This is a genomic window from Archangium violaceum, assembly GCF_016887565.1.
GTDB lineage: Bacteria > Myxococcota > Myxococcia > Myxococcales > Myxococcaceae > Archangium > Archangium violaceum_B.
The window spans coordinates 12,462,720-12,924,092 of record NZ_CP069396.1; the positions used below are offsets into that span (position 1 = coordinate 12,462,720).

The 461,373-nt window shown below is 68.8% G+C and carries 361 protein-coding genes and 5 pseudogenes (2 of these 366 running past the window's edge); 172 read left to right on the forward strand and 194 right to left on the reverse strand.

The window, feature by feature from the left end; all coding sequences use genetic code 11:
- On the reverse strand, window positions 1–1,324 hold the 5' portion of the coding sequence (locus JRI60_RS49785; RefSeq protein ID WP_204223174.1) for a phospholipase D-like domain-containing protein. The gene continues 452 nt to the left of window position 1, outside the view; only the first 1,324 of its 1,776 coding nucleotides appear in the window; its start codon is at window positions 1,322–1,324; its stop codon lies beyond the left edge, outside the window.
- A 344-nt stretch (window positions 1,325–1,668) separates the two neighbouring features.
- On the opposite strand from JRI60_RS49785, the gene JRI60_RS49790 reads away from it, so the two are divergent.
- Both JRI60_RS49790 and JRI60_RS49795 read left to right on the forward strand, forming a co-directional pair.
- Window positions 1,669–1,953 (forward strand): hypothetical protein, encoded by a 285-nt coding sequence (locus tag JRI60_RS49790; protein WP_204223175.1) that lies wholly within the window; start codon window positions 1,669–1,671, stop codon window positions 1,951–1,953.
- Window positions 1,954–2,308: 355 nt separating this feature from the next.
- Window positions 2,309–3,871: a S1 family peptidase gene (locus JRI60_RS49795; protein ID WP_204223176.1), complete on the forward strand. Its 1,563-nt coding sequence runs from the start codon at window positions 2,309–2,311 to the stop codon at window positions 3,869–3,871.
- 49 nt (window positions 3,872–3,920) lie between these two features.
- Here JRI60_RS49795 and JRI60_RS49800 read toward each other — a convergent pair whose 3' ends face one another.
- The 3 genes from JRI60_RS49800 to JRI60_RS49810 all read right to left on the reverse strand — a co-directional run bounded on the left by JRI60_RS49800 (window position 3,921) and on the right by JRI60_RS49810 (window position 6,448).
- Complete coding sequence (locus JRI60_RS49800; RefSeq protein WP_204223177.1) at window positions 3,921–4,277, reverse strand: hypothetical protein; 357 nt, start codon at window positions 4,275–4,277, stop codon at window positions 3,921–3,923.
- Between the two features lie 7 nt (window positions 4,278–4,284).
- Window positions 4,285–6,045, reverse strand: coding sequence for a hypothetical protein (locus JRI60_RS49805; RefSeq protein WP_204223178.1), 1,761 nt, complete (start codon window positions 6,043–6,045; stop codon window positions 4,285–4,287).
- Window positions 6,046–6,118: 73 nt separating this feature from the next.
- Window positions 6,119–6,448 (reverse strand): ArsR/SmtB family transcription factor, encoded by a 330-nt coding sequence (locus tag JRI60_RS49810; RefSeq protein WP_204223179.1) that lies wholly within the window; start codon window positions 6,446–6,448, stop codon window positions 6,119–6,121.
- 52 nt (window positions 6,449–6,500) lie between these two features.
- Here JRI60_RS49810 and JRI60_RS49815 point away from each other — a divergent pair, with 52 nt between their 5' ends.
- A complete protein-coding gene (locus JRI60_RS49815; protein ID WP_239470197.1) occupies window positions 6,501–6,983 on the forward strand; it encodes an SRPBCC family protein in 483 nt (160 codons plus the stop codon).
- A 23-nt stretch (window positions 6,984–7,006) separates the two neighbouring features.
- Here the strand turns inward: JRI60_RS49815 and JRI60_RS49820 are convergent, their stop codons facing one another.
- Window positions 7,007–8,167, reverse strand: coding sequence for a TPM domain-containing protein (locus tag JRI60_RS49820; RefSeq protein WP_204223180.1), 1,161 nt, complete (start codon window positions 8,165–8,167; stop codon window positions 7,007–7,009).
- A 154-nt stretch (window positions 8,168–8,321) separates the two neighbouring features.
- Between JRI60_RS49820 and JRI60_RS49825 the strand changes: the two genes are divergently transcribed.
- Window positions 8,322–8,999: a lysoplasmalogenase gene (locus tag JRI60_RS49825; protein ID WP_204223181.1), complete on the forward strand. Its 678-nt coding sequence runs from the start codon at window positions 8,322–8,324 to the stop codon at window positions 8,997–8,999.
- A 115-nt stretch (window positions 9,000–9,114) separates the two neighbouring features.
- Entirely contained in the window at window positions 9,115–9,900 is a 786-nt protein-coding gene (locus JRI60_RS49830) for a hypothetical protein (protein ID WP_343213380.1), read from the forward strand.
- 140 nt (window positions 9,901–10,040) lie between these two features.
- Here the strand turns inward: JRI60_RS49830 and JRI60_RS49835 are convergent, their stop codons facing one another.
- The 7 genes from JRI60_RS49835 to JRI60_RS55290 all read right to left on the reverse strand — a co-directional run bounded on the left by JRI60_RS49835 (window position 10,041) and on the right by JRI60_RS55290 (window position 16,197).
- Complete coding sequence (locus tag JRI60_RS49835) at window positions 10,041–11,252, reverse strand: tyrosine-type recombinase/integrase (RefSeq protein WP_204223182.1); 1,212 nt, start codon at window positions 11,250–11,252, stop codon at window positions 10,041–10,043.
- Window positions 11,249–11,470 carry a helix-turn-helix domain-containing protein gene (locus JRI60_RS49840; RefSeq protein WP_204223183.1) on the reverse strand — a complete coding sequence of 74 codons (222 nt, stop codon included), beginning with the start codon at window positions 11,468–11,470 and terminating at the stop codon, window positions 11,249–11,251. Before JRI60_RS49840 ends, JRI60_RS49835 begins: the two co-directional genes overlap by 4 nt.
- Window positions 11,467–13,005, reverse strand: a complete 1,539-nt coding sequence (locus JRI60_RS49845) for a primase-helicase family protein (protein ID WP_204223184.1) — start codon at window positions 13,003–13,005, stop codon at window positions 11,467–11,469. The genes JRI60_RS49840 and JRI60_RS49845 overlap by 4 nt, the downstream gene beginning before the upstream one ends.
- Window positions 13,002–14,060, reverse strand: coding sequence for a hypothetical protein (locus JRI60_RS49850; RefSeq protein WP_204223185.1), 1,059 nt, complete (start codon window positions 14,058–14,060; stop codon window positions 13,002–13,004). The genes JRI60_RS49845 and JRI60_RS49850 overlap by 4 nt, the downstream gene beginning before the upstream one ends.
- A gap of 223 nt (window positions 14,061–14,283) precedes the next feature.
- Window positions 14,284–14,487 (reverse strand): hypothetical protein, encoded by a 204-nt coding sequence (locus tag JRI60_RS49855; protein WP_204229499.1) that lies wholly within the window; start codon window positions 14,485–14,487, stop codon window positions 14,284–14,286.
- 634 nt (window positions 14,488–15,121) lie between these two features.
- Window positions 15,122–15,571 carry a hypothetical protein gene (locus JRI60_RS49865; protein WP_204223187.1) on the reverse strand — a complete coding sequence of 150 codons (450 nt, stop codon included), beginning with the start codon at window positions 15,569–15,571 and terminating at the stop codon, window positions 15,122–15,124.
- Window positions 15,568–16,197: a hypothetical protein gene (locus tag JRI60_RS55290; RefSeq protein WP_430384355.1), complete on the reverse strand. Its 630-nt coding sequence runs from the start codon at window positions 16,195–16,197 to the stop codon at window positions 15,568–15,570. The genes JRI60_RS49865 and JRI60_RS55290 overlap by 4 nt, the downstream gene beginning before the upstream one ends.
- Window positions 16,198–17,133: 936 nt before the next feature.
- On the opposite strand from JRI60_RS55290, the gene ltrA reads away from it, so the two are divergent.
- A complete protein-coding gene (ltrA, locus tag JRI60_RS49875) occupies window positions 17,134–18,429 on the forward strand; it encodes a group II intron reverse transcriptase/maturase (protein WP_204223188.1) in 1,296 nt (431 codons plus the stop codon).
- A gap of 604 nt (window positions 18,430–19,033) precedes the next feature.
- On the forward strand, window positions 19,034–19,552 hold the full coding sequence (locus tag JRI60_RS54170) for a hypothetical protein (RefSeq protein ID WP_239470198.1): 519 nt from the start codon (window positions 19,034–19,036) through the stop codon (window positions 19,550–19,552).
- On the opposite strand, the gene JRI60_RS55295 is transcribed toward JRI60_RS54170, so the two are convergent.
- The 3 genes from JRI60_RS55295 to JRI60_RS49890 all read right to left on the reverse strand — a co-directional run bounded on the left by JRI60_RS55295 (window position 19,525) and on the right by JRI60_RS49890 (window position 21,790).
- The gene (locus JRI60_RS55295) at window positions 19,525–20,049 is read right to left on the reverse strand and encodes a hypothetical protein (RefSeq protein WP_430384356.1); all 525 of its coding nucleotides are present in this window, start codon (window positions 20,047–20,049) and stop codon (window positions 19,525–19,527) included. The genes JRI60_RS54170 and JRI60_RS55295 overlap by 28 nt on opposite strands.
- Before the next feature lie 176 nt (window positions 20,050–20,225).
- A complete protein-coding gene (locus tag JRI60_RS49885) occupies window positions 20,226–21,158 on the reverse strand; it encodes a transposase (RefSeq protein WP_204223189.1) in 933 nt (310 codons plus the stop codon).
- A gap of 23 nt (window positions 21,159–21,181) precedes the next feature.
- Window positions 21,182–21,790, reverse strand: a complete 609-nt coding sequence (locus JRI60_RS49890; RefSeq protein ID WP_204223190.1) for an Ig-like domain-containing protein — start codon at window positions 21,788–21,790, stop codon at window positions 21,182–21,184.
- A gap of 100 nt (window positions 21,791–21,890) precedes the next feature.
- Between JRI60_RS49890 and JRI60_RS49895 the strand changes: the two genes are divergently transcribed.
- Window positions 21,891–22,040 (forward strand): hypothetical protein, encoded by a 150-nt coding sequence (locus JRI60_RS49895; RefSeq protein ID WP_204223191.1) that lies wholly within the window; start codon window positions 21,891–21,893, stop codon window positions 22,038–22,040.
- A gap of 1,922 nt (window positions 22,041–23,962) precedes the next feature.
- Here the strand turns inward: JRI60_RS49895 and tnpC are convergent.
- From tnpC to tnpA, 3 genes are read right to left on the reverse strand one after another with little or no spacing between them, the layout of a single operon-like run.
- A complete protein-coding gene (tnpC, locus tag JRI60_RS49905; RefSeq protein WP_204223193.1) occupies window positions 23,963–25,639 on the reverse strand; it encodes an IS66 family transposase in 1,677 nt (558 codons plus the stop codon).
- Window positions 25,640–25,675: 36 nt separating this feature from the next.
- Window positions 25,676–26,047 (reverse strand): IS66 family insertion sequence element accessory protein TnpB, encoded by a 372-nt coding sequence (tnpB, locus tag JRI60_RS49910; RefSeq protein ID WP_204223194.1) that lies wholly within the window; start codon window positions 26,045–26,047, stop codon window positions 25,676–25,678.
- Entirely contained in the window at window positions 26,041–26,421 is a 381-nt protein-coding gene (gene tnpA, locus JRI60_RS49915; protein WP_204223195.1) for an IS66 family insertion sequence element accessory protein TnpA, read from the reverse strand. Before tnpA ends, tnpB begins: the two co-directional genes overlap by 7 nt.
- Before the next feature lie 172 nt (window positions 26,422–26,593).
- Between tnpA and JRI60_RS49920 the strand changes: the two genes are divergently transcribed.
- Complete coding sequence (locus tag JRI60_RS49920) at window positions 26,594–27,943, forward strand: hypothetical protein (RefSeq protein ID WP_204223196.1); 1,350 nt, start codon at window positions 26,594–26,596, stop codon at window positions 27,941–27,943.
- Between the two features lie 172 nt (window positions 27,944–28,115).
- Here JRI60_RS49920 and JRI60_RS49925 read toward each other — a convergent pair whose 3' ends face one another.
- Entirely contained in the window at window positions 28,116–28,475 is a 360-nt protein-coding gene (locus JRI60_RS49925) for a hypothetical protein (protein WP_204223197.1), read from the reverse strand.
- Between the two features lie 513 nt (window positions 28,476–28,988).
- Here JRI60_RS49925 and JRI60_RS49930 point away from each other — a divergent pair.
- On the forward strand, window positions 28,989–29,225 hold the full coding sequence (locus JRI60_RS49930; RefSeq protein ID WP_204223198.1) for a hypothetical protein: 237 nt from the start codon (window positions 28,989–28,991) through the stop codon (window positions 29,223–29,225).
- A gap of 16 nt (window positions 29,226–29,241) precedes the next feature.
- Here JRI60_RS49930 and JRI60_RS49935 read toward each other — a convergent pair whose 3' ends face one another.
- From JRI60_RS49935 to JRI60_RS49940, 3 genes and pseudogenes are all read right to left on the reverse strand, one after another.
- Complete coding sequence (locus JRI60_RS49935; RefSeq protein WP_204223199.1) at window positions 29,242–29,514, reverse strand: hypothetical protein; 273 nt, start codon at window positions 29,512–29,514, stop codon at window positions 29,242–29,244.
- A gap of 194 nt (window positions 29,515–29,708) precedes the next feature.
- Window positions 29,709–29,870: pseudogene (locus JRI60_RS55300) on the reverse strand (DUF6310 domain-containing protein); the annotation flags it as partial.
- A gap of 84 nt (window positions 29,871–29,954) precedes the next feature.
- Window positions 29,955–30,236 (reverse strand): LysR family transcriptional regulator, encoded by a 282-nt coding sequence (locus JRI60_RS49940; RefSeq protein WP_204223200.1) that lies wholly within the window; start codon window positions 30,234–30,236, stop codon window positions 29,955–29,957.
- 88 nt (window positions 30,237–30,324) lie between these two features.
- Between JRI60_RS49940 and map the strand changes: the two genes are divergently transcribed.
- A complete protein-coding gene (gene map, locus JRI60_RS49945; RefSeq protein WP_204223201.1) occupies window positions 30,325–31,098 on the forward strand; it encodes a type I methionyl aminopeptidase in 774 nt (257 codons plus the stop codon).
- A gap of 317 nt (window positions 31,099–31,415) precedes the next feature.
- A complete protein-coding gene (locus JRI60_RS49950; protein WP_204223202.1) occupies window positions 31,416–32,711 on the forward strand; it encodes a hypothetical protein in 1,296 nt (431 codons plus the stop codon).
- Window positions 32,712–33,540: 829 nt separating this feature from the next.
- Here the strand turns inward: JRI60_RS49950 and JRI60_RS49955 are convergent.
- Window positions 33,541–34,512 carry an AraC family transcriptional regulator gene (locus JRI60_RS49955; RefSeq protein WP_204223203.1) on the reverse strand — a complete coding sequence of 324 codons (972 nt, stop codon included), beginning with the start codon at window positions 34,510–34,512 and terminating at the stop codon, window positions 33,541–33,543.
- A 130-nt stretch (window positions 34,513–34,642) separates the two neighbouring features.
- Between JRI60_RS49955 and JRI60_RS49960 the strand changes: the two genes are divergently transcribed.
- Window positions 34,643–35,386: an SDR family oxidoreductase gene (locus JRI60_RS49960; RefSeq protein WP_204223204.1), complete on the forward strand. Its 744-nt coding sequence runs from the start codon at window positions 34,643–34,645 to the stop codon at window positions 35,384–35,386.
- 183 nt (window positions 35,387–35,569) lie between these two features.
- Here the strand turns inward: JRI60_RS49960 and JRI60_RS49965 are convergent, their stop codons facing one another.
- Window positions 35,570–35,836: a dihydrofolate reductase family protein gene (locus JRI60_RS49965; protein ID WP_239470199.1), complete on the reverse strand. Its 267-nt coding sequence runs from the start codon at window positions 35,834–35,836 to the stop codon at window positions 35,570–35,572.
- On the opposite strand from JRI60_RS49965, the gene JRI60_RS49970 reads away from it, so the two are divergent.
- The 4 genes from JRI60_RS49970 to JRI60_RS49985 all read left to right on the forward strand — a co-directional run bounded on the left by JRI60_RS49970 (window position 35,823) and on the right by JRI60_RS49985 (window position 45,867).
- The gene (locus JRI60_RS49970) at window positions 35,823–36,203 is read left to right on the forward strand and encodes a hypothetical protein (protein WP_204223205.1); all 381 of its coding nucleotides are present in this window, start codon (window positions 35,823–35,825) and stop codon (window positions 36,201–36,203) included. The two genes, JRI60_RS49965 and JRI60_RS49970, sit on opposite strands and share 14 nt — an antisense overlap.
- A gap of 101 nt (window positions 36,204–36,304) precedes the next feature.
- A complete protein-coding gene (locus tag JRI60_RS49975; protein ID WP_204223206.1) occupies window positions 36,305–39,304 on the forward strand; it encodes a hypothetical protein in 3,000 nt (999 codons plus the stop codon).
- 20 nt (window positions 39,305–39,324) lie between these two features.
- Window positions 39,325–39,969, forward strand: coding sequence for an outer membrane protein (locus JRI60_RS49980; protein ID WP_204223207.1), 645 nt, complete (start codon window positions 39,325–39,327; stop codon window positions 39,967–39,969).
- Between the two features lie 213 nt (window positions 39,970–40,182).
- Window positions 40,183–45,867, forward strand: a complete 5,685-nt coding sequence (locus tag JRI60_RS49985; protein WP_204223208.1) for a sensor histidine kinase — start codon at window positions 40,183–40,185, stop codon at window positions 45,865–45,867.
- A 154-nt stretch (window positions 45,868–46,021) separates the two neighbouring features.
- Here JRI60_RS49985 and JRI60_RS49990 read toward each other — a convergent pair whose 3' ends face one another.
- Window positions 46,022–50,443: an RHS repeat-associated core domain-containing protein gene (locus JRI60_RS49990; RefSeq protein WP_204223209.1), complete on the reverse strand. Its 4,422-nt coding sequence runs from the start codon at window positions 50,441–50,443 to the stop codon at window positions 46,022–46,024.
- A gap of 115 nt (window positions 50,444–50,558) precedes the next feature.
- Between JRI60_RS49990 and JRI60_RS49995 the strand changes: the two genes are divergently transcribed.
- Entirely contained in the window at window positions 50,559–51,095 is a 537-nt protein-coding gene (locus JRI60_RS49995) for an OB-fold protein (RefSeq protein ID WP_204223210.1), read from the forward strand.
- A gap of 606 nt (window positions 51,096–51,701) precedes the next feature.
- Here the strand turns inward: JRI60_RS49995 and JRI60_RS50000 are convergent.
- From JRI60_RS50000 to JRI60_RS50010, 3 genes are all read right to left on the reverse strand, one after another.
- Window positions 51,702–53,513, reverse strand: coding sequence for a serine/threonine protein kinase (locus JRI60_RS50000; protein ID WP_204223211.1), 1,812 nt, complete (start codon window positions 53,511–53,513; stop codon window positions 51,702–51,704).
- Between the two features lie 12 nt (window positions 53,514–53,525).
- Window positions 53,526–54,416: a DUF2381 family protein gene (locus JRI60_RS50005; protein WP_239470200.1), complete on the reverse strand. Its 891-nt coding sequence runs from the start codon at window positions 54,414–54,416 to the stop codon at window positions 53,526–53,528.
- Between the two features lie 397 nt (window positions 54,417–54,813).
- Complete coding sequence (locus tag JRI60_RS50010; protein WP_204223212.1) at window positions 54,814–55,524, reverse strand: hypothetical protein; 711 nt, start codon at window positions 55,522–55,524, stop codon at window positions 54,814–54,816.
- Window positions 55,525–55,918: 394 nt separating this feature from the next.
- Here JRI60_RS50010 and JRI60_RS50015 point away from each other — a divergent pair, with 394 nt between their 5' ends.
- Window positions 55,919–56,089, forward strand: coding sequence for a hypothetical protein (locus JRI60_RS50015; RefSeq protein ID WP_204223213.1), 171 nt, complete (start codon window positions 55,919–55,921; stop codon window positions 56,087–56,089).
- Between the two features lie 165 nt (window positions 56,090–56,254).
- Here the strand turns inward: JRI60_RS50015 and JRI60_RS50020 are convergent, their stop codons facing one another.
- The 3 genes from JRI60_RS50020 to JRI60_RS54180 all read right to left on the reverse strand — a co-directional run bounded on the left by JRI60_RS50020 (window position 56,255) and on the right by JRI60_RS54180 (window position 59,434).
- Complete coding sequence (locus tag JRI60_RS50020) at window positions 56,255–58,405, reverse strand: P-loop ATPase, Sll1717 family (protein WP_204223214.1); 2,151 nt, start codon at window positions 58,403–58,405, stop codon at window positions 56,255–56,257.
- Window positions 58,406–58,498: 93 nt separating this feature from the next.
- A complete protein-coding gene (locus JRI60_RS54175; RefSeq protein ID WP_239470201.1) occupies window positions 58,499–59,152 on the reverse strand; it encodes a hypothetical protein in 654 nt (217 codons plus the stop codon).
- Window positions 59,153–59,239: 87 nt separating this feature from the next.
- Window positions 59,240–59,434 (reverse strand): ELWxxDGT repeat protein, encoded by a 195-nt coding sequence (locus tag JRI60_RS54180; RefSeq protein WP_239470202.1) that lies wholly within the window; start codon window positions 59,432–59,434, stop codon window positions 59,240–59,242.
- A gap of 504 nt (window positions 59,435–59,938) precedes the next feature.
- Between JRI60_RS54180 and JRI60_RS50040 the strand changes: the two genes are divergently transcribed.
- Complete coding sequence (locus tag JRI60_RS50040; RefSeq protein WP_204223215.1) at window positions 59,939–60,310, forward strand: DUF1304 domain-containing protein; 372 nt, start codon at window positions 59,939–59,941, stop codon at window positions 60,308–60,310.
- A gap of 186 nt (window positions 60,311–60,496) precedes the next feature.
- Here JRI60_RS50040 and JRI60_RS50045 read toward each other — a convergent pair whose 3' ends face one another.
- Complete coding sequence (locus tag JRI60_RS50045; RefSeq protein WP_204223216.1) at window positions 60,497–63,730, reverse strand: alpha-L-rhamnosidase C-terminal domain-containing protein; 3,234 nt, start codon at window positions 63,728–63,730, stop codon at window positions 60,497–60,499.
- 409 nt (window positions 63,731–64,139) lie between these two features.
- Here JRI60_RS50045 and JRI60_RS50050 point away from each other — a divergent pair, with 409 nt between their 5' ends.
- The 6 genes from JRI60_RS50050 to JRI60_RS50075 all read left to right on the forward strand — a co-directional run bounded on the left by JRI60_RS50050 (window position 64,140) and on the right by JRI60_RS50075 (window position 71,536).
- Window positions 64,140–65,177, forward strand: coding sequence for an AraC family transcriptional regulator (locus JRI60_RS50050; RefSeq protein WP_204223217.1), 1,038 nt, complete (start codon window positions 64,140–64,142; stop codon window positions 65,175–65,177).
- Window positions 65,178–65,318: 141 nt separating this feature from the next.
- On the forward strand, window positions 65,319–66,215 hold the full coding sequence (locus JRI60_RS50055) for an SDR family oxidoreductase (protein WP_204223218.1): 897 nt from the start codon (window positions 65,319–65,321) through the stop codon (window positions 66,213–66,215).
- Window positions 66,216–66,400: 185 nt separating this feature from the next.
- The gene (locus JRI60_RS50060; protein ID WP_204223219.1) at window positions 66,401–68,560 is read left to right on the forward strand and encodes an Ig-like domain-containing protein; all 2,160 of its coding nucleotides are present in this window, start codon (window positions 66,401–66,403) and stop codon (window positions 68,558–68,560) included.
- A 51-nt stretch (window positions 68,561–68,611) separates the two neighbouring features.
- Window positions 68,612–69,808 (forward strand): hypothetical protein, encoded by a 1,197-nt coding sequence (locus tag JRI60_RS50065; protein ID WP_204223220.1) that lies wholly within the window; start codon window positions 68,612–68,614, stop codon window positions 69,806–69,808.
- 215 nt (window positions 69,809–70,023) lie between these two features.
- On the forward strand, window positions 70,024–70,248 hold the full coding sequence (locus JRI60_RS50070; protein ID WP_204223221.1) for a hypothetical protein: 225 nt from the start codon (window positions 70,024–70,026) through the stop codon (window positions 70,246–70,248).
- A gap of 13 nt (window positions 70,249–70,261) precedes the next feature.
- Complete coding sequence (locus JRI60_RS50075; protein WP_204223222.1) at window positions 70,262–71,536, forward strand: cytochrome P450; 1,275 nt, start codon at window positions 70,262–70,264, stop codon at window positions 71,534–71,536.
- A gap of 26 nt (window positions 71,537–71,562) precedes the next feature.
- Here JRI60_RS50075 and JRI60_RS50080 read toward each other — a convergent pair whose 3' ends face one another.
- Window positions 71,563–72,477, reverse strand: coding sequence for an NmrA family NAD(P)-binding protein (locus tag JRI60_RS50080; RefSeq protein WP_204223223.1), 915 nt, complete (start codon window positions 72,475–72,477; stop codon window positions 71,563–71,565).
- Window positions 72,478–72,566: 89 nt separating this feature from the next.
- Here JRI60_RS50080 and JRI60_RS50085 point away from each other — a divergent pair, with 89 nt between their 5' ends.
- The gene (locus JRI60_RS50085; RefSeq protein WP_204223224.1) at window positions 72,567–73,175 is read left to right on the forward strand and encodes a TetR/AcrR family transcriptional regulator; all 609 of its coding nucleotides are present in this window, start codon (window positions 72,567–72,569) and stop codon (window positions 73,173–73,175) included.
- A 456-nt stretch (window positions 73,176–73,631) separates the two neighbouring features.
- Here JRI60_RS50085 and JRI60_RS50090 read toward each other — a convergent pair whose 3' ends face one another.
- Complete coding sequence (locus JRI60_RS50090; RefSeq protein WP_204223225.1) at window positions 73,632–74,231, reverse strand: ArsR/SmtB family transcription factor; 600 nt, start codon at window positions 74,229–74,231, stop codon at window positions 73,632–73,634.
- Window positions 74,232–74,325: 94 nt separating this feature from the next.
- Between JRI60_RS50090 and JRI60_RS50095 the strand changes: the two genes are divergently transcribed.
- The gene (locus tag JRI60_RS50095; RefSeq protein ID WP_204223226.1) at window positions 74,326–75,723 is read left to right on the forward strand and encodes a S41 family peptidase; all 1,398 of its coding nucleotides are present in this window, start codon (window positions 74,326–74,328) and stop codon (window positions 75,721–75,723) included.
- 52 nt (window positions 75,724–75,775) lie between these two features.
- Here the strand turns inward: JRI60_RS50095 and JRI60_RS50100 are convergent, their stop codons facing one another.
- Both JRI60_RS50100 and JRI60_RS50105 read right to left on the reverse strand, forming a co-directional pair.
- Complete coding sequence (locus JRI60_RS50100) at window positions 75,776–76,708, reverse strand: alpha/beta fold hydrolase (protein ID WP_204223227.1); 933 nt, start codon at window positions 76,706–76,708, stop codon at window positions 75,776–75,778.
- A 290-nt stretch (window positions 76,709–76,998) separates the two neighbouring features.
- Window positions 76,999–77,403 (reverse strand): VOC family protein, encoded by a 405-nt coding sequence (locus tag JRI60_RS50105; protein ID WP_204223228.1) that lies wholly within the window; start codon window positions 77,401–77,403, stop codon window positions 76,999–77,001.
- A gap of 181 nt (window positions 77,404–77,584) precedes the next feature.
- Here JRI60_RS50105 and JRI60_RS50110 point away from each other — a divergent pair, with 181 nt between their 5' ends.
- The gene (locus JRI60_RS50110) at window positions 77,585–77,959 is read left to right on the forward strand and encodes a kelch repeat-containing protein (RefSeq protein ID WP_239470203.1); all 375 of its coding nucleotides are present in this window, start codon (window positions 77,585–77,587) and stop codon (window positions 77,957–77,959) included.
- A gap of 51 nt (window positions 77,960–78,010) precedes the next feature.
- On the opposite strand, the gene JRI60_RS50115 is transcribed toward JRI60_RS50110, so the two are convergent.
- Window positions 78,011–78,778 (reverse strand): helix-turn-helix transcriptional regulator, encoded by a 768-nt coding sequence (locus tag JRI60_RS50115; protein WP_204223230.1) that lies wholly within the window; start codon window positions 78,776–78,778, stop codon window positions 78,011–78,013.
- A 303-nt stretch (window positions 78,779–79,081) separates the two neighbouring features.
- On the opposite strand from JRI60_RS50115, the gene JRI60_RS50120 reads away from it, so the two are divergent.
- The 3 genes from JRI60_RS50120 to JRI60_RS50130 all read left to right on the forward strand — a co-directional run bounded on the left by JRI60_RS50120 (window position 79,082) and on the right by JRI60_RS50130 (window position 81,723).
- Entirely contained in the window at window positions 79,082–79,597 is a 516-nt protein-coding gene (locus JRI60_RS50120) for a PH domain-containing protein (RefSeq protein WP_204223231.1), read from the forward strand.
- Window positions 79,594–80,349: a PH domain-containing protein gene (locus JRI60_RS50125; protein ID WP_204223232.1), complete on the forward strand. Its 756-nt coding sequence runs from the start codon at window positions 79,594–79,596 to the stop codon at window positions 80,347–80,349. Before JRI60_RS50120 ends, JRI60_RS50125 begins: the two co-directional genes overlap by 4 nt.
- A 255-nt stretch (window positions 80,350–80,604) precedes the next feature.
- A complete protein-coding gene (locus JRI60_RS50130; protein ID WP_204223233.1) occupies window positions 80,605–81,723 on the forward strand; it encodes a 3-deoxy-7-phosphoheptulonate synthase in 1,119 nt (372 codons plus the stop codon).
- A 44-nt stretch (window positions 81,724–81,767) separates the two neighbouring features.
- On the opposite strand, the gene JRI60_RS50135 is transcribed toward JRI60_RS50130, so the two are convergent.
- Window positions 81,768–82,673 carry a DUF547 domain-containing protein gene (locus JRI60_RS50135; protein WP_204223234.1) on the reverse strand — a complete coding sequence of 302 codons (906 nt, stop codon included), beginning with the start codon at window positions 82,671–82,673 and terminating at the stop codon, window positions 81,768–81,770.
- 135 nt (window positions 82,674–82,808) lie between these two features.
- Here JRI60_RS50135 and JRI60_RS50140 point away from each other — a divergent pair, with 135 nt between their 5' ends.
- Entirely contained in the window at window positions 82,809–84,353 is a 1,545-nt protein-coding gene (locus JRI60_RS50140) for a hypothetical protein (protein WP_204223235.1), read from the forward strand.
- 244 nt (window positions 84,354–84,597) lie between these two features.
- Here the strand turns inward: JRI60_RS50140 and JRI60_RS50145 are convergent, their stop codons facing one another.
- From JRI60_RS50145 to JRI60_RS50155, 3 genes are all read right to left on the reverse strand, one after another.
- Window positions 84,598–85,623, reverse strand: a complete 1,026-nt coding sequence (locus tag JRI60_RS50145; protein WP_204223236.1) for an SEL1-like repeat protein — start codon at window positions 85,621–85,623, stop codon at window positions 84,598–84,600.
- Between the two features lie 206 nt (window positions 85,624–85,829).
- Window positions 85,830–89,399, reverse strand: coding sequence for a CHAT domain-containing tetratricopeptide repeat protein (locus JRI60_RS50150; RefSeq protein WP_204223237.1), 3,570 nt, complete (start codon window positions 89,397–89,399; stop codon window positions 85,830–85,832).
- Between the two features lie 225 nt (window positions 89,400–89,624).
- Window positions 89,625–90,308, reverse strand: coding sequence for a hypothetical protein (locus tag JRI60_RS50155; RefSeq protein ID WP_204223238.1), 684 nt, complete (start codon window positions 90,306–90,308; stop codon window positions 89,625–89,627).
- 272 nt (window positions 90,309–90,580) lie between these two features.
- On the opposite strand from JRI60_RS50155, the gene JRI60_RS50160 reads away from it, so the two are divergent.
- Window positions 90,581–91,552, forward strand: coding sequence for an alpha/beta hydrolase (locus tag JRI60_RS50160; protein WP_204223239.1), 972 nt, complete (start codon window positions 90,581–90,583; stop codon window positions 91,550–91,552).
- Between the two features lie 18 nt (window positions 91,553–91,570).
- On the opposite strand, the gene JRI60_RS50165 is transcribed toward JRI60_RS50160, so the two are convergent.
- Both JRI60_RS50165 and JRI60_RS50170 read right to left on the reverse strand, forming a co-directional pair.
- Window positions 91,571–96,835, reverse strand: coding sequence for a trifunctional serine/threonine-protein kinase/ATP-binding protein/sensor histidine kinase (locus JRI60_RS50165; protein ID WP_204223240.1), 5,265 nt, complete (start codon window positions 96,833–96,835; stop codon window positions 91,571–91,573).
- Window positions 96,836–97,042: 207 nt separating this feature from the next.
- Window positions 97,043–97,867 (reverse strand): helix-turn-helix domain-containing protein, encoded by an 825-nt coding sequence (locus tag JRI60_RS50170; RefSeq protein WP_204223241.1) that lies wholly within the window; start codon window positions 97,865–97,867, stop codon window positions 97,043–97,045.
- A gap of 119 nt (window positions 97,868–97,986) precedes the next feature.
- Between JRI60_RS50170 and JRI60_RS50175 the strand changes: the two genes are divergently transcribed.
- Window positions 97,987–98,391, forward strand: a complete 405-nt coding sequence (locus JRI60_RS50175; protein WP_204223242.1) for a hypothetical protein — start codon at window positions 97,987–97,989, stop codon at window positions 98,389–98,391.
- 145 nt (window positions 98,392–98,536) lie between these two features.
- Here the strand turns inward: JRI60_RS50175 and JRI60_RS50180 are convergent, their stop codons facing one another.
- Window positions 98,537–99,910, reverse strand: a complete 1,374-nt coding sequence (locus tag JRI60_RS50180; protein ID WP_204223243.1) for a hypothetical protein — start codon at window positions 99,908–99,910, stop codon at window positions 98,537–98,539.
- A 207-nt stretch (window positions 99,911–100,117) separates the two neighbouring features.
- On the opposite strand from JRI60_RS50180, the gene JRI60_RS50185 reads away from it, so the two are divergent.
- Complete coding sequence (locus tag JRI60_RS50185; RefSeq protein WP_204223244.1) at window positions 100,118–100,561, forward strand: hypothetical protein; 444 nt, start codon at window positions 100,118–100,120, stop codon at window positions 100,559–100,561.
- A gap of 22 nt (window positions 100,562–100,583) precedes the next feature.
- Here the strand turns inward: JRI60_RS50185 and JRI60_RS50190 are convergent, their stop codons facing one another.
- A complete protein-coding gene (locus JRI60_RS50190) occupies window positions 100,584–101,450 on the reverse strand; it encodes a virginiamycin B lyase family protein (RefSeq protein WP_239470204.1) in 867 nt (288 codons plus the stop codon).
- A gap of 412 nt (window positions 101,451–101,862) precedes the next feature.
- Between JRI60_RS50190 and JRI60_RS50195 the strand changes: the two genes are divergently transcribed.
- The 5 genes from JRI60_RS50195 to JRI60_RS50215 all read left to right on the forward strand — a co-directional run bounded on the left by JRI60_RS50195 (window position 101,863) and on the right by JRI60_RS50215 (window position 109,891).
- Window positions 101,863–105,246 carry a protein kinase domain-containing protein gene (locus tag JRI60_RS50195; RefSeq protein ID WP_239470929.1) on the forward strand — a complete coding sequence of 1,128 codons (3,384 nt, stop codon included), beginning with the start codon at window positions 101,863–101,865 and terminating at the stop codon, window positions 105,244–105,246.
- Between the two features lie 87 nt (window positions 105,247–105,333).
- Window positions 105,334–107,154, forward strand: coding sequence for an SAVED domain-containing protein (locus JRI60_RS50200; RefSeq protein WP_204223246.1), 1,821 nt, complete (start codon window positions 105,334–105,336; stop codon window positions 107,152–107,154).
- Window positions 107,155–107,188: 34 nt separating this feature from the next.
- Window positions 107,189–108,136, forward strand: a complete 948-nt coding sequence (locus JRI60_RS50205) for a nucleotidyltransferase domain-containing protein (RefSeq protein ID WP_204223247.1) — start codon at window positions 107,189–107,191, stop codon at window positions 108,134–108,136.
- Between the two features lie 37 nt (window positions 108,137–108,173).
- The gene (locus tag JRI60_RS50210; RefSeq protein ID WP_204223248.1) at window positions 108,174–108,983 is read left to right on the forward strand and encodes a sigma-70 family RNA polymerase sigma factor; all 810 of its coding nucleotides are present in this window, start codon (window positions 108,174–108,176) and stop codon (window positions 108,981–108,983) included.
- Window positions 108,984–109,006: 23 nt separating this feature from the next.
- Window positions 109,007–109,891, forward strand: a complete 885-nt coding sequence (locus tag JRI60_RS50215; RefSeq protein WP_239470205.1) for a serine/threonine-protein kinase — start codon at window positions 109,007–109,009, stop codon at window positions 109,889–109,891.
- A 94-nt stretch (window positions 109,892–109,985) separates the two neighbouring features.
- On the opposite strand, the gene JRI60_RS50220 is transcribed toward JRI60_RS50215, so the two are convergent.
- The 3 genes from JRI60_RS50220 to JRI60_RS50230 form a co-directional block, all read right to left on the reverse strand.
- Entirely contained in the window at window positions 109,986–110,714 is a 729-nt protein-coding gene (locus tag JRI60_RS50220) for a hypothetical protein (protein ID WP_204223249.1), read from the reverse strand.
- 89 nt (window positions 110,715–110,803) lie between these two features.
- Window positions 110,804–112,348, reverse strand: a complete 1,545-nt coding sequence (locus JRI60_RS50225; RefSeq protein WP_204223250.1) for a DUF1501 domain-containing protein — start codon at window positions 112,346–112,348, stop codon at window positions 110,804–110,806.
- Window positions 112,349–112,352: 4 nt separating this feature from the next.
- Window positions 112,353–114,026, reverse strand: a complete 1,674-nt coding sequence (locus tag JRI60_RS50230) for a DUF1800 domain-containing protein (protein WP_204223251.1) — start codon at window positions 114,024–114,026, stop codon at window positions 112,353–112,355.
- 212 nt (window positions 114,027–114,238) lie between these two features.
- On the opposite strand from JRI60_RS50230, the gene JRI60_RS50235 reads away from it, so the two are divergent.
- The 4 genes from JRI60_RS50235 to JRI60_RS50250 all read left to right on the forward strand — a co-directional run bounded on the left by JRI60_RS50235 (window position 114,239) and on the right by JRI60_RS50250 (window position 122,901).
- Window positions 114,239–114,634 carry a VOC family protein gene (locus JRI60_RS50235; protein WP_204223252.1) on the forward strand — a complete coding sequence of 132 codons (396 nt, stop codon included), beginning with the start codon at window positions 114,239–114,241 and terminating at the stop codon, window positions 114,632–114,634.
- 226 nt (window positions 114,635–114,860) lie between these two features.
- Window positions 114,861–120,137 (forward strand): trifunctional serine/threonine-protein kinase/ATP-binding protein/sensor histidine kinase, encoded by a 5,277-nt coding sequence (locus tag JRI60_RS50240; RefSeq protein WP_204229448.1) that lies wholly within the window; start codon window positions 114,861–114,863, stop codon window positions 120,135–120,137.
- Window positions 120,138–120,300: 163 nt separating this feature from the next.
- Window positions 120,301–122,589: an ATP-binding protein gene (locus JRI60_RS50245; protein WP_239470206.1), complete on the forward strand. Its 2,289-nt coding sequence runs from the start codon at window positions 120,301–120,303 to the stop codon at window positions 122,587–122,589.
- 51 nt (window positions 122,590–122,640) lie between these two features.
- A complete protein-coding gene (locus tag JRI60_RS50250) occupies window positions 122,641–122,901 on the forward strand; it encodes a hypothetical protein (protein ID WP_204223253.1) in 261 nt (86 codons plus the stop codon).
- Window positions 122,902–122,931: 30 nt separating this feature from the next.
- Here the strand turns inward: JRI60_RS50250 and JRI60_RS50255 are convergent, their stop codons facing one another.
- Together JRI60_RS50255 and JRI60_RS50260 are read right to left on the reverse strand one after the other, a co-directional pair.
- Window positions 122,932–124,362 (reverse strand): aldehyde dehydrogenase family protein, encoded by a 1,431-nt coding sequence (locus JRI60_RS50255; RefSeq protein WP_204223254.1) that lies wholly within the window; start codon window positions 124,360–124,362, stop codon window positions 122,932–122,934.
- Window positions 124,363–124,395: 33 nt separating this feature from the next.
- The gene (locus tag JRI60_RS50260; RefSeq protein WP_204223255.1) at window positions 124,396–126,033 is read right to left on the reverse strand and encodes an acetolactate synthase large subunit; all 1,638 of its coding nucleotides are present in this window, start codon (window positions 126,031–126,033) and stop codon (window positions 124,396–124,398) included.
- Window positions 126,034–126,133: 100 nt separating this feature from the next.
- Here JRI60_RS50260 and JRI60_RS50265 point away from each other — a divergent pair, with 100 nt between their 5' ends.
- Window positions 126,134–127,018 carry a LysR substrate-binding domain-containing protein gene (locus tag JRI60_RS50265; protein WP_204229450.1) on the forward strand — a complete coding sequence of 295 codons (885 nt, stop codon included), beginning with the start codon at window positions 126,134–126,136 and terminating at the stop codon, window positions 127,016–127,018.
- A 23-nt stretch (window positions 127,019–127,041) separates the two neighbouring features.
- Here JRI60_RS50265 and JRI60_RS50270 read toward each other — a convergent pair whose 3' ends face one another.
- The 3 genes from JRI60_RS50270 to JRI60_RS50280 all read right to left on the reverse strand — a co-directional run bounded on the left by JRI60_RS50270 (window position 127,042) and on the right by JRI60_RS50280 (window position 131,170).
- A complete protein-coding gene (locus tag JRI60_RS50270) occupies window positions 127,042–129,942 on the reverse strand; it encodes an ATP-binding protein (protein ID WP_204223256.1) in 2,901 nt (966 codons plus the stop codon).
- A gap of 67 nt (window positions 129,943–130,009) precedes the next feature.
- Window positions 130,010–130,804, reverse strand: a complete 795-nt coding sequence (locus JRI60_RS50275) for an SAM-dependent methyltransferase (protein WP_204223257.1) — start codon at window positions 130,802–130,804, stop codon at window positions 130,010–130,012.
- A 12-nt stretch (window positions 130,805–130,816) separates the two neighbouring features.
- The gene (locus JRI60_RS50280) at window positions 130,817–131,170 is read right to left on the reverse strand and encodes a hypothetical protein (protein ID WP_204223258.1); all 354 of its coding nucleotides are present in this window, start codon (window positions 131,168–131,170) and stop codon (window positions 130,817–130,819) included.
- Between the two features lie 231 nt (window positions 131,171–131,401).
- Here JRI60_RS50280 and JRI60_RS50285 point away from each other — a divergent pair, with 231 nt between their 5' ends.
- The 4 genes from JRI60_RS50285 (at window position 131,402) to JRI60_RS50300 (ending at window position 136,063) form a co-directional block, all read left to right on the forward strand.
- Window positions 131,402–132,799 carry a cytochrome P450 gene (locus tag JRI60_RS50285; RefSeq protein WP_204223259.1) on the forward strand — a complete coding sequence of 466 codons (1,398 nt, stop codon included), beginning with the start codon at window positions 131,402–131,404 and terminating at the stop codon, window positions 132,797–132,799.
- 136 nt (window positions 132,800–132,935) lie between these two features.
- A complete protein-coding gene (locus tag JRI60_RS50290; protein WP_204223260.1) occupies window positions 132,936–133,862 on the forward strand; it encodes an ABC transporter ATP-binding protein in 927 nt (308 codons plus the stop codon).
- Window positions 133,859–134,620 carry an ABC transporter permease gene (locus JRI60_RS50295; protein ID WP_204223261.1) on the forward strand — a complete coding sequence of 254 codons (762 nt, stop codon included), beginning with the start codon at window positions 133,859–133,861 and terminating at the stop codon, window positions 134,618–134,620. Before JRI60_RS50290 ends, JRI60_RS50295 begins: the two co-directional genes overlap by 4 nt.
- A gap of 180 nt (window positions 134,621–134,800) precedes the next feature.
- Complete coding sequence (locus tag JRI60_RS50300; RefSeq protein ID WP_204223262.1) at window positions 134,801–136,063, forward strand: styrene monooxygenase/indole monooxygenase family protein; 1,263 nt, start codon at window positions 134,801–134,803, stop codon at window positions 136,061–136,063.
- A gap of 69 nt (window positions 136,064–136,132) precedes the next feature.
- Here the strand turns inward: JRI60_RS50300 and JRI60_RS50305 are convergent, their stop codons facing one another.
- The 3 genes from JRI60_RS50305 to JRI60_RS50315 all read right to left on the reverse strand — a co-directional run bounded on the left by JRI60_RS50305 (window position 136,133) and on the right by JRI60_RS50315 (window position 139,044).
- Window positions 136,133–136,435: a PRC-barrel domain-containing protein gene (locus JRI60_RS50305; protein WP_204223263.1), complete on the reverse strand. Its 303-nt coding sequence runs from the start codon at window positions 136,433–136,435 to the stop codon at window positions 136,133–136,135.
- Window positions 136,436–136,886: 451 nt separating this feature from the next.
- The gene (locus JRI60_RS50310; RefSeq protein ID WP_204223264.1) at window positions 136,887–138,590 is read right to left on the reverse strand and encodes a serine/threonine-protein kinase; all 1,704 of its coding nucleotides are present in this window, start codon (window positions 138,588–138,590) and stop codon (window positions 136,887–136,889) included.
- Window positions 138,591–138,666: 76 nt separating this feature from the next.
- Window positions 138,667–139,044, reverse strand: a complete 378-nt coding sequence (locus JRI60_RS50315; RefSeq protein ID WP_204223265.1) for a PH domain-containing protein — start codon at window positions 139,042–139,044, stop codon at window positions 138,667–138,669.
- A 160-nt stretch (window positions 139,045–139,204) separates the two neighbouring features.
- Here JRI60_RS50315 and JRI60_RS50320 point away from each other — a divergent pair, with 160 nt between their 5' ends.
- From JRI60_RS50320 to JRI60_RS50345, 6 genes are all read left to right on the forward strand, one after another.
- Window positions 139,205–140,392, forward strand: a complete 1,188-nt coding sequence (locus JRI60_RS50320; RefSeq protein ID WP_204223266.1) for a hypothetical protein — start codon at window positions 139,205–139,207, stop codon at window positions 140,390–140,392.
- A gap of 17 nt (window positions 140,393–140,409) precedes the next feature.
- A complete protein-coding gene (locus tag JRI60_RS50325; RefSeq protein WP_204223267.1) occupies window positions 140,410–140,883 on the forward strand; it encodes an SRPBCC family protein in 474 nt (157 codons plus the stop codon).
- 75 nt (window positions 140,884–140,958) lie between these two features.
- The gene (locus JRI60_RS50330; protein ID WP_204223268.1) at window positions 140,959–142,413 is read left to right on the forward strand and encodes a serine hydrolase; all 1,455 of its coding nucleotides are present in this window, start codon (window positions 140,959–140,961) and stop codon (window positions 142,411–142,413) included.
- A gap of 112 nt (window positions 142,414–142,525) precedes the next feature.
- Window positions 142,526–143,182 carry a response regulator transcription factor gene (locus tag JRI60_RS50335; protein ID WP_204223269.1) on the forward strand — a complete coding sequence of 219 codons (657 nt, stop codon included), beginning with the start codon at window positions 142,526–142,528 and terminating at the stop codon, window positions 143,180–143,182.
- A gap of 1 nt (window position 143,183) precedes the next feature.
- Window positions 143,184–143,552 carry a response regulator transcription factor gene (locus tag JRI60_RS50340; protein WP_204223270.1) on the forward strand — a complete coding sequence of 123 codons (369 nt, stop codon included), beginning with the start codon at window positions 143,184–143,186 and terminating at the stop codon, window positions 143,550–143,552.
- A 54-nt stretch (window positions 143,553–143,606) separates the two neighbouring features.
- Entirely contained in the window at window positions 143,607–145,694 is a 2,088-nt protein-coding gene (locus JRI60_RS50345) for a PAS domain-containing sensor histidine kinase (RefSeq protein ID WP_204223271.1), read from the forward strand.
- 59 nt (window positions 145,695–145,753) lie between these two features.
- On the opposite strand, the gene JRI60_RS50350 is transcribed toward JRI60_RS50345, so the two are convergent.
- On the reverse strand, window positions 145,754–146,629 hold the full coding sequence (locus tag JRI60_RS50350; RefSeq protein WP_204223272.1) for an alpha/beta fold hydrolase: 876 nt from the start codon (window positions 146,627–146,629) through the stop codon (window positions 145,754–145,756).
- A gap of 181 nt (window positions 146,630–146,810) precedes the next feature.
- On the opposite strand from JRI60_RS50350, the gene JRI60_RS50355 reads away from it, so the two are divergent.
- On the forward strand, window positions 146,811–147,665 hold the full coding sequence (locus JRI60_RS50355) for an alpha/beta fold hydrolase (RefSeq protein WP_204223273.1): 855 nt from the start codon (window positions 146,811–146,813) through the stop codon (window positions 147,663–147,665).
- Between the two features lie 10 nt (window positions 147,666–147,675).
- Here JRI60_RS50355 and JRI60_RS50360 read toward each other — a convergent pair whose 3' ends face one another.
- From JRI60_RS50360 to JRI60_RS50370, 3 genes are all read right to left on the reverse strand, one after another.
- On the reverse strand, window positions 147,676–148,416 hold the full coding sequence (locus JRI60_RS50360; RefSeq protein WP_204223274.1) for an SDR family oxidoreductase: 741 nt from the start codon (window positions 148,414–148,416) through the stop codon (window positions 147,676–147,678).
- A 157-nt stretch (window positions 148,417–148,573) separates the two neighbouring features.
- Window positions 148,574–149,371: a hypothetical protein gene (locus JRI60_RS50365; RefSeq protein WP_204223275.1), complete on the reverse strand. Its 798-nt coding sequence runs from the start codon at window positions 149,369–149,371 to the stop codon at window positions 148,574–148,576.
- Window positions 149,372–149,448: 77 nt separating this feature from the next.
- A complete protein-coding gene (locus JRI60_RS50370; RefSeq protein WP_204223276.1) occupies window positions 149,449–149,595 on the reverse strand; it encodes a hypothetical protein in 147 nt (48 codons plus the stop codon).
- A 59-nt stretch (window positions 149,596–149,654) separates the two neighbouring features.
- Here JRI60_RS50370 and JRI60_RS50375 point away from each other — a divergent pair, with 59 nt between their 5' ends.
- The 5 genes from JRI60_RS50375 to JRI60_RS50395 all read left to right on the forward strand — a co-directional run bounded on the left by JRI60_RS50375 (window position 149,655) and on the right by JRI60_RS50395 (window position 157,049).
- Window positions 149,655–150,509: a hypothetical protein gene (locus JRI60_RS50375; protein WP_204223277.1), complete on the forward strand. Its 855-nt coding sequence runs from the start codon at window positions 149,655–149,657 to the stop codon at window positions 150,507–150,509.
- A gap of 302 nt (window positions 150,510–150,811) precedes the next feature.
- Window positions 150,812–152,767, forward strand: coding sequence for a fascin domain-containing protein (locus JRI60_RS50380; RefSeq protein WP_204223278.1), 1,956 nt, complete (start codon window positions 150,812–150,814; stop codon window positions 152,765–152,767).
- A gap of 16 nt (window positions 152,768–152,783) precedes the next feature.
- Window positions 152,784–155,024 carry a LodA/GoxA family CTQ-dependent oxidase gene (locus JRI60_RS50385; protein ID WP_204223279.1) on the forward strand — a complete coding sequence of 747 codons (2,241 nt, stop codon included), beginning with the start codon at window positions 152,784–152,786 and terminating at the stop codon, window positions 155,022–155,024.
- A gap of 41 nt (window positions 155,025–155,065) precedes the next feature.
- Complete coding sequence (locus tag JRI60_RS50390; protein WP_204223280.1) at window positions 155,066–156,193, forward strand: NAD(P)/FAD-dependent oxidoreductase; 1,128 nt, start codon at window positions 155,066–155,068, stop codon at window positions 156,191–156,193.
- A 100-nt stretch (window positions 156,194–156,293) separates the two neighbouring features.
- Window positions 156,294–157,049, forward strand: a complete 756-nt coding sequence (locus tag JRI60_RS50395) for a hypothetical protein (protein ID WP_204223281.1) — start codon at window positions 156,294–156,296, stop codon at window positions 157,047–157,049.
- A gap of 16 nt (window positions 157,050–157,065) precedes the next feature.
- On the opposite strand, the gene JRI60_RS50400 is transcribed toward JRI60_RS50395, so the two are convergent.
- Together JRI60_RS50400 and JRI60_RS50405 are read right to left on the reverse strand one after the other, a co-directional pair.
- Window positions 157,066–157,263 (reverse strand): hypothetical protein, encoded by a 198-nt coding sequence (locus JRI60_RS50400; protein ID WP_204223282.1) that lies wholly within the window; start codon window positions 157,261–157,263, stop codon window positions 157,066–157,068.
- Between the two features lie 85 nt (window positions 157,264–157,348).
- On the reverse strand, window positions 157,349–158,866 hold the full coding sequence (locus JRI60_RS50405; RefSeq protein WP_204223283.1) for an acyl-CoA synthetase: 1,518 nt from the start codon (window positions 158,864–158,866) through the stop codon (window positions 157,349–157,351).
- Window positions 158,867–159,080: 214 nt separating this feature from the next.
- Here JRI60_RS50405 and JRI60_RS50410 point away from each other — a divergent pair, with 214 nt between their 5' ends.
- Both JRI60_RS50410 and JRI60_RS50415 read left to right on the forward strand, forming a co-directional pair.
- Window positions 159,081–160,436, forward strand: a complete 1,356-nt coding sequence (locus JRI60_RS50410; protein ID WP_204223284.1) for a serine hydrolase — start codon at window positions 159,081–159,083, stop codon at window positions 160,434–160,436.
- A 136-nt stretch (window positions 160,437–160,572) separates the two neighbouring features.
- The gene (locus tag JRI60_RS50415; protein WP_204223285.1) at window positions 160,573–161,040 is read left to right on the forward strand and encodes a hypothetical protein; all 468 of its coding nucleotides are present in this window, start codon (window positions 160,573–160,575) and stop codon (window positions 161,038–161,040) included.
- A gap of 10 nt (window positions 161,041–161,050) precedes the next feature.
- Here JRI60_RS50415 and JRI60_RS50420 read toward each other — a convergent pair whose 3' ends face one another.
- Entirely contained in the window at window positions 161,051–162,082 is a 1,032-nt protein-coding gene (locus tag JRI60_RS50420; RefSeq protein WP_204223286.1) for a synaptic vesicle VAT-1 family membrane protein, read from the reverse strand.
- Between the two features lie 131 nt (window positions 162,083–162,213).
- Entirely contained in the window at window positions 162,214–163,242 is a 1,029-nt protein-coding gene (locus JRI60_RS50425) for a hypothetical protein (RefSeq protein WP_204223287.1), read from the reverse strand.
- A 132-nt stretch (window positions 163,243–163,374) separates the two neighbouring features.
- Between JRI60_RS50425 and JRI60_RS50430 the strand changes: the two genes are divergently transcribed.
- The gene (locus JRI60_RS50430) at window positions 163,375–165,192 is read left to right on the forward strand and encodes an acyl-CoA dehydrogenase (protein WP_204223288.1); all 1,818 of its coding nucleotides are present in this window, start codon (window positions 163,375–163,377) and stop codon (window positions 165,190–165,192) included.
- Between the two features lie 263 nt (window positions 165,193–165,455).
- The gene (locus JRI60_RS50435) at window positions 165,456–166,268 is read left to right on the forward strand and encodes a M57 family metalloprotease (RefSeq protein ID WP_204223289.1); all 813 of its coding nucleotides are present in this window, start codon (window positions 165,456–165,458) and stop codon (window positions 166,266–166,268) included.
- A 71-nt stretch (window positions 166,269–166,339) separates the two neighbouring features.
- Here JRI60_RS50435 and JRI60_RS50440 read toward each other — a convergent pair whose 3' ends face one another.
- The 4 genes from JRI60_RS50440 to JRI60_RS50455 form a co-directional block, all read right to left on the reverse strand.
- Complete coding sequence (locus tag JRI60_RS50440) at window positions 166,340–166,735, reverse strand: VOC family protein (protein WP_204223290.1); 396 nt, start codon at window positions 166,733–166,735, stop codon at window positions 166,340–166,342.
- Window positions 166,736–166,819: 84 nt separating this feature from the next.
- Entirely contained in the window at window positions 166,820–167,692 is an 873-nt protein-coding gene (locus JRI60_RS50445) for a helix-turn-helix domain-containing protein (RefSeq protein ID WP_204223291.1), read from the reverse strand.
- A 3-nt stretch (window positions 167,693–167,695) separates the two neighbouring features.
- Window positions 167,696–168,940 (reverse strand): amidohydrolase family protein, encoded by a 1,245-nt coding sequence (locus tag JRI60_RS50450; RefSeq protein WP_239470207.1) that lies wholly within the window; start codon window positions 168,938–168,940, stop codon window positions 167,696–167,698.
- 184 nt (window positions 168,941–169,124) lie between these two features.
- The gene (locus JRI60_RS50455; RefSeq protein ID WP_204223293.1) at window positions 169,125–169,319 is read right to left on the reverse strand and encodes a hypothetical protein; all 195 of its coding nucleotides are present in this window, start codon (window positions 169,317–169,319) and stop codon (window positions 169,125–169,127) included.
- 218 nt (window positions 169,320–169,537) lie between these two features.
- Between JRI60_RS50455 and alr the strand changes: the two genes are divergently transcribed.
- Window positions 169,538–170,743 (forward strand): alanine racemase, encoded by a 1,206-nt coding sequence (gene alr / locus JRI60_RS50460; protein WP_204223294.1) that lies wholly within the window; start codon window positions 169,538–169,540, stop codon window positions 170,741–170,743.
- 1,352 nt (window positions 170,744–172,095) lie between these two features.
- Here the strand turns inward: alr and JRI60_RS50465 are convergent.
- Together JRI60_RS50465 and JRI60_RS50470 are read right to left on the reverse strand one after the other, a co-directional pair.
- Window positions 172,096–172,269 carry a hypothetical protein gene (locus JRI60_RS50465; RefSeq protein ID WP_204223295.1) on the reverse strand — a complete coding sequence of 58 codons (174 nt, stop codon included), beginning with the start codon at window positions 172,267–172,269 and terminating at the stop codon, window positions 172,096–172,098.
- Window positions 172,270–172,309: 40 nt separating this feature from the next.
- A complete protein-coding gene (locus JRI60_RS50470) occupies window positions 172,310–173,071 on the reverse strand; it encodes a DUF2381 family protein (protein ID WP_204223296.1) in 762 nt (253 codons plus the stop codon).
- Between the two features lie 281 nt (window positions 173,072–173,352).
- Here JRI60_RS50470 and JRI60_RS50475 point away from each other — a divergent pair, with 281 nt between their 5' ends.
- Both JRI60_RS50475 and JRI60_RS50480 read left to right on the forward strand, forming a co-directional pair.
- Window positions 173,353–174,408 carry an alpha/beta fold hydrolase gene (locus JRI60_RS50475; protein ID WP_204223297.1) on the forward strand — a complete coding sequence of 352 codons (1,056 nt, stop codon included), beginning with the start codon at window positions 173,353–173,355 and terminating at the stop codon, window positions 174,406–174,408.
- An 89-nt stretch (window positions 174,409–174,497) separates the two neighbouring features.
- Window positions 174,498–176,441 carry an esterase/lipase family protein gene (locus tag JRI60_RS50480; RefSeq protein WP_204223298.1) on the forward strand — a complete coding sequence of 648 codons (1,944 nt, stop codon included), beginning with the start codon at window positions 174,498–174,500 and terminating at the stop codon, window positions 176,439–176,441.
- Window positions 176,442–176,505: 64 nt separating this feature from the next.
- On the opposite strand, the gene JRI60_RS50485 is transcribed toward JRI60_RS50480, so the two are convergent.
- The 6 genes from JRI60_RS50485 to JRI60_RS50510 form a co-directional block, all read right to left on the reverse strand.
- Window positions 176,506–177,540 carry an alpha/beta fold hydrolase gene (locus JRI60_RS50485; protein ID WP_204223299.1) on the reverse strand — a complete coding sequence of 345 codons (1,035 nt, stop codon included), beginning with the start codon at window positions 177,538–177,540 and terminating at the stop codon, window positions 176,506–176,508.
- A gap of 2 nt (window positions 177,541–177,542) precedes the next feature.
- Entirely contained in the window at window positions 177,543–179,201 is a 1,659-nt protein-coding gene (locus tag JRI60_RS50490; protein ID WP_204223300.1) for a hypothetical protein, read from the reverse strand.
- A gap of 45 nt (window positions 179,202–179,246) precedes the next feature.
- Window positions 179,247–179,861, reverse strand: a complete 615-nt coding sequence (locus JRI60_RS50495) for a hypothetical protein (protein ID WP_204223301.1) — start codon at window positions 179,859–179,861, stop codon at window positions 179,247–179,249.
- A gap of 198 nt (window positions 179,862–180,059) precedes the next feature.
- On the reverse strand, window positions 180,060–181,607 hold the full coding sequence (locus JRI60_RS50500; RefSeq protein ID WP_204223302.1) for an acyl-CoA synthetase: 1,548 nt from the start codon (window positions 181,605–181,607) through the stop codon (window positions 180,060–180,062).
- Window positions 181,608–181,654: 47 nt separating this feature from the next.
- The gene (locus JRI60_RS50505; RefSeq protein ID WP_204223303.1) at window positions 181,655–182,650 is read right to left on the reverse strand and encodes a 3-oxoacyl-ACP synthase III family protein; all 996 of its coding nucleotides are present in this window, start codon (window positions 182,648–182,650) and stop codon (window positions 181,655–181,657) included.
- The gene (locus JRI60_RS50510) at window positions 182,647–183,297 is read right to left on the reverse strand and encodes a TetR/AcrR family transcriptional regulator (RefSeq protein ID WP_430384357.1); all 651 of its coding nucleotides are present in this window, start codon (window positions 183,295–183,297) and stop codon (window positions 182,647–182,649) included. Before JRI60_RS50510 ends, JRI60_RS50505 begins: the two co-directional genes overlap by 4 nt.
- Window positions 183,298–183,437: 140 nt before the next feature.
- Between JRI60_RS50510 and JRI60_RS50515 the strand changes: the two genes are divergently transcribed.
- Window positions 183,438–184,184, forward strand: a complete 747-nt coding sequence (locus JRI60_RS50515; RefSeq protein WP_204223305.1) for an SDR family oxidoreductase — start codon at window positions 183,438–183,440, stop codon at window positions 184,182–184,184.
- A 463-nt stretch (window positions 184,185–184,647) separates the two neighbouring features.
- Here JRI60_RS50515 and JRI60_RS50520 read toward each other — a convergent pair whose 3' ends face one another.
- Window positions 184,648–185,046, reverse strand: a complete 399-nt coding sequence (locus JRI60_RS50520) for a hypothetical protein (protein WP_343213381.1) — start codon at window positions 185,044–185,046, stop codon at window positions 184,648–184,650.
- Between the two features lie 57 nt (window positions 185,047–185,103).
- Window positions 185,104–186,522: a subtilisin-like protease PopC gene (popC, locus tag JRI60_RS50525; RefSeq protein ID WP_204223306.1), complete on the reverse strand. Its 1,419-nt coding sequence runs from the start codon at window positions 186,520–186,522 to the stop codon at window positions 185,104–185,106.
- Window positions 186,523–187,005: 483 nt separating this feature from the next.
- Here popC and JRI60_RS50530 point away from each other — a divergent pair, with 483 nt between their 5' ends.
- The 3 genes from JRI60_RS50530 to JRI60_RS50540 all read left to right on the forward strand — a co-directional run bounded on the left by JRI60_RS50530 (window position 187,006) and on the right by JRI60_RS50540 (window position 190,158).
- Window positions 187,006–187,821, forward strand: a complete 816-nt coding sequence (locus JRI60_RS50530; RefSeq protein ID WP_204223307.1) for a prolipoprotein diacylglyceryl transferase — start codon at window positions 187,006–187,008, stop codon at window positions 187,819–187,821.
- A 176-nt stretch (window positions 187,822–187,997) separates the two neighbouring features.
- Window positions 187,998–189,521, forward strand: a complete 1,524-nt coding sequence (locus tag JRI60_RS50535; RefSeq protein WP_204223308.1) for a hypothetical protein — start codon at window positions 187,998–188,000, stop codon at window positions 189,519–189,521.
- Window positions 189,522–189,579: 58 nt separating this feature from the next.
- Window positions 189,580–190,158 (forward strand): class I SAM-dependent methyltransferase, encoded by a 579-nt coding sequence (locus JRI60_RS50540; protein ID WP_239470208.1) that lies wholly within the window; start codon window positions 189,580–189,582, stop codon window positions 190,156–190,158.
- A 39-nt stretch (window positions 190,159–190,197) separates the two neighbouring features.
- Here the strand turns inward: JRI60_RS50540 and JRI60_RS50545 are convergent, their stop codons facing one another.
- Together JRI60_RS50545 and JRI60_RS50550 are read right to left on the reverse strand one after the other, a co-directional pair.
- Window positions 190,198–191,163 (reverse strand): sigma-70 family RNA polymerase sigma factor, encoded by a 966-nt coding sequence (locus JRI60_RS50545; protein WP_204223309.1) that lies wholly within the window; start codon window positions 191,161–191,163, stop codon window positions 190,198–190,200.
- Entirely contained in the window at window positions 191,160–192,461 is a 1,302-nt protein-coding gene (locus tag JRI60_RS50550; protein ID WP_204223310.1) for a phytoene desaturase family protein, read from the reverse strand. Before JRI60_RS50550 ends, JRI60_RS50545 begins: the two co-directional genes overlap by 4 nt.
- Window positions 192,462–192,687: 226 nt before the next feature.
- Between JRI60_RS50550 and JRI60_RS50555 the strand changes: the two genes are divergently transcribed.
- The gene (locus JRI60_RS50555) at window positions 192,688–193,605 is read left to right on the forward strand and encodes an alpha/beta fold hydrolase (RefSeq protein ID WP_204223311.1); all 918 of its coding nucleotides are present in this window, start codon (window positions 192,688–192,690) and stop codon (window positions 193,603–193,605) included.
- Between the two features lie 370 nt (window positions 193,606–193,975).
- Here JRI60_RS50555 and JRI60_RS50560 read toward each other — a convergent pair whose 3' ends face one another.
- Window positions 193,976–194,257 (reverse strand): rhodanese-like domain-containing protein, encoded by a 282-nt coding sequence (locus JRI60_RS50560; RefSeq protein WP_204223312.1) that lies wholly within the window; start codon window positions 194,255–194,257, stop codon window positions 193,976–193,978.
- A gap of 64 nt (window positions 194,258–194,321) precedes the next feature.
- Between JRI60_RS50560 and JRI60_RS50565 the strand changes: the two genes are divergently transcribed.
- The 4 genes from JRI60_RS50565 to JRI60_RS50580 all read left to right on the forward strand — a co-directional run bounded on the left by JRI60_RS50565 (window position 194,322) and on the right by JRI60_RS50580 (window position 201,853).
- A complete protein-coding gene (locus JRI60_RS50565) occupies window positions 194,322–194,840 on the forward strand; it encodes a GreA/GreB family elongation factor (protein WP_204223313.1) in 519 nt (172 codons plus the stop codon).
- A 94-nt stretch (window positions 194,841–194,934) separates the two neighbouring features.
- The gene (locus JRI60_RS50570) at window positions 194,935–196,608 is read left to right on the forward strand and encodes a sensor histidine kinase (protein WP_204223314.1); all 1,674 of its coding nucleotides are present in this window, start codon (window positions 194,935–194,937) and stop codon (window positions 196,606–196,608) included.
- A gap of 102 nt (window positions 196,609–196,710) precedes the next feature.
- Window positions 196,711–199,242: an ATP-binding protein gene (locus JRI60_RS50575; protein WP_204223315.1), complete on the forward strand. Its 2,532-nt coding sequence runs from the start codon at window positions 196,711–196,713 to the stop codon at window positions 199,240–199,242.
- Window positions 199,243–199,375: 133 nt separating this feature from the next.
- Window positions 199,376–201,853 (forward strand): hybrid sensor histidine kinase/response regulator, encoded by a 2,478-nt coding sequence (locus tag JRI60_RS50580; RefSeq protein WP_204223316.1) that lies wholly within the window; start codon window positions 199,376–199,378, stop codon window positions 201,851–201,853.
- A gap of 35 nt (window positions 201,854–201,888) precedes the next feature.
- Here JRI60_RS50580 and JRI60_RS50585 read toward each other — a convergent pair whose 3' ends face one another.
- A complete protein-coding gene (locus JRI60_RS50585; RefSeq protein WP_204223317.1) occupies window positions 201,889–202,692 on the reverse strand; it encodes a M57 family metalloprotease in 804 nt (267 codons plus the stop codon).
- A 202-nt stretch (window positions 202,693–202,894) separates the two neighbouring features.
- On the opposite strand from JRI60_RS50585, the gene JRI60_RS50590 reads away from it, so the two are divergent.
- The 4 genes from JRI60_RS50590 (at window position 202,895) to JRI60_RS50605 (ending at window position 208,182) form a co-directional block, all read left to right on the forward strand.
- On the forward strand, window positions 202,895–204,301 hold the full coding sequence (locus tag JRI60_RS50590) for a vWA domain-containing protein (RefSeq protein WP_204223318.1): 1,407 nt from the start codon (window positions 202,895–202,897) through the stop codon (window positions 204,299–204,301).
- Between the two features lie 13 nt (window positions 204,302–204,314).
- Window positions 204,315–205,409 carry a hypothetical protein gene (locus JRI60_RS50595; protein ID WP_204223319.1) on the forward strand — a complete coding sequence of 365 codons (1,095 nt, stop codon included), beginning with the start codon at window positions 204,315–204,317 and terminating at the stop codon, window positions 205,407–205,409.
- A 157-nt stretch (window positions 205,410–205,566) separates the two neighbouring features.
- A complete protein-coding gene (locus JRI60_RS50600; RefSeq protein WP_204223320.1) occupies window positions 205,567–207,267 on the forward strand; it encodes a lamin tail domain-containing protein in 1,701 nt (566 codons plus the stop codon).
- 60 nt (window positions 207,268–207,327) lie between these two features.
- Entirely contained in the window at window positions 207,328–208,182 is an 855-nt protein-coding gene (locus JRI60_RS50605) for an alpha/beta fold hydrolase (protein WP_204223321.1), read from the forward strand.
- 9 nt (window positions 208,183–208,191) lie between these two features.
- On the opposite strand, the gene JRI60_RS50610 is transcribed toward JRI60_RS50605, so the two are convergent.
- On the reverse strand, window positions 208,192–208,551 hold the full coding sequence (locus JRI60_RS50610; RefSeq protein ID WP_204223322.1) for a hypothetical protein: 360 nt from the start codon (window positions 208,549–208,551) through the stop codon (window positions 208,192–208,194).
- Between the two features lie 229 nt (window positions 208,552–208,780).
- On the opposite strand from JRI60_RS50610, the gene JRI60_RS50615 reads away from it, so the two are divergent.
- The 4 genes from JRI60_RS50615 to JRI60_RS50630 all read left to right on the forward strand — a co-directional run bounded on the left by JRI60_RS50615 (window position 208,781) and on the right by JRI60_RS50630 (window position 214,729).
- Window positions 208,781–209,176, forward strand: a complete 396-nt coding sequence (locus JRI60_RS50615; RefSeq protein WP_204223323.1) for a BlaI/MecI/CopY family transcriptional regulator — start codon at window positions 208,781–208,783, stop codon at window positions 209,174–209,176.
- On the forward strand, window positions 209,173–211,236 hold the full coding sequence (locus JRI60_RS54905) for a M56 family metallopeptidase (protein WP_204223324.1): 2,064 nt from the start codon (window positions 209,173–209,175) through the stop codon (window positions 211,234–211,236). The genes JRI60_RS50615 and JRI60_RS54905 overlap by 4 nt, the downstream gene beginning before the upstream one ends.
- Window positions 211,237–211,341: 105 nt before the next feature.
- Window positions 211,342–212,133: a 4-hydroxy-3-methylbut-2-enyl diphosphate reductase gene (locus JRI60_RS50625; RefSeq protein WP_204223325.1), complete on the forward strand. Its 792-nt coding sequence runs from the start codon at window positions 211,342–211,344 to the stop codon at window positions 212,131–212,133.
- Window positions 212,134–212,161: 28 nt separating this feature from the next.
- Window positions 212,162–214,729, forward strand: coding sequence for a DUF5916 domain-containing protein (locus JRI60_RS50630; RefSeq protein WP_204223326.1), 2,568 nt, complete (start codon window positions 212,162–212,164; stop codon window positions 214,727–214,729).
- A gap of 19 nt (window positions 214,730–214,748) precedes the next feature.
- Here the strand turns inward: JRI60_RS50630 and JRI60_RS50635 are convergent, their stop codons facing one another.
- Together JRI60_RS50635 and JRI60_RS50640 are read right to left on the reverse strand one after the other, a co-directional pair.
- On the reverse strand, window positions 214,749–215,183 hold the full coding sequence (locus tag JRI60_RS50635; protein ID WP_204223327.1) for an organic hydroperoxide resistance protein: 435 nt from the start codon (window positions 215,181–215,183) through the stop codon (window positions 214,749–214,751).
- 142 nt (window positions 215,184–215,325) lie between these two features.
- Window positions 215,326–216,336, reverse strand: a complete 1,011-nt coding sequence (locus tag JRI60_RS50640; protein WP_204223328.1) for an LLM class flavin-dependent oxidoreductase — start codon at window positions 216,334–216,336, stop codon at window positions 215,326–215,328.
- A gap of 109 nt (window positions 216,337–216,445) precedes the next feature.
- On the opposite strand from JRI60_RS50640, the gene JRI60_RS50645 reads away from it, so the two are divergent.
- Window positions 216,446–216,967, forward strand: a complete 522-nt coding sequence (locus tag JRI60_RS50645) for a MarR family winged helix-turn-helix transcriptional regulator (RefSeq protein ID WP_343213382.1) — start codon at window positions 216,446–216,448, stop codon at window positions 216,965–216,967.
- Window positions 216,968–217,062: 95 nt separating this feature from the next.
- On the opposite strand, the gene JRI60_RS50650 is transcribed toward JRI60_RS50645, so the two are convergent.
- Together JRI60_RS50650 and JRI60_RS54195 are read right to left on the reverse strand one after the other, a co-directional pair.
- Complete coding sequence (locus JRI60_RS50650; RefSeq protein WP_204223329.1) at window positions 217,063–217,803, reverse strand: dienelactone hydrolase family protein; 741 nt, start codon at window positions 217,801–217,803, stop codon at window positions 217,063–217,065.
- An 8-nt stretch (window positions 217,804–217,811) separates the two neighbouring features.
- Window positions 217,812–222,623 (reverse strand): Ig-like domain-containing protein, encoded by a 4,812-nt coding sequence (locus JRI60_RS54195; protein ID WP_239470209.1) that lies wholly within the window; start codon window positions 222,621–222,623, stop codon window positions 217,812–217,814.
- Between the two features lie 334 nt (window positions 222,624–222,957).
- On the opposite strand from JRI60_RS54195, the gene JRI60_RS54910 reads away from it, so the two are divergent.
- Window positions 222,958–228,684 carry an AAA family ATPase gene (locus JRI60_RS54910; protein WP_204223330.1) on the forward strand — a complete coding sequence of 1,909 codons (5,727 nt, stop codon included), beginning with the start codon at window positions 222,958–222,960 and terminating at the stop codon, window positions 228,682–228,684.
- Here JRI60_RS54910 and JRI60_RS50680 read toward each other — a convergent pair.
- On the reverse strand, window positions 228,681–230,297 hold the full coding sequence (locus JRI60_RS50680; RefSeq protein ID WP_204223331.1) for an NADP-dependent glyceraldehyde-3-phosphate dehydrogenase: 1,617 nt from the start codon (window positions 230,295–230,297) through the stop codon (window positions 228,681–228,683). The two genes, JRI60_RS54910 and JRI60_RS50680, sit on opposite strands and share 4 nt — an antisense overlap.
- A 167-nt stretch (window positions 230,298–230,464) precedes the next feature.
- On the opposite strand from JRI60_RS50680, the gene JRI60_RS50685 reads away from it, so the two are divergent.
- Entirely contained in the window at window positions 230,465–231,247 is a 783-nt protein-coding gene (locus JRI60_RS50685) for a hypothetical protein (protein WP_204223332.1), read from the forward strand.
- 7 nt (window positions 231,248–231,254) lie between these two features.
- Here the strand turns inward: JRI60_RS50685 and JRI60_RS50690 are convergent, their stop codons facing one another.
- Window positions 231,255–233,171 carry a penicillin-binding transpeptidase domain-containing protein gene (locus JRI60_RS50690; protein WP_204223333.1) on the reverse strand — a complete coding sequence of 639 codons (1,917 nt, stop codon included), beginning with the start codon at window positions 233,169–233,171 and terminating at the stop codon, window positions 231,255–231,257.
- A 62-nt stretch (window positions 233,172–233,233) separates the two neighbouring features.
- Between JRI60_RS50690 and JRI60_RS50695 the strand changes: the two genes are divergently transcribed.
- On the forward strand, window positions 233,234–234,538 hold the full coding sequence (locus tag JRI60_RS50695; RefSeq protein WP_204223334.1) for a hypothetical protein: 1,305 nt from the start codon (window positions 233,234–233,236) through the stop codon (window positions 234,536–234,538).
- Window positions 234,539–234,822: 284 nt separating this feature from the next.
- Here JRI60_RS50695 and JRI60_RS50700 read toward each other — a convergent pair whose 3' ends face one another.
- Window positions 234,823–235,722, reverse strand: coding sequence for a DMT family transporter (locus tag JRI60_RS50700; protein ID WP_204223335.1), 900 nt, complete (start codon window positions 235,720–235,722; stop codon window positions 234,823–234,825).
- A gap of 157 nt (window positions 235,723–235,879) precedes the next feature.
- On the opposite strand from JRI60_RS50700, the gene JRI60_RS50705 reads away from it, so the two are divergent.
- The 4 genes from JRI60_RS50705 (at window position 235,880) to JRI60_RS50720 (ending at window position 240,067) form a co-directional block, all read left to right on the forward strand.
- On the forward strand, window positions 235,880–236,773 hold the full coding sequence (locus tag JRI60_RS50705; RefSeq protein ID WP_204223336.1) for a LysR substrate-binding domain-containing protein: 894 nt from the start codon (window positions 235,880–235,882) through the stop codon (window positions 236,771–236,773).
- A gap of 620 nt (window positions 236,774–237,393) precedes the next feature.
- Window positions 237,394–238,524: a CotH kinase family protein gene (locus tag JRI60_RS50710; RefSeq protein ID WP_204223337.1), complete on the forward strand. Its 1,131-nt coding sequence runs from the start codon at window positions 237,394–237,396 to the stop codon at window positions 238,522–238,524.
- Between the two features lie 53 nt (window positions 238,525–238,577).
- Window positions 238,578–239,174 (forward strand): type IV toxin-antitoxin system AbiEi family antitoxin domain-containing protein, encoded by a 597-nt coding sequence (locus JRI60_RS50715; protein ID WP_204223338.1) that lies wholly within the window; start codon window positions 238,578–238,580, stop codon window positions 239,172–239,174.
- Between the two features lie 86 nt (window positions 239,175–239,260).
- Window positions 239,261–240,067, forward strand: a complete 807-nt coding sequence (locus JRI60_RS50720; protein ID WP_239470210.1) for a nucleotidyl transferase AbiEii/AbiGii toxin family protein — start codon at window positions 239,261–239,263, stop codon at window positions 240,065–240,067.
- 9 nt (window positions 240,068–240,076) lie between these two features.
- Here JRI60_RS50720 and JRI60_RS50725 read toward each other — a convergent pair whose 3' ends face one another.
- Window positions 240,077–241,855, reverse strand: coding sequence for a DUF885 domain-containing protein (locus JRI60_RS50725; RefSeq protein WP_239470211.1), 1,779 nt, complete (start codon window positions 241,853–241,855; stop codon window positions 240,077–240,079).
- Window positions 241,856–241,953: 98 nt separating this feature from the next.
- On the opposite strand from JRI60_RS50725, the gene JRI60_RS50730 reads away from it, so the two are divergent.
- Together JRI60_RS50730 and JRI60_RS50735 are read left to right on the forward strand one after the other, a co-directional pair.
- A complete protein-coding gene (locus JRI60_RS50730; protein ID WP_204229500.1) occupies window positions 241,954–243,480 on the forward strand; it encodes a hypothetical protein in 1,527 nt (508 codons plus the stop codon).
- A gap of 190 nt (window positions 243,481–243,670) precedes the next feature.
- Window positions 243,671–246,370 (forward strand): AsmA family protein, encoded by a 2,700-nt coding sequence (locus JRI60_RS50735; protein ID WP_204223340.1) that lies wholly within the window; start codon window positions 243,671–243,673, stop codon window positions 246,368–246,370.
- Between the two features lie 93 nt (window positions 246,371–246,463).
- On the opposite strand, the gene JRI60_RS50740 is transcribed toward JRI60_RS50735, so the two are convergent.
- Window positions 246,464–247,105, reverse strand: a complete 642-nt coding sequence (locus JRI60_RS50740) for a hypothetical protein (RefSeq protein ID WP_204223341.1) — start codon at window positions 247,103–247,105, stop codon at window positions 246,464–246,466.
- 248 nt (window positions 247,106–247,353) lie between these two features.
- Window positions 247,354–248,352 carry an alpha/beta hydrolase gene (locus tag JRI60_RS50745; protein ID WP_204223342.1) on the reverse strand — a complete coding sequence of 333 codons (999 nt, stop codon included), beginning with the start codon at window positions 248,350–248,352 and terminating at the stop codon, window positions 247,354–247,356.
- 79 nt (window positions 248,353–248,431) lie between these two features.
- On the opposite strand from JRI60_RS50745, the gene JRI60_RS50750 reads away from it, so the two are divergent.
- Window positions 248,432–249,487: an isopenicillin N synthase family dioxygenase gene (locus JRI60_RS50750; protein WP_204223343.1), complete on the forward strand. Its 1,056-nt coding sequence runs from the start codon at window positions 248,432–248,434 to the stop codon at window positions 249,485–249,487.
- 95 nt (window positions 249,488–249,582) lie between these two features.
- On the opposite strand, the gene JRI60_RS50755 is transcribed toward JRI60_RS50750, so the two are convergent.
- Window positions 249,583–250,578: a glutathione S-transferase family protein gene (locus JRI60_RS50755; RefSeq protein WP_204223344.1), complete on the reverse strand. Its 996-nt coding sequence runs from the start codon at window positions 250,576–250,578 to the stop codon at window positions 249,583–249,585.
- A gap of 102 nt (window positions 250,579–250,680) precedes the next feature.
- Window positions 250,681–254,820 carry a protein kinase domain-containing protein gene (locus tag JRI60_RS54915; RefSeq protein WP_204223345.1) on the reverse strand — a complete coding sequence of 1,380 codons (4,140 nt, stop codon included), beginning with the start codon at window positions 254,818–254,820 and terminating at the stop codon, window positions 250,681–250,683.
- A gap of 296 nt (window positions 254,821–255,116) precedes the next feature.
- Here JRI60_RS54915 and JRI60_RS50765 point away from each other — a divergent pair, with 296 nt between their 5' ends.
- From JRI60_RS50765 to JRI60_RS50785, 5 genes are all read left to right on the forward strand, one after another.
- Complete coding sequence (locus JRI60_RS50765) at window positions 255,117–256,394, forward strand: NAD(P)/FAD-dependent oxidoreductase (RefSeq protein ID WP_204223346.1); 1,278 nt, start codon at window positions 255,117–255,119, stop codon at window positions 256,392–256,394.
- 76 nt (window positions 256,395–256,470) lie between these two features.
- Window positions 256,471–257,784, forward strand: coding sequence for a sigma-54 interaction domain-containing protein (locus tag JRI60_RS50770; protein WP_204223347.1), 1,314 nt, complete (start codon window positions 256,471–256,473; stop codon window positions 257,782–257,784).
- Window positions 257,785–258,032: 248 nt separating this feature from the next.
- Window positions 258,033–258,731, forward strand: coding sequence for an MBL fold metallo-hydrolase (locus tag JRI60_RS50775; protein WP_204223348.1), 699 nt, complete (start codon window positions 258,033–258,035; stop codon window positions 258,729–258,731).
- A gap of 26 nt (window positions 258,732–258,757) precedes the next feature.
- Window positions 258,758–259,372, forward strand: coding sequence for a rhodanese-like domain-containing protein (locus JRI60_RS50780; protein WP_239470212.1), 615 nt, complete (start codon window positions 258,758–258,760; stop codon window positions 259,370–259,372).
- A complete protein-coding gene (locus tag JRI60_RS50785; RefSeq protein ID WP_204223349.1) occupies window positions 259,369–260,268 on the forward strand; it encodes a sulfite exporter TauE/SafE family protein in 900 nt (299 codons plus the stop codon). Before JRI60_RS50780 ends, JRI60_RS50785 begins: the two co-directional genes overlap by 4 nt.
- Window positions 260,269–260,275: 7 nt before the next feature.
- On the opposite strand, the gene JRI60_RS50790 is transcribed toward JRI60_RS50785, so the two are convergent.
- The 6 genes and pseudogenes from JRI60_RS50790 to sitA6 (JRI60_RS55305) all read right to left on the reverse strand — a co-directional run bounded on the left by JRI60_RS50790 (window position 260,276) and on the right by sitA6 (JRI60_RS55305) (window position 266,028).
- Window positions 260,276–260,998, reverse strand: coding sequence for a hypothetical protein (locus JRI60_RS50790; protein WP_204223350.1), 723 nt, complete (start codon window positions 260,996–260,998; stop codon window positions 260,276–260,278).
- A 55-nt stretch (window positions 260,999–261,053) separates the two neighbouring features.
- Window positions 261,054–261,551 carry a protease complex subunit PrcB family protein gene (locus tag JRI60_RS50795; RefSeq protein ID WP_204223351.1) on the reverse strand — a complete coding sequence of 166 codons (498 nt, stop codon included), beginning with the start codon at window positions 261,549–261,551 and terminating at the stop codon, window positions 261,054–261,056.
- 17 nt (window positions 261,552–261,568) lie between these two features.
- Window positions 261,569–263,158 carry a methyl-accepting chemotaxis protein gene (locus JRI60_RS50800; RefSeq protein WP_204223352.1) on the reverse strand — a complete coding sequence of 530 codons (1,590 nt, stop codon included), beginning with the start codon at window positions 263,156–263,158 and terminating at the stop codon, window positions 261,569–261,571.
- Window positions 263,159–263,444: 286 nt separating this feature from the next.
- The gene (locus JRI60_RS50805; protein ID WP_204223353.1) at window positions 263,445–264,521 is read right to left on the reverse strand and encodes a saccharopine dehydrogenase family protein; all 1,077 of its coding nucleotides are present in this window, start codon (window positions 264,519–264,521) and stop codon (window positions 263,445–263,447) included.
- A gap of 82 nt (window positions 264,522–264,603) precedes the next feature.
- Window positions 264,604–265,308: pseudogene (sitI6, locus tag JRI60_RS50810) on the reverse strand (SitI6 family double-CXXCG motif immunity protein); the annotation flags it as partial.
- Between the two features lie 20 nt (window positions 265,309–265,328).
- Window positions 265,329–266,028: pseudogene (gene sitA6, locus JRI60_RS55305) on the reverse strand (SitA6 family polymorphic toxin lipoprotein).
- A gap of 104 nt (window positions 266,029–266,132) precedes the next feature.
- Here sitA6 (JRI60_RS55305) and JRI60_RS50820 point away from each other — a divergent pair.
- Window positions 266,133–266,876 carry a GNAT family N-acetyltransferase gene (locus tag JRI60_RS50820; RefSeq protein ID WP_204223355.1) on the forward strand — a complete coding sequence of 248 codons (744 nt, stop codon included), beginning with the start codon at window positions 266,133–266,135 and terminating at the stop codon, window positions 266,874–266,876.
- Between the two features lie 7 nt (window positions 266,877–266,883).
- Here the strand turns inward: JRI60_RS50820 and JRI60_RS50825 are convergent, their stop codons facing one another.
- Complete coding sequence (locus JRI60_RS50825; protein WP_204223356.1) at window positions 266,884–267,228, reverse strand: hypothetical protein; 345 nt, start codon at window positions 267,226–267,228, stop codon at window positions 266,884–266,886.
- 139 nt (window positions 267,229–267,367) lie between these two features.
- Here JRI60_RS50825 and JRI60_RS50830 point away from each other — a divergent pair, with 139 nt between their 5' ends.
- Both JRI60_RS50830 and JRI60_RS50835 read left to right on the forward strand, forming a co-directional pair.
- Window positions 267,368–268,750 carry a sigma-54-dependent transcriptional regulator gene (locus JRI60_RS50830; protein WP_275439086.1) on the forward strand — a complete coding sequence of 461 codons (1,383 nt, stop codon included), beginning with the start codon at window positions 267,368–267,370 and terminating at the stop codon, window positions 268,748–268,750.
- A gap of 94 nt (window positions 268,751–268,844) precedes the next feature.
- The gene (locus JRI60_RS50835) at window positions 268,845–269,324 is read left to right on the forward strand and encodes an excisionase family DNA-binding protein (protein ID WP_239470214.1); all 480 of its coding nucleotides are present in this window, start codon (window positions 268,845–268,847) and stop codon (window positions 269,322–269,324) included.
- A 24-nt stretch (window positions 269,325–269,348) separates the two neighbouring features.
- Here JRI60_RS50835 and JRI60_RS50840 read toward each other — a convergent pair whose 3' ends face one another.
- The 14 genes from JRI60_RS50840 to JRI60_RS50905 form a co-directional block, all read right to left on the reverse strand.
- Window positions 269,349–271,190 carry a HAMP domain-containing sensor histidine kinase gene (locus tag JRI60_RS50840; RefSeq protein ID WP_204223357.1) on the reverse strand — a complete coding sequence of 614 codons (1,842 nt, stop codon included), beginning with the start codon at window positions 271,188–271,190 and terminating at the stop codon, window positions 269,349–269,351.
- Window positions 271,187–272,344 carry a sensor protein KdpD gene (locus JRI60_RS50845; RefSeq protein ID WP_204223358.1) on the reverse strand — a complete coding sequence of 386 codons (1,158 nt, stop codon included), beginning with the start codon at window positions 272,342–272,344 and terminating at the stop codon, window positions 271,187–271,189. Before JRI60_RS50845 ends, JRI60_RS50840 begins: the two co-directional genes overlap by 4 nt.
- Window positions 272,341–272,955 carry a potassium-transporting ATPase subunit KdpC gene (gene kdpC, locus JRI60_RS50850; RefSeq protein ID WP_204223359.1) on the reverse strand — a complete coding sequence of 205 codons (615 nt, stop codon included), beginning with the start codon at window positions 272,953–272,955 and terminating at the stop codon, window positions 272,341–272,343. The genes JRI60_RS50845 and kdpC overlap by 4 nt, the downstream gene beginning before the upstream one ends.
- Before the next feature lie 12 nt (window positions 272,956–272,967).
- Entirely contained in the window at window positions 272,968–275,028 is a 2,061-nt protein-coding gene (gene kdpB, locus JRI60_RS50855) for a potassium-transporting ATPase subunit KdpB (RefSeq protein WP_204223360.1), read from the reverse strand.
- A gap of 2 nt (window positions 275,029–275,030) precedes the next feature.
- Entirely contained in the window at window positions 275,031–276,752 is a 1,722-nt protein-coding gene (gene kdpA / locus JRI60_RS50860; RefSeq protein WP_204223361.1) for a potassium-transporting ATPase subunit KdpA, read from the reverse strand.
- Window positions 276,753–276,761: 9 nt separating this feature from the next.
- Window positions 276,762–276,851, reverse strand: a complete 90-nt coding sequence (gene kdpF, locus JRI60_RS50865) for a K(+)-transporting ATPase subunit F (protein WP_204223362.1) — start codon at window positions 276,849–276,851, stop codon at window positions 276,762–276,764.
- Between the two features lie 317 nt (window positions 276,852–277,168).
- Complete coding sequence (locus tag JRI60_RS50870; protein ID WP_204223363.1) at window positions 277,169–277,675, reverse strand: PTS sugar transporter subunit IIA; 507 nt, start codon at window positions 277,673–277,675, stop codon at window positions 277,169–277,171.
- A 223-nt stretch (window positions 277,676–277,898) separates the two neighbouring features.
- Entirely contained in the window at window positions 277,899–278,630 is a 732-nt protein-coding gene (locus JRI60_RS50875; protein ID WP_204223364.1) for a M90 family metallopeptidase, read from the reverse strand.
- 53 nt (window positions 278,631–278,683) lie between these two features.
- Entirely contained in the window at window positions 278,684–279,229 is a 546-nt protein-coding gene (locus tag JRI60_RS50880; protein ID WP_204223365.1) for a DUF6232 family protein, read from the reverse strand.
- Complete coding sequence (locus JRI60_RS50885; protein ID WP_204223366.1) at window positions 279,216–279,635, reverse strand: transcriptional regulator; 420 nt, start codon at window positions 279,633–279,635, stop codon at window positions 279,216–279,218. Before JRI60_RS50885 ends, JRI60_RS50880 begins: the two co-directional genes overlap by 14 nt.
- A gap of 140 nt (window positions 279,636–279,775) precedes the next feature.
- Window positions 279,776–280,468 carry a carbonic anhydrase gene (locus tag JRI60_RS50890; protein ID WP_204223367.1) on the reverse strand — a complete coding sequence of 231 codons (693 nt, stop codon included), beginning with the start codon at window positions 280,466–280,468 and terminating at the stop codon, window positions 279,776–279,778.
- Window positions 280,469–280,578: 110 nt separating this feature from the next.
- Entirely contained in the window at window positions 280,579–281,808 is a 1,230-nt protein-coding gene (locus JRI60_RS50895) for a chemotaxis protein (RefSeq protein ID WP_239470215.1), read from the reverse strand.
- Window positions 281,809–281,903: 95 nt separating this feature from the next.
- Window positions 281,904–283,595 (reverse strand): right-handed parallel beta-helix repeat-containing protein, encoded by a 1,692-nt coding sequence (locus tag JRI60_RS50900; protein ID WP_204223368.1) that lies wholly within the window; start codon window positions 283,593–283,595, stop codon window positions 281,904–281,906.
- A gap of 80 nt (window positions 283,596–283,675) precedes the next feature.
- On the reverse strand, window positions 283,676–284,194 hold the full coding sequence (locus JRI60_RS50905) for a hypothetical protein (RefSeq protein WP_204223369.1): 519 nt from the start codon (window positions 284,192–284,194) through the stop codon (window positions 283,676–283,678).
- A gap of 75 nt (window positions 284,195–284,269) precedes the next feature.
- Between JRI60_RS50905 and JRI60_RS50910 the strand changes: the two genes are divergently transcribed.
- A complete protein-coding gene (locus JRI60_RS50910) occupies window positions 284,270–286,000 on the forward strand; it encodes a hypothetical protein (protein WP_204223370.1) in 1,731 nt (576 codons plus the stop codon).
- On the opposite strand, the gene JRI60_RS50915 is transcribed toward JRI60_RS50910, so the two are convergent.
- The 7 genes from JRI60_RS50915 to JRI60_RS50945 all read right to left on the reverse strand — a co-directional run bounded on the left by JRI60_RS50915 (window position 285,997) and on the right by JRI60_RS50945 (window position 293,323).
- Window positions 285,997–287,349, reverse strand: coding sequence for an FG-GAP repeat domain-containing protein (locus JRI60_RS50915; RefSeq protein ID WP_204223371.1), 1,353 nt, complete (start codon window positions 287,347–287,349; stop codon window positions 285,997–285,999). The genes JRI60_RS50910 and JRI60_RS50915 overlap by 4 nt on opposite strands.
- A gap of 55 nt (window positions 287,350–287,404) precedes the next feature.
- Window positions 287,405–288,775, reverse strand: coding sequence for a sigma-54-dependent transcriptional regulator (locus JRI60_RS50920; RefSeq protein WP_204223372.1), 1,371 nt, complete (start codon window positions 288,773–288,775; stop codon window positions 287,405–287,407).
- The gene (locus tag JRI60_RS50925) at window positions 288,765–290,882 is read right to left on the reverse strand and encodes a two-component system sensor histidine kinase NtrB (protein ID WP_204223373.1); all 2,118 of its coding nucleotides are present in this window, start codon (window positions 290,880–290,882) and stop codon (window positions 288,765–288,767) included. Before JRI60_RS50925 ends, JRI60_RS50920 begins: the two co-directional genes overlap by 11 nt.
- Window positions 290,883–291,045: 163 nt before the next feature.
- Complete coding sequence (locus JRI60_RS50930) at window positions 291,046–291,453, reverse strand: hypothetical protein (RefSeq protein WP_204223374.1); 408 nt, start codon at window positions 291,451–291,453, stop codon at window positions 291,046–291,048.
- A gap of 10 nt (window positions 291,454–291,463) precedes the next feature.
- Complete coding sequence (locus tag JRI60_RS50935) at window positions 291,464–291,961, reverse strand: helix-turn-helix domain-containing protein (protein WP_204223375.1); 498 nt, start codon at window positions 291,959–291,961, stop codon at window positions 291,464–291,466.
- 141 nt (window positions 291,962–292,102) lie between these two features.
- Window positions 292,103–292,525: a hypothetical protein gene (locus JRI60_RS50940; RefSeq protein WP_204223376.1), complete on the reverse strand. Its 423-nt coding sequence runs from the start codon at window positions 292,523–292,525 to the stop codon at window positions 292,103–292,105.
- A 15-nt stretch (window positions 292,526–292,540) separates the two neighbouring features.
- A complete protein-coding gene (locus JRI60_RS50945) occupies window positions 292,541–293,323 on the reverse strand; it encodes an alpha/beta fold hydrolase (RefSeq protein WP_204223377.1) in 783 nt (260 codons plus the stop codon).
- Between the two features lie 329 nt (window positions 293,324–293,652).
- On the opposite strand from JRI60_RS50945, the gene JRI60_RS50950 reads away from it, so the two are divergent.
- Window positions 293,653–296,037 (forward strand): isoamylase, encoded by a 2,385-nt coding sequence (locus tag JRI60_RS50950; protein ID WP_204223378.1) that lies wholly within the window; start codon window positions 293,653–293,655, stop codon window positions 296,035–296,037.
- 69 nt (window positions 296,038–296,106) lie between these two features.
- On the opposite strand, the gene JRI60_RS50955 is transcribed toward JRI60_RS50950, so the two are convergent.
- Window positions 296,107–297,492, reverse strand: coding sequence for a DUF4032 domain-containing protein (locus JRI60_RS50955; protein WP_204223379.1), 1,386 nt, complete (start codon window positions 297,490–297,492; stop codon window positions 296,107–296,109).
- A 79-nt stretch (window positions 297,493–297,571) separates the two neighbouring features.
- Between JRI60_RS50955 and JRI60_RS50960 the strand changes: the two genes are divergently transcribed.
- Both JRI60_RS50960 and JRI60_RS50965 read left to right on the forward strand, forming a co-directional pair.
- On the forward strand, window positions 297,572–298,333 hold the full coding sequence (locus JRI60_RS50960) for an SDR family oxidoreductase (RefSeq protein ID WP_204223380.1): 762 nt from the start codon (window positions 297,572–297,574) through the stop codon (window positions 298,331–298,333).
- Between the two features lie 10 nt (window positions 298,334–298,343).
- Window positions 298,344–299,048, forward strand: coding sequence for an SAM-dependent methyltransferase (locus tag JRI60_RS50965; protein WP_204223381.1), 705 nt, complete (start codon window positions 298,344–298,346; stop codon window positions 299,046–299,048).
- Window positions 299,049–299,057: 9 nt separating this feature from the next.
- On the opposite strand, the gene JRI60_RS50970 is transcribed toward JRI60_RS50965, so the two are convergent.
- The 3 genes from JRI60_RS50970 to JRI60_RS50980 all read right to left on the reverse strand — a co-directional run bounded on the left by JRI60_RS50970 (window position 299,058) and on the right by JRI60_RS50980 (window position 301,311).
- Window positions 299,058–299,948: an alpha/beta fold hydrolase gene (locus JRI60_RS50970; protein ID WP_204223382.1), complete on the reverse strand. Its 891-nt coding sequence runs from the start codon at window positions 299,946–299,948 to the stop codon at window positions 299,058–299,060.
- Window positions 299,945–300,850, reverse strand: a complete 906-nt coding sequence (locus JRI60_RS50975; protein WP_204223383.1) for a halocarboxylic acid dehydrogenase DehI family protein — start codon at window positions 300,848–300,850, stop codon at window positions 299,945–299,947. Before JRI60_RS50975 ends, JRI60_RS50970 begins: the two co-directional genes overlap by 4 nt.
- A gap of 110 nt (window positions 300,851–300,960) precedes the next feature.
- Entirely contained in the window at window positions 300,961–301,311 is a 351-nt protein-coding gene (locus JRI60_RS50980; RefSeq protein ID WP_204223384.1) for a hypothetical protein, read from the reverse strand.
- Between the two features lie 318 nt (window positions 301,312–301,629).
- Here JRI60_RS50980 and JRI60_RS50985 point away from each other — a divergent pair, with 318 nt between their 5' ends.
- From JRI60_RS50985 to JRI60_RS51010, 6 genes are all read left to right on the forward strand, one after another.
- A complete protein-coding gene (locus tag JRI60_RS50985) occupies window positions 301,630–302,508 on the forward strand; it encodes a Dyp-type peroxidase (protein ID WP_204223385.1) in 879 nt (292 codons plus the stop codon).
- Entirely contained in the window at window positions 302,505–302,873 is a 369-nt protein-coding gene (locus tag JRI60_RS50990; RefSeq protein WP_204223386.1) for a hypothetical protein, read from the forward strand. The genes JRI60_RS50985 and JRI60_RS50990 overlap by 4 nt, the downstream gene beginning before the upstream one ends.
- 67 nt (window positions 302,874–302,940) lie before the next feature.
- Window positions 302,941–303,255: a hypothetical protein gene (locus JRI60_RS50995; protein WP_239470216.1), complete on the forward strand. Its 315-nt coding sequence runs from the start codon at window positions 302,941–302,943 to the stop codon at window positions 303,253–303,255.
- Entirely contained in the window at window positions 303,252–304,604 is a 1,353-nt protein-coding gene (locus JRI60_RS51000) for a sensor histidine kinase (RefSeq protein ID WP_204223387.1), read from the forward strand. Before JRI60_RS50995 ends, JRI60_RS51000 begins: the two co-directional genes overlap by 4 nt.
- A complete protein-coding gene (locus JRI60_RS54920; protein ID WP_204223388.1) occupies window positions 304,601–305,329 on the forward strand; it encodes a hypothetical protein in 729 nt (242 codons plus the stop codon). The genes JRI60_RS51000 and JRI60_RS54920 overlap by 4 nt, the downstream gene beginning before the upstream one ends.
- A 138-nt stretch (window positions 305,330–305,467) precedes the next feature.
- On the forward strand, window positions 305,468–305,929 hold the full coding sequence (locus JRI60_RS51010) for a hypothetical protein (protein WP_204223389.1): 462 nt from the start codon (window positions 305,468–305,470) through the stop codon (window positions 305,927–305,929).
- Window positions 305,930–305,944: 15 nt separating this feature from the next.
- Here JRI60_RS51010 and JRI60_RS51015 read toward each other — a convergent pair whose 3' ends face one another.
- Complete coding sequence (locus JRI60_RS51015; RefSeq protein WP_239470217.1) at window positions 305,945–306,775, reverse strand: alpha/beta hydrolase; 831 nt, start codon at window positions 306,773–306,775, stop codon at window positions 305,945–305,947.
- A 154-nt stretch (window positions 306,776–306,929) separates the two neighbouring features.
- Here JRI60_RS51015 and JRI60_RS51020 point away from each other — a divergent pair, with 154 nt between their 5' ends.
- The 3 genes from JRI60_RS51020 to JRI60_RS51030 all read left to right on the forward strand — a co-directional run bounded on the left by JRI60_RS51020 (window position 306,930) and on the right by JRI60_RS51030 (window position 309,696).
- Complete coding sequence (locus JRI60_RS51020) at window positions 306,930–308,081, forward strand: Gfo/Idh/MocA family protein (RefSeq protein WP_204223390.1); 1,152 nt, start codon at window positions 306,930–306,932, stop codon at window positions 308,079–308,081.
- A 179-nt stretch (window positions 308,082–308,260) separates the two neighbouring features.
- The gene (locus JRI60_RS51025; RefSeq protein WP_204223391.1) at window positions 308,261–309,025 is read left to right on the forward strand and encodes a hypothetical protein; all 765 of its coding nucleotides are present in this window, start codon (window positions 308,261–308,263) and stop codon (window positions 309,023–309,025) included.
- Window positions 309,026–309,213: 188 nt separating this feature from the next.
- Window positions 309,214–309,696, forward strand: coding sequence for a hypothetical protein (locus JRI60_RS51030; protein ID WP_204223392.1), 483 nt, complete (start codon window positions 309,214–309,216; stop codon window positions 309,694–309,696).
- A gap of 51 nt (window positions 309,697–309,747) precedes the next feature.
- Here the strand turns inward: JRI60_RS51030 and JRI60_RS51035 are convergent, their stop codons facing one another.
- On the reverse strand, window positions 309,748–310,125 hold the full coding sequence (locus JRI60_RS51035) for a hypothetical protein (protein ID WP_204223393.1): 378 nt from the start codon (window positions 310,123–310,125) through the stop codon (window positions 309,748–309,750).
- Window positions 310,126–310,294: 169 nt separating this feature from the next.
- On the reverse strand, window positions 310,295–310,864 hold the full coding sequence (locus tag JRI60_RS51040; protein WP_204223394.1) for a hypothetical protein: 570 nt from the start codon (window positions 310,862–310,864) through the stop codon (window positions 310,295–310,297).
- 328 nt (window positions 310,865–311,192) lie between these two features.
- Between JRI60_RS51040 and JRI60_RS54230 the strand changes: the two genes are divergently transcribed.
- Window positions 311,193–311,777 (forward strand): Hsp20/alpha crystallin family protein, encoded by a 585-nt coding sequence (locus JRI60_RS54230; RefSeq protein WP_239470218.1) that lies wholly within the window; start codon window positions 311,193–311,195, stop codon window positions 311,775–311,777.
- A gap of 55 nt (window positions 311,778–311,832) precedes the next feature.
- On the opposite strand, the pseudogene JRI60_RS51045 reads toward JRI60_RS54230, so the two are convergent.
- The 3 genes and pseudogenes from JRI60_RS51045 to JRI60_RS51055 form a co-directional block, all read right to left on the reverse strand.
- A pseudogene (locus tag JRI60_RS51045) lies at window positions 311,833–313,266 on the reverse strand (flavin monoamine oxidase family protein); the annotation flags it as partial.
- Between the two features lie 110 nt (window positions 313,267–313,376).
- Window positions 313,377–313,661 carry a (2Fe-2S) ferredoxin domain-containing protein gene (locus JRI60_RS51050; RefSeq protein ID WP_204223396.1) on the reverse strand — a complete coding sequence of 95 codons (285 nt, stop codon included), beginning with the start codon at window positions 313,659–313,661 and terminating at the stop codon, window positions 313,377–313,379.
- 184 nt (window positions 313,662–313,845) lie between these two features.
- The gene (locus JRI60_RS51055) at window positions 313,846–314,874 is read right to left on the reverse strand and encodes an Rpn family recombination-promoting nuclease/putative transposase (protein WP_204223397.1); all 1,029 of its coding nucleotides are present in this window, start codon (window positions 314,872–314,874) and stop codon (window positions 313,846–313,848) included.
- 537 nt (window positions 314,875–315,411) lie between these two features.
- Here JRI60_RS51055 and JRI60_RS51060 point away from each other — a divergent pair.
- The 3 genes from JRI60_RS51060 (at window position 315,412) to JRI60_RS51070 (ending at window position 319,503) form a co-directional block, all read left to right on the forward strand.
- Window positions 315,412–315,969: a Uma2 family endonuclease gene (locus JRI60_RS51060; protein ID WP_204223398.1), complete on the forward strand. Its 558-nt coding sequence runs from the start codon at window positions 315,412–315,414 to the stop codon at window positions 315,967–315,969.
- Window positions 315,970–316,172: 203 nt separating this feature from the next.
- Window positions 316,173–316,556, forward strand: a complete 384-nt coding sequence (locus JRI60_RS51065) for a hypothetical protein (RefSeq protein ID WP_204223399.1) — start codon at window positions 316,173–316,175, stop codon at window positions 316,554–316,556.
- 223 nt (window positions 316,557–316,779) lie between these two features.
- Entirely contained in the window at window positions 316,780–319,503 is a 2,724-nt protein-coding gene (locus tag JRI60_RS51070) for a hypothetical protein (RefSeq protein ID WP_204223400.1), read from the forward strand.
- 2 nt (window positions 319,504–319,505) lie between these two features.
- Here the strand turns inward: JRI60_RS51070 and JRI60_RS51075 are convergent, their stop codons facing one another.
- Both JRI60_RS51075 and JRI60_RS51080 read right to left on the reverse strand, forming a co-directional pair.
- Window positions 319,506–320,234, reverse strand: coding sequence for a hypothetical protein (locus tag JRI60_RS51075; protein ID WP_204223401.1), 729 nt, complete (start codon window positions 320,232–320,234; stop codon window positions 319,506–319,508).
- Between the two features lie 17 nt (window positions 320,235–320,251).
- Window positions 320,252–321,460 (reverse strand): hypothetical protein, encoded by a 1,209-nt coding sequence (locus JRI60_RS51080; RefSeq protein ID WP_204223402.1) that lies wholly within the window; start codon window positions 321,458–321,460, stop codon window positions 320,252–320,254.
- A 111-nt stretch (window positions 321,461–321,571) separates the two neighbouring features.
- On the opposite strand from JRI60_RS51080, the gene JRI60_RS51085 reads away from it, so the two are divergent.
- The 5 genes from JRI60_RS51085 (at window position 321,572) to JRI60_RS51105 (ending at window position 334,716) form a co-directional block, all read left to right on the forward strand.
- Entirely contained in the window at window positions 321,572–328,039 is a 6,468-nt protein-coding gene (locus JRI60_RS51085; RefSeq protein WP_204223403.1) for a HEAT repeat domain-containing protein, read from the forward strand.
- The gene (locus JRI60_RS51090; RefSeq protein WP_204223404.1) at window positions 328,036–329,880 is read left to right on the forward strand and encodes an SWIM zinc finger family protein; all 1,845 of its coding nucleotides are present in this window, start codon (window positions 328,036–328,038) and stop codon (window positions 329,878–329,880) included. The genes JRI60_RS51085 and JRI60_RS51090 overlap by 4 nt, the downstream gene beginning before the upstream one ends.
- 113 nt (window positions 329,881–329,993) lie before the next feature.
- Window positions 329,994–331,973, forward strand: a complete 1,980-nt coding sequence (locus JRI60_RS51095) for a LysM peptidoglycan-binding domain-containing protein (protein WP_204223405.1) — start codon at window positions 329,994–329,996, stop codon at window positions 331,971–331,973.
- A 29-nt stretch (window positions 331,974–332,002) separates the two neighbouring features.
- A complete protein-coding gene (locus JRI60_RS51100; RefSeq protein ID WP_204223406.1) occupies window positions 332,003–332,605 on the forward strand; it encodes a pentapeptide repeat-containing protein in 603 nt (200 codons plus the stop codon).
- A 686-nt stretch (window positions 332,606–333,291) separates the two neighbouring features.
- Complete coding sequence (locus tag JRI60_RS51105) at window positions 333,292–334,716, forward strand: reverse transcriptase family protein (protein ID WP_204223407.1); 1,425 nt, start codon at window positions 333,292–333,294, stop codon at window positions 334,714–334,716.
- 7 nt (window positions 334,717–334,723) lie between these two features.
- On the opposite strand, the gene JRI60_RS51110 is transcribed toward JRI60_RS51105, so the two are convergent.
- The gene (locus JRI60_RS51110; RefSeq protein ID WP_204223408.1) at window positions 334,724–334,861 is read right to left on the reverse strand and encodes a hypothetical protein; all 138 of its coding nucleotides are present in this window, start codon (window positions 334,859–334,861) and stop codon (window positions 334,724–334,726) included.
- Here JRI60_RS51110 and JRI60_RS51115 point away from each other — a divergent pair.
- Window positions 334,854–335,621, forward strand: a complete 768-nt coding sequence (locus tag JRI60_RS51115) for a hypothetical protein (RefSeq protein WP_204223410.1) — start codon at window positions 334,854–334,856, stop codon at window positions 335,619–335,621. The genes JRI60_RS51110 and JRI60_RS51115 overlap by 8 nt on opposite strands.
- Window positions 335,622–335,642: 21 nt before the next feature.
- Here the strand turns inward: JRI60_RS51115 and JRI60_RS51120 are convergent, their stop codons facing one another.
- From JRI60_RS51120 to JRI60_RS51135, 4 genes are read right to left on the reverse strand one after another with little or no spacing between them, the layout of a single operon-like run.
- Window positions 335,643–337,034, reverse strand: coding sequence for a tetratricopeptide repeat protein (locus JRI60_RS51120; RefSeq protein WP_204223412.1), 1,392 nt, complete (start codon window positions 337,032–337,034; stop codon window positions 335,643–335,645).
- 10 nt (window positions 337,035–337,044) lie between these two features.
- Window positions 337,045–337,779 carry a DUF4384 domain-containing protein gene (locus JRI60_RS54925; RefSeq protein WP_204223414.1) on the reverse strand — a complete coding sequence of 245 codons (735 nt, stop codon included), beginning with the start codon at window positions 337,777–337,779 and terminating at the stop codon, window positions 337,045–337,047.
- The gene (locus JRI60_RS51130) at window positions 337,776–338,384 is read right to left on the reverse strand and encodes an RNA polymerase sigma factor (protein WP_204223417.1); all 609 of its coding nucleotides are present in this window, start codon (window positions 338,382–338,384) and stop codon (window positions 337,776–337,778) included. Before JRI60_RS51130 ends, JRI60_RS54925 begins: the two co-directional genes overlap by 4 nt.
- A 1-nt stretch (window position 338,385) precedes the next feature.
- Window positions 338,386–339,699, reverse strand: a complete 1,314-nt coding sequence (locus tag JRI60_RS51135; RefSeq protein ID WP_204223419.1) for a caspase family protein — start codon at window positions 339,697–339,699, stop codon at window positions 338,386–338,388.
- A gap of 217 nt (window positions 339,700–339,916) precedes the next feature.
- On the opposite strand from JRI60_RS51135, the gene JRI60_RS51140 reads away from it, so the two are divergent.
- The 5 genes from JRI60_RS51140 to JRI60_RS51160 all read left to right on the forward strand — a co-directional run bounded on the left by JRI60_RS51140 (window position 339,917) and on the right by JRI60_RS51160 (window position 348,136).
- Entirely contained in the window at window positions 339,917–341,260 is a 1,344-nt protein-coding gene (locus JRI60_RS51140) for a cytochrome P450 (protein WP_204223420.1), read from the forward strand.
- On the forward strand, window positions 341,257–341,889 hold the full coding sequence (locus JRI60_RS51145; protein WP_204223422.1) for a TetR/AcrR family transcriptional regulator: 633 nt from the start codon (window positions 341,257–341,259) through the stop codon (window positions 341,887–341,889). Before JRI60_RS51140 ends, JRI60_RS51145 begins: the two co-directional genes overlap by 4 nt.
- A 79-nt stretch (window positions 341,890–341,968) precedes the next feature.
- Window positions 341,969–346,072, forward strand: coding sequence for an AAA family ATPase (locus JRI60_RS51150; protein WP_204223423.1), 4,104 nt, complete (start codon window positions 341,969–341,971; stop codon window positions 346,070–346,072).
- 94 nt (window positions 346,073–346,166) lie between these two features.
- On the forward strand, window positions 346,167–347,390 hold the full coding sequence (locus tag JRI60_RS51155; protein WP_204223425.1) for an oxygenase MpaB family protein: 1,224 nt from the start codon (window positions 346,167–346,169) through the stop codon (window positions 347,388–347,390).
- Window positions 347,391–347,392: 2 nt separating this feature from the next.
- A complete protein-coding gene (locus tag JRI60_RS51160; protein ID WP_204223426.1) occupies window positions 347,393–348,136 on the forward strand; it encodes a hypothetical protein in 744 nt (247 codons plus the stop codon).
- Between the two features lie 7 nt (window positions 348,137–348,143).
- Here JRI60_RS51160 and JRI60_RS51165 read toward each other — a convergent pair whose 3' ends face one another.
- From JRI60_RS51165 to JRI60_RS51190, 6 genes are all read right to left on the reverse strand, one after another.
- On the reverse strand, window positions 348,144–350,246 hold the full coding sequence (locus JRI60_RS51165; RefSeq protein ID WP_204223427.1) for an alkaline phosphatase D family protein: 2,103 nt from the start codon (window positions 350,244–350,246) through the stop codon (window positions 348,144–348,146).
- Window positions 350,247–350,376: 130 nt separating this feature from the next.
- Window positions 350,377–350,868, reverse strand: coding sequence for a GNAT family N-acetyltransferase (locus JRI60_RS51170; protein ID WP_204223428.1), 492 nt, complete (start codon window positions 350,866–350,868; stop codon window positions 350,377–350,379).
- A gap of 18 nt (window positions 350,869–350,886) precedes the next feature.
- Window positions 350,887–352,245: a hybrid sensor histidine kinase/response regulator gene (locus JRI60_RS51175; RefSeq protein WP_204223429.1), complete on the reverse strand. Its 1,359-nt coding sequence runs from the start codon at window positions 352,243–352,245 to the stop codon at window positions 350,887–350,889.
- Window positions 352,242–354,077 (reverse strand): ATP-binding protein, encoded by a 1,836-nt coding sequence (locus JRI60_RS51180; RefSeq protein ID WP_239470219.1) that lies wholly within the window; start codon window positions 354,075–354,077, stop codon window positions 352,242–352,244. Before JRI60_RS51180 ends, JRI60_RS51175 begins: the two co-directional genes overlap by 4 nt.
- 258 nt (window positions 354,078–354,335) lie before the next feature.
- A complete protein-coding gene (locus JRI60_RS51185; RefSeq protein ID WP_204223430.1) occupies window positions 354,336–354,947 on the reverse strand; it encodes a DUF2378 family protein in 612 nt (203 codons plus the stop codon).
- Between the two features lie 149 nt (window positions 354,948–355,096).
- Window positions 355,097–356,350: an esterase/lipase family protein gene (locus tag JRI60_RS51190; RefSeq protein ID WP_204223431.1), complete on the reverse strand. Its 1,254-nt coding sequence runs from the start codon at window positions 356,348–356,350 to the stop codon at window positions 355,097–355,099.
- A 155-nt stretch (window positions 356,351–356,505) separates the two neighbouring features.
- On the opposite strand from JRI60_RS51190, the gene JRI60_RS51195 reads away from it, so the two are divergent.
- A complete protein-coding gene (locus tag JRI60_RS51195; protein WP_204223432.1) occupies window positions 356,506–357,792 on the forward strand; it encodes a chloride channel protein in 1,287 nt (428 codons plus the stop codon).
- 49 nt (window positions 357,793–357,841) lie between these two features.
- On the forward strand, window positions 357,842–358,258 hold the full coding sequence (locus JRI60_RS51200; RefSeq protein ID WP_204223434.1) for a tetratricopeptide repeat protein: 417 nt from the start codon (window positions 357,842–357,844) through the stop codon (window positions 358,256–358,258).
- Window positions 358,259–358,274: 16 nt separating this feature from the next.
- Here JRI60_RS51200 and JRI60_RS51205 read toward each other — a convergent pair whose 3' ends face one another.
- Entirely contained in the window at window positions 358,275–358,664 is a 390-nt protein-coding gene (locus tag JRI60_RS51205) for a VOC family protein (RefSeq protein WP_204223435.1), read from the reverse strand.
- Window positions 358,665–358,756: 92 nt separating this feature from the next.
- On the opposite strand from JRI60_RS51205, the gene sitI6 (JRI60_RS51210) reads away from it, so the two are divergent.
- The 4 genes from sitI6 (JRI60_RS51210) (at window position 358,757) to JRI60_RS51225 (ending at window position 361,466) form a co-directional block, all read left to right on the forward strand.
- Complete coding sequence (gene sitI6, locus JRI60_RS51210) at window positions 358,757–359,473, forward strand: SitI6 family double-CXXCG motif immunity protein (RefSeq protein WP_204223437.1); 717 nt, start codon at window positions 358,757–358,759, stop codon at window positions 359,471–359,473.
- Between the two features lie 32 nt (window positions 359,474–359,505).
- Complete coding sequence (gene sitA6 / locus JRI60_RS51215) at window positions 359,506–360,177, forward strand: SitA6 family polymorphic toxin lipoprotein (RefSeq protein WP_204223439.1); 672 nt, start codon at window positions 359,506–359,508, stop codon at window positions 360,175–360,177.
- Between the two features lie 3 nt (window positions 360,178–360,180).
- Window positions 360,181–360,903, forward strand: coding sequence for a SitI6 family double-CXXCG motif immunity protein (gene sitI6 / locus JRI60_RS51220; RefSeq protein WP_204223442.1), 723 nt, complete (start codon window positions 360,181–360,183; stop codon window positions 360,901–360,903).
- Window positions 360,904–361,079: 176 nt separating this feature from the next.
- Window positions 361,080–361,466, forward strand: coding sequence for a hypothetical protein (locus JRI60_RS51225; RefSeq protein ID WP_204223444.1), 387 nt, complete (start codon window positions 361,080–361,082; stop codon window positions 361,464–361,466).
- A gap of 236 nt (window positions 361,467–361,702) precedes the next feature.
- Here JRI60_RS51225 and JRI60_RS51230 read toward each other — a convergent pair whose 3' ends face one another.
- The 3 genes from JRI60_RS51230 to JRI60_RS51240 all read right to left on the reverse strand — a co-directional run bounded on the left by JRI60_RS51230 (window position 361,703) and on the right by JRI60_RS51240 (window position 363,418).
- Entirely contained in the window at window positions 361,703–362,086 is a 384-nt protein-coding gene (locus JRI60_RS51230) for a VOC family protein (RefSeq protein WP_204223446.1), read from the reverse strand.
- Entirely contained in the window at window positions 362,052–362,348 is a 297-nt protein-coding gene (locus JRI60_RS51235) for a GrpB family protein (RefSeq protein WP_204223448.1), read from the reverse strand. The genes JRI60_RS51230 and JRI60_RS51235 overlap by 35 nt, the downstream gene beginning before the upstream one ends.
- Window positions 362,349–362,428: 80 nt before the next feature.
- Complete coding sequence (locus tag JRI60_RS51240) at window positions 362,429–363,418, reverse strand: NAD-dependent epimerase/dehydratase family protein (protein ID WP_204223450.1); 990 nt, start codon at window positions 363,416–363,418, stop codon at window positions 362,429–362,431.
- A 106-nt stretch (window positions 363,419–363,524) separates the two neighbouring features.
- Between JRI60_RS51240 and JRI60_RS51245 the strand changes: the two genes are divergently transcribed.
- Window positions 363,525–364,172, forward strand: coding sequence for a TetR/AcrR family transcriptional regulator (locus JRI60_RS51245; protein ID WP_204223451.1), 648 nt, complete (start codon window positions 363,525–363,527; stop codon window positions 364,170–364,172).
- A gap of 17 nt (window positions 364,173–364,189) precedes the next feature.
- Entirely contained in the window at window positions 364,190–364,519 is a 330-nt protein-coding gene (locus tag JRI60_RS51250; protein ID WP_204223453.1) for a hypothetical protein, read from the forward strand.
- 22 nt (window positions 364,520–364,541) lie between these two features.
- Here the strand turns inward: JRI60_RS51250 and JRI60_RS51255 are convergent, their stop codons facing one another.
- Together JRI60_RS51255 and JRI60_RS51260 are read right to left on the reverse strand one after the other, a co-directional pair.
- Entirely contained in the window at window positions 364,542–365,486 is a 945-nt protein-coding gene (locus JRI60_RS51255) for a DUF2381 family protein (RefSeq protein WP_204223455.1), read from the reverse strand.
- 236 nt (window positions 365,487–365,722) lie between these two features.
- Complete coding sequence (locus tag JRI60_RS51260; RefSeq protein ID WP_204223457.1) at window positions 365,723–367,501, reverse strand: serine/threonine-protein kinase; 1,779 nt, start codon at window positions 367,499–367,501, stop codon at window positions 365,723–365,725.
- Between the two features lie 254 nt (window positions 367,502–367,755).
- On the opposite strand from JRI60_RS51260, the gene JRI60_RS51265 reads away from it, so the two are divergent.
- Window positions 367,756–368,721, forward strand: coding sequence for a threonine ammonia-lyase (locus JRI60_RS51265; protein ID WP_204223459.1), 966 nt, complete (start codon window positions 367,756–367,758; stop codon window positions 368,719–368,721).
- A gap of 288 nt (window positions 368,722–369,009) precedes the next feature.
- Here JRI60_RS51265 and JRI60_RS51270 read toward each other — a convergent pair whose 3' ends face one another.
- From JRI60_RS51270 to JRI60_RS51285, 4 genes are all read right to left on the reverse strand, one after another.
- Window positions 369,010–373,821, reverse strand: a complete 4,812-nt coding sequence (locus JRI60_RS51270) for an OmpA family protein (RefSeq protein ID WP_204223461.1) — start codon at window positions 373,819–373,821, stop codon at window positions 369,010–369,012.
- Window positions 373,822–374,012: 191 nt separating this feature from the next.
- Complete coding sequence (locus JRI60_RS51275) at window positions 374,013–374,849, reverse strand: sterol desaturase family protein (RefSeq protein WP_204223463.1); 837 nt, start codon at window positions 374,847–374,849, stop codon at window positions 374,013–374,015.
- Between the two features lie 160 nt (window positions 374,850–375,009).
- Window positions 375,010–375,933, reverse strand: coding sequence for a TonB family protein (locus JRI60_RS51280; RefSeq protein ID WP_204223465.1), 924 nt, complete (start codon window positions 375,931–375,933; stop codon window positions 375,010–375,012).
- Between the two features lie 73 nt (window positions 375,934–376,006).
- Window positions 376,007–377,263, reverse strand: a complete 1,257-nt coding sequence (locus JRI60_RS51285; RefSeq protein ID WP_204223467.1) for a phospholipase D-like domain-containing protein — start codon at window positions 377,261–377,263, stop codon at window positions 376,007–376,009.
- 231 nt (window positions 377,264–377,494) lie between these two features.
- On the opposite strand from JRI60_RS51285, the gene JRI60_RS51290 reads away from it, so the two are divergent.
- Together JRI60_RS51290 and JRI60_RS51295 are read left to right on the forward strand one after the other, a co-directional pair.
- On the forward strand, window positions 377,495–378,277 hold the full coding sequence (locus JRI60_RS51290; RefSeq protein WP_204223469.1) for a hypothetical protein: 783 nt from the start codon (window positions 377,495–377,497) through the stop codon (window positions 378,275–378,277).
- A gap of 43 nt (window positions 378,278–378,320) precedes the next feature.
- Entirely contained in the window at window positions 378,321–378,788 is a 468-nt protein-coding gene (locus tag JRI60_RS51295; RefSeq protein WP_239470220.1) for an FKBP-type peptidyl-prolyl cis-trans isomerase, read from the forward strand.
- Between the two features lie 21 nt (window positions 378,789–378,809).
- Here the strand turns inward: JRI60_RS51295 and JRI60_RS51300 are convergent, their stop codons facing one another.
- Together JRI60_RS51300 and JRI60_RS51305 are read right to left on the reverse strand one after the other, a co-directional pair.
- Window positions 378,810–379,367, reverse strand: a complete 558-nt coding sequence (locus JRI60_RS51300; protein WP_204223470.1) for a DUF2378 family protein — start codon at window positions 379,365–379,367, stop codon at window positions 378,810–378,812.
- Between the two features lie 50 nt (window positions 379,368–379,417).
- Complete coding sequence (locus JRI60_RS51305) at window positions 379,418–382,612, reverse strand: fused MFS/spermidine synthase (protein WP_204223472.1); 3,195 nt, start codon at window positions 382,610–382,612, stop codon at window positions 379,418–379,420.
- 289 nt (window positions 382,613–382,901) lie between these two features.
- On the opposite strand from JRI60_RS51305, the gene JRI60_RS51310 reads away from it, so the two are divergent.
- Complete coding sequence (locus JRI60_RS51310) at window positions 382,902–384,617, forward strand: NAD-dependent malic enzyme (RefSeq protein ID WP_204223474.1); 1,716 nt, start codon at window positions 382,902–382,904, stop codon at window positions 384,615–384,617.
- 173 nt (window positions 384,618–384,790) lie between these two features.
- Here the strand turns inward: JRI60_RS51310 and JRI60_RS51315 are convergent, their stop codons facing one another.
- The 6 genes from JRI60_RS51315 to JRI60_RS51340 all read right to left on the reverse strand — a co-directional run bounded on the left by JRI60_RS51315 (window position 384,791) and on the right by JRI60_RS51340 (window position 396,248).
- Window positions 384,791–387,676 (reverse strand): PAS domain S-box protein, encoded by a 2,886-nt coding sequence (locus JRI60_RS51315; RefSeq protein WP_204223475.1) that lies wholly within the window; start codon window positions 387,674–387,676, stop codon window positions 384,791–384,793.
- A 23-nt stretch (window positions 387,677–387,699) separates the two neighbouring features.
- Complete coding sequence (locus tag JRI60_RS51320; protein WP_204223477.1) at window positions 387,700–390,501, reverse strand: PAS domain S-box protein; 2,802 nt, start codon at window positions 390,499–390,501, stop codon at window positions 387,700–387,702.
- A 355-nt stretch (window positions 390,502–390,856) separates the two neighbouring features.
- Entirely contained in the window at window positions 390,857–392,185 is a 1,329-nt protein-coding gene (locus JRI60_RS51325; RefSeq protein WP_204223479.1) for a DUF763 domain-containing protein, read from the reverse strand.
- A gap of 190 nt (window positions 392,186–392,375) precedes the next feature.
- Complete coding sequence (locus JRI60_RS51330; protein ID WP_204223480.1) at window positions 392,376–393,716, reverse strand: hypothetical protein; 1,341 nt, start codon at window positions 393,714–393,716, stop codon at window positions 392,376–392,378.
- A complete protein-coding gene (locus tag JRI60_RS51335; protein WP_239470221.1) occupies window positions 393,713–395,641 on the reverse strand; it encodes a hypothetical protein in 1,929 nt (642 codons plus the stop codon). The genes JRI60_RS51330 and JRI60_RS51335 overlap by 4 nt, the downstream gene beginning before the upstream one ends.
- Before the next feature lie 250 nt (window positions 395,642–395,891).
- Window positions 395,892–396,248, reverse strand: coding sequence for a hypothetical protein (locus JRI60_RS51340; RefSeq protein ID WP_204223481.1), 357 nt, complete (start codon window positions 396,246–396,248; stop codon window positions 395,892–395,894).
- A 166-nt stretch (window positions 396,249–396,414) separates the two neighbouring features.
- Between JRI60_RS51340 and JRI60_RS51345 the strand changes: the two genes are divergently transcribed.
- A complete protein-coding gene (locus JRI60_RS51345; protein WP_204223482.1) occupies window positions 396,415–397,416 on the forward strand; it encodes a glycosyltransferase family 4 protein in 1,002 nt (333 codons plus the stop codon).
- 15 nt (window positions 397,417–397,431) lie between these two features.
- Here the strand turns inward: JRI60_RS51345 and JRI60_RS51350 are convergent, their stop codons facing one another.
- The 3 genes from JRI60_RS51350 to JRI60_RS51360 form a co-directional block, all read right to left on the reverse strand.
- A complete protein-coding gene (locus JRI60_RS51350) occupies window positions 397,432–398,976 on the reverse strand; it encodes a hypothetical protein (protein ID WP_204223483.1) in 1,545 nt (514 codons plus the stop codon).
- 123 nt (window positions 398,977–399,099) lie between these two features.
- Window positions 399,100–399,489 (reverse strand): hypothetical protein, encoded by a 390-nt coding sequence (locus JRI60_RS51355; RefSeq protein WP_204223484.1) that lies wholly within the window; start codon window positions 399,487–399,489, stop codon window positions 399,100–399,102.
- A gap of 181 nt (window positions 399,490–399,670) precedes the next feature.
- On the reverse strand, window positions 399,671–401,359 hold the full coding sequence (locus JRI60_RS51360) for a sensor histidine kinase (RefSeq protein ID WP_204223485.1): 1,689 nt from the start codon (window positions 401,357–401,359) through the stop codon (window positions 399,671–399,673).
- A 127-nt stretch (window positions 401,360–401,486) separates the two neighbouring features.
- Here JRI60_RS51360 and JRI60_RS51365 point away from each other — a divergent pair, with 127 nt between their 5' ends.
- From JRI60_RS51365 to JRI60_RS51385, 5 genes are all read left to right on the forward strand, one after another.
- Window positions 401,487–401,948 (forward strand): hypothetical protein, encoded by a 462-nt coding sequence (locus tag JRI60_RS51365; protein ID WP_204223486.1) that lies wholly within the window; start codon window positions 401,487–401,489, stop codon window positions 401,946–401,948.
- A gap of 187 nt (window positions 401,949–402,135) precedes the next feature.
- Window positions 402,136–403,074 (forward strand): hypothetical protein, encoded by a 939-nt coding sequence (locus JRI60_RS51370; protein WP_204223487.1) that lies wholly within the window; start codon window positions 402,136–402,138, stop codon window positions 403,072–403,074.
- A 103-nt stretch (window positions 403,075–403,177) separates the two neighbouring features.
- Window positions 403,178–404,131, forward strand: a complete 954-nt coding sequence (locus JRI60_RS51375; RefSeq protein WP_204223488.1) for a PLP-dependent cysteine synthase family protein — start codon at window positions 403,178–403,180, stop codon at window positions 404,129–404,131.
- Window positions 404,132–404,147: 16 nt separating this feature from the next.
- Window positions 404,148–405,776: an adenylate/guanylate cyclase domain-containing protein gene (locus JRI60_RS51380; RefSeq protein WP_204223489.1), complete on the forward strand. Its 1,629-nt coding sequence runs from the start codon at window positions 404,148–404,150 to the stop codon at window positions 405,774–405,776.
- Window positions 405,777–405,839: 63 nt separating this feature from the next.
- Window positions 405,840–407,177: a hypothetical protein gene (locus tag JRI60_RS51385; protein ID WP_204223490.1), complete on the forward strand. Its 1,338-nt coding sequence runs from the start codon at window positions 405,840–405,842 to the stop codon at window positions 407,175–407,177.
- Window positions 407,178–407,266: 89 nt separating this feature from the next.
- Here the strand turns inward: JRI60_RS51385 and JRI60_RS51390 are convergent, their stop codons facing one another.
- The 10 genes from JRI60_RS51390 to JRI60_RS51435 form a co-directional block, all read right to left on the reverse strand.
- Window positions 407,267–408,433, reverse strand: coding sequence for an alkaline phosphatase PhoX (locus JRI60_RS51390; RefSeq protein ID WP_204223491.1), 1,167 nt, complete (start codon window positions 408,431–408,433; stop codon window positions 407,267–407,269).
- A gap of 167 nt (window positions 408,434–408,600) precedes the next feature.
- On the reverse strand, window positions 408,601–410,244 hold the full coding sequence (locus tag JRI60_RS51395) for a long-chain fatty acid--CoA ligase (RefSeq protein ID WP_204223492.1): 1,644 nt from the start codon (window positions 410,242–410,244) through the stop codon (window positions 408,601–408,603).
- Between the two features lie 114 nt (window positions 410,245–410,358).
- The gene (locus tag JRI60_RS51400) at window positions 410,359–411,333 is read right to left on the reverse strand and encodes an NADPH:quinone oxidoreductase family protein (protein WP_204223493.1); all 975 of its coding nucleotides are present in this window, start codon (window positions 411,331–411,333) and stop codon (window positions 410,359–410,361) included.
- A gap of 124 nt (window positions 411,334–411,457) precedes the next feature.
- On the reverse strand, window positions 411,458–411,967 hold the full coding sequence (locus JRI60_RS51405; RefSeq protein ID WP_239470222.1) for a DUF421 domain-containing protein: 510 nt from the start codon (window positions 411,965–411,967) through the stop codon (window positions 411,458–411,460).
- Between the two features lie 363 nt (window positions 411,968–412,330).
- Window positions 412,331–412,786 carry a PD-(D/E)XK nuclease superfamily protein gene (locus JRI60_RS51410; RefSeq protein WP_204223494.1) on the reverse strand — a complete coding sequence of 152 codons (456 nt, stop codon included), beginning with the start codon at window positions 412,784–412,786 and terminating at the stop codon, window positions 412,331–412,333.
- Between the two features lie 23 nt (window positions 412,787–412,809).
- Window positions 412,810–413,538, reverse strand: a complete 729-nt coding sequence (locus tag JRI60_RS51415) for a DNA-methyltransferase (protein WP_204223495.1) — start codon at window positions 413,536–413,538, stop codon at window positions 412,810–412,812.
- Between the two features lie 139 nt (window positions 413,539–413,677).
- A complete protein-coding gene (locus JRI60_RS51420) occupies window positions 413,678–413,914 on the reverse strand; it encodes a hypothetical protein (RefSeq protein WP_204223496.1) in 237 nt (78 codons plus the stop codon).
- A 180-nt stretch (window positions 413,915–414,094) separates the two neighbouring features.
- Window positions 414,095–415,588 (reverse strand): hypothetical protein, encoded by a 1,494-nt coding sequence (locus JRI60_RS51425; RefSeq protein WP_204223497.1) that lies wholly within the window; start codon window positions 415,586–415,588, stop codon window positions 414,095–414,097.
- A 103-nt stretch (window positions 415,589–415,691) separates the two neighbouring features.
- Window positions 415,692–416,213 carry a GNAT family N-acetyltransferase gene (locus JRI60_RS51430; protein WP_204223498.1) on the reverse strand — a complete coding sequence of 174 codons (522 nt, stop codon included), beginning with the start codon at window positions 416,211–416,213 and terminating at the stop codon, window positions 415,692–415,694.
- A 13-nt stretch (window positions 416,214–416,226) separates the two neighbouring features.
- Window positions 416,227–418,149, reverse strand: a complete 1,923-nt coding sequence (locus JRI60_RS51435) for a DUF4091 domain-containing protein (protein WP_239470223.1) — start codon at window positions 418,147–418,149, stop codon at window positions 416,227–416,229.
- Between the two features lie 7 nt (window positions 418,150–418,156).
- Here JRI60_RS51435 and JRI60_RS51440 point away from each other — a divergent pair, with 7 nt between their 5' ends.
- Window positions 418,157–418,540, forward strand: a complete 384-nt coding sequence (locus tag JRI60_RS51440) for a flavin reductase family protein (RefSeq protein WP_239470224.1) — start codon at window positions 418,157–418,159, stop codon at window positions 418,538–418,540.
- 63 nt (window positions 418,541–418,603) lie between these two features.
- Here JRI60_RS51440 and JRI60_RS51445 read toward each other — a convergent pair whose 3' ends face one another.
- Together JRI60_RS51445 and otsB are read right to left on the reverse strand one after the other, a co-directional pair.
- Window positions 418,604–421,060 carry a glycoside hydrolase family 65 protein gene (locus tag JRI60_RS51445; RefSeq protein ID WP_204223501.1) on the reverse strand — a complete coding sequence of 819 codons (2,457 nt, stop codon included), beginning with the start codon at window positions 421,058–421,060 and terminating at the stop codon, window positions 418,604–418,606.
- On the reverse strand, window positions 421,057–422,622 hold the full coding sequence (gene otsB / locus JRI60_RS51450) for a trehalose-phosphatase (protein ID WP_204223502.1): 1,566 nt from the start codon (window positions 422,620–422,622) through the stop codon (window positions 421,057–421,059). The genes JRI60_RS51445 and otsB overlap by 4 nt, the downstream gene beginning before the upstream one ends.
- Before the next feature lie 297 nt (window positions 422,623–422,919).
- Between otsB and epsZ the strand changes: the two genes are divergently transcribed.
- Entirely contained in the window at window positions 422,920–424,497 is a 1,578-nt protein-coding gene (gene epsZ, locus JRI60_RS51455) for an exopolysaccharide biosynthesis polyisoprenyl-phosphate hexose-1-phosphate transferase EpsZ (protein WP_239470225.1), read from the forward strand.
- A 40-nt stretch (window positions 424,498–424,537) separates the two neighbouring features.
- Here epsZ and sitI6 (JRI60_RS51460) read toward each other — a convergent pair whose 3' ends face one another.
- Window positions 424,538–425,137: a SitI6 family double-CXXCG motif immunity protein gene (gene sitI6 / locus JRI60_RS51460; protein WP_204223503.1), complete on the reverse strand. Its 600-nt coding sequence runs from the start codon at window positions 425,135–425,137 to the stop codon at window positions 424,538–424,540.
- Between the two features lie 106 nt (window positions 425,138–425,243).
- On the opposite strand from sitI6 (JRI60_RS51460), the gene JRI60_RS51465 reads away from it, so the two are divergent.
- Together JRI60_RS51465 and JRI60_RS51470 are read left to right on the forward strand one after the other, a co-directional pair.
- Window positions 425,244–427,265: a serine/threonine protein kinase gene (locus tag JRI60_RS51465; protein WP_204223504.1), complete on the forward strand. Its 2,022-nt coding sequence runs from the start codon at window positions 425,244–425,246 to the stop codon at window positions 427,263–427,265.
- 148 nt (window positions 427,266–427,413) lie between these two features.
- Window positions 427,414–428,326 (forward strand): annotated as a pseudogene (locus tag JRI60_RS51470) (DUF2381 family protein).
- 47 nt (window positions 428,327–428,373) lie between these two features.
- On the opposite strand, the gene sitI6 (JRI60_RS51480) reads toward JRI60_RS51470, so the two are convergent.
- The 4 genes from sitI6 (JRI60_RS51480) to sitA6 (JRI60_RS51495) all read right to left on the reverse strand — a co-directional run bounded on the left by sitI6 (JRI60_RS51480) (window position 428,374) and on the right by sitA6 (JRI60_RS51495) (window position 431,436).
- Window positions 428,374–429,096 (reverse strand): SitI6 family double-CXXCG motif immunity protein, encoded by a 723-nt coding sequence (gene sitI6, locus JRI60_RS51480; RefSeq protein WP_204223507.1) that lies wholly within the window; start codon window positions 429,094–429,096, stop codon window positions 428,374–428,376.
- Between the two features lie 7 nt (window positions 429,097–429,103).
- Window positions 429,104–429,838 (reverse strand): SitA6 family polymorphic toxin lipoprotein, encoded by a 735-nt coding sequence (sitA6, locus tag JRI60_RS51485; protein WP_204223508.1) that lies wholly within the window; start codon window positions 429,836–429,838, stop codon window positions 429,104–429,106.
- Window positions 429,839–429,971: 133 nt separating this feature from the next.
- Window positions 429,972–430,631: a SitI6 family double-CXXCG motif immunity protein gene (gene sitI6 / locus JRI60_RS51490; protein ID WP_239470226.1), complete on the reverse strand. Its 660-nt coding sequence runs from the start codon at window positions 430,629–430,631 to the stop codon at window positions 429,972–429,974.
- Between the two features lie 70 nt (window positions 430,632–430,701).
- Window positions 430,702–431,436, reverse strand: a complete 735-nt coding sequence (gene sitA6, locus JRI60_RS51495; protein WP_204223510.1) for a SitA6 family polymorphic toxin lipoprotein — start codon at window positions 431,434–431,436, stop codon at window positions 430,702–430,704.
- 318 nt (window positions 431,437–431,754) lie between these two features.
- Between sitA6 (JRI60_RS51495) and JRI60_RS51500 the strand changes: the two genes are divergently transcribed.
- The 11 genes from JRI60_RS51500 (at window position 431,755) to JRI60_RS51550 (ending at window position 445,162) form a co-directional block, all read left to right on the forward strand.
- Window positions 431,755–433,293, forward strand: a complete 1,539-nt coding sequence (locus tag JRI60_RS51500; protein WP_239470227.1) for a flippase — start codon at window positions 431,755–431,757, stop codon at window positions 433,291–433,293.
- 20 nt (window positions 433,294–433,313) lie between these two features.
- On the forward strand, window positions 433,314–433,934 hold the full coding sequence (gene epsY, locus JRI60_RS51505; RefSeq protein WP_204223512.1) for an exopolysaccharide export protein EpsY: 621 nt from the start codon (window positions 433,314–433,316) through the stop codon (window positions 433,932–433,934).
- 4 nt (window positions 433,935–433,938) lie between these two features.
- A complete protein-coding gene (locus JRI60_RS51510; RefSeq protein WP_204223513.1) occupies window positions 433,939–435,159 on the forward strand; it encodes a hypothetical protein in 1,221 nt (406 codons plus the stop codon).
- A gap of 12 nt (window positions 435,160–435,171) precedes the next feature.
- A complete protein-coding gene (locus tag JRI60_RS51515) occupies window positions 435,172–435,345 on the forward strand; it encodes a hypothetical protein (protein WP_204223514.1) in 174 nt (57 codons plus the stop codon).
- A 21-nt stretch (window positions 435,346–435,366) separates the two neighbouring features.
- Window positions 435,367–435,765 (forward strand): response regulator, encoded by a 399-nt coding sequence (locus tag JRI60_RS51520; protein ID WP_204223515.1) that lies wholly within the window; start codon window positions 435,367–435,369, stop codon window positions 435,763–435,765.
- 4 nt (window positions 435,766–435,769) lie between these two features.
- Complete coding sequence (locus JRI60_RS51525; RefSeq protein ID WP_204223516.1) at window positions 435,770–437,272, forward strand: GumC family protein; 1,503 nt, start codon at window positions 435,770–435,772, stop codon at window positions 437,270–437,272.
- 46 nt (window positions 437,273–437,318) lie between these two features.
- Complete coding sequence (epsU, locus tag JRI60_RS51530; RefSeq protein WP_204223517.1) at window positions 437,319–438,509, forward strand: exopolysaccharide biosynthesis GT2 family glycosyltransferase EpsU; 1,191 nt, start codon at window positions 437,319–437,321, stop codon at window positions 438,507–438,509.
- Window positions 438,510–438,544: 35 nt separating this feature from the next.
- A complete protein-coding gene (wzy, locus tag JRI60_RS51535; RefSeq protein WP_204223518.1) occupies window positions 438,545–440,080 on the forward strand; it encodes an exopolysaccharide repeat unit polymerase in 1,536 nt (511 codons plus the stop codon).
- A gap of 107 nt (window positions 440,081–440,187) precedes the next feature.
- Entirely contained in the window at window positions 440,188–440,832 is a 645-nt protein-coding gene (locus JRI60_RS51540) for a hypothetical protein (protein WP_204223519.1), read from the forward strand.
- Window positions 440,829–442,430 carry an exopolysaccharide biosynthesis glycosyltransferase EpsD gene (gene epsD, locus JRI60_RS54240; protein WP_239470228.1) on the forward strand — a complete coding sequence of 534 codons (1,602 nt, stop codon included), beginning with the start codon at window positions 440,829–440,831 and terminating at the stop codon, window positions 442,428–442,430. The genes JRI60_RS51540 and epsD overlap by 4 nt, the downstream gene beginning before the upstream one ends.
- The gene (locus JRI60_RS51550; protein WP_204223520.1) at window positions 442,430–445,162 is read left to right on the forward strand and encodes a glycoside hydrolase family 44 protein; all 2,733 of its coding nucleotides are present in this window, start codon (window positions 442,430–442,432) and stop codon (window positions 445,160–445,162) included. Before epsD ends, JRI60_RS51550 begins: the two co-directional genes overlap by 1 nt.
- A 10-nt stretch (window positions 445,163–445,172) precedes the next feature.
- Here the strand turns inward: JRI60_RS51550 and JRI60_RS51555 are convergent, their stop codons facing one another.
- The 6 genes from JRI60_RS51555 to JRI60_RS51580 all read right to left on the reverse strand — a co-directional run bounded on the left by JRI60_RS51555 (window position 445,173) and on the right by JRI60_RS51580 (window position 451,133).
- Window positions 445,173–445,871, reverse strand: a complete 699-nt coding sequence (locus tag JRI60_RS51555) for a hypothetical protein (protein WP_204223521.1) — start codon at window positions 445,869–445,871, stop codon at window positions 445,173–445,175.
- A gap of 13 nt (window positions 445,872–445,884) precedes the next feature.
- Window positions 445,885–446,505 (reverse strand): DUF4276 family protein, encoded by a 621-nt coding sequence (locus JRI60_RS51560; RefSeq protein ID WP_204223522.1) that lies wholly within the window; start codon window positions 446,503–446,505, stop codon window positions 445,885–445,887.
- Complete coding sequence (locus tag JRI60_RS51565; protein WP_204223523.1) at window positions 446,505–447,740, reverse strand: AAA family ATPase; 1,236 nt, start codon at window positions 447,738–447,740, stop codon at window positions 446,505–446,507. Before JRI60_RS51565 ends, JRI60_RS51560 begins: the two co-directional genes overlap by 1 nt.
- Window positions 447,741–447,848: 108 nt before the next feature.
- Window positions 447,849–449,129, reverse strand: a complete 1,281-nt coding sequence (locus tag JRI60_RS51570) for a carbamoyl-phosphate synthase (protein WP_204223524.1) — start codon at window positions 449,127–449,129, stop codon at window positions 447,849–447,851.
- Between the two features lie 22 nt (window positions 449,130–449,151).
- A complete protein-coding gene (locus JRI60_RS51575) occupies window positions 449,152–450,276 on the reverse strand; it encodes an acyltransferase family protein (RefSeq protein ID WP_204223525.1) in 1,125 nt (374 codons plus the stop codon).
- Between the two features lie 68 nt (window positions 450,277–450,344).
- On the reverse strand, window positions 450,345–451,133 hold the full coding sequence (locus JRI60_RS51580) for a WecB/TagA/CpsF family glycosyltransferase (RefSeq protein ID WP_204223526.1): 789 nt from the start codon (window positions 451,131–451,133) through the stop codon (window positions 450,345–450,347).
- 264 nt (window positions 451,134–451,397) lie between these two features.
- Here JRI60_RS51580 and JRI60_RS51585 point away from each other — a divergent pair, with 264 nt between their 5' ends.
- Window positions 451,398–452,849 (forward strand): amidase, encoded by a 1,452-nt coding sequence (locus JRI60_RS51585; protein ID WP_204223527.1) that lies wholly within the window; start codon window positions 451,398–451,400, stop codon window positions 452,847–452,849.
- A gap of 54 nt (window positions 452,850–452,903) precedes the next feature.
- Here JRI60_RS51585 and JRI60_RS51590 read toward each other — a convergent pair whose 3' ends face one another.
- From JRI60_RS51590 to JRI60_RS51600, 3 genes are all read right to left on the reverse strand, one after another.
- Window positions 452,904–453,278 (reverse strand): hypothetical protein, encoded by a 375-nt coding sequence (locus tag JRI60_RS51590; protein ID WP_204223528.1) that lies wholly within the window; start codon window positions 453,276–453,278, stop codon window positions 452,904–452,906.
- A 130-nt stretch (window positions 453,279–453,408) separates the two neighbouring features.
- On the reverse strand, window positions 453,409–454,854 hold the full coding sequence (locus JRI60_RS51595) for a M20/M25/M40 family metallo-hydrolase (RefSeq protein ID WP_204223529.1): 1,446 nt from the start codon (window positions 454,852–454,854) through the stop codon (window positions 453,409–453,411).
- Window positions 454,855–454,974: 120 nt separating this feature from the next.
- A complete protein-coding gene (locus JRI60_RS51600) occupies window positions 454,975–455,424 on the reverse strand; it encodes a universal stress protein (RefSeq protein ID WP_204223530.1) in 450 nt (149 codons plus the stop codon).
- 172 nt (window positions 455,425–455,596) lie between these two features.
- Here JRI60_RS51600 and JRI60_RS51605 point away from each other — a divergent pair, with 172 nt between their 5' ends.
- From JRI60_RS51605 to JRI60_RS51625, 5 genes are all read left to right on the forward strand, one after another.
- A complete protein-coding gene (locus JRI60_RS51605) occupies window positions 455,597–457,276 on the forward strand; it encodes a DUF262 domain-containing protein (RefSeq protein ID WP_204223531.1) in 1,680 nt (559 codons plus the stop codon).
- Window position 457,277: 1 nt separating this feature from the next.
- A complete protein-coding gene (locus JRI60_RS51610; protein WP_204223532.1) occupies window positions 457,278–458,510 on the forward strand; it encodes a type II toxin-antitoxin system HipA family toxin in 1,233 nt (410 codons plus the stop codon).
- A gap of 43 nt (window positions 458,511–458,553) precedes the next feature.
- Window positions 458,554–459,441: an oxygenase MpaB family protein gene (locus JRI60_RS51615; protein WP_204223533.1), complete on the forward strand. Its 888-nt coding sequence runs from the start codon at window positions 458,554–458,556 to the stop codon at window positions 459,439–459,441.
- A 47-nt stretch (window positions 459,442–459,488) separates the two neighbouring features.
- Complete coding sequence (locus JRI60_RS51620) at window positions 459,489–460,643, forward strand: SGNH/GDSL hydrolase family protein (RefSeq protein ID WP_204223534.1); 1,155 nt, start codon at window positions 459,489–459,491, stop codon at window positions 460,641–460,643.
- A 75-nt stretch (window positions 460,644–460,718) separates the two neighbouring features.
- Window positions 460,719–461,225, forward strand: coding sequence for a hypothetical protein (locus tag JRI60_RS51625; RefSeq protein WP_204223535.1), 507 nt, complete (start codon window positions 460,719–460,721; stop codon window positions 461,223–461,225).
- Window positions 461,226–461,309: 84 nt separating this feature from the next.
- Here the strand turns inward: JRI60_RS51625 and JRI60_RS51630 are convergent, their stop codons facing one another.
- A protein-coding gene (locus JRI60_RS51630) for a hypothetical protein (protein ID WP_204223536.1) crosses the window boundary here: on the reverse strand, window positions 461,310–461,373 show its final stretch. Its footprint extends 3,683 nt past the window's final position; 64 of the gene's 3,747 nt are visible here — the last part of the coding sequence; its start codon lies off the right edge, out of view; the stop codon is at window positions 461,310–461,312.

Consider the following 461,373-nt stretch of genomic DNA (forward strand, 5'->3'; position numbering starts at 1 on the left):
GGAAGTCGTGGAGCGGGGACTTGAGGGTGACGGCCACGCCCAGCGAATTGGAGGGATCGCCCTTGATGAGCTGGACCTCCTCGGGCTTGCCCAGGCTGCCCTCCTTGTCCACCAGCAGGTAGCGCAGGATGGAGTCCGCCTCGTTCTCGTCGGACAAGGCGTCCCGTATGGGCTGGGCGAGCGCGAACGGGGCGCACACCATCACGTGACTGGCCTGCTCGCAGAGGGCCGCGTACAGCTTGAGCATGTCGTCATTGGACTGCGGCGAGAGGATGGGCCACGCGCCGGGACCTGGGGGAAGCACCTTCTGGTCCAGCACGGGGGAAAGCTTGCGAGCGGCGGCCTTGAGCACCTCGGCCTTCGCATCCGCGAAGAGGAGCTGGAAGTACCGCTCGTAGGTGTCCGCGACCCCTTCGTCGTACAGGGCGTGCCCCACGTTGAGCTGTCCATAGATGGCCCCCTCGGTCCAGTTGGTGGAGCCCGTCCAGACGGCACGGGGCTTGCCCTTGTGGAGGAGCACCAGGAACTTGTTGTGGCTGATGGCGCTCTGGGGATTCTCCTTGCGCTGGTGGACCTGCGCTCCACTCTGGACGAGCATGCTCGCGGCGACCGCCTTCTCGTTCTTCGCCCAGGTGGTGTCCTCCTTGGAGGCCTTGCGATAGTGGTAGGCGACCTTCACCTCGACGCCGCGCTTGGCCGCCTCCACCAGCCCCGCCAGCAACTCCGGCTTCTGGAACTCGTAGATGGCGACATGGAGGGCATATCCCTTGCCTCGCGCCCGGGCCATGAACGCCAGCAGCGCCTCCTCGAGGCCGCGCGACAGCCACGTCAGGGCCTTGCGCCGCTCCCGGGGCTCCATCTCGTCCGGATCCACGTCGCCGAACGTGTCGTTGTAGGCCTGACTGGCGGCCGCGCCCCGGTTGAAGAAGACGGCGGTGCGCTCCGAGGAGGGGTCCTCCGTCGTCACGTCCAACTCCACCGTCGCGCCCGACGTCAGCGCATCCCAGCGGCCATAGCGGGCGATCACCCGGTAGCGGTACGTCGTCCCCGGCTCGACGGTGTAGTCCCCCCAACGGAACTTCTGCACGGGGGAGTGCTCGCTGGTGATGGCGCCGGTGCTCTTGTCATTCGGGAACCGCAGGCGGTTGGGCAACCACCGCCAGGCCGTCGGGGTCTTCCGCTTCGGGTCCAACCGGGCCCGCTGGATGGAGAACCCGAGACACCCCTTGCGCAGCTCCTCCTCCAGGTCGATGCCCAGCAGGAGGTTGTGCGTTCCGGCGATGGCTCGAACCGTCAGGCCGCCGCGGCTCTTGCTGACTCTCATCTGTCCACCTCTCCTTGTCGGAGAGAGGCTTCCGGAGACGGATGTGACCCCCCGCCCGCCCCACCCGCGCCCACAAGGGCAGCCGAGCGAGTGCCGCCGGGCGGACAACCGATCCTCCTGTTGAACGACGAAGTCGCGAATTCCCCGCTCAACCCCCTTCGCAAAGCGACGGGCCATGGGCACATCAGGACAAGAACCGCGGCGCCATCGAAGTCGCCCCGCAATAGAACCGGGTGGCACGCGTTGAGAGCGACGGCGGACGAGTTCTGACGCCCCGGAGCGTGGCTCGGGCCACGGGACGGGGGTGGTGGGAACAGGTACGCGATCAGCACGGGGGTGTGGTCGTGAAGACGGCGATTTTCTGTCTGATGGCGAGCCTGCTCACCGGAGCTCCGGCGGCGGTGGTGGCGATGTCGACGCGGAGACCCCCACCGGCGGTGACGTGCGAGCCGGGAGCGAGCAACTGCACGACCCCGGAGGGGCAGATGGACGAGTCCTCGAGTCCCACCTCCGAGCGCCACCCATGCGACTGGGTGGAGACATGCCAGCTGCCCTGCGGTCGCGAGGGGGGCGAGTGCTGCCATGCCGAGTGGAGCTGCCCTCCGGACGCGAACCTGCCCCGGTGCTGAGCGCGCCAGCACCCGGGAGCCCGTAGAACCGCACCGTGGGTTCGTGAACCACCCTCGCCCATGAGCTGGGCTGGAGGGAAACACGCATCCAGGAGAAGAACCGCCCCCCTCTCCCTCCCTCCCCCTCCCCCTCTCCCTCTCCCTCTGGGAGAGGGTCGGGGTGAGGGTATTTCGATCCTCGGGTTGACCCTATCTCCGCCCTACCTTCCTCTAAAAGAGGGCTGGGCGAGAATTGAGTCATTTCTCCGTTTTAACGAAACAGCCCCGAGAGCTGGACTAGCTTGTCTTTCTTGATTTTTTAGAATTCCAAGCAAAAACTACACGCCCGCCCCCCCCAAACCCGAGAGAACCACCCATGAAGAATCGAAAGCTCAACGCACTCTCCACCGTGACGACGTTGTTCACCGGTCTGGCGACGCTCCACGGCCTGCCCGCGGTGGCGGCCGAGGCCGTGTCGGCGCAGGACGTGTCGCCGGAGATGCTCTCCGCGATGCGCAGGGACCTGGGGCTGGACGAGGCGCAGGCGCGCCGCCGGCTGGAGTTCGAGGCGAAGGCGCCCGGGCTGGAGAAGGGGCTGAGCGCGGAGCTGGGAGACAGCTTCGGAGGGGCCTGGCTGAGCAAGGACGGCACCCAGCTCATCGTCGGCGTGACGGATGAGGCCAGCGCGGCGCGCGTGCGGCGTGCGGGAGCCGAGCCGCGGCTGGTCAAGCACAGCAAGGCGAGGCTGGAGCAGGTGGTGGCGGAGCTGAACGGCAACGCCCGGAACGCGCCCGCGTCGATCCACTCCTGGTACGTGGACGTGGCCACCAACAGCGTGGTCGTGCAGGCGGAGAACGACACGAGCCTGACGGCGGCGCGGGCCCAGTCGTTCGTCGCGCTGAGCAGCGGCGCGAAGGATGGGGTGATCCGCGTGGAGCACTCCACCCAGGCCCCGCGCCCGGCGTACGACGTGCGCGGCGGAGAGATCTACTACTTCGGCACGGGGGCCGGTGGCTCCTATGGCGTGTGCTCGGTGGGCTTCTCGGTGTACGGCGGCTTCGTCACCGCGGGACACTGTGGCGGGGCGGGCACCCCCACGCTCGGCAACAACTGGCAGTCCATGGGCACCATCCGGGGGTCGGTGTTCCCCGGCAGTGACTACGGGTGGGTGGCGACCAACGGCTCGTGGACGCCGCAGCCCTGGGTGTACAACTACAACAACGCGAACGTCATCGTTCAGGGCTCCAACGCGGCCGGCATCGGCGCGTCCATCTGCCGCTCCGGCACCACGACCGGCTGGCGGTGTGGAACGCTGCAGGCCACGAACGTCACGGTCAACTACTCCAATGGCCCGGTGTATGGCCTGTCCAAGACGGACGCGTGCGCGGACCCCGGTGACTCGGGTGGCTCGGTCCTCTCCGGCAATCAGGCGCAGGGCGTGACGTCGGGCATCGCGGGCGGCTGCTCCAATGGCAATCCTCCCCAGACGTTCTTCCAGCCCATCAACCCCATCCTGAGCGCCTACGGCCTGTCGCTCGTCACGAGCGGCGGTGGAGGTGGCGGCCAGTCGTTCGTCTCGCGGATGAACGGCAAGTGCATCGACGTGCCCAACAGCAACTTCTCCGACGGCGTGCAGGTGCAGATGTGGACGTGCAATGGCACCAACGCCCAGAAGTTCGCCTGGGACGGCGCCCGGCTGAAGATTGGCGGCAAGTGCCTGGACGTGTCCGGGGCCTCGACGGCCAACGGCACGCGCATCCAGATCGCCAACTGCAACGGCAACCGCGCCCAGGACTTCGTGCTGAGCGCCGCGGGTGACCTGGTGAGCTACCTGGCCAACAAGTGCGTGGACATCGAGGGGTACAACGCGAACGACGGCGCCAAGCTGAGCATCTACGACTGCCACGGCGGGTCGAACCAGAAGTGGGATTACCGCTAGTCGCGGCGTAGCACCCCGGGGGCGTGGCCAGTACGGCCACGCCCCTGTTTCATGACGGCTCCAGGGCCGACAGCCGGTCGATCGCCGCGCGCAGCCGCCACTCGGCGAAGGCCAGACCGATCAACTTCCCCGTCACCGCGAGCGTCGCGAGGAGTGCCACGACGCCCCACGCCGACGGGCGCGAACCGGACACCCATCGCAGCGCGGTGAAGACCACGCCGGCGAAGACGAACACCGAGCCGGTCTCACAGCCGCAGGCGCGAAGCCCGCGGTTGATGGCACGCTCGGCGGTGCGCACGGCCTCGTCCTCTCGCGCCAGCTCGAGGACGACGCTCGAAACGCCTCGCCGCGCCGTCCGATGCTTCAGCGTCCGCAACTCCATCGTCGAGCGAATGATTCGCCGCATGGCCCGTTCACGGCAGCAGCGAGGCCGCGCCGTCTCCCGTGATCCAGTCCCACGCGGTGCGCGCGTCGTCGAGCGTGAAGCGCGGCTCGCCGCTGAGCAGGAGGTATTCGAGGACCGCCGCCGCGTCGATCCCCACGCCGGTCGATGGCGCATACATGATCTGATCGAGGCTGCGGTCATTGAGGTTGCGATCCTTGTGGTCGAGCCCCCAGTAGTGGCCGAGCTCATGCACGAGGACGAAGCGGAAGCCCCAGTCGGGCGTGCGGTTGCGGTACGTGACACCGCTCATCCGCGCATCCTTGTCCGAGGGCCGGAACCACGAGGTGAGACCGAACAGCTCATTGCCGTTCGCATCGGGGACGTAGTGGAAGTGACTGATGGACGGAATGAGGGAGAGGTCGTCGTTCACCCCCGTGCGTCCTAGCCGCTGGAAGAGGGCCTGCTGGACCGGGTCCCCGGGAGGGGTCTGCTCGCTGGCGTTGAGAGGGACGTGGTCCCTCGAGGTCGCCTGGATGCCGTCGATCACGGGGAAGAAGAGACGCACGCCGAGCGCGGCCGCCTTGCGACTCGCGGTCTCGAGGTGGGTGCGGAACTTCGCGCGCGTGATGGCGAAGACGTGGAACTCCGGGACCGAGCCAGGGCCGTCGCGCAGGAAGGTCTCGAGATCAGCGTAGGAGACGTGCAGGGAGGTGCCGGCGTAGACCACCTCGCCCTCCGGCTCGTTGATGACACGCCCGCAGTCCGAGAGATGACCGGCGAGCGCATGGAGATTGATGACGCCCTCGTCATGCAGCGCCTTCAAGTTCAGCCCGCGGTCGTTGGAGCTGAGGAACATGCGGCGCGCGTCGGCGTGGAAGGCCAGGCCCATCGGGCGGACGTTGATGCCGATCTGTTCGAGCGCTCGCTGCTCTCGCTCGCTGCCCGCGCCGAAGGACCGGGCGACGGCGGAGCGGATGACGTCCTCGAGCTGATGCTGGTTCACGCTGTCGCGCACACCACCGACCGCCGCGCCAATCACGCGCAGGGGGAAGAAGACGACGAAGCCGGTGTCGAGCAGGGCGCGGCCGATGGCCGTCCCGAGATCCGTCAGGCCGCGCAGCAGACGGCAGAGGTTGCCGCCGAGCACGCCGAGGACGATGTCCCCGAGCGAGTGGACGGCATCGCGGATGACCGACACGAGGTCGCGCACGAGACCGATGAGCCCCTTGACGATGCCGAGGACCACCCCGAGCCAGCCGAGGGAGCTGGCGAGCGAGTCGATCAGGCTCTCCACGTCGGTGAGGATGTCGATGACATCACCGAGGAGGAGATCGACCAGGTCGAAGATCTCTCCGACGGTGTCGAGGACGATCGTCCAGAGATCTCGAAATGACTTCAGCGCCTCGAGGGGATCGGAGAAGAGGCAGACCACGAACGTGACGAACCAGCCGACCACGCGAAGGACGAGGGTGACGATGATGCCGATGACGACGGTGACGATCTGACAGACGATCGTGACGACCCATTTCACGACGGTGACGACCACCCACACCACGACCTTCACCACGATCGTCACGAGCTCGCAGAACCACCGCAGGGGGTTCCACCACGGCAGCTCGCGGCAGCGCTCTTCCTGCCGGGAGACCCACTGATCGACGGGCTGGCTGACCTTTTCCTCGATCCTCTGCTTGAGCTCTTCGCACTTCTCGCGCGCGGCGGTGATGAACTGTGTCACCGGCACGAGGATGTTTTGAGTGATCCACTGCCGGACTTCCTGACACGCCGCCATGACAGGCCTCCGCCAAGACAGAAGGCGGGAGGCTGGGATGTGACACGGCTCGAATCCGAGGCCCGTCGCGCGCCTACCCCTGCCCCTCGAGATCCGACTTCAACCGCGCGAGCAGCTCCACCGCGCCCTCCGCGTAGCGGCTGATCCACCGGTCGTGGATCTCCTTGATGGGGAGCGGATTGAAGTAGTTCCAGCGGTGTCGGCCGCTCCGCTTCACGATGATCAGCCCCGCCTTCTCGAGCACACCGAGGTGCTGCATCACCGTGCACCGGTCGAGCTCCGCGAAGTGCTCGACGAGCTCCCCGGTCGTCCACGGCCGGGTCTTGAGCAGGTCGAGCATCGCGCGCCGCCGCGAGTCCCCCAGCGCCTTGAAGACCGAGTCGTGGACGTCACCGCTTGACATGTTATAATTTCATAACATATTGAATGTGAGCGGGCAATGCGCGGAGGCACATATGGGGCAGGAGAAAGGCGCGACGTCGGCGGCTGTGGGTGAGATGGACCTCAAGTTCCAGGTCCACGCGAAGATCGCGAAGCCGGTCGCCGAGGTATTCGACGCGGTCTACAACCCGAAGAAGCTGAGTGGCTACTTCACGACCAACGGAGCGAGCGGACCGCTCGACGAAGGGAAGACGGTCACGTGGGACTTCGCCGACTTTCCCGGCGCGTTCCCGGTGCACGTGCGCAAGGTCGAGTACAATCGGCTGATCGAGCTCGAGTGGCAGGCGGGCGATGGCGACTACAACACCCAGGTGCGCATGGAGTTCGAGCCGCTCGACGGGAATGCGACGCTGGTGCGCATCAGCGAGTCGGGATGGAGGAAGACGCCGGAGGGGCTCAAGAATTCCTACGGCAACTGCATGGGCTGGTCGCAGATGCTCCTTTGCATGAAGGTGTTCGTGGAGCAGGGAACGAACCTGCGCGCGTTCCTCTATTAGCCCTTCCAGCCAGGAGTCCGGGCCTACCAGCTCCCGCTGGAACCGCCTCCCGAGGAGCGGCCGCCACCAAAGCCGGAGGAGCCGCCGCGGGAGCTGCCCGAGGAGGAGGAGCTGGGACGGGTCTTCGGGGGCGTGCTGCGCGTGAAATGGGTGTGATAGCTGCAGTGCTTGCAGGTGACGTTGACCAGGACGGTTCCTCCATGGTCATACGTCGCCTCCCGAAGCGTGGTCATCGACTCCGACTTCGTCTTGTACGCGCACTGGGGGCATTTCGAGTAGACGGTGAACCAGGAGCCATAGCGCTCCACCCGCACGTCCTCGCAGGACACACACCACCACGCGTCGTAATCCACCGAGCCCAGGTTCTCCTCGCGCCGCTGCCCGGCATCGAGGTGCGCATCGTCCGCGGACTCATCGAGGAGCTGGCGCGGCTGCTGGCAGCCCTCGCAGATGCGCGGGCGCCGACGCAGCCAGCGGCGCAGGCCCATGAACCCCATCACGAGTCCACCGGCCCCTCCACCCAGGAGCCAGGGGTTCGCGTCCGAGGCGGCCTGCTCGAGCCGTCTCGAGAGCGTAGGGCGCGGGGGCTCGGGAGGATGGAAGGGCTCGGGGTCGGACGGAGCCGGGACGGAAACACGCACGGGGGGGGCGGCGGGAGGAGCCGGGGAAGTGCCGCGCGGGGACATGTTGAGGGGCGACTGTTCGAGCAGCTGGCTCAGCCCCCGAGCGCCCGCGAGCACGGCCCCCTCGGGGTCCCCCCGCTTGAAGGCGGGGACGATCTCCCCGGACATGATGGCGTCGCTGCGCCGCGTGTCCTCGGAGCTGTCGACGCCGTTACCGAGGACGATCTCCGCCTTGCGGTCCTTCAGGGCGATGAAGAGGAGCGCCCCATCATCCCGCCCGGCATGACCGATGCCCCACCGGTTGAAGAGCTCGGTGGCGAAGGTGCGCGGGTTGCGGCCGCCGGTCGTGCGCACCACCACGACGGCGAGCTGGCCGAGCCCCTGGTCATCGACGTCCCTGCCCCACCGGTTCACCCCGGCGAGCGTCGAGGAGGAGAGCGTCCCCGTGGTGTCCACGGCCCAGGAGCCCGACACGGGCCGGGGAATCGAGCCGACCGTCTCGCCCCGGGCGGGAAGCGCCAGGAAGCACAGCAGGAGGGTGCAAGACAGGAGAGCGCGCATGGGCACATCATACGTCGATGGAACACTCACGCGTCGACCCCCCGCCCCGCCCGCCCCACGCCTCGTCCTTCACCGCCTTGGGGGCGGGCATCGGTCTCTCCGAGCGCGCCTGTGTAAGCGCCCAGCGCCGCGATGTGCGAGCGTAGGGCCCGACATGCGTTTCATTGCGCCCTGGAATCTCGGCCTCGCCGTGCTCGGAGGGATGGGCGTCGCCGCCTTCCTTGCCGGCATCCATCTGGACCTCTCCTGGCTGCGGCTCTCGAGCAAGGCCGTGCCGGTGCTCTGCCTCGCCATGTGGCTGTGGCGTCCGCGCGAGCGCTACGCCTGGTGGATCGCCGCCGGTCTCGTCCTCTCCCTGGTGGGCGACATGGTGCTGGAGGTTGACGAGCAATTGTTCCTGCCCGGCCTGGGTGCTTTCCTGCTGGCCCATGTGGCCTATGTCGCCGCGTACCTGACGGTCTCGCGCACGCCACGCTGGGGCCTGGGCGCGCTCGTCCTCCTCGCGGGCGCGGGCATCTGGCAGCTCCTCCGGCCCCACCTGGGAACATTGGCCCCGCCCGTGGGCATCTACATCGCCGTCATCTGCACGATGATGTGGCGCTCGGCTGCCCTGATGGGCGCGGAAGGGCTCGCCCGGAGAGAACAGTGGGCCGCGCTGATAGGAGCCCTGTGCTTCGGCCTGAGCGACGCGCTGCTCGCCTTCCGGCTCTTCGTGTTCCCCGTCGAGGGCATGAGCTACGTCAGCATCCTGCTCTACTGGGTTGGACAGCTCGGCATCGCGTTCTCGGCGGTCCCCGCGCCACTCGCGAACGCCACCCGCGCCGGGCCCTGACAGCCGGGCTTCACCCAGGGGCACCGTGACAGCATGGGGCTGGAGTCAGGGAGAACCCAACAGGACCCATTGCCCGCCTTGACTCAAGGGGTCAAATCCGCTCCCCTGTGCGTGCGTGAAGCGCGCATGCACGAAGGGACAGCACGTGGCGAACGAGAAGAAAGGCAGGGATGGTGGGACGGAGCCGTTCCAGCTCGGCAGGAACTACGAAGAGGTAGGGCCCGACCTGGGGAGACTCCACGAAGCGCGGAATGAGGGCACGGGCAGGGCGGCACTGACGCTGCTTCCCACCGAGCGCGTGGACTGGCGGCCCGAGGGCCCCTGGCGGGTGAGGCTGTCCTGCGAGCCGGAGCAGCCCTCCGTGACGCTGGAGGTGGAGCAGGCGCCCGCCTCGGCTCGGGTGACGGAGCTGGCGGACATCCTCGTGTTGATGACCGCCGCGGTCGAACGCGTGGAGGACAACCCCCGGGTGCAGGCTCACCTTGCCAGAGGGCGAGTGAGCCCCTGGGAGCGGTGGGGACCGCGGGCCGTCGCGAGCCTCGCCGTGCTCGCCCTGGGCCTGGGAGTCTGGCCGCATCTGGCGAGCAGACCCGAACACCTGGAGCCCATCTCGATTGGTGTGGATTCCAGAAGACCCTCACGAACCGATGCACCGAATTTGATCAATACGGATGATTCACAGACACCGGCCATCACCTACCCGCTGCCTTGGGAGCCTTTTCGCAACCAGGCGAAGGCGCCCTGCCGAATCAAGACAGGAGAAGTCGAGATCAATGGGGGTTGTTGGGTGGCGCTCGAGCGACGTCCGCCCTGCACCGAAACGCAGGCCGAGTACCAGGGCAAGTGCTACCTGCCCGTCTCGAAGGATCGGGGCGGTCTGCCGCAATCCGTCCAACCCTGAGCGAGCAGGGCAAGAACAGAGACACTCCTGCGAAGCGTGACGAAGCGGCGGGTTCGATTCCCGCCGCGTCCACACTCAGAAGCCCAGCAATCTCAAGGGGTTGCTGGGTTTTTCTTTGCCCTCGTTTTCCTCATGTGCCCTCAGTGTGCCCCTTCGGCGCTTCTGGCCGGAGCGGCTTGGAGCTGGGGCACAGGCCGGTCGAGCTGCTGCACTGCGCTCGCGAGCATCTCGGGGGACAGGTGCGCGTAACGCTCTGTCATCTCGATGGTCGAGTGCCCCATCAGTTCCTGGATCGCCTTGAGCGGCACGCCACGCATCGCGAGGTGGCTCCCGTAGGTGTGCCGCAGGTCGTGCCATCCGATGCGGCCCTGCTCGCGGCAGATGTCCGCCTCGCGAAGCGCACGCTCCAGAGGGCCCTTCATGGTCCCATTCGTGTGTGGCTGCCCGTCCGCCTGACAGAACACGTAGGGACCGCGCAGGTGCCGGTGTTCCTTGAGCGCTTCCAGGGCCGAGCCCGGGAGATCGACCGTGCGCTCGCGTCCGCCCTTGGGCAGGCCCGTCACACCACGCCAGATCGTGCGCCGCACTTGCAGCTTGCCGCGCTGCAAGTCCACGTCGGCCCACTGGAGCCCCATCAGCTCGCCTTGCCGCAGTCCAGTCTTGAGCGCCACGAGCACGACCGCGCGCCAGTCAGGAGCCGCAGCGGCGACAACCCGCTCGGCTTCCTCAAAGCTGAGAAAGTCAAACGCCGCCTTCGCAGTCTTGAAGAGTTTGACGCGCGGAACGTGCGTGATGATGCCGTGCTCCTGTGCAAGCGACAGCATCTTGCGGAGCACCGTTAGCGCGTTGTTGATGGTTTTGAGGCTCAGAAGCGCGGGCTGGATGTCCTTGCGCTTGCGAAGGGCTGCCTTCGTGGGGGCATCCTTCCGGGCGCGGGCTCCCGACGTCTTCTTGCGCATGGCTGCTTTGAAGTCCTCGATCTCGGCGAGACCGATGGAGTCCAACGGCATACGGCCAAGAGCCGGAATGACGTGCTGGTCGAGGATCTGCTTCTTGGAGACAACGCTTGAATGTTTGTTGTTGTTCTCGCTGTACGTGAGGAAGCGCGGGACAAACTCGTCAACGGTAGGCATTCGCCCCGCCTCGCTCTGCTTTTCCTTTCCGAAGGAACCCGTGAGGAGTGCGTGCCGGATCTGACGCTCGTATTCCTCAGCGCCCCGGCGGGTGTTGATGGGCGATGCCTTGCGCACGCGCTCCACCCTCCCGCTCGGGTGCTGATACTTGACGTCGATCCACCACGCTTCCTGCACCTTGCCCTCCTTCGTCTTCCACTTCCGCAGTCTGACGCTCATGGTTTCTTTCCAAGCGCGGGACTGCTGTTACCCGGCGTCCAGGATAGCAGAACGCTCCGGCGAAGTCGGACAGATCGACCGATGTGGAGAACTCCCGGCACCTCTCCGCGCCGGATCAACTCGTAGAGCGTTTTCCGGTTCACACGCAGGAGAACGGCGGCTTCGTCCACGGTCAGGAATTCAGGTGCATTGGAATCACACCCGGGGGGCGTGGTCATCGTGTGTCTCCGCGCCCACTGTCGGGCGTTGCGCGGCTCGGCATGGGCTCCACGGACGAGTAAGCGGCGCTTGCACTCGCACCGGGCACGCTCCGGGCTCCCGAGAGAGGAACTACCTTCGCTGCCTGTGGCGTTGAGTCGTCGCCCGTCTGGTGCCAGGGCGGCAGCCAACCCCGAGCCTTGTTGTCGCGCTGCTCAATCCAGCCCGCCGCCTTCAACGCGGCCAGAAAGGTTCTCTTCTGCGGCGGGTGCTTCTGCCCCACCACGCAGCAGAAGCCACAGACCGCCGCGTACAGCGCATCGTTCGTGAATGCCTTGGACTTCCCCACCAGCGGTCCCGGGGCTCGGTTCATCACGCTGGCCTGTCGGCTGCTGAATGCCCAGTCGCGGAGCTGCCCGTCTGCGTCAGGACTCTCGTTGAGTTCGCGCAGGAATTGCTCGGTCACCGGCTCGCTGAGCTGCTGAAGCTCCTCGCGGGAAGTGTTCGCGTGCGGTCTGCGGACTCGCTGCAAGTCCACCTCTCGGGTGCCCATTGCGTGAGCGAAGGCGGCGATCTGACGCATGAACTCGGGCGTGAATGAGTCGTCCTCCCCCGGCGAGTGAAGCGACTCCAAGAATTCCCGATGCGTCATGCCGAGATCGGGATGCGCGTGCTCGGCGGGCTTGGCTTTGTTGTGAAACACGGTCCAGCGGCGGTCGGCCTCCTCGATTTCGATGGGCTTCGTTCGGTTGGTAGCGGCGAGCAGCGCGGCGCGGTTGGCCGCTGGCGTTCGGGCAACGCCCTTGCTCTCCAGGAAGACTTCGCTATCTGTGATTGTCGCCTTGAGCCCGTCCCCGAGTGAGCCGCCGCGCCTGTGGTTGTCGAGCAGCTCGTTGGCGAAAATGAGCAGCTTTGTCGCGAAGTGGAGGTTGTAGGGCTTGGCCAAGTCCGACTCGCCAATCTGAACGCAGTTGGAGGGTCCGAGCAGGTGAGCAAGCACGCGATAGAGCACGTTCTTTCCCGAGCCCGGGGGCCCTTGCAGAAGGATGGCGGTGCCCGGCCTGAAGCCGGGACGCTGGACCTTGAACGCGATCCAGTTGAGCAGCCAATCGAGCCCGGCTTCGTCTTCGGCGAGCCAGAGCAGGACGCGACGCACAGTGGGCCACTCACCCGGCACTGGCACGAGCGAGGGGGCCTCCCAGGTGTTGACCGCGAGCGTCCCGTCCCCACGCAGGAGAAGATCGGGCGCGTTCGGCTTGCACTCAATGGCCATGACGCCCGCGCACAGGCCCGGCACGTTCGGCGAGGCGGCCAACGGGCTGACTCCGCGTGGCCATGTGTCGCGCGGGGCCAACAGCCCGCGAAGGATCAGGTAGTCCTCGGCAGCCTTCTGCGTCAGGAACTCCGAGGCGAAGCCGCGCCCATCGTGGCGCCGTGCAAAGTAGCGCTCCAGCGGAACGACCTTCACGAGCGGCAGCTTGGCAATGTGGGCAAGTGCCGCTTCCACGTCGGCTGCGTTGGCCAGCGTGTCACCGGGATTGATGCTCGTGCTCATTGCGTGCCTCCGTTTCGGTGGCCCGAGGTGGCCGCCAGCTCCAGCACCCGACGCCATGCCGCGTGATCTGCTTCCCGTTGGGCTGCTTTCTGGTGGTCCCATTGCGTGAGCTTGGCGCGAGCCCCGCGCAGCCCTCGCAGCGCTTCGCCCCACACGTCACGGGAGGGCTCCACCCGCGCGAGCGCATCGAGGGAGCGGCGCGCAATCTCAAGAAGGCTCACCGAACTCTCGTCAGGCTCGGCCACGCGCGCGAGCATTTCCGTCAGCTTGTTGATGCCGAGGTGCCGCTGCCCGCCGAGCATGAGCACTTCGCCTGCGTCCACCTGGGAGAGAACCGTCACGGCATCGGGACGCTTGAAGCGCCGCAGCCGCACGCGCACAGCTTGGGGATCTGCCGCCCGCGAGCCGTCCACCTGCTCTTCGCTGGGCCGCTCGGCGTAGCGCGCGAAGGGCTCCCGTAGCAGGGAACCGAACTCGGCCTGCACGTCGAGCGGCTCGCCCTGGTGATGCTCGGGGGCTGGACGTGGGAGCACGTTGGACGGGTCCCAGCTTGGCAGGTAGTAGAGCCGCGCAACATCCTTGCAGGACGCATCGGCCTTCAACGCCGCTTCTGCCAGCTCGCCGAGCCCCACGCACTGCATGAGGCGCGGCCACAGCCGCTCCGACCATCGGCTCGCTGAGCCCACGGGCACGGGCTCACTGAACGGGAAGACGACGCGGTAGCGGATGGGCTTCGCGGTGCGCCCGTAGGAGTGCGTCGGGTAGGCGAGGAACCACAGCCCACGACGGCGCAGGCTGGCGAGCCACGCATCCAACGCGGCCTGTGTCTCGCCGTCGAAGTCCACGATGGCCAGGGTGACGTGAGAGAAGTTCGCGTTGCGGCGGTAGGGGGCTGTCGCGGGTTGCCCGTCCTTGCCCTCGTAGAGCCCATCAGCGCGCGGCGGATGCGGCTTGGCTGGGATGATGGCGCGGCCATCCTTTTCCGCGCGCAGGATCGGGTCGGCGGCAACCTCGAAGAGCGCGACCATCAACTCGCCCGCCGAACCAAACTCCACGACATCCAGGCGCCCGGGAGTGAAGCGCGAGTCAGTCAGGCAGATCGTCCAAACGGGGGACAGGGCCCGAGGTTCCGTGACGCAAACCCCAACGCGGGGGGGCTCCGTCACTGCTCCGTCACCGTGGTTTTCCCTCTGTACGTGACGGAGTGACGGAACTTTCTCTTCCTTAAGAAGAATAGAGAGAAGAGGAGAGGAGATATGAGCTGCGTCAGTCACTCCGTCACGCCCTCTCAGCCGCGCTCGGCGGGGTAGCTGCTGGCGTCAGCGCGTTGGACTGGGCGAGCGTGTAGACGCGCGGCACCGCGCCACGCACGCCGGGCCTGTAGCGCAAGGACTCGCGCACCGTCCCCGTTGCGAGCAGAGCGCCCAGGGTGCGACGGATGATTTGCTCTCCGTCTCCGAGGCTGGCGCGCAGCTCCTTCACAACGCGCTCGGGCTCGTTGAAGCCTGGAGTTACAGCTACACGCCCACGGGCGCGAGCCGCCCGGCAAGCGTGGCTGTGAGGCTGGGCCTCGTTAACCCCGGCGGGGAGCCCTGGACGCTGGCAGGGGCAGTGCTGGTGGACTCGGCGGGGGAACAGGTGGAGCTTGCCGCGTGGCAGGAGGCTCCCACCCCCCCAAATGGTGCTGGCGACGTCGTGGTGGGCGCTCAGGGGGGCCCCGCGCAGCTCGGCTGCCCCTGTACCCTCAAGCTGTGGGAGGTAGGGGGGCCGCGCACCGTCACCCTTGGGAACGTCACATTCCCGGCCGTCGATAAGGCTCGGCGCGACGATGGTGCCGCCACCCCATGAAGCACTCGGGCATTGTATGGCCGTCAGGCGTTCGCGACAGGCAACGTTGTGCTACGGGACGCGCACCAACAGCAAGAGGTCCGTGTGCACCACCCCCCGCAGCGAGTGCCTTATCCGCTTCTCCTCGCGCATGTCCATCAACACCCATCTGTCACTAGGAAGGTTCTGGCGCGTCGCCCTCCTTTTTAGGTCAGCCGAGTGTCCCTCTGTTGAATAAGGAGGGATCACATCGGCCGCTGTGAGGTGAAACCGGAAGCGGACACAGCCCCTATGCGGTGAGAGTACAGACAAAACCTAGCAGCTCGGCCCCCTCACAGCATCTACGGGCACACTCCCGATCATCGCTCTCCACTGCTGTTTCACCCAAGCTAGCCAGTCGGTCAACCAAGCGGCCTGCCTCATCCACCGCGAGGCCACCATCCTCCGAGAGCAAGTGAACCAGGGATTCCCGATTCGCGTTGGGTCTCAGGCCAGTGAAATAGAGCTTCGGTCCCCTCACGGCTGCATATAGTCCGATACCTGCACCGAGTTCGCGCACCCGTTTCGCGACCAGCTCATTGGAGACCTCGACCATCTCCACTGGCCGAGCAACAATAGAATCCACGATCCGCTTGGAGACACCAAGCGATAGCTTGAGTTCACGACGAAGAAGATGAACGAGATCCACCGAGCGTGGATCGTCCTTCCAGCCCGAGAATACAAGTTGAATGGGGCTCATTTTACACGGACTCGAATTGGACGAGGCGTGTGACCGGGGCGCGCTCCGGTCGTTCGCGTCGCACCTTGAATGATGACTTCGCTTGCACCACGTGATCGCCCGAACTCACGGATAATCTCACCCATTTCCTTCAAACCGCTTGTTCCGGCGCCCTGACCTTGAATGTGGGCCTGATCAAGCGTGATCGTCCCCTCATTGATTTCGATGTTGCCCATGATTCGAATTTCGCCATTCTCGCCTTCTGCAACGATCTCAATCACTCCCTCCTCTTCCGTGACCTCAGTAATCCTCGGTCCAGTCTTCGCATCTTCCTGCTCCTTGGTGTTCTCATTAAACAGCGACGTGAACGATTCCGTTTCAGGCACGGGCCGCGTTTCAGGCGCGGGCCTTACCTGGGGACGGCCCCTCTTCTCCGCGTAAGTATCCAACGCTTCTTTGATGGCGAAGCCTACCACCACAACGCCCGCCACAACTATCGCTCCCACGACGATCTCCGGTGCCGCCAGCACACAGACTCCGAGCCCCATGGCAGCGGCGCCCGTAGAGGCCACCGCGCATCGTCCCGTGGTGTCGTGAAACTCGATCCGGTCATGGTCGAGGGCATGAAAGCACCGCTCCGCCAGCACGGGCCAGGGCTCGGAAGCTTCGCGGACGGCGCAACGCCCCCCGTCCGTCCACGGCAGCGTCGCCGCTCGCTGGAGATTGGCGAGCCTCGGGTCACGGGCCGCTGGCTCTCGGGGGCTCGGCGCTGACGTAGCGCAGGCTGAGACGTAGAGCAGCAGGGCGATGCACGCTCGGAAACGCATGGCTACATCCTCCAATCAAGTCAGGACCTATCGGGTCCTGGTGGGGCTGTTCGGAGTATGCCAGCGCGCCCTGACAGAGACGAACGAGCACGCGGGGGGGATCGGCACACGGCAGCCGCAGCTTGGGCCAGTGGAGGGCTCCCAGGGCGGTAGCGGTGCCAGCGGGCGCGCTCTCGCGGACAGTGAGGAGGCCCCCGCCAGTCGCACACCGCCCGGCTTGGGGGAGGGCCGCTGAGGTGGGGCGCATGTGCCCTCAGTGTGCGTGCGCCGTGAAGGTGCACTTGACCAGCGGGTGGAAGTCCCGCCCGAGGAGGAAGTCGACCCCCTCGGTAGCTATCTGGCGGGGACGAGGGGTGACCCTCGGACTCGAAGCCCAGAGACAGAAGGCCTCGAAAGGAGGTCGAGCAAGCGCGCAGGCCGCAACGTGAGTGAAGCCCGAGCAGGCCCCGAAAGGGCAATCGTGGGAGCCGACCTGACGCACATACAGGGAAGGCCAAGCGCCCGGCGAGAAGGTCGACTTGAGCGTCGCCGAGCGGACCACCGGGGTAGTGGGGCGCGGCATGCGTGCACACGGTGAGGTGCGCAACACGGGAGACCTGGCCCGAGCGGGATAGCGACCCGAACACGCCGACAAGGGCGTGGCGAGGGCCAGGAGTCGGAGGGGCCTACAGTACCTGAGAAGCGGGTAACGACCGTGGAGGGAAGGGGCCCTGGTTCAGGGTGCTTCGTGAGGAGCGAACGCAGCGGGAGATTGGCGTGAGCCTAACAACCCCTACAAAGCTCGAAGAGCTCCGAGCGAAGCTGTACGCGAAGGCCAAGGCGGAGCCGGCGTTCCGGTTCTACGCGCTGTACGACAAGATCCATCGGTGGGATGTCCTGGCGGAGGCGCTCAGGCAGTCGAAGCACAAGAGGGGCGCGGCAGGAGTGGACGGGCAGACCTACGAGCAGATCGAGGCGCACGGCGAGGAGCGCTGGCTCAAGGAGTTGCAGCGCGAGCTGCAAGGGATGACGTATCGGCCCCAGCCCGTACGGAGGGTGCTGATACCCAAGCCAGGAGGAGGTGAGCGGCCGCTCGGGATCCCCACGATCAAGGATCGGGTGGTCCAGACGGCGGCGAAGCTCATCCTGGAGCCAATCTTCGAGGCCGACTTGAGCGAGGCTGCATACGGGTACCGACCCGGGCGCAGCGCGGTCGATGCGGTCCGAGAGGTCCATCAGGAGCTGAAGCGAGGGCGGACCCAAGTGGTGGATGCGGATCTCTCGAAGTACTTCGACACGATTCCCCATGCGGAGCTGATGAAGAGCGTCGCGAGGAGAATCGCGGACAAGGCGGTGCTGCATCTGGTGAAGATGTGGCTGAAGGTGCCTGTGGAAGAGAGAGACGAGCAAGGACGCCCGAAGTACAGCGGAGGCAAGCGCTCGAAGCAGGGAACGCCGCAGGGAGGTGTGATCTCGCCACTACTGGCGAACATCTACATCAACCGGCTGCTGAGAGTGTTCGCCAAGAGCGAGCTGATGAAGAGGAGCGGAGCGGTGCTTGTCAACTACGCCGATGACTTCGTGGTGGTAGCCCGTCGGGGTGCCGCGGAGGTGTTGGCGCAGGTGAAGCGATGGCTCGATGGGATGAAGCTGACGCTCAACGAGACGAAGACGAGCATTCGCGATGCGCGGAAGGAGCATTTCCGCTTTCTCGGGTACGAGCTGGGACCCCTGGTCTACAAGAAGACCGGCCAGAAGTACCTGGGAGCCCGACCTTCGAAGAAGGCGATGGAGCACGCCCGAGAGGAAGTGAGCCGAATTCTCCGACGCGGCAGGACGGAGCGCTGGGAGGAGATAGCGGGCGAGCTCAACCGGTTCCTGCGAGGGTGGGCGACGTACTTCGCCTACGACTCGCCGATGCACGCGTTCAATGTGCTGGACTGGCACGTGACCGAACGGGTGAGGAACTTCCTGAGCAGGAGGCACAAGGTGGCGCGAGCAACGTCACGCTTCAAGTACAACGAGGTGCACCGGAGCCTCGGAGTGCTGGAGGTACGTGCACTCCTGCGCTGAGATGCGTCGCGTGAAACCTGTCCGAGAGCCGGATGCAGGAAATCTGCACGTCCGGTTCGATGAGCGGCGTGGAGGAAACGGACCGTGGGTGAGACTCGGCGAGAAGGCGAGCGAGAGCGGACCTTCGCAGCAGGCGCCGACGAGCCCGAGCGGCACCGCGCCTCCCGTCGACTCTACCCCTCCAGCGGGGAAAGGGGCGGAACACGAGGGCACGGGGTGGGACGGGACGGGATGACGAACCCGAGGAGAATCAAGGCGTTAGCGGGTAACAGCGCGTCCTGCTTAGGGTTTTCCATCGCCTCGTTCACGGGTTCGATTCCCGTCGCCTCCACTAAAAGTTACCCGCCGCTCTGAGCCGAGCCTACTCCCAACGAGGATGCGCGGCTCGCCTTGGGGGACCAAATCGATTCTTGTCGGACCAAATTCGGACCAAATCTGGAGGCGAGTGCATAAGAGGAATGGGGGCACGGTGGCACCCTGGTCCGGGTCCGGAGCGGTCCGCTCCACCCTCCTGCTCGCCATCTTCGCCGTCGCCTGGGCCGTCTGCGATCGGACGTGGCCCGGGATACTCACCGCTGCAGTGGCGGCAGTCGGCGGACCCGCCGTGGAGATCCTGCTCGTGCGCGCGGGCACCTTCGTCCACCACGAGGTGCTCGTGCTCGGCATTCCGGGTTGGCTGCCCCTGCTCTACCTCACGGCTGCCGTGGGATTGGGGGGTTTCTCCCGATGGCTCGCGGCGGCGAGGACCCCGTCCGTAGACGCGGACCTTGGATTGCCAGCCGCTGGCGCCGTCCACGAGGCGCTCCAGACCACCCAAGCCATGGATCTAGCGCGGCGGCTGGACGAGGGCCACGCCCTCTACCAGCCGGAGGTCTTCCTCGTCGGGCCCTACGAGGACTACATCAACGGCAGTGCCATGGTGCTCGACGGTGGATTGTCGTCGCATCTGGCCAACGACGTGCCTTCGTTCCAAGAGGGCCGGGAATGGCGTCATGCCTGCGGGATGGTGTTGAGCAGCCGGTCCGGGACCGCCGTGGTCCGCTGGACCGGACCAGACGTTAAGCTATTGCTTCAAGTTGCCACTGAAGATGTCTCCTACGGAGGGCATGACCCTGGAGTTTGAGGGAGGATGTATGCTGCGGTTCCCTCGTAGCTATAGCCATAATAGCGGGCAGCATTCAGGGATTCCTGCCAAGACAGAGTATAGAAGTGGTCGCTGCCACGACTCTTATATAGTCTGTAGAAGGGGCACGTCCCTGTCTGATTCCATGAATAAACGTAACAGGCGACGCCCTCGTCCGTATATCCATACGCGGCAATAGCGATGTCCCGCTCCTGTGAAGAGGTCGTGTAGAAGTGATCACGGCCTCCATAGCTGTACAGGCGGTACAGAGGAACCGTTCCCGGTTCTTGGGTAGACATGCATCTACCGGCAACTCCCTCGTAGGAATAGCCATAGTTGGAGGCCGCGCGGAGTGCCTCGTCCAGATTTGTTGTGTAGAAATGATCCGTGGCCCCGTTGCTGTACAGCCTGTAGAGGTCCACTGGACCAGCCAGCGCGGTACACGATACGACCAACACCGCTACAAATACAGCTTGGCACATTCCTCTTCGGGTCATTGCGCTCTCCTTTAGCGGATTGCAGATAAAGTTGATCTTTGCTGGCTGCGGGGACAGGGGTTCTCCAGTGCTGAGGGGTGTCTGGCAAGCAACATCGGGCGTATAGGCGGGATAGGGCCCCCGGGTGTCAGAGGACTCGTAAGGGGGCGCCGCCGGAGGGTGTCCGCCGGAGGGTGTCAAAGAACTTGAGCGACACCACGCGGCACGACACGTGGCGGAAAGGAGAAGAGCGGAAAATTCGCCGAGAAGTCCCCTCTCATCCACCGAGCCGCCGCCTCTCGGAAGGCGGCGACGAAGGCCCGGTACTGCTCGCGCAACGCCTGTAGTGCCTGGCGCGTGGAGGCATGCCCCAACGGTCGAGGGCTCCGCTTGAGGTGCTCGGGCCGGGTATGAGGGTGCTGTGCCCGCACAGCTCGCGCCCCCAAGACGGTCGTGTCCTGTGCGCGAGCCTCGGCTTCCACCGCCTCCACGAGCCCCCGCACCGCGCGCCTTCTCTCCTCCTCCCCCAGTCCTTCCCAGCATGGCAGGGGCGCCACCTCCAACTCCACTGGCTCGGCAATCTCCTCGGCGAAGCGCCCCGCCCCCGCCTCCAAGTCCTCGCTCCCTCTCTTGCTCCAGCGCTTCGTCCAGTTGAACCATTGGAACACTCGCCTCGCCGGCCCCAGCAGCTGCGGCAGGCACGTGAGTCCCGGCCACTCGGCACTCCGCTCCACCAGGCCCTCCTTCACCCCATGGGCCAGCACATAGCGCAACCGCCCCACCAGCGCCGTGTCGTCCAGCACCGGCTCCGCTGAGTAGCGCCGCTCCCAGAAGCCTCCACTCCAGTCCACCAACCGTCCCACCTTCCTGGAGAGGTTGGCGCGCAGGTACTGCATGAAGGAAGCGAGCGCGGCCCCACGAGCCCACACCAGCAGGTGGAAATGGTTGGAAGCGAAGGTGAAGGCGTGCAGCCGCACGTTACCGGCGCTCTGCTGGACGGCTCGCGCCAGCACCCCACCCACCACCTCGTTCACCTCCGCGCTGGGACGCAGCAGCAGCCGTCCCTGGAAGCACCTGGACGTGACGAAGTAATAGCCCTCCTCCTGGAACATCCTCAGCGGCCAGCCCATCCCCATCCCCAACGAGCGAGTCGCTACGCCCAGTGCACCCGGCGAGCCAGCTCCAAGTCCTTGGAAAGACTTGGGGATTCATAGGGACACCCAGTCTCGTTCCGTGGCTTGAGTCCCGCGTGTCGAGTCCTTTGACACCCTCTCGGGCGCCCCCATCCCTCCCCGGAGAAGGTGTCAAACACTTCGTACGCATCAACGGCCACGGCCTCCAGGGTATGGGAGCCGCGCGCCTCCGCGCCGACGTCCCAGTCCACGCTGAAGGGCGGAGGGACGCTCGCGAGGTACACCCCATCCCAGTAGTAGTTGACCCAGACGACACCGACATCGTCCGTGGTGTCCACCCGCAGGGGGGCGATGCCGGTGAACGTTGCACCAGAGGAGAGTGAGGTGATGGCGAGGGTCGGGGACGTGTGGTCGACGGCGATGGTCACCGGGCTGGAAGTGGCGGCGTTGCCGTGGACATCCGTGGCGATCGTCGTCAGCGTGTGCGCGCCGAGCGCCGCCCCCGTGGCGTCCCACGTGACGTAGAAGTAGGGGGGAGAGGCGGCGGTACCCAGACCAATTGACACCCCATCCACGAAGAACTCGACCTGACTCGCCCCAGAGTCGCTGCCCGAGAAGGTGTCAAACACTTCGTACGGGCCTGCGCTCGGTCCTCTTCCCGCGAGTACATGAGTGACCACCCTGGGCGAGCCGGCCTATGCCGCCGCGTCAGCCCATCGGAGAAATATCATGGGGGACTTCAGCCCCAGGAGCCTGCGCTCGGTGAGCATCGGCGGGTCCGCGGGAGTACACGAGGGCCAGACGTTGACCACGGTGGTGGCACAACTGCTGGCCCTGGTGGGGACGATGAAGCCCGAGACGGAGCACTCGGAGTCCTGAGCCCGTCGCGGCTCATCAACGCGTCGCGTGGGCGAACACCCGAGCCAGGGAAGGTGGCTGAGCGGGGCAGCTGTCCTTCTGTGGTCGACCTGCCGGAGAGCGGCCCGCGGTCATGGGGTCACGGAGGCCAACCCTCGTATATATCCAGGATGGACGTGATGCCATTCCGGCATTGGACAAGGAACCTGGCTCCGTTGGAAGTGGCGGGCCCTCCGGCTGGGTAACCCCAACGGACAGAAACCTGACCGTCCGAGAGCGCTGGCACACTGATCGTTCCCTCATACGTATACCCTCCCCCAAAAACAGCCCCGCGCACAGGACGTCCAGTCACGGTTTGCGCGGCACAATCCAAGCCACCTCCCGCCGGACCAACATCCCCTCTGTCGCCCTTGTCGCCCTTGTCGCCCTTGGGTCCTATCGGGCCAGCGGGACCCACCTCCCCCTGGTCTCCTTTGTCTCCCTTGGCGCCCGGCGGACCAGCCACTCCGGGGTCTCCCTTGACGCCCTGGGGACCTTGTGGGCCGACAGGACCGATATCGCCTCTTGCCCCCGTCGCACCTGCTGGACCGGTGTCACCCTTGGGTCCGGCGGGGCCCGTGTCGCCCTTCGCACCGGGTGCGGCCACCGTCACGGCCAAGGCCGAGTTCTGCTCGGAGCCGGGGCCCGTGGAGACAGTGAGCAGGTATGTCCCCGGGGACTTGAGCAGTCCGAAGGGAATGCTGACCGTCAAGGCGGCATCCTGTTGCGCGAGCACTCCGGCCGGGAAAGCGGCGAACTTGACGGTAGGCGTGACCGTACCGAAACCCTCGCCGTAGATGTAGAGCCTGCCCGCGGCCGGGTCTGCCTCCACGGACGTGATAAGCAAAGGGGCCGCGGAAGCAGAACCGGTAAACAAAAAAGCGGCAAACACAGCATGCCGCCACACAGAACCAACCATGAGTCCTCCAGGAAATGTCCGTTCAATCGAACAGCTCCTGATAGCATGGAATGCCGAATTCAAAAATTAATACGAGGGATGGGGACCTGAGGAGGGGGATGGCTGGAACCGAAGGGGAGAGGAATGCTGCGGCGTATAGGCAGGATAGAGGCCGTGTTGAGGGGGAGGGCTGGTGCAGAGGGGCCGAGGAGGGCCGCTGACGGGTGGCGGCCGAGCAGTGAGCCGGGCCGGTGGAGAGGCCACGCAGCCTCCTTGGGCATGCCTGCCCAGGCCGCCCTCCCATGAGGGGAGCGGCAGGGGCATCAGGTCTCTTGGCTGTGGCGGCGTAAGCCTCAACACCAGGCGCCCTGGGGTGGCGCTCGCGCCGGGGTCAGGCTCGCACCTGCCGTGGGCAGTCCCAGGTGCTACGCTTGAATCTGCTCAGATGTCGTCGCGCTCTTGAGTTGTTTGTCAAGGGGGGGCACCGTGCTAGACGTGTTCGCCTGCGTGATGTGTGGATGCAGGCGGGTCTTGGCGGACGTGAAGGGAGCGGGAGGGGTGAGAGCGATTTGGGAGCACCTGGGGCCCACGGTGAGTGTGCGGTTGGCCCCTGCGTGAAGGCCACCCCAATCCGCGTGGTGTTGAATCTCAAGACAGCCAAGAGGCTCATCGCTCCAGCCCGCCGCCCGCAGGAGTGCCCTACCTTTCCTGTCGTTGAAGAGAAAGGCGGAAAGTCAAAAAGGAAATTTCTCCAATCCTCAGTGTTGATTTTTTTGGTTGGGGGTTGATTTCTACAAAACATGAACATTGTGGAGGGGATTGAGTCGATGAGCACGACGAAGGCCATTAGCGGGGATGTTGCGCGGCTATTCGAGGTAGCGAAGCCGGGAGCGGTAATGGAGGCGGAGCTCAGGTCTAGAGCGTATCCGCTCGGCGGAGCGGTGCAGCGAGGAGACGGAGATATGGTAGGGGGCGCGTCGTCTGGTTCGACCTGGAGGAGCAGTGCTCAGGTCGTCGCGGGCGAGGCAGAGAAAGCCTGCGCGGCGGCCTGGCGCGCGGCTCTCCACATGGGCGGTAGCAGTTCCTCGAGTCGGCGCTGCGGCCAGCCCTGGGAGAGCTTCTCCAGCACGTCGGCCATGTACGCCCACGGGTCCACTCCAGCCAGCACGCAGGTGGCCACCAGCGTGTACACACACGCGGCGCGCTCGGCTCCCGCGTCACTGCCGGCGAACAAGTAGTTCTTCCTGCCGACAGCAATCTCCCGCAGCCGCAGCTCCGAGGCGTTGTTGTGCAAGGGCAGGCGCGCATCTTCCAGGAAGCGGCTCAAGGGCTTCCACTGGTTGATGGCGTAGAGACACGCTCGTGCCAGCGGACTCTTCGGCGGCTCCCGGTTGTAGGTGTCGGCCACCCAGCGCCCCAGTTGCTCGGTAACGGGGCGCGAGAGGGTGTCACGCCTGCGCAGCCGCTCGGCCTCGTCCACCTGCTGCTCGTCGGCTTCTCGCTCCACCTCGAAGAGCCGGCCGATGAGCCAGAGCGGCAGCGCCGCTCGTGTGTCCCCGGCTTCCAAGGCCTCCACGAAGTAGCGCCGGCAGTGGCTCCAGCACCCCACCTCCACCGCGGTGGCACCCTCGCGAGTGAAGAGCTTGTCGTAGCCCTTGTACCCGTCCACCAGCAGCCAGCCGCGGCGCTCGTCCAGGAAGGACAGCGGCCCCTCCTGCTTCCAGTCCGGCGTGTACACGAAGGCCGCCCAGGTGGTGTCCCCGAGGTACACCCACATGTGCCCGCGCTTGAGTCCGTTGGGGTGCTCCCTGTCGAGCACCTTCAGGTGCGTGTCGTCGCTCTGCAGCACGTGCGAGGCCAGCGCCCTGCGGCCCACCTCCCGCGCCAGCGGCTGGAGGAGGTCGGCCCCCGCCGCCACCCAATCCGAGAGCGTCGAGGTGCGCAGCTGCACGCCGTGGCGCGCGTAGAGGCCGCTCAGCCGGTGCAGCGGCAGGTGGTCCTTGTATTTGGACACCAGCACGTGCGCCACCAGACCCGGCCCGGGCAAGCCCCCCTCAATCACCCTGTCGGCGGGAGGTGCCACCACCAGTCCGTCACCACACGGCCGGCAGGCGTACTTGGGACGCACCTCCTCAATCACCTTGAAGTGGCCGGGCACCCACTCCAGCGTCTCGCTCTTCTCCTCGCCACAGCGCGTCTTGTCCCGCCCGCACGCCTCGCACCGCAGCGCCTCGGGCGCTGGCTGGTGGACGCGCTGCTCGCGCGGCAGGTGGGAGGGCAGCGGGCGGCGCCCGTGTCCCTTGCGCTCCTTCTTTCGTGACTCCTTGTTGGGCGGCTCGGCCGGGGGTGGGGCGCCCTGCGCGACGCCAGCCTCCCCGGCGCCAGGCCTCGCCGCCTGCGCCTGCTGAGCACCAGCGTCCTCCTGTCCCAGCTGTGTCAGAAACAGCGAGAGTTGCTCGGCCGACAGCTTCTCGCTGGTGCGGCCAAACCGCTGGCGCATCGCCTTGCGCAGGCGCAGCTCCAACTCGGTGTTCTTCTCCACCATTTGCGTCAGCAGCCCCACCACCAGCTCAATGGCCTGCTCCTCCTGGCCCTCGGCCAGCAGCCCCCGCAGCAGCGCCGCCACGCCGTGCACATCCGTCGTCTTCTTGCCGGGGGCCTCGCCGCTCATGATACGGGACATGAGCCACGGCCCGGCCCCTCAACGCAAGAGGTTTTCTCAGACAGGTGACTCCAGGGGTGGGGGCTGCCAGCGCGGCCGACGGACGCTGGCCTTCAAATCAATCCCCTCCAAGAGCAGGGTGAGCTCCACCGCCTCGAGCGTCACGGCGCCCGTGTCCTCCGGCAGCGGGTGCGGCAGGCGGAAGCTGCCCTTCTCCAGCCTCTTGGAGAAGAGACAGAAGCCCCCGGAGTGCCACCAGAGAATCCTCACCATGTCGCGCGTGCGGTTGAAGAAGACGAAGAGGTGTCCACTCAGGGGGTTTTCTTTCAGCACCTCTCTCGTCAACAGGGAGAGCCCGTCGAAGGACTTCCTCATGTCCACCGGCCGCGTGCACAGGTGGATTCGCACCGAGGCGGGCAGCGTCAGCATGCTTCCTCCAACGCCCTCACCAACCGCGCTACCTCCCCCGCGTCGAAACCCGGCTCCACCCTGATGCGCCGACCCCTGTCCAGCACCACCTCCATGCTGGCTGGGCCCGCCGGTGCCTCCCTCGCTTCCCTCGACGGCGTCGCTGCAACGCGCACCGGGACGAACGAGAGCGATGGACCCGTCTCCTCGGCTCGCCGCTTCTTCCACCACCTCAGCCGCTGTGCACCCAGGCCATGGCGGCGGGCGAACTCCGCCACCGACAACCCGCTCGCCTCACAGGCCTCAAGCACCGCCTGTGCCTCGGCCTCCGTCCAGTAGTTGCTTGCCGCGGCCCTCGCCAGCTTTGCGTCCATTTCTGTCGTGTTGCGTCCCATGTCGACACCTCCTGGAACGCGACCCTGAACGGCTCCTCCCCCACTCGGAAGGTGTGGTCCGCCGAGCGCTTACTCTAGAGCAGGTCGGGGCAAGCTCCGCATCTCCTATCACTGGTTGAATTCGTCCCTCAACTGCGATGCCTCGGACGAATCCTCTTTCGTGTGGACGTTTGTGAAGCTGCGGGATGGGGTGGTTGCGCTGTCGCCCAAGAACGCGCCTAATGGAAAGACGCTATACGTAAGCGTGCGAGACGACGCGAATTGGTACGTGCAAGCGCAGGCGCCATACTCGAACGATTGGATTACTTCGGCTCAGCGTGACGAGGAACTGCGTGTCGTGGGGACTGGATTCTGCTCCATCGCACTTGAGGGCTTCAACGAGCGTTACATTGCTGTCGGGGAAGCACCTGATAGCGACGGCGGTCATACGCGCTTCCGAGTCCGCAGCGTGAACCGCGTCTTGGTGGAGCAGAGCGTCTTCTTCGTCCAGAATATCAGGCTCCTCCAGACCGACCTTGAATTCGACCAGAACTACACCGTGACGATCGAAGAGCTCCTTGAGGTCGCCAAAACTGCGGGTCTCACGCTGACGAGAGATGACGCCTCGCGCCTACAAGCTGCATTTCCTGCCTTGAATGCCGACGTTCTGGCAAAGCAGGCACAGTCTGGTTCGTGCCGGATCCTTACGGGAGCAACCGGTCTCACCATAGGTGGAGTAGTCGGCGCGCTCATCTTTGGATCGGCCGGTTTCCTCATCGGTGGGCCACTAGGCGCCATGCTGGCTGCGGGAATAGGGGCAGCAGCCGGCGGCAACATCGGCATGGGTGTTGAGGTCACGTCGGAGGTCATGTCGAAGGAAACGCCTGCTCCGGCTCATGTGGTCGACTCCAAGCTCCAGCACGTCGCTAGCACGAAGGTGACTATCACCCCAGTCGGAGGACCATACAAGAACCAGCACTGGGATGAGGACCTTATGCGCCTCACAAAGTTTCCTCGCATCGGCGATGCAGACTTCGACAAGGCGGGGATCCTGATGCCTCCCACCTCTGGCAACGTCGCCCAAGTGTATTATCCAGCCTCCAAGACGACCGGATCATATCCCAAGGATATCGAGAAGTTTGGCAAGATGACCAGATTGGAGATGGAAGATCTGTATAAGGTGATTTTTGTCGTCGCGAAGCTGGACGATGGAAAGTTCCAGCTGCGGCTGCACCCTGATCGCCCTTTGATCAATACTAAGGACCGACCGAACCACAGTCAGCTAACAGATGGTCACCGGGCTTGGGCCCTGCTTAGCTCGACGAAAGAGCAGGAAGTGTACGCCGCAGGGGAGATGTATGCAACCGTGGCAGGCGTCATCAAGGGGCTAACGGCCAAGACTGGTCACTACTGGGATAAGTCGTCGTCCTTCAACTCTAATGTCTATGCGACCACGCGCAGGATGCTCACTGCCCTCGGCTATGACATCAGTGGACTGCTAGAAGGAGACAGGTTCTGGGATTGGTTCAACGGTGAGCCGTGATCGGAGACGGCGAGGCCTGGGGCATGTCTGACGGAGCGTTTTCTGCAGAGGTTCCGCCGAGTTCGGGCATGCCCTCGGCATCGTCACCGGAAGGCGCTCGCTCTCTCTCAGGAACAGACCTGCGCAAGGCGTTTTCAGCATGAACCAGCGGCACAAAGGGGAGCTATCGTCATCACTTGAAGCCCCGCTCCTCCTGAACCCTACGATCGCAACGCTCGCAGATCAGGCGGACGTTGCTTTCAACGTACCCGCCCACAGCATTGAAGCGGTCGAGCACGCAGTAGCGTTTGGGCAGAGTCTCTCGACAAAGTGGGCAGAGGTTACCCTGCCGTGCCCGCATACGCTTCTTCAGCGCGCGCCGTGGATTTGGCTTCTTCCGCTCGTCGTAACTGAGTTCCTTGGCGACCTTCCGCCGCAAGGCGAAGAGTAACTCTTCATCTCCGCTGGCGAGCCGGTTGAGCTCAGCTCTCACGCTGTCGAGAAGTTCGTTGGCGAGCGCCAACTCATCGCTGCTCAGTTGCCGGTTTGGCATGTGCCCTTCCACGAGAGTGAATGTCCCGCTTATTAATCCAGGCGCTGTCTGACGGCTCAACCGACCTGGGTCGAAGCAAGCAGACAGGCGTCGGCGGAGCACCGCCTCCGAGGGGAGTCAGCCCGAGGACATGCCCGAACTCGGTGGAACCTCTGCAGAAAACGCTCTGTCAGACACGTCCTGGGGCCGATACCCCCTGCCGCAGCGGCTCCGGCACAGGAACCCGGCAGCGGGAGCGAGCTGCATGTTCAGGACGGCCACGGGAGCGGCGAGCACCACAGCACGGGTGTCTAGCGACGGGAGGTGGGCAGCCCCCGCCATGTTGCACGTATGTCGCAGGAGCCTGCGGAATGACCTGGAACGGGGCGGGACAGGAGGGGACGCGGCGGGATATCGACTCCCAAGCATTCCGGGCGGTTGCGAGGTAAGGGCGCGATTCTGCTGGGAGTTTCGCACCGCCCGGCGCGGGTTCGATTCCCGCCGCTTCCAATAAGGGACCTCAAGAGCGCCTTCGTGCTCTTCAGTTCCGCTCAGGGGGGCACACGCGCGGACGCCGACGACTTCTTCACCGTCCGGCTCTCGGCCGCCGACAAGGTGGAGATAGACATGGGCGGCTACTGCAACAACAACATGGAGGTGGGTGGACTGCCCGCCGCGGCTCCGGCTCACACCGTGGTGCTCTCCTCTGCTGTCCAGCTCGCAGGTGCACAGTGGACAGAGCAGTGGCGAGACCAACTTCACCTCCGATGACATCATCGGGTCCTGCTCAAGCCGCTCGAGCCGCGAACACCCCGGCGCGCAGTCCAACCCGCTCCAGGTAGTCGTTCAGGGCCGCGAGCTCGTGCTGGGTGACCACCGCGCCGACGTAGCCGTCCGGCCGCACCAGCACCCAGTCACCCGGCTCCACCCCGTAAGCCCGCTGGAAATGGCCCTGGGCATCGACGATGTCACCGCGCGGTCCGACGGCATGGATGTGCAGATGGGGGCGCGGGGGGGGAGTGCCGAGTCGCGAGCCGTCTCGTAGCCGAGCAACGTCCAATGGGGACCCTGGAAGAGCTTGAAGAGCCGGGTGGGCAGTCCAGCGCTTCCGAGGACGGGCGCATCCGGTGCGCGCGCTCCCGCCCGGATGCCTTGCGTGCGTGAGGGGCTCGGCAGGGACAAGGACGAGTTCGGGTAGCCGAGATCCAACTGCTGACCTCGCGGCCCCGCCGCCTGTCGCCCTCCTGGGCTGCTCACCGCTCCCACCACGAGCTCCGGGGCCGACAGGACGCAAACCCCGACCCCCAGGGCAGCGGCACCGGCAGAGGCAACCGCGCATCGCCCCGTGGTGTCGTGAAATTCGATCCGGTCATGGTCGAGGGCATGAAAGCACCGCTCCGCCAGTTCGGGCCAGGGCGCAACGTGCCCAGATGGAGACCCGGGGGGAGGTGTTCTCCCAGGGCACGCCGAGCCTGGAGGGCGGGCGGCAAGGCCCCCCGTTCAGGAGTCGTCGGGACGGCCCGCCGCGACGCCGCGCACGGTGTGCACCGCGGCATCCACCTCGGCGAGGATGCGGCGCGCGTGGGTGAGGAACGCCTCGCCCGCGGGCAGCAGGCGCATGCCCCGGGGGGTGCGCTCGAAGAGCGGCGCGCCCAGCTCGTCCTCGAGCGACAGGATGTGACGGCTGAGTGGCGGCTGGGACAGGTGGAGCCGGCGCGCGGCGCGGCCCACGTGGCCTTCCTCGGCCACCGCGACGAAGGATTGGATGTGCGTGAGGCTCACGCCCCCCAGTCTAATGCCTCTGCGGGCCCGCGCTCCATGCGGATACAGCATTGGACGCCACGCGCGGGGCGCCGCCATCTTGCCCGCCATGGGCATTCCATTGATGAAGGACGGCGAAATCGAGCGGCTGCGCCTGGCGGGACGGGCCGCCGCGGGCACGCTCGCCTATGTGGCGTCCAAGCTGGCACCGGGCATCACCACGGCGGACATCGACGCGTGGGTGCGCGAGGACACGGCCCGGCGCGGGGGGACGCCGAGCCAGTTGGGCTACAAGGGCTTTCCGGCGGCGGTCTGCACCAGCCGCAACCACGTCGTCTGCCATGGCATCCCCCGCCCGGACGAGCGGCTGATGCCCGGGGACATCGTCAACGTGGACGTCACCACGTGCCTCAACGGCTTTCATGGCGACACCTCGGCCACGTTCCTCATCGGCGAGGTGTCCGCCGAGGCCCGGCACGTGGTGGACGTCGCGCGGCGGTGCCGGGACGCGGGCATGGCCGTGGTGCGCCATGGCGCGAAGCTCGGCGACATCGGCGCCGCCATCCAGCAGCTGGCCCACCAGGAGGGCTGCAGCGTGGTGTCCGAGTTCGGCGGCCATGGCATCGGCCACCAGATGCACGGGCCGCCCCATGTGTCCCACGTGGGAAAGAAGGGCACGGGCATCACCCTGCGCTCGGGCATGGTCCTCACCATCGAGCCCATGGTGAACCTGGGCCGCGCGGACATCCGCGTGCTTCCGGATGGGTGGACGGTGCTCACCGCGGACGGCAGCCTGTCGGCCCAGTTCGAGCACACCGTGCTCATCACCCGCGATGGATACGAAGTGCTCACCCCCCCGCCCGAGGACTTCCGGAGCGCGTGAGCGGCCCCGGCCACTGGTAGAAGGGCCCCATGGACCTGTGCTTCATCGACCCTTCCCACCCCCTCTACCCCCAGGAGCTGGAGCTGCGCTACCAGGCGCTCCGGGCATGAGGGGGTGTAGGCCTGTTGGCTGTAGCTCCTCGAGCCTCAACACCACGCGGCATGGGGTGGCCCTCGCGCTGGGGCCAGGCGCGTAGCGCTCGTGTTTCTTGTGGCCGAGCTGTCCACCGGGACGCCGGAGCATAGGAAGGAGAGAAGGCATGTGGAGGGGAGGCCGCTGACAAGGGCCGCCCTGCACGAAGCACGCGGAGCCGTGCCATGCTCCAGGGCATGGGTGCACCGAACCGAAGAACGGGTTGGATTCTCGCCGCTCTGCTGGCGGTAGGCGCGGGCGCGGCGGTCACCACCTTCGTCGTGGGAGCCTCGCGGTCATCACCCGACCCGGCGCCTGGAACCATGCCCGCGGGTGAGCCAGGGCCCAGCGCCGCGGCCAGCGCCCGTGAGCAGGTGTTCATCTCCGGGTCGATGGTCAACCTGCGGGAGACGGCCTCCACGACGGCCACGGTGGTCAAGCAGGTGCCCATTGGGACCGGATGCGTCGTCGAGGAGAAGGCCGTCTCCGGCTGGTGGCGCATCGACTGCGGTGACAGCCAGGGCTGGACGAAAGCCGAGCTGCTATCGGCCGAGCGCCCCACGCTCGAGCTACTCCTGACCCTGGCCGGGGACTCGACGCGGCCCGTGAAGGAGCGCTTCGACGCGGCGCTGCGAGCCACGGCGCTCGACCCTGAGCACGCCGAGGCCAGGAACCTGCTCTGGAGTCTGTTCGCGGAGCAGGAGCAGACCCAGCTCGAGAGCCTCCTCGCCAGGGAACCCGGTCGGCGCCCGCTGGTCCACGCCTCCGTGACGTGTGAAGGCGAGGGCTCGACGGAGACCTGTCTCCAGGTGGTGCTCGAGCCGCCGCGTACACGGGTCTTGCGGCGTCACCTCGTAGTCCACCAGAGCGAGCGCTTGGGGAAAGGCGTGTTCGTGAGCACGGCCCTCGAAAGCACGACGCCGCCGCAGTTCTGGGTCCGCACGGGGACGTACGAGGGTGACCCGACGGCTCTCGACCTCCAAGTCCTCGCGCAGAGCCGTTATGTCCCTTCCGACACCTTGAGGAACGCGCTGGAGAAGTCTTCGGAGGCCCACGAGGCCATGATGATTCCGAGCAGCATCGGGGTGCTCACACCGGAGGAGTTGCAGCTCGCCTCGCAGCTGGAGGGATCGTGGATCGGCCTGACGCAGCAATCGGGGGGGCTCGTCATCAAGCACGGGTGTGACGGGTCCGCGGATAAGATCAATGTCCGGATGCTCGGGGAGCAGGTCCAGATCGACCTCGATTCCGGCCCGTATGGCCATGCGCTGGACGTGGCGGGCGTCCAGCGCGCCAGGGATGGCTCGATCACGTTCAGGGCCTTGACTGGGGACACGCTCACGTACACGAGCAGGCGCGACGGCACGCACGTGTCGAACTGGGCCTTCCCGGAGCACGCCGTGTTCAACGGCCCCTTCGTAGACGCCGATCATCAGGACATCTTCCCCGTCGTCGAGGAGACCGGCTGCGACTCCCAGTAGCGCGTCGCCCCCAGGCGGCCACTCCTGCTCGCGCCGGGCGTCTCGGGACTTGGGCTCGCCGTGAGGCAGGACGTCCGCGCGCTGCTCGCGCATGCGCGCTGACGAGCCGCCACTACCGCCCCGTGTCCTTCCAGGGCCAGCCTGTCAGTGCTTCCTACACCTTCCACGTCAGGCTCGAGCTGCCCTGACGCGGGTCTGGCATCGCGTCTCTACAGTCCTGGATCAGTGGCAGAGCCCGTTCCAGCGGACGTAGCCGGAGATCCCGACCCAACCATCGGGGGCAGAGCTGCCACGAACCCAGTAGTCCCCGTTCGCGCTGAACGGCGTGCTGCGCATAAGAGGAATGGGGACAATGTCGAGGGCAGCGGGGGGAGCAGAGAGGCAGAGGAAGGCCGCTGACAGCAACCCACGGGCTGTGAGCCATGCCGGTGCACTCTGCGTGGAGCCCCCTTGGGTACACGCCTGCCTGCTCCGCCCTTCCTGAGGGGGCGACAGGGGGTGTAGGCCTGTTGGCTCTAGCTGCTCGAGCCTCAACACCACGCGGCCTTATGTGGCCCTCGCGCTGGGGCCAGGCGCGTACCTGCCATGGGCAATCCCAGGTGCTCCAAAATCGCTTACACCCCTCGCGCTTGCTTCACGTACTCCAACACACTCCGCCTGCCTCCACCTCTCACGCAGGCGAACACGTCGACGTCGAACGTCTTCCTCAGGAGTTCCGCCTGGTCCACTCGCGGCGTCCTCTCCTTCTGCGGCTCCTTTCTGGCCGCGGCCTCATGCGCCACGCTCGCCTCCCCCGCTCCTGCTGCTTGGGGGAGCATTGCGCGCGTGGCTATCGCTTGGCGTCTCGCATTCGTCTTCTGTAGTGCCCAGGTGGTTCGCCAGCCCACGCGCGAAACGCCTTGCTGAACGTCACCTCCGTCTCGTAGCCGACTTGCTCCGCGATCTGGCCAAGCCCGTCGTTGCTCGTGCACAGCAGCCCGGCCGCGAGGTGCATCCGCCGGCTGGTGACGTAGGCCATGACGGTCTCGCCAACCAGACGGCGAAAGCGTTGTGCAAAGACCGTTCGTGAGAGCCCGACCGCACGAGCCAGGCGCTCGACGGTCCAAGGCTCGGCAGCGCGAGCGTGCACGAGCCCCAGGGCGCGTCCAATGGAAGGGTCGAGGAACCCCCGCAGCCACCCGCTCGAGGGACCATCCTGCACCGAGGCGATGTGCGCCCTCACCGCCTGCACGAAGAGAATGTCGGCGACACGCTCCGCGACGGTCGACGCACCTGGGGCCTCGGAGAACGCCTCGTCGATGAGGAGGCGCAGGGCGTTCTCAAGCCACGACGAGCCTCGACCGTGCTCGCCAGCGACGCGGAGCAGCGGAGGAAGCGCCTCGAGGACGGGGTTTCGACGTGGGTCTCGAAACGCGAACACGCCCGAAATCACCCGAACGACCTCACCTTTGGCCGAGCCGAACCGGATGACGACGGGACGGCCGACCCGCTTTCCCGGCGCCCACGTCTCCACGACTCCGTTTTGCAGCAGAACCGACTTGAACGGTGTCACCGGGGCAGATGCCGAGGACGACAGGGTGTGAGCGTCGCCATGGGGGAGGACGACCAGGTCGCCGGCTGTGAGCTCGGTCGGCTTCTTGTGTTCCATTCGCAGCAGGCAGCGCCCTTCGATGACCACATGAAAGGGCGCGCCCCCCTCGAGCCCGTCCTTCCGCAGGCCCCATGGAGCGTGAAGCTCGAAGACACTCAAGACCGTGCTCTCGAGTCGCAGGTCGCGGAGGATATCGCTGAGAAGGTCCACGCTCCGTACGATGGGCGAAGAAATCGCTCGTCGCAAGCATTCCTCGTCCCGATCGCGGCCGCTACAAGGGAGGGGCGGTGCTCGACGCGCGACAGGCGCGCGCCGGAGCTCACGCAAGGACAAGGCAGAAATGGGCAGCGAGCAGAGAAGAGGCGTGCTGATCACAGGCGGCGGGTCAGGGATCGGACTGGCAATGGCCGTGGAATTTCTGAAGCTCGGATACGACGTCGCGATCTGCGGACGAGATCCCGAGAGATTGGCCGCCGCAAAGGCGAAGCATCCGGGCCTTCGCACGATGCAGGCTGATGTTGCGCGCTCCGAGGAGCATGCGAGGTTGGCTACGTGGCTCGCGACCCACGTGCCGCATCTCAGCGTGCTCGTGAACAACGCTGGCATCATGCACGCTTCAGACTTCCGCGGAAGCGTGAGGCTCAGCGAAATTCGGTCCGAGCTCGACACGAACCTGCTCGCTCCCATTGCGCTGACTGCCGCGTTGCTCCCGATGCTCGCTCGCAACGACAAGCCCACGGTCGTCAACGTGACTTCCGGTCTCGCCTTCTGCCCCTCGGCGGAGTTTCCCGTGTACTGCGCAACGAAGGCCGCGCTGCACTCCTTCACCCTCAGCCTGCGGCATCAACTGACGGGACGGGTCCGTGTGGTTGAGATCGCGCCGCCCATCGTCGCGACCGGACTTGACAAGAGGAATCAGGATCGGCGTCCCGCTGAGGGAGCTGGGCCGCCCGTCCTCTCCGCCGAGACCTTCGCGAGCGAGGCGGTGGAGCGCCTCGAACAAGGCGAAGCCGAGATCGTCATCGGTGTTGCGAACGGGCTGAGGCAGCGCGGCGAGGCGTTGTTTGCCGACATGAACCCGTAGGTACAGGACCGTGAAGCCCGAGAAGAAGTATCGTAAGTTCTCGCCGCGCCCCGTCGTGATCCGCGCCGGCGCGCGTAGTAACGCTATAGCTGCCCTCGCCCGCCGCGTGAGCTTGGGGCCAGGACAAGCAAAGCACGGGTGCGCGGGTAGCTCACCGCCAGACGAGAAAGGTGTGGGGTAGGACTACGCCTTGCGTACTGGGTAGCGCAGGTGTGTAACGCCGACGCCCGGGATCACCGTCGGGTTGCCAAGGACGACTGGCGTGCCGGCGAGGTGGTCAAAGAGTCGAACTCCGGAGCCAAGAAGAACCGCCGCGATGTCGACGTGGATTTCGTCGAGGAGGCCAGCATTCAGGCACTGCTGGATGGTGTCAGCGCCGTGGACCCCAACGGACTTCCCGGCGGCGGCGGCTTTGGCCTGGTTCACGGCGCTTTCGATGCCGTCGGTCACGAAGTGGACAGGCTACACCAACGCGTCGTGGACGCTGAAGGTGGACCTCACCTCCGGGTATGTCTGCCGGCTGCTCAACCACATGGCGCGGCACGGCGACACGACCTGCACGCCGCGCCACGATCCCACGGTCGAGGAGCAGCCGTTCCTCGACTTCTCGTCGGGCTACGTCCAGCGGGCGCTCGACCCGATGCCGAAGCAGGGCTCGAAGCGGCCGTGGCGGCTCTACCAGAACTACGTGCTCGACCTGTTCACGCTGCGCTTCGGCAAGGTCGATGATGGCACGATGGAGTGCTCGCGCGCGCCGAAGCCGGCGACGACCGCGGCGCCCCAGCGCGAGGCGACCAGGACGTTCGAGGCCGCCTGACCCGCGGCCGTGGTCTCCACGACTCTCGAATGGCTTTGCCCATCCGCCCCCGACCTTCCCGGGGTAAGGTCCGAACTCGTTCTGACAGAGGAGAAAACCCCTTGCGCTTTCCCGTCGTAGCAGCGCTGCTCACCCTCGTGGCGTGCTCCCGCACCATCGAGGGGCCGACCCCGACCGTCTCCGGAGCCACCAACCCCCGGCAGCCCGGCCTCCAGCCCGCCCGCGTCTGCAACGCGCAGGGAGGCACCACCGGCTGGCGTGTGTCGCTGGCCGGCAGCGGCTTCGCCCCCATGCCCCAGGACGTCCTCATGGACTCGCCCCGGGTAGGCATGCCCGAGGTGACGCTCCGGGGCCCAGCCACCGCCACGCTCTCCCGCGAGCGCGTCTTCTTCGTGAGCGCCAACCAGCTCGACCTGGACGTGCCCACACGTGACTCCTCGCCCGCCCAGGAGCTCGCACCCGGCAGCTACACCGTGGAGGTGAAGAACCCGAGCGGCACCACCGGTCAGCTCGCCGAGGCCCTGCTCGTGGTGCCCCCACCCTCGCTCCTCAGCGTGAGCGCGCCCTCGGGCTTCATCCAGACGGCCCCCACCCCGCTGGAGCTCGTGGGCACGGGCTTCCGCACGGGCGAGGTGCCCACCGTGGTCATCCGCGGCACCGGCCTCCCCGAGGTGACGCTCACCGACGTGACGGTGGCCTCCGACACCCGGCTCACGGCGAACCTTCCCGCCAACACCGCCGCGGGCACCTACGATGTGGTCGTGACCAACCCCGAGGGCTGCGCCTTCACCCTCACCCAGGGGCTCGTCATCAGCTACGTCCGCCTGGGCACCCTCACCATCGACCCGCGCTTCGGCTGGCAGAGACAGAACCAGACCATCACCCTCTTCAACGCGCCCACCGGTGACCAGAAGAGCTTCTCCGGCGGTTCGCCGGAAATCTTCATCGTGGCGAAGCTGAAGGCGGACCCCTCGAAGCAGGTGGAGATTCCCCTGCGGCGCGAGGCCTTCGTCAACGGCAACACCGTCACCGCGGTGGTGCCCACCTGCTCGGGCAACGCGGCGCTGCCCCTCACCGACCCCGAGTGCCCCAACGGCATCGTCCCCGGCGGCCCCTACGCGGTGCGCGTGAAGGACCCGAGCGGCGCCACCGGCTCCGTGTCCGCGGAGAACGGCTTCACCGTGCTGGTGGACCCGGTGCCCGCCATCTCCTCCATCGCGCCGAGCGCCATCACCACCAACGGCCTGACCGACCCCGCCAACCCGCTGGTGGTGAAGGGCAGCAACTTCGGCGCCAACGCCAAGGTGCAGCTCCTCCTCAAGCCCATCGGCAGCCAGAACATCCGCGCGTGCGACCTCACCGCCACCGGCACGCCGAGTGACACCGAGCTGCGCGCGCTCGTCACCAACGTGGCCGCGGACAAGTGCGTCGAGTACACCCCCATCGGCACCCAGATGGAGGCCACCGAAGGCTTCAGCCTCTCCGAGGGCCTCTACGTGGTGCGCGTGCAGAACACCGCCAACCCGGCCTACGCCAACTACTCGGGTCTCATCGTCACCAACCCCTCCGCCAACCCGACGAACGAGGCGAGCAAGGTCGCGCCCCTCACGACGAAGCTGACCGGACCGCGCGCCAACTTCCCCCTCGTGGTCGCCACGGATGACCTCGGCCAGCCGTACCTGTACGCGCTGGGCGGCACCAACGGCACCACCCCCCTCGCCTCCGTCGAGGTGGCCCCCGTCACGCTCTTCGGTGAGCTCGGCGGCCAGTGCACCGGGAGCACCTGCACCTTCCGCACGCTCGAGCGCTCACCGCTGGGCGCGGGCGCGGCCCCGGAGCCCCGGTACGGCCACACCGCCGTCGTGCGCACCGTCCCCGGAGATACCTCCTACCTCGTCGTCATCGGCGGCATCCGGGCCAATGGCTCGACGATGAACACCGTGGAGCGCGCCCAGGTCCTCAAGGTGGCGGACGCCCCCGCGCTCCTGCCGCCCACCCCGGGCACGGGCGGCAGCCTGCCCGCGGGCACCTTCTACTACCGCGTGTCGGCCCTCCGCGCCGCCGATGACCCCAAGAATCCCGGCGGAGAGACGCTGCCCTCGGACGAGTACCCGGTGACGATCGACGCCGCGGGCGGGGGCTCCACCACGCTCGCCTGGCCCTGCATCCCCGGTGCCGCGAGCTACCGCGTCTACCGCACCGTGGGCGCCAACGCGGTCTCGGGCAGCGAGCTGCTGCTCGACGAGGCACCCGCCGCGGCCTGCACGGGCTCGCCCCTGCCCGAGGTGAGCTACACCGACAATGGCTCGAAGACGCCCGCGGGCGCTGCGCCGCTGCCTCCCGGAGCCCTCGGCAAGTGGGTCGGCGCGGGCTCCCTGTACCAGGGGCGCGGCAACACCGCCGCCCGGCTCGTGGACGACACCGTGTACGTGGTCGGCGGCTTCTGCTCCCCGGCGGGCACCCGCTGCCCCAGCACCGGCGCGAACCTGTCGAGCTTCGAGAATGCCACCTTCGCCGCCAACACCGCGGACCTGGGCGACTTCGGACCCCTGGGCCAGCTCTCCCGCGCGCGCCAGCGGCACTCGCTCGCCGTCGCCAGCTCGGTCACCGCCCCCCAGGCCTTCACCCCCACCGCGCCGGACAACAGCCAGGACGCCTGGCTCATCGTGGTGGGAGGCGACACGGGCGGCGCTCCGCTCACGGGTACCGGCGTCATCGAGACGGCCCAGGTGAAGATGGCGGGGTGGCCCAGCCCCGCTCCCACCTTCTTCACCCAGGCCACCTACAACACCGCCAGCACGCACGGAGGCTGGACCGAGGTCGTGGCCAACTACCTCTTCCAGGCGGGCGCCACGGGCGGCACGGGCTTCGCCTTCCGCTCCAACCTCGTCTGCGGCAAGACAGGAACAGAGCCCGCGAAGTGCACGGGTGACACCAGCTTCGACGGCACCCTCAACGCCACCTCGGTGTCCTACCTGAGCGGCGGCCCGCGCTACCTCTCCGGCAACGTCCTCTTCCGCGCCTTCGTCTACGCCGCGGGCGGCTTCCCCAATGACGCGGGCGGCACGCCCACCGACACCGTCGAGCGACTCGTCTACTAGGCACCCGGGAGCACACCACCATGAACGCCTTTCCCCTCCTCATCCTCCTGGCGCTCGCCCAGACGCCCGCGCCCTCGAAGACGACCCCCACGCCCACCCAGGAGACCGCCGCCGCGGCCGCCCAGGAGCCCGGAGGCCGCATCCTCCTGGCTCCCAAGCTGGGCTTCTTCAAGACGACCACCCCGCTCAGCGGCGCCTTCTTCCTCGGCGCCGAGGCGGGCTACCTCACCCCGCTGCTGGGCAACCGCCTGGCCATCGTCGCCGAGTTCAACTTCCACCAGCCGCAGGTCAGCGGCACGCTCGGCGACCCGCAGCTCCCGGCGGACGCCCCCTACACGCTCACCGAGCGCGAGATGGCCATCCTGCTGTCCGCCGTCTACCGCTTCGAGGGAACCCTCCTCGAGGGCACCCTCACCCCCTACGTGGGCGCCGGCCCCGGCCTCTACCTGCACCGCGCGGAGACCGAGGCCTTCGGCGGCACGTACACCGAGTCCGAGGCCACCGTGGGCTTCCAGCTCCTCGGCGGCGCCGAGTACAAGCTCGGCCCCGGCGGCATCTTCGCCGAGGTCCACTACCACTTCACCCGCGTGGACTTCCTGACCACCGGTGACGTCAACCTCGGCGGCTTCCTCGCCGCGGGCGTGGGCTACCGGCTGCACCTCTGAGCCCACCTCCAAGCCCATGGGACGCTGGAGGGCCCAGGCCACGCGCCGAGGTCCCCCAGCCCCCGGGCTCCCGAATCAGACGGGTGAGCTGGCCGCGCGTCAGCCGTGCCGCCCCCAGGTGGCGAGGTTGCCGCGGCGCACGTCGTGCTTAGGGTTGTCGCACCGTACGCCAGTTCTGGTGCCCAGCCCGTGGCCGGTCGGCGGGCGCATTACATGAAGACGAAGAGCGCCTCCCCTTTCACGATCACCGAGACCCTTTACGAGGGCGGGGGAACCCTCTTGTTCCGCGGGCTCCGGACGGCCGATCACCTCCCGGTGCTCCTGAAGGTGCTCGATCCGAGGCATGGCCGCTCGGGGGACGTCGAGCGTCTGCGGCACGAGCATGCGATCGGCAAGACGCTGGACCTCCAGACGATCGTGGCGCCGCTCGCCCTCGAGACGTACGAGGGAATGCCGGCGCTCGTGATGGAGGATTTTGGCGGCGAGTCGCTCGACCACTTCATCGGCGCGCCCATGCCGACCGAGCGCTTCCTCGACCTCGCGGTCCGTATCGCGGCGGCGGTGTCGGAGCTCCACGAGCGGGACATCATCCACAAGGATCTGAAGCCCCAGAACATCCTCGTGAATGCGGCCACCGGCCAGGTGAAGCTCACCGGCTTCGGGCTCGCGTCGCGCCTCCCCCGCGAACACAATGCCCCCGAGATCTCGAGCTTCATCGAGGGCTCCCTGCCGTACCTGGCGCCGGAGCAGACAGGGCGGATGAACCGGGCGATCGACAGCCGCGCCGACCTCTACGCTCTCGGAGTCATCTTCTACGAAATGCTTACGGGGGGCCTGCCCTTCGTGGCGAGGGATCCGCTCGAGTGGGTGCATTGCCACGTCGCCCGTACCCCGCCGCCGCCCTCCGCGCTCGTCCCGCAGCTGCCCGAGCTCCTCTCCGCGCTCGTCCTGAAGCTCCTGGGCAAGATGGCGGAGGAGCGCTACCAGACCGCCCGCGGCCTGCGGCACGACCTCGTGCGGTGCCTGACCGAGTCGCGAGCCCGAGGCAGGCTCGAGCCGTTCCCCCTGGCCGAGCACGACGTCTCGGGTCGCTTCAAGATCCCCCAGAAGCTCTATGGCCGCGAGGATGAAATCGCCGCGCTGCTGCGCACATTCGAGCGCGTGGTCGCCACGGGCTCCCCCGAGTTCGTCCTGGTCTCGGGCTATTCCGGCATCGGCAAGTCGGCGCTCGTGTATGAGCTGCACAAGCCCATCGTCCGCGAGCGGGGCTTCTTCATTTCGGGAAAGTTCGACAAATACAAGCGAGACATCCCGTACTCCACGATTGTCCGGGCCTTCCGGGAGCTCGTGCCGGAGCTCCTCGCCGGGAGCGAGGAGCGGCTCTCGACCTTCCGGCAGCGGCTGCTCGGCGCTCTCGGGAGCAATGGACAGCTCATCGTGGAGGTCATCCCTCAGGTCGAGCTCGTCGTCGGACGGCAACCGCCGGTTCCCGAGTTGCCGCCGACCGAGGCGCAGAACCGGTTCCACATGGTGTTCCGGCACTTCATCGGGGTGTTCGCCCGCAAGGAGCACCCGCTCGCGCTCTTCCTCGACGATCTCCAGTGGGCCGATTCTGCGAGCCTCGCCCTCCTCCAGGATTTGATGACCCATCCCGAAACGGGCCATTTCCTCGGCATCGGCACATACCGGGACAATGAGGTGGCCCCTTCGCACCCGCTCATCCTGACGCTGGACAAGATGCGGAAGGAGGGGGCGCTCGTCTCGGACATCGTGCTCGGCCCGCTTTCCCGCGAGCACCTCGCCATGCTCGTCAGCGATACGCTCCGCTGCCGCGGCGAAGACTCCGTGTCGCTTTCGGACCTCGTCCACGAGAAGACGGCCGGCAACCCCTTCTTCGTGATCCAGTTCCTCACCGCGCTCTACGAAGAGCGCCTGCTCGAGTTCGATGGACGCGCGAGGACGTGGCGGTGGGACGTGAAGAGGATCCGCGCCAAGGGCTTCACCGACAACGTGGTCGACCTGATGGTCGGCAAGCTCACGCGGCTTCCTGAGCGCACCCAGGAAGCGCTCAAACGACTCGCCTGTCTGGGGAACACCGCGAAGCTCGCCACCCTGACGAGGGTCTGCCGCCGCTCGGAGCAGGAGATGCATGCCGATCTCTGGGAGGCCGTCCGCGCGGGGCTCGTTCTCCGTCTGGACGGCGCGTACATGTATCTCCACGACCGCGTCCAGGAGGCGGCCTATTCGCTCATCCCGGAGGAGCTGAGGGCCGCGGTGCATCTCGAGATCGGCCGGCTCCTCGCGTTCCATCTGCCCGAAGAGGCGCTCGACGAGCGGGTCTTCGACGTCGCGAACCAACTCAACCACGGTGTCGCGCTCATCACGGATCCACGCGAAAAGGAGACGCTCTGCCGGTTCAACTTCCAGGCGGGGAGAAAGGCGAAGGCGTCGGTCGCCTACGCGTCGGCGTGCGGCTATCTGGCCCAGGCTGCATCACTGCTGCCATCGGACGCCTGGAGCACACGGTACGAGGATACGTTCACGCTCTACATGGAACTCTCCGAGTGCGAGTACCTCGTCGGCGACTTCCATCGGGCCGATGAGCTGTTCGACCTGATCCTCCAGAACGCCCGTTCCAATCCCGACCGGGCCAGGGCCTACCGGCTGCGCATAAGGCTGTACCAGGTCTCGAGGCGATATGCCGACGGGGTGACGGTCGCGCTGGAAGGTCTTGGGCTCTTCGGGGTGCGCCTGCCGGAGTCGAGCGAGGAGATCCAGGTCGAAGTCGAAGCGGAGATCCGGGACATCTCGGCCAACCTGCGCGATCGTCGCATCGCCGACCTCCTCGATGCGCCGGCGGTGCGCGACCCCAATGGGCGGGCGATCATCGGCCTGCTTGTCGATTCGATCCCCTGCGCGTACAACGCGCGACCGGAGATGTTCGCTCTGGAGGTCGTCAAGGCGCTGAACTTCTCCCTGCGGTACGGGAACGCCGAGGAGACCTGCTTCGCCTACAGCGCCTACGGCATCATGTTGGCGTCGCTCTTCGGCGACATTCCGTCGGCCTACGAGTTCTCCGAGATGTCGTTGCGGCTGAACGAGAAGTTCAACGACGCCAGGCTCAAGGGCAAGTTGCTCTTCATGCATGGCGGCCACATCCACTTCTGGCGGAGGCCCATCGCGACGAGTGTTCCGATCATGGAGCAGGGCTTCCTCGCCTGCCTGGAGGTCGGCGACCTCGTCTTCGCCGGCCTCGTCACCATCCTGACGGTCTGGCTGGTCCTGGAGAAGGGCAGCCCGCTCGACGAAGTCCTCAAGGTGTCGCGGAAGTACATCGCGTTCGCCAGGGAGAGCCACAACGCCGCGGTACTCCATACGCTCCAGCTCGAGCAGCGATTCGTGGCGAGCCTGCGAGGAGCGACGCCGGAACCGACAAGCCTTGACGATGGCTCCTTCGACGAAGCCGAAAGTCTGGCGGTGATCACGGAGGCGACCTTCGGCTGCGGGATTGCCTTCTACCATGTCATGAAGCAGATCGCCGCTTTTGCCGGCGGACGGTATGGCGAGGCGCTCGAGTCCGCGGCCCGGGCGGCGACGATGCTCGGGGCGATCATGGCGCAGCCCATCGAGGCCACGTACCACTTCTACCACGCGCTCACCCTGGCCGCACTTCATCCGCAGGTGCCCGCGGACCAGCAGCGGGAATTCGCGCGCACCCTCGAAGCGGAGCTGCGGAAGCTCAAGCTCTGGGCAGACAACTGCCCGGAGAACTACCTGAGCCGCCATGCCCTCGTCTCAGCAGAGATCGCTCGCATCGAAGGCCGGGAGCTCGACGCACAGCGCCTCTATGAAGAGGCCATCCGCTCGGCGCGCGAGAACGGCTTCGTTCAGAATGAAGCGCTCGCGTATGAGCTCGCTTCGGCGTTCTACCGGGCGCGTGGGTTCGACCAGTTCGCCAACACCTATCTCAGCGGCGCCCGTGCCTGCTATGTGCGCTGGGGCGCCGACAGCAAGGTCAAGCAGCTCGACCAGCAGAATCCCCGTCTGCTCCAGCCGAGGCCCCCCACGCCCGCTGCCACCTTCGCGGTCCGGACCGAGCAGCTCGACCTGCTCTCGGTGACCAAAGCCTCACAGAGCATCTCGGGTGAGATCGTCCTCGACAAGCTGGTGCGCACGCTGCTCACCATCGTGCTCGAGCAGGGCGGAGCGCAAAGAGGCTGCCTGATCCTCTACCGGGAGGGCGGCTTGTCCATCGAGGCGGAGGCGTCCCTCGAAGTAGGAGGCGTGGCGACGAAGCTCCTGGAGGCGCAGCCACTCTCGTCGTCGCTCGTGCCCGTTTCGATCGCCAACTACGCCTGGCGGACGAAGGAGCGGGTGGTCCTCGAGGGCATCGCCGATGGGGCGAAATACGCCTCGGATCCGTACATCGTGCACGTGAAGCCGAGGTCACTCCTGTGCTTGCCCATTCTCCGGCAAGCGGAGGTAGTCGGTCTGCTCTATCTCGAGAACAACCTCGTCGCCAGCGCGTTCACACCCGAGAGGCTTGCAGCCCTCTCGCTGCTCGCCTCGCAGGCGGCCATCTCCTTGGAGAACGCGCTACTCCTCTCCAAGGAGCAGGCGGCGCGGGCGGCGGCCGAGATGGCGGAGCGCCAGGCCACGTTCCTCGCCGAGGTGGGAGCGCTCCTTTCGGAATCGCTCGATTATGAGGAGACGCTGGCGCGCCTCGGGCGGCTGTCCGTGAGATCGATCTGCGACTGGTGCGTGATCGACATCGTGGAAGGCGCAGAGATCCGGCGCATCGCCGGTGCACACAAAGACCCCGCGAAGGAGCGGGTGCTCGAGGAGCTTCGACGGCGGTATCCTCCTCACTGGGATTCGCCCCAACCGGCGGCTGGGGTCCTGCGGACGGGTGAGCCACTCCTGTTTCCCGAGCTCTCCGACGAAGGCATTCGAAGACTCGCCGTGGACGACGAGCACGTGAGGATCTGCCGCGAGCTCGGGGCACGGAGCTCCATGATCGTGCCGCTCGTCGCGTGCGGGCAGACGTTCGGGGTGCTGAGCGCCGTCTCGTCCACGCCGGGGCGCCGCTACGGCGGCGCCGACCTCAAGCTTGTGCAGGAAGTGGCGCGCCGGGCCGCGATAGCGATCGACAACGCGCGGCTCTACCGCAAGACACAGGAGGCCATCCGCGTGCGGGACGAGTTCCTCTCCGTGGCCTCGCACGAGCTGAATACGCCGATGACATCACTCACGCTCACGCTGCAGTCCATGGACCGGGCCTTCCGAGCGGGTCGCTCCATCGACCCGCAGACGATGGGCAGGCTGGTCGAGCGCTCCCTGTTGCAGGGAGCGCGCCTGTGCCGGCTGAACAGGGATCTCCTGGATGTCTCGCGGCTCCATGCGGGCCAACTCCCGCTCGAACTCGAGGACGTCGACCTCGGGGCCATCGTCCGGGAGGTGGTCGAGCAATTCAAGCTGGAGTTCTCGCAGGCGGGGTGCCCGCTCACGATGCGGGACGGCGGCCGGATCGTGGGCCTTTGGGATCGCTCCCGCGTCGCCCAGATCCTGACCAGACTCCTCTCCAATGCGCTCAAGTTCGGGGCTGGCAAGCCCATCGAGATATTCCTCGGCGAGGAGGCCGGGATGGCGCGGGTTGCCGTCAGGGACCACGGGATTGGCATCGACCCGACGCGGCAGGGGCGGATTTTCGAGCGTTTCGAGCGCGCCGTGTCCGACAAGCATTACGGCGGGCTGGGGCTCGGCCTCTACATCAGCCGCTGGATCGCGGAGGCGCACGGGGGCACGATCCGGGTCCAGAGCGAGCCAGGTGCCGGCTCCACGTTCATCCTCGAGCTTCCTTGCGTCGGGCCACGCCCCTCCGCCGAAAGGGACGTGTAGACCGGGGGAGGATGGGGCGCGCCGCGGGCGTGGGCTACCGGCTGCACCTCTGAGCCCACCTCCGAGCCCATGGGACGCTGGAGGGCCCAGGCCACGCGCCGAGGCCCTCCAGCCCCCGGGCTCCCGAATCAGACGGGCGAGCTGTGGCCGCGCGTCAGTCGTGCCGCCCCCAGCTGTCGGCCGCGCCCCACACGACGTACCCGGGCATCGCGAAGAACGCGGCCGTGCCGTAGATCTTGTACGCGCCGTCGGAGGTTGCGGCCGACTTGACCTTGTCGACGATGTTGCTCATGCGTGTCATCGTCTGGTCGGACACGCCCGCGGCCTTGGCGATGTTCACGCGCTCGCCCCAGGCGCAGCTGGCCGCGCCAGTGCCAGCGCCCTTGGCGAAGCCGGTGCCCGTGCTCTTGGCAAGCCCCTGGTACCAGGGCTGGTGCTGCTGGACATTGGTGAGGATCGTCGTCACGTCGCTCGACACCGCGCTCGACACTCCGCCCACGGCGGCCTTGGCGCCGATGCGCGCGGCGATGCCGGCGCCCCCCTTCTTGCTGGAGAGCCCGCCCGTCGCGAACCCCCCGAGGCCGCTCACGACCCCGCTCGCGAAGCCCGCGGCGGCGCCGATCCCCATGGCCTCGAAGAAGCCCTTGGCCGTGAAGTCGCGGCCGTGCTGCACGTCGTATTTCAGTCCGGACTTCCCGGCGCGCGAGAGCGTGCTCCCCGCGACATTGAGACCGAACTGGGTGAGTTTCGTGGAGATGGACGCGGTCGAGCTCGCCGCGCCCTCGGCCACCGAGGCCCCTGCGGCCACCGAGGCCGCCACCTCCGCAGCGCCTTCGGCTGCGCCCGTCGCTCCGGCCGCCGCTCCCTTCGCCGCGCCCGCCGCCGCTCCCTTCGCCGCGCTCTTCGCCACGCCCGCCGCCGCTCCCTTCGCCGCGCCCTTCGCCGCGCCCGCCGCCGCGACCGTCGCCGCGCCCGAGGTGCCGCCGGTGAAGACCGAGAGCCCGATGCCAATGGCCGTGATCGCCGCCATGGCCAAACCGATGCCGACCTGCGCCCAGATCGAGAGCTCACCGGTGGGGTCGGTGATGCCGAGCGGATTGTTCGCGGCGAAGATGTAGGGGCTCGCGAACTGCCGTTGCGGATCCGGCGTCACGAAGCGGCGCAGGACCGGGTCGTACATGCGGGCGCGGAAGTTGTAGAACCCGACCTCGGCGTCCCACTCCTGCCCCTGGAAGAGGTAGGGAGTGGCCGCCAGGTCCCCCTCGGCGAGCGTGAGGCCGCCGAACGGGGCGTACGCGTAGCGGGCCACGAGCGTGGCGCCCTCCACGACCGCCCACACGGACTGGTCCGGATCCGGGAGCACGAAGCGCGTGGCCGTGCCCACCAGGGCGAGGAGCCCCGCCGGCCCCTGTACGAGCACCGTCCAGGACCCACCATCCCGCCGAGCCACGGGGACCAGACCCGCGCCGAAGAAGTAGACGCTGTCAGCGCCGTCGCGGCGGCGCTTGAGCACGCGCTGCTGGCTCCCGCCGTAGGCGAGCCGGAGCGCGCCGCCGGCCTCGATGCGCGTCGTCATGCCGGTGGCACGGTCGTACCCGAGCGTGCGGCCGGCGCCCGCCAGGAGCTGGCCGCGCGCGCTCCAGGTGAGCGGCTGGGCCGGCCCCGACCCGACGGTGAGCGACGCGACACGGTCCGAGCCACCGACGCACGGGGTGGCCACCACGGTGCCGCTCTCCTCGGCCTCCCAGATGTTGCCGCTGGGATCGTAGGAGCGGATGGTCATCGTCGTGGCGCCGGCCGCGGTGAGGAGCCGCCGCTGACCGTCGTAGCCGAAGACCTCCTCCTGGCTGGTGTCCTTGCCGGCGAAGCGCCACCGCACGCCGCGGGTGCGCACGACGGCATCCGCGTCATAGGCGTAGGCGAGCGCGAAGGACTGGTCGCCGGCCGCCGACGTGGTCGTCATCGCGGCCACCTGGCCGGGCGAGGTGTAGTCGACGAGCCGGGTCCACGCGCCCTGCCCGAGCACCTCCCGCTGTACCGCGCCGTCCGCGCTCCAGCCGTAGGCCGCGAGGTCGGCGAGGCCGGCGGCGGTGCCGACGGACACGACGTGCCCGAGGTCGTCATAGGCGTAGTGGACCGCCGCGAGCGGGGCTCCCTCGGGGAGCTCGACGCGGACCACCTCCGAGAGGTTGTCGTACGTGTAGGCGACCGTACCGTCGGCGGCCGTGGGCCCGTCGAGTGTCATGCGCACCGAGGAGAGGTGCCCGTCGTCGTCGTAGCCGAACACCTCGGTGACCGTGACGTCACCGTCGTCCCCGGGATTGTTCGCCACCGAAATCCATTTCCTGCCGATGAGGGTGGGCTCGTCCCCGTCGCCGTCGTAGCGCATCGTGACCGCAACCGTGGACCCCTCGGTCGGCCAGTCGGGCTGGTTCGCGAGCAGGCGCAGCGCCGCGGGGTCCCACGCCGCCGAGACGGTGCCCTCCTCCACCATGCGCCCGAGCGCGTCGTACTTGTAGTAGACGAACCACTGCTCGCCCGCATCCATCGCGGGCTGCACGAAGCGCAGCTGCCCGGCCACGTCCGACACGAACTGCGTCTTCCCCGCGTCGGGATCGGCAAGGGACTCGATGCGCTGGAGGGCGTCCGTGGTCGTCCGCTGTGCGTAGGCGCTCGGGTCCTGCTGGGGCCCGCTCACCAGCGCGTTGGGGAGCGCGGTCTGGAGCGTGGCCGCGGGCCCGGACGCGCCCGCCGTGTAGGTCCGGTTGCCCGAGGTGCGCGAGACCTCCTCCCCCACGCTCGACACGTAGGTGCTCGTCACGGTCTGCCTGATCTGGTCGGTCAGGCGCACGGACCGCGTCTGGACCGGGCTCGTGAGCGTGTCCTGGAAGTACTGGCCGGCCGGGAGGCTCCCCGCCGCGTTCGCGCCGAAACGGAGCCGCGTGGTCTGGCGCTGCTCCTCGGGCACCGAGAGGTCGATCGCATAGGGCTTGCCAGGGTTGCCCTGCTCGATCGACTGCTGCCGGGGCGAGGCCTCGTAGCGCGTGCCCTGGTAGGGGTAGCCCTTGTCGTCCGAGCGCATGATGCCGTCCTCGGCCTGCCCCCGGTAGTAGTCGGCGACGTCGCCCTTCAGCTCCCAGGTGGTGGAGAGATTCGCGAGGAAGTCCTCCACGTCCACGAAGCCGGGCCGGTATTGGAAGACGGGCTGGTGCTGGCCGGAGCCGAACGAGCCGGGGGCGCCCTTCGTCGTCACGAGCTGGCGGTCGAGCGCGTCGTAGACGAGGCCGACCACGGTGCTGTCGGCGCCATGGAGCTGCTGCACCTGCCGCTGTCGGCCGGCGGCGTCGTTGTAGGACACGCCGACGCGGACGCCCTCGACGACGGAGAGGTTGCGGATGGCGCCCTCCCCGGCGAGCGTGATGGACACGGTGTCCCCGACAGGGCGGACCGCCTGACTGTAGAGGAGCTGGCCTCCGGCGAAGAAGAGCACGACGCCATCGCCGACGACGAGGAGCCAGTGCTGCTCGAGGGGGGGCGAGGCCAACGCCGTCCAGGCCACGCCCGCCTGGGACGCGGTCCAGCCGCCATCCCAGCGAACCGTCACGTTGCCCACGGACACGGAGGCGACCCCGTCGCGCGCCTGGAGCTCGAAGTAGACCGCGCGGGTCCCCACCGCGGTGCCGCGCCAGGTGACCGACCCCGCGGTGGCTCCCGTGTGCACGAGGGCGCCGTCCGCGGCCGCCCACCCGGCGGACGCGCCCCAGCGCTCGCGCCAACGGTCGCCGTCACGGAAGGTCTCGAGCACGCCGCCGGTGGCGGGGTGCAGGGTGACCTCGGCGTTGGGGCTCGTTGGCGAGAAGACGTCGTCGTTGCCCCGGCGCGAGAGGAAGCGCTGGTTGAGCTCCTTGATCTGCCCGGAGGCACCCACCGAGACGGTCGGCTGGAAGACGCGGTCATAGTACGTGCGCGTGGTGCGGCCGCCCGCGTCCTGGGTGGAGGTGACCTGCTGACTCGGCTCGTGGAAGGTGCGGGCCACGAGGCTGTTGGCCAGGGGGGCCACCAGCACGCTGTCGAGGGTCACCGGGCTGGCGGTGGTGTTCGTGATCGACAAGGCGAGCGCCACCGACGACTCCGTGGCGGCGGAGCGGGGCGCGAGCGGGACGGGCACGGTGACGTAGCGCCACGCGCCGTCCGTGGCGGGCAGCGGCACGAAGACCGGCGTGGCGGCCACGCCGTCGACGGTGACGGTCGCGGAGATGCCGGTGGTGGCATCGGCGGCGAAGCCGGCCGGTGTCCGCACCCACACTCCGACGAGGTACGTGCCCTCGGGCGCCTCGGGCGTCACCGTCACGGCGAGGGAGGCGTTGGCGCCGCCGGGCAGCCGGGCCGCGCGGATGCCCGTGCGCGCGTCGTCCGCATCATACTCCACGCCGGAGAGCGTCCAGCGGGAGGTGTCCTCGTAGGGCTGGAAGCCGAGGAAGGCGAGCCCGCCGAACGGCACGTTGGACGAGCATGCAATGGCGAACTCGCAGTTGGCGCTGTAGATCGTGGCGGTCGGCACGCCAAGGCCGTCCACGCTCTCCTGCTCCTGGCCATAGGCCGTGCGCTCCGTGGTGCGCGCCGCGAGGGCCCAGCCGGCCGGGTTGTCCCCCGGTGCGTAGGCGGCGAATGGGAACGCCAGGAGAACTCACATGGCGCTGGTGAAGTGCAGGCAGTGCGGCAACGAGGTAGCGACCAACGCGGCGGCCTGCCCGAAGTGCGGAGCACCGCCTCACCGCCGTATTAACTTCGGCAAGCTGTTCGGCATCGCCGTCGTGCTCCTTGTCGCGCCCTGCTTTCTCGCCTGGGTGATGGCTCAGGTCCGAGGCAACGACAGCGCGGCACCCGCTGCTGCCAAACGCACGGTGGACGCGAAGCAGGTGGAGATCCGCACGCTGCTCGCCGAGTACACCGATAACGAAGTCCGGGCTGACGAGGCCTTCAAGGGCAAGGTTATCCAGACGAGCGGAGTCGTCGGCGAGGTGAAGAAGGACATCGTCGGCGACACCTATGTGCTGGTGGGCACCGGCCGTCAGTTCGAGTTGCCGGTGCTCCAATGCACCCTCGACAGCGCCCAGGTGAAGAAGGCGGCTTCGCTCACCAAAGGCGCGCGCGTGACGGTCCGTGGGCGCGTGAACGGGCTGATGATGAACGTCCTCGCGAAGGACTGCGAGATCGTCAATCTGTAGCTCGCTCGAGCGAAGAAGGGCCGCCCCGGCGTGAACCCCGAAGCGGCCCGATGCTACTTATTCGCAGACAACCAAGAGCGGAAGAGTTCTAACTGCTCATTGAACAGCTCGACAGCCTCCTGTTGCAGTCTTTCGAGATGCTTATCGAGTTGCTCAATCTCCTGTTGTAGTCGTTCGCAGTCCTCGTGGGACAACGGCGTCAGCACCCATACGGGCGCTGTGACTGTGCGAGCCTGCACTGCTCTTCCTGTGCCAATGCGCACACGGATACTCATAGTGGGCCTTTCTGGCGCCACCCGCATTGACAGGACGAGTCGCTTGTATTATTGATGTAGCGCTACGCGCGGCTCCTCCGCCTAACCGGGGGGCTGTGCCTGGACTCGGAGTGCGACCTTCGAGTTCACAGGGCCAGGGTCAGTATGACTTGGCCCTTTCTTGTCTATCACAAGACAGATTTCAATGCCCGCAGAATCATGCGGGCAACGGAACTGGTTCGCATCCGGACTTCAATCATTTACATGTTCGTCCGGACTTGATGTAAATATTTAGAGCCGACCTTACGCGTAAGGGTTTGAAAAACCCTAGTCGCTCATAGTGTTTAGAGCGCTACGGCCACCGCCAGACGGCTGCCACCGGCAACTCCCGTGGCAGTCGAACGGCCCCAGGCTTCGAGCCGGGCAGCTTCCGCCAGCGCCCCTCCGGCCCGCCCAGGACGATGCACACTGGCAGCTTGCGGCCGTCCGGCAGAAGCGCCTCCGTGTAGCGCCCCAGCACAGCTTGCTCGCCATCCCGGTTCTGGATGCCGGGGCCCGTCCAGAGCTTCCCGTATAGGAGGGTGCCGCCGGGCAGTTCCGGGGGAGACCAGTCGCGCTGCACCACACGGCCGACGATGGGGCCGTCTCGGTAGCTGCCCTCCTGGTTCGGGTCCCCAGGCTGGTCGATGTCGACGATGGCCTGGAGCGCCATGCCCTCGTTGAGCTTCAGCACCTCGAAGGTATTGTGCCGGGCCTCCTCCGGGCAGGCCTCCGGCTCCGGCCTCACCTGGGCGGCGGGGCAACCCAGGCCGGTGGCGGTGCACAGCCACACGGCGAGCCACCGGAGGCTCACGTTTCCGCTGGAAGGGGCTGAGTCCTGGGACGTGGTGAGGGCGAGCACGGACGCGGTTCCTTTCTCGAAGCCGACGGACGCGGTGGGCTCCGACATGTGGGGCGACGGGAGTGTGGACCGCACCAGCCATGACGCAAGGAACAGGACGGCCAGGAGCGCCAGGCTCACCACGACGAGGTGCTGCATGCGCCACGTCCGGCGCTCCTTGGGTGGCACCTCCTCTCGGGCCTCCTCCGGCGGTTGTGGTGCCCCTGCAGGAGGACGTGCCTCGTCTGCCTTGGGCTCGGGGGGAACCCCCTGCTGACGAGACAGCCACTCCTCTTTCTCTTCGGGCGTCGCCTCCACCGGGAACTCCTCGGTGGAGGGGAGAAGGGGCACCTTCCAGGCCCGGGACGTGCGCTCCTTGCCCGCCACCCACAGGGCCTGCAGCAGCGACTCCGTGCTGGGGTAGCGCGCCTCGGGCTGCTTCTCCAGCAGCTTCATGGAGATGTCGCTCAGCGCGCGCGGGGCCCGGGGGTTGATGATGTGGGGCGGGGTTGGGCGCACCGTGGAGATGGCCGCCGTCAGCGCCCGGTCCGACAGGTGGGGGTCGAAGGGGTGATGATCGCAGAGGCCTTGGTAGAGGATGATGCCCAGGGCGTAGAGGTCCGCCGCCACACCCCCTTCGAAGGGGATGCCGTGCTTCCAAACCTCACTGCGTGTGTATTCGAGGAGCTCGGGCGGTAGCAGGTGGAACACCCCCAGCGGCACCCCCAGCGTCTCCGCGAAGGTGCCCGGCAGGCGCACGTTGCCGAAGTCGATGAGAACGACGTGCTCGTCCGTCCGGCGGATAAGGAGATTCTCTGCCTTCAGGTCGCGGTGGTACGCGCCGCGCGAGTGCAACGCCCCCACGGTACGCACCGCCTCGGAGAAGGCGTCCACCAGCTTCACGGCGTTGGGGTTCGTCTTCCACCGCCACACGTGCCAGTCGTCGCCCTCCACCAAATCGGTGACGATGAATGGGTAGCCGTTACCAGGGTGGGGCCAGCAGTCCACCGCGTGCACGCGCACCAAGTTGGGGTGGGGAGAATAGGTGAGCAGGGCCGCGGCCTCGCGCTCTATCCTCATGGCGGCCTCTTCTCCCGCCGGCTCGCTGCGCTCATCCTCGTCGGAGACAGGGCGCAGGGCCATCTTCATGGAGAAGAAGCGGCTGCCGCGCTCCACTTTGAAGACTCGGGCGAAACCACCGAGTCCCAGCCGCTCCACAATCCGCCAGGGGCCCACCATGTCGCCGGGCTGCAGGTTGTCCGGGTGTAGGACTTCCCTCGTCATGGGACGGCCCTCCTAAAGCTCGACCGCGGTAATGGGAAGGAGCCGCCCGCCCTCGGCGTCCACGAGTTCCAGCTGGAAGTGGCCCTCAGTGGAGGCGGGCGGCTCCACCAGCACCGCCACCAGGGCGGACTCCCCCGCCTGGAGCTGCGGCTTCTCAAGGTGCACGGAGAGCACCTTCACCGGGGTGCCCTTCGTGCTGGTGAGCCGGGCCGTACCTGGCGCCCATGCCGGCTGTCCGGGAAGGTTGCGTATGCGGACAGTCACCATGGCCCAGCGAGTGGCCCGGTAGCCGGTGCCACGCCCTGGCTCCAGGCCCCCCTTGTAGCCAGGGGCCGCGCTCCCCCAGAAGGGCTTGGCCCGGACGTCCTTCGAGTCCAGCAGCCCCGAGAACGCGAGGGCGGGCAGCCCGCTCTGCGCGCACTGGCCTTTCAGGGCGGCGAGCTCGGCTTCCACGTGGGACAGCCGCGCTTCCAGCCCCTCGACGGTGCGCGGGCGGCGCACCACCTCCACCTCCTTGTCCACCAGCGTGGGGTGGGAAAAGAGCGCGAAGGTGGCGTACACCGGGGTGCCGCCGTCCTTGTAGCGCACCCGCAGGATGAGTCGCTCTCCGGGGGCCGGCTCGACGGAGGGCTCGAGCGCGAGGGTGAACTCCCCCGGATCCACCAGCTTGAAGCGCGTCGCCCGCCCCTCTACCTCCACCGAGGCCCTGTCGATGGGGGCACCGAAGCGGAAGATGGTGAGGGTGTTGGCCGCCACCCGCACCTCTGGCACGGGCTCACCGGGGCCGGGGACGACGACTTGCCGCTCCTGGCGCTCGCGGACGGAGGGCTGAGTCTGGGCCGCCGCCGTCGTTGCTAGAGGCAGGGTGAGGAGAACCAGGAGAAGGGGTGATGGTAGTGCCACTGGGGGTGACCTCGCCGGTCCACCCTAGCAGATGCTTCACGTCAGCCGCCGAGCAATCAAGTGCCAGTTAGCATGTACCCTCAACTATCTGCGGGCAGGTCGTCGAAGGTGAACTCGGAGGAATGGCGGCAGGTAGCGGGGCCGGTGCGGACAGGAGCGTGTACCTCCCGGATTCCTGCCGAGCGTTAGACGCGCAGACTTCCGCCTTGAGCGACAGCATCGCTATGTACCAGACCTCAACGCCGAGGAGGGCTACAACGACGTGGTGAAGGTCGAGTTGCGAGCCCAGGCACGTGCCTCATTCGTGTGTCCGGATCACCGCCAAAGTGTCCTCGCCGCATCTTTCATCGTGCTGGCCTGAGCCTCACGGGCATCCTGAAGCACATTAAACGTAGCTCTACGTACGTGGGAGGCCCGCATGTCGATCGTACTCTCGGTGTCCGGGTTGCCAGATACCCACAACGTGTTTGGCCGGGACATCATCCTTGTAGATAACATTCGCGTAGACATCATCCGCCGAGCGGTGCTCAGCTTGGCGTTGGAGATCAACAAAGAACTCGAAGATGTCCGGGTTTGTGGCTGTGTCAGGGCGCCCATAGATGTCGATATCAGCCACGACAATGGAGGGGGTACCGAGAGTACTGATGCGCTTGTCGAGCGTCGGCCACATCTTCGACTTGTAAAGCGCCTCTCCTCCCCAGGTTGAAAGAAACCTTATGCATGCCTCGATACGGTTGTCGAAGACGATACGCCCAGCAATGAGCCACACCTGCTCCATACGACTGCGGTGCTGGCGAGTCGCGAAAACATGGGCTTGTTGCAGTTGCGCCGCCTCCTGTTCAGTAATCACGCCGCTCTGTCGCGCAGCCTCGATGCGGTCATGCATCAGTGCCTGGGTCAGCCGTCTCAGTCCTTGATTCCTGATCATTTCGACTTCATGGGGGAGAAGGCGAGTGCAATGATAGGTGCGCAGCAGCGCACGACCCCAGGCTGCTCGGAACGCTCCTTTTCCGGTAAGACTGACTTCGTCGGTGTTCGCAGTGGAGCCACGCCCGGCTGACGCAGCGTTCAAAATAACCCTCATCACATCATTGGGCAGGGTGCTCATGTGAGCAGGGTCAATGGTTACCACAGGGCGGAGCATCGAAACGGTGCCTCACGGTAGGAAACGCTCTGGATGAGCGTTGAAGCTCACTAGCCGTGCCGTCGGAACTGAGCAAGGATGGTGCGAAGAGCCGGGGGGCTGACCTGCTCTCGCCTTGTACTGCTCCTGATGCCCACGGGGCGGGTACGCGAGCGGAACTGCGCACTACACTCCCTCCCCATGGCGGGATCTACCATCTTACTGGGTAGCGCTAGCTCTGGCGACCAGAAAGGTATGTGGAAATCACGGAGAGCGCGTCCGTCCACGTACTTGGGGTGTTGAGTACCACTCTCCATGAAGGAGCGGTTTTCGCCGGGCCCGCGCCTTCAGGTCTCAGAAAAATGGGTAAGGTCGAAACTTGTTCCGACACCTCGCGTTCTACGAATCGTCTGACACCTTCGGCGGCCTTCGGCGGGAACTGCTGGAATGGACCCACAGCTACAACGAGCACTGGCTGCTGGAGCGCCACAACTTCCTCTCGCCGAGTCAGGCCCGGCGAGAGCTGATGCAGTCGAAGCAGGTGGCCTGATTACGACCAACCTAGTGTCTCAACCATCCGGTGCGGTACAGGATGATGCTATCCCGGACCCGATTTCTCGCACTGTGCTGGTGCATGAGGGCACCTATATCTCTGGGGCAACAACGGCTGGCCACCCGGCACACATAGTAAGAGACGTTCAGGTCAAGCAGACTCCTACACGTCCGCTGGGCGAATACGAAGAGCATCTCGGTAGCTTGGGTGAATCTCCCAATCTAGGCCGTCATCCATATTGGTGGTAGATGAGAGCAGGTTCGGACGATCTTCGAAGCGAACGAAGCCCAATGACTCGTCGACCCTTTCGTCGCGTGCGGCGATGAATCCAATTCTAAACAGGAAATTCGCAACCGACAGGCTCCCGTTCAAGGCTGGAGAGCCGTCAATCTCTGGAATTCCGACTCTCTTGATTATGCGATCTGTAATATGCTCCAAGAGGGACTTAGTCGAGTACCTCGTTGGTCCGCCTCCGAAGCTTTCGATTATTGTGTCAATTGTTGGACATTGATGTCTGTGCTCTTTGCTGATGTCGGAGAGGCGAGCAATGCCGTACTGTCGCAAGCTTGAGCGGAAATGGCCGAATGTAATCAAGTCTGACTTCGTGTCGTAAGCTGCTTGGCCCGCGAGCTTGCATAGCTGCGCAGCCCATCTAGGACGACCGGCCGAAAGGATATGTACTGTCCTAAAGGCTTCGACTTGCCGCTTCCCCCAGGGAAAAGGCTCCTTAAATACAAGACTAAATATATCCCGAGAACTACCCTCCGCCTCAATGCTTGCATACACTGGGTTGTTCGGATATACGCGCCTGAAATAGCTAATTATCTTGTTCTCAAGGATGCGACCGGTTTCTGTTGTGCTCCAGTGTAGCTCAAGCATGTACTGCTCGCACTTGTCGAGGGATTCGTCGTGCTGAGCCAGGATTGACCAGACATCAGCTCGAACCGAGGCTCGAATTCTTAGGCCAGTTACTGCGTTGACGAGGTTTCTGCATGCGCTGAAGAATGTGCTGGTTCGTAATCGTTCTGAAGGTGTGTTCAGGAATGTTGCGTCGACATCGTCAATTAGTAGCCATACCGATATGTCTTCTTTGCGGGATACACGAGCGAGCAGTGCTTGTGAGTCGGCAGGAACAACTCGCTGTCTGGTGAACTCGATGTCGGCTCCTTTTGCTGATAACCGGTCCACCAAGGCGCTGATCAGATTTCTATTTCGAAACCCAGCCAATTCTGAGCTCTCAACCAAGGCGATCCGGTCGTCACCAAAGGCGATGTTGAATATGGCTCCGAGTTCAACGTTGATTCTGGTGCAGATCCGCTGCTGCCACCCATAGATTAGGTCGGCAGGTGATTCGGATTTTGTCTCCTGTGCTGCAACTAAATCTGATGCTTTGATATAAAGGAGAAGCTCGCCTTGGTTGGCCCGTTGCCGCCGGTAGAGCGTCTCTCTCAGCAGTGCGGACTTCCCCATTCCCTTTCTTGAGCGGACAAAGGCGACTCTCTGTTCAGGAGAGAAGAATCGCACGAACTCGCCCTTCTCCAAAAAATAGCTGCTCAGGACTTCAGGTGGCTCATCCTCCCCTGCCTCGTTACCAAAAAGCTCTGGGGCCGCAAGGTCAGTTCGCATTTGGTTGGCATCCCTTCCTGAGTGGGCTCGGTGCCTGTTGCTGCCATAGGCAGCATAGTCTGGTGAACGCCCCCTCCTGCAAGGTCGTCTGTCGTCCTCCGTCGCCATGTCGCGTGCTGCCGCCCGTTCCCGTCGGCGAGCGTGTCTTGACAGAAAGGGGACACTACAGCATGCGGTGTTGGGTGCCGTCAGGTACGCCAACACCCGGCGCCTGCCTCCACACCAGGCACAGGTGAAGACGTCCAACCCCGTCGTCCGCTGTGAAGAAGAGCGTCCCCCCACGCGCGCCGCTCCAGGCTTGTGGAACCACGTATCCGTCTCCGGTGCCACCCGCGCCAGTGTCCTGAGCTGGACCGTGCCGGCCGCCGTCCCATCGCTCTTCCAGAGCGCCTCGCCGGGGTTGCCATCCGTGGCGACGAAGAAGACCGTTCCCTCAACGACGCCAAGGGGGTGGTGCCGGGACTGGGCGCCCCGGGTGCCTGCCCAGACGCCCGTCAGCTCCCGGGTCCCCTTCACGGTCCCGTTCGTCCTCCACGTGAGCCGCGGCATGTCGTTCAGCGAGGCTCCCGGCTCGTCCACCGGAGCCTCCGGCACGCTGAAGAACAGCGCGCTCCCCACCGGGGCCATGTAGTGGGGCCTCACGTACCAGGGGTTTTCCTCCTCGGCCCACGTCTTGAGGGCGAGCATTCCAGCGGCGGTGCCGTCGCTGCGCCACAGCCCACGCGTGCCCACGGTGGTCGAGGCGGTGAAGTAGAAGCCACCGTTCCAGGCGAGGAACTCCTAGGGGGCCGAGCCGTCGGAGCCCGGGACCAGATCTTTCACCCGGCGCGTGCCCGCCGTCGTGCCATCGCTCGTCCACTGTTCCTGTCCGCCCAGGGCATCGGTGCCAGAGAAATAGAGGGCGCTGCCGAGCGTGGTGAGCGAGCCCACCGCGCCATCGAAGCTCCGGACCAGGACCGGCGCCGTGCCATCGCTCTTCCAGAGCGACGTGGAGCTCACGAGGAAGAGGGTGCCGTTGACGGCCTCCAGGTCGGCAATCCTGGAGGACTGCGTGGACACGAGGACGGTTCCCGCTGGCGTCCCGTCGCTCTTCCACAGGGTCTTGTCCACGGTGAAGAAGAGCGAGCCGCCCACCTGGGTGAAGAGGTGACTCGAGAGATAGGAGCTGGAATTCACGGGGATCGTCTTGAGGAGCACGGCTCCGGCCCCATCCCGCTTCCACAGCTCCAGGTTGTTCGCGGCGTCCCTCCCGGCGAAGAACAAGGTGGTGCCCGTGGAGAGCAACTCGGAATCGCAGCCGCAGCTGCCCTGGGGAGCCAGTCGCTGGAGGAGCACGGTGCCTGCCTCGGTGCCATCGCTCTTCCAGAGCTGCTGCAGATAGCCCTGGTCGTACTGGTAGTAGATGAAGAACACCGTTCCACCCACCTGGGCCATGGTCCCGATCTGGTCTGAGTTACTGGTCCGGGGCAGGCGCTTCACCAGAACGGTTCCCGCTGGGGTGCCGTCCGTCTTCCAGAGCTCCTACACCGAGAAGCCGTCTGCGCCCCCACTCTGGGCCGCGAAGAAGACCGTCCCCTGCGCGAGGGTCAGGAACCGGGGCTCCGAGCTCGCCAGTCCAGGTGCGAGGTCCTTCACGAGCGAGGTGCCTGCCTCGGTCCCGTCACTTCGCCACAGCTCCGCGCCATGCAGCTCGTCGCTCGCCACGAAGAGCGTCACGCCACCCCCAGGGCCACGGCTCCGGGGAAGAGCTGGGGAAACCGGACCCCTCTGGGGGAATGAAGACAGAGGCGGCATGCGTCTCCCCCATGAGCGCGCCGCGTTCCCCCCTCTGGCTCGCGGCGCTTCCGACGTCAGGCTTTAGCGCCGGTGTGCGTGAGAAGCGCCCGAGCGCTCTCCCCGTACAGCGGGCGGGGAAGATCATGGCCCATTCCTTCTAGCATGAGCAGTCTGGCGCCAGGAATGGTCTCGGCCAAGGCAACCCCATGCGCGGGAGTCATAGCGGATGACGTAGTGTCCCACGCATAGGGCGGCTTGGGCCTGTGGGCCACTGCGGCCCGGCTCTCAACACCACGCCAGCTGCGGTGGCCCCTGCGCCGGGGCCCGCTTCGCAGGCCGCGTGGTTGGTTCCACGTGCTCCAAAGTGACCGCTGGCCCGATCGGCCAACGGTTTGGCCACAACGGTCATTGCCGCCGGGAGGTGCGCAGGGGAACATTGCCTCCATGAAAATGTTTGCCAACCTCATGGTGGGTCTCGTGGCCCTGCTGCATGTCGGCTTCATGGTCCTGGAGATGTTCTTCTGGGACCATGATGTGGGCGCGAAGGTATTTGGACTGTCGCGCGAGGTGCTGCATTCCTCGGCGACGCTGGCCGCCAACCAGGGGCTCTACAACGGCATCCTGGCCGCGGGCCTGGCCTGGGCGCTGGCCACGGGCAAGCGCGATGTGAAGCTGTTCCTGCTGGGCTGCGTGGTGGTCGCGGGCATCTTCGGTGCCTTCACCGCCAAGTTGTCGATCCTGTTCACGCAGGCGCTGCCGGCAGTGGTGGCCCTGGTGCTCGTGTTGCTGTCGACGCCCAAGGCTCAGGCCGCCTGAGATGCTCGCCGGACACTACGCCGCCGCGTTCGTCGGCAAGGCCGCGGAGCCGAAGCTCCCGCTGTGGCTCCTGTCACCTGGTCGCGGAGTACATGCCCTACAGTTGGAGCCGCGACCTTCCATGAGGGCGGAGAAGGTCTAGCTTTGACACCGTCTCCGACACCGTCTCCGGGAGCAGGCCTGGTGTCATTGCGCAACGAAGCGCCAGGTTCCAGGGGTGACGTTGAACTTGATGTACGCGCTGTCGGCGCTGGCCTGGGTGACCCCGGCCACTCCATCCACGAACCGCCCCTGGCGCCACACCGTGACACCGTTGACGCTGACCGACGTCCAGGGCTGCTTCCTGGGGATGCCCACCAGGGCCTGCGTACCGGCCGGTGACGTCAGGTCCAGGACGTAACCGCCGGCCGACAGGGTGTGCGCCACCGTGATGGCCCCCCGCGGCGACGGCACCGTCGCGGACACCGCGGTGAGGGTGCCGAGTTGCGGTGTGACCTGGTACGACGTCCATCCCGGCGCGGTGGGCCTGACCCCGGCCACGAAGGCGCCGAGGAGGTATGCGGGGCTCGCCGCCCAGGCGTGGTTGTTCGTGTCCTCCGTGGTCCCCATCCGCTCCCACAGGGTCTGCGACCACGAGTCGATGTCCGGCTGGTAGTAGCTCAGCATGCGGTTGATCGCCTCGGTGTCGCTTCCCGCCTGGAACATGGCCTCCTCGATGAACCGCTCCTGATACGGGCTGGCGTTCACCTTCGTCTTCAGCACTTGCAGGACCCCGGGAAGCCGGGAGGCATCCGCCGTGCCGGCGAGGATGGCCCAGGCGCTGGAGCGGTCGTCGACGGTGCTCGATTGCACTCCGTTCAAACTGCCGAAGACGTACGCGTTGGCCCCGCTGTTCCAGAAGTACGGGTTGAAGCGCGCCTTCACCGCGTCTTGCAGCAACTGGTAATCGCTCACGTCGGAGCTGCTCCCGGCCGCCTGTGCGAGCAGCTTGCCGGTCTCCAGGAGCCGGATGAACAGGCCGTTGGCGACCGTGTTGGCGCTCCCGGTCTGCACGTCGAGATTGGAGCCCCAGTCGATCCAGTTCCACACCCCGCTGCGCAGAACCAGCATGCCGTCACTGTTCCGGGCCGTCGCCACGTACTGTTTGATGAAGGCCGCGACCTTCGGGTAGAGCTCGGCCACCAGCTCACGATCTCCGGTGTACAGGTAGTACAGCCCGAGCGCGTCGACGGCCGCCATGTTCTGGTCCGGGAGATGGAAGAGCGTCCCCGGCGCGGTGGTGTACAGCGAGCCGTCGGCCTTCTGGGTGTTGAAGAGCTCGCGGAACCCCTTCTTCGCGAGCAGCGCGGACCGGTCGTCGTACAGGTAGAACGAGTAGAGGATCTGCTCCGAGACGTCGCCCCACCACTGGCCGCGTTCCCGGTCCGGGCAGTCGTAGAACTGGTCGCGCATGCACACGTAGGACGTGTTCCGGCTCTTGGCCCAGAGCGTGTTCAGGCGCGGGTTGCTGCTCGAGAAGCTGCCGACCAGCTCGGTGTTGTAGCCGAGCGGCCGGTACTCGAGCTCCAGGAGCTGCACCGGGCCAGAGACGTTCGTGAACGCGTACTCGACGCCGTGCTTGGACCAGAGCTGGCCGCTCGTGTTCTGCCACTGATACGTCGTGTACTCCTGGACTCCCGCCCGGGTGACATACTGCTCCTGGTAGTATTTGTTCATCCGGATGGTGATGGTGACCCCGGCTGGCGCGTTCACCTTCAAATAGGCATTCACCTGGAGGTTGTTGCCCACGTCGGCCGTGAAGGTGGTGTTGGACGACAGCGACGTCGGGAGGCTCGCCTGGTTGACGTATGGCATCAGCCCCGGGTTCTTCAGCATCGGGATGGTGCGATGGACGAGCTTGTTCCAGGGGGCGGAAGGCGGCGTGCCCCGCTGCGTGGCGGACGGCCAGGTGCGGTCGTCGTATGAGAGCCCGGTCCACTCCCCCGGGTCGTTGCGCGCATCGTAGACCACCGGGTACTCGACCCACTTGATGTCCTGCCACTGCTGTTGCTGCCTGGTCCGGGCGAACGACGGGTGCCTCGACACCTTCCACGAGCCGTCCGAGACGATCTTCGCGGGCGTCGCGCCCGTCAGGGCGGCTTCGAAGAGGAACCCGCCATCGCTCGTCATCTTCTGCGAGTAGCCCTCGAGCCCGCCCTTGTACCAGACGAGCGCGGCGATGACGTTGTCACCGGCGTTCAGGTACGGGGCGATGTCCAGCGCGTCGTAGTAGGTGTTCGTGAGGTCCGGCCGCAGGTCGAGCCCGCCATCGGGGACCACGAGCTGTCCGTTGATGTACAGCCAGTACTTGTTCTCCGCCGCGAGCCGGAGGGAGGCGCTGGTCGGCTTCTGCGAGAGCGTGACCTTCTTGCGCAAGCGCAGCCAGGTGTTGTTCGGACGATCCTGGGGCAGCCAGATCCACTGCGCGCTCCAATCACCCGTCCCGGCGCTGGCTGCCCGGTAGTAACCCGCCTTGGCCTTGTTGGGTGCCGGATCACCGAAGCCCGGGTTGTCGAACCTGACCGTTCCGGTGACCCCGTACTTGTAGGCGAAGCTGCCGTTGGCACCGTAGGCCACGTCCACGGGCTGGGTGAACGAGCAGGTTCCTCGCTCGTCCGCGCACCACGTGAACCCGGCCGGGCCGTTGCGCGTGGCGGAGACCTTGTAATACGCCGACTTCGGGACGTTCGGGATGGGGTCGCCGAAGGTGGCGTTGTTGGCGGTGATCGTCCCGCTGAGGCCGGACTTGTAGACGAAGCTGCCATTCGCGCCGTACGCCACGTCCGAGGTCGCGCTCAGCGTGCACGTCCCGTTCTCGTCGGCGCACCAGGTGTATCCGGCGGGGCCCCCGGAGATCCGGTAGTAGGCGGCCTTGGCCGACCCGAAGATCGGATCGCCGAAGTTGTCAGTGCTCGCGGCGACACTGCCCGTGACACCGCACTTGTAGTTGAACAGGCCGTGGGCCCCGAAGGCGACATCCACGGTGCGGCTGAAGGAGCACGTGCTCCCCTCGTCGCCGCACTTCGTGTATCCCGGCGGACCTCCCGCGTTCCGGTAGTAGCCGGCCTTCGCGACGTTGGGACTGGGGTCACCACCGAAGGTCGTGTTGTTGAAGGTGATGGAGCCCGTGACGCCATCCCGGTACAGGTAGCCGCCATTGGCGCCGTAGGCCACGTCCACGGGCTGGGTGAAGGTGCAGGTGCCGTTCTCGTTCGCGCACCACGTGAACCCGGCCGGCCCGGCCGCGGTGACGCCCGACTCCGCCACCAGGTTGAGGCAGTCCCCGGCACCGACCATGGCCTCTTCGCGCACGAGCGGCGCGTCAGGCTCGAAGGCGCTGCCGCAGGCCGTCACGACCACGAGTGCTACGAGGGGGATCATCGCCACGAAACGCGATGGGATCCGATGGGGGTGCATGTTGCCTCCGGGGGGGCGCAGTGAGAGGGGTCACTGCACGGGCAGTGTAGGGGTGTCATACACGGAGAAGAAGATCAAGCTGGATTAACGGCTTTCCCCGCATTGACTGCCTCCTCCACCCGGCGTCCATCAAGTGGGCTGACTTGAGACGTGGGTTTGCCCCGGTCACGTGGACAGCAGGTTGATGCTGCCAGCTTCTGCTCCGGTGTGGAGATCGAGGCGGAGCGGAGCCTCGAGGTGGGGCTCACCGAGGATCTCGAGGACCTGCGTCGGCGGGGACTGACCGAAGTGCCAAAGCCGGTGTGATGGCTGGCCACGGCTCCCATGCGCCGTCCGGCGCTCGAACGATCGATGGCTTGAAGCACCATCCGAGTTGCGCGATCGTTCGGAGGTGTCGAACGATCCCTTCTCGGACGTCCTTCAATTGACGGAAGCGAACTCCGTCGTCTCCGGCGGCTTCATCGCGAGGGGAGCCTGGTCCCTTCGTTTTCCGGCGCCGGAAAAGCTCAAGTTCTCCGCGGTCGCGCGGGGGAGCTGCTGGCTGCGCGTGGACGGGCAGAAGAAAGGTGTGCTGCTGAACGAGGGCGACGTCATTCTCCTCCCCGGCCGGCACGGCTTCGTCACGGCCAGCAGTCTGACGATACCGCCGAAGGATGCGTACCGCGTGTTGGCGCCCAGGCGCGGGGCCTTCGCGGAGATCGGCGACGGCGACGGCTCCGAATGCGCCCTCATCTCCGGAATGGTTTCGCTCCACCCGTCGAGCGGTTCTCTGCTGACGGACGTCCTCCCCGCGCTCGTCCACGTGCGCGCCGTGTCTCCCCAGGCCGCGCCGCTCCGATGGATCGTCGAACAGATCTTCCAGGAGCAGAGCTCGACGTTGCCAGGAGCCGGCGTCGCGTCCGCACAGCTCGCGCAGCTCCTGTTCGTCCAGATTCTGCGCGCGCACCTCGCGAGCTCCGGGACGATGCCCTCCGGCTGGCTCCGCGCGATCAGCGATGAACGGATCACCCCCGCGCTGCGGCTGATGCATGGCGACCCGGGGCGCGCATGGACCCTGAAGGAGCTCGCGAAGGCCTCCGCCATGTCGCGCACCACTTTCGCGGTGCGCTTCAAGTCCGTTGCCGGTGTGGCACCGCTCGCCTATCTCGTGGAGTGGCGCATGCGTCTGGCGCAGCGGAGCCTGCGCGAAGAGGGCACGTTGATCTCGGAGATCGCCACCTCGCTGGGCTACACGTCCGAGAGCGCCTTCAGCAACGCGTTCAAGCGCGTGACGGGCACCGCTCCGCGCAACTATCGAAACGCGGCCCGGAACCTCCAGCCGGCCCCTCACGACGTGTTCGAGCTCGAGACCGGTCCGCGCACCATGGCCGGTAGACGCGTCCCACCCCAGGCATCCAGCCACTCGGAGTAGGGACACGACCCGCCGAACGATCGCGCAAGTCTTCCGCACCCCAGCGCATTCCAAGTCCGGTCTGCCCCACGTATGTCTTTGCTCGCGAGCGCGACGAGGCCTCGGTCGCCTCTGTCTGGCGCCGCACCCAGGAGCAATAACATGCGAGTGTTCTTCACCGGCGGTACGGGGTTCATCGGTTCAGCCATCGTTCAGGAACTCATCCAGGCGGGTCATCGGGTCCTCGGCCTGGCCCGCTCGGACAAGGCGGCCAGCGCGCTCGCCGCGGCGGGTGCCGAGGTCCATCGAGGAGATCTCGAGGATCCGGACAGCCTGAAGAGGGGCGTCGCCGCCGCCGAGGGCGTGATCCACAACGGTTTCATCCACGACTTCGCGAGGTTCAAGGAGGTCTGCGAGATCGAACGGCGCGCCATCGAGGCGTTGGGGGCCGCGGTCCTCGGCTCGGACCGTCCCCTGGTCATCACCTCGGGGACCGCGCTCATCGCTCCGGGCCGGCTCGCGAACGAGAATGACGCGCCAGGAGTCGACTCCAGCGTGATCCCCCGTGTCGTCACCGAGGAGACAGCAGCCTCACTGGCGGCTCGGGGAGCGCGCGTCTCCCTGGTCCGTCTCTCGCCCTCGGTCCACGGCGAGGGGGATCACGGCTTCGTGCCGACGCTCATCAGCATCGCGCGCGAGAAGGGCGTTTCGGCGTACATCGGGGATGGGCGCAACCGGTGGAACGCCGTGCACCGGCTCGATGCCGCCCGGCTCTTCAAGCTCGCACTCGAGAAGGCGCCCGCGGGCACACGGCTTCACGCAGTGGCGGAGGAGGCGGTGGCGTTCCGGGAGATTGCCGAAGTCATCGGGAGGCGCCTCGACCTTCCGGTCGTCTCCAAATCGCCCGAGGAGGCCGCGAGTCACTTCGGCTGGTTCGCGCCCTTCGCCGGACTCGATTGCCCGGCCTCGAGCAAGCTCACCCAGGAGCGTTTCGGGTGGCGTCCGGTTCAGCCCTCGCTCATCGCCGACCTCGAGAGCGGGAGCTACTTCAAGAGCTGAATCCGAGCCGTCACGCTCGGACCGACCTGTCCACTCGAGTGAACAGGTCCTGTCCTGTGGAGAGGACAGGACCTGGACAGGAAACACCGCAAATCATCGAAATTCCTGGAGTGCCAGGATGGCACTGCCGTTGCTCTGGGCCTGGGCAAGACCGCGAGGTCCCTTTCCTCATCCGAGAGCAACGCATGCATCCCCCCCCCTTCCTTCATCGACTCCGTGGACTCCTCGTGCTGTTCCTCCTGGCCGCGTGCAACGCACCCCTGGAGGAGAGCGAGGAAGGCCTCCTCACCGAAATGCACTCGCTGGCTCCGGCCAACTTCCTCTACCGCCAGGGCAAGCAGCTGTACCTGAACGGCGCGCCGTACCAGATGGTGGGCGTGAACGCCTTCCCGCTGACGGGCTGTGGCGCGGCGCCCAACGACGCGCAGCTGGACGCGTTCTTCGCCGGGCTGCGGGCCAACGGCCTCACCCGCGCCTGGGCGTTCAAGCCCCAGGGCCTGGCCAACCTCGAGCGGGTGGTGGCGGCGGCCGAGAAGTACAACCAGAAGCTGATCCTCACGCTGGCCGACGGGCGCAGCTACTGCGGCGAGTGGGACGGCTACAACGGCTCGGACGGCAGCGGCAAGCAGAGCTCCTGGTACTCCAGCGGGTACAAGACCAACTACGTGCCGTGGGTGAAGCAGGTGGTGACCCGCTTCGCGAGCTCGCCGGCCGTGGGCATGTGGGAGCTCATCAACGAGCCGGGTGACACCGACAACACCACGCTGAAGGCCTTCTTCAACGACGTCAGCACGACCATCAAGCAGATCGATCCGAACCACCTGATCAGCTCGGGCTCGTGGGCGCCGTGGGCGTATGGGGGACAGGCTGGCTTCCAGTTCATCCACGACGTGCCGAACGTGGACGTGGGCAGCCTCCACGAGTACGACTACGACTACAACAACGGCAACACCATCGTCTCGCCGCACTTCGCGCCCGCCATCAACGCGATGAACGCGCTGAACAAGCCGCTCATCGTCGGCGAGACGGGCATCAACGCCGCCGACAGCGGCTGCCGGACCAACCGCACCCAGCGCCGGGAGGCCATGCGCCAGAAGTTCCAGCAGTACCTGGCGGGCGGCGCGGCGGGCGTCTTCGTGTGGACGTGGCAGGCGACGAACGTCACCGGCTGCGAGCTCAACTTCGGGCCGAACGATCCGATGCTCCCGATGATCCACGATTACCCGCTGGCGGTGATTCCGCCGCCCACGGGAGACACGGTGCAGCTCAATGACGGCGTGGTGGGCACCGGCCAGGAGCAGTTCGAGTACACCGGCACCTGGGAGGCGGGCACCGGCACCGGCAAGTTCCAGAGCGATGACCACTACTCGAGCACCACGGGCTCCTCCTATGTGGTGCGCTTCTCCGGCACGCAGGCCAGGCTGTATGGCTCGGTGGCCTCGCACCACGGCATCGCCTCGGTGTCGGTGGACAACGGCACGGCGGTGGACGTGGACTTCTACTCCGCCACCCGCCAGGAGCAGAAGCTGCTGTGGACCAGCGCCACGCTGAGCGCGGGCTCCCACACCCTGAAGGTCACCGTCTCCGGCCGCAAGAACGCCAGCTCGTCCGGCTACATCATCACCGCGGACCGCGTGGACCTGACGCGGGCGACGCAGGGCGGAGACACCACCGCTCCCACCGTGAGCATCACCCAGCCCACCGGCGGCACCGTGGCCGTGGGCGGTGTGACGGTGCAGGCCTCCGCCAGCGACAACGTGGGCGTGGCGAAGGTGGAGCTGTGGGTGGACGGCGTGAAGCTGGCCGAGGATACGTCCTCGCCCTACTCCTTCACCTGGAGCGCCACCGCGGGCCAGCACTCGCTGGTGGCCAAGGCGGCGGATGCCGCCGGCAACGTGGGCACGAGTGCCACCGTCACGGTGACGGCCTCCCAGCAGACCGTGGTGGTGCAGCTCAATGACAGCGTGGTGGGCACCGGCCAGGAGCAGTTCGAGTACACCGGCACCTGGGAGGCGGGCACCGGCACCGGCAAGTTCCAGGGCGATGACCACTACTCGAGCACCACGGGCTCCTCCTATGTGGTGCGCTTCTCCGGCACGCAGGCCAGGCTGTATGGCTCGGTGGCCCCGCACCACGGCATCGCCTCGGTGTCGGTGGACAATGGCACGGCGGTGGACGTGGACCTCTACTCCGCCACCCGCCAGGAGCAGGTGCTGTTGTGGACCAGCCCCGTGCTGAGCGCGGGCTCCCACACCCTGAAGGTCACCGTCTCCGGCCGCAAGAACGCCAGCTCGTCCGGCTACGTCATCAACGCGGACCGTGTGGACCTCACGGTGCTCCGCTAGGCGCTCCCGCGCACGCCCTTGCCGCGAACCATGCTGCTACACTTCGCCAGGATGCTCACGGGAAGGGCTACACGGAAGGTGCTGGGCACCGTACTGGGGGGCTTCATGCTCCTGGTGCCGGTGCCGAGCGCCGCCGCCGACTGGTTCTCGGATGACTTCGAGACGGGAACCCTGCGCTCGTCGGATTCCCCCCCGGGCCGCTGGGATGAGACTCCCATCAGCAGCCCCAACAGCCTCGCCAGCGACGCGGCCGCCGCGCACCGGGGGCTGTATGGACTGCTGCTGACCGATCGCTCCAGCACCACGGCCTTCCAGGCGAGCGCCGATGTGGCACGGCCCTCCCTGATGTCGTCGTTCTTCTTCCGGACGTGGCTGCGCCTTCGCTCGGTCAGCACGTCTGGGGATGTGGTGCTCGTCCAGGCCCTGCCGGCGCTGGTGGAGCTGCGCATCGCCCGGCAGGACCCCGTCTGGGAGCTGGCCGTGAGGAACGGCTCGGGCCGGCAGTACGTCAGCCGGCGGACGCCGACAACGGAGCCGGTGCGGGAAGACCGCTGGTACCTGGTCGAGTTCGGTGTCCGAGGGATGGGAAGCCCTGCTGGACAGGCCTGGCTCTGGCTGGACAGCGTCGAGGTCGCCTCCCTCTCGGGGATGGACTGGCAGGACGCGGACTACCAGTTGGAACAGCTCCGGGTGGGCGAGCCGTGGACGGACACCGGGAGATTCGTCGGCTCCATCGACGTGGATGATGTGCGGGTGAGTGCCACGCCCATGGCCAGCCACCTGGAGCTGCGGCTGCCGGAGGAGTCGAAGTCCGGCTGCATCGCGGTGGAGGTGTCGCTGAGGGCCTCCTCCGGGGATGCGCTCGCGCCCGCGCCGTACGAGGTGCCCGTGACGCTCGGCGTGCCGGCGGGGAGCGGGAGCTTCCACACGGACACAGGTTGCAAGGACTCGGTGGAGTCGGTGCGCCTTCCCGCGGGGACCACGGAGCGCCGGGTGTACTTCCGCCCGAGCGGAGCCAGTGGAAGGGCCATGCTGCGAGCGTCCCATCCGGACTTCCTGCCGGCCACGCTCACGGTGGACGGAACAGGCGGCCCGGGGGAGACGCCGGATGGCGATGAGGCGGCGGGCCCCTGGACAACGGACCTGGGGTGCTCGGCCACGGGAGGCTTCGCGATGATCCCGATGCTCCTGGGCCCCTGGGTGCTGTGGAGGCGACAGCGCCCGCTTCGCACGACGAAACGCCGCTGAAGAGACAGCCCATACCGGGCACTGCCAAAGCCCCCTGCCTGACGCACCGGGCGTGCGCGCGCAGCAACCGGTCGAAGAGGAGCACCAGAAGGCCGCCAGCGAAGCCCCTACACGGTTTCCCGGTCCGGTCTCCATCACATCGGCGCTCAACCCCACTCATTCCTACAGACAAGACCGGCTGTCATGGCGCGTCCGGTCAGACCACGAGCAGGCACATGACCAAATGGAAGACCGAAACGGCCACCGTCGACCTCCGTGAACTCGACATGTCTGAACTGGAAAGGGTCCGTGGTGGCTCCGCCGACGATGTGCTGTTGAACCCTCAACCGCTGCCGCCAAGAGCGACGAGCGATCGCTCGTTGTTCTCTCGGGTGACGCTGAATCCGCAGCCCGAGCCGCCGGGCATTCTGTTTTCGCGAGTGAGGTCTCTCTCACAGTAAGCTCACGGCCCGTATGTCCAAAGACAGCACCTCCTCCGGACTTGGGTCCGAGTACAACCCGCTCGACTCTCCTCAGCTCGAGAATCCTCACCCGTTCCTCGCACGCGCACGGCGAGAGGAGCCGGTGTTCTTCAGCCCCTTGCTCGGGTCGTGGGTGGTGACGCGCCATGCGGACATCAGCGCCGTGGTCGCCGATACCGCCCGCTTCTCGTCCGCCGAGTCCATCACGGTGGGGGCCGCGACGATGCCGCGGGAGGTTGTCACCACGCTGATGGACGGCTACCCCCTGGTGCCGAGCCTCGTCGACAACGATCCGCCAGCGCATACGCGCTTCCGGGGCCTCGTCAGCAAGGCCTTCACCGGGCGGCGCCTCGCGGAGAAGGAGCCCTTCATCCGCGCCCTCGTGGACGAACTCATCAGCGCTTTCATCCAGGAGGGACGAGCGGACCTGTTCCTCCGGTTCGCCCATCCGCTGTCGTCCAGCATCATCGCGGAGATCCTCGGGATCCCCCGCGCGGACATCAGCAGGTTCCGGCGCTGGTCCGACGAGCTGTCCACGGTCCTGGCGGCGCATGGCCCCGTCGAGCACCAGGTCGCGTGCGCTCGAGGCGTGGTCGACTTCCAGCGCTACCTGGCCGCGGCGCTCGAGGAGCGGAAGACCTCTCCCCGGGAGGATCTGCTGAGCGACATCATCACCGAGGGCCAGGGGATGACGCCGCCGATGAGCATGGCGGAGCTCGTGAGCCTGCTGATGCAGGTACACTTCGCGGGTCACGAGACGACGGCGGGCCTCATCGTGGGGGCGGTGGAGTTGTTGCTCAACAACCCGGAGCAGTTGCATGCACTCCGGGACAACCCGGCCCTCACCGCGGGCGCCGTCGAGGAGGCGGTGCGGATGGTCTCCCCCGTGCATGCCATGTTCCGCACCGCACGGGAGGACGTGGAGCTCGGGGGCATCCCGATTCCGAAGGGCGCCCACATCCGGCTCGTCTACGCCTCGGCCAACCGGGACGAGCACAGGTTCCACGAGCCGGAGTGCTTCGATATCCGGAGGCCTGACGTCAAGAAGCACCTCGCCTTCGGCCAGGGCCTCCATTTCTGCATCGGCGCGCCGCTCGCACGGCTCGAGGCGCGTCTGGCGCTCGAGGCGCTGCTCCGGCGTCTCCCAGGTCTCCGGCTCGTGCCGGGGCAGAAGCCGGGTTTCCTGAAGAGCGTCACCGTCCGGAGGCACGAGAGCCTCGAGGTGACGTGGGACGCCCCTGGGCTCGATGGGCTGGCTCGGCCCTGATTCACTTGAATTCAACAGGGCGGCGGTCAGGTCATCCTTCGCTGCTGGCGGGCCCACGTCTCGAAGCTCATGGGCGAGAGACCGTAGGAGCGGGCGCTCTCGGGCCGTGCCAGCACCGGGGCGACGTTCATGTACGTCAGGCCCCGCGCCACGCCGGGATGCAAGCCGGCGGCGACGGCCTCCTCGACCGTGCCCGACTGCACTACGTACTCCTTGCCGTCGAGGCGCGAGAGGATCTCGGCGATCTGAGGAATCGTGAGCAGGTCGCCGGCGAGCTGCAGCGTCACACCTTTGAACCTGGCGGGATCGTTGATCGCCGCCGCGACTGCCTTGCCGATGTCCTCCGGGGCGATGAGCCCGATGGGCCGATCGGTCCTGATCACCGTGACCAGCCGGCGCCCGTCGGCGAAGCCGGCGGGATCGAGCATGGGGTGGTCCATGAAGGTGGCGGGCAGGATGATGGTCCAGTGGTCGAAGCCGGCGTTGCGCACGAGCTCGCAGGTAGCGAGCTTGTTCTCCCAGTAGTCCTCGTGGGACTTCCAGCGACCCTCGGCCCAGCCCTCGACGTTACGGTGGTCGCCGACGCCCGACGTCGCGGTGTGCACGAACGTGCCGACGCCTTCGGCCAACGCGGCCTCGACGAGGTTTTTCCCCTGCTCGCGCTCCTTGCTGTAGTCAACGCCGGTCGCGGAGACGATGGGCGACTGCATCGAGAACACCGCCCGTGCCCCGGCGCAGGCGGCGCGCAGCGACCGCGGATCGTCGAGATCCCCGACGACCACCTCGGCGCCGGCCGCCGCGAGGGCCTTCGCGTTCGGCGCGTCTGGGCTGCGCACCATCACCCGCACCGATGTGCTGCCTTCGGCCAGCAGCGCCCGGGCGGTGGCGCCGCCCTGTCGCCCTGTGGCGGCGGTTACGAGAACGGGAGCGCTGCTGTTCATGCGGGTCTCCAGTAAGTGGGGTGCCCCACCGTTTAGACTTCGGTGGCAAGATATGGAGGCCCACCCCGTTTGTCGAGAAGAGGATCGCCGTGGATCGTGTGAAGACGTTGCGAGCGGACGGCCGACGCAACCGGGAGCGGATCGTCGCCGCCGCCGTGGAGCTGGTCGGCAGGGATGGCGCGCAGGCGTCGCTTGAGGAGATCGCGCGGCGGGCGGGGGTGGGCTCCGCGACCCTGCACCGACACTTCCCGTCGCGGCGGGCGCTGTTGGAGGCGGTATTCCGCGTCGGCGTCGCGCAGCTCTGTGAGCGGGCAGCCGCGCAGCCGGGCGAGGACCCCAGCGCTGAGCTGGCTGCATGGCTTGAGGAGATGACGGTTTACACCGCGACCCACCGCGGGCTTGCGGCTGCGCTGCTGGCCGGCCCGGATGGCCTCTCGCCAGAAGAGATCTGCTGCACCGGCATGCTGCTCGACGTGTTGGAGGTTCTGGTGGCACGAGCCTCGTCTGTGGGCGCGCTTCACGCCGGCGCCACTGCGGAGGACCTGATGCTCTTGGTGAACGCGATCGCCGTCGCCACCGAAGACGATCCGACCACCGCGAGCCGGTTGCTGCGCCTCGCGCTCACCGGCATACGGTCTGAAAACCGGAACGGTACCCCTTCTCGGCCGGGTCGGGCTCGGGCGCCGACGAAGAAGTAGGCGCTCGCGGTCTCCGCTGTCGACCTTCGGGACGGGCGATCTCCGTCGCTCATTCCAGCATGGAGCCGCGCCAGCCCTTCCTGTTCCGCTCCCCCGGCAGTGCCCGGCCCGATCAGTGGGCGGATGGCCGGGCTGGCGAGCGGCAGCGCGGTGCCGGATTGTCTGAGATTGTCGCCTTGCACCTCATGCTCCCACCCGGTCTGGAGCCGGCAGCGGAGCTGCGACAGTTGGAGCAGGCGGGGCTTCTCACCCTGGGAACCGGGGAGGAGGGGCCACGCATGATCCTGACGCTCTCTCTCGTCACGGGAGGCCCGCCGAAGCGCTTGTCCCTGCCAGACTTCGGCTGGTCTGACTGACCGGCCATTGGTCCCGAGCACGCTGAAGACGGGCCGAGCTGAACGGCCCCCGGGTGCACACCTCCCGGGGGCACGCTCGCCCCACCTCTCCGCGCTCGAGTCAGGGCTCGGGCGGGCCGCGCCGCTTCGCGCGAGGGCGGATGGGCGCGAGCACGAAGGCGAGGCTCATCAGGCGCTCGCGGCCGGGCGCCCTCGGCTGGCTGGTGAGCTCGCAGAGGCGCTCGATGAGCCTGTTGACCTCCTCCAGGTCCTGGGGGCTCACCCAACCCTTGTTGCGTGCCGTCCAGAGCTCGCGTCGCGGACCGTTGACGGCCACGTCCTCCAACCGCAGCGCCTCCTCGAAGTCGCGCGTCGCGATTCGCAGCAGGCCGCGGGCGAACTTCGCCAGGGCCGCGAGGTTGCCGGCCTTTCCAGCACGATAGGCCAGGCGAAGGGGCGCATCACCGGTGCCGGCGAGGCGGTAGCGCCGCTCTTCTCCCTCGGCGGACTCCACCTCGCGAACCAGCCCGCCGCGACAGAGCACCCGTAGGTGGTAGTAGAGCCCATCCGCCGGACGCCCGAGCTGTTCCGCCAGGTCGGCGACACTCGCCTCGCCGCCGAGCGCGGCCAGGGTGTCCACGAGTTCCTGCCTCACCGGAGAGGAGAGCAGCCGAATCTGCGCCGTGTCGTGGATGGCACGGCGGTCGAACGTCCTGGGCATGCGCGGCGAACTCCCATCCTCTTGTTGAAATTCAGCGGCACTATTTCAACAATGTGTGGCCGGCGCAAGCCGTGCCGGCAACCTCGGAGCTTCCATGTTCAACCCGTCCGCACTTCAGGCCGTGCGCAGCGGCGCACTCGTGGTCTGTGCCGCCGTCCTTGCGTCATGTGCCGCCGTCCCCGCCTCCCCTGCCGCACCGGAGAAGCTCTCGCCCGAGGCGGTCCGAGCGGACCTGCGCTTCGTGAGGGAAACTCTCGAGCGCAACCATCCGGACCTGACGCACGCGCTCGACCGGAGCGAGCTCGACCGCGTCATGGCCGAGGTGGAGCGCACGCTCGACCACCCCCTGACGCGCGACGAGGCGTGGGCAGCACTGGCCCGGCTGAACCCCGCCTTCGGGGACGGACATGTGTTGATTGGCCTCCAGGACTGGCGGGAGGAGAGCCGCGCGCACCTGGCACGGGGCTCCGGCTTCTTCCCGTTCGAGGTGTCCCTCACGGCGGATGGAGCGCTGAAGATTCTGTCGGCGCTCGGAGGCGGCCAAACGGCGCATGCCGGTCGGATCCTCACGCGCATCAATGGCCAGGACGCGCGCCAGCTCACCCGGGAGCTGCTGGCCCGCATCCACGGAGACACCCCGCTCTTCCGAGCCGCACTGCTCTCGCGGCGCTGGTGGCTCTACTACTGGAAGCTCTACGGCATGCCCACGCGCTTCGAGCTGGAGCTGGACGGGGCCGAAGTCGTGCGCACGCCGGCCGGTCGGGTGCTCCCCGCCGTCCTTCAGGATGAGGCCCACTTCGAGCAGCTCTACCGCTTCGAGCTGCTCGACGGCGGGAGTGCCCTGCTCACCCTGAGCTCGTTCTCCTGGCCTGACAAGGAGCGCTACTTCGCCTTCGTGCGGGACGCCTTCGGCAGGATGCGGGCCACCGGGACGCGGCGGCTCATCATCGACCTCCGCGCCAACGGCGGAGGGGACGACGACATGTGGAAGGAGGGCATCCTCCGCTACGTGGCCGACCGCCCCTATCGCGCGGGCTCGAGCTACCTCAAGCGGGTGCTGGAGCCCTATCGCAAGTCAGGTGAAACCACCGGCCAGGTGGTGGCCGGTGAAATCACCAGCCTGGAGGAGCCCCGGCTGGACGAGCCGCTTCGCTTCGAGGGGGAGGTGTGGCTGCTCGTCGGGCCACTCACCTACTCGTCAGCGGTCCTCTTCAGCAACGTGGTCCAGGACTACGGCTTCGGCGCCGTGGCCGGGGTGGGTGGCGCGGCACGAGTCCGTCAGTCCGGCGGCGTGCAGAGCGTGGTCCTGCCCAACACCCAGCTGATGCTGTCCTACCCCAGGTTCGTGCTCGACCGGCCCTCGGGTGCACGGGAGCCAGCGCTGCTGCGGCCGGAGCTGGTGCTCGACGACGACCCGCTGCGGCCCCGTGCGGTCGTCGAGGCCCTGTTGTCGCGGACCGCGGCCCCGCGCAGTGAGTCGGCCGCGCCTTGAAAGCATTCTCGCTGAATCAGCGCCGTCGCTCAAGGCGTCGGCGCTTTGCTAACTACCAAAGAGAGGGGTTGGCGGGAGGCGCGTCCTCCAAGAAAGGCGTCACCATCGATTCGAGTACCTTCGTCTCCCCTGAGATCCCAATATGAGAGGTCGCGGGGAGGATCACCAACCGCGCCGCAGGAACCTTCGTGAGCATCCCAGTCGCGGCCGCCTCCTCATCGCCTCCGCCCCGCAGCTTGAACATCGCCACCGCGTGTTCCAGCTTCACGCCATCCGCATCACCCACGATGACCATCGTCTTGGCTGAAATGGCGCGCATCTGAGCGTCGGTGATGTTCTGGTCGTTGATGTTCAACACCTTCATCTTCTCGATGTAGGCCTCGAACGCCTTGGGATCAGCCGTGTGCTTCTTGAACGCTGCTTCGACTGGAGAGCCTGCGAACACCTCGGCGCTCAGGCCCCCAATCGCCTTGAACACCGCAGGGTACCAACCGTCCTTACGATAGGTGGCGGACAGCGAGACGAGCTTGTTGACGAGCGTGGGGTGACGCAACGCCAGCTGCAGCGCCACCCCTCCACCTTGAGAGTAGCCCATCACATCCGCGCGCTCCACCTTCAGGGCCCGCAGCAATGCCGCAGCGTCATCGCCGAACTGCTCGTAAGACATCTTCCGCGACGTGTCCGCGGTTCGACCGTGGCCCTGTTGATCAAAGACAATCACCGAACGCTTCGCAGCGAAGGCCGCCACCCAAGGCTTCATTGAGTCGGTGGATAGGAAAGCCCCAGGAATCAACAGCAACGGAGCTGTCTTGGACTTGCCCAGCTCTCCGTACACTTCGTAGTAGAGCTTCAAGCCGTTGATGGGCAGATGGCCACTGCGTGAAGGGCTCGGTCCTTGCGGCTTGGACGGTGGAGGCGACGACTCCGCAGCCCACGCCGCCACCCCCATGGCAACAACTCCCATCACCACCATTCGTCGAAACATCCGGCTGGCCTCCTCGAAAGAGAGAGCACCGCTTATGCCCCAGCAGACACGGATCGGCGACGACTCACTTCTGCGATGTAGAGCACTGAGCAGAGGCGGAATGGGGCTCCCCCAAGCAGGGGCGAAGCCGGAGCCGGAGGAGGAGAGCCCGTCCTTTGCCGCGAAGGTGGAGGAGCCGAAGAAGGCGCCCGAGCCCCCTCTTCGGAGACCCAAGGCAGCACCCAGTTCAAGAAACTCCCTCGCCGGCGGGAGGACTCAGTGTTCCCGCGCGCTTGCGGCGGAGGTTCCGATCACGCCTTCTTGTTCTTCTCGTCCCAGAGCATGGGCTCCCACAGCTCCACCTTGTTGCCGTCCGGATCCATGATCCACGCGAACTTGCCGTTCTCGTGGCTCTCGGGGCCCTTCACGACTTCTACTCCGCCCTTGCGGAGCTGCGCGAGCAGCTCGTCGAGGTTGTCGACGCGGTAGTTGATCATGAAGGACGACGTGCTCGGGCTGAACCAGTCGCTGTCCTTCTCCGCGACGTGCCAGACGGTGAGGCCCTTGTCCTCGGCCTTGTCGTCGGGCCACTTCAGAATTCCGCCGCCCCAGGGCTCGAGCTGAATGCCGAGGTGCCTCTGGTACCAGGCGGCGAGCGCCTTGTGGTCCTTCGTGGATTTGAAGAAGACGCCGCCGATGCCTGTGACCTTTGCCATGGCGACGAGTGAACGCGGGCGGTGTTGGCTGAGTCAACGCTTTTCGCGGCCGTGCGGGGCTGAGACGAATCGACGCGACCTGCCGTCCTGAGACGAAGGGGCCCTCCGCGGCGATCGCCGGGTGGCGGCCCCCCGCCTTCGCGTCGAGCGCGATGGCCGCATCGAAGGTGTCGCCGAAGTCGTGGCTCGCCCGGAAGAGGAGGTCACCCGCGCCCTTCCGGCAGCTCCCGCGGTTCCAGAGGACATAGACGTATGCGTCTCGGGCAAGGTGCTCGTCGTGGGCGGACAGAACAACGAGTCTCCCCAGGGCCTCGCCTCGGCCGAGCTCTATGACCCGGCCACCAACACCTGGAGCACCGTGGCCACCATGCCCCATCCCCGCTACGACGAGCTGGCGGCCACCGTGCTCGCCTCCAGCCAGGTGCTCGTCACCGGGGGGCGGTCGAGCGCGAGAAGCGCGCCCTCGAGCAGCGGCGGCAGCTCAAGGCGCGCATCGCGCGGTAGAGTCGACGAAGGGGCGCACGCCGCGATTGCTGCCCAGGCCGACCTCCCATAGCGTGGCTTGTGGCGGAAATCGGCTTGGATTGGAGCAGGACGCGGAGGCCCTTCAGCTTCCGGCGTGGCGGCGCTGCTCGCGCCAGGCCCGGGGGGTCATTCCGTGGACGCGCCGGAAGGTGCGGATGAAATGGGTGACGTCGGCGTAGCCCACCTGGCTTGCGATGCTCTCCATGGTGGCTCCCGTTTCCAGCAGGCGCCGCCGGGCCTCGGCCATGCGATGCTCGCGCAGCCAGTCACCTACCGTCAGCCCCGTCTCGCGACGGATGGCGTTGGCCAGGTGCGAGGGCGTGCACCCCACCGCCGCCGCGACGTCCTGGAGCGAGAGGGGCTGCAAGCAGTGCGCCTCGATGAAGGCGAGCGCATCGTGCACGAACCCGCCGCTCATGGACGGCGCGAGAGGCGCGTGCTCCTGCAACTCGCGCAGGAGTTCCGTGACCAGCAAGACGAACCATGCGTGCGCGGCGTTCTCCACGCCCCACCGGGCCTCTCTCAGCTCGGCATCCAGCTCGGCCACCTGGTGCACGATTCGCCGCCACCGGTGTTGTCCGGGCCGCAGCCGGAGCAGTCCCCGGACAAAGAGGCTCCGCGCCGGAGTGGGCTTCGCCGCTCCACGGCTTCGAGGCGGTTCTGGCAACCACTCCGGTCCGAGCGAGCGGAGCAGCAGCGGATCGAAGCCCACGATCCACCCCTCGAGTTTGCTCACCTCGAGGGGCTGGTGCTCGATGCCCGCGGGGATGAGGTGGATGTCCCCCGCATGGACCTCGAGCTGCTCCAGGAGACGGGCTCGCCCCCTTCCCGCCGTCAGCACGAAGATCATGAAGAAAGTCGAGACGAGTGGCCCGGGCGGTGGCGTGGGCTGTTGCCCTGGCAGGCGAATGACACGCAAGGGCATGCCCCCGGCGCCCATCGCGTCCAGGGTGAGGAGATGGGGAGGCGGATGCTGAGGAGTGCGACGCATGAGGGGACCTCGGCCCGTGCAGGATCGCATACTTCAGGCCTGGGCAAAGGAGCGCGCGGGGGCGCTTCCCCAAAGCGAGCGGCAGCCTCGTGGCTCCGAACGGCGCTTGCTCGGGGACCCTCCGGGTGTCAGCGTCCGCACTCCCGACTGTCCGGAGGTTCCATGGACGACGCGACCTTCCAGCGGCTCGACCAAGAGGTTCGAGCCCTGCAGCGCCCCGACCCCGCGCTCCTGACGTACTACATCCTCATGGCCTGTCTGGCCCTGCCGGCGCTGCCATTCGCCATCCTGCCGCTCTACTTCCGCTACCACACCCTGCACTTCCGCTTCGACGCGGAGGGCGTCTCGATGGGCCATGGCATCCTCTTCCGGCGCGAGATGCACCTCACCTACGCGCGGATGCAGGACATCCACCTGTCCCAGAACCTGCTCGAGCGGTGGCTCGGCATCGGCTCCGTCACCCTCCAGACCGCGGGAGCGGGAGAAGGGGGCGACATGAAGATCGAGGGGATCCGCAACTTCGAGGCGGTGCGCGACTACCTCTATGCACGCATGCGAGGCGTCCGCGAGAAGACCCTGGCCCCGAGCGAGACCCGGAGCACCGAGGAGCAACTCCTCACGGAGATCCGCGACTCCCTGCGGGCGGCGGCGACCGCCCTCGAGGAGGAGTCACGGTGATCTCCACCCTCGTCTCCGGCTTGCGGCCGCTGATCGAACCCCTGCTCAAGCTGCGCTTCGAGCCGCCAACGCTTCCAGAGGGAAGCCAGACCCTGCGCAAGCTCAAGCCTTCCGAGCGCTACCTGGCCTACGCCTATACGAGAGCCATGCTCTCCCATGTCGGGCCGCTCCTCGCCGTCCCCGCGCTCATGGTCCTGGAGCTCGTGGTGGGCGGCTACGCCACGGTGTCGCCCCTTCTCGCCGCGATCCTCATACTCGCCCTGACCCTCTCATCGCTGGCCGTGTCCCTGGTCGTGATTCGGCTGGACTGGGAGCTCCGTGACTACCTCATCGGCAGCCGGAGCCTTCGCCTGCGCGAGGGAGCGTTCGTCCAGCGCGAGCTCACCCTGAGCTACGCCAACGTGCAGAACGTGGAGGTGACGCAGGGCCCGCTCGAGCGGCTCTTTGGGTTCAAGAGCCTGCGTGTCAGCACGGCGGGAGGCAGCCGAGGCACGCCAGGAGAGCACGGTGCTCCAAGCCACGAGGCTCGACTCGTGGGCCTGGAGGATGCCGAGGGGGTCCGGGATCTCGTCCTCGGTGCATTGAGACAGCAGCGCGATGCCGGGCTCGGAGATCCGTCCCACGAGGTCCCGAGGACGCGTACCTGGTTGCTCGAGGAGATCCGCGACGCGGCGGCGGCTCTCCATCTCGCCACCGGGAGGCGGACCCGGAGGACGAGCGGAGGTCCCCCGCCAGCCCCGCCGAGCCGTTGAGACGGATCGGTAAGGCTCGCCGCCATCGAGCACCCCGGCTTGGCCCCGCCTGCCCCCCGTGCTACATTGAACGTATGCGTTCCGTTCGCTTTGGCTTTACGTCCTTTGGGTTCTCGCACCGCACCGGCGGAGGAGAGGCGAACGCGTAAGCGAACCGCGCAGCAACTCTCCCGAAACCGCCGGCTCCGTCCGGCGGTTTTTTTTTGCCCGAGTGGCTGCGCGTCACCCCTGCAACCAGCAAGAGAAGGAGCCCCGATGAAGACCAGGTCCGCCAGCGCGACCGAGGGTTGCTCTGCGCCCGTCGACAAGACCGGCCAGACAGACGACGAGAGGATCAGCGACGTGACGCCGCTGCCGCCGCCGCAACACCTCATCCGCTTCTTCCCGGTGCGCGGCACGCCGATGGAAGCGCTGATCAGCGACACGCGCCAGCGCATCCGCGACATCATGACCGGGAAGGACGACCGCCTGCTGGTCATCATGGGCCCGTGCTCGATCCACGACCCACAGGCCGCGCTCGACTATGCGAAGCGGCTGAAGGTGGAGCGCGAGCGCTACGCCGACACGCTGGAGCTCGTGATGCGTGTGTACTTCGAGAAGCCGCGCACGACGGTCGGCTGGAAGGGGTTGATCAACGATCCCTACCTCGACGAGAGCTACCGCATCGACGAAGGCCTGCGCATCGCGCGCCACCTGCTGCTGGACATCAACCGGCTCGGCATGCCGGCGGGCAGCGAGTTCCTCGACGTGATCTCTCCGCAGTACATCGGCGACCTCATCTCCTGGGGTGCGATCGGCGCCCGCACGACGGAGAGCCAGGTGCACCGCGAGCTGGCCTCGGGCCTCTCGGCACCGATCGGCTTCAAGAACGGCACGGACGGCAACATCAGGATCGCCACCGATGCCATCCAGGCGGCGGCACGGCCGCACCACTTCCTGTCGGTGCACAAGAACGGCCAGGTGGCGATCGTCGAGACCCGGGGCAACACCGACTGTCACCTCATCCTGCGCGGCGGCAAGGTGCCGAACTACGACGCCGCCAGCGTCGCGGCCGCCTGCCAGGAGCTCGAAGCGGCAATGCTGCCGGCCACGCTGATGGTGGACTGCTCGCACGCCAACAGCAGCAAGCAGTACCAGAAGCAGCTCGACGTCGCGCGCGACATCGCGTCGCAGCTCGCCGGAGGCAGCCGGCGCGTGTTTGGCGTCATGGTGGAGAGCCATCTGGTGGCTGGCGCGCAGAAGTTCTCGCCCGGCAAGGATGACCCGGCGCGGCTCGAATACGGCAAGAGCATCACCGACGCCTGCCTCGGCTGGGACGACTCCGGCGAGGTGCTGAAGCTTCTGAGCGACGCGGTGAAGGCGCGACGGCGCTGACCGCCCGTGGAAGCACCTGGACTCACACGGGGGTCCCGTTCTTCCTACGGCCCACCGCGCACTTCGCGGGCCGCTGTGTCTGGCAATGCCCCATCCTCCGGCTCGTAGACGAGCTTGCAGCGGTCCAGCCTCGGGCCGCACACCCGATCCAGTTCGCCGCGCGTGTCACAGCCGGGCCTCTCCGTGCAGGTGTCCGGGAGGAACGCCCAGACGAACTGGAGCACGTTGCCTCCGCGGCCCTCCGGCAGCGCGGCGAGAAGGTCCTCGCGCCAGGTGTCGAACACACGCGCCAGGTAGACGGTGTTCCCCTCCAGCCGCACGTGCCGCCGGTCCTCCACGAAGCGGCGGACCGCGTCGTTGAGCTGGGAGTCGAGGAACTCGGGAGCGAAGGGCGCGCCGTCCAGCAGCGGCCCGCCCCGCCTGCCCTGGAACAGGGCGAAGTGGATGCGCGGATCCGCGAACTCGCGCGGGAGGATGCGGTGCTCCAACGCCCACAGCGTCAGGTGCTGGCCCCCCACTGGCCACGAGCGGCCCCAGAAGAAGGACCCCAGCCACGGGTCCTCCACGCTGCGCAGTGAGGGGTACTCATCCACCACCGCCTGTAGGACGAGCGCGTTGTACGCATTGAGCCAATAGGCCAGCGCATCCTCGGACCTGGGAAAGAGGTCCGGCCGCGAGTGCGGCGAGAAGGTGGCCAGCGAGCGCACGAAGGCATCCAACCGCGCGCGCTCGCGGCCGACGGACGCGAAGTCCACGTTCCCATCCCGCCTCACGTGCCGTAACACCTGCCCATAGCCGCTATAGCTGAAGGGCGTCTCGGCGCTGGGAACGGAGGCGGGCAGCAATCCCCGCACGTGGAGCACGCCCCCCGTCATGAGCACGGACGAGAGCAGCAAAGCAGCCACCAGGAGCACCACCCGGCGGCGGCGGGCGGGAGCAGGCGTTTCCATGGTGACTGGCATTGTACCATCAGAACACACGGCGGCGCGCGTGCCGCGAAGGCCATATCGAGTGCTCGGAAGTGAACGCGGGAAAAGCCACCGCGCTGTTGCAAATCTCCTGTGGCGAAGACGAAACTACCCCTCGTGAAAGACATTACCCCGGTCGTGAGGGCGGCCAAGCGCATCGAGACGCTCCTGGAAGCGAAGTTCGGCGCGCAGGGCCGCGGCCTGCACGAGAAGCTCTCGAGCGTCGAGCGCCAGGTGCCCGCCGAGTTGCACAAGACGATCCGCTACGTCGCCACGGTGCGCAACAAGGTCGTGCACGAGGACGACTATGAGCTCGACGACGCGCAGGGCTTCCTGCACCAGGCCGAACGCGTGGCGCGGGCACTGGAGGACCTCCAGGTCGAGAAGCTCCCCACCCGCCTTCCTGGGACGCCCCCGGCGGCCAGCAGCTCTGGCGGCACCCTCATCAAGCTGGCCCTCGCCATGAGCATCGGTGGCTTCATTGCCTACCAGGCCTACCAAACCCTCAAGCCCCGACGGGAGCCCGCGGACGAGGCTCGAACGCAGACCGCATCGATCGCTCCCGCGACCAGGCAGACCCAGAAGTCTGGGAAAGACGGAGACGACGCTCAAACGCAGACGGCGGCCAGAAAGACCAAGAGGTCTGGGAAGGACGGGGGCAAGGAACCCACGACCGATGTGCTGTCGGGCGAAGTCATGGAGCGCTTCGCCAAGGGCGAGCACGTCGCGCTGGACTCGCCCCTGCTCAAGGTCGAGAAGATCACGCTGGCGATGGCCAAGGATGCCTTCGGTGACCTCAAGCCGCGCATCCAGCTCAAGGTGCGGAACACGTCGACGAAGACCCTCTCGGACGCGACCTACGAGGCGCGTCTGTTCATCGACAGCCAGCCCCAAGCCGTGATCGATGAACGAGCGTCGACGCTGACGCGAAACGGGCTGTTCCTGTGGTTTGGGGATCAGGGGCTGAAAGCCGGCGAGTCGACCACGGTCACCCCCGTCCTGCGCAATGAGCGCGATTGGGTCGTGCCGGACATCCTCAACGCCAGGCGCTGGCAACTCGTCATCCGCAACAACGGCGTGACCGACGGGCTCAAGAACTCCGTCGACGTGAAGGCCGCCCCGTTCACGGTCCTGCCCACCAGGACCCCCATCTACACCGCGCCGACGCCTTCGGCCTCGCCATCGAAAACTGGCGACACCGTGGACTTCGTCGCTGCATTGCGCGATGGCGTGAGCGCCGGCGCGGGGAACCAGGCGCTGTCGCTGCGGAACGTGAAGGTGAAGATGGGGCACGACAGCTTCGACCGACCCCAGCCGATCATCACGTTGGACATGACCAACATCAGCGAGCGCACCCTCAGCGATGCCGTGCTCCAGGCACAGCTGTACCTCGATGGCCAGGACAAGCCCGTTCTGAAGACAAGCGAAAAGCTGGGCGGGGGCTTCTCCAGCGCACCAGGCGCCCTCTTCGCCCATTTCGGCGACCGGGGTCTTGCACCCGCACAGACGCGCAAGGTCGAACTGCGGCCCGACGGCATGTCCAGCACCTGGACGTCGCCCGACGTGCTCAACGCGAAGTCGCTCCTGGTACTGCTGCGTGTGGCAGGCACCACCGATGGGCTGGACAAGCCCTATGGCGGCACGGCTCAGCAGCTGCCTTGAGTCGAACGGCCGGCAGGGCGGCCACCATGCCTGGGTGGCCTGAGACGCGCTGAAGAAGGACGACAGCGCGCTGCTGTCCGAGGCGGGCTTCCAGTCGTGCACGAGGGGTCCTCCCGGCCGTGGCCATGGGGGACACGTCGCGCTGAGCCTCCGAGGACACGGCCCAGCGGACTTCCTGTTCGCTCCGAACCACTTGAGCTTCCCTACCTTCAGCCGAACCCCGGTGGAACGCGGATGCCACCCGTCAGCGACAGGCATCGGCCACGCCAGCCCCGCACGCCATCTGGAACAGTGTCGCGGCGCGGCGCTCGTCCTTCTCCACTCCCTGGCCCTCCAGATAGAGCGCACCCAGGGCGGCGCACCCCTTGGCCCACCCGCCCTGGCAGGCCTTCTCATACAGCGAGGCGGCGCGGCGCTCGTCCTTCTCCACCCCCTGGCCCAGCAGGTAGAGCTCGGCGAGCAGGTTGCACCCCATGGCATCCCCCTCCTGGCAGGCCTTCTCATACAGCGCGGCGGCGCGGCGCTCGTCCTTCTCCACTCCCAGGCCTTGTGCGTAGGCCAGACCGAGGCCGCCGCACCCCATGGCATCCCCGCCCTGGCAGGCTTTCGCCCACAGCGAGGCGGCGCGGTGCTCGTCCTGGTCCACCCCACGGCCCTCCAGGTAGAGCGCCCCGAGCCTGGTGCATCCCCAGGCATTTCCGCCCTGACAGGCCTTCTCATACAGCGAGGCGGCGCGGCGCATGTCCTTCTCCACCCCACGGCCCTGTGCGTAGAGCCCACCGAGGACGGCGCACCCCTTGGCCACCCCGCCCTGACAGGCCTTCTCATACAGCGAGGCGGCGCGGCGCTCGTCCTTCTCCACACCCTCGCCCTCCAGGTAGAGCTTGGCGAGGAGTTTACACCCCACGGCGTCCTCGCTCTGGCAGGCCTTCTCATACAGCGAGGCGGCGCGGCGCTCGTCCTTGTCCACCCCACTGCCCTGCTCGTAGAGCATGCCGAGGGCGGCGCACCCCTCGGTCACTCCGCCCTGGCAGGCTTTCGCCCACAGCGAGGCGGCGCGGCGTATGTCCTCCTCCACACCCTCGCCTTCCAGGTAGAGCCAACCGAGGGCGGCGCACCCCTTGGCCACTCCGCCCTGGCATGCCTTCTCCCACAGCGGGGCGGCGCGGCGTATGTCCTTCTCCACACCCTCGCCCGATGCGTAGAGCAGGCCAAGGATGAAGCAGGACTTCGCCTCGCCCCCCTCGCAATCCGCCGTGAGGCTCTCCACGGATTGGGCCGACGGGGCCCGCGGTGACGAGACAGCCTGCCCCCCCGTGGCACATCCCCCCAGCAGCCCGACGACAGCGCACCACAGTCCTGCCATCCACCCTGCTGCGATTCCCCGTGTCCGTGACATCGCGACTCCCCCTCGTTGAAAGCGCTTCTGGGACACAGGAGCCCACGAGCGGAGGAGTCATGCAACGAAACGGGGAACTAGGGCTTCGGTGACGGCTGGGGAGGCAGCGCCAGGCCGCTCAATGGCGTGTCCCGGCCCAGGACGATGAAGGGCGCCCAGAAGTGCGGGTGCGGATGACGGCTCCGGAGCGCGCGCATGGCCTCGCGCAGGGCGGTGGCGCGGCCCTGCCCTTCGAGCAGGTTGCGGTAGTAGGTCTCCATGAGCTGGCTCGTCGTCCCGTCACTCACCTGCCACAGGCTCATGACCACCGTCTCGGCCCCCGCGGCGATCAGGGCCCGCCGCAGGCCGTAGACGCCCTGGCCCTTCCTGACCTCCCCGCGCCCCGTGTCGCACGCGGAGAGGACCACCAGTTGCGTGCCCCAGAGGTCGAGCCCGGCCATCTCCGAGGCCGTGACCAGGGCGCTGTCCAGCCGGGGCCGGGCGGCACCTTGCGCCGGCGCCCGCGCGCCCGCGAGGACGAGCCCCGAGCGCAGGAGCGCATGGGGGGGGAGGCGGGAGGAAGTGCTCTCGCCGAGCGCGCCGAAATGGCCGACAGCGCGGGAGCCCTTGGACACAGCGGTGTCGTCCTCGAGGAAGAAGCCGTGGGTGGCCAGGTGGAGGACGCCGGGAGTGGGCAGGTGCAGCAGCCGCTCCTTGGTGGCCGCGGCTCCGAGGAAGAGCTGGGCCTGGGGAATGAGGCGCTGGATGGCCTCGGCTTCCCGACGGGTGCCGGGCAGCGGAACCCAGGCGCCTTCCGTCAGGTCGGCGCGATGCGTGGCGAAGAAGCGCGCCACGAGGCCCGAGCGCTCCGTCTGCTCCGTCGTGTCCGCCGGGGCGGCGGGAGGCGCTTGGAGCGGAGCGCGGAAGTCAGGATCGGCCAGGACGACGACGGAGGTGGAGGGAGCCACCCCCTGGGCACGAGGCAGCAGTTCCCTGCCCGAGGTGAGGTAGGTGAAGTCGAAGGAGTCGACCAGGAACTGGTGCCCGTCATGAAGCGCGGCGAAGGGCACCAGGCTGAGCTGACCCTCGGGCGAGAGGAAGAGGCGGCGAGTCTTTCCGAGCAGCGGCAGCAGGGGCTGGAAGGCGAGCTGGTAGAGCGCCTGGGCGGGGACCTGGACCTCCGCATCGCGCCGGGCCAGGGCGTTACGCAGGTCCACGGCGGCACGGTCGATGGGCGCGGTGTTGCCCAGGTCGACCGTGCGGGTCTGTCCATCGGGGAAGAGCACGATGGCCACGTAGTGGCTCTTTCCATAGGCCCGCGGATCTCGCGTGCCGGGCCGGGGGGGCAGGATCTTGAATTGTTCGTCCCGGATGAACTCGACGAGGGCGCCGTCGCTGGGGAGGCCCTGGGTGACGCGGTCGACGATCTCGTCGGGACCTGGCAGCGTGGTCAGCGCGCGCAGAGGCGCGGAGCGCCGGGCCAGCTCCGCTTCGAGGGCGTTGGCCTGGTCCTCGAGATTCTTCAAGTGGTTGGCGGGGGTGGGCGAACCGGGCCCCGGCAGCGACAGCATGGCGATCTGGGTGCGCAGGCCTCGCAGCCGCTCGAAGGTGTCGCGATCCTCGGTGCTCAGGCTCCGGTGGAGGGTGCGAGAGGTGTCGGCGAGCTCGGCGACGGAGCGGCCCTTGCGCAGGAGCACGGCGGACAAGGCCAGGCGTCGCACGCGGGCATCGTCTGGCCGGAGGGCGAGGAGCACGTAGATGTTTTCCTCGCCGGACGGCAGGTGGTCGAGGAAGCTGTCCAGGCGGGTCTCGGCGAATCCGAGCGCCTCCTCGCGCAGTCGCCGCTCGGAGAGGGCGAGCTCGCGCTGGAGGACGGGAAGCGCCTCGTCCGGGCGATCCTCGCGCAGGAAGCGCCAGGCAAGCGCATCGAGCAGGAGGTCCGAGTAGGGATGGTTCTCGCCGAGGGTTGCCTCCCAGATCGGGAGCGCTCGATCGAGAAGGGAATCGGCCCGCTCCCAGAACCCCTGGTCCTGGTAGAGAGAAGCGAGCTCGATCAGCACTCGAGCGACATCGGGGTGTTTCTCGCCAAGGGTCTCTTCCCCGACGGCGAGTGCGCGCTGGAGGAGCGGCTCGGCCCGTGCGTAATCCCCCAGACTCATCTCGAAACTGGCGAGGTTGATGAGAGGGCCGACGACGAGCGGATCGGTCTTGCCAAAGGCCGCTTCCGTGATCGCCAGTGCGCGCTGATAGCGCGCCCGGGCCTCCACGAGCTTCCCTTCCCTGAAGGTGCAGGCGGCGAGACCGATGAGCGGGGGGATGAGACTTGGATGGCTCTGGCCGAGGTTCGATTCCGCGATGGACAGCGCGCGCTCGAGGAGCGCCCGGGCCTTCGAGAACAGCCCCTGGGACATGTAGATGTTGGCGAGGCCGCTGAGCGCACTGACGAGGTGAGCGCCCTGGCTGGGGGTCCCTTCCAGAAGGGCGAGCGCGCGCTCGTAGAGCGGCTCGGCCCGAGTGTACATCCCCTGCCGGAAGTAGACGTCAGCGAGCCTCGTGAGCCAATACGCGACGCTGGGATGCTCCCTGCCGGACAGCTCTTCCCTGAGGGCGAGCGCGCGCTGGAGAAAGGGCTCGGCCTGGGCGGACAACGCCTGGAGGATGTAGAGATCCGCGAGCTTCTCGAGCGAATCGACGACAGCCTGAGGATCCTGGTCCTGGTTGGCTTCCCGGGCCGCGAGAGAGCGCAGGTAGAGGGGTTCGGCCCGCGTATACAACCTCTGTTTCTTGTAGATGCCGGCGAGATTGTCAAGCGCTTGGAGGACGTGGGGATGCTCCTTCCCGAGGGTCGCTTCCCCCAGGGCGAGCGAGCGCAGGTAGAGGGGCTCGGCCTGGGCGTACAACTTCTGGGCCGAGTAGAGGTTGGCGAGATTGTTGAGCAGCGGGGTGAGCCCGGGGTGGTTCTTGCCCCCCGCTGCTTCCACCACGGCCACCGAGCGCAGGTAGAGAGCCTCGGCCCGGGTGTACAACCCCTGGTCCTGGTAGACGCGGGCGAGGTTGCTGAGCAGGCCCGAGATGTTCGGGTCGTCCTTGCCCAAGGCGGCCTCGCCGATGGAGAGCGCGCGCTCGTAGAACGGCTGGGCCTTCGCGTCCAGCTCCTGGTGCCAGTAGGAACTTCCCAACAGGGTGAGCGTATCGATGAGGGCGGTAGGGTCCTGGTCGCGGCGCGCTTCCTCGATGGCGAGCAGCCGCTCATAAATGGGCACGGCCCTGTCGTAGGCCCCCTGAGCCCTATAGATGTTGCCGAGCCTCTCGAGCTCCGCGGCGACGAGGCGATGGCTCTTGCCGAACGCCTTCTCCTGAATGGAGAGAGCGCGTTGGAAGAGGGGCTCGGCTCGGGAGTACAACCCCTGGGCCGTGTGGAAGCGACCGAGGGCATCGAGCACCTCGGCGACTCGTGGATTCGTGCTCCCGAGTACCGTCTCCCGGAGTGCCAGCGCATGTTCGGCCCGTGCGATGGCCTCGGCGTACTTGCGTGCCTTGGAGAGCTCCTCCGCTTCATCCAAGGCGGCCTGCGCTTCCCGCAGTCGAGCCTCTGGCCGTTCACTTCCAGCCGCCGCTCCCGCTGTACAGAAGAGGGCGACCGTCACCCACATCAGAAGCTGTCGCATGGCGTCAGTGACAGGCCTCGGCCACCCCGCCCGCGCAGGCCTTCTCGAACAGAACGGCGGCGCGGCGCTCGTCCTTGTCCACTCCCGTGACATCGCGAACCCCCTTGTTGAAAGCGCTTCTGGGACACAGGAGCCCACGAGCGGAAAAGTCATGCAGGAAAGCTGCCTTCTCAGGCTCCGCCCTCACCGCTGTCTCCGCCGGCCCGCTCGCCTCTTGGCCGGCGCTCAGTTCATGTCCCAGCGCGCGGCGATCTCCTCGCACGCCAGGTGCACGTCTCCCAACCGCCGCCGCTGGGCCTTGGGCGCCACGAACACCTTGCCGGCGAACACGTCGAAGACGCGCACCAGCCGGTGGTCCACCTCGCCCTGCTGCTTCAGGTTCTGCTCGGCGAAGAGCTGGAGCACCGTGGCGATGTACTGGCCGGAGGCCTCGTCCAGAGGCGTGTGCTTGGAGAAGTAGAGCTTGAGCAGCCCCGAGCGCATCATCCCGTGGCGGTCCATGCTGCGCAGGAGCAGCTCCGGGCGCACGTTGATGGACACCCCCGCGAGCGCCAGCGGAGGCAGCCCCTCGTCCGCGGGGCTGGCCACCGCGTTCGTCAGCGCCAGCTCGCCCGAGGCCTTGAGGAAGTGCTGGAGGGCCTCGGCGCACAGGGCGAGCCGGTGGGCGTCGAAGTCCGACTCGGGGATGGCGTTGAGCAGGCGGTGCTGGTGGTAGCGGAGGATGGCCTCGTCCCGGCCGTCGCAGAGGAACTCGACGATGGCCTGGGCGGCCTCGGGGTAGCGCAGGTACTTGGGGTCACACGGGTGCTTCTGCGCGTGGATGATGCGCTTGCGCAGCGCGGGACGCGCGGTGAGGTACTGGCCGAGCTTGTTGACCGAGACGCACGGATTCTCACGGAAATCAGCCACGGAAGACCCTTCCTTACCGGTGTTGGGCATGAAGCAACACTACCGGTCGGGTCTGACATGTCCGGCCCGGAGGAAGGCCCGGAGGCGCTCCCTGGCGCAGAGGAGAAGTGAGTGGGAAACCCACCCGCATGGGTCGGGCACGAACCTGCCCGAACGCGGGAGCCCCAGCCGTCGCTGAGCTCCGAGACGGTGAGCATGAGGGCGAACTCCAGGTAGAAGCCGGCCATCACCCGGGGCAAGCCCACTCACCCCATGAATCGAGGTCGATGACCATGAGCAACACGAAGACGAGCCCAACGCCGCCCCCGTTCGAGCCCGAGCTCGCCAGAGTCCTTCCGACGTTCGCCGCCTTCGCACCCGTCAACATGACAGCCGATCAGATCGAGAAATATCGTGCGATGCCCGTGCCTTCGATCGCCGATCAGATTGGTGACAGGCCGGTCCAGTGCGTCGACTTCACCATCCCCGGCTACCAGGGGGTGGACATGGTCGTCTCGGTGATCTCGCGAAAGGACCATGCCCGGCCGGGACCCGGCATCTATCACATCCACGGCGGCGGGATGGTCATGGCCAACCGTTTCGCGGGCGCCTTGGACCTGGTGGCGTGGGCGATGAAGTTCGACGCCGTGTGCGTCACGGTCGAATACCGACGGGCACCCGAGAACCCAGCTCCCATCCCGGTCGAGGACTGCTACGCGGGACTCGCGTGGATGGCCGCGCATGCCGAGGAGCTGTTGGTCGATCCGGAGCGGATCATCATCTTCGGCGGAAGCGCTGGGGGCGGCCTGTCCGCTGGCACCACCCTGTTGGCGCGCGACCGCGAGGGGCCGAAGCTGTTCGGACAGCTCCTCCAGTGCCCGATGATCGACGATCGGAACGAAACCGTCTCGTCGTACCAGTTCCAGGGGATCGGCATCTGGGATCGCATCAGCAACCTGACCGGCTGGACGGCCCTGCTCGGTGACCGGCGCGGAACGGACGACGTGTCTATCTATGCGGCCCCCGCTCGCGCGACCGATCTGAGCGGCCTGCCGCCCACCTTCATCGACGTGGGGGCGGCTGAAGTCTTCCGCGACGAGGGCGTTGCCTACGCGAGCGCGATCTGGGCAGCGGGCGGCGACGCGGAGCTCCACGTCTGGGGTGGCGCGTTCCACGGCTTCAGCCAGATGGCGCCAGATGCCGCCGTCTCCCGAGCGGCGAACGCGGCTCGCGAGGCATGGCTCGAACGGCTGCTGTCCCGGTAGAGGCCGCCTCGAGCGCGACTAAAGAGGAAGCTCCAGGGTGGTCACGGCGCCCTTACCCGGTCCCTCGCTGTCGATGGTCAGGCGGCCTTTGAGGAGCTGTGCCGCCAGGGCGCTGGAGTGCAGGCCGAAGCCGTGGCCGTCCTTGCGGGTGGTGAAGCCGTGGGAGAACAGTTTCCCTTTCACCTCTGGAGCGATTCCCATCCCATCATCCTCCACCTGGATGCGCGCCACCGGCCCTTCCGCTCTCAGCCTCACCCACAGGTTGCGCTGCCCCTCGGGTTTCGAGTCCAACGCGTGTTTGGCATTGCTGAGCAGGTTGATGAGGATCTGCAGCACCTTGTGCTTGTCCACCTTCACCTTGGGGACGGGAGAGCGTTCGAGGCGGACGGACACACCGTGGCGCTGCAGGGCGGGCATCTGGATGCGCAGGGCATCGTCGACGAGCTGGGCCAGGTCGCACTCCTCCGTCATGAGCGTGGTCCTGGCGTACGTCTGCTGAACCTGGACGATGGTGCGGATGTGCTCGATGTGTCGCCCCATGACATCCATGTCCTCCATGAGGCGGGTCTGCTCGAGCATCAACTCATCAGCCAGGGCGGAGAGGTAGCCCGGCAGGTGGCTGCCGCGAGCGCCCTCGGCGAGGAAGTCCGCCAGGCCGGTCCGGTTCTCCAGTATCAGGGTCGCGGCCTGCTTCAGCCGGCCCACGCGAGAGGAGCCCACGGCTTTACGCATCATCTCCAGGTTGACGACGGCGCTGGTGAGCACATTGCCCACGTTGTGCAGGACGTTGGAGGCCACCTCGGCCATGCCCACCTCGCGAGCGGTCTCCACCAGGCGGGCCTGCGCCTGCGTGAGCTCGCGCGTGCGCTCCTCCACCCGCTGCTCCAGCTCCTCATTGGCCCGGTGTAGCTCCGCCCTGGCGCGCTGCACGTCGGCATAGAGCCGGGCATTCTCGATGGAGATGGCGGCCTGGGAGGCAATGTGACCCAGGAGCGCCAGCCGCGCGGGGTTGAAGGCGTCGGTGGCCAGGTTGTTCTCCAGGTAGAGCGCCCCGGAGAACTGCTCCTGCCTCAACAGGGGCAGGCACAACACCGAGCGCGCTCCGCTGTGTGTCAGGTACGCATCGGACGAGAAGGGATGGGGCTTGGAGGCATCGCCGATGAGCACGTGCTCCTGGGTGCGCCGGACATAGGAGAGGAGCGTCCACGGGAGCTCGGAGGTCGCTCCCTCCGACGAAGTATCGGAGATGGCGGCCACCGACAGGGTGTCGCCGTCGGGCAGCAGCAGGGCGCCTCGCTGGGCGCCCGCGTTCTCGATGGCCGCGCGCAGCAGCGTGGTGACCAGACGCTCCAGGACGATCTCACTGGAGACGGCCTGCTGGGCCTTGACGACCGTGAGCGCGTCGATACGGGTCGAGTCCGTACTGCTCGTGGTCAGAGCGTCCTGGGTGTCCGAGGAAGAAGAGAGGTGTGGCCAGCGGGACTCCAGCTGCTGGACCTTGCCCAGGGCACCCCACTGCCGGTACGCCGCCCGGGACTCACGTGCGAAGGCATGCGCGACGATGGGCGCCTTCCGGGTGCGCCAGAAGTTCGCGGCGAGCTCGCTGGCCAGTGCCACGTACTGGGTGGCACTGTTCTCCCTCGCCGAGCGGATGGCTTCCTCATAAGCGCACGTGGCCTCCTCGGACCGTCCCGACAGGCGGGCCAGCTCCGCGGAGACCAGCTGTTCGAGCGCGTGGAAGTTCTCGGGGCAATTGCCCGCCCACTCCGCGAGCTGCCGCTGGTGCGACTGGATGGCCTCGAGGAACCGCCGCTGCTCCTCGGGTGAGGCCCCCTCGAAGCACGCCGCCAGGGCCAGGGCGCGGTAGAAGTGGAAGACGCACTGAGGGAGTGTGCCCTGGATGACCCACAGGAACTCGGACACCTTGTCCGCTGCCTCCCGGGCCTCCGCGTAGGCACCGCTCATGAATCGCGACTGGAGCTTGGCGAGCCAATAGTTGCTCTTCAGGGTCGCCTGGCGTTTGGGAAGCTGAGCCTCGAAGGCCTGCTCATCGAAGCCGTCCCCATTGAGCGTGCCGAACGAGTGGGTATTCCCGCGCATGTGCTGCACGTAGCGCTGATCCAGCAGGACATAGTCCTGGGGATCCAGGATCCCCGTCTTGCTCAAGAACTCGCCGCGCACGAGCGTCTCCCGGTAGACCTCATCCAGGTGATGCCCCATGAAGAGACGGTTGTAGACGATGTACCAGTTGCTGTAGGCGGCGGCCAGGATGTCCCCCACCTGAAGCGAGTGGTGGAAGCCATTGAGGACGAACTCCTGCGCCTTGGGGAGGGGCTGGGTCCAGTAGCTGCAGAACTGCATGCAGTAGAGAACCCTGCCCCGGTGGGCGGACAGGTTGTATCGCTCGACGAACCCCAGGGCGAGCCTGGAGAAGGCAAGGCCTTCCCGGTACCGCTTGAAGTACGAGCCGGAGATGAAACCGAACCAGCCATATCCGGGCGTGGCGGCATCCACGAAACCGTGGCGGATGGAGAGGGAGACAATCCTGCTCAGGATGATGATGAAGAGGAGGTGGTTGGTGGCGTACGCGGTGGGGTAGAACTCCAGGAGGGTGCTGACGGCCAGCTTCACGTCTGGATCCGTCATGAGAGGCAGTTCGATGAGGCTCTCGATGGGACGCTCCCCCAGCAAGGCCCACACCTCCTCATGGGCGGCCACCGCCTCCTCCCAGGTGGGGTTCTGTGAAAGCGGCATGCCCAGCAATGCCAGACACTCCCGTATGCAGGACAGACCCTCCTGGCTCTCACCCCTGGCGAAGTGGACGTCCATCCTCAGGATGTAGACGGCCACGGAGTCCGCACGGGTGCGAGCCCGGGGGGCGAGCTCCTCGACCCGGCGGCGCGCCTCGGCGATGTTGCCGTGCATGAATTCACAGCGAGCCCGGGTGAATTGCAGTTTGAAGGCCAGCTCGGGGTCTGTCTCCCAGGGGTCTCCCGGGATGAGCGCGAGGGCCGCCGAGAAGTAGGTGATGGCGGGGACGAGCGCCACCGCGGCCTTGGCCTTGAAACCCGCCTCCGCGTTCAGCTGCACGAGCTGGTGGCGCTCGGCGGGCTCCTCCATCAGGTCCACGCCCGCGTTGAGCTGGCTCACCACGTCGAAGAGCGACTCGCGCAGTTGCTCCTGGGAGAGGCTCTCGAGCAGCAACCGGCCGATGCGCAGGTGGACGGCCTTGCGCTCGGACTCGGAGAGGAGGGAATGGGCCGCCTGCTGGATGCGGTCATGGAGGAAGCGGTACTGCGCCGGGCCGGCGCGCACCAGCATGCCTTCCTGGAGCGCGGGCTCGATACCTTGCTCGACCTCTCCTTCCGCGGACAGGCCGGCGAGGGTGCCCAACATGTGGAGGGAGAAGACATTGCCCACACACGCCGCCAGTCGCAGCAGATGCTGCGTGGCCGGGGGGAGCTGACGCAGCTTGCCCACCATGAAGTCGACGATGTTCTCCGAGTAGCCCCGGGCCCGCACCCCTTCGGCATCCCACCGCCAGCCGACTCCGGGCTCACGCCTCAGCAGGCCATCCTGGTGGAGCGCCACCAGCAACTGCAGCAGGAAGAAGGGGTTGCCCCCCGTCTTCTCATACACCAGCGCCGAGAGGGGGGCGACCACCTCCCTGTCCGCGCCCGGCAGCGTGTCGGCGACCAGGTCCTCCACCTGTGCCACACTCAGCGGCTCCAGGCGGATGTCTGTCATTCGTGCGCCCGCTTTGCGCACCTCTTCCAGCACGGAGATGAGCGAGTGGGAGGAACCCACCTCGTTGTCCCGGTAGGCGCCAATCCACGACACCGGGAGGGTTTCCGGCTGCGACAGCAGTCGGGAGAGGAGCTGCAGGCTGGCGAGGTCCGCCCACTGCAGGTCGTCCAGGAACACCACCATGGGGTGCTCCAGGGTGGCGAACACCGAGAGGAATTGGCGCACCACCCGGTAGAAGCGGTGCTGCGCCTCGCCAGGGGGCACCTCCTGGAGCGCGGGCTGTGGGCCCACCAGCACGCCCAGCTGGGGCACCAGCTCCACGAGTGCCTGGCCGTCGCCCTCCCAGGCCTGGTTCACCCGCTGGCGCCACCCGCCAATCTCCTCATCGCTCCCCGCGAGCAACTGCTGCACCAGGCCCCGGAGTATCTGGGCCAGGGTGGCGTAGGGAATGTCCCGCTGGAACTGGTCGAACTTGCCGCTCAGGAAGAAGCCGCGGCGCTCCACCACGGGCTTGTGCAACTCGTTCACCACGGAGGACTTGCCGATGCCCGAGTACCCGCTGACGAGGAACAGCTCCGGCCTGCCTGTGCGCGCCACCCGCTCGAAGCCCTCGAGCAGGGTGGACACCTGCGCCTCACGCCCGTAGAGCCGTTGCGGCAGTTGGAAGCGGTTGGGCGTGTCCCGTGAACCCAGCGTGAAGGGCTCCCGCACTCCCTGGCTCAGCGCCTGGCGGCAGTGCTCCAGGTCCGCCTGAAGTCCCTCGGCGCTCTGGTAGCGCTCCTCGGCCACCTTCGCCAGCAGCTTGAGGACGACGGCGGACAAGGCCGGGGGCACCTGAGGGTTCAGCTCGTGCGGAGGCCGGGGCTTCTGCGCCATGTGGGCGTGGAACCATTCGAGCGCGTCCTTCCCCTGGAAGGGGCGATGCCCCGTGAGCAGCTCGTAGAAGGTCACACCCAGGGAGTAGAAGTCCGTGCGGTAGTCCACCACCCGGTTCATCCGCCCCGTCTGCTCCGGCGACATGTAGGCCAGAGTGCCTTCCACCAGGTGTGTCGGAGCCGCGTCCAGGTGCTCCACCTTCTGGAGCGTGGCCACCCCGAAGTCGATGAGCCGTGCGTCTCCCGAGGGCTCCAAGATGATGTTGGAGGGTTTGATGTCCTTGTGGATGACGTTGCGGCCGTGGACCTCGCCCAGGGTGGCGACCAGGGAGAGGGCCAGGCTCAAGAACCGGGAGGGCTCCAGGGGCTGGCCGGTGGATTCGGACAGGGACTGGCCCTGCACCCGCTCCAGCAGTAACAGGGGCCGCTCGCCGAGTCGTTCGTAGGCATAGGGCCTGGCCACGCCACGCACGTCCCGCAGCCGCTGCAGGATGGAGAACTCGCGCCGGTATCGCTCGTTCTCCGTACGACCAGGCGAGGCCGTCATCGGGGTCTTGATGATGACGGGCAGGCCATCGGCCTCACGCACCGCCTGAAACAAAGCGTTCGAGCCCGTGGCTCGAATGGTACCAAGGACCCGATACCCCGGAATGTCCAACATGGATGAGCACACCTGTTGGCGAGACCCGGTCCCCATGACGTCGTCGCGCCGGTACGTCAAATTGTACGCTTTCGGACGTGAACAGGGACACTCGCCCGGATTCTTCACCCTGGAGGGCTCCCCATGCCTCGCCAACCAGGACGTGCCTCCTCCGCGAGCGCTTGCCCGCTTCAACCTGACAGGTGAAGGCCCACCGCCCGGTGGGGCTCACGCGTCGGTGCCCGCACCACTCTCGGCGATCCGCCGCAGCAGCTCGGCGGTCGGCCGATCCGCGGGGAAGAAGGACTCGATCGCCAGCTCCGAGAGTGTGATGTCGAGAGGGGTACCGAAGACGGTCGTGGTGCTGAAGAACGACAGCACACCGTACCGGGTCCTCAAGCGCATCGGGACGACCACCCCCGCGAAGTCCCGCTCTCGTGAAGGCCCGCCGGTCGGAGGAGCTCCGCCATGGGCGGCATCTCCGCGGAGCTCCTCGTGGAGCGCGGCGAGCGTCTCATCGGCGGAGACATCGATCTGCCGCTGGAGCCGCGAGAGCACGTGGGCCCGCCACTGTTCCAGATTGACGATGTTCCCGCCAAGCCCCTCCGGGTGCAGGCTGAGCCGGAGGACGTTGACGGGAGGCCGGAGCAGCTCGGGCGAGACCTCGGCGAGGAGCATGCCGATGGCTCGGTTGGCGGCGATCAGGGTCCAGTGCCGGTCCACGGCCAGGGCCGGATAGGGCTCGTGCCCGGTGAGGACGAGGTCGACCGCCTCCCGTGCGGCCCGGAGGGCGGGGGCGTCGAGGCTCTCCTCGGAATAGGCGGGAGCGAATCCGGCGGCGACCAGCAGCGAGTTGCGCTCACGCAAGGGAATGTCGAGCTCCTCCGCGAGGTGGAGCAGCATCTCCCGGCTCGGCTTCGAGCGGCCGGTCTCGAGGAAACTGACGTGCCGGGCGGAGACGTCCGCGCGGCAGGCGAGGTCGAGCTGGCTGAGAGAGCGCCGCTGGCGCCAGGTGCGCAGCAGCTCTCCGACGGGGCGGCTTGGGAGCGTCATGTCCCGAAGATAGGACCGGGACGTAGTGCCACCAATTACCTCCCACGTAATCGACACCGGAACGTGAGCGGCGCACCTTGGGTCTCGAAGCAAACGAAACCCAGACGGAGGATCCTCACATGAACGCAACGCCCGTTTCCCAGACCCTGCTGAGCCGTGCACTGCTCGCCGACGGAGTCATCAGTGGTGCCACCGGCGCCCTGATGTTCGCCGCCGCCAGCCCCTTGAGCCAGGTGCTCGGGCTGCAGAGCACCTTGCTGCGGACGGCGGGCATCAGCCTGCTCCCCTTCGCCGCCCTGCTGGTGTACCTCGCCCTGCGGCCCCGCGTCCCGCGTCCGCTCGTCTGGGGAATCGTGGGCTACAACCTGCTGTGGGCCATCGACAGCCTCCTGCTCCTGACCACCGGGTGGGTCGCGCCGACGCTCTGGGGCTACCTCTTCACCGGGGTACAGGCCCTGGCGGTCGCCGTCTTCGCCGGATTGCAGTACGCCGGACTGCGGCACTCGAGCGCGGCGCTGGCCTGACTTTTGGAGAGTATTACCGGGGCTCTACCCCGACTTCTTTGGCCCGACGCCGCGGTCCCCCCACTTCGTCACCTTCTGAGTGGGGCGAAGGTGGAAGCGCCCGACGTGAGGACCGCCGGGCGCACCAGCCCCGCGTGCTGAACCGCTAGAAGAACTTCTTCCGGTCGTCGAAGCGGCGGCCGGCCTCGATCGCCGGGCGCTCTTCCTTGCCTTGTTTGGATTGCTCGAGCCGCTTCTCGTGCCCGCCGTTGACCTCGTCGTAGACCAGCTCCTTGAGCATGAATTTCTCGGCGCTCTCGGTCTGGCCCGGCCTGGCGAGCTTCTTCGCGTTCTCCATCGCGTGGTCGGGAATCGGGGTCACGCTGTCGTTGCTCACCATGAACGGCTTGTTGAACGGGTCGCCGCGGCGGAACACGCCGGTGATGGCGTGGTTGTCGGTGGCCGACTGCATCAGCTCGAACATCGGCTTCTTCGTCGCCGGATCCTGGATCGGGCCGAGGACGCGCTCGGTGAGCGCGGCGAAGCCCTCGCAGTCGATCACCTGCCGCCCGTCCTTGAGCCGCGGCTGATCGGCGAACGACTTCTCGAGGTTGTTCGCCAGGTTCTTGCCCGCTCCCCAGTCGACCCCCTGGCCCGCGTGCACGTAGAAGTCCGTGAGGAACTCGCCGTACTTCTTGCGGACGTTCTCGACGTCCGCCGCGGTGCCTTTGCCGGCGATCGCCTGGAAGTACTTCTGCGCCTGCTCGAGCGTCGGCGGGTTGTCGACCTTCGTCCCGGCCGGAAGCTTCGACTTCATCTCCGCGACGAACGCCTCCTGCTTCCCGCGGATCTCCGCCTGTTTCTCGGGCGGAATGTCGAGCGCGTCGTCCGGCACCTTGGTGACGTTCTCTCCGGTCTTGTAGAAGCGGACGTTGCGACCGTCGACCTTGACCGGATCGTGCTCCGTCATCGCGTTGCCGGGTTGCAGTTCGCTGGGCAGGTTGCTGTTCGGGTCGGCCTTCTTCGCATCGCCCACCGACGCCGTCGGGGCGGTGCTCAGCGCGCTGTCGATGCGGGCGATCTGCGCCTGCTCCTCCGAGCTGGTCCAGCCCTCCCCCATCTCGGTCTTCATGCGCTCGAGCAGCTGCTTTCCCTCGGACGTCCCGGCGAGCTGCTTGAGCTGCTCATCGCTCAGCTTCGACGAGAGCCCGAGCGAGACATCATCCCGGGAGAAGTAGCCAAGCTGGCGGACGGCGTCGTTCACGTCGTTGGGTGTGCCAATTGCCTTGCGCGCGAGCTCCTCGCCGATGGCGGAGTTGTCGCGGCCCTTCTCCAGCTCGCCCATGTCGATCGACGCCCGGGCCATCTTCGGCAACGATTCGAACGAGCTGGTGCGGCCGGTGAGCTCGTCCATGCGGCGCTGGGTGTCGGCCGCGGGTTTCTCCGCCTGCGAGCCGGAGTTCTTCGCGGCTTCGGCGGTGCGCCTGGCTGCTTCGGCTGCGGCACCGACCGCGTTGCGCACGGAGTCGAGGATTTTCATGGAACGCCCCCTGTGGCGAGAGACTGCGAGCTGAAATTACCACACGCGGACCTCTCGGTGTTCCCGAGCCCGGTGTGGCCCATGTGCCGCATCGGACGATAGGGCCCTTGTCGAGGGCGGACGCCTCCCCGCGGGGTGAGTCCCTCGTGGACCGGCCATGTCAGACCCGGCTGGTGAAATAGGAGGTCCAAAGGAGGGACAGTCCGCATGCGTTACAGGGGACATCGTGGGTCGTACCGAGACCACTCACGGTGGGAAGACACGAAGGAGGAAGATTCGTCGGGCAATGGGTGGCTGCTGGCGCTCGGGGCCGTGGCCTTGTGGCTCTGGAGCAAGCTCCAGGAGGAGGCGGGAGCCCGGCGGCAGTCCGAGCAACGCGAGGCGGAGGCCACCCGACAGGCCGAGGAGGCGCGCCGGGAAGCCGAAGCGGCGGAGCAGGAGGCCGAGGAGGCGCGCCGGGAAGCCGCGGAGGCGCGCGCCCGCGAACAACAGATGCGGCTCCGCGCTCAGGAGGCCCAGGCGGAAGCGGAGCTGCAGAAGCGACTCGCACGGGCCGCGGAGGCCGAGCTGAAGCGGCAGCGGCCCACCTCGGACGAACGGCCCGAGCCCCAGGATGAAGCATCCGGCCATCCTGGAGCCGGGACTCATTGAACGAGGCCCCGAGGGCAGGCGGTCAAGGTGCGAGGCACAGGAGCTTCCCCAGCTCCAACGCGACCCAGATGGAGCCATCCGGGCCCCGCACCAGACCGTGCGGCTCCGAGGCAGGAGTGGGCAGGTCGTATTCCTGAATCTCGCCAGCGGGAGTGATGTGCCCGAGCCGGTTGCCGGCCCACTCGGTGAACCAACATCCCCCGGTGGTGGGATCGGCTGTGATCGCATGAGGTTTCGCGAGGCGATCCGGAAGCGGAAACTCCTGGATGCGGCCATCCATCCCCATCCTTCCGATCTGACCCGCGCCAATCTCCACGAACCAGATCGCGCCATCGGCACCGCGGGTGATGCCCACCGGGGCGGCGGCGGGCGTGGGGAGCGGGTGAATCGAGACGTCGCCCTCCACCGTGATACGGCCAAGGGCATGAGCCTGGTTCAGCGTGAACCAGAGCGCTCCATCCGCACCGGAGGTGATCGCCGACGCGAAGGCGCCCTTCGTGGGCAGCGAGAACTCGGTGATGGAGCCATCCGTCGTGATGCGGCCGATCTTGTCGGTGTGCATCTCGGTGAACCACAGCGCGCCGTCCGGGCCGGACGTGATGCCGAACGGGCCGCAGCCCGGCGTGGGCACGGGGAACGAGGTGGCTTCTCCGTCGGTGGTCATCCGTCCGATCCGATGATCCCGAGAGCGGGTGAACCAGAGCGCCCGGTCGGGCCCCGGAGTGATGATGCACGGGCCGCAGGACGGGGAGTCCAGCGGATGGCACACGTGGTGGCCATCGAGGGACAGGCGTCCGATCTGCCCGTCATGGACGAGGGTGAACCACAGCGCGCCGTCGGGACCCTGCGTGATGCCGTAGGGACCGGACTCGCGACGAGCGACCGACATCTCTTGAATGGAAGGAAGGGGTGAGCTTGGCATGGAATGCTCCTCTCGGAGGCGAGGCGCGAGACGCACCGCGTGACCGTGAAGGGGAACGAACGCTTCGAAAACCCAACCGACAGACGCGGGTCGCGCCGTCAGGGTAGCCGTGGTAATGCCCGGGTTCTCTAGAAGCGGTAGGCCATGAGAGCACCGCGTGAACCGGTGCAGGCACAAGTTATCCGCCTCGCCTTGAGTAAGCAACGGCTCTCGTCGCAGGTGCACCGAGAAGGTATCAAATTCACTGCCCAGTGAACCGACTATGCGGGTGAGTGGACTTCCGCACGGCGTGACTGCGGAGTAGACCGAAGGACGCATGGAGCTTCCCCGCGACCACCTCGGCCCCTATCGGTTGGTACGTCTGATTGGCAGCGGCGGCATGGGGCAGGTCTTCGCCGCAGTCCACGAGCGTATGGGCCAGAAGGTCGCGCTCAAGATTCTCTCGCCGGCAGCGGCTGGGGATCGGCAGCTTGTCGCCCGATTACTCCAAGAGGCACGAGCCCTCGCGCAACTCGAGCATCCTGGCGTCGTACGCGTGTTGAACTGTGACCAGCTCGACGACGGCACCGTCTACCTCGCGATGGAGCTCCTCGAAGGCCTCTCCTTGCGCGAGTGGATGCGGCGCCAACCGTGTCCCGCGCCGCTCAAGGCATCACTGGCGCTGGGTCGGCAGATCGCAGACGTGATGGTCGACGTCCACGCGAAGGGAATCGTCCATCGGGACCTGAAGCCTGAGAACGTCTTCCTCTGCCCAGACGAGAGCGTCGCTCCCGGCTACCGCACCAGGCTGCTGGATTTCGGTATCGCCAAGGTGCCACCGTCCGCGGATGGGGCGCGCATGGATACGCAGGTCCAGACCGTGGCACCGATCTTCATCGGTACCGCCACGTACATGGCCCCCGAGCAATGCCGGAACGCGGCGGAGGTCGATGGCCGCGCGGATGTCTATGCGCTGGGTGTGCTCCTCTTCGAGTTCCTCGCAGGAAGGCCGCCATTCGTCTCCAACGAGGCCATCGAGGTCATCTCGATGCATGTGCACGAGGAGCCGCCACCCCTTCAGGAGTTCGCGCCGGCACTACCTGGTGCGCTCTCCACCTTCATCGCCTCCATGCTCGCCAAGGAGCCGGCGCAACGGCCAACGATGCTCCGGTGCCGGGACATGCTGGGCCGGGCATGGGAGAGCGAGCGGGACGAGTGTCCTGTCCCCGGGCTCGCGCCCTTCACGGAAGCACAGGCCGAACTGTTCTTCGGCCGGAAGGTGGAGCTCGACGAGCTGCTGGAACTGCTCGAGCAGGCGCGTACGGGCGAACGGCGCTGGGTTCAGCTCGAAGGTCCGAGTGGAGTGGGGAAGTCCTCCCTGGTCCAGGCGGGTCTCCTACCGCGATTGAAGGAGAGTCCCTCCCAGGGCGAGCAGCGATGGCGGGCCGCCAGCATGCGGCCATCCTACGACCCCCTGCGCAGCCTGGCACTGGCACTCGTCGCGGCGTACGCAGGCACCGGTTTCGACCAGACCCCGGAGAACATCGAGCGCACCCTTCGCACGGGCCCCGATGCGCTCCGAGCACTGGTGACGACTCACACTCCTGCTGGGTGCTGCTTCCTGCTGGTTCTCGAACAGATGGAAGAACTCTTCACGCTCGGGGCCGAGGATTGCCACCAGCTCGATGCGCTCGTGTCCACCGCGCTCGCCGCGCCAGAGTCTCCCCTGCGGTTGCTCACGACCCTGCGCAGCGACTTCATCCATCGCCTGGAGCAACTCCCCCGCCTCGCGCGCCAGCTCAACCAGGCGGCCCGCTACCACCTGCGCGCCATGGAGGAAGAGGCGTTGACCCAGGTCATCCAGGGAATGGCCCAACGAGCCGGGTTGCGGCTCTCCGAGGGACTGCCGGAGCGAATGGTTCGCGAGGCCAGGAGCGAAGGCAGTCAGCTTCCACTCCTCGGCCATACACTCCGTGGACTCTGGTCATCGCGCAGCGGCGCTCTCCTCACCCACGAGCGCTACGAGCAGCTCGGAGGCGTGGGGGGTGCGTTGGCGAGGCAGGCCGAGCAGCTCCTCGATGGACTTGGAGACGAGGGGCGCGAGCGTGCGAAATGGCTCCTCCTCGAGCTCGTACAGGTCGGCCGTGGTGTCCCGGACACCCGCCGCCCCCGGTCGAGACGGGAAGTGTTCACGGCGGCGGGTGGTGATGAACTGGCGGAGCAGGTGCTGATGCGGCTGTCCGGAATGCGCACGAGTTCCTCGGGGGAAGCGCAGCAGGACCTGCGGCTCGTGGTGCTCTCCGCGGGGCTGGACCCAGACCAACAGCGCGTCGATCTGGTTCACGAGACCCTGCTCCAGAAGGTGCCGTCCATCGTGGGCTGGATCGAGGACGAGCGTGCGCTGCTCGAATGGCACTCGGATCTGGAGGTCGCCGCGCATGACTGGGAGTTGGAGGGTTACCCATCGGAGAGGCTTCCCTCGGGCTCCCTGCTCGCGCGTTACCGCGAGCACACGGGCCTCGCACGTCAGCGAAGCCACGCCACGCGGGTGACGAGTGACCGCGCGGTGCGCTTCCTCGACGCCGCGCAACGGCTCGAGCGGCGGCACACCTGGCTCAAGCGGGCACTCGTACTCGCCTCGGTTGCCGCAATGGCGGCCATTGCATTCAGCGCCGTCCGGGCCACTCGGGCACAACAACACGCCGAGGTGGAGCAAAAGCGTGCCGAGGAGCGCCTCCAGCAGCTCCTTAATGATACGGAGCAGTTCATCTCGAACGCGGATTGGGATCTCGGCAGACTCCTCCACACTCTCGACATACGCCGGTCGATGCAGCAGCAGCACGACAAGACCCTGGCATCGCTCCCGGAGCAGGAGCGAGAGAAGCTCCCGGTGCGGATGATGCTCATCAAGACCTGGCACCGGCGCGGCGATCTCGCCTATTGGGATGATTCGTTGGCACGGACCGACGCATTCCTGCTCGATGGGCTGAAGGAGATTCAAAAGGGTCTCGCACGCAACCCCGCGGACGAGGGCTTGGTGTTCCAGCTTGGATTGAATCACTCGAAGCGAGGGAAGGTCGCGTTGGCACGGGGCCAGTGGGAGGCGACTCGCGGCCACTTCAACGAAGCCATCAAGCTCTTCGAGCGTCCGCCCACCGGTCACCAAGGCGACAGCGACCTCATGGACTACCGGCGGACCCTCGCGACGAGTTACTCCGAGCTTGCTGAGCTGGAACTCGCACTTGGCCGGGTGGATGCCGCCGCATCACAGTACGATCGAGCCATCGCTCTCTTCGAACGGAACAGCGCTCAGTCCGACAAATCCTATGACATGTCCCTCCTGGCGGACGCGCTCTGCTCGCGCGGCGAGACAGCCCACAGATCAGGAGACCTGCAAGCGGCCGAGGCCCATCTCACCCGAGCCCTGAGCTTGGGACGTGACCTTGTCGCCCACAATTCAGGGGATGGACTTCTCACCTGGACCCTGGCCCGGATACTCGTGGAGCTCGCAGAGGTAGAAACCGCACAAGCTCAACGGGGCGCAGCAACCGGGCACTACCGTGAGGCGCAGGAGCTGGGACGGAAGCTGCTCGAGGGCGAACAGGTGAACAAGCGCTATGCCCTGGTTCTGATTCAGGCCCTGCGCGGGGACGAGCAGTTGGCTCGCGCTCTGGGTGACCACGACCGCGCCGAACGGCTGCACACCGAACGGTGTGCGCTGGTGAACGACTTTGTAGGCAGGGACAGCGAGGACGTCCGCTTCCAGTCCCTGGCGTGCCCTTGAGCCGGCGCCCGGAAAAATAAAAAAGAATCCGGTCGCGCTCGATCCTTCCGCGGATGGCGTCCATGGAGATCAGGAACCCATTTCCTCTTGGGCCGGATCTTCATGCACGAGACGAACGACACGACTCCCAGCGGGCTCATCCTCCTCTCCCAACCCGAGCAGCTCAGCGTCACACCGAAGGACATGGTCGATGCGCTCCCGGAGGCCTACAAGGCGCTCCCCCGGCTGACGGTCGATCTGGACGTGGTGGAGCTTGCGCGGCAGGCCGTCCGAACGCGCGACTGGGGGGCGACACAGCGCGCACTCGAGGAGCGGGTGCGCAAGGAGCTCGTTCCCCTCCGGGACAAACACCCCGACTACCGCATCATCTACTTCGGCTCCTCGCCCATTCCGCTCACGGTCCACCTCGGTTTCCTGCTCGAGACCTGGCAGGGAGTGGAAGTCATCCCGCACCACCACACGCGGCGGCTCTGGGGGTGGCTCTCCGAGCCAGGGAGACCGCCCGCCCGCCTCAAGCCGGTCCGTCCGTTGGATTACAGGGACAACTCACCGGGTGAAGCCGTCATCCGGGTCTCGACATCACACCTCGTCGACCCGAAGGCGACGCTGCGCGTGATTCCCAAGCCATTGGTGGATATCGACATCGAGCTGGAGCGGCCCGCGGAGGACGCCTTCTCCCGCCTGGAGGAGATGCAAGAGGTCGCCCGCGCGTTCCGCGAGACCCTGGACGCCATTGGCGACAGGTTTCCGGGCATTCAGCGCGTCCATTTGTTCGCCTCCGTGCAGCCGGGGATGGCGCTCCTGCTCGGCGCGCAGATCAGCAAGACGATGCACCCGGCCGTGCAGACCTATCAGTACGCGCGCAACACGGAGAACGAGCCATACCACGTGCCTGCGGTGCTCGTGAATGGTCCGAGTCAACCCGAGCTCGAGCCCCTCACGGAGGAAGAGAAAGCACGGGCCACGAGGGATCGCGAGCAGCTGGCGCGAGAACTCAAACGCCTGATGGGCCGCGCACTGGCGGAGCAGAGAAACCCCGCCCCCAACTGGCTCACGGGCCTCTTTCCGAAACCCGGAGGACACCCGGGGTTCTCCTCCCACTGGCTGCACATGCCTGCCCTGCACGAGACGCCGCTACTCAAGACGAAGGTGGATGTCGAGACCCGGATGATCGAGGACAGCTTCCGTTATCTCCACACCCTCCGTGTCTGGCAGCTCGACGATCACTGGCTGGCACGGCTCGCGAAGAGACACCCGGACGACACCCGACGTGAGCGCGCCCTGCGCATGCTCGTCCTGCATGAGCTGGCACATCGTGGGCCGCAAGGGCTCACCAGCACGTCGAGCAAGGAGATCGGTCGCTTCCCCAAGGTTCTCGAGGAAATGGACTACCACGCGGACGTGTGGGCGATGCTGTACGAGTACGTGCTCACGGAGCAGCAGAACCCGCCCGAAGTCGAAGACCCGCAGGAGTTCTTCCTGGAGCTGATCCGGGTCGCGACCGAGACCATGTGGGCGTTCAACGATGACGGCCAGCCCTCTCGGGAGATCCAGATCCGCCGTCTCAACCGATACCTCATCTGGTACTGGCAATACCTGCTGTTGGAGCATGGGGCCGGGAAGGGACAGAAGACGACGCTCGACTTCGTCCTCTCGCTCCTCGCCCAGCGCCCCATCATCGAACTGGCCGGGCCCACCGTGCTCCCCCGCGATGAACGCGTCTTCTTCGCCCTCGACGCCGCTCGTATGAACATCCCCGAGCTCGCCCTCTACCACGAGGGCCGTCTCTACCGGCACGGAGCACGCTACGACTTCTCCATCGACGAACTGCTCGATGGGGTGCGGATGCGCGACGGGAAGCAGATCCGTGAGGTCCTGCGCGCGGCCTTCGAACAGACGGTGCGTTGAACCCTCTTCCTGAAGATTCCTGAAAGGAGTTCCTATGTCGATCCAGTCACTGTTCCAGCGGTTCCACGAAGCCATCAAGTTGAAGCGCCTCGACGAGAACGCGGAGCTCGTCGAGAAACGCGACCGCATCATCAAGCGGCTTCGCGACAACCTGCCGAGATCTCCCTCTTTCGAGGTGTTCAATCAGGGCAGCTACGCCATGGGAACGGGTATCAAGCCCCTCAATGGCGATTACGACATCGACATCGGGCTCTTGTTCGATGTCAGCTACCGGTCGTACAGCCCTGTCGAGGTCAAACGATGGGTGTACAAGGCCGTGTCCGGTCACACCACACGCGTGGAGTGGCGGCGCCCGTGCATCACCGTGTACTACCAGCAGGCTGGTGAGGCCATCTATCACGTCGACCTCGCCATCATGGCGAAGGAGCCGTACTCCAACACGCTGTACCTGGCGCTCGGCAAGGAACACTCCGCCAAGGAGCAGCAGGAGTGGCAGCCTGACGATCGCAAGGGTTTCATCCAGGCCGTCGAGAGCAGGTTCGCGGGAGAGGATGCCAACCAGTTCCGTCGCGTCATCCGCTATCTGAAACGCTGGAAGGACGTGCATTTCTCCAGTGAAGGGCATGCGGCGCCCACGGGCCTGAGCCTCACCGTTGCCGCCTACCGCTGGTTCCAACCCACGAAAGCCGGGTACTACGACACCAGCTACGACGACCTCGCGGCGACCGCCGCATTGGTGAGCTCCATCCGGCGAAGCTTCAGCCAGACGTGGGATACGTCGCTCATGCGCTACGTTCCTCGCCTCTCCCTTCAGTTCCCCAAGGCGCCCAACGATGACGTGTTCGCGCGCATGACGAACCAGCAGATGCAGGAGTTCTCCCAAAGCCTCGACCAACTGAGTGGATGGTTGGACGAGGCGCGAAGGACCAACACCAGTGCTCCGCTCGTCCGCGCCTTTGGAAAGGACTTCCCCTCGCAGTGATGCCGGGCACGCGGTGAATGAGTAGAATCGCCAGGGCATGGGACACGAAGCATTGTCGGGGATATCCGTGGAAGAGCTGCTCCGCAGGGCGCGCGCCGGAGATAAGGACGCGCTGGAGGAGCTCTTCGATAGGTGCCGGAAGCAGCTCGGCGAGTGGGCATCCCAGGGCGGCGCCAGAGCACGACCGGATGTCGCTCGTCCGTCGGACATGGTGCAAGACACGGCGCTGCGCGCGTTCGGCGCGTTCTCCAGTTTCAAGGGAACCACCGAGGCCGAATGGCTCGCCTGGCTCCAGAGCGTCTTCCGCAGCAGGAAGGTGCAGCAGGTACGGCATGCGCGGCGGAAGAAGCGGGACACACTCAATACCGTTCCCCTGGAGGATTCCGAAGCGCTGGCGATGCCCACACCTGTGAGGAGCCCAAGCCAGGCCTCCGCCTTCCGGGAGGAGTGGCGCCTGCTCCTCACACACCTCTATGAGCTCCCCGACGACCAACGCGAGGCAATCTCGCTCTGTTACCTGAAGGAACTCCCAGTCGCCGAGGTCGCACGGCATCTCGAGAAGACGGAGCCAGCCGTGGCGGGGCTCCTGAAGCGTGGAGTAAAGACGCTGAGGACTCGCATGGTGGAGGACGCGGGTCCGCCTCCCAGGGAACCCTCCAGCGAATCCGCCCTCCAGAGGGACTCCGCCGTCGCCCTGCTCGACTATCTCCGGCGACGTGACACGGGGGAGAAGTTGGAACCCGTCGCGCTCATCGCCCAGTACCCGGACTGCGCGGACGAGCTACGCGACATGCTCCATTGGATCGACCGTCTCCAGGCCCTCCGTCCGACATCCTCCACCACGTAGCACCTCCCAGACAGGAACGTGAGATGACCAGGCTTTCACCGGGGTTCCGTATCGAGGGTCACGAGATCGTCCGTCTCGCGGCAATCGGGGCCATGAGCGAGGTGTACGAGGCTCGTCACGGGCTCGACGGGAATCCCGTCGCGGTGAAAGTCCTGTCCCTGGAGTGGTGCGCGAACGAGGAGCTAGTCGCACGCTTCCTCAACGAGGCGCGTGCGCTCGAACACCTGCGACATGAGCGCATCGTAACGCTCTTCGCGTATGGGACCCTGCCCGGAGGGGGTTCGCCCTTCATGGTCCTGGAGTGGCTACCCGTGGACCTCCATCAGGTGCTCATGCACGCGGGAGGTCCGCTCTCCCCGTCAACCGCTGCTCGCATCACACAACAGCTCGCCGAGGCACTGGCCGCGCTGCACAACCGCGGCATCGTCCACCGCGACCTGAAGCCGGCCAACGTCCTGCTGCCCCGGGAGGAACTCACTCCCTTGGATGTCAAGCTGGCGGACCTTGGGCTCGCCAAGGTTCTCCCTGGCGAAGCGATGCCTCACCCCGGTGGAGAGTCGAAGACCCTCTCCTCCTTGCCCGTCTCAACGGGAGGCAGCGCGCTCCTGGGGACATGGGATTACATGGCCCCGGAGCAGTGGATCCAATCCAAGGCGGTCACCCCCAAGGCTGATGTCTATGCGCTGGGCGTGCTTTTCTTCCAGATGCTGACGGGCAGGCTGCCCTTCCTCGCCGAGCAGCAGAAAGACTTGATGTACCTCCACCTCCTGGAGCCACCTCGCCTCGACCTGCTCGCCAACTCCGTGCCCACCACCACCCGCGAACTCCTCGGCAGGATGCTGAACAAGAAGCCCTCTCCGCGGCCCACGATGCGCGAGGTCATGGAGCAACTCTCCCGTGTGACGTAAGCCGAACGAGCAACAGGGAGCCCGCTCGAATCCTACGGACAGCGGTGCCGGTATTCCTCGCCACGCACAGGCCTGTCTGCGCCCGTCCCTCTCATCACGATGGGATCGGCTTGCTGCCTCGACCGACGGCGAGCTCGACGGAAATCACGTTCGAGTACAGGTCGACATCGTCAGGCGAGAAGTGGTTGTGATGCCTGTATCGAATCCTGAATACGCCTCCTGCCTCGGGAAAGGCATAGTCATTCCCGAGGTCGATGCGCACTTCGTGGCGCATTCCAGGCGCGAGCTCCACGAAATGATCAGGGGGAGCCCGCTTGACCATCTCTCCCCGGTAGGGAACTTCCTTCCCATCCACCATCCAGGTGACCTCGAACAGGTCGTTCATCAGGCCCTCGGAATCCCCGAAGCTGATGCGGTCCAGCGAGAAGGTTCCGCGGCCGGTCGTGTGGGTGGTCGACAGCTCGACCAGGACCTGCCACCGCCGTGCCTGCTTCGCCGTGCTCAGCAGCTTCAGCTCGCACGGATGATTCAGCTCACGCACCTTCTCGGAGGCGAGATTGACCGCGAAGCGATGACCCCGGGCGTTCTCGACGAGCAGCTCCTTCCGATCGTCCGACAGCTTCATCGAGGTGAAGAACACGTCCTGCACGTCGGTCTCGAGGTGCGGCACGAGCTCATACCGGTAGAGCTCGATGCTCCTGAGCCGCTGGCCCGACCGGGCATCGATGACGGCCAGGGAGCTCGAATTGTATCCACGGGTGTCACCGTACTGGAGGTCGCCCACGACGATCGGGGCGACACGCGCGGGGGGCGGTCGGCTCATGCTGGGGGTCCTCTTCCCATGAGCGACCGAGCCTACCCCAGACCAGCCCCCGCCTCGCATGGGGTGTGCGGCGGCGGGGGCCGTGGCGCCTACGCGTCCGGCATCATGAAGCCGATCCGTGCCGTCCGCGCGAGCGTTGGGAAGCCGCCCGAGGTCGCCGCGGCGAGATAACCCGCGAAGTTCGGGAACACGTAGTCACGCTCCGCCGTGGTCGACAGGCCCAGCCAGTACGCGAGGGTGTAGGCGTACTGCTCCACCGTCAGCGTGGGAATCCAGCGCCCCCGGCTGTCGATGCTGTCGAGGTTGTTGGCCGCGCCGCTCGACATGTCCAGGTTGGGGAAGGTGCCATAGAGCCGGCGCCCCAGGACGCGGTCCCCGAGCACGAGCATGTGGCTCCCCCAGCCGTGATCCGTCCCCTTGTCGGAGTTCTCCACCAGGGTCCGGCCGAAATCGCTCATCGTGAAGAGCGTGGCCTGCGGGGGGCTCGAACCGAAGACGGCTTCCGCCTTGAGCAGGGCCATGGCCTGGTGGAAGGCGTCGAGCGCGAAGTCGAGCTGCGTGAGCAGGGAGTTATGGGTCGTGTCCTGACCCACGTGGGTATCGAAGCTGCCGAAGCCCACGGAGAACACCTGACGCTTGAGGCCGAGTCCGCCGCTCGCCGTGGCCGTCGCCCCCGCCACCAGGTCACGGAGGACCTGATAGAGCTGGGTGTGCAGCGTCCAGCCCGAGCTCCCGGTGGTGGGAGGCACGAACAGGGCGTCGATCTTCTCGCGCGTCGCCTGCGGGAGCGCATCCCAGGCGGCCGCGCGCGCGGCGGTCCGCGAAGTGGCGAAGGTCTTCGCCGTGCTGAAGACCGTGCCGTAGGCCTCCTCGAGGGCCGCGCCGTTGTCGAGGGCCAACACCTTGGAGAGCGACTCCTGCGTGAGGGCATCGAAATTGGCGTTGCCCGTCGTCCGGAACGCGAGCGAGCCGCTCGAGGCCACCATCATGGGCTGCCGGGTCCCGCCCGCTGCGAAGAGCGACTTGCCCCCGAACGAGACCACCTCGGGGTACTCGCCCGGGTTCAGGTTGGCGATCTTGTCCGCGGTCCGGCCGCCCCACCCGGTGACCTTGCCGATGAGCGCCAGGGGCAACGCGGCGGTGGTGGGGTTGGCGATGGCGCTCGCCCAGGCATCCTGCTGGTCGCTGTGCGAGAACAGGTTGTCCGGCCGGGCCACCGCGCTCGACGTGTAGTCGGTCTTGCGCATCGGCAGGACGAGCGGCCCCACGTTGCACACGAAGGCGGCCTGTTCCTGCTCGAAGAGCGCCTGGAGCTTCGTGAGCGCGGGGTGCAGGCCGAACGAGCCGGCGGCCTTCCCGATGGGGTTGATGACCCGCAGCTCGTCCAGGGTGTGCGCGATGCTGGGCCGGGCCTGACGGTACTGCTCATAGGGACCCGCGGTCAGGGGGACCAGGACGTTGTTGCTGTCATTGCCGCCCAGGAGGAAGACACACACCGCCGCGCGGTAGCCCGCGTAGCCGGTGAGGGTGGAGGCGTGCGCCTGGCTGATCCACCGGGGAAGGGTCGCGGCCGCTCCGAGGAAACCCAGGGTGCTGGAGGCGCCGCGGAGGAACTGGCGTCGTGACATGGACATGGGTTCACCTCTGGATCTGGAATTCGGGGGAGAGCGACGTGAGGTAGACGGCGAGCTTCTTCTTCTGAGCCACGGTGCTGGCGCGCGTGTCGGTGATGGCGCCGTAGATGGCGAGCTGGAGCTCCGACGACATCGTGTCGTGCAGCCAGTAACGGCTGAGCCAGAGCACCAGGTCGTTCGGGTCGGACGGGAGCGTGTCCAGGTTGACGATGACGCCCGCGGTGGCGGGGGCGGTGGAGAAGAGCAGCTCGTGCACGACATTGGCGCGCGCGGCGACCGTCGCGGTGTCGAGGATGGCGAACTCGGGGCCGAGCAGTCCGCTCCCACCGGGCGCCGGTGCGTTGGGCGGATAGTAGCTGAAGACCGAGGGCGGCCGGGGCACGTACTGGCCGAGCGCGCGGCTCCACGCGTTGAGCTTCGCGCCCGGATCCTTGCCCTCCGCCGTGTCGAGCGTTCCGTTCAACCACCGGACGAGCGAGGTGATGTACAGCGCGGGCGGCCGCAGGTGTCCATAGGTGGCGTACTGCCCCAGCGGCGCCTGGGGGCCGCGCGCCTCGTCGTCCTCCAGGATCTTCCGCACCACCGCGCGCAGGTCTCCGCGCACACCCGAGCCATTGTTCTTGAAGACGTTCACCACCCGCTGGACGTACGCGGGCGTCGGGTTGCTGGTGACGAGGTGCTGGATGAGCTGCTTGCAGATGAACGGCGGGAGGTTCGGATCGGCGAAGACGTTGTCGAGCGCCTCCTTGAGGTGGAGCGTGGCACTCCCGCCCGCGGTCGTCACCGCGCCCCGGAGGAGCGTCTTCGAGGTGGAGTCATGGTTCACGTCGCAGCCAACCATCGGCAGCGTGAAGTTGGCCGTGTTGTTGCGGCCCACCGTCGGGCACCCGGCGGCATTGCCATAGGTCCATCCGGAGAGGGCCCGCGCGAACGCCTGCACCTGGGCCTCGGTGTACGCGGGGATGGGCGCCCCCGTGGAGTCGACCTTCTCGGTGCCGTCCTCGTTCAGCTTGAAGAGGCCCAGGGTGAAGAGCTGGAGCATCTCACGCGCGTAGTTCTCGTTCGGCTCGATGGCCTTGCCGGACGTGGTGAACGCCCGGTTGTTCACCATGTCGAGGTAGTTCCCCATGGCCGGATGGAGCGTGACCGCCTCCAGCAGCTGGCGGAAGTTACCGAAGGCCTGCGTGGACAGCAGGTTGAGGTACCCCGCCATCGCGACCTTGGGCTCCGACTCGGGCGTGGACTGGGAGTCGGGGATGCCACTCTGCGAGACGACGAAGATCTGGCTCAACGCGAACGCCACGCGCTGCCGGAGCTGATCCTTCCCGGTGACGGCGTTGGTGAAGAACTGCGAGCCCAGGTCCTTGCTCGTCGTCGTACCGTCGAGCGTGGAGCGGGTGGCGTTGATCTGGTCGGTGATGGACTGCGTGATGCCGACGGAGCGCACGCGCTCCACGGTGTCGAGGGGCAGCGGGCTCACGCCATTGGCGAGGCGCGGGCCGAAGGTGGCCTGCTCGAGGAAACGGATGGCGTTCTCCTCGGAGGGAGTGTCGAGCGGCTCGACGGCCTGTTTCGTCTGACCGGGCCGCGCGTCGGACTGCTCGCCGGGTGGGCCATCGACCGATGTGCAGGCGGTCGCGCCGCACAGGGCGAGGGCAATGAGGGTGCGTTGGAGCATCCGGACTCCTCCTGAAAACAATGAATTAATACGATTCCAGGATATCCATTATTTCAAGATTGAAGTCTGGACAAGGGGGGGACCTCCCCGAGATAGACCGCTCGGTGTTTTCAATTGATGAGAAATCTGGAGCATGCACGACACGGCCGGGCATGGCGGCAATGGCTTGCGACAGACGTCAATTCCATCCCATCTGGTATGACGCCGTCACCATGATCGACCACCTGAGCTTCTACGCAACTGACTACCTCGCCTCGAAGGCGTTCTACGCGGCCGTGCTCGAGCCGCTGGGCTACGGCCTCGGGCAGGAGTTGACCGCGACGTGGGACCCGGAGTTCCCCGGCCGCCGGATGTGCGCATTCGGCCCTCCCGGCAAGAGCATCTTCTGGATCATCGAGGTGAAGACGCCCGCCACCCCCCGCCACCTGGCCTTCACCGCCAGGGACCGGGCGGCGGTGGATTCGTTCCACCGGGCGGCGCTGAAGGCCGGTGCGAAGGACAACGGCGCGCCGGGAGAGAGACCGCACTACCACCCTCACTACTACGGCGCGTTCGTGTTGGACCCGGACGGCAACAACATCGAGGCCGTGAACCACGGCCCTCCGTGAGCAGCCATGCCGCGGCACCCGAAGCGGTGCTGCGAGTGCTGCTCACCTCGGGGGGGAAGCAGGCACGCACGACCCGTGCTGTGAGGAACGCCGACGGTCTGGCCTGACGCCATGGGTCCGGACCGGTCCGGGCGAGTAGTTGGCCGGTGCCGTGGGTTGTTTCTACCGGGAAGGGTTTCGGCTGTACGCTCCCGACGAAGAACACGGCACGCAGACTCGAGCCATGATGTTTGAGATCCCAGGATACAAGATTCTCGGTGCGCTCCGCGCCACGGGTTTGAACGCGCTCTTCCAGGGGGTGCGTGAGGCCGATGGCCTGCCGGTCATCATCAAGACTCCCGCGACCCCCTCCTCGGGCCCGCGCGAGCGCGAGCGCTATCGCCGGGAGTACGGCATCCTGCGACGGCTGCGGGACGTGAGCGGCGTTGTCCAGCCCTATTCCCACGAGCAGGTGCACGAGCGCCCCGTGCTCCTCATGGAGAGGGTGGAGGGCCAGCCCTTGACCGACCTCGTGGGCCAGCCCCTGGAGGTGCCGCGCTTCCTCGAGCTCGCCCTCCTCCTGGCGACGAACCTGGCGGAAATCCACCGCCACGGCGTCATCCACAAGGACATCAAGCCGGCCAACATCATCATCGAGCCGACGGGAAGAACCCGCTTCATCGACTTCGGAGGGGCCACGCTGCAGCGGGTGGAGCACCTGGAGGCCGCCCCCGCCCCTCTCATCGAGGGGACGCTGGCGTACATGTCGCCGGAGCAGACCGGGCGGATGAACCGCCTCGTCGACTACCGCACCGACTTCTATTCACTGGGAGTCACCTTCTACGAGCTGCTGACGGGGAGTTGTCCGTTCCAGGCGCGCGATGCGCTCGAGTGGTTCCACGCGCACATGGCCCAGCACCCGCGGCCCCCCCACGAGCTCCTCCCCTCCATTCCGCCCTCCCTCTCGGCCATCGTGATGAAGCTGCTCGCCAAGACGGCCGAGGAGCGCTACCAGAGCGCCGAGGGACTGAAGGCGGACCTGGAGAAGTGCCGCGAGGGGATGCGCCAGGGAACACTCGAGGTGTTCCCGTTGGGCGCCCGGGATGTACCCCTGAGACTCACCCTGCCGCAGCGGCTGTATGGGAGAGAGGCCCAGGTCTCCACGCTGCTGGAGGGATTCGAGCGGGTCCGCCACGGAGGACGGGCGGAGCTGATGCTGGTGCGCGGCTACTCGGGCATCGGCAAGTCGTCGCTGGTGCAGGAACTGCACAAGCCGGTGGTGCAACGGCGTGGGTTCTTCCTGAGTGGGAAGTTCGAACAGTTCCAGCGCGACATTCCCTACGCGACGCTGGCGCGGGCGATTCGAGGGCTGGTGCAGCAGTTGTTGGGGGGGAGCGACACGGAGCTGGCCCGGTGGCGGGAGCGGCTCCAGGAGGCCTGGGGGGACCAGGGCCGGCGCATGGTGGAGCTCGTCCCCCAGCTGGAGCTCATCGCGGGCAAGCAGCCCGCGGTGGAGGCGCTGCCACCTTCCGAAACGCGCAGCCGCTTCAATCAGGTGTTCCGCGAGTTCCTCGGCGTGTTCGCCACGCCGGAGCACCCGCTGGTGGTGTTCCTGGATGACCTGCAATGGGCGGACACGGCCAGCCTGCAGCTGCTGCAACACCTGCTCACCCACCCGGAGACGCCACCGCTGCTGCTGCTGGGGGCCTACCGGGACAACGAGGTCAGCCCCTCCCATCCGCTGATGCTGACGCTCGCGGCGTTGGCCAGAGCGGGCGCGCGGGTGACGGACCTCCAGCTCGAGCCGCTGAGCCAGGAGCAGGTGGAGCAACTCGTGGCGGATGCGCTGCCGGGCGCGGGGCGGGAGGTCGTGGTCCCCTTGTCCGAGCTGGTGCGCGAGAAGACGGGAGGCAATCCGTTCTTCCTCAACCAGTTGATGCTGGCATTGGACCAGGATGGGCTGCTGGTCCGCACGGCCGAGGGAGGGTGGAAGTGGAACGCCGAGGGTGTCCGGGCCATGGGCTACTCGGACAACGTCGTGGACTTCCTGGTGGGCAAGCTGCGCCAGCTGCCCGGGGAGGTGCGGCGTCTGCTCAACCTGGCGGCGTGCGTGGGCCATGTCTTTTCCCTGTCCATGTTGCGCACCCTCTCGGAGATGGCGGACGTGGGCGAGGTGGAGCAGGGGCTCGGGCCCGCGCTCCAGGAGGGCCTGTTGATGCGAGGAGGACCGGAGCAGTACCGCTTCCTCCATGATCGCATCCACCAGGCGGCCCATGCCCTCCTCTCCGAGGAGGAAAGGAAGGTCATCCACCTGCGCATCGGCCGGGCGATGCTGGAGAGCCTCCCGCCCGAGGAGCTGGGCGAGAAGCTCTTCGACGTGGTGAGCCAGCTCAACGCCGGGGTGGAGCTCATCCAGGAGCCCGAGGAGCGCCTGCACCTGGCGAGGCTGAACGCGGAGGCGGGAATGAAGGCGATGGCCTCCATCGCGCATCACCCCGCAGTCACCTACTTCACCAGGGCGTTCTCGCTCATCCCGGGAGACCCGTGGGAGACGGATGCCGCCCTGGCCTTCCAGGTGAAGCTCGAGAGGGCGACGTGCGAGCTCGTGAGCGGCAATGCCGCCGAGGCGGGCCGCCTGGTGGAGGAGCTCCTTCCCAGGGCACGCACCCACGCGGACATGGCGGCCGCCTACCGGTTGAAGGGCGACGTCTTCGTGGGAACGGGCCGGCTCCAGGATGCCCGCGACTGCCTGCTGGAGTGCCTGGAAAAGCTGGGCATGCCGATTCCCGCCAACCCCTCTCCAGAGGAGGCGGCGGCCTTCCAGGAGGAGGTCTGGGCGCTGCTCGGGGAGCGCCCCATCGAGCGCCTCGTCGACCTACCACCCATGGCCGATCCGGACATGAAGGTGAGGATGAGCGTCCTGGCCTCGCTCTTCGCGCCGGCGTACCTCACCCATCCCCACCTGCTCATCATCGTCCTGGGCCGGATGGTCACCCTCACCGTGCGTCACGGTTTCACGGAGTCCTGCGTGACCGGCTTCGGCTGGCTGGGGGTGATGGTCGGCGCGTTCTTCAAGCGGTACCGGGAGGGTTATGCGCTGAGCAGACTCGCTCGCGATCTCGTCGAGCGTTACAACCTGGTCCACCGGCGCCCCAATATCCTCTTCAGCCTGCAGTACATCAGCTACTGGAGCCAGCCTTTCTCCGTGACGCAGGAGGTCGTCCTCGACGCCTTCCGCCATTCGGTCCAGGCAGGTGATGTCCTGACGGCTTGTTACAGCGTCATGTCCATCATCCTCAACCGCATCATCATGGGGCACGACCTGGATGACGTGTACCGGGACTCGGCCCAGCGAGCCGACTTCGCACGCGGGGCTGGGAGCGTGGATGCGCCGGACGTCCTCCTCATCTACCAACGCTACGTGCAGCAGATGCGCGGGTGCTCGCTCTCCTTCGACACGCTGAGCGGGGAGGGCTTCGACGAGAGCGCCTTCGAGGCGTCCCTGACATCCACGCGCATGAGCGCCCTGCGCAGCACCTATTGGATCGTCAAGCTCAAGTCCCGCTACATGTGCGGCGCCTACGCGCAAGCGCTCGAAGCGGCGGACAAGGTGAGCGGGCTGCTCTGGGTCACGAAGATCAGCATCAACATGCTGGACTTCCACTTCTACCGGGCCCTGACGTTGGCCGCGTGCTGTGAGGGACAGGGGGCGGAGGCACGGGCGAAGTCCCTCGAGGCCATCCAGCAGCACCATGCGCAGATCGCCGAGTGGGCGGACGTCTGTCCCGAGACCTTCCGAGCTCCCGAGCGGATGGTGTTCGCGGAGTGGGCCCGCCTGGAGGGGCGGTCGGACGAAGCGACCCGCGCGTATGAAGAGGCCATCCGTCTGGCCCGTGAGAACGGCTTCATCCATTACGTCGGCCTGGCGGCGGAGCTCGCGGCGAACCTCTGGCGCGCGCGGCAGGCGCCGACGGTGGCCCTCGCCTTCGCTCGGGATGCCCGGTCGGCGTACCAGCAGTGGGGAGCCCGGGGCAAGGTCCAGCACCTGGAGGCCCGGTGGGACGGACTGGCCCCCTCGCGAGACGCGGTGGACGACTCGACCACCAGTACGGACTCGACCCAGATAGACGCGCTCACGGTGGTGAAGGCGCAGCAGGCCATCTCCGGGGAAATCGTCCTGGAGCGGCTGGCGAGCACCCTGATGCAGGTGGCCACCGAGAACGCGGGCGCCCAGCGTGGCGCCCTGCTGCTGCCGAGTGGGGACACCCTCTCGCTCGCGGCCGCCTCGGAACAGGGCAATCCCGAGGAGCTGCCGTGGACGCTCCTCGCCTACGTCAAGCGCACCCACGAGCAGGTGCGCATCGACGATGCCTCCCAACCGCACCCCTTCTCGTCCGACGAGTACCTTCAGCGCGGTGAGGTCCGGTCCGTGCTGTGCCTGCCACTCATGCGGCAGGAGGTGTTCTCCGGAGTGCTGTACCTGGAGAACAAGCTGGCCACCAACGCCTTCAGTCCGGCACGCACTTCGCTGCTGAGCCACCTGGCCTCACAGGCCGCCATCTCCCTCGAGAACGCGCGGTTGTACGCGGAGGTGCGGAGGGCGGAGGTGGCCCTGCGCCAGGCCAACGACGAGCTGGAGCAGCGGGTGGAGGAGCGCACGCGCGAGCTGAGGGAGGCCCAGGCCCGGCTGGTGGATACGGCACGCGAGGTGGGGATGACGGAGGTGGCCTCCAACGTGCTGCACAACGTGGGCAATGTGCTCACCAGTGCCGTCATCAACATCGAGATGATGCGCAGGCATGTGGGCGCTTCGCGCGTGAGCCGGGTGAAGCAGACCTCGGCCCTGCTCCTGGAGCACCGGAGCAACCTGGCGGACTTCCTCACCCGGGACGCGCGAGGCAGCCAGCTTCCGGACTACCTCGCCAGTCTCTCCGACGAGCTGTTGCGCGAGCAGGAGAAGTTGACGGGGGATGTGGAGACGATGGCCCGGCACATCGACCACATCCGAGCCATCGTGCAGGTGCAGCAGACCTACGCGAAGACCTCTCTCATGGAGGTGGAGTGCGAGCTGTCGCAGTTGCTGGACGACGCCCTGCGCATCCAGCTGGGTGCACTCAAGCGCCACGGCGTCACCATCCTCCGGGAGGTGTCGGCGGTACCGAAGGTGCAGGTGGACAAGCACAAGGTGTTGCAGATCCTCATCAACCTCATCAGCAACGCGAGGTACGCGCTGGAGGTGCTGCCGGAGGGGCAGAAGGAGCTGAAGGTGAGGCTGAGCGCGAAGGATGGACACGCGCGCATCCAGGTGGTGGACAACGGCATGGGAATCGAGGCGGGTGTCCGGGAGAAGCTCTTCGCGCACGGCTTCACCACGCGCAGGGACGGCCACGGTTTCGGACTGCACGCGAGCGCGCTGGCGGCGCAGTTGATGGGAGGGCGCCTCACGCTGGAGAGCGAGGGCCCCGGCAAGGGCGCCACGGCCACGCTGGAGCTCCCCCTCCGACGAGAGCCTGGTTCCCCATGACCCACTTCAAGGGTACTCGCCGGGTTCCGTGACGTCTTCCCGGAGGCGGAAGAAACCTCGCGGGCAGACGACCCCTTGCAATCTTCCTGGGTGAAATTTTCGAGAGGCCGCGGGTGTCACCTTGGGTTCACAACCCACCTCCTGCCTCCTCCCGCGCCTCCCCATGCCTCCATCTTCCGGCCCTCGCGCCCCGCTGGCCCGCTCGACGCTCCTCAAGATGGGGGGGCGCATCGCGATCATCATCGCCCTCTCCACGCTCTTCAGCTACCTGCACATGCTGCACGCGCTGAGAGCCGAGACGCTCGCGCAGTTGCAGCAGCATGTCTCGGAGCGGGCCCAGCGCGAGCAGGGCATCTTCCTGTTGGCGGAGGACAACCATGCGCTCTTCAGGAAGACGCTGGCGGAGAGGATTCATACACTCCAGGGCCAACAGGAGGATGTGCGTGCGCGCTTCGACAGCCTGTTCACGCGGCTGCCCGATGGCACGGTCCGCTGCCGGAGCGAGAAGCTCGATGGCACGCGCATGGTGCAGCTCTTCGTTCCCCGCCAGGTGGTCCTCGATGACGATTTACGCACCCGGATCCTGGCCGCGTACGACGTGCTCACCTGGTACGCCCCCGTCTTCCATGTCCGCTTCACGACGACCTACGTCACCTTTCCGGAGGGAGCGATCGCGGGCTTCTGGCCGACGCTTCCCACCTGGAGTCTGGAGCTGCCGCCTGACTTCTCGCCCGCGGACTACGAGGACTTCGCCCTGGCCCAGCCCGAGAAAAACCCCCAGCGGTTGACCCGCTGGACCGGCATCTTCCTGGAGACCATCTCCAACCTCTGGATGAGCTCGGTCGTCACCCCGGTGGATGTGGACGGGCGCCATGTCGCGACGGTGGGGCACGATGTCCTGCTCGACGAGTTGATGGACCGCACCATCAACGACCACATGCCCGGAGCCTACAACGTGCTCTTCCGCGACGATGGGCAGCTCATCGCTCATCCCTCGCTGAAGCCGCGGGGCGCCACCGTCGCCTACAACATCCTGAGTGCCGCCAGTCAGCCCGAGGTCGCGGACAAGCTCCTCGGCTCACGGGAGGACGCGGCCCACCTGCGCGGCCTCTTCGAGCGGGTGAAGAGTCGTCAGTCCGACCAGGCCACCTTGGAGCTGCCGGAGTACGACGAGCACCTCGCCGTGACGCGGCTGAGGGGACCCGGATGGAACTTCGTCACGGTGCTGCCCGAGCGTGTGGTGTCGCAGCCGGCCTTCTTCGCGGCGCGCTACGTGCTGCTGCTGGGCATCCTGTCGCTGCTGGTGGAACTGGTCATCATGTACCGGGTGCTGCGGCAGCAGATAACGCAGCCGCTGCTGGCGCTGACGAAGGCCACGGACAAGGTGGCGAGCGGTGACTTCAAGGTGGCGCTGGACACGGCCCGCGGCGATGAGCTGGGGCAGCTGGCCGGAGCCTTCCAGTTCATGGCCGACGAGGTGCAGCGGCGAGAGGAAGCGCTGAAGCAGGCCAACGATGGGCTGGAGCAGCGGGTGGACGAGAGGACACGAGAGCTCAAGGACGTGCACCAGCAACTGGTGCAGACGGCGCGCCGGGCGGGCATGGCGGAGATCGCCACCAACGTGCTGCACAACGTGGGCAACGTGCTCAACAGCGTCTACACGTCGGCCCAGGTAGCCAAGGAGCGGGTGATGGGGATGAAGCTGGAGCACGTGGGACGGGTGGCGCACCTGCTGGAGGAGCACAACGAGGACCTGGCCAGCTTCCTGACGCGGGACGAGCGGGGGAAGCACCTGAGGCCCTTCCTGGGCAAGCTGGGCAACAACCTCCTGGAGGAGCGCAAGGAGGTGGTGACGCTGCTGGACGACGTGGGACGGTACACCGAGCACATCGGGGACATCGTCAAGGTGCAGCAGAACTACGCGAGGACGCCGAGGATGCAGGAGCAGGTGTCGCTGGCGGAGTTGCTGGAGGACGCGTTGAGAATCAACTCGGCGGGGCTCGTACGGCACCAGGTGAAGGTGCGGAGGCAGTTGGAGCCGTTGCCGCCGGTGATGACGGACAAGCACAAGACGCTGATGATCCTGGTGAACCTGGTGAGCAACGCCAAGTACGCCATGGATGGGGTGGCACGGAGTGAGCGGCTGCTGACGGTGAAGCTGGAGAAGGCCGCCGACAACCGCTTTCGCATCGTCATCCACGACAACGGGATGGGAATCGCGCCGGAGATGCTCACGCGCATCTTCCAATATGGCTTCACCACGAGAGAAGAGGGGCACGGATTCGGGTTGCACTCCAGTGCCCTGGCGGCTCAGGAGCTGGGCGGCTCCTTGAGCGTGCACAGTGAGGGGACAGGGCGTGGTGCCACGTTCACCCTGGAAATGCCCTTCATCCCGGTCCGGCATACGGTAGGAGGCGAAGGGGGGCGAGTCCCAGCCGTGCAGTCCGCGTGACGTGCTAGCCTCCCCGAGCGCAGGCGCCTCCCTTCTCAGCGAGTGCCCGTCATGACCATCAAGAGCATCCCGCCCCGCCCTCCGGGCATGCCCGAGCCCGAACCCGTCGAGCCCGTGGGCTCGGCCCACCTGCGGCTCGACGGTACGCTGGAGCTACGGATGCGCGCCAAGGCTCCGGGCGCGATCGTGGGCGAAGCGCTGTTCATCCTCAAACCCAACGATCCCCGCTATGCCTCGGTGCTCGAGCACCTGGGTGATCTCTCCCCAGGGGGTTACGCCCCCGTGAGGCCCTTTCCCCCGGGAACGCTCTGAAGCCTCGGAGCTGAGGCCAGGCGCGGAGCATCACCCCTGGCGCAACACCAACAGCCGCAACTCGGTCATGTCCTCGATGGCGTACTTCACGCCCTCGCGTCCCAGCCCCGAGCCCTTCACGCCACCGTAGGGCATCGTGTCGACGCGGAAGCTCGGAACGTCCCCCACGACGACGCCCCCCACCTCCAACTCGTCCCACGCCCTCATCGCCCGTGACAGGTCCTGGGTGAAGACTCCCGCCTGCAGTCCGTAGCGCCCGTCATTCACGGCGCGGAGCGCGTCGTCGAACGTGCGGAAGGGCTGGAGCAACACGACCGGCCCGAACGCCTCCTCCGCGCTCAGCGGCTCGTCAGCGGGGACTCCCTCCAGCACGGTGGCTTCGAGCAGCGCTCCGCGCCGCCCTCCCCCAGCCAACACACGCGCCCCACGCCCCACCGCGCTCTGGATCCACCCCTCCAGCCGCCGTGCGGCGGGCTCGTCGATCATGGGACCGAGCGTGGTGGACTCGTCCCTGGGGTTCCCCGCGCGCAGCGCCCGCGCCCGCGCGACGAGCCGCTCGCTCAGCGCGCCATACAGGTCCTCGTGCACGAGCACGCGCTGCACCGAGATGCAGCTCTGCCCCGCCTGGAAGAAGGCGCCGTGGGCCAGCCGGTCCGCGATGAAGTCCAGGCGCTCTCCCTGGTCGCCGTCCACCACGCAGGCCGCGTTGCCACCGAGCTCCAGAACCACCTTCTTGCGGCCAGCGCGCGCCTTGAGCTCCCACCCCACCTTCTCCGAGCCGGTGAACGAGAGCAGCTTCAGCCGGTCATCCTCGATGAACGGCCCCACGTCCTCCAGACGCGTCGGAAGGACCGAGAAGGCGCCCTCGGGGAGCTCCGTCTCGGCGAGCACTTCGGCCATGAGCATCGCGCTCACGGGCGTGCGGTCCGACGGCTTGAGCACGAACGGGCAGCCCGCGGCGATGGCGGGCGCCACCTTGTGCGCCACCAGGTTGAGCGGGAAGTTGAACGGCGTGATGAACGAGCACGGCCCCACGGGCACGCGCTGGGTGAAGCCCCGGTAGCCGGCCGCGCGCCGCGACACCTCCAGGTTCAGCACCTCGCCCTCGCCGCGCACGGCCTCCTCGGCCGCCGCCTTGAAGGTGTCGATCAGACGGGCGACCTCGCCACGCGCGTCGCGCAGGGGCTTGCCCGCCTCGATGCAGAGCGCGAGCGCGAGCTCCTCGGCCCGCTCGCGGAAGCGACGCACGCAGTGCTCGAGCACTTCCTGCCGCGCGTACGGAGCCAACCGCCGCATCGGGCCGGCCGCGCGCACGGCGGCGGCGATGGCCTCCTCCACGGCGCCCGCGTCCGCGAGGGCGACACGCGACACGACCTCGCCCGAATACTTGTCGGTCACGGCCAGGTCCGCGTTGGGCTGCCGCGGGCGGTTGGCCAGGTAATACGGGTAGCGTTCCAGCATGGCGTTCCTCTCTTTCCTTCAGGTGCTCGTGAGTCAGTGCGCGGCGCCGTCCTCGACCCCGGCTCCGAGCGCGCGCGTATTGTCCGAGTAATCGATGGGCAGGTCGATGACGTGCACTCCGCCCGATTCCAGGCAGCGCGAGAGGGTGGACCCGAACTCCGAGGCACTCGCCGGGCGGTGTCCGCGCGCGCCGTACGCCTCCGCGTAACGGACGAAGTCCGGGTTGCCCAGCTCCATGCCGAAGTCCGGGAGCCCCATCGTCCCCTGCTTCCAGCGAATCATCCCGTAGCCGTCGTCGCGCACCACGACCACCGTCAGGTCCAGCTTCAGACGCACCGCCGTCTCGAGCTCCTGCGAGTTCATCATGAACCCGCCGTCGCCACACACCGCGAGCACCTTGCGCCGGGGATGGACCAGCCTGGCCGCGATGGCGGATGGGAGCCCCGCCCCCATCGTCGCGAGCGCGTTATCGAGCAGCAGTGTGTTGGGCCGGCGGCAGCGGTAGTAGCGGGCGAACCAGAGCTTGTACATGCCGTTGTCCAGACACACGATGCCATCGTCCGGCATCGCGCGCCGCACCTCGGCGACGAGCCTCGCGGGGTAGATGGGGAAGCGCTCGTCGTCGGTGCCGCGCGCGAGCTGCGCGTCCAGCCCGGCCCGGGCGCGCTCGAAGGGAGCGAAGTCCCAGTGAGAGCGCGAGCCGACCCCCTCCGCGATGCGCCACACCGCGTTGGCGATGTCGCCGGTCACCTCCACCTGCGGGAAGTACACGGGGTCCACCTCGGCCGACGAGAAGTTCAGGTGGACCACCGTGCGGTGTTTGTCACGCATGACGAACGGCGGTTTCTCGATGACATCGTGGCCCACGTTGACGATGCAGTCCGAGGCGTCGATGGCCCGGTGGACGAAGTCCCCATCGGAGAGCGCCGCGGTCCCCATCCAGAGCGGATGGGTCTCATCCACCACCCCCTTGCCCATCTGGGTGCTGAAGAAGGGCATTCCCACCCGGTCCACGAAGACGCGGAGCATCTCCGAGGTGAGCTTGCGGTTGGCGCCCGCGCCAATCATGAGCAGCGGACGGCGGGCGGACGCGATGGCCTCGACGGCCAGGGCGATGGAGGACTCGTCGGCCACGGGTCGGCGGTAGGCGCTGGGCACGAGGGGCACGGCGTCGGAGGACTCTCGCGCCACGTCCTCGGGCAACTCCAGGTGCGTGGCACCGGGGCGCTCCTCCTCGGCCCGGCGGAAGGCCTCGCGCACCGCCGAGGGGACGTGCTCCGAGGAGACGAGCGTGCGGGTGGACTTGGTGAGCGGTCGCATCATCCCCACGACGTCGACGATCTGGAAGTGGCCCTGCTTGCCAGCCTTGATGGGCTTCTGCCCGGTGAGCATCACCATGGGCATGGCACCGAGCTGGGCGTACGCCGCGGCGGTGACGAGGTTGGTGGCGCCAGGCCCCAGCGTCGCGAGACACACGCCCGCGCGCCCGGTGAGCCTGCCCCACGTGGCGGCCATGAAGCCCGCGGCCTGCTCGTGGCGGGTGAGGACGAAGCGCACCCCCGAGGCACGCAGCGACTCGAGCAGGTCCAGGTTCTCCTCGCCAGGGAGTCCAAAGACGCAGCGCACGCCCTCCGCTTCGAGCGCTTTGACGAACAGATCCGATGCCTTCATGGGGTTTCTCCTCCGAGACGAGGGGAAATCTACGCGTGGCCCACGATTCGTACATTCGTTTGTTCCCATGAACCCGATAGGCATTGCCTATGATGGAGGAATGGAGCTCCGCCACCTGCGCTACTTCTCCGCCGTCGCGGACACGCTGCACTTCGGACGCGCCGCGCGGCGCATCCACGTCTCGCAGCCCACGCTGTCGCAGCAGATCCGCCAGCTCGAGGAGGAGCTCGGCTCGCCGCTCTTCGAGCGCGCGCGCAGTGGCGTGCGGCTGACGCAGGCGGGAGAGCTGTTCCGCACGTACGCCTCACGCGCGCTGGAGGACGTGGACGCTGGCCGGGTGGCGGTGAGCGCGCTGCGCGGGCTGGCCACGGGGACGCTGCGCGTGGGCTACCCTCCGAGCATGCGCGGTGTCGTGGTGCCCGCGCTGGCCGCGGTGCTGCGCGGACACCCTCGCCTGGCGCTGAGCGCCGAGGAGGCGGTGGTGAGGCGGGTGGAGCGGCGGCTCACGGACGGCAAGCTGGACGTGGGACTGGGGTACTCGCCCGCGCGCTCACCGGACCTCGACGCGGAGCCCGTCTTCGATAGCAGGCTGGGACTCGTCGTGGCGAGGGGGCACCCGTTGGCTGGAGCGGAGTCCGTGGGGGCGAAGCAGCTCGCGGGCGAGTCGTTCGCGTTGCTCTCGCGAGGGCTGCGCGTGCGCGCGCGAGTGGACGCCTACTTCGATGCCATGCGGCTCGCGCCGCACATCGCGCTCGAGTCGAACGCGGTGGCCACGGTGCTCGCGATGGTGCGCGCGGGTCTCGCCATCACCGTGCTGCCCGAGCCGCGACTCCCCGACGCCGAGCGCCTGGTGGTGAAGCGGCTGTCCCCGGCACCGCGAACCGAGCTCGCGGCGCTCCTCTGGCGCAAGGGCGCGCCGCGCACCCCCGCGGCGGAGCTGTTCGCGGCGGAGGTGCGCGCGCGGTCGAAGGAGGACGCCGGGTGAGGGAGCGGGTCCTCCGCTCCGGGTCAGCTCTTCGCGAAAGGGCCCTTGCCCCTGCGGTATGCGACGACGGCCTGCTCGGGAGTCATCGCCGTGCCCTCGGCCCAGACGGCGGCGAACAGGGTGTCTCCCAGCTCGCCGCGCGCGTGAACGACGGCCTCGTCGAACTCCGTCTGATCGATCCGGTCGAGCGCGCTCCCACTCCTCTCGAGCAGGGCCTGCGCCGCGGCGAGCAGGCCCGCGGCACGGTCTGGCTGCTGCTGCATCCCCGCCAGCCGGGCCAGGCCCACGAGCGACGCGGCGATGCGGCACTTGTCGCCCTGCTCGCGGCACACGGACAGGCTCTCCTCGAACAGCGATTCCGCCAGCGCCAGCTCGCCCCGGCGCAGCGCGACCAGCCCGCGCACGTGCAGCGCGGTCGCGATCCCCGTCTTCGCCCCCAGCGCCCTGTAGTGCGCCAGGGCCTCGTCGCAGGGAGCCGTGGCGCGCGGATAGTCCCCCTCGCCCAACCCCACCCGCCCCAGCTCCGTCAGGCAATGGGCGATCTCGTGCGGATCCCCCGTCTCGCGCAGCAGGCCCAGGCACTCCTCCAGCCGGGTGCGCGCAGTGGCGAAGTCTCCCTCGGCCAGCGCCATGCGTCCCAGGTCGGAGAGGCCGGCCGCGAAATACATCCGGTCTCCCAGGCCCCGGAAGATGGCCACGTTCTCCTCGAAGTACGCGCGGGCCGCGGCGTAGTCGCGCCGGGCCAGCGCATCCCAGCCCAGCTTTCGAAGCACGTAGGCCGCGCCCCGGGCATCGCCCAGTTGCCTCCGCAGCGACAGGCTCTCCTCATCGTACCCGCGGGCCTTCACGGGGTCCCCCAGGCCGCGCGTCGCGTTTCCCAGCACGCTGAGCGACATGGCGATGCCGTGCAGGTCTCCCAGCGGGCGCAGGAGCTCCAGGGCCTCCAGGCAATGCGTCCGCGCCACCGCGAAATCGCCCTGCTCGGTCCCCAGGGACGCCGCCACCAGGAGCGCCTTGGCCCGCAGACCTTCCGGTGCTCCGCGGCCTTTCTGCAATGCCGCCTCGGCCCAGCGGCGCCCCTCCGCCAGGTGTCCCCGGTTGCCCCAGAACCACATCATGGCCACGCAGAGCCGGAGCGCCACCTCGGCCTCCGCGTTCTCCAGCGCCCAGCTCAGCGCCGCGCGCACGTTGTCGTGCTCCCGGCCCAGCCGGTCGAACCAGACGAGCTGTTCCGGCCCCCGGAGCCGCCCGTCCGCCTCCTCCGCCAATGCCAGGAAGTACGCGGCGTGCCGCTGGCGCAATCCGGCCGGGTTGCCCTCGGCCGAGGCCCGCTCCCAGGCATACTCGCGGATCGTCTCCAGGATGAGGAAACGTGGCTCCCCATCCGGCTCCACGTCCTGGCGCAGCAGGCTCTTGTCCGCCAATGACGCGAGGCCGTCGAGGATGTCGAACCCCTCCGTCCCCTCGCACACCGCCTCCACCGCCTGGAACGTGCAGCCTCCGACGAACACCCCCAGCTGGCGGAAGAGCGCCCGCTCCTCGACGGAGAGCAGGTCGTAGCTCCAGGCGATGGCCCCCCGCAGCGTCCGCTGCCGCGCGGGCAGATCCCCCAGGTTGGACGCCGAGAGCGCCAGCCGGCTCGGGAGGCGGCGCAGCAACATCGGAGGGGGGAACTGGCGGACACGCGCGGCCGCCAGCTCGATGGCCAGCGGCAGGCCGTCCAGCCGCGAGCAGATCTCCGCCACCGCGGCCGCGTTCTCCTCGGACAGCCTGAAGTCACTCCGCACCGCCGTCGCCCGCTCGACGAAGAGCCGGACCGAATCGAACTCCATCAGCCGCTCCGCCGGGGGGAGGGCCTTGAGATCCGGAAGCGCCATCGGCGGGACCGGGTAGTCGTGCTCGCCCGAGACCCACAGCAGGGCCCGGCTGGTGACGAGCACCTTGAGCTCCGCGCCCGCCCTCAACAGGTCCACCACGACCGGCGCGGCGGTGGTGACCTGCTCGAAGTTGTCCAGCAGCAGCAACATCTGCCGGCCGCGGACGCGCTCCTTCAGGCACTCCAGCTCCGTCCGTTCTCCGTCCGCCTTGACGCCGAGGACCTGGGCGATCGCCGACGGAACCAGCGCCGGGTCCGAGACCGACGCCAGCTCCACGAACCAGACCCCATCGCGGAACTCGTCCAGCATGTGGTGCCCGGCCTGAAGGGAGAGCCGCGTCTTGCCGGTCCCCCCCGGCCCCGTCAGCGTGAGCAGGCGCACCTTCGGATCTCTCAGCCGCCGCTGGAGCTCGGCCAGTTCCCGCCACCGGCCGACGAACGCGCTCGGCGGGGACGGGAGGTTGTGCGGCCGGGGCTCGAGCGAACGCAGCGGTGGGAACTCCGCCGGCAGCGCGGGGTGCACCAACTGGTAGATGTGCTCGGGCTCTGGAAGATCCTTGAGGCGGTGCTCGCCCAGGTCCCGAAGCGACGCGCCCCCGGGCAACGCACCGGGCTCGGACACCGCCGTGGCGACGACCCCGGAGAGCACGATCTGCCCGCCGTGCGCCGTCGACATCAGGCGGGCGCACCGGTAGAGGGGAGCGCCGAAGTAGTGGCTCCCCTGGGGCTCGACCTCTCCCAGGTGCAGGCCCATCCGCACCTTGAGGGTGCCCAGCTCGCCCCAGGGCTCCGCATGGAGCGCGCGCTGGCCTTCCAGCGCCGCCGCCAGGGCCTCCGCCGGCCGGGGGAAGGAGGCATAGACGGCATCCCCCACCGTCTCGAACACGACGCCGCCCTGGGTCTCGACCGCCTGCCGGAGCAGCTCATGGTGGCGGCGGACCGCGGACCGGTACGCGTCCGGGTGTGCCTGCAGCAGCCGGGTCGAGCCCTCGATGTCGGTGAAGAGGAAGACGACGGTGACGGTGGCCCGGGCGCTGGAGGAATTCATCGGCGTGGCTGCTTCCCGTCCGGTGCGCCCGGCTCGACGAGTGTCTCGGCCATCCGAGCCTACCTGTTCACCGGCCCCCCTGGGGAGCCCTGAGTGCACGCAGCCGCTCGACCATGGCTTCGTCCACCTCGGGAGGGCGGGCCGGAGGAATGTACAGGGTCATGGACGGGGGGATGTCCGCCTCCGCGAGCCGCTTCAGGGGAAGACGGCGGATGGTGGGCTCACACCCCGGGAGCGTCGAGGCCTGGTAGAGGCACACCTCGTGGTCCTCGGAGTAGAACGGGAGCAGGCGCTCCACCAGCAGCGGCAGCGCCGAGAGGTCATACCGCTCCTGCTTGTAGGTCCAGTCACCGATGGCGCCGATCTGCCAGAGGATGACGGCACTCGACACATCGAGGGGGCGCCGGTACAGCAGGAAGTCGGTGGCCTCATAGGACTGACAGCCGGTCTTCGGGTCGACACCGAGGTCGGCGAACAGGCAGTCCTCGGCCGAGATGCCCGGGAGCATCTGGGCGCGATAACCCTCGCGGCGCGCGCGCCGGATCGCCTCGTGTGAGGGATAGGCGAACACGCCCGGGTGACCATACAGTGCCAGACACGTGAGCTGGCCGGCGCGCACGCACGTCAGCACGCGCTCGACCATCTCCTCATAGGTGTCCGTGCGGAGCTTGCCGTCGGCATAGAGGCCCACCAGCGACTCCGCACCGCGCGGGTTCAGGTCCTGGATCACCGCCACCGAGACCGGATTGGACACGATGTACAGCACCTTGTCCGCCCGGCGCATCCAGGCGATGGCCTCGGTGGTGAGCTGGCCGACCGGACTGATGCCGGTGCCGACGACGATCAAGGAACCTTCGCCCATGACGTGAACCGGCTATCGCCGCGGCTTCGATTCCGGCTTGGGCTTGGGGGCGGGCTTGGGCGCCGGCTCGGTCCCGGGTGTCGGCTCCTCCGAGGGCTCGGAGTCGGGCACGAGCGTGGTATCGGGCTCGGGCTCGGGTGCCGAGGCCTGCATCATCCCGTCCACGCGCAGCGCATCGACGCCGAGCCGCGAGAAGATGGCCTGGGTATTGCCGCTACCGAGCGCCTGCCGGTCCTCGGCGGACAGACCCGCGGAGGCCATCGCCTCGGCGGGATCCGCGAGGAATGCGCCCAGCCGAGTGGGGTCCGTCGCCAGGCCCGCCAGGAACTGCGTCAGTGCACCACGACCCTGAACTTCGACCGCCATGAGCATCCCCTCCTTGTACAATACCCATTGGGTGAACCCGCGGAAGCAGTAGCCCTACCTGCCGGCGCGCATTCTACAACCGCCGGAGGAGGATACAGCACAAGAGGAACGCTGGAAGTCGCCCCTCCCTCTTCCTACCTTCCTGGGTTCGTCCGCGTACTGGTTCACCGCCATCCCCGACGAGACGCCCGGTCCGGACCTGACGCCACTTGGAGGAGTAGAGTCGCGCCCATGGCGCCTCCTCGCATCCCGCTGCCGCACCTCCTTCAACTCCACCAATGGGTCGCCCACCCCCTGCGGTTCATGGAGGAGTCGGCACGCCGTTACGGCGATAGCTTCGTGATGCAGTTTCCCAACACCCCTCCGTTCCTCTTCACCCGAGACCTGGAGATGATCCGCCAGGTCTTCACCGGCAAGCCGGAGGATCTCCACGTGGGACCGGTGAACCGGGTACTGGAGGCGGTGGTGGGAAAGCACTCCCTGCTGCTGCTCGATGGCCAGGAGCACATCCAAGAGCGGAGGATGATGACACCTCCCTTCCACGGTGAACGGATGCTGGCCTACGGACTGTCCATGCGCGAGTCCGCCAGCCGTTCCATCGACCGGTGGCCGCGGAGCGGGGCCTTCACCCTCCACGAGGTGTTCCAGGACATCACCCTGGACATCATCCTCAAGACGGTCTTCGGCCTCTCCGAGGGAGCGACACTCGAGCGCTTCCGCGAGCTGTTCGTGCGGATGCTGAACATGGGCTCGGCGAACGCCGTGCTGTACTTGAGCGCCCTGCTCCCGGCGGAGCGGCTGCACCGGGTGCTCGCGGTGGGGAGGGACCCCATCCAGCTCGGGCCGGTGAAGGCCGATGTGAGCTGGGCGCTGCCGTGGACCCAGCTCAGCCGTCTCATGCGAGAGGTGGACACGTACCTCTTCACGGAGATGGAGCGGCGCCACGCCGAGGGCGTCGAGAAGCGCGAGGACGTCCTGTCGATGCTCATGCAGGCGCGTGACGAGCACGGCCAGCCCATGTCCGACCAGCAGTTGCGTGACGAGGCCATCACCCTCCTGGCGGCCGGGCACGAGACCACCGCGACCACGCTCTCGTGGGCCTTCCACTTCGTCCTCCAGCACCCCGAGGTGGAGGAGAAGCTCCGGGCGGAGCTCCACCAGGTGGCGGGAACGGGGCCACTGGCTCCCGAGCAGGTGAACCGGCTGGAGTACCTGGACGCGACCTTGAAGGAGACGTTGCGTCTGGTGCCCGTCGCGCCCGCCGTGGGCCGGGTGCTGCAGCGGCCGATGAAGGTGGGCGAGTGGGAGCTGCCCGCCGGCATGGCCGTGATGGCGTGCTCCTATCTCACGCATCGCCGCCCGGACCTGTGGCCAGAACCCGAGCGCTTCAACCCGGAGCGCTTCATGGGCAAGCGGCCCGGGCCCCACGAATACTTCCCCTTTGGAGGCGGGGCCCGGCGCTGCCTCGGCATGGCCTTCGCCAATTACGAGATGCGGATCGTCTTCGCCGAGGTCCTCCGCCGGGTGAAGCTCCGGCCCGCCACGCCCTACGCGTTCCGGGTGGCGCGGCGCGGTGTCACCCTGACGCCCGAGGGAGGGGTGCCCGTCGTCGTCGAGTCGCGGAGCTGAGCACGCCCTCGTTGGAGAACATCGACGAGGTGTTCACGCGCATGCACGCCGGTGGGCACGAAGGCCGCGTGGTGCTGGACCTGGCCGGGCCGAGTCGGCGAGGTTCACCCCCCCAATCACCTCGGATGGGGTACCCGTGCAGCCAATCATCTCCGTCAAGAACCTCAGCAAGACGTACGCCTCGGGTTTCCAGGCGCTCAAGTCCATCGACCTGGAGATCCGGCGCGGGGAGATCTTCGCGCTGCTGGGCCCCAACGGGGCTGGAAAGACCACGCTGATCAGCGTCATCTGCGGGATCGTCAGTCCCAGCGGAGGCACGGTGCTCGCCGATGGGCACGACATCGCATCGGACTTCCGCGCGGCCCGGGAGAAGATCGGCCTGGTGCCACAGGAGCTGTCCACCGACGCCTTCGAGAGCGTCTGGGCCACGGTGAACTTCAGCCGGGGCCTGTTCGGCAAGCCGCGCAACCCGGCCTACATCGAGAAGGTGCTGCGCGACCTGTCTCTGTGGGACAAGAAGGACGCCCGCATCATGACGCTGTCCGGCGGAATGAAACGCCGGGTGCTGATCGCCAAGGCGCTGTCGCACGAGCCACAAATCCTCTTCCTCGATGAACCCACCGCGGGCGTCGACGTCGAGCTGCGCCACGACATGTGGCAGATGGTGCGTGGCCTGCGTGAGAGCGGGGTGACCATCATCCTGACCACGCACTACATCGAGGAGGCCGAGAAGATGGCCGACCGGATCGGGGTGATCAACAAGGGTGAGCTCATCCTGGTCGAGGACAAGGCGGTGCTGATGCACAAGCTGGGCAAGAAGCAGCTGACGCTGACCTTGCGCAACCGGCTGGAGCGCATCCCCGAGGCGCTGACCGGGCTCGCGCTCGAGCTGTCCGGCGATGGCAACACGCTGGTCTACACCTTCGATACCCAGGCGGAGGAGACCGGCATCGCGACGCTGCTGCGGCGGTTGGGGGAGCACGGCATCGACTTCAAGAACCTGCAGTCCAGCGAGAGCTCGCTGGAGGACATCTTCGTCAGCCTGGTGAGGGCACGGTCATGAACCTGTATGCGATTCGAGCCATCTACCGGTTCGAGATGGCGCGCACCTTCCGCACGCTGATGCAGAGCATCGCCTCTCCGGTGCTGTCCACGTCGCTGTACTTCGTGGTGTTCGGCTCGGCGATCGGCTCGCGCATGGGGGAGATCAACGGCGTCAGCTACGGGGCCTTCATCATCCCCGGCCTGCTCATGCTGTCGCTGCTGAACGAGAGCATCTCCAACGCCTCGTTCGGCATCTACATGCCGAGGTGGTCGGGCACCATCTACGAGGTGCTGTCCGCACCGGTGTCCTACGTCGAGGTGGTGATTGGCTACGTCGGCGCCGCGGCCACCAAGTCGGTGATGCTGGGGGTGCTGATCCTGGCGACGGCCCGGGTGTTCGTGCCCTACGAGATCGCGCATCCCCTGTGGATGGCCTGCTTCCTGGTGCTGACCGCGGTGACCTTCAGCCTGTTCGGCTTCATCATCGGCGTCTGGGCGGACGGCTTCGAGAAGCTGCAGGTCATCCCGTTGCTCGTCATCACCCCGTTGACCTTCCTCGGGGGCGCCTTCTATTCCATCAACATGCTGCCGCCGGTCTGGCAGAAGATCACCCTGTTCAACCCGGTGGTGTATCTGGTCAGCGGCTTCCGCTGGAGCTTCTACGGCGCCTCCGACGTCAACGTCACCATCAGCGTCGGCATGACCCTGGTCTTCCTCACCCTCTGCCTGGTCGCCGTGAGGTGGATCTTCAAGACGGGGTACAAGCTGAAGGCCTGATGCTCCAGCGGACCGCTACAAGAATCGCCACAGGTGGTCCGTGGTGCCGTTGTCGGAGAACTGTTTGCTCCGGGCGCTGTCTCGTGCGGAGCCCTGCACGCTCGGCATGGGAGCGTCCGGATGAGACCGCGTGGCGGGGGATGGAGTCGTGACGCCATCGGGACGGCTATGCTCCGCGGCATGGCGAACATCGCGATCGTAGGCGCGGGCCAGGCGGGGCTCTTCCTGGGCTTCGGTCTGCTCGAGGACGGACACGACGTCACACTGTTTTCCGAGCACACCCCCGAGGCGATCCTGAATGGCCGGATTCCCTCCGGGATGGGGCTCTTCGAGGACGCGGTGAAGAAGGAAGCCGCGCTGGGACTCACGTTCTGGGAAGACGTGATGACGCGGGGAGAAGGCGCCATCCTCGAGCTGATCAACCCCGATGGAGGCGTCGGGCTGCGCATCAGCCCTCCCGTCCCGCGGCCCCATCGAAGCGTCGACCAGCGGCTGAAGAACTCACGGTGGATGCGGGAGCTGGAGCGCCGTGGCGCGTCCGTTCGCATCGTCCCCCTGGCCAATCCGGACGAGCTCGATGCGCACGTCTCGGGCTTCGACCTCGTCGTGGTCGCCACGGGCAAGGGTTCGCTCTCCAGCATGTTCTCGAGAGATCCCCAGCGGAGCCCCTTCGACGAGCCGCAGCGCCACATCACCGGCTTCCACGTGAAGAACTTCCGCCCCGAGCTCCGCAGCGGAACCATCCGGGTCCTGCCGGGACTGGGCGAGGTGGTCATCACCCCGTTCTATGGCCGGGAGAACATCCAGGGACGCTTCCTCCTCCTCGAGGGCATCCCCGGTGGACCGCTCGATCTTCTCTCGCACGAGCTGCCAGGCCGCGAGCTGTTGGAGAAGTGCAAGCAGACCCTCCTCGAGTTGCTCCCCGGACAGCTGGATGACCTGCGGGAGGCGGAGCTTCCCACCGAGCAGTGCTGGCTTCGCGGCACCATCACCCCCACCGTCCGCCGTCCGGTGGGCCGACTGGCCTCGGGCAGGGTCGTGATCGGCCTGGGCGACGCCCTCATGCTTCATGACCCGCTGGCCGCGCAGGGAGGAAACAACGCGACCCACATGGCGGACTTCTACCGGACCCGCATCCGGGAACACGCCGGGCGTCCCTTCACGGCGGAGTGGATGCAACGGACCTTCGATGACTTCTGGCTCGACTATGGCCAGTACGCGATGGGCGTGACGGCCGGCCTGCTCATGCCTCCTGCTCCTCACCAGCAGGCGGTCCTCGCCTCGGCGCACCATGTGCCCGCCGTGGCGACGGCGTTGATCAACGGCCTGTACGACCCCAGGGCCCTCTTCCCCTGGTTCGTCGATCCCGCCGTCACCCGCGAGTTCCTGCTCTCCCAGGGCGTCCCACCACCGTTGCTGGAGCAGCTCTGGAGGCCTTCGTAAGGCGCACCAGGGCGGATACGGCCCCGGTCCTTCGAGACGGCATGGTCGCGAGCCCTCCGTATGCCCATCCTAGTGGGCGGACGCGGGCTCACTCTCCACGGGGAGGATCCGCCGAAGCTCATCGACGACGACGGAGAGGACGACCGTGTCACCCACCGACTGGACGATGCGGACGGGAATCTCGAGTGTTCCCGCGTGGAAGATGCTGTGGGAGGCTCCGAGTTGGTCGGCGATCGCTCGATCCAGCTTCACCTGAAGTGACTCGACTCTCCAGGTCTCGCTGTCCAGGAAGAGGGCCGCGACCTCTCCAATGACCTGCCCGTCCGCTCCAATGATGGTCCGTCCCCGCAGGTTGTCATCAGCAAGACGCATCGCTCAGCTCCTTCCCCTTCAAAAGTAGGTCTCTGCGGGCGGGAAGGATGGCGCTGGCCACGGGCGTAGGCTTGAGCTCCCGTGGGACACCTGCGGACAGAAGCCCTTGGCCGCCATGCCGCTCGCCTCCCCGGGGGCTCATCAGGAGGGACGGGGCGCTCTCCAGGCTCAGCCGGTGGCTGAGGAAGTTGCCATCCGCTCGCGCCGGCCGGGCCTCGACACTTCACGGTATGCATCCGTGCGACATGCGGGGGGATTGCCCAGGAGCCCGGCGAGAGAGTGCTCGGATGAACGAGGGCAAGACCAGCGGGAGCACCTCGCGCAAATGAGCCGCTCGATCCACCTCCGCCCGAGGAGCCACCTCCCTACGAGCCTCCGCTGCCCCACCCGCCTCCAAACCGGACCGTCAGCCAGATGATCAGCACCATCCACAGCCCGAAAGTGAGCCCCCTCAGCCCTCCCGAACCTTGCCCGCCACCGAGGTCACCGGCTCGCTCTGGCTCGGACCCTGGCCGGACAGGACCGCCGTGGGCTCCTCGCTCTGGGGCTGGGCGGAGGGACGCTCCAGCCGGGTCACCTGCTCCGAGCGCCGCGCCGTGTGCTTGTCCTTCTGCCGAGTCATCGCCTCCTGGACGAGGTGGGCCAGTTCCCGCTGCCCATGAGGATAGGGCGCGAGCGCTCCGGGGAGGGCGCAGAGCTGCTCTCGCAGCTGGTGGCCCCGGGGTGTGCGGTCCCCGGCATTCCACTGGAGCAGGTCCATGATGGCGGCATCCAGCGCCAGGGGGACATCCGGGCGGAGCACCGAGGGAGGTACCAGGAAGGGAGGAGGAGCGCTGCGCACCGTGTCGGAGACAACCTCGTCCTGGAAGACGCGCCGCCCGGTGAGGGCCTCATGCAACGTGAGACCGAGCGCGAAGAGATCCGCGCGCCCGTCGAAGGGCTCGCCCCGCGCCTGCTCCGGAGCCAGGTAACCCAACTTGCCGCGGACCCGGTCCGCCTGCGTGAGGCGGACGTGGATGGCCGCACGCGCCACCCCGAAGTCCCCCAGCTTCACCTCACCGATGCGCGACAGCAGGATGTTGGGCGGATTGACGTCCCGGTGGACGAGGTTGAGGGGGACGCCCTCGCTGGAGGTGCGCCGATGGACGTAGTCGAGTGCCTCACCGAGCTCCGCACCGATGTACGCCACCACGGAGGGAGGAAGGCGCCCGTGGCTCTTGAGCAGCTCGCGCAGGGACAGGCCCTCGATGTGCTCCAGGGCCATGAAGTACGTGTCCTGGAACCGGCCCACGTCGAGCACCTGGACGATGTTGGAGTGGTTGAGCAGCGAGCCCAGCTCCGCCTCCCGGCGGAACAGCGTCACGAAGTCCTCGTCCTCGGCATAGGCCGGGAGGATGCGCTTGATGGCCACCACCTTCTCGAAGCCGCCCTCGGGGCTGTAGGTGGCGCGGAACACCTCCGCCATGCCCCCCACGCCCAACCGCTCGTGCAGGAAGTACTTGCCCAGCAGATCCCTGGCGCGGATGGCGTGCAGCGCCTCCTCGGCCTTGCTCGTGAGGTGGTCGGCGACCAGCGCCGCCATCCAACCGGTGGTGAAGTAGTAGACGGCGCGCAGCACGACGAGCGGCGGAGTGAACATCAAGGGCACGGGCTCGACGAGCCGGGGCCAGGCCAGGAGGAAGTAGAGCAGCACCGTCTCGGTGGCCACGAGGATGCCGGCGAAGAGGGCCAGGCTGCGCTTGGAGCGCAAGGCCGCGAGCAGGATGAACGTGCTCCAGAGGACGGCCATGGGGTTGCCCAGTGCCTGCTCGGCATTCGCGAAGAGGACGTCGCAGATGAAGAGGTACGCCCCGGTGGAGGCCTCCAGCGCGACGTTGAACCAGAGGATGGAGGGATGGAACCAGCCCTGTCGCAGCTTGCGGTGGAGCACCCCGTAGTAGAGGGCGAAGAGGGCGCACAGGATCGCGACGGAGATGGAACGAGGCCAGCCGATGAAGGGCGCCAGCCCGAGCGTGGACACGGTGAAGACACAGGCGGCCCTGCTGATGAACCGGGCCACGGTAGCCTCGCGGGCGGCGGCATCCGCCCGGAGGTGCTCGGCGAGCAGCTGGGAGCCGACGGGTGCCGCGCTGCCTGGACGCGAGGAGTGGAGCATGGGAGGTCCCATTCTCTTGCAGCCGGGGCGGCAAGGCGAGCCCGGGCGCCCTGGCTACCCGACTCCGCAGGGTCTTCTACTTCAGCACGTAGGTCGCGAGGACCTTCTGGACCTCGACGATGTTCGATCCCTTCCCAAACTGTTTGACCAGGGGCTCGGGCGAGCCGGAGATCCAGATCTTCAGCTCGGAGTCCGCGTCAAAGGTGCCCGCCGTCTCGATGCAGAAGCGGGTGATGGACCGATAGGGGAGCGACATGTACTCGACCTTCGACCCGGTCACCCCCTGCTTGTCGACCAGCAGCAGCCGCTTGTCGGTGAAGAGGTAGAGGTCGCGGAAGATCTTGAAGGCCTTCTCGAGCCTCTCGTGGGGCGCCATCACGGCGGCCGCTTCTTCCTGGAGTTTACTGACGTCGACCTCGGACGCGTTGCCCAGCAGGTTATCGAAGAGACCCATCGTACCCTCATCTTCCAGGATGCGGACTCCATCCTACAGGGAAAGAAGGGTGGCCTCCCATCCGCACGCTGGGTGTGAGCCCCCAAGGCCGGCATCTTCCCGATAAACTGCCGCGGCATGCAGTGCCTGACCGGAACCGTCTCACTCCAGGTGACGTGACATGTGGCTCGCACTCACGCTCCTCCTGATTCTCACCGTCGCCATCGTCGGGCTCGTCGTCGCGTGGCGGCTCCGCCAGACGCCAGCCCTCTGCCAACCCCAGCAGTACGACGCCGCGCCTCAGCCGGGAACGTTCGCGGTGCGGGCACTCGAAGTGATGCCACCGCTCGTTCGCGAGACGCCCGTCCTCGAAGCCCAGTCCCCCGCCTGGCGCGAGGCGATGGGCCAGGCGGGCCTCAAGCTGCGCCGCGCCGGGGTGCGCCACGTCGTCTTCGTGCACGGCACCTTCGTCGGCCACGACCCCACCCTGCTGCTCTCCGCGCTCGAGGGTCCCCTCTCCGCGCTGGGCCCGGGCCTCATGCCGTCCCTGCAACGCCTCTCCAAGCTCCCGAGTGATCGCGTCCTGCGAGACCTCGGCAATTACACCCCCGAGTACGTCTCGCTCTTCCAGAAGGCGCTGGGCGGCGACATCCCCACCACGCGCTTCGTCTGGTCCTCGGCGAACAACCACGTCGCCCGCCTGCGCGCGGCCGTGGAGCTGCTGCGGCTCCTGGCCACCTCGGACCTCGGGAGCAAGCGGGCACTGCTCCTCGGGCACAGCCACGGCGGCCAGGTGCTCGCCCTGCTCACGCAGCTCGTCTACCCGGCACGGACCGCGGAGGCGCTCTGGCAGGCCGTTCGCGACGCTGGCGAGCCCACCGAGGTCCTCCAGGACATGGCGCGCAAGGTCGCCCGCTCACGGCTCGACATCGCCACCTTCGGCATGCCGCCGCGCTATGGCTGGGCCACGGGCCGGCAGTGCCGCGTCCTCCACGTCATCAACCACCGGGGCACGGAGCCGCGCGGGAGCACCGTCGCGGGCGTCCTCCACACCGAGAACGGCGACTACGTGCACCAGTGGGGCATCGCCGGTTCGGACATTCCACCGGGCAGCGCGAAGGAGCGGGAGTTGGCCGCGCGGCTCGATGCCATCCTCGGCGTGGGCTACGACGTGAAGGCATGGCTCCAGCACGTGCAGCACGGCGCGCGCGTGCCGAGGGACGGGTTCAGCTACCTCGTCGACTACGGCGACCGGGGCACGGGTGCCCTGCCAAATTGTCTGGCGACATGCTTCGGGCACGGCGTCTACACGAGCTACGACACCATGCTCTTCAACGCCCGCCTCCTCGCGGACCACTTCTACCGGTAGAGAGGGAAGACAAGATCATGCCAGGGCCGTCCCAGGAGTACGGTTTCTCCCTCACCTCCGACTTGCGAGCGCCACCCGAGGAGGTCTGGTCTCATGCGACCCGGATGCAGGGCGTCAATCGGGAGTTCTTCCCGCTGGTGCGCATGACGTGGCCCAGCTCGGACGGCAGCCTCCCCTCTCCCCCTCCCCTCGGCCAGAGGTTGTTCCGGAGTTGGATCCTGCTCTTCGGGCTGCTGCCCATCGACTACGATGACCTCACCTTCGTCGAGTTCGAGCCCGGCCGCCGCTTCCTCGAGCGCTCGGTGCTGTTCTCACAGAAGCAGTGGATCCACGAGCGGATCGTCACTCCCACCGCGACAGGGTGCCGGCTCACGGACTCGGTCCGGTTCATCCCGAGGCTGCGCCCGTTGGGGTCACTGCACCTCGCTGTCTTCCGGTGGGCCTTCCACTGGAGGCATCGCAACCTGCGGCGGTTGTTCTCTCGCCCATGAGCAGGCGGCTTGCGCCCACCAACCCCCCATGCCATGAGCCTCAGCCAGCCGCCATCCATGAACTGGGAGTCCCCGATGAACTGGATCCATGCGCGCATCGTGAGCGCGCTCGCCGTCTTCGTACTGATCGTGCCCACCGCTGACGCGGCGACCCGGCAGCAGGAGCTGGATCGGCTCGTCACGAAGTATCACCAGCTGCACCAGTTCAACGGCACCGTGCTCGTCGCCGACGAGAAGGGGGTCGTGCACAAGAAAGGCTACGGCTTCGCGAACCTCGAATGGCGGGTGCCGAATACCCCCGACACGAAGTTCCGCATCGGCTCCATCACCAAGCAGTTCACCTCGATGGTCATCATGCAGCTCGTCGCCGAGGGGAAGCTCGAGCTCGAGGACAAGCTCACGACGCACCTTCCGGACTACCGCAAGGACACCGGTGACCGCATCACGATTGCCCACCTGCTGAATCACACCTCTGGCATCCCGAGCTACACGTCGGCCCCCGGGTTCGCCCAGAACGACTCACGCGACCCCTACACGGTCTCCGACTTCGTGAAGAAGTTCGCCAGCGGCGACCTCGAGTTCGAACCCGGCACGAAGTGGTCGTACAACAACTCCGGGTACTTCCTGCTCGGTGCCATCATCGAGAAGGTCACCGGCAAGCCGTACGCCCAGGTGCTGCGGGAGCGCATCTTCGACCCGGTGGGGATGAAGAGCTCCGGCTACGACGTCTCCGCGACGGTGCTCCCCAAGCGCGCGAGCGGTTACGCACCCGGGCCTGACGGGTACGTCAACGCCCCCTACCTCGACATGTCCCTCCCGTATGCCGCCGGCTCCCTGTACTCGACGGTGGAGGACCTCTATCTCTGGGACCGGGCGCTCTATCGCGACGAGCTGCTGCCCGCACCGCTGAAGCAGCGGATGTTCACCCCAGGGCTGAACAATTATGCCCATGGCTGGACCGTGCAGCCGGTCGAGCTGAACGATGGCAAGACGAAGCTCGCCACGCTCAGCCACACGGGCGGAATCAACGGGTTCAACACGATCATCGTCCGCGCGCCTGAACGAAAGGAGCTCGTCGTGCTCCTCGACAACACGTCGGGCGCCCGCAAGCTCGAGGAGCTCGCGGCCGGCCTGTTCAGCATCCTCCATGGCATCACGCCCCAGCAGCCCCGGACGTCGATTGGAGACATCGTGTGGGAGCTCATCGGCAAGTCGCCCGTCGCGGAGGCAATCGCCAGGTACAAGGCCCTGAAGGCCACGAAGGCGAACGAGTACGACTTCTCCGAAGTGGAGTTGAATCGCGTCGGATATCGACTCCTCGGAGCCGGACGCACGGCGGACGCCATCGAGATCTTCAAGCTGAACGTGGAGATGTTTCCCACCGCGGCCAACCCCTACGACAGCCTGGGTGAAGCGTACCTGGCCAGTGGCAACAAGGAGCTGGCGCTCGCGAACTACCGCCGAGCCCTGGTGCTGAGCCCTGGCAACGTGGCCGTGGAAGAGATCATCAAGCGGCTCGAGAAACCCTGACGCCCATACCAGGGCGCAGGCCGCTCAACCCCATGGAGACGTGCATGGCGCCAGGCCGGGGGCATACCCTGGTATGATTGCGGGTGCCTGCTCGCCATGCCAAGGTTCCAGTATGAGTGAGGAGGTCGTCATCCACATCGTCGACGACGACACGTCGCTGCGTACTGCCTTGCAGGCGCTGTTCCGTTCCGTCGGCATGAAGGCCAGGGCCTACGATTCGGTGCGCGCCTTCCTCGACGCCGAGCGGGTGGACGCCCCCGGCTGTCTCCTGCTCGACGTGCGCCTGCCCGGGACCAGCGGCCTCGACTTCCAGGGCCAGCTCGACTCGCTCGGCATCGATCTGCCGGTGATCATGATGACCGGCCATGGCGATATCCCCATGTCGGTGCGGGCGATGAAGGCAGGTGCGGTCGACTTCCTGCCCAAGCCCTTCCGCGAGCAGGATCTGCTCGACGCCGTGGCGCTGGCGGTGGAGCGCCATCGTGGCCAGCGCTCCGAACGCGAAGACCTGGACGGCCTGCGCAAGCGCTTCGACATCCTGACGAACCGCGAGCAACAGGTGATGAAGCTGGTGACCCTCGGGCGGCTCAACAAGCAGGTCGCCGACGACCTCGGCTTGAGCGAGATCACGGTCAAGATCCATCGGGGCTCGGTGATGCGCAAGATGGGAGCGGAGAGCCTGGCCGATCTGGTGCGCATGGCCGAGGCGCTGAAGCTTCCGAAGACCCTGGCCACGGCCCTGCCCTCATCCCAGACGCGGAAACCCTAGCATGTCACTCCAACCCCTCATCTCCATCATCGATGACGATGCGTCGGTCCGCCTGGCTGTGCTCAGCCTGCTGCGGTCGTTCGGGCTGAAGGGACTGGCGTTCGACAGCGCCGAGGCGTTCCTGGCCTCGGGCGAGCTCGAGAACACGAAGCTGGTCATCACCGACATCCACATGCCGGGCATGAGCGGCATCGACCTCAAGAGGAACCTCGACGCACAGGGGTCCACGGTGCCCGTCATCATGATCACCGCCAAGACCGAGGTGGCGGTGATGGAGCGGGCGCGGGCGTGCAATCCGTCCTGTCTCCTGAAGAAGCCCTTCGACAGCGAGGAGTTCATCACCTGCGTCGAGCGCGCCCTTGCGCTGTAGGCTCACGGGGCGCATGCCGCGACGGCGTTTCAGGACCTTTGGCGGAGCTGGCCGATGCCGGATGTAAACGGATCGGAATCTGTCGAGACACTGCTGAGCCAGCCGGGCCTCCTCGGGTCGGTCCTCGACGGCGTGGCGGAGAGCGTCATCATCCGTGACCTGAGCGGCCGCATCCTGCTGTGGAACAAGGCATCCGAGGCGCTCTACGGCTTCCCGCGCGACGCCATGCTGGGCCGCAACCTCCATGACAGCCTCAGTGCCCATCACCCGACCACCCTCGTGGGCCTCGAGCGACACCTGCTCGAACAGGGTCACTGGGAAGGTGAGCTGAAACGGACCACCGCGTCCGGCGAGGACAAGCGCGTCGAGCTCAAGTGGACGGTGCTGCGCGGCCCCGAAGGCCAGCCGGTGTCGATCATCGAGTACGGCCGCGACCTCACCCGCTTGAGCGATATCGAGGTCGAATCCCGGCTGCAGGCGCACCGCTACCGCAACCTGTTCCAGGCCATGGCTGCGTCATTCTGGGAGCTCGATTTCTCGGAGGTGCGCAAGATGCTGGCCCGGCTCGTCCACGAAGGCGTCGTGGACTTCCGCGGCTACTTCGAGGCACATCCCGAATTCATCGACGCCGCCATCACCGCGACGCGCGTGGTCGATGTCAACGACAAGACCGTGATGCTGTTTGGTGCCAGGCGGCGCGAGGAGCTCATCGGCGGCACGGTCCATCCGTTCTGGCCGCCAGAAAGCCGACAGGTCTATGCCGAGAGCCTGCTGGCTTCGATACACCACCTGCCCAACCTGTCGCGGGAGACGCGCCTCGCCACGCTCGACGGCCGGATGATCGATGCCCTGTTCACCGTCTGCTGGCCATCGGGCCACCATGGGCAAGGCACGGTCCTGGTCGGCATCATCGACATCTCCGACCGGGTGACGGCGGCGCAGGAGGTACGCGCCAGCGAGCTGCGCTATCGAAAACTCTTCCAGGCCATGTCGACGGCGCTGTTCCAGCTCGACTTCACGCGCCAGCGCGAGCTGCTCGCCGATCTGGCGGCGCGCGGCATCGAGGACATCGCCGCCTACGTCGACAGCGAGCCCGGGTTCCTGCCCACCTATATGGACGCCATGACCATTGGCGACGTCAACGAAGCGGCGGTGCGCATCATGGGCGCCAGGGACCGCTCGGGGCTGATCGGCCAACCGGTGACGCGCTTCTGGCCACCGTCGTCCTATCCGGTCATCCGGCGTGCGATGCTCTCCAGCTTGCGGAAGAATGTCACCTTCGAGGAGGAAACCGTCAATTACCGGCTGGATGGCCGGGAGATCAACACGCTGCTCACCATCAGCGCCTCGCCCGAGCTGCGGGCGCGCAACATGGTGCTGGTCGGCTTGACCGACATCACCGAGCGCGTGGCGGCACAGAAGGCCTTGCGGCAATTGCAGAGCGAGTTCGCCCATGCCTCGCGCCTGTCGATGCTCGGAGAGCTGACGGCGTCGATCGCTCACGAGGTGAATCAACCCCTGGCCGCCATCGCCGCCAATGGCGCGGCGGCGGTGCGCTGGCTGTCACGGCCCGAGCCGGATCTCGACGAGGTGCGCACCATCAACGCCCACATGGTCAGCGACGCGAAGCGCGCGGCCGACATCATCGCCCGCCTCCGTGCCATGGCCTCGAACAAGGCCGCGGAACGGCAGCGCCTGTCGCCCCACCAGGTCGTCCAGGAGGCCGTCCGGTTCCTGCATCACGAGCTGATGACCCATGAGGTCGACCTGCACCTCGAGCTCGCCGACGACCTGCCGGACATCGAGGCGGACCGCGTGCAGATTCAGCAGATCGTCGTCAACCTGGCGCTCAACGCCATGCAGGAAATGAAGCGCGCCCGCTGCCCGCGGCCGCGGCTGAAGCTGATCGCCCTGGCCAGCGATGGCGACATGCGCTTCGAGCTCGAGGATTCGGGGCCAGGCATCCCGCCGGAACACCAGGACCGGCTCTTCCAGAGTTTCTTCACCACCAAGGCGACCGGTCTCGGCCTGGGGCTGTCGATCTGCCGCAACATCATCGAGGCGCACGGCGGTCGCATCTGGGCGGAGAGCATCCCGTCCGGCGGAGCGCGCTTCATCTTCACCCTGCCATTCGCGCGGTAGAAAAGGCCGCGCGGAAGGGGGAAACCCGCGTGGCCAGTCGAGCAAACGGGGGAAGCGTCCTACCCCTGGATGAAGGCCAGCAGGTCGCGATTGATGACGTCCTTGTTGACCGAGCACATGCCGTGGCTGAAGCCCGGATAGCTCTTCAGCTTCGCGCCCTTCACCAGGGAGGCCACGAGCTTCGCCGAGCCGTCGATCGGCACGATCTGGTCGTCGTCACCATGCATCACCAGGGTCGGCACGTCGAACCTGGCGAGATCGGCGCGGAAGTCTGTCTCCGAGAAGGCCTTGATACAGTCGTATTCGGCCTTCAGCCCGCCCATCATGCCCTGCATCCAGAAGCTGTCGCGCAGACCTTCCGAGACCTTCACGCCTGGACGGTTGAAGCCGTAGAACGCCATGGTCAGCTCCTTGAAGAAGGCGGAGCGGTCACCGAGCACCCCGGCCCGGATGCCGTCGAAGACCTCGATGGGCAGGCCGTTGGGGTGCCAGTCGGTCTTGAGCATGATCGGTGGCACGGCGCCGATGAGCACGGCCTTGGCGACGCGCGAGGTGCCATGGCGGCCAATATAGCGCGTCACTTCGCCGCCACCTGTCGAATGGCCGACATGGACGGCCTTCTCAAGATCGAGCGCGGCGGTCAGCTGGGCGAGATCATCCGCATAGGTGTCCATGTCGTGGCCGTCCCAGGGCTGCGACGAACGGCCGTGGCCGCGGCGGTCATGGGCGATGGTGCGGTAGCCATGCGATGACAGGAACAGCATCTGGTCCTCCCAGGCATCGGCGGTCAGGGGCCAGCCGTGCGAGAAGACGATGGGCTTGCCGTCCTTCGGGCCCCAGTCCTTGAAGTAGATCTGGGTGCCATCCCGGGTGGTGAGATAGCTGCCGGTGATCTTTCCAGCTCGATCGGCGATGGGCGGGGATTGGATGCTCATGGAAAATTCCCTTCTGCGTGGGTGGATCTGACGGAGGCCAACATGCACCTCGGGTTTTCGACCCGCCACTGTACGGGGGTTTGGACATCCCCATACCAAGGTTTAGGTCGACTGGCCCGATCGTACAAAAGACGACGCCAAAGCCAGTCGCCATAATCACTTTCCAGAAAGGTCTTCCCCCATGAATGCCCCCGTCCATACCGCCGTCAATACGCCCACCCGCTTCGCCGAGGTGAAGGGCCGCCGCCTCGCCTATCGTGACATCGGCCAGGGTGTGCCCATCATCCTGTGCCTGCGGTTCCGCGGTGTTCTCGACTCGTGGGACCCGGCCTTTCTCGATGCGCTGGCGGCCCACCACCGCGTCATCACCTTCGACTATTCCGGCCTCGGCCAGTCGACCGGCGAGCCCAGCTATGTGCGCAAGAAGATGGCGCAAGACGCCATCGACCTGGCCGACGCGCTTGGCCTCGAGCGCTTCGTCATCGGCGGCTGGTCGCTGGGTGGCATCGCGGCGCAGGTGGTGACGCGCCTGCACCCCGAGCGCATCCTCAACACCGTCCTGATCGGCACCACACCGCCGGGCAAGATGCGCGTCGGGCCGAAGCCGATCTTCTTCGAACGCGCCTTGAAGCCGGTGAACGACCTGGACGACGAAGTCGTGCTGTTCTTCCATCCGGATTCGCAGAAATCCCGCGCCGCCGCGCTGGCTTCGCACAACCGGATCGCGGCGCGCACCACGGACCTCAGCCCGGCAATTCCGATCGGTACCGTCTTGAAAATGCTGGCCGAGTCCAAGGGCGAGGACTCCTTCGTCGATGACAACGGCTACCGCGATTTCCTCAAGACGACCGACATCCCCACCCTGGTCATCTCCGGAGATCAGGAGATCATCTTTCCGGTCGAGAACTGGTTCGACCTGACGCCGCAGACGAAATCGGTGCACCTGATGGTGTTCCCGCAGATGGGTCACGGCCCGCAGCACGAAGCGCCGCAGCTCTGCGCCGACCTGATCACCAGCTTCATCAGGAATGGATGAATGACCCGCGTCAGATGATTCCGCCGTTGGCGCGCAGGACCTGTCCGTTGACCCAGCCCGCGTCCGGGCCAGCCAGGAAGGCGACCGTGGCGGCGATGTCCTCGGGCTGGCCCAGGCGCTCCAGCGGCGCCAGTTTCGCCAGGCGTTCGACCACGTCCCGCGGCTTGCCCTTCAGGAAGAGATCGGTGGCGGTGGGGCCAGGGGCGACCGCGTTGACCGTGATGTCGCGTCCTCGCAGCTCCTTGGCGAGCACGCTCGTCATGGCCTCGACCCCCGCCTTGGTGGCGGCGTAGACGGCGTAGGTCGGCTGCAGCAGCCCCACCACACTCGACGAGAAGTTGATGATGCGCCCGCCCGTGCGCAGCCGGGTGGCGGCCTCGCGCAGGGTGTTGAACGTGCCCTTGAGGTTGACGGCGATCTGTCGGTCGAAGCTGGCGTCATCCGTGTCGGCGACGCTGGACAGATTCATGATGCCGGCGTTGTTGACCAGCACGTCCACCCCGCCGAAGGCCGTCTCCGCCGCGTCGAAGAGGCGCCGGACGTCCTCGCGCTGACTGACGTCCGCCTTCGCAGCCAACGCCTGGCCTCCGGCCTGCTGGATCTTGCGGACGAGGGCCTCGGCCGGCGCGGCGCTCTCGGCGTAGTTGACGATCACCGCGAAGCCGTCGCGGGCCAGTCGCTCGGCGATGGCCGCGCCAATTCCGCGCGAAGCGCCCGTGACCAGGGCCACCTTCTGATTCTGTGTGTTCATGGTGTCTCTCCCGGCCGGCTTCGTCGTTGCCGGCATGGAGAGAACATGCCCCTTCTCCCTCGCTGGATCATCTGGGATGGGCTGCCATCACTATTCAGAAAACGCGAACAGTGCGGGGGCCAGGACAGGCCGTTTGGACGTCCGCTCCCCAGACGCCCTACCCTCGAGCCGACGCGAACGAGGCCAGGCGCTCGCGGATGATGCGCGCGGCCTGCTCCGGGTAGGCAGGCAGCCTGCCGCGCAGGTGCGCCTCGGCCAGGGCCAGCATCTCGGTCGCCGCGGCTATCGGCTCCAGCAGCAGGAGCCGGTTGAGCCGCGCGCCCAGCTCCGGGAAGACCCGTTCGACCCGGCGGAAGGGGTCGAGGTTGTCCAGCAGCCCCGTGTCACCCTCCACACCAGGGAGACCCTGGACCAGGAGCGTCAGGAGCTCATCCAGCGCATAGGTCTTGATGAAGCGATGGCCGCTGAGGATCTCTCCTCGTGCGCAGCGCGCCGCTCCCAGCAACAGGTGGAAGAAGAACAACTCCAGCTCGCGCGGGAGATCCACCGTCCGTGCCGCGCTCTGTTGCTGGATTCTCGCCAGTGCTTGCGCAACACCGCCGGAGCGCTCGAACAGCACGCGGTAGTCATTGACCCTGGCCAGGAACAGCTCCTGCTCGTCGAAGATGGCGAACTCGAGCACGTGCCCGTCGTCGTACAGCACCTTGAGGCCGTGCGCCGTCTCCCGCACGCGCAGGGCGATACGCCCGGCCTCCGGCAGCCATGACACATCCTGCCGGAACTGCTCCTGCACTCCAGGGACGGTGATCACGAAGAAGTCGTGGTCCGACCACTCGTCCGGAACGCGGCGCACCTCCGCCATGGAACCCAGCGCGACGAGCGCCAGGACGCGCGGGTCGGATTCCAGGCGGACCCGCAGGTCCTGGGTGAACTGGTGGTAGGCGTCCAGGTGCATGGGGAGGCTCCAGTGAGGAGAGAGCACTGGAGCATAGGACACCGCCAGCTGCCCCATCACCGCTGGCGGGGCACGAATCAGCCCTTCACCACGCCGTCGAAGTCCTCCCAGCCCGTGTACTTCTGGAAGTCGGCGTGGCGCAGCGCGTGGCGTTGGGGGCCGCAGCCGCAGGTGCCCTCGGGCCCCGCGACCGAGCAGGTGAGGGCCACGCCCCCCAGGGACATCCCACAACCCGGGGGCAACGCGGCCAACGCCGAGCGGCCGACGGAGTAAGGTAGGTGGCATGCCGCAGCCGCCGTCCCTCCCCTCCGCCCGAGACCTGGAGTTGCACGCGGCGGGCGCGCCGCCCGCGCCGAGGACGCTCCTACAGCCCGGTGGCGAGGCCCTGGCCATGCTGGCGCGCCGGGGCTTCACCGCGACCGTGGCGCCGCTGGACCTGCCCTTCCCCGCCGACCTGGAGGCCCAAGTGGCCGAGCGGCTCTCCGAGCGGCTCGGACACTACGCGTTCCGCCTCTTCCTGCGCGGCGCCATCCTGCGCCAGGGCCCCTTCACGCCGGAGGACGCCACGCGCTACGTGGATGCCGAGCTGGCCCGGGGCTTCGCGGAGGAGCTGGTGGCGCTGGACCTGGCGACGCGTGAGGAGGGCGGGCGCTACCGGCTGCTCCACCCGGTGAACAGCTTCGGCGGCACGCTGGAGTGGTACGTGGCGCGCGAGCTGCGCGGGCGGCTGGGCTTCGACGTGGCGGTGGGTGTGAAGTTCCACGCCCGCGACGTGGGAGGCGACCTGGACGTGGTGGCCGCCGCGGAAGGCAAGCTGCTCTACCTGGAGATGAAGTCCTCGCCGCCCAAGCACCTGGCGCCGGACGAGGTGGGTGCCTTCTTCCGGCGCGTGCGCACGCTGCGGCCGCACCTGGCCCTCTTCGTCATGGACACCGCGCTGCGCCTGTCCGACAAGGTGTTACCGCTGCTCCAGGCCGAGCTGTCCACCCAGCCCCCGCCCGAGCCCCGGCGCGTGGTGCGCGAGGTGTGGGCCCTCACCCCCTACCTCTACGTCGTCAACGCGCGGCAGGACCTGCTCGGCAACATCGGCGTGGCCATCGCGGAGGGCTTCCGCGCGCTCGCGCCACCCCCTCCGTGAGCGGCCGGCCGCGAGGGTCGGACGAACCGCAGGGGCACGTCGGCTGACACGTCATCGACGCTGGCTGACATGTCAGAAACGCCGACGACAGGTCCTTTCCCTGGCCGTGGGCCCGAGGAATCGTGGCCAGGAAGGCCTGCTCTCCCTCTGAGCGTGAGGTTGGAGCAGAAACCTCCCTTATGAGAGGCATGGTTGTTGCTGAGCCCTGGTCCACGGGGGCCGCACACCTCGATGAGGCACCGTCTTCCCTTCCCAAGGAGACGTGAGTCCCCCGGTGGCGTTTGCAACCACAGGAAACACAGATGAAAATGGTCCCCATACCCTCGTCGCGTCTCCGTCGAAGTTCCCTCCTCGCCTTCGGCGCATTGCTGGCGGCACTGCAGGCGTCGCCCAGCTTCGCACAGAGCACCGTCACCACACCCGCACTCCCCACCGCCCCCACTCCCCAGCCGAGTGCCCTCAACAATGGCAGTCAGGCGGAAGCGTCCAAATACTACAAGGAGATCTCCGCGAAGCTGGGCATTCTCACGCCAGCGACGATTGAAACGCAGGCCAACCTGAAGGTGCTGCTGAACTACCTCGGGTATCAGGACCTGTCCCCCGAGGACGCTGAATTCGCGACGCCCGCGTCGTTGATGGAGCCGGCCCCGCCGAAGCCCGGCAATGGCTTGCAGGTGTTGTCCCCCGGGAGCAAGGTGACGCTCCAGGCGGATACGGGCTCGTTCTTCTCCCGCTGCAACAATTGCCAGCCGTCCGTGAACAACGGTGCTCCGGACTCCATCACCACCCACATCACCAATGTGAACACCGCGCCCTTCGCGGTGTTCGAGGTGGTCGACGCGGGCAACGGGAAGATCGCCCTCAAGGCGGACACGGGCAAGTTCGTGGCCCGGTGCAGGGGCTGCATCATTGGAGGAAGCGCACCGGACTTCCTGACGGTCCACGTGGCCGGCACGACTCCGCCGGAGTTCGCCAGGTTCACCCCGGAGCTGCTGCCCAACGGAAAGATCGCCTTCAAGGCGGACACAGGCAAGTACGTGAACCGGTGCCGCGGCTGCTCCACCAGCGCCTCCGTTGACACGGTCACCATCAACGCCACCGCCCCCAAGACCGATGCCACGGCCCAATGGACCGTCGTCTCGCGCAGCCCGGCGCCCACCCCCTCCACTCCCGCCCTGAAGAAGGGAGAGATCCTCGTCTCCCGCTTCTTCGCGCCGAAGATCGTCAACTTCTCCGTGGCTCCCGCGCAGCGGGAGGTCGGCTGGCGCCGGCTGGTGCGCATCAACTCGCGCCCTGGCTCCGAGGCGAAGAAGCACTTCGTGGAGAGCGCCTGGATCCTCTTCAACCACTTCACCAAGCCCCCCACCCACAGCCCCTTTGGCGGCACCAACGTGCCCCTGTCGCCGAAGAACGGCTCCGTCAACACGCAGGTGGCCCTGATCACCCACTGCGCGGCCGGCCAGACCGCATGCGAGGCCGCGGAGCTCAACAGCATCTACTGGATGGACTTCGGCGCCTCGGAGAAGGGCTACAAGCTCTCCTACCAGCTCGACGCCTTCTTCGATGCCGGCTCGCTCCCTGGCAGCGCCCCCTACTTCGTCCCCAATGGGTGTGACACCTGCCACGGCTCGCTGCGCGGCAATGCCGTGCTCAACCACCTCGACACCGACCACTGGTTGGACCGCATCACGGATGGGGACTTCCCCGCCCTGAACAAGCCCGATGCGCCCCCCGCGCTCTTCGACGCGGGCAAGGACGTCAAGTCGGCCCAGTACGCCGCGGCCTTCGCCGTGCTGCGCCAGCTCAACCAGGAGGTCGCGACCATGCAGCAGCGCGTGAACGCCAATGGCTTCCACCTCGCCGCGAACAAGAAGTGGCTGGACCTCCACAAGACCTCGGTGGCGCCGGAGCCGGACCTCACCAAACGCGCCTTCGCCTTCTTCAACACGGGCCATCCGCTCAAGAAGGACCGCAAGCCCACCCCGGGCCCCCTGAACTGGACGTCGAGCGCCGAGGACAAGGAGTTGCTCGGCCTGATGAACAAGTATTGCTACCGCTGCCACGGCGCCATCCGCTACGACCTCTTCAGCAAGGACATGGTCGCCGATCAGAGCAGCCCCATCCTCGACCGGCTCGAGCCCAATCCCACGCAAGCGAAGATCATTGGTTTCAAGATGCCCGTGGACCGGGAGATGAGCCCCCAGGACAAGAAGCGAATGATCGAGCTCATCGAGAAGCTGTACGACCAGACCCACTGATTCAGAGGAACACACCATGCCCCGTTACTTTCGCATCCATCCCTCCGTGGGCGTCGCCCGCGTCGGCAACTCCCCGGACGAGTACTTCGTCGGTCCCGAGCGTCCCAACCAGCCCCCCAACTTCGACATCACCCAGAAGAAGTTCCTGCCCTTCAAGGACAGTCAGGGCCGCGTCAAGCGGCAGGCGGCCCGCTTCCGCGTCTTCGAGTACACGATGCAGAACGGCGTGCTGACCCCCCTGCGGGAAGTCACCCCGGGCAGCTGCGACGTCACCAGCATCAAGTGGAACGTCCACCTGGCCAACCGCAAGGCCGCCTTCTTCATGTTCGACGGACAGGATGGGGCGGACAATGGCGTCTGGAAGGGGGGCGTGCGCAATGCGCATGTCCAGGGCGCGGCCGAGCGCGAGCGGCTGCTCGTCATCAACCCCGGGCTCAAGTCCATCTCGGGCCGGAACCAGCCGCCCGTGCCCTTCACCAACCCGAACAAGAACATCCCCATCGCATCCCTGGGCGAGCTGCGCACGGATGAGAATGGCAACCTGCTCGTGCTGGGCGGGCTCGGCGAGGCCAACAAGATCGCGAAGGCCGGACTCATCAACGACTACGTGAACAATGATTCCTGGTTCGACGACATGTCGGACGGGCCCGTGAGCGCGGAGATCACCTACACGGAGGCAGGCAAGGCCCAGACGGCGAAGCTGGAGGGCACCAACGGCGCCTGGCTGCTGGTGGGGCCGCCGGATTTCGGGCCCTCGGTGACCAACGTCGTGCGCCTGTTCGACACCATGTGGGACGTGGCGGTGCGCTTCCCCGAGGTGCCGCTGCCCAACACCGACGGCCTCTTCAACCAGGGCCTGCTGGCCCGGCTCAAGCAGCAGCGCGCGGACTGGAACGCGGCAACCAATTCCTTCCAGAAGTACAAGCCTTCCTTCCGGCAGGAAGTGTTTCCCATCCTCGAGCATGCGCTGGGGCACCGCCATGTCCACAACCCCGAGGCCTCCAAGTCCTTCCATGCCTCCCTCGCGGGCGTGGAGCAGGATATCGGCACGGTGGCATCGGCCAAGGGCAAGCGCCTGCGCAAGACGATCTTCAACTACCTGCGTGACCCCGCCAGCGCCACCATCGAGCCCCTGCTGATGCCCAAGGGGCTGGGCGACTTCTACTCGGACGACGCGCCCGAGGAGGGGATGGACACGAGGGGCTACTTCATGACCCTCACCAAGGTGCAGTTCGCGGTGCTCAAGCGCTGGGCCGAGGGAGAGTTCGAGGAGGATTGGAACGCGGCGCTGGCCCATGCCATCGACCCGGCCATCACCGCCGAGGGGCTCGATCGGGCCTCGCTGGAGAACGGCGTGGGCGGCCCCTTCTTCCCCGGCATCGACTGCAGCTGGATGGTGCGCCGGCCCGAGCTGTACGCGGCTCCCTTCCGCATCAAGCACTCGGGCGTGGCGTACCCCACCACGGCGAAGCTGCCCATCGGCCCGGGGTTCTTCTCCCAGCAGATGGCGCTGCCCTGGCAGGCGGACTTCTACCAGTGCAAGAAGCAGTTCTTCGCCCCCAAGTCCTTCACGAAGAACACCTTCGAGGGCGACGGCATGTACCACATGTGGTGGGCCGCGCACCGTCCAGATGACGTCTACGCGAAGAAGGGAGACTTCCAGATGGTTCCCTGGACTCGCGCCCTGGATACGGTCGCCGAGCTCGAGGCCCTGAAGCCGGAGATCAAGAACAGCGCGCCCGAAGGCACCTCCCCCGTCGAGATGGCCATGTACATCCAGATGCAGAAGAACTGGTGGCAGCTCGGCTTCGTCATCAACGAGGGCGACGTGCATTTCGAGACCCAGGAGCGCAGCGCACCGACAGGGGTTGCCTCCGTGCGGAACGCGACCCGGATCAGGCTCAAGTCCTGGAAGACGGACTACCTGCAGCGCACCGACGCGGCTCAAGGCGTCACCACCGCGACCAGCGGGGCCGGCACGGAGTGGATCGTGGAATGGGTGAGCAACAACACGCTCAAGCTCAAGTCGTCGAAGGGAGACTACCTGCAGCGCGCCGACGCGGCTCAAGGCGTCACCACCGGGACCACGGGGGCCAACACGGTGTGGATCATCGAGGCCAACACCGACAAGTTCACGTTGAAGTCCGCGAAGGGTGACTGCCTGCACCGGCCCGATGCGGCTCCCAGTGTCACCACCTGGGGTGATGGCATCGGCAACCTGTGGCAGATCGAAGTGCTGGCGTCCGCCAAGGTCTGACCCTCATGACCACCGCTCCCACCTCCACCCCAGAGGACTCGATGAACCCCATTTCCTCCGACACGCGGGACCCGCGAGCCTCCCATGGAGTCGTGGTGGTGGGAGGCGGCGTGGCGGGCCTGAGTGCCGCCCTCACCCTGGTGAGGGCGGGCGTCTCCGTCTGCGTCCTGGAGCGCACGGACTACTCACCCTGGCGCCCCGGGGAGACCCTCTCCCCGGTGGCCTACGCCGAGCTACAGCAATTGCTGGCACCCGAGCCGTTGGAGACAGAGGGCTTCCTGGCGTCGCATGGCCTGGAAGCCGTCTGGGGCTCGGAGCAGCCTCATCACCACTCCTTCCTCACCAACCCCTACGGGGGTGGCTGGCATGTGGAGCGCCGGCACCTGGATGCGCTGCTGGCCCGCCGCGCTCAGGCGCTCCAGGTGCCGCTGTGGCAGCGAACCTGTGTCACCCACCTGGAGCGTGAGGGGCACGGGTGGCGGGTGCTAGCCAGCACGCCCCAGGGTCCGCTGGAGCTGCGATGCGAGGCCCTGGTGGATGCGACCGGGCGCTCGGCCCAGGTGGCACGGCACTGCGGCGTGCGGCGCCGCGACCGGGACGCGTTGTGCAGCGTGTCGGCGATCGTGGACAGGCCGCCAGGCTTCCAGGAGCAGCAACTGGTGGTGGAGGCCACGTCCGTGGGCTGGTGGTACGCCGCGCCGCTGCCCCAGGACCGCCTCATCCTCACGCTGCTGAGCGATATGGATGTGTTGACGCGCCATGGTGCCTTCCAACCGGCGGGATGGAGCGCGCTCTTCTCCACCACCCGGCACCTGGCCGACAGGATGGGCCAGCTTCCGGCGGTGGGGCGGCTGCATGTCCGCCGCTGCGAGACGAGCAGTCTGGAGCAGTCGGCGGGGGCGGACTGGGTGGCGGTGGGGGACGCCGCGGCCATGTGGGATCCGCTCTCCTCGAGCGGCATCCTCAAGGGGCTGCGCACCGGGCGCGAGGCGGCGCGGGCCCTGTGTGCCACGCTGGGAGGAGATGGCGGAGCGCTGAAGCAGTACGCCCGGCAGCGGGATGAGGAGTTCAACCGCTACCTGTCCGCGCGCCAGGCGCACTACGCCCTGGAGCAACGCTGGGCGGGAGAGGACTTCTGGCGGCGCCGGCTGGACGCAACGGGGATATGAGCTGGGAGAACCCAACAGGACCCGTCACTCACCTTGACTCACGGAGTCAAATCCGCTCCCCTGTACGTGCGTGAAGCGCGCATGCACGAAGGGACAGCACTTGGCGAACGAGAAGACAGACAAGGACGGTGGAGCGGGGCCGTTCCAGCTCGGCAGGAGCTACGACGAGGTAGGACCGGACCTGGGCAGCCTCCACGAAGCGAGGCATGAGGGCACGGGCAGGGCGGCACTGACGCTGCTGCCCGGAGAGCGCGTGGACTGGCAACCCGAGGGCCCCTGGCGGGTGCGGCTGTCCTGCGAGCCGGAGCAGCCCTCGGTGACGCTGGAGGTGGAGCAGGCGCCCGCCTCGGCTCAGGTGACGGAGCTGGCGAACATCCTCGTGCTGATGAGCGCCGCGGTCGAACGCGTGGAGGGCAACCCCCAGGTGCGGGCCCACCTCGCGCAGCGGAGGGTGAGCCCCCGGAAACGGTGGGGTCCGCGTACCGTCGTGGCCCTCGCCGTACTCGCGCTGGGCCTGGGTGTCTGGTCCCATCTGGCGAGCAATCCCGAACGCCTGGAATCCAGCTCGTCCGGAATGGGCGTCAGGAGACCGTCACAGGCCGATGCACCGGGTTTGATCGACACGGATGATTCGGAGGCAGCGCCCATCACCTATCCGCTGCCCTGGGAGCCTTTCCGCAACCAGGCGAAGGCTCCCTGCCGGACCAGGTCGGGTGAAGTCGAGATCAACGGTGGCTGCTGGGTGGAGCTCGCTCGGCGACCGCCCTGCACCGATATCCAGGCCGAGTACCAGGGCAAGTGCTACATGCCCGTCTCGAAGGACCGGGGCCGTCCGCCCCAGTCCGTCGACCCCTGAGCGCGCGGGAGCAGACTCACTCGACCGTGCAGGTGTCCTCGCAAATGCAAGCGCCCCCGGAGCGATAGCACTTGATGACGCAGGTGCACTCCGAATCGAGGCAGTAGTTCGGACACGTGGAGGCGGCTTCCGCCTCACGGGTGGAAAGTCCTCCCACGACGCCTCCGACCACGACGCCCAGGACAAAGACAACCTTCACGATTCCCTTGCGCATGATGCCCTCCTTCAGGATGGACTCGACGAAGTGGTGAGTGCCGCTCTCCACTCTCCGCGAGGAGGGAGAGATTAGCACAACCGGCTCAAGCCGGAGCGCCGTGCTGGGCCGAGAGCGAGCGCCGGTCGACCTTCCCCGCACTGGTGCGCTGCAGGGCCGCCAGGAAACGGACCGAGCGGGGCTGCTTGTAGCGGGCGAGCCGGCCCTGGCAGAACTCGAGCAACTTCGCCTCGGTGAGGTCCGCGCCGGGCCGCATCACCACGAGCGCCCGGGGCACCTCGCCCCACTTGGGGTCGGGCACGCCAATGACGCATACCTCGGAGACCTCGGGGTGGGCGGCGAGCACGTTCTCCACCTCGGAGGGGTAGATGTTCTCTCCGCCGGAGATGATGAGGTCCTTGCTGCGTCCGATGATGGTGAAGCACCCGTCCGCGTCGCGCCGGGCGAGGTCTCCGGTGTGGAGCCAGCCGCCCGCGAAGGTCTTGGCTGTCTCCTCGGGGCGGCGCCAGTAGCCGGCGCACAGGTGGGGCCCGCGCAGGAGCAGCTCCCCCTCCTCACCATCACCCTCGAGGCGCGCCTCCACATGGAACAGGGGCACGCCGACGGCGCCGGGCTTGCGGCGCACATCGCCCGAGGGGAGCCAGAAGTTGTTGGGCCCGGCCTCGGTGAGCCCGTAGCCCGTCTTGAAGTCCACCCCGCGAGCGAAGAAGCGCTCGAAGACGGGCTGGGGGCACGGGGCGCCGCCGCTGATGAGCAACTTGAGACGGGAGAAGTCCACCGAGTCGAAGCGCGGGTGGCGCTGCATCTCGATGAACATGGTGGGCACGCCGAAGAAGAGGTTGATGGCGCCGCGGTGGATGAGGTCGAAGACCTGCTCGATGGAGAAGGAGCGGGCGACGATGGTGGTGCCGCCCACGTAGACGAGGGGCGTGGTGAAGACGTTGAGGCCGCCGGTGTGGAAGAGGGGCGCGTTGAGCAGCGCGGTGTCGCCGGAGGAGAGACCCCAGCTGACGACGGTGTTGGCGGCGTTGGCGGTGATGGAGCGGTGGGTGAGGATGGCGGCCTTGGGGATGCCGGTGCTGCCGCCGGTGTAGCAGAGCACCCAGGGATCCTCGGGCTCGATGTCCACGGTGGGCAGCGGTGCATCCGAGAGGGAGTCACGGCGGCTGAACGGGATGTCCTCGGGGCGCGAGGCGGGCGCCTCCAGGTGGACGAAGTGCCGGACGCTGGAGGCGAGAGGGCGGACGGCCTCGACCTGGGACTGGAAGTCGGGGCCGTGGACGAGGACGACGGGCTCGGCGTCGGAGAGGAGGGCGGCGAGCTCGGAGGAGCTGAGGCGCCAGTTGAGGGGCTGGAGGACGGCACCGAGCTTGCCGCAAGCGAAGAGGAGATCGAGGAACCCGGTGCAGTTCATGGCGAGCACGGCGACGCGGTCGCCGCGGCGGACACCGAGGACATCGTGGAGCAGACGGGCGGTGCGATTGGCGGAGGAGTTCCACTCGCGCCAGGAGATGGGACGGTCGCCGTGGAGGGCATCGATGAGGGCGGTGCGCTCGGGGGCGAGGGAGGCGCGGCGGGCGAGCCAGTCGTGAACGATGGGCACGAGACACTCCGAGAACAACCCCTCTCCCTTCGGGAGAGGGACGGGGTGAGGGTAGATCGGATCCCAGGTTGGACCCTCTCCCTCTGGGAGAGGGACGGGGCGAGGGTAGACCGGACCCACTCGGGAAGAAACCCGTCCCCGTTCCCCCGCCCCACGAGCGTCGCTGGGCCGGAGACGCCACCCGGAATACCGTACACCCCCACCCGGAGTCCCGATGCGATTCCCCGCGCTCTACCTCGCCCTGCTGCTGACGACAACCGCCGCGGCCAAGCCACAGGCCCCAAATCCCATCTCCCCCACCCGTTCACGCAGCCTGGAAACCGAGCTGCTGCGAGCGGTACGCGAGGTGGGCTTCGACCAGGTGCGCGACTGGAGACACAAAGGCGAGCGCATCGCGCACATGCCGAACGTGGACGTAGCGGTCATCGAGCTGGACGCTGAGGGTCGGCCAGTGGCGGCGGCGAACGTGCTGCTGTCGAGGGACTACCCGAAGGGCCGGGCGGTGCCCATCGAGGCGCGGACCCTGGGGACGAAGGCGGTGCGCTTCACGAAGTGGGACCTGGAGCGCTGGGACGGCAAGAAGGGCTGGGCGGACGCACCGGCGGAGGACGATCTGGTACCGAGGCGGACGAAAGCGCCCATGCGCTTCATGGCGCCCTACCCCGCGTCACTCTTCAAGATCCTCATCGCGTACCGGGTGCTGCGGCTGGTGGACCGAGGGGAGCTGACGCTGGACACGCCGTATCGCTTCATGAGGGACACGGAGGACAAGGGCGAGCGGCGACTGCGGGGCTGGCTGGAACCGATGATCGTCGAGTCGGACAACGGCTCGACGGAGGCGCTGGTGAAGCTGCTGCACGAGCGGGGGGCGATGGAGGGATTGAACGCGGAGTACGCGGCACTGGGGTTGGGGACGCTGCAGGTGAACGGGACGTCACCGGTGACGGGGAGGAACTGGCAGCCGGGGAGCATCCACATGACGGCGCTGGACACGGCGAAGCTGTTCCTGCTCATCGAGGGAGGACCGGGAGTGCTGTGGAGGACGCCGGAGGGGCGCGAGGTGAAGGCGACCGAGCTGTCCGAAGCGTCGAGGACGTTCCTGAAGAGACTGCTGGCGGACCAGGGGTACGCGGAGGGCCTGAGCTCGACGCTGGTGTGCGGAGACGCGAATGCGCGGCCGGGGCTACCGGTGGCGGTGCCGGCGAGGTGGCTGGCGGAGGACGGGGCGGCGACGGTGGGGAGCACGGCATTCAAACGGGACACGCGGCCGTGCAACGCGGTGGCGGAGGTGGAGTTCCTGCACAAGACGGGGCAGACGGAGAACTACGGGAGCGACGCGGGAATCGTGCGGGCGCTGCCGGGCAAGGAGCCCAGGCACTACGTCATCGCGTTCCTGTCGAACCTGGGCTACCGCTACTACGACGAGGGTGTCGCGAGCACGGCGAACTTCGAGGACGAGGAGAACGGCTTTCCGGGGACTGTGACGGCGATCGGCTTCACACAGAGCATCGCGGAGTTGGGTCGCCACATCGACGAGGCAATCAAGCGGCGGGGTCTTGTGAAGCAGTAGCCCTAAGGGAAGAGCAGCCAACGAGGAGGCATTGCTCCAAAACCCCACCGCAGCAGTCACCTCGCGGGACATGACGATTCGGGTTGTCATGAGGAGTGAGACTCGGCTATCTGGCCTGTCGAGGCAGGAGGGAGCCATGGACGAGGAGTCACTCCGAAGGAAACTGGCCGCCATCGAGTCACTCTTCGCCGGGGCAGCAACCTCGGGAGAGAGGGAGGCAGCTGAAGCCGCGCGTGAACGCATCCTCGCCAGGTTGAAGGCCGCCACCGAGGCGCAGCCCGCAGTGGAGTACAAGTTCTCGCTGGGGGACGAATGGCAGCGCAGGCTGTTCGTGGCCCTGTTACGCCGGTATGGCCTGGAGCCCTACCGTTACCGGGGGCAGCGACACACCACCGTCATGGTGCGGGTGCCCAAACGTTTCGTCGACGAGACACTCTGGCCTCAATACCAGCAGCTCGCCGCAACCCTGCGTGGCTGGTTGGACGAAGTGGCCGAGCGAGTCATCCGTGAGGTGCTTCAAGCGGAAGGAGGCGGCGTCGAGGAGAAGACAGCCAGACCCCAGTTGGGACCTGGTGGAAGCGGGCCAGCAACACCTTCTGTTTGAACACATCACATTACGGCACCAGCACGAGCTTGCCCACGGTGGAACCCGACTCCAGCGCGCGGTGCGCCTCGGCGACGCGGTCGAGTGCGAACCGGGTGACGGGCGGCGCGGTGATGCGGCCCTCGTCCACCCACGCGAGCAACCGCCCCATGGCCTCGGCGAGCACGTCCCGCTGCTCGAAGAGATAGGACAGGTTGAAGGCCATCACGCTCGCGTTCTCGTTGGTGAGCGAGAGCGGGTCGAAGCGGGGAGTGCGCAGGAAGTCCGCGGCGAGCTTCATCCAGTTGGGCCGCCCGCCCTCGCGCGGCAGCATGGAGTGGAAGCCGTAGATGACGAGCTTGCCCGGGCGGGCGAGGTGCTTGTAGCTCTCGCGGAGCGTCGAGACGCCATTGGCATCGAGCACCACGTCATAGCCACGGGGAGCGGCCCGCTCGGCGGCGCGCCAGAGATCCTCGCGGCTCTTGTCGATGACGACCTCCGCGCCGAGGGCCCGCGCCGTCTCCACCTTGTGACTGGAACCGACGACGCCCACGCTACGGCAGCCGGCGATGCGCCCCAGTTGCAGCAGCGCCCCGCCCACACCGCCCGCCGCCGAGTGCACGAGCAACGTATTCCCCGGGCGTGGGTGGGCCAGTTCGAAGAGGGCGTAGTACGCGGTGAGGAAGACGGTGGGAAAGCCAGCGGCCTGGGCCATGTCGAAGCGCGCGGGCAGCGAGAACACCTGGTGCCGGGGCACGGCGACATGGGTGGAGTAACCCCCGAAGAGGGTAACACCGAACACCCGGGCACCCGGCGTCAGGTCCGTGACGGCCGAGCCCACCGAGGACACGGTGCCAGCGAACTCGAAGCCCGGGGTGATGGGCCAGCCAACGTACTCCTTCGCCGAGGCATACAGTCCCATGCGGATGACACAGTCGGCGTAGTTGACGCCGATGGCCTCCGTGGTGACGACAACCTCATCGGGAGCGGGAAGTGGGTCCGGCTGCGTCTGGAGCGTGAGCCGGTCGTAACCACCGGCACGGGGAATGACCACCTTGCGCATGGTCCAGACATACCCCTCCCCTCGCTCGCCGGACTCCTGAAAAGAGGGGGACCTCCCGGGCGCGCTTTTCCTCAACTGGTCTGACTGTCAGACCAGTTCGCGCGAAGCGCGACCGGACCCCCGACCTTCGCTCAGCCCTGGGTGCCCGACCCGCCATCGTCGAACGGAAGCGCCACGGTGGCGGAAGTCCCGGCCTCCTGCTGCTCGGTCACGGGAGCTGACGTCGCGACGGCCTCTTCATCGAACGGAAGCGCCACGGGCTGTGCCACCTGCCCCTGGGCGGCAATGGGAGACGGCTCACCCTGGGCCCGCGCGGACACCGGAGCCTCCGCTCCGCCCTCGGCCACGGATACACCCTGTTCCACGGGAGTCGGAACGGCCGCCTGCTCCGCGACAATCACAGAAGGCTCGCCCGCCACCGGCTCCGCCGCACTCGAGCCCGCGACCTCGGCGGCCAGCTCGGGCACCAGGTGGGCGATGTCATCCAGACTGGCGAGGAACGAGTCCCCTCCTGAGTCTCCGAGGCCCGCCCCGCCCTCCTCCAGATTCGCGATGTCATCCAGGCTGGCGAAGAACGTCTCCGCGCCAGGGTCGCTGTAAGCCTCCTCGGCTTCCTCGATGCCGTAGGACTCCTCGACGCCGCCCGCCTCCTCGAGCTCCGACTGGAGCGCGGAGAGCTCCGCCTGCATCCAGTCGTCCTCCCCGGCGACGGCGTCGGACCCCGCCTTCACGGCAGCCGCCTCGGCCTGCTCCGCCGCGACACGCTCCGCCCGGGCCATCGCCGCGTACGCACTCGCCCGCGCCAGCTGCGCGAGCAGGACGCCCGAACCCGCCTCGGCGCCCGGGAGCAGGTCCTTCTTCGCGTCCGCGCCTCCCTTCAGGTCCACGAGCTCGCGCTGGGTGGTCTCGTATCCATCGGCGAGCGTCAGCTTCGCGCGCAGCTCCGTGCTCTGGCGCTCCTGCGCGGCGCGCTCCGCCTCGAGTGCCTCCAGCTCGGCCTGGTGCTGGGCATTGAGTGCCTCCAGCACCTCCTCCTCGGACTTCGGCTCCGTGTCCTCGGTGCCGATGGGCTTCTCGACGGCATCGACGCGCCGCTGCCCCTGGATGAGGCCAGGGGTCTGGACGAAGGGGTTGAAGCTTCCAATCCTCCGGATGCTCATGGACGGGTCCTCACTGGGCACACGGCGGGTGCCTCGTTCAGGGATTGTCGCAGCAAGACGGCCCGGGTTGCGACCCCCCCTGAAAAACGTAGGCTTCCCCTACCCACACTCCCCGTACATCCGGAGGCCGAGATGTCATCCGTGCCCATCCACTACAAGCACAACCTGCGAGACCTGTACTTCAACCTCTTCGAGTTCCTGGACATCGGCCGGACATCCCTGGGCAAGGCGCCCTTTGGGGACTTCGACGAGACGGCGGCGCGGCAGACGCTGGAGACGTTCGCCGAGGTGTGCCTGAAGGAGATGGCACCGAGCTTCGCCGAGCCCGAGCACAACCCGCCCCGGCTGGAGGAGGGCACGGTGAAGATGCCTCCGGGGCTCAAGCAGGCGCTGACGGCCTACTACGACGCGGGGATGCACCAGCTGGAGCTGCCGGTGCCCCTCGGGGGCATGGGGGCACCGCCCTCGCTGGGCTGGGCCGCCTTCGAGCTGGTGGCGGGCGCCAACCCCGCCGTGGCCTTCTTCATGCTGGGCGGCATCCTGGCGCGCGTCATCGACAAGCTGGGCTCCGAGGCGCAGAAGAAGCGCTTCCTGCCCACGATGACGGACCGGCGCTGGGTGGGCACCATGGTGCTCACCGAGCCGGATGCGGGCAGCGACGTGGGCGCGGGACGCACCAAGGCACGCCAGGCGGCGGACGGCACCTGGGAGCTCGAGGGCGTGAAGCGCTTCATCACCAGCGCGGAGGCGGACATCGCGGAGAACATCGTCCACATGGTGCTGGCGCGGCCCGAGGGCGCGGGCCCCGGGACCAAGGGCCTCTCGCTCTTCATCGTCCCCAAGTACTGGGTGGAAGAGGACGGGAGCCTGGGCGAGCGCAACGGCGTGGTGTGCACGAAGCTCGAGGAGAAGATGGGGCTGAAGGGCTCGGTGACGTGCGAGCTGACCTTCGGTGACGGCAGGCCCGCGCGCGGGCTGCTGCTGGGCGAGGTGCACGACGGCATCCGCCAGATGTTCCACATCATCGAGCAGGCACGCATGGCCATCGGCATCAAGTCCATGGCCACGCTGTCCACCGCGTACCTCAACGCGCTGGAGTTCACCAAGGAGCGCAAGCAGGGCGCGGACCTGATGAACGCGCGCGACGCCAAGGCCCCGCGCGTCACCATCCTCCAGCACCCGGACGTGCGGCGGATGCTCATGGCGCAGAAGGCACATGCCGAGGGCATGCGGGCCCTCTGCCTCTTCGCCGCCTCCATCCAGGACCAGGTCTCCATCAAGGGCGGGCACCGGGCGCTGGAGGCCGCCGAGGACGACGCGCTCAACGACCTGCTGCTGCCCCTGGTGAAGGGCTACTGCTCGGAGAAGGCCTACGAGCTGCTGGCGCTGTCGCTGCAGTGCCTGGGCGGCTCGGGGTACCTGAAGGACTACCCGATGGAGCAGTACATCCGGGACCAGAAGATCGACACGCTCTACGAGGGCACCACGCACATCCAGGCGCTCGACCTGCTGATGCGCAAGGTGGCGCGCGATGGCGGGGCCACGCTGCAGCGGCTGCTCGGGCAGGTGCGCGCGACGGTGGAGTCGAACGAGGGCGGCGAGGAGCTGAAGGCCGAGCGCGAGGCGCTGGGCCGTGCGCTCTCCGACACGGAGACGATGCTCGGCACGCTGATGGGGAAGCTGGGCGAGTCCGTCTACCACGTGGGCCTGCAGGGCAACCGGGTGCTGATGGCACTGGCGGAGCTCATCATCGGCTGGCTGCTGGTGCGGCACGCGGCGGTGGCCCAGGAGCGCGTGAAGGACAACCCGGGCGACAAGGCCTTCTACTCGGGCAAGGTCGCCAGCGCGCGCTGGTTCTGCCGCGAGGTGCTGCCGGGACTGGCCCATGCCGCGCGCATGGTGGAGCACGGCACGCTGGACCTCATGGAAGTGCCCGAAGAGGCCTTCTGACTCCCGGGCTGCCTCGCCTGCCTTCATTTCGGACAGGGGGCTGTCGCGCCTCAGGACACCTCGGCGGACTTCTCAAGCTCCCATTTTCCAAGGGAAAAAGCGCCGGGGTGTCAAAACTTTTGACATTCAACGACATTGACGCATGGAGTCTTGGGGCACCACCGTGCCTCACGAGGGGTCACGCAACAGGCGGGAATCACTGAGCCATCGGCGCTGGCACGGCGGCTGCTTTGGGAGGGTCCATTCCGTCGAAAGGATCTCCGATGCTCAAGTCTCGTTCCGTCGCGTTGCTGGCTGGTGTGACCCTCCTTGGAACCGCGTGTGGTGGCTCCGACGAGTCCACGACTCCCGAGCCCATGATGTCGTGGGAGGAGTTCCGCGCGAACGTCTTCCAGGAGCCCGAGAGCGGCGCCTTCATCTACGCGGGTGACCAGAAGGCGGACAGCGAGCAGGAGCTGCGCGACGCGTACCAGCAGATGGCCAACGGGGACGTGGGCCAGCTCGGGGGTGCCCTGGCCGTGTACAGCACGGGCGGCAAGGACATCAAATGGACGGCGAGCCAGGCGCTCAACATCACCTACTGCGTGAGCACGAAGTTCGGGAGCAACTACAGCAAGGTGGTGAGCTCCATGAACACCGCGACGGGCGCCTGGGAGGGCGCGGCCAAGGTGAACTTCGTCCACGTGTCGGCGCAGGACAGCAACTGCACCAGCCGTAACGGCAACGTGGTGTTCGACGTGAACCCGGTGAACGTGGGAGGCCAGTACCTGGCGCGCGCGTTCTTCCCGAACTCGAGCCGCAACAGCCGCAACGTGCTCATCGACAACTCGGCCTTCCAGCCGAGCGCGCCGGGCCTGGACGGGATTCTGCGGCACGAGCTGGGCCACACGCTCGGTTTCCGCCACGAGCACACCCGCCCCGAGGCGGGCGCGTGCTACGAGGACGCGCAGTGGCGTGCGCTGACGCCGTACGACAGCAGCTCGGTGATGCACTACCCGCAGTGCAACGGCACCAACACGTGGAACCTGACGCTGACGAGCCTGGACAAGCAGGGCGCCGGCATCCTCTACCCGTAATCCAGGTGGCGCTCGCGCCGGGCTGAAGAGGACCACGGGCGGCTCCGGACAGGGGCCGCCCGTCGTCGTCTTCACGGAGCGGGGCGGTAGGTGCCGAAGCTCCAGACGTGGCCCTCGGGGTCACGCGCGGCGTACTCGCGGCTGCCGTAGTCGGTGTCATGGGGCTCCATGACGATGACCGCGCCAGCGGCCCGCGCCCGGGCACAGTGGGCGTCCGGGTCGCGCACGTGGACGTAGGGGGCCATGGGGCCCGAGCCGCCGAACACGTCTTGCTTGAGGCTGCCCAGCATGAGGATGCCGTTGCCGAAGCGCAGCTCGGCGTGGGCGATGGTGTCGTTCGGGCCGGGCACCACCATGTGCGACTCGAAGCCAAAGGCCTGGGCCAGCCACTTCAGGGCGGCGGGCGCGTCCTTGTAGCGCAGGCAGGGGTAGAAGGTTGGGGCGGTCTCGGGACTGGACGAGGTCATGGCGGTCTCCTGAGGTATCGAGAGGAAACTAAACCCGGGCAGCGCGACCGTATTGGACGGATTTGACCTCGGCCCGGGGACGGCTCAGACCCCGCTCATTCCCGAGGGGTCCGCCATCCGCTGACGCAGGAACTCCCCGGGGCTGGAGCCGGTGAACTGGCGGAACTCGCGAATGAAGTGGGCCTGGTCGTAGTAGCCGAGCGAGAGCGCGAGCGAGCCCCAGTCCGGCCTGGCACCGGCCTTCAGCTGGCGGATGACTCCGTCGAAGCGGCAGATGCGGGAGAACAGCTTGGGCGGCACGCCCACGTGCTCGCGGAAGCGGGCGATGACGTGCTTGTGGCTGTAACCGAGCTCCTCGGCGAGCGTGCCCGCCTCCACGCGGCCGCCGGTCTCGACGAGCCGGCGCACGGCCCAGTCGACCCACTCCGGCACCGAGCGCGCCGCCTGGATGCGGGTGGCGATGAGCCGATCGAGCAGGTCGAAGCGAGCCTCCCAGCCGGGGAGTCCGAGCAGCTGCTCCCGGAGCAGGGGGCCGTCGGAGCCCATGACGTCCTCGAGTCCCACCACCCGGTGGGCCAGCTCGTCCATGGGGAGCCCGAAGAACAGACGCCCGCCGAGCGGCGTGAAGTTCACCTGCAGGCCGGACATGGTGCCTGGGGTCTCGGTGAGGGAGTACGTGTCGTGCAGGCCGGCGACGAAGCCAGCGGTGTGCCGCGCCACCAGCGAGCCGTCACGCGAATCGAGCAGATGCAGGGGCGGCCCGAAGTCGATGATGAGCACGACCTGGGGCGCGGAGAGCTCGCGGCGGCGCAGAGGATGAGGGGTCTTCTCGAAATAGCCGCAGTAGTCGCGCACATAGCCCGACAGGCGCGGGTCGGGCTGGCCGAGCGCCAGCATCCAACCGCCGTTCGGCGAGTCCTGACGCACGACCTGGACGCGAGGGCTGGGCGCGAGCATGTCCTACCGCCGGTACACGGTGCCGTTCTTCATGACGAAACGTACCCGCCGGAGCGAGGAGATGTCCTGGGTGGGATCTCCCTGGACGGCGACGAGGTCGGCGAGGAGGCCCTGCTTCACCTGGCCGATGCGGTCCTCCATGTGGAGCATGCGAGCGTTGACGGAGGTGGCGGCCTTGAGGGCCCGCGCGGGGGGCATGCCGTAGGCGACCATCAACTCCAACTCGCGGGCGTTGTCCCCGTGGGCGAAGACCCCCACGTCACTGCCGTTGCAGATCTGCACCCCCGAGTCGAGGGCGGCGCGGAAGCTGGCGCGCTTCTGCTGGATGGAGGCAGGCTCGGGGTCGGAGCCCTTCTTCCAACCGCCGTACTGCTGGATGGCGTCACCGGCGGCGAGCGTGGGGCAGAAGAAGACGCCGTACTGGGCCATGAGCTTGAAGACCTCCGGGGTGCCCCCATCCCCGTGCTCGATGGTCTCGACCCCGGCGAGCACGGCGCGACGCATGCCCTCGGCGGTGCTGGAGTGGACGACGACGGGGCGGCCACCGTCGCGAGCGGTCTGGACGACGAGCTTCAGCTCCTCGAGAGAGAAGGTGGGGAGCGCCTCGCCCCTGGGGCCCCAGCGGTAGTCGCCATAGACCTTGATCCAATCAGCGCCCCGGCCCATCTGCCCGCGGACGGCGCGGATGAGGGCATCGGAGCCATCGGCCTCCTCGGCGCCCTGGGGGACGTGCCACTCGGGGGCATAGCCCTTGGGTGCGTAGGAGCCGGTGGCGACGATGGCGCGGGTGGTGGCGAGCACGCGAGGCCCGGGGATGATGCCCTGCTGGATGGCCTGCTTGAGACCCACGTCGGCGTCGGCGGCGCCCTCGGTACCGAGGTCGCGCACGGTGGTGAAACCCGCGAGCAGGGTGTCGTTGGCATGACGGGTGGCGCGGGCGACGCGGAGCGCGAGCGACTCTCGGAGCACCTGATCATTCCAGGACGTCTCGTTGTAGGGGTGCAGGAGCAGGTGCGAGTGCCCCTCGATGAGACCGGGAAGGAGGGTGGTGCCGGGCAGGTCGATGCGCTCGGTTCCCGAGGGAGCGGTCACCTGGGCGGCGGGGCCGACGGCGGCGATGCGGTCACCGCGAACGAGCACGACCCAGCCCTCCTGGGGCTTGTCGGAGACGCCGTCGAAGACGCGCGCGGGACGCAGCAGGAACGAGGTGGAGGGAGCCGTGGGAGCCGAGGCCTGTGCGGACGCCATGGGAGGCACGACACAGAGGATCGCGACGAAAAGGGCGGGCAGGTGGCGCATGGTGGGCGAGGAGCGGGTCGAGTAACGAGCCAGCGACCTATCACAAGTAAGCCCGCTCCCCCTCCACCTCCCTCTCCCACCGGGAGAGGGTCGGGGTGAGGGTACCCGTCACCGTGCGCCACCCCGAGGGCCCCTACTCGTCCTCCTCGATGGAGGAAGCATCCTTGCCAAAAGGAGGAGCGAACACACCGGAGAGCTGCCGTTCCTTGAGCTCCTTGTCGCGCTCGAGGTCGGCGTAGGTCATGCCGGGGGACTCGGGACCGGGGCGTTGGGCCTCGTCCTCGGAGTGCCCGCGAAAACGAGAGGAGAGCTTCTGCCAGAGGCTCATGAGGGTGTCTCCCATGCGGCGAGGGGCCGCGTACGCGGAGAAGATGGGACGCCGGAGCGAAGCGTGAGGAGGTGAACCGAGCGAGCCCCTTCCGCGCGGAGCATCATGCGCTCCCATGCCTGGAAGCTCGGAAGGCACGTGCAAAGCGGCGGACTTTGACGCAGAACGCGAGAGGCGAACGAGAACGCGCCGGTGGCGCGAGGACGGACAGGCGTCAGATGCACGAAGTGACTGCGGGAGCATCGGGGAAGGTGGCGTCGTGGTTGGAGCTGTCGGCGGGAGCACTCGCCGCGAACGTGACCACGTTGCGCAAGCTGTCCGCGGACGCGGGAGGGCCGAGGGCGCTGGGCGCAGTGCTGAAGGGCAACGCGTACGGACACGGCCTGACGCAGATGCTGCCGCTGGTGCACCCGCTGGTGGACGTCCTCTATTTCATCACCCCTGGGGACGCGCTGACGGTGCGGGCCCTCGAGCAGGCGCGGGGCCTGCCGCGCAAGCAGGTGTTGGTGATTGGCGCCATGGACGCGGAGGAGGCGGTGGCGCTGGCGCGGGCGGGGGTGGAGGTGGTGGTGGCGGACGGCTCGTGGGAGAACATCGTGGCGGAGCTGCGCCGCGCGAAGCTGGAGCACCCGCTGCGGGCGCACGTGCACGTGGACACGGGGCTGGGGCGCGAGGGCTTCACACCGGGACAGATCGCCGGAGGCGAGCTGGACTTCCTGCGAGAGGCTTCGGACGTGCTGAGGGTGGTGGGGGCGCTGAGCCACTTCGCCAACACGGAGGACGTGACGGAGCAGACCTACGCGGAGACGCAGGTGGATGTCTTCGAGGGAGGGCTGATGGCGTTGCGCGCGAGCCTGCCGGTGCAGGAGCCGTTGCAGCGGCACATGGCGGCGAGCGCGGCGACGCTGGTGCTGCCGAGGGCGAGGTACGACGCGCAGCGGGTGGGCATCTCGCTGTATGGCCTGTGGCCCTCGACGGAGACGAGGCTGTCGGCGAGGCTGGTGCTGGGGCGGGTGCCGGAGCTGAGGCCGGTGTTGTCGTGGCGTTGCCCGAGCCAGGTGGTGAAGTGGCTGCCGGCGGGGAGCTACGTGGGTTACGGCTGCACGTACCGGTGCCCGGAGGCCACGAGGGTGGCGGTGCTACCGGTGGGCTACTTCGACGGCTATCCACGGTTGCTGTCGGGGAAGGCGCACGTGCTGGTGAACGGCCGACGGTGCCCGGTGTTGGGGCGCGTGATGATGAACCACATCATCGTGGACGTGACGAGGGCCACGCACGACGAGCGGCCCCTGACGGCGACGCTCATCGGCAAGGACAGCGACGAGCACCTGCACGTGGAGAACCTGGCGGACTGGGCGCAGACGATCAACTACGAGCTGGCGACGAGACTGGGAGCGCACCTGAGAAGGGTCGTGGTCCCCTGATCGCCAACAACAACAACCCCTCTCCCTTCGGGAGAGGGACGGGGTGAGGGTACCAGGGCCCCGGGTTGAACCCTACCGTTGCATATCCGGGCTGCACCCGAACACAGACATATCCTCGGTGACGGTGGAGCAAACCCAGCCAGGGCCACAGGAATTCAAGTCACCGGGGTCGCACTTGCGAAAGCAGGTGCTGACGGTGGGACTGCCCACGCCGCAGACATTGTCCGAGGGGCAGCTGTCGGAGCGGAGCGGGTTGCAGACGCGAGCGCACCAGAAGACAGCGTGGCCGCGGGACATGCGCATATTGCAGCGCTCGCCCTCGGCGCACGGGTTCTCGCGACAATCCCCCTGGGAGTCCACGAGACATTGATACCGACCCTCCGGAATACGGGTGCAGCGCTGCCCCTGGGGACAGCCGAGGCTCTGACAGTCCGGCGCGCACCCCGGGCCGTTGAGACTGTCGGTACAAACGAAGCCCGAGGCACACTGTACGGAGCCATCGAGTGAACAGGGAGCGGAGCACACCTGGTTCACACAGCGCAGCCCCTCGCGACAGGAGCTGGCGGGCGAGACGGGAAGAGAGTCACACGGCTCACCCTCGCGGCGCTGGCCCTCGGGAGTACAGCGGCGGATGACGGCCCCAGTGGCGCCCGTGGTCACGGGGCGGCACACCGAGCCGGGGAAACAGTGCGAGTCCTCCTCGCACTCGGAGGCCAGGCATTCGAAGCGGCGCGTCTCGCGGTTGGCGACACAGCCCTGACCGGCCGGACAGTCCCCGTCGACACGGCAGCTGCCACAGTCGAGCCCTTCCGCCGTGCGCCGACAGCGCATCGCGGCGGCTGGGAGCCCATCACGTGCGCGCTCCTCGGAGACCGAAGGGAGAATCGAGACGGGAGGAGGGTCGGAGGAGGCCTGGGGCTCGGGCTCGGGAGCAGGCTCGCTCCGTAATACCGGCCGGGAGTGGGCCCAGGGGACGGCGGCGACGATGCGCGAGGCGGAGGAGGCGGCGAAGCTGGCATCGACGACGGAGGCGCCACCGGGGAGGGCGCGATACCGGGGACGTTCGCGGGGGTCCTCGGGGGATGGAGGGAAGAGCCCCTGGAGAAACGGAGCGGGTGAAGCAGTGGCGAGCTGCCAGCAGACGAATACCGCCACACCGACCAGGGTCACCTTGAACGCGACCCGCCTCGAGCGTGTCGGCTCACCCCACATGTCCTGCGCCTCTCATGTCATCCCCTCCGTGACGGCCATTGCATTCACGGTGCGCCAGGCCCCCGGGGGCCCTCCTCCCTCATTGTCGAGGGAGGAGTGACGCGGTTTCCGTACCAGACTTCACATCCGTACCGGGTCCGTCAGCAAGCGTAGGTCGAGCAGCACATGAGGTAGCCACCGTCCTCCGCGCAGCCGCAGGGAAGGCAGTTCCAGCACTCCCTGCCGGTAGCATAGGCGACTCCGCCCCCGATAGAGGCGGCGACAGCAATGGCCAGCAGCCAACGACGCACGTGGGACTTCTTGTTCATTTTCATGACGTCCTCCTTCGGGCTCACCACTGCGGAACGACACCCCTCAGAGCGCGACGCCCTCGGCTGCGCGCGGCTGCAACTCGAATCGGGCCGCCCCATCGCTCGGCAGGGCCCGGGTGACGACGACGAGCCACCCCCACCCTCCGGGCGGGAGCGACACGGGCCCCATGCGGAGGGCCAGCACCTCCACCTCCTCCCCTCCCTCCGCATGCCGCACCCGCACATCGCCGGGCTCCCAGCGCCGCAGCGGGTCCGGGTTGTGCACCCTCACCACGAAGCCGGACAGTCCTCCGGCATGGAACAGCCGCCGCTCCCCCTCGAACCCCGCCCGCGTCCGCGCGAGCTGCTCGGCCCACACCTCGGACACCAGTGACGCCACCTCGCGTGCGTCCGGAGCCGGAGACGGGGTCCGCACGGACCTGGAGACACGCACCTGAACATCCACCTCGGAGGAGCTGGGAGCGAGGACGAAGGGCACCTCGGTCCCATCCGAGAGGACGACCTTCAAGGGCACCCGCTCGCCGTGGGGAAGCGCCTCACGGGGAGTGACGACGAGGAAGCCATTGCCCACCAGCAGGGGCTCGAAGTGTCCATGCCCGTCGTCCTCCAGGCGGGTGCGCACCGCGTCGAGCGCGGTGTCGAAACGGAGTCGCGTCGCCGTCCTGGCGGCCACGCGTACCTCCTCGGTTCCACCCGACACCGTCACGGCCCGGAGCCTCGGCTTCTTCGCCTCCGGCTGCGCCGCTTCCACCGCCCCCACCGCGGAGAGACACATGGCCAGGACGGGCATGACGCGGAGAGTCATCCCGGCGTGTCCTGACCTCATGCGTTACCCAACCTAAGCAGGGGGGAATTTTCTGGGGAGGGCTGAAGTCGGCTTTCCGTGAACCGCCCGACTCCGACGCAAGTACGAGTCTCCCGTGTGAACACGCACGCTCACGCAATGCGTCACGAATCCGCGTGTTTGACCGGCGCGAAAGGCATGGGCTATCAAACCTGAAAAATGAATCAGTCGTCACCTCTCCGCCGGGAGAGGCCGACAGCGCGAGCGCAACGCACGTGCCCAACCCCGAAGGAGCGGCGCAAATGAGCGAACAGGCCCGAGTCGTGGAGCAGCGCAACATCCAGACGAAGCGGCTCACCGTGCACACGCGAGGGACGGGCGCGGAGGGATTTCCCGTGGTGTTCGTGCACGGCAACTGCTCGTCCTCGGCCTTCTTCGAGTCGCTGCTCGAGCGACTTCCCAAGGGGCTGCGCGGCATCGCGCCGGACCTGCGCGGCTACGGCGAGACGGAGCCCCAGCCCATCGACGCCACGCGCGGCATGCGTGACTTCAGCGACGACGTGGCCTCGCTGCTGGACGCGCTGAACATCCAGAAGGCGCTCTTCGTGGCCCACTCGGCGGGCGCGGGCGTGGTGATGCAGCTGGCCATCGACCACCCCTCGCGCGTGGCCGGCCTGGTGCTGGAGGCGCCCGTGTCTCCGTACGGCTTCGGCGGCACGCGCGACGCGGACGGCACGCCCTGCTGGTCCGACTTCGCGGGCTCGGGCGGCGGCACCGCCAACCCCGACTTCGTGCAGCGCCTGGCGAAGAAGGACCGCTCGACGGAGAGCCAGACGTCTCCGCGCAACGTGATGAACGGCTGCTACGTGAAGCCGCCCTTCAAGTCCCCCCGCGAGGAGGCGCTGCTGGACTCGGTGCTGTCCACGCGCATCTCGGATGCGCACTACCCGGGCAACTTCGAGAAGAGCCCCAACTGGCCCGGCGTGGCCCCGGGCACCACGGGGATGAACAACGCCTTCGCGCCCAAGTACTTCAACCTCGGCGCGTTCGCCTCGCTGTCCATCAAGCCGGACGTGCTGTGGATCCGCGGCGCGGATGACGTCATCGTCTCCGACACCTCGCTCTTCGACTTCGGCTACCTGGGCAAGCTGGGCGCCATCCCCGGCTGGCCCGGCGACGACAAGTACCCGCCGCAGCCGATGATCACCCAGACGCGCCGGCTGTTCGAGCGCTACGCCGCCAACGGTGGCCACTTCCGCGAGGAGGTGCTCACGGACACCGGCCACAGCCCCCATATCGAAAAGCCCCAGGAGTTCGAGCGGCTCGCCTTCCCGTTCCTCCTCGAGCACGCCCGCTGAGCGGGTGCTCCGGCGCGCCGGCCCCGCTGGCGCGCCTCCTTCCCTCTCCCCCCACGTCGTAACTCACCTCATGTGTTGATGGAGGTTGTATGAAGACGTCGTTGAAGTTGTCGCTCTCGGCCGCGACCCTGCTCGCCGCCCCCCTGGCCGGAGCCGCGCTGCCCACGGACCTGGCCCCGTATTTCGATACGAACGCCGCGCCGGCGAATACCTACCGGGTCGTCGGGGCGTACACGCCGCCCAGCTGGTCGTGGGGGCAGATCGAGCTGCTCGAGGGCCAGCAGCTCTACCGCACCGAGTACTACAACAAGCGCACGGAGAAGCTGCGCGACCAGGACACCTACCAGTCCTCGAGCTATCCGGTGCGCACGTACTTCGGCTCGCTCAACCAGCAGCTCGTGAACACGTTCAACCTCTATTACAACAACAGCTGTGCCACGACGGCGGGGAGCACCTGTCCGGTGCCGGGTCCCACGCGCCCCGCGGCGCGCTTCGTGCTGCTGCACAAGGGCCCGAAGACGGCGGCGCGCACGTGCAACGTGAACCTGACGCCCACGCTGCTGGTGCACGGCGCCATGCAGGACGGCAACGTGTGGCTCTTCCCCAACGGCAATGACGGGACGGGCAGCGCGTACGGCGGCGCCTCGCAGGTGACGGGCTTCGTGCAGGACCTGGAGAGCAAGAACCGCTGCGTGTACGCGGTCACCTTCGGCTCCTTCCACGGGGACAACTTCAGCCAGGCCATCAACGTGTCCAACGCGGTCAAGCGCGTCAAGGCGCTGCACCCGGGCGTGGCGCGCGTGGACGTGGTGGGGTGGAGCAAGGGCGTGCTGTCGGTGGACGCGTGGCTGAGCAACGCGCCCACGTGGACGGGCTTCAGCACCACGCGCTTCTTCGAGCGCATGGCGGCGGAGCAGGCCAAGGCGGTGCCGGCGTATGACGACTCGGTGCGCACGTATGTGGCGCTGAGCGGTCCGCACCGGGGCATCGACCTGAACTTCCGCCACCCCATCCACACGCTGACCATCGCCAGCACGTCGAACAACGCGCCGGTGGGTCGCGGCCCCATGCCGTGGACGTACTTCTCCGCCTTCCAGTGCGTGAACTGGGGCCCGGACGTGCCCTGGTACAACAACCCCTACGCGGAGAGCGTGTGCGAGGGCTCCGGCGGTACCTGGCCGGACTACTTCCGCCGCATCTACGTCTCCAACATCACCAGCCTGGACTCCACGGGCAAGCCCGTCACCGGCGGCACGCTCAAGACGCTCAACGTGAACCAGGGTGTCTCGTCGACCTCGTTCAACTTCGACGAGTACAACATGAGCATGTTCGGCAGCGTGGACGACACGGGCAAGTACGTGAACGCCTACGTGGGCCAGCTGCAGACGTCGGATGACCTGCGCGGCCTCTACCCCATCCCGGACCGCAGCGCCTCCGAGTGGGACAACGTGGACCAGGACGAGGCGCGCTTCTTCCCGTGGGTGGACCAGAAGCTCGTCTACAACCCGTACAACCCGGCCATCGCGGCGGGCTACCTGAGCAACACGCATACCCAGTGCAAGGCGACCGCGTTCGACCCGGTGGGCAGCCCCTGCTACGCCTACCACGCGTACTACATGAACCAGAACGCCGAGGGTTACGACGCGCTGGGCTACGGCAAGTACCGCATCATCCAGAGCCTGGGCATGGCGGCGGCCAAGGAGATGGGCGGCAAGTTCATCACCCGGCTGTCCGAGCGCGGCCTGGACTCGCGGCTGCCCTCGCTCTACGTGCTGTACGGCACCACGTACGGGGCGAGCACGGACGCGCGCTACGAGACGGACGGCATGACCTGCACCAGCTGCTCGGTGAACGGTGACGGCGTGCTGTTCAACGCGAGCATCGCGGCGGTGAACCAGCTCACCCAGGGCTGGACGTCCACCAAGAAGACCGCGGACGCCAAGCAGGAGGGCGTGCCCTACGGCCACCTGGAGGTGGGTGTCACCCCGGCCGTCTGGGCCAAGATGACCGCCCACTTCGCCTCGCGCGACTGACACAACCCGCCAGGGACAGGCAGCGGTGAGGAGACCGCCGCCTGTCCCTTCGCGGGGAGGCTCCCTACTTCCCGGAGCCTCCGGACTCCAGCCCCTTCAGGAACGCGAGCACCTGCTCGTTGTACTCCTGGGGGCAATCCATCTGGACGGTGTGGCCGCAGCCCTCCAGCCCCACCAGTTGCGAGCGCCGGATGTGCTCGTGCCCGTACATCATGACGTCGCGCGCCTCGCCCCCGTGCAGGAAGGGGTTGGGGATGAGGCGGTCGTCCTCGCCGTAGACGATGAGCGTGTTCACGGTGATGTTGCCCAGGCTGTCGCGCACGAAGTCGTCATGGGCGAGCCCGTCCACCGTGCGCACGTTGGCGTAGGCGTAGGAGTCGAACTCGGGGCTCTTCGCCACGCGCACGCGCTCCTCGATGAGCCACTCGAGCTCGGGGCGCCAGCGCTCGAAGTTGGACTGGCGCACGCTGCCCCAGATGCCGTACTCGGGCGCGCTCTTGATGAGCTGCGTGCTGAAGGAGCGCTTGAACCAGGCCTGCTCCTTGCGGCTGAACTTCTCGAAGCCCGCGGGCGACGTGAGCACCAGCGCCGACAGGTCATCCGGGTAGCGGATGGCATACGAGAGCGCCGTCTGCCCGCCCATGGAGTGGCCCACCAGGATGGGCTTGTCGATGCACACCTTGCTCGCCAGCTCGTGCACCGCGTCGGCCATGGCCTCCATGGTGTACGGGAACGAGGCGGGCTTGTCGGACTTGCCATAGCCCGGCAGGTCCACGGCGATGACGCGGTAGCCCTGCGCGGCGAAGGTGTCGAGCTGGTAGCGCCAGAACTTCAGGTACGAGCCCAGCCCGTGGATGAAGATGATGGTCCGCTGGCCCTCGGGGTTGAGCTCGACGTAGGCGATCTCCGGCACCCGTGTCATGCCAAGGGCGGCGGCGGTGTTGGACAGCGCGAACCGCTGGAGAGGCCAGGGTTTGCCCTCGGGTGAGGAGTAGTCGAAGTCCTGGAAGGACAGCGGCGGGCGCGAGGAGTACGAGGTGGCGCACCCGGTGGAGAGGCCCGCGAGCAGGAGCAGGCCCAGCGCATTCGAGGTCTTCATGGTCAGAACGCGTACCAGGTGAAGGTGGTGAAGCCGGCCCACGGGTTCGTCGTGACGCGCGGATTGCCGTTGTAGAAGTTGCCTCGGAACATGTAACCGCCGTGCAGGCCCACCGTCATCAGGTAGCGGATGGTGTAGCGGAGCTCGGCGTTGATCTCCGTGCCAATCACGCGGCCGCGCCCCACGCCCGGCGTGTTCTCCGGAGGTGTGACGGTGCTCTCGGCGTAGCCCGCGCCCAGCCGGAGGTTGAGCTTGTTCGGGATGAGGTCATACGCCCCGGTGGCGAGGACCGTCTTCAGGCCGAAGCCCTGGTTGGAGAGGTCCGTCACCGCGCCCGTGTAGTTGTTCGCCGTGCTGGAGAAGGGGAACAGCAGCAACATCTTGTGGTTGAACCACACCGCCCCCGGCAGGCCGTACTGGTTGAGCGTGAAGGCGCTCGTGTAGAGGCCGTCGTCCAGGTTCTTGTCGCCCGTGGAGAACATGCCCTCCAGCGTCACCAGGTCGTTCGACGTGCGCCCGAAGTTGTAGAGCAGCTCCAGGTTGGCCGACAGGCCGCTGATCTCCACCTCGCGGTTGAACGTGGTGTCCGGGTTGGTGCTGGTGTAGCGGCCCCCGTTGTACATGGCGAAGCCCGAGGCTCCGAAGGGACCCGTGCGGAAGTCGATGTTGTGGTGGAAGTTGATGCCCAGCCATCCCACCCAGCCGCTGGGCCGCTCGATGTTGAAGCGCGAGGTCCCCACGAAGGACGGCAGGCCCGTGGAGGACGGACCGCTCCGGAGCAGACCCTCGAAGGCATAGGCCTCGCCCTTGGTCTCGTCGCGCAGGTACCAGGCCGACAGGCCCACGTTCGTCCCCGGCGCCACCGGGTACGCGTAGTCGGCCATGCCCAGCACGGCGTACTTCAGCCGCGGGTCATCCCGCAGCGCCTTGTCCGCCTGTGCACTGCCCAGCGGCAACAGGCTCAACCGCGCATGGCCCTTGGCGTTGCTGAAGACGGAGAGGCCCGTGGCGTCACTGCCCAGGAACGCCAGCTTGTAGCCCGTGCGAATGATGTCGTTGAGCGGCGTGCGCGTCGGGTCGAAGTAGGCGTCGTAGACCGGCTGCGTGCCCACCACGATGGCCAGCTCATTGGGGTTCTTCGTCGGGTAGAGGGCGACGTTGACGTTCTTGGTCTGGATGTTGACCTGGTCGGCGTTGAAGCCGCCGCCCTCGTTCTGCTGCGAGGCATTGGCCGAGCGCCCCCAGAGGTAGTCCACCTCGAGCTGGGCCCGGAAGCTGGCCAGCCCGTCCACGAACAGGGGGCTGTACTCGATGACCGGAATCCAGCGCTGCTCGATGTAGAAGGCCGGGCCTCCCCGCTCCACACGCACCGCGCTGCCCGCCGGCATGCCGATGGGTCCCAGCGTCACGCCCTTCAGGCCGGACGGGTCCGCGATCTCGTTGGTGGCCGTGGCTCGCGTGAAGAAATAGTTGATGAGGATGAACTCGCGAGGCTCCGCGTCCTCGTCGCGGTTCTTCGCCTCGTACCATCCCGCGTAGGCACCCGGCAGGGGCGTGCTCCCCTGCGCCTGGGCGGGCAGTGAGAGCCCCACCGCCCCCAGGGCCAGCGCCAGCGCGCACCCTCGCAGCCGTCCTTCTGTCTCCGACAACCGCCACGTCATATGCGTCTCGTCTCCAGGAGAGGAGCGCGCCGGGGAGGCCGCTCCTTACTGGATGGTGTAGGTCTGCACCGCGTTCCCAGTAAAGGGCTGCTTGTTGAAGATGACCGTCGGCGCGCCCACTTCCCCATCCGCGCAGCGGCTGCCCGTGGCCTGGTTCTCGAAGAACAGCTCCACCTTCAGCGTCTTGCCGTCCTGGCTCACCTGGCCCCGCCCCATCTGCTTGAAGATCCCGAAGTTGTACGTCACGTCGAAGCAGCTCCCGTCCTCCTTCACGTTCTCGATGAGGACCGTCTTCGTCGTGAAGTCCGACTGGCCCGACTTCGTCGTGCGGTCACACTTCTGCACCCCAGGCGAGGTCTCGCGCAGCGTCCCCAGGTCGCCAACGACGCGGTACTGGCCACCCGCCACCGTCATCGTCACGAGCACGTAGCACTGCGTGTTGGGGCCCAGGTTCGTGTCCTCGCTGTACCCATTGGGATGGCTCGGGATGTTGTCCCCCGTCATCACCAGCGTCTTCCCCTCGAGGTACGTGCTGATCTTGTCCGCCGTGTTGTACTTCGGCCCCGTGTCCGGGTTGCCCGGCGTGGGAGTCGTGTCGTCACCGCAGCCCACCAGGCCCAGCGTGCACAGCATCACCGCCGACAGCAGTTGCTTCTTCATTTGACAGTCCCTCTCCCCCCGGCTCGTGCCGGCTTTTACTGACTCGACTTGTCTGGGATTGTCCCTCGTGACCCGGCGGGGACGACCCTCACCCTGGCCCTCTCCCAGAGGGAGAGGGGATTGACTCGGGTTCAACCCGGGGCCCTGGTACCCTCACCCCGACCCTCTCCCGGAGGGAGAGGGGATATTTTCTTGGGCTCAGCTCTTGTCGGATGCGATGGCCCGCTCTCGCAGCTCTCGCTTGAGAATCTTTCCCGCCGCCGACACCGGCAGCGCCGACACCAGCTCCACCTTCTTCGGCACCTTGTAGCGCGCCACCCGGTTCCGCAGGTGCTCCAGCAGTGCATCCGGCGTGGCCGATGCCCCCGGCTTGAGCACCACGAAGGCACGCCCCACCTCGCCCCACTTCGGGTCGGGCACCCCCACCACCGAACAGGCCTGCACCGCCGGGTGCTCGTAGAGCACCGTCTCCAGCTCCAGCGGGTACACGTTCTCCCCTCCGGAGATGAACATGTCCTTCTTGCGCCCGACGATGAAGTAGAAGCCGTCCTCGTCCCGTCGTGCCAGGTCGCCCGTGTGGAACCAGCCCCCAGCGTCGATCGCCTCCGCCGTGGCTTCCGCGTTCTCGAAGTAGCCCGAGCACATCGACGGCGCCTTGAGGATGAGCTCGCCCGTTCCGCCCTCGGGCACGTCCCGGCCATCGTCATCCACCAGCCGCGCGTCGATGAAGTAGTTGGGCCGACCGATCGAGCCCGCCTTCGTCACCGCGAACTCCGCACCCATGCTGAAGATGCCGGGCCCGAACTCCGTCATGCCGAAGCCCTGCTTGAAGGGCACCCGGTGCACCGCCTGCCACGCCTGCAACAGCGGCACCGGCAGCGGCGCCCCTCCGCTCGTCACGAAGCGCACGCTCGACAGATCCGTCGTCCGGAAGCGCGGCGAGTCGTACATCTGCTGGTACTGCGTCGGCACCGCGAAGAAGAGCGTCACCTTCTCGCGCTCCACCAGCCGCAGCATCTCGTCCGCGTCCCAGCGGCGCATCAGCACCACCGTGCCCCCACACGTGAGCATCGGCACCGTGTACACGAGCAGTCCGCCCGTGTGGAACATCGGCGTGTGCGTCACCGTCACGTCCCCGGGCCTCACCTCGTGGATGAGCGTGTTGAGCGTGTTCCACGCCACCATCCGGTAGCTGATCCTCGCCCCCTTCGACTTCCCCGTCGTCCCGCCCGTGAACAGCAGGCAGATGATGTCCTCCTCGCTCACCTGCTCGTTCGTCACCTTCGAGGCCGACACGTGCGCCAGCGCCTCGGCGTACGGTCGGCTCTCCGGCAACCCCTGCCCGTCCAGGTGGACGAGCTTCAGCGAGTCGCCCACCTGCTCGCGCACCGCGGCCACGCTGTCGCGGAAGTCGTCGCTGAAGAGCAGCACGCGCGGGCCGGTGTCCCGCACCAGGTCCGTCAGCTCCTGCGCGTGCAGGCGCCAGTTGAAGGGAACGAAGATGGCGCCCAGCTTCCCGCAGGCGAAGAACGCATCCAGGTTCTCCACCCCGTTGTGGGCCACCAACCCCACCCGGTCTCCCCGCGACACGCCGGCCACGTCCCGCAGCCAGCCCGCGAGCGCCTCGGCGCGCGCGTTCATCGCCCGGTAGGTGAAGCGGCCGGACTCTCCCCTGGCCACATCCACCACCGCGGTGTGCTCCGGCCAATACATGGCCCCACGACCCATCCAGTCGCCGATGAACATGCTCCGTCCCCTCCGTCGGTTGTGTTCTCAGTCGCCCAGGCGACCGCTCAGGCCGTCCAGCGGTACAGCGCCGAGGCCATCGCCAGGCCGCCGCCGCTCGCGCACAGGGCCACCAGGTCGCCCTTCTTCACCCGGCCCTCCACCACCGCGTCATCCAGCGTCATCGGGATGCACGCCGAGCCCGTGTAGCCCCACTTGTCCATCGTCCAGTTCGTCTTGGACATGGGCTGCTCCAGCACCTTCATCGTCGCCTCGATGGTGCGCAGGTTCAGCTGCGTGAAGACGAAGTGGTCCACGTCGTTCATCGTCAGCTTCGCCCGCTCCAGCAGCTGCTTGAGCAGCATCGGCCAGCGCTCGGTGTTGAAGGTCGCCGGGAACTTGCGCACGAACTGCACCGCCGGCTTGCCGTTCGTCAGCGCCAGCGTCTCCGCCGTCGACGGCCGGTACGTGCCTCCCGTGTAGACGCCCAGCGCGTCGTGGTACTCGCCCGCCGCCAGCAGCTTCGCGCCCAGGAAGCCCGGCTTGTCACTCGCCCCCAGCACCACCGCGCCCGCTCCGTCCGCGAAGAGCGTGCACGTCTTCTTGTCCTTCCAGTTGATGTACCGCGACATCCCGTACGCGCCCACCACCAGCACGCGCTGGTAGCTCTCGTCCGCGGCGATCGTCTTGCTCGCCACGTCCAGCGCCGTCACCCACCCCGCGCACGCGCAGTTGAGGTCGTACGTGCCCGCGTTGCCCGCCCCCAGCTTCGCCTGCACCACCGAGGACGTCGCCGGGCTCAGGTAGTCCGGCGTGTCCGTCGCCACCACGATGAGATCCAGCTCGCCCGGCTTCACGCCCGCGCGCTCCATCGCCTGCTTCGCGGCGGCCACGCACAGATCACTCGTCACCTGATCATCCGCCATCAGGTGGCGCTGCTTGATGCCCACGTTCTGCTGCAGCCACGCATCCACCGGCTCGCCGATGATGCGCTCCACGTCGGCGTTGGTGAGGACCTTCTCGGGGACGTAGCGGCCAGTGGCCAGGATGTTCGCGTACCTCATCGGCTCCTGCTCCGCGGGACCCGGGGCTTGCGCCGCCCCTTCCCGCTCTCTGTGTCTGCCCCGGCTGGACGTGCGTCCATGCCGTGGCGGATGAAATCCATCGCGGTGTCCAACACGTGCTCCAGCCCGCCCTCCCCCTCCCACAGCACCCAGCGCATCCCCAGGAAGTCCCCCAGCCCCATCAGGCAGTAGGCCAGCGCCTCCGGGTCCATCCGCCGCACCTCGCCCGCCTCCATGCCCTTCACCAGGCCCGACACGTACCCCTTGGCGAAGCGGTCGTAGTAGCGCCGGTAGCACTCCTCGTCGACGAACTCGGCCTGACGCACGATGCGGTACAGGTTGCGGTTGCTCCCCACGAACTGGAAGAACGCCCGCAGGCCCTCGCGCTCCACCTGCATCCGGTCCTCACACGCCGCCACCGACTCGGCGATGAGCCGCCTCAGCCTCGCCCCCAGCTCGTCCACCACCTCCACGAAGATGGACTGCTTGTCCGGGAAGTAGACGTAGAAAGTCCCCAGCGCTACCTCCGCCTCTCGCGTAATGTCCGCGATGGAGGCATGCTCGTAGCCCTTCTCACCGAAGACGGTCTGCGCCGCCACGAGCAGCTTCTGGCGCGTGCGCTGTCCTCGCGGGGTCGCGGGCACCATGCGCTCGATTGACGAAGTTGAAGACCGATTCATCTTTCAACCTTGCGTAACACCCCCCTCGCGGTATTGTCAAAAGCTGTCATTCACACGCTGGCGCACACCCCGATGCTACGCATTGCGTCAGCCAGGAGAAGCACCACATGCAGCTCAAGGACTTGAAGGTCATCGTCACGGGCGGCGCCCAGGGCATGGGCGCTCACTTCGCCACCCGCCTGCACGAGGCCGGCGCCAAGGTCGCCGTGGGCGACGTCAACGAGGAGCGCCTCGCCGCCCTCCCCGCCGCCATCCACCGCCGCCGCCTGGACGTCTCCAAGGAGGAGGAGTGTGTCTCCTTCGTCCAGTGGGCCCACGAGTCCATGGGCGGCCTCAATGGCCTCATCAACAACGCCGGCATCCTCCGCGACTCGCTCCTGGTGAAGAAGGACAAGGCCACCGGCGAGGTGAAGAAGCTGTCCACCGCCGACTGGAACGCCGTCATCGGCGTCAACCTCACCGGCGCCACCTTCATGGTGCGCGAGGTGGTGGCGAAGATGGTCCAGACGGATCAGCGCCCCGGCGTCATCGTCAACATGAGCTCCATCGCCCGCCACGGTAACCGCGGGCAGAGCAACTACGTGTCCGCCAAGGCCGCACTCGCCGCCAACACCGTCACCTGGTCGCGCGAGTTCGCCCCCTTCGGCATCCGCGTGGGCGCCGTCGCCCCCGGCATGGTCGAGACCCCCATGACCCAGGGCATGAACCAGAAGGCCCGTGACGCCCTGGTGGCCAACATCCCCGTGGGCCGCATCGGCCTGCCCGAGGACCTGTGGATCGCCGTGAAGTTCGTCCTCGAGTGCGACTACTTCAACGGCCGCACCATCGACGTGGACGGCGGCCTCAACATGTAGGCTGGTCCACGGCACGTGTAGGCTGGTCAACGGGCCGGTGCGCAGGGGTCGTCAGACCCTTTCGCCCGGCTCGTTCGTTTCAACCGAATGGTGGCGAGATACGGCTCGGTGGGGGGCACGGCAGGCGGGCGGGCAGACCCTCACCCCAGCCCTCTCCCAGGGGGAGAGGGGGCAGACGCGGACCTGTCCCGTGGGACGAGGGCAAAAGGGGTGCAAGGTGGGACTTCTTCTCGTGGATGCAAGCGCAACGGGCGTTCAGGGGGTTGCCGCTTGGAAGTCAAGTGAGTAAATCATTTCCAGTCGGGAATAGTCGGGACGCTCGGAAGGTCGAAGAAGGCAGGCGAGGCAGCGCCCCCCCAGGAGGCGCACCGCCGTGAGCCGGGCGAACCGGAAGCTGTAGGGAAGTCCCGACCGTCGAGGGGAACCTCGAGCCCCGCTCAGGTGTCCATCCTGAGGGGCTGGCTCAGGTGTACATCTCGAGACCCGCGGTGCGCCCCGCCTCGAACTCCGGCGCGCGCTGCAGCTGCTCCAACACCCGGGGCGTGCAGTAGAGCGTCACCATGGGCGTGGAGCCGGGCTCGCTGATCCACCTCACGGCGCCCATGAGCTGGTGCGCCTGGAGGTAGCTCAGCACCGAGTCCCGAAACTGCTTGCTCTGCTCGCAAGCGGATTTGTGGACGAGCGAGCGGTCTCGCTGAATGGACGGGTGCCACACGGCTCCGGGCTCTTCCCGGGGCATGACCAGGGCCTCGATCCACCCTTGCGCGCTCTCCACCCGGGAACCGGGCAGGGGCGTGACGGCGGACATCCGTGGAAAGCGGCCGGAGGTCCGGCGCGGTGAGGTGGCTGTCTTCCTGCTCATCCCACTTCCTCCTCGACAGGCCCGGCGCTCACCTGGCGCCGGCCCTGGCTGCCGCCACTACCTGTAGACCGCCAGACCCTGACCGGCACGTCCGGCAGGCGTCTTGGGCAGCTTCAACGTATTGTCCAGAATCAAATCCCTGACTTCCAGTGCCGTCAAGTCGGGGGAACGGCAGCGATATAGCGCGGCCAGACCCGCGACGTAAGGGGCGGCCATGCTCGTTCCGCTCATTCGTTCATAGAACGCCTGATTGTTACACCTTCGTTCTGTGCTCGAGTAGACGTTCACGCCATAACCCATCACGTCGGGAACAGATCTCTGACCGACCACGCCGCTGGCCGAGAAGCTGGCCACGCGCCTCGAGAAGTCGACCGCCCCCACGGAGAGGGCCTCTGGGAAGGCCGCCGGGTAACCAGCCGTGCCAGCGCCTCCGTTACCGGCCGCAACCACGGGCAGGACGTTGGAGTCCACCAGCCGGCGCACCAGCGTCTGCAGGGCCCGGATGTTCAGGCGGTACTCCATGTCGCTGACTCCGGGCGGAGGCTGCACGGGGAACCCCAGGGACATGTTCACCACCGCGGGACGCGTGGCGTTCTCGGGACGTGAGAACTGGTGTAGCAGCCACTCCATGCCGGCGGCTACCCGGCCCAGGCTGGTCCGTATGGTTTCGGACTCGATGACCGAGGCGACGTAGAGGTCCACCTCCGGAGCAACGCCGTGGTGGGTGCCCGCGGCGACACCCACCACGTGGGTGCCGTGGCCGTCCGGGTCGAAGCCGCGCACGTCACGCGCCGGGTTGTGCGGCGAGTTGGGGAAGAGCGAGACGTAGCGGAACTGGATGAGGCGGTTCTGGTGCTCGGGGTGATCGGCGTCCACGCCGGTGTCGAGGATGCCGAGCATCACCCCCGCGCCCCGGATGCCCTGGGCATGCGCGGAGAGGACGCCGCACTCCTCGGGCCACTCGCGCCGCTGGAGCGAGGACAGGCCCTGGTTGCGCGGCCCCATCTGCCCGGCGGACACCGGGCCCGGGAAGGTGAGCTGCACCGTGTCCGGGATGAACTCGAAGTCGCGTCCCAGCTCCTCCCGGGCGATGCGCTCGGCCTGCTCCGTGTTGAAGTGGGCCATGGTGGCGCCGATGAGCGGCATGTGCCGATAGGTGCCCACCTCCGAGGCGGACGCCGACTCCATCATCACCGGCCCCTCCGAGGCCGAGACCGCCACGTCGACCTCGTTCTTGCGGCCGCGGCCCCTCGCCTTGCGGCTCTTGGTGGGAGAGGTGCTCACCTCGGGCAGCCGCCCGGGCAGGGTCGCGGAGCGCAACCCGAGGCTGCGCAGCATGTCCGGAGCCCGCCCGCTGATCATGAACTGCAGGGCGGTGCTGCGCTGCAGCACCCGCTCTCCCTGCTCCGTGCCCCGCACGCCCGGATGGGCTTGGGTCTCGATCGACTCCTTCGGAACCAGGAGATAGGACTTCATGGTGGGTTCGCTCCTTTACAGAATAACGACGGCACTGACTGCGCGCGCGGGACCTGGGATGGACGCCGGCCGCGCCCTGGCGGAGGCGGGGTGGGACACCGTCGTCGTTCACACGTCCGGCTCACAGTGCGACTAGAGCGGTCCCCCCTGACATGAAACGGCGGAGTTCCCGCTGTGGACACCTCGGATGGCCCGGGGCGTTCCACTGGATGACTTTCACAACGTACGAAACCGGAAAGCATTCACAGGTAGGAAGCCTAATACGGATCGTGACAGGTCGGGAAATAGCCGCCCGGCCCCGCGCGGGCCCGACAAACCGGCCTCGAGCACGTTCAAGCTCCTCCGGGCTGTTCTGTCGGGTGGACTGACGGTCGAGCTCCCGCCCTCCGGACAGGCACGGGAAGGCCCTCCCCCCATGATTTGTTCGCCACCCTGGCGGCAGGCGGACTATGGGTGTCTTCCGTCCGCCCGCCGGAGAGTCTCGTGATCCCCTACCTGCACGTCCCTTCCATCAAGCTCGGCCCCCTCACCATCGAGCCCTTCGGCATCTTCGTGGCGATGGGCATCCTCCTCGCCGCCCGCCTCCTGGTCCGCCAGGCCGAGCGAGAGGGCCTCGATTCCACGCCCCTCCAGGACTATGCCCCCTGGGGTGTCGGTGTGGGTGTCGTGGTCGGCCACCTCTTCCACCTGTTCGCCTACCACCCCGAGGAGCTCTCCAAGAGCCCGTTCCAGATCTTCAAGGTGTGGGATGGACTCTCCTCCTTCGGCGGGCTGATCGGCGGCATCCTCGCCGCGGTCTTCTTCTTCCGGGCCCGCAAGCTGCGCTTCCGCGACTACGCCGATGCCTTCGCGCTCGCGGTGGCCCCCGGCTGGGCCGTCGCCCGGCTCGGCTGCTTCGCCGTGCACGACCACCCCGGCGTCCGCACCGACTTCTTCCTCGCCATCGACTTCCCCCTGCCCCTGGGGCCCCGTCACGACCTGGGCCTCTATGACGCCGCCTTCCTCTTCGCCATCTCCGGCCTGCTCTGGGGCCTGCGCAACGCCGGCAAGCTGCGCGGGAAGCTCCTGCCCCTTCTCTCCCTCCTCTACGCCTTCGGCCGCTTCTTCTTCGACTCCCTGCGCGCCACCGACCTGTCCTATGTCGACTCCCGCTACCTCGGCCTGACGCCCGCCCAGTTCGGGTGCTTCGCGCTCGTCGCCTTCGGCCTCTGGGGGCTCGTGAAGTGGCAGGCCCCCGCCAGGAAGCCCACGCCCGCCTCCGGCGCGGGGGGCGGAAGCGTCCACGCACAGGCCCGGTAGGGCCCGAGCCAGACTCCGTTGGGGCACCCAGGGCCTTCCCATCCACCCCGCCGAGGTGAATGGGTGGGCCCTTTCTGCCATCATCCCCCGCAGCCGAAACCTCGTGGGAGCCTTGATCGATAATCCCAAAGGTTTTCGACGACAGCACACCCGCGAAGGGTGAGGGGGAAAAGCAGATGAAGATCGAACGGAGCAGCCCGCAGCGGGTGGAGAGCCAGAACACGGAGAAGCCGGCCGAGGTTCGCACCCAGCAGACCCAAGAGTCGAAGCCGGGCGGCGATACGAACAAGGTGAAGAGCAGCTTCGCCCAGGACGCGTTCCAGGCCGCTTCGTCCTTCACCCAGAAGGCCGCGGCGAAGCTCGGGGGCACGGCCAGCACGAACGCCACGGCGAGCGCCAGCGGCGCGGGAGGCACCCAACCGGCGACGCTCACCCCCACCGAGATGCAGGCCGCCCAGCAGGCCATCGCCAATGCCCATGACGGCCGGGATGCCAGCTATGTGTCGGACTGGCTGAAGAACAACCCGGATCCCGCCAAGCAGTCGGCCTTCATGGACCTGATGTTCCAGTACGGCTCCGTCGCGGGAGAGATTCTCGACAAGACGCAGAACCTGCCGGACGCCGACCGCCAGCGGCTCTCCCGCGCCCTGGACAACGCCTACCGCTCGGGCGCCGTCACCAACCAGGAGCTCAACCAGGCCGTGGCCGAGTCCTACCGGGGCGCCGCTCCCGGCAAGACGCACGAGGCGCTCGCGCAGATCGTCGCAGGCACGCGCAATCCGGACCTCATCGAGACCTACGCCAGGCGCGAGCTGGAGATCGTCCGGTCCGCCGATGGCAACGACACGCAGCGCAGCGCCGCCGCCGCCACGGCCCTCGCGGGGCTCTCCTCGGGCCGACTCCAGGACTTCCTGAAGAACAACTCCGCGGCCGTCGGCGACATGCTCAAGTACATCAACACCGATGTCGACACGAAGTACTCGCCCGCCCTGGGAAAGCTGCTGGACAAGGCCAATCAGATCAATCCCCCCACGACCGAGTCCATCAACCTCTTCAACACGTCCATCGACAAGATTGGCGAGAACACCTCCACCCGCGAGGCCGCCGCCCGGTTCTTCACCCGGCACGGTGACGCGGTGCTCGCCTCCATGCAGGACGCCTCGGGCTCGCTGGGCCTCGATGGACAGAAGAAGATGTCCGAGTTCTTCACCCGGACGCTCTTCTCGCCCCCCTCCTACGAGGGCCAGGACACCTTCCGCAAGAACGTGATGTCGCGGCTGGACAGGATGAACGACAACCTCGCCCGCCACGCCAACGCGAGCCCCCCTCCCGCCGACGCCAAGCGCCAGGCCCGCCTGATGGGCAGCCTCGTGGGCTCCCTGGAAGGCGGCTTCCAGGTCGCCGTCGACGAGCTCAAGAAGCGCAACGACGCCGTCAAGGGCATGGTCGACCTGCTCTTCTCCGCCAAGGGCCTCATCCCCGACATGGCCCTCCCCGGCGCCGGCAAGCTCAAGGACCTGACCATCGATCAGCTCCAGAAGTGGGTGACCTCCAGCCTCCAGGAGAAGGCCCAGGACGCCTCGGACGCCATCCCCTTCCACCGCGCCTTCGGCGAGATGATCGCCAACCCGGACCTGCGCACCGACTACGACGCCGCCCGCGGCGACGCCTTCCTCAACCGCCAGCGCGGTCTGAGCTGAGTCGCTGGCTCTCCCGCCGGGAAGCCTCCTTCCCGGCGCAGTGGTAGGAAGGGGAGTCATGACCGCCAGGGCCCTGCTCTACGACGCCTTCATGACTCCCCTCGGATGGCTCGGTCTCGACCGCGCCCGGCATCGGCTCGTCGCGGGGCTCTCCGGACACGTCCTCGAGGTGGGCACCGGCACCGGGCTCCTGCTCCCCTCCTACCCGCCCTCCGTCTCCTCCACCGTCGCCATCGACATCGACCCCGACATGCTCGCCCGCGCGCGCCTGCGCCGCCCCGGCGTCTCCCTCTTCCAGGCCGATGTCCAGCAACTCCCCTTCCCCGATGGCTCCTTCGATGCCGTCGTCTCCTGTCTCGTCTTCTGCAGCGTCGAGCAGCCCGCTCGCGGACTCGCGGAGATCCACCGCGTCCTCCGCCCCGGCGGCCAGCTCCGCATGCTCGAACACGTCCGCTCTCCCCGCCCCGTCCTCTCCCGTCTTCAGGAGGGGCTCGATCCTCTCTGGTGCCGGCTCTCCGGTGGATGCCATCTCGACCGGCAGACCGTTCCCCTCGTCGAGGCCTCCGGTTTTCGCATCGTCCAGCGGGCGCGCCACCTGCGCGAGGCCGTCGAGGAGCTCGTCGCCGTTCCCGTGTGACTCGGCCTTCCCGTGTGACTCGGGGGGAAGACCCTCACCCTAACCCTCTCCCAGAGGGAGAGGGGATTCACTCAGGTTCGCGAGCTTGCGGGTCGCCAGTACAGAGTGCACCTCGGTGATCCGGCCGTCCGGCCCCGTTTCCACTTTCATGACGATCCTCGGGGCAGTGTGGGGGGTGCTCTCCTTCCACTCCGCCACCAGCGCCGGTAGACCGTTGCACATCCTCAGCTCCATCACCTCCGGCGAGCCTCGCAGCTCCTGCAACCGACGGAAGAAGAGCGCCACCCTCTTCACCCCCACCACCGGCACCTTCGCCGCGTGGAACTCGCCTCCTCCGTCCGACAACGCCCTCACCGGCTCCGCCAGCAACGCCTCCGCCGCCGCCACGTCCCCTGACGCCAGCGCTCCCAGGAACCCCATCAGCGCCTCCCTCGTCCGCTCCTGCAACTCCCGCGTCGGCACGCACCTCGCCCGGTCGTACGTCTCCATCGCCTGTCTCGCCCGATGGTGCGTCACCTTCACGTTCGTCTCGCTCAGCCCCAGGCTCTCCGCCACCTCCCGCACCGAGTAGTCGAACACGTCCCTCAGCAACAGCACCGCCCTCTGCCTCGGCGTCAGCGCCTCCAGTGCCAGCAGGAACGCGAAGGACACGCTCTCCAGCAGCTCGTACCTCCCCTCCGTCGTCCCTCCCCCCGGCAGCTCCGCCTCCACCGACGGCACCGCCTCGTCCCCCGTCTCCAAAGGCGAGGGCAACCACGGGCCCTCGTACCCCTCCCGCTTCCTCCTCCTCAGCCTGTCTCGCGACAGATTCATCGCCACCCGCGTCAGCCACGGGCGCAGCTCCTCCGGTCGCGCCGGCCGCGTCATGAGCGCTCGCGCGTACGTCTCCTGCACCAGCTCGTCCGCGTCCGCCGCCCCCCCCGTCATCCGGTAGCAGAGGCCCCAGAGGAACTTCTCGTGCTCCCTCGCCGCGCTCTCCAGCGCCTCGTGTGCCGTCGACGTCATGCCGCTCGCGCTCCCGCCTCCCTCAGCAGCTCCCGAGCCACCGTCTCGGCGCTCGCCAACGAGGCGTCCACCAGCATCCCCTCCCTCCCCACCCAGTCCCCCACCACGTACAGGCCCCTCACGTGCGCGACCCCGGGCCCCGGTCGTCCCGACAGGCCCTTCTCCTTCGTCGGCAGCGCGTTCATCACCGTCAGCCCCGGAAGGAAGCGTCTCGTCACCACGTGCTCGCGCCAGCCCGGCTGCAGCCGCTCCAACACCTCCTCCAGCTCCCGCTCGCTCGCCTCCGTGTCCTCCCCTCCCAGGTACTTCGCCACGTGCACCAACGCTCCTCCCTCCGGCGCCAGCCTCGCCCACCCCGAGTGCACCGACGCGTACCACGGGCCGTCCACCCCCAGCGCGAACAGCGCCCTCGGCTTCGTCAGCCTCGAGAGCCCCACCTCCAACGACGCCGCCTTCACTGGCACCGACTCCGCCGCCCACCCCGCCAGCACCTCGTCTCCCGGTAGCAGCCCCGCCACCTCCCCCGGCGCCCCCGCCACTACCACCGCCTCCGCCTCGTACTCCGTCCCGTCCGCCAGCTTCAGTCCTCGCACCCGCCCCGGCCCCGCCCCCGTGGCTCCCGTGTCCCGCTCCACCGACTCCACCCGCGCCGACGTCACCACTTCGACTCCCGCGCGCCTCGCCACCTCCGCCAGTCCGTTCACCAGCTCCTTCCAGCCTCCGTCGATGTAGATGACTCCCTTCCTCGCCACCTGGAACTGCGACACCGCCGCGTCCGCCCCCAGCGCGTTCGTGTCCGCGCAGTACGTCGACAGCCGGAAGATGGCCGCCACCACCTCGCGCACCTCCGCCCTCGAGATGTGCTCCTCCAGCCACTCGCGCAGGCTCGTGCCCTCCAGCGCCGCCGCGTCCTCCTTCATCAGCCTCGTCATCACCCGCCCCAGCTCCAGCTTGCCCGCCGCCCCCAGCAGATCCGTCATCAGCAGCGACACCGCACCCGCTGGCAACGCGTGCAGGCGACCGGCTCGCAGCGCCAGGCTTCCTTCCCCTCTCGGTCCCCCGCCTCGCATCGGCACTCCCAGCCCTCCCAACACCCGCGCCGCCGCTCCCCCCAGGTACAGCGCGTGCGGCCCCAGGTTGAACTGGTAGCCCTCCACCTCCGTCGTCCGCGCCCTCCCCCCCAGCTGCCTCGACTTCTCGAAGAGCGTCACCTTCCGCCCTCCTCTCGCCAGCAGCGCCGCCACCGCCAGACCCCCCATTCCTCCTCCCACCACCGCCACGTCCGTCGTCTTCTTCATCTCCGGTCCCTTTCCGAGCCGCCCTTGTTCCTCGGGCTCTCCCCGGACCACGTCGGAGCGTTTTCAAAGGTTACACGCGGCGTTTTCACGGCTCGTTGCACGGTGGGGGCTCGGGGGCTCGATACCCTCACCCCGACCCTCTCCCAGAGGGAGAGGGAGGAGAGGGGGTCTCGGTGTCAGGGGGGGTCGTTAGGGTCGGCCCCCTACCTCACGAGGGATTCTCCGCATGAAGGCTCATCTGTTCCTGCTTCTCGCCTCCACCGCTCTCGGCGCCCCCGCTGCTCACGCCCGGACGGTCCCCTCTTCCGACCGCGTCGTGTCTCCTGACTCCGCCGCCTCCTTCCGCGAGGGCACCGTCCAGCTCTCCACCGGCGTCCAGCTCCACTATGTCGAGCAGGGTCGTCAGGACGGCCCCGTGCTCGTCCTCCTTCACGGCTACACCGATTCGTATCTCTCCTTCGACCGCGTCCTCCCCCTCCTCCCCCGCCGCTTTCACGTCTACGCCCTCGACCAGCGCGGCCATGGCGACTCGTCCCGCCCCTCCTGCTGCTACTCGCAGTCCGATTTCGCCGCCGACGTCGCCGCCTTCCTCGACTCCCAGCACATCCAGCGCGCCGTCCTCGTCGGCCACTCCATGGGCAGCTTCATCGCCCAGCAGGTCGCCCTCGAGCACCCCGAGCGCGTCCAGGCCCTCGTCCTCATCGGCTCGGCTCCCACCGTCCACGGCAACCCCGTCGCCGCCGACCTGATGTCCTACGTCGATACCCTCTCCGACCCCATCGACCCCGTCTTCGTCCGCGACTTCCAGGCCAGCACCTTCTTCCGCCCCATCCCCCCCTCCTTCCTCGACACCGCCGTCTCCGAGAGCCTCAAGGTCCCCGCTCGCGTCTGGCAGGCCTCCCTCGCCGGCCTCATCGCCGAGGACCACTCCGCTCGCCTCGGCGAGATTTCCGTGCCCACCCTCGTCGTCGGTGGTGATCAGGATGGGTTCTTCCCCGTCTCCGAACAGCAGGCCCTCGCCGATGCGCTGCCCCAGGGCTCCTTCGCCCTCTACACGCAGACCGGCCACGCGCCCCATGTCGAGCAGCCCCACCGCTTCGTCCATGATGTGATGCGCTTCCTGCACGGCCTGCGTCAGCAGTGAGCACACCCGGGGGAGGCACCCCGCCCTCCCGGGCGCGCGCCGCGCGAACTGGTCCGACTGTCGGACCAGTTGAGGAAAACCGCGCCCGGCGGGTCCTTCTCCCCTGGTCGGACTTCCCTTCCGACGGCGGTACGAACACCGATGCTGGCAGCCGCTGCTCCCCTAACTCGTCGGCTCCTCCCAGAAGCTCAGCTGCTCCGCCACCGCCAGGGTCTGCGTGGCTCAGTAGGGTGAGCTGGGATCGGGCTCGGGGTCTCGATACCCTCACCCCAACCCTCTCCCAGAGGGAGAGGGAGGAGAGGTTTGCTCGGTAGGGGGTTTGCTCGGCTGGGGTTTTGCTGCTGGGGCAGGCTCGTTGCCCCTCTCTCCCCTACCAGTTGTTCACCGATTTCAGGTCGAAGATGTCCGTGAAACCGTGCGCGCGGAGGATCTGCACCGCCATCGCGCTCCGGCCCCCCGCCAGGCAGTACACCACCACCTTCGTCTGCGGCGGCCCCACCTCCCCCACCCGCTGCGGCAACTCCTGCACCGGGATGTTCCGCGCCGGCTCCGGGTGCCCCTGCCGGTACTCCTCCGGCGTCCTCACGTCCAACAGCACCCACCCCTGCCCCACCAGCTCCCGGGCCTTCTCCGACAGTTCTTTCGGCGTCATGGGCCCCGGACTGTAGCCGGAAACTGGAGCCCCCTCGCCACGGCGCTACAGTCCTGTCGCACCCATGCCACTGCTGGACAAAGAAGAGTTGCTGGCCCAACTCGCCGAGCGTCTCCGTCAGAGCGACCGCGTCGCCCATCGCGCCGAGCTCGAGGCCCGCGAGGCCGCTCGCTCCCTGGCCACCGAGTCCGAGAAGAAGGAAGACGGCCGCGCCGTCATCGAGTACGGCAGCCTCGCCTCCGGCCAGGCCCAACGCGCTCGCCGCGTCCAGGAGGAGCTCAAGGCCCTCTCCGACTTCCAGGACGCCGGCCTCCCCCGCTTCTCTCGCAAGGGCCCCGTCGCCCTCGGCGCCATCATCGACGTCTCCACCGAGGACGAGGATGGCTTCTCCGAGCGCACCTTCTTCCTCCTCCCCGTCGGCGCCGGCACCGAGCTCACTGGCCCCGGCGGCGATGGTTTCCTCTCCGTCATCACCCCCGCCTCCCCCGTCGGCCGCGCCCTCATGGGACGTCGGGCGGGCGACACCATCGAGGTCAACCTCGCCGGCGAGGTACGCGAGTGGACGGTCCTCGAAGTCGTCTGACACCCCCGGCTTGATCGCCGCCCCACTTCATTCCACGATTTCTCGTGAAGAGCAGGCGCTGGGGGGTCCTGCGCCAGTAGGGAGGTCACGAGCCATGGCCATGCTCCGTGCCACCACCAAGGGCATCGTTCCAGAAGAGCCGGACCAGGTCATCACCGCCTCGGCCGCCCACCAGGAAGAGTGGGCCCTCGTCGCGGACCACCCCGATGGCTTCATGGCGCTCTCCGCCGTGCACGCCCCCTCCGGTGAGCTGGTGGACTTCCACTGGCAGTACGCCAACCCAGCCTCCGAGTCCATGCTGGGCATGAGCCTGACTCAAATCCGCGGCCGCGGCCTGCTGGAGCTGCTCCCGGACGTGCGCGCCCGCGGCATCCTCGCCCGCTACGTGCGCGTCGTGGAGACGGGCGAGCCCTACATCGACGAGGTGTGCTTCCCCCTCGCCAACCGCCCGCGCTGGTTCCGCGTCGTCGCCCTCAAGCGCCGCGAGATGCTCACGCTCTGGTTCAGTGAAATCACCCGCCGCAAGCGCGAGGAGATGGAGACGGGCTTCCTCGCCGAGGTCAGCCACCTGCTCACCGCCTCGCTCGACGTGGAGAGCGCCCTGCACGAGCTGGCGCGCCGGTGTGTCCCCACGCTCGGCGATGGCTGTGTCCTCCAGGTGCTCGACAGCGGAGGCCAGCCGCTGCTGCTCGAGACGGTGGCCACCGAGCCCGCCCAGGAAGCACTGCTCGTCGAGGTGATGCGGCGCTTCACCCAGTCCTCCGCCGAGCCCGGCCCCGTGGGCCTGCTGTTGCCCCAGGACACCCCCCAGCTGCTCACCGGGGTGACCCCCACCCTCCTCGCCTCCCTCACCCGCGACGCCGAACACCTGCGCCTCATGCGCATGCTCGGGCCTCGCTCCCTCATGGCCGTGCCCCTGCGCGCGCGCGGACGCACCCTGGGCGTGCTCGCCCTCCTCACCTTCTCCGAGCGCTCCTATGAGCCGGAGGACCTGCGCTTCGCCGAGGACCTGGGAGACCGGGTGGCCCTCTCCGTCGACAACGTCCTGCTCTTCCGCGAGGCCCGTCAGGCCGTCGCCCAGCGCGACGAGTTCTTCACCGTGGCCGCCCACGAGCTGCGCACCCCCACCACCTCCCTCAAGCTCAACGTGCAGTCGCTGCTGCGCGGGGCCCGCCGCGGCGAGGTGGGCGCGCTCCCCGCCCCCCTCATGGCCAAGCTGGAGAACATCGACCGCAACGCCGGCCGGCTCAACGCGCTCGTCAACGAGCTGCTCGACGTCACCCGCATCCACGCCGGCCGGCTGCGCCTGGACCTGGAGGAGGTGGACCTCACCGCGCTCGTCCAGGACGTGGCCGCCCGCTTCGAGCTGCCCGCCACCCAGGCCCAGAGCCCCCTCCTCCTCCACCTCCCCGGCCCCACCCTGGGCATGTGGGACCGGCTGCGTCTGGAGCAGGTGGTGACGAACCTGCTGTCCAACGCCCTCAAATACGGCGCGGGCAAGCCCGTGGTGGTGCGGGTGGAGGCCGACGCCGAGTTCGTCCGGTTGTTGGTGCGCGACGAGGGCATCGGCATCGCCCCGGAGAACCTGCCCCGCCTCTTCGGCCGCTTCGAGCGCGCCGTGTCGGACCGCCACTACGGCGGCCTGGGCCTGGGCCTCTACATCACCCGTCAAATCATCGAGGCCCTGAGCGGCTCCGTGAGCGTCCTGAGCACCCCCGGCGCCGGCGCCACCTTCACCGTCGAGCTGCCCCGCAAGGCCAGCACCTGAGGGACATCCTCCCCCCTCCCACACCTACGCCTGTCGGACGATGGACGATCCACGGACAGGTGGTGGATTTAGTGCGGGCAAGCTGCTTGGAAGGAGGGTTCCATGCGCTCGTCCCCCGAGCCGGGCCCGGAAGCCGAGCCCGCGCGAACGCCACCCTTGCCCCTCACCTGGCCCGCCGCGCTGTTCGGTCTCATCTTCGGCGTGGCGATGACGTACGCGCCGTACGAGTTCCACGCTCCCTCCTTCCGGCCCCTCTACCCGTACGTGCGCGCCATGGGCCTGGCGTACCTGGCCAGCAGCGTCGTGCTCCTGGCCACCCTCCTCTATACGCACGCCCCGCGCTGGCTGGACGTGCTGGGCCGCGTGAGCTTCGGCGCCGTCACCGGCCTGTACTGGTGGGTCCTCAACGTGCGCACCGGGAGCCTCACCGGCGCCATCCTCTACCCGCTGCTGCTGGCCGGGCTGGCGTTGGAGACGTCTCCCGCATGGCGGCGGCGCGAGGTGTTCCGCGGCGTGGTGGCGCTCACCGCGCTGTGCTTCGGGCTCATCCTGCTGGGGGCGCACCAGCACCTGCCCACCGTCTTCTACGCCGCGCTCTCCCCGCTGGCGGTGCCCATGGGGCTCGTCTTCCTGGTCGGCGGAGCCGGGCTGCTGGCCCCGGCGAGCACGCGCTGGCCCTGGCTGCCCCGCGTCCACTTCGGCCTGCTGGCGGTGGGCTTCTTCCTCATGGCCTGGGGCCTGGGCCGCAGCGGCGCGGGGCCAGCCGCCTGCATCTACCTCATCCTCACCCTCACGTGCGCCATCCTGGCCGCCGGCCTGCGCCCCCGCGCCCCACGCACCGTGGCCTTCAAGCTGCTGCGCGGCCTGGCCTTCGCCGGACTGGTGCCGCTGCTGGCCCTGGGCGGCTTCGGCGCCTGGCTCGCCCAGCGCGCCATCGAGCGCCAGGTGCGCGACGACACCGTGCGCGCCGCGGCCGGCGAGGCGGACTTCCTCGTGCGCTACCTGGACGACGCGCGCGAGTCCCTCCAACTGCTGCTCGAGTCCCCCGGCTTCCGCAACGCCTTGGCCTCGCGAGACTCCAAGCTGTTGGAGCTCTACCTGCGCAACCTCCCCGCCCAGGCGCGCGCCTTCGACGCCGCGCTCGCCGTGGACAAGGAGGGCGTGGGGCTCGCCACCTCCTACGGCCACCAGCAGCCAGGCAGCTTCGCCCACCGCGACTACTACGCCGGCGTGCTGAGCACCGGCGCCCCCTACGTCTCCCGCCCCTACGTCAGCCAGCTCGGCCTGCCCCACGTGGCCGTGGCCCTCCCCTTCAAACAGGACGGGAAGCTGGAGGGCATGCTCGTGGGCCTGCTCTCCCTGGAGCGCCTGTCCGCCGCGGTGACACCCGCCGCCCAGCGCTTCCGCGTGCAGGTGCTGGACAGGCGCGGCCTGCTGCTCCTGCGCGACACCCAGCCCGGCGCTCCCCTCCTGAGCGAGGCCCAGCTCCCGAGTGCCCTGCGCCTGCACCTCACCAACATCGACGAGGGCGTGGTGGAGACGTTCGACGCGGAGGACCGGCACATCCTCCTGGCCGCCGACGCGCCCGTGCCCGGCACCGAGTGGAGTGTCGTCGTCACCCAGGACCTGGGGGTGGCCTACCGCGCCATCACCCGCACCAGCGCGGCCTTCATCGCCATGCTGGCCGTGGGCGTGCTGCTCACCCTGGCCCTCTCCCAGTTCGTCGCGAGGGACTTGATGCGCCGCCTGGACACGCTGGTGGAGGCCACCGCCGCCATCGCCCGGGGCGAGCTCAGCCGGCGCGTGCCCGAGGACGACGAGGACGAGCTGGGCGGACTGTGCCGCGGCTTCAACGAGATGGCCTCGCGCACCGAGGCCGCCCAGGGCGAGCTGCGCGAGGCGGTGCGCCTGCGCGAGGAGTTCCTCTCCGTGGCCAGCCACGAGCTGCGCACCCCCCTCACGCCCCTCAAGGGCTTCGCCGCCCTCACCCTCAACCGCATGGAGAAGGGCGGCGACTTCCCCGAGCGCGAGCGCACCCTCAAGGCCCTGCGCTCCATGGCCCGGCAGACGGACCGGCTCACCCGCCTGGTGGATGACCTGCTGGACACCTCGCGCATCCAGGCCGGCCGCTTCGAGCTGGAGCGCGCCCGCGTGGACCTGGTGCCCCTGGTGCGCGAGGTCATCGAGCGCTTCGAGCTGAGGGGCGACGAGGGCCTGCGCTTCTTCTTCGAGTCCCCCCAGGAGCCCGTGGAGGGCGTCTGGGATGGCCCCCGCCTGGAGCAGGTGGTGACCAACCTGCTGTCCAACGCCGTGCGCTACTCCCCCCAGGGTGGCACGGTGCGCGTGGGCTTCCACATCACCCCCGAGTCCGTGGAGCTGCTCGTGCGCGACGAGGGCATCGGCATTCCGCCCGAGAGCCTCGCCTCCCTCTTCCAGCCCTTCGCCCGCGCCTCCAACGCCACCTCGCGGCACTTCGGCGGCCTGGGCCTGGGGCTCTTCATCTGCCGGGAGATCGTCCAGCGCCACGGCGGCACCATCTGGGCCGAGAGCCCCGGCGCCCAGCAGGGCAGCTGCTTCCACGTCCGGCTGCCTCGCGAGGCTCCAGCCGTCGCCCCCACCGCCGCCGTGGGGTGAGGGAGGGGGTCCGCGGACACCCGGTTTCTCGGTGTTTGATGCAGGAGGAGGGGAGGACGGGGTATCGTCCCCTCCACGAGCGAGGCGGTTCCCCCCACCCACCCCGCTCGGTGGTGCCGACCCCCCTCACCGCATGCATTCGAAGCCTCTGCCGACCGACGCGAGCCCCCGTCCTCCTGAGTTGCACGGCACGACGGCCGCACTGGCCCGGCGCGAGCGCTACCTGACCGCACTGGTGGAGATTCAGCAGCGGCTGCTGGCGGCCTCGCCCACGGAGAATTTCCACGAGACCCTGGTGGAGCCGCTGGGAGAGGCCTCGGGAGCCAGCCGGGCCTACATCTTCGAGGCCCACCGCTCCCCGGACGGCAACCTGCTCTTCAGCCAGCGCGCCGAGTGGTGCGCGCCCGGAGTGAAGCCGGAGATCGCCAACCCGGAGCTGCAGGAGATGCACCTCGAGCAGCAGCTGCCGCACGTCTACGAGCTGCTGTCGCGAGGGCAGATCCTCTCCTCGCTGGTGAAGGACCTGCCCGACGAGGAGCGCAGGCTCCTGGAGTCGCAGGACATCCTCTCCGTGCTCTCACTGCCGCTGTGGGTGCACGGCACGCTGTCGGGCTTCATCGGCTTCGACAACTGCGTGGAGGCGCGGGAGTGGGAGAAGCTGGAGGTGGACCTGCTGTGGGCGGCGGCCGGAGCCATCGCGCTGGCGATGGAGCAGCGGCAGTCGGCGCGGTCGCTGCGCGAGCGGGAGCTGCGCTTCCGGCGCATCGCGGAGAACGCCTCGGACGTGCTGTACCGCTACCAGCTGGCGGGCACGCGCAGCTTCGCCTTCGTCAGCGGCGTGGTGACGAAGAACCTGGGCTTCACCCCGGAGGAGCACTACCGGGACCCCGAGCTGTGGCACCGGCAGATGCACCCGGAGGACCGGGAGGTGCTGGAGCAGCTGCTGGCCGAGCCCGAGAAACATGACTCGCCGGTGGTGGTGCGCTTCACCCGGCGGGACGGGCGCACGGTGTGGCTGCAGCACGTGGTGACGCCGGTGATGGACGCCTCGGGGCTGTGCGTGGCGGTGGAGGGCATCGCCCGGGACATCACCGAGCGGCGCCAGTTCGAGGAGGCCCTCAAGCTGTCCGAGGCCAGCTTCCGCATCCTCCTGGAGGGCGTGCCGGACCCGGCGGCGATTCAACGCGACGGGCGCATCGTCTACGCCAACGCGGCGCTGGTGTCCTCGCTGGGCTTCGCGCGCCCGCAGGAGCTGATGGGGCGGCGGCTGCGGGAGTTCGTGCTGGACGAGTCACCCGCGCCCGAGGGCTCGGTGGCGCTGGTGACGGGCGAGCGGCGGCTGATGCGGCGGGACGGGAAGGTGCGCGTGGCGGAGTTCGCCTCGCTGCCGCTGCTCTTCGATGGCGAGCCGGCCGTGGTGTCCATCGCGCGCGACGTCACCGAGCAGCGCCAGTTGCAGAGCCGCCTGTCCCTGGCGGACCGGATGGCCTCCATGGGCACGCTGGCGGCGGGCATCGCCCATGAAATCAACAACCCGCTGGCCTTCGTCATCTCCAACCTGGGCTTCCTGGCGGAGGAGATGAGCCGCTCGCCCGTGCTCGCGCGGGGCCCGGAGGAGTGGCGCTCGGTGCTGGCCGAGGCCCGCGAGGGCGCCGAGCGCGTGCGTCAAATCGTGCGCCAGCTCAAGGCCTTCTCGAGGCCGGACGAGGAGCGGGTGGAGCCGGTGGACGTGCACGCGGTGCTGGAGTCGGCGGTGACGCTGGCCGACAACGAAATCAAGCACCGGGCGCGGCTGCGGCGCGAGTACGGGCCGGTGCCGCGCGTCATGGGCAACGAGGGTCGGCTGTGCCAGGTGTTCCTCAACCTGGTAGTGAACGCGGCGCAGGCCATCCCCGAGGGCGCGGCGGAGCGGAATGAAATCCGCCTGGTGACGCGCGGGGCCCCGGACGGCCGGGTGACGGTGGAGGTGCAGGACACGGGCTCGGGCATCCCCCGGGAGGTGCTCGGGCGCATCTTCGACCCCTTCTACACGACGAAGCCGGTGGGCGTGGGCACGGGCCTGGGCCTGTCCATCTGCCACGGCATCATCACCAGCCTGGGCGGGGACATCTCCGTGGAGAGCGAACTGGGCCAGGGCACCACGGTGCGCGTGGTGCTGCCCGCCGCCGAGGAGTGCGCCCGGGTGGACAAGCCGGTACAGGCCCCGCAGCTGGCACCCACGGCGCAGCGGGGACGGGTGCTCATCGTGGACGACGAGCCCGCGGTGGGACGCTCGCTGAGGCGGATCCTGCGCGAGCACGACGTGGAGCTGGCCACCAGCGGGCGGCAGGCGCTGGAGCGGCTGACGGTGGATGGGCGCTTCCACGTCATCCTGTGCGACGTGATGATGCCGGACCTGGGAGGCAAGGACCTGTACGAGGCCATCCAGCAGGGCGGCTCGGGGCTGGAGCAACGCTTCGTGTTCGTCTCCGGCGGGGCGTTCACCCCGGGGGCGAGGGACTTCCTGGCGCGGGTGCCCAACCCCACCCTGGAGAAGCCCTTCGACGAGGCCGCGGTGAAGCGCGTGGTGCGCGAGCTGGTGCTGCGCAACGCGGAGGCCGTGGGGCTCTGAGCGGAGCGGCCACGGCCAGGCGAACGCGCGGGAGACTACGGGTAGAGCGCGCGGCAGCCCGTCTTGTCCAGGGGGGTCAGCACCAGGTCGCCCGTCTGCGTGCCGGAGCACTGGGGGTAGTGCATGACGGAGGACGTGTCGTAGCTGGTCAGCGCACGCCAGTTGGAGTCCTCGTAGCAACCGGAGGTGGTGGACCGGGTGTGCTCGTGGCGGAAGCCGAGCACGTGGCCCAGCTCATGGCGAATCACTCCGGTGAGCGTCCAGGCGCCCAGGCTGCCGAACGCGCTCGAGTCGATGAGGAGGTTGCGGCTCGCGCGGCTGGTGCAGGGGAAGAACGCGCGCGCCACGTAGCCGGCGCCACTCACCTGACGCACGTCGAACACCACCGCCGTCTGGCTCGCGGTGCAGTTGGAGTCGTAAGCGCTGCTGTGGATGAAGTTGACGTTGCAGGAGGCCTCCCAGGCCGCGGCCGCGCTGTTCATCGCGCTCACCACGGTGCTGTAGCGCGAGCCGAAGGACGAGGAGCTCACGCAGTAAGTGAGATTACGAGCCTGGGTAGAGCTCCACTTACAGTCCGCTCCATTCACGTAATAGACGGCCAGTCCCTTCCCGCTCGTGCCCGTACCCTTGATGAAGTTGTCGTAGTACTCGCGCAGCCCCTCGACGCGCTCGACCGCCTCGTCTCCGTTGACGACGTAGACCTCGCCCTCGTCCTGGATGGCCCCGGCCTTGAACTCCTCGAAAGAGGGAACCTTCTCCTGGGGGGCCTCGGAACCACCGCAGGCGACACCGAAGAAGGCCACACCCGCGAGCAACGTCATCGAACGAGCAGTCCGCATCGAATCCCCACTTTCGCCAATCTTCCAGTCCTGACGGCTTAGGCAGGGTAGCATGATGGGCTGGCCTCAATGGCAGACACCTGGCCGAGGGAATCGGGGGCATCGGTCGATTGCCGGACCCTCCTCCTCCTGACGGATGCGGCGGGCGCTTCACCTGGGACAGGCTGCGATCCCGTCCTCCCCCGCATTCCGAGGTCTCTCGATGAACCGGACAACGCTGCTGCTGGCCACCGCCGCACTGCTCGCCCTCGTGGCGGGGGTGGTGGGCCTGCCCCGCCAGAAGGACACGAGCCACACGGTGGCCCAGCCCGGCGAGGCGCCCACGGGCGTGGTGCTGCAACCCGTCGCGGCCAGGAACGGCGTGCTGACGCTGGAGGGCAAGCTGTCCGGCGCATACCTGATGGCCGGACCGAGCGAGGCCTATGCCGCCCTCACGGTGCGCGCGGACAAGGCCCGGAACGCGGAGACGCGGCAGCCGGTGAGCCTGGCGCTGGTCATCGACCGCTCGGGCTCCATGCGCGGGCAGAAGCTGGAAGACGCCCGGCGCGCGGCGCGCACGCTGGTGGAGCGCCTGGGCCTGGAGGACCGGCTGGCCCTGGTGCACTACGGCACGGACGTGAGCGTCTTCCCCAGCACCGCGGTGACGGAGGAGGCGCGCGCGAGGATGCTGGCCTTCGTGGACGCCATCGAGGACGAGGGCTCCACCAACATCAGCGGAGGCCTGGAGGCGGCGGCCCAGGAGCTGCGGGCGTACGCGAGGAGCTTCCGGGTGAGCCGCATCGTGCTGCTGAGCGACGGGCAGCCCACCGCGGGGCTCATGGAGGAGAGCGAGCTGCGGCGGCTGGCGAGCAACTTCCAGCGCGAGGGCATGACGGTGAGCGCCCTGGGCGTGGGCGAGGACTTCAACGAGCGGCTGATGCGGGGCATGGCCGAGGAGGGCGGCGGCTTCTACGGCTACATCCAGGACTCGGAGCAGCTGGCGGACATCTTCCGGCGCGAGCTGGAGCAGGCGGCGGGCACGGTGGCGCGCGGGGTGGAGCTGCGGCTGGAGCTGCCCGAGGGCGTCACGGACGCGGAGGCCATGGGCATGCCGTCACGGCGCGAGGGCCGCACCCTGGTGGTGCCGCTGTACGACCTGGCCGGCGGCCAGGACACGCGGGTGGTGGTGAAGCTGACACTCGCGCTGGACGCCACCGAGGCCCCCCGGGGCGTGCTGAGCACGCGGCTGAAGTACTGGGACGTGCTGGCCGAGCGCCAGACGGAAGTGGTCCTGAGCCTGACGGCGAAGGTGACGGAGGACGAGGCGCTGGTGCGGGCCAACCTGGACCAGGAGGTGCGGGTGCACGCGGTGCGGGCGCTCGGGGCCCGGGAAATGCAAGCGGCGGCCGAGCAGATGAAGCAGGGCAACCGGGAGAAGGCCCTGGGCATGCTGGACAACGCCCGGCGGCTCTTCGGCTCGTCGGCCGAGGCGCTGGCGGGGGAGGTTGCGGACGTGGACCGAACGAAGGCAGCCTACCTCAACGCCCAGGATGAAACCTCCGTGCGGCGTGAGGCGTTACAGCTTCATCGCAAGTCGCTGAAGACCTTCGGACAGAACAACGCCTACTGAAAGGCCCGTCGTCATGCCCCTGTCGGTGCAGCTCCAGGAACGCGAGGACTTCGAGGTACGCACGCTGCGAGCGCTGGGAGGAGGCGCGCTCGCGGGCGTGTGCGCGGTGGTGGCCTCGCGGCTGCGTGTGCCCGTGGACCTGGGCCTCCTCGCGGTGACGGGGGCGGCCCTCGCCAGCGCGCGGGTGGACTGGAAGGTGCGGGTGGGGATGCTGGTGGGCCTGCCCGTGCTCCTCGGCATCCCGGATGTGCTGAATCTCCCGACCCCCCTGGCCGAGTCCTGCATGGGCGCGCTGGCGGCCGGAGTGGTGGGCTGGCTGGGCACGAAGTGGCGGCCGAAGCCGTTGCAGGTGCTGGCCGGAGCGGTGGGCGCCGGGGCGCTGGTGCCCCTGGGATTCTTCGTGAAGCAGGTGATGGACGCGCGGCTGTTCGACGGCCGGCTGGGGGCGCTGGGCGCGGTGGTGGGCCTGGCGACGGTGGCGCTCTTCTGGAGCGTGGGGACGCTGGCGGCGCACGTGCAGGTGCACGGGGACGCGCTGGAGGCGCGGGGCACGGGGCTGGAGAAGCAGCTGTCCGGCGAGGCCCAGGAGCTGGTGGCTCGCGCGGTGGAGCTCTACCGCCAGTGCCAGAAGGAGGCGGGGCGGCTGACGGCGGGGCCGGGGAAGACGGAGCTGGTGGGCGTGCTGGAGAAGATGGCGCGCGAGGTCTTCTCCCTGGCGGAGACGCACGCGGGGCTCGAGGCGCAGCTCAAGGCGGTGCAGAAGGGCAGCGTGGACGCACAGGTGAAGGAGCTGCGGGCGAAGGCGGCCGCGGCGACGGACGCGGTGGCGCGGCGGCAGCTGGAGCTGGCGGCCTCGTCCCTGGGCGAGGAGCTCAACAACCTGGAGGTGCTGGGGCGCAAGCGCGAGCGTCTGCTGGCGCAGCTGCACGCACAGGTGGCGCTGCTGGAGCGGGCGCGGGTGTCGCTGGTGGGCGTCCAGGGCGGTGACCTGGGCTCGAAGGGCGCGCAGGCCGCGCAGCTCGCGCGCAAGCTGGCCGCGCTGGGCGAGGACGGCTCGGGCGAATCCGCCCCGGCCCCGGTGCCCGAGTCCACCAAGGTGCTGGGCTGATCCGGGAATTGAAGCCCCAGCGGACTTAATAAGTCGTAACACAACGGATTGGATCTTCTTCCGGTAATCTCGGAAAGCGAGACGGGTCCCCACAACCCGCTCTCGCCGTCCCACCCCCCCTCACTCCAAGTCCTGGAGAAGGATCCGACCCGTGCGCATGACAGAACCCTCCCCGAGGTACACCCTCCTCGGTCGCCTCCTGGCGGCCGTGCTCTCCCTCACCCTGGCGGCCTGCGGTGGCGTGCCGCAGGACGGGGCGGGCGATGACATCACCAGCACCCAGGAAGCGCCGCTGGCCAGCGTCCGGCTGCGGCTGATGGCGGCCAACATCACCAGCGGCAACCTGCAGAGCTACGACCCGGGCGAGGGCATCCGCATCTTCCAGGGCACGAAGCCAGACGTGGTGATGATCCAGGAGTTCAACTACGGGGACAACTCGGCCAGCGCCATCCGCGGCTTCGTCAACACCGCGTTCGGCTCGAGCTTCTCCTACTACCGCGAGGCCGGCGCGCAGATTCCCAACGGCATCATCAGCCGCTACCCCATCATCGCCTCGGGCGAGTGGGACGACACGCAGGTCACCAACCGCGACTTCGCCTGGGCGCGCATCGACGTGCCGGGGCCCAAGGACCTCTGGGTGGTGAGCGTGCACCTGCTCACCGCGGATGCCACCACGCGCAACACCGAGGCGAGCAACCTCGTCAACTTCATCAAGTCCAACATCCCCACGGGCGACTACCTGGCCATCGGCGGTGACCTCAACACCGACAGCCGCTCCGAGTCCTGCTTCACCACCTTCGCCCAGGTGGTGACGACGAGCAGCCCGTACCCGGCGGATCGCAACGGCAACACCAACACCAACGCGGCCCGCGCCAAGCCGTATGACCACGTGCTCGTGGACTCCGACCTGCGCGCCTACCAGACGTCCACCGTCATCGGCTCCAGCTCGTTCAGCGCGGGCCTGGTGGCGGACACGCGCGTGTACTCGCCCCTGGCGGACATCTCCCCGGCGCAGAGCGCGGACAGCGGCGCCACCAACATGCAGCACATGGGCGTCATCAAGGACTTCCTCATCCCCAGTGACACCACCACCACGGGCGTCACCGTCACCTCGCCCAACGGCGGCGAGAGCTGGGTGGTCGGCAGCAGCCACGCCATCACCTGGACGGCCTCGGGCGTGACGAACGTGAAGGTGGAGTACACGCTCAACGGCTCCACCTGGACCGTCCTCACCTCCAGCACCTCGGCCTCCACGGGCAGCTACACCTGGACGGTGCCGAGCACCGCCACCACCACCGCCCGGGTGCGCGTGAGCGATGCCTCCAACTCCGCCATCACCGACACGAGCAACGCCGCCTTCACCCTCACCACGTCCACCGGCGGCGGCTCCGCGGTGGTGTTCATCAACGAGGTGCTCGCCAACGAGGCGGGCTCGGACGTGAACGGCGAATTCGTCGAGCTCGTCAACTCGGGCGGCGCGGCGGCGGACCTCTCCGGCTGGACCGTCTCCGACAGCACAGGCGTGAAACACACCTTCGCGAGCGGCACCACGCTGGCGGCGGGCGCCGCCATCGTCGTGTTCGGCGGCTCCTCGGGGATTCCCTCGGGCCTGACCAACGCGGTGGCCGCCACCACGGGCACCCTCGCCCTGGGCAACAGCGGCGACACCGTGACGGTGAAGAACGCGTCGGGCACGACGGTGAACACCACCACCTATACCTCGTCGCTCGCGGGCACCGACGGCGTGTCGATGAACCGCAGCCCGGATGGCTCCAGCAGTGGCTCCTTCGTGCTGCACACCACCCTGTCGAGCGCGTCGACCTCACCCGGCAAGCGCGTGAGCGGCTCCGCCTTCTGACCCGAAGGTCCCGCGTCGGACCCCCTCGTTATGGTGGCGCCCCCTTTTACGAGGAGCGCCATGTCACGCTGGATACTCGGATTGTTCGTTCTCACCTGGCTCGGCTGTGCCACCACGCGCACGGCCGCGCCGGGGAGTCAGGAGCCGACCACCACCATCGAAGGAGGCGCGGGACAGCTCCGCGTCTCCGACGGCGGCAGCGGCGGCATCCCCGTGGTCTTCGTCCATGGCCTCGGCTCCAACCTCGAGGCCTGGAGCGCGCAGCTCGACCACGTCCGGGCCTCGCGCCGCGCCGTGGCGTATGACCAGCGCGGCCACGGCGGCTCGCAGCCCGCGCGGGATGGCGTCTACACCATCGAGGCCCTCGCGGAGGACCTCGACCAGGTGGTGCGCACCCTGGGCATCGAGCGCTTCGTGCTGGTAGGCCACAGCATGGCCGGCGAGGTCATCACCGCCTACGCCGAGCGCCACCCGGAGAAGCTGGCCGGGCTCGTCTACGTGGACGCCGTGGGCGATGTCAGCCAAGCGCCTCCGGAGGTGAAGGCCTGGTTCACCCAGCCGCAGCCCGACTATGGACCCCAGCAGGCCCAGGCCGAGTTCCAGGAGATGCTCGGCCCCAACGCGAAGCCGAAGACGCGCGAGCAGGTGCTGGCCTCGGTGGCTCGAGTCGAGCCCGCCACCATCCTCGCCATCCGCCGCGCCATGGGCGCCTACGCGCCGGGCCCCGGGCTGGCCCGCTACACCGGGCCGCGCGTCGCCATCGACGCCGAGGGGCCGCACGTCCCCTTCATGGCCGCGCACAGCATCCCCGAGGTCACCCGCGTCACCCTGCCCAACGTCTCGCACTGGCTGATGATGGACGACCCCGAGGGCTTCAACCGCGCCCTCGACCCGGTGCTGGACCGGGCGCGCTGAACCGGGCGCCTACTTCGCGTGCTTCGACGACCGGCTCGTCCTCGCGCTCTTCTCATGGGGCTCGGGCGGCTTGAGCGCGCGCAGCCGGGCCCTGGCCGTCAGCTGGGAGAGGAGCGTGCTGGCCTCGCTCTCCTCTTCCGCCAGCCGCTGGTCGATGCGCTTCTCGATGTCCTCGCGCATCCTCCGGCCCTCGGCGAGCGCGGCGTCGATGCGGTCCCGCACCTCGCCGATGAACTCCTCCGAGGCGGCGCGGCGATACGGCGCCGTATCCCGGCGCACCGCGAGCCGACCCGCCGTGCCGCCCTTCGCCGCCCGGCGCCGCCTCACCACCGTGCGCTTGCCCGTTCCAGTCTTGCGCTTGTCCGCCATCCCAGCCTCCCGCTGCACATTCCGATCTCCCCGGAAGGTGGAGCGTGCGCCCTCGGCCCGGAAGTCCCCTTCCAGGGCAGTCCCCCTGCGGCCGAGCAGACAGTCGGACCACTTCCTGCCCGTCCTCTCTCCCCTCCACCCGACACCCGCTCCATCTACGAAGACCTTCGTTGACATCTACGAATCCCTTCGTATACCTTCTGGGAGAAGCTGACGGGAGGGAAGCGCGATGAGCGAGACGAAGCTGCCGCGTCCAACGGACGCGGAGCTGGGCATCCTGCAAGTGCTGTGGGAGCGAGGCCCGAGTACGGTGCGTGAAGTGCACGAGGCCCTCAACAAGGGCGCGGAGGGCACCGGCTACACCACGGTGCTCAAGCTGATGCAGATCATGACGGAAAAGGGACTGGTGGAGCGCGACGAGTCCCAGCGGGCCCACGTCTACAGGACGAGGGTGACGCAACAGAAGACGCAACGGCAGCTGGTGACGGACCTGCTGGACAGGGCCTTCGGTGGCTCGCCGGCGCAGCTGGCGATGCAGGCGCTGTCGACGAAGAAGGCCTCGGCGGAAGAGCTGGCCGAGCTGCGCAAGCTGCTGGACACCCTCGAAGGGGAGGAGGAGTCATGAGCGGAGCCGTGTCGCAGTCCCTGGGCTGGGCGTTGCTGCACCTGGTGTGGCAGGGCGCGCTGGTGGCGGCGGCGCTGGCGGTGGCGCTGCGCGTGCTCGACCGGCGCGCGGCCTCCCTGCGCTACCTGCTGGCGTGTGGCGCGCTGGCGCTGATGCTCGTGCTGCCCGCCCTCACCGGCTGGTACCACTACGCCTCGTACCAGGAGACGGAGTCGCTCCCGGCGGCTCCCGCTCCGGTGCCGGCCGCCACGGTGAGGGTGGACCCCGCCCCCATGGTGACACATGCGGTGGTGCCCACCCCGGAAGCCGCGCGAGCCACCGAGCCTTCCCCCGTGCTGGAGCGGGTGCTGGCGCCGCTGGGCGAGCACATGCACTGGCTGGTGCTGGCCTGGAGCCTGGGCGTGGCGGTGTCGTCGCTGCGGCTCCTGTCCGGATGGCTGAAGCTGCGCCGGCTGGTACGGGAGGCGGAGCCCGCGCCCGCCGAGTGGCAGGAGACGCTGGAGCGGCTGGCTCGGCGGCTGGACATGACGCGCCCGGTGCGGCTGCTGCGCTCGGCGGCGCTGGACGTGCCCGCGGCGGTGGGCTGGCTGCGGCCGGTGGTGCTGCTGCCCGTGTCGGCGCTCACCGGGCTGTCGGCGCGCCAGCTGGAGATGGTGCTGGCGCACGAGCTGGCCCACATCCGCCGCTACGACTACGCGGTGAACCTGGTGCAGACGCTGGTGGAGACGCTCTTCTTCTACCACCCGGCGGTGGCGTGGATGTCGCGCGTCATCCGCGTCGAGCGCGAGCACTGCTGTGACGACATCGCCGTGGGCACCAGCGGCAACGCGGTCTCGTACGCCCGGGCCCTCACCGCGCTGGAGTCCCTGCGGGTGATGCCGCTCCAGGCAGCGAGCCCGGCGATGTCCGCCCTGGGCGGCTCGCTCACGGAGCGTGTCCGCCGGCTGGTGGTGGCGCCCGCGGCGCGCTGCTCCTCGCGGTGGGTGGCGGGCGCCTCGGTCCTCACGCTGATGAGCGGCGTGGCGGTGGCGGCCCCCCTGGCGGCCCTCATCCTCCCCGAGCATCCCTCGGCGGTGTCCGAGGCCCCCGCGGCCCCCGTGCCCGCGAGCGCTCCGCTCCCGAGCCTCGGCGTGGTGCCTCCGCTTCCGGCCCTCTCGGCCCCGGGTGCCTCGGCGCTCGCGTCGATCGTGACGCCGATCGTGGGGGGCGTGGTCGAGGCCGTCCTCGCACAGGCCCCCGTGCCCCCCGCCCCCGTGCCCGTGCCGAAGCCCGCGCCCGCCGCCAAACCGGCTCCGGGCCTCCGGGGCGGAGACGTGGACGTCGATGTGGACGTGCCGGACGTGGACGAGGACACCACCCGCGTGGATGAAAGGCTCTCGGTGGACCAGCTCATCGGGCTCAAGGTGGCCGGAATCACGCCGGAGCGCGTGAAGGAGCTGGAGTCGCTCGGCTACGAGCCCACGGTGGGCAACCTGGTGCAGTTCGGCCACGCCCACGTGACGCCCGAGTACGTGAAGGAGATGACGGGCGCGCTGGGCCGCAAGCCCTCCGCCGAGGAGCTGGTGGAGATGAAGCACCTCGGGGTGTCGCCGGAGCGCGTGAAGGCACTCGAGGCGGCCGGGTACGGCAAGCTCTCGGGAGACGAGCTGACGCAGGCGGCGGCACTCGGAGTGGACGCGGGCTTCATCAACGAGCTGAAGGCCGCTGGCTACGACAAGCTGCCCTTCGATGACCTCGTCCAGCTGCGCGCCCTGGGAGTGAAGGGCCCGTACGTGCAGGCGCTGAAGGACGAGGGCTACGACAAGCTCCCGGTGGAGGACCTGGTGCAGTTCAAGGCGCTCGGCGTCAGCCCGGAGTACCTCCGCTCGCTGCGCGAGTCGGGGCTGGACAAGCTGCCCGCGGATGACGTGGTGCAGCTGCGCGCCCTGGGCGTGAGCGCGGACTTCATCCGCAAGCTGCGCGACGAGGGGCTGGAGAAGCTCTCCGTCGACGAGCTGGTCCGCCTGCGCGCCAGCGGTGTGGACGCGGACTTCATCCGCGAGCTGCGCAAGAAGAAGTAACCCGCAGTCCCCCTCCCCTCACCTCCCACGGGCCCACGGCCGCGCTCCCCGCGCGTGCCGCTGGGCCCCCTCTTGCCCGAAGTGTCCCCAGAAGGAGCCCGAACCATGCGAACCACCCGAACGCCGTACCTCCTCGCCGCCACCGTCCTGCTGTGGAGCGTCTCCGTGCTGGCCGCGCCGCTCTCCAGCACGTGGACGGGCAAGGTGCTCGATGCCGACCGCCTGAACCTCAACCTCCGCTTCGAGGAACGCGGACAGATGGGCTTCACCGTTCCGCGCTCCGCCCTCCAGGGGCTGAGCACGGCGGATGGCGACACGAAGTTCCAGCTCGTGCGCGAGGCGGGCACCGTGAGCTTCGAGGGCCGCTTCTCCAACGACGAGGGCGCGGGCCACTACCGCTTCGAGCCGAACGCCACCTACCCCCAGGAGATGGCGAAGCTCGGCTACACGAACCTCTCCCCGAACGAGCAGTTCCAGCTCGCCATCTTCGACGTGGGGCCCGCGCGGGTGAAGGCGCTGGCGGAGCTCGGCTACGCGAAGATGTCGCACGAGCAGCTCCTCCAGGTGGCCATCTTCCAGGTGACGCCCGAGCACATCCGCGCGATGAAGGCGGCCGGCTACGACAAGCTCTCCCTGGACGAGCTCGTCCAGTCGCGCATCCACGGCGTGACGCCCGAGCACATCCGCGAGCTCGCCGCGCTGGGCTTCCAGAAGCTGGATTTCGACGACCTGGTGGCGACGCGCATCCACCGCGTCACGCCCCAGTACATCCGGGAAATGCGGGAAGCGGGGTACCCGGATGTCACGCTCGAGCAGCTCGTGCAGATGCGTATCCATGCAATCGACGCGGACTACGTCCGTTCCCTCTCGCGGAATAAGAACGGACGCCAGAAGTAGAGATGCCCGCGAGGGGGAGACCTTTCACATGCTGCGCGAGTGGGCATTGACCGCGGGAGTGTTGTGGGCGGGGGTGGGAGCGGCGGCCGTCGAGGGACCGGGCCGAGACCAGTTCCTCCGGGCGGCGCGGGCGAGCGGCCCGGTGGCGGTGGACGGCAGGGTGGATGAGGAGACGTGGGCGAAGGCTCCGGTGTTCGACGCCTTCGTGCAGCGCTTCCCGGAGGCGGGCAAGGCCCCCAGCGAGCGCACCGAGCTGCGCGTCCTCTACGATGACCGGAACGTCTACTTCGCCATCACCTGCCACGACTCGCAGCCGGCGCTCATCAACCGCAACCTGGGGCGGCGTGACAGCGACCTGTACTCGGACCGGGTGCGGGTGCTGCTGGACACGACGCACGACCACCGCACCGCCTACGTCTTCACGGTGAACGCGGGCGGCGTGCAGACGGACGGGCTGCACTACGACGACCAGAACTACACCTCGGACTGGGACGGGGTGTGGGACGCGGCGGCGGGGAGCTTCGAGGGGGGCTGGGTGGCCGAGCTGGCCATTCCCCTGTCGCTGCTGCGCTTCCCCGAGGCGCCGCTGCAGACGTGGGGCTTCTCGGTGCGCCGGGACATCGCCCGCCGCAACGAGGAGCTGGAGACGGTGCTCAACCCGCGCACCAGCGGCGCCATCGTCTCGCGCCTGGGGCACCTGACGGGGATGGAGCAGCTCAGGCCGCAGCGGGCGGTGGAGCTGGTGCCATACCTGGCGGCGCGCACGGTGGCCCGGCCGCAGTTCTCGGACGCGGCGAGGCCCTGGCCCCGGCTGGTGGACCCGTCGCTGGACGTGGGATTGGACCTGAGGGCGGCCCTCACGAGCAACCTGGCGCTGACGGCCACGCTCAACCCGGACTTCGGCCAGGTGGAGGCGGACCAGCTCATCCTCAACCTGTCCAGCTTCGAGGCCTTCTTCCCGGAGAAGCGCACCTTCTTCACGCAGGGGATGGAGCTCTTCAACCAGGTGGGCGGAGAGGGGATGCCGCAGACGCTCTTCTATTCGAGGCGCATCGGCCTGCACACGCCCATCCTCGGGGCGGCGAAGCTGACGGGCACGGTGGCCCCGGGCGTGGAGGTGGGCGTGCTGGACGCGGTCGTCACCGGGCCGTGGCTGCGGGACGTGGACGAGGAGCGGCCGGACCGGAGCATGGGCCTGCACCTGACGCGTCCGCTGCACCTGGGCCCCAACAACGCGCTGCCCACCGACCCGATGGTGCCCATGAACTACCTGGCGGCGGTGGTGCGCGGGAAGGTGGGCACGAGCTCGCGCGTGGGCGGCATGGTGACGATGGCCACGCCCCTCACCGGCGGCTGCACGGCCGAGGACGCGGCGCTCGACGAGGAGCTGCAACCGATGCCGTGCCTGGCACGCGGCGGCAACGCGGCGGCGGTGGACTTCGACCTGCGGACGGCGGACGGGCAGTACGGGCTGATGGGACAGCTGGAGGCCTCGCAGGGGGTGGGCGGCCCGCCCGAGCGCACGCTGCGCGATGGCACCGTGCTGCGCCGGGGGGACACGGGTTTTGGAGGCTACGTGCGCGCGGGGAAGTACGGCGGCGAGGGCTTCCGCTGGGACGTAGGCGATGACTTCACCACGCCCCGGCTGGAGCTCAACCCGAGCGGCTTCCTGCGCACCCAGAACCAGCACGCCCCGCGCGCCGCGCTGCACTACGAGCGCCCCAATGGCATGGGGCCGCTGAAGTCCTTCTCCGCCAACCTCTCCGGGGGCACGCAGTGGACGACGGACGGCCGGGGCCTCAACCGTGGAAGCTGGGTGAACTTCAACACGGGCGCGCAGCTGCCGAGCTTCGACTACTTCGGGCTGGAGGCGGGCGTGAACTTCGGCAGCTGGGACGTGCGCGAGCTGAAGAGCTCGGGCGTGCCGCTGGAGGGGGCGAGCGATGCCTTCCTGGTCCTCATCGCGGAGAGCAACGAGAACCGGAAGGTGTCCGGGGGAGGCTTCGTGGCGGCGGCCTACCACCTCCAGGCGGGCCCGGTGGCGCCCGCGTGGGGCTGGCAGGCGGACCTGTACGGGACGGTGCGGCCGCACCCGGCGCTGGAGACGCGCCTGGAGCTCCTCCTGGACCGCACCCCCACGGCACCGCGCTTCATCGAGGACCTGGGAGACAACCACTTCATCCTGAGCCCGCTGCTCTCGGACACGCTGTCGCTGACGCTGCGCCAGCAGTGGGTGGTGACCCCGAGGCTGACGCTTCAGGCATACGCGCAGCTCTTCACCACGTATGGCGCGTATGGCACCTACTACGAGGGCGTCTCTGACGCGTCGCACACGCCCATCCGCTTCTCCAGCCTGAGGCCGGTGGAGCGGGAGAACACGGACGACTTCCACGACGTGGGGCTCAACCTGAACGTGGTGCTGCGCTGGGAGTACCGGCTGGGCTCGACGCTGTACGTGGTGTACACGCGCGGCCAGCAGCGCCTCCCGGTGGCGGACGGGGCGCGCCCGCCCCACACGCTGATGCCACACGGGCTGCTGGCGGGAGCGGCCAACGACGCGCTGCTGGTGAAGTGGGCCTGGTACTGGGGCGCATGAGGCGCGCCGGGCCTCTGTCTCAGGCCAGGCGCAGGTCCACGACGATGTTGCCGCGCGTGGCGTTGGAATAGGGGCACACCTCGTGGGCGGCGCGCAGCAGCGCCTCCGCCTGCTCGCGCGGCAGCTCGGGGATGGACGCGATGAGTTCCACGGCCAGCCCGAAGCCCTTGCCCACGGGCCCGATGCCGACGTTGGCCGTGATGGAGACCGGCCCCGTGGCGATCTTCTGGGTGCGGGCCACCAGCGCCAGCGCGCTTCCGAAGCACGCGGCGTAACCGCCCGCGAAGAGCTGCTCCGGGTTGGTGCCGGGGGCGCCATTGCCGCCGAGCGCGCGCGGGGGCACGAGGGCGACATCGAGGTTGCCGTCATCACTCTTCACGCGGCCCTCACGACCCGCGGTGGCGGTGGCGGTGGCGGTGTAGAGGCGCTTCTCGAGAACGGTGGGAGTGCTCATCTGGATTCTCCTTGAGTGTGTCGGCGTCAGTGGCCGCGGGAGTTATGTAGCCCCCAATTAAATTGTGCGCAATACAATCCGCGTGACGCGGTCGATGGAGCGAAGGGCCACCCGCTGGCCGCGGCTCCACCGACGAGGTGCTTCAGCTCGCGCGGGCGAGCGCGTCCCGGGCCTGCGCCGTGATTTCGAACGAACGCAGGCGGGCGGCATGGTCGAACATCTGGGACGTCACCATGAGCTCATCGGCACCGGTGCGGGCGATGAAGTCCGCCAGCCCCCGCCGGACGGTCTCGGGCGAGCCGACGACCGAGCAGGACAGCGCCTGCTCGAGGTTCGCGCGCTCCATGGGGGTCAGCTGGTTCTCGAAGCCCGGGACGGGGGGCCGCAGGGGACCCGGCTGGCCGCGGCGCAGGTTGACGAAGGCCTGCAGCAGGGAGGTCATCAGCCGGTGGGCTTCCTCGTCGGTGTCGGCCGCGAAGACGTTGAGGCCCAGCATGACGTGGGGCCGCGCGAGGTGCTCCGAGGGACGGAACCGGGCGCGGTAGATTTCGATGGCCTCCATCATCTGGCCCGGGGCGAAGTGCGAGGCGAAGGCGTAGGGAAGGCCCAGGGCGGCGGCGAGCTGCGCGCCGAAGAGGCTGGAGCCGAGGATCCAGACCGGCACCTTCAGGCCGGCACCGGGGACGGCCCGTACCCGCTGGCCAGGCTCGGCGGGGCGGAAGTAGCCCATGAGCTCGACGACATCCTGGGGGAAGGAGTCGACGTCACCGGTCAGACTGCGCCTGAGCGCATACGCGGTGACCTGGTCGGTGCCCGGAGCGCGCCCCAGCCCCAGCTCGATGCGCCCCGGATAGAGCGCCGCCAACGTGCCGAACTGCTCGGCGATCACCAGCGGCGCGTGATTGGGCAGCATGATGCCGCCCGCGCCGACGTGAATCGTCGACGTGCCACCGGCCACGTAGCCAATCACGACCGAGGTCGCGGCACTGGCCACACCGGGCATGTTGTGGTGCTCGGCGAGCCAGAAGCGCTGATAGCCCCACCGCTCGACATGGCGGGCGAGGTCGAGCGTGTTGCGCAGGGCCTGGGAGGCGTCGCCCCCTTCGACGATGGGCGAGAGGTCGAGAACGGAAAAGGGAATCTTCACCGGCATGGGGAGCTCTCTCGTGAGCAGACCAGGGGAGCGGAAAGAAGGACGTGGGATTCCATTGCGCGCCATATAACGGTGCACTAGGTGAAGTGCATCAGGGCCGAGGGACGGCATGGCGGAAAAGAAGAAGAGCGGGACTGTGGCAGTGGCGCGTGAGGCGGGCACGGCGCGCGGAGGAGAGATGGAGGAACTGCTCCGGCTCGAGAATCAGCTCTGCTTCGCGCTCTACTCGGCCAGCAATCTGCTCACGCGTCTCTACCGGCCGTTGCTCGAGCCGCTGGGCATCACCTATCCGCAGTACCTGGCGCTGCTGGCGCTCTGGGAGCACGCGCCGCGCACGGTGGGGGAGTTGGGACAGGCACTGGGGCTCGACTCCGGCACGCTCACACCCCTGCTCAAGCGGATGGAGGCCAACGGGCTCGTGGTCCGCAAACGGGCCGCGGAGGATGAACGGCGGGTGCAGGTCGAGCTCACCCCCGCCGGTCAGCAACTGCGCGCGCGTGCGGTGTCCATTCCCGTGGAGATGTTCTGCAAGCTCCAGCTCTCACCGGACGAGGCCGCGGAGCTGAGGGACTCGCTCAAGCGGCTCACGCGAGGCATGCGCGAGATGGACGCGGAGGGCGAGCCCTCCTGAGCGGACGAATCGTGTTGCGCATGCTCCCTCTCCCTCTGGGAGAGGGGACATCCACGGGCCCCAGGACCGCACCCAAGGACTTCACGGACACTCCACTACGCGAGGACCTCCTCCAGGAAGGTCCGCATCGCGGCCCAGGAGCGCCGGTCGGCTTCGGGGTGATGAACGATGCCGCGCTCGGGCATGTTCGCGCCCACGAAGGTGAAGGCATGCTGGGCGTGACCGTAGGCATGCAGCTCCCAGGGAGCCTTCGCCTCGGTCAGCTCGCGGGCGAGCGCCACCACGTCGGCCGGAGGAGCCAGCGGATCCGACCAACCATGGAGCAGGAGCACCCGGGTGGTGATGGGCCCCTGGGCCCCGAGGTTCGGCGGCTGGAACACGCCATGGATGCTCACGACGCCGCGAAGGTCCGGCGGAGCGGCGCGCGCCAGATCAAGAACACAGAGCCCGCCGAAGCAATAACCAATCGCCGCGATCCTATCGGCGTCGACCGCCGGATGCCGCCGGGCCGCGGCGAGCCCCGCCAGCAGGCGCCGGCGCAACAGGGCCCGGTTCCCCATGAGGGGGCCCATCAGATGGGAGTTGTCACCGGTCTCGGAACCCCGGATGCCCTTGCCGTAGACGTCGAGGGCGAAGACGACATAGCCGAGCCTGGCCACCTTCTCGGCCATGGCGCGCATGGACCCATTCAGTCCGCTCCACTCATGGGCGAGCAGGACGCACGGACGCGGGGTGCCCACGTCGGGCGGGTGGGCGACATAGGCCTCGAACACGGAATCGCCCTCGGAGTAGTCGAGGAACCCGGTGTGCAACTTCGCGGACGGCTCGATCGGCATGGAAGCTCTCAATTGCTCACGGTGACGGAGACGTTGGCGCTGTTGGCGTAGTTGCCCGTGGGGTCGTAGGCGCGCGTCTTGAGGAGATAGGAGCCATTGGCGCGGGTGGTGGTGTCCCAGGAGAAGGAGTAGGGCGCGGTGGTGACGGTGCCCAGCAACGTGGAGCCCAGGTAGAGCTCGACCTTGGAGACGGTGCCCCGGTCATCGTTGGCGGTGGCCTCGACGAGGACCGTGCCCTTGAGGATGGCACCGGCGGAGGGCGAGGTGATGGAGGAGGTGGGCGCCGCCAGGTCGTTGTCGAAGACGACGTTGACGGCGGAGGAGAGGGTGATGTTCCCGGCGGCGTCATAGGCCCTGGCGGTGAGGACACGAGCGCCGCTGGAGAGATTGCGGGTGTTGTAGCTGCACGAGTAGGGGGCCGAAGTGTCGGTACAGCCGACGGAGGTACCGACGAGGATCTCCACTTTGGACATGGCCCTGTCATCGCTGGCGGTGGCGGAGAAGGTGACGGTGCCGGTGAGGGTGGCACCTTCGGCCGGAGCGGTGAGGGAGACGGAAGGCGGAGTGAAGTCGTTGTCGGCGGTGACAGTGATGGCGGCCGAGGTCGTGCTGTTGCCCGCGGCATCCAGGGCCCTCGCGGTGAGGGTGCGCGGGCCGTTGGCGCCATTGCGGCTGTTCCAGGAGAAGGAGTAGGGCGAGGAGGAGTCGGAGCCCAGCAGCGTGGAGCCGTCGTAGAACTCCACCTTGGTGACGCCCACGTTGTCGGAGGCGGAGGCCGAGAGGGTCAGGGTGCCGGAGACGGTGGCGCCAGCGGCCGGAGCGGTGAGGGACACCGTGGGGGAGATCAGGTCATTGCTGACGGTGACGGCCACGGCGGAGGTCGTGGAGAGACCCGCGGCGTCGGAGGCGACGACGGACAGCGAGTGGGCACCATTGGAGACGGAGCGGGTGTCCCAGGAGAAGGAGAAGGGGGCGGTGTTGTCGGAGCCCAGCAGCGTGGAGCCGTCGTAGAAGTCGACGCGAGCCACGCCGAAGTTGTCGGAGGCGGAGGCCGAGAGGGTGACGGTGCCGGAGAGGGTGGCGCCAGCGGCCGGAGCGGTGAGGGAGACGGAAGGCGGAGTGATATCCGCGTCCGAGCCCACGGGGAACACCAGGTCATCATGGTCGTTCAGCGTGCCCACCGAGCACTCGGAGGTACTCCCTCCGCTCCGGTAGACGGCGCGCAAGGCCTGCAGGGAGCCCGAGGGGAGCAGATACGTGGTCGACAGGACCCGAGCGCCCGAGCCGGTAGGCGCCAGGGTCGTGAGGTATGTCCACGAGGGCGCGTTCGCATCCGCGGCGTAGAACAGGTCCAGCCGCTCATTGCTCGACACGCCCGTCCAGACGGTGACGTCGACCTTCACTTCCTTGCCGGCGGCGAAGGGCGTTCCATCCACTCGCGAGATCAGGATCTGGTCGATGGAAGGACTGGAGTGGAAGGTGCCACTGGTGCCATCCGGGCAGGAGCCGCCCAGGGTGTTGGGCTGGTGGGGCTCGGGGCCGAGATTGGCACGGCCCTTCACCAGGGTCGTGGTGTCGCAGCGGTGCGTCACCGCCGAGCACCGGGGCACGCCGAGCGTGGCGTCGTACTCGGCGGTGCCGAGCTGAAGGAGGGTGACGGAGACGTTGGCGCTGTAGGCGGAGTTGCCCGTGGGGTCGTAGGCGCGCGTCTTGAGGAGATAGGCGCCGTTGGCGCGGGTGGTGGTGTCCCAGGAGAAGGAGTAGGGCGCGGTGGTGTCGGAGCCCAGCAGCGTGGAGCCCAGATAGAACTCGACCTTGGAGACGGTGCCCCGGTCATCGCTGGCGGTGGCCTCGATGAGGACGGTGCCGTGGAGGATGGCGCCCTCGGAAGGAGAGGTGATGGAGGAGGTGGGCGCCGTCAGGTCGTTGTCGAAGACGACGTTGACGATGGTGGAGAGGGAGGTGTTCCCGGCGGCGTCATGGGCCCTGGCGGTGATGAGACGGGAGCCATTGGCGAGATTCCGGGTGTTGTAGCTGCACGAGTAGGGAACCGAGGAGTCGGTGCAGACGACGGAGGTGCCGATGAGGAACTCCACCTTGGACATGGCCCTGTCATCGCTGGCGGTGGCGGAGAGGGTGACGGTGCCGGTGAGGGTGGCGCCTTCGACGGGAGCGGTGAGGGTGGCGGAGGGCGGAGTGAAGTCGTTGTCGGCGGTGACGGTGACGGCGGCCGAGGTGGCGCTGTTGCCCGCGGCGTCGAGGGCCCTCGCGGTGAGGGTACGCGGGCCGTTGGCGCCATTACGGCTGTTCCACGAATAGGAATAGGGGGAGGAGGTGTCGGAGCCCAGCAGGGTGGAGTCCTCATAGAACTCCACCTTGGTGACGCCCACGTTGTCGGAGGCGGAGGCGGTGAGGGTCAGGGTGCCGGAGATGGTGGCGCCGGAGACCGGGGCGGTGAGGGACACCGTGGGGGCGGTCCGGTCGTTGTTGACGGTGACGGCCACGGCGGAGGCGGCGGAAGAGGCGAGTCCCACGGCATCGAAGGCGACGACGGACAGGGAGTGGGCGCCATTGGGAACGGAGCGGGTGTCCCAGGAGAGGGAGAAGGGCGGGGAGGAATCGGAGCCCAGCAGGGTGGAGTCGTCGTAGAAGTCGACGCGGGCCACGCCGAAGTTGTCGGAGGCGGAGGCCGAGAGGGTGACGGTGCCCTTCACGGTGGCGCCGGAGGCCGGGGCGGTCAGGGACGCGGAGGGCGGAGTGGTGTCCACGTCCGTGCCCACGACGGGGAACACCAGGTCATCGTGGTCGTCCATCTCGCCCGCGGAACAGGCCGAGGGAATGCCATAGCTCCGGTAGACGCCGCGGACGGCCTGCAGGGAGCCCGAGGGGAGCAGGTACGTGGCCGAGAGCGTCTGGTAGCCGCTGGAGAACGGGGCCAGGGTGGCGAGGTACGTCCAGGACGGCGCGTTCGCATCCGCCGCGTAGTACAGGTCCAGCCGCTCGCCGGCGGGCTCGAGGCTCGCCCAGAAGCTGGCCTCGAGCGTCACCTCCTTGCCGGTGGCGAAGGGCGTCCCATCCACCCGCACGACCTTGAGCCGCTCCAGCGAGGGGTCGAACTGATACACCCCGTAGAGACTCCCCTCCCCGTCCGCGCAGGTGCCGCCCAGGGTGTTGGGCTGGTTCTGCTCGGGACCGAAGGTGGCGCCCCGGCCGGCGAGCAGCTCCATCGAGTCGCACTGGCTGCTCGGGCTGGCGCAGCGAGGGACGCCCAGCACCGGGTCGAAACTGGCGATGCCCGGGTTGTCGAGCGTCACCGTGACGGAGCTGGCCGCGCTGTTGCAGCCACTGTCGAAGGCCCGCGCGGTGAAGGTGGCCCCACCGTTGTTGTGCTCCCTGCTGTCCCAGACGAACGCGTAGGGCGTGGTGGTGTCGGAGCCGACGAACTGGCCGTCGACATAGAAGTCCACCCGGGTGACGCCCACGTCATCGGAGGCCGTGGCGGTGAGGGTCACATCGCCCCGGAGCGTGGCGCCGTCCGCGGGCGCGGTGAGCAGGGCCTGCGGGCGCACCGCGTCGTTCTTCCCCATGCAGGCCGAGTGCAGCAGCCGGTTCGGAGAGCCCAGACCGGGCTCGATGACACGATTGGGGCTGGAGCGGGCGAGGATCTCCTCGGTGACCTCCTGCGGCGCCGCCGTGGGGTGCCCCTCCAGATAGAGGGCGACGGCACCGGCGACATGGGGCGTGGCCATGGAGGTGCCGTCACCGAACTCCATGTCCGTGTCGCCCGTGAACCAGGCCGAGAGGATGCCCTGGCCCGGGGCGAAGAGGTCCACGCAGGAGCCATAGTTGGAGAACCAGGCCCGGGTGTCGGCGTCGTCCGTCGCGCCGACGGTGATGGCTCGCGGCGCGCGAGCGGGCGACGTGGAGCACGCATCCCAGCCATCGTTGCCCGCGGCGACCACGAAGGTGACGCCCGCCGCGATGGTGGCCTCCACCGCGTCATCCAGGGCCTGCGTCGCCTCGCCTCCCAGGCTCAGGTTGGCCACCGCTGGCGTCTCGTGATGGGCGGCGATCCAATCGATGCCCGCGAGCACCTGCTCCAGCGTCCCCTCCCCTTCACAGTTGAGGACGCGCACCGGGTGGAGCAACACCTCCTTGGCCACGCCCACCGTGCTGCCGCCCACGGTGCCGGCCACGTGGGTGCCATGCCCGCGGCAGTCCTCCGTCTCCAAACCGTCCCCGATGGCGTCGAAGCCGGGGCGCATCCGGCCCGTGAACTCCACGTGCGTGGAGAGCACACCGGTGTCGACGATGTACGCGTGCACTCCGGCGCCCGTGTACTCGTAGGAGTAGGTGCCGTTGAGCGGCAGACTCCTCTGGTCGATGCGGTCCAGGCCCCAGATGGCATCGTTCTGCGTGCCCGACTGGCGGAAGAGGCGCTCCTGCTCGATGTAGCGCACGCGCGGGTCCGCGCTCATGCGCCGCGCGGCCTCCTCCGACATCGTGGCCGTGAAGCCCTTCAGCGCGTGGGTGTACATGCGCCGCACCCCGGCGCCATGCGCCCCGGCCAGCGCCGTGATGCTCCCGCGGGTCTCCGCCGGGGTGCCCGTCAGGCCCTTCCCGCCCTCGAGGACGACGATGTAGCGGTCCGGGATGGCCCGGGCAGGGCTCGCGAGCAGGAGCTTGCCACCCACCACGCTCCGCGCCCCCGGTGTCTGGGCGGCGGTGCCCTCCGGGGAGGCCGTCTCCTGCCGCTGCTCGCACCCCGGAAGGAGCCAGCACGCTCCGAGAAGGACGACGGTCCACAGCTGCGTTCGCATGGGAAACCCCCGGGGGTTGGGCGGTAGCGCGTGGACGAATCATCCCAGGTTCGGTACTCGCCGGACCAGCCCCCCACTCCCGAAAGTCAGGAGTCACCCGGTATTCTCGTTCAGCACCTGGAGCCACTCCAGCCCTCGAGGGCATTTCGGCTGGCGCTTGCCTCCATCCTCCGCCGGCCTTCCGACCGACGTGCCTCGGAATGGCTCCGGCCAGATGTTCAGTAAGGCGAGGAGTCGCATCAGGGGGTTTCGCGGCCTGGACATGTCTCACGGCAGGCAACCAGGAGGATGTATCGTCCGTCGGAGTGCCTCCCGCCCAAGCGAGGAGTCCGCGATGCTCGAGGCAGTCAGCAATGGGGGGATGCGGGAAATCTACCGCGGGCGCCGCTACGTCGTGCTGCGAGGACGGAAGCAGGACGGCGAGCCCCTGGTGCTCAAGAAGGTCCGCGTCGGCCCGCTGGCCTCCAGCAGCAGCGCGATGCTGCACCACGAATTCTCCATGCTGCGCTCCCTCCACGAACAGGTGCCTGGCGTGGCCAGGCCCGTCGCGCTGGAAGAGGACGCGGCGAGTCTGCCAGCGCTCGTCTTGAAGGATGCCGGCCCCCTGAATCTCCAGGAGTGGCTGCACCGCAAGCCGGTGACCGTGGATGTCTTCCTGGAGCTCGCCGTTCAACTGGCCGGCATCATCGAGAGCCTCCACCGCCAGCACGTCATCCACCGCGACATCAATCCCACCAACCTGGTGGTGGACGCTGGCAGCAAACACCTCACCCTCGTCGACTTCGACCTGTCCACGAAGGTCGCGGGGCTCGCGCCTCCGGGCGATGCACCCGCGGAGCTCCAGTGGGCCCTGCCCTACGTCGCGCCCGAACAGACCGGGCGGATGAACCGCCCCATCGACCACCGCGCCGACCTCTACTCCCTGGGCGCGACCTTCTACGAGATGCTCACCGGTCTGCCGCCCTTCGTCTCGACGGACCCCGTGGAGCTGGTGCACGCCCACCTGGCCAGGCCGCCCGTCCCCCCGGCCTTCGCCAACCCCGCCGTCCCCAAGCTGCTCTCGGACGTCGTGCTGAAGCTGCTCGCGAAGATGCCCGAGCAGCGCTACCAGAGCGCCGAGGCCCTCCTGGCCGACCTCCACGAAGCCCGGCGCCGGAAGTCCTCGGGCGCCCTGGACTCCTTCGAGCTGGGCCGGCTCGACCTGGCCCGGCAGCTCTCCCTTCCCGAGCGGCTCTACGGCCGCGAGCGCGAGCAGGCGGAGCTGGGCGAGGCCCTGGAGCGGGTGCGCCGCGGCGCCAGCGAGGGAGTCATCCTGGAGGGGGCCGCCGGCATCGGCAAGTCGGCGCTCGTCCAGGAGCTGCGCGGGCGGCTGGGGCGCGGAGCCCACTTCCTCCAGGGCAAGTTCAACCAGCTCCGGGGCAACGTGCCCTACTCGGCCTTCGTGGAGGCCTTCAACGAGCTGCTCCATGCGCTGGGGGAAGAGCCCCCGGCGATCCGGGACGACTGGCGGGACCGGCTGCTGTCGGCACTGGGCGCCAACGCCCGCGTCATCGTCGACATCGTTCCGGAGCTGGAGAAGCTCCTGGGCGAGCAACCCGCGCCCGCCCGGCTCGAGCCGGTGGAGGTGGCGGCCCGCCTGCACCTCGTCTTCCAGTCCTTCATCCAGGCCCTCACTTCCGACGAGCACGTGCTCGTGCTCTTCCTGGACGACCTGCAATGGGTGGATCCCGGCTCGCTCCAGCTGCTCAAGAGCCTGGCCATGGACCCGGAGTCGCGTCACCTGCTGTTCATCGGTGCCTACCGGGCCGAGGAGGTCGAAGCCAACCATCCCCTCCGCGCGGCCCTGGACGCCATCCGCGCATCCGGAGCGATGCGCTTCCAGACGCTTCGGATTCCGCCCCTGGACGCACCGGCCCTCACCGCGCTGTGCGGCGACACCTTCCTCCAACCCCCCGAGCGCACCCGTCCCCTCGCCGACCTCGTGTTGCGCAAGACGGCCGGCAACCCGCTCTTCGTCCACCGGCTGCTGCGCTTCCTCCACCAGTCCGGCCTGCTCGTCTTCGACCTCGAGGAGAGCGCCTGGCGGTGGGACCTGGCCCGCATCGAGCAGGTGGAGGTGACGGAGAACGTGGTGGAGCTGATGATCGCCGCCATCCGCCGGCTCCCCGAGCACGCCCAGTACGTCCTCGAGGTCGCCGCGTGCCTGGGGGACCGCGTGGAGCTGTGGTTGCTCTCGGACCTGGTGGGGGACCGCCACGGCGATGCGGCCTCCGCGCTGTGGAGCATCCTGAGTGAAGGGCTGCTCCTGCCGGAGAAGGAGGGCTCCCGGCATCCCCGCGCCGACGGCCCCGGGACGGCCTCGGAGTCCCCCCTCCAGGACGCGACGTACCGCTTCGCGCATGACCGGGTCCGGCAGGCCGCGTACTCGCTGCTCTCCGAGGAGCAACGCACACGGCTCCACCACGAGGCGGGGCGCCGGCTGCTGCGCTCCTCTTCCGGAAACCTGCTCGACGAGCGGCTCTTCGCCATCGTGGACCACCTCCACCTGGGCCTGGAGCGGGTGAGTGGACTGGAGGAGCGGCTCGAGCTGGCCGGGCTCAACCATCAGGCGGGTCTCAAGGCCAAGGCCGCCGCCGCCTTCGGGGCCGCCCTGGTGTACCTGATGCGCGCCATCGCGCTCCTCCCCCGGGAGCAATGGCCCGAGCGCCGCGAGCAGGTCTTCCACCTGCACAAGGAGGCGGCGGAGTGCGCCTACTTCGCGAGCGACCCGGAGCTGTCCGGGAAGCTGGTGCGCACCGCCCTGGCGTACGCCCCCTCCCACCTGGAGAAGGTGGACCTCTACGTCATCCAGATCCTCGCCCGCCTGGTGCACGCCAACTACCAGGAGGCGCTCCAGTGGGGCCGCGAGGGGCTGCGGCTGTTCGGCATGGAGCTGCCGGAGCGGGACATCCCCCAGGCGCTCGCGCTCGAGCTGGCGCAGGTGGAGGAGAACATGAGGGGCCGCTCGGTGGAGGAGCTCCTGGAGGCGCCCAGGATGGAGGACCCCGAGCGGCTCGCGTGCGTGCGGCTGCTGTCGGAGATCGTCTCCGCCGCCCTCCTGGCGGATCCGAACCTCTTCGCGCTGATCATTACCCGCGCGCTCAACCTGTCGTTGAAGCATGGCAACACGCCCTGGTCGCCCGTGGTGTACTCGTGTCACGGCGCGATGCTGGCCATCCAGCAGCGGTATGCGGCCGCCTACGCCTTCGCCAACATGGCGGTGGCGCTGGCGCGGCGGCAGGGAGACCCGCGCCAGGAGTGCCGGGCACTCATCGCGCTCGTGCTTCAGGTCAACCACTGGAGGGCCCCGCTGCGCACGAGCATTCCGCTGCTGCGCCGGGCCCTGGCCACGGGGCTCGCCAGCGGAGACCTGCAGTTCGCCGCCTACTCGCTCACCACCGCCATCACCACCGAGCTCTCGCTGGGCACCGAGTTCAACCGCGTGCTGAGCTCCATCGACACCTGGCTGTCCTTCCTCAAGAAGAGTGGCGTGCAGGTGGCGAGCGATGCGGTCCTCGTCCGCCGGCAGGCCATCCGCGCGCTTCAGGGGCGTACCCACCAGCCCGCGCGCTTCGACGACGACGACTTCCAGGAGCGGTCGGTGATCGGCTCGGACCAGACGACGCCCGCCACCCTCTTCATGTTCTACCTGTTGCGCACCCAGGTGTCGTACCTGCTGGGCGACCTGGAGGAGGCCCTGCGGGCATCCCGGGCGGTGGTGCCGTACCTCGGGCACGTCCGGGGTTTCATCGCCCTGGTGGATTGCAACTTCTACACGGCCCTGACCCTGGCGGCCCACGGCGGCGCCACGCCCCAGGAGCGGAGCGAGGTGATGGCCCGGCTGGCCGCCCATCAGCACCAGTTCGACGCCTGGGCGGAGGAGTGCCCGGAGAACTTCCGCCACAAGAGCCAGCTCCTCCGGGCCGAGGGGGCCCGCCTCGAGGGACGGCACCTGGAGGCGATGGAGCTCTACGACGCCGCCATCGACGGAGCCCATGCCGAGGGCTTCCTCCAGGACGAGGCGCTCGCGAACGAGCTGGCCGGGCGCTTCTACCATTCGCTGGGCCGCAAGCGCTTCGCCGCGCTTCACCTGCGAACGGCACTGGAGGTCTACGCTCGCTGGGGCGCGACGGCGAAGGTGTCACTGCTGGAGGAGGAGTTCTCCGACCTCGAGCCGGTGGGAGGCAGGGCGTGGGGCGCGCCCGCCGCGGCGCCCGGGAGCGGGATGCCGGCGGGGGCCTCCCTCGACCTGCTCAGTCTGCTCAAGGCCTCCGAGACGCTCGTGGGCGAGGTGGTGCTGGACCGCCTGCTCGAGAAGCTGATGGCCGTGTGCTTCGAGGCGGCGGGCGCCACGCGCGGCGCGCTCGTGCTGGACGAGGCGGGCGCCCTCATGGTGCGTGCCGTGGGAGCCATCCCGGAGCCCATCAGCCTGGAGCGCGCGGCGCTGTCGTCCTCGGACCAGGTTCCGGCCACGGTGGTGGAGCACGCCTATCGCACGGGCGACACGCTCGTCCTGGCGGATGCCGCCCACCAGGGCCGCTTCGTCGGCGACCCCTACGTCATCCGGCGCACGGTGAAGTCCGCCCTGGCCGTGCCCATCCAACGCCAGACGCGGACCGTCGGGGTGCTCTACCTGGAGAACGACCTGGCCACCCGCGCCTTCACGCCCGAGCGCGTCGGCGTGCTGCGCACCCTGTCCACGGAGATCGCCATCTCGCTGGAGAACAGCCAGCTCTTCGAGCAGCTGAAGGTGGAGGTGCAGGAGCGAAGGCGGGCCGAGGAGGCCGTGCGCTTCCTGGCCGAGGCGGGCCTGACGCTGGCCGAGTCGCTGGACCCGGAGCGGATGCTGTCCAAGGCGACACGTCTGGTGGTGCCCTTCCTCGCCGACTGGTGCACCGTCACCATGATCGAAAAGGGAGAGCGGCTGCGCCAGGTGGCGATGACCCACGTGGACCCCGAGAAGGAGGTCACCCTGCGTGCGCTGCTGGCGCGCTACCCGGCCGACTGGAACTCCCCGGCCGCCCTGGCCCGCGTGCTGCGCACGGGACAGGCCATTCTGCGTCCGGTGCTCTCCGACACCACGTTCCAGGAGCATGGCTTTGGCCCCGACTACGTCGAGGGAATGCGGATCATCGGTGCGAAGTCGGTCATGCACGTGCCCCTCATCTCGAGGGGAAGGACCCTGGGGGCCATCAGCTTCGTCTCGGGCGCACCCGGCCGCCGGTATCGCGACGCGGATCTGCGCCTCGCGCAGGAGTTCGCGCGACGGGTCGCCGTGTGCATCGACAACGCACGGCTGTACAGCGACTCACAGGAGGCCATCCTCTTGCGAGACGAGTTCCTCAGCGTGGCCTCGCACGAGCTCAAGACGCCGCTCACCTCGCTGCGCTTGATGGTCCAGGGACTCATGAGGCACGTCCCGCCGGGACTGCCAGAGCGCTCCTTGCGTGCCATGCGCACCATCAACCAGCAGACCCTCAAGCTGGCGCGGCTCATCGAGGAGATGCTGGATGTGTCTCGCATCCAGTCGGGAGAGTTGGAGCTCGAGCTGGAGCAGGTGGACCTCGCCGGGGTCATCCAGGGCGTGGCCGAGCGGCTGCGCGAGCCGCTGGAGCGGGCGGCGAGCCCCCTGGTGTTGCACGTCCAGGGGCCGCTGGTCGGGAGGTGGGACGCGGCGAGGCTGGCGCAGGTGCTGGTCAACCTGCTCTCCAACGCCATCAAGTTCGGCGCGGGAAGACCCATCGAGCTGGCGGCGGGAGCGGAGGGAGGCACCGCGTGGTTCTGTGTCCGGGACCAGGGAATCGGCATCGCCCCCGACCGCCTGCCCCACATCTTCGAGCGCTTCGAGCGGGCGGTGTCGGTCCGCTCCTATGGCGGCCTCGGATTGGGGCTGCACCTGGTCCGGGAGCTCGTCACCGCGCTGGGCGGCACGGTGCGGGTGGAGAGCACCGTCGGAGCCGGGACCACGGTGCGGGTGGAGCTGCCCCGCGCCGGGCCGCCAGCGGATGAACGGAAGGGCTAGAAGAGGAAGTCGGTGGTGAGGAAGTCCGACTCCCGGCGGGTGAGGATGGACTGCACCAGGGTGGTGTTCTCCTTCGTCGTCTTCGCCGCGACGAGGGTGCGGATGGAGAACACGCGGAGCGCATCCGCCACGGACAGCGTGCCCTCGGCGGAGTCCTTGCGGCCATTGAAGGGGAAGGTGTCCGGCCCGCGCTGGCACTGGCAGTTGAGGTTGATGCGGCCCACCTGGTTGGCGAACGCGTCGATGAGCTTCCCGATGCGCGCCGAGTCCTGTCCGAAGATGCTCAGCTGCTGGCCGAAGTTGGAGTCGACGACGAAGCGAACGACCTCCTCGTCATTGTCGAACACCATCACCGGCACCACGGGGCCGAACTGCTCCTCGGTGGCGAGGCGCATGTCGCGCGTCACCGGGTACACCACGGCGGGCGAGTAGAAGGACTGGTGCGTCTTCCCACCGAGCTTGTTGACGACGCGGGCGCCCTTGGCCACGGCGTCGTCGACGAGGCCCTGCAGGTACGCCGTCTTGCCCGGCTCGGGCAGGGGGGTGATGGCGACACCGGGGTCCCAGGGCATGCCGGGCTTGAGCTTGTCCACCGCGGCGGAGAAGCGCTCGAGGAACTGCCCGACGATGCTCCGGTGCACCATGAGCAGCTTGAGGGCGGTGCACCGCTGGCCGTTGAAGGACAGCGTGCCGGTGATGCACTCCTTCACGGCGTTGTCGAGGTCGGCGTCCTCGAGGATGATGCCGGGGTTCTTCGCATCGAGCCCGAGCACGGCCTTGAGGCGATGGGGCCGGGGGTGCATGCGCTTGAGCTCGCTGGCGCCCTTGTTGGTGCCGATGAAGGCGAAGACGTCGACCTTGCCGCTCTCCATCAGCGCGCCGACGGTCTCGCGGCCCCGGCCGTAGATGATGTTGATGACGCCGGGCGGGAAGCTGTCGCGGAAGGCCTCCAGCAGCGGGCGGATGAGCAGCACGCCGAACTTGGCCGGCTTGAAGACGACGGCGTTGCCCATGAGGAGGGCGGGGAAGAGGGTGCTGAAGGTCTCGTTGAGGGGGTAGTTGTAGGGGCCCATGCACAGGGCCACGCCGATGGGAGCCCGGCGGATCTGCGCCATGATGCCCTGCTCCTGAACGAAGCGGGACGAGGTGCGGTCGAGCTCCTTGAGGGCGCGGATGGTCTCGACGATGAGGTCGACGGTGCGGTCGAACTCCTTCTCGGAGTCGGCCTGGGTCTTGCCGATCTCCCACATGAGGAGGTTGACCACGGCGGTGCGCTGGGCGCGCATGGCGACGAGGAAGCGCTCGACGTGCTCGATGCGCTCGGCGACGCGCATGGAGGGCCAGACGCCGCGACCGTTGTCATAGGCCCGCACGGCGGCATCCAGCGCGGCGAGGGACTCCTTGGAGGTGAGAAGGGGCGTGGCGCCAATCACCTTGGGCTCGTGGCCCCGGGGCGTCTTCATGAAGACGGGGCTCTGCACCGGGTTGAGCTCACCGGCCCAGGTCAACAGCTCGCCACCGACGAGGTACTCTCGCTGCTCGAGATAGGCGGGGAGCCGCACGCTGGCGGGAATTTGTTCGTCCGATGGGAAGAGGTCGTCGAGGGTCGTCATGGGCAATCCTTTCCGCGACACTATCTACGACCCGGGACGCCTCCGCGCTCTTGAACTTTGAAGCCGGGAGGGCTCGCACTGGTGCGTTGACAGGATGGAGAATCCCAGGCACAGACTGCCTCTCAAGGACGTGTCCCCTCCGCGCACGAATTCGCGCTGGTGGAACCATGACGAGCCTTGCTGATCTCGCGAACGCGCACCCCGTGATTGGGAAGCGTTGGAGTCCGGACCAACTCCCCGAACAGGCGCGAATCCTTGGCCTGGCACGAGACGCTCTGGATTTCATCTTCGCCACGGGCCAGCGCTACGGCTTCGAGGACTTCTTCAAGAGTCCCGACTCCCGCCGCCCCCCACCGAGAGGTGACGCCACGGAGCTGAGCGAGCGCATGGACAGGACGAAGCGCTTCTTCGAGCAGCTTCGCGATGAGCCCGAATCCACCGAGGAGGCAGCTCAGTGCCAGGCCATCCTCGACGCGATTCGCTACATCGAATCAACGGGACAGCAGGGTGCTTTCGCTGCCTTTCAGGAGCATGTCGCGGCCAACGCTCCGCCCTTCGTCGTGGCCTCGTTCGACACGTTGGAGGACGCGGAAGCCTGGCTCGAGAGCCACTCCCATCCACCCGACCCCGCCAACGTGCTCATCGCGAACGCGTACCATGATGTCGTTCATGAGCGCGAAACGAACCTTCGCCGATTGCCGCGCAACCGTGCTCTCGAGTGGTACCTCTCCGAGCTCGAACAGGAAGAGAGCCCCGTTGCCGTCGCCTCATTCGAGACTCGCGAAGAGGCCGACGCCTGGTTGAGGGCGCAGGCCGAGCCGGCCAGACGGGCCTGGGTGCGGGTGGGGGGCGAGCTCCATCTCGCCGCGTATTACCCCAACATCCACCACCGAGCCTTGTTCCCCCTTTCCCTGGCCAAGGGCCAGCGGCGCAACCCCGCCCCAGGGTGACCCGACATCACAAGGCCGCGGCGAACTTCGCGGCGATGGGCGCGGCGACGCGGCCTCCCACACCGCCGCCCTCCACCAGGACGGCGAAGCCGATGCCGTTGCGAAACCCGATGAACCACGCGTGCGTGGGCAGCGGGGTGCCGCTCCCGAATTCGGCGGTGCCCGTCTTGCCGGCGAGCCCCGTCACACTCGCGCCCGCTCGGCCCGACCCCTCGGTGACGACGGCGCGCATCAGCGCCTGCAGGGGCCCTCGGGTGCCAGCGGCCAGCGAGGCGCTCGGAGCATCGATGACGTCCGCCACGAGGAAGGGCGCGCGCCACCGGCCCGACTCGGCCGCCGCGGCGACCGAGGCCATGTGCAGCGGCGTGGCCAACACCCGCCCCTGTCCGATGGCGGCCGCCGCCAGCTCGGCCTTGTCCCGGGGAAGAGGAAACGAGGCACCGGGAGACGGAAGCCCCACGCGGTACTCCACGTCGAAGCCGAAGCGGCGGGCCGCGGCCCCGAGCGCGTCCGCCCCGAGCGCATCGGACAGCAGCACGAAGGCGGTGTTGCACGAGTGGGCGAAGACCGTGCGCAGGCGCGTCTCCCCGAACGCCTCGCCCTCGAAGTTGCGGAACTGCTTGCCGCCCGCCGTCGCCGCGGGCGGGCACGTCACCGGGGCGTTCACGCCCATGCCTCCGGCGAGCAGCGCTTCCGCCGTGACGACCTTGAACGTCGAGCCGGGCGGATAGCGGCCAGTGAGGGCCCGGTTCAAGGGCTGATCGAGCGGCCGGCTGGCGACGGCCAGGATGGCGCCCGTGCTGGAGTCCACCGCGACGAGCGCCGCTGGCTGGACCACGCCCTCGAGCGCGGCCTCCGCGGCCGACTGCACCTCCGGGAGCAGCGTGGTGTACAGCGCCGTGGCCGGCAGGCCCTCGAAACGGCCAAGGACGCGCAACTCGCCGGACGGACGGGTGAGGCGCACCTCGCCAGAGGGCAGTCCCGCGAGCTGCACCTCATACGCCAGCTCCAACCCGGAGAGGCCCACGACGTCCCCCCGCTGGTAGGTCGGACCCAGTTGCTCGAGCAGTTCCGCCGTCACCTCGCCCACCCGGCCCAGCGTGTGCGCCGCGAAGCCCTCCGCCGGAGAGAGCCGGACACCGCTCTTGCGGCGAAAGAAGATGCCGGGCACGGGCGCCAGCGCCGGGCGCACCTGCTGGTAGCGCTCGGGCCGCACGTCGATGATGGGCACGAAGTGCTCGGGTGACAGGCCCGGCGTGCTCAGCACCTTCTCCAGCCGCGCCGGGTCCACCCCCAGCTGAGCCTGGAGCGCCGAGGCGACGGCGGCACGACTCTGGATGCGCCGGGGCTCGACCCCGATGGTGATGACCTCGCCCTCGCGGGTGAGGGGCTGTCCGTGTCCATCGAGGATGTCGGCCCGCTGCGGGCGCGTCCTCGTACGGGAGAACCGGTCGCCCTCGCGCGCCTCGGGATGCAGCACCGCCGGAGACCAGCGCACCCACCAGCGCTCCTCGCGGCGCACGAAGTGCAGCGTGCCGTCCACCTCCCACTCGCCCAACCCGCGCAGCACGTGGATGGCGCGGAAGGTGACCCGGGCACTCTCCGCCTCACGCTCGACGCGGCCGAGCTCGAAGCGCGAGGAGATGATGCGCAAGTCGTCGCGGAAGCGTTGGTGCTGCTCCTCGAGGTTGGCCGGCGGCTCGACCACCACGCGCCGCAGTGCGGCGAGGTCGCCCTCGGCCCACGAGCCCAGGTAGACCTGGGCCACATCGAGCGGGCCCTGCTCGGGCCGCGTCCGTACCGAAGCGCAGGCCGCCAGGAACAGGGCAGCCGCGGCGCTGACTCCAACCCTCCACTCTCGCCGTGACACGCGCGGCACTGTGATGCGAGCAGGCGGCGAGTCAAGGAATACGCCCGAGCGCATCACACCTTGTCGCGATGACCTCCAACGATCAGCTTCGTTCAGTCTTGTCGTGGAGGATGATCGTGAAACCGTTTGGCTGCCTGGTTGGATTGTCGGCCGTTGCACTTCTCGCTTGTGGCACCTCACCGGAGCTGGAGGCCGAAGCGGCTCCCGTTCGAGCCGAAGGGGCGGTGTTGCCCGTCGTGGATCCAGGCTCGAGCGCCTGGAGCTACCTCGAACCGGGGCTGCGGTACCGGGGCAATCGCCGGGCTTCCGCGGTGGCGGTGGATCGCCAGGGCAACTCCACTGTCCTGGCGACCTTCCAGAGCGAAGGGAGCGACACGATGTCGCTCCTGTCGTTCAGCTCCACGGGGCAACAGCGGTGGCGGCGCGACTTCACGGCCCTGTTGGACGGTGACTTCGACATGACCACCGACTTCTGGGGGAACGTCTTCATCGTGGGCAGCGCGGACCCCTCGCTGGACCTGGGCGGCGGACCGCTGGGGACCCGGGCCTTCGTGGCGAAGTTTTCCGCCTCCGGCGCCCTCCTCTGGCAGAAGCCCCTGTGTGACAGCGCCACGGTGTCGTCGGTGACGACCGACTCCCAAGGTGCCGTCTGGTTCGGGGGTTCCGTCAGCAAGGGGTGCAACATCGGCGGCGGCCCGCTCTGGGAGGTCAATGACAGGACCCAGGGCTTCATCGCCAAGTTCGACGCGCTCGGCGAGTACGTCTTCTCGCGAGCCATCGGAGGGAAAGGCGATCTGGTCGTCGTCCAGGACCTCGCCGTCACGGCGGACAATGGCGTCGTGGTCGTGGGGGGCCGCTATGTCTTCTCCGAATCGGAATACATCCGTCCCTTCATCTCCAAGTTCGCCAGCAACGGGCCGCACCGGTGGTTCCGGGAGTACCCGGAGGCCTATGGCGAGTTCTGGGAGGTGGACGTGGACAACGACCAGGTCGTGGCGGTGGGCGCGTACTCGTTGGACATCGTCTTCAAGGGGGTGCGCTACCCGGCGACCAGCATCTTTGGCGATGGGCTGGTGGTGGCGTACACCGGCTCGGGTAGCGAGACGTGGCTCCAGCGCATGGGGTGCTGGGCCAAGGCGGTGAGCGCCCGGGCGGGACAGGTGGCGGTGCTCGCGTCCTCGTGCTCCCGGTCCCTGCCCTTCCCCGAGCAGGTGGGAGTGAGCGGAAATGACGGAGTGCTGGGCCTCTATCGGGCCAACGGGACGCCCGTCCGGGCACGGGGAGTCGGCCTCTACCACCAGTCGGGTTGGGACGTGGCCATGAGCCCCATCGGTGTCGCCACCGTGACGGGCAACGAGAACATCCAGGCGGACCCCACCGGGTATACGGTCAGCCTGTCCGTCTTCGGCCTCATGCCCTAGGGTTGCGCATGCTCCCTCTCCCTCTGGGAGAGGGCGGGGGGTGAGGGTCGTCACCCTCGTGTTCCTCGCCCCGGCTTGCATCACGGCACGCAACCGGGGTCATGCGCTCCAGGGGGAAGACCCTCACCCTAGCCCTCTCCCAGAGGGAGAGGGGACATCCACGGGCCCTCGGACTCTGTCCAAAGACTTCATGGACACTCCACCAGCGCTTCCGGAGCTGCCGGCGAGAACGCCTCGCCGGCTCGCGGAGAGAGTCCTCCAGTCCGTCCGTGAACGGCCTCCCCCTACGCCGGCTTCCGCTGACTCAGCGCCACGCTTCCCAGGATCAGCGAGCCGGAGATCAACAGGGTGCCCGTCAGCGGCTCGCCCAGCATCAGCCAGCCCCAGGCCACGCCGAACAGCGGCACGAGGTAGGTGACGGTGACCGCGCGTGCCGCGCCGACGCGCTGGATGAGGCGGTAGTACAAGGTGTACGCGATGCCGGAGCAGATGACGCCGAGCGCCGCGGCCGACAACCACGACACCACCGGGATGGGATGCGACGGCCAGGTGGCGACCGCGAACGGCAGCATCAGCAATGCCGCGCATGACAGCGTGGCCGCGGCGACCGCGCCAGCCGGCAGGCCGGTGAGATGACGTCGCACCATGTTCGCGCCAATGCCGTACAGGAACGCGGCCGTCGTGCCCGCCGCTACCGCCCAGCCGATGCTCGCGCCCCCGACCTTGCCACTGGCCAGCACCACCACGCCGGCGAAGCCCGCGAACAGCGCCACCGCACGCCGCTTGCCAATGCGCTCGCCGTAGAACAGGAACGCCACCAGTGCGGTGAACAGCACCGCCATGCTGTTGGTGATCGCTCCGATGCCCGCCGGTGCGCGCTGCGCCGCCCAGGCGAACAACGCGAAGGGCACCGCGGAGTTGATCGCGCCGATCAGCGCCAGCTTCGGCCACAGCTTCGGACTGAAGGCCGAGCGCGCGCGCCACAGGAAGGGCATCAGCACGAGCGCTCCCAGTGCGAGCCGGAGCTCGACCAGGGGCAGCGCGCCGAAGTCCCTGGCGGCGATGCGCATGAACATGAAGGACGCGCCCCAGATGGCGCCGAGCAGGCCCAGCTCGAGCGGCGTGAGCCACGCTCCTGCGAGGGAGGAAGGGGAGGTCGTACGAGCGAGCGCGGGAGAGCTCATGGCGGTTGCCGGGTCCTTGGAAGAGAGGAAAGGCGGCGGTCAGGCGTCACACCGTGACAACAGCGAGGTTGTTGTCTGACTTCCATTGTCGCCATCCAGGCCCGGGTCACAAGCGCATCCTTTTGAGGTCAGCCACAAGTATGATTTGAGGCTCGCCATGACCCTGCCCACGGACTGGCTCCCGGCCCTGGCGGCGTTCGAATCCGCTGCCCGCCACCAGAACTTCGCCCACGCGGCGGAAGAGCTGCACCTGACCGCCAGCGCGGTCAGCCACCACGTGCGCAAGCTGGAAGCACAGCTCGGCGTCGCGCTGTTCCAGCGGCACGCACGTGGCGTGTCGCTGACGGCCGAAGGTCGCCGGCTCGCCGATGCCGCCAGCAGCGCGCTGGCCGATATGGACGTCGTCCTGCGCGGGCTGCGCACCACTCGCGACGAGCACGACCGCGTGCGCATCACCACCCTGCACTCGCTGACCTACACCTGGCTGCTGCCGCGCCTGCCGCGGTTCACCGCCGCGCATCCGCACATCCGTCTCAGCATCGACACCGAAGTGGTGCTGACTCGCTTCGACGAAGGCGGCCCCGACCTCGGCATCCGCTATGGCCAGGGCCATTGGCCGGGATTGACCGCGCACCACCTGATGGACGACGCACTGTTCCCGGTGGCCTCACCCGCGTTGGCTGGCATCGAGGGCATCCACGAAGCGGCCGACATCGCGAAGCTGCCGCTGGTCTCGGACCTCGCGCTCCAGGGCTGGCAGGACTGGTTCCGCGCCGCGGGCGTGCGCGGCGCACGGCTCGACGAGCGTCATAGCTTCAGCGACACCACCGATGCGCTGATGGCCGCGGTGCATGGCCTGGGCGCGGTGCTCGCGCGCGAGCAGATCATCGCGCCCTACTTCGCCGACGGCAGCCTCGTGCGGCTCCCCGGGCCGACCATGCCGGCGCGCTTCGGCTACTACGTGGTGTATCCAGCGCATCGGCGGCTGCGGCCGGCGGCTCGCACCTTCGTCGATTGGCTGCTGGAGCAGCCAGGTCAGCCCGACCGGTAGCCCCGGCGCACTCGTCCTCCAGTCCATGAGGTTGTGAGCAAGGACACGGGCTCGCCGCCTTCCGAGGTGGCTTGTGCGCACGGCGCATCGCCACCATCTCCCGCGCCTCGGAGGAAGTCATGACTCGAGCGAGGGAACCAGGCTGGGTGAGCACCCTCCTTCTGGTGTGTCTGTTGGGGTGTGACGGCGGTGAGCGGGGGGGCCCCCTGGCTGAACCGCGCCTCCCAGACGGTGCCCCGAGCGTCGAGCGCTCCCGGAGCGAGGAGCCCCCTGGCGGTGACGACAGGCCCAAGCCCCCCTGCCGCCCGACCGCGGGAGGCCCCTACTGGCTCGAGGAGGGAGAGCTGCTCGAGGTGCGCGTGTCGTGCGCCACGGGCCTCCCGCTGGAAGGCAAGGACTTCCACCTGAAGGAGCTGCCATCCGGCGCCCACTACGACAAGAAGACGGCGACCCTGAGTTGGAGGCCACGGCTGGATCAGGCCGGGGTGTACGAGCTCGAGCTGGAGGGGCCGAAGAAGGAGGTCGGGCGATTGAAGGTGGGGGTGGCGGACAACTGGAAGGATCCGAGCAACGAGCCACTAAAAGACGTCACCCGCTACACCGAGGAGTACGGACTGCCGGTGTTCCACCTCGCAGGCGGCACGGAGCTCAATCCGGACACCTACTCGCCCGTGAGCATCACGTATCGAGGGCACACGTATACGGCGCAAGCGAAGCTGCGCGGGAGCAGCTCGCTGAGCTTCCCGAAGAACAGCTACACCGTGAAGTTCGCCGCGGGGGACCCGTTCAACGAGCCCGCGTTGGGAGGAGGGTTCACGGAGCGGCGCTCACTGGTGCTGGTGAACACCTTCAACGACAACTCCTATCTGCGCTCGCGGCTGGGTTTCGAGCTGTGGAGCCGGCTCTCACCCGAAGCCATCCCGGTGAGGACCTTCAGCGTGGTGGTGTTCCTGGACGGGGCCTACTACGGCCTCTACACGGTGGCGGACCACGTCAACGCGCGGCACATGAAGGCGAACGGGCTGAGCGAGGAGGGCAACCTCTACAAGGCGGAGACGGGCGGGGCCAACTTCCGCCTGGTGGATCAGTTCGGCCGGCCCAAGCCGCACCTGCACGTGGGCTTCGAGAAGAAGGACGGGCAGCCGCCGGAGGGTGAGCCGGGCGCCTTCGACGATCTGGACGCGTTCGTCGCCTTCGTGGCGACCGCGAGCGACGAGGCATTCCGCACGCAGGGCCCCGTGCTCTTCCGCCAGCGGGACTACGAGGACTGGTGGGCCTTCGTCACCCTGCTGGTGGCGCTCGACGCGGACGTGAAGAACGCGCACCACTACCACGACCCGAGCGGTGGCCCATGGCGGTACATCCCGTGGGACCTGGATGGGACGTTCGGGCAGACGTGGAAGACCCAGCGGCTGCGGCCGACGGCGGCGCTGGACGTGGGGCAGGACAACGAGATGTTCCGGCGCCTGCTGGCCGAGCCGGCCTTCTCCGGTCCATTGAAGGCTCGCCTCCGGGCCGCGCTCACCCAGGAGCTCGCGGTGCCACTGCTGCATGCACGGCTCGACGCGCTGGCCCAGGAGATCGGCCCGAGCGCGCGGCGAGACGAAGCCCGGTGGATGGCGCAGTACCGGGGCTTCCCGCTCTGGTCGTCGCGCACGGACTTCACGACCTTCGACGAAGAGGTGGAGTACATCCGCCAGTGGATCTCCCAACGCTGGGCCTTCCTGGATGCCCAGCTGGCCACCCCCTGAGCGGTGTCCATCACACCGTTGCACGAATGTTCAACCGCATTTAACATTCGTGCATGCAGGTCGTTCGCGTGGATCCACCGAATTGGGGGCGGCTCTACGAAGTCGCCGCGGGCCAGGGTGGCTACGTCACCACCCAGCAGGCGCAGGAGGCGGGCTATTCCCTGCCGCTCCTGACCCATCACGTGAAGCAGGGACGCCTGCAGCGGGCACGGCGTGGCATCTACCGCCTGACGCATTACCCGGCTGGAGAGAACGAGGATCTCATCATCCTGTGGTTGTGGAGCGAGCGAGCTGGCGCCTTCAGCCATGAGACAGCGCTCTCCCTGCACCAGCTCTCGGATGCCATGCCAGCGATGTACCACCTCACCCTGCCGGCGGCCTGGTCGCGTCGGCGGCTGCGAGTCCCTCCCAGGGTTCGCGTGTACTACGCGGACGTAACGGGGCAAGACCTGACCTGGGCAGGAGGAGTACCCGCCACCTCACCTCTTCGTACGCTCGTGGATTGTGTAACCGCGGCGGTTCTTCCCGAGTTCATTCACTCCGCCTACAGGCAGATCCAACAACGGGGTCTCGCGGCTCCCGACGAACTACGAGACAGGTTGTCCCCATTCTTTGAAGGAGCTGACTTTTCAGGTAGACTCCGTGCGTGAGTTCAAGGCGATACGCTACGCCCGATGCATTCAAGCAAGCGCTCGAAGCCCGCTTGCGGAAAGCCGCGACACAGCAGGGCGTCAGCATGAACCGGCTGCGCCAGCGACTCATCTTCGAGCGATTTCTCGTGCGAGTGTTCGCGATCCTGGGTGAGAGCGCCATCCTCAAAGGAGGTGTCGTTCTTGAGTTGCGTCTCAGCCGGGCTCGCGCAACCAAGGACGTGGACCTGCGCTGCATGGGAAGCCCGCGCGCCCTGCTCGAACAGCTCCGCTCCGCGGGCCGGCAAGACGAGGGAGACCACCTCTTCTTCGAGGTGAACCTCGCTCCAGGCGGTGACACCATCGCGGGCGAAGGGATCATCTACGAGGGCCGCCGCTTCCAGGTCGAAGCACGACTGGCGGGCAAGCGCTATGGAGATCCATTCGGAGTCGATGCTGGCTTCGGTGACACGTTGACAGGAGAGGTGGAGCAGCTCGAAGGAAGTGATCTTCTCTCCTTCGCGGACATCCCGCGCTCGCGACTCCGCGTCTACCCTCGTGAGACACACGTCGCCGAGAAACTGCACGCCTACACGCTTCCGCGTGAGCTCGAGAACTCCCGGGTCAAGGACCTCCCGGATATCGCCTTGCTTGCCCAGACCGGACGCTTCAATCGCGAGATTCTACGTGCGGCGCTCGAAAGGACGTTCGCATTCCGCGGCACGCATCAACTGCCTGGATCCATGCCACCGCCCCTGACCTCCTGGACCGACCGGTACGCTCGCATGGCGCAAGATCACGGGCTCCCCTGGCCCACGCTCGCGGACGTCCACCGCGCCGCGAGCGCCTTCCTCGACCCCATCCTCGGTGGCGGCGGGGAGAAGTGGAGCCCCGAGCGTTGGACCTGGGAGTGAATCCCGCGCCTACTCCAGCGACGCTCCGGTGTCCCCCGGCATCAAGGCCTGACGCGCGAGCGACACCGGCAGCCCCAGCTTCAGGAACCGGTCGTGGAAGTCGCGCAACGTGAACGTCTGCCCGCGTGCCTCCAGATAGCGCTTGTAGTCCTCGCGCAGCTTCAGGATCTGCATCCGTCCCAACGCGTAATAGAGATACGTCGGGTTGAACGTGCCCCGCTGCACCTCGCGCAGCGCCGGGAAGGGCTCGAAGTAGGCGATCTCCACGTACCGCTTCGCCGCCCCCTCCACCGACTCGCCAAAGGCATGCATCGCCAGGCCCGCGTGCCACCGCGCATGCCGCTGCAACGCCCGCCGCAGCTGCCCCAACCGCACTGACGGGTCTCCCCCTCCGAAGCCCTCGTCCACCATCATCTGCTCCACGTAGTGCGCCCAGCCCTCCACCAACGACGCGGGCGTGAACACCTTGCGCACCTCGGTGGGAATCTGGGCCCCGTACAGCAATTGCACGAAGTGGCCCGGGATTCCCTCGTGCACCGTGATGCCCAGCAGCCCCGCGCGGTTGAAGTACGTCAGGTGCTGCGCCTTCTGCTCCTCCGTCCACCCCGGCTCGACGTTGGTGATGTTGTAGAAGGCCTCCGTCGCCCGCGTCTCGAACGGCCCCGGCGTGTCCATCGACGCGAAGCCAATCCGCGAGTACGCCGGCGTCTCGCGCACCGTCGGCAGCCGCTCCGACGGCAGCGTCAACAGGCCCCTCTCCCTCACGAAGCGCTGGCACTCCTCCAGTTGCTTGCGCGCCGTGGGAATCAGCTCCTCGGCCGAGGGATGGTCGTGCACCAGTGCGTCCATCACCTCCCCGGGCGGCTTCGACGCATCCACCCGCGCCGCCTCCGCCGCCACCTTCGCCTGGTACTCGCGGATGGTCCGCTCGTTGATGTCACGCAGCTGCTCGACCGTCAGCGCCACGTGCTCCTCCAACGCGAGCTTCTTCTCGAAGCGCTCCCTCCCCAGCCGGAAGTCCCCCTTCGCCTTCGGCAGCAGCTCCTTCTCCTGCCACCGCACGAACCCCTCCACCTCGGCCGTGGTCCGCGCCAGCGCGGCGGAGAACGACCGCCGCAGCGCCGCGTCCACCTGCCCCAGTCCCTGTGCCTCCAGCGCCTTCGGCAGGTCCGCGCGCAGGAAGCCCACCGTGCCGCGCGCGTCGAGCAGGGCCTGCTCGGCCCACGGCCTCGGCACATCGCGCAGGTTCGCCTTCGCCGCCGCCACCACCGAGCCAATCCCCTCCATCCGCGCCATCAGGCTGCGCACCCGCTCCTCCACCGGAGCGAACTCGCGCTCCGACAGCGACGAGAGGCCCGTCGCGATGGTCCGGGTGTAGAGCATCGGGTCGCGCTGCCAGTCTCGTGACTCCTCCAGCTCGAACAGCTCCGCGCGGATGGCGTTCTCCAGGATGCGCACGTCGAACACGGCATCCCCGGTGAGCGCCGCGCGGTCCAACCGCTCCAGCCGCGCCAGCCACCCGTTCAGCACCCCTGTCTTTCGTTGGATGGCCTCGGCCGACAGCTCCGGCAGCCGCGCGTCGTACGCGTGCAGGCCCAGGTTCGTCGAGCGGATGGGATGGGCGGCGTAGTACCAGTCGAGGTACTCGCGAGCGAAGCGGGTGTACTCGGCATCGGCGGGAGTGGAGGCCATGGCGGACGAGGAGGCCGCCGGCACGACCCCCGTGCGCGGAGCACACGCGGGAACCAGGAGCAGGGCGGCACAGGACAAAAGGGAACGAAGATTCACGGCCCGCAGTCTCCATTCCCCCTGAGCCACGGGGAAGACCCGTGCAGTGAAGTGAAGGCTTGCGTACGAGACACCTCTCCCATCAATTTCCCACCCCCATGAACTTCCGCGCGCTGCTCGCCTCCGCCCTCCTCCTGCCCGCCTGCGCGGCGCAGAGAGCCTCGACCCCTTCCACTCCCGAACCCACGGCGTCAGCCGCCCCGACCGGCCTCCAGCGCGAAGCGGGGCCCATCGGCACGGCCCACCCCATCGTCCTCCAGGCCGCCGCCACGGACGGGCGCTGGGTGGTCGCCTGCCAGGCACGCGAGGACACGAATGGCGATGGGAAGCTCGAGGTCCGCTACGGCCAGCACGGAGACACCCGCGGGGACGCGCTCGCGCCCTACCTGTTCCTCGACCCGGGTGAAGGCGAGCGGCTCGACGACTTCCTCACCGCGGATCCCACCGACCGCTACCTCGTGGTGGTCCGCGGCGGTTCGCTCCGGCTGCTCGACACGTACACGCGCGCCGACACCGAGCTGGCCGCACCGGGCACCTTCCCCGAGGGCAAAGCCCCCCGCTCGGCCCTGCCCGTGTCCTTCTCGCGGGATGGCAAGCACCTGCTCCTGGTGGTGCTGACCGGGCCGGACAAGAAGGCCACGGCCTTCCTCGTCAACCTGGCGGATGGGAGCCGGCGGGAGGTGCAACACGGCCCCGGTGTACTGGGCGAGGCCACGCTCGACCCGGGGGGCCGGTGGGTGATGTTCGGTGTGCTCACGCAGGACACCGATGGTGATGGACAACTGACCTGGCCCAAGCTGAAGACCTCGCTCTCGCCCCGGGGTTGCCGGGGTCCCATCCTCTCGGCCAGCCAGTACGGCTATACCGGAGACAAGCCCTCCTTCGTCCTGGGCCGGGTGAGTGGAGGCCCGCTCGTGCCGGCGGGCGACATGCTCCTGCCCGTGGGAGACCTCGCGCTGCGCCAGGGTGAGCAGGGCGAGCTGTTCGTCGAGGACGCCGCGGGCCAGCGCACCGAGTGGGTCCCCGCGGGCTGCGGCGCGCGGCCCATCCACGTGGACCTCGAGCACCAGCAGCTCCTGGTGACCTGCACCGCGCGAGGCAACGCGCTCGAGCTGCACGGCGCCCGGGTGCACCAGCCGCTCGGGCTGGCCGTCGAGCCGCCCCACCGGCGCAACGAGCTCTCCTCGGACCCCACCCGTCTGTACCCCGTCTCCCCCGCCGCTCCCGTCGTGAACCAGAGCCTGGTGGACCTGGAGACGCGCACCGTGCACCCGGTGCCCGTGCCAGGAGAGGTGAACTACACCGAGGGAACTCGCGCCCTGGTGGTCCAGGAGTCCGAGGCCGGCGCCCCCAAGCGGCTGTGGTTCCTGGACGTCGCCACCGGAGAGAAGCGGGAGCTCGGCCCGGTGGAGGGCTATGGAATCATGGCCGCGGGGAACCTCGTCTACATCCAGGGCGCCCTGGTGGACCTGAGCACCGGCCAGCTCCTCGGGAAGCTCGAGGAACACCTCGAGGTCCTCGACAAACAGGGACGTACGCTGCGCACCCCGAGCCTGGGGGCGCGGTTGGCACCAGTGGGACCCCTCCAATGGACGCCCGCGGTGCAACCGGGCGGGCACCCGTGAACGGGCCGCGGTGCATGTCCGTGGCCCCGTGGCGTCCAAGCCCGTGAATACCATCTTCAACGTCCAGCCCCGAGCCCCCCTGCGCGAGGAACGTGCGGGAAATACCCCACTGGGCTAAGGGTGGGCCCGCTGTCCAGCCCGAGCGGGGTGCATTCCCCCGAGGCCCGCTCGCTGGAGGAGGTACCGAGAGATGTCCGAACAGCAGCCGAAGAAGAAGCGCTGGCCCTATGTCCTGGGCGGCATCGTCCTGTTCCTGGTGTTGGTCGTGTCCATCGCCCTGTGGCGGCTCGATGCCTTCCTGCTCGAGACCGCCCGCACGGAGGCCGCGAAGTATTCGCAGCAGCTCGGCCGGCCCGTGATGATTGGAGACATCTCCACCAAGCTCGTCCCCTACCTGGGCGTGAAGGTGGAGAACGTGGTGGTGGGCGCCGCCGAGGGTGAGCAGGTGCCCCTCACGGAGCTGAGGCGGGTGGACGTGAGCATGGCGCTCTGGCCCGCCCTCACCTCGCGCGGCAAGGACATCCAGGTCCAGAACGCCGAGGTGAATGGCCTCACCGTCAACGTCGTCCGGCTGCCGGACGGCACCACCAATGTCTCCCGGTTGCAGGAGAAGCTCGCCCGGCAGCAGCCGAAGGAGGAGGAGCCTCCCGCCGAGGAGACGCCGACGGACCTCTCGGGCGTGCGCGTGGACCGGGCGGCGCTCACCGACGCCACCATCCGCTTCATCGACCAGAGCGGCGGGGCCCAGGCGCGGGAGCTGGCCATCTCCGACCTCGACATCGAGGTGAAGGACCTGCGCGTGGGCCAGCCCCTGGAGGTGGCGCTGAACGCCGCGGTGCTGGCGCAGCAGCAGAACCTGCACGTGACGGTGAAGACGGCGCCGCTGCCGGCCTCGCTCACGCCGGTGCCCGAGCGCGTGGTGTTGAAGGCGGAGCCCATCGACATCTCGCCGCTGGGGCCCTTCCTCGGGCCGGACGTGGGACTGCAGGCGGGCAAGGTGCAGGCGGACTGGACGGCGGAGCTGGGCGCGGCGGTGCCCGGCGGCAACGGGCCCACGAACATCAAGGGCGGGCTGCGCGCGGAGGGCCTGAGCTTCGCGGGAACCGAGGGCGGCAAGGCGCTCGACGTGGTGCTGGACACGGACGTGACGGGCGACATGAAGACGGGCGACCTCACGCTGCGCAAGCTGCTGATGGAGCTCGGCCCGGCGCGCCTCACCGGCAAGGGACAGGTGAAGGGGCTGCTCACCGAGACGCCCGCGGTGCAGGACTTCGAGCTGGTGGGACAGAACCTCGACCCGGCGGTGCTGGCCGAGTACTACCCGCCGCTGCGCAAGCAGCTGGCCAACCAGGTGGCGGGCCCCATCGGGCTGGTGGTGAGGGGCGGAGGCACGCAGCAGTCGCAGGCGCTGACGGCGGAGATGGACCTGACGCCGGTGCGGCTGAACATCCCCGAGCAGCTCTCCAAGGAGGCGGGAGCGCCCATGCAGGTGACGGCGCGGATCACCGGCGCCGCGGCCAGCGGAGGCGCGCTGCGTTTCGACGCGAAGGCGGACCTGACGGGCGTGGACATGCGGCCGGGGCTGCTGCTGGACAAGCGGCCGGGGCAGACGTTCACGGTGGACACGGCGGGCACGTACCAGCCGGAGAGCGGCAAGAGGCCGATGAAGGTGGACCTGGGCCGGCTGAACGTGGCGCTGCTGGACTCCACGCTGACGGGGACGGCCTCGGTGGCGCTGGCGGGCCAGGGGGCCAGGCAGACGACGACGTTCGCCCTGGCGCTCAAGAGCCCGCGGCTGAACGCGGACGAGCTGTTGATGACGGACGAGGAGATCGCCTCGGTGACCGGCGGCGCGCCCGTGGAGGAGGAGGGGCCGCAGGATCCCAAGCGCTTCAACGGCATGCGCGGAGACATGCTGTTCGAGATTGGCGCGCTGCGGATGAACGAGATGGATCTGTCCAACATGGTGGCCGAGCTGAAGATGGTGGACGACCTCATCACGGTGGAGCGGTTCACCACGGGCATCTACGGCGGCACGGTGTCGGCGGGAGGGAGCACGGTGCGGCTGGGGCCCGAGCCGGCGCAACGGCCCTTCGAGCTGAAGGCGGAGGTGCGGGGCATGGACGTGGCGCAGGCGATGTCCAAGCGGGTGCCGCGCAAGGTGCTGGACGGGCGGTTCGACGGGCAGCTGAACCTGACGGGCGTGGGCTACGAGATGGAGAGCCTGAAGCAGCGGCTGGCGGGGGCCATCCAGGGCAACCTGATGGGCGGAGCGTTCTCCGGGATGGACATTCCGGCCGCGGTGTCCGCGCCGCTGGTGAAGGCGCTGCCCTTCGCGGGCAAGATGCTGACGGACGAGGGCATGACGCAGCTCGCGGAGCAGTTGCCGTTCGGGGTGACCATCAAGAACGGAGTGGCGCAGCTGTCGAAGCCGATCACCTGGACGAGGCCGGAGGTGGCGATGAGCTTCGACGGAGGCATCGGGCTGGACGGAACGCTGGACCTGGCGGGGACGGTGAACCTGGGGCCGCCGCTGATACAGAAGATGACGCTGGGCAAGGCGACGCCGACGGATCCGGTGCCGCTGGCGCTGAAGCTGACGGGCAAGGCATGGAGCCCGCAGGTGACGGGGCTGGACGTGAAGCCGGCGGCGGTGGCGATCGCGAAGATGGCGGCGGCGAGCGCGGCGACGGAGCTGTTGGGTGAGAAGGGCAAGGAGGTGGGGAAGGTCATCACCGGCGGCACGGACGCGGCGAAGGAGGCGGCGAAGGCCGAGGCGGAGAAACGTCAGCGCGAGCTGGAAGAGAAGGCGCGCCAGGAAGCGGAGGCGGCGCGCAAGAGGGCGGAGGAGGAGGCGAAGAAGCGCCTCAAGGGCATCTTCAAGAAGTAACGCCCCACCTCCCAACTCCTCCCTCTCCCTCTGGGAGAGGGTCGGGGTGAGGGTAGACGTCCCCGTGCCCTCACCCGAGCCCCCGGCCGCGTCTCACGAAGCCACGATGTGAAGGCGAGCGGAGCGAGACCCCGGGGCGGCCGGCCCGCCCTGCCGCAACAGATACTCGCGGATGGCCTCGTGGTCGGGCCTCGTGGAGAGGAACACGTCCAGGTCCGCGGCCTCCAGGAGCCCGACGTTGAGCACGTGCTTGCAGTAGCCCCAGTGCCCCGTCTCCCAGTACTGGATGCGCTCGTTGTAGACGCCTCGCCCCCACTCGCCAGGAGACAGGTGGAACAGCGCCTCATGGCGCTGCCCGCGCGCGCCCCCGCTCCACTCGAGCGAGCCCGGCAGACCCATCTTGCCGTGGTCCAGCAACACCCGGACGCCGTCGTCCGCATGCTCGACGCGGAAGGCCTCCACCTCGACGAAGGGCTTGCCCCTGTGCACGTCCGTCCACTGGCGGGGCAGGAAGCTCCGCTGCTCGGAGAAGTAGACGTGGTGCAGCCGGAACGGGGCGTCCTCGGGCTGGGTCATCACCTTGGGAAGCACCAGGGCCGGGGGCGTCGAGTTGCGCGTCCGCGCGCCGGGCCCTCCTCGCGCCTCCTTCGTCCACTCGGTCGTGAGCAGTTGGACGACCAGGCCGGAGACGCGGGTGTCTTCGCAGGGAGTGCGCTTGCTTCGATGTCGGGACATGGTGTGGCTCCCAGACGGGGCGTGAATCCAGAACGCACGAAGGGCCCCCTGCCCTCGCGATTCCCCGGGGACCTACCCACCCGGCCCTCCCCTCTCAGCCAGATATATCGGCAACACATGCAATCCCGGCAATCCCCCCCTCGGCACTTTCTCGAGCGCGGCGAGCGCTTCGCGTCGGAGGAGCAACAGTGAGCCACGCCGCGCGGCACGATTCCCAGAGCGCAGGAGGATGAGAAAAACGGCCCCGCCTACCCCGAGTGAGGCCCGCCTTCACGAAGGAGTCCCCGGAGGTGCTCGCAGAGCTTCGCGGTGCCGCGCACGGCCTCGGGGAAGCCGTCGCCGAAGGTCTGGAAGTTGTGGACCATCTCCGGCCACACCTCCAGGTGCGCCTGGATGCCGGCGGCCCGCGCCTTCTCGGTGATGCGGCGCGCATCGTCGTACTGCAGCTCCGCCGAGCCCGCGTGGACGAACAGCGGCGGCAGGCCCCGCAGGTCCGCGTACCAGGGCGAGGCGAGCGGCTCCCTCGGGCTGGCGCCGCCGAGGTACCACTTCGCCCAGTGCAGCAGCATGCGCTTGTCGCCCCAGTCGTACGGGCCGTTCGTCTCCACGCTCTCGCCGCTGCACTCGAGGTCCACCCAGGGAGCGATGACCCCGGCGCCCGCCGGCAGCGGCACGCCCTGGTCTCGCAGCGCCACCTGCGCCGCGATGGCCAGCCCGCCGCCCGCCGAGTCCCCGCAGAACACCACCCGCTCCGGCTTCACCCCGGTGGACAGCAGCCAGCGGTACGCCGCCACGGTGTCCTCCACGGGCGCGGGGAAGGGGTGCTCGGGGGCCAGACGGTAGTTGAGCCCCAGTGCCTTCGCCCCCGTGCCGAGCGCAATCCGCGCGATGAGGTCCCCGTGCGTGCGCGTGGAGCCGAAGACGTACGAGCCCCCGTGCAGGTACAGCACCACGTGCTCGCTGGCGCCCTCGCGGGGGATGAACCACTCGGCGGGGACTCCGCCCGCGTCCACCTGCTCGCGCCGCACGCGCTTCAACGCGGGAGAGGGAATGGACAGCCGCTCCATCTCCGCGCGCTGCGTGGCCGCGTCGAGGTGGACGATGCGCTCGTTGGTGGCCTTCATGAAGGCCACGGTGGCCTCGTACTTGAAGCTCCACCCGGGCCGCAGCGGTCCTCGCTTCATGCGCCGCGCGGCCGTGGCGAGACTCGTGCCCAGCAGTGTCGACAGGATGGTGAGGCGTCCCATGTATTCCCCCCGGATACCTCCACACTGTGCACCAGTTCGGAGCCGCGGAGGGAATGGAATTCCCATACACTCCCGCCACATGAACACAGTGCCCGCCGCCGGTGGATTCGATCATGTCCCGGTCATTGACGTCCGCGCGCTCGTGACGCCGTCGTCGAGCGCCGCCGAGCGCCGCGCCGTCGCCGCGCGGATTGGCGCCGCCTGTCGCGAGAGCGGCTTCTTCTACGTCGTCGGCCACGGCGTCGACGCGGGACTCCAGGCCCGACTCGAGGAGCTGAGCCGTCGCTTCTTCGCGCTGCCACTCGACGACAAGATGGCCATCCGCATGGCGCTGGGAGGGCCCGCCTGGCGCGGCTTCTTCCCGGTGGGCGGCGAGCTGACCTCCGGCCGCCCGGACCGCAAGGAGGGCCTCTACTTCGGCACCGAGCTCGGCCCCGAGCACCCGCTCGTCCGCGCCGGCACACCGCTCCACGGCCCCAACCTCTTCCCCCAGGAGCCACGGGGCCTGCGCGAGGCCGTCCTCGACTACATGGCCGCGCTCACCCGCCTCGGCCACGCGCTCATGTCCGGCATCGCGCTCAGCCTCGAGCTCGAGGAGGACTACTTCGCCGCGCGCTACACGGGCGATCCGCTCGTGCTCTTCCGCATCTTCAACTACCCGCCCGGTCCCAGTACCGCCGAGGACGGACAGCCCGTCTGGGGCGTCGGCGAACACACGGACTATGGCGTGCTCACCATCCTCAAGCAGGACGATGCCGGCGGCCTCCAGGTCAAATCACGCGCGGGGGGCGAGGTGCGCTGGGTGGAGGCCCCGCCCGTTCCCGGCTCGTTCGTGTGCAACATCGGCGACATGCTCGACCGCATGACCCGTGGCGTGTACCGCTCGACGCCGCACCGGGTGCTGAACCGCTCCGGGCGTGACCGCCTGTCGCTTCCGTTCTTCTTCGACCCGGGCTGGACCACGGAGATCCATCCGATCGACGCCCCTGCCCTCCACGGTGTCTCCACCCTCGATGACCGGGCCGAGCGCTGGGACGGCCAGAGTGTCCACGCATTCCGTGGCACCTACGGCGACTACCTACTCGGCAAGGTCGGCAAGGTCTTCCCGGACCTCCGCTCCAAGGTCCTGTCCTGACTCCAGTGCCCGCCTGACACGCGGCCCTCGAGGGGGAAACCGTGATTCTCTATACCCTCACCCCGTCCCTCTCCCAGAGGGAGAGGGGATGTGGCTCAGTGACGTGTGATTCCCGGTGCCGGTGCCAACATCCGCGGTCCCAGCCGGTCCCGGTTGTGCGGCGCCAACAGGTCCACCGCCGGCCCCATCGGAATGATTCGCGACGGGTTCACCGTGTCCTGGCTCCAGTAATAGTGCACCTTGATGTGGTCGACGTTCGTCGTCTCCGCGAAACCCGGTGTCTGGTACAGGTCCAGCAGGTAGTTCCACAGGTTGGGGTAGTCCTGTAGCCGCGACAGGTTGCACTTGAAATGCGAGTAGTAGACGAGGTCGAAGCGCACCAGCGTCGTGTAGAAGCAGATGTCCGCCTCCGTGAGCACCTCCCCGCATAGGTAGCGCTGCCGGTCCAGCACCCCCTCCCAGTGCTCCAATGCCGTGAACAGCTCCCGGCACGCCAGCTCGTACGCCCCCTGGCTCGTCGCGAAGCCCGCCTTATAGACCCCGTTGTTCACCGGCTCGTAGAGCGCGTCGATGGTGGCGTCCACCTGCTCGCGCAGCTCCTCCGGCCACAGCGTCACCGGGTGCTCGGCGAATGCGTCGAACTCCGTGTCCAGCATCCGCAACAGCTCGCGCGACTCGTTGTTCACGATGGTCCGCTCACGCGCGTCCCAGAGGATCGGCACCGTCACCCGTCCCGAGTAGTGCGCATCCGCCCGCTGGTACAGCTCACGCAAGTAGTGCGTGCCGTTGAGCTTGTCCTCGTTCGCGCGCGGGTAGCAGCCCCCGAACTTCCACCCGTCGCGCCCCATCCGAGGATCCGCCACCGTGACGCCCACCGCCCCCTCCAGCCCCTTCAGCTTGCGGATGATGAGCGTGCGCGACGCCCATGGGCAGGCATACGAGACATACAGGTGATAGCGGCCCGCCTCCGCCGGGAAGCGTCCTTCCCCACTCGCGGAGACCCTGTCATGAAAGCGCGTTCTTGGACGCACGAAGCGTCCGGCCTCGTCCGGGGCGTACCAGTCCGTACGCCACTCTCCGTCCAGCAACATTCCCAAGAGAGCTCACCTCCGTGTAGTGAACTCTCGGCACGCCGCGTCAGGAGGACAACCTCCCCTGCTTTCGAGAAGCCTGGAGCGAGCCCGCCCGGCCCCTCACCTCCTCGGTCCCCCTCCGTCCCGGGGCGCCAGTCCCGGCCTGCCTGCCTGGAGTGTCTCCAGGAGCGTCCGCGCCTCCCGCAGGTCGACCGAATCCCCGCCCGCCTCGGACCGCGCATGGGCTCGCGACAGCAGACGCCTCGCCACCTTCCACCGGCCCTGGTCCCGCAGCTGGCGGCTCAGGCTCACCACCGCGCGCAGCTCCAGCAGCCCGCTCCCTTCATGGCGCGCGACCTCAAGGGCATGGAGGAAGGCCCGCCTCGCCTCGTGCTCCCTCCCGTCCAACCGCAGCAGCTCTCCCCGCAAGCGGTGCAGCTCTGGCTCACCGGCGTGCTCCCCCAGGGTCTCCATCACCTCCAGCGCCTCGTTCGCTGCCTTCAGCCCCTCCCGTCCTCGACCCAGCCGCCAGAGGCTCTCCGCCAACAGTCCCAGGTTGTAGGCCATCCCCCCTCGAAGCCCCAGTCCCCTCCAGAGCACGAGCGCCTCACGGATGAGCTCGCATCCCTCCTGGGCGCGTCCCTGCTGGGACCAGCACCATCCCGTGAGGATCATCGCCCAGGCCCGCCAGACCTTGTAATCGTTCTCCCGGGAGAGCTCGGCGGCCCGCTCCGCCCACTCCAGGCAATCCCGCACGTCGTGGCGGATCTGACAGGACAGGGCGACGTAGATCATCGCATACGCCTGGGTATGGAGATGACCGACGCGTCCGGCCAGCTCCAGCGCTTCGCCGCCATGTCGACGGGCCAACTCGCACTCGCCGAGCACGGACTCGATGACGGACGCGAAGGCCAGCGCCGACGTCCTCGGTTCGCATCCGTGATGCATGGCCATCCGCTGGAGCTGCTCGAGCTCCAGCGGCACCGCGGCCACGGCGAGCTCGACGTGCTTCCGGGCCGCCCTCGGCTGTCCCCAGGTGAAGAGGCAGGTGGCCATCATCCGGTGGCCCACCGAGCTCAGCTCCGGGCTGTGCTGGCGCTCTCCCTCGTCCACGAGCATGCCCGCCAGCTCCCGCACCAGGTCGAACTCCGCCCGCGCATACGCGAAGGCCAGCAGCGCCCAGTAGGACAGCTCCGTTCGGGGCAGCTCCTCGCCCAGCTGTTTGAAGAGCTCGCGGATCCGCGAGAAGAGCCCTCCCAGCTCGGGCGAGTCGACGCCATGCAGGTGCGCCAGCGAGATGAACAGCGTGCTCAGCAGGTGCAGCTCCTCACGCGCGCGCTGGCGGGTATCCGTCAGGTACGGCAGCAGCTTGCGCGCCTGTTCGAGCTGGTGCTTCGCCTCCACGAACGCCGAGCGCTGGTTGGCCAGCTGTCCAGCCCGGAAACCGTAGCGGATGGCCGGACCGGCCTCGCCCGCTTCCATATAATGCTGGGCGAGCACCTGCGGCCGCGTCTTCCCCACGTCGGGGAAGCGCTCCTCCAGGACCCGCGCGATGTGCCGGTGGTGCTGCCTGCGGATGTGGCGTGGCAGGGATTGCCACGCCGCCTCCTGGATGAGCGCGTGCCGGAACCGGTACCCGGGCTCGCCGCCCGCCCCCGCCTCCTCCTGGAGCAACCCCGCCTCCATCAACCCCAGGAGCTCGCGTTCCAGTGGGGTGTCCTCCCGCTCCATCAGCGCCGCCAACAGGGCCCGTGAGAAGTCCCGCCCCACCACCGCGCACAGCTGCGCCAGGGCCTTCTGGCGCGAGGGCAGCAGATCCAACCGCGCCAGCAACAGCTCGTGCAGGGTGACGGGGATGGACGCCTCCGCTCCGCCCTCCAGCACCATGCGCGTCATCTCCTCGATGAAGAGCGGGATGCCGTCCGTCCTGCTCACCAACCGTTGCACCGTCTCCTCTGGCAGCGCCCGCTCCCGGGCCACCTCCTTCGCCAGGAGCGCCGCGAGCCCGGCCGGCAGCCGCTCCAGGACGAGCCAGTGGAGCCAGGGCTTCCGGGGCCAGTGCGGCTGGAGCTCCGGACGGGCGCTGAGCACGACGAGGAGCCGCGCCGCACCCGCGCGCTCCAGGAGGAAGCCCAGGAACTCCAGCAGGGTGGAGTCGGCCCAGTGCAGGTCCTCCACCACCAGCAGCGTCGGCGCCTGGCAGCGGGCACCGGGCAACATGACGCGGACCAGCGCCTCGAAGGTCTTCTCCTTGCGCTCCTCGGGCGTGAGCTGGAGGACGGGCGAGTCCTCGGGCACGGGCAGCGCCAGCAACAGCCCCAGCAGGTGCGTGTCCTCCCGGGACAGCTCCATCGCCCGGCACCGCTCCTCCAGCTCGCGCATGCGCCACGGCGGGGACTCCCCGGGATCGAAGCACGCCACGCTCTGGAGCAGATCGATGACGGGGTGCAGGGCATGGGTGCTGAACCGGGACCAGCACTGCACGCGCAGCAGCAGGGGTGACTCGGGAGCCACCCGCTCACACAACTCCTGGATGAGGCGGGACTTGCCGAGCCCGGCCTCGCCGCTCACCAGCACGAAGGCGCCCCGCCCGCGCCGGGCCTCCTCCCACAGCGCCGCGAGCCGCCCCAGCTCCCACTCCCGTCCCACCAGGGGCGACAGGCGCCCGGCCCCGAGCGCCCGGGCGAATCGCGAGTCCGCCTCCCGCTCGCGCAGCACGCGGTGGACCTCGAGACGCACCGGCCCCGACAGCCTCTCGAAGGGATGGGAGCCGAGCGGCTCGGTTTCGAAGGCCCCGCGCACGAGCTTCCAGGACGTCTCGCCGAGGACGACGCCCCCGGGCTCCGCCAGGCGCGAGAGCCACGCGGCCACCTTCGGCGCCTCGCCCTGTAGCGCACGCGTTCCCACCGCCATCAGGTCCGTGTGGATGCCGCCCCGCACCGACAGGCCCGCGAGCGGCAGGTGCGGCAGCGCGCGCCGCAGGGTGTCCCGCAGCTCCCGGGTGAGGACCAGCCCCGCGCGCACCGCGCGCTCCGAGTCGTCCTCCCGCCCTCGCGAATGGCCGAAGCACGCGAGCACCTCGCCTCCCATCGACAGCGTCACGGAGCCGCCATGCCGCTCGATGACCTCCGCGCAGGCGCCGTGGAAGGCCGTCTCCAGCTCGCCCACGTCCTCGGCGTCGAGCGGCTCGTTGCCCTGGGCGAGTCCCGAGAGGAGGATGGCCACCAGCGTCACCTGCCGGCGCTCGGGCGAGGCGGTCCGCGGCGACTCGCCCTCGGGGCGGAGCCGGGCCCTCAGCTCGAGCAGCTCCTCGCGCAGCTCCAGCGCCGAGCGGAAGCGCCGCGACGGCTCCTTGGCCAGGGCCGTGGCCAGCAGCGCCTCCACCTCCCGAGGCACCTCCGGCCGGCACGTCCGCACCGGGGGAACCGGCTCGGGCGAGGTCACCCAGGTGCGCAGGCCGGCGAGCGTGTCACTCGCGTGGAGCAGCCCTCCGGTGAGCATCTCGTGGAGCACCGCGCCCGCCGCCCAGACATCGGTGCGCGCGTCCTGGGGCTCGCCCCGCCACTGCTCCGGCGCCATGTAGGCCGGCGTTCCCGAGGAGGGCAGGTGCGGGGCAACCCCGGCACTGGCCAGCGTGAGGTGCGACAGGCCGAAGTCGAGCAGCTTCACCCCGCCCTGCCGCGTGAGGAAGACGTTGCTGGGCTTGAGGTCTCGGTGGACGAGGTGCCGCTCGTGCGCGTGCGCCAGGCCCGTGGTGATGCCCTCCAGGATGTCCAACGCGCGCCCGACATCCAGCGGCCCCCGCGTCAACAGCGCGGCGAGCGACTCGCCCTCCAGACACTCCATCACGAGGAAGGGAAGGCCCGGTCCCTCGGAGGCGCCGTGCCACTCGCACACGTCGAAGATGCGGACGATGTTCTCGTGGTCCAGCCTGGCCACCGCCCGCGCTTCCCGCAGCGCATCCTCCTCCTGGCCCGAGCGGGAGAGGAGGAACTTGAGCGCCACCTCGCGGTGCAGCACCTCGTCGCGCGCGCGAAACACCTGCCCCATCCCGCCGCTCCCCATCCAGTCCAGGACGCTGTACCGGCGGCCATCCAGCCCCCCGAGCCGCTCTCCGGGCTCCGGCAACCGGTGCTTCGGCTCGGCGACGAGCACCTGCCTCAGGAACGAGTCCTCGGACCCGGCCTCCTCGAGGAGGGACCCGCCAGACCCCGTGTGTTGGCCCTCCTCCACGGACACCTCAAAGCCATCCCTGCTCATCTCCGAGCCCCCCCAACGCACCCCGCGTGCACCCCCCCTCGAAGTGGAGAGCCCTCACGGGAGCCGTGAGGACGGAGACTGCCCGACCGCCCCCCTGGCCCGGAACCGCGCCGGCGCGCGGTGAAACACCGTGAAACATTCCCAGCGGGAAACATCGCCCACCAACACTCCGACCGCCTTGCGCCGAACAGTGGCACGCGGCCTGCAACCTCTCGCCGGGTGTTCATGTCTCCATGGCGGGGACACCGTTGAGGGTTCGAGAGCCACGAGTGCCCCGGATGGGGCGGGAGGAAGAGATGAGCGAGGCGATGACTCCGCACGTCTGCAAGGATCCGGCGATGGTGCCAGTGGCGCGGGAGCCGGGCACCGAGCGGCACCGGGTGCTCATCATCGGAGGAGGCACGGCCGGCATCAGCGTGGCGGCGCGCCTGGCGCACGCCGGGCAGAAGGACGTGGCGGTGCTGGAGCCCAGCACGCACCACTACTACCAGCCACTCTGGACGCTGGTGGGCGCGGGCGAGGCCCGCGTCGAGGACACCATCCGCGACGAGGCCCACTACATCCCCAAGGGCGTGACGTGGATTCGCGACTGGGCGGAGGAGGTGGATCCAATCGCCCGGGTGGTGAGCACCCGGGGGGGCAAGCGGATCGGCTATGACTTCCTCGTGGTGGCGCCCGGCATCCAGCTCGACTGGGACAAGGTGAAGGGCCTGCGCGAGGCGCTGGAGCAGCGGCCCAACGTCTCCAGCAACTACGACGTGCGCTACGCGCCCAAGACGTGGGAGATGATCCGCGGCTTCCAGGGAGGCACCGCCCTCTTCACGCACCCGGCCACGCCGGTGAAGTGCGCGGGCGCGCCGCAGAAGATCATGTACCTGGCCGCGGACCACTTCCGGAAGCGGGGCCTCCTCGAGGCCTCGAAGGTCATCTTCGCCTCGGCGGGCAAGGCCATCTTCGGCGTGAAGGAGTTCGCCGCGGTGCTCGAGCAGGTGGTGAAGCGCTACGGCATCGACACGTGCTTCCAGCACGACCTGGTCGAGGTACGCGGGGACAGGAACGAGGCCGTCTTCAAACAGACGCTGGCGGACGGCGGCTCGTCGGAGGTGGTCGTTCCCTACGACATCCTCCACGTGTGCCCGCCGCAGAGCGCGCCGGACTTCATCAAGCGCAGCCCCCTGGCCTGGCAGGACGGAGGCACGAAGGGCTGGGTGAAGGCGAACAAGTACACGCTACAGCACCCGGACCATCCGGAGGTGTTCGCGTTGGGGGACGCGTCGGATCTGCCCACCTCGCGCACCGGCGCCGCCATCCGCAAACAGGCCCCCGTGCTGGTGGAGAACCTGCTCGCCGTCATGGCCGGCCGGGCCCCCACCGCGAAGTACGACGGTTACGCCTCCTGCCCGCTCACCACCGGCTACGGCCGGCTGCTGCTCGCCGAGTTCGACTACGACGGCAAGCCCACGCCCAGCATCCCGCTCATCGATACCCTCAAGGAGCGGCATGACATGTGGCTGCTCAAGAAGTACGGGTTGCCGCGGCTCTACTGGCAACTGATGCTGCGCGGGCGCGCGTAGCGGCCCTCGGGGAGGCGTTTCAGGCCGGGAGCGGTTATGAAACGGGGTGAAACACCGTGCTTCACCCTGTCCGCCCATGCCCGCCTCGCGCCCCCCGCCCTCCTCTTCTCCGCTGGTGCTCCCCGCCCTGGAGGCCCTGGCGGGTCCCGTGCTCCTCATCGACGCCCAGCAGCGGGTGACGGCGGCCACGCCCGAGGCGGAAGCGCGCCTGGGCCTCGCCGCCGTCCGTCCGGGGACACCGCTCGGCGAGGTGCTCTCTCTGCCCGAGGGCACCCGGGGATTCGAGACACTGCTCTCACACGGCCGGCAGGTGGAGGCCATGCTGAAGGCTGGCGGACGGGCACGCGGGGTGCGGGTGCGCGCCGTCACCTTGAATCAAGGGGGGAAGCGGCTCGGGTGGGCGGTGCTGGTGGGGGAGGAGGTGGAGGCGGTCGCGGAGGGCGAGGAGACGTTCCACGGCATGTGGACGAGGGATCCGGGGATGAAGCGCCTCTTCCGCATCGTGGAGAAGGTGGCACGCACGGAGTCCAGCGTGCTGGTGCGCGGCGAGTCCGGCGCGGGCAAGGAGCTGGTGGCCAACGCGCTGCACGCCATCTCCGAGAGACGGAGGGGGCCCTTCCGAGCCATCAACTGCGCCGCCCTGCCTCCCAGCCTCCTGGAGAGCGAGCTGTTCGGTCACGTGCGCGGGGCCTTCACCGGCGCGGTGCGTGACAGCCCGGGCCACTTCCGGCTGGCGGATGGAGGCACGCTCTTCCTGGACGAGGTGGGGGAGATTCCCCTGGAGCTGCAGGGGAAGATGCTGCGGGTGCTGGAGACGCGCTCCATCATCCCCGTGGGAGGGCGCTCGCCGGTGCCGGTGAACGTGCGCATCGTCGCCGCCACCCACCGGCCCCTGCGGCGCGAGGTGGAGGCGGGCCGCTTTCGCGCGGACCTGATGTACCGGCTGCGCGTGGTGCCCCTCTTCCTGCCGCCGCTGCGCGAGCGCCGTGGGGACATCCTCCCACTGGCGCGGCGCTTCCTCGACGAGCTGGAGCAGAACGGCCCGCGCCGGGTGGAGCGCTTCTCGCCCGGCGCCCGGCAGCTGCTGGAGTCCCACGGCTGGCCGGGCAACGTGCGCGAGCTGCGCAACGTGATGGAGTACACCTACGTCATCGGTGAGGGCCCGGTGTTGCACGAGGCCGACCTGCCCCCCGAGTTCACCGAGCCTCGCCCACCTCCGGACCCAGCAGTCCCGCCCCGGCCCTCGGGAGACGGCCACGACCTGGCCGAGCTCCGAGCCGTCCTGGCGAGGGCGGGAGGCAACCACACGGTCGCCGCGCGGATGCTGGGCATCAGCCGAGTCACGCTCTGGCGCCGTCTCAAGGCGGCGGGAGACACCGCGAAGCGCTGAAGCGTTTCAGGGTGTTTCAAGGACTGTCACCCGGTGTTTCAGCGGGCATCCCCTCTCCCTCTGGGAGAGGGCCAGGGTGAGGGTCTACCCAGAACATCCGCGCACACCGTGCTCCCATCAGGAGCCCACCGCGGCAGAGGGAAAACCCTCACCCCCGTCCCCTCTCCCAGAGGGAGAGGGGTGCGCTGGCACGGTGCTCGCAATCCGCCTCGGGAGAATCCCAAACCCGACGGTGGAGGGCCCTCGAGATGCTCTTCCGACAGCTGTTCGACCAGGAGACGTGGACGTACACCTATCTCATCGGAGACGAGACCACGCACGAGGCGGCGCTCATCGATCCGGTGCTGGAGCAGGTGGAGCGGGACCTGAAGGTGGTAACGGAGCTGGGCCTGAAGCTGACGCGGGTGCTGGAGACGCACGTGCACGCGGACCACGTCACCGGGGCAGGCAAGCTGCGCGAGCTGACGGGAGCGCGGGTGGCGGCCAGTCCCTCGGGAGCGCCGTGCGTGGACCAGCAGGTGAAGGATGGAGACGTGCTGACACTGGGAGGCCTGAGCATCCAGGTGCTCGCCACGCCGGGGCACACCGATGACAGCCTGAGCTTCCGGGTGGGCAACAAGCTCTTCACCGGAGACGCGCTGCTCATCCGCGCCTGTGGCCGCACCGACTTCCAGAACGGCAACGCGGGCCAGCTCTACGACTCCATCACCGGAAAGCTCTTCACCCTCCCCGACGACACCGAGGTGTACCCGGGCCACGACTACGCGGGCCTGACGATGAGCACGATTGGCGAGGAGAAGCGCCACAACCCGAGGTTCGCGGGCCGGAGCCGCGAGGCGTTCATCGAGTTCATGAACAACCGCAAGCTGGCCCCGCCCAAGAAGCTCGACGTGGCGGTGCCCGCCAACCGCTCGTGCGGCAAACCCGCGCCCCAGGCCCAGGCGTGACCCACCGGAACATGGGAGGACACCCGATGAGCGCCTTGTACGAGAAGGGCACCCCTCACGCGGATGGCTACCGGGACGTGGACGTGGGCACCGTCGCGATGTGGCATGCCGAGGTCCGGCTGGTGGACGTGCGCGAGCCGTCCGAGTTCGACGGCCTCCTGGGCCACATCACGGGAGCGGAGCTCGTGCCCCTGCGGATGGTGGAGGAGAAGGCCGGCAACTGGCCTCGGGACTCGGAGCTGGTGATGGTGTGCCGCTCCGGGGGCCGCTCGGCGAAGGCCGCCGCGCAGCTCGCGCGCCGGGGCTTCAACCGGGTGATGAACATGCGCGGGGGGATGCTCGCGTGGAACGAGGCGGAACTGCCCGCGGTCCGGGCCGCGCCCCCTCCCGCCCTCGGCGTGCCGGACGTGCTCGACGAGCTGCTCGCATGGATGCGGGAGCAGGGAGGAACCACGCCCGCCTCGTCCCCGCACGTGCTGCTCGAGACGCACGGCGGCCAGCACGCGCGGCTCCTCTCGGTGCTCGAGCTGATGCAGATGGCCGGCCAGGTGGCGGCAAAGGACCCCGGCGCTCTGGACCGGGTGCTGCGCGAGTGCCGCGACCGGCTCGCCGTGGCCCGCCCGGAGGTCCGCGCCAAATGATGGCGCTCGGCATCGCCGCCTCGCTGCTCATCGGCGTGTTGCTGGGACTGCTGGGCGGCGGCGGCTCCATCCTCACCGTGCCCCTGCTGGTCTACATCCTCGGCGTCGAGCCGAAGACGGCCATCGCCATGTCCCTGGTGGTGGTGGGCCTCACCAGTGCCTCGGCCGCCGTGATGCACGCTCGCGCGGGCCGGGTGCGCTGGCGCACCGCCCTCGTCTTCGGCGCCGGGGGCATGTTGGGGGCCTTCCTCGGCGGGCGCGTGGCCCGGTTCCTCCCCTCGGGCGTCCTGCTGCTCCTCTTCGCCGCCGTCATGCTCGCCGCCGCCGTAGCCATGCTGCGGCGCAAGGAGACCCCGCCCCCGAGCGATGTGCCCGCGGACGAACCCGTACGACTGCCCGTGCCGCGCGTGCTGGCCCAGGGAGCCGCCGTGGGGGTGCTGTCGGGACTGGTGGGCGCGGGAGGCGGCTTCCTCATCGTGCCCGCGCTCGTGCTGGTGGGGCTGCCCACGCCCATCGCCATGGCGACCTCGCTCGTCGTCATCTCGCTCCAATGCGCCGCGGGGCTGCTCGGACACCTGGGGCACGTGGACCTGCCGTGGGGGCTCACCACCGCCGTGCTCGCCACCGCCATCGCGGGCAGCTTCCTCGGTGGACGGCTCGCGGGCCGCGTCTCTCCAGGCTCGCTGCGCAAGGGGTTCGGCGGGTTCGTGCTTGGCACGGCGTGCTTCATGGTCGCGAAGCAGATGCCCGCGTCGGTGCGCGAGCGCTTCACCCCGCTCCTGGCGACTCCCTGGCCCTGGTTGGGACTCGTGGGAATGGTGGGCGCCGTGGCTCTGCCCTGGGCGCTTTTGTCTCGCGGTGGCTGGGGACGGTCCGGCTCGGAGCGGCGGGGTTGACGCGACGTCAACGGAGGTAGGTCGCCGCCTGGCGCAGGGCCTGGGAGGCGTCGCTCCCGGAGGCGACCTTCTCGTGCGAGACGATCAGGCGCACGAGCCCCGGCAGGGCGGCATAGCGCTCGAGGTCGGCCCGCAGCGCCCGTGGCTCCTTGACGAGGAGCAACTTCGAGAGGCGGGACACCCGGGGCCCCGGTGCGGAGCCCAGCACCGTGGTGAAGAGGAAGCCCAGCACATCGCGCTTGCGGTCCATGTTGAAGACCGCGTCATTCAGCACGAGCGAGGTGCCATCCCTGGACCGCACCAGCATCGCCCCCTCCTGGTCCTTGATTCCGTGCAGCATCTCCAGCCACACGTCCTCGCCGTGGGGGAAGTCCTCATAGGTGCCATCCACCGGCACCTTCTCCTCCACCTTGAGGCGCCCGCCCGAAGGCGCGAAGACCTGAAGGGAGGGGTAGCGCTGCTTGTAGGCCGGGGCATCCAACCGGTGGACCCCACTGGGCACGATGAGCGAGGTGAGAGGCCCCAACGCTTCCAGCTGGCGCTGGAGGGGCTCTTCCAGGGCGATGGCGTTGTGGATGACCAGCGTCCCGTCGTCCCGGCGCACCACGGTCATCACCCGCTTGAGGGACATGTTGGGCAGCGAGCCCTCCACGCGCCAGAGGTTCTCGGAGAGTTGCTCCAAGGGTCCGTGCGGCAAGACATTCCAGCTGGGCGAGGGACGTGTGGACATGCCCGCTGGTTAGCTCAATCCGGCGCGTCCGGCTCACGAAAACGAGCAGACGTGCTCACTCGCAGACGCGCGTCTCGGTCTTCTCCTGGAAGACATAGGGTTTGGCCACCCGCTCCACCCTGACGAAGCAGAAGGGGTAGGAGATCGCATCGGCCGAGGGGCAGTTCCCTGAGAGGGTGGTCCTCACGTCGACCTCCACCTGGCTCCCGGTCTCCCTCGCGCCGGTGATGGATATCTCCGAGCCGCAGTTCGACTGCTGTCCCATCCACACGGCGACGACGACGAACCGCGAGAAGTCGACCTCGGGCACCTCCGTCCCTTCATGGGCGGAGTCGAGGAACGCCTTGCGGAAGGTCGCCGCGTCCTCGATGACCTCGCGCGCCCGCTCCATCCGGGCGATGTCGCCGGTACAGCTCGAGCACATCAGGGGCTCGACGGACAGAGCGCGAGACACCTGGAGCGAGCTCCCGCCCGGGCTCGCGGAGCCCGCCGCGCACGAGAGCAACAGGCCCAGCACGGGCGTCGCGGCCATGACCCCGATCCTGTCGCGCATGGGCGCCCTCTCCTGACCTAGACGCGGAAGCTGGAGACCACCTGCTTCAGCCGCTCGAGCGTCGCGTTCACCTGCACCACCGCCTCCTCCGCGCTCATCGTCGACTCCACCACGTCGCCCATCATCTGCGACAGCGTGGTCATCACGTCCGTCATCTGCGCGATGCCCGCGTTCTGCTGCGTCACCGACGCGACGATCTGCTTGGCCGCCTGGCTGCTCTCGTGCACCACCGTGGTGATCTCCCGCAGCTTGTCCGCCGACGTGAGCACCTGGGTGATTCCCGCCTCCATCTCCTGGCTGTCCTGCTCGGCGATGGACACCGCGCGCCGGATGGCCTGGTTGATCTCCAGGAGGATCTTCCCGATGCGCTGCGTGCTCTGCACCGACTGGCCACTGAGCGCCCGCATCTCCCGCGCCACCACCGCGAAGCTGCGCCCCTCCTCGCCCGCGCGCGCCGCCTCGATGGAGGCGTTGAGCGCCAGCACGTTCGACTGGTCCGCCAGGTCGCGCACGCTGCCGATGATCTCCCCGGCGCGCGCCGCCTGCTCCGACAGGTGCGCCACGCTGCGCATCAGCGCCTCCACCCGCGCCCGCAGCTGCTGCAACCCCTGCGCGCTGCTCTCGATGGACTGCCGCCCCGAGGTGCTGAACTGGTCCGCCTGCGCCGCCACCCTCAGCACCATCTCCGCGCGGCTCGCCGCCAGGTTCGACGTCTGGGCGATCTCACTCATCGTCGTGCCCGCCTCGGACAGGCTCCGCGACTGGTGGCTGAGGAAGTTCAACTGTCCCTGGCTCGCCTCGGTGAGCCGCTTCGTCGCCTGCGTCAGCTCCACCACCACCCCCTGCAACGTCAGCGGCACCGTGCGCAGCCGCGTCACCAGCGCCTCGATGCCCCGCGCCAGCTGACCGAGCTCGTCCTCGGAGTGCACGTCGATGCGCTGCGTGAGGTCTCCCTCGGTGGCGATGCGCGTGGTCACCTCCGTCAGCCGGGTAAGCGGCCCCACCACGCCCCGCGCCAGCCAGGACGAGAGCCCCGCCAGCGACAGGATGCACAGCACCACCAGCGTGGTCGTCCACCGCTGCCGCCGCTGCTGCAGCTGGGCCATCTCCTCGAAGGAGGAGCGCAGCGCTCCCTGGGCCCACTCGCCCGTGCCCAACAGCAACTGCTGCAACGTCGAGTGACGCACCAGCGCCTGCTGGAAGGCGTCCTCCGCTCCCGCGTCCTGCCGCGCCGCCAGCTCCACCGCCCGCTGCCCTTGCGTCCAGAAGGCACCGAAGGCCTCTCGCAGCGTCTGGCGCCGGGACTCCTCCAGCACGGGGTTGCCCGCCTCGCGCGCCAGCGTCTCCTCGAAGGACTTCGCCAGCTCGCGCATCGACGCCAGCCGCTCCGGGTCCCGGGCCGAGTACGCGTCCCGCAGATCCCACCGCAGCGAGGACACCAGGCCCTCCAGGCTCCGCACCGAGGCGAGCGCGGGGGCATACCCCTCGGCGATGCGCTGGCCCAGCCGCGCCGCGTCCCGGCTGATCGCCAGGGAGAGGCCGAGGATGGCGAGGAGGAAGACGGTGGCCACCACCGGCAGGAGCGCGGCCTTCTGCTTGAACGTCATGGTCCCCGCCTCCCGCCAACGACTCGGCCCGGGATGACTCCACGTGCGGCCGCTGGGGGCGTGCAACGCCTGGACATGACTCTCCTTCCTCCGTGGACCGGGGCGGCCCACGCTCCTGGCACGACGGGGGACATCCGCCGTGAGGGCCGCAGGATACCGGATGCGCTCTCCCGGCGCGCGAGCACCCCCCCGGCACCACCCCGGAAGGCGGGGGTGGCGAAAACCCTACAGGTGCGCCTCCGCGCCTCCCCGCCTGTCGGGTAGCCAGCTCCTGTCCTGGAAACCCCTACGAGTACGACTCCATGCGGTGGACCCCCTCGATGGAGAGGACGAAGTCGGCCCCGAAGGCCTGGGCTGGCGTGAAGGCACCCCGCCGCTCGCCCGCCAGCACCTCCTCCACCGAGCGCACCACGGCACTGGCGGTGAAGGCGTAGGCCTCGGGCGTCTCCAACCACGCCTCCGCCTGCCGCCCGTCCGGCGAGCGCGCCTGGGCCCAGACCTGGGCGCGGGCCCGCTGGCGCAGGGACTCGTCCGGCCCTTGCACCCGTGTCTCGATGAGCTTCGCCACCCGCTGGCGCACCGGCTCCGCCGCCAGCACGCGCTGGAGGACGGGGAAGGCATAGCGCAGCGTGCGGGCCGCGATGGCGGGCTGCGCCATGTAGGTGGTGATGTTGGGAATGCCGGTGGAGTGCCACGCCGTCACCAGGTCGCCCCAGGGGATGGGGATGGCGGTGCGCTCACGGTCCGAGAAGCGCACCCGGCGCACGCCCTGGCCCATGGGCCAGGGTTGGAGGTGGCCCCCGCGGCGCACGGCCGCACCGGTGGGCAGGGCCTCCAGCATGGACTTGGCGGTGCCGGCGCTCGCATGGGCGACGCCGCCGATGGCCAGGTCCAGCTCGTGCGCTCCGGGGAGCTTCTCCGCCACATGGCGGGCGAGACAGTCGGTGGGCACCACGTCGAAGCCCACGCCGGACATCAACACCACGCCGCGGCCCTTCGCCTCGGCGTCATGGCGGAAGGTGTTCTCGAAGACGGGAATCTCCCCGGTGATGTCGAGGTAGTGCGCGCCCGCGGCGAGGCAGGCCTGCACCATGGGCTCGCTGGTGTGCACGAAGGGGCCGGCGGCATGCACCACGAGCGGGAGGCCCTCCAGGGCGGACACCAGGCCGCGCGCGTCATCGAGGCTCACCGCCACCATGTCCAGGCCGAGCCGCGAGGCCAGGGGCGCGAGCTTCTCGCGGGAGCGGCCGGCGAGCACCGGCTTGTGTCCGCGGCGCACCGCCTCCTCGGCGATGAGGACGCCGGTGTAGCCGGTGGCGCCGTACAGCATCCAACGGGGAGTCGTGTTCGTCGAAGGTTTCACGCGCGACACCCTACCTCACGGGGCCGACGTTGGCGCGGGGTGCGCGTGCCCGCGGACAGGTGGACCCGCCCCCAACGTCAACAGGCAGGGGATGGAAGGAGACACCGTCCAATCCCAGACGATGGCAGGCATCGACGAAGCGCTCGGTGCAGATGATCTCGGTCGAGAAATCTTCCAACCGAAACAGATCCAAGTGACTGGGCAGGGTCGCAGCGTCCAGCAGACGGACCTCGGGCAAGGAGAGACCATCCCGGCCGCAGCGAGGGCAGGGAGGTGGGCGGTTCGGAGGCAGGCAGTCCGAGTGAAGACGGCCTACGGGGAGAATTTCCAGTTCGAGCAGATCTGGTGAGGCACGTTGACGGAACCGAAGCTCGGTACGACAGCCCTTGAGTCCTCGTAGACCTTCTGCCTGAAGCTTCTCCAATGCCTCGCGCTGCGCCAACAGCCACCAGGGGTATGGGGATACGAGCGACCCGAAGCGGCCCTGTGCCCTGCCCACGAGCGGACCAAAGTTCGCCCCTGGCGCCAACACGACACCAGGAGGCAGTAAAGGGCGTATCAGCTCACACAGCCGCTCATACTCATCGATGGGCTCGGCTCGGGCCTTCTCGAAATTCGCCAGGGAAGCCACCGGGGTCGGGTCCACCGAGGGATATGCTTTGGAACCATCACTCCAAGTGGCCTTGCAGGTGGAACATATGATACCCGGGAGCTTCCACTTATGCGCTGCGTCGACTTCACCCGTGTAACCTGCGGCTCTGTCTTCCTCGATGTTGAAATAGCGCATGCGTACGTTCTCCGCGCTCCTCATTTGCAGTAGTAGGGAACAAGCGGACCATTCACTCCAAACCTCATCATGAGTTCGAACGCGAACCGCCACATATCCTCCGCGGTGGCGGTCTTGTTGTTCTTCCTCATGAACTGCCGCCAGGCCTCATTCCACTGGCCTCCCTTGGGCCCACCACTGTGCAGCCAGGTGTGAAAGCTCTCGGGTAGGCGAATGGTGAAGGCGTGAATGTCGATGTTCCTGCTCGCGAACCACTCGGCCAGTTCGTTCTCCTGCGGAAAAGATATGGTGCTTCTCGTAGGGCTCACGCGGGGTGACGATGCACGGGAGGCGGAGTTCCCTTCGAGCAAACTGGTCGCGGGTGTTCCAGTTGCGCCAGGGGATTTCGAAGACGGGCTCCGCGTTGGCGGGCGCTGCGATGGAGCGGCCCCACCAGCGACTGGGACTGCCCACCACCAGGGGAGGACGCAAGACCCCGGGCCCGCGTGCCAGCACCACGGAGGAAGCATCCTCTTCCACCAGGTCCACGCAGCGCCAGAGGGAGCAGTACTCCTGAGTGCACAACGGCACCACGCAGCTCGGGTCCGCACGAGCCTCTTCCCACGAGGACACCGCATCCAACGGCGCCTCCTCCACACGCACGCCAGGCGTCGAGGTGGCACAGGCCACCAGCAGTACGCAGAGGAGTCCGAGCCCACTCCTGGAGGTCAATAGGCGCATACGGTCCATGCTATCGCCCTCGCACCATCCGGGAATGCCGGGCAGTGGGAAGTCGCGTACGGTTCCCCGCGCATCATTGCCCCGAGTCGGCTAGGACTGGGGACATGAGTGAGACGAAGCCTCCCTCGCGCAAGAAGAAGGGCGACCTGGAGGTGCGCGTGCGGCGCATCCATCGCCGCGACCTCAACCGGACGTGGGAGTTCCTCAAGCTCGTCTTCCGGGACGTCAACCGCGAGACGGTCGAGTACCAGCGGCCCCGCTCCAAGCGGCGCTTCCTCGAGGTGTACACCTCGGAGTGGATAGAGCAGCTCCTCTACGAGGTGAATGGGGAGATCGTCGGCTACTCCGAGTGCGCCTTCGAGGCCACCGGCGACGACAACTGGGTCAACCCCCGCTGGTTCGAGAAGCGCGGCATGCGGCCCCTCTTCGTCGAGGAGCTCGCCGTGCACCCGGACTACCAGGGCCGTGGCGTGGGCAGCTTCATCATGGAGCAGCTCCAGCACCTGGCGCGCACCCGGGGCTGCACCCACCTGGTGCTCGAGGTGGCCGAGAACAACGAGTCCGCGCTCTCCTGGTACCGCACCCGTAACTTCTACAAGCTGGACGCCGCCATCTTCCTCGCCCAGAAGGTGCCCGGCGAGCCGGACCTGCTCCCCCCTCGCCGCATCAAGCCCCGCCCCACCCATCCGACGGGAGGCGCGCCCACCACCGGCCTCATGCCCGAGGAGGTCAGCGGCCCCGCCCTGCTCGGCAAGAAGCCCCGGGCCCCGCGCGCGGCCTCCGGGGGGGCCCGGAAGAAGGCCGCCGCGCCCGCCGAGAAGGCACCGGCGCCGGAACCCGAGGAGTAATCCCCGCTCAGCGCGTCGCGCTGGAGATGTACTGGGACACCTCCTCGCGGCAGACGTCCACGCACTCGGGGAACTTCTGGAGGAAGCGGGCCTGCCGGCGGCAGTCGGCCGAGAGGGAGCCTCCCGGGTCTTCGCGGCACAGGGCCTCGAAGCTCGCGAAGCTCCGCTGGAAGACCACCGCCCGCCTTCCCGGCTCCATCGCCTGGATGGCCCGCTGCTCGGCCCCCAACACCCACAGCAATCCAGCCACCAGCAGCACCAGGGCAATTCCCACCCCCGCCACCCCGGTCAGCACCTCGCGCTCCTCCCGGGTGAGCCACGGCCCTCCCCGGCTCATCGCTCGCGTCGCCATGCCCTACAGATGGGAACCGGGCCGCGCCAATGCCACCCCTCGTGCAGGATGCAACCCCGACAGCACCCGGCGGCCCCCCGCTTCCTCGGGAGGTGTTTCCCGCCCAGTCTGGCGCGCGGCCCGAGTTTAGGATGAAGGCATGGACACCGGACCTGTCGCGCCCGTGGTGGAGCCGCGCCCCATGCGGGTGCTGGTGGTGGACGACGAGCGGAACATCCGCACCACGCTGCGCATGTGCCTGGAGGGGCTCGGCTGCGAGGTACGCGAGGCCCCCACCGCCGAGGCCGCGCTCGCCGCGCTCGCCCAGGGGCCGGCCGACCTGGCCTTCGTGGACCTGCGCCTGGGCACCGCCAGCGGGTTGGACCTGCTCCCCCGCCTGCTCGCCGAGTCCCCCACCCTGGATGTCGTCCTCATCACCGCGTACGCCACCTTTGATACCGCCGTGGAAGCGGTGAAGCGCGGGGCACGTGACTACCTGCCCAAGCCCTTCACTCCCGCGCAGATACGGCACCTCGTGGAGAAGGCGCGGGCCCACCGGGAGCTGAGCTCGCAGCTGGGCAACCTGGAGGGGCAGCTCGCCCAGTCCGTGCCCGAGGCCACGCTGGAGACGGCCTCGCCCGCCATGCACGCGGCCCTCGCGCTCGTCACCCGGGCGGCGGCCTCGGACGCGGCGGTGCTGCTGCGCGGGGAGAGCGGAACGGGCAAGGGAGTGCTCGCGCGGGCGCTGCACTCGATGAGCGCGCGGCGCCGCCGGCCCTTCGTCACCGTCAACTGCCCCACCCTCTCCGAGCAGCTCCTGTCCAGCGAGCTCTTCGGCCACGTGCGAGGGGCCTTCACCGGAGCGGTGAGGGACCAGCCGGGCCGGGTGGAGCAGGCCGAGGGGGGCACGCTCTTCCTCGACGAGGTGGCGGAGATGAGCCCCGCGCTGCAGGCGCAGTTGCTGCGCTTCCTGCAGGAGAAGCAGTTCGAGCGGCTGGGCGAGGGGCGCACGCGCCGGGCGGACGTGCGGGTGGTGGCGGCCACGAACCGGGATTTGGAGAAGGACGTGGCCGCGGGCCACTTCCGGGAGGACCTGCTCTACCGGCTCAACGTCATCGAGGTGAAGCTGCCGTCGCTGCGCGAGCGGCGCGAGGACATCCTCCCGCTGGCGAGGCGCTTCGTGGCCTTCTTCGCGCGGACGGCGCAGCGGCCACCACCGGAACTGTCCCCGGCGACGGAGAAGATGCTGCTGGCGTACCCGTGGCCGGGCAACGTGCGAGAGCTGCGCAACGCCCTGGAGCGGGCGATCATCATGTGGCCGGCGGAGGTGCTGGAGCCGCAGGCGTTCCCGGAGCGGATTGCGGCGGCGACGGGCTCGGGGGTGGCGCTGGGCGGGCCGCACACGCTGGAGGAGGTGGAGCGCGAGCACATCCTCCGGGTGATGGCGAGTGTCCCCACGCTGGACGAGGCGGCACACATCCTCGGCATCGACGCGTCCACGCTGTGGCGCAAGCGCAAGAAGTACGAGTCCGCGCCCGGCTGAGCCAGCACGGCCACCCGCCCGCCCGGTGTCTCCCAACCTAGGAAGTAACTGGATCTGGGGTTACGTTTGGAACGAATACTCGTACATTCGGGGCATGATTCGCTCTCGCGCTGTCCAAGACAAAGGCACGGTGGACCGGACAGGTCCGATCTCTGCTCCAGAGGAAAAGCTGGCTGACCTCGTCGAGCTGGCTCGCCTCATGGAGAGTCAGGGGACACAGCGACCCAAGCTCGTCGGCCCTGGCGGCGAGACTCTCGAGTTGCCCGAACCCGTCTTCCATCTCCTCCGTCAGATCGTCACGGTTCTCGCCCAAGGGGATGCCGTGACCGTCGTGCCCGTGCGCAAGGAACTCAGCTCGCAGCAAGCGGCGGATCTGCTCAACGTGTCACGCCAATACCTGGTCCGGCTGCTCGATCAGGGCGCAATTCCGTATACGAAGACTGGAGAACACCGGCACATCCAGCTCAACGATCTTCTCGCGTACAAGCGGAAGCGCGATGCTCAACGCAAGGCAGCCCTCAACGAACTCATACAGATGAGTCAGGACTTTGGCGGTTATTCCGAGTGCAGTTGACCTCGAAGACAACACGGTTGTCGCTCACGATGGCCGTGGCACCTCCACCTGCGGAAGCGTGAACCAGAAGGTGCTGCCGACTCCGGGCTGGCTCGACAGTCCCATCTCCCCGCCGTGCGCCTGGACGATCTCCTGCGCGATGGACAGCCCCAGCCCCGCTCCTCCCGTGGTTCCCCCGGGCACCCGGTAGAACTTCTCGAAGACGCGCTGCTGGTGCTCCGGTGCGATGCCCTCCCCCGTGTCCGCCACCTCGAAGCGCACCCGCTCACCGTCGCGCCTCGCCCGCACCACCACCTCGCCCCCGTGCGACGTGTGCCGCACGGCATTGGCCACCAGGTTGGACAGCACCAGTTGCAACCGCTCCGGATCCGCCTCCACCCGCTCCAGCTCCGGCTCCTGCTCCGAGGCCAGCCGCACGCCCCGCTCCTCCGCCGCCCCCCGGTGCGGCGCGAGCGCCGCCTCCAATACCGCCTCCGTGGAGACCTCTCGAACCTCCAGCACCAGCCGCCCCGCCTGCAGTCGCGACAAGTCCAACAAGTCATCCACAATGCCTTGCAGCCGCTCGCAGTCCTCGCGCGCCGCGGACAACAGGTCCGCCTGCTTCTCCGTGATGGGCCCCGCTACCTCCTCCAGGCACAGGTGGATGGCCATGCGCAGCGAGGTGAGCGGCGTGCGGAACTCGTGCGCCACCGTGGCCACCAGGTCGTTCTTCAGCTCGTCGAAGCGCCTCAGCCGCGTCACGTCCTGAAGCAGCACCGTGGCCCCCACCACCCCTCCGCCCTCGCCATACACCGGGCTGCCTCGCGGCAGCAGCCACCGGTCTCCCTCCGGCCCCTCCACCCGCACTGCCTCCTCGTAGCCACGCGGCAGGTACGGCCCCTTTCCTCCCAGCACGTGCACCCGCACCCGCTCCAGCACCTCGCGCACCTCCGGTGCCACCTGCCCCAGCGCTCCCCCGCCCACCTCCAATGACAGCCGCAGCCCCTCCTCCGCCGCGCGGTTGACGTTGAGCACGCTCCCGTCCAGGCCGAACACCACCACCGGGTCCGGCAGGCTGTCGATGGCGGCCTGGGAGGCGGACTGCGCCTGGAGCAGCTCTCCCAGCGAGCTCCGCCGGTAGCGCTGCAGCGCCTCGGCCATGGCGTTGAAGTCCTGGGCCAGCTGGGAGATTTCGTCCCGTCCCTCCACCACCGCCCGGGTGGCCAGGTCTCCCTGCCCCAACCGCCGCACCGCCTGGGACAGCACGGACACCGGCCGCAGCGCCCGCTGCGTCAGCGACGCCGAGGCCAGCAAGCCCCCCACCAGCGCCACCACCACCGCCGTCACCATGAGCGTGTTCACCCGCCGGCTCTGCCGCCTCAGGGCATCGCTCTTGCGCACCATGGCGTCCTGGTTGAGCGCCAGGATGTCCTGCGTGGCCTCCCTGGCCTCCTGGAAGGCTGGCGCCAGGGACTCGAAGTAGGCCTGGCGCGCCCGCTCGGGTGAGTCCAGGGCGAGGAAGGCCTCGTATCCGGACCGGTAGCGCGTCCAGGTCTCCCGGAGCCGCCGGGTGGCCTCGGCCTCTCCGGACTCGGTGAGGTTGCGCTCCTGTACCTTCAACTCCTCCTCGAGCGGCTGCAGCTGCGCTTCCGCCTGCTCCTGCCCCCGCCGCCGCTCGCCCGCGACGATGAAGAGGGCGGCGGCGTCCATGCGCTCCAGGTGCTCGAGGGTGCGCTGCATGGCCAGCACACTGCGGTAGTTGTCCGCGAGGATGTCCTGCCCCGCGCGCCCCAGCCGGCCGAGCGTGTTGACGCCCAGCACTCCCACCAGCAGCAGCGCGAGCGCCAACGGCGCCTGGGCCAACAGCAACTTGTCGCGCAACCTCATGGCCGGCGCTCCTCGCGCGGCGCCTCGAAGGACACCACGTGGATGTCGAACCCCTCCCCCTCGCGCAACAACCGCACGTCCGACGCGAGCCCCATCACCCGCTTCCACCACGGCTGCCGCGAGCGGCCCACGATGATGTGGCCCACCCCGTGCGAGCGCGCGAAGTCCAGCAGCGCCGCCACCGGATCCTTGCCCTTGAGCCGCACCACCTCCGCGCCCAGCTCCCGGGCCATCTCGATGTTGGCCAGCAGGTGGCGCTGTGCCTCGGCGTCGATGAGGTGCGGTGCCTCGCCGGGCGTCTCCACGTAGACCACGAACCAGTCGGTGTTGAGCCGGCCCGCCATGCGCGAGCCGCGTCGTAGCAGCGTCGCCGCGTGCGGAGGACTGCTGGAGAGCGCCACCATCAACCGGCCCCAGCCTCCCCCCATCTGCTGCGGCTCCGCGCCCGCGCGGGTCCGGCTGCCCGTGGCCCGGTCCAGGCTCTCGGCCACCTCGCGCAGCGCCAGCTCGCGCAGCGTGGAGAGGTTCTCCTGCTGGAAGAAGCCCTCCAGCGCGCGCTGCACCTTGTCCGGCGCGTAGATTCTTCCCGCCCTCAGCCGCTCGTGCAGATCCTCCACCGCCAGGTCCAGGTTCACCACCTGGTCGGCGCTCTTGAGGAAGCTGTCGGGAATCGTCTCGCGCACGCGGATGCCGGTGGCGCGATCGACGAGGTCATTGAGGCTCTCCAGGTGCTGCACGTTGAAGGCACCGATGACGTTGATGCCCGCGGCGAGCAACTCCTCCACGTCCTGGTAGCGCTTGCGGTTGCGGCACAGGGGCACGTTGGTGTGGGCCAGCTCGTCCACCACCGCCACCTGGGGCTTGCGCGCCAGCACCGCGTCCAGGTCCATCTCCTCCACCGCCACGTCCCGGTAGGTGAAGACCTGGCGCGGCACCACCTCCAACCCCTCCACCAACGCGGCCGTCTCCGAGCGGCCGTGTGTCTCGACGAAACCGAGCACCACGTCCACCCCTCGCTTCCCGAGCGCGTGGGACTCCTCGAGCATGCGGTACGTCTTGCCCACGCCGGCGGCGAAGCCGATGTACAGCTTCAGCCGCCCGCGACGGCCGCGCGCGACCAGCTCGAGGAAGTCCTCGGCACGCCGTCGTGTCACAGCGCCCCCGCCGCCGAGGGCCGCGCCGAAGGGAGCTCACCGAATTGCCGGTCCAGCGCCAGGTTGAGGAGGAGCACGTTCACCCGAGGTTCCCCCAGAATACCGAAGGTGCGGCCCTCGAGGTGCTCCTCCACCACGGCGAGAATCCTCCCGGGCTCCACGCCCCGAGCGTGGGCCACCCGGGGCACCTGCCAGCGCACGGCCTCGGGGGACAGATGCGGATCCAACCCCGAGCCGGACGCGGAGACGAGCTCGGCGGGCACGGGCCCCGGAGCGTCCGGGTTCTCCCGGCGCAGGCGCTCGGCCTCGGCCACGGCCCGGTCTCTCAGTGACTGGGAGGTGGGGCCCAGGTTGCTGCCCGCGGAGGCGGTGGCGTCATGGCCGCCGCCGGCCGCGGACGGGCGCGGCTGGAAGTAGCCGGCCCGGGAGAAGCCCTGGCCGATGAGGGCGCTGCCCACCACCTGGCCCTTCTCACGGGTGACGAGCGAGCCGTTGGCCTCCTCCGGGAAGAGAAGCTGGGACAGGCCGGTGACGGCCAGCGGGTAGAGCACGCCAGTGAGCACCAGGGTGACGAGCGAGGCGCGCAGGGCGGTGACGAGTGCGGAGACCATGATGCGTTCCTTTCAGACCAGGCCCACGGCGGTGAGCACCACGTCGATGACCTTGATGCCGACGAAGGGGACGATGACGCCCCCCACCCCGTAGATGAGGAGACTGCGCCGCAGGAGCGCCGCCGCGCCCAGGGGCCGGTAGCGCACGCCCCGGAGCGCCAGGGGAATGAGGGCGATGATGATGAGGGCGTTGAAGATGACGGCGGAGAGGATGGCGCTGTAGGGCGACGACAGGCCCATGACGTTGAGCGGCGCCATCTCCGGGAACACGCCCATGAAGAGCGCGGGGAGGATGGCGAAGTACTTGGCCACGTCGTTGGCGATGGAGAAGGTGGTGAGCGTGCCGCGCGTCATGAGGAGCTGCTTGCCCACCTCCACCACCTCCAGCAGCTTGGTGGGGTTGGAGTCCAGGTCCACCATGTTGCCGGCCTCCTTGGCGGCCTGGGTGCCGGTGTTCATCGCCACGCCCACGTCCGCCTGGGCGAGCGCGGGCGCGTCGTTGGTGCCATCTCCCGTCATGGCCACGAGCTTCCCCTTGGCCTGCTCGGCGCGGATGAGGGCCAGCTTGGCCTCGGGGGTGGCCTCGGCGAGGAAGTCGTCCACGCCGGCCTCGCGGGCGATGGCCCCCGCCGTGCGCGGGTTGTCGCCGGTAATCATCACCGTGCGGATGCCCATGGCGCGGAAGCGCTCGAAGCGCTCCTTGATGCCGCCCTTCACCACGTCCTTCAGGTGGATGATGCCCAGCACGCGCGCGCCATCCGCCACCGCCAGCGGCGTGCCGCCCGCGTCGCCGATGCGCGCCGCCATCTCGCGCAGCTCGGGCGGGACGGCCCCACCCTGCGACGCCACGTGCTGGATGACGGCGTCCACCGCGCCCTTGCGGATGCTGCGCGGGTGCGGGTCCACGAGCTCGCAGCCGCTCATGCGCGTCTGCGCCGTGAAGGGCACGAAGGAGGCCTGGTGTGACTGCAATTCTCGCGGCCGCATCTTGTAGGTGTCCTTCACCAGCACGACGATGGAGCGGCCCTCGGGCGTCTCGTCCGCGAGGCTCGCGAGCTGCGAGGCCTCGGCCAGGTCCTCCATCCGCACGCCCGGCAGGGGCAGCAGCTCCGTGGCCATGCGGTTGCCCAGGGTGATGGTGCCCGTCTTGTCCAGCAGCAGCGTGTCCACGTCGCCCGCCGCTTCCACCGCCCGGCCGCTCATGGCCAGCACGTTCTTGCGCAGCAGCCGGTCCATGCCCGCGATGCCAATGGCCGACAGCAGGCCACCGATCGTCGTGGGAATCAGGCACACCAGCAGCGCCACTACCGCCGTGCCCGACAGCTTCACCCCCGAGTAGAGCGCCATCGGCACCAGCGTCACGCATGCCAGCAGGAAGACGATGGTGAGTCCCACCAGGAGGATGTGCAGGGCGATCTCGTTGGGCGTCTTCTGGCGCGCGGCGCCCTCCACCAGACCGATCATCCGGTCCAGGAAGGACTCGCCGGGGTCGGCGGTGATGCGCACCACGATGCGGTCCGACAACACCTTGGTTCCGCCGGTGACGGAGGAGCGGTCTCCACCGGACTCGCGGATGACGGGGGCGGACTCGCCGGTGATGGCGGACTCGTCCACGCTGGCGATGCCCTCCACCACCTCGCCGTCGCCGGGGATGAGGTCACCCGCCTCGCACACCACGCGGTCGTCCTTGCGCAGGTCGGGGGCCGGCACGCGCTCCTCCTTCCCGTCCACCAGACGCCGGGCCGTGGTGTCCTTGCGCATCTTGCGCAGCGCGCTGGCCTGGGCCTTGCCGCGCCCCTCCGCCACCGCCTCGGCGAAGTTGGCGAAGAGGACGGTGAACCACAGCCACAGCGTCACCGCCACGGTGAACCACGGCGGCGTGGGCGTCGGCCCCGGCGTGACGAGGTCCTTCACCACCAGCACCGTGGTGAGCACACTGCCCGCCCACACCACGAACATCACCGGGTTGCGCGCCACCTCGCGGGGATTCAGCTTGCGCAGGCTGTCCAGGGTGGCCTGCCCGAGCAGCGCCGGCTCGAAGAGCGACGACGGTTTCGACGAAGGGGAAGCCATGGTCAGAACACCTTTCCGGCCTGGCCGAGCGAGTGCTCGACGATGGGGCCGAGGGAAAGCGCGGGGAAGAAGGTGAGCGCGCCGACGATGACGACCACGCTCACCAGCAGGCCGGTGAAGAGGGCGCCGTGGGTGGGGAACGTCCCGGGGCCGGGAGCCACCACCTTCTTGCCCACCATGGAGCCGGCGATGGCCAGCACGGGGAGAATCATCAGGAAGCGCCCGGCGAGCATGGCCACGCCCAGGGTGATGTTCCAGAAGGGTGTGTTGGCGTTGAGTCCGGCGAAGGCACTGCCGTTGTTCCCCGTGCCGCTCGTGTACGCGTAGAGGATCTCCGACAGGCCGTGCGGCCCCGCGTTGCCGAGCGAGGACAGGCCCTGGGGAAGCACCACCGCCACCGCGCTCAGCCCGAGGATGACGAGCGGGAAGATGAGCACGTACAGCATGGCGAGCGTCATCTCCCTCGCCTCTATCTTCTTGCCCAGGTACTCGGGCGTGCGGCCCACCATGAGGCCGGCGATGAAGACGGCGAGCACCACCATGACGAGGATGCCGTAGAGGCCGGCGCCCACGCCGCCGAAGATGACCTCGCCGAGCTGGATGTTGACCAGGGGCACCAGCCCGCCGAGCGCGGTGAAGCTGTCATGCATGGAGTTGACCGCGCCGCAGCTCGCATCCGTGGTGACGGTGGCGAAGAGCGCCGAGGCCGCGACACCGAAGCGCGTCTCCTTGCCCTCCAGGTTTCCCTCCCGCGCCACCTGGGCGGCGGCCACGGCGGGGTTGGCCTGGGACTCGGCGGCGTAGGCGGCGGTCACCCCCGCGAAGAAGAGCAGGCTCATGGCCGCGAAGAGGGCCCAGCCCTGCCGCGTGTCCCCCGTCATCTTCCCGTACGTGTACGTGAGGGCGGCGGGAATCGCGAAGATGGAGAGCATCTGCACCAGGTTGGTGAGCGGCGTGGGGTTCTCGAAGGGGTGGGCGCTGTTGGCGTTGAAGAAGCCGCCGCCGTTGGTGCCCAGCATCTTGATGGCCTCCTGCGAGGCCACCGGGCCCATGGCCAGCGTCTGCTTCACGCCCTCCAGCGTGGTCAGCTCGCGGTAGGGCGCGAGGTTCTGCAGCACGCCCTGCGACACCAGGAAGAGCGCATAGACGACACAGAGGGGCAGCAGCACGTAGAGGGTGCCGCGCACGAGGTCCACCCAGAAATTGCCCAGCGTCTTCTGGCCCTCGGGGCCGGGACGCCGGGTGAAGCCGCGCGCGAGCGCCAGCGCCACGCCCATGCCCGCCGCCGCGGACACGAAGTTCTGCCAGGCCAGCCCCGCCATCTGGCTGAGGTAGCTCAGGGTGGACTCGCCCGCGTAGGACTGCCAGTTGGTGTTGGTGGTGAAGCTGGCGGCCGTGTTGAAGGCCAGCTCCGGCCCCACCGCCGGGAAGCCCTGGGGGTTGAGTGGCAGCACGTGCTGCAGCCGCAGGATTCCGTAGGTGACGAGCATGCTGAACAGGCTGAAGGCGAGCAGCGCCAGCGCGTACCGCCCCCACGTCTGCTCACGCAGCGCCTCCCCGCCGCCGCACAGCCGCAGCAGGAAGCGCTCCACGGGCCCGAGCACCTTCGGCAGGGGCTGGTGGGGCGCCTCGAAGACGCGGAAGAGGTAGCTGCCCAGCGGCTTCGTCAGCGCGAGCACCAGCGCGAAGAAGAGGAGGATCTGCGACCAACCGATGAGTGTCATGGCGGGCCTCTAGAAGCGCTCCGGACGGAGCAGGGCATGGACGAGGTAGACGAGGAGCAGCACCGCGAGCACGGCGCCGGAGACGTATTCGAAGGTCATGGGAGGGGGGCCTCCTCGGCGGGCAGGGAGCCTTCCAGACTGGAAGGCTCGACCCACCCCGATGGAGTGCTCAGCGGAAAGGACAGCGGACAGGGAAGCTCGAATGGGGACATGGACACCTCGTCCCCTTCCCCAGAGCAGCCGCTGTACCAGGAACCGTTCTCGTTACCGCCCGTGATTCCGCTGGGTTAGGCCTCGGGCGTCCCCCGCCGGATTGCAATCCGCACGATGAGCCCCCGAGACCCCTTGCCTCATGAAAGGCACTCGCGCCCCCCAGGAGGGGAGAGCGAACGGGCGGTCATCGGGTGGAAGGGCGCTCAGGGACTGCCGACGTGCTGGGAGGCGTCGTGGCGGGCCTGAGTGGCCAGATAGGCGTCCTCGGCTCGCACCAGGAGCGCGCGGATGGTGGCCGCGTCGGGCGCCTCCATCAGGGCCTGACGCAGGCGTCCATCCCGCAGCAGCGCCGCGATGCGCGCGAGCACCCCCAGGTGCGTGCCCGGTGCGCTCGTCGGTGACACGAGCGTCACGAAGAGTCGCACCGGCTTCCCATCCCGAGCGCCGAAGTCCACGCCCTCGCGGTCCACCGCGATGCAGGCGATGGTCTGCCGCAGCCGCTCGAACCGGCAGTGCGGGATGGCCACCCCCTCGCCTATGGCGGTACTCGAGATGCGCTCCCGGGTGACGAGCTGCTCCTCGAGCAGCTCGCGCGGAGCCCTCGTCCTCGCCGCGAGCATGCCGGCCAGCTCGTGCAACACGCCCGCCTTGTCCGTGACCCGCAGGTCCGAACGGATGCTGCCTTCCGCCAGGAAATCGGTGAAGCGCATCTCACACCTCCCAGGAGCACGCGCCAGTTGAGTCTTCCGGTGCTCGAGCGGACTCGGGCGACGGGTGCCGCGCCGGGCGCTCTCCCGCACATGCTCGGAATGGTGGGACGCATCGGCAACCCCCACCGTTCCCCGTCAACGTCCCGCTCGCATCGTGTTGTCCGGTGGAGCACCCGCATGGCCGCCCGCTCTCCGGCTCGCCCAGCCCGGAGCACGGGCCCCCTCACCCTCCAGGTGTCGGATCGCATCCGTAGAAGCGCTTCAGCTCCTCGAACAGCTCCGGCGTCTTGTCCTTCATCTGCCGCGGCTTCTCGAAGAAGGACTCCGTGGCCACGGCGAAGAACTCGGCCTCGTTGAGTCCTCCGTAGTCGTCCAGCACCTGACGCTCGACGGGCCGGCCCTCGCGCAGCTTCAGGAAGTGCTCCCCCATCACCGACGCCCACGCCCGGTAATGGGAGTACTGGCGCAGCTGCGGCGTCCCATCGAAGGCCCCATCCTCCCGGTCCAGCACGTGGGCGAACTCGTGCACGGCCGTGGAGTGGCCATCTCGTGGATCTCCCAGGCCCGCCAGCACCGCCCGCCACGACAGGATGACGGTGCCCCAGTTCTTCGCCTCGCCGAGCACCCCGCCCGTCCGGTCCGGAAGCCGGAAGGTGTCCGGGTAGACGATGATCTCCCTCAGCCGGTCGTAATAGGAGAGGTCCAGGTACAGCACCAGCCTCACCGCCGTGGCCGACACCACCACGCGCACCTCATCGGTGATGGAGAAGCCGCCCGCCCCGATGAACTCCTTCTCCCAGGCGAAGACCTTGAGCAGGTCCAGGAAGCGCGGGCGCGACTCCGGCGCGAGTCCCCCCCAGAAGGGGATACGCCGCTCGAGGAAGTCGAGCCACTCGGGTGGGAAGGGGCGGCGCAGCAGGCGCCGCCGTCGGAAGGTGCGGAAGAGGCCGGACATGTCCTGCGAGGGTAGACCCTCACCCCGGCCCTCTCCCAGGGGGAGAGGGAGTTTCAGCGCACCAGGGCCAGCCGGCGTGCCGGCACTCCGGGCGTGGGCGCCACGGGCCTCGGCTCGGGCCGCTCGAGCACCTCGCCCAGCGCCTCCACCACCCGGGCGAAGAGCTGATGATCCTGGCTGCGGAGCACCTGCCGCTCGCCCTCGGAGGTGCGCACGGTCAGCCAGTAGGTGTCGGCGGCCACCACCAGCCAGACGATGGAGGCGAAGACGAGCGCCGTGGCCACCAGCAGCGCGACCGTCACCCGGAACGAGCCCGGTTGCAGCAGCAGCATCGGCACCACCAGCGCCGCTCCCGCGCCAATGAGCAGCGGCACCCGGAAGCCGGGGGCCTCGTGGCGCGTGCCGAATCCTCGCAGCTCCTCGAGCCGCCAGGAGCTGCCCCCCACCTCCAGTCGCTCGCTCGTCAGCCGAAGGCCATCCGCCGCCACCAGCACCCGCTCGCCCGAGGCGGTACACGGCTCCGGCGGTAGGGAAGGAACCAACCTCAGCACGGACCTGGGGCGCGGCTGCGCCACCGGCCAGGACTCACGCTCCATCATCGTGCCTCCCGCGTTCACCCTGCATACCCGCGACGTCCGAGACCCCTCGCGAACGGGGCAACCTGCCCACCACATTGCGCAACAGGCCCTTCAACAGCTCCAGCGGCGTGCCCAGCGCGTAACAGCCACTCGCGCCCAGGCTGAGCGCCAGGCGCCGCAACCGCTCGTCCTCGAAGGGCAGCATCACGAAGACAGGAGCGGCACCCGCCTCATTCCCGGCCACCTTCAACACCTTGGACACGCTGTCCTCGCGCTGCACCAGCGCGAGCACCACGTCCGGCCGCACCGCGTCACCCGCGGCACACAGGGCGATGCCCATGTCGCCCAGCACGTCGCTCAACAACGAGCGCAGCGACTCATCCGCGTCTGGCGCGAGGATGACGCAGCACGGCAAGGGGTGGCGCATGGCGGCTCCTCATCCCCCTGCATCAGCAAGCGACATGCCCGTGGCGCTTCCCTCGGAGAGCGCTCCGACGCAGCGCGGCGAACGTGGCACCGTGCAAGACCGCCCTGGCGGATTGCCACGCCCTTCACCCTCGACGTCCGCTAGACGACGGGTACACCGGCTGGCTCACCCAGGATGCGATGGTGCTCGTGGCCCTCGAAGAAGTCGACCTGGCCGGTCTCCAGTGAGTACTCGGCACCGACAATCCACATCCCTTCCTCCAGGATGAGCCGCTCGAGCAGGCGGCTGCCATGGCGCAGGTGGGCGCACGACTGGCGGACGTTGGCGCGCACCGCCGCGCGCAGCAGGCGCTCCTTGTCCGCGCCCGGACCGGCGACCTCCACCACGCTCTCCACCGCGGGCCGGCACCGTTCCAACAGGTCGTGGATGTTCTCCGAGGGCGCATCCACATCGTTCTGAATGAAGTCCAGCGTGGACTTGATGGCACCGCAGCCGGAGTGGCCCATCACCACCGCCAGGCGGGTCCCGAAGGTGGCGGCGGCGTACTCCACGCTCCCCACCAGCGAGGGCGCCACGACGTTGCCGGCCACGCGGATGACGAAGAGGTCTCCCAATCCCTGGTCGAAGACCATTCCCGCCGGCACGCGGGAGTCGGAGCACGAGAGGATGATGGCGAACGGATTCTGCCCGGCCACCAGCGCGGCGCGCGCGGCCTGCCCGGACGCGACGTCCAGGCTGCGCACGTTCTGGTAGAAGCGGCGATTGCCCTCCCGCAGACGCTCGAGGGCCTGCGCAGCGGGCAGTGGGGCGGGGGCAACTCCAGCGACGGGCATGTCCGGCCTCCTCCTCTCCATGTGTGGTGCCGCCCGGAGGGATTCGCACCTGACGCCCGGCCGCCTGCCCTGGTCGCTCCCAGGGAGTCCCGCTCGCCGCCTCGCGCTCCTCAATGAGGGGGTTCGGCCGGGTGCTCGCCAACGGATGGCACGGGAGGAGCCGGCATGGCGGGCTCCTCCGGGGGAATCCGGTCCCTCGACGGCCCACCGCCTCCTCGCGGACGGCCCCGGGGCAGGCCCTCGCGCCGGCGCCAGGCCCGCGCCAGCAGCGCCGCGGCCACCAGCACGCCCAACAGGAACAACACCAGCAGCCCCAGCAGCCAGAGGAAGATGTGATTCACCAGGCCCGTGGCCCGCTCGAAGGCGTGGTCCACCCAACCCCGGGCCAGGGGATCCATCTGCGCCAGCGTCTCCACGCGCTCGGAGTGGAGCGACGCCAGCACGGCCACGCGCTCGCCCCGCACGTCATCCATCACCGCCTGACGCTCGGAGGAGATGAAGTCCTGCAAGGCCTCGCGCTCGCGAGTCACCAGCGCGGGCGTGTGGGCGGCCAGCGCCCCCACGCGCTCGAGCACGTCCACCGTACGGTCCAGCTCGTTCAACACGGGGCCCAGGGCCGGTGCTGCCCCCAGGAGCTCCTGGGTGGCGATCTCCGCCTGCCAACGGGCCTGCCGGGGCAGACTGCCCGCGTACAGGTCCACCCGCGTGAGTAGATCCTGCGTGTCCTGGAGGGCCCCGGCCGCCGCTCCCATCAGGCCCACCCCGGAGCGGTCCGTGAAGTCGGCCAGCAGGGGCACGGTGGACTCGCGTGTGACGAGCGGACCCGTCAAGGGGTGCTCCGCGGCCCATTGGTGGACCGTCTCCCGCAGGTTGGACACGTCCTGGCGGCCCGACAGCTCGCGCCAGAGCGCCTCCACCTCCGACTCCAACTCTCGGAGCGATCGCGCGAACGTGGCCCGCATCTCCGGCGCGGCATTCTCCGGCAACGCCTGCTCGAGCTGCGCCAGCAACGCCCAGCCGTCGATCAGCGCCGCCACCGGATCCGGCTGGAGGAGTGCCGACTGCATGACGGGCACCGCGTTGCTCTTGAAGCGGAGCATCGCCTCGCGAATCTCGGCCGAGTCGGAGCGCTCGGCGGCGACGTCCGCGGTGGCCTCGAGGACGCCCGGGAAGCGGCGCGCCATGTCGCGAACGCGGATGCGCAGCTCGCCCACGGACATGTTGGATCTGCCCACGCGCTCGAGCAGGGGCGAGCGCGGCTTCAACAGGGAACAGGCCGGCATCAGCGCCAGCAACAGGACCGGGAACAGGAGACGCGGGAGCCGAGGGAAGGTGCGCATGGGAGGGACCGGCTCCCCAGCATGCACACCCCCTCCCGCTCCGCCGAGAGGCCCCGGGGGGAGAGGCGGCGTCACGCTCCGGACGCCCGGTGGCCCTAACGGATGGTCGCGGCCTGCGAGGCCGTGCTCAGGCCGCCTCCGGACACCTCCACCGTCGCGGCCCCTGGCTGCGAGGACCGGATGAAGAAGCTCGCCTCCGCCTGCGGGTTCGAGAGGTTCAAGGTGGTGAGGCTCTCGGTGCAACCCGCGTCCGTGTAGAAGGTGACGCCCGAGGCCGCCACGCCCGAGGCCGCCACGGTGAACGCATCCGGGTCCGCCGGGCGCACGAGGTTGCCGTTCTCGTCCTGGCTCTGCACGGTGACCTTGCCGGAGCAGGCCCCCATCGCGAAGTCCTGCGCCGAGGTGAGGAACACGAGCCTCGACGCCGACTTCGTGGGGGACACGTCGATGTCGTACAGGTGCCGGGACTCATCCCGGGTGTAGCCCGCACCGGAGAAGAGATTCGCGGTGATGATGTTGCCCGTGCCCGAGTCCGAGATGGCGGCCTGGTAGTACGGGTTGAGCACCGCGCCCCCGTGACGGACGTCGTTCCCGGCCACCCGGATGAGCGTCTTCTCCGCGGGCGGTTCGAAGGCCTCTCCCTCGTACTGGGAGAGGGAGATGCCGACGTCGTTGTCGGTGAGGGTGTTGCCCTCGATGACGAGTCCGGTGACCAGCGACTGGCCGTAGGCGCTGCCTCCCGCGACGAGGATGCCCGCGCTGGTGGTGTTCACCGCGGGCCCGGTATAGGCATTCCCGGAGACGGTGTTCCCCGTCACCCGCCCCCGGGCCCCATTGCTCACCTGGATGCCATTGCGCGCGATGTGCGCCACGGGTCCGCGGCCATCCACGGTGTTGCCCTCGAGGTTCACCTCCACGGCGCCAGTCACCAGGATGCCGAGCTTCTGGTAGCCCGAGACGCGGTTGCGCAACACGTCCACCTTGAGGGAGCCCCGGCTCGCGTCATCGTTGCGCACCTCGATGCCAAAGCCCTCCTGGCAGCCACTCGTGTCCAGGCCCCTGTTCAGGTCGCGGACCTCGCTGTCGACCACCTCGCCCGTGGCCCCTTCGAGCAGGATGCCCCGGAGCCTCGCCGCGCCGGACTCACAGGGGTCCGTCAGCCCGCTGGCGGTGACGCTCACCCCCCGGACTCGCGCCGTTCCCCCCTTGTTGCGGATGACGGCTCCCGTGAAGCGGCCTCCCGAGGGATTCACCGCCGTGACGGTGTGGCCCTGGCCATCGAACGTGTAGCCGTCCGGAACGAACAGCGGGGAGTCCGTGGTGCAATCGGCCTCCAGCGCGAGCCGCTCGGCGCCCAGCGAGAAGGGACACTGGGCCTGCGTGCAGACGGGGCCCGTCCAGGAAATCTCAAAGGTGTGCGAAGCGCTCCGCTTCTGGGTGTCGGTGACCATCACCGTCACCTTGGGCTTCACGTCGGCGGGCAGGCAGGACGGAGATGTCCAGACGACCTCGCTGCGGCTGGTGCCATCCACCGGCGTGCCCAGGACGCCAGCATTCGTGGTCCACGAGAAGGACAGCGCCCCACGGCTTCCGCCCGCGACGGTGATGCTCAGCCGCAAGAGGTCCGCGGGCCCCACCGATGTGGGAGTCTGGGAGACCTCCTGGATGGAGGGAGGCGGCTCGAATGTATAGGTCACGGGGAGGTCTCGCTCCTCACGGCAACCCGCCGCCACCAGCGCGAGTCCCCCGACGAGCAACCACAGGCGCTTCACATCCGCTCGGTTCATGTGCACGCGGCTCCCACTCCAAGCTCAGAATGGGAATCACGATAACGACAGCCCGTCACACCTCAAAGGAAGTCCCCCTCCTACCGCAACCGAGTGACCAGCTCTGGACGCCCGATGGGGCTCTCGCCCCGGGCCAGGAGACGCTTCGCGGCCAGGACGGACACGCAGTCATCCGTGCTGTGGATGTCTCCATAGAAGGAGAGCAGCGTGGCCGGCTCCACCACCCGGATGTCGCCCACCTGCACCGAGGGCACGTGCCTCACGAACACGTCCAGGATGACCTTCGCGTCTTCCACGTACTTCGCGTAACGGTAGAAGTGCGTGGAAGTGGCGTCGAAGCGGCTCCAGATGCGGTGGAAGCCGCGCTCGGTGAGGAGCTGGACGAGCTCGGGGAAGCGCTCGGGCTCCACGAAGAGGTCCACGTCCTTGTGGTCGTGGAAGATCTTCAACTCCTCGTGGGGCGGAGCCATGAAGTGCCAGGCCCACCCACCGGAGATGATGACGAGGGGGGCGAGCGCCCGCAGCTCGGCCTCGGAGATGCGGACGCGGTCGAGATTCCAGGGCTCGCCGGCCCGCTTCGGGTTTCGTGGGTCTCCCATGACGGCTCCTCCAGAAGGTGCGCCGCAGAGACGCGAGGTCTTTCCCGGGGCTGACAAGCTGAGATGATGTGGCCCATGGACACCTCCTCCCGGGGCCGGTGGTTCACCTTCCCGCGTGTCATCTGGCTCTCGCTGCTGGCCGCGCTGGTGCTCACGCTGCCCACCGTCACGGTGGGTCTCCTCAGCGACGACTACATCCACCTGCTCATCCTCGAGGGCTGGCCCGCGATGGGGACGCCCTCGAACCTGTTCCACTTCGCCGGTGGGGATGTCGAGAAGCTCAAGCGCATGGTGGACGAGGGGCCCTACCCGTGGTGGACACTCCCCGAGCTGAAGCTGACCTTCTGGCGCCCGCTGTCGAGCGCGCTCGCCCGAGGGGACTACCAGCTCTTCGGCCGCAACCCGGTGGGCTGGCACCTGCACTCGCTGGTCTGGTACCTGGGGATGGTCGCCCTCTTCGGCGCGCTGCTGCGGCGCTTCCTGCCGACCGCGCTCGGCGCGCTGGCGCTGTTCCTCTTCGCCATCGACGGCGCGCACTTCATGGTGGCGGGGTGGATCGCCAACCGCAACGCGCTGGTGGCAGCCGTGCCCGCGCTGTTCGGCCTGTGGATGCACCTGGAGTGGCGGGAGTCGCACCGGCCCTGGGCCCTGCCCCTGTCCCTGGCCGGGCTCGCCGTGGGACTGATGGGAGGAGAGACCGCGCTGGGCGTCTTCGCGTACGTGCTGGCCTATGAGCTGCTCGGCGGCAGGGGCGGCGTGAAGGAGCGGGTGCGCGCCATCGCTCCGGCGGCGCTGCTCGGGCTGGCCTACCTCGGGATGTACAAGCTGCGCGGCTTCGGCGCCTACGGCTCGGGCTCCTACGTGGACCCGGTGAGCGAGCCCGGGCGCTTCCTCCTGGCCGCCCTGGTGCGGGTGCCGGTGCTGCTCTCCGGGCTGGTGATGGAGGTGCCCGCGGACCTCTGGCTGGCGGCGGGCCTGCGCCCCGTGCTGGTGGGGGTGGGACTGCTCGGGCTCGGGCTGCTCGTCCTGCTGGTGCGCGCCGCGTGGCCCTCCCTCTCCGAGGACGAGCGCCGCCACTGCCGCTGGCTCTTCCTCGGCGCCGCGCTGTCCCTGCTGCCGGTGGTCGCCACCTTCCCCTCCAACCGCCTGCTGCTCGTCCCGAGCATCGGTGGCTCGGTGGCGGTGGCCCTGGTGCTCGTATCCGCGTGGCGCTCGCGGGCGCGCGGCTGGCGTCCCCGAGGTATCGCGGCCGGAGCCGGCGTGCTCGCGCTCATGCACCTGGTGGTGGCGCCGCTGCTCTGGCCAGCGATGACGCTCGCCCTCCGGCAGCTGGGGGCCCAGGTGGAGCCCATGGTCCAGCCGCTGCACCGTGAGCTGGACTGGAAGCGCCTCCCCCAGCAGCGGGTGGTCGTCCTCCCCATGCCCAACCCCACCATCGGCCTCTACGTGCCCATGCTCATGGCCCTGCGCGGCATGCCGAAGCCCCTCTCCTGGTGGCAGCTCTCCCTGTCACCCGAGCCCCACGAGCTCGTCCGCACGGGGCCGGCGTCGCTCGAGCTGTCGCTCACCCGGGGCCACTTCCTCACCAGCGAGTTCGAGGTGGTGTTCCGCGGCACGAACCACCCGCTCCCCCGAGGGTCCCGGGTGGAGCTCGAGGGCATGAGGGTGACGGTGCTGGACGCGGACGAGGAGGGCCCCACGCGGCTCGGCTTCGAATTCGACACGCCGCTGGAGGACCCCTCCTTCGTCTTCCTGGGCTGGAAGGACGACGCGCTGCGCCCCGTCCCCCCACCGCCGCCTCGCTAGCGGCAGATGCCCCAGAGCATCTGCACACCGGAGCCGGACAGGACGGCCAGGTCCCGGATGCCATCCTTGTCGAAGTCCGTCACGGAGAGCCCCTGGAGCCCCACGCCCTGGGGGTACGCCGTGAGCAACACCTGGGGCCCGAAGGAGCCATTCGACCGGCCGGGCAACAGGCTCACCCGGTTGTCCCCGGTGTTGGACACCAGCAGGTCCGGCAGCGAGTCCCGGTCGATGTCCGCCAGGGCCAGCTTCGACGGCCCGCTCCCCGTGGCATGGGCGACCGGGGCCTGGAAGGTGCCATCGCCATTGCCGCGCATCACGAGCACCCGGGCGCCGCTCGCGTCGGTGACCATCAGGTCCTTGATGGCGTCGAAGTTGAGGTCCGCCGAGAGGATGCCGTGCGGCTGGCCGCTCACGGCCGAGAAGCGTTGGGCCTGGAAGGTGCCATCGCCGTTGCCCAGCAGCACGCCCACCGACTGGCACCGGGCCTCGGGCGGAGAGCAGCTCGCCGCGTGGGTGATGGCGATGTCCAGCCGGCCATCCTGGTTGAAGTCGTCGGCCCGCATCGCGCTGGGAGCCGAGGCGGCGTCGTATTCGACCGGGGTCTGGAGCGTATCGTTGAACCTGGACACGCTGAGCTTCTGCACGTCCCCGCGGAGGACGGCGACGCTCTGGCCGCCTCCACCGAAGTTCCCGACCACCACGTCGTTGAGCTCCGAGCCGATCTTCACGCTGCTCGCCAGCGTGAAGGTGCCATCCCCCTTGCCGCGGTACACCACCACCGTCTCGTTGCCGCTGTTGCCGACGACGATGTCCAGCTTCTGGTCCGAGTCGACGTCCGCGAGCGTCACGGACGAGGGCCCACTGGCCGGCAGCAGGGTGGGTGTCTGGAAGAGGCCGTTCTTGCGGTTCAGCAGGACGGCCACCCTGTTGCCGGTGCCGTTCACCGTGACGAGGTCCTCGTACTGGTCACCGTTGAGGTCGCCCATCGCGAGGCCCCTCGGGCTTCCGGAGAGTCCGTACGTCACGGGGGCCAGGAAGCCGCAGTTGCCCGCGCACTCGACTCCGCCATCCGCGCAGGCGCCGACGCACGAGCCGGAGGCACACGCGGGCTTGCCCCCGAAGGTGCCCCCGTCGCTGAGCACCACGTCCCCGCCATCGGTCGGAGGGCCCCCATCGTTCTGCCCGGTATTCCCCGGCGGCGGGGGAGTGTAGGGAATGTAATCGTCGGGGAGCCCCCCGTCTTCCTTGCAGCCACTGGCCAGCACGAGCACGGCGCTCAGCGCACACAGAAGGCCGGTGAAGGACCTGGCGGACAGCCCTCGGGGAACAGCGGTTCTTGGCGGGGACACGGTGCTGGGACCTCCGAGAGAAGAGAGGCCGACAGTGTACCCACCACACCCGGAGCTACGAGCCGTTTCCACTCCGCTCGCGCTCGCGGCGGTGGATGGTGGAGACGTCGATGCCGAGGATTTCCGCTGCCTTCGTCTTGTTGCCACCGCATTGCGCCACCACGTAGGCGATGTACTCCCCTTCGAGCTGCCGCAACGGCACGAGCCGGGCCTGGGCACGTGACAGCGGATGGGTGTCCGCCGTCACACCGGGCGCGTGGAGCTGAAGCGTGGGCAGGTCCACCGTCTCCTGCACCGTCACCACGGCGAGGCGCTCGACGAGGTTCTCCAGCTCGCGGACGTTGCCGGGCCACGGCGCGGTGGCGAGCGCGGCGAGCGCCTCGGGGGTGAAGCCGGTGAGGCGGGCGCGAGGGTTGCGCTTGCGCGACTGGGCGACGAAGTGCTCCACCAGCAGGGGGATGTCCTCGCGGCGCTCGCGCAGGGGCGGCACGTGCAGCGGCACCACGTTGAGCCGGTAGAAGAGGTCCTGGCGGAAGCGGCCCTCGCGCACGCGAGTCTCGAGCTCCTGGTGCGTGGCCGCCACCACGCGCACGTCCACCTTGCGCGAGGCATCCGCGCCCACCGCGCGCACCTCGCCATCCTCCAGCACGCGCAGCAGCTTGGCCTGGAGCTCGGGGGCCATGTCGCCAATCTCGTCGAGGAAGAGCGTGCCGCCGTCCGCCTCCAGGAAGAGGCCGCGCCGGGGCGTGGTGGCGCCGGTGAAGCTGCCCTTCACGTGGCCGAAGAGCTCGCTCTCCAACAGCGCGTTGGGGATGGCCGTGCAGTTCACCGCCACGAAGGGGCCGGCCTTGCGCGGGCCCTCGAAGTGCAGCGCCTTGGCCACCAGCTCCTTGCCCGAGCCGCTCTCGCCGCGCACCAGCACCGGCGCGGGCGAGTGCGCCACGCGCTCGACGAGCTCGTACAGCGTGCGCATGGGAGCGCTGCGTCCCACCAGCGCCGCGTAGGCGGAGCGGTCTCCCACGGCCTGGCGCAGCGCCCGGTTCTCCTCGCGCAGCCGCCGCTCGGCGATGGCGCGCTGCACGTACAGCAACACCTCGTCCAGCCGGAAGGGCTTGGTGAAGTAGTGCGTGGCCCCGCGCCGCATGGCCTCCACGGCGTTCTCCACCCCGCCGAAGGCCGTCATGATGAGCACCGGCAGCAGGGGGTCCACCTTGCGGACCGCGGCCAGCACGTCGAAGCCGTCCACCTGCTCCATGCGCAGGTCGCACACCACGGCGTCCAGCACGCGCCCGCTCACCACCGCGAGGGCCTCCTGGCCGCTGGTGGCCACGTCCACCGTGTAGCCCGCGTCCGTGAGGTGGTCGGCCAGCAGCCGCGCCATCTCCACGTGGTCATCCACCACCAGCACTCGTCCCTCAGACGGCATGTCGCTCCTCGCTCGGCGCGGGCGTGGCGGGCCACCACAGCGTCACGCACGTGCCCTGGCCGGGCTCGCTCTCCAGCTCGATGCGGCCCCCGTGGTTGCGGACGATTTGAGCCACCATCGTCAGCCCCAGTCCCGTGCCCTGGCCGCGCTTCTTCGTGGTGAAGAACGGGTCGAAGACGCGGTTGAGGCTCTCCGGTGGAATGCCGCACCCATCGTCCCGCACCGTCACCCTCACCCCGCTCCAGACTCCTGGCTCGCCCGGCGCCTCCATGTGGGCGGCGATGCGCACCGAGCCCCCGGGCTCGCACGCATCGCACGCGTTGAGGGCCAGGTTGAGCACCACCTGCTGCAGCTGGTCCGGGTCCGCCGACAGCGGGGGCAAGCCCTCGGGCACCTCCACCTCCACCCTCACCTTGCGCCGCTCGGCCTCGCCGTGCAGCAGCTCCTGCGCGCCCCGCAGCAGCGGCCCGAGCGCCACGCCCTTCACGGCCACCGGCTGCACCCGCGAGAAGTCCAGCAGCTGGCGGATGGTGCGGCTCACCCGGTCGATCTGCTCGATGATGACCTGCATGCCCGCGGCCTGCGGGTGCTGCGCGCCCAGCTTGCCCTGGACGTACTCGGCGCGACCGCGCACCACGCCCAGCGGCGTGCCAATCTCGTGCGCGATGCCGGCGGCGAGGATGCCCACCGTGGCCAGCTTCTCCGCGCGCAACAGCTGCGACTCGAGCGCGTGGAGGTTGCTCAGGTCCTCCACCACGAGCAGCACGCGCACTTCGGGGTCGTGCCGCTCCAGGGGCACGGCGTGGATGCGGTACTGGCCGGCCTCGCCGAAGAGGGGCAGCGGCTCGCCGTGGAGGCTGAGGACGCGCTCGGCGGAGCACGCGCCCTCCACCAGCGAGGCGAGCCGGTCCACCATGGCGGGGGGCGCGTTCGGGAAGGCCTCGGGGAGCGAGGCGCCCACGGCGGTGGGAGGCAACCGCTCGCGCAGGGCCTGGTTGACGGCGGTGATGCGCCCGGCGGCGGAGAGGGCGAGGACGCCGGTGGGGATGTTGTCGAGAATCTTCTGTGTCTTCTCGTGCAGGTGGGCGAGCCGATCCGCGTGGCGGCGGCTCTCCTGGAGCGCGACGGCGCGGCGCGAGGCGATGATGACGTAGGCGCCGAAGACGACGAGGAAGAAGGCCACCAGCGAGGCGCCGAGCGCCACCCGGAGGATGACGCCGCGCTCGTGGGCGCGCAGCTCGGCGGTGGTGGTGAGGGTGGCCACGGCCCAGTGGGCACCGCCACGCATGCGGATGGGGACGTAGGCGGCGATGGCGTCCGCCGCGCCCAGGCCCAGCAGGGCGGCCTCGCCCTCGGGGATGCGGATGGAGCCGCGCTCGCCCGCCTCCATGTGCCGCACGAGCGACGCGAAGGCGGGGATGTTGCCCGCCTCCGTCGCCAGCCGCTTGTGCCACTCGGTGAGGTTGGCATCGCTCACCGAGGTGGGCACGCCGCGCGCGCCGATGAGCAGCAGCCGCGCCTCGGGATCCGTGGCGATGAGCCGCAGGGGCGCGAAGAAGGGCTCGGTGTCCACCAGCACGGCGACCACGCCGCCGGGCCCGTCCGCGGAGGGCGCGTAGGCGGTGGCGAAGACGCGGAACCAGCCTCCGGGCGCGGCGGCCACGGGCGGCGAGGTGAGGATGTCCCCGGGCGTCCGGGTGAGCGCCTCGCGGGCGGTCTCCGTCAGGACGGTGCCCACGGCCCCGCGCGTGACGGCCGGCCCCGCGCGCCGGTCCATGATGGCGAAGCGCTGGGCTCCGGTGGAGTCGAGCACGACGATGGCCTTGTACTGCCCCACCACCTCGAGGAGGGCGAGCAGCTCGCGCCGGTGCTCGGTGACGGAGCCGGGCCGGGAGAGGAGCTCGCCGGCGAAGCGGAGGTCATCGGCCGCGTCGTCGAGCGCATCGGCCACCTCGCGAACCGCCGCCTCCACCTGGGCCTTGCGGTCCGCGGCGAACTGGTCCACCAGCGCCGCGCGGTCGCGGCGGATGAGGTAGACGACGCCCACCACCACGCTCGCGAGCGCGATGCACAGCAGGAGCACGGAGGCGACGGCCTGGCGGTTCATGGGGGGTCCAGCGGGACAGTGTATCCCGCGCCCCGGGACCTGGCGGGGCGGGATTCACCTCCGCGACCGCCCCGGTCGTCCGGGGGGCAGGCGCGCGCTGTCGCTCAACTGGTCCGACTGTCCGACCAGTTCACGCGGAGCTGAACCGCCCCCCCCTGCTGGCTCAGGTCACCGCGGGATGGCAGGACACGCCGAGAGGGAGACCCAACGAGGAGAGGGCGATCAGCTCCTCGGGGCTGAGCTCGAAGTTGCACTGCTTCTCGTAGGCCACGACCAGGTAGAGCGAAACCTCGGTGGCGCCCGCGGCCCGGAGCTCCGGGAGCCGTTCCTTCAACGCCCGCAGCGGCTCCAGGGCGGACACACCCGGCTCCAAGTCGTCATCGAGCAGCACCAGCATCGCGCTGCCGTACGGCAGGGGCTTGCCCTCGTACCGTCCCGAGGGAGCCATCTCGCCGGGCTCGTTCTTGTCCAACAGGACGAGCCCCGTGCGCGCCTCGGCGAGCGACGGGGAGAAGTCATCCCCCTGGAGGAGGCAGTACAGGAACCGTCGCGTCGAGAGCCGCTGGTTCATGGGAGGCATCTCACCCCACGTCCACCACGAGAGCCAGCGGCGTGCCCCGCCGCACCAGGAGGAGCGGAAGCACCTCCGTCACCGGGAGACTCGGAGCCGCCGCCAGCAGCCCCCACGAGTCCCTCCGCATGACGGGGTACACCTGGGGAGGCACGGGGAGGACCTGACGCGGGGAGTGGGCCCGCGAGGCACGCACACGAGGAGCACCGGAGCGCGCCGGGCGCCGCCGGCGAGCAGGCCTGGAGGCAGCCCGCTCCACGGCCGCCGCGCACTCGGGGCCGAGCAACGTGTCCAGCGAGAGGCACAACACCTGGCTGAGCTGCCGCAGGGTAGGGAGCCCGGGAGACAGGGTGCCACGCTCGAGCCGACCATAGGTGGAGGAGCCCAGGCCGAGCCGCCGAGCCATCTCCTCCTGGGTGAGCGCCGCGCTCTCGCGGGCGGTGCGAAGGGTCTCCCGGATGGCCCGGGCCAACCGTGCGCGGACCTTGGGAGGGAGGTGACTTGGCATGGTGGTCCGAACCCTAGCGACCCTGGACGTCAAGTCAACCCACATCCTATTTTACCGGTCACTTTTTCGACGCCCACCGTTTCAAGTAGGGTCGCATGGCGCGGGAAGCCCCGGAGGGGCCACCGCTGGAAACCGGGAGACTCACCCCGCGCGCTTGCCCGCCAGGGAGGGCCGCCCCTCCGCCTCGGCCTTGCGGTCCGCCAGCAGCGCCGCCAGGGCCTCGTCGCGAGTCTTGTAGACGTTCACCGCCGCGCCGTTGATGGTGCCGCTGGTGCTGACGAACATCTTCGTCATCTCGTCGCCGCCGAAGCGGAAGGAGCGGTGGGTGTAGCGCGCCAGCACCTCCGAGCGCTCGCGCCCGAAGACCCGGCCCGCCGTGTACTTCACCACCAGCCCGTCCAGGTTGATGAGCAGGTCCACCTTGGACGGGTAGCGCGACAGGTGACCCTCCACCTCAGTGCGCCAGCGCGCCACGTCCAGCGCGTTGTTGAGGATGCAATCCTCGAAGGTCGCGGTGACGACGTCGTGCCGCTCGTCGTACTCGAAGGACATCTTCCAAGCCATGGTGATGCCTCCGTACTACCGCCCCAGCCCCGCGAGGAAGGACGTGAGAAGTGCGGCCGTCTCCAAGGGCCGCTCCACCGCCGGGTAGTGCCCCGGGCCCGGCAGGTACGCCAGGCGCGCGCCCTTGATGGGGTTGGCCACCTTCTCGCGCAGGAAGGCCGGCGGCAGGAACGGGTCATCCGTGGCCACCACCAGCGTGGGCGCGGTGATGGAGGCCAGCTTCGCCTCGAAGCCACCGCCCGTCCACGCGTCGAAGCTGCCCTCGATGGAGCCCTTCGCCACCGCGCCCGCGTCCTTCAGCAGCCGCTCCAGCGCCGCCTCCGGCAGCTGCTTGCACGCCAGCCCGAGGATGGTCTTCTGCTTCTCCCGGTCGTTGGCCGAGGTGCGGAACAGCCCCACCGCCTCCGGCGGCAGCTGCATGCCCGAGGCCGGCACCGTGCACAGCAGCACCAGGCCCTCCACGCGCGAGGACTCCTGCGCGGCGATCCACTGGGCGAGCTGCCCGCCCATGCTGTGGCCCACCACGGTGAAGCGCTTCAGCCCGGCGTGGTCCGCCACGGCCAGCACGTCACGCACATGCTGCTCGAGCGTGTAGCCACCGGCGGGCGCCCCGGACTTCCCCGAGCCGCGCAGGTCCGGAATCACCAGCCGCAGGCCCGTGGTGTCCAGCTTCTCCAGCAGGTCGTCGAACACCGCGCCCGACACCATCCAGCCGTGCACGAGCAACACGTTGCGCGGCCCATCTCCCACGACGCGGTAGTGGATGGGCGTCTGATCGCTGGAAGCAACAGTCGGCATGTGAAGGTCTCCTCAGAGGGGCAGTCCGCGATGGGGGAGTCGCGGTCGAGGGGCTGCGGAAGGGGCAATCCTAAACGAAGTGCCCCGCGGGGCTGTAGTGCGTCCTCCCAGGAAACTGTCGGTCCGGACACAGCGTGTGGCCCCTCGACACGATGCGGCAAGGACGAGGCTCCCACCGACGCGGTAACAGCGGTCCTCCAGCACCCGGAGAGTCCCGTTCACCCCGGATTGACTCTCGGGTCAAAGAGGTGCTGGAACGAAAGGCAGACGGGCAGGCGCGGGCCCGCTGTGTCGACCGTCCCCATACCCACCGCGCTGGGAGTCCCCCCATGAAGCGTCCAACTGGAATCCGCCACCCGTGGCGTTCCCTGCTCGCGGCGAGCCTGCTCGCCACTCCGATCCTCTCCTGCGGTCCGGCCCAGGAGGCCGACCTCCTCCCCCTCGAGGGCGGTCAGGAGGACGTGGGCAGCGCGAAGCAGGGCGCCATCTCCTGGACGCTCGGGGCCCAGTACGACGCGACGAAGAGCAACATCACCTTCAACGTCTACTCCTCGCGCGCCACGCGCATCGAGGTCTACCTCTACAACACGGCCTACGGGGCCCAGGAGAAGGTGAAGTACGTCCTGACGAAGGACACGGCCACCAACGTGTGGACGAAGACGGTCTCCGTCGCCACGCTCCAGTCGAGCTACGGCATCACCGGCACGGTGTACTACGGCTACCGCGCCTGGGGTCCCAACTGGACGTACAACAGCAGCTGGACCAAGGGCTCCAGCCTGGGCTTCGTCTCCGACGTCGACGCGCAGGGCAACCGCTTCAACCCCAACAAGCTGCTGATCGACCCCTACGCACTGGAGATCAGCCACGACCCGACCAACGCCAGCAACACGGACGGCACCATCTACGCCTCCGGCCCCACCTACCGCAACGTGGACAGCGGGGCCAAGGCGCCCAAGGGCATCGTCCTGGCGCCGGACACCACCAGCTACGGCACCAAGCCCACGCGCGCCCTCAAGGATGACATCATCTACGAGGTGCACGTGCGCGGCCTCACCAAGGGCGACTCGAGCATCGCCGCCGCCTACCAGGGCACCTACAAGGGCGCGGGCCTGAAGGCCGCGTCGCTGGCGGCCCTGGGCGTCACCGCGGTGGAGTTCCTCCCCCTGCAGGAGACGGACAACGACGACAACGACGTCATCGCCAACACCACCGCGGACGACAACTACTGGGGGTACATGACCCTCAACTTCTTCTCGCCGGACCGCCGCTACTCCTCCGACAAGACGCCGGGCGGCCCCACGCGCGAGTTCAAGGAGATGGTCAAGGCCTTCCACGACAACGGCATCAAGGTCTTCATCGACGTGGTCTACAACCACACCGGTGAGGGCGGCGCGTGGAGCTCCACGGACAAGAACACGTACAACGTCTTCACCTACCGCGGCCTGGACAACCCCACGTACTACAGCCTGACCAGCGACTTTCAGAACAGCTGGGACAACACGGGCGTGGGCGGCAACTTCAACACCTTCAACCCCACGGCCAAGAACGTCATCCTCCACTCGCTGAAGTACTGGAAGGACGAGCTGGGGGTGGACGGGTTCCGCTTCGACCTGGCCTCGGTGCTGGGCAACACCTGCCAGCACGGCTGCTTCAACTACGACAAGACGAACTCCGGCACGGCGCTCAACGCCATCTGGAGCAACCTGTCCCCGCGTCCGGCCGGCGGCGGCACCGGCGCGGACCTCATCGCCGAGCCGTGGGCGATCGGCGGCAACAGCTACCAGGTGGGCAACTTCCCCAGCGGCTGGGCGGAGTGGAACGGGTACTACCGCGACACCTTCCGCAAGGACCAGAACCAGATGGGCGTGGCGACGGTGACGCCGGGCGAGCTGGCCTCGCGCTTCGCGGGCTCCTCGGACCTGTACGGGGATGACGGCCGCAAGCCGTACCACTCCATCAACTTCATGGTGGCCCACGACGGCTTCACCCTGAAGGACCTCTACACCTGCAACAGCAAGAACAACCTCCAGCCCTGGCCGTACGGCCCGTCGGATGGTGGCGAGGACCACAACGTCAGCTGGGACCAGGGAGGCGTGGCCGCGGACCAGCGCAAGGCGGCGCGCAACGGCCTGGCGTTCCTGATGCTGAGCGCCGGCACGCCGATGTTCAACGGCGGCGACGAGTTCCTGCGCACCCAGAGCTGCAACAACAACGCGTACAACCTGGACTCGAGCGCCAACTGGCTCAACTACGCGCTGAGCACGGAGCAGACGTACTTCAAGACGTTCGCCCAGCGGCTCATCGCCTTCCGCAAGGCGCACCCGGCGCTGCGCCCGGCCAACTTCTTCAGCGGCGTGGACAACAACGGCAACGTGATGGAGCAGATGCGCTGGTTCCAGCCGACCGGCGCCGTGGCCGACTCCACGTACATGGGTGACGGTAACAACCACGCGCTGGCCTTCCGCATCGACGGCACCGAGCTCGGTGACTCGGCCGCCGCCATCTACGTGGCCTACAACGGCTGGAGCGGCGCGGTGGACTTCAAGCTGCCCTGGCCCTTCGCCGGCAAGCAGTGGTACCGCGTGACGGACACCTGCAACTGGGCCGAGGGCACCAACCAGGTGGCCAGCCCCGGCACCGAGGCGCTCATCGGCGGCGAGAACACCCTCTACAACGTGTGCGGCCGCGGCCTCCTCGTGCTGATCGCGAAGTAGTGCACTGAGGGGGCAGAGCGGTTCATCGCGGGGCGCGGGCCAGTGAGGGCCGCGCCCCGTGGTGTTTCATCACCGCGCCCCACCGCCCGACGGAACGGGGACGGGCACCTGGGAGGCCGCGGTGTCCGCCTCCTCGTCCTCGGCCTCCTCGCTGGGGGTGTCCATCGCGGCCTCGGTGGACACGGAGGCCTCGGTGACCACGGTGGGCAGCGGGGCGCTCGCGGAGCGCAGGAGCGCCAGGGCCGGCTGCTCGCGGCGCAGCGCCACGTACCCCTTCACCGCCACCTTCAGGCCCACGTCCTTCTTCGCCCGCTCCGACAGGAACCACTTGTGCTCCAGCACCTGGCAGTAGAGCTCGGCCTCGTCGATCGCCGGCCCGAGCTCCCGCTCCAGCTGGCTCATCGTCGGCCGGAAGCGATCATCCATCCAGCGGAACGCCGCCACGCTCAGCGGCACGCTCCGGTTCAGCTCGCGCGTCAGCGTGGCCTTCACCTCGCGAATCTCGTTGAGGATGAGCGCCGCCTGCCGCTCCTCCGCCACCAGGCCCGTCAGGTTGTGCAGCTGGTGCCGGTGGTACTCGCGGTCCGTCACGATGGTCCGCATCCGCAGCTGGCTCCCGTCGCCGCTCGCCACCAGGTCCACCTCGCTCACCGAGAAGCCCAGCTCGTTGAGCGCGCGGATGCGCTCGTGGATGCGGTAGCTCTCGCGCGCCGAGATGGAGATCTCCTTGTGCGTCTCCGACCAGAGCCGCTCGTAGCGCTGGCGGATGCTCCGGGCCGTCTCGTACACATCGAGCGTGTGGGGCAGCTCCACCATCGCCGCCAGGTCCGCGAGCCCGCCGGTGACGTTCTCCTCCATGATCATCAGGTCCAGGTTGCGCTGGCCGTCCGAGAGCTTCGCGTGCAGCTCCGAGGTCTCCGCGTCCACCGCGTACGCCTGGAGCTCGCCCGCGTCGCGGCGGAAGAGCACGTTGGACAGGGAGCAGTCACCCCAATAGAAGCCACCGAGGTGCAGCCGCACCAGCAGGCTGGCCATCGCGTCCAGCAGCCGCTCGCGGTAGCGCTCCAGGCCCTTGTTCATGAAGAGCACCCGGTAGGGCAGCGACGAGGGCAGGTACTGGGTGAGCAGCACGCCCGTCTCGTCCTTGGGCTCGCCCGGCACGCGCATCCGCGCGAAACCCACCGCCGTCACCGCCGGCAGCCGCCGGTCCTCCAGCCCTCGCAGCACGTCATACTCGCGCTGCCCCACCGGCACGGGCAGCTCCTTGAGCGCGTAGATGTCCGTGCCGTAGCTGACGAAGACGACGGTGTGCCGGGAGAGGCCTCGAGGCACTTCCACCAACCGCGAGCACACCTTCGGGTTCCAATCCCCCAGTGGCAGGTGCCACGGCAGATCCAGGAAGTCCGGGTGGCCCTGGCGAAGGTGCAGCGCGGTGAGCCCATGAGACGAGGTCATGGACCGCCATCCTACCCCGTGTGAACGATTCCCACTGAACACGTGCACTCCCCGGACACATCATTAGAATCCTCGTCGTATGGAAAACATTCAGGGATGGACGGCCCTCGTCACCGGGGCCGGTTCGGGAATCGGCGAAGCGTGTGCCCTCGCGCTCTCCCAGGCGGGAGCGCGGCTGGTGCTGGTGGGGCGCCGGGGCGAGAAGCTCGAGGCGCTGGCGGCGAAGCTCCAGACGCCCGCCCATCCGCTGGTGCTGGACGTGCGCTCGCGCAAGGACGTCGAGTCCTCGCTCGCCTCCCTTCCGGCCGAGTTCGCCCAGGTGGACATCCTCGTCAACAACGCGGGCGTCGCGCTGGGCATGGACCCCGCCCACCAGACATCGCTGGATGACTGGGAAGCGATGGTGGACACCAACTGCAAGGGCCTGCTCTACGTGACGCACGCGCTGCTGCCCGGCATGGTGCAGCGCAATCGCGGGCACATCGTGAACCTCGGCTCCGTGGCCGCCACCTACCCCTACCCCGGTGGCAACGTCTACGGCGCGACCAAGGCCTTCGTGCACCAGCTCTCGCAGAACCTGAAGGCGGACCTCGTGGGCACGCGCGTGCGCGTCACCGACGTGCAGCCCGGCATGGTGGAGACCGACTTCTCCCTCGTCCGCTTCAAGGGAGACGAGGAGCGCGCGCGCAAGGTCTACCAGGGCATGGAGGCGCTCACGCCGGAGGACATCGCGGACATCGTCGCGTGGTGTGTCACCCGCCCCGCCCGCGTGAACATCAACGTCGTCGAGGTCATGCCCGCCGACCAGGGCTTCGGCTCCTTCAACATCAAGCGGCGCTGACGGGCCTCACGTGGAGCGCCATCCCCCCCAGGGTCAGCGGACGGTCCACTGCGAGGATGCGCTCGCGTGGTTGGAGGCGCGGAGCGTGCTCGACGGGTGCTCGCTCATCACCTCGATGCCCGACGTGTCCGAGTTCCCCTCGCTCACCGTGGCGGAGTGGAAGGAGTGGTTCGTCCGCACCGCCTCGCTCGTGCTCTCGCGCTGCCCGGACGACGGCGTCACCCTCTTCTACCAGACCGACGTCAAGAAGGACGGGACCTGGGTCGACAAGGGTTACCTCGTCCAGAAGGCCGCCGAGCAATCCGGCCATTCGTTGCTGTGGCACAAGGTGGTGTGCCGCGCTCCTCCGGGCAACATCACCTTCGGGCGGCCCGCGTACTCGCACCTGCTGTGCTTCTCGCGAGGCCTGCGGCTGGACCTGTCGAAGTCCACCGCCGATGTGCTCCCCCAGGCCGGCGAGGTGACGTGGACCCGGGGCATGGGCGTGCAGGCCTGTCTCGTCGCCTGCCGCTTCGTGCTGGAGAACACGTCCACCCGCACCATCGTGGATCCGTTCTGCGGCCACGGCTCCGTGCTCGCCGTCGCCAACTCGCTGGGACTGGATGCGGTGGGCGTCGAGCTCAGCCGCAAGCGGGCGAAGAAGGCCCGGGCGCTCAGGTTTCCGTTCGGAAGCGAGGAGCCCTCGGACGAAGAGGGCCCAGAGCCGGAGTCCTGACGGGGCCGCTCAAATCAGCGGTCCCTGCACGGAGGGGACATCCAGTCCTCCCTCCAACCGGGGCCGCTCCTCCCTCTCGAGGAACTCGAACAGCGCCGTCATCACCGCGTGGGGCTGGTCCCACATCACGAAGTGCTTCGCGTTCGCCACCCGGACCAGCTTCGCGCCCGGTATCTCCCACGCCAGCCGCTCGCCCCACTTCACCGGCTGGAAGACGTCGTCCACGCCCCACACCACCCGCGTGGGCACCGCCATGTGCCCCAGCCTCGGCACCAGCTCCTGCGTCTGGTTCGTGTTCAGCGCCGCCGCGTTGCGTACCAGGGAGGTCTTCCCCACCTCCGTCGCGTATGGCGCCAGCAATCCGTCCAACACACCGTCCGGCGGGGCCGTCGCGAAGCCCGTCCGCTTCAGCGCCATCCTCAACGCCCGCTGCACCGCCCTCGCCGACAGCCGCCTCGCCACACCCGGGTGTCCCAGCTGCATCATCAGCTCGATGGGCCACGAGTCGAAGCAGATGCTGTTCATCAGGCAGAGCCTCGACACCCGCCGGGGGAAGCGGACCGCCAGGTGCTGCGCCACGCCTCCGCCGATGTCGTGCCCCACGACGGTGGCGTCCATCACCCCCAGCCGGTCCATCCACGCATCCAGCGCCTCCGCCTGCCGCGCGATGGAGCGGTCGAAGTCGTCCCGCCGGTCCGAGTACCCGTACCCCAGCAGGTCCGGAATCAGCACCCGGTGCGTCATCGACAGCGCCGACAGCAACCCGCTCCACAGGAAGCCCCACGTGGGAATCCCGTGCAGCAGCACCAGCGGCGCTCCCCGCCCCTCGTCCACGTAGCTGATGAAGCGGTGGCCCAGCTCCACCACCCGCTGCCTCGCCTGGTAGTCGCGCCAGTTCATCGCAGCTCTCCCGCCACCACGAAGTCCGGCACCAGCCGCGCCTCGGCCGGGAAGGGCAGCCGCCGCTCCACCTCTCTCGCGTCGCACACCAGCGTCGCCATCGCGAGCACCAGCACCGGCAGCCGCCACTCGAACTGGACCGTCATCCGCTGGATGACCTCCGCGTCCTCGTGCAGCACCTCCACGCGCTCCCTGGACAGCGCCACCTCGTACGGCAGGTTCCGCGCCAGCCGCCTCGACAGGGCCAGCAGCGCGTCACAGGCGCGGGCCCACTCCTCGCCCTTCATCCTCGGCTTGAGCCGCGTCCACACCGCCCCCAGGTACTCCGGCCACATCGCCAGCCCCCGGAAGTCTCCCGGCAGTGACGGCGGTCCCACCGTCTCCTGGATGTCCTTGAAGAGGCCGCGCAGCCGCGCGTCGTCCGGCGGCTCCGACACCCACTCCATCGCCATCATCCGCGCCGGAGCGCCCCGCTCGATGCGCTCGGCGCTCCCCAGCGGTTGCAGCGTGCCCACCGGCTCGTCCCGCAGCGCCAGTTGCACCGCCGAGGTGAACACCAGCATCTTCGGATTGAGGTAGTGGTACAGCTCCAGCGCCCCTCGCAGCTGGTAGCGCTGGCTCTCGCCCAGCGGCACCGCGTCCCAGGCGCCCAGCGGGGGGCCCAGGCGCTCCGCCGCGTCCACCGCCCACACGCGCACCTCGTCCGCCGCCGACTCGAAGGCCCGCGTCTCCGCGTTCGGGCCCATCGCCTCCCACATCCCCACGAGGAAGCGCTCGAAGCGCGCCCACGTGTGCACCGTCACGTCCAGCCCCGTCACCCGCAGCGTCCGCCGCATCTCGTGCAGCACCCGCTCCACGTCCCCGTGAGCCTCGCGCTCGCTCACCTGCTTCGGTCCGGCCATGGACGCACCTCCTCCGGTCGGAAGATGGAGCGTGCATCCATGGGGGGGCAGTCAGCGGGCGGCGGGAGGACCGGTCACTCGGCCCTCCCCTGGCCGCGCGTCCGGCGCGCCTACTTCGAGCGCTTCGGCGGAACGTTGGCCGACAGCGCGGGGAACACCTTGCGCCACTCCGGCACCTCGTCCTCGGATGGCGCGCTGCTCGGCGCGGTCCGGGCGCCCCTGGCGGGCTGCGGGGGCGGAGCCGCGGCGGGACGCGCCTCCTGGGCCCTCGCCGCCGGGACGGGCGCGGAAGCGGCCCGGGCACCTCTCCGCCCGCGACCCACCCCGAGCAGGGGGCCGATCGCATCGGCGATCCGGGTCAGCTCCTCCATGCTCTTGCGCGCTTCCTTGAGACGAGCGACGCCCACCTTCAGCCTTCGATCGAGCTCAACGGGCAATGCCGGTCCCTCCACGTTCTTCATGACACAATCCTTCTCTCGAGAGTGCGGTCCACCCCTCCCGCCGCCAAAGACATACGGGCATGAGACGAGAGGGAAATACGTGAGTCCACCTTAGCACTTCGGCTCGGCGGTGAACGGTTTCCGTGAGGCCGCGTCCATGGCCCTCGAGGGCAGCCCTCCTGACAGGTGCGATACGGAAGCAACACTCATCCCTCGCCCCTGTTTGACTTCACATGACCCGTCGGGTTCTCCTTGTGTGTACACGCGGCGGGCGAACAGCCCCGCGCACACGGACACCCGTGCGCCAGGGCATCGGCGTTCAGGTGGGGGGATACAGCGATGCAACCGCAGGAAGGCCTCTTCCATTCGCCTGGCGCGTTCAGTGGCATCGCCGTTCTCCGGCTCAGCCGGAACATGGCCCTACCACAGTTGCGACAGGTGGTCTCCTCCATCCACGCCGAGCTGAGCGCGGCCAGCGGCCTGCACGTGGTGCTCGGCCTGGAGGCCTCGCTGCTGCGCGAGGCGCCCCCAGCTCCGCCCGCGCTGCTGCCTCGCCGGGGCCCCACGGCGCGCTTCCCCTCCAGCCAGTCCCACGTGCTCGTCCAGGTGAGCGCGGAGGAGCGCGAGCGCCTGCTGTGGTCGCTGCGGCGTGTCCTGGCGCTCTCCCAGGCGGTGCTCTCCCTCGAGGAGGAGGTGCTCGGCGGCCGCATTGGCGTGGGGCGCGACGCCTTCGGCTTCCGCGACGGCCTGCTGCTCCCCACGCCCGAGCAGGTGCGGCGCACCGCGCTCATCCCCTCGGGGCCCATGGCGGGGGCCTCGTGGCTCCTCTACCTGCGCTTCCAGCAGGACCTGGACCTCTTCAGCCACCTCAAGCCCCAGGCCCAGGAGCGCGTGGTGGGCCGCACCCATGACGGGGAGCTCGTCGTGGACGCGCCCGCCGAGGCCCACATCCTCCGGGCCCGCGCGGCCGGCGCTGGGGAGAACCAGCTCCTCATCCGCCGCGGCTTCCCCTTCCGGCACCGGGGTGAGGAGGGGCTCGTCTTCGTGGCCGCCGCCGCGGACCCGGACGCCTACCGGCGCTCGCTGGACGCGCTGCTGGGCGTGGGCGGACAGACGCCGGACGCGCTGCTCCGCTACGCCACCGCAGTGGGCGGAGGCCTGTACCTCGCGCCTCCGCGCGACTGGTTCCACACCACCGGGCCAGGAGCGGTCCCATGAAGGTGCTCGTCCTGGATCGGGATACCCGCGTGTCGCGCGCGCTGGAGCGCACCCTGCGGGTGCTCGGACACGAGGTGCGCTGCCCTCTCTCCGCCGCGGAGGCCCGCGCCGCCCTCCACGCGGACCCGGCCGTGGACATCATCCTCGCCGCGCAGCACCTGGAGCCCGGCGAGTGCGGCACCGGGTTTCTTCGCTGGGCGGAAGCCCACGTCCCCCGTGCGCGCCGGGTGCTCATCTCCGGCACGCACTGCCCTCCGGACTTCGTCGAGCAGCCCGGGGTGCAGTGGTTCCAGGCCAAGCCCTTTGGCCGCCGGGAGCTGGAGGCCCTGCTGTGCCCTCCAGCTCCCCCGCACGACAGCCCGTAACCAGCCCCCGCCCCCCACTTCATGCAGACAACAGTCCGGCCATCCAGCCGGCGGAAGGAACGCAACAATGAGCTACAACGACATCCGTGGTCCTCGCGTGGTGGGATTGAACGTGGCCTCCTCGCTCGGGGAGTACCTGATGCGCATCCAGGAGCTGGGCGCCGTGGAGGGACCTGACGGGGCCCTGGAGATCAGCCCCGAGGTGATGCCGGTGCTGGAGGCCATCCACCAGGTGCTGGCCGGTGGCACGGTGGAGGTGAAGGTGGTCCACCGGGGCAATCCGGACATCGTCCACGAGCTGAACCGCCGCGTGGCGCAGGTGGGCAAGGAAGCCAATGCCATCAACAAGGCGGCGGGTTTCTATCTGACAGCGACCCTATGACCCTACCCACGCGCTGGCGCCGCGTCGTCCGAGAGTCCTTCAAGCGCTGGGTACGCTCGCAGGACACCCAGGAGGTGCTGGCCGCCTCGTCGCTGCAGGCCTGGCTGTGCTCCGCGCTGGCCATCCCGGCGGTGCTGGCGCTGGCGACGTGGGCCCCCGGGGCGAAGCACTTCTTCGATCTGCACTTCGGCAAGGCGCTGGCGTGCCTGCTGCCCGCGCTCGCTCTGGGCATCGGCTTTGGCCTGAGGCACCGGAGCCGCCAGCGTATCGATGACGAGGGCTGGCTGCACGTGCTGTTGGGGACGGCCGCCTTGCAGTTCTTCCTGGCGGCGTTGATGGCGCTGGCGGTGATGCCGGGGGCCATGGTGTTCGCGGCGGTGCTGCTCTTCACCACCGGCTACCACGGCCGGCTGCACCGCGTGGCGCCCACGCAGCCCTTCCTCGCGCTGGGCTCGGCGGTGGCGCTGGGGCTGGCGTCGCTGCTGGCCCGCGAGGAATCCCACGTGGCCCTCTTCGCCGTCCTGGGGCCGCTGGCGATCATCCTGGAGCTGTACTCGGGCACTTTCGCCCTCAAGCACGACCAGGCCCGCGCCGAGGCCGAGCAGCTGCGCGCCGCCGTGCAGGCGCACATCCTGGAGCAGCAGGAGCGGGACGTGGGCCGGCTGTCCCAGGCGATGGTGCAGATCCTCGGCTACAACCACGACATCAACAACGCGCTGATGAGCGCGAGCGCCGCGGCGGACATCCTGTCCGTCATGGGCGTGCAGCGCAACGCGCTGCCGCGCGCCGAGTTCGAGGAGCTGGTGCGCGAGCTCAACGAGGGCCTCACGCGCATCCGCGAGATGGTGCTGGAGATACGGCAGAAGGGCCGGCGCTCGGTGAGCAGCGAGCCGGAGAACGTGCACATCGTCCCGGTGCTGGAGTCGGTGCGCACGAGTGTCGGCTGGCGCTTCCCGGACGTGCACATCCAGGTGAAGGTGGAGGAGCAGGCCTCGCACGCGCTGGTGCGCGGGGGCATCACCACGCTGAGGCGGGTGGTGGAGAACCTGGTGCTCAACGCGTGCGAGGGAGATGGCGCGCGGGGCGCGGGGAAGGTGGACATCCTCGCGCGTCCCGAGCCGTACAGCGGGCGGCTGGAGCTGCTCATCGCCGACGATGGCCCGGGCTTCCCGCCGGAGCGACTGCAGGCCCCCATCGAAGGGCTCTCCACCACCAAGCCGAACGGTACGGGGCTGGGCCTGTACACCTCCGAGTGCCTCATCCGCGCGAGCGGGGGCACGCTGGAGCGCAACAACCGCCCCGGTGGAGGGGCACAGCTGCGCATCCTCCTTCCCCGAGAGTTGAGATGAGCGCGGGCGCCGTCTTCCAGGAGGCCCTGCGAGAGCTGCGCCGGTACGGCCTTCCGGAAGAGGCCGAGCGCAATGTCCTGGCGGCGATGGAAGCGGGACGGCCGGGGCCGCTGGCGCTGCTGTACGTGGCGGGAGCCGAGGCGGGGCTGGGACGCGAGGTGCTGCTGAGGCGCGCCGCGGGCCTCTTCTTCTGCGCGTGCGCGGCCAACCTCGCGGACGACCTGGCGGACGGCGAGTGCTCGTACCTCGCGGAGCCCTGGCGGGTGGGGCCCGGGGTGCAATTCACGTTGCAGTCGCTGTGCTTCGCCGCGCTGGCCCGGTCGGAGGTCCCCGCGCCGGTGCTGGCGGAAGCGGCGGATGCCATGGTGACGGCGGCGGGGCTGCAGGTGCTCGAGGTGCATACCCCCACGTGGACGGCCGCGCGCTACGAGCAGGTGGCCGAGGGCATCGCGGGGAAGCAGTGGGCGCTGTACCTGCGGGTGCTGTGGGAGGGAACGGCGCTGGCGGGACAGGCGGTGGAGGTGGGGAGGAGCCTGGGCGTGGCGGCGCACGTGGCCGAGGACATCCGCTCGGGAGACCCCCGCTTCCACGGCATGACCGAGGAGGACCAGCACGCAGTGCTGGCCTGGGCTCGGGTGGCGGTGGACATCGTGCGCCGCGCGGCCCTGAGCAGCCTGGACGCGGTGCTGCGCACGGTGGAGCCCCTGCTCAACAGGCACGCCTGACCAACCCAACCCCTCTCCCTCCGGGAGAGGGAGATAGTGGAGGGAGAGAGTGGTTTCCTCCTCGGCGGCAGGGCAGACAGGCAGGCACACTCCTACGAGCATCCCCATCTTCATCCTCTCAGAGCACCGGAGGAGCAGATGGAGACCGTCGAGGAATGGAAGGCGGAGCGATCCGAGCCCCTGACGTCGGGCCTGGCCGTGGCGCAGGGCGTCTTCTATATCGCCACCGGGGTGTGGCCCATCGTCCACCTGCGCAGCTTCGAGACCGTGACGGGTCCCAAGCTCGAGGGGTGGCTGGTGAAGACGGTGGGGGCGCTCATCGCCGTCGTCGGGGGCACGCTGCTGGCCGCGGGCCTGCGCCGCCGCGTCAGCTCCGAGCTCAAGATGCTGGCCACGGGCAGCGCCGCGTCGCTCGCGGCGGTGGACGTCATCTACTCGCCCCAGCGCATCTCGCCCGTGTACCTGCTGGATGCGGTCGCCGAGGGCGTGCTCATCACCGGCTGGTGCGTGGCCACGGCACGAGCCAGGAAGCGCCGGAGCATCCAGCCACCCCCGCCCCGCTACACCTCGCCCGAGGACGCGGCCGGCTTCCCCACGTAGCCACCGCGACGACCCTCACGGCGTGAGGAACCAGACCAGCGCCTCGCGGCGGATGTCGGACGGGACGGTGTGGGGTCCCTCGAACTCGCGGTAGCGCACCGCGTAGCCCGCGTCCTTCACCCGCGAGGCGATGCTCCGTCCGCAATCCGCGACGGGCAGCACCGGGTCCTCCGACCCGTGGGAGATGAACAGCTCCGGCCTGCCGCGCAGCACCGCCGGCGCCACGAAGCCCGGCGAGAACGCCGCCACGTGGCTGAACAGGTCCCCGTTGGTGAGTCCCAGGGACAGCGCCAACGACGCCCCGTCCGAGAAGCCCCCGAGGACGAGGTGCCTGGCGTCCACCGCATAGCGCTCGAAGACGTACACCAGCGCCCGGTCGATGAAGGGGACGTCCGGCCCGAACCCCTCATCGAGCAGGACGATGTCCCACGTGTGGACGCGGGACTCCGGCGCCAGCAGGAGGAGACCCGCTCCGTCCGCGAGTTCCAGCCACGGCTCCAGGACCTCGCGCGCGCTGCTCCTCGAACCGTGCAGCATCACCAACAAGGGCGCGGGCCGGTCCGCCCGGTACCCCTCGGGCACGTAGAGGAGCCCGTCCCGCTCACCGCCCAACCCCAGCGGCCGCAGGCCCCGCTCCGGCGCCTCCACCGTGGGAGGCTGGGGACGCGCGAGGAGCCTTCCCACCTCGTACTTCTCACTCGAGCCCGTAGCCGGCGGAACTCCGTCGGCCGGCTCCTTCATGAGCATGTGCTCGCACGCCAGGAAAAGCACCGCCGCGAGACCTCCTCCACCCAGGACGAGCACGACCCACCAGCATGCCCGAACGACGCGGGTGGATACCTTCATGTCATCACCACCAGAGCGGCCCTCACTCCACGGTAGAGCAGACCAGCACCCGGTGGGTGATGTCTACAGGCACACCACGAGCGCGAAGGTGGGTTGTCGGCGCACCGCGCGATGCGGAGCTTGCCTGCCCGACGGCTTCCAGGAGGAAGACAAAATGGCGACACCAAAGCAGGCAGGGGGACAGGCCAGGAAGCGCACGAGCAAGAGCTCGCGCCAGATTGGCTACGCGGTGGTGGGGCTCGGACACTTCGCACAGGACGCGATCCTCCCCGCTTTCAAGAACGCGAGGAAGAACTCGCGGCTGGTGGCGCTCGTGTCCGGCGACCCCCAGAAGCACCGCGCGCTGGGCAAGCGCCACGGCGTCCCCGTGTACACCTATGACCGGTACGAGGAGTGCCTCGCGCTGCCCGAGGTGGACGCGGTCTACATCGCGCTGCCCAACGCCCAGCATGCCGAGTACGCGGTGCGCGCGGCGCGAGCCGGGGCCCATGTGCTGTGCGAGAAGCCCCTGGCGCTCGACGAGAACCAGTGCCTGGAGATGATCCGCGCCGCCGAGGAGAGCGACGTCAAGCTGATGACGGCCTACCGGCTGCACTTCGAGTCGACCAACCTCGCGGCCATGGAGGCGGTGCGCAAGGGGAAGATTGGAGAGCCGCGCCTCTTCAGCTCGTCCTTCAGCTTCCAGATTCAGGGGCCCAACATCCGCATCGACCGCGAGGCGGGCGGAGGGGTGGCGTGGGACATCGGCGTCTACTGCATCAACGCGGCGCGCTACCTCTTCCGCGCGGAGCCGGAGGAGGTGTTCGCCTTCAAGGCCAGGGGGAAGGACGAGCGCTTCGCGGAGACGGAGGAGGGCCTGTCCGCGGTGCTCCGCTTCCCGGAGGACCGGCTGGCCTCGTTCAACCTGAGCTTCGGCGCCGCGCCCACGGCCACCTACCAGCTCGTGGGCACCCAGGGCAGCATCCGCCTGGACAACGCCTACGAGTACAAGGGGAAGATGACCTTCGAGCTGGAGGCGAAGGGCAAGAAGCAGAAGCGCACCCTGCCCCAGCGCGACCAGATCGGCCCGGAGCTGTCCTACTTCAGTGACTGCATCCTGAAGAACCAGGAGGTCGAGCCCGACGGCTGGGAGGGCCTGGCGGACGTGCGCATCGTCCGCGCGCTCTACACGTCGGCGGAGACGGGCCGGCCGGTGCGGCTGGAGCCCTTCGAGAAGCGGCGCAGGCCCACGGCGGAGCAGGAGCAGCGCCGCCCGCCCGTGGAGCCCCCCGAGCCGGTCAACGCCACACCGCCCACCGGCGGGTGAGCGCGGCGCACGCGCGAGGTCCACGAAAGCGCTCCTTCTGCAGCCAGGGTGGATCCTTGGAATCCGAGGGGCGGGAACAGAAAGCAGCGCGGGCGGACAGAGCACTTCCTCCCGCGCGCGGCATGGTGCATCTTCCCGCCCCCCCGCCGCGCGTCGCGGCCTCGTCCAGGAGCCCTCGCATGTTCCGTGCACTCACCCTGGTGAGTCTCCTGTTCTTCTGCCGACCTGTTCAGGCACAGGAAGGACCCCGTCCCACCGTCGTGGATGCCGAGACACTCGCCCGGAAACTGGGTGAGACGACGTGGGGCATGGAGGACCTGCTCTCCGGCAAGGTGGAGGAGATGACCATCACGCTGCGCGTCGAGGAGCTGGACGGGGACGGCAACGTGAAGCACTCCCAGGAGCGGGTGGATCGCCTCACGGTGAGGGACGGCCAGCAGCACCGGGAGATCCTCCAGGCGCGCAAGGATGGCCAGGACGCCACCGAGGCCATGCGCAAGGACCTGGAGGAGCGCCAGCGCAAGGGCCAGGGCCGGGCGGAGTTCAACTCCGTCAACCTGCCCTTCGCCTCGTCCTACCTGTCGCAGCACCGCTTCTCGCTGGCGGGACCCGATCCCAAGGATCCCAAGCGGCTGCGCCTGCGCTTCGAGCCCCGCGCCGACAAGGCCCCCTACGTCCACAAGGGCGAGGCGCTCGTGGACCCGTCCACCGGCCAGCTCGTCCGCCTGAGCTACAGCCCCACGGAGCTGCCGAACATGGCCCACCGCGTCGATGTCCGCATGGACTTCCGCACCTGGCCCGGCGTGGGACAGGTGCTCGACACCCTCCACGTGGACGCCGAGGGCGGCCTGCTCTTCTACAAGAAGCACCTGCGCATCACCGCGCGCTACTCCAACCTGGTGCCCGCCAGCCCCGCCGCGAAGACCTCCGCCGCCTCGCCTTGAGGCCACGCCCGCGCGTCGGGCCATACGCGCTGTCCCAGACATCCGCGCACGCAGTAGGAGCGAAAGCCACCCGTCGCATGTCTGGCTGATAGCAACGGAAAGCCAGACAGATGTGGATTGCACGTGTCAGACCGAGCGCGTAGACACATCCGCGCCCGATGGACGGGCCCACAGCGGAGGAACGTGTGATGAAGCTTCTTGGACGCATCGCGGGGATGATCTGCATGGCGGCGCTGGCCGGCTGCGGCGTGGAGGAGTCGGCCACGGAGAACGTGGCGGAGCTCGGGAGCCAGACGTCGGCGATCATCTGTCCCCAGCTGTCGCCTCCGGGGCCGGGCTTCTGCGAGGACGGCACCATCACGCCCGTCTACGACGGCAAGTGCATCGTCGGCTACGACTGCAACCGGACCGCGGCGGCCATCGTGGCCCCCAGCTGCCCCATCCTGGTGCCCCCGGCCGACAACTTCTGCCCCAACGGCACCATCGTCCCGGTCTACGACAGCAACAAGTGCATCATCGCCTACAGCTGCCAGACCAACACCGTGGCCAGCATCAACCCCGTCATCTGCCCGGAGCTGGTGCCCCCGGCCGACAACTTCTGCCCCAACGGCACCGTCGTTCCGGTCTACGACAGCAACAAGTGCGTCGTGGGCTTCCGCTGCGTGCTGTGAGCCACGCGCGCGCCCGCCCATCGCGTTGATGGGCGGGCCGTTCGCGGCCGCTCAGTAGTGGCAGGTCCAGTCCGTGCCGCAGTAGCCCTGCGCACCCTTGCACGTGCACTGCGAGTCGTCGTCGCAGAACGAGGCAGGGCAGAACGGGCCACCGCCGCCGCCTCCTCCTCCCGAGGTCGAGTACTGGCACGTGTAATCGACGCAGGCCGCGGAGGGAGCCGAGGGACAGGCGTTCACACAGTCCTGATCGGTCTCACAGAAGGACGCATGGCAGATGTACGACGCCTGCGCGGAGCCCGACTCCTCGTTCGCTCTGGCGAAGGAGGAATCCTCGCTGGCGGAGCAGATCGGCTCGCTGGCCGAGGCCGCGCCCAGGGGGAGGAGGAGCATCAACGCACCACGGAGCAGACTGCGCTTGAGAACGGACATCGAATGGCTCTCCTTTCGGCACCGCTGACGCCACGAGCTCATACGCGGCCGTCACGGGCGAGCGGACAACCCTAGCAGAGCCTTCACTGCCCGTGAGGATTCCACTCCCCCCTGGTGCCGGGAGAGGGGCCCGCTCCGGTTCGCGGGCGAGCCCGTGCGAGCGCCACGGTCAGTGCGGTCTGCCGCGCTCGTCGCGATCCGGCAGCCCGAGCTCCCGTGCCGCCTCCCTCATCATGCGCTGCTTCACCTTGTCGGGCGCGCCGTCTTCGCTCGGATGAGGGGGAGCGCCCACGTCCTCGGCCAGACCGCTTCCGCGCCAGCTCTCGGCGGGGGCACTGCTTCCCACCTCCATCCCGAGCGACCGCGTCACGGCACCGGAACGAAGCGCGGGAGCGCCCTGCTTCACGGCGGCGTAGAGGTCCACGAGGGTGGCTCCGACGACCGAGGCGGTGATGGCCGTCTGCCAGGCCCTGTTCGCGCGAGGGAGCCGGAAGGACACCGCCAGGAGCGCGAGATCCAAGGCATCCCCCGCGACGCGCGCCCAGAGCCATTCCCGCCGATGCGGCTGAAGGAGCAGTCCCACCCCGCAGGCGATTTCCCGAAGCCCGAACCCCCGCACCAGCCCGGAGCGCCCACGAGCCCCCAGGACGCGGCAGATGCGCTCCGGGAACACCAGCTCCGTCATTCCAATACCCAGGCTCGCCCACCCGAGAGCCCACGACAGCCGTTCACTCTTCATCCAGGACGCCCTCCTTCCGCCAAGGTGAGGACGCCCGTGGAGCCGGAACAAGCCTCGCGGGGTCCGGGCCCGCGTCCAGCCGTGCGCCAGGCATGCGAGCAGGCATCTGCTCGAGCACGCGGCGGGCGGCCGGGACGTGCCCGCCACCGGGACGGTGTCGCCGGAGGTGGGCCTTGCGCGTCGTCCTGGCCGCATTACTCCAACAGCGCCCGAGTGAGGAGGTGAGACGTATGCGGTGATGCTGGTGACGCTGCTGGCCGACTACATCCGCGGCGCCGCCGGCTGAATCAGCCCTTTCACTCGCGTATCTGGGAAAGGAGGTTCCCTCGTGCCATCCATCATCACGCGCTATGTTTCGACGTTTCCCCTGGTCCGCACCCCGGCCGTCTGGCCCTGGCGGGACTTCGTGCCCTCCCATGACGGGTGGAGCAGCCTCGCGGGCTTTCTGCGGGACTTCGAGGTCGAGGACGCCGCGGGCGAGCTCCGTGTGAGCCTCGCGCTGCCAGGGTATGAGGTGCAGGACATCGAGGTCCGCACCGAGGGCCGGGTCCTCACCGTCCGCGCTACGCGCCGGCGCACGCACGCGTACGGCGGGAGTGTGGAGCAGGTGAACCGCCGCCTCACGCTGCCCGAGGGCGTGGACGCCACGAGGGCCGACGCGACGCTGCGCCACGGCATCCTCACGGTGGCGCTCCCGAAGACGGAGGCGGCCCGGCCCCGAGCCATCCCCGTGCGGGCCTGGCGAGACGGGACTCCGCGGCCCGTGCACACGCTGGACCTGGGCACCGTTACCACCCGGAAGGCGGAGCGCCCCGGCTTCTGGCGGCGGGTGAAGGAGTGGCTCGTGGGGCGTCGGCGCTCCGAGCCCCTCGAGCCCCTTCGGGCAACCGCAACTCGCCCCGACGCTCGATGATCTGCCGGGAGATCCGGAGCGCGGCGATGACGGCCCCTTCCGAGTGACTGTTCTCCGTCGTGTCGCCTCCGATGTAGAGGCGACCTTGGGGACGGCGCAGCTCGGCCGCGAGCTCATCGAAGCGGGAGCGTCCGAGCTCCAGGGGCCAATAGGCCACCGCCTGCGGGTAGACGAAGATCTCCGCGGAGCGGATGTGCTGGCGGACGCCCGGGAAGAGACTGTCGAGGGCCTCGGCACTCTTCTCACGCACCTCGTCGGACGGCAGGTTCATGACCTCGCGCGCGAACCGGGCGTGCAGGAGCAGGGTGAGGACCCGATCCCGAGGCTGCTGCTCGCCCTCCTGGAGCTCCGTCACGTCGTAGATGCTGCCGGCCGGCGAGTCCGACAGCAGCGTCAGGACGTTCTCACCGTTCACCTCCCACAACGAGGACGCCTCGGGGGAGACGCGGAAGTGCACCTTGACGTAGCTCCCCAGCCTCGTCGTCTGGATGGCCTTCCACTTCTCGCGACTGAGCGACGGCGAGAACTGGATCCTCCCCAGGAGGTGGATCGGCACGGTGACCACCACCATCCGCCCGGTGACGTCACGGAACTGGCGGTCGTTCTGGAGGACCCGCAACTTCACGCCCGAGGCCGTCTGCTCGATGGCGGTGACGCGGGCCTGGGTCATGAGCTGGTCGGGACGCAGGCGGGCGGCGAGCGCCTCGGTGAGGAGCGTGTTGCCGCCGAGGACGTGGTAGTTCTTCTCGCCGAAGCCCTCCGGTGAATCCAGGAAGAGACGCATCTCATCGATGCCGTCGAGCGCGGAGATCTTGTCCCACTCGATGGCGATCTCTGGCTCCAGCGTGACGCGGATCCACTCGCTGACCTTGTGCGGAAGTGCGTCGCGGGCGATGAGCTCCGCGAAGCTGATGTGCATGAGCGCGGCCAGCTCCGGCGGCAGAGGCCTTCCCGCCTCATGGCTGGCATGCAGCTGGGAGTAGAGGTTCCAGACCTTGGCGTTCCACTTAAGGAACGCCGCGCGCTCCTCCTCGTTGAAGACTCCCGCGAGATACGTGTCGCGCGCGCCCTCGCCCTGGTAGGGATGGATCTTCCCATCGAGCCGCACGGACGAGTGGGCGACGTCCTCGCTCAAGAGGAGGTTGAGCTCGCGCAGCAGCTTCACCGCGGGGCTGCGCTCGAAGAACTCCTCCATGTGCGCCTCGGCGGTGGAGCCGTCGGAGAAGGTGACCGTCTGGACGCGGCCGCCCAGACGCGGGGCCGCCTCGACGAGCAGCGAGTCGATGCCCGCCTTGTTCAGCTCGTAGGCCAGGGTCAGGCCGGTGAGACCCGCGCCGACGATGACGACGGGAGCGTCCCTCGCCGGTGTCGCGGCGGACAGTTCGGGGAGCGGGGCCGCGTCCCGCCCCTCCAGGTCCCAGCCCGTACAGGCCTGGATGGCGAGAACCACCCACAACAGGCACGAGAGCCCAAACCCTCTCTTCGTCATGTCTCTCCCCCCGGTCGAGACTTCGCGTCGGAAATCATAGACGGGGTGAGCGCCGTCGAGTCGCGTCGAACGCCTCGAACGAGTACTCGTGAACAAGGCGAGTGATGGGATTACGACGAGTGGTCGAGCGCGTCGGAGACCGTGCGGACGAGTGTGTCCACGTCCTCCTTGGGGTCGACGAGGAAGCAGCGCATGCGCTCACCGCCGCCCACCACCACACAGACGCGGTCCTTGGGGCACAGCTTCAGACAGCTACTGCGGACGACCCGCACGCCCCGGCCCAACTCCTCCTTCAGCGTGCTCCGCAGTTCCTCCGCCCCCGCGCGCTTCATGCACTTGCGGCAGACGAACACCAGCCCATCCCACTTCGGCTGGACTTCCTTCGGCTGTGCCACGTCGCTCCGTCTCCTCGCTCCCGGCAAGCGGCTGTAACGCCCAGGGATGGAGGGCACAAGTGAGTCCGCTTCGTCCCCCGGGCAGCAGGCGGCCGAGGCTCCCGTCCCATCAACGAGCCGCTCCGAACAGGGTGAAACGGTGGAGTTCGCGGCTCCGAGGAACGCGCATCGCCTTGGCAACCCACTATTGGGCCAGGTCCTCCAGGACATCGGAGAGGGTAGTGGCATGCAGGGCCCGTTCGAACCAGCGATCGAGGGTGTCCAGGTCCGTGCAGGTGAGGATGCGTTGCCGGGCCTCGTCGTCGACGTGCACGCCCCGAGCGGCGAGAATCCGGACGATACTCGTCGCTTGTCCTTCCGCCCGCCCCTCGGCTCGTCCTTCTGCCCGTCCCTCCGCCCGTCCCCGCTGGCGGCCTTGCTCGATGAGCTCCTCGCCATAGCTGCGCATCAGTTCCTCCGCGCGTTGCGTACCCAGGACCGAATGTAGCACCTGCTCCGTTGCTCCACGCACCGACTTGTCCCCGACCAGGAGGAGATAGCGCACGACCATGACCAGTTCCTCCTGTCCGTTGGGGCTGGCCAACACCTGGGCCATGAGCGCCGTCCAGTCCGACAGCCTCCAAGCCAGTTCCCCGGTGCGCCCGTAGCGCAGCACGAGCAGGACCAGCCGCGCCAGGGGTGGACCCGGACGCGCCATCAAGGCCTCCGCGCGCTCGGCCGTCAGGTCATCGAGCAGGTACTCGAAGCGCGGCACCAGCGCCCGCCACCGTGCCCGTTCCTCATCTCCTTCTGGCAGGTCGAAGAGGTCCTCCACCCGGCGTGGTGCCGTCCAGGCCCCGTCCGGCCCGTGGTACATGACCAGGGGAAGGATGATGGGGAGCACGGCGCTCTCCGGGTGCTGCTGGCGCCAGTGCTCCACCAGACGCACCACGTAGCGCAGCATTCTCAGTGCCATCCACCTGTCCACCGAGGACTGGTGCTCCAGCAACACGTAGAAGAGGAGCGGCTGGCCCGTGCGCATCCGAGCCGAGAAGAGCAGGTCGCTCTCTGTCTCCCGTAGCTCCGGATCCACGACGGAGCCGGACTCCCGCCGCAGGGACGCCCAGTCCACCTCGGAGACGACATGCGAGGGGAGAACGGCGCGGAGCTCGGCCGCGGCCCGCTCTGGGTGACTGAAGGTATAGCGGGCAAGGAGGTCATGGGGTCCAGACATGACAAGTGGCCCCAAGCACGTGGCGAGCCAATCCTCCCGCCGGCCCGACTCTCCTCGGACACCGCCCCTGCGCTCACGGTTGGATGGCTTGCGGCTCGCGCGGCTTCCGCAAGCGCGCCGAGACCGGCACGTAGCACTTGCCCTGGTATTCGGCGTGATCCTCATAGCAGGGAGGCAACTCCACTCCCATCCCCAAAACCCGGCGCGCACCCGCAGACCACCGCTTCAGCCGCCCCTCCGGCCGCCGCGTCAGGTGACCGACCCGTCCCACAGTCCACCTGTTGGACCCCACGCGCGCTCTCGATTCCCACGCCCAACGGGCAGTTCATTCCGAGATGTTCGATATCTGCGCGTCAGGCGGTGAGCGAAGGTCTCCCCGCTCGCCGCATTCGCGAGCCTCCAGCAGGTTACTCAATATATTGGCTCATCCTTGCCCACTTCACAGGTCAGGTCTATACTGCCTGCATGGGTCATGACTTGAGCAACAACCCCGGGTGGCCGCTTGAAGAAGCGCCGTCGGCTCTCCATGCTCCAGGCATGAGCGGGTCGAAGCGCAGGGCCACCTACGAAGACCTGGAGACCGTCCCTCCCAACTGTGTGGGAGAGATCGTCGATGGCGAGTTGTACGTGAGCCCTCGACCGGCCTCGCCCCATGGTCGAGCCGCCTCCCGACTCGGGATGCTGTTGGGAGGACCCTTCGACCTGGGCGAGGGAGGACCCGGAGGCTGGCTCATCGTGGACGAGCCCGAGCTGCACCTGGGGGATGACGCCCTGGTGCCTGACCTGGCGGGCTGGCGCAGGGAGCGAATGCCGGAGATGCCGCACACGGCGGCCTTCACCCTGGTCCCCGATTGGGTGTGCGAGGTGCTCTCGCCCTCCACGGCGGTACTGGACCGGGAAAAGAAGATGAAGGCCTATGCCCGCGAAGGCGTGAGCCACCTGTGGTTGGTGGATCCCCTCCAGCGGTCGTTGGAAATCTATCGGCTGGAAGGTCGGCGCTGGACCCGGCAGGGCCACTGGAGCGGAGGCGTCACCGTGCACGCCGAGCCCTTCACGGTGCTCCCGCTGAAGCTCGCCACGCTCTGGGAGCGGTGACCCTGACAACCTGTGCGGCCCACCTTCTCGGTCGGCAATAATTCTCGCGAGTTGAGCCCTGAAAGCGCTCTCAACTCCGCTGCGTGAGCCGCCTCCAGCCAAGTTCCTCTTTGACATCCTTTCCGGCCCGTCCCATCTTGCCGCCCCCTTGCCATCCGGCAATGCAACACATCTGACCCAACTTGCTCTCCTGGAAACCTGACATGAAGAAGTGGATTGTCTGTCTTGCCTTCGCTATCTGTGGATGTGGCGGTAACAACCTCGTCGGCACCTGGAAGGGCAGTGCCAACGGCTGGGATGTCACCGTGAAGGTGAATGATCAGGTATCAGGTACTTTCGAAGCCGTGAGCGGGCTGATCAGCACCAACAAGGCAAACTGTTTCACCAATGCCCCCATGAGTGGGACGATCGCCGAAACGACCGTGGAGCTCGTCTCGGTCGGTTCGGGCTCCGCCAGCTCGTCCACGGGCATCCAGATTCAAGGGGAGTTCGACGGCGACAAGATCACCGGTTTCTTCGCCGTGAGCGCCCACCCCGACTCCGGGTGCGCTCAGGAGCGGAGCGCCATGACGCTGACGCGGCAGTGACGTCCGGCCCTCGCGGGCCCACCTCGCGCGAGGGCTCCGCCTCATCAAGGCCGCGGTGGGCGGCAAGCCGCTCGCGCCGCTGGCCCCACTCCCCAGACCCAGGGCTGAGGCACCCGCCCCCACCCGGACTCCGCCGTCAAGTTCCCGTCGACCCCCGCCGCGACACGTCCGGTCATTTCACCCGCGCCGCTTCACTGTTCACCTGTGGTAAATCGTCGGCCCGATGGCAACGAGCGACGAGCTGACCACAGCGGACCTGGAGCGGTTGTCACGGGCCGAGGCGCCCGACCTGGCGGAGGCCGTGCTGGCCTTCCTTGAGCAACCCGACAAGGTTCCCGACAAGCTGCCCCAGGGCGCCCTCACCTTCGACGGGCTCCGCTCCCTCCTCTCCCAGGCCCAGTCCCGCCGCAGCGCCGAGGCCCGTCACTCCGGCGCTCGCGATGCCTGGCAGCGCTTCCTCGCCCAGAAGGACGTCCCCCTCCCCTCGCGCTTCGCCCTCGCGGACCTCCTCGTCTCCCTCTACGAGCGCGACACCAGCGCCTCCCGCGCCGCCCTCTTCCAGCTCGTTCGCAAGGCCGAGCTCCGCTTCGGCCTCTGGGGCGGCCTCAAGCGCATCTACAAGCTCGCCGAGCAGCGCCACGACGCCGAGATGTTCGGCGTCCTCGCCTGGCGCTTCGACACCGAGCGCGCCGAGCGCTACCGCTCCCGCGACGTCTCCAAGGGCACCCTCACCTACCTCCAGCGCCGCGCCTGGCGCTACCTGCGTCAGCTCGGCCACGCCGTCCCCGAGCTCTACCCCCAGTTCGCCGTCGAGGTCCTCCGCCACTACGAGCCCGACACCTCCTGGCGCGCGTGCTGGGTCGCCCACCACATCTGGGCCCATGAGACGCACGGCTACTCCGCCGACACCTTCCCCATCGAGCCCCCCAGCGACCTGGTGAAGAAGCGCGCCTTCTCCGACGCGTGGAAGCGCTCGCCCGACGCCCTCATGCGGCTGCTCGACACCTGCCAGTCCGACCCCGCCGCCCGCTTCGCCATCCAGGGTCTTCGCAAGGACTTCCCCGACACCCTCCGCGACAACGTCACCCCCGCCTGGCTCGACCGGCTCGCCCGCCGCCCCCTCGCCAGCGCCCACGAGTTCCTCGTCGACACCCTCCAGGGCTCCCCCGAGTTCCACCAGGGCAAGCTGCGCGCCCTCGGGCTCCACGAGGCCGTGCTCGCCCTGCTCGTCTCCGAGAGCAACAAGGCCCGCGCCTACGCCATCGAGTACGCCCGCGCCCATGCGCAGGATCTCCCCGCCGAGCGCCTCGCCGAGCTGCTCGACCAGGACCACTCCGATGTGAAGTCCTTCGCCGCCGCCGTGCTCGAGAAGCGCAACCCGCGCGAGCTCGGCCCGGACTTCCTCGGCCGGCTCCTCGTCCACAAGCAGACCGCGAAGTTCGCCTCCAAGGCCCTCGAGCAGAGCTTCGACCGCGCCGAGCTCACCCAGAAGTTCCTCTTCGACCTGCTCTTCGGCCAGCAGGAACAGTTCGAGTGGGCCTCGAAGTACCTCAAGTCCAAGTACGGCAAGGGCGAGCTGCCCCCCGCCTTCTGGAAGGCCCTCCTCGATGACTCGCGCCTGGAGGACTACGGCAGCGACGTGGAGGAGCTCGCGCTCGACTCCCTCAAGGCGTTCAAGCCCGCGGACATCGGCGCCGACTGGCTGCTCGACCGCTCCATCCACCCGAGCTTCGGCGATACGGTCTCCGACTGGCTCACCGAGGCGGACGCGCTGCCCGGCCTCGACGTGGAGCGCGTGAAGGGGCTCGTCTTCAACGCGAAGTTCCGCGAGGTGGCGCTCAAGCTGCTCGGCAACCGCAAGCTCTTCGCCCCGCGCGACGTGGGCATTGCGTGGTTGCTGGCGCTCGCCCGGCGCGCGGACCCCACGCTGCACGAGTTCGCCCACCGCTACCTGCTGGAGAACGTGGCCCCCGCCGACTTCAGCGAGTCCGGCGACGCCACCGCGGGCCTGGAGCGCCTCTTCGACCTGGCGCTCGGCGCGAAGCAGCCCGTCCCCGTGCGCGCCTTCGCCCAGACGTACCTGCGCTGCCACCACCCCGTCATCGGCCCCGAGCAGCCCGAGTCCAAGTCCTACCAGCTCAAGCCCAGGGCGCCTCGCAACGCGTACACCCCCGAGCGTCTCTGGCCCGCCCTCTTCGATGCCCGCGACGACGTGCGCCAGTTCGCCCTCGCCGTGGCCCGCGTCGAGCTGCGCGCCTGGGGCTGGCACACCCGCGTGTACGAGCTCGCCGAGGCCAACGCCAAGGAAGTGCGCAACCTCGCCTATGACGCCCTGCTCGACGCGGGCGAGGAGGGCGCCGACAAGCGCCGCACCCTCACCCCCGAGGAGTTGGATCCGGTGAAGGTCTTCACCCTCACCGAGAGCACCAAGCGCTCCACCCGCGAGGTGGCCGTGGAGCTCATCCGCCGCCACTACGCGCGCCTGGGTGGGCCCGAGCGGCTCGCCTGGCTCATGGAGAGCGCCGACCGCGAGGTGGGCCTCTTCGCCATCCGCCTCCTCTGGGAGAAGCACCGGCCCCTGCACCTGCCCGAGGGGTGGAAGCCCTCCGGTGCCACGCAGTCCCCCGTGGGCACCACCGAGCGCTTCGCCAACGTGGAGGCCCTGCGCACCTTCCTGCGCCGCATGCTCTTCGGTCTGCCCCCGGGGCGCTCCAAGGAGGCCCGCGAGGGCAACGTGGTCCGGCGGGTCTCGGCCAGCGAGGCCAAGCGCCGGGTCATCGAGCTGGTGAGGGATTTGGGATTGGAAGACGAGAGCTTCGCCCGCGTCGTGGCCCCCGTGCTCGGTGAGTTCACCGGCTCGCTGGCCAAGGGCGAGTGGCAGAGCTGCCTGTCCTCACTGGTGAGGCTGCGCGCCGCGCACCCCGGCGTGGAGCTCGGAGGATTCTGACGTCAGAAGTCCTCACGGGCCTGGGCGAGGGTGTACTCCGTCTGAGCGGGGACGAAGGTCCCCGTTTTCTCCACGAGCCAGGCGGGAGCTCCCTGGGGCAGGTAGAAGTCCTCCTGGAAGGGGGACAGCCCCAGGTGGTGCAGGTACTCCTCGAGCATGTCGAAGGTGAAGCGGTCCCGCACCTTGCGCGCCTGGTACCGCTCCAGCTTCTCGAAGGGAAAGGGCTCACCGGACTGGCCGAAGACCCAACGGCCTCCATCATTGGACGCATAGATGGTGCGTACGTAGTTGAGCCAGTGCGTCTGCCTTGGACCGTACAGTTCGAACATCACGGCCCCATAGCGGCCCTTGTCCTTGCGCAGGGTGTGGGGCACCGCGACCACACGCATGCCCCGGCAGCCCAACGTTTCGGCCATGTAGCCCATGGCACTCGCGGCATCGGTTCCCCCCCACCCGTTTTCGACATACGCCGTCCAGGGACTGCGCGTGGGCATGAAGAGGTGCCGTCGCGTCTCCGGACTGGTCAGTGGCAGCAAGGCGGAGAGGGCCTGCTCCAGCGAACCCGAGACCGGGCGTACATCCACGGCGATGCCACGGGGAGCATGCAGCCCTGCCTGCCACGCCGCGAAGGCGCGAGCGGCATGCTCCGCACCCGTCTCCAGAAACCCCAGTTCCGACGTGATGGGCGCCCAGCGGTCAGCCAGGAGCAATCCCTCCATGTTCTCGATCATCGGTTGGGTCTCGCTTGTCAGGGCACGATGAGGAGGATGCTCTCCGCATCCGGGTCGTTGGACGTGATGCGCGACTGGTGGCCGGGGCCACGGCCCGACGTGGGCGTGTCGTACTCCACGTGGTAACGGCGGCCGTTATAGTCGAACTGCAAGTCCGGTCGATTGGTTCCCACACGCTGGCCGTTGCGCACCGTGACCTGCTGCTGGTTCACCCGGATGTTGCTGGCACCAAGGGTCCGCAGATACCGCATGTCCGCCTGGATCTGCGCGTTCTGGGTAGGACTGGAGCTGATAGGCCGGTCCGGCGGCAGGACCCGAGGCACTCCTGGCCTGGCCGCGACATCTTGAGGCAGGCGTGGGCCAGGGGCTACCCGTGACGTCGGGTTGTTGCCAGCGAGTGCCTGAACCAGGCCCGGCGACGGTGCAGGTGAGCTTGGCGCCGGAGCGGGTGTTGCTGGGACGGGGGCAGGTTCTTGAGCGGGTGGAGCGGCTCGCTCCGCGGGTGGGCGCGATACCGGAGCCTGGCGGCCGGGTGCCTCCTGCCTGGAGAGCGGACGAAGCTCCGGCTCCGAGCCCACTCGCAGCACACGTGAGAAGACGCCCTGAAGGACCTTCGTGCCTGTCAAGGACAACAACAGCACCTTCAGCTCATGCTGGGTCGTCTGTGCCAGGTGCGCGCGCACCTCGAGCATCGTCCGGGCGATGCGCGGGGTGGTGGCCGGAGAGAAGAGGGTGGGCACGATGAGCGCCCCACCCGCTCCCCGGTACCAGGCGTACCTCGGGTGCCCTACCTCCGAGTCGCTGGCCAACAGGTCCGCCAGCGCGGTGACCCGGTCCGGGTAGATGGAGGCATGGAGCGGCTCGGCGCTCGTCACTCCCAGGTCGACATGGGACTCCGGGACGAAGACGGGTAGCGGCAACCCCTCGCAGTAAAGGAGATAGCCGCCCGCGGTGATGCCAAAGCCCACGGCCGTGACCCGGAGGTCGACGAAGTCTCGATGCGCGCGTGGATCGGCCGTCCGCTCGGAGACCCGGGGCAGTTGGACTCCGCCACGGCGCAGTTCCTCTGCCTGTCGGGGCGAGGGGGCCTCGAAGTCAATCTCGACGGTTCGAGCCTGCCCGTACCACCGAGGGACCATCGCGGAGGGCTGAGCAGCGCACCCCGTGAGCAACAACAGGAGCACGAGCCCGCTCAACCGATGGAGCCAACCGACGGTGAGTCGCACGGAGGCCACGGTGCCGGAAAGGCCCGGAAAAATGAAGCGCGGCCATGTCCGCTCGCTCCATCTCCCACGGGTCACCTGTGCTAAACCCCTCCGTCCGGAGGATTCCGACGTATGGCTTCACTCGCCATCGGCAATTACGAGAAGGTCCGCGCGCTCGCGGCCAATGCGCGCCTGCTGCTCGTGGGAGGGGCTCGCGCCTCCACCACCAGCCGCCTCACCGCCTACGAGTCCTCCACCAACAAGGTGGCCTGGAGCGTGGAACTGCCCGCCGCCGTCCTCGGCCTCGCCCTCGCCGGCGAGAGCTGGGTCGCCGCCTGCGCGGATGGGGCCGTGCGCATCGGAGCGCTCGGAGACGGAGCCGTTCAGCGCGAGGTGAAGGACGCCCACCGCGGCGCCTGCACCGCCATCGCCGTCAATCCGGACGGCACCCGCGCCTTCACCGTGGGCCTGGATGGTGCCCTGCGCGCCTGGGAGCTCGCCAAGGGCAAGCGCGTCCACGAGTGGCAGGCCTCGCCCCAGCCCCTGCGCGCCGTCGCGGTGGACCCCTCCGGCACCTACGCCGCGTGCGCCGGTGATGACTCCGTGGTGCGCTCCTTCACCCTCGCCAACGGCGCCCGCCGCGACATGCCCGGCCACGAGGGCGCGGTGCGCGCGCTCGCCTTCACCCCGCGCGACGGGCGCCTCGTGTCCGCGGGCGATGATGGCAAGCTGCGCATCTGGTACCTCGTCGGCGCCGTCGAGCACGAGGTGCGCGGTGACAAGGACTCCGGTCATGCCGGCGCCGTGCTCGCACTCCTCTTCCCTCCCACGCCCACTCCCGAGCGCGGCGAGGAGGCCTCCGACCGCATCTTCTCCTCCGGCGACGATGGCAAGGTGAAGGCGTGGCGCCTCGACGAGCGCCGCAAGCCGCGCACGCTGGACTGCGGGAGCAAGCCCGTGCATGCCCTCGCCTTCGCGCCGCCCGTGAGCGCGCGACAGGCCAAGGTGCAGCTCGGCTTCGTCTTCGCGGGCGGCGAGGACCGCACGGTGCGCCGCTTCGAGCTGGACACCGAGGGCAAGCCCACCACCGACGCCACCTCGTACGCCCACGGCTTCGACCTGCTGGAGGAGGCTCGCAAGGGCAACCGTCCCAAGCGCGAGGCCGCCGTGCGCGAGGCCGTCGCCCTCGAGGAGCCCGAGGCGCTCGACTTCGTCCTCTCCCTGCTCTCCGCCGACCGCGAGCACGAGGTGCGCAAGCTCGCCGCCGAGGAGCTCGGCAAGCACGGCCGCATCGGCGCCCGCGCGAAGCTCCGCGAGCGGCTGGATGACGACAACACGCTCGTGCGTGTCGCCGCCCTCTGGTCCCTCAATGCCCTGGAGAAGGAGTCCCCGCTGGCCGCCCCTCGCGCCGCGCTGGACTCGCGCTATCCCGACACGCGCATGGCCGGCCTGCGCGGGCTGGCCTCGCTCGGTGGGGCCTCGCCGCTGGTGCCAGGTCTCATCGCCAGCAAGCTGACCGACCCGGATGCCACCGTGGGCATCACCGCGCTCGACGTGCTGGTGCAGGTGTCTCCCAAGGGCAGCACCGAGCCGCTCAAGACCGCCTTCGAGCGCGGCCCCGCACACCTCCGCGCCGAGGTGCTCATCCGCGCCGCCGGCGCGGGTTGGTTGGGCTCGCCGCAGTTGCAGCCCCTCGTGGCTCGCGCCCTCGATGACGCGGACGCCGACGTGCGCCGCGTGGCCTTCACCGTGCGCGTGCTGGAGCGCCGGCCCCTCGCCCATGTATTGGAGGAGAAGGACGAGGACTTCTCCCGCGCCGCCCTCGACATCGCCCGGCGTCTCACCCGCCGCGTGCGTCCCTCGGATGACGAGGCCCGTGCCGCCCGCGACGCCCTGCCCGCCACCGGCAAGGCCGGCGAGCCCCTCTCCGAGGCCAGTCTGGAGCCGCTGCTCGCCGCCATGGCCTGCCGCACTCCCGACACCGCCGTGCGCGGCGCTCGGGGTCTCGCGCAGCTCGGGGATGCCCGGGCCCTCGGCGCGCTCCTGCAGCTCTCCCGCGAGTCCGACGCCTCCATCCGCCGCCAGGCCGCCGATGCCCTCCGCGCCCTCCAGGATGCCCGAGCCCGCGAGCGCCTCGTGTGGATGCTGGATGACGAGAACGCCGACGTGCGCGCCACCGCCCTCGACGCGGTGGTGACGCTCGACACCGAGGCACCTCTCTCCAGCGCCGAGGCCGCCCTGCGCTCGTCCTTCGAGGACGTGCGCGTCCGGGGCCTCGACCGGCTCGTGAAGCTCCCGGGCAAGCGCTCGGAGGCCGCCGTGCACCTGCTCGGCGATGCGCTCGAGGACGAGGCCGCCAAGGTCCGCGACGAGGCCTTCCGCACCCTCTGGGCCTGGAACGAGAAGAACCCCCAGGAGGCCCTCGACCGCGCCCTCTCCGGCCGCTTCCCGGATCTGCGCCGCCGCGCCGTCGACGAGCTCGCCGCCCGTATCAAGGAGGACTGGGCGCTCGAGCGGCTGAAGAAGACGGTGGGCGATCGCGACGCCGCCGTGGCCCAGGCCGCCTACGAGGCCTGGGTGAAGCACGTGGGCAAGGAGAAGGCGGAGCCGCACCTCGCCGCCTTCGACACCGCGCACGCCCCGCTGCGCGCCCTGGCCACGAAGAACTCCACCCAGGCTCCCGCCGAGGCGGTGCGCTCGCCGCTCCTCAAGCTGCTGCTGTCCGAGGAGCCACAGGTGTACCTCGCCGCCATCGAGGCGCTCGACAAGCTCATCAAGGACGAGAACGGCCCGCTGCTCGCGGGGCTCGGCTCCAGCGAGCTGCCCCTGAAGGTCCGCGCGGCCGAGCTGCTCGCCGTCCGGGGCGCCGAGGACATCATCGAGCCGATGCGCAACCTCCTCACCGACAAGGAGCTCCAGCGCATCTGGCCCCCGGCCTTCCTCGCCCCGCTGCGTCACCGCGCCGCGCACGCCCTGGCCACGCTCGGCTCGCGCCGGCTCCTGTCCTTCTTCGCCACCACCCTCCTCAAGGACGAGGCCAGTGAGGTGCGCGAGCAGGGCGCCCGGGGCCTCGCCACCGCCAGCCGCCGGGGCGACGAGGGCTACCTGCTGGACGCGCTCGGACACGCGGACGTCGCCGTGCGCTCGTGGGCCGCGGATGGCCTCTCGCGCCTCGGCGACACGCGCGCCCTGCCCGTCCTCACCGGCAACCTGCGCCACGAGCACCAGCCCATCCGCATCGGCGCCATCCTCTCCTTCGCGGCGCTCGGGCCGGACGGCGACAGCGGCCTGCTGCACGGCCTGGAGGACAGGGACCGCGAGGTGCAGGAGACCGTCTTCTCCATCATCCTCGCCCGCGACCTGCGCGCCTCGCGCCGGGGCGAGCCGCCCGACCTGCTCACCAGCGCCCTGTCCAGCGCCCGCCCCGAGGTGCGCTACGCCGCCGCCCGCGCGCTGGAGCTGCGCACCGAGACGGACGCCGCCCACGCCCACCTGGTGGAGGTGCTGCAACCGCCCCGCCCCGAGAAGGTCGGCGACATGAAGGACTGGCCCGCCGAGGACGAGCGCGCCCGCCGCATGGTGGGGCTCGCCGAGGCGCTCGCCAGCGACGTGCCCGAGCAGCGCTACGCCGCCGCCCAGGTGCTGCAACTGCGCCACAAGCCGCTCGACTACTTCCGCGAGGCCTCGAAGGTGGCCCGCCCGCGCTCACTGGAGGCCCCCTGGAAGCCCGAGACGTCTCCCGTGGCCCAGGCCCGCCCCGTGGAGCAGAAGCCCGCGCGCAACTGGCTGCGCCGCCTCTTCTCCACCGGCACCGGCAAGCCCTCCACCGCCGAGCCCTCCGCCGAGGCGCTCGTCACCACCGAGAAGCAGCACCTGCGCCGGCTCGCTTTCGGCGCCTACGTGGGCCTGTTGCGGCAGGTGTCCTCGGGTGACGACGAGGGCCACCGCGTCCGCCGCGACGCCGTGGACCGCGTGGTGAAGCTCACCCAGGAGGGTTACGCCGGCACTCCCGCCGCCGTGGCCGCCCTGCTGCGCGCCCTGGAAGACCCGCACCAGCTGGTGCGCAAGGCGGCCCTCTCCGGACTCAAGGAGCTGTACCCCTCCGGCTCCGACGAGCCGCTGGCGCTCGCCCTGGCCTCGCTCTCCCCCGACGTGGCTCGCGCCGCCCTGGACGAGCTCGCCGCACGGGGCGAGTCCTCCAAGGGCCGCATCACCGCCGCGCTCAACTCGCCCCTGTCCGACGTGCGCAAGTACGCCTTCGAGCTGCTCGAGCGCCTCAGCCCTCCCGGCAGCCTGGAGCCCCTGCTGGCCGCGCTCGGCAGCGAGCACGCCGACCTGCGCGTGGGCGTCATCGAGCGCCTCGCCGGGGCCAATGACGCGCGCGTCACCGAGGCCCTCGGCCGCGCCGCGGGCAGCGAGCACGAGGACCTCCGTCTGCGGGCCGCGGAGCTGCTCGCCTGGCGCCAGGATGACCGCGCCGTGGACGTGCTCTCCGCCTTCCTGCGCTCGGAGAACGCCAGCGTGGTGAAGCGCGCGCAGGAGGCCCTGGCCCGGCTCGGCTCGGCCAAGGCCGTGGGAGCGCTCGCCGCCCGGCTGCGCACCGCGACGGAGATGACCGAGCGCCTCGCCCTGGTGAAGGCCCTCGGCCGCACGCGCCGGCCCGAGGCGCTCGACGCCCTGGCACAGCAGCTCGACGACGCGGAGCACCCCGTGCGCCTGGCTTGCGTGAGCGCCGCCATGGACGTGGCCACTCCGCCCGAGAAGGACGAGAAGGGTGAGCGCAAGCGGGACGCGGCGCTGGCGGTGCGCTTCCTGCGCTCGGCCGTGCGCAACCCGGACCCGATGGTGCGCAAGGCCGCCGCCACCGAGCTGGAGCCCGGCGACGACGTGGGCCAGGACGAGCTGCTCGCGGGCCTCTTCGCGGACCGGGACGTGACGGTGCGCATGGAGTCCGTGGCCCGCTACGCCTCGCGCGTCATCCACAAGGGCGCGAAGGTGGATCCGCTGGAGGAGGTGCTGCGCGGCGGTGCTCGCGAGCTGATGCTGCCCGCCGCCGAGGGCGTGGCCTCGCGGGGCCTGACGAGCGCCCTGCGCCCGCTGCTGCTGTACGTGCGCGCGGGCGAGGAGGGAGACCGCGAGCGCGCCCTGCTGGCCCTGGGCACGCTGGGTGATGCGCGTGCACTGTCCGAGCTGGAGCAGGTGGCGGCTGGTGGTACGGCCGAGGCCCCCGTGGAGACGAGCATGGTGGCCGCGGCCCTCGAGGGCCTGGGCCGGCTCGCCCCGAAGCTGCCCGAGGGCGAGGATCGGCGCCGCGCCGAGGAGAAGGTGGAGCTCGCCGCGATGGAGGCCACGGACAGCGAGCTGCAGATGGCCGGCGTCCGGGGCCTGCGCTTCATCGGCGGCGAGCGGGCGCGCTCGCGGCTGGAGACGCTGCTGCGCGACGACGACACCGACAACGAGGTGCGCACCATCGCCGCCCAGGAGCTGGGCAAGCTGGGAGACACCGCGGCCGAGGGCACGCTGGCCTCCGTGCTGGACAACTGGGACGACGACCTGCGCATGGCCGCACGCAAGGCCCTCGACGCGCTGTTCCCCAAGGACCGCGTCCGGGTGGAGTTCCTCGCCGTGATGAGCGAGCAGGAGGACATCTCCGAGCCCGCCGCCAGCTACCTCTCCACCGAGGCGGACCCGATGCAGCTCCTGCCCCGGCTGGCCACGCTGGACAAGGAGGAGCTGCGGCAGCGGCTGCGTCGCGGACTGGTGCGGCGCGCGTCGCTGCCCGCCGGAGCGCTCGCGTCGCTGCTTGGCCACGAGAAGCCCTCGGCACGCGAGGAAGCGGCGTGGCTGGTGGGCGCGCGCACGGGCGAGGAGGAGTCCTCGCGGGCCTGGTCCAAGGAGGACAGCGCCACACTGGGCCGCGCCATCACCACCGCCGAGCGCCGCACCGCGACCGAGTGGGCCTCCACGCCCAACCCCAAGCGAGACCCCCTGGCCAGCGCCTGGGAGCGGCTGCTCTGGGCGGGCTCGCGCCTCGGTGTGGCCGAGCTGGCCAAGGCCGCCAAGGACATCCTCCAGGGCGGTGAGGCCAAGGCTCCCGCCGGGGTGCGCCTCGAGGCGGCCCGGGCGCTCGGCCGGTTGAACACGGCCCCCGAGGCCCTGAAGGCCGCGCTGTCCGACGCGAGCGCCGAGGTGCGCGAGGCCGCCGCCACGGCCCTGGCCCGCATCGCCCCCGAGCGCGCCGCCGAGTGGGCGCTGGCGGTGCAGCCGTTCGACCCGGTGGCCATGGGCCCCACGGGCGTGGCGGCGCGCACGCCGAAGCAGCTCGCCACGGACGAGGCCCGGCGCCTCGCGCTGCCCGAGCTGCTGGCCGACAAGGCGCTGGAGCCGCTGCGTCCGCTGGCCACGCACAAGGACGAGACGGTGCGGCAAGATGTCTGGGCCGCGCTGGGCCGGCTGGGTGGAAGCGAGGCGGCGGAAGTGCTGCGCGCCCAGGCCTTCGACAAGTCGCAATCCGTGGAGCTGCGGAAGGCCGCCTACCGCGCCCACAAACGTGCACTCCGCGCCGCCGAGCGCGCCCGGAAGGAAGGAAGCCCGTCGTGAGCACCGCCACCCACCACGCCGTCGAGCTGCGTTACGCCACCGCGAGTGACGTGGACGCTGGCGCCAACACCTCGCGCGTCCTGCTGGCCCTGGAGGGTTCCCGGGGCACCGTGGGCGTGCGCGGCCGGGTGCGCGAGCCCGCCCTCTTCCGCGACGCGCTCGCCGCCACCCTCGGCATCCTCGCCAGCGACTTGCGCTACCGCGGCAAGGACCGCACCGCGTACCTCGCGTACCTGATGAAGCAGGGCAAGCGCGCCACCGCCCAAATCTGGGAGGCGCAGAAGGCCTTCCTGGAGCAGTCCCTGGAGGGCGAGAAGCAGGCGGACGCGGTGTTGGACCCCGTGCTCACCGTCGACCCCGACCAGGTGTCGCTGGAGGTGTTCTCCCGCGACGAGAGCGCCTACGCACGCCTGTCCTTCGACAACTCCCTCTTCGAGGGCCGCGAGGCCGCGCACGGCTCCACCTTCCTGGACGTCCCGGGAGACCTGCTGGCCAAGGTGGACCGGCTGCGCACCTACGTGCCGGTGTCGCTGGAGGCGCACGTGGCGCTGCCCGCGCGCACCGCCGAGGCTCGCGCCGCGCGCAACGTGGAGGTGCCCCACGCCTGGCTGCGCGGCTTCCTCCAGGTGCAGTCCGCCGCCACCCTGCCCGCGAGCACCTGCTCCCTGGCGGCCATTGATTTGTACAACCTGCTCTTCGCGCTGCGCACCCGGAAGGCGAAGAAGGCTCCGCGCGCGCTGCGCTTCGAGCTCGTCCCCGGCGCGCAGCCGAGGCTGGTGTTGGAGCCGTGGGAGCTGGTGCTGGAGTGCCACGGGCCGAAGTACCAGGGCAGCGCGCCCGCGGTGGTGCGCACCTTCGGGCGGCAGCGGCTGGCGGCCCTCGCGCGCCTGTTGCCCCATGCGCAGGGCGTGCGCGTGCAGATGCTCGGGCCGGGCCTGCCGGTGTTCTGGGTCATCGACCTCGGCCCGGCGACGCTGACGCTGGCCCTCACTGGCTGGACGGAGAGCGGCTGGTCCAGCGCGGCGGCCTTCGATGCGCTCATGCCGCGCGCGGTGCCGGACGGGCTCGCGGAGAAGCTGCGCAACCGGCTGCGCAAGGAGGGCCCGCTCACCTTCGAGGCCCTGTCCTCGGGCACGGACGCGCCGAAGGACGCGGTGCGCGGGGCGTTGCAGCTCGAGTGCCTGCGCGGGCGTGTCCTCTATGACATCGCGAAGGGGACGTACCGGCCCCGCGAGCTGCTCTCCACGCCGGTGGACGAGGCCGTCATCCGCTACGGCAACGAGCGCGAGGAGCGGGCGCACCGGCTGCTGGGCGACGGTGGCGCGGGAGCGGGCGAGGTGAAGCTCACCAAGATTCACGAGGTGGTGGGCGTGGGCACGCGGCTCTCCGGAGAGGTGGTGGACCGCGAGGCGGTGCGCAGCTTCTTCCCGGGCTTCCTCCTGGACCTGGAGGGCCGGGTGCGCGAGGCGAGCTGCGGGTGTCCGCACTACCGGCGCTCGGGGCTGCGCGAGGGCCCGTGCGAGCACATGATTGCCTTGAGGCTCGCGTACGCGAGGCAGCGCGCGCAGGAGGAGGCACTGCGGCAGACGCCGAAGGGCCGGGCGCTCATCCGCGCGGAGACGCGTGCGTACGTGCGGCGCGACGACTCGGGCCAGGAGCAGGTGTACCGGGTGTCCCTCGACGGCAAGCTGGTGTCGGTGGAGTGGGGCCCGCGCCTGGGCGAGCAGCGCCACCAGCGGCTGTGGTTCGACACGGATGGAGAGGCGCGCACGGCGTATTTCGCGCGCCTGGAGTCACTCGCGGCCGAAGGCTTCATCGACTCGGCGGGCGGAGGGGTGTAGCCAGCGCTGGGGCTGGTGCCGAGCGAGGCTGCCTGCCGGTTGGACACCGTCCGGGGTTCCGGGGAGGGGGCAGAGATTTGACAAGCCCTCCCCGTGCATAATCCGCCGGGTCCATGTCCAGCATCGAGTACCGAGTCCAATCAGGCGACACCCTGTCGGCGATTGCCCGGCGCTACAGCGTCACGATGGACGCGCTGGCCCAGCTCAACCACATCAGCGACATCAACCACATCCGCGCCGGGCAGGTGCTGCGGATCCCCAAGGCGAGTTCCTCCCCGAAACCTCCCCCACAGCCCAGAAGCCACAGGGTCCTCGCGACTGACACCCTGTCGGGGATTGCCCAGCGCCACAAGGTCTCCGAGGAGGAGCTCGCCGAGGCCAATGGCCTCACCCGCCCCTACCGTCTCGTCATCGGGCAGGTGCTGACGCTCCCGATAACGAATCCCTCCCCCGCTCCAACCAGCCACAAGCCCGCCAGCACCGCCCAGCTCGCCAACACCACTCCGGGCAACACCCCAGTCAGCAAGAAGGTCCGCCAGAAATCTCCGTTCGAGCGGAGCAAGGCGATCGGCAGCCTCGGCCGCGTCTCCAACGCCGATGGGGTGAACCTGCGCGAGCACCCCGACAGCAAAGCGCCCATCAAGAAGCGCCTCGCCTTCAACACCCGGGTCTTCGCCGGCAACGAGTTCCCCGGCGACTGGTACTTCGTCACGCTCGAAGACGGGAGCTTCGGCTACGTCTACACGAAGTACGTCATGCTCCATCCCCCCGAGCCCGGGGCGATCCTCCACAAGATCGAGCCTGGCGAGAGCGCCCTACAGATCGTCAAGCAGTACTACAAGGGCAGTGCCATCTCCTGGGGCCAGGACGAGCGCTACTACGTCAACGTCCTCGTCGAGGCGAACAAGACCAAGGCGCTCACCGGCATCTACAAACCCAGCGCGGGCGCGGACTGGAGCCAGACGCGGACGCGCGAGGGCTACTTCATCTGGATTCCCAGCCTGACCTTCGCCAAGAGCCTTCGCGACAAGGTCGGCTCGGGCTCCATCAGCTACAACCTGTGGAAGGACGTCCGCCGAGCCGCCATCGCCATCGGCGAGTACCACCTGGGAGCCGCGGCGTTCTACGCGGGAATCATCCACGGAGCCCTCGAATCGCTCTGGGATCTGGTCGCCGGGGTCATCGACCTCGTGGAGATGGTCTGGAAGTTCCTCGTGAGCCTCCTCACGGGCGAGCTCTTCTCGGATGCGAAGGGCCTGTGGGAGGCCCTCAAGGCGCTGAAGCTCGATGAGCTGGTGAAGTCGGGCCTCGAGAAGTTCCTCGCCCGGTGGAACGATCCGGATCTGCTGCGCCGATGGCTGTTCCGCGGCTGGCTGGTCGGCTACGCGGTTCTCGAACTCCTGATGGAGATCTTCACTGGCGGCGCCGCCCTCGTGAAGTGGGTGGGCAAGGCCGGGAAGCTCAGCAAGCTGCTCACGAAGTTCCCCAAGGTCCAGGGCGTCCTGGAGAAGGCAAAGGGGATCGCGAAGTCCCTCCCCGCAGACCTCAAGAAGAAGCTCACCAAGACGGTGACCGAGTCCGCGGAGCAGTCGGCGGACCTCCGGAAAGCGGATGGGCCGGTGGGCCCGGCGCGAAAGGTCGATGACGTCGACGACGCCCCCAAGGTGGACCCCAAGAAGCAGGAGCCCGAGTCCACCCTCGCCCAGCTCAGGGCGCGCTTCACGGAACTCGCCAGGGATCCTGCCCACAACGGGAAGATCTCCTCGAAGACGATCAATGAGGCCAAGGTGGGCCTCAAGCTGGAGAAGTCGGGCAAGCTCAAGGGCCCCATCACCCGCGACCCCAACCCCGCGGGCGCCGAGTTCATCGACGCGGACGGCATCAAGTGGGACGTGAAGTCCTTCCGGTCGGACTTCCCGCCCAAGAAGGGCGGCTTCAAGCTCGAGCGCGACCTCGAGAAGATCAAGTCCGAGCTCGCCGAGGGAGAGAACGTCATCATCGACACCCAGAAGATGAGCCCGCAGCACGTGGCGGATCTGAAGAAGGCCCTCTCGGAGGCGAGCCTGCTGGACCGGATCCTCTGGTACCCTTGAGCGGTATCCCTCGAGAGGCATGCACGGACATGGACAAAGGCATCGCGAATCGGCTGGCACTCCATAAGGTGTGGGTCGACTCACAGGGAGAGCGCGGCACCCAGCTGTCCCTGGAGGACGCGGACTTCACCCAGGCGAGCCTCCCCGCCCAGGTGCTCACGGATGCCGAACTGCCGGGGGCCCGCTTCACGGAAAGCACGCTGACGAAGGCGGACTTCTTCGGCGCCAACCTGGCCTCCGCCTCGTTCGATCGCGCCGACCTGTCGGGCGCCCAGCTGGGCAAGGCCAACCTGGACTACGCCTCGTTGAAGAAGGCAGTGCTGAAGAAGGCCCAGGCCATCAAGGCCAGCTTCTGCGAGGCGGATCTGGAAGGGTCGGACCTGACGGGAGCGGACCTACGGCGAGCCCAGTTCCTGGAGGCCAACCTCGAGTCCTGCATCCTCCGGGATGTCCAGCTGGAGGGAGCATTGCTGAATGGAGCCCGGGTGCGCGGGGTGGACCTGCGCGGCGCCCAGGGCCTGTCGTCCCTCCAAGTGACGTGGCTCAACCTCGGCAGCGGCGAGGCGCCCGTCCGGATCGAGGGCGCCGCGCTGAAGCAATGGCTGACGAAGGCCGCGAGCAAGGCTCCCTGAGAGACTCCTGCGAGCTGGGATGGAGGAGGCCCTCAGGGGCGGGAATCGCTCCCGCCATTCCAGTGCTCGTGTAGCACGACACTGGAGGCCACCATCGCCACTCCCGCACAGGCTTCACGTGTTCCCCCACTTGAATCGTGTTCGCCGGGGCGCTGGGCAACATCCGCGCCACACGGGCCGTCGCTCTGCATTTCGAACAGGCCCCCAGGGGATGGGGCTCCGGCGAGGCCTCGGCGCACGACAGGAATGTCAGGGCACTTCGGCCCCGAGGAAGACAAACGTGTCTTCTGCCCACGGGATGGTGTAGAAATCCCAACAGGAGGGGCGGACGCGACGAAGCACAGCAGACGCGCCAGGTAGCGCGAGTGGTCGAGAGAGGTCCTAAACCGCATCAGCCTCGGCGCCTCGAGCGCGGGAGCGGCGCTGCGCCGCTCTGGATGCAATGCAGGACACTCTCCGCAAGGTAGCCTGTTCTTGGCTCTCTCCCGGTAGAGGGGTCTAGGCCCCCCGGGGAGCTGAGCCAACGACGCAACCGCCGTTTCCCCAGGGGGCCTAGACCCCTCTACCGGGGAGAGCCGGTGAGGCTACCGTGCCCCAGGTGAGCAGGTGGTGCCTTTCAGGGCCTCCCTCGACCGCTCGCGCCGCCCCGTCCCGATGAAGCCTCCTCGCCATTCCGAGGTGCTGTGATGACCGCGAAGCTCGAGACATTCGTCCCCGCCGCGGCCCCGGTGGTCGTCCCCACCCCCGCCCCCGTGCCCGCCTCGCCCAACGTGGTCGCCCAGCGCGAGGTGCGTCAGCGCGAGGAGCAGGCGCGGCTCGCCCGCTGGAAGGCAATCGAAGAGGCCGGCGGCCAGGAGGCCTGGGTCGAGGCCGAGCTGAAGGCCAAGGGGCTCGCGCCCGAGCACGAGGATCCGAGCGGACTCTCCGAAAAGGAGAAGTCGGCCTGGAAGGAGAAGAAGAAGGCCGAGGCCGCCGAGCGCCGCGTGTTGAAGCGTCTGGCGTGGGAGGCGTGGCGCACCGCGCACATCGACCACCTGGGCGCGGGGGTGCACTGGGAAGAGGCCGGGGGTCCGGACAAGTTCGACCTGAAGGACCGGGAGGAGCGGGCCAAGGCCAACGGGCTGCCGGAGCTGGAGTCGGCGCAGACGCTGGCGAAGGCGCTCGGGCTGAGCGTGGCGAGGCTGCGCTGGTTCGCCTACCACCGCGAGGTGGACACGGGGACGCACTACCGCAGCTGGGAGATTCCCAAGCGGGACGGTGGGAAGCGGACCATCACCTCGCCGAAGAAGGAGCTGAAGGAGGCGCAGCGCTGGGTGCTCTCGAACGTCATCGAGCGGCTGCCGGTGCACGGGGCGGCGCACGGCTTCGTGGCGGGGCGCTCCATCGTCACCAACGCGCTGGCGCACAAGGGCGCGGACGTGGTGGTGAAGATGGACATCAAGGACTTCTTCCCCTCGGTGACGTGGCCGCGGGTGAAGGGGCTCTTGCGCAAGGGCGGGCTGGCGGAGAACACGGCGACGCTGCTGGCGCTGATGGCCACGGAGGCGCCTCGCGAGGTGGTGCAGTTCCGAGGCAAGACGCTGTACGTGGCGAAGGGGCCGCGCGCGCTGCCGCAGGGAGCGCCGACGTCGCCGGGAATCACCAACGCGCTATGCCTGCGCTTGGACAAGCGGCTGTCGGCGCTGTCGAGGCGGCTGGGCTTCGTCTACACGCGCTACGCGGATGACATGACGTTCTCCTGGCGCAAGAGCAAGGCGAAGCCAGAGGCGCCGGTGGCGGTGCTGGTCGCGCGCACGGAGCGGGTGCTTCAAGCCGAGGGCTTCCGGGTACACCCGGACAAGACGCGCGTGATGAAGCCGGGCAACCGGCAGGTGGTGACGGGGCTGGTGGTGAACGAGGCCCCGAAGGGTCAGCCGGGCGCCCGGGTGCCGCGCGAGGTGGTGCGCCAGCTGCGAGCGGCGCTGCACAACCGCGAGAAGGGCAAGCCGGGCAAGGAAGGCGAGACGCTCGAGCAGCTCAAGGGCATGGCCGCCTTCATCCACATGACGGACCCGGCCAAGGGCCGCGCCTTCCTGGAGCGCCTCTCCGCCCTGGAGAAGCGCGAGGCCTGACGGTCTCTCAGGGCGTGGCGTCCAGCGCGAGCTCCACGCCCTCGGGCTTCTCGGTGACCACGAACCCGCTGGCCCGCGCCCGCTGGAGCGTGAGCTGGTAGATCGCCGCGAGCGCCGGCTCCTTCCCGGCCCGCTCCTTGAGCATCTACTCCCTCGCCTCCCTCCGCACGAACCACGTCCCCGCGAGCGCGACTCCCGTGGCCAGCAGCGCTCCCGCCCAGGGCCAGGGCCGTGAAAGGCCTCCCACTCGCGAGGCCGAACCCCATCCACGCTGCGGCTTCACGCTCGCCGTCGCGGGCGCCTCGCCGGCTCGGGCCAGCACCGTGAAGGCTCGGGCCATGCCGAGCAGCACGCCGATGTACGCCACCACGGACAGGAATTGGACTCCCAGCGCCCTCATCAGCTTCGTGGCGTATGGCTACAGGGTGGAGCCCGGGGACCGGGCGAAGTGCCCCCGGGTCGCGGCCCTGCTCCAGCTCCGTCTCATGAAGGAGCTCCACATCGAGGAGCCCATGGTGACGGGGATGGAAGTGCGGTGCATGTCGCTGCGCGGGAACACCTTCCTGCTGGCGCTGGCCTACAGCGCGTCACTGGACGCGAGCACGCTGCCGGACCGGCTGCAGCACGCCTTCTCCCGGGTGGCGAAGCAGCCAGCGACGGCCGCGGAGGAGAAGCTCATGGACCGGCACCTGAAGCAGGCGCTCGCGCAGCAGGAAGAGGACGACCTGGAGCGCGGCATCGAGCTGGCTCGCGAGGTGGCCCAACCCCGCTCGGGACCCCTGGACCCCTCGCTGCTGTTGAGCCCGCCCACGCGCCTGCCTCGCGGGGCCGTACAGGACTTCGCGCGCCGCACCTTCACCCCCGAGCGTCAGGTGATGGTGAACTTCTCCCCCTTCGCCGGCTGAGGCGCACGGCCGGCCTCGCCCTCAGTTCACGCAGTACCGGTACCGGTGCTCGTGGTCGTAGAAGAGGCTCCACCGCCGCCGCCGGGTGCCGTCGAAGTTGCTCGTCTCGTCGAGGTCGTTCAACCCCGGCTGCATCCGCTCGGACCAGATGCCGTTGAAGAATCTCACCTGGTAGAAGTCGATGGTGCAGCGCGCTCCGGGCTGATCGCAGTGCTCCGGGTGGTACTGCGCCAGCAGCTCCTCCTCGAGGTCCACCGACAACCCTCGCGACCACCGGAGCTCCTCGCTCGGCTCTCGCTCGACGAAGAAGCACCGTCCGGGCTCCGTGCTTCCAGCGACTCCTCGGGTCGTGACGGATTCGACCCGGCCCGGCCCTCCCACCACCTGCGTCCGCGCCACCCGCCTCAGCACCCGCTCCCACTCCGCCCGGTACAGCGGCCTGTCCTCCACCTGCCATGCCCTCGCGAGCAACCGCAGCGCCTCCTGGTCCTCCCCTCGCATCACGTGCGCCAGCGCGGCGTCGTACAGCGCCCCGTGTGCCTTCCCATCCGCCTCGTACCGCCGACGCCACTCCCCCAGCGCGTCCTCGTACCGCCCCTCCCGGAAGGCCCTCACGCCCTCCTCTCCCTCCATCCCCACCAGCTCCAGCCGCTCGGGTAGCTCGGCCGGCAGCAGCCGGAAGTAGTGCAGCCCCACCGCCTCGCGCAGCACCGTCCAGAACATCTCCGACCACTCCTCCGGGAGCGGTCTCCGGTGCGGCTTCCGCAACTCCTCGTAGAGCGCCACCGCCGCCGCCTTCGAGCGCAGCTCCACCGCGCCCCCCGTGCGCCCCTTCACCTGGATGTACTCGGTGCTCACCGGCTGCCCCTCGCGCGTCCACGTGGACATGAGCAGGGCGATGCCCGCCGCCTCTCCCGTCCCCTCGCCGTTCATCGGACCGACGCTCCATCCGTCCACCTTTACCACCGTCACCAGTGACGTCTTCACGCCCAGCGGTACCCCGGGCCATGGGTCGAGTACCAGGCTCCTGGGATCCCTCGACAGCCAGGCCTTCGACCTCGGCGTGTTCCACATCTGGAAGCCCAGGTCGGTGTAATCCACCACCTGTACCTGGCCGCCCTCGGCCTTGAAGTAATCCCGCACCGCCTTCACCACCATGCCGCTCATGTTCCACAGGTCCGACCGCGCCCCCTCCAGCAGCGTGTCATCGGAGTGCACCAGCAGGATGCCCACCGACACGGGCTGTCCCTCCAGTCGCAGCAACGGCGGTTGATGGCGCGTCACCTCCACCGTCACCGTGGGCGGCTCCGCATCCTGGTGACGCGAGCCCGCCACGCCCGGACCTCCGGCCAGCACCAGCGGCAGCCCCAGGTACGGCGCCAGCACCCGCGTCACCCGGCGAAGCATCCTCATGTCTCTCCCGTCATGGGCGCTTCGTGAGTTGGGTCCGCGCCACTCGCACCGATTGGGGCAGCGCGGGTTCCAGCGGCGCCCCGGACTCGAGGGCCTTCACCGCGGCCCCCAGCGTGAAGGGCTCCGGCGAGAAGAGGGCGTACAGCGCCTCGGTGCCCGGCGTTCCATCCAGCTCGATGGCCCCGGGCAGCAGGGACCGGCCCGGCACATACGCCACCGCCGCGTCTCCTCCATACGGGTAATACACCGTCACCCGCCCCGCTCCATCCCGGCTCAGCACCGCCACGTACCCGCTCGCGTCGGCCTTCACATCGAACTGGATCGACTCCCCCTCGCCGAGCGTCTCGCCGGGCCCCACCGGCACGCCCCCACCAGCCTGATTCCGGTACACCCCCAGCACCAGGCTCCCCTTGGCCGCGTACTCGGGTCCGGGGGCCTCGACAACGGGCCGCAGCATCACACCGCCGAACACGGCCGCGGCGGACATCGCCAGCGCCGCCCCGAGCAACACGCGCCACCTCCGCCGCTCCTTCCGGGGCTCGGGCTCCAGGCGGGCCGCGAACGCCGCGGGCGGCTGCCGCAGCAGGAAGGCCGCCGAGTCCGCACGCAGCTCCGCGAGCCGCTCCCGGTCCGCTTCCGAGCTGGCCAGCTCCTCATCCACCCGGGCCCTCGCCTCCGGCTCCAGCGCCGAGGCGAGGTACATCTCCAGCACCGCGTCCTGGATTCGCCGCCCTCCCTGGCTCATGCCGCCCTCCCGTCCTCGAAGCGGGCACTGCGTTTGCGCGCCCGGGTAGCGAACTCCCCCAACAGCCGGCCCACCGTCTTGCGTGTCAGGCCGAGCACCTGCCCCACCTCCTCCATGTTGTACCCTTCCACGAAATAGAGGAACGCGGCCGTGAGCGTCCGCGGCTCCTCGCCGTGCGTGAGCAGCGCCAGGTCCTGCGCGGCCTCCACCTGCTCCAGCCCTCCAGCGCTCGCCGCGACCGCCTCGACCTCGCGCTCCACCGGCTCTCCCGCGTCGTTCACCACCAGCTCGCCCAGCCGTCCCGACCAGCGCGCGCGCCGCCGCATCCGGTCCACCGACTTGAAGGTCGCGATCTGGTACAGCACCGTGAACGCCGAGGCCCCACCCCGCAGCAGGGCCGGCTCCTTCACGAAGGCCAGGAAGGTGTCCTGGGTGATGTCCAGGGCCTCCTCCTCGTCTCGGACGAGCGACAGCGCCCGCCGGTGCACCGCCGGGCCGAAGCGGCGGTACAGGTCCTCCACGCGCACGGGCTCGGCCCGCGTGGCCTCCGGCGCGCTCATCACCGGCGCACGCCCCACCGCCGTGATCTGTCTCCACCAGCCCATGTCACTGTCCTCCCGTCTCGGCCATCAACTCTTCCTCGATGCGCGGGTACGCCATCACCGCCGCCGCGCGCAGGCGCCTGGCCACCAGGGCCCGCCCGCGTGACTCCTCCCGCGCCGCCATCGCCAGCAGGGCGCGCGCCTTGCCCAGGAAGGCCTCCTGGTCGCGCCGATCCTCTCCCAGCGCCTGCTCGAAGAGCTGGAGCGCCTCCTCGGCCCGGCCCTCCGCGAGCGTCCGGAACCCCTGGCGCTTGAGCGAGCCGCGCTGGGCGTCGTCCCCCGTTCCCTTCGTCACCACCATCTGGGAGAAGGGCACCTCCCGAAAGGACAGCGAGGAGACGCGCAGCACGTCGCCGGGTGCCAGCTTGAAGCGGGCCACCTCGTACCACCCGCCCGCGTTGCACTTGAGGACGTAGTCTCCCGCGCCCACGCCCAGCCGCCGCTCCCGCTGGGATGACGCGGGAACCTCCGCGAGCAGCCGTTGCTCCGCGCCATCGGTGACGACACACCCCTTGGTGCTCGGGGGGAACACCACGGTCGCGTCCGCCTTCGACAGGCGGGTGAGGATCAGCTCGCCCTGGCCCTTCAAGTCGATGCGCACCCGCGGCCGCTGCACGCCGAGCGGACTGGAGGCCGTGTCCATCAGCGTGTGCGCGTAGGCGTGCTGGTAGGCCTCCGTCAGGCTCACCTGGGCGTCCTTGTTCGCGTCGGCGGCGCCTCGCAGGCCGCTCACCAGGTGGGTGGAGAAGATGGAGCCCGCGAGGGCTCGAGCCTCCTGTGACAGCTCATCCGCTCCCGAGGAGGTGAGGAAGACGAGCCCTCGCAACGCCAGCTCGTCGCGCACCTGGAGCTGGAAGGAGCGCGTGGGCCGGCCTCCCTTGGGGAGGATGGCGCCGCTCTGGCAGGCGTCGAGGATGCCAATCTTCAGCGCCGGGGAGAGGGCCTGGATGCGGCGTTGGAGCTCCGCCAGGCTCAGCGGCGCGCCCTGCAGGTGCAGGTACGTGTCGTCCGCGTGCCCCGAGTAATAGAAGAGGAAGAGGCTCTCCTCCCTGGAGCCCGCCGCGCGCGCCGCCAGCTGGTCGAACGCCCAGAGCACCTTGTCGGTGGTGGGCTGGCTCAGCACGGTGATGTCCTCGCGAGAGAAGTCCCCCAGCTGCTCCAGCGTCTCCGCCAGCTTCCGCGCGTCCTCCACCGCGTGGCGCAGCGGCTGCTCCCTCGCCCAGCCCGTGTTGGCGCCAATCACCAGCGCGAAGCGCTGCACCGCGTACGCCGGCCCCGAGGCGAGCAGCGCCATCGAGACCAGCAACCTCCACGACATGAGCACCAGGACAGCCCCCCTGCGTTGATGCGACGGGGTGACGGCGAAGGCGCCTCTTCACCCCGATCACCGTCTTGTCCGCCCTTTCCCCGGGAAGGGCTGTGAGCCACTTCATTCCCGGGCTGTGAAGCGCTTCACACGGGTGGGGTTGCAGGAAACTCAGGAAACGTTTATGGTTTCCACAGTTTCCACCGTGCCACTCGAAGGAGGACGAGCCATGTCCACCCAGCCGCAGCTGCCACCCGGGCCCCTCAGCTTCGCCCCGCTGCAAACGCTCCGTTTCATGCGCGACGCCACCGGCTTCATGCGCGAGTGCCGCACGCGCTATGGAGACCCGTTCACCGCGCCGCTGCCGGTGGGCAACGTGGTCGTCACGGGAGACCCGGAGGGCATCCGTGAAATCTTCAGCGCGGACCCGGCCCTCTTCGAGCCGCTGGGCAACCTCATCCTGGCGCCCGCCGTGGGGGACAACTCGCTGCTGCTCATGGGCGGGCAGCGCCACAAGCGCGAGCGCAAGCTGCTCATGCCGCCCTTCCACGGCGAGCGCATGCGCGCCTACGGACAGATGATGAGGGACCTCACCCTGGAGTCCACGGGCACGCTGCGGCCGGGCGGCACCTTCCGCGCGCAGGACATCACCCAGGCCATCTCCCTGGAGGTCATCATCCACGCCGTCTTCGGCATCAAGGAACCGGAGCGGGTGCGGCGCTACCGCGAGGTGTTCGCGAGCTACATGGAGTCCTACACGCCGCTGCTCATGGCGGCCAGGCCCCTGCGGCGCTCCTTCGGCGGCATGGGCCCCTGGGCGCGCTTCCAACGCCACGTGGCGGAGCTGGACCAGTTGCTGACGGAGGAGCTCGCCACCCGGCGCGGGCGCGAGGAGAGCCACATCGACATCCTCAGCCTGATGCTCGCCGCGCGGGACGAGGACGGCCAGCCCATGAAGGACGAGGAGCTCAAGGACGAGCTGCGCACCCTGCTCATCGCCGGCCACGAGACGACGGCCATCGGCATGGCCTGGGCGCTCTACCACCTGCACCGCAACCCCGAGACGCTCGAGCGGCTGGTCGCGGAGCTGGCCCCGCTAGGCGCGACGCCCGAGCCGGAGGCGCTCATGAAGTTGCCCTACCTCGGCGCGGTGTGTGACGAGTCGCTGCGCCTGCACCCGGTTCTGGCGGTGGTCGGCCGCCGCACGCTGGCCCCCTTCACGCTGCGCGGACGCGAGCTGCCGGCCGGCACCGGCATCATGGCCGCCATCTGCCTGGCGCACGTGGACCCCAAGCTCTACCCCGAGCCCGACCGCTTCCGGCCCGAGCGCTTCCTGGAGCGCAAGTTCACGCCCTTCGAGTACCTGCCCTTCGGCGGCGGGGCCCGGCGCTGCATCGGCGCGGCCTTCGCCCAGTACGAGATGCGGGTCGTCCTCGGCACGCTGCTGGCCGCGCACCGCTTCTCGCTCGCGAGCGACAAGCCGGAGCGCCCCGTGCGCCGCAACGTCACCATCGGCCCCGGAGGCGGCGTGGAGCTGGTGTACCAGGGCCCCCGCCACGGAGCGCTCGCGTGACGGAAGCGGACGAGGCGCGCGCGCGCATCCTGGAGAAGGCGGAGCAGACCTTCCTCACCCATGGCTACTCGCGGGTGACGATGGACGACATCGCCACCGAGCTGCGGATGAGCAAGAAGACGCTCTACCGCCACTTCTCCAGCAAGGAGCAGCTGGGCGCGGCGGCCCTCGAGGCCAGCATGAGCCGCTTCGGCGAGAAGCTGGAGGCCCTCCTCGCGGACGAGCGGCTGGACTTCGGCGAGCGCCTGGAGCACTTCGCGCGGGCGTTGGCCGGCCGCTACGCGAGCGCCGCCACGGTGCTCCGGGACCTGCAGCGGGACGCGCCCGCCCTGTGGCAGCGGCTGCTGGAGCTGCGACGCGAGTCGGTGCAGGCCCGCTTCGGCGCCTTCCTCGCCTCGGGAGTCCAGGCCGGGGCCATCCGCTCGGACGTGGAGCCCCGGCTGGTGCTCCGCATGGTCATCACCCTGGTGGATCAGCTCATGCGGCCGGACGTCCTGGCCGAGCTGGAGCTGAGCGCCGAGCAGGTCTTCCCCAGCATGCTGGGGGTGATTCTGGACGGCATCCGCACCGGGCGCGAAACGGGAAAAACACGCCTGCCTGCCCGCTCTCCGGCCCGGCCGGGAAGGTAGCTGGAGCGCCGATCATCTGCTACGAATGGGCTCCTCCGCCGGGGTCTTCCTCCCCCATAAGGCGGCGTTGAAGCCCGGCATGAATTTCCCTTCGAGGCTGCACGCACTGGCGGCTTTCCTGCCCGGCGCGCTGCTGCGGGCGCTCCTGGCGGATGCGTCGCGCCCGCACGAGGGAGCCCGTCTCGAGCAGCAGGGCGCGGTGCTCTTCGCCGACCTGACGGGCTTCACCGCCCTGGCCGAGGCGATGAATGGCGCGGGCCCCTCCGGCGCCGAGCGTCTGCGCGGCATCCTCGACGCGTTCTTCTCGCGGCTCATCGACACGCTCACCGCGCACGGAGGGGACGTGCTGCGCTTCGCGGGGGACGCGGTGGTGGCGCTGTGGCCGGCGGAGTCCCCCGAGGATCTGCCACGCGCGGTGCGGCTGGCGGCCGGGTGCGCACAGGCGGCCCAGGCCCTCATCGCGGGGCTGGAGCCGGTGGACGGGGTGCGGCTGCGGTTGAAGGTGGGCATCGGCGCCGGGCCGGTGCAGCTCTCCGACGTGGGAGGCGAGAAGGGACGCTGGGACTTCCTCGTCTCGGGCGAGCCGCTGCTGGAGATGGCCCGGGCGGAGCACGCGGCGCAGCCGGGGGAAATCCTCCTCGGCCCCCAGGCCTGGCGGCTGCTGGGAGAGGCCCAGGGCACGCCCCGGGGCGCGGCCGGCTGGCGGCTGCTGGAGATGAAGCCGGTGCCCCTGCCGCAGGTGCGCCCCCCCGAGCCGGTGCCGGAGCTGGAGCCGGCGCTGCGCGCGTACCTGCCGCTGGTGGTGGCGCGCCGGCTGGAGGCCGGACACGGCCAGTGGCTGTCCGAGTTCCGTACCGCCACGGTGCTGTTCATCAACCTGGGCGCCGCGGACTTCGCCGCCGGCAAGCGCCACGAGGAGCTGCAGCGCGCGCTGCGCACGATTCAATCCGTCCTCTTCCGCTACGAGGGAAGCGCCAACCAGGTGGTGGTGGACGACAAGGGCGTGGTGATGGTGGCGGCCTTCGGGCTGCCGCCGCTGTCGCACGAGGACGACGCGGCGCGGGCGGTGCAGACGGCGCTCGAGGTGCGCACGGCGCTGCGGGAGCAGGGAGTGCCCCACCGGCTGGGGCTGGCCACCGGGCGCGTCTTCTGTGGCACCACCGGCGGAGCCAAGCGGCGCGAGTACGTGATGGTGGGCCACACGGTGAACCTCGCCGCGCGGCTGATGCAGGCCGCGGTGGACGACATCCTCTGCGACGCCACCACGCTGCGCCTGGCCTCGACGCGGCTGCGCTTCGAGACGCTCGAGCCCCTGAAGGTGAAGGGGATTACCCACCCGGTGCCGGTGTTCCGCCCCGCGCGGGGCGCCGAGGGCACGGGAGCGTCCGCCCGGGACACGCGGGTGGTGGGCCGCCAGGAGGAGCGCTCCCGGCTGGCCTCGGTGGTGCGGGCCCTGGCGGAGCGGGGCGTGGGTGGCAGCGTGTTGCTCGAGGGCGAGGCGGGCCTCGGCAAGTCCGTGCTGGTGAGCGAGCTGCTGGAGCGGGCGCACGCCGCCGGAGTCTCCTGCGTGCTGGGAGCGGGCACCGCGGTGGAGCGCTCGTCGGCCTACCACGCGTGGCGCCCCATCCTCTCGCGCCTGCTGGGGCTGGACACCCTGCCGGACGAGGCCGCCCGCACCGCGCGCCTGCTGGAGCTGCTGCGCGCCCGGCCCGAGCAGGAGGCCTGGGCGCCCCTGCTCAACGGCGTGCTGCCGGTGGAGGTGCCGGAGAACGAGGTGGTGCGGAACATGACGGCCTCGCTGCGTGGCGCCAACACGCGCGAGCTGCTCGTGCAGCTGCTCGACGGAGGTGTCCGGGAGCGCCCGCGCCTGGTGGTGCTGGACGACGCGCACTGGATGGACTCCTCCTCGTGGGAGCTGGCGCTGGCCGTGCTTCGGCGGGTGAAGCGGCTGTTGCTGGTGCTCTCCACGCGCCCCCCCGGCGAGGCCGCCCTCCCCGAGTACCGCCAGCTGCGCGAGGCCCCCGGCACCCTGTACCTGCCCCTGGAGCGCATGCCGCACGAGGACGTGCTGACGCTGGTGCGCCAGCGGCTGGGCGTGCGCCAGTTGCCTCCCCAGGTGGCCTCCCTCATCCGGGACCGGGCCGAGGGCCACCCCTTCTTCAGCGAGGAGCTGGCGTGCGCCCTGCGGGACGCGGGCTACCTCACCATCGAGCGCGGCGAGTGCCGGCTGGTGGAGCGCTCCGTGGAGCGCATGGCGCTGGAGATGCCCGGCACCATCCAGGGCCTGCTCACCAGCCGCATCGACCGGCTCACGCCCCAGCAACAGCTCACCCTGAAGGTGGCCAGCGTGCTCGGCCGTGCCTTCCCCGTCGAGCTGCTGCGGGCCGTGCACCCGGTGGAGAAGGACCGCGCCACGCTGCCGGAGCAGCTCGCCGAGCTGGAGCGGCTGGGACTCATGCGGCCGGAGGACTCGCCCGCGGGCCCCGTGTATGCCTTCAAGCACGTGCTCATCCAGGAGGCCGCCTACCAGCTGATGGCCTTCTCCCAGCGCCGGGAGCTGCACCGCGCGGTGGCGCTGCTCCACGAGCCCGAGCTGGAGGAGCGCGGCGAGGAGCTGCTGCCCCTGCTGGCGCACCACTGGCGGCTGGCGGAGGAGCACCAACGGGCGCTGGAGCTGCTGGAGCGGGCCTCGGAGGCCGCCTCCTCGCGCGGGGCCCACCACGAGACCATCGCCTTCCTCACCCAGGCCCTGGAGCTCACCACCAGCGGCGCCGCGCCGGTGGACGAGCTGCGCCATGCCCGCTGGAGCGCGCGGCTGGGCAGTGCGTACCACTCCCTGGGCGAGACGGAGCGCAGCCGGACCCACTGCGACAGCGCCCTGCAACTGCTGCGCAAGAAGCGTCCCATCTCCCGGGCGGGCTGGGGCGGCCGGCTGTCGTGGGAGCTGCTGCGGCACCTGACGCGCATGGCCCTGGGACGCTGGCTGCCGGCACCTCGCGCGTCCACGGAGCGCGAGCGGCTCAAGCTCACCGCGAGCATCTTCAGCATCCTCACCGAGCAGGCCTTCTACGCGGACCGGCTGCTGGAGTACTTCACCTCCTGCCTGGCCGCCATCAACCTGGCGGAGGCCACGCGCGACTTCACCCCCGCCGCCCTCGCCTACAACGCGCTGGGTTACACGGCCGGTCTGGGCCGGATGCACGGGCTGTCCAACCGCTACTTCCGCCGCGCCACCTCCGCGCGCTCCCCCATCACCGACGTCGTCCAGGGCTCCTACCACCTGACGTTCGGCCGCTGGGACGAGGGCATGGCGCAGGTGGAGCAGGGCATCGGCGCGGCCCGCGTCATCAATGACCGGCTCACCGTGTGCACCGGCCTGGAGGTGCTGGGCATGGGGCTGGAGATGGCGCGCGAGCCGGGCGCCGCCCAGTACGTGCGCGAGTCCATGCTGCGGGTGGCCCAGGAGGCCTCCAACGTCGTCAACGCCATGTGGGCCCTCACGGAGATGGCGCCCACGCTGCTGCAGCTCGACCGGCTGGACGAGGCGGTGGAGCGGCTGCGCGAGGCGGAGGTGCTGGTGCCCCGGGCGGACCCGCTCACCGTGCTGCGCTACCACTGCAACGCGGCGCTCGTCTCCCAGCGCACGGGCGAGCACGGCCGCGTCCTGGCCCACGCGCGCGAGGCCCTGCGCATGCTGCGCAAGCGCCCCCTGGTGGTGTGGTCCGACCTCACCTCCCTGAGCGCGCTGGTGCAGGCGTGCATGGAGCTGTGGGAGGAGGCGCGCACCGCCGGAGAGGCCCTGGCCACCGAGCCCAGGGCCCTGGCCATCGAGTCCCTCCAGGTGCTGCGCAAGGCGAGCAGGCTCTACCCGGTCGCCCTCAGCCGCACCACCCGCCTGGAGGGGACGAGGGCCTGGCTGGAGGGCCGCTCCGAGCGGGCCCGCGGCCTGTGGCAGCGCGCCATCGAGCACGCGCGCACCTGGCGCATGCCCACCGACGAGGGCCTGGCCTTCGCCGAGCTGGCGCGGTGCGCCACCGAGCCCGGCCTCCGCGCCTCGCACGCGGCGCAGGCCCGCCAGGTCTTCGAGCGGCTCGGGGCCACGGGCTCGCTGCGGGCACTGGACTCATGGGAGCGTCCCTCTTCCTCCCGACCTGAGACGGTACCCGAATCGTCCGCCCTGTGAATCGCTTCACAGCTCGTGTGGGGAGGGGGTCACTACAATGCCCTTTCGCGGGAGGGGGGTGTCTTTCCAAACATCCCGCGAGGAGTCGAACGTCATGCCACCGAGCCTCTGGACCCACGAGTTCATGAACGAGATGCGGACGAAGGCGGATCCACTCGCCGACGCCGTCATCGAAAGGTTGTTCACCGAGGGCAAGGTGGACGCGGTCAATCACCTGATGCGGACCCTGGTGGAGAACGATGACCTGCCCTCCGCCCGGCTGCCGCCCTACGTGGTGGAGTACCTGGAGCGGACGAAGGCCTCGGTGCCGCGGTTGGATCCGGAGCGGCTGCGCGCGGGCCAGGAGCTGTTCGACCTGTTCGGCCCCGAGGTGATGATGATCCTCGGCTTCTACTCGCTGCCGGCGGCCTACGCGGCGCGCAAGGGCGTGCAGGTGCTCTACCGCACCGGCTTCCTGCAGAAGCGCCCCGTGCGGCGCGTCTTCGAGACGGCCCAGATGGTGGTGGACGTGATGACCGAGGGCGGCATGGAGCCCGACGGCCGGGGCGTGTGCACCACGCAGAAGGTGCGGCTGATGCACGCGGCCATCCGCTACATGATCCGCCACGACGCGGCCAACCCCTGGGACGCCGAGGAGCTGGGCCAGCCCATCAACCAGGAGGACCTGGCCGGCACGCTGATGACGTTCTCCTACGTGGTGCTCGAGGGCATGAAGGCGCTCCACATCGAGCTCACCCCGGAGCAGCAGGAGGCGTGGCTGTACGCGTGGGTGGGCGTGGGACGCATCATCGGCCTGGACGAGCGGCTGCTGCCGGCCAACGTGGAGGAGGCGCGCCAGCTCACCTTCCTCATCCGCCAGCGGCAGGTGGAGTTCTCGCCCGAGGGCGTGGCGATGACGGCCGCGCTGCTCGAGGGCATGAAGCAGCTCACGCCGGACCTGCTGGATGGGCTGCCGGCGAGCATGGTGCACTTCTTCCTGGACCAGGACCAATGGCAGGGCCTGAACGTGGCGGACATGCTGCAGGTGCCCAGGCCGGACTGGACGACCATCATCCCGCACGCCATCCGGCACATCGCCGACCTGACGGACTGGGTGGGGGACAACACGTTCGTGGCGGCCAGGCTGCTGCGCTACATCAGCAAGGACATCGTCGAGGGGATGCTGCTGGTGGAGCGCGGAGGTCAGCGCACGCCCTTCTACATCCCGGAGCACCTGCAGGACAGCTGGAAGGTCAAGCCGGGCATCCGTGCCCGGAACGCGAAGCGCCGGGCAGAGACCGCGCCCATGGGCAATGACTCCAACCAGAAGGTCGCCTGATCATGCACCCCACTTTCAGTCCCGAGCACGTTCGCGGCGGGCCGTTCGATCCGCTCGCCTGGTTCAACATCATCGGGGAGATCGGCTGCGTCTTCTGGGTGGTGGCCTACTTCTTCATGATCCGCCAGGCCTTCAGGGACAAGTCCTACGGCCTGCCCATGGTGGCCATCTGCATGAACCTGGCCTGGGAGTTCCTGGCCTCGTGGGTCATCCCCAATCCGGTGCCGCTGTGGCACTTCTTCGACCGGGTGTGGTTCTTCGTGGACCTGGTCATCGTCTACCAGATGTTCCGCTACGGGCGGGAGCTGCAGACGATTCCGGAGATTCAACGCAACTTCTACTCCATCATCGTCGGCACGACGGCGCTGTCGGGCTTCGGCCTGTATGCCTTCTACGTGCAGTACCACGACATGCTGGGGCTGATGGGGGCGTTCATGATCAACCTCGTCATGAGCGTGACCTTCATCTTCTTCGCCTTCTCGCGCCGGCATCAGGGCGGGCGCGGGCTGTCGGTGCCCGGAGCGTGGTGCAAGATGCTGGGCACGCTGGGCACCTCCATCGAGTGCCACTACGTGATTGGCCTGACGCAGGAGTGGCTGGGCGGGCTGAACTTCCTCACCTTCCTGTGCCTCTCCATCTTCCTGTTCGACTGCCTCTACATCTACGTGGTGACGAAGGCGGTGAAGTCGACGGCGCAGGAGCCGCAACAGCAGCCGGAGCAGACTCCGGCCCTGGCGGTGGCCTGAGCGCGGCTCACGCCGCGGTGATGGCACCGGGCTGGACGAGGAAGTCGCGGCGGGAGAAGCGCGCCGCGAGCTCCTCGGGCCGGCCCGAGTAGTCCACCCGGATGTCGCTGCTGGGGATGAGGTGGTACGAGGCCCGGACCTCCTGGGCCCCCACCTCCACCACCGTGAAGCCGTGGGCCTCGGTGTCCACGAAGGCGATGCCCGGGTTGCCCTCGCGGAAGGTGGTCTCCAGCTCGGTGACGACGTAGCGGTAGACGGCGGAGCCGGGAGGGAAGCCCGCGGCCTCCACCTCCGCGCCGGCCTCCTCCTGGACGGCCGTCGAGGAGATGGCGGGCGCGGTGAGGGCCGGCACCCCGTGCTCCACCGAGGCGAAGGACGCGTGGATGTCCCCCGCGACGAAGAGAACGCGGCCCCCGGCGCGCTCGCGCATCCCATCCAGCAGCTGGCGCCGCTTGTCCGGGAAGCCGTCCCACTGGTCCACGCTGTAGTAGTAGCGGTTGCGCACCGAGGCCGGCTCCACGTCCGCCTTGGCGCGCAGGTCCCACACCATCGACGTGGGTGACACGGAGCTCGCCACCACCTTCCACGTCTGCGCGCTCTCCGCCGACTCCAGCAGCCACGCCTCCTGGGCCTGACCGAGCGCGTCCTGCGCCCCGGAGGTGGCCTGGAGCCAGGCGGCGTACACGTCGAAGGTGTCCTTGATGACCACGTAGCGCGCGCCCACGCGGGTGAACAGGTCCGTCTTCCCCAGGTGTACGAAGGCCAGGCCGCGTGGCTGGCCCGCCGGGTCGATGGGGCCCGCGCCGGGCCGGGCCGCCGCCGTGAGGACCGGGTTGACGTAGGCCAGCGCGAGGTTGCCCCGCACGGCCGCCGCGGCCCGCGCCGCCGCATCCGCCTGCGCCAGCCCCGCGGCCACCGCGAGCTGCACGTACGCGCCCTGCAACACGGCCTTGCGCTCCGGGAAGGCGTCGATGTTCACGTACGCGAAGGCGTCCGTGGCGAAGGCCCCCGTGAGGCCCAGCGAGGCCAGCACCGCCGCGTCCATGGCCACCGTGCCCGGGTAGGCGTCCTCGGGGATGAGGTGGTCCGGCCGGTGGGTGCGGTAGTCGGTGACGAGCAGCCGCAGGTGGCTCCCGAAGGTGAAGTCGCGCCAGATGCGCGTGTCCGGGAAGCGGGGCACGCCTTCGGCGTCGATGGCGCCCGGGGGCGCGTCGGTGGGGTCGATGGGCTGGTACTCGAAGAAGGCCAGCTCCGCGTTGCGCCGCCGGTCTGGCTGGAATTCGTCGGCGCGCCCGTTGGTGTACGTGGCGTGCGCGTCCCAGCAGTCGTCGGAGAACTCGTGGTCGTCCCAGGTGACGATGAACGGGTAGCGCGCGTGCACCTGCTGGAGGAAGGGATCGGAGCGGTAGGCGCGGTAGAGGTCCCGGTAGTTGGAGACGGCGTTGGCGACGAGCTCCGTGCCTCCGCCCACGCTCCGGGGCATGGCGGAGCCCGGGTCCGTGAAGCTCACGTTGCGCGCGGGGTCCGGCGAGGGGACGACCGAGGAGTCGGACTCGTAGATGTAGTCCCCGACGAACAGGATGAAGTCGAGGTCCTCGTCGAGCTGCAGCAGGCGCTGCCAGGAGTTGTAGTAGCGCCCGCGGAAGTCCTGGCAGTTGGCCACCGCGAAGCGCACGGGCACGCCCGAGTCCGGAGCCGGAGCGGTGCGGGTGCGGCCCACGGGCGAGCCCAGCCGCTTGTCATCCTTCTCGACGATGAAGCGGTAGTAGTAGCGCGTCCCGGGCTGGAGGTTCGTCACCTTCACCTTGAGGGTGTGGTCGTGCGCCAGGGTGGCGCGCAGCCCGTCCAGCTCCAGCACGCGGCGCGTGAAGCCCTCGTCCGTGGCGACCTCCAGGGTGAGCTCGACGTCCGCGTCCGGGTGCTCGGAGTCCACCGCGCGCGTCCACAGCACCACGCCGCCGGAGCGCGGGTCTCCCGAGGCCACGGACTGGGGGAAGTACGCGCGCCCCTCCTCCACGGGCGGCTCCTTCTCGGGACAACCGAGGGCGGTACTCGCCGCCACGGCGACGATGCACTTCAGGATGGTCCGGCGGTGCAGGGGCTGGGACAAGGAACTCCTCCGCGTCTCTCCGGGCTCTACAAGCCGGAGGACGGGAGGGTACGGAGCGGGCACGGACACTCTTCTGCGACTCCGGGGCAGCGTGTCTCCCGCTCACCACCCGGGCGCCAGGGAGCGTCCACTACTCCCCGGAGTCCCCCAGCTCGCGCGTCATCTCCACCATCGTGGGACGCCAGCCGAGCCGCGCGAAGAGCCGCCGCGCCGCCTCGTTCTGTGACGCCGTCATCAGGATGATGCGCGGCAACCCCTGGGCCCGCAGCCGGCGAATCATCTCCTCGGCGAGCAGCGCGCCCACGCCACTGCCCCGCTCCGACTCGTCCACCCAGAGGTCGTGCAGCTCGCCGTGCGCGTCCAGCAGCGCGTTCCAGTCACGGCCCTCCACGGTGGCGTAGACGTAGCCCACCACCCGCCCCTCCCGCTCCGCCACCAGCACCACCGCGCCCTGCCGCTTCAGCTCCCGCGACAGCCACCAGCGGTAGCCCGACTCCACATCCCGCTCCGGCTCCATGAAGCGCTCGGAGTCGTACGCGTGATGCAGGCGGACGAGCGCCGCGCCCATGCGGCCCAGCGCGGGCGCGTCCTCGGGTCTGGCGCTCCGGACGGTGACGGACATGCCTCGCGCGCCCCTGGATTACTGCTGCTCCGCGGGACCCACGGCCGACACCATGGCCTCCGGCCCGCGCGGCAGCTTCACCCGGAAGGTGGAGCCCTTGCCCGGCGCGCTGTCCACCTCGATGCTGCCACCCAGCCCCGAGACGATGCCGTAGCAGATGGACAGGCCCAGGCCCGTCCCCGTCCCCGGCGGCTTCGTGGTGAAGAAGGGGTCGAAGATGCGGCCCAGGTGCTCCGGGGGAATCCCCGTCCCGTTGTCCTTCACCTCCACCACCACCCAGCCGTCGTCCCGCTGGCGCGCGACGATCGTCACCCGCGGCTCCGCCGTGCCCTGGATGGCGTACCCCGCGTTGTTCAGCAGCCCGAGGAAGACCTGCTCCAATCCCTGCTCGCTGCCCCACACGGCCGGCACGTCCTGGAAGTCACGCACCACCTGCGCCTTGGGCCCCAGCGTGTAGCTGGCACCCGACAGGGCGTGGTCCAGCACCTCGCGCAGATCCACCCGTCCCGGCGGCTGCCCGTCCAGCCGCGAGAAGAGCCGGAAGTCATTGACGATGCGCAGGATGCGCTCGGCGCCGATCAACGCGTCCGCGCACACCTCGCTCAACTCCTTCGCGTCCGCCTGCCGGCCCCCCTTCACCTGGTCCTCCAGCTCCGCGCGCATGAAGCCCACGCTCGCCATGATGACGCTCAAGGGGTTGTTGATTTCGTGGGCCAGTCCGCCGCTCAACCGCCCGAGCGCCTCCAGCCGCTGGGACTGGGCCAGGCGCAGCTCCAGCTTCGCCCGGTCCTCCATCTCCTTGCGCAGCCGCTCGTTGGCCATGGCCAGCTCGCGCGTCCACTCCTCCACCTCGCGCGACAGGTCCTCCAGCCGCCGGTGGCTCTGGCGCAACAGCTCCCACTTCTCGGTGAGCGCGTGCGCCAGCTGCCGCACCTCGATGTTGTCGAAGGGCTTGCGCAGGATGAGCAGGCGCTGGCTGAGCCCCAGCCGCTGCGTCATCTCCTCCCACGAGTAGTCGGAGTAGGCCGAGCACAGGACGATCTGCAGGTCCTCGTCCTCCTTCCACAGGCGGCGCGCCGTCTCCACGCCGTCGATGCCGGGAGGCATGCGGATGTCCACGAAGGCCAGGGCGTACGGCCGCCCGTCGGCCACCGCGGCCTTCACCCGGGCGATGCCCTCCTCGCCCTGATAGGCCGAGTCCACCTCGAAGCCCGCGTCCACGGGCGCCGTCTCGGGGCCTCCGAAGAGCGCGGCTTCCATGGCGTCCAGCGCGGTGCTGGCCGGTGGCGCACACAGAATCTTGCGGAAGTCCTGGTGGATGGCCTGGTTGTCGTCCACCACCAGGATGCGGCGGTTGGCTGCGGTGGGGGCACTCATGCCCTGCTCTCCTCGCCCGCGATGGGCAGGTCGATGGTGAAGGTGGCGCCCTGGCCACGGCCTTCGCTCGTGCAGGAGAGGAACGCGTCCATCTCCGCCGCCGCCAGGGCGCTGATGTGAAGGCCGAACCCATGTCCGTCCTTCTTCGTGGTGAACCCTTGGGTGAACAGACGGGGCGCATCCTCCGGAGAGATGCCCACTCCATTATCCGCCACCGCGATACGCAAACGCTCGGCGACCATACGCTCCACCCGGATGACGAGGTGCTTGTCCGGCCGCCCGCTCTCCAGCAACGCGTGGCGCGCGTTGCTCAACAGGTTGAGCAGGATTTGGAGCAGCTTGTGCCGGTCCACCCGCACCAGCACACCCGGCGTGTACTCGCGCCGCACCTGGATGCCCAGCTGCTCGAGCGACTCGGCATGCAGGCGCAGCGCATCGTCCAATAGCGCCGTCACCTCCAGCCGCTCCACCACCCCCGAGAAGCGGGCGTGCGCCTGCTGCATGCTCACCACGGACTTGATGTGCTCCACACTCGTCTGCAACGTCCGCACCTCCTCCAACAGCACCACCCGCTCCGCGTTGAGCTGCGCTCCCAGCACCCTCAGGTAGGCCGGCAGCTGCCTGCCCCGCCCATCCGCGGTGAGGAAGGCCCCCAGGTCCGCGCCATGCTCGGCCAGCAGCTCCGCCACCTTCCCCACCCCCTCCACCCGCGACTGACTCAGCCGCTCGAACAACAGGTTCACCGACACGTTCACGCTGTTGAGCGCGTTGCCCACGTTGTGCAGCACCCCGGTGGCCATCTCCGCCATGCCCGCCTGGCGGGACACGTCCAGCAGGCTGCGGTGCATCTCCCCCAGCCGCGCCTCGGCCTCCTTGCGATCCGTGATGTCCCGGCCGAAGACCGTCATCCCCACCACCTGACCCACTCCATCCAGCACGGGGTTGACGGAGATGTCCAGCACCCGCGCCCGCTTCAGCCGCGAAGGCGACGCCTCGAAGCGCACCCGCTTGCCGGCGAGCACCTGCCGGGTGCACTCCTGCCAGCGCTGGCGCAGCGTCTCGGGCGCGTGCTCCGGGAAGAGCAGATCCCCGGGCATCGGCTCCTCGCCGATGAGCTCCTGATACATGTCCCGCAGCGCCAGGTTGGCCGCGATGAGCCGCCCGTGGGCATCCAGCGAGCAGACGACGTCCTCGGTGTTCTCCAGCAGGCTCGTCAGCTTGCCTTCGCTCTCGCGCAACGTGCGCAGCGCCCGCTCCAGCTCCGTGCTCATCTGGCCACGCGAGGCGAGCATCAACCAGCCCATCCCCCACGTGCCCACCATGAAGACGGCGGCGAACAAGCACCGCATCCACTCCCCGCCCCGCGCCCCGTGCCACAGCGGCAGCAGCAGGCCCACGCCCAGGCTGGCCATCCCCACGAAAGGCAGGCTGTCCCACGCCCCCAGCAGGTAGATGGCCAGCACGGGGATCAGCATGCACGCGGGGTGCAGGCCCACGCTGACATCCCTCGCGAAGAACCCGGAGGACACGATCGACGCCGTCAGCAGGGAGCACAGCACCACCGCCGGCCCCCGCGAGGAGGTGCTCCGGCGCAACAGCCACAGCGAGCTCGAGAAACCCGCCAGGCACCCCACGCCGATGAGGCCGAACGCCCAGGGGGACACCGTCCAGGGCACGTAGAGCAGGAAGAGCAGATCCACCGCCAGCAGCAGCAGGCTGGCGCCCACCAGCATCCGGCAGCGCACGCGCTCCTCCGCGGAGGAACGGCGCAGCGGCTCGGAGAGGAACACGTCCAGCCAGCCCATCAGCCAGGCCACCCTCCGCGCGCGCACGCGCCTCCGCCTCGGTGGCTCCAACCCCCCGACGCCCTGCGCTCCCGCGACCTTGGTGGACAGACTCGGCATTGAGATGAAGGGCGCTCGCCCCCCCTACCATCCGAGTATGCCTGAAACCCGGCGAGAGCCGCACAGCCCTCAAAACATCTTCAGCGGGGGTCCCCCCGCTCGCCGAGTCCCCGGGTCCCCATGTGGGTGGACCTCACCCCACACACGGGAGAGCGGGAGGCCCCCTCCTCCCGCCCACTGCGTGAGTCACTCCTCCCACTCCACGTGAAAGCGGGCACCCCGGCCGTCCCGGGACAGCAACCGGGTGCGGATTTCACGCCCGCCCGCCAGGGTGAGGCAGGCCTCGAGCACCCCCTGGTAGTAGGAGGGCTGCTCCATCACCTCGTTGATCCACACCTCGCAGGAGGTGGGGGACAGCTCGGTGAGGCGCGACTCCACGTAGTTGTCCGCGCTGCGCAGGGTGTTGTTGAGCCGCCGCAGCGAGCGCAGCGGCCCCAGGAGCCGGGACACGCCCACCATGGCCCGGCCCAGCACGGTGCGCATCATGCCGTCCACCACGTCCCGCCCCATCCGGCGCCAGGCCTCCTCGCGCGGCAGGAAGGGGTAGAGGTCGGCGACGGAAATCTCCAGCGCGCGCTTCCACGTCTCGTACGGGTAGGCGGGCGCCAGGGGTCGGGACAAGTCCAACCCCGCCTCTCGCAGCGACTGCCAGGCCAGCGCCGACAGGCGGTGGCGCAGCGAGATGCGGAAGAGCCCTTCGATCGTATGCTCGAACACCAACCGCCGCTGCTGCGCCGACGAACGCTCGGCCCCCAGCCCCCGGCTCTCCTCCAGGCCCTGCATGATCCACGCTCCCATGACAGTCACACCGAAAAATTAGGAACGTGCTCCCTGGACCCCCAGTCCCGGGGCGATCAGCCGGGCAATGCGGTGATGGATGGTGAACGCTCCGCGGCCGCCACCGGGAAGCGGGCTGTTCAGTGGCGGACGCGGCCCTGCCCCGCCGGTCAGAGGTGGGCGTCGATGGGCATCGAGGCCCTGGAGGTGGGGCGGTGTGTCTTGACGTCCTCGTGGTAGGCGCGGCCCTCCACGAAGGCGGCGATCCGCGTCCACAGCGCCTCGAAGGCGAGCGCGTCGAAGCCCGAGGACGAGTTGAGCAGGTCGTACCGCTTGAGGGAGCCGCGGGAGTCCTCGCGGGTGTCGGCCTGGAAGTGGCCGATGACGTCGGCGTGGTCGGCCTCGACGAGATAGGAGGAGGCGGCGTCGGGCCAGACCTGGGAGACGGTGTTGACGAGCCCGTCGTTGTCGGCCGGGGTGAGCATGCGGGCGGAGCGGGGATCCATCAGCTTCTGCACGGCCTGCGCCTGCCCCAACCGCGCCACGGGCGAGTCGGCCGTGAGCGAGTACAGCTGGTTGAAGAGGTCCAACCGCCGTCCCGTCTTGGGCCGCGCCACGGTGACGATGGAGGCGTAGCGGATGCCGTGCTCGTCGAGGAAGCGCCGCTCGCTCTCGGGGTGGTCCTCGTGCGCCGGGCTGGGAGGCGCGTTCCCGAGCCGCGTGGGGTTGAGGTCGCTGAGGGCCGAGGAGTCGCTGGCCATGTGGAGCAGCCAGCGGAGCAGCTCGAAGTACGAGGCGCGCGCCAGGGCGCTGGGGTAGGCGCCCTCGCGGGAGTAGCTGGCCTGCAGCGTATCCAGGAAGGCGTCGATCCAATTGGCCGACTCCAGGCGCCTGCCCCGGAAGAGGACGCCGCGCAGCAGGTGGCCGCTCAACGCGGTGCCCCGCTCGCGCAACCCGCGCACGGTCTCGTAGCCGATGCGCAGGAGGGGGCGGATGAGCAGGGCGCGGATCAACGGATGGCTCATCTGGGCGGCGAGGTTCGTCCCGCGATGGGGCGTGGAGAGGAATTGCACCGAGCGGATGTGCCGGAGCACCTCCAGCGCCGCGCCATCCCCGCTACGGTCCGAGGACTGCTCCAGCTCGCGGTAGCGCAGCAGGAGCTGCCGCAGGTCGAGCCCGCCGGTGGAGTGCCCCACGAGGTGGATTTCATCCCCCGGACGCAGCTCGTTGCGGCGCCAGCGCTCGTGGAGAAAGGCGAGCAGCTGCTCGGCGCGGGTGCTCACGCTGGCCGTGGGGAGGTTGGGGAAGTAGTGCAGGACGAGTGGAGTCCGCACCAGCACGCCGGTGACACCTTCGTAGTAACGCAGGGTACCGAGGGCATCGAACCCGCCGAAGCCCGGGACGAGCACGAGATGACGGTTCATCGGAACCACCTCATGGAGCCGCTCCCCGACGCGGGGAGGCAAGGCCAGCGCCCGGCAGTGAAGAGGAAGAGGGCCCGCGTCACAATGGCACCCGGGTCCGACCTGGAGTCTTGTCCCCCACGGACCGCCGAAGAGATGTAGACACCTGAACTCCCATGCGCCCGCCCCCTAGCGCCCGACCGTTCCTTCAGTGGCTCTTCCTCGGGGGCCTCGTCGGAGTCGTCTCGGGCATCGCCTCGGCCCTCTTCCTGTACCTGCTGGACCGGGCCACGCGCCTGCGCGAGCACCACACCCTCCTCGTCTACACGCTGCCGCTGGCGGGGCTGGTGCTCGGGCTCATCTACGACCGGTGGGGCAAACCCATCCGTGGCGGCAACAACCTGGTCATCGACAGCGTGCACGAGGGCGACACCCGGATTCCGCTGCGCATGGCGCCCATGGTGCTGGTGGGCACGGTGCTCACGCACCTCTTCGGAGGCAGCGTCGGCCGCGAGGGCACCGCCGTGCAGATGGGGAGCAGCCTCGCCGACGCCGTGGCGCACCGCTTCCGGGTGGACGCGGCCACCCGCCGCGAGCTGCTCTCCGCGGGCATCGCCGGAGGCTTCGGCTCCGTGTTCGGCACGCCCATCGCGGGCACGGTGTTCGGCCTGGAGGTGGTGGTCATCGGCCGCATGGGCTACGAGGCGCTGCTGCCCTCGCTGGTGGCGGCCGTGGTGGGAGACCTCGTGACCCGGGGGCTGGGCATCGCGCACACGGCGTACCCGGCGCCCGCGCCGCTGCCGCTGACGGTGCCGCTGCTCGGCAAGTGGCTCGTGTTCGCGGTGGCCGTGGCGCTGGTGGCCACCACCTTCGTGGAGCTGGTGCACTGGATGAAGAAGGGCTGGGAGCGCTACGTGCCCACCCTGCCGCTCCGCATGACCGCGGGCGGGCTGCTGCTCGTGGGGCTGTGGTGGCTGGTGGGCACGGACATGTACCTGGGCCTGGGCGTGCCGACCATCCTGCGCGCCTTCACCGACCCCGAGCTGCCCTCGGCCGCCTTCGCGCTCAAGCTGCTCTTCACCGTGCTGACGCTGAGCGCGGGCTTCCTCGGCGGCGAGGTGACACCGCTCTTCTTCATCGGCGCGGCCCTGGGCAACGTGCTGGCGAGGCTGCTCGGACTGCCCCTGGACATGGGCGCGGCGGTGGGACTGGCCGCCATGTTCGCCGCCGCCGCCAACACGCCGCTCGCGCTGTCCATCATGGCCGTGGAGCTGCTCGGAAGCGCCGTGCTGCCCCACGTGGCCATCGTGAGCACCCTGGCCTACCTGCTCACGGGACACCGGGGCATCTATCCCTCGCAGCGCATCGCGCGCCTGAAACATGGCGGGCCGCTGTTGGGCAGGCTGGTACCGCTGCGCGAGCTCCCTCAGGAAACGAGAAACGAGGAGGACGCGCGCGAATGAGGGGGGTGGCTACCCGGATTCCCGGCACCTGTTCTAGAAACATGTCTCCATGGATGACGCTCGTCGCGCGAGGATTGCCGAGCTGTGCTCCGTGGGAGACCTGTTGGCCGAGCAGAAGGATCTGCCGGCCGCGCTCCTGAAGTTCCGCGAGGCGCTCGCGCTCATTCCAAGGCCCGTGGAGTTGTACGATGAGGCGACCCGGGTGCTCACGGCCATCGGGGACGCGTGCTTCCACCTGGGGCTGTTCAGCGAGAGCCGGCACGCGCTGCATGGAGCGATGCGCAGCGCCGGAGGCAGGGGCGTGCCCTTCCTGCACATGCGGCTGGGACAGTGCGAGCTGGAGCTGGGCAACCTGGAGCGGGCCGCGGACGAGTTCTCGCGGGCCTACGAGTCAGGTGGACGGAAGCTCGTCGAGGGGAGTGCGCCCAAGTACCTCGAGTTCGTGCGGACGCTGAACCTGCCGTAGGGAGCGCGGGCGCGGGTCAGACGGTGATTTCGATGCGATTGCCATCCGGGTCGAGCACGACGCACTCGTAGTACCCATCCCCCGTCTGGCGCGGGCCATCCACCACCGGGTGGCCCTCGCGGCGGAAACGCTCGGCCATGGAGTCCACGGCCTCGCGGGAGCCCAGCGAGAGCGCCAGGTGCGCGTAGCCGGTGGGCGGTGCGTCGGCGTTGTCGCTGGATTGCACGAGCTGGGGCTTCACCATGATCTCCAGGCGAGCGCCCGAGGCGAAGCTCAGGAAGTACGACATGAACTGCTTGCGTTCGTTGACGTACCGAGGCCCCGCGCTGGCCTGGAAGTACGTCTCGTAGAAAGAGCGGAGCCGCTCGATGTCCTTCGTCCAGATGGCCACGTGCTCGATGCGCATGGGCACAGTTTCGTCCACGTGCACGGGTGGACGGAAGGATTCTCGCGCTGCTCGGGCCCATCGTGCCGTACTACCGCGGGAGGAGATGACGGATGACGAAGTTCTACTGGCTCCAATCGCCCACGGAGTCGCCCTACACCGGTGACCTCCAGGCCACTCACAAGTGGCGGCTCCCTGGAGTCAGTTGCCCGGAGTGCGGAGCCACCTGGGCTGGAAGCGCAACCGCGTTCCCGAACGCGGACCTGTCCTCGCTCTCAGATGAGCGAGAGTTCAAGGTACCTCGACCGGAGCCCTTCGACGAATTCGTGCGGTTGCGCGAGCTGGTGCGGCCTCTCGTCCCTCCCGGAGCTCAACTCCTTCCAGGAGCCAAATTCGGCCCTCTGGTGGGCACGGCTACCGGCACCTTCAGCCCGATCTTCTTCTACTTCGTCGAAATGCCCTTGATGCATCGCGAAGCGCTGGAGAAGCTTCAAGCCGAGGGCGTGCGCGGTCTGAAGGGGTTCCCCACGGAGTTGCGCTTCCGGCAGAAGAACCACCCGGAGTTGGTGGAGTTGGAAATCCTGCCGCATGGCAGGCTGCACATCGACTGCCTGCCGCCAGACCGTCCCCCCAAGTGCTTGAAGTGTGGCCGCAATGGCTTCAAACGTCCGGACGACCTCATCCTGGATGCAGCCTCGCTCCCCGAGGATATCGACCTGTTCCGGCTGACCGACTTCGAGACGACGTTCATCTGCACCGAGCGATTCGTGGACGCGGTGCGACGCCTGGAGCTGCACGAGGCCGTCTTTCGCGAGTTGCCCCTGCGCTGAGCTTGCTCAACAGAGAAGAGGAGGAGCGGAACATGAGGGCGGTGTCGAAGCTCTGGCTGGCATTGCTGTGCACACTGCTGACCGCGTGCGCGACCGCGACTCCCTCCGTCCGTGATGCGGACGAGACACCCCAGCTGGTGTCCTCGTGGGAGGAAGGCTGCGAGGACGAGCGCACCGTCGTCCTGCTGTGCCGCGAGGACGAGGACGAGTGCGGCTTCTTCCTCTGCCGGGACGTCGCTCCCCGTGAGGTGTTGCTGGCCTACCGCGGAGGCGGCCCCATCTACATCCCGGGCGCCTCACCCTCTCCGCGACGCTGGTGGGGTCCCTCCGGGCCACGAGGCAGCCAGCCCGTCCTCACCTTCCGCTTCAACCGCCACTTCGACCCCAAGCCCCCCTCTCCCTCTCTTCCTCCGGGCCGCTGGGTCCGCCACCATCTCCTTCCTCAGGCCGAGGATCTCGCTCGATGGTTCCACCGGCAAGGCGTGAAGGACATCCACCAATTCACCATGCTCATCCCCGAGCACGTCCACATCCGCATCCACAGCGGTGGCCCCAGCGGCGGACAATGGAACGCGGCCTGGCGGCGATTCCAGAATGAGAACCGTGACGCGACGCCAGAGGAAATCTATCGGCACGCGGGCGAGCTCATCTTCCGCTTCGAGCTGACGGGTCCCATCGTGCCGTACTATCGCGGGCGGAGATGACGGATGACGAAGTTCTACTGGCTCCAAGAGCCCAAGGCGTGGCGCGGCACGGGCGACCTCAGCAGGGCCAGGCATAAATGGGGGGGACTCCCCGGACTCCAGTGTCCTGAATGCGGAGCCACCTGGGCCGGCAGCGCAACTGCCTATCCCAGCGTGGACCTGTCCTCCCTTCCCCAGCGAACGGCCTTCGAGGAAGCTCGACCAGAACCCTTCGATGAGTTCGTCCGGTTGCGTGAGCTGGTGCGGCCTCTCGTCCCTCCCGGAGCTCAACTCCTCCCGGGTGCGGAATTCGGCCCCCTGGTGGGCACGGCCACCGGCACCTTCAGCCCGATCTTCTTCTACTTCGTCCAGATGCCAGTGATGCATCGTGAGGCCCTGGAGAAGCTTCAAGCCGAGGGCGTGCGCGGTCTGAAGGGTTTCCCCACGGAGCTTCGCTTCCGGCAGAAGAACCACCCGGAGTTGGTGGAGTTGGAAATCCTGCCGCATGGCAGGCTGCACATCGACTGCCTGCCGCCAGACCGTCCCCCCAGGTGCCTGAAGTGTGGCCGCAATGGTTTCAAACGGCCCGATGACCTCATCCTGGATGCCGCCTCGCTCCCCGAGAACCTCGACCTGTTCCGGCTGACCGACTTCGAGGCGACGTTCATCTGCACCGAGCGTTTCGTGGATGCGGTGCGGCGTCTGGAACTGCACGAGGCCGTCTTCCGCGAGTTGCCCCTGCGCTGAACCCGAGTGCTCCCGATACCCTCACCCCGACCCTCTCCCAGAGGGAGAGGGAGTGGTTGGGTGGAGTGGGAGGGTGGATGGGGAGGGGGCGTGTACACCGGGGAACGGCGCCGCGGGGCGATGCGCGAACCCTGCCTCGTGCACAAGGTGCCTCCTCTCTCTCGCGGAGGGTGGTGATGATTCGACGCATTGTCGTTTCTTGTACGGGGGCCCTCGCCCTCTGGTTGTCGGGGTGTGCCAACTGCGAGCAATTGCAGGAGGCCGCCCAAACCCTCGTCTCCGACTACGCCCGCTGCCGCCCCGGCGACTCCTGTCAGACCGTCGATCTGCTCGCCCTCGCCGGCGGTCAGAGCTGTCTGGGCGCCTTCCAATGTTTCGGCGCGCTCAACTCGAAGGCGAATCTCACCGCGTTCCAACAGCGGGCCCAACTGCTCTCCCAGAGAGCCGCCGTCGTCTGTCTTCCCGGCGAGTGCGTCACCGCCGCCTGTCTCGACCCCAGGGAGCTCGAGCCCGTCTGCGATACCGAGCTCGGCCAATGTGTACTGGTACCGCGTGAGCCGTAGTCGGCCGCATCCGCGAGTGACCCGCCCACGGAGGGATTGGAGCTCAGGGCCGGCAGGTCGTCGTCGTCATCCCCAGCTTCCTGGACGACCTGCGCTACCTCGCCAATGAGCTCTACGACTCCTGGCACGTCGCGGCGAGAAGGAGGACGGGGCCGTGCTCGTCATCGCGCTCCTCATGGCCACGTTCGGCGTCCTCGCGGTCCTCGGACGCCGCTGGGACGAGGCCAGAGCCCCCCTCAGGTCTGATAGAGTTGGATGAGGTTGCCGCACGTATCGTCGAGGACGACGAGGGTGACCGCTCCCATCTTCATGGGCTCCGACTTGAACACCACGCCCAGATTCTTCAGCCGCTCGTACTCCTTGTGCACATCGTCGACGGCGAAGGCCGTCAACGGTATCCCCTGCTCATGAAGGGCTTTCTGGTACGTCTTCGAGGCCGGGTTCTCGTTCGGCTCGAGGACCAGCTCGATATCCTCTGGCCCCTCGGGCGAGACAACCGTCAGCCATTTGAACTTCCCCAAGGGGATGTCGTGCTTCTTCACGAAGCCGAGGACCTTTGTATAGAACTCGAGAGCCTTCTCCTGGTCATCGACCATGATGCTCGTCAGCTTGATCTTCATGACGGCCTCCGTGTTCGCTGTCGGGGCGCGAAGCTGACAGCCGCGCCTCGGACTGTCCAGCGGGAGTGCCAGGACCCTCCAGCACTCCACGGATGAAGTCATCCTTCGCCAGCGAGTAGTCGCCGGCGTTCGTGATGCCCCGCGAGACAATCTCCCGCTTGCGCGCCACGTAGGCGTCCCGAAGCGAGACGTCCGCGCTCAGCCGCTCCCGGAAGCGGCGCTGCGATGCCACCTCCGGCCCGTCCACCGGAATGACGTGCACATGCAGGGACCGATGATGCGGCTGACGGTCTCGAACATCGCTCCCTCCTCCTTCCCAGCAATGCGAGCGGCCTCGTGGGCTCAGGCGGGCTTCATGAGCGCGCCCGTCTCCGGACGGGTGCTCTTCATCTCCCTCGCCAGCGCCTCGAACGTGCGGCGGATGCCTTCCTCGTAGGACGTCTTGCGCACCTCGCCCAGCAGCCCGCGCAGCGCTGAGTCGTCCATCAACACCGGCGTGGTCTGCAGGTACTCCATCTCGGCGAGCTCGCGCATGAAGCGGTTGAACAGACCGATGGCACGCACCATCCAGGGGCCCGCGACGCGGTACTTCGGAGGCCTCCCCATGTGCGCGAAGATGCGCTCGACCAGCTCGCGCTGCGTGGTGACCCCCGCCCCCGCCAGGTTCCAGGCCCGCCCGTACGCACGCGGCTCGTCCGCCAGTGCCGTGACGACCGGTCCCACGTCCGGCACGAAGACGTACTCGTGCGGCGTGTCGATGGGCCCGATGAGGTCGGCGCGCCTGCCCGCCAGCGCCGCCTCGAAGGCCGAGTGCAGGAAGCTGCGCTCGACATGCGGGCCGTAGAAGTCCGGCAGCCGCAGAATGGTCGTCTGGAGGCCGCGCTGGCCGTGCGCCCCGAGCACCAGGTCCTCCTGCGCCTTGCGCATCCGGCCCTTGAAGGTGTGCGGCTCGCGCGGATGGTTCTCGTCCACCCGCTCCGTCCTCGGCCGCCCGAAGGGATACACCGTGCCGATCTGCACCAGCTTCGACACCCCCGCCGCCATCGCCCCCTCGAGCGTCTGGCGCATCAGCACCGGGTGCTTCTGGAACTCCCAGTACGGCACTCCAATCAGGTAGACGAGCGTCTCCACGCCCTCGGCCGCCGCACGGACCGACGCCGGATCCTCCGGGTTCCAGGTGACGATCTCCGCCAGCGGATCCGCCCCGAACTGCGCCTCCAGCGGGCCCCTCGAACGCCCCACGACCCGGTAGGCACGGCCCTGCGCCCGCAGCGCGCTCGCCACACTGCCACCAATGGCTCCCCCAGCTCCGAACAGCGCGATCTTCCCCATGATTGCTCCCCTTTTTGAACAGCCGGACACTTTATGAACACCGTTCACCGAACACCGTTCATTTAGCGATGGCCGTTCGCGCCGTCAAGCCTTAGAGTCGATATTCATGGGCATCACGGAGCGAAAGCAGCGCCAGAAGGCGGAGCTGCGAGAGCACATCCTGACGGCGGCGCGAGACATCGTGCTCCGGGAGGGCTTTGGCGGGCTGTCGATGAGGAAGCTCGCGGAGGCGGTGGAGTACGCACCGGCCACGCTGTACGTGCACTTCCAGAACCGGGATGAGATTGCCCGGGAGCTGAGCAGGCGGGGGTTCCAGGAGCTGCTGGGCTTCTTCGAGCCCGTGGTGGGAATCGCCGATCCGCTGGAGCGGCTGCGCGCGGTGGCCGAGGCCTACGTGCGCTTCGGGATGGGCCACCCGGAGACGTACCGGCTCGTCTTCATGGAGGACCCGAAGCTCAGCAGCGCGGTGCTCCATGGTGGACCGGACGACCCCGGCGCGCGCTCCTTCCACGTGCTGGAGGCGGCCTTCGAGGAGCTCGCGGCGCAGGGTCGGCTCGCCGCGGACGCGGATCCCCGCCGGCTCGCCGAGGTGTTCTGGACCGGAGTCCACGGCGTGGTGAGCCTCAAGCTCACCTGCACCAACTTCCTCCAGACTCCCGCCGAGGCGCTCACCGACACCTTCACGCGCACGTTCCTCGACGGACTGCCCAAGCCTTCATCGCGCTCGCCGACGCAGGGCAACGCGAGTACATGAAGCGGCTCCGCCTGCGCGTGCCCTTCTACAGCATCGAGGCTTGGCTCTATCAGAACACCCGTGAGGCCAGACGCCTCTGCGAGGAGACGGGCTGCAAGCAGTGCCATGAGAAGCTCGCGGGCTGGGAGCAGAACCGCGCGAGCCTCGACGAGGTCATCCGCCCCAAGGGTGAACTCTGCTTCCAGGACACGCACAACGCGCACCTGGCATCCTCGGGCTTCCCGGTCAGGGAGGCCTTCGCAGCCGAAGCGTCCTTCACTCATGCCGTCGAAGGGCTCCTCGAATGCGACGAACTCACGACCGCCCTGGAGCGGACCTACGCCACTCCTGAGCCACGGTCCCACTGAGTCCTCGGAGTGTGTCGAGGGCTCACGGGAACGTCACACCGTCGAGGAACTCGACCCTGGCCCCGCCTTCCTGGCTCCACAGTTTCAGGGTGAAGGCGCCGCGCGCCTCGTGCTCCGTCGCCTCCACCTCCACCACGACGCGCAACGTCCTCCCAGGAGGAATCGTCTCCAGCGGCCAGATGCTGAGGGGCCTCAACTCCACGTGATTGGAGCCCGCCAGCACCGCACCGGCCGGCGTCCAGGCCCGCGTCCCCGTGTTCTCGACCTCCACCTTCACGGCCAGCCGCGCCACCTTCTGCCCTCTCTCCGTGCGCTCAGTGGGGGAGCGGTAGCTGCGCGCTGACAGGAATTGGAGCGTGTTGCCCGGACGTGCGGTGACGGCGTCACCGATGTCCTTGGAGGCAACGCCCCCTTCTCCCATGAGCTCGTGGGCGATGAGGCCCGTGAGCCCCATCTGCCCAGCGCATTCGGCCTGGACGCGTGCCTTCTCCTCCCGGCATTGCCGCGCTTCGGCCCGTGCCTGCTGCTCGCCCTGCCGATAGGACGCGAGCGTGCGCGGCTGGCGCAGCACCTCCACCAGTCGTTCGGCCTGGAAGGGGTGCACCACCAGCCAGAAGGTGGCGCTCGCGGGTGCCGCGCCGTCCTGGAAGTAGACCGTCACCGGCACGCGTTCCCCATCGGTCAATGCTTCCGAGGGGATGAGGGTCAGGGACGCCGTTCCTCCATCCACCACCCGGAAACGTTCCGGCCCGGCCAGTTGCACGCGCGCCACCCGCGAGTCGAAGACAAAAGTGGTGGACACCTCCGGGTGGATGCACACCTCTCCCTGTTTGCCCGAGGCATCCGCCGTCAGCTCCAGGTGGCGCGTGCCCATCTCGCAGACAGGGAGTGGCGACTGCGCGGCGGCATTGGTGGGCACCGCGAGCAGAGCCCATCCCACGAGGGCGGCGGAAGACAGGGCGAACACGGAGCGAGGACCTCCAGCGCGAGCGGAAGAGACTGGAAAAGTCGGCCTCTAGCACATTTCCTCCCCGGTAGTGCATGGGATGCACTCATCGCCCGGGGCGCTCCGCACGTGGACCCGCCACCTGAAGAGGGGGACCTTCCGGTCGCGCATCGGACGAACTGGTCCGACAGTCAGACCAGTTGCACCCAAGCGAGCCCGGGACCTCCCCCTCTCCCGACAGGACCTCCCCGCCTGGCCTAGTCGAAGCGGTCCACCACCCGCACCCGTGCGACGGGGCTGACCAGCACATTTCCCGGCGGCTCGCTACCGGGCTTGAGCTCGAGACCAACGTTGTTGCTCGTATCCAGCAACTCCATGCACACCCGGTACGTCTCCCCGCTGGGCGTATGGGCCGTGGTGAAGCGACCGTACACGCGGTTCTCCCCGAAGTAGAGCCGCCCGGAGAGTCGGGTGTTGGTCGGCAGTGCTATCTGGCCCTGGGCGTTTACCCAGTGGCCACCAACACGAACCGACGAGTCTTCGCGCACGGGGACGGGCCTGCCCCGTACGGCGGACCAATCGACGGGGCTCTTTTCTCCGATGCGCAGGCCGAGTATCTCCGTCATGATCTTCACGGCGCCCGCCGGGCACTCCTGGGGTAGAGGCTCCTGGAGCACCGGCGGCACCTGCTGCTGCGCACTCAAGCAGGCCTGCAGCGCGACTCCCGTCAAACCCAGACACACGTTGCGCGCGACGCTCCCCGCGCTCCTGGACTGTGTTTCCTTCTGGGAGCCGGTCGTCTTCTGCTGCTTCTTCACGGGGGCTCTGTCCTTTCCGGACGCCGCGGGCGAGGCGGCGGCCGCGGGGGGTGGCTCCACCGGCGGCGGAGTCGCGGCCCGTGCAGATTCCGGCGCGGGCCCCGGGAGCGCCACTTCCTGGCCAGCACTGGCCTCCCGTGTTGGCTGCCTGGCGGGCGACGTGCTGGGTGAAGCGCTCGTGGCCGCCTCGCGCCCGGCCCTCCACTGCCCCACGAGCCACCCGCCGCCCAGCACCAGCCCCAGACCCACGCCCGTCCAGGCCGCCGCACGCCGCACTCGCGCCCATCGTTTGTCGGCCGTACGCGCCCCGCCTCGCAGTGGCACCTTCCAGGATGCGTCCGCCCGGGCCCTCAGTGTCTCCAATGCCGCACACAACGCCGCCGCGCCCGGGTAGCGGTCCTCGGGCTTCTTCTCCAGCAACCGCAGGCACACCTCTTCCACCGCCCCGGGCACTCTCGGGTTGACGAGGTGCGGCGGCAAGGGCGCCCGGTTCAGCACGGCCTCCACGTCCACGTTGCCGTGCGCGCCCAGGAAAAAGGGGTCGCGCCCTGTCAGCAACCGGTAGAAGACGACGCCCACCGCGTACAGGTCGTCTCCCACCCCGGCCCGGTAATGCGCGCCCCGCACATCCTTGTTCTCCCGGCCGAAGTGCCACGCCTCGGGGCTGCGGTACTGGGGCGTGTCCGGGGGAAACAGTCCCTGAGTGATGGTCCGCGCCCCAACGTAGTAACCCACCCCGAAATCCACCAGCACCGCCTGCCCGTCACTGCGGCGCACCAGGATGTTGGCTTCCTTCACGTCCCGGTGCACCACCTGCGCCTCGTGCACCACCGCCAGGGCTCGTGCCACCTCCAGCACCCTGTCCACCACCTGGCTCGTGTCCACGTCGTGCTCGCGCGCCCAGACGTCCAGCGTCACGCCGTCCACCAACTCCTGCTTCAGGTAGACGAAGCGGGGGTCCTTGTCGGGCCAGCTGCCCGCGCCCAGCACCCGCGCCAGGTTGGGGTGGTGCTGGTGCAGGCGCGAGCCAATGAGGGCCTCGCGCCAGGCTCTATCCTCTCCTCTCTCCAGCGGCACCATCTTGAGGGCAGCGCGGCGTCCTTCGGGGCCACGCACCTGGTACACGGTGCCGAAGCCGCCCGCGCCCAACACCGCCTCCACCACGTCCGCGCCAATGCGCGTGCCGGGCGGCAGTGGAGGGGTGTCGAGCGCACTCATGGCGCCCCCGCGCCGACGCTGTTTGCACCAGGGGAATGGCGATGTGAGGTCATGGGACTACCTCCCAGGACCTCAACTTAGCAGGTTCTGTGACGCGGCTCTCACCTCAAGTGCGTCAGGTACCCTCACCCCAGCCCTCTCCCGGAGGGAGAGGGGGCATACACACCTCCTGATGCGCGGAAGTAGCTTCAACGAGGGCCCTTCTCCCACCCGTGGAGGTACCCTCCCGTCCTCGTTTTAAACAGACACCCGACATGAGCACGGACCTCCTCCCCTCCCACGTCTTCGCCGCCCGCCGCGGCATCGCTCCCTACATCCGCCACACTCCCCTCGAGCACAATTCCTCGCTCTCGAAGCTCGCGGACTCCCCCGTCTTCCTCAAGCTGGAGAACCTCCAGGTCACCGGCAGCTTCAAGCCCCGTGGCTCCCTCCACAAGGTCCTCTCCGTCCGCGCCTCCCAGCCCCACGCCGAGTTCATCGCCCCCACCGCCGGCGGCCATGGCATCGGCCTCGCCTACGCCGCCGCCACCCTCGGCGCCAGGGCCCATATCTACCTGCCCCGCTCCGCCGACCCCGACAAGCTCCGCCTCATCCAGGACTACGGCGCCCGCATCGAGTACTTCGACAGCGTCCCCCAGGCCCGCGAGGCCGCTCGCCGCGTCGCCTCCGAGCAGGGCTATACCTTCCTCTCCGCCTACAACGACCGTCACATGATGGAGGGCGGTGGCACCGTCGCCCTCGAAATCCTCGAGGACTGCCCCCACGTCGAGACCGTCCTCGTCGGCGTCGGCGGCGGCGGACTCCTCGCCGGCATGGGCGTCGTCCTCAAGGCAGCCAACCCCCGCATCCGCCTCATCGGCGTCCAGCCCGAATCCTCCGCCGTCCTCGCCCAATGGCATCGCGCCGGTCAGCCCGTCGACGTCCACGACCTCCGCCCCTCCATCGCCGAGGGCATCGGCGCCCAGGTCGAGCGCGACCTGCTCCCCTGGCCCTACCTCCAGCGCCTCGTCGATGAGTTCGTGCTCGTCTCCGATGACGAGCTGCGCGAGGCCATGCGCTGGTGCGTCGCCGACACCAAGTACGTCATCGAGCCCTCCGCCGCCGCTGGACTCGCCGCCCTGCGCAAGCTGCTTCCCCGCTCCCTCGGCCCCACCGCCATCGTCCTCACCGGCCGCAATGTCTCGTGGCGCCGCTTCGAGGATCTGGTCCGGCCCTCCTGAAAACACACGGGGTGGGGGCACCGGAACCTCCGGCACCCCCACCCCGTCACTTCACCCGAGCTCTACTGGAGTGTTCACGAAGTCCTTGGACAGGGTCCGAGGGCCCGTGGATGTCCCCTCTCCCTCTGGGAGAGGGCTAGGGTGAGGGTCTTCCCCCTGGAGCGCATGACCGGCGAGGGGGACAGTTGCGTGCCGTGATTCAAGCAGGGGCGAGGAACACGAGGGTGACGACCCTCACCCCCCGCCCTCTCCCAGAGGGAGAGGGAGCATGCGCAACACGACTACCGCCTACTGCGCCTCTTCCTTCGTCTCGAGGATGGTGAACTCGACCCGGCGGTTGTTCTCTCGACCCGCCGCCGTCTTGTTCGTGTCCACCGGCTTCGTCTCACCGTAGCCCACTGCCTCGAGCCGCCCGGCGTCGATGCCACGCTCCACCAGGATGCGCATCACGCTGTTCGACCGGCGCTGCGACAGGTCCAGGTTGAACGCGTCGTCTCCCATGCTGTCCGTGTGCCCCTCGATGCGCACCTTCGTCAGCTGCGGGTTCGCCCTCAGCACCGACGCCACCTGCTGCAGCAGCGGGAACGAGCGCGGCAGCACCACGTCCTTGTTCGTCGCGAAGTACACCTTCTCCAGGATGAGGATCTTCCCCGCCTTCACCTCCACCTTCGTCTTGCCCTGGTCCGGGCACCCGTCCTCGTCGTCCACTCCGTTGATGACCTCGGCCTCGTTCACGCACTTGTCCTGCGCATCCGCGATGCCGTCCCGATCGTTGTCCGGGTCCGGGCAGCCATCCTCGTCCTGGAAGCCGTCCTTGTCCTCGGGCTTCACCGGGCACTTGTCCTTCCCGTCGGAGATGGCGTCCTCGTCATTGTCCGGGTCCGGGCAGCCATCCTCGTCCTGGAAGCCATCCTTGTCCTCGGCCTCGTTCACGCACTTGTCCTGCGCGTCGAGGATGCCGTCCTGGTCGTTGTCCGGGTCCGCGCAGCCGTCCTCGTCCTGGAAGCCGTCCTTGTCCTCGGGCTCGTTCGGGCACTTGTCCTGGCCATCCACGAAGCCATCCCCATCACTGTCGACCACCGTCTCGACCGGAGCCGGAGGCGCCTTCTTCGGCTCCTCCTCCTCCGTCCAGACGATGCCGCCGAGCACGCGGTACTCGGGCATGCCGTAGCCCCGGATGATGCCGCGACCCAGTCCCAGGGTCGCCAGCAGCTTGGGCGTGATGCGGTACTGCAGCGCGCCCTGAAGCTCCAGCGGCACTTCCTCCCGCTGCGTGCCACCCGTGGCACCCAGGCCCGCCGCACCCGCGACCGACACCAGGCCCGTGAAGCGATGGTCCTTGATCTCGAACGGGATGGCCGTGCCCAGCCCGTAGCTCAGCTCGTTGCCCACCGAGAGGTTGAGCAGTTCCTGGCGCTCGCGGAAGTTGACTCCCACGTTGGCCAGCAGGCGCACGCCGCCCTCCTCGAAGGCATAGTCCGCCGTCACGCGCGGCTGGACGCCGACCCCGGACTGGCCCCGGAAGTCACCCGACCCGCCCGTGGGCAGGATGACGGGCACGGCCAGCGCGAGCCGCAGACCCCCGGTCTTCAGCAGCTGCGCCTTGGGAATCAGCCGCAGGTCTCCGAAGCCCCCGCCCCAGGCGCTCTCCCGGGTGCCGGTGGGCGAGATGCCGAGCACGTTCTGCTGCAGGGCAATGGGCAGGGTGAAGCCCACCTCGAAGCGCTCGCCGAGGCCGATGGCGCCGATGAGGTCGAAGCCCAGCTGCTGGTCGACGAGCCGACGGATGCGGGCATCCGTGGCCGGGTTGATGACGAGGAGTGGATCATCGGCGTAGTTGATGAAGAGGCCGGCCCTCCAGCGCAGGTGGCCCGGCACGCCCGCGCCATGCAGGCCGAGCACGTCGGACTGGCCAGGGGCGGGCTTGAACTGCTGGGCGTCGATGGCGGTGGACAGCTGGGCCTGGGCCGGCAGGGCCGAGGCCATCACCGCCACGGCGCCGAGCGAGGCCAGTGCACCCGAGGCCTGGCGGGCGCGGGCACCCCGGCGGCGAGCGAACACCAGCGCAGCCAGGGCCGCCCAGAAGCCGAGGGCGGGCACGTTGTCCGAACCGGTGGCGCTGCAGCCACTGCCCACCACGCGGAGCTCCTGATCATCCCAGACCGACTTGGGATCAGTTCCACGCCGGACCTCCTCGCCATCGTTCACCCCGCCACCATCGGTGTCCGGGTTGTTCGGATCCGTCCCACGCCCGCGCTCGTCGTCGTCGCTCAGACCATCGCCATCCGAATCGATGACCGTGTCATCGGCGGTGACGTTGGGGTCGCGCTCCCCGTCATCGACGCGGCCGTTGTGGTTGGTGTCCTCGTCGCCGTCCTTCACGGAGCCATCGTCGGTGTCCGGGTCGAGCGGGTTGGTGGTCGTCGACGGATCCGCGTCGGGGATGAAGACAGACGTGTTCGTGTCATCGCCCTGGGGCTCGGTGATGCCCTTCTCCGTGCCGTCCTGCAGACCATCGTCATCCGAGTCGGCATCGCGCGGGTCGGTCTCGTCCGGGTCGCGCACGCCGTCGTGGTCCGCGTCCTCGTTGCCGTCGATCAAGCCGTCGTCGTCGCTGTCATCATCGAGCGGATTCGTGCCGCCGATGTTCACCTCGGTGCCATCGGTGATGCCGTCGTCATCGCTGTCCGGATCGTTCGGGTCGGTGCCGCGGGCGATCTCGTCCGCGTCGGAGAGCCCGTCCTTGTCGGTGTCCTCGACGCGGGTCACCGTCGTCGACTCCGAGTCCGTGTTGTTGCTGGCGACGGGGTCCGTATCCGAGGCCACGGTCACCGTGGTCTGGAGCGTGCCGCTCTCGTTCGCGGGCACCACCCGGATGGCGATGTCCGGAGCGCCGCCCGGGGGCAGGCTCGGCCGGGTGCAGGTGACGACGCCAGCGGCCTCGGCGCAGCTCCAATCCGTGCCCACCGCGCTGACGAAGGTGGAGCCCGCCGGAATGGGGAACGTCACCGTGACGGGGCCGGAGGTGCTCGGGCCCGCGTTGTCGACATGCACGGTATAGGTGAGCGGCGTGCCTCCCGTGACCGGATCCGCCGACTCGGTGAGGGTGACGGACAGGTCCGCCTGGGGGGCGGTCAGCGTGTCGGTATCCGTCGCCGTGTTGTTCTCCGGCGCGACATCACTCACATCCGCCGGCGTGCCGATGGAGCCCTTCATCTCCACGTTGCCCGTGGCGGTGGGAGCGCTCGTGGCGACGAGCGTATAGGTGAGCGAGCCACCGGACGGCAGGGTCACGTTCGTGGCGATGGCACCCGTCCCGCTGGCCGCCGGGCAGGTCGCTCCTCCAGAGGCGACGCACGTCCACTGCATGCCCGTCACTCCCGGGGGCAGCGGCAGGGAGACGGGCGCATCCGTCGCGGTGGCGGGGCCCGAGTTGGAGACGGTGAAGGTGTACGTGCTGGACGAGCCCGGCACCGAGGAGTCCTGTCCATTGGTGAGGGTCGCCTTCAGGTCGACCGGCGAGCACGCCGCCAGGGGCAGCGCGTTCAGGGTCACGCTGTCCGTCTCACCGCTGGCGCCGAAGGTGGCGCCGTTGGAGGGGAACTCCGTCATCGAGGGCGACCGGGTGATGCCACCCACTCCGCCCAGCACGGACGTCGTCGCGGTGCCACCCGACACGGCGATGAAGCCACCACCCCCGCCACCGCCAGGGCCCTCGGACTCGCCGTTGTCGATGAGCTGATCTCCCCCCTTGCCACCGTCCGCCTCCAGGGTGACGCCACTGAGGTTGTCGCTGACGACGACGAGGGTGCCGCCACCGCCTCCTCCGCCAGGCGCGTCGTTGTGGCTGCCGCTGGTGCTGATCGCCGCGGCGCCGTTGGCGCGAATGTGGCCCGCGCCGCCCACCGTGTTGGAGATGAGCAGGACGAGGCCGCCGCCGTTGGCGCCAGGCGCCGAGGCGTTGTTGTTGCCATCGCCCGCGCCACCACCACCGCCCAGGAAGAGGCGCTGCGACGGGTCCTGGTCGAGCGGGCGCCCGCCGTACCCACCCACCTGCCGGCGGCGGTTACCGCCCCACGAGGCCGCTCCCGGCGGGATGGTGAGCGCGTTCTCGTCCGCGCCGGAGAAGGTATAGCCACCCCGCCCGCCACCCGACGAGTCCGTCAGACCGTTGATGGCGATGTAGGACGGGTCCAGCGACCAGGCCGAGGCTCCGGTGACGGAGCCGTCCATCACGCCCTGGCCGCTCCACGCCTTGCCATTGTGCCCGTTGGCGCCGCCACCACCACCGGCGTTGTGGCTGTTGCCACCGCCGCCACCATTGGCCGGCGCGCCCCGGCCGTAGCGCCCACCCAGCGTGGCGTAGACGGTCGCGCCACCGACGATGCTCTCGCCCTTCTCGCCTCCGAGCAGCGGGTCATCCGAGGTGAAGATGTCGATGAAGTTGGCGGAGTCACTCGACTGGTGATCCAGGGCTCCACCACGGAAGCCCTGACCACTCACGTTGATGTCACCCTCGAGGGTGGTGGTGTCCTGCACGTGCAGCACCACCACGCCACCGCGCTGGCCGTCCCACGGCTGCGCGACGACGCTGGCCCCGGTCGCCACGGTGAGGCGCCTGAGCTGCGGCACGCGCACCACCTGCACGTGCCCCGCGGCGCTGTAGCCGTAGCGCAGGCCCGCGCACGCCAGGCGCAGCGTATTGCCAGACACGGAGCCCACGTAGGCGAACTCGTACCGGCCCGCCCCGTTCAGGCTCTTCACGGCGCCGTAGCTCTCCGTGTCCGTCGTATCCATCTCCGCGCCCTGCATCTGGACGATGAGGAGCAGATCACCCACGGCCAGCGGGCCGAACTCGGGGCTGTCCAGGTCCGGGGCGTTGGTCAGCTCGAGCGTCGTGGCGCCCGCGCTCACGTCCGCCGCCAGCACGGCGTACCGGTTGAGCACCGTGCCGGCCGCGCTGACCGTCAGCTCACCGTCTTCGCCGAAGACCGGCGCGCGCTGGGAGGTCGTGGAAGAGGAAGGGGAAGGGGAAGAAGGATCCAGGGACTGCCCACATCCCACCGACAGAAGGCCGGTGAGCAGGGCGAGTCCTGACATGGACTTTCTCGAGAAAAGCGAATGCATGGACACGTCTCGAACGGGAAGCTTCCTGGTGGAAGCGGGTTCGCGGCGTACTCTGCACCCATCATGCCAGGGAGTGTCCAGAGGGAGACGTGTCCCCCGACATCCCCGACAGGGGGAATTGACGTGTCGGACCCCCGTTCCGACGTGTCAGCGGCCGTCGAGCGCTACTGCTGCGACTGCGACGGCTGGGGCTGGGGCTCGGGCACCGGCGCCGCCACCGGCGGCTGGGCCCGGCGGTAGTCCTCGTATCCCTTCGAGTAGGTACCGCCGAAGAGCTTGTCCAGGTAGGCGAAGAAGCCGGCGTAGTTGCCGAAGAAACGCCGGTGGTGGAAGTCGTGGTACACGGGCCCCTTGTAGAAGGGCACCAGCAGCGCCGGGTTCCACGGCACGTCGTAACCCGAGTGCCCGTCAGCCGCCTCCAGCTGCCGGAAGACGATCCACAGCCACATCGTCACCACGTGCGCCCCCAGCAGCGCGGGGCCCGTCATCACCAGCGTCGAGGTGAGCATGAACTCGACCACGTGCATGTAATTGCCCGTGAGCGCGAAGGGCGTGGTGATGCGGTGGTGCACCGAGTGCACGTGCTTGTAGAGCCACGGCGTGTGCAGCGTGCGGTGCATCCAGTAGTAGAGGAAGTCGTCCAGGACGATGAAGCAGGCGATCTGCGCGACGATGACGTACCAGGCCGGCAGCGGGCCGGTGTGGATGCCCGAGTGCCTCACCAGCGGCCACGACAACACCACCCCCAGGAAGGACACCAGGTTGTTGAGGGCGAAGCGCTGCAGCGACGGCACCAACCAGCGCTTCACCGGAAAGTCCCGGCCCTGGATGCGGTACTTCTTCAACGACTCGGGGTTCTTGTAGGCCACCCACGTCCACGGCAGCGCGAACGCCAGGAACGAGACGATGCTCAACAGCGTGGAGCAGACGGCGATGAAGAAGAACCTCTCGTCTTCGTATATCGCCAAGGTGCTCTTGAGAGTGTCGATGACGCTGTCCATACCGCCCTCCCGCGGTGACACACACACGGGAGCACGTCATCCGGCCTTGCCGTGAAGCCTCCCTGTCAATGAGCGCAGCTTAGCGGTTCGCTCAGCGGGCGGCGAGTTCGACCCCGAATTCCCCGCCACATTCGCCTCGGGAGGGTCGGCCCCCCAGCGTTCAACCCGACACCGCGCGAAGGAAGAAGCTCACGGGAATGACGAATTCCGCCGACTCCCGGAAGGGCTCCAGAGGCAGCGGCGCGAAGGGCGCGGCCGCCTCCACCATGCGCAGCGCCTCGACGTCCAGCACCCGGAAGCGCGAGGAGCCCTCCAGCCGCGGCGGCGCCGCCAGCGAGCCATCCCGATTGATGCGCACCCGCACCAGCGCGGTGCCCTCCATCCCGAGCCGCACCGCCTGTGACGGATAGCGCCGCTGCCGCGTCACCCTCCGGGAGAGCTGCTCCCGGTAGGCCCGCAACTCCGCGTCCGCTCCCGCCCCCACGCCAGGTCCTCCCGCCGCGCCGCCTCCCGACGACGTACCCGTGCCCACCGGAGCCGCCTCCGCCGGGCCACTCCCCGTTCCTCCCTCCCCGGACCCACTCGGAGTCGCGGCGGCCACGGCCTCCGAGGGGTTTCCCGTCTCCGAGGAGCTTCCCGCCTCGGGTGCCGTGCTCGGAGCCGGGGACTCCGGCGGAGGTGGCGATGGCGACTCCTCCCGCGGGGGCTCTTCCTTCGGAAGCTCCTCCTTCCGTGTCACTGAAGACGGTGGCTCGTGACCCGCGCGTGACACGGGCTCGCGAACCCGCACCGCCGGGCGCGCGGGACTCGCGGGTCGCCGCACCGGCGCCGGGTCCTCGGCGGAGCTCCGTCCATCGCTCACCGGTCCGCCACTCCCGGCCGCCTCGCGCCAGACGAGCTCCACCTCGAGCGGCCTGGGCGACACGAAGCGCTCCGGCTCCGACACACCGCGCCACAAGGCCACCGCGCCCAGCACGTGCACCGCCACCGAGACACCCAGGGCTCCCGAGAAGCGCGCCAGTGGGTGCCGGGCCCCTCGCGAGGCCTCCCCCTCCCTGGCGCTGTCCACGGCTCCCGGCGTCATCACCGCTGCCTGTATGCCATGGCGCCCCGCCCATCAACCCACCCCGGACAGCGGGCAGGCGGGCGGGGGCTCGCTACAGGTATCGGCCGAAGAGCACCGTCACCCGCTCCGACAGCCTCTTGATGAGGCCCCGCCGGCGCCACGAGTCCCAGCGGATCTCCACCGAGTGGGACATGTCCTCCTCGAAGTCCTTCGCGAGCCCCGCCGCCAGCGCCTCGTCGTCCACCACCAGCGAGCCCTCCTCGGCGCTGAGCGCCAGCGGGTCCAGGTTCGTCGAGCCCACCATCGACAGCCGGTCATCCACCAGCAGCGTCTTGGAGTGCATCATCGACACCTCGTACTCCCAGATGCGCACCCCGTTCTCCAGCAGCCGCGCGTAGGTGGCCCGCTGGCCCTCGTGCACCGGGGGGATGTCGTGGTGCCGCCCCGGCGTGAGCACCCGCACGTCCACGCCCGCCTTCGCCTTCGCGATGAGCATGTCCTGGATGGCGCCCGTGGGGATGAAGTACGAGTTGGCGATCCACAGCCGCTTCTTCGCCGAGGCGATCGCCAGCAGCGTCATCCGCTCGGCGTTGGTGAGCACCGGCGCCCCGGTGTGCATGACGAAGCCAGCACGGGCCTCGCCCGGCGCGGGGATGGGCTCCGGGAAGGCCTCCGCCGGCAACATCCCTCCTCCCGCCTCCTGCCAGTTCTGCGCGAAGGCCAGCTGGATGCCTCGCACCGCCGGCCCCTGCACCCAGATGTTCGCGTCCCGCCACTCGTCCGGCTTGCGCCCGTTGCCCTCCCAGCTCTTCCAGATGCCCCACCCGCCCGTGAGCCCGGACACCCCGTCGCGCACGACCAGCTTGCGGTGCAGCCGCGCCTGGAAGCGCTTCAGGTTCAGCGTGGCGATGGTGCCCTGCAGCGGGCGGAAGACGCGCACCTCGCAGCCGGCCGCCACCAGCTGCGGCCCCACCATGTCCTCGAAGCGGATGCTGCCCAGCGGGTCCACCAGCACGCGGCACGCCACGCCCGGGCGGCGCTCGCGCAGCGCCTTCACCAGCCGCTCCGATGGGTCTCCCGGCCGCCAGATGTAGACGAGGATGTGGATGCTGGAGCGCGCGGCGCGAATCTCCTGCTCCAGCACGTCGAAGACGTGGCCGTTGTGCACCAGCTCCACCTTGTTGCCCGGCTCGAGCTCCACGCCCACCGTCTGGTACCACGCGAGCGACAGGCCCTCGTGCGTCTCGGGCACATCGTCGCGGATGCGCAGCGCCAGCCGGTGATTCGGCAGGGGACAGCCCGCCAGCACCAGGGCGGCGAGCACCAGCAGCGGCCAACGGTTCTTCACGCGCGGAAGCTAGTCACGCTCCGCCCGCCCGGCCCCCCGCTCCCACGCTCCGTCCACCCGCCGACACCCGAGGCCTCCCTCTGTCCGCTGCCGCGCGCCCGTCCCGGCCCCCGGGTGGACAGCGCGCCCTCGCGTTCCCATCCCTCTCCGCGCCACGGGTCCGCCTCCAGCCTCCCCTGTCCGGAGTCCGGGCCGGGGACGGGGGGGCACCGCGGGCCCTCTCTGGAGACCATGCGCCTGCCTGCCTTCCTTCCTTCCTGTCTCGCCTCCGTCGCGCTCCTGGCCGCCGTGCTCGTGGCACCACCGGCGCGGGCCCGGCCCCTGCTCGATGTGCACGAGGGAACGCTGGCGGCACGGGACCGGGGCATCCCCGTCGCGCTCCACCTGCTGCCCGCCGACATGGGCGTCGAGTCCCCTTCCCTCCCCGTCATCGACCCGGCCCTCGAGGCGGAGGCGCCCGAGATGGAGCCCCACGTGAGCACTCGGCCCAACCTGAAGGCCGACGCGCCCGTCACCACCGGGGCCTGGGTGATGTACGGGACGTCCGCGCTGGTGCCGCTCGGCGGCATCTACGGCGCCAGCCGCCTGGGCGGCGAGCGGCTCTGGGTGACGGGCCTGGAGACGGTGGCCGGAAGCGTGGTGGGCTCCGTGCCGGGCTCGATGCTCTTCCTGCAGCCCGCCAACGCGGGCGGACGGTGGACCGAGCTGGACGTGGCCGCCTTCGGCGTGGGCCTGGTGCTGACACCTCCCGTGGCCGCGCTGGGCACCTGGGGCCTCGGCGAGCTGGCCTTCGACGGCAGCAGGGAGCGGGGACGCGCCTTCCTCGGCGCACTGGGCGGTGCCGCCGCGGGCACGCTGCTCGGCGTGGTGATGCACGGGGCGCTCGAGGAGGTCGTCGGCAACACCGACACCCTCATGGCCCTGCGCAAGTACATCGCGCTGGGCTTCATCGGCTCGGGCGCCACCCTGGGCTACCAGTGGGCGGGCGGCGGTCCTCGCCAGCGCTCGCGGTGAGTTACTCTCGCGGCCCCTGTTCGACTCCAGAGGACCTCCCCGAATGATGCGCCGACTGCTCCCGTCCCTCTCCGCCTGCGTCCTGCTGCTCACCCTCTCCGCCTGCGGCTCGAGTGAGTCGGGAGACCCGACGAAGGTGAAGTACGCCCCTTCGCTGGGCGTGGACCTCGCGGCCATGAACCGCAGCCCCACGGGCCTCTACACCCAGGACCTGGTGGTGGGCACCGGCGCCGTGGCCTCCGCGGGCCGCACCGCCGTCGTGCACTACTCCGGCTGGCTGCCCGATGGCACCCTGTTCGACACCTCCCGGGACACCGGCCAGACCTTCTCCTTCGTCGTCGGCGGGGGCAGGGTCATCGCCGGCTGGGACGAGGGCGTCGCCGAGATGCGCGTTGGCGGCCAGCGCCGGCTCGTCATCCCCTCCACACTCGGCTACGGCGAGTTCGGCAACGGTCCCATTCCCCCCAACTCGGTGCTCATCTTCGACGTGGAGCTCGTCGGCGTGCAGTGACGCGCCGCGAGGACGCTCCCCTCAGTCGTTGACCTTCCAGACGGCGCGCAGGGTGAAGCCCTGCGCGTCCGTGCGCAGCGGCGCCACGTGGGGCTCCACCGCTCCACCGGCGCGCATGCCCGCCAGCACCAGGCCCATGGTGAACTGGCGCAGCACCTCGTCCGTCTCGTTGAACCAGACGTGCATCTCCGTGGGGGAGACGTCCGTGAGACGGACCTCGGTGTAGTTGTTGCCCGAGCGGAAGTTCTTCTGGCTGCGCTGCATCATCCGCCGCGGCCCGAGCAGCCGCAGCGTGGAGAACATGGCGCGGCCGATCATCGTCTCCTTGTAGCCGTCCACCATGCGCTCGCCCATCTTGAACCAGGCCACCTCGCGGCGCTCCTGGGGAAAGACGAGCGGGGCGCACGCCTCGATGCAGCGCCCCCACGTCTCGCGCGGGTAGGCGGGCAGCAGTTGCTTGTCCAGCTCCACGCCCAGCGTGCGGAGCTTGGCCTTGGCCTCCGGAGGCACCCCCTTGGGGAAGGCGCGCGACAACAGCCCCTGGAGGCTGTGGCTGAAGATGAGCTGAGGTTCTGACATGGCACGTCAACCTAGCGCGACCTTCCCGGGAGGTGGGAAGGAGTTGCGACTCAGGGAGCTCCCACCCCCGACACCGGAGGAGCCATCTCGTGCTCCGGACCCGGCGCCCCTCGCGGCGCGTCCGGCTCCTCCTCCCAGAGCGAGGGCGGTTCCGCGTCCAGGAAGGTCTCCAGGTCGGCCCGGGCCTGGGCCGCCAGCGCGTTCCCGGTGGCGTCGTAGCAGCGGGCGCGCACCTCCAGGAACTTCCGCGTCCAGGGCACGTGGGGCTCGAAGGGCGCCAGCGCCCGGGCACACAGGCCCTTGAAGTCGAGCCGCTCGGCGAGCATCAACCGGCGCTCCATGCGCAGCGTCTGCCAGACGGAGGTGGAGAAGGGCTGCTCCAGCGCCTCGAAGAGACGCCGCCCCAGGGCCGCGTCCTTGGAGGCCACGCGCAGGCACCCCAGCAGCGCGTCCTGCATGAGCAGCCTGTTGACCCAGGGCGCCTGACGCAGCAGGCCAAACGCCCCCTCGAAGGCCTCGGTCGTCTCGGGGAGTCGCCCCTGCCGCAGCCGCAACAACCCCAGGGTGAGCCCGGCATCCGTGGGCAGGATGGGGCGCAGCTGCTCGATGAAGGGCAGCGCGGCCTCGTCTCCCGCCTCCGCCAGCACGTGCGCCACCAGCGACAGCTCGAGCACCCCTCGCGGCTGCCACTCCGCCTCGCGCCACAAGCGCAGGGCTTGCGCTCCGTCCTCCCGTGCGTACGCGCCCAGGAAGGCACGGCGCTGCCGCGACGCGGGGCTCTCGCCACCCGGCGGCGGCGGGCTTCCCTGGTAGATGCGGTTCTGCGCCACCCGCTCCCAGTCCACCGGGCCGCCCACCACGTCCGGGCGATCCCCCTTCATCCGGAAGCTGGCCTCCCAGAGCTGGGGGAAGGAGAAGCCCGTCTGCGCGCGCCCCACGCTGCGGGCGAAGGCGAACTCCAGGTACGACAGGTCATCCGTGTTGACGAGCGCCTCCTGGCCATCCGCCATCGCCGCCGTCAGCCGCGAGCCCCCCATGAAGTGCGACAGCACGCCCTCCAGCTCGTCCGTGTGCCACGTGAAGGCCAGCGCCCGCCGGTAGGGCTCCTGTCCCAGCCGCGCCCGCAGCCGCTCCACGTCGTGGCGCAGGGGCGCCTCGCTTCCCACGAGGATGAGGTCCCCCTGCTGCGTCTGCCAGGTCTCCACCGCGGGGAACTCGGCGGCCAGCGTGGCGTAGACGCTGCGCACCGTGCGCGCGTCCACCTCGTAGGCCTGCAACCACTGCAGGAAGAGCCCCCCGGGCGCCAGCCGCCGCCGCACCGACTGGTAGAACTCGCGGGTGAAGAGGCTGGAGATGCCGGCGCGGTAGGGATTGGAGGGCTCGGAGAAGATGATGTCGTAGGAATCCCCGGTGGCCAGCAGCACCTCGCGCGCGTCGTCGATGTGGAGGCGCACCCTGGGGTTGTCCAATACCCGCTCGTTGACGTCCGAGCACCGGCGCGCCATCTCCAGGATGGCGGGCTCTATCTCCACCACGTCCACCCGCTCCATCTCCGGCACGGCGCCGAGCCACCCCGCGGTGCTGCCCGTGCCCAGGCCGATGACGAGCGCGTGACGGGGCCGCGGGTGCAGCAGCGCGCCGATGAGGCCCCCCATCACCTGCGTGCCCGCGTCGCCCACGGCGCTGCCGTCCGACTTGCCGTTGACGAGGAAGGACAGGCCGCTGGAGCTGGAGATGCCCACGCTGCTCTCCACGCCGTCGGCCTCCCACACCAGCCAGCGCCGGATGAGGGAGCGCCACTCGCGCAGGCCGTTGACGGAGACGTCCTGGAGCTGGGCGCGCCCGGCGCCGATGGGGTTGTGGCGCCAGGTGGCCGTGGGCCCCGTGGCGGTGAGCAGTCCGGCCGTCAGCACGGCCGAGCCCAGCGCGGGCACCAGCCCCAGGGGCGCGAGGCGCTCCTGGCGCAGCGACAGCACCACCGCGGCCAGCCCCAGGCCCACGAGGATGACGCCCACCAGCCGCCAGGTGCCCGGCGCGGAGAGCAGCGGCAGCAGGCCGAAGCCGCCCGCCAGCGAGCCGATGATGGAGCCCACCGTGTTCCACGCGTAGGCCTGGCCCACCTGGCGCCCCACGTCCTCGCCGCCCCGCCCCAGCAGCGCCAGCAGCAGGGGGAACTGCACCCCGGACACGAAGGCGGCGGGCAGCACCACCAGCGCCGCCACCACCGCCCAGCTGAGCACCAGTCCGCCGAAGCCGAAGCTGGACAGGGGCCGCAGCACCATGGCCAGCACCGCCAACCGGTCCCCCAGCGCCAGGGGCACGGCGATGAAGAGCGCCTCCAGCAGACACGTCAGCGCGAAGCCGCGCAGCGTGGCCGGCCGCTGCTGCCCCCACACCGCGTAGGCCGCGCCTCCCAGGCCGATGCCCACCAGCGCCACCACCAGGATGAGGCCGAAGGTGAAGGTGGAGCCCCCCAGCAGGGGCCCCAGCAGCCGGTACCACACCAGCTCCATGAGGAAGAACGCGAAGCCCACCAGCGCCGCGGCCCCCAGGACGAAGAGGCGCGGGGCGGCCGGCGTGGCACCGCCCTCGGAGGCGGCCGGAGCCGCGGAGGGCTCGTGCTCGGGCAGCCCGCGCGCCACGCCCCGGGCCACCACCGCCACCACCACGTTGAGCAGACACGCCAGCCACAGGGTGGTGCGGGTGCCGAACACCTCGAAGAGGAAGAAGGTGGAGGCCGTCGCACCCGCCACCGCGCCCAGCGTGTTGACGCCGTAGAGGACGGCCAGCGCCCGGCGCCGCACGTCCTCCGCCGACTCCGCCGCGCGCGCCGCGGCCGGCAGCGTGCCTCCCATGAGCAGCGTGGGCACCGCCAGCACCAGCGCCGACAGCACCAGCCGCACCGCCGAGCCCGCCACCAGCCCCAGCGACATCGTCCCGCCCAGGGCCACGTACACCAGGCGCGCCATGCCGATGAGCAGCGGCGTCAGCGCCGCGCTCAGGGAGACGAGCAGCTCCAGGTTCGCGTACAGGCCCAGCGGCTGACGCGCCCGGTCCGCGCGCGCGCCCAGCAAGGCACCGCCCAGTCCCAGCCCTCCCATGAAGATGGCCAGCACCGCGGCCGAGGCCGCCGTCGAGGCCCCGAAGATGAGCCGCAGTTCTCGCTGCCAGGCGGTCTGATAGACCAGTGCGCAGAACCCCGAGCCGAACAACAGCGGGGCAACCTTCCAGACGCGAGCGTTCATCATCTCCCAGGGGGTGGGGGTCGGACGACAACCGGGCGATTGGACCATCCATGCGCCGGGCGGACCAGTTCCAAGTCATCCCGCCCGTGCGTCCGGACCCACACCAGACGGCCGAGCCCTCCGGGGGAGGACCTCACGGCTAACGCGATGCGTTGGCGCGGTTCGTCGTATCCGGGATGCATGGGAGACCCGAGCCACGGCTTATGCCCGCCTGGTGGGGGGCCTTGGCTCCAGGAGGGGCCAGCCATTAAGGGAGCGCCCCTTCCACATCGAGACGAAGTTCCCCCCCATGAAACAGTACGAGAAGAAGCTCGACGCCAACGGCCGCCCCTACCTGGAGACGAACCTCTCGGGGCTGGTGCTCACCCGCCTGCCGCTGCTCAACAAGGGCACCTCCTTCACCCTGGAGGAGCGGCGCGAGTTCGGTCTGATGGGCCTGTTGCCCACGCACGTCTCCCCGCTGGACGAGCAGATCGAGCGCTCCTACGCCAACTTCCGCTCCTTCCGCTCGGATCTGGAGAAGCACGTCTTCCTGCGCGCCCTGCAGGACCGCAGCGAGGTGCTCTTCTACGCGCTGCTCAACCGGCACATCGAGGAGATGATGCCCATCATCTACACCCCCACGGTGGCGCAGGCGGTGGAGCAGTTCAGCCGCATCTACCGCTACCCGCGCGGGCTGGTGGTGAACCCGGAGAACATCGGCGAAATCGACTCGCTGCTGGCCAACACGCCGTTTCCGGACGTGCAGCTCATCGTCGCCACGGACAACGAGGGGATTCTGGGGATTGGAGACCAGGGCTTCGGCGGCCTGGCCATCTGCATCGGCAAGCTGTCGCTGTACACGGCCGCGGCGGGCATCGACCCGGCGGTGACGCTGCCGGTGGAGCTGGACGTGGGCACCAACCGCAAGGAGCTGTTGGATGATCCGCTCTACCTGGGCGTGAAGCGCCCGCGCATGGAGGGCAAGGAGTACGACGACTTCATCCACGCCTTCGTGACGGGGCTCAAGAAGCGCTTCCCCAACGTGCTGGTGCAGTGGGAGGACTTCAGCAAGCAGAAGGCCTTCGACGTGCTGGACCGGTACCGGGACGTGCTGCCCTCGCTCAACGACGACGTGCAGGGCACGGGCGCGGTGGTGCTGGCGGGCCTGCTGGCGGCCACGCGGCGCAGCCAGACGACGCTCGGGCAGCAGGTGTACGTGGTGCACGGCGCGGGCGCCGGTGGCGTGGGCGTGGCGCGCCAGATTGTCCGCGGCATGGAGCGCGAGGGGATGAGCACGCAGCAGGCGCGCGAGCGCATCTACCTCATCGACTCCAAGGGCCTCATCCTGAAGGACCGCAAGGGATTGGAGCCGTACAAGCTGGAGTTCGCGCACGAGCCGTCGCGCGTGGCGGGCTGGAGGATTCAAGGCGCCATTCCGAGCCTGCTGGAGACGGCGCGGGAGGCGAAGGTGACGGTGCTGCTGGGCCTGAGCGGCCAGCGCGGGGCGTTCGGCGAGGACGTGGTGAAGGCGGTGGCGGCGAACACGCCGTACCCGGTGGTGTTCGCGCTGAGCAACCCCACGGCGAACAGCGAGGCGGTGCCGGCGGACATCTACCGGTGGACGCAGGGCAAGGCGCTGGTGGCCACGGGCAGCCCGTTCGAGGACGTGGAGTGGGACGGAGCGCCGCACCCGGTGGGACAGGGCAACAACGCCTTCATCTTCCCGGGGCTGGGGCTGGGCGTGCTGCTGACGAAGGCGAAGCGGGTGACGGACGGGATGCTGACGGCGGCGTCGCTGGCGCTGGCGGACTACACGGACGGGGCGAGGCTGGCGCAGGGCGCGCTCTACCCGCGAATGGACAGGCTGCGCGCGGCGAGCCGGCAGGTGGCCATGGCCGTCATCCGCCAGGCGGTGAAGGAAGAGGTGGCCACGCGCAAGCCGCCCGAGGACCTGGAAGGCCTGCTCGAGTCGGAGATGTGGCGGCCCGAGTTCCTGCCGCTGCGGCGCGCGCCGGGGCAGTGAGGCCGTAGGCCCGGGTCAATGCCGGGAGGTCTTCGCGGACTTCCGGCGTGGGGCCCCGGTGGACTTGCGCTGCGCCGTCTTCGCGGAGGTCCGCCGGGGAGCCTCTGAGTGGTAAACCCCTGTCGAGAGCGATACCGACCTGAAAAGTCACCTCCCCGCCATCTGGGCTCCGTTCACCCCGCGGGGGCCGGCTCGGCCCCTGGGGGGACCTGGATGATGAAGGAGGTGCCCGCCGCGTCCGTCTCCACCACCACCTTGCCTCCGTGCCCCTCCACCACCTGGCGCACGATGTACAGGCCCAACCCCAGGCTCCCCGACGGCCGGAACTTCGACATGCCCCGCCGGAACGGCTCGAAGAGCACCGGCAGCAGCTCCGCCGGCACCGGCTCTCCCTCGTTGGACACCACCAGCTCCACCCCGTTCCCAGGCTTCCGGCTCGCCTTCACCACCACCGGCGTCCCCGCCCGGGCGTGCCTCAGCGCGTTGGACAGCAGGTTGGAGAGCACCTGCCTCATGCGTGCCTCGTCCCACCACCCCTCGCACGACCCATCCCCTTCCAACCGGATGTCGCTGCTCGGATGCGTCACCGAGAACTCGTCGATGACCTCCCGGCACAGCCGCACCAGGTCGTTCTCCGTGCGCGTCAGCGGGATGCCTCCCCCCAGCCGCCCGCGCGTGAAGTCGAGCAGGTCCGAGATCATCCGCCCCATCGTGTCCGCGCTGTTGGCGATGCGCCCCGTCGTGCGCATCAGCGCCTCCGGCGATGGCCGCTCCATGAGTTGCAGCGTGCGTGCCCCCAGCGAAATGGCCTGCAGCGGGTTGCGCAGGTCATGACTCACCATGCCCAGGAACTGCTGCTCCAGCTCGGCCCGCCGCCGCGTCTCCTCGTAGAGCCGGGCGCGCTCCAGCGCCTGGGCTCCCAACCGGCACAGCGACTCCAGGTGCGCCTTCTCCCGCTCACTGAAGCGGCGCACCGTGGAGAAGCTCAGCCACAGCACCCCCATCACCCGCGCCCCACTCACCAGCGGGATGGCGCCCCAGGAGCGGCTCTGGCCCACCTGCGTCCAGTGGGCGTACTCGGGCCAGCCGCGCTCGAAGGCCTCGCGCGATTCGATCCACACCGCGCGTCTCGTCCGCGCCGCCTCCGAGAGGGGCGAGTGGGAGGTGAGCGGCATGCCACGGTTCGCGCGGACGACCTCCTCCGCGTATCCGACGGCGCCGAGCACGAGCAACTGCTCGCCGTCCACGCAGCAGACGGAGCCCGCGCAGGCATCCAGCGACTTCAGCCCGTGCTTCACCAGCGCATCGGCCACCTGCTGGGGGGTGAGCGCATGCGCGAAGGCGGCCGTGGTGGCCTGGAGCGCCACGGCATGCTGCTCGGCCAGCTTCTGCTCGGTGATGTCCCGCACGGTGCCCATCAGCCAGCGCCTGCCACCCGCGTCCACATGGACCTGGCCGCGCGAGGACACCCACCGCAGCACGCCACCCTCCCCGAACCCCACCACCCGGTACTCGCTCTCCAGCACCCCCCTGGACTCACCCGCCATCACCCCCTCCAACCGGGCCAGCACCCGCTCGCGATCCTCCGGATGCACGGCCTCCAACCACAGGCGCCGATCCACGGCCGCCTCGGAGGGCAACCCGAACAGTTCCCGGGAGCGTGTGTCCCACTCCAGCGCCTGGCTGACCGGGTCGTAGCGCCAGACTCCGAGCGCGGCGGAGTCCAACGCCAGCCGCAGCCGCTCCTCGCTGAGCCGCAACGAGTCCTGGGTGACCGCCTGCTCGGTGATGTCCTCCATCGTCAGCACGCTGGCGACGATGTGTCCCTCCGCGTCCCGGACGGGCGCGGCACACGTCCGGGTGAGCCGGCTCGAGCCGTCGTCCCGGCGGGCGACGACCACCTCCCGCACCTCCTCGCCCTGGCGCAGCGCACGCACCAGCGGCAACTCCTCCATCCGGTAGGGTGTGCCGTCCAGGTGCTCGGAGAACCGCAGGCGGAACTCCGCCACGTTCTCCTTCGCGCAGGCCCCGAGGATGGAGGCCAGACGCTCATTGGACAGCAGCATCCGCCCCGAGGGCGCCTCGGCGATGAGCACCCCCGTGGGCATCTGCTGCAACACCGCCTGCAGCAGCCGCTCCTTGGACTCCAGCTCGGCCATCAGCTGCGTCAGCTTCCGCTCCGCCTCCCGCCGCGCGGTGATGTCCACCACCAGCGACACGCCCCGGCGCGACTCGCCCTCGAGCAGCGCGCTGCCCAGGATGACGTCCACCCGGGAGCCGTCCTTGCGCACGTACTGCTTCTCCCTCAGCAGGCTCACACCGCGGCGCGTCACCACCTCGACGCTCTGGCGGTCCGGCTCCTCCCACTCCGGCGGCGTCATCTTCCGCCAGTCGAGCCGGCCCTGCGCCAGCTCCTCGCGCGTGTAGCCCACCATGGCGAGGAAGGTGTCGTTGGCGTCGAGGATGGCGCCATCCAGGTCCCAATAGAGGGTGCCCACCACGCCGGACTCGGTGAGCCGCTTCGCCCGGGCCTGGGACTTCGCCAGCTCGTGCTGCAGCCGCTGCTGCTCGACCTGGGCCTGCTCGCGCTCGCGCTGCCGCGCCAGCTCCGCGCGCCGCATGCGCACCAGGGCCCACGTCTGCGCCACCAGGTGCTTGGGCTCGATGGGCTGGGGGATGTAGCCGTCCGCTCCGTCCTCGAAGAGCCGCGACTCCAGCTCCTCGTCTCGCAGCAGTGCGGAGACGTAGAGCACGGGGATGGCCGCGGTGGCCGGGTCCTGCTTGAGCTGGTGGCACACGTCGAAGCCGCTCATGTCCGGCAGCCGCACGTCCAGCACCACCGCGTCCGGCCGCGACGCCATGGCCGCGAGCGCCTCCTGCCCCGTGGCCGCCTCCACGACCTCCATTCCCACCCGGCGCAGGGTCTTGGCGATGAAGTACCGCTTGGCCTCCGCGTCATCGACCACCAGCACCCGCCCCTCCACCCGGGGAATGGAGGTGGGCTCATCACCTTCGTCCTGTCGCGAGAAGGAGACCGGTCTGACGGCGATGTTCGACAAGATGTGTGCTCTCTTTCCCGTGCTCACGTCACGGAGACCGGCTCTGTCCCACACGGCACCCGTACGAGGAAGGTCGTGCCCGCCGCGCCCGTCTCCACCTCTACCTTGCCTCCGTGCCCCTCCACCACCTGGCGCACGATGTACAGGCCCAGCCCCAGGCTCCCCGACGGCCGGAACTTGGACATGCCCCGCCGGAACGGCTCGAAGAGCACCGGCAGCAGCTCCGCCGGCACTGGCTCTCCCTCGTTGGACACCGCCAGCGAGGCCTCGCCTCCCTTGCCGCTCGCCCTCACCACCACCGGCGTCCCCGCCCGGGCGTGTCTCAGCGCATTGGACAGCAGGTTGGACAACACCTGCCTCATGCGGGTCCCATCCCACCAGCCCTCGCATGACCCGTCCCCCTCCAGGCGGATGTCGCTGCTCGGGTGCGTCACCGTGAACTCGTCGATGACCTCCCGGCACAGCCGCATCAGGTCGCTCTCCGTGCGCTCCAGCGGGATGCCTCCCCCCAGCCGCCCGCGCGTGAAGTCGAGCAGGTCCGAGATCATCCGCCCCATCGTGTCCGCGCTGTTGGCGATGCGTCCGGCCATGCGCAGCAGGGCCTCGGGGGTCGGCTTCTCCAGGCGCTGCAGCGTGCGCGCCCCCAGCGAGATGGCCTGCAGCGGGTTGCGCAGGTCATGACTCACCATGCCCAGGAACTGCTGCTCCAGCTCGGACCGGCGCCGAGTCTCCTCGAAGAGCCGGGCGCGCTCCAGCGCCTGGGCGCACAACCGGCACAGCGACTCCAGGTGCGCCTTCTCCCGCTCACTGAGGCGGCGGGGCGTGGAGAAGCTCAACCCCAGCACTCCCACCACCCGATCCCCGCTCACCAGCGGAATGGAGCCCCAGGCGCGGCTCCGGCTGTCGTGCAACCTCCGGGCGACGTCGGGCCAGCCGCGCTCGAAGGCCTCGTGCGATTCGACCCACACCATGCGCCCCGTGCGCGCCGCGTCCGTGGGAGGCGTCCGCAGCGAGAGCGGGATGCCCCGGTACGGCTGGACGATGCTCTCCGGATACCCGACGCTGCTGAGGACGAGCAGCTCCTGGCCCTCCACGATGCTGACGGCGCCCGCGTAGGCGTCCAAGGCCCTGAGCCCGTGCGCCATCACCGCATCCGCCACCTGCCTGGGGGTGAGCGCTTGCGCGAAGATGGCCGTGGTGGCCTGGAGATCCGCGGCGCGCTGCTCGGACAGCTTGCGCTCGGTGATGTCGCGCACGGTGCCCATCAGCCAGCGCCTGCCGTCCGCGTCCACATGGGCCCGGCCCCGCGAGGCCAACCACCGCATCACGCCCCTGTCCCGGGGTCCCGTGACCCGGTACTCGGTGTCATAGAGGCCGCCGTTCTCTCCGGAGAACGCGCGCCGTGACAGCTCCCGCACCCGCTCGTGGTCCTCCGGGTGGACGATCTCCAGCCACCTGTCCAGACCGGTGCGGGCATTGGGGGAAAGTCCGAACAGCTCCTTCGTCCGCGCGTCCCACTCCATCGCGCCCGTGGTCGGGTCGTGTCTCCAGACGCCCAGCGCGGCGGAGTCCAGCGCCAGCCGCAGCCGCTCCTCGCTGAGCCGCAACGACTCCTGGGTGGCCTTCTGCTCGGTGATGTCCTCCAGCGTCAGCACGCTGGCGACGATGCGCCCCTCCGCGTCGCGCACGGGCGCGGCGTTCACCCGGGAGAGCACCTGGCGCCCATCGTCCCGGTGGACGACGAGCTCCTCGCCCAGCACCACCTCCCCCCCCAGCGCGCGCACCATCGGCAGCTCCGCCAGCTGATAGCGCTGACCATGGGGGTAACGGGTGAGCTCCCAGCGGTACGACTCCACGCCTCCCATGGGCACCGCGGAGGCCCCGAGGATGGAGACCAGGCGCTCGTTGGACAGCAGCATCCGCCCCGAGGGCGCCTCGACGATGAGCACCCCCGTGGGCATCTGGTGCAACACCGCCTGCAGCAACCGCTCCTTGGACTCCAGCTCGGCCATCAGCTGCGTCAGCTTCCGCTCCGCCTCCCGCCGCGCGGTGATGTCCACCACCAGCGACACGCCCCGGCGCGACTCGCCCTCGAGCAGCGCGCTGCCCAGGAGGATGTCCACCCGGGAGCCGTCCTTGCGCACGTACTGCTTCTCCCACATCGGGCCCACGCCGTGACGCTTCACCACCTCGACGTTCTGGCGGTCCGGCTCCTCCCACTCCGGCGGCGTCATCTTCCGCCAGTCGAGCCGGCCCTGCGCCAGCTCCTCGCGCGTGTAGCCCACCATGGCGAGGAAGGTGTCGTTGGCGTCGAGGACGCTGCCATCCAGGTCCCAATAGAGGGTGCCCACCACGCCGGACTCGCTGAGCCGCTGCGCCCGGGCCTGGGACTTCGCCAGCTCGTGCTGCAGCCGCTGGTGCTCGACCTGGGCCTGTTCGCGCTCGCGCTGCCGCGCACGCTCCGCGCGCCGCATGCGCACCAGGGCCCACGTCTGCGCCACCAGGTGCTTGGGCTCGATGGGCTGGGGGATGTAGCCGTCGGCTCCATCCTCGAAGAGCCGCCTCTCCAGCTCCTCGTCTCGCAGCAGTGCGGAGATGTAGAGCACGGGGATGGCCGCGGTGGCGGGGTCCTGCTTGAGCTGGCGGCACACGTCGAAGCCGCTCATGTCCGGCAGCCGCGCGTCCAGCACCACCACCTCCGGCAGCGCCACCATGGCCGCGAGCGCCTCCTGCCCCGTGGCCGCCTCCACGACCTCCATGCCGGCCAGCCGCAGGGTCTGGGCGATGAGGTAGCGCTTGGCCTCCGTGTCATCGACCACCAACACCCGCCCGTCCAACCGGGGGGCGGACGCAGACGTCTTCCGAGAAACCTCCCTCGGGGAGGGAAGCTGGTCATTGGTGCTCAACACGATGGAGGCTCCCGGTGAGTCCGCGAGGCGGACAGGCGTCAACAACAACGTTCTGCCATGGACCACTCCGAGCCGTCCTCGCGGCAGGGCCACCAGCTGTCGACCACCTTACGTGGCTCCGCCCAGCCACGGGATGGCATCGGTCCCGCGGCACACCTACATCCCCCGCGGTACCCGGGTCGGCTTCTCCAGGCGCTACAGCGTGCGCGCCCCCAGGGAGCCGCCCCGCCACTCCGCGAACACGCGAAACAGGTGACGCGCACCTCGCCGTTCAGTCCGAAGGGTGCCTCGCCCCGAGGGCTGACGAGGAAGGGGCTGCCCGCTCTCCAGGCTCCTCCTTCGTCTCCGGAGGCGGATGCCTCCAACCGGGCCGCCCCACGGGCCTTCTCGGAGGAGCCTCGGTGGGCAACAGCTCGCCGACATCCTTCCACCCGGCGTGGACGAGCTCCTCGAAGGACGGACCGGTGGCCACGGCCTCGAGCTGGCGCGCCTGCCGGTCCAGCTCGCGGATGGCGGCGAGCTTCTCGTCGTGGCCGAGCTTCGCGGCGTTCACGGCCGCGCGCAGCACGCGCAGGGTCTCATCGTAGATGTCGAGCTGCACGGGGTAGGGGTGCCGATCCTTCCCACCCTGGGCGAAGGAGAAGCGCGCGGGATCGGTGAAGCGCGAGGGCGTGCCATGGATGACCTCGGCCACGGTGGCCAGCGCGGCCACGGTGCGCGCGCCGACGCCGGGGGTGAGGAGCAGCTCGGCGAAGTCCCGAGGGCCCTGCTCGACCGCGGCGGCCAGCGTGCCGTGGAGCCGGCGCAGGATGACGTCGTCGCGCGTCACCTCCTCGTGCTCGGGCAGTTGCAGGTGCGGCAGGGGCAGCGTGAGGTTGACGGGGGCGGGCTCCTCCCGGGGACGCAGCTTGCGCAGCGCGCCCACCACCACGTCGGGGCCCTGGGAGACGAGCTCTACCTGAGCGGCTCGGGCCCGCGAGGCGCGCCGGTCGGTGAGGTTGAGGATGACGCCCTGGGGAGGCCCGGCAATGGCGGCATGGGGCGCGTCCACGAAGCTGCCGAGGCCCTCGGACAACCAGTGGTAGCGCCGGGCCTGACGGCGCTCGGTGTTCATGCCCTGCTGCACCACGGCCCAGGCGTTGTCGTCCGAGAGGATGAGGCTGTGGGAGTAGAGCTCGAAGCCATCCTGCACGGCGGCGCTGTCCACCTTGGCGGTCAGCCGGCTGGCGCGCACGAGCGCATCGGCGTCGATGCCCACGCGGTCGCCGATGATGCGCAGCTCGTCGGGGGTGCGGCGCGCCTGGACGCCCTTGCCGCCCACCACGTAGAGGCCGAGCTGGCGCGCGCCCGGGGTGAGCCCGCGTTTGAGCGCGCCGAGCACGGTGGTGGTGACGCCCGAGGAGTGCCAGTCCATGCCCATGACGGCGCCGAAGGCCTGGAACCAGAAGGGGTGCGCGAAGCGGCGCAGCACCTCGTGTCGGCCGTAGTGGAGGACGAGCGCCTCGACCAGCACGCGGCTCATGCGTGCCATGCGCTCGGCGAGCCAGTCCGGCACCCGGCCGGAGTGAAGAGGGAGATCCGCACTGCCCGTTCTGTCCATGATGACTCCGGAGGTAACCTCCAGGAGTCAACCTCTGACCTCGGGTCCTTCTTCACCAGGGGGACCGCGGTAGCAGAAGGCCGCTCGCTCTGCGAACGGGCACGCGGGCCGGGTCGAGCAGCCCCGGCTCAAGGGGAGCGCGCGCTCACGGGTATCGGGAAGCCTCCTGCAGGACTCCCCGCGGGCCCGTTCAGGAACGGTGCCGCTCGGCCACGCGGTAGAGCTGTGTGAGGGAACGGTCCAGCAGGGACTGGCGTGAACGCATGTAGCGATGGGCCCGAACGAAGGGAAACCAGACGCGAGGGCCAACGCGCACCTGCATCTCCCCGAGCTTCTTGCGCGGTATCCACTGCCCGCCGAGGTTGCGCACCAGGACTTCTCCCAGGTACGCGGCCACGGCCGGTACCGCGTGCTCGTCGATGCGCTCGCGCTCGAAGACCCGCGGGAAGTCCTCGCGCCAGAAGTGGAAGTCGACGTCCGTGAGCGATTCGGGAGTCTCCTTGAAAACGGAAGGCACCTGGGAGTGCAGGAGCGCCACGAGTTGCTCGGACAGGTGGCCATAGTACCGGCGCACGCGCTCCGGGTCCTCCACGTCCGGAGGCAGGGCGGACTCCTCGGGGAGCCACTCGTCGGGTTCGGGCGGCTGCCAGGCGTTGAACTCGGCGATTCGACGCTGGCGCTCGCCGAGGGTGACGCGGTCCACCACGCGCGAGAGGAGTGGAGCCACGTCCGGGTGGAAGCGGGGCTCCACGGGGGCGAGTGTGGCACTGCGCTCGCGCAGGGTGCGCAGGACGGTGTCGAAGTCCAGCTCCGGACGCAGGTGAACGAAGGCCTGGGCCTGGGCCTGGCGCGCCTCGTCGCTGGCGAAGTCCGCGGCGATGGGCCACGTCACCAGGAGGACGGAGCCATTGGGCAATGCCTCCACGCGGTGGGCCGGTGTGGACAACATGCGCTCGCGGCCGACGGACTCCACCAACTTGGGGCCAAAGACATTGAGCCAGGACAACGCGTAGAGCTTGTCGAACCCGTCTCGAATCGACGTCTGCATCTCGCGTCCGAAGCGGGGCGCGTCCGCCAGCTGGTCTTCCGCCAGGCTGCTGGCGCAGACATGGGTGACCGGGTAGTGGAAGGCCCAGGCACGCACCATGTCCACGAACTCGCGGCAGCGCTCCGCCTCCGCGAAAACGGAGAGCGGTTGGACAGCGACCCAGATGTACAGCCTGGGACGCAGAGGCGGTAGCCAGAGCCTGAGCGTCATGTCCAACGCCGGGAAACTCGTACGATAGAGCCCGATGGAAGTGCTGTTTTCGTCTCGCGCCTCCTCCAGCGACTTCCAGAGGGCGGCGCGGGAGTATCTGCGCTGCCGCTTACCCTTGACGACGTCCGGCATCCAATCGCCCGCGTACTCCTCGAGTGCCTGGAGGAAGGGCTCCAGCTCACGCTCGAATGAGGCCGCCTGGTCGAAGGAGCCCTCGAAGGAGAGCCGAAAACGGTCCTCCACGTTCAAGTCGTGAAACTCCAGCACCTTCATTGGAACAGCACCTCCACTCCCTTGACCGCACCCTGGGTATTGAACATGACCGTATCCAACGTCCTGGCGTCCGTGGGCTTGAGTGTGCCCCCCTCGTAGATGAGACGGACCCTCTGGACCGGAACCTTGGGACCGAGGTGTTGGAGCGAGGGCCGACGGATGTCCAGCATCCCGCCGTAGTACCGCAGGGCATCGTTCGCGTCCGCCTTCACCCGCGCTGTCAAAGCTTCCTCCTTCAACAGCGAGAGGTCGCGGCTCTTGAAGCTGAAGGTCTCCACGCGAGGAGGCTGTCCGGCGGGCGGCTGCTCCTCGATGACGAGCACATCCGCGAAGCGCACCCCCTCGGCGCCCTGCTTCGCCACGCCCACGTTCGTCTCGATGCGCGGACTGTCGAAGTCCTGGAGGAAGCGGCGCATGGCCCGGGGCAGTGCCGCATCCGCGCGCAACAGGGACACCATGAGCCGCTCGAACGCCAGCCCCCGAGCGAACTGCCCCCGCATCGTCCCGTAGCCTTCCCACGCCAGGGGCGGCTTCTCCGCCCTGCCCTGCTTCAACTCCGCCAGGCGCTTCTCCCAGTACGCGACGTACTCGCCCCAGAGCGCGTGCCCCTGGGCTTCCAGCGGCGGGGCGGCCACCGACGGGCGCTGCTTCTCCAGCACCGCCACATCTCCGGACAGACGCGGTCCCGACGCGTCGAGCTCGGCCAGGGCGAGCTTGGCCTCCACGACCTCCCGGCCATGGCCCACCGCCTCGTCCACCAGCGAGGCCAGGCCACCCAGGCCCTTCCCAGCACCCGCCCTCGCCGAGGTGGGACCCGCACGCTGGGGCCTGGCTTCCGACAGCCACGCCTGAGCCTTCGCCACATCGCCCCGGGCCTCGTACAGGGCCAGGGCGGCGGGCTCACCTCCCTCGTACACCAGCAGCGCCGCCTCACGCCGGGCCTGGATGTAGCGAGCCAGTTCGCGCAGCCCTTGCGCGCCCAACCGCCCCCACAACCGCTCCACCACCTGCGCCAGCCCCTGAAAGCCCAGCTCCGGCACCGGCAGCGGGCCCTGCCGTACCCACCCAACCCCCGAGGTGCCTCGGGCCTCACCGAGGTACCGCACGCCCTTGCCCCCAGCGTACAGGCCCACCAGCAACGCCGCGGCCGACAGCTCGCGTGTGGCCTGCTCGTACTGGCCCTGAGACAGCGAGTACACCCCGTGACACGTGCCGGCCACCAGGTTGTAGAAGCCCACCGGAACGCCGAACGTCAGCGCGTCGAGGCTCCTGCGCGTCACGCTTCCCGGCGAGAGCGCTTCCAACATCTCCGCCCGCTCCACCGCGTCCAGGGTCTCCTGGTAGGACGGCGGTAACTGCTCCCGCTGCGCGGAGTACCTCAGAGCCACGGCGCCCTGGCGCAGCTCGCTGGTGGACAGGGCGTCGTTGGCGGCGCCGACCAGACCCCGGGCCACGTCCCCGAGGCGCTCGGGGCAGTCCGGGTAGTCCGAGAGGCGGAGTCCCCGCTGAAGCAACGCCTCGCGGACGGTGCCCATGCGCCCCAGTGTCTCCCCGAGGTGCTTGTCCCTGGCCAGCAGCCCGAGCACACCCTTCACGTCATCGTCGAAGGCGGAGTGGAGGAGGAAGAGGGCGAAAGGCTCGGCGCGGGCGGCGCCGTACTCCCGGGTGGCGGTGACGAGGAAGGCGGCGCGCTTGCGGTTGAGGACATCGGCTCCCGCGCGCAGAGGCCCCAGGGAGCCAAGCCGGACGGCGGACCAGTCGTCCAGCGACTCCAACAGCGGGGCCATGTCCACCCCGCGTTGCAGCTCGATGAACTGCGCGGGCGAAGCGCACGCCAGGAAGGGGGCGAGCACCTCCTGGCTGGAGGACAGGTGGGGCCAGCCCGGGGGCCGCTTCGCCTCCTCCAGGCAGCTTGCCTCCCGCACGGCATCCGCCGTCCGTCCGGGGAAGCCACCCGCGCTTCCCTCCGCTTGCCGAGGCCCAGCGTCATGTCGGAACGAGCGGGAGCGCGAGTGCGGGCCAAAGCCACTCAGCAGGCTCCCGCGCGGATGGCCCGTGGCGCACCCGCCCAGCAGCACCATGACCCCCAGGAGCAACAGGGCCGAGCCGAGGCACCGCTCTCGCCGGGAGCGCCGCCGTCCCACGAGCTGTACGCCAGCCCCCCGCCTCACACGCTCAGCGCTGTCCGCTGGACAGCACCTTCTCGTCCCGAGGCACTTCGCCCGTGGGCGCCTCCGCGCGCTTCATCCACGACACCACCCGGGCGGCGATCAGATCCACGTCCTCGGGGGACAGGACGCTCGCGGCGCGCCCCGGCTGGCCCGCCACCCGCCTGCGCTCGGAGGCCTGGGAGTAGCCCTCCGTCCTACACGAGGACACCACCGCGTGGAGCGCGGACACCTCCTGGCGCAGCTGCTCCAGCTGCCAGGACTGCTCGGCCTGGGCCCGGCTCATGGACATATAAAGGAGCGCGGTGCTCGTGAACCCGAGGGCAAGACCCAGGAACCAGCCGCGAGGAGTGGAAGTAGGCATGGGCACACCACCGGTACCAGAGGTAGGACAGGCACGCCAGATACCGGCTGTGCACTGACAAAAGGGTGCCAAGGGGTGGCGTTTAAACGCCAGGGCGTGGTGAGAGGGGCCGGGGAGGCGAGCGGGTGACGCTCGAAGCGGGGTGGGATAGAGACACCGGCGCCCCATGCCGCTCGTCGTGCACCCCCACTTCCACCGGCGCCGCACCGGCGTCACCGCCCACACGGAGCTCATCGTCCCCGAGCTGGCGCGTCTGATGGAGACGCGAGCGCTGGGCCGACACCTGGCGGCGGACGTGCCGCGCATCGCGTGGAGCGAGCTGTGGAGGCGCATCCGCCGGGAGCCGGTGGTGTGGCACGCGCACCGCAACAACGAGCTGCTCGTCGGGCTGCTGCTGAGGCTGCTCGGGCGGGAGGTGCGGCTGGTGTACACGCGGCACGGCGGTAGCGTGCCGGGCTGGTTCACCCGCGTCATCACCCGCTACGCCGACCAGCTCGTCACCCTCAACGCGCAGAGCGCGGGGTTCATGCGCAGGCCCTCGCGGACCATCTCCCACGGGGTGGACCTGGGGCGCTTCGTGCCACCGGCGGACCGTGCGGAGGCCTGGCGGAAGCTGGGGCTGGGCGGGCGTTACGGCGTGGGCGTGGTGGGCCGTGTGCGGCCAATGAAGGGACAGGGCGACTTCGTGGATGCGCTGCGCCCGCTGCTGGGCGACTTCCCCGAGTGGAAGCCGGTGCTGGTGGGGCTGGTGAAGGGCGGGGAGCGCGCGTGGGCCGAGAAGCTGCGCGAGTCGACGGGAGGGGCTCTGGTGCTGGCGGGCGAGCACCGGGACGTGGTGCCCTGGTACCAGGGGCTGAGCATCCTGGTGCACCCGTCGTACAGCGAGGCCTTCTCCATGGTGCTGGTGGAGGCGATGGCGTGCGGGTGCTGCCCGGTGGTGACGCGGCTGCCGCACGTGCCTGCGGTCATCGAGCACGGACGCACCGGCTTCATGTACGAGCCCGGGGACGTGGCCACGTTGCGCGAGTTGCTGACGCAGCTGATGCGCGAGCCCGAGCGGGTCCGGCAGGTGGGGCTCAACGCCGCGGAGGAGGCCCGGGCGCGCTTCGGCGTGACGCACGAGGCCCGGGCGCTCGCCGGGGTGTACCAGGCGGCACTCGGGCGTTGAGCGGCACGAGCCGCGTCAGGACCTGGCCCAGGCGAGCGCTTCCAGCGGAGACTCCGCGAGCCGCGCCCGCTCGTTGTCCAGGAGGGCCTCGATGAGACTGGCCTCGCGCGGGATGCACTCCTCGCCGGCGAAGTCCATCCACCCGAGCTCCCGGGCGCGGCGCGCCACCACGTTCATCGAGCGCCGGTACTGACGGCTGGCCGAGGCGAACACCCCATCCCTATCCCCCACGAGCCCGCTCAACCACCCGGGCACGCGGCCGAGCCCCAGCGCCTCGAGGTCCCCGCACTCGTGCCACAGCGCCTGCTCGCGCCACGCGGGGGACAACGCGCGCAGCTCCGGGAACACGGCGTCCGCGTTGCGCAGTACCGCTCGCTCGGCATCACGGAACACCCGCAGCCACACCTCGCGAGTGCCCCCCAGCGCCGGCCCCGCCAGCTCGAGCGCCCGCAGCAGGTCCTCGTGGTGCGTCTCCAGGAAGGCCAGCGTCGCCCGCTGCTTGCGCAGCAGGTTGTCCGGTCCCACGGGTCCCAATCGCAACCACCGGAGCGCGGGCGTGGCGATGTGCCGCAGCGCCCAGACCTCGCGCCAGGCCGCCACGTCCAGCCGCTCGCGGATGGGCGCCAATGCCGGAGCGGTGTCCACCATGCGGCGCTCCTCGGGGGAGAGCAGGTCCGGGTACTCGGTGCGCACGGCCTCGACGATGCCCAGGACGGTGAACAGCTCCAGGTAGAGCCCCACGCGTACCAGCCAGCGCGGATCCTCCAGGTGCGTGGTGTCCAGCGAGAGGTCGCTCTCGATGGCCTCCTGGTACAGCCGCGCCTTGTCCATGCCGATGGCCAGCACGGGGTACCAGGGGTGATGGGCGACCGCGAGCCGCCGGACCCCGAGCCGCTCCTCCTGGGCCCGCGTATCCGGCCGCACGAGCCCCTCGAGCACCCGCTGGTAGAGCGAGCCGAATCGCCCCAGGTCATAGAGCTCCACCTGGGACTCGTCGCACGAGAGCACGATGTCCCCGGCGCACAGCTCCAGCATCACCCGGAAGCGGCGGTGGAACAGGTGGGCGAGCGAGAAGGCCTCGGCGCCCACCTTGCCGAGACGCGCGAGGCCCTCGCGCAGGACGGCATACGGGAGCGCGGCCACGTGACCGCCTTCGAGCACGGGCGAGGAGCAAGCCCCGGCGCGCGAGGGCTGGGACAGGGGCACCTCCCTGCGCACCAGGCCCGGGACCGGGAGTAGCCCGCCCTCCCCTGGCGAATCCGGGAGCAACCACACGGACATGCGCACGTGCGCGGGCCCGACCAGCTGGTGCCGTCCGAGCCCCCGATGGACCTCGAAGAGCAACCGCAGCTCTCCCAGGTCGGAGCCGGGGGCGCGCCGCGAGTCGAACACGCCGATGTACGGGCTGTCGCCCTGGCCGGGTGACAGCGCATGAATCACGCGCAGCTGGGGACGCGCGTCGGTGAGGGGAATGACCTGCCGGAAGGACTTCGGCTCCGAGCAGGAGACGGGCTCGGTCGGGGAATGGGACGTGGCGGAAACGGCAATGGGAAGCGACAAGCATGGACCCCCTTCTTCGTCGCACCTCGGTGCAGAAGGGGGCCCAACACGATGTGACGCTCACGACGCGCCCCGGGACGGGTCACCGCCCGGGAGAGGGGCGCCGGCCCGCCCGGATGCCGGCTACTTCTTCGAGCGCGACGAGCCACTCGACTTGCGCGAGCGAGACGAGCTGCTCGACTTGCGCGTGCCGGTCGACTTGCGCCCCGGGGACTTGCGGCCCGTCTTGCCACTCGCCGAGGTGCGGGACCGGGACTTGCCACCCGCGGAGCCGCGCGTGCTACGGGCCGGCTTCGCCCGGCGCGACGAGGTCTTCGACGCGCTCTTGGACGAGGTCTTCGACGCGCTCTTGGACGCGTTCTTCGTCTCCCCGGCTTCGCGGCGCTGTTTGTTCACCGTCCGGGCGGCGAGCTCCTCGGCCCGCTCCAGGCTGGCCCCGCGCTTGCGCGCCGACTGCTTGATCTTCTCGTACTGACGCTTGCGCTTCGGGTTCTTCACTCCACGCGGTGGCATCCGTTCCTCCTCCGGCTGTCGGATGGATTGCTCCAACAGGATGGGGATGAATGTTTCCCGACGCTGGGGCCGTGGAGAATTTCACGGGGGCGAGCGTTGAACAGTTTGCGCTCGGAAAGCCCTTGCACCCAAAAGACGTCTGGAACCTGACACGTCCAAGCGGAGGACCCGACCCGGGACATCAGGCCGCGGACTGCTCGGAGGAGTCCTCGGCCACGGGCAGGGTGATGAAGAAGCGGGTGCCGCGCCCCACCTCGCTCTCGACACGAATCTCCCCGCCGAGCGCGGTGATGATGCGGTGGCATACGGACAGCCCCAGCCCCGTGCCGACACCAACGGGCTTGGTGGTGAAGAAGGGGTCGAAGACGCGCCGCAGGTGCTCGGGGGGGATGCCGCACCCGGTGTCGCCCACCTCCACGGTGACGCGGTTGGGAGCGGAGAGCCGCGCCACCACGCGAATCTCGTTCTCCTCCACGCGCCCGGGGGGAATGGCGTGCGCCGCGTTGATGAAGAGGTTGAGGAACACCTGACCCAGACGCGGTGCGTTGGCGAGCACGGCGGGCACCTTGTCGCACGCTTCCACGAGCCGGGCCCGGTCGCGCACCTCGTGCCGGGCCATCTTGGCCGAGCCGCGCACCACCGCCGCGATGTCCACCGGCCCGAGCGCCACGTCATCCGGCCGCGACAGCGTCTTGAGGTCCTGCACGATGAGGCGGACGCGCTCGGCGCCCTCGCGCGCCTCCGACAGGGCGGACAGCATCTCCAGCCGGTCCTCCTCGGAGGGAGCGCCCATCAGCTCCGTCAGCGCGCCATGGACGAAGCGCAGGTTGCTGAGGATGAAGGCGAGCGGGTTGTTGATTTCATGCCCCACGCCCGCGGCGAGCCGGCCCATGGAGGCGAGCCGGTCGGCGAAGAGGAGCTGCTCCTGGGCCTCCTGGAGCTGCTGGAGGCTGTCGCGCAGGCGGGTATTGGCCTCGGCGAGCTCGGCGGTGCGCGTGCGGACCGTCTCCTCCAGGAGGGCGTGGTAGCGGCGGGCCTCGCGCTCGGAGGCCTCGGCCTCGGCGCGCATCAGCCGCTGCTTCTCCTCGAGCGAGTCGCGCAGCTCGCCGGCCATGCGGTCGAAGGCGCGGGCCAGGGAGCCCAGCTCGTCGCGGGCCGACGAGGGCGTGCGGATGTCGAAGTCACCGCGCCCGATGCGCTCCGCCGCGGAGGCGAGCCCCTGGAGCGAGCGGCGCATGGGCGAGAGGATGGCGAAGGCGAACACCAGCACCAGCACGACGCAGATGCCGGGGACGACCATCGCCAGCAACTGACCGAGCTCCGTGGTCAGGTCCCACCGGCGCTGCAGCTCGGCCAGCTCGGCCCGCTCCGCCGATTGGATCTCCGAGATGCGCCGGCCCACCTGCTGTTCGAACTCCGCGTACAGCACCCACTCCACCGTGGAACCGACGGCCGTGCCCGGGGGGATGGCGCTCACGCGCGCCTCCGTCCACTCCGCCCAGTCTCGCAGGGCCGCCCAGAGCTCTTCACGCTCCTCGCGCTCGTGATCCACCGTCCTGCCCGGCACCCAGCGCTCCTCGCGCGACAGGCTGTCCTCGAGCCGCTCCAGCTCCAGCTCCACCTGCTGCATCAGCTTGCGCCGCACGAGCGAGGTGTCGCCCGAGATCTGCTGCACCTGGGCCAGCTCGTTGAGGTAGGGCCAGGCGAGCGCGTGCAACCGGCCATAGCTGTCGAGCTGCTCCTGGGTGACCATCATCTGCTGGCGGCTGATGCGGCCATGATGGACGCCGAGGTAGAGGTTGGCGCCCATGAGGCACATGAGCACGATGGCCATCAACGCGAACAGAAACACCTTGGCGCGAATGGTCATCGATTGGCCTCGGGTGGACCCACCATCGCCCGCATGATCTCACGACCGCCCGCGCGGCGCGAGTGGGGGGAGCCCCCCGCATCGGGTCCTGCCACGACGAGGGCGCGCCGGGTTATCCTGCGCCGCCATGCGGTGTGACCTCTGCTACCAGTCCGAGCCGTCGACGTACGTCGAACTCCACCACAACGTGGGGATGATCATCCTGCGCCGGGTGTACACGACGGAGGGAGAGCTGTGCCGGAGCTGCCTGGACAGGAGCTTCTGGCACCACACCCTGCGCAACCTCACGCTCGGGTGGTGGGGGACCATCTCGTTCATCATGACGTGGTATTACCTGCTCTCCAATGTCGTCACGTACGTGCAGGCCCGCTCCGAGCTGAGGAAGGCCAGGCCCCGGCGCGAGGCGCCCCGGGAGGCCGTGTCGGGAGCGGAGGCCCGGCGCATCCTGGAGCCGTTCGAGCACAACGTGCGGATGAGGCTGCGTGACGGGGAGACGCCGGAGGCGATCGCCCAGGATCTGGCGCGCTTTCACGGTGTCGAGCTCGGGGCCGCCCAGCAATTCGTGGACGAGCAGCGTCAGGCCGCCTGAAGTCCTGGAGGTCCGAAGGGCCCGAGATGTCCGGTGCCGACAGTCGCTGTGTTCACGACCTGGACATCCTCACGTCGAGCAGGAGTCAGAGACACGGGGAGCGAAAAGAACGAGCCAGAAGGGTGTTTGAATGAATGGCACTGAGGTGCGTCTGAAGCGCTGCCATCGCGTTTCCAGGAGGCATTCCGTGCCGGTTTCCAAGCAACTGCTGTGCGCCGCCCTGGTGGCTGGATGCGTCTTCGGCGCCCCGGCGGCGGAGGCCCGCTTCGGCAAGAGCCGGGGAGACTCCTCCTCCAATTCCAGCTCCCGCTCCTCGTCGAGCGACTCCAGTTCCTCCAGCGACTCCTCCTCGTCGAGGACGTCTCGCACCCATGGGAGCGACGGCAACGGCTCGGGCCCGCGGGTCCACGATGCCACGGCGGTGGGCTGGGAATCGAACGGCGGCTCCTCATCGGGCCATGGAGATGGGAACGGGCGCCCGCGCGCTCCGAGACGCGCCTACCTCCGCCCCACGAGGTACGCCTCCTACGGATTCTTCGGCGCGCACTACCACCCGTACGGCCCGCGGCCGAGGTGGGAGCGGGAACGGCCCGAGGAGCGGAGCTCCGAGCTGATGGTGCGGCTGGGCGTGGAAGGGTACGCCGTGAAGGACGGCGGGGCGCTGGGGGGATACCTCGGCGTCGAGGGAAGGCACTGGGGCGTCTCCACGCGGCTGACGGGGCTGTCGCTGAACGCGGAGGACGGCTCGGGGGACAAGGATCGCATCCAGCTGGGCGAGGCGCACCTGACATTCGCCCCGGTGGCGAGCAGGCACGGGCGGCTGCGGCTGGAGGCGGGCGTGGGCGTGGCGCGCGCGCCGGACATTACCTTCATCGGCCCGAGCGTGGCCCTGTCCTTCGAGCGGTGCCTGTTCGGGCCGTTGGACCTGGAGGGCCGGCTGCAATGGGTGCCGGTGCCGCACATGCAACTGGATGGACAGGCGGCGCTGGCGCTGCACCTGGGCGTGCTGACGCTGCGGGGTGGCTGGCGGGGGCTGCTGCTGAACGACCGGGGCTACGTCGAGGACGGCGTGGAGCACCAGGATGTGATGGGAGGCCCGTTCGTGGGCCTCGGCTTCAACTTCTGAGACGGGGGCCCGTGACAGACCGCCTTCCCGGGGAGCTGCCGGGGAGACGGGCGGTGCATGCTCCCGGAGCGGGCGCTTTCGGGGTATGTGAGGGGCACCCACCATGACCGCCCGCCCCTGTCGACCCCTGCCCGCCGATGGCCGTTTCCTGCAGTCCATCGGCCCGACGCCCCTGGTTCCACTCCGCCTCGACGCGGAGGGCCCGACCATCTGGTGCAAGCTGGAGTTCCTCAACCCGAGCGGCTCCACGAAGGACCGCATCGCGCGCTACATGTTGGAGAAGGCGTGGCGGCTGGGCGAGCTGTGCCCGGGGGGTGAGGTGGTGGAGGCCTCCAGCGGCTCGACGAGCATCGCGCTGGCGCTGGCCTCTGCGCAGATGGGCCTGAAGTTCACCGCGGTGATGCCCGAGGGAGTCACGGGCGAGCGCGTGCTGACCATCCGGGCCTACGGTGGCAACGTGGAGCTGGTGCCGCGCGACGCGGGCATCCGAGGCGCCATCGCCCGGGCGGAGGAGATCGCCCGCGAGCGCAAGGCCTTCGCGCCGCGCCAGTTCGAGAACCCGGACAACGCGGAGGCGCACCGGGTGTGGACGGGGCAGGAGATCCTCTCGCAGGTACCGGGAGGGCTGGTGCACGCGGTGGTGAGCGGGGTGGGCACGGGCGGGACGGTGGTGGGGCTGTACCAGGCTTTCGCGGAAGCGGGCTGCCCGGTGGCGCCCTTCGTGGCCCGGCCCATCTCGGGACTGGGCAGCGACATGGAGTGCTGCAGCTTCAGCTCGCGGGTGCCGGGCGTGGTGGATGGCCTGTCGAGGCTGTACCGCGAGGCGGACCTGCCGGGGCTGGTGGAGCTGAACATCTCGGACGAGCTGGCGATGAGCACCGCGCGGGCGCTCATCCGGCGAGGCTTCCCGGTGGGGCCCTCGTCGGGGCTCAACTACGCGGCGGCGGTGGAGGCGGCGAAGCGGCTGGGGCCGGGCGCGCAGGTGGTGACGCTCTTCCCGGACCGGATGGAGCGCTACTTCTCCACCGAGCTCATCCAGCCCAGGGGCACGACCTGAGCGGAACGGGGCGACCATGACCAGCGCACGCGCCACGAGCGTGGCCACCACGGGGACGGAGCTCGAGGAGCTCCGCATGCTGCACGCGCTCAACCGGGAGGTGGACTCGCTCATCGAGGAGTGCCTCCGGGAGCGGGCCTCGCTGGCCCGGACGTTCCAACGGGTGCTGCCGCTGGTGCTGCGGGAGACGGGGGCGCGGGGCATCGCCGTCACCACGCGCAACGAGGAGCTGGTGGAGCAGACGTTCCACGAGGGTGACTTCGACGGCACGTTTCCGGGCGCGCTGCTGACGGGGCCTGGCGGCACGAGGCGCGAGGGCGGCGGCACGGTGGTGAGCCAGGCGCTGGACGTGGTGGGCCAGGAGGTGGGGCGCATCGGCCTGTACCTGATGGGGGACCACACACGGCCCGAGCAGGCGGGGCGCCTGGAGCGCATGCTGGACACGGTGGCCGAGCAGCTCGACACGGTGCTGCTGCAGGTGCACACCGCGAGCGAGAAGCAGGAGCTCATCCTCCAACTGAACCACCTGCTGGCCAACCCCGTCTTCGAGTCGGGCATGGACCAGGTGGTGCTGACGCTGGCGCAGCGGGTGCGGGTGCCGGGCTTCCTGCTGGTGTACCGGGACGCGATGAGACACTCGGTGCTGCATTACCGCACGTACCGCGACGGGCACCTGGAGCACGAGTCGGGGGAGCGGCCCTCCCTGGTGCTGGAGGCCCTGCTGCACGCGCACGGCCCGGAGCTGCTGGTGCAGGGCAACGAGCGGCTGAAGCAGGCGTTCGGGGAGCACCGGGTGGTGGAGGTGGTGCTCATCGCGAGCCACCTGCACAGCGAGCCGTTGGGCCGCATCCTCCTGTGGTCGGGAGAGGAGGGCTTCTCCAGCTACACGCTGGACCTGGTGCGGGTGCTGGCCTCGACGCTGAGCCAGCGGCTGGTGGACTACAACCGTGAGCGCGCGCACCTCTCGCAGTTCTTCTCGGCGGACGTCATCGACGAGCTGTTGAAGGTACCGGACTACGGGAAGCGCTACCTGTCGAGCCGGGACGAGGAGGTGGGAATCCTCTTCGCGGACATCAACGGCTTCACGCGGGTGTGCGAGCAATTGGAGACACCTGCGCGCATCGGCCATTTCGTGGACCGGTGGAGCACGCGGATGGTGGAGCTGCTGTGGCGGCACGGGGGCGTGTTCGACAAGATGGTGGGTGACTGCGTCATCGGGCTGTTCGGCCCCCCGTTCTTCCGGAGTAGCCGGCGCGAGCGGGCGGAGGCGCTGATGAGGGCCGCGTGTGACATCCAGCGCTTCACCGCGTCGATGAGCGAGGACCCGGAGGTGCGGGGCATCTGCGAGCGGGCGGGGATGCCGGGGCTGGGCGTGGCGGTGGGGCTGAACCTGGCACCCACGCTGTGTGGCCTCTTCGGACCGAACCAATACTACACGGGCTTCTCCACGGGGATGAACCAGACGGCGCGGCTGCAATCGCTGGCGGGTTTTCGCGAGACGCTGGTGATGGAGCCGGTGAAGCAGGCGCTGAAGGGCAGCGAGGACGCACTCATCCAATCCCTCACCTACGGACCACTGACGGAGACACCGGTGAAGAACGTGGCGAAACCACTGCGCCACCACCGACTGCTGCCGCCGGACTGAGGGAGATCCAACCCGTGAGCGGGCCGTCAACACCTGGGACACATGGATTCCCAGGAGCCCCCCATGCGCCGATTGAGTCCCCTGATCGCCCTGCTGCTCACCGCCTGCGGAGAGAAGGTCCCAGCGCCCGGAAGCGGGAGCCCCCCGGAGGGCTCCACCTCGCCCATCCAGGGCAGCCTGACGGTGCGCACACACTACGCCGACCGCCCGGATTGGCGAGAACGCTACCAGAGCGTGTACGTCCTGCTCGGCGACGGAAGCCGCTTCCGGCGGGCCGTGGATGACCAGGGCATGGCCCGGTTCGAGGACCCCACCCTCGTGGGAGCACAGGACGTCACGATCGTGGAGGTGCAGAAGGGCGGAGCCCAGGTGGTCCACACCCTGCTCGCGATGGACGTGCCGGAGCTGGAGCTGCCCTATGGCCCTGGCGCGGCGCCCGACCAGACGGTCGCGACGAAGCAGGCCACGCTCACCGGCAAGGTGACGGGCGCGACCGGGACGGGCACCGTGAGCCCCCTGGTGGTGGGAGAGGGATTCTACGGTCTGTCCGCGAGCAACCCGCCCCCCGGTACCTTCAGCTTCGACATCTGGGGGTATGCGCCCGGCCGCATCTCCCTCTTCGCCTCCGAGTCCATGCCCAACGGCGGCAGGGTCCTGCGGGTCGGCATGAAGAAGGACATCGTGGTGGGAGGAGGACAACCCGTCACCGACCAGGAGGTCGTGCTCGACCACGTCGTGGACCAGACGCTTGCGGTGACGGTGGAGGGAATGGAGCCCCATGGGACCCGGGCGAATGCCTCGCTCCTCTACTTCGAGGGCACGCAGGAGCTCTTCGGTACGGGGACCCAGGGGACGCCCCCCTTGTCGCTGCCCGCCATCGCGCGGACGGCGCCGTTCGACACCGCCCAGATGAACGTCAGCGTCGGTGTCGGCGATGAAGATGAGCTGCCCCGGGGAGGAGCGAGCACGAGCGTGCGCGTGGGAGCGACCTCGCCCGTGAACATCAAGCTGCTGGCGCCCGTGCTGCTCGCCTCACCGACCCTGGGCACGAGGACCTCTCCGGGGACCGCGCCACGAAACGGATTCGTCTTCCGCTGGAGCGCCGATCCGACCGCGCGTTTCGTGAAGCTGGTGCTCATGCCCGTATCCGGGAGCACGAGCAGACCGCTCATCTGGGAAGTGCTGGCGCCGACGTCCGTCACCACCTTCACGCCCTTCCCACTGCCGGCGGAGGCGGCACCGCAGAGCACGCTCGAAGCGGGCCTGTACGCCATGGAAGCCCAGTCACTCGACTACGGAGAGGGCCATGGAGTACCGGACTACATCCAGTACTCCATCAACCCGGACCTGACGCGGGAGCAGCGAAAGACCGAGGTACAGGGCTACGTGACGTTGCAATAACCGGGTCCCCCCCCAACCCCTCTCCCTCCGGGAGAGGGACAGGGTGAGGGTATCCGGCCCCCGGGTTGAACCCGAGTCCCCGCCGAGACCTACGTGCGGAAGGGCCCGGTCACCTCGAAGGTAATCCCCCCACTGCTGCTGCCACTGGTGCCGCGCTGGGAGCTGAAATACAGGCGCTTGCCATCGGGGCTGAAGGCGGGGCCGGTAATCTCGGAGCTGCCGTGGCCGACGAGCTGGATGAAGGGAGCCACGACGCGGTTGGGGGTGATGATGCAGATCTGCAGGTCGCCGCCGTCCTCGGCGACGAAGATGTCGCCGGAGGAGGAGACGGTGACGTTGTCCACGCCGGTGAGGGGGGAGTTCGGGTAGAGGTTGTCGTCGTAGATGATCTCGAGACGCGAGGAAGCGACGGTATAGGCCCAGACGCGGTTGTCGCCCTTGGTGGTGAAGTAGACGACGCCGCGGTCGTACCAGCAGCCCTCGCCGCCGTTGAAGACGGTGGTCTGAGAGGCATTGGACTGCTGGGAGGCGGGCTTGGAGGCGGACACAGGCACCCAGGTGACGGAGGCGCCGGTCAGGGGATCACCGGAGACACGGGCGGCCTCGAGGGTACCGGCGTCGAGGGAAGGATAGGAGGAGGGGGTGAAGCGGTAGAAGCGGCCGCTGGTGCTGTCCTCGGTGAGGTAGAGGCGGTAGTCGACGGAGTCGACGGCGACGGCCTCGTGGGAGAAGGTGCCGAGGGCGGGGCGAACCACACCTTGAGAGGACTTGGTGGGGTCGCATTCCCAGACACGGCCGCCGGAGAACTCCTCGCAGGAGAGCCAGGTGCCCCAGGGGGTGGGACCCCCGGCGCAGTTGGAGGTGGTGTTGGAGAGGATGCGGTAGGCGCCGATGATGGAACCACCGCCGTCGAACTTGAGGGCGGAGACGCCGCCGGTGCCCAGGGTCTTCTCGGAGTTGGAGACGTAGATCCACCCGCCGCCGGAGACGGGGAAGCAGGCGCCGCCGTCTGGGGCGCCGTGCCAGGTGTAGCCGGTGCTGGCGACCCTGGAGCCGGAGCGGGCGACGATGCGGGAGGAAAAACCGGCGGGGAGCCGGACGCCATTGGCATCAGCGGAGCCGGAGATGGCGCCATAGGGGCTGGAGCCGGGCTGAGCGGGGGCGGAGTAGGCGTTGCGCCAGAAGCCGGGCCCGAGGACGAGCGCCCCACCGCTGAGGGCGGAGAGGCGCAGGATGTCGCGACGATTCAAACGCATGGGTTCCTCCGATGGAGCGAGAGGAACCACGCTCACACGAGCGAACCGGAACGCCGGGTCAACTCGCCGTAAGGAATAGCTGACGGAAACGTCACACGGGCCACCACCCCCCCCCCACCCCTCTCCCTCTGGGAGAGGGACGGGGTGAGGGTATCCGGACCCGTGCTCTATCCCTGAGTGCCCGAGCGACCCTGCTTCAACAGATGGTCGCCAAAATCCTCGCGCAGCTTGGTCTTGAGGAACTTGCCGGTGGAGGTGCGAGGAATCTGGGGGATGAAGACGTAGTCATCGGGAAGCCACCACCTGGCGAAGCGCTGCTCGAGGTGAGCGGAGAGCTCTTCCTTGGAGGCGGAGTGACCGGGCTTGAAGACGACGGCGGCAAGCGGACGCTCATCCCACTTGGGGTCCTTGGCGGCGAAGACGGCGGCCTCGAGGACGGCGGGATGGGCCATGAGGGCGTTCTCGAGGGCGACGGAGCTGATCCACTCGCCGCCGGACTTGATGACGTCCTTGGAGCGGTCGGTGATGCGCACGTACCCCTCTGCGTCCAGCGTGACGACATCACCGGTCTTGAACCACCCATCCTGGGTGAACCGATCGGAGCCCTCGCCGCCGAAGTACGAGGAGGCAACCCAGGGCCCGCGGACTTCCAGCTCACCCATGGTGGAACCATCCCAGGGGAGGACCTGGCCCGAGTCGCTCACGTGACGGACCTCGACGAAGGGGACGGCGTAGCCCTGGGTGGCGCGGAGGGCGAGGCGCTGGGCCTGGGGGAGGTGCTCGTGCTGACGGCGGGGCCGGGCGAGGGTGCCGACGGGGTTGAGCTCGGTCATGCCCCAGGCGTGGGTGACGATGAGACCATGACGGTGGAGGAAGCCTTCGATCATGGCGAGCGGAGCGGCGGCGCCGCCGATGACCATGGAGCGGATGGCGCTCAAGTCCCAGCGCTTGGGCTCCTGGTCGAGCAGGGCGAGGATGCCGAGCCAGATGGTGGGGACGCCGGCGGCGACGGTGACACGCTCGCTGGCCATGAGGTCCAGCAGGGAGAGCGGGTCGAGGTGGGGACCGGGGAAGACGACCTTGGCGCCGGTGAGGACGCAGCTGAAGGGCAGGCCCCAGGCGGCGGCGTGGAACATGGGGACGACGGGCATGAGGGTGTCCGACTCGCTGGCGCCGAGGGTATCGGTCATGCACTCGGCGAGCGTGTGCAGGACGATGGAGCGGTGGGAGTAGAGGACGCCCTTGGGGTTGCCGGTGGTGCCCGAGGTGTAACAGAGCATGGCGGCGGAGCGCTCCTCGAGCTGGGGGAAGTCGAAGGAGTCCTTCTCGCGGGCGAGCAGGGCCTCGTAGTCGAGGCGGCCCTCGGGAGCGGGGCCGTCATCGGGGATGACGATGACGTGCTGGACGGAGGGGACGGCGCCGATGAACTTCTCGAGCAGGGGCAGCAGCGAGCGGTCCACGACGATGACGCGGTCCTCGGCGTGGCGGGCGATATAGGCGAGGTCGTTGGGGTGGAGGCGGAGGTTGAGGGTGTGGAGGACGGCGCCCATGCAGGGGACGCCGAAGTAGAGCTCCAGGTGCTGGTGGTGGTTCCAGCAGAGCGAGGCGACGCGGTCACCGGGCTTCACACCGAGCCGGGTGAGGGCATGAGCGAGCTGGCTGGTACGCCGGTGGTAGTCGGCATAGGTGTAGCGGTGGAGGGACTTGTCGGGCTGGCGGCTGACGATCTCCGACTGGCCGAAGTAGGTCCGGGCCCGATCGAGGAAGTGGGTCAGCGTGAGCGGGAAGTCCATCATGCGGCCGGTGAGCATCGGTGTGTCCCCCTGGGAATGAGCGGGCACCGATGCTACCGATTCGGAGCGCCGAAGCGCACGACGGGAAAGCGCCGTGCGCGGATGGCGCACCGAGTCAAACGAACGCGGGCCTCAGCCCTCGCGCACGCGCAGCACCAGCTTGCCGGTGGACTTGCGCGCCTCCAGCTCGCGCAGCGCCTGCGCGGCCTGCTCGAGCGGGAACACCTGGCTCACCACCGGCTCCACGAAGCCCTTCTCGGCCAGGGCGGCCAGGTCCATGGCGATCTTCGCGGTGAGCTGGGGCTCATGCATCACGAAGGAGCCCCAGGCCACGCCCACCACGTCCACGTTCTTGAGCAGCAGGCGGTTCACCTTCACCTCGGGGATGCGCCCGCCCGCGAAGCCCACCACCAGCAGCCGGCCCTCGGGAGCCAGACACTTGAGGCTCAGGTCGAAGGCATCCCCGCCCACCGGGTCCATCACCACGTCCACGCCCCGCCCCTGCGTCGCGTCCTTCACGCGCGACACCCAATCGCCCGCGGCCAGGAAGCAATGGTCCGCGCCCGCGGTCCGAGCCACCTCCGCCTTCTCCTCGCTGCTCACCACCGCGAGCACCCGCGCGCCCGCGCCCCGGGCGATCTGAATCGTCGCCGTCCCCACCCCGCCCGCCGCGCCGTGCACCAGCACGGTCTCACCCTCCTTGAGCCGGCCCCGCCGGTGCAGCGCGAAGTGCGCCGTGTGGTAGTTCAGCACCGTGCCCGCCGCCGCCTCGAAGCTCCATCCCAGGGGCATGAGGAACGTCATCGACGGTGGCGCCGACGCCACCTCCGCCCAGCCCCCGAGCATCGTGAAGGCCATCACCCGGTCCCCTGGCTTCACCAGTGCCCCGGGCGGCGCGCTGCGCACCACGCCCGCCACCTCCACGCCCGGCACGAAGGGCAGCGGCGGCTTCAGCTGATACAGGCCCTTCGTCAGCAGCAGGTCCGGGAAGCTCACGCCCGCCGCCCTCACGTCGATGAGCACCTGGTCTCCCGCCTCGGGCTCCGGCACGTCCACCTGCTTCAAGCCCTCGGGTCCCTCCAACCGCTCGAGCTGCAATGCGCGCATGGTGTCTCTCCTCGGCCCCCCTGGCCATGGGCCGCCTCGTGTGCAGCCGGGACGCTACACGACCCAAGCGGTCGGGCAGAACCCCGCAATTCAATTCATGCCCGCCACGCCGCCGGGTCATGAATCAGTGGGACGAGGAACCTTCACTCTCACGGAAGAGGAAGGACACCTGACCATTCGGTTCGAGGAAGGCCGCGCGGACCGCCCGCAGATCGTCCCGGCCATGGGTGCGCAACCGGCTGAGCAGCTCCTTCTGGGAGATGTGGCTCTTGCGCAGGTTGTCGTGCACCAGCTCGCCCTCACGAACCAGTTCCAGCGGGCGGCCCTCCAGCACCCGTGCCGCGTGGCGGTCACGGAAGGACAACCACGAGAAGAAGCGGTCCCATGCCGCGAGCGTGGCCAGGGCGATGAAGCCGGTGGTGAGGCTGTCGTCATCGCCCACGAGGGTCCTGCGCAGACAGACGGTGAGGAGGAAGAGGAGCGCCAGATCGAAGGTGGAGTAGCGCCCCAGCTCCTTGCGCCCGACGAGCCGCAGGACGAGTTGAGCGAAGAGGAACACCAGCGAGACGCGGAGGATGACCTCCAGCGGGTGCATCTCCGGAACCCAGATGGCATGCCAGTCGATGGGTTTCATGCGGGGAATCTGCCCATGCGAACACCTCCGGCGCTCGCCCGGTCGGCCGTACGTCCCAAGCTCGCTCGCCTGCTCCTCCAAAGAGAGTGGCGAACAGAGGGACCGCGTTCCATCACCCCTGTTGATCGACTTCAGGTCTACATTCTGCGGTAAATCCATTCAGGAGCGAGGTCCCGGTCGCGCTCGGGAGCAACTGGTCTGACAGTCAGACCAGTTCGTCCGGAACGCGCCCGGAAGGTGCCCCGTCCGTTCCTGCAAGAGCACCCCTGGAAGAACCGACTCCAGCTGGTGAGTGCTCCTGCCAGGGCCATGCGCGCGGGCCCCGCCTCGGCAGGCGGCGCAGCCATGCCGAAGTTCAGCAGGTCAGAGCGCCACGCGCTTCTTGCCGCGCACGAGCACGTCCCACCACTTGAAGGTCATGGCGAGGATGCAGTCCAGCTCGCGTGTCTCCGGGGAGGGCGCGAGCGTCTTCGCGCCGGGCAGGCACCAGGCCGCGATGGGAGAGGCGGAGAGGATGTGGAGGATGCCCCGCGAGAAGCCATCTCCCGCGTAGGCGACACAGACGGGAATCTTCATGCTCTCCAGGTCCTGCAGGGCGAAGGGAATCTTCTCGTCCACCGTGCCCACGCTGCCCTGGTACTTGCACTCGATGGCGAGCGCGGTGCGCGTCTCGCGCTCGAGCACGAAGATGTCGACGCGCCGTCCCCTCCCCGTGAGTGTCTTGCCGACGTGCACCTCGCGGTACGCCTTCACCCCGCGCGAGGCGTAGTTCTTCACGATGTATCTGGCCACCAGGTCCGCGTATTCGTGTCCAGTCATCCGTGCCTCCGCGTCCGGCCCGTTCAACCGCTCCGGACCCTGCGCATCTCCCGCGACTCCTCCGGCGTCTCCTCGGGCACCGCCCCCTCGGCCAGCAGTCGCGTCCCGGAGACCGCCAGCGCCTCGTCACAGATGTCGGTGCCCCAGAAGTCCCGTCCGAGCCGCGCCGCCGCCACCCCCACCGACCCCGAGCCCATGAATGGATCCACCACCACGCCACCGGGCTCGCTGCTCTGGCGGATGAGCACCTCGCTCACCTCGGGAGGCTTCTCGGCCGGGTAGCCCCGGTAGACGCGCGGCACCGGGAGCACGTCCGCCACGCCCAGGTCACTCAACCGCCGCCGGCCCTTCTCGAAGAAGAGGATGAGCTCGTAGCGCGAGCGGTAGTGATAGCCCATGCCGATGTGCAGCTTGTCCCAGACGATGGGCTTCCAGAACCGGAAGCCCGCGGCCTCGGCGAGCGGCTTGGCGACGAACATCGTCTCCGGGTCACAGAAGAGATAGAAGTGCGAGTCGCGCTTGAGCACCCGCCAGACCTCGGCGAACAGCTCGGGGAAGCGCTCGTTGGGGAAGATGCGGAACCACTGGTTGCTCGACGCCTTGCTGCGCTTGAGGCGCGTGGTGGTGCCGATGGCGCGGTGCTTCTCGAGCGACTCGTAGGCGGGATCGGTGATGACGAGATCCACCGAGCCCTCCGGCAGGGTCCGGAGCCACTCGACGGCATCGGTGTGTGCAAGGCGGTAGCGAGGCATGAGGGAGTATCACCCGGCATTATGACATCCGCCGCGCCCGCCCACCCCAGCGGGTCGGGAGAGATATCCAGGAGCGATCAGATGGGCTCATCAGCCCATGCCGTCGTGGTACTCCTCCCAGGGCTCGACACGGGTGGCGTCATCGTGATTCTGGGCCGACATGAGCCATCTCCGGGGCCGAAGGAGCGGCCCCGCAGAATCGCCTCATGTCTCCGGACGCGAACAGCTTCCGTGCACACGCGGGAGCGCCCTGCGTCGACGTGGGCGCCGCGCGCTCCGGAGCACGGACCTTCGGAGAGAAGCGCAAGGCCAGATCCGCGGCCAGGCCCACGACCATGACGATCAACATGGCCTCACCCGCATAAGAGAGCTTCATCGCCTCGTCTCCGTGGCGTCCCCCCGGACGCAAGACAGCTGGTCCAGACATGGTGCCCTGAGTCCCCGCTTCGGGGCAAACGCACGCGGACGCGCAAGATTTGCGCGCGCGTCCGCGAGAGGGAGACGAAAACGAAACGCCAAACATGGAGGACCAACGATGTCTGGCATCCACCCGCCGCTACGGCGCCAGCCGCAGCAGGTAGCCGTCCGGCGACGGCGGGTAGGGAGAATCGGGCACGGGCTCCGGGGCCAGCCGGATTCCGCCGAAGTCGGTGGGCAGCTGGATGTTGCCCCCGGCGATGAGACCCCAGCCGGGACGCACGGAGAGCGTGCGCATGTACCGGTCCCCGATGTAGCTGCCCAGGGGCGACGGCTGGTTCGGGAAGGTGCGGCTCCACGCATGCTCGGCGGCCAGCGAATAGCGGACGATGAAGAGCTGCTCCAGCTGCGAGTCCATCATCGGGCCGCCGCCGAGGTCGGTATCCGCCGGGCCGTAGCCGCCCACGTAGATGCGGCCACGAGGGTCCACGGCCATGGCGCGCACATGGGCCTCGCGCAGCGAGCGGGCCGCGAGCTCCTGGCCGTCCACGTCCGCCACCACGAGGAACGAGGACCAGTATTCACGCGAGTCCCCGACGACGCCCTGCCCGCCCCAGGCGAGCGTTCCCAGGAAACGGCCCGCGGCGGCCACGTGCCCATCCGGGGTCGCGCCCGCCACATAGACCTGTCCCTCCAGGCCACCGAAGTCCTTGCCCCAGACCTGCTGTCCCTGGGCGTCCCACCGGATGAGGAACGGAGCCCCCGTCCAGGACCACGTGGTGGCGCCACCCGGGAAGAGAGTGCCCGTGTAGTTGCCGGCGGCGAAGACGTTGCCCGCCCCATCCACCGCGATCGCGTCCACGCTGGCCCGGGGGCCGTAGACCTGGCGCGGCTCGGGCGAGACGGCGCGCACCCAGTCCAGGTCCCCCGCCGGGGTGTACCGGGCCACGAAGGCCTTGTCCTCGCGCACCAGCGTCTGTCCGCCCAGGTCCACCGTGTTGGAGACCTCTCCACCGAGGATGATGGCGCCCCAGGCATCCACGGCGAGCGCCCTGGGCCAGAGTGAGGTGCCGCCGAAGGAGCGCGTCCAGATCGGCGTCCCGTCGGCGTCCAGCTTCGCCAGGTAGACATCCTGCACCAACGTCCCGCCGCCCAGGTCCGTGGTCCCCCGCTCGAAGCCCGCGAGGACGATGGACCCATCCGGCCCCACGCCCAGCAGGTTGCGCACGTCGTAGTAGCCGAGGCCTCCATTGCGAGAGACGTGCCGCAACTCCCGGGTCCAGAGCCGCCAGCCCCAGGGCGTGTATTTGCTCAGCGTGAGTGTCGCGGAGCCATCGGTGTCCTCTCCGGTGGAGCGGCTGAGGACGATCAGCTCGCCGCGTCGCGTCCACGCCGTGCCCTGGACGAGGTCCAGCCCCGACCCCTTCACGAGCTGGGCCCAGGTCACGCTCCCCGGCCTGCCCCAGCTCCATCCTCCATCACGGGAGGGAGAATCGTCGTCTGGGGCACCTTGCTCCACGGGTGCCGACTCCACCTCCAGGGGGGCGGCGGGCTCCGACCTCTCCGCACCACCGCAAGCCATCAGGGACACTGCCGAGAAGAATGCAACCGTGCTGTCGCGTAGCCACGCCATGAGATCCTCCTTGTGGCGCGGCGACGGTTGTCACCCCTCCCCCTGGGTGCAATGTGTGTCAGGCGGATTTCATCGGCAGGCCCCGCGAGACGACACACTGTCGTTAGAAGCGCAGGACGAAGGCCTCGAGGAACACGGAGGGCGTGTCCAGGTCGGCCGACGGCTCGCGGAGGAAGCCGCGGCGCTGGTACATGCGCGCCACGCCCTGCGCGCCCCGGCGCACGTGCAGACAGATGGCCGGAACGCGCCAGTCCTCGCGAGCCACGCGCTCGGCCGCGTCCAGCAGGGGCGTCGACAGGCCCTGCCCGTGGAAGTCCACGGACGTGGCCAGGTGCCGCAGGTCCGCCGCGCCTGGCAACCACGCCTCCGAGCCCGGTGCGCCCGGCGGCCACAGCGCCACCGTGCCCACCACGCGGCCCTCCATCTCGGCCACCAGCACCTTCGCCACCGCGCGCTTGGCCGCCACGTCCCGCAGGCTGCGCTTGCGCTCGTCGGTGTAGACCACCTCCGGCAGCTTCTTGGCGTACTGGGTGATGAAGGCTTCCACCAGCAGCTCGCCCACGACCGCGTCGTCCTCGGGCCGAGCCTCGCGAATGACCACCCGCTTCAGCAGATCCGTGCTCATGCGGCGGCGTGTATCACGCCCCGGACCGTCCACGACGGCCCACCGCATGGGCAGCGGCCGGCCGCCTCCGCGCGACGAACGCCACGCCCACCAGGGCGAGCACACCGGCCAGAGCGCTCGTCCCGCTGGTCGCTCCGCAACCGACCGTCTCCGCTCCCTCCGCCTCGGGCGGCACCGCCATCTCGAGAACCGGAGAGTCCGGAACCTGCTTCTCGGTGTCCGAGGAACCGGAGTCCACCGAACGAGGATGACGGCCGGAGAGCTCCAGATAGCGCTGGATGAGGCGCAGGCGGGCGCGCTCGAAGGCGTCGCCGTCGTCCGAGACCTGGGAGGCGGTGGGGATGAGCTCGCGGGCCACCTGCCGCGCGAAGGCCGGGTCTCCCGCGTCGCTCACCATCTTCAGCCACTCGTAATCCTGCACGCCCAGGCGGATGAGCTTGAGGCGCAGGGAGGCCACCGGCACGGGAGTGCCGCCGCCGATGCGCTGGACGGTGCCCGGGTAGAAGAGGGTGCCATCCCCGTTGCCGTTGAAGCGGAACTGGTCCTCCCACGCCGAGGCGAGCATCCCCACCGTCTGGTAATACAGCTCGCCGGTGGCGCCTTCGAGGAAGGTCAACCACTCCATGGCACGGGCCTTCGCCGCCGAGCGATCCAGCATGTACGAGGGCCAGCCCGCGCCCGGCATGTTCTCTGGCGCGTTGGTGCCATAGGCGCAGCCGTGGCTCATGCAGCTCTGGTACATCCACATCGAGTTGCCGGGCCGGGCGAGGTAGTCCGTGTAGCGCTCCCGCTGGTCTCCCAGGTAGGGCGGCTTGGTGCCGTCCATGTAGTTGACCAGCGGGACGAGCAGGTCCACCTCGTTCTCCAGGTGCTGCGCCTTCAGGTCCTGGATGGAGGTGGTGAGGAGCGTGCGCAGCGCGGGGGCCGACTGGTTCACCACCGCGAGGTTCTGGCGGATCTCATCCCAGGAATTGCCATAGGGGGGCTCATCACCCACGTAGGCGTAGGCGCGCGACAACCAGCCGCGCTCGCGGAAGTGGGAGACGAAGTCGGCCAGCGCCTGGGGGGTGTACTCTCCCAGGTACTCGATGCTCGTCATCTTCGCGCCGGGCAGGCGCGAGGGCGCGGTGCCATCCATGAACGGGGCCCAGAGGGCATCGAAGGTGGCCAGGTCCGGCATGTCCCATCGGCCCGAATCACCGGGGACGCGGGGGAAGGCGCTGGAGAGGGTGATGCGGTGCTCGAGCGCCATGCGCTGATAGCGCGCCAGGAGCGGCTCCAACTCCTGGCGGGAGCAATCGGTGCGGCCGAAGTGCGCGCGGCACAGATGCGGCGGCCACGCGAGGAAGGCGGTGGCGAGGGACGGAGTGCTGGGCAGGACGGCGTTCACCACCGTGAGGCGCACGGGCACCCGCTGGCTGAGACCGTCACCCGTCACCTCCACCGTGCCCTGGTAGTTGCCGGGAGGTGCGTTCAGGGGGACGTGCACGTCCACCCAGATGGCGCGGGACTCGCGGGCGGACACGTCGAAGGGGAAGGCATTGCGCGCCTCGTTGGCGATCTCATCCACGTCCGGCACCAGCGCGTCCGGCCAGCGCCCCACCGGCTCTCCGGGCACCGAGGCCCGGCGGGTGGTGAGGAAATCCTCGCGGTAGAGGGTGAGGTCCGAGCCAGCGATGGAAGCAGGGCCGTCCAACGAGCTCAGGCTCGCGCGTACGTTCCGCAGCCCCGAGTCCCCGCCGTGCAGGCCCACCTGGAAGGAGACGAACTCGTTGCGCGCGGCCGTGAGGTGGACCGGGGACCGGCCACGAGGTGCCGTATCGGGCATCACCTTCACCATGGAACTTTCGCCCCACACGGAGGGGCCGGCCGCGGCGGCCGGGAGGGCGGAGAAGAGCAGGACCAGGGGAGCGAGAAGCAGGGCGGGTTGGCGCATGTCCCGGATGAACCGGGCCGCACTGTCCGTGACTTCCCCCTGGAAGAGGAGGCCCCCAGCCCCTGCCCGATCGCCTGCCCGGGAGGGGAAGTGGGCGCGGTACGGGCTTCGGCCCCTGCCCGCCGAGCGTGTCCAGGCCCCCCTGGTGGAGGGCTGCGCGGGGTGGTTGGAGTGCCGCGTGCTCTCCGAGCCGGACGTGCAGCGCAAGTACGACCTCTTCATCGCCGAGGTCGTCGCCGCGTGGGTCGAGGACACGGTGTGGAAGGACGGGGGCTGGGACTTCAAGGGTGAGGACTCGCTCCGCTCCGTGCACCACCTGGCCGGCGGCGTGTTCTTCACCACGGGCGATCGGGTGCTGGCCCCGAAGCCCACGGCGGGTACGAAGAAGTGAAACCCGGGAGGCTCGGTACCCTCACCCTTTCCCTCTCCCGGAGGGAGAGGGGTGGTGATGGGTTCACGGGCCCGCGCTGTCCGTGATGGCTCCCTCCGCCGTGATGGCGGGTCTCGCGATGGGGAACTCCCTTGTCTCGCAGGGCTGGAGCTGGTGGCGCTCTCCTCTCAGCGCGAACTCCAGGGGCCCCGCCGCGGGCCACCGGCTGTTGAGCACCAGCGTGTCCTGGGTGATCTCCACCTCCACCATGTTCTTCCGGTAGCGCAGCAGGAACTTCAGCCGCTTCATCCCCTCCGGCAGGTTCGGGTTGAAGTGCAGCACGCCCCCACGCACCTCGATGCCCGTGTACGCGCGCTGCATCAGGTCCACCGTCCCCGACATCGCGCCCAGGTGGATGCCCTCCGGCGTCGTCCCTCCCTGCACGTCCGAGATGTCGCTCTTGAGCGCCTCGCTGAACAGCTTCCACGAGCGCGGTCGGTCACTGCGCGCCAGCACCCACGAGTGCACCACCCCGCTCAGCGTCGAGCCGTGCGACGCGCGCTGCAGGTAGTACTCCACCGTCCTCGGAATCATCGTCGGTTCGAACGGGTAGCCCAGCCGCTCGAAGAGCTCCCGCAGCTCCTCCGCCGAGAACAGGTAGAACAACATCAGCACGTCCGCCTGCTTCGACAGCTTGTAGCGGTTGGGTGAGTCCCCCTCGGCCTCGAGGATGCGGTCCAGCCGCTGGATGTCCCCGTAGCGCTTCCGGTACACCTCCCAGTCGAACTCCTCGAGCTGCTCGTAGCCCTCGAACTGGCTGAGCACCCCATCCGCGTGGAACACGAGCCGCATCTTCCGGCTCACGTCGTCCCAGTGCGCCAGCTCCGCCTGGGTCAGCTCCAGCGTCTCGAGCAGCTCGCTCCGCCGCTCGCCGGGCAGCAGCTTCAACACCTCCAATCCCTTGCACAGCACCCACACGGCCATGAGGTTGGTGTACGAGTTGTTGTCCAGCCCCGGCTCCGGCCGGTCCGGGTAGCCCGTGTGGTACTCGTCGGGCCCCATGACGCGGAGAATCTCGTAGCGGCGCAGGGACGGGTTCCACCGGGCCATGCTCGCCCAGAAGCGCGCCAGCTCCAGCAACATCTCCGCGCCGTAGAAGTACAGGAACTCCGTATCCGCCGTGGCCTCGTAGTATTGCCAGACGTTGTAGGCGATGGCCGCGTTGATGTGCCGTTGCAGCCACGTCACGTCAGGCACCCACCGTCCCGAGCGCGGATTCAGGTGCACACGCTGGCTCTCCTCGCGTCCGTCGCTGCCGCTCTGCCAGGGGAACATGACGCCCCGGAAGCCCGCCTCGCGCGCCGCCTCGCGCGCCCGCCGCAGCCGCCGGTGCCGGTAGCGCAGCAGCGCCCGCGTCAGGGCCGGCAACCGCAGGTTGAGGAACGGGAAGACGAACAGCTCGTCCCAGAAGATGTGGCCCCGGTACGCCTCGCCGTGCCACCCGCGCGCCGGCACCCCCACGTCCTGGTCGATGGTGTGCGGCGACACCGTCTGCAGCAGGTGGAAGATGTGCAGCCGCAGCGTCCGGTGGATGTGGTCCGCCTCGGTCAGCTCCAGGTCCAGGTCGCTCCGGCGCCACAGGTGCGTCCACGCCCGCACGTGCGTGGCCACCAGCTCGTCGAAGCGCGCGGGTGCCACCGCCACCGCGTGCTGGGCCTCCATCGCCGCCTCGGACACCGCGTGGTCCCTCGACGAGTACAGCGCCACCACCTTCTCCACCACCAGCCGCTGGCCCTCGCGCAGCTCCACCGTGAAGTCGTGCGCGAGGTACCCATCCTCCGTGGCCAGTCCCCGCCGCGCCACCGCCGGCCGCCCGTCCACGTACAGCCGCGTGCGCGCCGCCTCGGCGACCTCCAGGCGCGACTGCACCGTCTCCACCTCCAGCAGCAGCGTCTCCGCGTCCACCTCCTCCGTCACCAGCGTCCGCAGGTGTTTGCAGTTGAGCTGCCGGTAGCGGGGCACGCCTCCGTTCACCACCCGCCCGTCCAGCGCCGAGCGCACCAGCACCCGTCCGCTCCAGTTCTCCGGCACCAGCACCAGCTCCTGTCCCGCCAGGTGCTTGTCCCGCATGTGCACGAAGCGCCGCTGCTCCACCCGCGTGCACCGCCCCTGTCGGTCCTCGAAGCGCAGCGTGCGCAGCAACAGCCCCCGCGCCATGTCCAGCACCTGCCGATACTCCAGCAGCGTCACCGCGCGCGCGTTGAACCAGTCGCCGCCCTCGATGCGGAAGGTGAGCGGCAGCCAGTTGGGCATGTTGACCAGGTCCTCGTTCTCCACCACGCGCCCGGCCAGGTCCGTCTTCAGCCGGTTGTACCCGCCCGCCAGGTACGTGCCCGGGTAGTGCGTGTCGTCCGCCTCGGACTCCGGCGCCGCCCCGCGCGTGGCGAAGTAGCCGTTGCCCAGCGTGCACAGCGCCTCGCGCAGGCCCTCCTTCGTCGGCTCGAAGCCCTCGTAGGTGAAGAGCCAGTGCTCCGGCCTCATCGCTTCGGCCCTCCCGCGCGGGCGATGAGCAGCTCCAGGAACTGGCGCACCTCCTCCACGTCCGCCAGCGCGTAGTCCGCCGCCGTGGGGCGATCCACCTCGCCGCGCACCACCAGCCCGAGCCCCCGTCCCTTCAGCGTCTGGAAGGCGTCCTCGTCCGTGAGGTCGTCCCCCACGAACACGGGCAGCACGCCCTCGTGCGCGAGGCCCAGGGCCCGCAGCAGCCACTCCACCGCCCGGCCCTTGTGCCAGTCGATGTCCGGCTGCAGCTCGAAGACCTTCTTTCCCCCGCTCCTGCGCAGCCTCGGGTGGCGCGCGAGCACGCTGGCCACCTGCCGCTCCACCTCGGGCACCCGCGCCTCCTCCACGTGCCGCCAGTGCACCGCCACGGTGAAGCGCTTGCGCTCCAATCGCGTGCCCGGAATGCCCGCGAGGCCCTCGGCCAGCTCCCGCTCCGCCGCGTCCACCTCGGGCAGCAGCGCCGTGCCCTCCTCCTGCTGGAAGGCGCGCCCGCCCGGGCCCTCGATGTCGAAGCCATGGCTGCCCGCGAAGTACAGCCCCTCCAGCCGCACGAAGCCCTTGAGCACGGGCAGGTCCCGCCCGCTCACGGCGGCCACCGGGTAGTGCCGGGCCAGCTCCGCCAGCGTGGCCCGCATCGCGTCCGACAGGCGCGCGTCCTCCGGCTGGGGAACGATGGGCGTCAGCGTACCGTCATAGTCCAGGAAGACGGCCACCTGCCGCCCCTCCATCCGCCGCAGCAGCTCCTCGCGCCGCTCCAATGCCGAGGGCACTTCCCGCATGGACCGCACTGACGACGCTCCTTCCTCCACCCTCACGGTGGACAGGTCCGTCACCTCGACGTCCGCGCCGGCCCCTACCAGCGCGCCCTCCGGCCCCGCGCGGCGCACGCCGATGACGCACCCGAAGTGCCCTCGCCGCCCCGCCTGCACACCGGCCTGGGCGTCCTCCAGCACCACCGCGCGCTCCGGAGCCACGCCCAGTCTCCGAGCCGCTTCCAGGAAGGTGTCCGGCGCCGGCTTGCCCGGCAACCCCAGCCGCCCCGCCTCCACCCCGTCCACCCGAGCGTCGAAGAGGTGCTCCAGTCTGGCCGCTCGCAGCACCGTCACGCAGTTGCGGCTGGCCGACACCACCGCCGTGCGGAAGCCCGCCGCCCTCAGCCGCTCCAGCAGCCCCACCGCGTGCGCGAACACCCCCACGCCCCGCTGATCCAACGTCTCGGTGAAGAAGGTGTTCTTGCGCTTGCCCAACCCCTGCACCGTCCGGGCCTCGGGGCCGTCCTCCGGCGAGCCCTCGGGCAGCACCAGGCCCCGGCTCTCCAGGAAGCAGCGGATGCCATCCAGCCGCGGCCGCCCGTCCACGTACCGCTGGTAGTCCTCTTGCGTGAAAGGCGGCTCCACGAGCGTGTCGAACAGCCGCTTCCACGCCGCGGCATGCACCTCCGCGGTGCGTGTCACCACGCCGTCCAGATCGAACAGCACCGCGTCGAAGTCACGGCGGGACAGGACGACGGCGGCGGGCGCGAGCGGCTCGGTCGAGGGCATGGCGGTGACTCCCGTGGAGGACCCATCACGTCCTCCATGCGCCATGCACACGCCATGCCCCTACACGTGCGGCAGGTGTACGCCTGTCGCCAGAGACGAAACAGGTGTCACCTGGGAGATACAATCTGGCTGCAAATATACAGGGAGGGTTGACGGATTTCAGGACAACCCCTTACGCTGCCTGCTCTCGAAACAAGGGGATGTGCTCTCTCAACACTTGGCACTCCCCGGCTTCTTGCCGACGTTCGGGTCCCCTATCATGCGGATCCGTCGGGAGTGAATTCCGGAAGGCCAGCAATGCGACCCGCATCTCAAGTTGATTCGACCTCCAGCGAGCCGCCCACCACCACCACCGCGAAGGCAAGTCCCGAGACCCCACCCACGGGGTCGGGTCCCGCCGAGACGCCAGTGCCGATGGTGCTGACGGGAGCGCCCACGCCGGTGACGCAACCGCTGGCGGTGGTGTCGCCCGTGGCGGCCGAGCCGAACTCCCCGCGCTTCGCCCCGGGCTTCGCCGCCAAGCTGAACCTGGCGGTGGACCTGGTGCTGGTGGTGACGGCGCTGCTCGTCTCCACGACGATGATGGGCCATGACCTGCACCTGGAGCGCACGGACGTCTGGGTGCTGCTGGGAGTGGGAATCCTCTCGTGGCTGGTGGTGGGCACGGCGCTGTGCCTCTATGACATGCGCTTCGCGGACCGGGAGCGGCTGGATGACCTGGCGCTCATCTCCATCCAGGTGATGGTCGTCACGGTGGTGCTCTTCCTCACGCGTCTGGTGATGGGCACCGAGTCGTGGATCGTCGCGCTGAGTCTGTTCCCGCCGCTGTTGTGGCCCTCGGTGGCGCTGTTGCGCCTGTACTTCTTCCGGAAGCTGTCGGTGCAGGAGCAGCCGCTGGACGAGGTGCTCATCATCGGCGTGGGCGCCATGGGCCGGCTGACGGGCGAGGACCTGAACAGCAAGCACCGGCGCAAGGTGATCGGCTACCTGAGTTTCAGCAACGACACGGCCACGGCGACGCCGCCGGCGCCGGTGCTGGGGACGGTGAAGGATCTGGAGAACATCCTGTGCACGGTGCCGGTGGACGAGGTGTTCATCGCCGGCAACATGCTGAAGCACTCGGCGGAGATGCAGAACGCGGTGAAGCTGTGTGAGAACTTCGGGATTCCCTTCGCGCTGCCGGCGTACCACTTCCGGTTCGACCGGGCGCGGCCGGTGGATGACCACGCGGTCTCGGACGGCTACCTGCACTTCATGACGCACGCCTTCCAGCCGCACCAGATGGCGCTCAAGCGGCTCTTCGACATCATGAGCTCGGCGGCGGCGCTGGCGGTGCTCTCACCGCTGCTCATCGGGGTGGCGCTGGGGGTGAAGTTCACCAGCCGCGGGCCCATCTTCTTCAAGCAGAAGCGGGTGGGGCTGCACGGCAAGACGTTCAACATGCTGAAGTTCCGCTCCATGGTGGTGAACGCCGAGGAGCTGAAGGCGAAGCTGGAGGCGCTCAACGAGCAGACGGGTCCGGTCTTCAAGATGAAGAACGATCCGCGCATCACGCGCATCGGCCGCTTCATCCGCAAGTACTCCATCGACGAGCTGCCGCAGCTCATCAACGTGCTGCGGGGCGAGATGAGCGTGGTGGGGCCGCGTCCGCCCATCCCGAAGGAGGTGGAGAAGTACGCCGCGTGGCAGCGCCGCCGGTTGTCGGTGCGTCCGGGGCTGACCTGCATCTGGCAGGTGTCGGGGCGGAATCAGATTTCGTTCGAGGAGTGGATGTACCTGGACATGCAGTACATCGACCACTGGAGCCTCAAGAACGACATCAACCTGATCCTCAAGACGGTGCCCGTGGTGCTCACGGGCAGCGGCGCGAGCTGACGGGGACGGGAAGGCGCGCTGGGCCCTCGGGAAGTGGGGCTCAGCGCACGGGCAGCTCGCGGAGGGAGAACTCCTCGAAGCCGAGCCGCCGCAGGGTGTCCGCGAAGCGCTCGGTGATGACGAGGGTGGCGGCACCGTTGTGCAACCGGAACACATCCAGGTGCTCCGGCAGCGAGGCCCCATCGAGCAGCGGTTGTTTCGGACGGCTGAGCTCGTAGCGACCGCACCGCCCGCACGGTGCGAAGTCGACGGGCGGCTCGCAGTCCGGGTGGTAGAGGCCGTACGGCGAAATCTCCAGCTCCAGCAACTCCGGTGCGCTCTGCTGACGGAAGCGCAGCTCCGTCCGGCGGCCCTTGAGCCCGAGGATTCCCTCGGCCTGGAGCTGCGCCAGCGCGTCACGGCGCATGAGCACCAGCCAGGGGTTCTGGATGAGGAGCTGCGCGAAGTCGCCACGAGACGTGCTCACGAACGGCCCGCGCTCCGACGGCGCCACGCTCGGGTGGTCCTCCGTGACATCCACCGCGGTGCCCTCACACGAGGGGCACGGAGGACCGGGCGGGCCCCACCCGTATCCAGCGGGGAGATGGCCCGAGTAGGGCGTGGTCTCATCAGGAATGGAGTTCAGCTCGTAGAATTTCATCTTCTCCTCAAGCGCTCGATGGAGGCGGCGGCCTGCGTTCGAGCATTGTGCCCATCAACCACTTCCGGGGTTCTGCTACGGTAAATCACTCTGGAGGTCATGTTCCATGGGCTTTTTCGCGAAGCTCCCCGACATGGGCGAAAAGGTGGGGGATTACCGCATCGTCGCCAGGCTGGGCCGTGGCGGCGGGGGCACCGTCTTCAAGGCCGAGCGAGCCGGGCGCTTCGTCGTCCTGAAGTTCCTGCATGCCTCCGCGCTCGGAGGCCGCGCCCGGCGCGAAATCAGCATCCTGTTGCGCATGGACAGCGCCCGGGTGGTGCGCTTCATCGGGTGCGACCAATGGCCCGAGCCCCACGACGGCACGCCCTACATCGTCATGGAGCTCGTCGAGGGCCCGACGCTGGAGGCGTACGCGCGGGCGAACGACCCTCCGGCGCGCAAGGCCGCGCACCTCATGTTGGAGGCCGCGCTCGCGCTGGGGGAGGTGCACCAGCGGGACGTGCTGCACCGGGACATCAAGCCCGAGAACCTCCTCATCCGGAGCGAGGGGGAGCAGCCCGTCCTCATCGACTTCGGCGTGGGCTCGTACCTCGGGGCGCCCCGGCTCACCACGAACCCCCTGCCCCCGGGCACCTATGAGTTCCGCTCGCCCGAGGCCTACCGCTTCAGCTGGGACAGGGCGGGGGAAGACCGGTACGAGTTCACCCGGGCCGATGACGTGTGGGCCCTCGGGGTCACCTTCTACTGGTTGCTGACCAACACCCTGCCCTTCGGGGACAGGTACGACCCGGAAGGGGGAGGTCTGGCGGAGCGCATCCGCCACATGGAGCCCGTGGCCCCGCATGTGCTCAACCCGCGCGTGCCGCTGGCGCTCTCCGGGCTCTGCCTGCGGATGCTGGAGAAGAAGCAGGAGGGCCGGTACTCGAGCGTGGAGGAGGTGTGCGCGGCGTTGAGGGGGGCCCTGGACGAGGCCGGGGGAGAGCCGAGCTGGGATGTGCCCTTGTGCGCGGCGGACGCGCCCGACGACAGCGCCTCGGAGAAGCCCTCGCCGGTGGGTACGGACACGGAGGCGCCCCTGTGCTGGGTGCTCCGGTGGCTCGAGCACGAGCCCCGGCGTGGATACCTGTCCTCCGAGGAGGGAGGCGCTCCCATCGAGGTGGTGGACGAGCCGCCGGGCGAGCCGGTGGCGGCTCGGCGGGAGTCCCTGGAGGAAGCATCCTCATCCCGACCCGCCGACGAGGAGCCCATCACCCAGCCTGCCGAGACCGCACCCGCAATAAGGAGGTGGTGGCCCCTGGCCGTCCTCGCCGGGACAGCCCTCGCCCTGGTGCTGGGCGTTGGGGCGTGGAGTCGCCTGTTCCCGCCACAGGCGGATGCTCCCGAAGCGGACAGCCCGGCTGCACCGCATACGTTGGCCGGGGTTTGCCCTACTGTAGACGGCGGCTCCGGGCGTGAAATGGCGCTGACCGGCGCGCCGCTGAATCCTGCGACTGGCGAAGGCGCGCTGCCGTACCTCCCCTCCCTCCCCGCGTCCGAGTTCGCCACCGCCATGCTCCGCAAGGAAGACTCCCGCGTGAAGAAACAAGAGAAGCCGAAGCCCCCACCCCAGCGAGAAGCGCGGCGCTGCGAGCCCATCGCCAGGAAGGTCTGCAGAGGCACCCTCTGCACCATCATCCTCGTCGGCTGCACCAGCACCACGCCCCAGGTACGCTCCACGCCGCAGCCCGCCGAGTGCCCCCGCCACTCCGTGGAAACCATGGAGAATGAGCTGGGCATCGTCCTCGGGGATGGGACAACGTTCGTGTTCCCCGGGTTCGTCAACGCGGAGCCGGTCCGCATCACCGTGACGGAGGGCCCCACCCAGGTCGTGATAGACGAACCACTGGGAAAGCTGCCTTCTGGCACACTCCTCACTGGAGAACTGCTCTTCGGGGGCAAGCGTGTCTACGGCCGCTTCACCCAGGCCCTTACGCCCGAGGGGAAACCCTTCCCCGTATGCATCGAGTTCTTTTCGAGCATGCATCCGGGTGTCGTCGTCATGCCCGATAGCGGGCGCGATACCGTCAGGATCGCCTCCCACTCAACCGTGACGTCCACGGCTCGCTTCCGCGTGAGGGACGACAACTGAACCAGGCAGAGAAGGGGATCGTCCGGTCGCGCGCCGGACGAACTGGTCGGACAATCGGACCAGTTGCTCCCGAGCGCGCCCGGCGAGGTGTGGTAGAGACCAACCGCTGCGGTTTCCCCCCACGGCGTTTCCCCAGAGGTAGACTCCCGTGCCCCTCGTATCAGCTGCCAGCATCCTGACGGCGGCGCTCATCGCAGTAACGGCGGATGCTCCAGAGAGCCCCCTTCCTCCCTCCTGTGAATCGGGCGACCTCCGGGTGGAAATGGGCGCGGACGCGGTCAGGAACACACGGGTGTTGTGCATCAGCCCGGAGCTGTCCACCAACTTCTTCTTCGATGCGAAGGTGGCGCGCGTGGAGTTGGAGGGACGAGAGCGATTCCGTCGCGTGTTGGAGGCGGCGGATGCCCTCACCCTCGTTGCTTCGGAAGCGATGCGTGACGCGGAGCCACTGCGGGTGACCGTCTATTTCCAGGACGGTGCGGCTCCAGAGAGTGCCAGCTTCCTCCTGGTGGTGCACCCGGCCCTCGCTGCTCGGCAGGTAGAGGTCATCCGCCACACGCGCCCGGTGGCGTTCTACCAGCGAGAAACCTGGGAGACACAGGTCAGGCTCCAGCGATGCGAACAGGAGAAGGAGCGGATACGGGCCGAGCAGGAGGGGCCGGGCGGTCTCCTGGGCCTGCGCCTCGCGGGCCACATGGACGAAAAAGGCGGGGTCCAGAGCCAGGACATCCCCACGGTCATCAAGCAGAAACCGAGCAACGTGCTGAACGAGCCCCAGGCCTGGACCTACCGCTCGAAGCGCCGGGTGGCGGTGGAGATGAAACTGACGAACCCGGGGGGCGAAGCCCTGGACGCCAGCGGGAGCCGTGCTGCGGAGCCCCCATGGTGAGCAACTGACGCCACTTCCCCTGTGGCGACCAGAGCCCATCCTCCCGGGGCAGACGGTCCGGATCATGGTAGAGGTGGAAGCAACGACGTGGCAGGCGGTGGGTGCATACACCCTCACGTTGTGGGGCGAGGACAGGGGCTCGGTCGTTCTGGAGAACGTGACCTTCCCGTAGTGCCGCACCGCGAGGCACTCGGCCCTCTGACAGGTCTCGGGCGGGGCTCAGCGCACGGGCAGCTCGCGCAGGGAGAACTCCTCGAAGCCGAGCCGGTGCAGGGTGTCCGCGAAGCGCTCGTTGATGACCATGAAGCCAGGGCAGTTGCGCAGTTGAAAAATGTCCAACTGCTCCGGCAGCGAAGCCATGTCGAGCAGCGGTTGTTTCGGCACGCTGTACTCGTAGCCCCAGCACGTCTCACAGGGCGCGGTCTTGCCTGGTGGCAGGCAATCCGGGTGCAACGAGCCGTACGGTTCCACCTCCAGTTCCAGCAACTCCGGTGAGTTCCGCTGCCGGAAGCGCAGCTCGGTACGAGCGCCCTTGAGTCCCCGCAGCCCCTCCGCCTGGAGCTGCTCCAGCGCCTCACGGCGCATGATGACCATCCATGCATACAGCATGTAGATCTGAGGAAAGGTGCCTCGCGCCGCGCCCACGAGTGGCCCGAATGCAGTGCCAGGGGTCAGCCGCGCCCAGGCAGGAACCAGAGGCCGCACCATCTGCCGCAAACGCTCGAACTTCTGGAAGTCCTCTTCCAGCCAGGCCTTCTCGAGCTGCTTCGCCTCTGGTAGCCCCGACAGGTCCACGCTCGGGTAGGCCTCCGAAATACCACTCCAGCTCGCGCCACACGTAGGGCAATGCACACCGGGTAGACCCCACCGATGGTCAATGGGGTACTCCCCCGTGTAGCGCGAGCTCCCATACGGGACATGGCCCAGTTCGTAGAACCGCATCTTCTCCTCAGAACTCGATGGGGGGCGGCAGCCTCTTCCCACCGTAATATGGTTGGAGCGGCGCCATCAGGCCAAAGCGCACGCACAACTCCCCTGCGTGTTTCCAGATTTCCTCCTTCGTCAGATTGGTGTTGTTTCGGTTTTCCTCAATGAACCGCCACCACGCCGCGTTCCAGGGGCCACCATTTGGCCCACGGTGGATGCTCTTGTGCAGGGTCGTCTCGATGAACATCGTCCACTGATGGATGTCGATGCCCTTGCTCTCGAACCACTTCTTGAACGCCTGCGAGAAGATGTGGTGCTTCTCGTGAGGCCGGTTCAACTTCTCGTCGGCCTCCTTCTGCTGTTGCTGCTGGCTCGGCAGCAGGTTGCGCAGGTGGTGGTTGCGCCAGGGGATGACGAAGACGGCGCCCTTTTGCTTCGGCAGCGGCAGCGGGCCGCCCCAGTACCTCATGGGTGAGCCGCTGCTCACCGCGCTCGAGTTGGCCCACGTCTTCACCACCTGCCCGGGCGCCGTCTCCTCGCCCTGGCTCGTGGCCACTGCCTCCGCCACCGCCTCGCAGCGGAAGAAGCCGCACACCTCCTCGTCACACAGCAGGACGAGACACGACTCCCCTTCCTCCCGCTGGGCCTCCAGGTAGGTGGTGTCGAGCGCTTCCGCCTCGCGCAGCGAAGAATCCGTGGCCGCGCAGCCGGACAGCCATACGCCGAGCAGCACCCCCCACAGCTTCCACGTGTTCATGACGCGCAGCCCCATTGGGTGGAAGGGGCTCCCCCGCCCCTGGGCGTGGACGGTAGCACGCGCCAGACACCAGTAGCCCGAGTCCCAGGACGACACGCCCTACAGCGTTCGGCTGAAGTCCGTGTCGTGGGACTCAACGCACGGGCAGCTCGCGCAGGGAGAACTCCTCGAAGCCGAGCCGGTGCAGGGTGTCCGCGAAACGCTCGTTGATGACCATGAAGCCAGGGCAGTTGCGCAACCGGAACACATCCAGATGCTCCGGCAACGAGGATTCATCGAGCAACGGCTGCTTGGGTAGACCGAACTCATAACCACCGCACGTCCCGCACGGCTCGGTCTTGCCAGGTGGCAGGCAGTCCGGGTGCAACAAGCCGTGCGGCTCCAACTCCAGTTCCAGCAACTCCGGTGAATTCCGCTGCCGGAAGCGCAGCTCGGTACGAGCGCCCTTGAGTCCCCGCAGCCCCTCCGCCTGGAGCTGCTCCAGCGCCTCACGGCGCATGATGAGCATCCACGAGTAGAGCAGGTACAACTGAGGGAAGGTGCCCCGCGCCGAACCCACGAGTGGACCAAAGCTGGTGCCGGGGATCAGCCGAGCCCAAGTGGGCACCAGGGGCCGCACCATCTGCCGCAAGCGTTCGAACTTCTGGAAGTCCTCCTCCAGCCAAGCCTTCTCGAGCTGCTTCGCTTCCGGCAGCCCCGACAGATCCACGCTCGGGTAGGCCTCCGAGATACCACTCCAGCTGGCGTCACACGTGGGGCAATGCACGCCGGGCAGACCCCATCGATGGTCCATGGGGAACTCCCCCGTGTAGCGCGAGCTCCCGTACGGGACACAACCCAATTCGTAGAACCGCATCTTCTCCTCAGAACTCGATGGGGGGCGGCAGCCTCTTCCCACCGTAATACGGCTGGAGGGGGGCCATCAGTCCGAAGCGCACACACAACTCCCCGGCATACTTCCAGATCTCCTCTTTCGTCAGCTTTTCGTTGTACTGGTTCTCCGCGATGAACTGCCGCCACGCCGCGTTCCAGGGGCCACCACTGGGCCCGCGGTGGATGCTTTTGTGCAGGGTCGTCTCGATGAGCATCGTCCACTGATGGATGTCGATGCCCTTGCTCTCGAACCAATTCTTGAACGCCTGCGAGAAGATGTGGTGCTTCTCGTGAGGCCGGTTCAGCTTCTCGTCGGCCTCTTCCTGCTGTTGCTGCTGGCTCGGCAGCAGGTTGCGCAGGTGGTGGTTGCGCCAGGGGATGACGAAGACGGCGCCCTTTTGCTTCGGCAGCGGCAGCGGGCCGCCCCAGTACCTCATGGGTGAGCCGCTGCTCACCGCGCTCGAGTTGGCCCACGTCTTCACCACCTGCCCGGGCGCCGTCTCCTCGCCCTGGCTCGTGGCCACTGCCTCCGCCACCGCCTCGCAGCGGAAGAAGCCGCACACCTCCTCGTCACACAGCAGGACGAGACACGACTCCCCTTCCTCCCGCTGGGCCTCCAGGTAGGTGGTGTCGAGCGCTTCCGCCTCGCGCAGCGAAGAATCCGAGGCCGCACAGCCAGACAGCCACACGCCGAGCAGCACCCCCCACAGCTTCCACGTGTTCATGGCGCGCAGCCCCCTCGGGCAGAAGGGGCCCGCCCCTTTCCACCTCGGCGTCGACGGTAGCCCGATGTCCCGACACCGCCCCGCCGGAAGCCAGAGGGCCTCAAACGAGCCCCGGGGCGTCATCACGCCCGCCCCAGGAGCCCTCGACCAGGCACCTCCAGGCCCTCTCAGGAGCTAAGATGCCCGTCCGGCCGCCCTACAGACCTGTAGGCGTTTGTTTGACGGGGAGAGACCTCTGTCGTTCACTGCTGGCGGCCATTTCCTTCCATCGAGGAACCCGTCATCGAAACGCCCCAGACCAGCGCGGTGGCCACACCCGTGGCCGAGCCCGCACCGGTGGACGCCCCCAGCCCCCTGCGCAACGCCCTGAAGCTGGGCGGGTCGCTGCTGGTGACGTACGTCATCGGGTTCGGCCTGCAGGTGCTGGTGCCTCGGCTGCTGGGACCGGAGAGCTTCGGCCAGTACAACTGGGCCAACGGCACCTCCGCCGCGTTCTTCATCCTCAGCGCGCTGGGCCTGGACGTCTACATCCGCAAGGAGGTGGCCGTCCGGCGCGAGCACGCCAGCGAGTTCTTCGCCGGCACGCTGCTGCTGCAGGTGGTGCTGGCGGTGGGGCTCCTGGGGGCCATGGGGGTGGCGCTGCGCGGCGAGGGCAAGCCGCCCGAGGTGCTGACGCTGGTGCTGCTGCTGGGCATCTACCAGTTCTTCTTCCGCCTCAACGCCATCCTCGCCGCGGTGCTGCACGCCCATGAGAAGGTGGATGGCCTGTCGGTGGCCCACGTCCTGATGAAGTGCATCTGGGGCTTCGGGCTGGGGCTGGCTCTGCTGCTGCGCGCCCCGCTGCCGTGGCTGGCCGCCCCCTTCATCGGCGCCGAGGTCTTCAAGGCCGTCTTCCTCTTCCACCTCACGCGCAAGCACGCGGGGCTGCGGCTCAACCTGGACGTACGCGCCACCACCGGAGCGCTGGTGGCCGCCCTGCCCTTCTTCATCAACGAGGCGGCGCTGGCCACCAATGGCCGCGTGGACGTCATGGTGCTGGGGCTCGTCGCCAACACCACCGAGGTGGGCTACTACGGCGCCGTCTGGGGCATCGCGGGCCTGACGATGCTGCTCTCGCCCATCCTCGGCTGGGTGGTGCTGCCGATGATGTCGCGCGCGGCGGCCACCTCGCAGGAGGAGTTCACGAGCATCCTCCGCCGGGGGCTGGAGGGCATCGTCTCGCTGTCCGTGCCCGTGACGTTGGCGCTCGCGCTGGGCGCGGAGACGTGGGTGCAGCTGCTGATTGGCGAGGACTACCTGCCCGCCGCGCCGGTGCTGCGGCTGCTGGCGCCCATCTTCGTGCTCACCTACGTGGCCACCGTGTGCGGCAGCTGGCTCATGGCGGACAACCGCACCTGGACGGTGACGCGCACCTCCATCCTGGCCGCGGGGCTCAACCTGGTGCTCAACCTGCTGCTCATCCGCCCCTTCCTCGCGTGGCGGGGTCTCACGGGCGGCGCGAGCGCCACCGCCCTCTCGCTGGCCATCTGCGAAGTCGTGGTCACCCTCATCCTCGTGTCCGCCATCGGCCAGCGTGCGTGGGACGCGCGCTCCAAGGCCGTGCTGGGCAAGACGCTCGGGGTGTGCGCCGCCGTCACCGCCGTGCACCTGCTGCTGGGCCAGCTGGGGCTGGACTCGAGCACCCTGCTCCGGGGCCTGGCCCGCCTGGTGGTGGACGGCGTCCTCTACGTGTTCCTCATCCTCCTCACCGGCGCGGTGCGCAAGGACGAGGTGCTCGGGGTGGTGCGCATGGTACGCAACCGCCGCAAGCCCCAGGCCTCCACCCAGCCGCCTCCCTCCGAGGCCCGCGCCGCATGAACTCCCTCTCCCTGCCCGCCATGAGCCGAAACCTCCTCCGCTCCCACCGCTGGCCCCTGCTGGCCTCGCTCCTGCTGTTGTCCGCCTGCTATCAGCCGGGCCGCTTCGTCTGGGTGGACGACTACCGCGAGCCCCCTCCCACCAAGCAGGAGGAGAGCTACATCATCACCAAGGGCGACGTCCTGAACGTCAACGTGTGGAACCAGGGGCAGATCTCCTCGCGCCTGCGCGTGCGCGATGACGGCCGCATCAGCCTGCCGCTCATCAACGACGTGGACGCCGCGGGACAGACGCCGCCCGCGCTCGCCCGCGCGGTGGAGCAGAAGCTCAAGGACCTGGTGGCCAACCCCGTCGTCACCGTCATGGTGGACGAGCCCCAGCCCATCAAGATCGCCGTGCTGGGCGAGGTGCGCAACCCGGGCAAGAAGCTGCTCGAATCGGGCTCCGGGCTGCTGCAGGCGCTCTCGGAGGCGGGCGGCTTCACCGACTACGCGCGCGACGACGCCATCTACGTGCTGCGCAAGGACCCCGGCTACCAGACGCCGGTGCGCATCCGCTTCTCCTGGCCCGCCCTCACGCGCAACGAGGGCAATGCCTCCGTCTTCCGCCTGAAGACGGGCGACGTCGTGGTGGTGGAGTAGACGCATGGCGCTGCCCGCCCTGGCCCTCGGCTGGCTGCTGGTGGCCTCCGCCCCAGCCGTCAAGTACAAGGCCTCGGCCCGAGTCGAGTCCGTCGTCCGCACGCGCCTGCTCACCGAGCAGGGCAGCCCCGTGTTGTCGGACATCGTCCTCGCGCCGCGTCTGGACAGCGTCCTCTACACCAACCTCCTGGAGGTGAAGTTCTCCTACGAGCCGCAGTTCCTCATGCGGCAGGCGTTCCAGAAATTCACGTTCGAGATCCTCCAGTCCGTCTACACGCGCGCCGACTACAAGATTCGCCGCGACCTCACCCTGCTCGCCGTCCACACCACCACGTACGGCAACTTCCCCCTCGACAGCTTCGGGAGCGGAGGGCTCTCGGGCGGCGGGCTCCCGGCGGCCCAGGGTGCCAAGACGCTCGGCAGCAGCGCCTACATCTACACGGAGACGGCGGTGGGCTTCTTGACGTCGCTCGGCATCAAGCGACTGTCCATCGGCGGCACACTCGGTTGGGTCGTCAACGGCCTGTTGGAGCCGAGGGTGCGTCCCGTCAATCGATACGACGCGGCCTACCCGCAGCAGCGCTACCCCGAGCTGCGCGTCCAGTCCTTCTACGGCGCCACCCGCCGCGACTACCTCACCCTGTCGCTGTACGGCCGGGACGTGTCCTTCTCCACCGGCAACCGCGACTCCATCCTCCAGTTCTCCCCCGGCATCCAGCACTTCTTCTCCCCGCTGGTGGACCTGAGTGTGGAGCCCGGTATCGCTGTAGGTAGGGTGTATCCGAGGCGACCGGATCGGTTGCCGGAGGACGTGGTCATGCCCATCCTGGAGACCACCCTCAACGCCCCCGTCCCGCTTGGCAACCACTGGCCCGTGAAGGCCAAGGTGCGCGCGCGCTACCTCCCCTACATGGATCCCATCACCACCCAGCTCATACCCCGGGGCGATGTGGGCGTGGACCTGGAGTGGAAGGGCCGGCGCGAGGCCAAGGTGCTCGGAAAGGTCCGTTATGCCCATCCCCTCACCTCGGGAATTCACCGGACCGACGCGGAATTCAAGACCGAGCTCGAGGTCCTCCATCCCCTGCCGAACTCCCGCTACCTCTACGTGCAGGGCAAGGGGCAGCTCACCTGGACGAAGCACCTGGTCATCGACGACGAGCCCGTCGTCCAATGGTTCACCAGTGTTGGATTGGTTGTCCGCTATGACCGTGGTAGGCTTTAGGCGCACCAGGCCATGAAGAAGTTCATCCTGATGTCGGTGCTGTACGCCACAATCATCCTGCCGAGCCTGGCGGCGCGCGAGCGCAACCCGTCTCGGGGCGTGAAACGAGCGGTGGCGATGTTCGTGGCGTACAACTTCATCTACGCCTTCCTCGTCCTGGTCGTCTGGACGTCCATGGAAGACTGAAGAAAAGACCCGAGAGATTTTATGGAGCAGCTGCAAGGGACGGTGCTGGTCGTCGACGACTCGCCGATGTTCCGCCGGATGTTGAGCGACATGCTGGAGTCCCTGGGTTGCACGCGCGTCAAGGAGGCCTTCGGTGGCCGCGCGGCGCTGGAGCTCATCACCCAGGAGCGTCCGGCCCTGGTGTGCCTGGACCTGACGCTGCCGGACCTGTCCGGTTACGAGGTGTGCGAGCAGATCCGCGCCACGCCGGGTCTGGAGGACCTGCCGGTGCTGATGATCTCCGCGCGCACCTCGGCGATGGACCGGGCGCAGGCCGAGGAGGCGGGCGCCAGCGGCTACCTCATCAAGCCCTTCACGCCCGACGAGCTCCGCCAGCAGGTGGAGCGGGTGCTGGCCGCGCACCCGAAGAAGGAGGCGTAGACCCATGGCTCACACGCCCGACGAGCTTCCCGAGGTGGAGAGGGCGCAGGCCCAGATTTTCGACTGGGAGGCGCTGCGCGACTACTTCGGCTACGTGAAGAACGCCATCCTGCGCCACAAGCTGCTGGCGCTGTGCACGTTCATCGTGACGGCGGCGCTGGGACTGGCGCTCGCCAAGTTCCTGCCGCGCAGCTACTACTCGGAGTCCTCGCTGCTGCCCAAGCGCGCCTCCACCATCGCCGCGCTGGTCAACCCGGACCGCATTCCGGCGTTGGATCCGGATCCTCCCAACCCGCTGCGCCCGCCGGGCGAGGTGGACTCGGTGACGCGCTCGGCCGCCCAGGCGGTGATGCGGCGCGAGAACCTGGTGGCCCTCATCAAGCGCGTCAACCTGCTGGACCGCTGGGAGGCCACGCGCGCCCCGCTGCTGCGCTTCAAGGACACGGTGATGCACCTGCTGTCCGGGCGCCCCACCGAGGACATCAAGCTGGATGCCATGGTGGGCATGATGGAGAAGGCGCTCATGGTGAGCACCGACGACGGCAAGGTCACCATCGGCATCACCTGGCCCGACCCGCAGCTGGCCGCGGATCTGGTGCAGGCCGCGCAGCAGAGCTTCCTCGAGGCGCGCCAGCGCGAGGACCTCTCCAGCATCAACGACGCGCTCGACATCCTCGAGATGCACGAGAAGCAGGCCACCGAGAACTACAAGAAGGCCTTCACCGATTTCGAGAAGGTCTTCGCTGAAATCATGATCGAACGCCGCCGTGCGATCGGAGATCCGCGCGTGGGTGGCTTCAACATGGACCAGCACCTGGCGGAGATGCGCTTCCTCATCCGCGCCAAGCGGCGCGCCATCTCGGACTCCGAGGAGCAGCACAGCCGGCGCCTGGAGCAGCTCAACGCGGAGCTGGTGGCGCAGCGCAAGCTCTACGGGGAGAACCACCCCACCATCGTGGAGCTCAACCAGCGCATCTCCGGCCTGCGGGCCCAGGTCTCGCCGCAGACGACGGCGCTGCAGTCCGAGGAGCGGGAGCTGACGCGGGAGTACGAGCGCTATGGCGGCGGCTCGGTGCCCTTCCCCGACGAGCCCATGCCGGACCCGTACGGCCTGGAGCGCGTGCTGATGGGCATCCTCCCGGCGGTGTCGGAGAACCCGAAGGCGGCGGTGTCGCTGGACGAGGTGCGCTCGCGCACCATCATCCTGCAGCAGCTGCGCAAGCGCATCGACTCGGCGAAGCTGGAGCGCGACATCTCCCAGGCCTCGTTCAAGTACCGCTACACCCTGCTCACCCCGGCCGAGTTCCCCCGCACGCCGGTGAAGCCCAACGCGAAGCTCATCGCCATCGGCGGCATCGTGGCGGGCCTCATCCTGGGCATCTTCGCGGCCATCGCGCGCGACGTGCTCAGCGGCCAGCTGTTGCAGGCCTGGCAGGTGAAGCGAGGCCTCGGGCTGCCCGTGCTGGCCGAGCTGGAGCAGCAGCCGTTGGAGTCGCAGTCCCAGTAGATAGCGCGGTGCCCCCGCGCTCCACCCGAAGTCCCCAGAAGCCGTGATGCTGCTCGAACTGCTGCTCGTCCTCCTGGCCCTGCCGGTGCTCGTCGCCTCGGGCTACCTCCTGCTGCTCACGCTCCTGTCGGGGAACAAGGAGGCGCCACCGCGCGTGGCGCCCCGCCTCAAGTTCGACATCATCATCCCCGCCCACAACGAGGAGGCGGGCATCGCCCGCACGGTGGCCAACCTGTCGCGGGTGGACTGGCCGGTGGAGCTGCGGCGCGTGATGGTGGTGGCCGACAACTGCTCGGACGCCACGGCGGACCGGGCGCGCGAGGCCGGCGCCACGGTGCTGGTGCGCCACAACAAGGAGCTGCGCGGCAAGGGCTACGCCCTGCAGTACGCCTTCGAGCAGAGCCTGAAGGACGGCTTCGCCGACGCGGTGGTGGTGGTGGACGCGGACACCGAGGTGACGGACAACCTGCTGCACGCCTTCGCGGCGCGGCTGGAGGCCGGTGCCCAGGCGGTGCAGGCGCACTACGGCGTGCTCAACCCGCATGCCTCGTGGCGCACGAAGCTGATGGCCATCTCCATGGCCCTCTTCCACAAGGTGCGCTCGCTGGGCCGTGAGCGGCTGGGCGTGTCGTGCGGCCTGCGCGGCAACGGCATGTGCTTCACCCACGCCATCATCCGCCAGGTGCCCCACGAGGCCTTCTCCATCGTGGAGGACCTGGAGTACGGCATCCGCCTGGGGCAGGCCGGCCAGCGCGTGCACTACGCGTGGGAGGCCGAGGCGCTGGGCGAGATGGTGTCCAGCGAGAAGGCCGCGCGCTCGCAGCGCCGCCGCTGGGAGGGTGGGCGCATGGCGATGATGCGCAAGTTCGGCGCGCCGCTGCTCGCCGAGGGCCTGCGCAAGGGCGACAAGGTGCTGGTGGACCTGGCGATGGATCTGCTGGTGCCGCCGCTGAGCTGGGTGGTGCTGGGCTCGGGCGCGGTGGCGGTGGGCTCGGCGGTGCTGGCCTGGTGGCGGGGCGCGGTGGGGCCGTCGGCGTTCGTGGCGGCGGCCAGCGTGCTGGCGCTCGTGCTGTACGTGATGCGCGGCTGGTGGATTTCCGGCATGGGCCTGGCGGGACTGGGCGCCCTGGCCCGGGCGCCCTTCTACGTGGCCTGGAAGCTGTGGCTGATGGTCAGCCGTCCCGAGGAGAAGAAGGGCGAGTGGGTGCGCACCGCGCGCGAGGGACAGAAGCCCTGAGCTGAGAATGGGAGGAGCTGCCTCCCTGGACGACGATGGAAGCCCTCCTCTCGCGCAAGCCCGTCTTCCTGATGATGATGGCCACGCTGGTGCTGGCCACGATCGGGCTCCTCGTCGCCGCGCCCGCGCTGGCGCCGCTGCCCGTGGTGGGCTCCGCCGGCCTGTGGTGGGTGTGCCGGCAGAAGCTGCGCCACCTGACGTTCGGCCTCTTCGCCGCGGCCGTCACGGTGGACCTCGTCACCGAGGTCCCCTACGAGGGGCACTGGCAGTCGCCGCTGTACTTCTTCGGCAAGCTGCTCTTCACCGTGCCGGGCTTGACGCTGCCGCTGTTGGACCTGGCCCTCGTCGGCCTGCTGGTGCTCCATTTCTACCGGCGCGCCAACGGCATCAAGATCGACCCGGACCCGCTGCCGCTGCCCAAGCCGCTGGTGATTGGACTCATCATCCTGCCCCTCACCATCGTCTGGATGCAGTTCTGGGGCATCTACGTCAACGGCGGCGTGGCGCGCGTGGCCAAGTTCCAGTGGCACCAGATGATGGTCCTGCCGCTGCTGGTGATGCTCTTCAACGCCGCGGTGCGAGGGCCCGAGGACTTCCGCACCCTGGGGCGCATCATCATCGTGGGCTGCTGCACCAAGGCCTTCCTGGGCGCCTTCTTCATCCTGACGATTGCCCGCCCCCGCGGCCTGTACCACGAGTACGCCACCACGCACTCGGACACGCTGCTGTACGTGACGGGCCTGGCCTGCGTCATCTGGGCCTGGACGGAGCAGCCCATCCGCAAGCACTTCTGGCGCATGGTCTGGGTATGCGCCGTCATCTTCATGGGCATGCACTACAACGACCGGCGCCTGGCCTACGCCAGCTTTCAAATCTGTCTGGTCGCCGGGTACATCCTCAGCCCGTGGAGCGGGGTGAAGCGCAAGATCACCCGCATCGCCCTGCTGCTGCTGCCCCTCTTCCCCCTCTACGTCACGGTGGGTTGGCGCAATCCCACGGGCGTCTTCGCCCCCGTGGGCACCATCAAGTCCATGTTGGTGGGTGAGAACCTCGCCAAGGGGCAGATGGACTACCGCGACATGGAGAACTTCAACGACGTCCACACGTGGAACCGCAACCCCATCCTCGGCACCGGCTGGGGGCACCCGTTCGACGAGGTGATGAAGCTGCCCGACATCTCGCACGCCTTCGCCGACTACCTCTACCACCCGCACAACTCGGTGATTGGGCTGCTCGCCTTCGGTGGCGTGGTGGGCTTCAGCGGGCTGTGGCTGTGGATTCCCATCGCCGTCTTCCTGGCCGTGCGCTCCTACCACCGGGCCCACGAGCCACAGGCCCGTGCAGGTGGATTGGTGGCGCTGTCGGTGTTTGTGGCTTATACCCAGCAGTGTTTCGGTGACATGGGTTCCATCAGTTGGATGGGCACCCTGCTGGCGGCGATGGCCGTGGTGTGCGCCAGCAAGCTCGCGGTGGTGACGCAGGCCTGGCCAACGGCTCGAACGGCTCGAAATCTCGGGACCGGAGTCTCAGCGCCCGAGAATTCGCACAATCCAGTAGGAAATCTGGTATGATATCGCACCGTAAACTCAAGAGGCCACGGAAATTTGACAATCGGGGCCCTGAATCGACCTCTTCGGTGCTGCCAAACGGTTCACAACGCGCTAACATGGGGCTACCCATGTTCGAGCCTCATGACAAGAAGACGAAGGGTGGCTCGCGAAACGGGGGCCCCAATCCGCCCGACCAACGGCGCGTGGTCCAGCCGCTGTCGGTGGTGAGAGGCAACCGGCCGCAGCCCACGCCTCCGTCTCCGCCCGGCCCGCCCCCCAACGGGGACGCGGTACCCGAGGTCGTCGAACAGCCGCAAAAGCCCGTCAGCACCGCCCCCTCCAGCACGCTCCTGCACCTGTGGGCGATGCTCAACCAGCGCACCCGCTGGTCGTCGCTGGTGGTGGTGCCCTCGCACGAGAGCTGCTCGGGCATGCAGGCGGCGCAGGCCATCCTCGAGGTGGGGAGCAAGCAGGGCAGCACGCCCATCCACTTCCTGGATGCCGAGGGCCTGGAGCTGGGCGCGGCCCAGCACGTGGTGGCGGAGATGATGGCGTACGTGGAGCAGGGGGACCGGGTGGTGGTCCTCATCGACTCCATCGTCTCCAACCCGGTGGGGCTGGAAGTGGCACTGGCGGCCGAGAAGGCGCTGCTGTGCGTGTCGCTCGGCACCTCGGACTACACCTCGGCGAGGCGTACGCTGGAGCTGGTCGGGAAGGAGCGCTTCCTGGGAAGCGTTACCCTGCAGCCCCCGTCTGGAGCCCCGAAGAAATGAGTGCAGCCCCCGGCGCCCCTGGCGCCGCTGTTCCCCCTCGGCCCGAGGCCTCGCGCCCGCGGCTGAGTGTGGTCGTTGCCACCTACAACCGCACGGAGCTCATCCAACGGCTGCTCGGACAGCTGGCCCGGCAGACGCTGGCGCCCTCCGAGTTCGAGGTGGTGGTGGTGGACGACGGCTCGCGCGAGCCGGCCGCGCCCCACCTGGAGAAGCTGAAGCTGCCCTACACCCTGCGCGTGGAGACGCAGGCCAACGCCGGCGCGGCGGCGGCCCGTCACCGCGGCGTGCTCGCGGCGCGCGGCGACGTGGTGCTCATCACGGATGACGACATGCAGGTGGCCGAGGACTTCCTCGCGCGGCACCTGGAGCGTCACCCCCGGGGCTCGCGCAACGTGGTCATCGGCGGCATCCGCCCGGATCCGGCCATCTCCGACATGCCGCTCTTCGAGCGGTGGTACGCGTGGCTCAACAACCGCATCGCCGCGAGCATGAGCGGCCCCAAGCGGCGCGCGCGCGGCTGGCAGCTCTTCACCGGCAACGTCTCCTTCCGCCGCGAGGACTACGTGGCGGCCGGCGGCTTCGACAAGAGCCTGGGCCAGTCGGAGGACATCGAGCTGGGCGTGCGCCTGGAGAAGGCGGGCTGCCGCTTCGAGTTCTGCACCGCGGCGTACGTGCTGCACGGCTCGGATCACACCAGCTTCGAGAAGTGGCTGAAGCGGGCGCACCGCTACGGCGTCTTCGACACGCACCTGGCCGACAAGCACCCGGACGTGCCGCAGGTGGACCCCTGGCGCTACCTCTTCGAGATGAACCCGCTGGCCCGGCCGCTGCTGGCCGCGGCGGTGGTGGCGCCCGAGGCCACCCGCCCGGTGACGGAGGCGGTGATGGGGGCGGCGCGACTGGCGGACAAGGTGGGGTTGCGCAAGGCGGCCTTCGCGGGCACCTCGGTGGCCTACGTGATGGAGTACCTGCGTGGGGCGCGCGCCGAGGCGGGTTCGCTGCCGAAGGCGGCCGCGCGCGCGGCCCGCTTCGCGCTCACCGGCGGCAAGCCCGGCCAAGTGCTCAAGCTGGCGAAGGCGCTCAAGCAGGACGCGCTGGAGGTGGCGCGCTCCGAGTACGGCCAGCCGGGAGTGAAGGCGGTGGCCGCCATGGTGCTCACCTCGGACGGCTTCCGCGTGCTGGCGCTGCAGCGGCTGCGCGAGGCGGCGCGCGGGCTGGGCATTCCGCTCGGCAACCACGCGCTGCGCGTGGCGCAGACGGCGGTGCTGGGTGTCGAAATCGGCAAGGACGTGGAGCTGGGCAGCGGCGTCTACTTCGTGCACAGCCTGGGCACCGTGGTGGGCGGCGACGCGAAGGTGGGCAACCGCGTGCGCTTCTACGGCAACAACACCGTGGGCACCGCGAAGGATGACGGCTACCCCGTCATCGAGGATGACGTGTGGGTGGGCGCTGGAGCGCGCATCCTCGGCCCCATCACCATTGGCGCGCGCTCGCGCATCGGCGCCAACGCGGTGGTGCTCAAGGACGTTCCCCCGGACAGCGTGGCGGTGGGCATCCCCGCGCGCATCGTCCCGCGCAAGGACGTGGACGGCGAGTGATGCGGCGGTCCGGTAGCAGCGGTGCATGGCGTGGAGCGAAGGCCCGGGTGGTCCTGCTGGCCGGGGTGTGGGCGTGCGCGCCGGTGCTGGGCTCGTGCAAGCGCGGCACCTCCGAGGCCCAGGCGGCGACCCCCGCGCAGGCCTCGCCCTCGGGCGTCTACGCCATTCCGGCGCTCACCGAGGTGGCCTACGCCAGCGGCCTCCAGCCCGGCTGGAAGGACGAGGGCTGGGCCGAGCGCGAGCTGAAGGAGCAGGCCCCCGCCAGGCTGCGCATGGAGAACCTGGGCGGGTGGATGCTGCACAAGACGGGCATCGAGGGCGAGTTCGGCGGACTCGCGCTGCGCTACCGCGCGCCCCAGGACTACGGGGAGTTCCTCGAGGTGCGGCTGGACTCCGAGGGCGAGACGCTCTTCCCCCGCGTGCGCGTGGACGGCACCCACGTGGCGCGCCGCGAGGGCGAGTGGGTGCAGCTCTTCGTCCCCCTCGAGCAGCTCAACCCCCAGAAGGTGCCCTTCTCCCGCATCGTCATCCGCGCCCACAAGAAGGTGGGCGGCGACTGGGTGGAGCTGGACCAGGTGGGCCTCACCGGCCCCGGTGGCATGACGCCCGCCGACGGCACCGCGCTGGTGGAGCAGGCGCGGCAGATGGACGGGTCGGCGCCCAAGCCCGTCATCGAGCCGGTGGAGCTGGCCTATGACAACGGCCTGCAGCCGGGCTGGGAGGACCATGGCTGGTCCGAGCGCGAGCTGAAGGGCGCCACCCCCGCGAAGCTGCACATGGCCAACCTGGGCGGCTGGGTGCTGCACAAGAAGGGCCTGCAGTCGGAGTACGGTGGGCTGACGCTGCGCTACCACGCCCCGGCCAGCTTCGGCGACTTCCTCGAGGTGCGGCTGGACTCCGAGGGAGAGATGCTCTTTCCCCGCGTGCGGCTGGCGGACTCCTACGTCACCGCCCGCGACGGCGAGTGGACGCAGGTGTTCGTCCCCCTGTCGGAGCTCAACCCGGAGAAGCACCCCTTCACGCAGATCGTCCTGCGCGCGTACAAGAAGGTGAGCAACGAGCAGGTGGAGCTCAACCAGGTGGGCTTCGCCAACCTCGTCACGCCCACCGTGGCGCAGGCGCCCAAGGACGCGGCCGCCGTGGGCGGTGGCCGCGTGGCCTTCGGCGACGCGAAGGGGGCCAAGGTGGTGGTGGACTGCACCGCGCCCGTCCACCGCATCAGCCCGCTCATCTACGGCATCGCGTTCAACAACATGCGCGAGACGAAGGACAGCCACCAGTGGGAGCTCGGCGCCACGGCGCGCCGCTGGGGCGGCAACCCCACCTCCCGTTACAACTGGAAGCTGGGCAACGTCTGGAACACGGCCAACGACTACTTCTTCCGCAACATCATCGTCGCCACGCCGCAGTACACCTACGACAACTTCCTCCAGTCCAACCTGCAGCGCGGCGTGCAGACGGCGCTCACCGTCCCCATGCTGGGCTGGGTGTCCAAGGACGCCACCTCCATGGGCTTCCCCAGGACCGTCTTCGGCATGCAGCAGAAGATGGACCCGGACGTGCCCGAGGCCGGCAATGGCATCGCGCCCTCGGGCGAGGCCCTCACGCCGCCCCAGCCCACGCAGACGAGCGTCGAGGCACCGCCCTCGTTCATCCACGAGTGGGTGCGCACCATCCGCGAGAAGGACAAGGCCCGCGGACGCAGCGTGCACATGTACCTGCTCGACAACGAGCCGATGCTCTGGAACACCACGCACCGCGACGTGCACCCGGAGCCGGCCACCTACGACGAGCTGCTCGAGCGCACCATCGCCTACGGCACCGCCGTGCGGCAGGCGGACCCGGAGGCCATCATCGCGGGCCCGGCCGAGTGGGGCTGGACGAACTACTTCAACTCGGCGGCGGACGTGGCCCCGGGCGGAAACAAGAAGGACCGCAAGGCGCACGGCAACGTGCCGCTGCTGGCCTGGTACCTGAAGAAGCTCGCCGAGCACGAGAAGCAGACGGGCACCCGCATCCTCGACGTGGTGGACGTGCACTTCTACCCGCAGGGCGAGGGCATCGGCTTCGAGGAGACGGGCGCCACGGACCCCGACACCTCGGCGCGGCGCATCCGCTCCACCCGCGCGCTGTGGGACCCGACGTACAAGGACGAGTCCTGGATCGACGACAAGGTCGAGCTGATTCCCCGCGTGAAGCGGTGGATCTCCGAGAACTACCCGGGCCGCGGCCTGTCGATTGGTGAGTACAACTTCGGCGCGACGAAGCACATGAGCGGCGGGCTCGCGCAGGCCGAGGCACTGGGCCGCTTCGCCGAGCAGAACCTCACCTCGGCGTTCCACTTCACCTACCCGCCCTTCCGCAGCCCCACGTTCTGGGCGTTCCGCGCCTTCCGCAATTTCGACGGCAAGGGCGGGCGCTTCCAGGACAACTACGTGCCCTCCAGCTTCGAGAAGCCCGCGGAGGGCCAGGGCATGTCGCTGTTCGCCTCGCGCAGCGACGACGGCAAGCGGCTGGTGGCCGTCGCCCTCAACCTGGAGGCGGACGTGGCTCGCAATGCCCAGGTGGAATTCAGGGGCTGCGGCGACGTGCGGAGCGCCCGGGTATTGGGCTACGCCGGTGAGCCCTCGGGCTTCTCCGAGCGCAAGTCCTTCTTCCAGTCCGGCGGCAACATGCAGGTGCTGCTCCCGCCCTGGTCCATGACCATCCTGGACATCACGATCGCCAAGTGAGCGCCGGGCGTCAGCCCTCCACGTGCTCGCAGTTCTCCCAGCGGGGCCAGCCCCGCTCCCGGGAGAGCGCCCGACCCCACGACACGAGCCCATCACGCTTCGCGTTGCCCATCACATGGGAGAACAGCGCCAGCGCCTCGCCGCCGTCCGGCGCCAGCCAGTGCAGCGAGAGAGAAGCGCACCCCTCTCCCTGGCGTCCATCGGGGCCTATCGAGCAGCGGGAGAAGGTGAGGTCGACACGCTTGAACGCCAGGCCCTCGTACAGGGTCTCCACGAGCCCGAGGCGCGCATCCAACGACAGGTCCTGGCCGCCGTCGGCGAAGAGGACGGTGGTCTTCGAGGGGCGCTGCGCGAGCGTGGCGTTCGCCAGCCACAGCGCATCGAGCAGCACGTGCATCTCCGCGGATTTCAACCAGTGCGCCTTCATGACGTCGAAGCCGGAGACCCGGGCTTGCTCCTCCGACTCCTCGACGTACAGGCTCGCGACGAGGCCGAGTTTCTCCGTGCCCCGGACCTCGACGGTCGGCTCCAACTGGCCCCCCGTGATGGGGTGGGGCGGCAACACGAGCGATCCCAGCAGGGCCCGCACGTGCAGGGCGATGTCCTCGGGCGGGAGCGTGCGCAGGAAGGCGGCCTCGGCCTCGGAGTCCACTCCCGCGTGGAGAATGGCGTAGGCGCGCGGGTTGGCACGCGCGAGATTCCTGTCCATCTGTGAGCCCTCTTCACGAGCCTCCGTCAGGTTCGACGGGGGCCGGAGGAGGAGTAACAGCGAGGCCCAAGAGGCGCTCGACTTCGCGAAAGAGTTTGTCGAAGGAGCCCGCGCGTCGCGCGGTCGTCAGGTCGAAGAGGCTCGTCAGGGCAGGCTGATCGATCGTTTCACTATAACCGTCCACCATGTGATGACTCAGCCAGCCCTTCGCATCTCGAACCTCCTCGGGCGCGGGCGGAGGGGCAAGATCTCCTGGAAGACCTCGTCGGCCACGCAGCGACTCCGCGGCAACCAGGAACCAAGCCTCGTACTCACGCTTCGCGACGACCACCGAAATGTCACGATCCGGGCGGTGCTCTCTCGCCTTGGTCAGGAGCCTGGGGCCCAGCACACAGGGAAGGTCGTCATCCGCATCGAGCAGGATGAGGATTCGCCCATCGTCCCCCACCTTTCTCGCCATGAACTCGACGGCGCGCTGGAGTCCCTCCTCCTTGACGAGTTGCCCCCGGGGGACTCGATGTGGAGGCAAGACAACGGGATTCAGTGCGGGTGCCAGCTCTTGCAGGATCCTCCGCAAGAGGATGGGGACCGACGCGACCTCTCCATGGCCCTCGACGATGAGCCCTACCTTCATCAGGCCTCCAGCTCGAAGAGGTGGAGCTGGTTGGGCTCGGGAACGGCTTCGAGCTCGGGCGTCAGCTGGTTCGTCTTCAACAGCTCGCCGGCCGTGTAGAGCCGATCCTTGAGAGAGGAGCGCGTGGCCTCGTCGAGCCGGGCAATGAAGGTCTTCCCCTTCTCGGCGACGACCGAGACGATCTCCTCGGCGGAGACATCGGAAGCATCGAGGAGCTCAGGGCTATGGCTCGTCACGATCACCTGCGCATGCCGTGAGCCATCGCGAAGGGCATCTCGCAGGATTCCCGCCGCAGCGGGATGCAGCGCGACCTCGGGCTCCTCGATACCCACGAGGCGCACACGATCCTCGACCCTGGCCTGGAGGAGGGCAACGAGGATACCCAGCGCCCGCAGGGTCCCGTCGGACATGTTGATCGCCGGGAAGCGCCAGGGATCCTTGGAGCCCTCGACGTGCTGACGGAACTCCAGGGTCTCCATGTGCCCGACGCGCTTGGGATCCACACCCTCCAACCCCGGCACGATACGGCTGAGGTACTCCTCGATGCGCCGCTTCGTACTCCCTCCGTCCAGCTTCTCCAGGCGCTCGAGCACGCTCGACAGGTTGAGACCATCGCGTGCGAGCAGCTCGCCCTTGTCGGGAGCTTGAAGAGCTCGAATCTTGTCCGGATTCAGGTTGTAGAACCCCATGTTCGAGAGCACGTCGAACACGGGACGGAACTCCGGCAGACCCGCGGCGTTGACGAGGTACAGGCGATCATCCGAGCCCGGTGGCGCGATGGGGGTGGGCTTGATGACGACCTCGCCCTCACGCACGAGGTACCGTGCATTCCCTACCTTGCACTCCTCTCTCTGGACCGCATAGTCACCATGGGAGCGCGCGCCCACCTCGAATGAGAAGTGCCCCCACTCCCCGTCGGGGAGCTGGAACTCGATCCGGATACCGAAGTGGGTGGGATGGCCGCTGGACCTCCGACGCACCTCGTGCACACCACCGCGATCTCGCAGGGCGTGATCGAGTGAAGTCCGCAGAGCGTCGGTGATGAGCCGCAGCGCATCCAGGAAATTGCTCTTTCCGGAACCGTTCGGACCCACGAGGAACGTCAGGGGCCCGAGCTCCACGTCACATGCGGCGATGCTGCGGTAGTTGCGCAGCCGTACGCGTGTCAGAAACGGTACGCGCTTCCTCGGCACGTTGAACAAGGAGGTCTGCCCAGGAGTCTCAGGCGCTGGCATCAGAACTCTCCAATGACGCCTCCAGGGCTGACGACAGCTCGGTATCCACGGGCGGCAGCGTAGACGAATGTGCGCGGCCCGCAAGCCCGCGGATTCCTCCGCCCCGCCCTACTTGTCGAGCACCATGGTGCGGATGAAGCCCTTCGGGTGCCTCGCGTACGAGCGCAGGTGCATGGCCACGTCCACCATCCACGGTACCCAGTCACCCGTGTCCAGCACCGCGTCCACCGCCCGCTCCCGGTTGCGCGCGTACCACTCGCGCCAGTACCGCACCTCGTCTCCCGACAGCCGCCCCGACAGGCCCTGCGCCCTCAACAGCAGCTCGAAGATGCCCCGGTGGCAGTAGATGTACTGGCCCCCGCCCTTCCACTGCAGCGCCTCGCGCGCCAGGTCTCCCAGCTGCGCCTCGTGCCCGCATGCCGCCTCGTACACGAACAGCGGCAGCGGACTGCCCCGCGCGATGTCGAAGCCCATCTGGCTGTAGAAGCGCGGGTTGAAGTCGATGAGCAGCTGCTTCCCGCCCGCCCGGATGAACTCGACCTCGAACGTGCCGTGGTAGCCCAGCTTCTTGCACAGGGCCCGCACCTTCTCCGCCACCTCCACGTCCACCGGCACTTCCTCGAAGCACAGGCCGATGCCCAGCTTGCGCGGCCGCTGCAACACCTTCACCGCCCCGCGCGCCACGAACAGCTCGCCCGTCCGGTCCACGAAGCCGCTCAGACTGAAGATGTTCTGCGCCGCCTCCGTGTAGAACGCCTGCACCATCGGCCGGTTCGCCCGCGCGTCGTACTCCATCAGCTTGCGCCCGTACCGGTTGCGCTCCAGGAACTCGCGGTAGCGCGGCAACAGCTCGCTCGCGCGCTCCACCTGCGAGCCCTTCACGTGGCTCTCGAACAGAATCTGCGTCTGCGGCTTGAGCAGCACCGGGAAGCGCGCCTGGGCCGCCACCTTCTCCAGGTCCGCCTCCCCCTCGGGGAACCACGTGTCCGGCACATCCAGCCCCACGTCCTTGCACAGGTCGTGGAGCTTCTGCTTGTTCAGCAGCCCGTAGATGACGTCCACCCCCGGCTGGTACATCCGGAAGTGCTTCCCCAGCTCCTCCCGGTGCAGGGCGAACAGCCACGCCATGTCATCGCTCGTGGGGTACAGCACGTGCCCGGGCTCCGCCTCGCCAAAGCGCAACAGCCACTCCAGGAACGCGTCCGAGTCCCCCACCTCCGGGCACTCCACCCGCCGCGTCACGTAGCGGCTCCAGCGCGCGGGCGCCAACAGCTTGGACTCGGCCACGGTGACCGGAATGCCCCGACGGCCCAGGCACCTCACCGCGGCCAGGGTGCCGTAGTAGTCGGCCATCGTCAGCAGGATGGGGGGACGGACCAGCTTCGTCATGGTGTCGGATTTCCTCGTGGGCCTAGCTCGGACCGACCGGGGTGCTCGCCACCGGCTGCGCCGCCGGCTCCACCGGCTTCTTGTCGCGCCAGTCGAAGCGGTTCTTCAGCTTCAGGAAGGGCTTCTCGAAGTAGCGGTAGCTCAGCGTCGCCAGGCCGATGCTCAGCGCCAGCGTCAGCACGTAATAGAGAATCAGGTTGTGTGGCACCACCCGGCGCACGATGTTCAGCGAAATCATGTGCATCAGGTAGATGCCGTAGGTGATGGAGCCCACGTAGCGCAGCCACTTGTGGTCGATGAGCGGCGCCAGCACGTGGTGCGGACGGATGCACATGGCGATCACCATCACCGTGAGCAGGAAGGACGAGAGCCACAGCGGCGTGTCGTGGTTGTAGATGGCGAAGAACACCAGCACGACGGTGACCGGCACGCTCCACACCTGCCCCAGCACCTTCCACGTCCACTCGAAGGGCTTGGGGTAGTGCACCAGGTACGCCGACAGGCAGCCCATGCACACGGAGATGGAGATGCTCGCCAGGATGCGCACCCAGAGGTGCGTCGTGTCGAGGTAGCCCGTCTTCGTCGCCCAGCCCATGAAGATGCCCACCGCCAGCATCCCCGACATGAACACCACCGGCCCCCAGGTGCTCTTGAAGTAGCGCACCACGAAGGGCCACAGCAGATAGAACTGCTCCTCGGTGGCCATGGACCACGCGAAGTAGAAGATGATGCGGCCCTCTTCCAGCTTGATGAACCAGTTCGACGTGTACGTGAGGTAGTACTTCACGTTGTCGAAGAAGGCCCCGCGCACCACCATGTCCTGCTCGAAGACGTACACGAGCACGATGTAGAGCGCCGTCACCGCGTAGTAGAGCGGGAAGATGCGCAGCGAGCGCCTCGCGTAGAAGCCCTTGAGCGAGATGGTGCCCGTGCTCTCGCGCTCGCGCAGCAGCAGCGTGGTGATGAGGAAGCCGCTGATGGCGAAGAACAGCGAGACGCTCAGGTAGAAGCGACCCACGAGCCCCTCGCGTGCCTCCAGCACGTGGTAGAGCACCACCGCGAAGATGGCGAGGGCTCGGAGCCCGTCCAGCGCTCCGAAGGTCTTGGTCTTGAGAAACGCCTGATGGGCGGCTTTGGCGGAGTCCATGTCCGCCCATTAGGAACGCAGAATTCCCGACGCGTCACAAGAGGTGCCCGTGTGGCCCCGCAGCAGCCTCACTGGGGTTCCGCTCGCCCGCCCGTCTGCCCCGACCCACCTGACAGCCTCACTTCCGCCACGTGGGAAAAATAGATGGGGATGCCAAGGACATAGCGGCTGAACAGCCGCCGGGGCTCCACCGCCAGACGGAACAGCCACTCCATCCCCGTCTTGCGCATCACCAGCGGCGCCCTCGGCACCTTGCCCCCGATGTAGTCCAGGATGGCTCCCCCGTTGACGATGAGCACCGGGTGCGTGAGGGCCTCGCGCAGTTGCACGGACACCTGCTCCTGCTTGGGCATGCCCATCGCCATGATGATGAGGTCCGGCTTCGTCTCCACCGCCAGCCGCACGTACGTCTCCGGTGGGTCGAACCCCTCCTGGCTCGCGACGATGCTCAGCCCCCACTCCTCCAGCGTGCGCCGCGCGTTGTCCAACCACGGCGAGCGCGTCCCGAAGAGCGCCACCTTCCGCCCCTTGTAGGCCCGGGCAATCTTGGGGATGAAGTCCGTCCCGTTCATGTTCAGCCCGAACGGCTTCTGGAAGGCTCTCAGCCCCAGCTTCACCCCGATGCCGTCGCGCAGCAGCATGTCCGAGCGCATCAGCCCGTCCAGCATCCCCGGCTGATTCCACCCCAGGTTCACCGCGTGCGCGTTGACGAAGGAGAGGATGAAGGGACGCTCCGGGCGCGTGAGCTCGTCGAGCAGCGCCCGCTCCGCCGCCTCGTCGTCGATGATGCGGATGCGCTCCATCAACGTGATGAAGTTGCGCGCCCGCTCGGCCTTGATGCCCTCCTGGCTCTGCATGCTTCCTCCTGAGGAGCCCGGAGGATAGTTGACCCGGCCGGGCTCCGGAACGGGTTGACGGCCCCTGCCGCCCCTCCTCGCGCCGGGTGTCCGGTGACCTCACCCCCACCCGAGTGTCCTCCGCCAACAGGAACCGCCACACGCTCCGCCCGCTGGTGAACGCCCGGAGGAGACTTTCGGACAGTGGAGGACGGACCCGCCGTGACTCGTGTCTAGCTTCTGGAGTCAACGACGCAGCGCACACCGCGCGGAGGAAGGCGCCTTATGCAGGAGCTCCACTTCCTTCCGGCCCACCGGCTCGCGGCCCTGGTACGGGCTCGCGAGGTGTCGGCCCGAGAGCTATTGGAAGCGCACCTGAGGCAGGTGGCCCGGCACAACGCGCGCCTCAACGCCCTCGTGACGATCGACGAGGAGCGCGCCCGCCAGCGCGCCCTCGAGGCCGACGAGGCCCTCGCCCGCGGCGAGTCCTGGGGCCCCCTGCACGGGGTGCCCATGACCATCAAGGACTCGTTCATGACGGCCGGGGTGCGCACCACCAGCAGCTACAAGCGGCTGCGGCACCACGTGCCCACGCACGATGCCACCGTCGTCGCCCGGCTCAAGGCCGCCGGCGCCATCCTCCTGGGCAAGACGAACCTGCCCACCTTCACGTTGGATTTGCAGACGAATGGCCACCTCTTCGGCCGCGCCAGCAACCCCTGGGACGAGACGCGCACCCCCGGAGGCAGCACCGGCGGCGGCGCCGCGGCCGTCGCCACCGGCATGTCCCCCTTCGAGGTGGGCAGCGACCTGGCCGGCTCCATCCGCGTCCCCTCGCACTACTGCGGCATCTTCGGCCTCAAGCCCACCGAGCACCGCGTCCCCATCTCCGGCCACATCCCCCCCATGCCCGGCCGCCCCCGCGGCGTGCGCTACGAGGGCGCCGCCGGGCCGCTCGCGCGCAGCCTCGAGGACCTGAAGCTGGGACTGAAGCTGCTCGCCGGCCCCGATGACGAGGACTGGGACGTCCCCCCCGTCCCCCTGCGCGACGTGCGCCCCCGTGAGCTGCGCTCCTATCGCATCGCCTGGACCGATGACTTCGGCGGCCTGCCCGTGTCACGCGAGACGCGCTCCGCCCTCGAGAAGCTGGCGCGCACCCTCGAGTCGCTCGGCTGCCGCGTCGAGCGCGCCGGGCCCAGGAACCTCGACTACGACGAGCTGTGGGAGGTGTGGGGCCGCGTGCTCGGCGCGGAGATCGGCGCCGAGATGCAGTCCCTCGCCCGCTTCGTCTTCAGCCTCCGCTTCAAGGCCATGCGCGGCGATGCCTCCCTCAACCGCGGCATCGTTCGCGGCGTGCAGAGCCAGATGTCCGAGTACATCGAGGCGCTCGCCATCCACGACCGCATCACCGGCAAGGTCGAGGCCTTCCTGTCCCAATGGGACGCCTGGTTGTGCCCCGTCACCGTCGGACAGGCCTTCACCCACCGCCGCAGTGGCGAGTGGATCGACGTGGACGGACAGCAGGTCCCCTACATCACCGGCACCTGCGCCTTCACCTCCGTGTTCAACCTCACCGGCCACCCCGTCGTCGTGCTTCCCCTCACCCGGCTCGTGGACTCGCCCCTTCCCCTGGGCATCCAGGTCGTCGGCCGCAGGTGGCAGGACGAGGAGCTGCTCGCCGTCTGCGAGGCCCTCTCGGAGGTCACCGGGGAGTTTCGCAAGCCCCCGGGGTACTGAGCGGCGAAGACCCTCACCCCAGCCCTCTCCCAGAGGGAGAGGGGGCATACACGGTCAATCCACCTGGAGTCCTGGCTCCCCCTCTCCGAGCGCCTCGAGTACCAACTCCGCCGCCTTCTCGATCGCGTGCCCCGGCGCCAGATCCTTCGCCACGAACAGCACCGAGTGCACCCGCTCCGCCAGCTCGCGCGTCCCCACCGTCTCTCCCTTCACCGCCTCCTCACAGAGGTGCAGCGCCAGGTCCACCAGCAGCAGCCTCCTCCGGTCCACCCAGCCCTGTGACAGCCTCGGGCTCGCCCGGTCCGGATACGCCTCGTGCACGCGCTCGTGTGTCTCCTTCAGCGCTCGCAGGATGGACTCCCGGTGCTCCTGTTTCAGCTGACCCTCGCGGGGGATTCGGCGATCCTCCGGGTCCGGGTTCTTGCTCATGTCTTCTCCACTCTCACGGGTGGGAACCCGGGGTTCTCGATACCCTCACCCCGTCCCTCTCCCGGAGGGAGAGGGGTTGGTGTGTTGGTGTTGGTGTTGGGGGGTTGTTCTCGTTGTTTTGATTTGAAACTCACGGCGCCGCGGGCTTGGGCGTCGTCGGCGGCGCGGCCGGCGGGGCCTCGGGTCGCGGCAACACCCCCGGCACCTCCGCCAGCACGTAGCTCACCCACGCCAGCGCCGCCGTGCTCTGCGCCAGGTCCTTCGGGTTCACCTTGTCCAGCGTGTCCGCATGCGAGTGGTGCACGTCGAAGTAGCGGCTGCTGTCCACCCTCACCCCCACGAAGGGCACCCGCGCCGGTATCAGCGGCGAGATGTCCGCTCCCCCCGCCTCCCCCGCGAGGATGACCCCCGCCCCCAGCGCCTCCAGCGGTTGCAGCCAGGGACGCACCAGCTCCTCGCCCCCAGGGCCCGCCCGGAACGTCACGCCCAGGGGCCTGCCTCCCCCCGAGTCCATCTCGAGGGCCGCCACGTGCGTGCCCAGCTCCGCCGCGTGCGCCTCGGCGTAGGCCCTGCCTCCCCGCAGCCCGTTCTCCTCGTTCGCGAAGAGCACCACCCGCACCGTGCGCCTCGGCGCTGGCTTCAGCTTCCCGAGCAGCCTCGCCGTCTCCATCACCATCGTCACGCCCGCGCCGTCATCGTGCGCGCCCGTCCCCACGTCCCATGAGTCCAGGTGCGCTCCCAGCAGCACCACTTCCTTCGGCTTCTCGCGGCCCTTCACCTCGGCCACCACGTTGAACGAGTCCGCGTCCGGCTGCGTCTGGCACCCCAGCTTCAACTCCACCTTCACCGGCCCGCCCGCCACCAGCCGGTGCAGCAGCTCCGCGTCCTCCACCGACACCGCCGCCGCCGGAATCTGCGGCACGCCCTCGTCGTAACGCATCGCCCCCGTGTGCGGCGAGCGCAGCGACGCCGTCGCCAGCGAGCGCACCAGCACCGCCACCGCCCCCGACTTCGCCGCCACCGACGCGCCCCGCGTCCGCAGCCCGGCGTACTTGCCGTAATCCGCCGCCTCGGCCATCGCGTGGTTGAAGAAGACGATCTTCCCCTTCACCTTCTCGCCCAGCCCCGCCACCTCCTCCAGCGAGCGCACCTCGAGCACCTCGCCCGTGACACCCTCGGCGGGCGTCCCCACGCTGCCTCCCAGCGCCAGCAGGGCCAGCGGGTGCTCACGGAAGCGCTCCGAGGCGAGCACCCGGCCACTCTCCTCGCCTCGCACCCAGCGCGGCACCTTCACCGGCTCCAGCCACACCTTCACCCCATCGGCCTCGAAGCTCCGCTTCGCCCACTGCACCGCCGCCTTCTCGCCCTCGGAGCCGGACAGGCGCGGGCCAATGCCATCGGTGAGCTCCGCGAGCCGCGCGTAGGCACGGCCCTCCGAGAGCGCCGCCCCGATGAGCTGCGCCGCCACCTGTGGCGAGGGGCCCGGGTCCTTCGGAGCGGCCACCGGAGCCTGCGCCTTCGGCGCGGCGGTGAGCAGGGACAGAAGTGCGGCGGACAGGGGGAGGGCCGAGGGCACGTCGTGACTCCGGGAAGAGAGGGCTGTCCGCACTCTCGTCCCGGGCGCGCTTCCTCGCAAGCTCAACCGTGGAGGGCCGCCGGACGCACCGGCTCCCTCCCCGCTTCACGGCCGGGCGGGCTACTTCTTCTCGGGGGTGCGGTACGTGAGCACCGGGCAGGGCGCCATCCGCACCACCTTCTCCGCCACGCTGCCCATCATCATGTGCGACAGGCCCGTGCGCCCGTGCGTTCCCATGATGATGAGGTCGTACCCGCCCTCGCCAGCCACCTTCGCGATGACCTGCGCCGGCTCACCCGACTCCAGCAGCTGCTTCGAGTGCGGCACGCCCTGGAGGAAGCCCGACAGCTGCTGGTCCGCGTGGTTGCGCAGGAACGTGGACAGCGTGAGCTCGGGCTCGCTGCGCGTCAGCACCACCATCTCGTCCCCCGCGTACTCCGACGGACGCCACACGTGCAGCACGTCCAGCTTCGCGTCGAAGCGGTTGGCGATGAAGTACGCGTACTCCAGGGCCTTCTTCGAGGTCTCGGAGAAGTCGACCGGCACGAGGATTCGCTGGATCTTGCTCATGGTTCCACTCCTGGGTCAGATACCCAGGCTTGGTGCAATGGTCGTTCCCACCCGTGCCCCCTCGGGAGCGCCCAGGCGCACGGCGCAAAGGCTGCGTGGCCGCGCACCCAGCGCAATTCCTGCACCTTGAGGCTGTCCGGAGCCGTGCTACAGACCGTCCGTAGGGAGCACCATGCCACCCCCCACCCCACTCTCACGGCGGCCCCAGGCCACCGCATTCAGCATCGAGGATCTGCTGGACCGCGTCCGCCGGGGGGAGGTGCGCGTTCCCGAGTTCCAGAGACGGCTCCGCTGGAAGGCCAACGACGTTCGAGACCTGTTGGACAGCGTCTATCGCGGCTACCCCATCGGCACACTGCTCTTCTGGAAGCGGGAAGCGCCCGCGACCGTCCTCCACTTCGGTCCGGTGAAGATCGACGCACCCCAGACCGCACAGGCCTTGTGGGCCGTGGATGGACAGCAGCGCATCACCGCGCTGACCGGCGTCCTGCTGCACCCTCCCCTGGAAGGGGACGCCGCACACGACGACTTCGCGCTCTATTTCGACCTGGAGCAGGAGGAGTTCGTCCGGCTCGCCAGACGCGCAACCCCTCCCCCCTACTGGCTGCCCATGAACAGGGTGCTGGACAGTGAGCAGCTCCTCGACTGGCTGGACCGCTACCCGGGCCGGGCCGACAATCCCCATCACACCCGGGCGGCGATGAAGCTCGGCAAGGCCATCCGCGAGTACCAGGCTCCCGCGTACATCGTCGAGACCGACGACCAGGAGGTCCTCCGGGTCATCTTCGGGCGGCTGAACTCCGCGGGAAAACCCCTGACGCGCGCGGAAGTCTTCAACGCCCTCCACGGCACCCGGAACGAGGAGCAACCCTCCGACCTGCAGGCGCTCTCGGAGAATCTGCGGGAGCTGGGATTCGGCACCATCGAGGAGGAGTGGCTGCTCAAGTCCGTGCTCGCCGTGCGCGGGCTCGACATCAACAAGGACTTCAAACAGCAATTCCAGGGCGAAGGCAGCATGCCCGAGACACTGAGGCAGACAGAGCAGGCCCTGCGCGCGGCAATCGTCTTCCTCAAGCGCGACGCGGGCATTCCCCATGTCCTCCTGCTGCCCCACAAGCTCCTTCTGGTCCCGCTGGCCCGGTTCTTCCACCTCCATCCCCAGCCCTCACCCCGCTCGCGGGAGTTGCTCTCCCGCTGGTTCTGGCGCGTCATCGCCAACCTGTTCTTCAAAACCCTCCGTCTCACGTCGATCCGCAACGACCTGCAATCCATCGGACCCGACGAGGAGAAGACCCTCCAGGAGCTGCTCACCTTCTTGCACCCGCCCGGCATGTATCGCGCCGACCTGCACATCCGGCTCGACACCTTCAAGCTCACGACGTTCCGCACCAAGGTCGAGGCAAACGCACTGCTCTCGTTCCAACCCCGTGACTTGCGAAGCGGTCAGCTCCTCGATGTCCCCGCGCTCCTGGAACGGGAGGGTGCCGCCGCCCTTCCACATATCCTCCCGTCGGCGCGAATCCTCTCCAAGACCAGCAGTCCCGACTGGAGCATCACCTTCTACTCGCAGGACACCCTCGCCAATCGGCTCATCCATCCACCCGTGGCCGACCCGCCCCTGTACTCCTTGCTTCGATCCGCTCTGTCCATGGCGCCCGAGGTGCTCCAGAGCCATGCCGTTCCGCCCGGTGCCATCGATGCGCTCCACCACAAGGACTTCACTTCGTTCGTAGAGCTGCGAGGCGACCTCCTGACAGACCACATCCGCCGCTTCCTGGACTCGCGCGCCCGTTGGGAAGCCGCGGACCACGGCTCCCTCCGATCGATGATCGTCTCCGACGAGGAGGACTGAGGTGCGGCCCACTCGCGAAGAGCTCGGGGTTCTCGAGGTCCGGCTCGAGAACATCCACGTGGGGACCCTGACGCTGCTGGCCGACGAGGTCTCGGAGTTCGTCATCTCCGAGGAGTACCGGCAACGCTACCCGCGGCCCGTACTGGGGCAGACCTTCGAGGAAGACCTCACCCGGCGACACAGCAGTCGAATGCGCCTTCCCCCCTTCTTCTCCAATCTCCTTCCCGAGGGACCTCTCCGTGAGCTCATCGCGGAGAAGGAAGGCATCTCCAAGCACCGGGAGTTCTTCCTCATCGCCCGGCTCGGTGAGGATCTTCCCGGAGCTGTCGTCGTCACCCCCGCTACGCCCCTGGCCTGGGACGACTCCAGGCTCGCGGCGGAGGCCCAGGCCCCAAGCACGCAGGTGCCCGAGCAGGAGCAACTCCGGTTCTCTCTCGCCGGGGTGCAGCTCAAATTCTCCATGCTGCGCAGGGACCGGGGCATGACCCTGCCCGTGGGCGGGCGGGGGGGAGATTGGATCGTCAAGCTGCCCGACAACCGCTACGACCGCGTCCCGGAGAACGAATACTCGATGATGACCTGGGCCCGGGCCGCGGGCATCGAGGTTCCCGAGATCGGCCTGTTCGAGGTCGCCAACCTCGAGGGGCTCCCCGAAGGCATCGTGCTGCGCGAGAACATCGCCTTCGCCATCCGCCGCTTCGACCGTCCCGAGCCCGGCCACCGTGTCCACATGGAGGACATGGCCCAGGTACTCGGGCTCTACTCGGACGAGAAGTACAAGAAGTACAACTACGAGACGATCGCCAATATCATCCTCAACGTCGCGGGCCAGGAAGCACTCCACGAGTTCCTGCGCAGGCTCGTCTTCATCATCGCCATCGGCAACGGCGACGCTCATCACAAGAACTGGTCCCTGCTCTACCCCGACAGCATCCACGCGACGCTCTCGCCCGCCTACGATCTCGTCTCCACCCTCCAGTACATCCGCAACGACACGCTCGCGCTGAACCTCGCCCGCTCCAAACGTTTCGAGGATGTGTCCCTGCAAGCATTCGAGCGCCTGGCTCGCAAGCTGGGCATCGAGAGCACGAACGTCCTCCCTGTCGTGAAGTCCGCTGTGGAAGCAACTCTCCAGTCCTGGCAGCAGCTCCGCGGCACCCTGCCCATCCCCGAGGAGTTCAAGCAGCGCATCGAGTCCCACTGGAAGCGGGTCCCGCTCCTCAACGGAGCGTAATGCACCGCGCCTGCGCTCCTGTTAAGTGCCCTGCTGGCCCCCTATGCGCTTCCAACGCACCATCCTCCAGCAGATCCAACGGCTCGACCCGGAGAAGGATGATCAGCGCATCCTCTTCCTGAGCTGGTACCACGACTTCCCCTGGGACAGCCGCAAGGCGCTCGAGTTCGCCCTCTTCCGCACCTACGCCGTGCCAAGCATCAGCGGCCTGCTCGACACCACCGGCGAATTCATCCAGCGCACCCAGCGGCGCTACGACGACACCGAGCTGCTCATCGCCGAGTTCGTCGAGAACGGCTACCACAGCGAGCGCGGCCGGCGCGCCATCCGCCGGATGAACCAGCTCCACCACCGCTTCCACATCCCCAACGAGGACTACCTCTATGTCCTCTCCACCTTCGTCCTCGAGCCGCGCCGGTGGATCGACCGCTTCGGCTGGCGCCCCTACAGCGAGCACGAGCGACTGGCCACCTGGTTCTTCTGGCGCAACGTGGGACGGATGATGAACATCCGCGACATCCCCTCCTCCTACGAGGCCTTCGAGCGCTTCAACGTCGAGTACGAGCGCACCCACTTCCGCTACTCGGAGACCAACCGACGCATCGGCGAGGCCACGCGCGAGCTGTTCCTCAGCTTGTACCTGCCCCGGCCCCTTCGTCGGCTCGGCCGTCCCGCCATCCACGCGATGATGGATGACCCGCTCCGCGAGGCCTTCGGCTTCCCCAGGCCTCCCGACGCCCTCCAACGCTCCGTCCAGGGCCTGCTGCGCGCCCGCGGCCTCGTGATCCGCGCCTTCCCAGAACGCCGCCATCCAAAACTTGTTACCCGGTTGCACCACAAGAGCTACCCGGATGGATATGACATCGAACAGCTCGGCCCTCCGGGTACCCAACGCGAGCGCGTGAACAGTGGCCAGTCCCACGGCGGGTGACGCTCCCCTCCTCCTTCGTGATACTCCGAGTCCAGGAGGAAACACGGATGAGCCACTCCCGTTTCGCCTGGCTGCTCCCGCTGGTGCCCGTCCTCGTCATGGCCGGGTGCGAGCCCTTCGAGCCCTGGTTCGACTACGCCGCGGATGACCCCAACCTGCAGCTCATCGGGCGCATGGACCGCACCACCCTCGATGGCCCGACGTATGCCCACCCCGGTGTCACCATCCGCTTCCGGTGCAACTGCACCGGCGTGGACGTGGCCTTCGCCGACAAGGGCACCGGCGGCGAGGAGCACACCAACTGGGTCAACGTCATCGTCGACGGCGAGACGAAGGCGAAAATCAAGCTGGAGCAGGGTGACGCGCGCTTCTACAAGGGCGCCCGCGATCTCAAGCCGGGCGAGCACCTCATCGAGATCGTCAAGCGCACCGAGTCCTATGCCGGTGACATGCAGTTCCTCGGCCTCAGCCTCCAGGGCATCATCCTGGAGCCCCCGCCCCAGAAGACCAAGCGGCTGGAGATCATCGGCGACTCCATCAGCTGCGGCTACGGCAACGAGGTGCGCATCTTCGCCCCCACCTACACCGAGCCCAACACCGGCTACCACTCCAAGAACGAGGACATCTCCAAGGCCTACGGCTCACTGCTCGGCCGCAGGTTCGACGCCGATGTCGTCACCACCTGCATCTCCGGCACCGGCGTCTACCGCAACCTCAATGGCGCCACGGAGAGGGACAAGACGTTCCCCGGCCTCTACCCGCGCGTCTTCCCCAGCCAGGAGAAGCCGCTCTGGGACACCTCGAAGTTCGTCCCCGACATCATCATCATCAACCTGGGCAACAACGACTTCAACGTCGTCGACGAGAACACGAAGCTGCCCCACCCCCCGCCCGAACAGCCGTTCAAGGACGCCTACAGGGACTTCGTCGTCCAGCTGCGCGAGTACTACCCCAACGCGAAGATCATCTGCTCCATCGGCCCGATGATGAACGACAACTACCCGCCCGGCCTCAAGCAATGGACGAACATGCAGAAGTACGTCGGCGACATGGTGGCCGCCTTGGACGACCCCAACGTCCACTACTTCTCCTACTCGCCCGTCGTGAGCGACCCCTATGGCGAGGACTGGCACCCCACCGCCGAGGTCCACGAGCAGATGGCCAATGAGATCGCTCCCGTCCTCCAGGAGCTCGGCTTCTGACACTCTCCGTGCCGTCGCGGGACGTCCGGGGCTCCGTGTATGCTCGCCCCGCCCGACTCTCCTGGAGCCCCCACCATGGACCGCTTCATCGTCGTGTTCGACGCCTCTCCCATCAACGAGCCGACTCCCTGGATGAAGCAGGCCGCCTCCCAGGCCAACCTCTTCCTCGTCCTCCAGGATGACATCGCTCGCGCCATCTCCGAGGACCCCGCGGCCCGCAAGGCCCTCCTGGAGATCGACACCGTCGGCGCCGACCCCCGCATGGCCCCCTTCTACCAGGCCGCCCTCGACAAGCTCACCCAGGGCAAGTCCCGCATCGCCCTCCACAGCGTCACCTGGCTCACCTACGGACTGAAGCCAGACGCCGTCGTCCTCTCCTTCGACCAGATGCAGAACGAGCGCGCTCGCGCCCACAAGCTGGGCATGAACGACCAGACCTACGACTACTACGTCGAAGAGGCCAAGAAGACCGTCCGCGCGTTCCTCAAGGGTGTTCCCGCGGAGAGGATGACCGAGGTCAGCGGCTCGGATTCGCAGAAGGCCACCGCCGCCGCAGCGTTCATTCGATCCAAGCAACGCTGAGCGTCGAGGACCTCGGGGTTCAGCCCGCGGTCCTCTATACCCTCACCCCGTCCCTCTCCCAGAGGGAGAGGGTCTGACCCGCGTTCACCCGAAGGCGAACTCCTTTCCGAAGCTGTTCACGTCCTGGATCATGTTCGACACGTCGTGC

What these genes read in the sequence shown, in the direction of transcription:
- JRI60_RS49795 (WP_204223176.1), top strand. Translation starts at nt 2,309, where the DNA reads ATGAAGAATCGAAAGCTCAACGCACTCTCCACCGTGACGACGTTGTTC.
- JRI60_RS49800 (WP_204223177.1), bottom strand. Translation starts at nt 4,277, where the DNA reads ATGCGGCGAATCATTCGCTCGACGATGGAGTTGCGGACGCTGAAGCAT.
- JRI60_RS49805 (WP_204223178.1), bottom strand. Translation starts at nt 6,045, where the DNA reads ATGGCGGCGTGTCAGGAAGTCCGGCAGTGGATCACTCAAAACATCCTC.
- JRI60_RS49810 (WP_204223179.1), bottom strand. Translation starts at nt 6,448, where the DNA reads ATGTCAAGCGGTGACGTCCACGACTCGGTCTTCAAGGCGCTGGGGGAC.
- JRI60_RS49815 (WP_239470197.1), top strand. Translation starts at nt 6,501, where the DNA reads ATGGGGCAGGAGAAAGGCGCGACGTCGGCGGCTGTGGGTGAGATGGAC.
- JRI60_RS49820 (WP_204223180.1), bottom strand. Translation starts at nt 8,167, where the DNA reads ATGCGCGCTCTCCTGTCTTGCACCCTCCTGCTGTGCTTCCTGGCGCTT.
- JRI60_RS49825 (WP_204223181.1), top strand. Translation starts at nt 8,322, where the DNA reads ATGCGTTTCATTGCGCCCTGGAATCTCGGCCTCGCCGTGCTCGGAGGG.
- JRI60_RS49835 (WP_204223182.1), bottom strand. Translation starts at nt 11,252, where the DNA reads ATGAGCGTCAGACTGCGGAAGTGGAAGACGAAGGAGGGCAAGGTGCAG.
- JRI60_RS49840 (WP_204223183.1), bottom strand. Translation starts at nt 11,470, where the DNA reads ATGACCACGCCCCCCGGGTGTGATTCCAATGCACCTGAATTCCTGACC.
- JRI60_RS49845 (WP_204223184.1), bottom strand. Translation starts at nt 13,005, where the DNA reads ATGAGCACGAGCATCAATCCCGGTGACACGCTGGCCAACGCAGCCGAC.
- JRI60_RS49865 (WP_204223187.1), bottom strand. Translation starts at nt 15,571, where the DNA reads ATGAGCCCCATTCAACTTGTATTCTCGGGCTGGAAGGACGATCCACGC.
- JRI60_RS55295 (WP_430384356.1), bottom strand. Translation starts at nt 20,049, where the DNA reads ATGACCCGAAGAGGAATGTGCCAAGCTGTATTTGTAGCGGTGTTGGTC.
- JRI60_RS49885 (WP_204223189.1), bottom strand. Translation starts at nt 21,158, where the DNA reads ATGGGCTGGCCGCTGAGGATGTTCCAGGAGGAGGGCTATTACTTCGTC.
- JRI60_RS49895 (WP_204223191.1), top strand. Translation starts at nt 21,891, where the DNA reads ATGGGGGACTTCAGCCCCAGGAGCCTGCGCTCGGTGAGCATCGGCGGG.
- tnpC (WP_204223193.1), bottom strand. Translation starts at nt 25,639, where the DNA reads ATGTCCCGTATCATGAGCGGCGAGGCCCCCGGCAAGAAGACGACGGAT.
- tnpB (WP_204223194.1), bottom strand. Translation starts at nt 26,047, where the DNA reads ATGCTGACGCTGCCCGCCTCGGTGCGAATCCACCTGTGCACGCGGCCG.
- tnpA (WP_204223195.1), bottom strand. Translation starts at nt 26,421, where the DNA reads ATGGGACGCAACACGACAGAAATGGACGCAAAGCTGGCGAGGGCCGCG.
- JRI60_RS49925 (WP_204223197.1), bottom strand. Translation starts at nt 28,475, where the DNA reads ATGCCAAACCGGCAACTGAGCAGCGATGAGTTGGCGCTCGCCAACGAA.
- map (WP_204223201.1), top strand. Translation starts at nt 30,325, where the DNA reads ATGGGCATTCCATTGATGAAGGACGGCGAAATCGAGCGGCTGCGCCTG.
- JRI60_RS49950 (WP_204223202.1), top strand. Translation starts at nt 31,416, where the DNA reads ATGCTCCAGGGCATGGGTGCACCGAACCGAAGAACGGGTTGGATTCTC.
- JRI60_RS49960 (WP_204223204.1), top strand. Translation starts at nt 34,643, where the DNA reads ATGGGCAGCGAGCAGAGAAGAGGCGTGCTGATCACAGGCGGCGGGTCA.
- JRI60_RS49970 (WP_204223205.1), top strand. Translation starts at nt 35,823, where the DNA reads ATGCCGTCGGTCACGAAGTGGACAGGCTACACCAACGCGTCGTGGACG.
- JRI60_RS49980 (WP_204223207.1), top strand. Translation starts at nt 39,325, where the DNA reads ATGAACGCCTTTCCCCTCCTCATCCTCCTGGCGCTCGCCCAGACGCCC.
- JRI60_RS49985 (WP_204223208.1), top strand. Translation starts at nt 40,183, where the DNA reads ATGAAGACGAAGAGCGCCTCCCCTTTCACGATCACCGAGACCCTTTAC.
- JRI60_RS49995 (WP_204223210.1), top strand. Translation starts at nt 50,559, where the DNA reads ATGGCGCTGGTGAAGTGCAGGCAGTGCGGCAACGAGGTAGCGACCAAC.
- JRI60_RS50000 (WP_204223211.1), bottom strand. Translation starts at nt 53,513, where the DNA reads ATGACGAGGGAAGTCCTACACCCGGACAACCTGCAGCCCGGCGACATG.
- JRI60_RS50010 (WP_204223212.1), bottom strand. Translation starts at nt 55,524, where the DNA reads ATGAGCACCCTGCCCAATGATGTGATGAGGGTTATTTTGAACGCTGCG.
- JRI60_RS50020 (WP_204223214.1), bottom strand. Translation starts at nt 58,405, where the DNA reads ATGCTCGCCCTCAAGACGTGGGCCGAGGAGGAAAACCCCTGGTACGTG.
- JRI60_RS54175 (WP_239470201.1), bottom strand. Translation starts at nt 59,152, where the DNA reads ATGGCCCAGGTGGGTGGAACGGTGTTCTTCATCTACTACCAGTACGAC.
- JRI60_RS50040 (WP_204223215.1), top strand. Translation starts at nt 59,939, where the DNA reads ATGAAAATGTTTGCCAACCTCATGGTGGGTCTCGTGGCCCTGCTGCAT.
- JRI60_RS50045 (WP_204223216.1), bottom strand. Translation starts at nt 63,730, where the DNA reads ATGATCCCCCTCGTAGCACTCGTGGTCGTGACGGCCTGCGGCAGCGCC.
- JRI60_RS50055 (WP_204223218.1), top strand. Translation starts at nt 65,319, where the DNA reads ATGCGAGTGTTCTTCACCGGCGGTACGGGGTTCATCGGTTCAGCCATC.
- JRI60_RS50060 (WP_204223219.1), top strand. Translation starts at nt 66,401, where the DNA reads ATGCATCCCCCCCCCTTCCTTCATCGACTCCGTGGACTCCTCGTGCTG.
- JRI60_RS50065 (WP_204223220.1), top strand. Translation starts at nt 68,612, where the DNA reads ATGCTCACGGGAAGGGCTACACGGAAGGTGCTGGGCACCGTACTGGGG.
- JRI60_RS50070 (WP_204223221.1), top strand. Translation starts at nt 70,024, where the DNA reads ATGACCAAATGGAAGACCGAAACGGCCACCGTCGACCTCCGTGAACTC.
- JRI60_RS50075 (WP_204223222.1), top strand. Translation starts at nt 70,262, where the DNA reads ATGTCCAAAGACAGCACCTCCTCCGGACTTGGGTCCGAGTACAACCCG.
- JRI60_RS50080 (WP_204223223.1), bottom strand. Translation starts at nt 72,477, where the DNA reads ATGAACAGCAGCGCTCCCGTTCTCGTAACCGCCGCCACAGGGCGACAG.
- JRI60_RS50090 (WP_204223225.1), bottom strand. Translation starts at nt 74,231, where the DNA reads ATGCCCAGGACGTTCGACCGCCGTGCCATCCACGACACGGCGCAGATT.
- JRI60_RS50095 (WP_204223226.1), top strand. Translation starts at nt 74,326, where the DNA reads ATGTTCAACCCGTCCGCACTTCAGGCCGTGCGCAGCGGCGCACTCGTG.
- JRI60_RS50100 (WP_204223227.1), bottom strand. Translation starts at nt 76,708, where the DNA reads ATGTTTCGACGAATGGTGGTGATGGGAGTTGTTGCCATGGGGGTGGCG.
- JRI60_RS50105 (WP_204223228.1), bottom strand. Translation starts at nt 77,403, where the DNA reads ATGGCAAAGGTCACAGGCATCGGCGGCGTCTTCTTCAAATCCACGAAG.
- JRI60_RS50115 (WP_204223230.1), bottom strand. Translation starts at nt 78,778, where the DNA reads ATGATCTTCGTGCTGACGGCGGGAAGGGGGCGAGCCCGTCTCCTGGAG.
- JRI60_RS50120 (WP_204223231.1), top strand. Translation starts at nt 79,082, where the DNA reads ATGGACGACGCGACCTTCCAGCGGCTCGACCAAGAGGTTCGAGCCCTG.
- JRI60_RS50130 (WP_204223233.1), top strand. Translation starts at nt 80,605, where the DNA reads ATGAAGACCAGGTCCGCCAGCGCGACCGAGGGTTGCTCTGCGCCCGTC.
- JRI60_RS50135 (WP_204223234.1), bottom strand. Translation starts at nt 82,673, where the DNA reads ATGGAAACGCCTGCTCCCGCCCGCCGCCGCCGGGTGGTGCTCCTGGTG.
- JRI60_RS50150 (WP_204223237.1), bottom strand. Translation starts at nt 89,399, where the DNA reads ATGCGACAGCTTCTGATGTGGGTGACGGTCGCCCTCTTCTGTACAGCG.
- JRI60_RS50160 (WP_204223239.1), top strand. Translation starts at nt 90,581, where the DNA reads ATGAGCAACACGAAGACGAGCCCAACGCCGCCCCCGTTCGAGCCCGAG.
- JRI60_RS50165 (WP_204223240.1), bottom strand. Translation starts at nt 96,835, where the DNA reads ATGTTGGACATTCCGGGGTATCGGGTCCTTGGTACCATTCGAGCCACG.
- JRI60_RS50170 (WP_204223241.1), bottom strand. Translation starts at nt 97,867, where the DNA reads ATGACGCTCCCAAGCCGCCCCGTCGGAGAGCTGCTGCGCACCTGGCGC.
- JRI60_RS50175 (WP_204223242.1), top strand. Translation starts at nt 97,987, where the DNA reads ATGAACGCAACGCCCGTTTCCCAGACCCTGCTGAGCCGTGCACTGCTC.
- JRI60_RS50180 (WP_204223243.1), bottom strand. Translation starts at nt 99,910, where the DNA reads ATGAAAATCCTCGACTCCGTGCGCAACGCGGTCGGTGCCGCAGCCGAA.
- JRI60_RS50185 (WP_204223244.1), top strand. Translation starts at nt 100,118, where the DNA reads ATGCGTTACAGGGGACATCGTGGGTCGTACCGAGACCACTCACGGTGG.
- JRI60_RS50190 (WP_239470204.1), bottom strand. Translation starts at nt 101,450, where the DNA reads ATGTCGGTCGCTCGTCGCGAGTCCGGTCCCTACGGCATCACGCAGGGT.
- JRI60_RS50195 (WP_239470929.1), top strand. Translation starts at nt 101,863, where the DNA reads ATGGGGCAGGTCTTCGCCGCAGTCCACGAGCGTATGGGCCAGAAGGTC.
- JRI60_RS50205 (WP_204223247.1), top strand. Translation starts at nt 107,189, where the DNA reads ATGTCGATCCAGTCACTGTTCCAGCGGTTCCACGAAGCCATCAAGTTG.
- JRI60_RS50210 (WP_204223248.1), top strand. Translation starts at nt 108,174, where the DNA reads ATGGGACACGAAGCATTGTCGGGGATATCCGTGGAAGAGCTGCTCCGC.
- JRI60_RS50215 (WP_239470205.1), top strand. Translation starts at nt 109,007, where the DNA reads ATGACCAGGCTTTCACCGGGGTTCCGTATCGAGGGTCACGAGATCGTC.
- JRI60_RS50220 (WP_204223249.1), bottom strand. Translation starts at nt 110,714, where the DNA reads ATGAGCCGACCGCCCCCCGCGCGTGTCGCCCCGATCGTCGTGGGCGAC.
- JRI60_RS50225 (WP_204223250.1), bottom strand. Translation starts at nt 112,348, where the DNA reads ATGTCCATGTCACGACGCCAGTTCCTCCGCGGCGCCTCCAGCACCCTG.
- JRI60_RS50230 (WP_204223251.1), bottom strand. Translation starts at nt 114,026, where the DNA reads ATGCTCCAACGCACCCTCATTGCCCTCGCCCTGTGCGGCGCGACCGCC.
- JRI60_RS50235 (WP_204223252.1), top strand. Translation starts at nt 114,239, where the DNA reads ATGATCGACCACCTGAGCTTCTACGCAACTGACTACCTCGCCTCGAAG.
- JRI60_RS50240 (WP_204229448.1), top strand. Translation starts at nt 114,861, where the DNA reads ATGTTTGAGATCCCAGGATACAAGATTCTCGGTGCGCTCCGCGCCACG.
- JRI60_RS50245 (WP_239470206.1), top strand. Translation starts at nt 120,301, where the DNA reads ATGCCTCCATCTTCCGGCCCTCGCGCCCCGCTGGCCCGCTCGACGCTC.
- JRI60_RS50250 (WP_204223253.1), top strand. Translation starts at nt 122,641, where the DNA reads ATGACCATCAAGAGCATCCCGCCCCGCCCTCCGGGCATGCCCGAGCCC.
- JRI60_RS50255 (WP_204223254.1), bottom strand. Translation starts at nt 124,362, where the DNA reads ATGCTGGAACGCTACCCGTATTACCTGGCCAACCGCCCGCGGCAGCCC.
- JRI60_RS50260 (WP_204223255.1), bottom strand. Translation starts at nt 126,033, where the DNA reads ATGAAGGCATCGGATCTGTTCGTCAAAGCGCTCGAAGCGGAGGGCGTG.
- JRI60_RS50265 (WP_204229450.1), top strand. Translation starts at nt 126,134, where the DNA reads ATGGAGCTCCGCCACCTGCGCTACTTCTCCGCCGTCGCGGACACGCTG.
- JRI60_RS50270 (WP_204223256.1), bottom strand. Translation starts at nt 129,942, where the DNA reads ATGAATTCCTCCAGCGCCCGGGCCACCGTCACCGTCGTCTTCCTCTTC.
- JRI60_RS50275 (WP_204223257.1), bottom strand. Translation starts at nt 130,804, where the DNA reads ATGGGCGAAGGTTCCTTGATCGTCGTCGGCACCGGCATCAGTCCGGTC.
- JRI60_RS50280 (WP_204223258.1), bottom strand. Translation starts at nt 131,170, where the DNA reads ATGGCGGTCGAAGTTCAGGGTCGTGGTGCACTGACGCAGTTCCTGGCG.
- JRI60_RS50285 (WP_204223259.1), top strand. Translation starts at nt 131,402, where the DNA reads ATGGCGCCTCCTCGCATCCCGCTGCCGCACCTCCTTCAACTCCACCAA.
- JRI60_RS50295 (WP_204223261.1), top strand. Translation starts at nt 133,859, where the DNA reads ATGAACCTGTATGCGATTCGAGCCATCTACCGGTTCGAGATGGCGCGC.
- JRI60_RS50300 (WP_204223262.1), top strand. Translation starts at nt 134,801, where the DNA reads ATGGCGAACATCGCGATCGTAGGCGCGGGCCAGGCGGGGCTCTTCCTG.
- JRI60_RS50305 (WP_204223263.1), bottom strand. Translation starts at nt 136,435, where the DNA reads ATGCGTCTTGCTGATGACAACCTGCGGGGACGGACCATCATTGGAGCG.
- JRI60_RS50310 (WP_204223264.1), bottom strand. Translation starts at nt 138,590, where the DNA reads ATGCTCCACTCCTCGCGTCCAGGCAGCGCGGCACCCGTCGGCTCCCAG.
- JRI60_RS50315 (WP_204223265.1), bottom strand. Translation starts at nt 139,044, where the DNA reads ATGGGTCTCTTCGATAACCTGCTGGGCAACGCGTCCGAGGTCGACGTC.
- JRI60_RS50320 (WP_204223266.1), top strand. Translation starts at nt 139,205, where the DNA reads ATGTGGCTCGCACTCACGCTCCTCCTGATTCTCACCGTCGCCATCGTC.
- JRI60_RS50325 (WP_204223267.1), top strand. Translation starts at nt 140,410, where the DNA reads ATGCCAGGGCCGTCCCAGGAGTACGGTTTCTCCCTCACCTCCGACTTG.
- JRI60_RS50330 (WP_204223268.1), top strand. Translation starts at nt 140,959, where the DNA reads ATGAACTGGATCCATGCGCGCATCGTGAGCGCGCTCGCCGTCTTCGTA.
- JRI60_RS50335 (WP_204223269.1), top strand. Translation starts at nt 142,526, where the DNA reads ATGAGTGAGGAGGTCGTCATCCACATCGTCGACGACGACACGTCGCTG.
- JRI60_RS50340 (WP_204223270.1), top strand. Translation starts at nt 143,184, where the DNA reads ATGTCACTCCAACCCCTCATCTCCATCATCGATGACGATGCGTCGGTC.
- JRI60_RS50345 (WP_204223271.1), top strand. Translation starts at nt 143,607, where the DNA reads ATGCCGGATGTAAACGGATCGGAATCTGTCGAGACACTGCTGAGCCAG.
- JRI60_RS50350 (WP_204223272.1), bottom strand. Translation starts at nt 146,629, where the DNA reads ATGAGCATCCAATCCCCGCCCATCGCCGATCGAGCTGGAAAGATCACC.
- JRI60_RS50355 (WP_204223273.1), top strand. Translation starts at nt 146,811, where the DNA reads ATGAATGCCCCCGTCCATACCGCCGTCAATACGCCCACCCGCTTCGCC.
- JRI60_RS50360 (WP_204223274.1), bottom strand. Translation starts at nt 148,416, where the DNA reads ATGAACACACAGAATCAGAAGGTGGCCCTGGTCACGGGCGCTTCGCGC.
- JRI60_RS50365 (WP_204223275.1), bottom strand. Translation starts at nt 149,371, where the DNA reads ATGCACCTGGACGCCTACCACCAGTTCACCCAGGACCTGCGGGTCCGC.
- JRI60_RS50370 (WP_204223276.1), bottom strand. Translation starts at nt 149,595, where the DNA reads ATGTCCCTGGGGGGCGTGGCCCTCACCTGCTCGGTCGCGGGGCCCGAG.
- JRI60_RS50375 (WP_204223277.1), top strand. Translation starts at nt 149,655, where the DNA reads ATGCCGCAGCCGCCGTCCCTCCCCTCCGCCCGAGACCTGGAGTTGCAC.
- JRI60_RS50380 (WP_204223278.1), top strand. Translation starts at nt 150,812, where the DNA reads ATGAAAATGGTCCCCATACCCTCGTCGCGTCTCCGTCGAAGTTCCCTC.
- JRI60_RS50385 (WP_204223279.1), top strand. Translation starts at nt 152,784, where the DNA reads ATGCCCCGTTACTTTCGCATCCATCCCTCCGTGGGCGTCGCCCGCGTC.
- JRI60_RS50390 (WP_204223280.1), top strand. Translation starts at nt 155,066, where the DNA reads ATGAACCCCATTTCCTCCGACACGCGGGACCCGCGAGCCTCCCATGGA.
- JRI60_RS50400 (WP_204223282.1), bottom strand. Translation starts at nt 157,263, where the DNA reads ATGCGCAAGGGAATCGTGAAGGTTGTCTTTGTCCTGGGCGTCGTGGTC.
- JRI60_RS50410 (WP_204223284.1), top strand. Translation starts at nt 159,081, where the DNA reads ATGCGATTCCCCGCGCTCTACCTCGCCCTGCTGCTGACGACAACCGCC.
- JRI60_RS50415 (WP_204223285.1), top strand. Translation starts at nt 160,573, where the DNA reads ATGGACGAGGAGTCACTCCGAAGGAAACTGGCCGCCATCGAGTCACTC.
- JRI60_RS50420 (WP_204223286.1), bottom strand. Translation starts at nt 162,082, where the DNA reads ATGCGCAAGGTGGTCATTCCCCGTGCCGGTGGTTACGACCGGCTCACG.
- JRI60_RS50425 (WP_204223287.1), bottom strand. Translation starts at nt 163,242, where the DNA reads ATGAGCATCCGGAGGATTGGAAGCTTCAACCCCTTCGTCCAGACCCCT.
- JRI60_RS50430 (WP_204223288.1), top strand. Translation starts at nt 163,375, where the DNA reads ATGTCATCCGTGCCCATCCACTACAAGCACAACCTGCGAGACCTGTAC.
- JRI60_RS50435 (WP_204223289.1), top strand. Translation starts at nt 165,456, where the DNA reads ATGCTCAAGTCTCGTTCCGTCGCGTTGCTGGCTGGTGTGACCCTCCTT.
- JRI60_RS50440 (WP_204223290.1), bottom strand. Translation starts at nt 166,735, where the DNA reads ATGACCTCGTCCAGTCCCGAGACCGCCCCAACCTTCTACCCCTGCCTG.
- JRI60_RS50445 (WP_204223291.1), bottom strand. Translation starts at nt 167,692, where the DNA reads ATGCTCGCGCCCAGCCCTCGCGTCCAGGTCGTGCGTCAGGACTCGCCG.
- JRI60_RS50450 (WP_239470207.1), bottom strand. Translation starts at nt 168,940, where the DNA reads ATGGCGTCCGCACAGGCCTCGGCTCCCACGGCTCCCTCCACCTCGTTC.
- JRI60_RS50455 (WP_204223293.1), bottom strand. Translation starts at nt 169,319, where the DNA reads ATGAGCCTCTGGCAGAAGCTCTCCTCTCGTTTTCGCGGGCACTCCGAG.
- alr (WP_204223294.1), top strand. Translation starts at nt 169,538, where the DNA reads ATGCACGAAGTGACTGCGGGAGCATCGGGGAAGGTGGCGTCGTGGTTG.
- JRI60_RS50465 (WP_204223295.1), bottom strand. Translation starts at nt 172,269, where the DNA reads ATGAAAATGAACAAGAAGTCCCACGTGCGTCGTTGGCTGCTGGCCATT.
- JRI60_RS50470 (WP_204223296.1), bottom strand. Translation starts at nt 173,071, where the DNA reads ATGACTCTCCGCGTCATGCCCGTCCTGGCCATGTGTCTCTCCGCGGTG.
- JRI60_RS50475 (WP_204223297.1), top strand. Translation starts at nt 173,353, where the DNA reads ATGAGCGAACAGGCCCGAGTCGTGGAGCAGCGCAACATCCAGACGAAG.
- JRI60_RS50480 (WP_204223298.1), top strand. Translation starts at nt 174,498, where the DNA reads ATGAAGACGTCGTTGAAGTTGTCGCTCTCGGCCGCGACCCTGCTCGCC.
- JRI60_RS50485 (WP_204223299.1), bottom strand. Translation starts at nt 177,540, where the DNA reads ATGAAGACCTCGAATGCGCTGGGCCTGCTCCTGCTCGCGGGCCTCTCC.
- JRI60_RS50490 (WP_204223300.1), bottom strand. Translation starts at nt 179,201, where the DNA reads ATGACGTGGCGGTTGTCGGAGACAGAAGGACGGCTGCGAGGGTGCGCG.
- JRI60_RS50495 (WP_204223301.1), bottom strand. Translation starts at nt 179,861, where the DNA reads ATGAAGAAGCAACTGCTGTCGGCGGTGATGCTGTGCACGCTGGGCCTG.
- JRI60_RS50500 (WP_204223302.1), bottom strand. Translation starts at nt 181,607, where the DNA reads ATGTTCATCGGCGACTGGATGGGTCGTGGGGCCATGTATTGGCCGGAG.
- JRI60_RS50505 (WP_204223303.1), bottom strand. Translation starts at nt 182,650, where the DNA reads ATGAGGTACGCGAACATCCTGGCCACTGGCCGCTACGTCCCCGAGAAG.
- JRI60_RS50510 (WP_430384357.1), bottom strand. Translation starts at nt 183,297, where the DNA reads ATGGTGCCCGCGACCCCGCGAGGACAGCGCACGCGCCAGAAGCTGCTC.
- JRI60_RS50515 (WP_204223305.1), top strand. Translation starts at nt 183,438, where the DNA reads ATGCAGCTCAAGGACTTGAAGGTCATCGTCACGGGCGGCGCCCAGGGC.
- JRI60_RS50520 (WP_343213381.1), bottom strand. Translation starts at nt 185,046, where the DNA reads ATGAGCAGGAAGACAGCCACCTCACCGCGCCGGACCTCCGGCCGCTTT.
- popC (WP_204223306.1), bottom strand. Translation starts at nt 186,522, where the DNA reads ATGAAGTCCTATCTCCTGGTTCCGAAGGAGTCGATCGAGACCCAAGCC.
- JRI60_RS50535 (WP_204223308.1), top strand. Translation starts at nt 187,998, where the DNA reads ATGAAGATCGAACGGAGCAGCCCGCAGCGGGTGGAGAGCCAGAACACG.
- JRI60_RS50540 (WP_239470208.1), top strand. Translation starts at nt 189,580, where the DNA reads ATGACCGCCAGGGCCCTGCTCTACGACGCCTTCATGACTCCCCTCGGA.
- JRI60_RS50545 (WP_204223309.1), bottom strand. Translation starts at nt 191,163, where the DNA reads ATGACGTCGACGGCACACGAGGCGCTGGAGAGCGCGGCGAGGGAGCAC.
- JRI60_RS50550 (WP_204223310.1), bottom strand. Translation starts at nt 192,461, where the DNA reads ATGAAGAAGACGACGGACGTGGCGGTGGTGGGAGGAGGAATGGGGGGT.
- JRI60_RS50555 (WP_204223311.1), top strand. Translation starts at nt 192,688, where the DNA reads ATGAAGGCTCATCTGTTCCTGCTTCTCGCCTCCACCGCTCTCGGCGCC.
- JRI60_RS50560 (WP_204223312.1), bottom strand. Translation starts at nt 194,257, where the DNA reads ATGACGCCGAAAGAACTGTCGGAGAAGGCCCGGGAGCTGGTGGGGCAG.
- JRI60_RS50565 (WP_204223313.1), top strand. Translation starts at nt 194,322, where the DNA reads ATGCCACTGCTGGACAAAGAAGAGTTGCTGGCCCAACTCGCCGAGCGT.
- JRI60_RS50570 (WP_204223314.1), top strand. Translation starts at nt 194,935, where the DNA reads ATGGCCATGCTCCGTGCCACCACCAAGGGCATCGTTCCAGAAGAGCCG.
- JRI60_RS50575 (WP_204223315.1), top strand. Translation starts at nt 196,711, where the DNA reads ATGCGCTCGTCCCCCGAGCCGGGCCCGGAAGCCGAGCCCGCGCGAACG.
- JRI60_RS50580 (WP_204223316.1), top strand. Translation starts at nt 199,376, where the DNA reads ATGCATTCGAAGCCTCTGCCGACCGACGCGAGCCCCCGTCCTCCTGAG.
- JRI60_RS50585 (WP_204223317.1), bottom strand. Translation starts at nt 202,692, where the DNA reads ATGCGGACTGCTCGTTCGATGACGTTGCTCGCGGGTGTGGCCTTCTTC.
- JRI60_RS50590 (WP_204223318.1), top strand. Translation starts at nt 202,895, where the DNA reads ATGAACCGGACAACGCTGCTGCTGGCCACCGCCGCACTGCTCGCCCTC.
- JRI60_RS50595 (WP_204223319.1), top strand. Translation starts at nt 204,315, where the DNA reads ATGCCCCTGTCGGTGCAGCTCCAGGAACGCGAGGACTTCGAGGTACGC.
- JRI60_RS50600 (WP_204223320.1), top strand. Translation starts at nt 205,567, where the DNA reads ATGACAGAACCCTCCCCGAGGTACACCCTCCTCGGTCGCCTCCTGGCG.
- JRI60_RS50605 (WP_204223321.1), top strand. Translation starts at nt 207,328, where the DNA reads ATGTCACGCTGGATACTCGGATTGTTCGTTCTCACCTGGCTCGGCTGT.
- JRI60_RS50610 (WP_204223322.1), bottom strand. Translation starts at nt 208,551, where the DNA reads ATGGCGGACAAGCGCAAGACTGGAACGGGCAAGCGCACGGTGGTGAGG.
- JRI60_RS50615 (WP_204223323.1), top strand. Translation starts at nt 208,781, where the DNA reads ATGAGCGAGACGAAGCTGCCGCGTCCAACGGACGCGGAGCTGGGCATC.
- JRI60_RS54905 (WP_204223324.1), top strand. Translation starts at nt 209,173, where the DNA reads ATGAGCGGAGCCGTGTCGCAGTCCCTGGGCTGGGCGTTGCTGCACCTG.
- JRI60_RS50625 (WP_204223325.1), top strand. Translation starts at nt 211,342, where the DNA reads ATGCGAACCACCCGAACGCCGTACCTCCTCGCCGCCACCGTCCTGCTG.
- JRI60_RS50630 (WP_204223326.1), top strand. Translation starts at nt 212,162, where the DNA reads ATGCTGCGCGAGTGGGCATTGACCGCGGGAGTGTTGTGGGCGGGGGTG.
- JRI60_RS50635 (WP_204223327.1), bottom strand. Translation starts at nt 215,183, where the DNA reads ATGAGCACTCCCACCGTTCTCGAGAAGCGCCTCTACACCGCCACCGCC.
- JRI60_RS50640 (WP_204223328.1), bottom strand. Translation starts at nt 216,336, where the DNA reads ATGCCGGTGAAGATTCCCTTTTCCGTTCTCGACCTCTCGCCCATCGTC.
- JRI60_RS50645 (WP_343213382.1), top strand. Translation starts at nt 216,446, where the DNA reads ATGGCGGAAAAGAAGAAGAGCGGGACTGTGGCAGTGGCGCGTGAGGCG.
- JRI60_RS50650 (WP_204223329.1), bottom strand. Translation starts at nt 217,803, where the DNA reads ATGCCGATCGAGCCGTCCGCGAAGTTGCACACCGGGTTCCTCGACTAC.
- JRI60_RS54195 (WP_239470209.1), bottom strand. Translation starts at nt 222,623, where the DNA reads ATGCGAACGCAGCTGTGGACCGTCGTCCTTCTCGGAGCGTGCTGGCTC.
- JRI60_RS54910 (WP_204223330.1), top strand. Translation starts at nt 222,958, where the DNA reads ATGCTCGAGGCAGTCAGCAATGGGGGGATGCGGGAAATCTACCGCGGG.
- JRI60_RS50680 (WP_204223331.1), bottom strand. Translation starts at nt 230,297, where the DNA reads ATGACGACCCTCGACGACCTCTTCCCATCGGACGAACAAATTCCCGCC.
- JRI60_RS50685 (WP_204223332.1), top strand. Translation starts at nt 230,465, where the DNA reads ATGACGAGCCTTGCTGATCTCGCGAACGCGCACCCCGTGATTGGGAAG.
- JRI60_RS50690 (WP_204223333.1), bottom strand. Translation starts at nt 233,171, where the DNA reads ATGCGCTCGGGCGTATTCCTTGACTCGCCGCCTGCTCGCATCACAGTG.
- JRI60_RS50700 (WP_204223335.1), bottom strand. Translation starts at nt 235,722, where the DNA reads ATGAGCTCTCCCGCGCTCGCTCGTACGACCTCCCCTTCCTCCCTCGCA.
- JRI60_RS50705 (WP_204223336.1), top strand. Translation starts at nt 235,880, where the DNA reads ATGACCCTGCCCACGGACTGGCTCCCGGCCCTGGCGGCGTTCGAATCC.
- JRI60_RS50715 (WP_204223338.1), top strand. Translation starts at nt 238,578, where the DNA reads ATGCAGGTCGTTCGCGTGGATCCACCGAATTGGGGGCGGCTCTACGAA.
- JRI60_RS50720 (WP_239470210.1), top strand. Translation starts at nt 239,261, where the DNA reads ATGAACCGGCTGCGCCAGCGACTCATCTTCGAGCGATTTCTCGTGCGA.
- JRI60_RS50730 (WP_204229500.1), top strand. Translation starts at nt 241,954, where the DNA reads ATGAACTTCCGCGCGCTGCTCGCCTCCGCCCTCCTCCTGCCCGCCTGC.
- JRI60_RS50735 (WP_204223340.1), top strand. Translation starts at nt 243,671, where the DNA reads ATGTCCGAACAGCAGCCGAAGAAGAAGCGCTGGCCCTATGTCCTGGGC.
- JRI60_RS50740 (WP_204223341.1), bottom strand. Translation starts at nt 247,105, where the DNA reads ATGTCCCGACATCGAAGCAAGCGCACTCCCTGCGAAGACACCCGCGTC.
- JRI60_RS50745 (WP_204223342.1), bottom strand. Translation starts at nt 248,352, where the DNA reads ATGGGACGCCTCACCATCCTGTCGACACTGCTGGGCACGAGTCTCGCC.
- JRI60_RS50750 (WP_204223343.1), top strand. Translation starts at nt 248,432, where the DNA reads ATGAACACAGTGCCCGCCGCCGGTGGATTCGATCATGTCCCGGTCATT.
- JRI60_RS50755 (WP_204223344.1), bottom strand. Translation starts at nt 250,578, where the DNA reads ATGTTGCTGGACGGAGAGTGGCGTACGGACTGGTACGCCCCGGACGAG.
- JRI60_RS54915 (WP_204223345.1), bottom strand. Translation starts at nt 254,820, where the DNA reads ATGAGCAGGGATGGCTTTGAGGTGTCCGTGGAGGAGGGCCAACACACG.
- JRI60_RS50765 (WP_204223346.1), top strand. Translation starts at nt 255,117, where the DNA reads ATGAGCGAGGCGATGACTCCGCACGTCTGCAAGGATCCGGCGATGGTG.
- JRI60_RS50770 (WP_204223347.1), top strand. Translation starts at nt 256,471, where the DNA reads ATGCCCGCCTCGCGCCCCCCGCCCTCCTCTTCTCCGCTGGTGCTCCCC.
- JRI60_RS50775 (WP_204223348.1), top strand. Translation starts at nt 258,033, where the DNA reads ATGCTCTTCCGACAGCTGTTCGACCAGGAGACGTGGACGTACACCTAT.
- JRI60_RS50780 (WP_239470212.1), top strand. Translation starts at nt 258,758, where the DNA reads ATGAGCGCCTTGTACGAGAAGGGCACCCCTCACGCGGATGGCTACCGG.
- JRI60_RS50785 (WP_204223349.1), top strand. Translation starts at nt 259,369, where the DNA reads ATGATGGCGCTCGGCATCGCCGCCTCGCTGCTCATCGGCGTGTTGCTG.
- JRI60_RS50790 (WP_204223350.1), bottom strand. Translation starts at nt 260,998, where the DNA reads ATGTCCACACGTCCCTCGCCCAGCTGGAATGTCTTGCCGCACGGACCC.
- JRI60_RS50795 (WP_204223351.1), bottom strand. Translation starts at nt 261,551, where the DNA reads ATGCGCGACAGGATCGGGGTCATGGCCGCGACGCCCGTGCTGGGCCTG.
- JRI60_RS50800 (WP_204223352.1), bottom strand. Translation starts at nt 263,158, where the DNA reads ATGACGTTCAAGCAGAAGGCCGCGCTCCTGCCGGTGGTGGCCACCGTC.
- JRI60_RS50820 (WP_204223355.1), top strand. Translation starts at nt 266,133, where the DNA reads ATGAGTGAGACGAAGCCTCCCTCGCGCAAGAAGAAGGGCGACCTGGAG.
- JRI60_RS50825 (WP_204223356.1), bottom strand. Translation starts at nt 267,228, where the DNA reads ATGGCGACGCGAGCGATGAGCCGGGGAGGGCCGTGGCTCACCCGGGAG.
- JRI60_RS50830 (WP_275439086.1), top strand. Translation starts at nt 267,368, where the DNA reads ATGGACACCGGACCTGTCGCGCCCGTGGTGGAGCCGCGCCCCATGCGG.
- JRI60_RS50835 (WP_239470214.1), top strand. Translation starts at nt 268,845, where the DNA reads ATGATTCGCTCTCGCGCTGTCCAAGACAAAGGCACGGTGGACCGGACA.
- JRI60_RS50840 (WP_204223357.1), bottom strand. Translation starts at nt 271,190, where the DNA reads ATGAGGTTGCGCGACAAGTTGCTGTTGGCCCAGGCGCCGTTGGCGCTC.
- kdpC (WP_204223359.1), bottom strand. Translation starts at nt 272,955, where the DNA reads ATGGTCTCCGCACTCGTCACCGCCCTGCGCGCCTCGCTCGTCACCCTG.
- kdpB (WP_204223360.1), bottom strand. Translation starts at nt 275,028, where the DNA reads ATGGCTTCCCCTTCGTCGAAACCGTCGTCGCTCTTCGAGCCGGCGCTG.
- kdpA (WP_204223361.1), bottom strand. Translation starts at nt 276,752, where the DNA reads ATGACACTCATCGGTTGGTCGCAGATCCTCCTCTTCTTCGCGCTGGTG.
- kdpF (WP_204223362.1), bottom strand. Translation starts at nt 276,851, where the DNA reads ATGACCTTCGAATACGTCTCCGGCGCCGTGCTCGCGGTGCTGCTCCTC.
- JRI60_RS50870 (WP_204223363.1), bottom strand. Translation starts at nt 277,675, where the DNA reads ATGCGCTTCACCGATTTCCTGGCGGAAGGCAGCATCCGTTCGGACCTG.
- JRI60_RS50875 (WP_204223364.1), bottom strand. Translation starts at nt 278,630, where the DNA reads ATGTCCGGCCTCTTCCGCACCTTCCGACGGCGGCGCCTGCTGCGCCGC.
- JRI60_RS50880 (WP_204223365.1), bottom strand. Translation starts at nt 279,229, where the DNA reads ATGATGGAGCGTGAGTCCTGGCCGGTGGCGCAGCCGCGCCCCAGGTCC.
- JRI60_RS50885 (WP_204223366.1), bottom strand. Translation starts at nt 279,635, where the DNA reads ATGCGCCACCCCTTGCCGTGCTGCGTCATCCTCGCGCCAGACGCGGAT.
- JRI60_RS50890 (WP_204223367.1), bottom strand. Translation starts at nt 280,468, where the DNA reads ATGCCCGTCGCTGGAGTTGCCCCCGCCCCACTGCCCGCTGCGCAGGCC.
- JRI60_RS50895 (WP_239470215.1), bottom strand. Translation starts at nt 281,808, where the DNA reads ATGCGCACCTTCCCTCGGCTCCCGCGTCTCCTGTTCCCGGTCCTGTTG.
- JRI60_RS50900 (WP_204223368.1), bottom strand. Translation starts at nt 283,595, where the DNA reads ATGAACCGAGCGGATGTGAAGCGCCTGTGGTTGCTCGTCGGGGGACTC.
- JRI60_RS50905 (WP_204223369.1), bottom strand. Translation starts at nt 284,194, where the DNA reads ATGGGAGACCCACGAAACCCGAAGCGGGCCGGCGAGCCCTGGAATCTC.
- JRI60_RS50910 (WP_204223370.1), top strand. Translation starts at nt 284,270, where the DNA reads ATGGACACCTCCTCCCGGGGCCGGTGGTTCACCTTCCCGCGTGTCATC.
- JRI60_RS50920 (WP_204223372.1), bottom strand. Translation starts at nt 288,775, where the DNA reads ATGCCGTCTGAGGGACGAGTGCTGGTGGTGGATGACCACGTGGAGATG.
- JRI60_RS50925 (WP_204223373.1), bottom strand. Translation starts at nt 290,882, where the DNA reads ATGAACCGCCAGGCCGTCGCCTCCGTGCTCCTGCTGTGCATCGCGCTC.
- JRI60_RS50930 (WP_204223374.1), bottom strand. Translation starts at nt 291,453, where the DNA reads ATGAACCAGCGGCTCTCGACGCGACGGTTCCTGTACTGCCTCCTCCAG.
- JRI60_RS50935 (WP_204223375.1), bottom strand. Translation starts at nt 291,961, where the DNA reads ATGCCAAGTCACCTCCCTCCCAAGGTCCGCGCACGGTTGGCCCGGGCC.
- JRI60_RS50940 (WP_204223376.1), bottom strand. Translation starts at nt 292,525, where the DNA reads ATGGCTTGGAAGATGTCCTTCGAGTACGACGAGCGGCACGACGTCGTC.
- JRI60_RS50945 (WP_204223377.1), bottom strand. Translation starts at nt 293,323, where the DNA reads ATGCCGACTGTTGCTTCCAGCGATCAGACGCCCATCCACTACCGCGTC.
- JRI60_RS50950 (WP_204223378.1), top strand. Translation starts at nt 293,653, where the DNA reads ATGAAGCGTCCAACTGGAATCCGCCACCCGTGGCGTTCCCTGCTCGCG.
- JRI60_RS50955 (WP_204223379.1), bottom strand. Translation starts at nt 297,492, where the DNA reads ATGACCTCGTCTCATGGGCTCACCGCGCTGCACCTTCGCCAGGGCCAC.
- JRI60_RS50960 (WP_204223380.1), top strand. Translation starts at nt 297,572, where the DNA reads ATGGAAAACATTCAGGGATGGACGGCCCTCGTCACCGGGGCCGGTTCG.
- JRI60_RS50970 (WP_204223382.1), bottom strand. Translation starts at nt 299,948, where the DNA reads ATGAACTGGCGCGACTACCAGGCGAGGCAGCGGGTGGTGGAGCTGGGC.
- JRI60_RS50975 (WP_204223383.1), bottom strand. Translation starts at nt 300,850, where the DNA reads ATGGCCGGACCGAAGCAGGTGAGCGAGCGCGAGGCTCACGGGGACGTG.
- JRI60_RS50980 (WP_204223384.1), bottom strand. Translation starts at nt 301,311, where the DNA reads ATGAAGAACGTGGAGGGACCGGCATTGCCCGTTGAGCTCGATCGAAGG.
- JRI60_RS50985 (WP_204223385.1), top strand. Translation starts at nt 301,630, where the DNA reads ATGCAACCGCAGGAAGGCCTCTTCCATTCGCCTGGCGCGTTCAGTGGC.
- JRI60_RS50990 (WP_204223386.1), top strand. Translation starts at nt 302,505, where the DNA reads ATGAAGGTGCTCGTCCTGGATCGGGATACCCGCGTGTCGCGCGCGCTG.
- JRI60_RS50995 (WP_239470216.1), top strand. Translation starts at nt 302,941, where the DNA reads ATGAGCTACAACGACATCCGTGGTCCTCGCGTGGTGGGATTGAACGTG.
- JRI60_RS51000 (WP_204223387.1), top strand. Translation starts at nt 303,252, where the DNA reads ATGACCCTACCCACGCGCTGGCGCCGCGTCGTCCGAGAGTCCTTCAAG.
- JRI60_RS54920 (WP_204223388.1), top strand. Translation starts at nt 304,601, where the DNA reads ATGAGCGCGGGCGCCGTCTTCCAGGAGGCCCTGCGAGAGCTGCGCCGG.
- JRI60_RS51010 (WP_204223389.1), top strand. Translation starts at nt 305,468, where the DNA reads ATGGAGACCGTCGAGGAATGGAAGGCGGAGCGATCCGAGCCCCTGACG.
- JRI60_RS51015 (WP_239470217.1), bottom strand. Translation starts at nt 306,775, where the DNA reads ATGAAGGTATCCACCCGCGTCGTTCGGGCATGCTGGTGGGTCGTGCTC.
- JRI60_RS51020 (WP_204223390.1), top strand. Translation starts at nt 306,930, where the DNA reads ATGGCGACACCAAAGCAGGCAGGGGGACAGGCCAGGAAGCGCACGAGC.
- JRI60_RS51025 (WP_204223391.1), top strand. Translation starts at nt 308,261, where the DNA reads ATGTTCCGTGCACTCACCCTGGTGAGTCTCCTGTTCTTCTGCCGACCT.
- JRI60_RS51030 (WP_204223392.1), top strand. Translation starts at nt 309,214, where the DNA reads ATGAAGCTTCTTGGACGCATCGCGGGGATGATCTGCATGGCGGCGCTG.
- JRI60_RS51035 (WP_204223393.1), bottom strand. Translation starts at nt 310,125, where the DNA reads ATGTCCGTTCTCAAGCGCAGTCTGCTCCGTGGTGCGTTGATGCTCCTC.
- JRI60_RS51040 (WP_204223394.1), bottom strand. Translation starts at nt 310,864, where the DNA reads ATGAAGAGTGAACGGCTGTCGTGGGCTCTCGGGTGGGCGAGCCTGGGT.
- JRI60_RS51055 (WP_204223397.1), bottom strand. Translation starts at nt 314,874, where the DNA reads ATGTCTGGACCCCATGACCTCCTTGCCCGCTATACCTTCAGTCACCCA.
- JRI60_RS51060 (WP_204223398.1), top strand. Translation starts at nt 315,412, where the DNA reads ATGAGCGGGTCGAAGCGCAGGGCCACCTACGAAGACCTGGAGACCGTC.
- JRI60_RS51065 (WP_204223399.1), top strand. Translation starts at nt 316,173, where the DNA reads ATGAAGAAGTGGATTGTCTGTCTTGCCTTCGCTATCTGTGGATGTGGC.
- JRI60_RS51070 (WP_204223400.1), top strand. Translation starts at nt 316,780, where the DNA reads ATGGCAACGAGCGACGAGCTGACCACAGCGGACCTGGAGCGGTTGTCA.
- JRI60_RS51075 (WP_204223401.1), bottom strand. Translation starts at nt 320,234, where the DNA reads ATGATCGAGAACATGGAGGGATTGCTCCTGGCTGACCGCTGGGCGCCC.
- JRI60_RS51085 (WP_204223403.1), top strand. Translation starts at nt 321,572, where the DNA reads ATGGCTTCACTCGCCATCGGCAATTACGAGAAGGTCCGCGCGCTCGCG.
- JRI60_RS51095 (WP_204223405.1), top strand. Translation starts at nt 329,994, where the DNA reads ATGTCCAGCATCGAGTACCGAGTCCAATCAGGCGACACCCTGTCGGCG.
- JRI60_RS51100 (WP_204223406.1), top strand. Translation starts at nt 332,003, where the DNA reads ATGGACAAAGGCATCGCGAATCGGCTGGCACTCCATAAGGTGTGGGTC.
- JRI60_RS51105 (WP_204223407.1), top strand. Translation starts at nt 333,292, where the DNA reads ATGACCGCGAAGCTCGAGACATTCGTCCCCGCCGCGGCCCCGGTGGTC.
- JRI60_RS51110 (WP_204223408.1), bottom strand. Translation starts at nt 334,861, where the DNA reads ATGCTCAAGGAGCGGGCCGGGAAGGAGCCGGCGCTCGCGGCGATCTAC.
- JRI60_RS51120 (WP_204223412.1), bottom strand. Translation starts at nt 337,034, where the DNA reads ATGAGGATGCTTCGCCGGGTGACGCGGGTGCTGGCGCCGTACCTGGGG.
- JRI60_RS54925 (WP_204223414.1), bottom strand. Translation starts at nt 337,779, where the DNA reads ATGAGCCAGGGAGGGCGGCGAATCCAGGACGCGGTGCTGGAGATGTAC.
- JRI60_RS51130 (WP_204223417.1), bottom strand. Translation starts at nt 338,384, where the DNA reads ATGGGCTGGTGGAGACAGATCACGGCGGTGGGGCGTGCGCCGGTGATG.
- JRI60_RS51135 (WP_204223419.1), bottom strand. Translation starts at nt 339,699, where the DNA reads ATGTCGTGGAGGTTGCTGGTCTCGATGGCGCTGCTCGCCTCGGGGCCG.
- JRI60_RS51140 (WP_204223420.1), top strand. Translation starts at nt 339,917, where the DNA reads ATGTCCACCCAGCCGCAGCTGCCACCCGGGCCCCTCAGCTTCGCCCCG.
- JRI60_RS51150 (WP_204223423.1), top strand. Translation starts at nt 341,969, where the DNA reads ATGAATTTCCCTTCGAGGCTGCACGCACTGGCGGCTTTCCTGCCCGGC.
- JRI60_RS51155 (WP_204223425.1), top strand. Translation starts at nt 346,167, where the DNA reads ATGCCACCGAGCCTCTGGACCCACGAGTTCATGAACGAGATGCGGACG.
- JRI60_RS51160 (WP_204223426.1), top strand. Translation starts at nt 347,393, where the DNA reads ATGCACCCCACTTTCAGTCCCGAGCACGTTCGCGGCGGGCCGTTCGAT.
- JRI60_RS51170 (WP_204223428.1), bottom strand. Translation starts at nt 350,868, where the DNA reads ATGTCCGTCACCGTCCGGAGCGCCAGACCCGAGGACGCGCCCGCGCTG.
- JRI60_RS51175 (WP_204223429.1), bottom strand. Translation starts at nt 352,245, where the DNA reads ATGAGTGCCCCCACCGCAGCCAACCGCCGCATCCTGGTGGTGGACGAC.
- JRI60_RS51185 (WP_204223430.1), bottom strand. Translation starts at nt 354,947, where the DNA reads ATGGGAGCGTGGATCATGCAGGGCCTGGAGGAGAGCCGGGGGCTGGGG.
- JRI60_RS51190 (WP_204223431.1), bottom strand. Translation starts at nt 356,350, where the DNA reads ATGAACCGTCATCTCGTGCTCGTCCCGGGCTTCGGCGGGTTCGATGCC.
- JRI60_RS51195 (WP_204223432.1), top strand. Translation starts at nt 356,506, where the DNA reads ATGCGCCCGCCCCCTAGCGCCCGACCGTTCCTTCAGTGGCTCTTCCTC.
- JRI60_RS51200 (WP_204223434.1), top strand. Translation starts at nt 357,842, where the DNA reads ATGGATGACGCTCGTCGCGCGAGGATTGCCGAGCTGTGCTCCGTGGGA.
- JRI60_RS51205 (WP_204223435.1), bottom strand. Translation starts at nt 358,664, where the DNA reads ATGCGCATCGAGCACGTGGCCATCTGGACGAAGGACATCGAGCGGCTC.
- sitI6 (WP_204223437.1), top strand. Translation starts at nt 358,757, where the DNA reads ATGACGAAGTTCTACTGGCTCCAATCGCCCACGGAGTCGCCCTACACC.
- sitA6 (WP_204223439.1), top strand. Translation starts at nt 359,506, where the DNA reads ATGAGGGCGGTGTCGAAGCTCTGGCTGGCATTGCTGTGCACACTGCTG.
- sitI6 (WP_204223442.1), top strand. Translation starts at nt 360,181, where the DNA reads ATGACGAAGTTCTACTGGCTCCAAGAGCCCAAGGCGTGGCGCGGCACG.
- JRI60_RS51225 (WP_204223444.1), top strand. Translation starts at nt 361,080, where the DNA reads ATGATTCGACGCATTGTCGTTTCTTGTACGGGGGCCCTCGCCCTCTGG.
- JRI60_RS51230 (WP_204223446.1), bottom strand. Translation starts at nt 362,086, where the DNA reads ATGAAGATCAAGCTGACGAGCATCATGGTCGATGACCAGGAGAAGGCT.
- JRI60_RS51240 (WP_204223450.1), bottom strand. Translation starts at nt 363,418, where the DNA reads ATGGGGAAGATCGCGCTGTTCGGAGCTGGGGGAGCCATTGGTGGCAGT.
- JRI60_RS51245 (WP_204223451.1), top strand. Translation starts at nt 363,525, where the DNA reads ATGGGCATCACGGAGCGAAAGCAGCGCCAGAAGGCGGAGCTGCGAGAG.
- JRI60_RS51260 (WP_204223457.1), bottom strand. Translation starts at nt 367,501, where the DNA reads ATGAGTGCGCTCGACACCCCTCCACTGCCGCCCGGCACGCGCATTGGC.
- JRI60_RS51265 (WP_204223459.1), top strand. Translation starts at nt 367,756, where the DNA reads ATGAGCACGGACCTCCTCCCCTCCCACGTCTTCGCCGCCCGCCGCGGC.
- JRI60_RS51270 (WP_204223461.1), bottom strand. Translation starts at nt 373,821, where the DNA reads ATGTCAGGACTCGCCCTGCTCACCGGCCTTCTGTCGGTGGGATGTGGG.
- JRI60_RS51275 (WP_204223463.1), bottom strand. Translation starts at nt 374,849, where the DNA reads ATGGACAGCGTCATCGACACTCTCAAGAGCACCTTGGCGATATACGAA.
- JRI60_RS51280 (WP_204223465.1), bottom strand. Translation starts at nt 375,933, where the DNA reads ATGACGCCGGGAGCCGTGGACAGCGCCAGGGAGGGGGAGGCCTCGCGA.
- JRI60_RS51290 (WP_204223469.1), top strand. Translation starts at nt 377,495, where the DNA reads ATGCGCCTGCCTGCCTTCCTTCCTTCCTGTCTCGCCTCCGTCGCGCTC.
- JRI60_RS51295 (WP_239470220.1), top strand. Translation starts at nt 378,321, where the DNA reads ATGATGCGCCGACTGCTCCCGTCCCTCTCCGCCTGCGTCCTGCTGCTC.
- JRI60_RS51300 (WP_204223470.1), bottom strand. Translation starts at nt 379,367, where the DNA reads ATGTCAGAACCTCAGCTCATCTTCAGCCACAGCCTCCAGGGGCTGTTG.
- JRI60_RS51305 (WP_204223472.1), bottom strand. Translation starts at nt 382,612, where the DNA reads ATGAACGCTCGCGTCTGGAAGGTTGCCCCGCTGTTGTTCGGCTCGGGG.
- JRI60_RS51310 (WP_204223474.1), top strand. Translation starts at nt 382,902, where the DNA reads ATGAAACAGTACGAGAAGAAGCTCGACGCCAACGGCCGCCCCTACCTG.
- JRI60_RS51325 (WP_204223479.1), bottom strand. Translation starts at nt 392,185, where the DNA reads ATGGACAGAACGGGCAGTGCGGATCTCCCTCTTCACTCCGGCCGGGTG.
- JRI60_RS51330 (WP_204223480.1), bottom strand. Translation starts at nt 393,716, where the DNA reads ATGAAGGTGCTGGAGTTTCACGACTTGAACGTGGAGGACCGTTTTCGG.
- JRI60_RS51340 (WP_204223481.1), bottom strand. Translation starts at nt 396,248, where the DNA reads ATGCCTACTTCCACTCCTCGCGGCTGGTTCCTGGGTCTTGCCCTCGGG.
- JRI60_RS51345 (WP_204223482.1), top strand. Translation starts at nt 396,415, where the DNA reads ATGCCGCTCGTCGTGCACCCCCACTTCCACCGGCGCCGCACCGGCGTC.
- JRI60_RS51355 (WP_204223484.1), bottom strand. Translation starts at nt 399,489, where the DNA reads ATGCCACCGCGTGGAGTGAAGAACCCGAAGCGCAAGCGTCAGTACGAG.
- JRI60_RS51360 (WP_204223485.1), bottom strand. Translation starts at nt 401,359, where the DNA reads ATGACCATTCGCGCCAAGGTGTTTCTGTTCGCGTTGATGGCCATCGTG.
- JRI60_RS51365 (WP_204223486.1), top strand. Translation starts at nt 401,487, where the DNA reads ATGCGGTGTGACCTCTGCTACCAGTCCGAGCCGTCGACGTACGTCGAA.
- JRI60_RS51375 (WP_204223488.1), top strand. Translation starts at nt 403,178, where the DNA reads ATGACCGCCCGCCCCTGTCGACCCCTGCCCGCCGATGGCCGTTTCCTG.
- JRI60_RS51380 (WP_204223489.1), top strand. Translation starts at nt 404,148, where the DNA reads ATGACCAGCGCACGCGCCACGAGCGTGGCCACCACGGGGACGGAGCTC.
- JRI60_RS51385 (WP_204223490.1), top strand. Translation starts at nt 405,840, where the DNA reads ATGCGCCGATTGAGTCCCCTGATCGCCCTGCTGCTCACCGCCTGCGGA.
- JRI60_RS51390 (WP_204223491.1), bottom strand. Translation starts at nt 408,433, where the DNA reads ATGCGTTTGAATCGTCGCGACATCCTGCGCCTCTCCGCCCTCAGCGGT.
- JRI60_RS51395 (WP_204223492.1), bottom strand. Translation starts at nt 410,244, where the DNA reads ATGCTCACCGGCCGCATGATGGACTTCCCGCTCACGCTGACCCACTTC.
- JRI60_RS51400 (WP_204223493.1), bottom strand. Translation starts at nt 411,333, where the DNA reads ATGCGCGCATTGCAGCTCGAGCGGTTGGAGGGACCCGAGGGCTTGAAG.
- JRI60_RS51405 (WP_239470222.1), bottom strand. Translation starts at nt 411,967, where the DNA reads ATGAAACCCATCGACTGGCATGCCATCTGGGTTCCGGAGATGCACCCG.
- JRI60_RS51410 (WP_204223494.1), bottom strand. Translation starts at nt 412,786, where the DNA reads ATGACTGGACACGAATACGCGGACCTGGTGGCCAGATACATCGTGAAG.
- JRI60_RS51415 (WP_204223495.1), bottom strand. Translation starts at nt 413,538, where the DNA reads ATGCCTCGCTACCGCCTTGCACACACCGATGCCGTCGAGTGGCTCCGG.
- JRI60_RS51420 (WP_204223496.1), bottom strand. Translation starts at nt 413,914, where the DNA reads ATGAAGCTCTCTTATGCGGGTGAGGCCATGTTGATCGTCATGGTCGTG.
- JRI60_RS51425 (WP_204223497.1), bottom strand. Translation starts at nt 415,588, where the DNA reads ATGGCGTGGCTACGCGACAGCACGGTTGCATTCTTCTCGGCAGTGTCC.
- JRI60_RS51430 (WP_204223498.1), bottom strand. Translation starts at nt 416,213, where the DNA reads ATGAGCACGGATCTGCTGAAGCGGGTGGTCATTCGCGAGGCTCGGCCC.
- JRI60_RS51435 (WP_239470223.1), bottom strand. Translation starts at nt 418,149, where the DNA reads ATGCGCCAACCCGCCCTGCTTCTCGCTCCCCTGGTCCTGCTCTTCTCC.
- JRI60_RS51440 (WP_239470224.1), top strand. Translation starts at nt 418,157, where the DNA reads ATGAACCGGGCCGCACTGTCCGTGACTTCCCCCTGGAAGAGGAGGCCC.
- JRI60_RS51445 (WP_204223501.1), bottom strand. Translation starts at nt 421,060, where the DNA reads ATGAGGCCGGAGCACTGGCTCTTCACCTACGAGGGCTTCGAGCCGACG.
- otsB (WP_204223502.1), bottom strand. Translation starts at nt 422,622, where the DNA reads ATGCCCTCGACCGAGCCGCTCGCGCCCGCCGCCGTCGTCCTGTCCCGC.
- epsZ (WP_239470225.1), top strand. Translation starts at nt 422,920, where the DNA reads ATGCGACCCGCATCTCAAGTTGATTCGACCTCCAGCGAGCCGCCCACC.
- sitI6 (WP_204223503.1), bottom strand. Translation starts at nt 425,137, where the DNA reads ATGAAATTCTACGAGCTGAACTCCATTCCTGATGAGACCACGCCCTAC.
- JRI60_RS51465 (WP_204223504.1), top strand. Translation starts at nt 425,244, where the DNA reads ATGGGCTTTTTCGCGAAGCTCCCCGACATGGGCGAAAAGGTGGGGGAT.
- sitI6 (WP_204223507.1), bottom strand. Translation starts at nt 429,096, where the DNA reads ATGCGGTTCTACGAACTGGGCCATGTCCCGTATGGGAGCTCGCGCTAC.
- sitA6 (WP_204223508.1), bottom strand. Translation starts at nt 429,838, where the DNA reads ATGAACACGTGGAAGCTGTGGGGGGTGCTGCTCGGCGTATGGCTGTCC.
- sitI6 (WP_239470226.1), bottom strand. Translation starts at nt 430,631, where the DNA reads ATGGACCATCGATGGGGTCTGCCCGGCGTGCATTGCCCCACGTGTGAC.
- sitA6 (WP_204223510.1), bottom strand. Translation starts at nt 431,436, where the DNA reads ATGAACACGTGGAAGCTGTGGGGGGTGCTGCTCGGCGTGTGGCTGTCT.
- epsY (WP_204223512.1), top strand. Translation starts at nt 433,314, where the DNA reads ATGAGCCGAAACCTCCTCCGCTCCCACCGCTGGCCCCTGCTGGCCTCG.
- JRI60_RS51510 (WP_204223513.1), top strand. Translation starts at nt 433,939, where the DNA reads ATGGCGCTGCCCGCCCTGGCCCTCGGCTGGCTGCTGGTGGCCTCCGCC.
- JRI60_RS51515 (WP_204223514.1), top strand. Translation starts at nt 435,172, where the DNA reads ATGAAGAAGTTCATCCTGATGTCGGTGCTGTACGCCACAATCATCCTG.
- JRI60_RS51520 (WP_204223515.1), top strand. Translation starts at nt 435,367, where the DNA reads ATGGAGCAGCTGCAAGGGACGGTGCTGGTCGTCGACGACTCGCCGATG.
- JRI60_RS51525 (WP_204223516.1), top strand. Translation starts at nt 435,770, where the DNA reads ATGGCTCACACGCCCGACGAGCTTCCCGAGGTGGAGAGGGCGCAGGCC.
- epsU (WP_204223517.1), top strand. Translation starts at nt 437,319, where the DNA reads ATGCTGCTCGAACTGCTGCTCGTCCTCCTGGCCCTGCCGGTGCTCGTC.
- wzy (WP_204223518.1), top strand. Translation starts at nt 438,545, where the DNA reads ATGGAAGCCCTCCTCTCGCGCAAGCCCGTCTTCCTGATGATGATGGCC.
- JRI60_RS51540 (WP_204223519.1), top strand. Translation starts at nt 440,188, where the DNA reads ATGTTCGAGCCTCATGACAAGAAGACGAAGGGTGGCTCGCGAAACGGG.
- epsD (WP_239470228.1), top strand. Translation starts at nt 440,829, where the DNA reads ATGAGTGCAGCCCCCGGCGCCCCTGGCGCCGCTGTTCCCCCTCGGCCC.
- JRI60_RS51550 (WP_204223520.1), top strand. Translation starts at nt 442,430, where the DNA reads ATGCGGCGGTCCGGTAGCAGCGGTGCATGGCGTGGAGCGAAGGCCCGG.
- JRI60_RS51555 (WP_204223521.1), bottom strand. Translation starts at nt 445,871, where the DNA reads ATGGACAGGAATCTCGCGCGTGCCAACCCGCGCGCCTACGCCATTCTC.
- JRI60_RS51560 (WP_204223522.1), bottom strand. Translation starts at nt 446,505, where the DNA reads ATGAAGGTAGGGCTCATCGTCGAGGGCCATGGAGAGGTCGCGTCGGTC.
- JRI60_RS51565 (WP_204223523.1), bottom strand. Translation starts at nt 447,740, where the DNA reads ATGCCAGCGCCTGAGACTCCTGGGCAGACCTCCTTGTTCAACGTGCCG.
- JRI60_RS51570 (WP_204223524.1), bottom strand. Translation starts at nt 449,129, where the DNA reads ATGACGAAGCTGGTCCGTCCCCCCATCCTGCTGACGATGGCCGACTAC.
- JRI60_RS51575 (WP_204223525.1), bottom strand. Translation starts at nt 450,276, where the DNA reads ATGGACTCCGCCAAAGCCGCCCATCAGGCGTTTCTCAAGACCAAGACC.
- JRI60_RS51580 (WP_204223526.1), bottom strand. Translation starts at nt 451,133, where the DNA reads ATGCAGAGCCAGGAGGGCATCAAGGCCGAGCGGGCGCGCAACTTCATC.
- JRI60_RS51585 (WP_204223527.1), top strand. Translation starts at nt 451,398, where the DNA reads ATGCAGGAGCTCCACTTCCTTCCGGCCCACCGGCTCGCGGCCCTGGTA.
- JRI60_RS51590 (WP_204223528.1), bottom strand. Translation starts at nt 453,278, where the DNA reads ATGAGCAAGAACCCGGACCCGGAGGATCGCCGAATCCCCCGCGAGGGT.
- JRI60_RS51600 (WP_204223530.1), bottom strand. Translation starts at nt 455,424, where the DNA reads ATGAGCAAGATCCAGCGAATCCTCGTGCCGGTCGACTTCTCCGAGACC.
- JRI60_RS51605 (WP_204223531.1), top strand. Translation starts at nt 455,597, where the DNA reads ATGCCACCCCCCACCCCACTCTCACGGCGGCCCCAGGCCACCGCATTC.
- JRI60_RS51615 (WP_204223533.1), top strand. Translation starts at nt 458,554, where the DNA reads ATGCGCTTCCAACGCACCATCCTCCAGCAGATCCAACGGCTCGACCCG.
- JRI60_RS51620 (WP_204223534.1), top strand. Translation starts at nt 459,489, where the DNA reads ATGAGCCACTCCCGTTTCGCCTGGCTGCTCCCGCTGGTGCCCGTCCTC.
- JRI60_RS51625 (WP_204223535.1), top strand. Translation starts at nt 460,719, where the DNA reads ATGGACCGCTTCATCGTCGTGTTCGACGCCTCTCCCATCAACGAGCCG.